Origin of the sequence: Pedobacter albus (assembly GCF_036324255.1) — a bacterium.
Lineage (GTDB): Bacteria > Bacteroidota > Bacteroidia > Sphingobacteriales > Sphingobacteriaceae > Pedobacter > Pedobacter albus.
Genome location: NZ_JAZDQT010000002.1, coordinates 229,483 through 564,330, shown reverse-complemented (window position 1 = coordinate 564,330; position 334,848 = coordinate 229,483). Strand labels below are relative to the sequence as shown.

284 protein-coding genes and 1 tRNA gene (1 of these 285 only partly in view) are annotated in these 334,848 nt (G+C 44.6%); 165 read left to right on the top strand and 120 right to left on the bottom strand.

Annotated elements, in window-relative coordinates:
* Positions 1-166 precede the first annotated feature (166 nt).
* The 5 genes from VRU48_RS12245 to VRU48_RS12225 all read left to right on the top strand — a co-directional run bounded on the left by VRU48_RS12245 (position 167) and on the right by VRU48_RS12225 (position 5,222).
* Positions 167-532, top strand: coding sequence for a four helix bundle protein (locus VRU48_RS12245; protein WP_330108201.1), 366 nt, complete (start codon positions 167-169; stop codon positions 530-532).
* Positions 533-599: 67 nt separating this feature from the next.
* Positions 600-1,778 (top strand): acetyl-CoA C-acyltransferase, encoded by a 1,179-nt coding sequence (locus tag VRU48_RS12240; protein WP_330108200.1) that lies wholly within the window; start codon positions 600-602, stop codon positions 1,776-1,778.
* 117 nt (positions 1,779-1,895) lie between these two features.
* A complete protein-coding gene (locus VRU48_RS12235; RefSeq protein WP_330108199.1) occupies positions 1,896-3,674 on the top strand; it encodes an acyl-CoA dehydrogenase FadE in 1,779 nt (592 codons plus the stop codon).
* Positions 3,675-3,870: 196 nt separating this feature from the next.
* On the top strand, positions 3,871-4,341 hold the full coding sequence (locus VRU48_RS12230) for an FKBP-type peptidyl-prolyl cis-trans isomerase (protein WP_330108198.1): 471 nt from the start codon (positions 3,871-3,873) through the stop codon (positions 4,339-4,341).
* Positions 4,342-4,349: 8 nt separating this feature from the next.
* On the top strand, positions 4,350-5,222 hold the full coding sequence (locus VRU48_RS12225; protein ID WP_330108197.1) for an FKBP-type peptidyl-prolyl cis-trans isomerase: 873 nt from the start codon (positions 4,350-4,352) through the stop codon (positions 5,220-5,222).
* Between the two features lie 15 nt (positions 5,223-5,237).
* Here the strand turns inward: VRU48_RS12225 and VRU48_RS12220 are convergent, their stop codons facing one another.
* Positions 5,238-6,551 (bottom strand): cryptochrome/photolyase family protein, encoded by a 1,314-nt coding sequence (locus tag VRU48_RS12220; protein WP_330108196.1) that lies wholly within the window; start codon positions 6,549-6,551, stop codon positions 5,238-5,240.
* A 29-nt stretch (positions 6,552-6,580) separates the two neighbouring features.
* A complete protein-coding gene (locus VRU48_RS12215) occupies positions 6,581-7,492 on the bottom strand; it encodes a TIGR01777 family oxidoreductase (protein WP_330108195.1) in 912 nt (303 codons plus the stop codon).
* 287 nt (positions 7,493-7,779) lie between these two features.
* Between VRU48_RS12215 and VRU48_RS12210 the strand changes: the two genes are divergently transcribed.
* The 4 genes from VRU48_RS12210 (at position 7,780) to VRU48_RS12195 (ending at position 14,180) form a co-directional block, all read left to right on the top strand.
* Positions 7,780-9,066 (top strand): DASH family cryptochrome, encoded by a 1,287-nt coding sequence (locus tag VRU48_RS12210; RefSeq protein ID WP_330108194.1) that lies wholly within the window; start codon positions 7,780-7,782, stop codon positions 9,064-9,066.
* Between the two features lie 110 nt (positions 9,067-9,176).
* Positions 9,177-11,972: a 2-oxoglutarate dehydrogenase E1 component gene (locus VRU48_RS12205; protein WP_330108193.1), complete on the top strand. Its 2,796-nt coding sequence runs from the start codon at positions 9,177-9,179 to the stop codon at positions 11,970-11,972.
* 154 nt (positions 11,973-12,126) lie between these two features.
* Positions 12,127-13,359 carry a 2-oxoglutarate dehydrogenase complex dihydrolipoyllysine-residue succinyltransferase gene (gene odhB / locus VRU48_RS12200; protein WP_330108192.1) on the top strand — a complete coding sequence of 411 codons (1,233 nt, stop codon included), beginning with the start codon at positions 12,127-12,129 and terminating at the stop codon, positions 13,357-13,359.
* Positions 13,360-13,487: 128 nt separating this feature from the next.
* Entirely contained in the window at positions 13,488-14,180 is a 693-nt protein-coding gene (locus VRU48_RS12195) for a DUF2490 domain-containing protein (protein ID WP_330108191.1), read from the top strand.
* A gap of 370 nt (positions 14,181-14,550) precedes the next feature.
* On the opposite strand, the gene map (VRU48_RS12190) is transcribed toward VRU48_RS12195, so the two are convergent.
* Complete coding sequence (gene map / locus VRU48_RS12190) at positions 14,551-15,315, bottom strand: type I methionyl aminopeptidase (protein ID WP_330108190.1); 765 nt, start codon at positions 15,313-15,315, stop codon at positions 14,551-14,553.
* A gap of 228 nt (positions 15,316-15,543) precedes the next feature.
* On the opposite strand from map (VRU48_RS12190), the gene VRU48_RS12185 reads away from it, so the two are divergent.
* Positions 15,544-16,434, top strand: a complete 891-nt coding sequence (locus VRU48_RS12185) for a hypothetical protein (RefSeq protein ID WP_330108189.1) — start codon at positions 15,544-15,546, stop codon at positions 16,432-16,434.
* A gap of 98 nt (positions 16,435-16,532) precedes the next feature.
* Here the strand turns inward: VRU48_RS12185 and VRU48_RS12180 are convergent, their stop codons facing one another.
* Positions 16,533-17,267 (bottom strand): head GIN domain-containing protein, encoded by a 735-nt coding sequence (locus VRU48_RS12180; protein WP_330108188.1) that lies wholly within the window; start codon positions 17,265-17,267, stop codon positions 16,533-16,535.
* Between the two features lie 450 nt (positions 17,268-17,717).
* Here VRU48_RS12180 and VRU48_RS12175 point away from each other — a divergent pair, with 450 nt between their 5' ends.
* A complete protein-coding gene (locus tag VRU48_RS12175; protein ID WP_330108187.1) occupies positions 17,718-17,939 on the top strand; it encodes a bacteriocin-like protein in 222 nt (73 codons plus the stop codon).
* A gap of 123 nt (positions 17,940-18,062) precedes the next feature.
* Here VRU48_RS12175 and VRU48_RS12170 read toward each other — a convergent pair whose 3' ends face one another.
* The 4 genes from VRU48_RS12170 to VRU48_RS12155 form a co-directional block, all read right to left on the bottom strand.
* Positions 18,063-19,721 carry a M1 family metallopeptidase gene (locus VRU48_RS12170; protein WP_330108186.1) on the bottom strand — a complete coding sequence of 553 codons (1,659 nt, stop codon included), beginning with the start codon at positions 19,719-19,721 and terminating at the stop codon, positions 18,063-18,065.
* 18 nt (positions 19,722-19,739) lie between these two features.
* The gene (locus VRU48_RS12165) at positions 19,740-21,611 is read right to left on the bottom strand and encodes a CocE/NonD family hydrolase (RefSeq protein ID WP_330108185.1); all 1,872 of its coding nucleotides are present in this window, start codon (positions 21,609-21,611) and stop codon (positions 19,740-19,742) included.
* A 3-nt stretch (positions 21,612-21,614) separates the two neighbouring features.
* A complete protein-coding gene (locus VRU48_RS12160; RefSeq protein ID WP_330108184.1) occupies positions 21,615-23,489 on the bottom strand; it encodes a CocE/NonD family hydrolase in 1,875 nt (624 codons plus the stop codon).
* Positions 23,490-23,692: 203 nt separating this feature from the next.
* Entirely contained in the window at positions 23,693-23,917 is a 225-nt protein-coding gene (locus VRU48_RS12155; RefSeq protein WP_330108183.1) for a DUF4287 domain-containing protein, read from the bottom strand.
* 343 nt (positions 23,918-24,260) lie between these two features.
* On the opposite strand from VRU48_RS12155, the gene lpdA reads away from it, so the two are divergent.
* The 3 genes from lpdA (at position 24,261) to VRU48_RS12140 (ending at position 28,724) form a co-directional block, all read left to right on the top strand.
* Positions 24,261-25,667 (top strand): dihydrolipoyl dehydrogenase, encoded by a 1,407-nt coding sequence (gene lpdA, locus VRU48_RS12150; RefSeq protein WP_330108182.1) that lies wholly within the window; start codon positions 24,261-24,263, stop codon positions 25,665-25,667.
* Between the two features lie 228 nt (positions 25,668-25,895).
* Positions 25,896-27,419, top strand: a complete 1,524-nt coding sequence (locus VRU48_RS12145) for a choice-of-anchor I family protein (protein ID WP_330108181.1) — start codon at positions 25,896-25,898, stop codon at positions 27,417-27,419.
* A gap of 117 nt (positions 27,420-27,536) precedes the next feature.
* Positions 27,537-28,724: an MFS transporter gene (locus VRU48_RS12140; protein WP_330108180.1), complete on the top strand. Its 1,188-nt coding sequence runs from the start codon at positions 27,537-27,539 to the stop codon at positions 28,722-28,724.
* A gap of 94 nt (positions 28,725-28,818) precedes the next feature.
* Here the strand turns inward: VRU48_RS12140 and VRU48_RS12135 are convergent, their stop codons facing one another.
* The 9 genes from VRU48_RS12135 to VRU48_RS12095 all read right to left on the bottom strand — a co-directional run bounded on the left by VRU48_RS12135 (position 28,819) and on the right by VRU48_RS12095 (position 43,027).
* Positions 28,819-29,208 (bottom strand): VOC family protein, encoded by a 390-nt coding sequence (locus VRU48_RS12135; RefSeq protein ID WP_330108179.1) that lies wholly within the window; start codon positions 29,206-29,208, stop codon positions 28,819-28,821.
* Positions 29,209-29,338: 130 nt separating this feature from the next.
* Positions 29,339-32,794 (bottom strand): efflux RND transporter permease subunit, encoded by a 3,456-nt coding sequence (locus VRU48_RS12130; protein ID WP_330108178.1) that lies wholly within the window; start codon positions 32,792-32,794, stop codon positions 29,339-29,341.
* Positions 32,795-32,993: 199 nt separating this feature from the next.
* Positions 32,994-34,079 (bottom strand): efflux RND transporter periplasmic adaptor subunit, encoded by a 1,086-nt coding sequence (locus tag VRU48_RS12125; RefSeq protein ID WP_330108177.1) that lies wholly within the window; start codon positions 34,077-34,079, stop codon positions 32,994-32,996.
* A 21-nt stretch (positions 34,080-34,100) separates the two neighbouring features.
* Complete coding sequence (locus VRU48_RS12120; protein ID WP_330108176.1) at positions 34,101-35,447, bottom strand: TolC family protein; 1,347 nt, start codon at positions 35,445-35,447, stop codon at positions 34,101-34,103.
* A gap of 5 nt (positions 35,448-35,452) precedes the next feature.
* The gene (locus VRU48_RS12115) at positions 35,453-36,073 is read right to left on the bottom strand and encodes a TetR/AcrR family transcriptional regulator (protein ID WP_330108175.1); all 621 of its coding nucleotides are present in this window, start codon (positions 36,071-36,073) and stop codon (positions 35,453-35,455) included.
* 618 nt (positions 36,074-36,691) lie between these two features.
* The gene (locus tag VRU48_RS12110) at positions 36,692-39,880 is read right to left on the bottom strand and encodes an efflux RND transporter permease subunit (RefSeq protein ID WP_330108174.1); all 3,189 of its coding nucleotides are present in this window, start codon (positions 39,878-39,880) and stop codon (positions 36,692-36,694) included.
* 59 nt (positions 39,881-39,939) lie between these two features.
* A complete protein-coding gene (locus tag VRU48_RS12105; protein WP_330108173.1) occupies positions 39,940-41,007 on the bottom strand; it encodes an efflux RND transporter periplasmic adaptor subunit in 1,068 nt (355 codons plus the stop codon).
* A gap of 5 nt (positions 41,008-41,012) precedes the next feature.
* Positions 41,013-42,353, bottom strand: a complete 1,341-nt coding sequence (locus VRU48_RS12100) for a TolC family protein (RefSeq protein WP_330108172.1) — start codon at positions 42,351-42,353, stop codon at positions 41,013-41,015.
* Positions 42,354-42,385: 32 nt separating this feature from the next.
* The gene (locus tag VRU48_RS12095; protein WP_330108171.1) at positions 42,386-43,027 is read right to left on the bottom strand and encodes a TetR/AcrR family transcriptional regulator; all 642 of its coding nucleotides are present in this window, start codon (positions 43,025-43,027) and stop codon (positions 42,386-42,388) included.
* A gap of 327 nt (positions 43,028-43,354) precedes the next feature.
* Here VRU48_RS12095 and VRU48_RS12090 point away from each other — a divergent pair, with 327 nt between their 5' ends.
* From VRU48_RS12090 to VRU48_RS12070, 5 genes are all read left to right on the top strand, one after another.
* Complete coding sequence (locus VRU48_RS12090; protein WP_330108170.1) at positions 43,355-43,948, top strand: TMEM175 family protein; 594 nt, start codon at positions 43,355-43,357, stop codon at positions 43,946-43,948.
* A gap of 43 nt (positions 43,949-43,991) precedes the next feature.
* Positions 43,992-45,008, top strand: a complete 1,017-nt coding sequence (gene murB / locus VRU48_RS12085) for a UDP-N-acetylmuramate dehydrogenase (protein WP_330108169.1) — start codon at positions 43,992-43,994, stop codon at positions 45,006-45,008.
* A gap of 156 nt (positions 45,009-45,164) precedes the next feature.
* The gene (locus VRU48_RS12080; protein WP_199137766.1) at positions 45,165-45,692 is read left to right on the top strand and encodes an RNA polymerase sigma factor; all 528 of its coding nucleotides are present in this window, start codon (positions 45,165-45,167) and stop codon (positions 45,690-45,692) included.
* Between the two features lie 132 nt (positions 45,693-45,824).
* On the top strand, positions 45,825-46,502 hold the full coding sequence (locus VRU48_RS12075; protein ID WP_330108168.1) for a lycopene cyclase domain-containing protein: 678 nt from the start codon (positions 45,825-45,827) through the stop codon (positions 46,500-46,502).
* A complete protein-coding gene (locus tag VRU48_RS12070) occupies positions 46,502-46,735 on the top strand; it encodes a cytochrome b5 domain-containing protein (protein WP_330108167.1) in 234 nt (77 codons plus the stop codon). Before VRU48_RS12075 ends, VRU48_RS12070 begins: the two co-directional genes overlap by 1 nt.
* Before the next feature lie 104 nt (positions 46,736-46,839).
* On the opposite strand, the gene VRU48_RS12065 is transcribed toward VRU48_RS12070, so the two are convergent.
* Positions 46,840-47,760 carry a PfkB family carbohydrate kinase gene (locus tag VRU48_RS12065; protein WP_330108166.1) on the bottom strand — a complete coding sequence of 307 codons (921 nt, stop codon included), beginning with the start codon at positions 47,758-47,760 and terminating at the stop codon, positions 46,840-46,842.
* Between the two features lie 143 nt (positions 47,761-47,903).
* Here VRU48_RS12065 and VRU48_RS12060 point away from each other — a divergent pair.
* Positions 47,904-47,980: transfer RNA gene (locus VRU48_RS12060), tRNA-Asn, on the top strand.
* A 133-nt stretch (positions 47,981-48,113) separates the two neighbouring features.
* On the opposite strand, the gene VRU48_RS12055 is transcribed toward VRU48_RS12060, so the two are convergent.
* On the bottom strand, positions 48,114-48,362 hold the full coding sequence (locus VRU48_RS12055; RefSeq protein WP_330108165.1) for a hypothetical protein: 249 nt from the start codon (positions 48,360-48,362) through the stop codon (positions 48,114-48,116).
* Positions 48,363-48,608: 246 nt separating this feature from the next.
* On the opposite strand from VRU48_RS12055, the gene VRU48_RS12050 reads away from it, so the two are divergent.
* Entirely contained in the window at positions 48,609-49,985 is a 1,377-nt protein-coding gene (locus VRU48_RS12050) for a DUF4365 domain-containing protein (RefSeq protein ID WP_330108164.1), read from the top strand.
* Positions 49,986-51,605, top strand: a complete 1,620-nt coding sequence (locus VRU48_RS12045; protein WP_330108163.1) for an argonaute/piwi family protein — start codon at positions 49,986-49,988, stop codon at positions 51,603-51,605. It begins immediately after the preceding gene.
* A 133-nt stretch (positions 51,606-51,738) separates the two neighbouring features.
* Here the strand turns inward: VRU48_RS12045 and VRU48_RS12040 are convergent, their stop codons facing one another.
* Complete coding sequence (locus tag VRU48_RS12040) at positions 51,739-52,587, bottom strand: hypothetical protein (protein ID WP_330108162.1); 849 nt, start codon at positions 52,585-52,587, stop codon at positions 51,739-51,741.
* A 232-nt stretch (positions 52,588-52,819) separates the two neighbouring features.
* On the opposite strand from VRU48_RS12040, the gene VRU48_RS12035 reads away from it, so the two are divergent.
* The 4 genes from VRU48_RS12035 to VRU48_RS12020 all read left to right on the top strand — a co-directional run bounded on the left by VRU48_RS12035 (position 52,820) and on the right by VRU48_RS12020 (position 57,956).
* Positions 52,820-53,485 (top strand): hypothetical protein, encoded by a 666-nt coding sequence (locus VRU48_RS12035; RefSeq protein ID WP_330108161.1) that lies wholly within the window; start codon positions 52,820-52,822, stop codon positions 53,483-53,485.
* A gap of 510 nt (positions 53,486-53,995) precedes the next feature.
* Positions 53,996-55,135, top strand: a complete 1,140-nt coding sequence (locus VRU48_RS12030) for a helix-turn-helix domain-containing protein (protein ID WP_330108160.1) — start codon at positions 53,996-53,998, stop codon at positions 55,133-55,135.
* Between the two features lie 130 nt (positions 55,136-55,265).
* On the top strand, positions 55,266-56,732 hold the full coding sequence (locus VRU48_RS12025) for a serine hydrolase domain-containing protein (RefSeq protein WP_330108159.1): 1,467 nt from the start codon (positions 55,266-55,268) through the stop codon (positions 56,730-56,732).
* Between the two features lie 165 nt (positions 56,733-56,897).
* Entirely contained in the window at positions 56,898-57,956 is a 1,059-nt protein-coding gene (locus VRU48_RS12020) for a serine hydrolase domain-containing protein (RefSeq protein WP_330108158.1), read from the top strand.
* A gap of 62 nt (positions 57,957-58,018) precedes the next feature.
* On the opposite strand, the gene VRU48_RS12015 is transcribed toward VRU48_RS12020, so the two are convergent.
* Positions 58,019-58,531: a hypothetical protein gene (locus VRU48_RS12015; RefSeq protein WP_330108157.1), complete on the bottom strand. Its 513-nt coding sequence runs from the start codon at positions 58,529-58,531 to the stop codon at positions 58,019-58,021.
* A 136-nt stretch (positions 58,532-58,667) separates the two neighbouring features.
* On the opposite strand from VRU48_RS12015, the gene VRU48_RS12010 reads away from it, so the two are divergent.
* The gene (locus tag VRU48_RS12010; RefSeq protein ID WP_330108156.1) at positions 58,668-59,216 is read left to right on the top strand and encodes a helix-turn-helix domain-containing protein; all 549 of its coding nucleotides are present in this window, start codon (positions 58,668-58,670) and stop codon (positions 59,214-59,216) included.
* Positions 59,217-59,321: 105 nt separating this feature from the next.
* Complete coding sequence (locus VRU48_RS12005; protein WP_330108155.1) at positions 59,322-60,479, top strand: serine hydrolase domain-containing protein; 1,158 nt, start codon at positions 59,322-59,324, stop codon at positions 60,477-60,479.
* A gap of 32 nt (positions 60,480-60,511) precedes the next feature.
* On the opposite strand, the gene VRU48_RS12000 is transcribed toward VRU48_RS12005, so the two are convergent.
* Positions 60,512-61,417 carry a DMT family transporter gene (locus VRU48_RS12000; protein WP_330108154.1) on the bottom strand — a complete coding sequence of 302 codons (906 nt, stop codon included), beginning with the start codon at positions 61,415-61,417 and terminating at the stop codon, positions 60,512-60,514.
* A 93-nt stretch (positions 61,418-61,510) separates the two neighbouring features.
* On the opposite strand from VRU48_RS12000, the gene VRU48_RS11995 reads away from it, so the two are divergent.
* The gene (locus tag VRU48_RS11995; RefSeq protein WP_330108153.1) at positions 61,511-61,975 is read left to right on the top strand and encodes an Lrp/AsnC family transcriptional regulator; all 465 of its coding nucleotides are present in this window, start codon (positions 61,511-61,513) and stop codon (positions 61,973-61,975) included.
* A 648-nt stretch (positions 61,976-62,623) separates the two neighbouring features.
* On the opposite strand, the gene VRU48_RS11990 is transcribed toward VRU48_RS11995, so the two are convergent.
* From VRU48_RS11990 to VRU48_RS11970, 5 genes are all read right to left on the bottom strand, one after another.
* Positions 62,624-64,471, bottom strand: a complete 1,848-nt coding sequence (locus tag VRU48_RS11990; protein WP_330108152.1) for an alkaline phosphatase — start codon at positions 64,469-64,471, stop codon at positions 62,624-62,626.
* A gap of 11 nt (positions 64,472-64,482) precedes the next feature.
* A complete protein-coding gene (locus tag VRU48_RS11985; protein ID WP_330108151.1) occupies positions 64,483-66,075 on the bottom strand; it encodes a RagB/SusD family nutrient uptake outer membrane protein in 1,593 nt (530 codons plus the stop codon).
* A 13-nt stretch (positions 66,076-66,088) separates the two neighbouring features.
* Positions 66,089-69,397 carry a TonB-dependent receptor gene (locus tag VRU48_RS11980; RefSeq protein WP_330108150.1) on the bottom strand — a complete coding sequence of 1,103 codons (3,309 nt, stop codon included), beginning with the start codon at positions 69,395-69,397 and terminating at the stop codon, positions 66,089-66,091.
* A 243-nt stretch (positions 69,398-69,640) separates the two neighbouring features.
* The gene (locus VRU48_RS11975; protein WP_330108149.1) at positions 69,641-70,744 is read right to left on the bottom strand and encodes a FecR family protein; all 1,104 of its coding nucleotides are present in this window, start codon (positions 70,742-70,744) and stop codon (positions 69,641-69,643) included.
* A 67-nt stretch (positions 70,745-70,811) separates the two neighbouring features.
* Positions 70,812-71,387, bottom strand: coding sequence for an RNA polymerase sigma factor (locus tag VRU48_RS11970; protein WP_330108148.1), 576 nt, complete (start codon positions 71,385-71,387; stop codon positions 70,812-70,814).
* A 236-nt stretch (positions 71,388-71,623) separates the two neighbouring features.
* On the opposite strand from VRU48_RS11970, the gene VRU48_RS11965 reads away from it, so the two are divergent.
* A complete protein-coding gene (locus VRU48_RS11965; RefSeq protein ID WP_330108147.1) occupies positions 71,624-72,325 on the top strand; it encodes an alpha/beta hydrolase in 702 nt (233 codons plus the stop codon).
* A gap of 61 nt (positions 72,326-72,386) precedes the next feature.
* Here the strand turns inward: VRU48_RS11965 and VRU48_RS11960 are convergent, their stop codons facing one another.
* Positions 72,387-73,259 carry a cation diffusion facilitator family transporter gene (locus VRU48_RS11960; RefSeq protein WP_330108146.1) on the bottom strand — a complete coding sequence of 291 codons (873 nt, stop codon included), beginning with the start codon at positions 73,257-73,259 and terminating at the stop codon, positions 72,387-72,389.
* Between the two features lie 187 nt (positions 73,260-73,446).
* Between VRU48_RS11960 and VRU48_RS11955 the strand changes: the two genes are divergently transcribed.
* From VRU48_RS11955 to VRU48_RS11935, 5 genes are all read left to right on the top strand, one after another.
* Entirely contained in the window at positions 73,447-73,659 is a 213-nt protein-coding gene (locus tag VRU48_RS11955; protein ID WP_330108145.1) for a hypothetical protein, read from the top strand.
* Positions 73,660-73,822: 163 nt separating this feature from the next.
* Complete coding sequence (locus tag VRU48_RS11950) at positions 73,823-75,403, top strand: Na+/H+ antiporter (RefSeq protein ID WP_330108144.1); 1,581 nt, start codon at positions 73,823-73,825, stop codon at positions 75,401-75,403.
* Between the two features lie 72 nt (positions 75,404-75,475).
* Complete coding sequence (locus VRU48_RS11945; protein ID WP_330108143.1) at positions 75,476-76,327, top strand: helix-turn-helix domain-containing protein; 852 nt, start codon at positions 75,476-75,478, stop codon at positions 76,325-76,327.
* 120 nt (positions 76,328-76,447) lie between these two features.
* A complete protein-coding gene (locus VRU48_RS11940) occupies positions 76,448-76,675 on the top strand; it encodes a hypothetical protein (RefSeq protein ID WP_330108142.1) in 228 nt (75 codons plus the stop codon).
* Positions 76,676-76,906: 231 nt separating this feature from the next.
* The gene (locus VRU48_RS11935; protein ID WP_330108141.1) at positions 76,907-78,757 is read left to right on the top strand and encodes a tetratricopeptide repeat-containing sensor histidine kinase; all 1,851 of its coding nucleotides are present in this window, start codon (positions 76,907-76,909) and stop codon (positions 78,755-78,757) included.
* Here VRU48_RS11935 and VRU48_RS11930 read toward each other — a convergent pair.
* Positions 78,754-79,350: a YceI family protein gene (locus VRU48_RS11930; RefSeq protein ID WP_330108140.1), complete on the bottom strand. Its 597-nt coding sequence runs from the start codon at positions 79,348-79,350 to the stop codon at positions 78,754-78,756. The two genes, VRU48_RS11935 and VRU48_RS11930, sit on opposite strands and share 4 nt — an antisense overlap.
* 122 nt (positions 79,351-79,472) lie before the next feature.
* Here VRU48_RS11930 and VRU48_RS11925 point away from each other — a divergent pair, with 122 nt between their 5' ends.
* The 3 genes from VRU48_RS11925 (at position 79,473) to VRU48_RS11915 (ending at position 89,512) form a co-directional block, all read left to right on the top strand.
* Positions 79,473-80,369 (top strand): winged helix-turn-helix domain-containing protein, encoded by an 897-nt coding sequence (locus VRU48_RS11925; protein WP_330108139.1) that lies wholly within the window; start codon positions 79,473-79,475, stop codon positions 80,367-80,369.
* A gap of 627 nt (positions 80,370-80,996) precedes the next feature.
* The gene (locus VRU48_RS11920; RefSeq protein ID WP_330108138.1) at positions 80,997-88,604 is read left to right on the top strand and encodes an MBG domain-containing protein; all 7,608 of its coding nucleotides are present in this window, start codon (positions 80,997-80,999) and stop codon (positions 88,602-88,604) included.
* A gap of 23 nt (positions 88,605-88,627) precedes the next feature.
* Positions 88,628-89,512: a PorP/SprF family type IX secretion system membrane protein gene (locus VRU48_RS11915; RefSeq protein ID WP_330108137.1), complete on the top strand. Its 885-nt coding sequence runs from the start codon at positions 88,628-88,630 to the stop codon at positions 89,510-89,512.
* Between the two features lie 65 nt (positions 89,513-89,577).
* Here VRU48_RS11915 and VRU48_RS11910 read toward each other — a convergent pair whose 3' ends face one another.
* The gene (locus VRU48_RS11910) at positions 89,578-90,282 is read right to left on the bottom strand and encodes a MarC family protein (RefSeq protein ID WP_330108136.1); all 705 of its coding nucleotides are present in this window, start codon (positions 90,280-90,282) and stop codon (positions 89,578-89,580) included.
* A 61-nt stretch (positions 90,283-90,343) separates the two neighbouring features.
* Here VRU48_RS11910 and VRU48_RS11905 point away from each other — a divergent pair, with 61 nt between their 5' ends.
* The gene (locus tag VRU48_RS11905) at positions 90,344-90,718 is read left to right on the top strand and encodes an iron chaperone (RefSeq protein WP_330108135.1); all 375 of its coding nucleotides are present in this window, start codon (positions 90,344-90,346) and stop codon (positions 90,716-90,718) included.
* Between the two features lie 24 nt (positions 90,719-90,742).
* Here the strand turns inward: VRU48_RS11905 and VRU48_RS11900 are convergent, their stop codons facing one another.
* The 3 genes from VRU48_RS11900 to VRU48_RS11890 all read right to left on the bottom strand — a co-directional run bounded on the left by VRU48_RS11900 (position 90,743) and on the right by VRU48_RS11890 (position 93,741).
* Positions 90,743-91,918: an MFS transporter gene (locus VRU48_RS11900; protein ID WP_330108134.1), complete on the bottom strand. Its 1,176-nt coding sequence runs from the start codon at positions 91,916-91,918 to the stop codon at positions 90,743-90,745.
* Positions 91,919-92,011: 93 nt separating this feature from the next.
* Entirely contained in the window at positions 92,012-92,725 is a 714-nt protein-coding gene (locus tag VRU48_RS11895; RefSeq protein WP_330108133.1) for a LytR/AlgR family response regulator transcription factor, read from the bottom strand.
* Positions 92,722-93,741, bottom strand: coding sequence for a sensor histidine kinase (locus VRU48_RS11890; protein WP_330108132.1), 1,020 nt, complete (start codon positions 93,739-93,741; stop codon positions 92,722-92,724). Before VRU48_RS11890 ends, VRU48_RS11895 begins: the two co-directional genes overlap by 4 nt.
* Before the next feature lie 183 nt (positions 93,742-93,924).
* Here VRU48_RS11890 and VRU48_RS11885 point away from each other — a divergent pair, with 183 nt between their 5' ends.
* Together VRU48_RS11885 and VRU48_RS11880 are read left to right on the top strand one after the other, a co-directional pair.
* Positions 93,925-94,722: a DUF3108 domain-containing protein gene (locus VRU48_RS11885; protein ID WP_330108131.1), complete on the top strand. Its 798-nt coding sequence runs from the start codon at positions 93,925-93,927 to the stop codon at positions 94,720-94,722.
* 6 nt (positions 94,723-94,728) lie between these two features.
* A complete protein-coding gene (locus VRU48_RS11880) occupies positions 94,729-96,147 on the top strand; it encodes an MBL fold metallo-hydrolase (protein ID WP_330108130.1) in 1,419 nt (472 codons plus the stop codon).
* A gap of 181 nt (positions 96,148-96,328) precedes the next feature.
* Here the strand turns inward: VRU48_RS11880 and VRU48_RS11875 are convergent, their stop codons facing one another.
* Entirely contained in the window at positions 96,329-97,081 is a 753-nt protein-coding gene (locus VRU48_RS11875) for a hypothetical protein (RefSeq protein ID WP_330108129.1), read from the bottom strand.
* 207 nt (positions 97,082-97,288) lie between these two features.
* Between VRU48_RS11875 and lacZ the strand changes: the two genes are divergently transcribed.
* The 7 genes from lacZ to VRU48_RS11840 all read left to right on the top strand — a co-directional run bounded on the left by lacZ (position 97,289) and on the right by VRU48_RS11840 (position 111,883).
* A complete protein-coding gene (lacZ, locus tag VRU48_RS11870; RefSeq protein ID WP_330108128.1) occupies positions 97,289-100,450 on the top strand; it encodes a beta-galactosidase, LacZ type in 3,162 nt (1,053 codons plus the stop codon).
* Position 100,451: 1 nt separating this feature from the next.
* Positions 100,452-101,657, top strand: coding sequence for a glycoside hydrolase family 27 protein (locus VRU48_RS11865; protein WP_330108127.1), 1,206 nt, complete (start codon positions 100,452-100,454; stop codon positions 101,655-101,657).
* Between the two features lie 173 nt (positions 101,658-101,830).
* Positions 101,831-103,345, top strand: a complete 1,515-nt coding sequence (locus tag VRU48_RS11860) for a M60 family metallopeptidase (RefSeq protein ID WP_330108126.1) — start codon at positions 101,831-101,833, stop codon at positions 103,343-103,345.
* Positions 103,346-103,354: 9 nt separating this feature from the next.
* On the top strand, positions 103,355-105,625 hold the full coding sequence (locus VRU48_RS11855; protein ID WP_330108125.1) for a glycosyl hydrolase family 95 catalytic domain-containing protein: 2,271 nt from the start codon (positions 103,355-103,357) through the stop codon (positions 105,623-105,625).
* A 10-nt stretch (positions 105,626-105,635) separates the two neighbouring features.
* A complete protein-coding gene (locus tag VRU48_RS11850; protein WP_330108124.1) occupies positions 105,636-107,681 on the top strand; it encodes a sulfatase-like hydrolase/transferase in 2,046 nt (681 codons plus the stop codon).
* 108 nt (positions 107,682-107,789) lie between these two features.
* On the top strand, positions 107,790-109,037 hold the full coding sequence (locus tag VRU48_RS11845; RefSeq protein WP_330108123.1) for a DUF4934 domain-containing protein: 1,248 nt from the start codon (positions 107,790-107,792) through the stop codon (positions 109,035-109,037).
* An 8-nt stretch (positions 109,038-109,045) separates the two neighbouring features.
* Complete coding sequence (locus VRU48_RS11840) at positions 109,046-111,883, top strand: outer membrane beta-barrel protein (RefSeq protein WP_330108122.1); 2,838 nt, start codon at positions 109,046-109,048, stop codon at positions 111,881-111,883.
* Positions 111,884-112,050: 167 nt separating this feature from the next.
* Here VRU48_RS11840 and VRU48_RS11835 read toward each other — a convergent pair whose 3' ends face one another.
* From VRU48_RS11835 to VRU48_RS11820, 4 genes are all read right to left on the bottom strand, one after another.
* A complete protein-coding gene (locus VRU48_RS11835) occupies positions 112,051-113,727 on the bottom strand; it encodes a sodium/sugar symporter (RefSeq protein WP_330108121.1) in 1,677 nt (558 codons plus the stop codon).
* A 156-nt stretch (positions 113,728-113,883) separates the two neighbouring features.
* Positions 113,884-115,215, bottom strand: a complete 1,332-nt coding sequence (gene xylA / locus VRU48_RS11830; protein WP_330108120.1) for a xylose isomerase — start codon at positions 115,213-115,215, stop codon at positions 113,884-113,886.
* A gap of 21 nt (positions 115,216-115,236) precedes the next feature.
* Complete coding sequence (locus VRU48_RS11825) at positions 115,237-116,718, bottom strand: xylulokinase (protein WP_330108119.1); 1,482 nt, start codon at positions 116,716-116,718, stop codon at positions 115,237-115,239.
* 129 nt (positions 116,719-116,847) lie between these two features.
* Entirely contained in the window at positions 116,848-117,867 is a 1,020-nt protein-coding gene (locus VRU48_RS11820; protein WP_330108118.1) for a LacI family DNA-binding transcriptional regulator, read from the bottom strand.
* A 193-nt stretch (positions 117,868-118,060) separates the two neighbouring features.
* Between VRU48_RS11820 and VRU48_RS11815 the strand changes: the two genes are divergently transcribed.
* The gene (locus VRU48_RS11815) at positions 118,061-119,623 is read left to right on the top strand and encodes a sulfatase family protein (RefSeq protein WP_330108117.1); all 1,563 of its coding nucleotides are present in this window, start codon (positions 118,061-118,063) and stop codon (positions 119,621-119,623) included.
* Here the strand turns inward: VRU48_RS11815 and VRU48_RS11810 are convergent.
* Genes VRU48_RS11810 through VRU48_RS11775 form a run of 8 tightly spaced genes read right to left on the bottom strand, consistent with a single transcriptional unit; the run spans position 119,620 to position 131,985 of the window.
* Positions 119,620-120,825 (bottom strand): AGE family epimerase/isomerase, encoded by a 1,206-nt coding sequence (locus tag VRU48_RS11810; RefSeq protein WP_330108116.1) that lies wholly within the window; start codon positions 120,823-120,825, stop codon positions 119,620-119,622. The genes VRU48_RS11815 and VRU48_RS11810 overlap by 4 nt on opposite strands.
* Before the next feature lie 3 nt (positions 120,826-120,828).
* Entirely contained in the window at positions 120,829-122,046 is a 1,218-nt protein-coding gene (locus VRU48_RS11805; RefSeq protein ID WP_330108115.1) for a glycoside hydrolase family 130 protein, read from the bottom strand.
* 8 nt (positions 122,047-122,054) lie between these two features.
* Entirely contained in the window at positions 122,055-123,881 is a 1,827-nt protein-coding gene (locus tag VRU48_RS11800; RefSeq protein WP_330108114.1) for a sodium:solute symporter family protein, read from the bottom strand.
* Entirely contained in the window at positions 123,878-125,011 is a 1,134-nt protein-coding gene (locus VRU48_RS11795; protein WP_330108113.1) for a glycoside hydrolase family 26 protein, read from the bottom strand. The genes VRU48_RS11800 and VRU48_RS11795 overlap by 4 nt, the downstream gene beginning before the upstream one ends.
* Before the next feature lie 10 nt (positions 125,012-125,021).
* Positions 125,022-126,107: a phosphoglyceromutase gene (locus VRU48_RS11790; protein ID WP_330108112.1), complete on the bottom strand. Its 1,086-nt coding sequence runs from the start codon at positions 126,105-126,107 to the stop codon at positions 125,022-125,024.
* A gap of 7 nt (positions 126,108-126,114) precedes the next feature.
* Positions 126,115-127,143 carry an IPT/TIG domain-containing protein gene (locus VRU48_RS11785; RefSeq protein ID WP_330108111.1) on the bottom strand — a complete coding sequence of 343 codons (1,029 nt, stop codon included), beginning with the start codon at positions 127,141-127,143 and terminating at the stop codon, positions 126,115-126,117.
* A 33-nt stretch (positions 127,144-127,176) separates the two neighbouring features.
* Entirely contained in the window at positions 127,177-128,793 is a 1,617-nt protein-coding gene (locus VRU48_RS11780) for a RagB/SusD family nutrient uptake outer membrane protein (RefSeq protein WP_330108110.1), read from the bottom strand.
* 18 nt (positions 128,794-128,811) lie between these two features.
* Positions 128,812-131,985, bottom strand: coding sequence for a SusC/RagA family TonB-linked outer membrane protein (locus tag VRU48_RS11775; RefSeq protein WP_330108109.1), 3,174 nt, complete (start codon positions 131,983-131,985; stop codon positions 128,812-128,814).
* Positions 131,986-132,211: 226 nt separating this feature from the next.
* Between VRU48_RS11775 and VRU48_RS11770 the strand changes: the two genes are divergently transcribed.
* The 5 genes from VRU48_RS11770 (at position 132,212) to fabF (ending at position 137,612) form a co-directional block, all read left to right on the top strand.
* On the top strand, positions 132,212-133,087 hold the full coding sequence (locus VRU48_RS11770) for an AraC family transcriptional regulator (RefSeq protein ID WP_330108108.1): 876 nt from the start codon (positions 132,212-132,214) through the stop codon (positions 133,085-133,087).
* Between the two features lies 1 nt (position 133,088).
* Positions 133,089-134,162 carry an SGNH/GDSL hydrolase family protein gene (locus tag VRU48_RS11765; protein WP_330108107.1) on the top strand — a complete coding sequence of 358 codons (1,074 nt, stop codon included), beginning with the start codon at positions 133,089-133,091 and terminating at the stop codon, positions 134,160-134,162.
* Positions 134,163-134,235: 73 nt separating this feature from the next.
* On the top strand, positions 134,236-134,889 hold the full coding sequence (locus VRU48_RS11760; RefSeq protein WP_330108106.1) for a GDSL-type esterase/lipase family protein: 654 nt from the start codon (positions 134,236-134,238) through the stop codon (positions 134,887-134,889).
* Between the two features lie 608 nt (positions 134,890-135,497).
* Positions 135,498-136,085, top strand: a complete 588-nt coding sequence (locus VRU48_RS11755; protein WP_330108105.1) for a TetR/AcrR family transcriptional regulator — start codon at positions 135,498-135,500, stop codon at positions 136,083-136,085.
* A 273-nt stretch (positions 136,086-136,358) separates the two neighbouring features.
* Entirely contained in the window at positions 136,359-137,612 is a 1,254-nt protein-coding gene (gene fabF / locus VRU48_RS11750) for a beta-ketoacyl-ACP synthase II (RefSeq protein WP_330108104.1), read from the top strand.
* Positions 137,613-137,651: 39 nt separating this feature from the next.
* Here the strand turns inward: fabF and VRU48_RS11745 are convergent, their stop codons facing one another.
* Together VRU48_RS11745 and VRU48_RS11740 are read right to left on the bottom strand one after the other, a co-directional pair.
* A complete protein-coding gene (locus tag VRU48_RS11745) occupies positions 137,652-138,020 on the bottom strand; it encodes a response regulator (protein WP_330108103.1) in 369 nt (122 codons plus the stop codon).
* Between the two features lie 31 nt (positions 138,021-138,051).
* Positions 138,052-140,817 (bottom strand): PAS domain-containing sensor histidine kinase, encoded by a 2,766-nt coding sequence (locus VRU48_RS11740; protein WP_330108102.1) that lies wholly within the window; start codon positions 140,815-140,817, stop codon positions 138,052-138,054.
* 189 nt (positions 140,818-141,006) lie between these two features.
* Between VRU48_RS11740 and VRU48_RS11735 the strand changes: the two genes are divergently transcribed.
* The 4 genes from VRU48_RS11735 (at position 141,007) to VRU48_RS11720 (ending at position 147,194) form a co-directional block, all read left to right on the top strand.
* Complete coding sequence (locus tag VRU48_RS11735; RefSeq protein ID WP_330108101.1) at positions 141,007-142,902, top strand: alpha-amylase family glycosyl hydrolase; 1,896 nt, start codon at positions 141,007-141,009, stop codon at positions 142,900-142,902.
* Positions 142,903-142,905: 3 nt separating this feature from the next.
* A complete protein-coding gene (locus VRU48_RS11730) occupies positions 142,906-144,171 on the top strand; it encodes an alkaline phosphatase family protein (protein WP_330108100.1) in 1,266 nt (421 codons plus the stop codon).
* A 211-nt stretch (positions 144,172-144,382) separates the two neighbouring features.
* Complete coding sequence (locus tag VRU48_RS11725) at positions 144,383-145,966, top strand: S10 family peptidase (RefSeq protein ID WP_330108099.1); 1,584 nt, start codon at positions 144,383-144,385, stop codon at positions 145,964-145,966.
* A 262-nt stretch (positions 145,967-146,228) separates the two neighbouring features.
* Positions 146,229-147,194 (top strand): acetyl-CoA carboxylase carboxyltransferase subunit alpha, encoded by a 966-nt coding sequence (locus VRU48_RS11720; protein ID WP_330108098.1) that lies wholly within the window; start codon positions 146,229-146,231, stop codon positions 147,192-147,194.
* A 182-nt stretch (positions 147,195-147,376) separates the two neighbouring features.
* Here VRU48_RS11720 and VRU48_RS11715 read toward each other — a convergent pair whose 3' ends face one another.
* The gene (locus tag VRU48_RS11715; RefSeq protein WP_330108097.1) at positions 147,377-150,481 is read right to left on the bottom strand and encodes a glycosyltransferase family 117 protein; all 3,105 of its coding nucleotides are present in this window, start codon (positions 150,479-150,481) and stop codon (positions 147,377-147,379) included.
* A 386-nt stretch (positions 150,482-150,867) separates the two neighbouring features.
* Between VRU48_RS11715 and VRU48_RS11710 the strand changes: the two genes are divergently transcribed.
* The 3 genes from VRU48_RS11710 (at position 150,868) to pth (ending at position 153,202) form a co-directional block, all read left to right on the top strand.
* Positions 150,868-151,809: a ribose-phosphate pyrophosphokinase gene (locus VRU48_RS11710; RefSeq protein WP_330108096.1), complete on the top strand. Its 942-nt coding sequence runs from the start codon at positions 150,868-150,870 to the stop codon at positions 151,807-151,809.
* Between the two features lie 99 nt (positions 151,810-151,908).
* Positions 151,909-152,487 (top strand): 50S ribosomal protein L25/general stress protein Ctc, encoded by a 579-nt coding sequence (locus VRU48_RS11705; protein WP_330108095.1) that lies wholly within the window; start codon positions 151,909-151,911, stop codon positions 152,485-152,487.
* A gap of 154 nt (positions 152,488-152,641) precedes the next feature.
* Positions 152,642-153,202 (top strand): aminoacyl-tRNA hydrolase, encoded by a 561-nt coding sequence (gene pth, locus VRU48_RS11700; protein ID WP_330108094.1) that lies wholly within the window; start codon positions 152,642-152,644, stop codon positions 153,200-153,202.
* Between the two features lie 22 nt (positions 153,203-153,224).
* Here the strand turns inward: pth and VRU48_RS11695 are convergent, their stop codons facing one another.
* The 7 genes from VRU48_RS11695 to VRU48_RS11665 form a co-directional block, all read right to left on the bottom strand.
* Positions 153,225-154,811 (bottom strand): response regulator, encoded by a 1,587-nt coding sequence (locus VRU48_RS11695; RefSeq protein ID WP_330108093.1) that lies wholly within the window; start codon positions 154,809-154,811, stop codon positions 153,225-153,227.
* 4 nt (positions 154,812-154,815) lie between these two features.
* Positions 154,816-155,655 (bottom strand): CheR family methyltransferase, encoded by an 840-nt coding sequence (locus VRU48_RS11690; protein ID WP_330108092.1) that lies wholly within the window; start codon positions 155,653-155,655, stop codon positions 154,816-154,818.
* Between the two features lie 8 nt (positions 155,656-155,663).
* Complete coding sequence (locus VRU48_RS11685; RefSeq protein WP_330108091.1) at positions 155,664-159,155, bottom strand: response regulator; 3,492 nt, start codon at positions 159,153-159,155, stop codon at positions 155,664-155,666.
* A gap of 96 nt (positions 159,156-159,251) precedes the next feature.
* Positions 159,252-159,929, bottom strand: coding sequence for a LytR/AlgR family response regulator transcription factor (locus VRU48_RS11680; RefSeq protein WP_330108090.1), 678 nt, complete (start codon positions 159,927-159,929; stop codon positions 159,252-159,254).
* Positions 159,930-161,276, bottom strand: coding sequence for a thioredoxin family protein (locus VRU48_RS11675; protein ID WP_330108089.1), 1,347 nt, complete (start codon positions 161,274-161,276; stop codon positions 159,930-159,932).
* A 1-nt stretch (position 161,277) separates the two neighbouring features.
* Positions 161,278-162,786, bottom strand: a complete 1,509-nt coding sequence (locus VRU48_RS11670; protein ID WP_330108088.1) for a TlpA family protein disulfide reductase — start codon at positions 162,784-162,786, stop codon at positions 161,278-161,280.
* Positions 162,787-162,870: 84 nt separating this feature from the next.
* Positions 162,871-164,373 carry a sensor histidine kinase gene (locus VRU48_RS11665; protein ID WP_330108087.1) on the bottom strand — a complete coding sequence of 501 codons (1,503 nt, stop codon included), beginning with the start codon at positions 164,371-164,373 and terminating at the stop codon, positions 162,871-162,873.
* Positions 164,374-164,768: 395 nt separating this feature from the next.
* Here VRU48_RS11665 and VRU48_RS11660 point away from each other — a divergent pair, with 395 nt between their 5' ends.
* From VRU48_RS11660 to VRU48_RS11610, 11 genes are all read left to right on the top strand, one after another.
* Positions 164,769-165,116, top strand: a complete 348-nt coding sequence (locus VRU48_RS11660; protein ID WP_330108086.1) for a Spx/MgsR family RNA polymerase-binding regulatory protein — start codon at positions 164,769-164,771, stop codon at positions 165,114-165,116.
* 195 nt (positions 165,117-165,311) lie between these two features.
* Positions 165,312-165,704 carry a DUF1573 domain-containing protein gene (locus VRU48_RS11655; protein ID WP_330108085.1) on the top strand — a complete coding sequence of 131 codons (393 nt, stop codon included), beginning with the start codon at positions 165,312-165,314 and terminating at the stop codon, positions 165,702-165,704.
* Between the two features lie 162 nt (positions 165,705-165,866).
* Positions 165,867-166,595 (top strand): peptidase associated/transthyretin-like domain-containing protein, encoded by a 729-nt coding sequence (locus VRU48_RS11650; protein WP_330108084.1) that lies wholly within the window; start codon positions 165,867-165,869, stop codon positions 166,593-166,595.
* A 124-nt stretch (positions 166,596-166,719) separates the two neighbouring features.
* Positions 166,720-168,969 (top strand): M1 family metallopeptidase, encoded by a 2,250-nt coding sequence (locus tag VRU48_RS11645; RefSeq protein WP_330108083.1) that lies wholly within the window; start codon positions 166,720-166,722, stop codon positions 168,967-168,969.
* A 533-nt stretch (positions 168,970-169,502) separates the two neighbouring features.
* The gene (locus VRU48_RS11640) at positions 169,503-172,334 is read left to right on the top strand and encodes a TonB-dependent receptor (RefSeq protein ID WP_330108082.1); all 2,832 of its coding nucleotides are present in this window, start codon (positions 169,503-169,505) and stop codon (positions 172,332-172,334) included.
* A 213-nt stretch (positions 172,335-172,547) separates the two neighbouring features.
* A complete protein-coding gene (locus tag VRU48_RS11635) occupies positions 172,548-173,663 on the top strand; it encodes an adenylate/guanylate cyclase domain-containing protein (RefSeq protein WP_330108081.1) in 1,116 nt (371 codons plus the stop codon).
* Positions 173,664-173,706: 43 nt separating this feature from the next.
* Entirely contained in the window at positions 173,707-173,922 is a 216-nt protein-coding gene (locus tag VRU48_RS11630) for a VF530 family protein (RefSeq protein ID WP_330108080.1), read from the top strand.
* 458 nt (positions 173,923-174,380) lie between these two features.
* Positions 174,381-175,097: a peptidase associated/transthyretin-like domain-containing protein gene (locus tag VRU48_RS11625; protein WP_330108079.1), complete on the top strand. Its 717-nt coding sequence runs from the start codon at positions 174,381-174,383 to the stop codon at positions 175,095-175,097.
* Between the two features lie 30 nt (positions 175,098-175,127).
* Positions 175,128-175,862 carry a ThuA domain-containing protein gene (locus VRU48_RS11620; RefSeq protein WP_330108078.1) on the top strand — a complete coding sequence of 245 codons (735 nt, stop codon included), beginning with the start codon at positions 175,128-175,130 and terminating at the stop codon, positions 175,860-175,862.
* 140 nt (positions 175,863-176,002) lie between these two features.
* A complete protein-coding gene (locus VRU48_RS11615; protein WP_330108077.1) occupies positions 176,003-176,185 on the top strand; it encodes a hypothetical protein in 183 nt (60 codons plus the stop codon).
* A 180-nt stretch (positions 176,186-176,365) separates the two neighbouring features.
* Complete coding sequence (locus VRU48_RS11610; RefSeq protein WP_330108076.1) at positions 176,366-176,578, top strand: hypothetical protein; 213 nt, start codon at positions 176,366-176,368, stop codon at positions 176,576-176,578.
* A 59-nt stretch (positions 176,579-176,637) separates the two neighbouring features.
* On the opposite strand, the gene VRU48_RS11605 is transcribed toward VRU48_RS11610, so the two are convergent.
* Positions 176,638-176,955: an MmcQ/YjbR family DNA-binding protein gene (locus VRU48_RS11605; protein ID WP_330108075.1), complete on the bottom strand. Its 318-nt coding sequence runs from the start codon at positions 176,953-176,955 to the stop codon at positions 176,638-176,640.
* A gap of 72 nt (positions 176,956-177,027) precedes the next feature.
* Between VRU48_RS11605 and VRU48_RS11600 the strand changes: the two genes are divergently transcribed.
* Positions 177,028-177,231: a hypothetical protein gene (locus tag VRU48_RS11600; RefSeq protein WP_330108074.1), complete on the top strand. Its 204-nt coding sequence runs from the start codon at positions 177,028-177,030 to the stop codon at positions 177,229-177,231.
* Here the strand turns inward: VRU48_RS11600 and VRU48_RS11595 are convergent.
* Positions 177,228-178,451, bottom strand: a complete 1,224-nt coding sequence (locus tag VRU48_RS11595; RefSeq protein ID WP_330108073.1) for an MFS transporter — start codon at positions 178,449-178,451, stop codon at positions 177,228-177,230. The genes VRU48_RS11600 and VRU48_RS11595 overlap by 4 nt on opposite strands.
* On the bottom strand, positions 178,448-178,894 hold the full coding sequence (locus VRU48_RS11590; RefSeq protein ID WP_330108072.1) for a MarR family winged helix-turn-helix transcriptional regulator: 447 nt from the start codon (positions 178,892-178,894) through the stop codon (positions 178,448-178,450). The genes VRU48_RS11595 and VRU48_RS11590 overlap by 4 nt, the downstream gene beginning before the upstream one ends.
* Positions 178,895-179,052: 158 nt before the next feature.
* Between VRU48_RS11590 and VRU48_RS11585 the strand changes: the two genes are divergently transcribed.
* The 5 genes from VRU48_RS11585 to rpsJ all read left to right on the top strand — a co-directional run bounded on the left by VRU48_RS11585 (position 179,053) and on the right by rpsJ (position 183,505).
* Positions 179,053-179,511 carry a hypothetical protein gene (locus VRU48_RS11585; protein WP_330108071.1) on the top strand — a complete coding sequence of 153 codons (459 nt, stop codon included), beginning with the start codon at positions 179,053-179,055 and terminating at the stop codon, positions 179,509-179,511.
* A 440-nt stretch (positions 179,512-179,951) separates the two neighbouring features.
* On the top strand, positions 179,952-180,365 hold the full coding sequence (rpsL, locus tag VRU48_RS11580) for a 30S ribosomal protein S12 (RefSeq protein WP_109926363.1): 414 nt from the start codon (positions 179,952-179,954) through the stop codon (positions 180,363-180,365).
* A 16-nt stretch (positions 180,366-180,381) separates the two neighbouring features.
* A complete protein-coding gene (rpsG, locus tag VRU48_RS11575; protein WP_199141130.1) occupies positions 180,382-180,849 on the top strand; it encodes a 30S ribosomal protein S7 in 468 nt (155 codons plus the stop codon).
* A gap of 104 nt (positions 180,850-180,953) precedes the next feature.
* Positions 180,954-183,068: an elongation factor G gene (fusA, locus tag VRU48_RS11570; protein ID WP_330108070.1), complete on the top strand. Its 2,115-nt coding sequence runs from the start codon at positions 180,954-180,956 to the stop codon at positions 183,066-183,068.
* Between the two features lie 131 nt (positions 183,069-183,199).
* Positions 183,200-183,505: a 30S ribosomal protein S10 gene (rpsJ, locus tag VRU48_RS11565; RefSeq protein WP_084237698.1), complete on the top strand. Its 306-nt coding sequence runs from the start codon at positions 183,200-183,202 to the stop codon at positions 183,503-183,505.
* Between the two features lie 75 nt (positions 183,506-183,580).
* On the opposite strand, the gene VRU48_RS11560 is transcribed toward rpsJ, so the two are convergent.
* Complete coding sequence (locus VRU48_RS11560; protein WP_330108069.1) at positions 183,581-183,877, bottom strand: hypothetical protein; 297 nt, start codon at positions 183,875-183,877, stop codon at positions 183,581-183,583.
* A 191-nt stretch (positions 183,878-184,068) separates the two neighbouring features.
* Between VRU48_RS11560 and VRU48_RS11555 the strand changes: the two genes are divergently transcribed.
* Positions 184,069-185,472 carry a S41 family peptidase gene (locus VRU48_RS11555; RefSeq protein WP_330108068.1) on the top strand — a complete coding sequence of 468 codons (1,404 nt, stop codon included), beginning with the start codon at positions 184,069-184,071 and terminating at the stop codon, positions 185,470-185,472.
* A gap of 19 nt (positions 185,473-185,491) precedes the next feature.
* On the opposite strand, the gene VRU48_RS11550 is transcribed toward VRU48_RS11555, so the two are convergent.
* Positions 185,492-186,205 (bottom strand): hypothetical protein, encoded by a 714-nt coding sequence (locus tag VRU48_RS11550; protein ID WP_330108067.1) that lies wholly within the window; start codon positions 186,203-186,205, stop codon positions 185,492-185,494.
* Positions 186,206-186,395: 190 nt separating this feature from the next.
* On the opposite strand from VRU48_RS11550, the gene VRU48_RS11545 reads away from it, so the two are divergent.
* The 35 genes from VRU48_RS11545 to dnaK all read left to right on the top strand — a co-directional run bounded on the left by VRU48_RS11545 (position 186,396) and on the right by dnaK (position 208,219).
* The gene (locus VRU48_RS11545; RefSeq protein ID WP_330108066.1) at positions 186,396-187,232 is read left to right on the top strand and encodes a sulfite exporter TauE/SafE family protein; all 837 of its coding nucleotides are present in this window, start codon (positions 186,396-186,398) and stop codon (positions 187,230-187,232) included.
* A complete protein-coding gene (locus tag VRU48_RS11540) occupies positions 187,229-187,624 on the top strand; it encodes a DUF1634 domain-containing protein (protein WP_330108065.1) in 396 nt (131 codons plus the stop codon). The genes VRU48_RS11545 and VRU48_RS11540 overlap by 4 nt, the downstream gene beginning before the upstream one ends.
* A gap of 268 nt (positions 187,625-187,892) precedes the next feature.
* Positions 187,893-188,510 carry a 50S ribosomal protein L3 gene (gene rplC / locus VRU48_RS11535; protein WP_330108064.1) on the top strand — a complete coding sequence of 206 codons (618 nt, stop codon included), beginning with the start codon at positions 187,893-187,895 and terminating at the stop codon, positions 188,508-188,510.
* Positions 188,511-188,514: 4 nt separating this feature from the next.
* Positions 188,515-189,144 carry a 50S ribosomal protein L4 gene (gene rplD / locus VRU48_RS11530; protein WP_330108063.1) on the top strand — a complete coding sequence of 210 codons (630 nt, stop codon included), beginning with the start codon at positions 188,515-188,517 and terminating at the stop codon, positions 189,142-189,144.
* 1 nt (position 189,145) lies between these two features.
* Positions 189,146-189,436 (top strand): 50S ribosomal protein L23, encoded by a 291-nt coding sequence (gene rplW, locus VRU48_RS11525; protein ID WP_330108062.1) that lies wholly within the window; start codon positions 189,146-189,148, stop codon positions 189,434-189,436.
* A 23-nt stretch (positions 189,437-189,459) separates the two neighbouring features.
* Complete coding sequence (gene rplB, locus VRU48_RS11520) at positions 189,460-190,284, top strand: 50S ribosomal protein L2 (protein WP_199141823.1); 825 nt, start codon at positions 189,460-189,462, stop codon at positions 190,282-190,284.
* The gene (gene rpsS, locus VRU48_RS11515) at positions 190,284-190,550 is read left to right on the top strand and encodes a 30S ribosomal protein S19 (RefSeq protein ID WP_008244581.1); all 267 of its coding nucleotides are present in this window, start codon (positions 190,284-190,286) and stop codon (positions 190,548-190,550) included. The genes rplB and rpsS overlap by 1 nt, the downstream gene beginning before the upstream one ends.
* A 7-nt stretch (positions 190,551-190,557) precedes the next feature.
* Positions 190,558-190,920, top strand: coding sequence for a 50S ribosomal protein L22 (rplV, locus tag VRU48_RS11510; protein WP_199141821.1), 363 nt, complete (start codon positions 190,558-190,560; stop codon positions 190,918-190,920).
* Between the two features lie 5 nt (positions 190,921-190,925).
* Complete coding sequence (gene rpsC / locus VRU48_RS11505) at positions 190,926-191,753, top strand: 30S ribosomal protein S3 (RefSeq protein ID WP_199141820.1); 828 nt, start codon at positions 190,926-190,928, stop codon at positions 191,751-191,753.
* Positions 191,754-191,788: 35 nt separating this feature from the next.
* Positions 191,789-192,211 carry a 50S ribosomal protein L16 gene (gene rplP / locus VRU48_RS11500; protein WP_199141819.1) on the top strand — a complete coding sequence of 141 codons (423 nt, stop codon included), beginning with the start codon at positions 191,789-191,791 and terminating at the stop codon, positions 192,209-192,211.
* A 73-nt stretch (positions 192,212-192,284) separates the two neighbouring features.
* A complete protein-coding gene (gene rpmC / locus VRU48_RS11495; RefSeq protein ID WP_199141818.1) occupies positions 192,285-192,494 on the top strand; it encodes a 50S ribosomal protein L29 in 210 nt (69 codons plus the stop codon).
* A 14-nt stretch (positions 192,495-192,508) separates the two neighbouring features.
* Positions 192,509-192,763: a 30S ribosomal protein S17 gene (gene rpsQ, locus VRU48_RS11490; RefSeq protein ID WP_113638059.1), complete on the top strand. Its 255-nt coding sequence runs from the start codon at positions 192,509-192,511 to the stop codon at positions 192,761-192,763.
* Between the two features lies 1 nt (position 192,764).
* Complete coding sequence (gene rplN, locus VRU48_RS11485; RefSeq protein ID WP_041878524.1) at positions 192,765-193,133, top strand: 50S ribosomal protein L14; 369 nt, start codon at positions 192,765-192,767, stop codon at positions 193,131-193,133.
* Between the two features lies 1 nt (position 193,134).
* Entirely contained in the window at positions 193,135-193,473 is a 339-nt protein-coding gene (gene rplX, locus VRU48_RS11480) for a 50S ribosomal protein L24 (protein ID WP_330108061.1), read from the top strand.
* A complete protein-coding gene (gene rplE, locus VRU48_RS11475; RefSeq protein WP_330108060.1) occupies positions 193,473-194,039 on the top strand; it encodes a 50S ribosomal protein L5 in 567 nt (188 codons plus the stop codon). Before rplX ends, rplE begins: the two co-directional genes overlap by 1 nt.
* Entirely contained in the window at positions 194,039-194,308 is a 270-nt protein-coding gene (rpsN, locus tag VRU48_RS11470; protein WP_199141336.1) for a 30S ribosomal protein S14, read from the top strand. Before rplE ends, rpsN begins: the two co-directional genes overlap by 1 nt.
* A 152-nt stretch (positions 194,309-194,460) precedes the next feature.
* Complete coding sequence (gene rpsH / locus VRU48_RS11465; protein ID WP_330108059.1) at positions 194,461-194,859, top strand: 30S ribosomal protein S8; 399 nt, start codon at positions 194,461-194,463, stop codon at positions 194,857-194,859.
* A gap of 15 nt (positions 194,860-194,874) precedes the next feature.
* Positions 194,875-195,432: a 50S ribosomal protein L6 gene (gene rplF, locus VRU48_RS11460; protein WP_330108058.1), complete on the top strand. Its 558-nt coding sequence runs from the start codon at positions 194,875-194,877 to the stop codon at positions 195,430-195,432.
* A 5-nt stretch (positions 195,433-195,437) separates the two neighbouring features.
* Entirely contained in the window at positions 195,438-195,788 is a 351-nt protein-coding gene (gene rplR, locus VRU48_RS11455) for a 50S ribosomal protein L18 (RefSeq protein WP_330108057.1), read from the top strand.
* Between the two features lie 17 nt (positions 195,789-195,805).
* Positions 195,806-196,324 (top strand): 30S ribosomal protein S5, encoded by a 519-nt coding sequence (gene rpsE, locus VRU48_RS11450; RefSeq protein WP_199141332.1) that lies wholly within the window; start codon positions 195,806-195,808, stop codon positions 196,322-196,324.
* Between the two features lie 4 nt (positions 196,325-196,328).
* A complete protein-coding gene (gene rpmD, locus VRU48_RS11445) occupies positions 196,329-196,508 on the top strand; it encodes a 50S ribosomal protein L30 (RefSeq protein WP_199141331.1) in 180 nt (59 codons plus the stop codon).
* Between the two features lie 110 nt (positions 196,509-196,618).
* Complete coding sequence (rplO, locus tag VRU48_RS11440) at positions 196,619-197,065, top strand: 50S ribosomal protein L15 (protein ID WP_330108056.1); 447 nt, start codon at positions 196,619-196,621, stop codon at positions 197,063-197,065.
* Between the two features lie 6 nt (positions 197,066-197,071).
* Positions 197,072-198,406 carry a preprotein translocase subunit SecY gene (gene secY, locus VRU48_RS11435; RefSeq protein ID WP_330108055.1) on the top strand — a complete coding sequence of 445 codons (1,335 nt, stop codon included), beginning with the start codon at positions 197,072-197,074 and terminating at the stop codon, positions 198,404-198,406.
* A gap of 82 nt (positions 198,407-198,488) precedes the next feature.
* A complete protein-coding gene (gene map / locus VRU48_RS11430) occupies positions 198,489-199,274 on the top strand; it encodes a type I methionyl aminopeptidase (protein WP_330108054.1) in 786 nt (261 codons plus the stop codon).
* 71 nt (positions 199,275-199,345) lie between these two features.
* Positions 199,346-199,564, top strand: coding sequence for a translation initiation factor IF-1 (gene infA, locus VRU48_RS11425; RefSeq protein ID WP_010599888.1), 219 nt, complete (start codon positions 199,346-199,348; stop codon positions 199,562-199,564).
* A gap of 1 nt (position 199,565) precedes the next feature.
* Complete coding sequence (gene ykgO / locus VRU48_RS11420; RefSeq protein ID WP_008244551.1) at positions 199,566-199,682, top strand: type B 50S ribosomal protein L36; 117 nt, start codon at positions 199,566-199,568, stop codon at positions 199,680-199,682.
* Between the two features lie 73 nt (positions 199,683-199,755).
* Positions 199,756-200,133: a 30S ribosomal protein S13 gene (gene rpsM, locus VRU48_RS11415; RefSeq protein ID WP_330108053.1), complete on the top strand. Its 378-nt coding sequence runs from the start codon at positions 199,756-199,758 to the stop codon at positions 200,131-200,133.
* Positions 200,134-200,240: 107 nt separating this feature from the next.
* Positions 200,241-200,630 carry a 30S ribosomal protein S11 gene (rpsK, locus tag VRU48_RS11410; RefSeq protein WP_199141326.1) on the top strand — a complete coding sequence of 130 codons (390 nt, stop codon included), beginning with the start codon at positions 200,241-200,243 and terminating at the stop codon, positions 200,628-200,630.
* A gap of 66 nt (positions 200,631-200,696) precedes the next feature.
* Positions 200,697-201,305, top strand: a complete 609-nt coding sequence (gene rpsD / locus VRU48_RS11405) for a 30S ribosomal protein S4 (protein ID WP_330108052.1) — start codon at positions 200,697-200,699, stop codon at positions 201,303-201,305.
* Positions 201,306-201,381: 76 nt separating this feature from the next.
* Positions 201,382-202,374, top strand: a complete 993-nt coding sequence (locus VRU48_RS11400; RefSeq protein WP_330108051.1) for a DNA-directed RNA polymerase subunit alpha — start codon at positions 201,382-201,384, stop codon at positions 202,372-202,374.
* Between the two features lie 137 nt (positions 202,375-202,511).
* Positions 202,512-203,087: a 50S ribosomal protein L17 gene (gene rplQ / locus VRU48_RS11395; protein ID WP_330108050.1), complete on the top strand. Its 576-nt coding sequence runs from the start codon at positions 202,512-202,514 to the stop codon at positions 203,085-203,087.
* 98 nt (positions 203,088-203,185) lie between these two features.
* Positions 203,186-204,391 carry a class I SAM-dependent methyltransferase gene (locus VRU48_RS11390; protein ID WP_330108049.1) on the top strand — a complete coding sequence of 402 codons (1,206 nt, stop codon included), beginning with the start codon at positions 203,186-203,188 and terminating at the stop codon, positions 204,389-204,391.
* 115 nt (positions 204,392-204,506) lie between these two features.
* Positions 204,507-205,049 (top strand): ORF6N domain-containing protein, encoded by a 543-nt coding sequence (locus VRU48_RS11385; RefSeq protein WP_330108048.1) that lies wholly within the window; start codon positions 204,507-204,509, stop codon positions 205,047-205,049.
* A gap of 273 nt (positions 205,050-205,322) precedes the next feature.
* Positions 205,323-206,084, top strand: coding sequence for a hypothetical protein (locus tag VRU48_RS11380; RefSeq protein WP_330108047.1), 762 nt, complete (start codon positions 205,323-205,325; stop codon positions 206,082-206,084).
* A gap of 227 nt (positions 206,085-206,311) precedes the next feature.
* Positions 206,312-208,219, top strand: a complete 1,908-nt coding sequence (dnaK, locus tag VRU48_RS11375) for a molecular chaperone DnaK (RefSeq protein WP_330108046.1) — start codon at positions 206,312-206,314, stop codon at positions 208,217-208,219.
* 86 nt (positions 208,220-208,305) lie between these two features.
* Here the strand turns inward: dnaK and VRU48_RS11370 are convergent, their stop codons facing one another.
* From VRU48_RS11370 to VRU48_RS11350, 5 genes are all read right to left on the bottom strand, one after another.
* The gene (locus tag VRU48_RS11370; RefSeq protein ID WP_330108045.1) at positions 208,306-208,998 is read right to left on the bottom strand and encodes a TMEM175 family protein; all 693 of its coding nucleotides are present in this window, start codon (positions 208,996-208,998) and stop codon (positions 208,306-208,308) included.
* A gap of 34 nt (positions 208,999-209,032) precedes the next feature.
* On the bottom strand, positions 209,033-210,106 hold the full coding sequence (locus VRU48_RS11365) for a phosphotransferase enzyme family protein (protein ID WP_330108044.1): 1,074 nt from the start codon (positions 210,104-210,106) through the stop codon (positions 209,033-209,035).
* The gene (locus VRU48_RS11360) at positions 210,097-210,996 is read right to left on the bottom strand and encodes a nucleotidyltransferase family protein (protein WP_330108043.1); all 900 of its coding nucleotides are present in this window, start codon (positions 210,994-210,996) and stop codon (positions 210,097-210,099) included. Before VRU48_RS11360 ends, VRU48_RS11365 begins: the two co-directional genes overlap by 10 nt.
* A gap of 51 nt (positions 210,997-211,047) precedes the next feature.
* A complete protein-coding gene (locus VRU48_RS11355) occupies positions 211,048-212,619 on the bottom strand; it encodes a helicase HerA-like domain-containing protein (RefSeq protein ID WP_330108042.1) in 1,572 nt (523 codons plus the stop codon).
* 438 nt (positions 212,620-213,057) lie between these two features.
* The gene (locus VRU48_RS11350) at positions 213,058-213,510 is read right to left on the bottom strand and encodes a DUF2059 domain-containing protein (RefSeq protein ID WP_330108041.1); all 453 of its coding nucleotides are present in this window, start codon (positions 213,508-213,510) and stop codon (positions 213,058-213,060) included.
* Between the two features lie 177 nt (positions 213,511-213,687).
* Between VRU48_RS11350 and VRU48_RS11345 the strand changes: the two genes are divergently transcribed.
* A complete protein-coding gene (locus VRU48_RS11345) occupies positions 213,688-213,930 on the top strand; it encodes a hypothetical protein (RefSeq protein ID WP_330108040.1) in 243 nt (80 codons plus the stop codon).
* Between the two features lie 90 nt (positions 213,931-214,020).
* Here VRU48_RS11345 and VRU48_RS11340 read toward each other — a convergent pair whose 3' ends face one another.
* The 4 genes from VRU48_RS11340 to VRU48_RS11325 form a co-directional block, all read right to left on the bottom strand.
* Positions 214,021-214,647 carry a chloramphenicol acetyltransferase gene (locus VRU48_RS11340; protein ID WP_330108039.1) on the bottom strand — a complete coding sequence of 209 codons (627 nt, stop codon included), beginning with the start codon at positions 214,645-214,647 and terminating at the stop codon, positions 214,021-214,023.
* On the bottom strand, positions 214,644-215,336 hold the full coding sequence (locus tag VRU48_RS11335; protein ID WP_330108038.1) for an HAD family hydrolase: 693 nt from the start codon (positions 215,334-215,336) through the stop codon (positions 214,644-214,646). Before VRU48_RS11335 ends, VRU48_RS11340 begins: the two co-directional genes overlap by 4 nt.
* Positions 215,337-215,446: 110 nt before the next feature.
* On the bottom strand, positions 215,447-216,178 hold the full coding sequence (locus VRU48_RS11330; RefSeq protein WP_330108037.1) for a LytR/AlgR family response regulator transcription factor: 732 nt from the start codon (positions 216,176-216,178) through the stop codon (positions 215,447-215,449).
* The gene (locus VRU48_RS11325) at positions 216,171-217,220 is read right to left on the bottom strand and encodes a sensor histidine kinase (protein WP_330108036.1); all 1,050 of its coding nucleotides are present in this window, start codon (positions 217,218-217,220) and stop codon (positions 216,171-216,173) included. The genes VRU48_RS11330 and VRU48_RS11325 overlap by 8 nt, the downstream gene beginning before the upstream one ends.
* Before the next feature lie 202 nt (positions 217,221-217,422).
* Between VRU48_RS11325 and VRU48_RS11320 the strand changes: the two genes are divergently transcribed.
* A complete protein-coding gene (locus tag VRU48_RS11320) occupies positions 217,423-219,801 on the top strand; it encodes an outer membrane beta-barrel family protein (protein ID WP_330108035.1) in 2,379 nt (792 codons plus the stop codon).
* 227 nt (positions 219,802-220,028) lie between these two features.
* Here VRU48_RS11320 and VRU48_RS11315 read toward each other — a convergent pair whose 3' ends face one another.
* The 13 genes from VRU48_RS11315 to VRU48_RS11255 all read right to left on the bottom strand — a co-directional run bounded on the left by VRU48_RS11315 (position 220,029) and on the right by VRU48_RS11255 (position 238,460).
* A complete protein-coding gene (locus VRU48_RS11315; RefSeq protein WP_330108034.1) occupies positions 220,029-221,792 on the bottom strand; it encodes an NHL repeat-containing protein in 1,764 nt (587 codons plus the stop codon).
* Positions 221,793-221,797: 5 nt separating this feature from the next.
* Positions 221,798-224,617, bottom strand: a complete 2,820-nt coding sequence (locus VRU48_RS11310) for a M16 family metallopeptidase (RefSeq protein ID WP_330108033.1) — start codon at positions 224,615-224,617, stop codon at positions 221,798-221,800.
* A gap of 10 nt (positions 224,618-224,627) precedes the next feature.
* Complete coding sequence (locus VRU48_RS11305) at positions 224,628-225,095, bottom strand: hypothetical protein (RefSeq protein ID WP_330108032.1); 468 nt, start codon at positions 225,093-225,095, stop codon at positions 224,628-224,630.
* A gap of 2 nt (positions 225,096-225,097) precedes the next feature.
* Positions 225,098-226,555 (bottom strand): RagB/SusD family nutrient uptake outer membrane protein, encoded by a 1,458-nt coding sequence (locus tag VRU48_RS11300; RefSeq protein ID WP_330108031.1) that lies wholly within the window; start codon positions 226,553-226,555, stop codon positions 225,098-225,100.
* Between the two features lie 17 nt (positions 226,556-226,572).
* Positions 226,573-229,761 carry a SusC/RagA family TonB-linked outer membrane protein gene (locus tag VRU48_RS11295; RefSeq protein ID WP_330108030.1) on the bottom strand — a complete coding sequence of 1,063 codons (3,189 nt, stop codon included), beginning with the start codon at positions 229,759-229,761 and terminating at the stop codon, positions 226,573-226,575.
* A 235-nt stretch (positions 229,762-229,996) separates the two neighbouring features.
* Entirely contained in the window at positions 229,997-231,148 is a 1,152-nt protein-coding gene (locus VRU48_RS11290) for a FecR family protein (RefSeq protein WP_330108029.1), read from the bottom strand.
* A gap of 68 nt (positions 231,149-231,216) precedes the next feature.
* Positions 231,217-231,765 carry an RNA polymerase sigma-70 factor gene (locus VRU48_RS11285; protein ID WP_330108028.1) on the bottom strand — a complete coding sequence of 183 codons (549 nt, stop codon included), beginning with the start codon at positions 231,763-231,765 and terminating at the stop codon, positions 231,217-231,219.
* 285 nt (positions 231,766-232,050) lie between these two features.
* Entirely contained in the window at positions 232,051-233,169 is a 1,119-nt protein-coding gene (locus tag VRU48_RS11280) for a M42 family metallopeptidase (protein ID WP_330108027.1), read from the bottom strand.
* A gap of 156 nt (positions 233,170-233,325) precedes the next feature.
* Positions 233,326-233,736 (bottom strand): GNAT family N-acetyltransferase, encoded by a 411-nt coding sequence (locus tag VRU48_RS11275; RefSeq protein ID WP_330108026.1) that lies wholly within the window; start codon positions 233,734-233,736, stop codon positions 233,326-233,328.
* Positions 233,737-234,366, bottom strand: coding sequence for a hypothetical protein (locus tag VRU48_RS11270; RefSeq protein ID WP_330108025.1), 630 nt, complete (start codon positions 234,364-234,366; stop codon positions 233,737-233,739).
* 12 nt (positions 234,367-234,378) lie between these two features.
* The gene (locus VRU48_RS11265; protein WP_330108024.1) at positions 234,379-235,542 is read right to left on the bottom strand and encodes an MFS transporter; all 1,164 of its coding nucleotides are present in this window, start codon (positions 235,540-235,542) and stop codon (positions 234,379-234,381) included.
* A gap of 108 nt (positions 235,543-235,650) precedes the next feature.
* On the bottom strand, positions 235,651-237,192 hold the full coding sequence (locus tag VRU48_RS11260) for an acyl-CoA carboxylase subunit beta (RefSeq protein WP_330108023.1): 1,542 nt from the start codon (positions 237,190-237,192) through the stop codon (positions 235,651-235,653).
* Between the two features lie 32 nt (positions 237,193-237,224).
* Complete coding sequence (locus VRU48_RS11255) at positions 237,225-238,460, bottom strand: porin (protein ID WP_330108022.1); 1,236 nt, start codon at positions 238,458-238,460, stop codon at positions 237,225-237,227.
* Positions 238,461-238,681: 221 nt separating this feature from the next.
* Here VRU48_RS11255 and VRU48_RS11250 point away from each other — a divergent pair, with 221 nt between their 5' ends.
* The 3 genes from VRU48_RS11250 to VRU48_RS11240 all read left to right on the top strand — a co-directional run bounded on the left by VRU48_RS11250 (position 238,682) and on the right by VRU48_RS11240 (position 241,393).
* On the top strand, positions 238,682-239,020 hold the full coding sequence (locus VRU48_RS11250; protein WP_330108021.1) for a hypothetical protein: 339 nt from the start codon (positions 238,682-238,684) through the stop codon (positions 239,018-239,020).
* An 89-nt stretch (positions 239,021-239,109) separates the two neighbouring features.
* Positions 239,110-240,711, top strand: a complete 1,602-nt coding sequence (locus VRU48_RS11245; RefSeq protein WP_330108020.1) for a SulP family inorganic anion transporter — start codon at positions 239,110-239,112, stop codon at positions 240,709-240,711.
* 4 nt (positions 240,712-240,715) lie between these two features.
* Positions 240,716-241,393, top strand: a complete 678-nt coding sequence (locus VRU48_RS11240) for a carbonic anhydrase (protein WP_330108019.1) — start codon at positions 240,716-240,718, stop codon at positions 241,391-241,393.
* A gap of 92 nt (positions 241,394-241,485) precedes the next feature.
* On the opposite strand, the gene VRU48_RS11235 is transcribed toward VRU48_RS11240, so the two are convergent.
* Positions 241,486-242,520, bottom strand: a complete 1,035-nt coding sequence (locus tag VRU48_RS11235) for a DUF2157 domain-containing protein (protein WP_330108018.1) — start codon at positions 242,518-242,520, stop codon at positions 241,486-241,488.
* A gap of 356 nt (positions 242,521-242,876) precedes the next feature.
* On the opposite strand from VRU48_RS11235, the gene VRU48_RS11230 reads away from it, so the two are divergent.
* Positions 242,877-243,782 carry an AraC family transcriptional regulator gene (locus VRU48_RS11230; RefSeq protein ID WP_330108017.1) on the top strand — a complete coding sequence of 302 codons (906 nt, stop codon included), beginning with the start codon at positions 242,877-242,879 and terminating at the stop codon, positions 243,780-243,782.
* Positions 243,783-243,874: 92 nt separating this feature from the next.
* On the opposite strand, the gene pruA is transcribed toward VRU48_RS11230, so the two are convergent.
* Positions 243,875-245,509 (bottom strand): L-glutamate gamma-semialdehyde dehydrogenase, encoded by a 1,635-nt coding sequence (gene pruA / locus VRU48_RS11225; RefSeq protein WP_330108016.1) that lies wholly within the window; start codon positions 245,507-245,509, stop codon positions 243,875-243,877.
* Positions 245,510-245,683: 174 nt separating this feature from the next.
* Here pruA and lpxK point away from each other — a divergent pair, with 174 nt between their 5' ends.
* From lpxK to VRU48_RS11210, 3 genes are read left to right on the top strand one after another with little or no spacing between them, the layout of a single operon-like run.
* Complete coding sequence (gene lpxK / locus VRU48_RS11220) at positions 245,684-246,745, top strand: tetraacyldisaccharide 4'-kinase (RefSeq protein ID WP_330108015.1); 1,062 nt, start codon at positions 245,684-245,686, stop codon at positions 246,743-246,745.
* Positions 246,708-247,523, top strand: a complete 816-nt coding sequence (locus VRU48_RS11215) for a purine-nucleoside phosphorylase (RefSeq protein WP_330108014.1) — start codon at positions 246,708-246,710, stop codon at positions 247,521-247,523. Before lpxK ends, VRU48_RS11215 begins: the two co-directional genes overlap by 38 nt.
* Positions 247,523-249,544, top strand: coding sequence for a putative porin (locus VRU48_RS11210; protein ID WP_330108013.1), 2,022 nt, complete (start codon positions 247,523-247,525; stop codon positions 249,542-249,544). Before VRU48_RS11215 ends, VRU48_RS11210 begins: the two co-directional genes overlap by 1 nt.
* Before the next feature lie 226 nt (positions 249,545-249,770).
* On the opposite strand, the gene VRU48_RS11205 is transcribed toward VRU48_RS11210, so the two are convergent.
* Complete coding sequence (locus VRU48_RS11205; RefSeq protein WP_330108740.1) at positions 249,771-250,952, bottom strand: asparagine synthetase B; 1,182 nt, start codon at positions 250,950-250,952, stop codon at positions 249,771-249,773.
* Positions 250,953-251,214: 262 nt separating this feature from the next.
* On the opposite strand from VRU48_RS11205, the gene VRU48_RS11200 reads away from it, so the two are divergent.
* Both VRU48_RS11200 and VRU48_RS11195 read left to right on the top strand, forming a co-directional pair.
* On the top strand, positions 251,215-251,673 hold the full coding sequence (locus VRU48_RS11200; protein ID WP_330108012.1) for a peptidylprolyl isomerase: 459 nt from the start codon (positions 251,215-251,217) through the stop codon (positions 251,671-251,673).
* Between the two features lie 62 nt (positions 251,674-251,735).
* Positions 251,736-252,278: a DUF5606 family protein gene (locus VRU48_RS11195; RefSeq protein WP_330108011.1), complete on the top strand. Its 543-nt coding sequence runs from the start codon at positions 251,736-251,738 to the stop codon at positions 252,276-252,278.
* Between the two features lie 74 nt (positions 252,279-252,352).
* Here the strand turns inward: VRU48_RS11195 and VRU48_RS11190 are convergent, their stop codons facing one another.
* From VRU48_RS11190 to rlmH, 4 genes are read right to left on the bottom strand one after another with little or no spacing between them, the layout of a single operon-like run.
* Positions 252,353-253,351, bottom strand: coding sequence for a hypothetical protein (locus VRU48_RS11190; protein ID WP_330108010.1), 999 nt, complete (start codon positions 253,349-253,351; stop codon positions 252,353-252,355).
* Between the two features lie 14 nt (positions 253,352-253,365).
* Entirely contained in the window at positions 253,366-253,503 is a 138-nt protein-coding gene (locus tag VRU48_RS11185; RefSeq protein WP_330108009.1) for a hypothetical protein, read from the bottom strand.
* Between the two features lie 49 nt (positions 253,504-253,552).
* On the bottom strand, positions 253,553-254,263 hold the full coding sequence (locus VRU48_RS11180; protein WP_330108008.1) for a tetratricopeptide repeat protein: 711 nt from the start codon (positions 254,261-254,263) through the stop codon (positions 253,553-253,555).
* Positions 254,256-254,729, bottom strand: coding sequence for a 23S rRNA (pseudouridine(1915)-N(3))-methyltransferase RlmH (gene rlmH / locus VRU48_RS11175; RefSeq protein WP_330108007.1), 474 nt, complete (start codon positions 254,727-254,729; stop codon positions 254,256-254,258). Before rlmH ends, VRU48_RS11180 begins: the two co-directional genes overlap by 8 nt.
* 186 nt (positions 254,730-254,915) lie before the next feature.
* Here rlmH and VRU48_RS11170 point away from each other — a divergent pair, with 186 nt between their 5' ends.
* Positions 254,916-256,733 (top strand): MutS-related protein, encoded by a 1,818-nt coding sequence (locus tag VRU48_RS11170; RefSeq protein WP_330108006.1) that lies wholly within the window; start codon positions 254,916-254,918, stop codon positions 256,731-256,733.
* On the opposite strand, the gene VRU48_RS11165 is transcribed toward VRU48_RS11170, so the two are convergent.
* The gene (locus VRU48_RS11165) at positions 256,730-259,774 is read right to left on the bottom strand and encodes a PKD domain-containing protein (protein ID WP_330108005.1); all 3,045 of its coding nucleotides are present in this window, start codon (positions 259,772-259,774) and stop codon (positions 256,730-256,732) included. The two genes, VRU48_RS11170 and VRU48_RS11165, sit on opposite strands and share 4 nt — an antisense overlap.
* Before the next feature lie 101 nt (positions 259,775-259,875).
* Between VRU48_RS11165 and VRU48_RS11160 the strand changes: the two genes are divergently transcribed.
* The 7 genes from VRU48_RS11160 (at position 259,876) to VRU48_RS11130 (ending at position 268,762) form a co-directional block, all read left to right on the top strand.
* A complete protein-coding gene (locus VRU48_RS11160; protein ID WP_330108004.1) occupies positions 259,876-261,228 on the top strand; it encodes a GH1 family beta-glucosidase in 1,353 nt (450 codons plus the stop codon).
* Between the two features lie 173 nt (positions 261,229-261,401).
* Complete coding sequence (locus VRU48_RS11155) at positions 261,402-264,119, top strand: DUF1553 domain-containing protein (RefSeq protein WP_330108003.1); 2,718 nt, start codon at positions 261,402-261,404, stop codon at positions 264,117-264,119.
* 6 nt (positions 264,120-264,125) lie between these two features.
* Positions 264,126-265,637, top strand: a complete 1,512-nt coding sequence (locus tag VRU48_RS11150) for a DUF1501 domain-containing protein (protein WP_330108002.1) — start codon at positions 264,126-264,128, stop codon at positions 265,635-265,637.
* Between the two features lie 73 nt (positions 265,638-265,710).
* Positions 265,711-266,643 (top strand): sugar phosphate isomerase/epimerase family protein, encoded by a 933-nt coding sequence (locus VRU48_RS11145; RefSeq protein WP_330108001.1) that lies wholly within the window; start codon positions 265,711-265,713, stop codon positions 266,641-266,643.
* A 1-nt stretch (position 266,644) separates the two neighbouring features.
* Positions 266,645-268,051, top strand: coding sequence for a c-type cytochrome domain-containing protein (locus VRU48_RS11140; RefSeq protein ID WP_330108000.1), 1,407 nt, complete (start codon positions 266,645-266,647; stop codon positions 268,049-268,051).
* Positions 268,052-268,117: 66 nt separating this feature from the next.
* Positions 268,118-268,519, top strand: a complete 402-nt coding sequence (locus VRU48_RS11135) for a hypothetical protein (RefSeq protein ID WP_330107999.1) — start codon at positions 268,118-268,120, stop codon at positions 268,517-268,519.
* 9 nt (positions 268,520-268,528) lie between these two features.
* On the top strand, positions 268,529-268,762 hold the full coding sequence (locus VRU48_RS11130) for a hypothetical protein (RefSeq protein WP_330107998.1): 234 nt from the start codon (positions 268,529-268,531) through the stop codon (positions 268,760-268,762).
* A 207-nt stretch (positions 268,763-268,969) separates the two neighbouring features.
* Here the strand turns inward: VRU48_RS11130 and VRU48_RS11125 are convergent, their stop codons facing one another.
* Positions 268,970-271,252, bottom strand: a complete 2,283-nt coding sequence (locus VRU48_RS11125; RefSeq protein ID WP_330107997.1) for an aconitate hydratase — start codon at positions 271,250-271,252, stop codon at positions 268,970-268,972.
* A 462-nt stretch (positions 271,253-271,714) separates the two neighbouring features.
* The gene (locus VRU48_RS11120) at positions 271,715-272,395 is read right to left on the bottom strand and encodes a polysaccharide deacetylase family protein (RefSeq protein WP_330107996.1); all 681 of its coding nucleotides are present in this window, start codon (positions 272,393-272,395) and stop codon (positions 271,715-271,717) included.
* 83 nt (positions 272,396-272,478) lie between these two features.
* On the opposite strand from VRU48_RS11120, the gene VRU48_RS11115 reads away from it, so the two are divergent.
* The 5 genes from VRU48_RS11115 (at position 272,479) to VRU48_RS11095 (ending at position 277,846) form a co-directional block, all read left to right on the top strand.
* Positions 272,479-273,840: a TolC family protein gene (locus tag VRU48_RS11115; protein WP_330107995.1), complete on the top strand. Its 1,362-nt coding sequence runs from the start codon at positions 272,479-272,481 to the stop codon at positions 273,838-273,840.
* Positions 273,841-273,870: 30 nt separating this feature from the next.
* Positions 273,871-275,232: an efflux RND transporter periplasmic adaptor subunit gene (locus VRU48_RS11110; protein ID WP_330107994.1), complete on the top strand. Its 1,362-nt coding sequence runs from the start codon at positions 273,871-273,873 to the stop codon at positions 275,230-275,232.
* Between the two features lie 132 nt (positions 275,233-275,364).
* A complete protein-coding gene (locus VRU48_RS11105; RefSeq protein WP_330107993.1) occupies positions 275,365-276,363 on the top strand; it encodes an NAD(P)H-dependent glycerol-3-phosphate dehydrogenase in 999 nt (332 codons plus the stop codon).
* A gap of 3 nt (positions 276,364-276,366) precedes the next feature.
* Complete coding sequence (locus VRU48_RS11100) at positions 276,367-277,200, top strand: alpha/beta fold hydrolase (protein WP_330107992.1); 834 nt, start codon at positions 276,367-276,369, stop codon at positions 277,198-277,200.
* The gene (locus VRU48_RS11095; RefSeq protein WP_330107991.1) at positions 277,193-277,846 is read left to right on the top strand and encodes a lysophospholipid acyltransferase family protein; all 654 of its coding nucleotides are present in this window, start codon (positions 277,193-277,195) and stop codon (positions 277,844-277,846) included. The genes VRU48_RS11100 and VRU48_RS11095 overlap by 8 nt, the downstream gene beginning before the upstream one ends.
* 26 nt (positions 277,847-277,872) lie before the next feature.
* Here the strand turns inward: VRU48_RS11095 and VRU48_RS11090 are convergent, their stop codons facing one another.
* Entirely contained in the window at positions 277,873-278,958 is a 1,086-nt protein-coding gene (locus VRU48_RS11090; RefSeq protein ID WP_330107990.1) for an alkaline phosphatase family protein, read from the bottom strand.
* A gap of 147 nt (positions 278,959-279,105) precedes the next feature.
* On the opposite strand from VRU48_RS11090, the gene VRU48_RS11085 reads away from it, so the two are divergent.
* The gene (locus VRU48_RS11085) at positions 279,106-279,453 is read left to right on the top strand and encodes a hypothetical protein (protein ID WP_330107989.1); all 348 of its coding nucleotides are present in this window, start codon (positions 279,106-279,108) and stop codon (positions 279,451-279,453) included.
* Positions 279,454-279,510: 57 nt separating this feature from the next.
* On the opposite strand, the gene VRU48_RS11080 is transcribed toward VRU48_RS11085, so the two are convergent.
* From VRU48_RS11080 to VRU48_RS11055, 6 genes are all read right to left on the bottom strand, one after another.
* The gene (locus VRU48_RS11080; RefSeq protein ID WP_330107988.1) at positions 279,511-281,373 is read right to left on the bottom strand and encodes a DEAD/DEAH box helicase; all 1,863 of its coding nucleotides are present in this window, start codon (positions 281,371-281,373) and stop codon (positions 279,511-279,513) included.
* Positions 281,374-281,501: 128 nt separating this feature from the next.
* A complete protein-coding gene (locus tag VRU48_RS11075; RefSeq protein WP_330107987.1) occupies positions 281,502-282,080 on the bottom strand; it encodes a hypothetical protein in 579 nt (192 codons plus the stop codon).
* 218 nt (positions 282,081-282,298) lie between these two features.
* On the bottom strand, positions 282,299-283,135 hold the full coding sequence (locus VRU48_RS11070) for a carboxylesterase family protein (protein WP_330107986.1): 837 nt from the start codon (positions 283,133-283,135) through the stop codon (positions 282,299-282,301).
* Positions 283,136-283,181: 46 nt separating this feature from the next.
* The gene (locus VRU48_RS11065) at positions 283,182-283,634 is read right to left on the bottom strand and encodes a DoxX family protein (protein ID WP_330107985.1); all 453 of its coding nucleotides are present in this window, start codon (positions 283,632-283,634) and stop codon (positions 283,182-283,184) included.
* A gap of 37 nt (positions 283,635-283,671) precedes the next feature.
* Positions 283,672-284,121, bottom strand: coding sequence for a VOC family protein (locus VRU48_RS11060; RefSeq protein WP_330107984.1), 450 nt, complete (start codon positions 284,119-284,121; stop codon positions 283,672-283,674).
* Between the two features lie 9 nt (positions 284,122-284,130).
* A complete protein-coding gene (locus VRU48_RS11055; protein WP_330107983.1) occupies positions 284,131-284,589 on the bottom strand; it encodes a DUF4293 domain-containing protein in 459 nt (152 codons plus the stop codon).
* A 106-nt stretch (positions 284,590-284,695) separates the two neighbouring features.
* On the opposite strand from VRU48_RS11055, the gene truA reads away from it, so the two are divergent.
* Both truA and VRU48_RS11045 read left to right on the top strand, forming a co-directional pair.
* A complete protein-coding gene (truA, locus tag VRU48_RS11050) occupies positions 284,696-285,502 on the top strand; it encodes a tRNA pseudouridine(38-40) synthase TruA (protein WP_330107982.1) in 807 nt (268 codons plus the stop codon).
* A 122-nt stretch (positions 285,503-285,624) separates the two neighbouring features.
* Entirely contained in the window at positions 285,625-287,415 is a 1,791-nt protein-coding gene (locus VRU48_RS11045) for an ABC transporter ATP-binding protein (RefSeq protein ID WP_330107981.1), read from the top strand.
* A 5-nt stretch (positions 287,416-287,420) separates the two neighbouring features.
* Here the strand turns inward: VRU48_RS11045 and VRU48_RS11040 are convergent, their stop codons facing one another.
* A complete protein-coding gene (locus tag VRU48_RS11040; RefSeq protein WP_330107980.1) occupies positions 287,421-287,762 on the bottom strand; it encodes a hypothetical protein in 342 nt (113 codons plus the stop codon).
* A gap of 267 nt (positions 287,763-288,029) precedes the next feature.
* On the opposite strand from VRU48_RS11040, the gene VRU48_RS11035 reads away from it, so the two are divergent.
* The 16 genes from VRU48_RS11035 (at position 288,030) to VRU48_RS10960 (ending at position 306,633) form a co-directional block, all read left to right on the top strand.
* Complete coding sequence (locus VRU48_RS11035; protein WP_330107979.1) at positions 288,030-289,304, top strand: dicarboxylate/amino acid:cation symporter; 1,275 nt, start codon at positions 288,030-288,032, stop codon at positions 289,302-289,304.
* A gap of 2 nt (positions 289,305-289,306) precedes the next feature.
* On the top strand, positions 289,307-290,038 hold the full coding sequence (locus VRU48_RS11030; RefSeq protein ID WP_330107978.1) for a hypothetical protein: 732 nt from the start codon (positions 289,307-289,309) through the stop codon (positions 290,036-290,038).
* A 147-nt stretch (positions 290,039-290,185) separates the two neighbouring features.
* The gene (gene sucD, locus VRU48_RS11025; RefSeq protein ID WP_199139227.1) at positions 290,186-291,058 is read left to right on the top strand and encodes a succinate--CoA ligase subunit alpha; all 873 of its coding nucleotides are present in this window, start codon (positions 290,186-290,188) and stop codon (positions 291,056-291,058) included.
* Positions 291,059-291,506: 448 nt separating this feature from the next.
* Positions 291,507-291,986: a methionine-R-sulfoxide reductase gene (locus VRU48_RS11020; protein ID WP_330107977.1), complete on the top strand. Its 480-nt coding sequence runs from the start codon at positions 291,507-291,509 to the stop codon at positions 291,984-291,986.
* Between the two features lie 492 nt (positions 291,987-292,478).
* Positions 292,479-292,865, top strand: coding sequence for a septal ring lytic transglycosylase RlpA family protein (locus tag VRU48_RS11015; RefSeq protein WP_330107976.1), 387 nt, complete (start codon positions 292,479-292,481; stop codon positions 292,863-292,865).
* Positions 292,866-293,302: 437 nt separating this feature from the next.
* Positions 293,303-294,280, top strand: a complete 978-nt coding sequence (locus VRU48_RS11010; RefSeq protein WP_330107975.1) for a ribonucleoside-diphosphate reductase small subunit — start codon at positions 293,303-293,305, stop codon at positions 294,278-294,280.
* A 149-nt stretch (positions 294,281-294,429) separates the two neighbouring features.
* A complete protein-coding gene (locus tag VRU48_RS11005; protein WP_330107974.1) occupies positions 294,430-296,808 on the top strand; it encodes a ribonucleoside-diphosphate reductase subunit alpha in 2,379 nt (792 codons plus the stop codon).
* Between the two features lie 127 nt (positions 296,809-296,935).
* Positions 296,936-297,148, top strand: a complete 213-nt coding sequence (locus tag VRU48_RS11000; RefSeq protein WP_330107973.1) for a cysteine-rich CWC family protein — start codon at positions 296,936-296,938, stop codon at positions 297,146-297,148.
* Positions 297,149-297,236: 88 nt separating this feature from the next.
* Positions 297,237-298,613: a TlpA family protein disulfide reductase gene (locus tag VRU48_RS10995; RefSeq protein ID WP_330107972.1), complete on the top strand. Its 1,377-nt coding sequence runs from the start codon at positions 297,237-297,239 to the stop codon at positions 298,611-298,613.
* Positions 298,614-298,959: 346 nt separating this feature from the next.
* Complete coding sequence (locus VRU48_RS10990) at positions 298,960-300,924, top strand: SPFH domain-containing protein (RefSeq protein ID WP_330107971.1); 1,965 nt, start codon at positions 298,960-298,962, stop codon at positions 300,922-300,924.
* 184 nt (positions 300,925-301,108) lie between these two features.
* On the top strand, positions 301,109-301,984 hold the full coding sequence (locus VRU48_RS10985) for a carbon-nitrogen hydrolase (protein ID WP_330107970.1): 876 nt from the start codon (positions 301,109-301,111) through the stop codon (positions 301,982-301,984).
* Between the two features lie 117 nt (positions 301,985-302,101).
* Positions 302,102-302,455: a four helix bundle protein gene (locus VRU48_RS10980; protein ID WP_330107969.1), complete on the top strand. Its 354-nt coding sequence runs from the start codon at positions 302,102-302,104 to the stop codon at positions 302,453-302,455.
* Entirely contained in the window at positions 302,455-303,582 is a 1,128-nt protein-coding gene (locus VRU48_RS10975) for an agmatine deiminase family protein (protein WP_330107968.1), read from the top strand. The genes VRU48_RS10980 and VRU48_RS10975 overlap by 1 nt, the downstream gene beginning before the upstream one ends.
* 116 nt (positions 303,583-303,698) lie before the next feature.
* Positions 303,699-304,442: a 3-oxoacyl-[acyl-carrier-protein] reductase gene (fabG, locus tag VRU48_RS10970; protein ID WP_330107967.1), complete on the top strand. Its 744-nt coding sequence runs from the start codon at positions 303,699-303,701 to the stop codon at positions 304,440-304,442.
* A gap of 185 nt (positions 304,443-304,627) precedes the next feature.
* The gene (locus VRU48_RS10965; RefSeq protein ID WP_330107966.1) at positions 304,628-305,911 is read left to right on the top strand and encodes a DUF5690 family protein; all 1,284 of its coding nucleotides are present in this window, start codon (positions 304,628-304,630) and stop codon (positions 305,909-305,911) included.
* 35 nt (positions 305,912-305,946) lie between these two features.
* Complete coding sequence (locus tag VRU48_RS10960; RefSeq protein ID WP_330107965.1) at positions 305,947-306,633, top strand: phosphonatase-like hydrolase; 687 nt, start codon at positions 305,947-305,949, stop codon at positions 306,631-306,633.
* Between the two features lie 26 nt (positions 306,634-306,659).
* On the opposite strand, the gene VRU48_RS10955 is transcribed toward VRU48_RS10960, so the two are convergent.
* Positions 306,660-307,346, bottom strand: a complete 687-nt coding sequence (locus tag VRU48_RS10955) for a L,D-transpeptidase family protein (RefSeq protein ID WP_330107964.1) — start codon at positions 307,344-307,346, stop codon at positions 306,660-306,662.
* A gap of 70 nt (positions 307,347-307,416) precedes the next feature.
* On the opposite strand from VRU48_RS10955, the gene VRU48_RS10950 reads away from it, so the two are divergent.
* Together VRU48_RS10950 and VRU48_RS10945 are read left to right on the top strand one after the other, a co-directional pair.
* Complete coding sequence (locus VRU48_RS10950; RefSeq protein WP_330107963.1) at positions 307,417-309,501, top strand: hypothetical protein; 2,085 nt, start codon at positions 307,417-307,419, stop codon at positions 309,499-309,501.
* Positions 309,501-310,112, top strand: coding sequence for a trimeric intracellular cation channel family protein (locus VRU48_RS10945; RefSeq protein ID WP_330108739.1), 612 nt, complete (start codon positions 309,501-309,503; stop codon positions 310,110-310,112). The genes VRU48_RS10950 and VRU48_RS10945 overlap by 1 nt, the downstream gene beginning before the upstream one ends.
* Here VRU48_RS10945 and VRU48_RS10940 read toward each other — a convergent pair.
* The gene (locus VRU48_RS10940) at positions 310,109-310,606 is read right to left on the bottom strand and encodes a hypothetical protein (protein ID WP_330107962.1); all 498 of its coding nucleotides are present in this window, start codon (positions 310,604-310,606) and stop codon (positions 310,109-310,111) included. The genes VRU48_RS10945 and VRU48_RS10940 overlap by 4 nt on opposite strands.
* Before the next feature lie 181 nt (positions 310,607-310,787).
* The gene (locus VRU48_RS10935; RefSeq protein WP_199139193.1) at positions 310,788-311,090 is read right to left on the bottom strand and encodes an FtsB family cell division protein; all 303 of its coding nucleotides are present in this window, start codon (positions 311,088-311,090) and stop codon (positions 310,788-310,790) included.
* A gap of 211 nt (positions 311,091-311,301) precedes the next feature.
* On the opposite strand from VRU48_RS10935, the gene VRU48_RS10930 reads away from it, so the two are divergent.
* The gene (locus tag VRU48_RS10930) at positions 311,302-313,455 is read left to right on the top strand and encodes an alpha-N-acetylglucosaminidase (protein ID WP_330107961.1); all 2,154 of its coding nucleotides are present in this window, start codon (positions 311,302-311,304) and stop codon (positions 313,453-313,455) included.
* Between the two features lie 72 nt (positions 313,456-313,527).
* Here the strand turns inward: VRU48_RS10930 and eno are convergent, their stop codons facing one another.
* From eno to carA, 5 genes are all read right to left on the bottom strand, one after another.
* Positions 313,528-314,823, bottom strand: a complete 1,296-nt coding sequence (gene eno / locus VRU48_RS10925; RefSeq protein ID WP_330107960.1) for a phosphopyruvate hydratase — start codon at positions 314,821-314,823, stop codon at positions 313,528-313,530.
* Between the two features lie 252 nt (positions 314,824-315,075).
* Positions 315,076-315,633 carry an NADPH-dependent FMN reductase gene (locus VRU48_RS10920; protein WP_330107959.1) on the bottom strand — a complete coding sequence of 186 codons (558 nt, stop codon included), beginning with the start codon at positions 315,631-315,633 and terminating at the stop codon, positions 315,076-315,078.
* Between the two features lie 268 nt (positions 315,634-315,901).
* Positions 315,902-316,993 (bottom strand): ABC transporter permease, encoded by a 1,092-nt coding sequence (locus VRU48_RS10915; protein WP_330107958.1) that lies wholly within the window; start codon positions 316,991-316,993, stop codon positions 315,902-315,904.
* 324 nt (positions 316,994-317,317) lie between these two features.
* On the bottom strand, positions 317,318-318,085 hold the full coding sequence (locus VRU48_RS10910) for an ABC transporter ATP-binding protein (RefSeq protein ID WP_330107957.1): 768 nt from the start codon (positions 318,083-318,085) through the stop codon (positions 317,318-317,320).
* A gap of 216 nt (positions 318,086-318,301) precedes the next feature.
* On the bottom strand, positions 318,302-319,414 hold the full coding sequence (carA, locus tag VRU48_RS10905) for a glutamine-hydrolyzing carbamoyl-phosphate synthase small subunit (protein WP_330107956.1): 1,113 nt from the start codon (positions 319,412-319,414) through the stop codon (positions 318,302-318,304).
* A gap of 311 nt (positions 319,415-319,725) precedes the next feature.
* Between carA and panB the strand changes: the two genes are divergently transcribed.
* Both panB and VRU48_RS10895 read left to right on the top strand, forming a co-directional pair.
* Positions 319,726-320,541 carry a 3-methyl-2-oxobutanoate hydroxymethyltransferase gene (gene panB / locus VRU48_RS10900; protein ID WP_330107955.1) on the top strand — a complete coding sequence of 272 codons (816 nt, stop codon included), beginning with the start codon at positions 319,726-319,728 and terminating at the stop codon, positions 320,539-320,541.
* Positions 320,542-320,746: 205 nt separating this feature from the next.
* Complete coding sequence (locus tag VRU48_RS10895; RefSeq protein ID WP_330107954.1) at positions 320,747-321,433, top strand: RluA family pseudouridine synthase; 687 nt, start codon at positions 320,747-320,749, stop codon at positions 321,431-321,433.
* A gap of 2 nt (positions 321,434-321,435) precedes the next feature.
* On the opposite strand, the gene VRU48_RS10890 is transcribed toward VRU48_RS10895, so the two are convergent.
* The 4 genes from VRU48_RS10890 to VRU48_RS10875 form a co-directional block, all read right to left on the bottom strand.
* The gene (locus tag VRU48_RS10890) at positions 321,436-322,176 is read right to left on the bottom strand and encodes a DUF2185 domain-containing protein (protein WP_330107953.1); all 741 of its coding nucleotides are present in this window, start codon (positions 322,174-322,176) and stop codon (positions 321,436-321,438) included.
* A gap of 240 nt (positions 322,177-322,416) precedes the next feature.
* Positions 322,417-322,884 (bottom strand): hypothetical protein, encoded by a 468-nt coding sequence (locus VRU48_RS10885; RefSeq protein WP_330107952.1) that lies wholly within the window; start codon positions 322,882-322,884, stop codon positions 322,417-322,419.
* Between the two features lie 117 nt (positions 322,885-323,001).
* Positions 323,002-324,462: a glycoside hydrolase family 30 protein gene (locus VRU48_RS10880; protein ID WP_330107951.1), complete on the bottom strand. Its 1,461-nt coding sequence runs from the start codon at positions 324,460-324,462 to the stop codon at positions 323,002-323,004.
* Between the two features lie 473 nt (positions 324,463-324,935).
* Complete coding sequence (locus VRU48_RS10875; RefSeq protein WP_330107950.1) at positions 324,936-325,283, bottom strand: hypothetical protein; 348 nt, start codon at positions 325,281-325,283, stop codon at positions 324,936-324,938.
* A 204-nt stretch (positions 325,284-325,487) separates the two neighbouring features.
* Here VRU48_RS10875 and VRU48_RS10870 point away from each other — a divergent pair, with 204 nt between their 5' ends.
* The gene (locus VRU48_RS10870; protein WP_330107949.1) at positions 325,488-325,832 is read left to right on the top strand and encodes a single-stranded DNA-binding protein; all 345 of its coding nucleotides are present in this window, start codon (positions 325,488-325,490) and stop codon (positions 325,830-325,832) included.
* Between the two features lie 41 nt (positions 325,833-325,873).
* Here VRU48_RS10870 and VRU48_RS10865 read toward each other — a convergent pair whose 3' ends face one another.
* On the bottom strand, positions 325,874-327,928 hold the full coding sequence (locus VRU48_RS10865) for a TonB-dependent receptor (RefSeq protein WP_330107948.1): 2,055 nt from the start codon (positions 327,926-327,928) through the stop codon (positions 325,874-325,876).
* Between the two features lie 189 nt (positions 327,929-328,117).
* Positions 328,118-328,555: a hypothetical protein gene (locus tag VRU48_RS10860; RefSeq protein ID WP_330107947.1), complete on the bottom strand. Its 438-nt coding sequence runs from the start codon at positions 328,553-328,555 to the stop codon at positions 328,118-328,120.
* Between the two features lie 278 nt (positions 328,556-328,833).
* Here VRU48_RS10860 and VRU48_RS10855 point away from each other — a divergent pair, with 278 nt between their 5' ends.
* Complete coding sequence (locus VRU48_RS10855) at positions 328,834-329,469, top strand: response regulator transcription factor (protein ID WP_330107946.1); 636 nt, start codon at positions 328,834-328,836, stop codon at positions 329,467-329,469.
* 34 nt (positions 329,470-329,503) lie between these two features.
* Here VRU48_RS10855 and VRU48_RS10850 read toward each other — a convergent pair whose 3' ends face one another.
* The 5 genes from VRU48_RS10850 to VRU48_RS10830 all read right to left on the bottom strand — a co-directional run bounded on the left by VRU48_RS10850 (position 329,504) and on the right by VRU48_RS10830 (position 333,327).
* Positions 329,504-330,223 carry a hypothetical protein gene (locus VRU48_RS10850; protein WP_330107945.1) on the bottom strand — a complete coding sequence of 240 codons (720 nt, stop codon included), beginning with the start codon at positions 330,221-330,223 and terminating at the stop codon, positions 329,504-329,506.
* A gap of 39 nt (positions 330,224-330,262) precedes the next feature.
* A complete protein-coding gene (locus VRU48_RS10845; RefSeq protein WP_330107944.1) occupies positions 330,263-330,769 on the bottom strand; it encodes a GNAT family N-acetyltransferase in 507 nt (168 codons plus the stop codon).
* 34 nt (positions 330,770-330,803) lie between these two features.
* Entirely contained in the window at positions 330,804-332,006 is a 1,203-nt protein-coding gene (locus VRU48_RS10840) for a dioxygenase family protein (protein ID WP_330107943.1), read from the bottom strand.
* Between the two features lie 78 nt (positions 332,007-332,084).
* Positions 332,085-332,915: a LytTR family DNA-binding domain-containing protein gene (locus VRU48_RS10835; protein WP_330107942.1), complete on the bottom strand. Its 831-nt coding sequence runs from the start codon at positions 332,913-332,915 to the stop codon at positions 332,085-332,087.
* Positions 332,916-332,928: 13 nt separating this feature from the next.
* Positions 332,929-333,327 (bottom strand): GNAT family N-acetyltransferase, encoded by a 399-nt coding sequence (locus tag VRU48_RS10830; protein WP_330107941.1) that lies wholly within the window; start codon positions 333,325-333,327, stop codon positions 332,929-332,931.
* Positions 333,328-333,543: 216 nt separating this feature from the next.
* Here VRU48_RS10830 and VRU48_RS10825 point away from each other — a divergent pair, with 216 nt between their 5' ends.
* A protein-coding gene (locus VRU48_RS10825; protein ID WP_330107940.1) for an NADP-dependent isocitrate dehydrogenase crosses the window boundary here: on the top strand, positions 333,544-334,848 show its 5' portion. The gene runs 915 nt beyond the window's last position; only the first 1,305 of its 2,220 coding nucleotides appear in the window; it begins with the start codon at positions 333,544-333,546; the stop codon falls past the right edge of the window.

Here is a 334,848-nt window from a genome sequence, read left to right as displayed (position 1 = left end):
TGAGATGTGAGATGTGAGATGTGAGATGTGAGATGTGAGATGTGAGATGTGAGATGTGAGATGTGAGATGTGAGATGTGAGATGTGAGATGTGAGATGTGAGATGTGAGATGTGAGATGTGAGATGTGAGGAAAATGGGCAAACAAGTTAGTCAAAAAAATCACTTATGAATAACTTAAAAGAATTAAAGATTTGGAACAAGTCCATCGAATTAGCAGTAGAAGTTTACAAGGCTACTGCCGATTTTCCTGTTGATGAAAGATTTGGTTTGACAAGCCAATCAAGAAGGGCGGCAGTTTCTGTTTCTTCAAATATTGCTGAGGGAGCGGGTAGAAATTCCAGCAAGGAATTTAATAATTTCTTAGGCATAGCCAATGGTTCATCTTACGAATTGCAGACGCAGCTGATCATCGCCAATAGGCTTGACTTCTTGTCAATCGAAACATTAGATCCCTTGCTCACTCAAATTGATGAGTTGCAAAAAATGACTTACGGTTTCCAGCAAATGTTGGATAAAAAAATAAAGAAATAATTAATCGATTTGATTTTTAGATTGAGCTGGCCTCAAATCTCAAATCTCAAGTCTCAAATCAAATAAGATGCAAGAAGCATACATAATAGCAGGACTAAGAACAGCCGTGGGCAAGGCCCCGAGGGGTGTATTCCGCTTTACAAGAGCTGATGATTTGGCGGCAGATGTAATCAGGGCATTGGTGGCCTCGGTTCCTAATTTGGATAAGGCCGAAATAGACGATGTAATTGTCGGCAATGCCACGCCTGAAGCAGAGCAGGGCTTAAACGTTGCCCGTATGATTAGCCTTATGGGCCTTGATACCGATAAGGTGCCTGGCGTTACCGTTAACCGCTACTGCGCATCTGGTTTAGAAACCATTGCTACGGCCGTGGCAAAAATCAAGGCTGGTATGGCCGATTGCATCGTGGCCGGTGGCGTAGAAATCATGTCGGGTATGCCATTTGGTGGCTGGAAACTGGTGCCTAATGCTACAGTTGCCAAAAATAATCCAGATTGGTATTGGGGCATGGGCCTAACCGCCGAAGCCGTGGCCAAAGAGTATCAGGTAAGTCGCGAAGATCAGGATGAGTTCTCGTATCGTTCGCACCTGAAAGCCGTAGAAGCCATCAAAAATGGTCACCTCAAAGATGGCATCTTGCCCATTACCGTAAACGAAACCTATTTGGATGGCAACCTGAAAAAACAGACCCGTTCTTATGTAGTTGATACCGATGAAGGCCCGCGTGCCGATACCACTATTGAACGTTTGGCTAAACTGAAACCTGTTTTTGCTGCCGATGGTTGCATTACTGCAGGTAATTCTTCACAAACTTCTGATGGAGCGGCCTTTGTATTGGTGGTTTCGGAAAAGAAAATGAAAGAACTGGGTGCAACGCCGATTGCCCGTTTGGTAAGTTATGGCATTGCTGGCGTACCGCCTCGAATTATGGGTATTGGTCCCATCGAAGCTATTCCGAAAGCTTTAAAACAAGCGGGTATGAAACAAGATGATATCGACCTGATCGAATTGAATGAGGCTTTTGCTTCGCAATCGTTGGCGGTTATCAGAACCTTAGGCTTAGATCCGCAAAAAATAAACGTAAACGGAGGCGCAATAGCCTTGGGCCATCCATTGGGTTGTACAGGTGCCAAGCTTTCGGTGCAGCTATTCAACGAACTCAAACGACAAAACAAAAAATATGGCATGGTCACCATGTGTGTAGGCACAGGCCAAGGCGCAGCGGGGATTTTTGAATTGCTTTAGGAAAATAGAATTGCGTAGTGCGTATTGAGAAAGATAGCTCAAAGCACGAAATCATAAAACATTTGTAAACAATGGGCATATCGTGGCAGTACGCTATACCCGATACACAATACTAACATGGAAAAAACAATAAAAGGCGGTGAATTCCTGATTGCAGAAACGAAGTATCAGGATGTATTTATTCCTGAGGAATTTGATGAAGAGCAACAGATGATTGCGCAAACCTGTCGCGATTTTCTGGCAGCTGAAGTTAACCCCATATTAGACAGGATCGATAGCCAGGAAGAAGGCCTCATGCCGTCGCTGATGGATAAGGCTGGCGAGCTCGGTATCTTGGGCGTATCAATTCCGGAAGAATATGGCGGTTTTGGGAAAAACTTCAATACGTCGATGCTGGTGGCCGATGTTTGTGGCGCAGGCCACTCGTTTGCCGTGGCTTTATCGGCGCACACGGGTATCGGTACCTTGCCTATTCTTTATTATGGCAACGAAGCCCAAAAAGCCAAGTACATTCCCAAATTGGGAACCGGCGAGTGGAAAGCTTCTTACTGTTTAACCGAACCCAATTCGGGATCGGATGCCAACTCGGGCAAAACCAAAGCCAAATTATCGGCCGATGGCAAGCACTATATCATCAACGGACAAAAAATGTGGATCACCAATGGTGGTTTTGCAGATATCTTCATCGTTTTTGCCAAAATAGACGACGATAAAAACCTGACGGCATTTATTGTAGAGAAAGAATTTGGTGGCGTGACCATGAATCCTGAAGAACACAAAATGGGTATCAAAGGTTCATCAACACGTCAGGTATTCTTTAACGACTGCCCAGTGCCGGTAGAAAACATGCTGTCGGAAAGAGAAAATGGCTTTAAGATTGCTGTAAACATCCTGAACATTGGCCGTATCAAGTTGGCAGCTGCTGCTATCGGTGGGTCGAAAGAAGTGGTAAGCCAGGCTGTTAACTACGCCAACGAGCGTATCCAGTTTGACAGGCCTATCTCAAAATATGGAGCAATCCGTTATAAACTGGCCGAAATGGCTACCAAAATCTATGCAGTAGAATCGGCAAACTACAGAGCCGGACAAAACATAGACGATGCCTACGATGCTTTGGTTGCTGGTGGTATGGAGGCGGGAAAAGCTAAACTCAAATCGACAGAACAATTTGCGGTAGAATGCGCCATTTTAAAAGTATGGGGTTCAGAGGTGCTGGATTATGTAACCGACGAAGGCGTACAGATTTATGGTGGCATGGGCTTCTCGGCCGATGCGCCGATGGACAGATCGTACCGCGATGCACGTATCAACCGCATTTTCGAAGGCACCAACGAAATCAACCGACTGTTAACCGTTGATATGATGCTGAAAAGGGCCATGAAGGGCGAATTAGACCTGATGACCCCTGCAACTGCCGTAGCCAACGAGTTGATGTCGATCCCCGATTTTGGAGAAGAAGACACTACCTTGTTTGCAGCGGAGAAGAAAATTATCCAAAACCTGAAAAAAGCAACCTTGATGGTGGCCGGCGCTGCGGTGCAAAAGCTGATGATGAGCCTTTCAAAGGAACAGGAAATCTTGATGAACATTGCCGATATGGCCAGCTATGTATACGTAGCAGAATCAGCGATGCTCAGAACCGAAAAACTGGTTAGCCTGCGTGGCGAAGAGGCCTGCAAGGGTCAGCTGGACATGATGCGCATCTATTTTGTAGAAGCGGTTGACGGCGTACAAAAAGCAGGTAAAGAAGCGCTTTGGGCTTTTGCCGAAGGCGACGAACTACGCATGATGCTGGTAGGTTTGCGCAGGTTTACCAAAATGGAACCATTTAACGTAAAACAAGCTCGTCAAAACGTAGCCTTGCAATTGATCGAAGCTAATAAGTACTGTTTTTAGGTAAAGCTTAAAGACTAAAGCGAAAAGACCAAAGTTGGGCAAAGTCCTAAGCTTTGGTCTTTTTCTTTTCGCTTCGGCTTTTGACTGCTTGACTTTAGCTTTAGTCTTTACGCTTTGGCCTTTAGTCTGCTTCAGGAAGTGTTAAAATTGGTTAAAAATTGCGCCATAGGCAATAAAAGCTTATTTTTGTGCAATTATGTTTAAAACCAGGTTATTTTTAGGTTTCTTTTTAATCGTAGCGACCTTTGCCTCTTGTAAAAAAGAGAGTTATAATGCAGAGAAACAAGCAAAGATAGACGATGGCCTCATTGCAGATTTTATAGCTAAAAACGGTATTGCAGCTGTCAAACACAGCTCGGGAATCTATTACCAGATCATTACCCCAGGAAGCGGAGATGTAAGCTTTAACTCTTCGACCGCAGTAGTGGTTAACTACGAAGGAAGATTGCTGAACGGAAATGTTTTCGACAAATCATCAAGTGCAGCAACTTTTGTTTTGGGCAGATTGATCCAAGGCTGGCAAATCGGTATTCCATTGATCCAAAAGGGTGGCAGAATCAGATTGATCGTGCCATCTACCTTAGCCTATAAAAACCAATCGCCAGGTCCGGGTATTCCCGAAAATGCGGTTTTAGACTTTACCATCGACTTAATCAGCGCACAATAAATATGCTCATGCGTAAAAAACTTATCTTTCCGGCAATCGCTTTATTAGGCCTCTTGCTGCTGTTCAATTCTTGTAAAAAAGAATATGAAACCATCCAAAGTATTGACGAGGCTAAAATTCAGGCCTATATCAAGCAGAATAACCTTACCATGACCAAAGATCCATCCGGATTTTATTATCAGGTACTTAGTCAAGGTGGTGGTGCGCCTTTGTTGAACAAGGATTCTGTTTTTTACAGCTTGGCCATTAAATCTTTAAGCGGAACAAGTTATTATAACACAGCCACCTATAGCACCGAAGGTACTTATTTGGGTTACCTTAGTCCAGAGGCGTATCGTATTGCCTTAACCGGTGTTAACCGAGGTGGCAAAGTAAGGGTCATATTGCCTTCTTATTTGGCTTATGGGAAGAATGGTACTGCAACGGTTCCCTCTAACGAAATCATCTTGTCTGAGATTACGGTTTCGCCGTCTGCAAGTATGGTAGATATCGATGATAAGAACATTAATGATTTTCTAACTTCAAAAGGTTTGGTTGCAGTTAAAAATCCGTCGAGGGTTTATACGATCATGAATTTTGTAGGTACTGGCGATGCCATTTCAAGCACGGCTTCAACCATTACCGTTAATTATACAGGCAGGTTGCTGAATGGAACCATTTTCGATCAGAATAATGGTTTGACATCGCAACTGAACTTGCTTATTCCGGGTTGGCAAAAAACCTTGGTTGGCTTAAAGCAAGGCACCAAGATCAGGTTCTTTGTACCTTCTGACTTAGCCTATGGAGCTACGGGAAGCAGGAACCAAACTACCGGGGCATACATTGTACCGCCAAATGCTGCCCTCGATTTTGATATCGAGATTACGGGAGTAACAAATTAATAGGAAGCCAGTTTTTTAACTGGCTTTTTCGTTTAAGGCTAATTTGTAGGTCTTCAATGCACGATCTCTGGCAAATTCGTGCGCTACAAGAGGTGCAGGGGCCAAAGCCGATTGGTATTCGGGTGCCCAGCGGTACACATAATCCATTTTAGGGTCGAATTTTTGGAGCTGCAACTCAGGATTAAAAACCCTGAAATAAGGAGCGGCATCATTGCCCGAACCACAGGCCCATTGCCAGCCGCCCACATTGCTTGCCTGATCGTAATCTAACAGCTTCTCGGCAAAATAGGCTTCGCCCCAGCGCCAGTCTATCAGCAGGTGTTTGCATAAGAAGCTGGCCACTACCATGCGCACGCGGTTGTGCATAAAACCAGTTTCGTTGAGCTGGCGCATGCCGGCATCTACCAAAGGATAGCCTGTTTTGCCTGCACACCAAGCCTCAAATTCGGTTTCGTTATTGCGCCATTTGATATGGTCGTAAGCTGGTTTAAAGGAATGGCTTGCCGTATGCGGAAAATGCCATAAAATCATCATGTAAAATTCGCGCCATGCTAATTCAGAGAGCCATTTGTGCGCTTTTTGGGCCAATGCTTCCTGTGTAACAGCCCTGATGCTCAATGTGCCGAAACGCAGGTGCAGACCAATGTGCGTGGTGGCGTCTAAAGCCGGAAAATCGCGCTTCTGGTCGTAACCGGCCAGCTTGTTTTCAAAGTGGATGGAAGGAAATGCCTGACCGCTTGCTTCAAATCCGATTGCCGATAAGGTTGGAAAAGGCAATGGCGGAATTTTGGCTAATTTGTCGAAATATTTTTGGGTGGGGTAGGGCTTCAAATAAAATGGATTGAGCTTTTGCAACCATTGCTTGTAGTAAGGCGTAAAAACAGTATAGGGTTTTCCATCGGCCTTAACCACTTCCGATTTCTCGAAAACAACCTGGTCTTTATAGCCGAAAAAATTGATGTTTTCACTGCGCAGGTATTCGGCCAGGCCATTGTCGCGTTGCGTGGCATAAGGCTCGTAGTCGGTATTGGTATAAACAGCCTTTACTGCATGCGTTTTTATGATTTCGGGCCAAACCTGCTCTACTTTTCCATATTTAACCAATAAAGAAGAACCTTTTTGCTCCAGTTTGGCTTTGAGTTTAGCCAGAGTCTGATGAATGAAATCGATCCTTGAATCGGCTTTGTTGGGCAGTTGTTCAAGAATTTGCTGGTCGAAGATGAAAAGGCAGAGTACCGGATAGCCACTTTTCAGCGCATGGTACAGCGCCGTCTGATCGTCTAGGCGCAGATCTCTCCTTAACCAGCAAATGCTAATTGCTGTTGTCATGGTTTAAATATCGTGATGGTTCTTGTAGGTTATTTGGTTGCATAAATTGCATTTAAAGCGCTATCCAAATTAAGGTAGGCAAATTTATAGCCGGCATCCAGCAGTTTTTGCGAAGAGGTATTGCTGCTCATCAAAGGCATAATGCTCATTTCGCCCAGCATGGCCTTAAGTACAAAGGCAGGTACATGGATAGGCCAAACCGGTCGGCCCAATTGTTGGGCTATACTTTTGGTAAACAGCTTATTGGTAACCGGTACGGGCGAGCAGCCGTTGTAGGCGCCCACCATTTCGTTGTCGTTTATGGCTTTGGTAAAGATGTTGGCCATATCGTCGAGGTGTATCCAGGGCATCCATTGCTTGCCGCTGCCCAGTGGAGCGCCTACAAAATACCTGATGGGTTTTTCCATGGCCGCTAGTGCACCATCTTCCCTGCTTAATACCAGGCCAACTCTTATTTTAACTACCCGAAGCCCCAGGGCTATGCCTTCATTTACGGCATCTTCCCAAAGTACGCAGCAATCGGCCAGAAAGCCTGTCCCCGGTTCGCTGTTTTCGGTCAGTATTTCTTCGCCCCTGTCGCCATAATAGCCAATGGCCGATGCCGAAATGAAGCTGCTTACAGGCGCATTGGTGGCCTTGATACTTTGGTAAAGCAGTTGGGTCGATTGCACCCGGCTGTTTATCACTTCCTGCTTGTGTTCGGCAGTCCATTTTTTGTCGGCAATACCTGCTCCGGCCAGGTGCACAATGGTGTCGATGCCTTCAAAAGCATTCAAGTCAATGGTTTTTTGCTTCACGTCCCAAAGAAAAACTTGGGCTCCTTTAACCTCGCTCTGCTTTCTCGAAAGTATGGAAACGCGGTGGCCCTGTTGCAGCAAAAGCGGCACCAATTTGCGTCCCACCAGTCCAGTAGCGCCGGTAATCAAAATGTTCTTTGCCATATCCTTTAAACCTTGCTTTTCGGAGATTTGTTTTTCGGATGCCAAGATAGCAATATTTGGTTCATTAGCTGATTGACTGATTTGAGGATTGACTATCCAATTGCTCGATTGCTAAATTGTTCGATTGTCCAATTGTTGGATCGATGTCCGGCTTTAGACTGATGACTATGGACTAGCTACTTAGGACTTGGCCAAAGAGTGTTATCGGTATGTAAAAAATAGGATGTTTCGCCGGGTAATTGCGATAAATTGTGCAATTTGCAAACCGATATAAAATGGCTACGGATATGAGCAAAAAGATTTTGGTTTGGTTTAGGAATGATCTACGCATGCACGACAACGAAATGCTTGTAGAGGCCATTGCCAAATCAGAAGAAATCCTGCCCGTTTACTGTTTCGACCCCCGCCATTTCGAACCTACGCGCTACCACAGCATCAAAACCGGTGCCATTCGTGCCCGCTTTTTGCTGGAAAGCGTACAAGCCTTGCGCCAATCGTTTCAACAGTTTGGTGGCGATATCCTCATTTTGCAGGGAAAACCCGAAGAATTGTTGCCTCAACTGGTTGCCGAACACCATATTACCGAAGTTTATCACCATAGGGAAGTGGCCAGCGAAGAAACAGCTGTTTCGGTTGCGGTGGAAGACCTGTTGTGGAAGCTCAGGATCAACCTGAAACATTTTATCGGCCATACGCTTTACAACAAGGAAGATTTGCCTTTCCCGATCAAGGATATTCCCGATGTTTTTACGCAGTTTAAAAAGAAAACAGAGCGCGATGCCATGGTAAAGCCCTGTTTTCCAACGCCGGAGCACATCGTATTTGCCCAGCTCGATAATTGGGGCGCCATGCCTGCGTTAAGCGATCTGGTACTGCACGAAGACCTGCAGGATTTGTTGCCGGAGGCGGAGTTTAAAGGTGGCGAAGAAGAAGCATTCAAGCACCTGTACGATTTCTTGCATGCCGGCGAAGACATGGCACTGGCCAATGCCTCGCTCAAAAAGAACGAAGTGGTTTCCAAGCTTTCGCCCTGGTTGGCACTAGGCTGCCTTTCGCCGAGGGAAGTATATTGGAAAATGAAGGAAGCAGAAGCCAATTATGGTTTAAAGCCTTACTTCAATCAGGTGGTATTGGGGCTGTTGTGGCGCGATTACTACCGTTTCATGTTCAAGAAATATGGCAATACCTTTTTTAAGCCAGAGGGATTTAAAAAAGATGCCCAGGTAATTTCGCTTTCGGATAGCGAGTTGCTGCACTCCTGGAAAACCGCCAGCACCGGCCATCCCTTGGTTGATGCCATCATGCAGGAACTGAACCAAACTGGCTACATCAACAATGCCTCGCGTTTATTGGTGGCTACCTACCTGGTTTACGAACTGAAGGTGAATTGGGTTATGGGTGCCGCTTACCTCGAAGAAAAGCTGATCGACTATTGTCCGGCCAGCAATTGGGGCAATTGGGCAAATCTGGCAGGCGTGGGCAACGACCAGCGCCTTACCGGCAGTTTCGACTTCGAAAAGCAACTCAAGGCTTTTGATCCTAAAAGTACTTATGTACAGGCGGTTAGGGCCTAGCCCGGCAAGTGCCTCAAAAAAGCTTTTTTATTTGATTTTATTGTTAAGTTTATTGTCATTATTAGCAGGTAAAATCCTAATTTTGCAATACTTATCGTAACAAATACACAATGGATAATCTATCTTATCTTAATGGCGCCAATGCCGAATATGTCGAGTCGTTATACCAGAGCTATATCGCAGACCCGAATTCGGTAGAATTTGGCTGGCAGAAATTTTTTGAAGGCTTTGATTTTGGAAGAGGCTCTGGTGCCGCCAATGTAAGTGCCGAAACCCCCGAACATTTTTTAAAGGAAATCAGCGTTTTAAACCTCATTAACGGCTACCGTCAGCGTGGACACTTGTTTACCAAGACTAATCCGGTAAGGGAAAGACGCAAGCACCTGCCAACCTTGGCCATCGAAAACTTTGGCTTAACTCCGGCAGATTTAGACACGGTTTTCAACTCTAGCATCGAGTTGGGCATTGGTCCGGCCAAGCTGAGCGATATCGTGGCCTTTTTAGAGCAGACTTATTGCCGTTCTATCGGTGCCGAATACAAATATGTACGTACACCAGAAATTCTGAAGTGGATAGAAACCAAGATGGAAACCGAGCGCAATACGCCAAAGCTTTCTATCGACGAGAAAAAACGTGTACTTCAAAAACTAAACGAAGCGGTTATTTTCGAGAACTTCTTGGGTACCAAATTCCTGGGCCAAAAACGTTTCTCGCTAGAAGGTGCGGAGGCACTTATTCCGGCTTTGGATTCTGTCATTGAAAAAGGTGCCGATTTAGGCATCGAGGAGTTTGTAATTGGTATGGCGCACCGCGGTCGTTTGAACGTGTTGGCCAATATCATGCAAAAAACCTATAAAGATATTTTTGCCGAATTTGAAGGAAAAGGCTATAGCGCCGATTCGCCGTTTGGTGGCGACGTGAAATACCACTTGGGCTATTCGACCGACGTAAACACCAACAGTGGCAAAAGCGTTCACTTGAGCTTGTGTCCAAATCCTTCGCACTTGGAAACCGTAAATGGTGTGGTAGAAGGAATGTCGCGCTCCAAAATCGATTTCAAATATGCCGGCGATAACAGTCGCTTGGCCCCGATATTGATCCACGGCGATGCTTCTGTTGCAGGCCAAGGCATTGTGTACGAAGTGATCCAGATGGCAGGACTAGAAGGTTACAAAACCGGAGGAACCATCCACTTGGTGATCAATAACCAAATTGGTTTTACCACCAACTATAAAGATGCCCGTTCAAGTACCTACTGTACCGATATTGCCAAAGTAACCCTTTCGCCGGTATTCCACGTGAATGGCGACGATGTAGAAGCGTTGGTTTATGCCATCAATCTGGCCATGGAGTACCGTCAGAAATACAGAAACGACGTATTTATCGATATTTTGTGCTACCGCAGGTTTGGCCACAACGAGGCCGATGAGCCTAAATTCACCCAGCCCTTGTTGTACAAAGCCATCGAGAACCACGCCAATCCACGCGATATCTATGTGGCTCAATTAATTAAGGAAGGCACCTTGGAAGCTGGCGCGGCCAAAGAATTAGAAAAAGAATTTAAAGGCCTGTTGCAAGAACGCCTAAACGAAGCCAAAGAAATCACCTCTACTTATCACGATGTAAAATTTGGCGGGGCTTGGGCCGATATGCGTTTGGCTACGGCGAAAGATTTCGATGTGTCGCCCGATACTTCGGTTAAGAAAAACACTTTGCTAGAAGTAGCGAAGCGGATTTCTACCTTGCCGAAGGATAAAAAATTCTTCAAAAAAATTGAGAAATTATTCGAAGAACGTTTAAAAATGGCGACCACTACCCATGTTTTCGACTGGGCGATGGGCGAGCAATTGGCTTACGGTACTTTGTTGGCCGAAGGCAAAAGAGTTCGTTTAAGTGGTCAGGATGTGAAAAGAGGAACCTTCTCTCACCGTCATGCCGTATTAACCTTGGAAGATTCGGAAGAGGAATATACACCGCTTTCCAACATTTCAGATCAGCAAGCCGAGTTTGACATCTATAACTCACACTTGTCTGAATATGGCGTATTGGGTTTTGAATATGGCTATGCCATGGCCAACCCTAATGCCCTAACCATTTGGGAAGCCCAGTTTGGCGATTTCTTTAACGGTGCGCAGATTGTGGTTGACCAATATGTGGCCAGTGCCGAAACCAAATGGCAACGTGAAAATGGTTTGGTGATGTTGTTGCCGCACGGCTACGAAGGCCAAGGCCCAGAACACTCATCAGCACGTATTGAGCGTTTTATGGAGCTTTGCGCCGATTACAACATGCAGGTAACCAACTGTACTACGCCAGCCAACTTCTTCCACGCTTTGCGCCGTCAGTTTAAACGCGATTTCCGTAAGCCGTTGGTGGTATTCAGCCCTAAGAGCTTGTTGCGCCATCCGCTTTGCGTAAGTCCGTTGGCCGATTTTACCAATGGCAAGTTCAGAGAGGTCATTGACGATGAAAACGTAAAACCAGCTGGTGTAAAACGTGTGGTTTTTTGCAGTGGCAAAATCTACTACGACTTGTTGGAGGCTCAAAAAGCAAACGGCAAAGGCGATGTAGCTTTGGTACGCGTAGAGCAGCTTTATCCAACACCGGTTGAGCAAATGGAAGCCGTTTACAAACGCTATAAGAATGCCAAAGAAGCATTCTGGGTACAAGAAGAGCCAGAAAACATGGGCGCTTGGCCATATTTGTTGCGCAGGTTGCGTAAAACAGCCTTGAACCATATTGATGTAATTTCTAGAAAAGAAAGCAGCAGTACGGCTACAGGCTATGCCAAACAGCATGCCAACCAACAAGCCTACATCGTTTCTACTACCTTCGACGTTCCGGTAACCGAGAAAGTAAAAGAAATCGTAGCGAAGGCTTCAAAAAAATTAGTAAACATAGACTAGCGCTTAGCGGCAAGCGTGAGGCGTTCAACAGCGCTTAACGCCAATCGCCAATCGCCAAACAAAATAGTAAACATAGACAAGCGCTTAGCGACAGGCGTAAGGCGTTCACCAAACGCTTAAACACCAATCGCCAATCGCCAAACAAAAAAATATCATGGGTTTAGAAATCAAAGTTCCGCCGGTAGGCGAGTCGATTACAGAAGTAGTTTTATCACGCTGGGTTAAAAACGATGGCGATTTTGTTGAAATGGACGAAATCATTGCCGAATTAGAATCGGATAAAGCCACGTTTGAGCTTACTGCCGAAAAAGCGGGAACTTTAAAAATCATAGCCAGCGAAGGCGATACCTTGCCAATTGGTGCCATAGTTTGTTCAATTGAAGAAGGTGGCGCTCCGGCAGAAAAACCAGCTCCTGCCGCAAGCGAACCAAAAGCAGAAGCCCCGGTTGCCGAAAAAGCAAGCGCGCCTGTTGCCGAAAAATTGGGCGAGAGCTATGCTACAGGAACACCATCTCCGGCTGCGGGTAAAATCTTGGCCGAGAAAGGCATTGACCCTGCATCGGTTAAAGGTACCGGCGTTGATGGCCGTATCACTAAAGACGATGCCAATAAAGCAGAAGCTGGCAAAGCTCCTGTTAAGCAAGCAACGGTTACGGTAACGGCACCTGCTCCTCAGGTTGCAGGTTCAAGAAACGAGCGCAGAGAGAAAATGTCGCCATTGCGCAAAACCGTAGCCAAGCGTTTGGTTGCTGTTAAAAACGAAACGGCCATGTTAACTACTTTTAACGAGGTAAACATGAAACCGATCATGGACTTAAGGGCCAAATACAAAGACCAGTTTAAAGAAAAACATGGTGTTGGCTTGGGCTTCATGAGTTTCTTTACCAAAGCGGTTTGCGAGGCAGCGAAAGATTTTCCAGCAGTAAATGCACGTATTGAAGGCGAAGAGATTGTGTTCAACGATTTTGTTGACGTTTCGATTGCCGTATCTGCACCAAAAGGTTTAGTGGTGCCGATCATCAGAAATGCAGAAAGCATGAGCTTGGCACAAATCGAGAAAACCGTAATCGAATTGGCTACCAAGGCAAGAGACAGCAAATTGAGCATCGAAGAAATGACTGGTGGTACTTTTACCATTACCAACGGCGGTGTTTTCGGTTCGATGATGTCTACACCAATCATCAACGCGCCACAATCGGCCATTTTAGGCATGCACAACATCATTGAGCGTCCTATTGCCGAAAACAAGGAAGTGGTGATCCGTCCGATGATGTACATCGCACTTTCTTACGACCACCGTATCATCGATGGTCGCGAGTCGGTAGGTTTCTTGGTTCGCGTTAAGCAGCTGTTAGAAGATCCAGCAAGATTGTTATTAGGCGTATAGCCGATCTATAGATTTTAAAAAGCCTTAATGCATTGCATTAGGGCTTTTTTATGAAAATACACTACGATTGCCGAGCTCAATAAGGGGGGCGAAGCAATCGGTTTTTACACCGGAAAACAAATACACAAATGAAAAAACTATTATTCGTTGCGCTGTTGAGCGCTTTAGGCTTTAGCCAGTTGTCGGCACAAACCGTACAGCAAAACACGGGCTGGTTCGCCCTGTTTAATTCGACCAAATTTAATAGCAAATGGGGTTTGGCACTCGATATCCAGGTTCGTTCAGCCGATGATTGGGCTTATGTAAGAAACACATTGTTCAGGCCCGGGCTTACTTATTACATCAACAGCAACAATAACGTCACCGCAGGATATGCCCTGATTACGACCGGTAATAAAGTGAATACGTTGCTAGAGCACCGCATTTGGGAGCAATATATCTTGACCCATAAAATCAGTTCGGTTTTTGCCATGCACCGTTTCAGGCTGGAGCAACGCTTTATCGAAACCAATGGCCCCGACGATACCTTTTCGCAACGCTTCCGCTATTTCTTCAGGTTTATCCAGCCTTTGCAAAAGCAGGAAGGTGGTTTTAGCAAAGGCGCTTTTGTGGCTTTGCAAAATGAAATTTTCTTTAACCTGCAAAACAAAGACAAGTTGAATGGCAGTTTCTTTGATCAGAACCGTGCTTATTTGGCTGTTGGCTATCGTTTTTCGAAAAAGTTCGATGCAGAGGTGGGCTATTTGAACCAAACCCAAAAAGCCGTGAACAATACGATAATGAACAACGTAGTGCAACTGGCTTTGTATACGAGGTTTTAGACCTAGTATTAAATCTTATCCCCGTTGGCGGGGCAGGGGGTGGTAATTAGGTTTTCCACCCTTTTTGATTCTCCTGCTAGTGGAAGATATAGGGTGCTCTTCTTTGTTAATTGTCAAAGTATTGGTAATAGGGTGCGTTAGCAACACATGCTTTCGTTTGCTAAAGTCCGACCTTGTCCAGTGCGGAAGACACTAATTTGCCTAAGTAGTTACGTTGTAGCGCTGGGCGCAGGCGGCAATTTTTGGTCCTTTTGTTTGCACAAAAGAACTATATCAAGCGGGCGATGAGGCTAAAACATAGGATGTTGTCTTTTTCCACCCTCTTTAATTCTCCCGCCAGCGAGAGATACAAGGTACACAGACTATCCACCTAGCTCCAAATCTCGTTCATCTCCGTTAAGATGATGGGCTTCGAATCGGTTACGATAATGGTGTGTTCGTGCTGGGCTACATAGCCGCCTTTGTTGCCTACCAAGGTCCAGCCATCGGCTAAGGTATTAGCTATGGTTGATTGGGTAGAGATAAAGGTTTCGACAGCTACTACGCTGTTTTTCTTGAAACGGTTCAGGTTATAACGATCCCTAAAATTGGCAATCTCGCTGGGCGATTCGTGCAGGCTTCGGCCAATGCCGTGCCCCGTTAGGTTCTTGATGACGGTATAGCCTGATTTTTTAGCTTCGGTTTCGATCAGAAAACCTAAATCGGCTATCTTCAAGCCACCTTTAATGTTGGCGATGGCCTTGCTTAAAATTTGCTTAGAGGCATTTACCAAATGCTGGTGGCCATGAATATCATGACCAAGTACAAAAGAGCCACCATTGTCTGACCAAAATCCATTCAGCTCTGCCGAAACATCGATGTTGACCAGATCTCCTTCCTGCAGAATCTTTTTCGCGCTTGGAATGCCGTGGGCCACTTCGTTGTTCACGCTGATGCAGGTAAAGCCCGGAAAGCCATAGGTAAGGAAAGGGGCCGATTTAGCGCCCATTTTTTGCAAAATCTGGCCACCGAATTCGTCTAAATGCAAGGTGCTCATGCCGGGTTTAGCATAATTGCGCATTTCTTTGAGGGTAAGTGCCACAGCTTCACTTACTTTTTTCATCCCTAATAATTCGTCATCGGTGGTAATCGACATGGCTTAGTACATTTTAATGTAATACAAATTTAGCGGATTAGACAAATGAAAAAGCGCAAAAAAATGTAAAACCCAAAAGATGACGGTAGTTCGACACCATAATACATGTTTTAACATCTTAATGTAAAAAACATGTTTTCAGTATTTTATAGGGGTTTTTGGAGGATTTCATTATGTATTTTTGGCCCGTCTTAAAAACAAATTAGTGCTGCCATAGCACTGCACACAATGAAAAGATTATCCATTTTATTAATAACCTTGTTTTTCGGAAGAAAAATAAGCGCACAAGAGATTATACCGCAACCTGCTCCCGTAGCCAAAATTGGCAAAAGCATTTTCGCTAACGAGATCAAAAGAAACTTTTCCCGCAAAGGCAACTGGTTTTTCCATTGGGGCTATAACTTCTCATGGTATGATGAGAGCAATATCCATTTTAAAGGTCCGGGTTACGATTTTACGCTGAAAGACGTGAAGGCGCACGATCGTCCTAAACGTTTGTCGCTAGAATATTTAGATCCAACTTTGATTACCACGCCACAATTTAACTTCCGCTTTGGCTATTTTATCAAGGATAACTACAGTATTTCTATCGGTTGGGATCACATGAAATATGTAATGGATATTCCGCAAACGGTAAATGTTGACGGTTATATCAATTCGACCATTTCTAATCCGGCCATTCCTACCGGTGCTTATGCGGGTACCTATAACAACACACCGTTGAATGTAAAAGACAATATGCTAACCTTTGAGCATACCGATGGCTTTAACTATATCAGTACCGAAATTGAGCGTTATGACGACCTTTGGGTGGCACCATCGAGAGAAACTTCGTTAACCTTTGAAACCGGTTTAGGCGTGGGCATGATGATTCCAAGAAGCGATGTGCGTTTGTTCGGCGTAGGCAAAAACAACTTTTGGAACATTGCCGGCTATGGCATTTCGGCCAAGGCGGGTATCAAGTTTTACATTACCAAAGGATTTTACCTGCAAAATACCACCAAAGTGGGCTTTACCGACCTTTCGCGTATTCATACTACCGGAAGGAACGACATAGACCGAGCCAGTCAAACCATCAGGTATGCCGAGAATTTAACAGTGTTGGGCTATCAATTTTAAGAAACAGCCTCTAATCTATTTTAACGATAGGTCATAAAAAAGCTCCTTTGGTATTTCCCAAAGGAGCTTTTGCTTTTGTGATGTGTGTTAAAAGCGTCTTATATTTTTCTTACTCGTCCAGAGCCTGATACTCTTTTTTGTACCGAGGGATCGCCCGAATAGTTTACGCTGCCCGAACCGCTGATTACGGCATTGATTTCTTTTTCGGCATTGACGCTAACATTGCCCGATCCGCTAATTGTTGTAGATAATGAACCAACCGAAAAGCCTTTTCTGCTAAACGACCCCGAACCGCTGACCACGATGCTGGCATCATCGGCGCTACCGGTAAAGTTGAGCGAACCCGAACCACTGATTACACCACTAAACTTGTTGACTTGGGCACTGGCACTAATACTGCCCGATCCGCTTAAAACCGACGACAAAGATGCGCCTTTGATGGTGCCGTTAACACTCATCTTGCCCGAACCAGACATGGTTAGGCTTTTTAGGTTCTTGGCTCTTACATAAGCCGTTACTTTTCTGTTGTCGTATTTTCTTGACCAATTGTTCCAGCTGTTTTCTGGCCTGATGGTCAGTACATTGTTTTTAACTTCAACAATCAAGGCGGCAATGGCATCGGCATCGCCTTCAAATCTAACGCCTTCGCTGTCGCCCAATTGGATGATCACATCGATAGGGCCACCGGCAGCAACGCCATTATAATCTTTTACCTCTCCCTGTTTTTTGGCTTTGTAACCGATAACAATAGGGTAGATATGCGCCAAAACCGGCTGCAGGCTCAAGCAGGCCACGACTGCCATGAAGCTTAAGGAAACGAATAATTTTTTCATGTGTGATTAGGTTTGTTTATTGATAAGACGTGGAACTTTTTTGAAAAGTTGCATGGTCTGGAGAAAAAATTAGCTCAACTTACCCTATTATTGGCTTATTGGAAGGTTGGCTTGTTGGAAATGCGGGTAACTCAAGTCGTAAAAAAAGCCAACCTGCGTTAACAGATTGGCTTCTTTAATTTTGGCAGGCTAATTATTCGCCCTTTTTCACTTTTACATAAAAATTAGGTTCGGCTTTAAAGGCATCCATATTTACCGAACTGTCTATTTTGGTGGTTTTCCAATCGTTGGTTGATTTACTTGAATTTTTGATTGGAGTTAGTTAGTCAGTTTCTCTGGATAATTATAAAAAATAGCGTTTCTTTATACGTTGCTAAGGATAGTTAAATTGTTGTTTTTTAATATTTTAATTTTAAATTAGAGTGTCATTAAACTATTAAATAAAGGATTATGGAAAATTATCAAAAACTAAGCCGAGAACAATTGAAAAATGTGACAGGTGGTGTATTGCCACCCGAATATCATTACTATTGCTATTGTTGGAGTCAAGATACTGGTAAAATCGAAGGTACAGGTGCATATTACAAAGACGATCCATCTGTAACGGAGGCTGGGAGATGCTCTCCAGGTTGGCTTGCGTGTGAGACTTTTAATCCTATAGACCCTTCATAGTCGCGTAAATCAATAATAGTTTTCTTTGACATAAAAACATCAAAGAAAACTATTTGCCTATAATACATCACGGGTGGCCCAAAACAGTGATGAGCAAAAGTGAACAAATAGGCATTCAATCCGTTATTCCGCTTTTTTCACTTTTACATAAAAGTTAGGTTCGGCTTTAAAGGTATCCATATTTACCGAACTGTCTATTTTTGTGGTTTTCCAATCGTTGGTTGGATAGATAAAAGTATAATCGTCGGCTTTTAGCGAAACTTTTACCGGCATATCAAATCCTTTTACATCGGTAATCCAGCGGTATGACAAAACGCCATTGTTGATTTTGTATTCCAATACGGGAATGTTGGTATACCTGAGGTACTGGTCAAAAACCTTGCCCAGCTTCAAACCGCTTTGTTTGCTGATGTAATTCTCTACATCAGCAGTGGTTACGGTTTTGTGGTAAAAAGTTGAATTTAAGCCTCTCAAAATCGACCTGAATTTTTCGTCGTTATTGATTACTTGGCGGATGGTGTGGATCAAGCTGGCACCTTTAGGGTACATATCGCCACTGCCTTCTTTGTTTACGTTGTAGGGGCCAATAATGGGTCTGTCGTTTTGGATGCCTCTGCGCAAGCCGATGGCATAAGCGTCGCCGGCTTTTTTGCCTTGGGTAGATTCGGTAAACAGTACCTCCGAATAGCTGGTAAAGCCCTCATGCACCCACATATCGGCAATGTCTTTGGTGGTAATGTTGTTGGCAAACCATTCGTGGCCACTTTCGTGTACAGTGATGTAATCCCATTTCAGGCCATAGCCAGTTCTAGAAAGGTCGTTTCCCAAATAGCCTTTTTTAAATTGATTGCCATAAGCTACGGCGCTTTGGTGTTCCATGCCCAAGTGTGGTGCCTGAACCAGTTTGTAGCCGTCTTTGTACCACGGATAAGGACCAAACCAATGTTCGAACGATTCGAGCATCGGCTTTACGTCGGCATCCCAATGGGGGCGCGCAACGGCACTATCTTCTTTAAGCGACCAATAATCGATGCTTAATGGGCCTTTTTCGCCATTGTAGGTATCGGTCCAGTGGGCATATTTGCCAATGTAAAAAGTTACGTTGTAGTTGTTGATGGGGTTGGCCACAAACCAGTTGTGCTGCCTGTAGCCGTCGGGCTGGTCAACCACGCTGCGTAAACGGCCGTTCGAGATTTCGTCCAAATCTTTTGGTACGGAAATGCTGATCAGCATGCTGTCTACCTCGTCGCTCTGATGGTCTTTGTTAGGCCACCAAACGCTGGCGCCCAAACCTTGACAGGCTACCGAAACAAAAGGATTGCCAGCTTTGTCTTTTTTGAAGATGAAGCCGCCATCCCAAGGCGGAGTACGAGCTATTCTCGGATTGCCGTTGTAAAAAACAGTAAAGCGGTCTTTGCTTCCTTTTTTGATGGTTTTGGGGAAGGTCACAAATACTGCCCCAAACTCGCGGGTGTAGGGAAGTTCGGCACCGTTATAAACGATCTTGTCTATTTTGAGGTTTTCGAAAAGGTCGAACTGCAACTTGTTAAAATCCTGCGTAGCGGTAAAGGCAAATTCGTTGCTGCCGCTTACTGATTTTTGATCCAAGTTGATTTTCACATCGAGGTGATAGTAGTTGATATCGTAACAAGTACGCAAGGGAGTAAGCATGCCCCTTAGCGTATCGGCTCGGGTATACTCTTTTTTATTGACCATTAATTGGGCATTTGCCACGGTGCCGAAAAGCAACAAGGCCAGTGCCGATGAAAGTATTCGCTTCATTTTGGTATAGATTGATTGTTAGGGTTTTAAAACATTAAGGGTAATAAACGAGCTGTTAAACGTATCGTGGTAAATTTTATGCGTTGCCTTTTTAAAATCTTTGGGTTCGGCCTGGTAAATATCCATAAATTGTTGCGGATTTCTATCAGCCAATGGGAACCAAGAGTTTTGGATCTGGATCATGATGCGATGGCCTTTTTTAAAGGTATGGGCTACATCGGGCAATGGATAGTTGACTTTGGTGATGGCTCCAGGCACAAAAGGCTCTGGCTTTTCGAAGCTGTTGCGGTATTTGCCTCGCATAATTTCGCCTCTAACCAGCATTTCGTAGCCACCCATGATGATGTTTTGCGGATTTGGGCTTGGATTAGGCGCATCCTCCGGGTAAACGTCGATCAGTTTAACTACATAATCGGCATCGGTTCCTGTGGTTGAAACCACCAAATTGGTCAAAACAGGTCCGGTAACGGTAATGTCTTCTGTTAAAACATCGGTTTGATAGGTCTTTACATCTGGCCTGCGGGCGGCAAAACGTTGGTCGTCTATCATGTATTCGCGGGTACGCTTGGCCTGTATGCCATCTTGGTAAGGCACGGGATTGTTCGGGTCGCTTACGTATTCATCCCAGCTATCGGTACGGCCAACTTTTTCGAATGCGAGCTTGCCATTGGGATGCAGGTAAAGGTTTCGACTTTCGGTAGCAGCTGGTGGCCAGGTATCGAATTTTTTCCATTGGTTGCTCCCGGTTACAAAAATATTGGCTTCGCCTCCCTTAAAACTGCCTTCGTTTTTGAGGTAGTATTTAAAGAACGGTAGTTCAAAGTTTTCTTGATAATAAGTGCTGGTTGGCTGGCCAAACTGGATATCGCCAAAGCTGCTTCCTGTGCTGCGTACCCAGCCACCGTGAAACCATGGACCCGCTACCAAAATATTGTTGGCACCGGGATTTTGTTTTTCGATGGCTTTGTAAGTTGCAAAAGTACCATAGGCATCTTCAGCATCAAAAAAGCCACCTACTACCATGACCGCAGGTTTTACATTGGTTAGGTGTGGCAAAATGAGCCTGGCTTTCCAAAAAGTATCGATGTTGGGGTGCTTGAACAGGTTATTCCAAAATTTGATGCTGTCGGCAAAGTATTTTTCCTTCAGGTTTTTAAGGCTTCCGGCTTCCAGATAAAAACGGTAATTGTCCTGGATGGGGAATTTAAAGCCTTTAGGGCCTTTGTCGGGTGTAATGGGTTTCGGGCGGGGCACACCGAAATTGCTCATAAAGCTAAAGGCATCCATCAAAAACAGTACGCCTCGGTGGTGGAAATCATCGCCCATAAACCAATCGGTTACCGGTGCCTGTGGCGAAACTGCTTTTAGGGCCGGATGTGCATTAGGTAAGGAGGTGGTGGAGTAGAAACCCGGATACGAGATGCCATAAATACCGGCATTGCCGTTGTTATTGGCAATGTTTTTAACCAACCAATCGATGGTGTCGTAGGTGTCGGTGCTTTCGTCGATGTCGTTTTTGCCTTTTTTATTGGTTTGGGGCCTGATGTCTTCAAAATTTCCTTCGCTCATCCAACGACCGCGCACATCCTGATAAACGAAGATGAAACCTTCGCGCATCATGGCGGGAAAATTGCCCAGGCTGGTTTTGTACTTGTCTTCGCCATAAGGGGCAACGGTATAGGGCGTACGGTTGAGCAAAAAGGGATATTTCTTGCCTTGGTCTTTCGGAATGTAGATAGACGTAAACAGTTTCACGCCATCGCGCATCGGAATTTGGCGCTCTATTTTGGTGTAATGGTTGCGTACGTAAGCCGAATCGGTTTCTTGTGCCCAAGTGGCGACAGTAAAACAGCTTAGGGCCAGTAATAAGAATGATTTAAGGTTTCTCATGGTTTATTTGATCACATCAACTTCGATAAAACTATCGTTAAATACGGTTTGGGTAGCCTTGATGTAGTCGGCCTGTGTGGCTTTGTACGGATTGGCTACGAATTTTTGAGGATTGCGCGCAAACAAAGGGAAAGCGGTGCTTTGTACCTGTATCATAATGCGGTGGCCTTTTTTAAAGGTGTGCAACACGTCTTGCAAACGGAAATTGACATCGGTTTTTTTGCCCGATACCAAGGCTTCTGGTTTTTCGAAGCTGTTGCGGAAACGGGCTGGCATGATTTCGGAACGTACCATTTGCCAATAATTGCTCAAGGTGATGTTTTTGTTTGGCATGTAAGGATTGTTGGGCTCGTCGGCCGGATAAACGTCGATGAGTTTGACAAAGAAATCGGCATCGCTGCCTGTGGTTGCAATTTTAAGGTGCGACATGATTTCGCCACCCAAGGTAATGTCTTCGGTCAACACATCGGTTTGGAAAATCAGTACATCGGTTCGGCGACCTGCAAAACGCTGGTCTTCGCTCATGTAGTTGTGTGGCGTAAAACCGGTAGTGGTGGTGATGTCTTCGGTATATGGAACAGGTTTCATGGGGTCACTCACATAAGAAACAGAACCAGCGGTTTTGGCTTGCGAGAAAGTCAGTTTGCCATCGGCGCCCAAAAACAGCTTTTGTTTGGTGGCATTGGTGGCCGGCCATTTATCGAATTTATCCCATTGTTTTAAGCCTGTATCAAACATGTAGGCTTCGGGCAGGTTCGAGTTTTTGTCGCCATTGCCTTTCAAGAAGTGGCTGAAGAATTTCGATTCGATCTCTCTTTGGTAAAAAGTAGCAATACTATCGCCAAAATACACGTTGCTGTGCATGGTATGGCCGGTTTCGCTCGACCAGCGTCCGTGGCCGAACGGTCCCATTACGATGGTGTTATAGGCATTTGGGTTTTTCTTTTCGATGGTTTTGTAGATGTTCAACGGTCCCGAAAGATCTTCGGCATCGAACCAGCCGCCCACCGTCATTACGGCAGTTTTAAGGTTAGGCTGGTAATGTTTCAACAAGCCTCTTTTTTGCCAGAACTCGTCGTAGCTAGGGTGGTTAACCGTTTCCTGCCAGAAGAAATTGTCTTTGTAATATTTGTCGGCATTGCTTAGCGGGCCCAAATCCAAGCCAAATTGATAGCCGTCTTTGGTACCTGTTCCGATCATTTGGTTGTTGTACCAAGCCGTAGTGGTGGTATCTTTTTTCTGAACGCCAAATACCGGGAAGGTAAAGAAATAGCCTTGCAGGAAAGCGCCGTTGTGGTGAAAGTCGTCGAAGAAGAAATCGGAGATTGGTGCCTGTGGCGAAGAAGCCTTAAGGGCTGGGTGGTTACTTAAAATTCCGGCTGCAGTATAAAATCCAGGATAAGAAATGCCCCATTGGCCAACGTTGCCATTGTTGTTGGTTACGTTTTTGATCAGCCAATCGATGGTATCGTAAGTGTCTGAGCCTTCATCAACATCGGTTTTGGCTTTTTTATTGTCGATAACCGGGGTCATATTGGTAAAAGTGCCTTCGCTTTTGTAACGGCCACGCACGTCTTGATATACGAAAATGTAGCCTTCTTTCATCATGGTAGCCGAAGGGCCCAAACGGTTGGGATATTTGTCGGCACCATAGGGCGCAATGCTATAGCAGGTACGCTGCATCATGATGGGATACTTTTTCTGTGCCGAGGCATCTTTGGGCGTATAGATAGACGTAAAGAGCTTTACCCCGTCGCGCATGGTAATGTAGGCATCGGTTTTGGTGTAATTGTCTTTAACGTAGGTGTTTTGGGCTACAGCTTGAGCAGATGCCAGGGCAAAACTCAGCAGGGCTACAATCAGTTTTAGGCGGTTCATGATGAAGAAATTAGTTATGAACCATAAATATAAAAAAAGCCACTTTCAAAAACCTAAGTATTTAAAGAAGTTACACTTTTGGTCCATGGTCGATAGTCCATGGAGTAGCTACGGATACACTTGCGAAGTTTTAAAACGGCGTAGCCCTCAACTTTGCCATTGAAAAGAAATAAGTAAAAGAAAGTTAAACTTCGCAAGTGTACTTATTGGCTGTTCTCGTCTTTGATTCCTTTGAGCAGTGCATAAATGGCCATGGCGTGGCCGTGTCCCAGGCCGAAATCTGCTTTGAGCCAATTGGTGATTTCGGTTGCTTTTACTTGGAGTTTGCCGTTAACGGTGAAGCCTTTGGTTTCGGCCATTTGCCTGAAATCGGCAGGGGTTTTACCCGTTTGTGCCTTGATGGTGTTTAAATAAGCTTGAAATGACATTGTTTTCGTTTTTGGTTAAACAAAGTTGAAAAGAATTGCCTGCTTTAACGAGGGGCATTCCTGACAAATTTGGGGTGGAATTGCCGGTTTGCGGTTTACAGTTGCCAGTTTGCAGTGGGCAGTTTATAGTTTGCAATGTACCATTAAGCAATTTAACAATTAAACCCTATCACATTCAACAATTCCATAATGAACCAATGAACCAATGAACCAATGAACCAATGAACCAATGAACCAATGAACCAATGAACCAATGAGCCACGAGCGTGTAACATTCGAAAAATCAAGCCCCAAACATTCAAACCTATTCCTTAACTTTGCTTCACAAAAAAAGATCTTTACTATGCAATACGATGTAGTTGTTATTGGCTCGGGACCGGGCGGTTATGTAGGTGCCATCCGTTGTGCACAATTAGGCTTAAAAACGGCCGTAGTTGAAAAATATAAAACTTATGGCGGTACCTGCCTCAATGTGGGCTGTATTCCATCAAAGGCCTTATTGGATTCTTCTGAGCATTACCACAATGCAGCACATACGTTTACTACGCATGGCATTAACCTTAAAGATTTAAAGGTAGACATGAAGCAGATGATTGCCCGCAAAGACGATGTGGTTTTGCAAAACACTGCCGGTATTACCTACCTATTCAAAAAGAACAAAATCGATGCCTTTGAAGGCGTAGGCTCTTTTGTAGATAAAAACACAATTTTGGTAACCAAAGCCGATGGAACTACCGAAACCCTAAGTGCCAAAAACGTAATTATTGCTACTGGCTCTAAGCCAACAGCATTGCCATTTTTGCCTATCGACAAAAAACGCATCATTACTTCAACCGAAGCTTTGAACATTAAAGAAGTGCCCAAAAGCATGGTCGTAATTGGGGGTGGTGTAATTGGTTTGGAACTGGGATCGGTGTATGCACGCTTGGGAACAAAAGTTTCTGTGGTTGAGTTTATGCCATCTATCATCAGCACCATGGATGCCGGTTTGGGCAAAGAACTGCAACGCGTACTCAAGAAAACCTTGGGCATGGAGTTCTATATGGGCCACAAAGTAACCGGTGCCACTACCAAAGGCAAAACCGTTACTGTAACTGCCGATAACCCGAAAGGCGAAGCCATTAAATTGGAAGCCGATTATTGCATTGTTGCCGTTGGCCGTACCGCTTACAGCGAAGGCTTAGGCTTGGATAAAATTGGCATTACCGTTGAAGAAAGAGGCAAAAAAATTCCGGTAAACGAACATTTGGAAACTTCGGTGAAAGGCGTTTATGCCATTGGCGATGTGATTAAAGGTGCCATGTTGGCCCACAAAGCCGAAGATGAAGGTATTTACGTAGCTGAAACCATTGCCGGACAAAAACCGCACATCAACTATAACTTAATTCCTGGGGTGGTTTACACTTGGCCAGAGGTAGCTTCAGTAGGTTATACCGAAGAACAACTGAAAGAACAAGGCGTAAAATACAAAACCGGTTCATTCCCTTTCAAAGCAAGTGGCAGGGCCAAAGCGAGCATGGATACCGATGGCTTTATCAAAGTATTGGCCGATGAGGCAACCGACGAAGTTTTGGGCGTACACATGATTGGTCCGCGTGCGGCCGACATGATTGCCGAAGCTGTAGTAGCGATGGAGTTCCGTGCCTCGGCCGAAGACATCGCCAGGATTTGCCATGCGCACCCAACTTATACCGAAGCCTTGAAAGAAGCCGCTTTGGCAGCTACCGCTAACAGAGCGATCCATATTTAGTCTCGAGTCGGAAGTCCTACGTCAGGAGTCCGAAGATATTTTTTCAAAGTCCCGTAGTATTTTACTATGGGACTTTTTGTTTTCGACTCTCGACTCCACGGTCTGTGGCCCACAGACCGCTTATATTTTTTGTTTTTAACGAATTGATAATTTGTTAACACAATGATAATGAGTGTTGAACATTTCTGTCTGGTAGGCTAAATATTTTTGCCGTAAAACAGATAAGACATGAACTCAAGAAAATTATTTAACGCATTGTTAATTGCGGCCATGGCATTGGCGTCTTGTAAAAAAGACAAAAAAACCGACGAACCCATTCCGGAGCCCTTTGTTGCAGAAAACCCGGCAACTTTTAAGGAAATTGCCTCTATTGATTTGGGCGGTGCCACTGCAGCCGAAATCTCAGCCTACGATCCAAGTACCAAAAAACTATTCGTGGTAAGCAACGATGGTGGCACCAAGGTAGAAGTGGTCGATTTAAGCGCCTATCCTACGGTAAGCAAAGTCAAAACCCTTACTTTTCCCAATAATGCAGGCATCAACAGCGTCGCGGTTTCCAACGGTTTGTTAGCTGTAGCTTTAGATGGAGCCGATAAGCAGGGCAATGGCGATGTAGTGATTATCAAAACATCAACCTTGGAAGAAGTGAAAAAGATTACCGTGGGCGCCATGCCCGATATGGTAACTTTTAGTCCCGATGGCAATTACATTTTAACGGCCAACGAAGGCGAGCCAAACGATACCTATACCGTTGATCCGGTGGGTTCGATTTCTATCATCAACGTCAAAGACAACTATTCGGTTAAAACCATGGATTTCTCGGGCTTCGAAAGCCAAAAGGCAACTTTGGTGGCCAATGGCTTCAGGATTTATGGATTGAATGCTTCCTTTGCCAAAGACATCGAACCAGAATACATTACGGTAGCAGCCGATAGCAAAAAGGCCTACGTAACCCTGCAAGAGAACAATGGCGTAGCCGAAATCGATATCGTTGCAGGTGCCATTACCAAAATTATGCCTTTGGGTACCAGAGATATCAGCCTGGCCGAAAACCCTTTTGATGTAAGCGATAAAGACGGTAAAAAGGAACTGAAAAACTGGCCAATCAAAGCGTTTTACCTGCCAGATGCCATTGCTTATTTCACGGCAAACAACACCGGCTATTTGGCCTTGGCTAACGAAGGCGATACCCGTGCCTACAGCGCCTTTAACGAAGAAGCAAGAGTAAAAGATCTGACCCTCGATCCAACAAAATTTCCAACCGCTTCGCTACTGAAACAAGATGCCAATTTGGGCCGTTTAACCGTAAGCAAGTTCTTTGGCGATACGGACGGCGATGGCGATTACGACGAGTTGTATGCCACCGGTGGCAGAAGCCTGAGCATTATCAATGCTTCAACCGGACAATTGGTAGCCAACATTGGCAAAGATTTGGAGCAACGCGTAATTGATGCAGGCAAATACGACGACGACCGTTCGGACAATAAAGGAGTAGAGGTTGAAGGGGTAACCGTAGCGCAGGTAAACGGACAGACCTTGGCTTTTATCGGTATGGAGAGGGTAGACCAAATTGCCATTTATGATATCGGCAATCCGGCAGCGCCTAAATTTGTGCAGCTGTTCTCAACCGGCGATGCGCCAGAAGGCATCCTGTTTGTAAAGCCAAAAGATAGCCCTAATGGCAGGAGCTTGCTGATTGTGTCGAATGAAGATGATGGAACGGTTAAATTCTTTCAGCCAGATAAATTATAGCCCAATGGCTAAAGTCATTTCAAAATCAAAAGCCGGTAGATTTGCCGGCTTTTTTTGTGCTTTTCTCGGCTAATTTGAGGAAATTTGCATTTCTATTCCACCCCAAAAAATTCAAGAATGTCAGAAAGCGCCGAGCCCATCCTCGCCTCAGATGCAATAGTTCATCCTTACAGCAAGAAAAAAGTGCGATTGGCGGTTTCGCTTTTCTATTTTGGCCAAGGCCTTTGCTTTGCCTCCTGGGCCAGTCGCATTCCTGATCTTAAATCGGCTTTGCAGCTTTCTGATGCGCAGTTGGGCAGTATTTTGTTGGCATTGCCCTTGGGCCAGTTGCTTACCATGCCCGTGTCGGGTCGTTTAACAACCATTTTTGGCAGCAAGCGCATGCTTACCATTGGAGCGCCTTTGTATGCCCTGGCCCTAACCAATCTGGCTTTGGCCAATACGGGCTGGCAGTTGGCCTTGTTTCTGTTCATGTTCGGCATTACCGGAAACCTCTGCAATATTGCCTTAAATACACAAGGTGTAGCCGGAGAAAGCTATTATGGCAAGCCTATCATGACTTCTTTTCACGGCGCTTGGAGCGTAGGTGGCTTTTCGGGGGCTTTGGTGGGCCTGCTCATGACCAGCCTGCATGCTTCGCCCTATTTGCATTTCTGCATCATCGCTCTTTTGGCCTTTGTACACATCGGCATCAACTATAGGTATCTGCTAGAAGCCAAAAAGCCTGTGCAGCAGGAAAAACCAAAATTATTTACCCGACCGCAGGGCGTATTGATACAATTGGGCATTATAGGCTTTTGCAGCATGGCTACAGAAGGGGCTATGTTCGATTGGAGCGGTGTTTATTTTAAGGAAATTGTAAAGGCGCCACACGCTTTGGTTATTTTGGGCTATACCTCTTTTATGATCATGATGGCTACGGGCCGTTTCTTGGGCGATAAGGTGATTGCGGCCTACGGACGGAAAAGACTGCTGCAGGTAAGTGGGGTTGTGATTTCAAGCGGCATGTTGCTGTCAGTTGTTTTCCCCTATCTTATTCCGGCTACCATTGGCTTTATGATGGTAGGTGTTGGCGTGTCGGGCATTGTGCCCATGGTTTACAGTATTGCCGGTAACAATACCAAAGTAGCGCCTGGCATTGCCTTGGCCATGGTTTCGGGCGTAAGCTATTTTGGCTTTCTGATGGGGCCTCCGCTAATTGGCTATATTTCGGCACTTTCGAGTTTAAGGTATTCTTATGCCGTGATTGGGTGTTTTGGTATCTGCATCAGCCTGATTGTAGCCAAGGTAAAGGCTATTCGATAGCAACACTTACGAAGTTTTAAAAACTTCGGAGGTGTGCTTGCGTTCAAACTTCGTAAGTGTGCTTGCATTCAAACTTCGGAAGTGTATTTTAGGTCTATGCAGGTACGCTGTGCAGGCCAATTCTATTGCCTTCGGTATCAATAATTACCGCCATAAAGCCATATTCCGGACTAATTTCTGTTTTCGGAACAACAATTTTGCCACCAGCTGCTTCCACTTTGTCCAATACCTGTTGTACGTCTGGATTTCCGTTAAGGTAGATCAGTACACCGGCTGTGGAAGAGATGCTGTAAAAATCGCCACGGTCAACAATAGCGCCACCAATATCGTTCATCATATCCGCTACCGGAAACAGACGCATTTTCATGCCTTCCATATCCATCACGATTAATTGGACACCCATAATGGTTTCGTAAAATCGGGTTGCCCTGTCTAAGTCTGAAGCTGGTATTTCGAACCAGCTAATTGCGCTTTTGTAGTTCATATTTGTGATTTTTGGTTATACTAATATACTAAAGTTCTTGTTTAGCCAGTTTTATGAAATGGTTAAACTAAATTGAAAAGCCCTTTAATCTTTTCAGACTAAAGGGCTTAATTGTTATTTAATGGGGTTTTTAGTGTACAGTTACATCGTTGGCCTCATCAGTTGCCGAAGGGTTGGCAACTGCCGCCGGTTTTTTCTTGAACCAGCCTTTAATGGCCCTCGAGTTTTTATCCATCACGATATACATACAAGGAACCAAAATAAGGGTTAGGAAAGTAGCGAAGCTCAGACCGAAAATCATGGTCCACGATAATGGTCCCCAGAAAGCTACGTTATCTCCACCGAAATAAATGTGCGGGTTCAGTTCGGTAAACAGCTTCACAAAGTCGATGTTTAAGCCCACGGCCAACGGAATTAAGCCCAACATGGTTGCGGTTGCCGTTAACAATACCGGGGTCATACGGGTACGGCCCGCTTCGATTACGGCATCTTTTACGCTCATGCCTTGGCTCACCATCAGCTCGGTAAATTCTACCAGCAAGATACCATTCCTCACTACGATACCAATCAGGGCCACAATACCCAACATCGACATCATAACCGAAAACGGCATGTTGAAGAGGATACAGCCACCCAGTACGCCAATCAAACTGAACAACACCTCAACCAAGATGATGATCGGCTTGCTGATGGAGTTGAATTGGGTTACCAAAATGATCAAAATGGTGCCAATGGCAATTAAAAACGCTTTTAACAAGAAGCCCATGGTTTCGGCCTGTTCCTCTTGGTCGCCGGCCATTCTGATTTCAACGCCCCTTGGCGCCTTAAATTGAGCCACCTCTTGGGTTACGTTGGCTACCACTTGGTTAGGGTTGGCATCGCTCAACACGTTTGATGAGAGGATGATGATCCTTTTTTGTTGCTTGCGCTTAATGCCACCGTAGGTGTTGACATAGTCGATATTGGTGAAAGAAGAAATCGGCACTTGCCTGATTTGTCCGCCCATGGCCATGTCACGATAGGTCATTTTCATGTTGCGGAGCACCTCGAGGTTGTTTTTCTGGTCGTCTTTGGCACGCACGTTGATTTCGTAATCCTCTTTTTCATCTCTAAATTTGGAGATTTCACGTCCATACAAAGCCGCACGCAAGTCAAGCGCAATTTGGCCAGTGTAAATGCCTTCACGATTAGCTCTTTCCCGGTCGATGTCAAAAATTACCTCAGGCTTGTTGTTTTGGAAATCTGATCTCAATTCCTCTACGCCCGCAATCTGCTTGTTGACCAGGTATTTTTTCAATCTTTCTGAAGTATTTACAATCGAATCGAGGTTGTCGCCGGTAATTTCGATACTGATTGGCTTCGCTGTTGGCGGGCCGCCCTGTTCTTGGGCAACCGATATTTGGGCGCCAGGAATACCCTTAACGGCTTCCCTTATTTTGTCGAGGTAAGTAGCCGTATTTACGCCGTTACGCTTGCCAAACTCGACAAAAGCCACGGTAACTTTTCCTTTGTTCGGGTATTCGCCTTGGTCTTCGTCCTGCGGATCGGTTACACCTACGGTTACGTTCGAAATGATAGAAGTTACTACCGGATCTATTTTTCCGTTCTTGGTCAAAACCTTGGTTACTTTCTGTTCCACGTTTCGCACCACTTCATTCGTATAAGCTTGGTCGGTACCTACAGGCATGCCCACGTATACATACACAAAGTTAGGATCGGCCGAAGGGAAGAAGATGATTTTTTGTCGGCCAGTGCCTACCAGGGTAACAAAAACAAATAGCGTTAAAAAGAACAAGCCGAAAGTACCCCAAATCAATTTTTTAGGGTGCTCAACTGCCCAATGCAATACTTTAACATATCGGTTTTGGAAGCCAGGCCAAATCTTGTTCTGAAAGGTTTTAACGGCATTGGTTAAGAAGAAATGGTTCAACAGGTACAACAGCGCCAAGAAAACGACGAAATTGCCCAAGCCGATGTTGATCACATAACCTACCAGGGCAATAATGCCCATAATCAAGAGGTTTTTTGTGGTTTTTTTATCAAAATGTGGTTTTTTATTGGCCGAATGGTCATCATGCGCCATAAAATCAACCGCGAATACCGGATTGATGATGTAAGCCACAATCAGCGAGGCAAACAGGGTTACAATGAGCGTAACCGGTAAAAAGAACATGAACTTGCCAATAATTCCCGGCCAGAACAGCAAGGGGAAGAACGGAGCCAATGTGGTTAGGGTACCCGAAAATACAGGCACGAAAACCTCGCCGGCCGCGGTTTTGGCCGCCTTAACAATGGGCACCTTGCCATTGTCGAAAATACGGTGGGTGTTTTCGATGACCACAATGGCATCATCTACCACAATGCCCAGTCCCAGTAGGAAAGAGAAGAGCACGATCATGTTCATGGTAAAACTGAAGCCAAACAAGCCGCCCAAAAACGGCATCGACAGGAAGGCGATGAACATGGAAAGCGGAACCGATAAAGCCACGAACAAGGCATTGGTTACCCCCATAAAGAACATGAGGATGATGGTTACCAGGATAAAGCCGATGATAATCGTATTGATCAAGTCGTGCAAGGTTACACGGGTTTGGTCAGATTGGTCGCCGGTAATTTTTAATTCCAAGCTTTTCGGTAAGGAATGGGCCTTCATGTCGGCAATAATCTGATTGATTTTATCAGAAGCCTCAATCAGGTTTTGGCCCGAACGTTTCTTCACGTTCAGCGTAATTACGTTCTTGCCATACAAGCGCGCGTAACTGTTTTGCTCTTTAAAGGCATCCTTTACTTCGGCAATATCTCTCAAATAAACAGAGGCTCCCGTTGGTGTTTTGACCACCAAATTGGCAATCTGCTCTGCGTTTTTAAACTCTTTTTTGATGTTCAGCGTACGGCGCAGGCCATCCATTTTTACAGTACCGCCCGAGGCATTCACGTTTTCGCCACCTACCACATTGGCAATGTCTGTAAAAGTAATTTGTGCGGCCGCCATTTTGTTCATGTCAACCGTAATCTGGATTTCAGGATCCAAGGCCCCAACAATATCAACACCCGAGATTTCTGGCAAGGCCTCAATACGGTCTTGGATATCGTCGGCATATTCTTTCAGCTTCTTCAAATCGAAATTGCCCGAAATGTTCAGGTACATGATCGGCAAATCAGACAAGTTTACGTCTTGCACCACCGGATCGTCGGGCAAGTCGCTTGGCAAATCTGGTTTGGCCTTGTCAACTGCATCTTTTACGCGTTGCTTGGCATCTTTGATGTCCACATCCGTACCAAATTCGGCTGTGATGATGGAGAAATCCTGGTAAGAATTGGAAGTGATTTTCTTCAGGCCCTGTGTGCCCTTGATTTCTTTTTCCAATTGCTTGGTCACCAAGGTTTCCATGTTCTCTGGCGAAGTACCAGGATAGGTGGTTTGTATAAAGATTTTCGGGATGATAACCTCCGGAAAATTCTCTTTGGGCGTAGAGTTATAGGCGAACAAACCCGCAATCGTAATCATGATGGTGATGATATAGATTGCCGTTTTATTATCGATGGCCCAACTCGACGGCTTAAACTCTTTGTTAACGTCTTTCATTTGTTCAGGGTTTAATTTTGAATGACTGAGTTTTGAATGATTGAATGTTGTGTTGCGTCCACTAATTCATTCACTTCTTGAATCATTCTTTCATTTGTTCAAGGTTTAATTTTGAATGATAGGGTTTTGAATGATCGAATGTTGTGGTATGTCCACATATTCTCTAATTCATTCCTTGAATCATTCTTTCATTCACTCATTAATATTTAACCGGATCGCCTTCGTTCAGGTCCTCCACGCCGGTAACCACGATTTTGTCGCCAGCTTTTAGGCCCGATAAAACTTCGGTTTTGCCATCGATGGTACGTCCGATATTGATGTTGGTGCGTTGCGCTTTTCCGTTAACTACAGCCATTACATATTTTCCGTTTTCGGCATTTTGGATGGCGTTAACCGGAACAATAATGGCATTGGGATTCGAATAGTCGACCACCTTTAACACCGAAATCATATTGGCGCGGTATTTTTTGTTCGATGGCAGGTTAACTTCGATGTTGAAGCTGCGCGAAGCCTGGTCGACCACTTTAGAGGCAAACGATACCTTGGTGGTTAAGCTGTCTTGCAAATCGGGAAAGATTACCCTTACGTTATCGCCTTGGCCAATTTTGCCCAGATAAGCTTCGGCCACCTGAGCCTTGGCTTTTAAGGTGTTGGCATTGACAATTCTGATGGCCTGCATGCCCGGCGCGGCGGCCTGACCTACTTTCAAGTCCATCTGTTCTACGCTTCCCGAAATAGGCGACTTGATTTTAAATTGGCCCTGTTGGGTACGCAATACATTCATTTGGCGTTCTAGGCCCTCTTTTTGGCTTTTCGCGTTGAGGTATTGCACTTCGGTGCCGATTTTTTGGTCCCAAAGATTTTTTTGGCGATTGTACAAATTGTTGGCCAAGTCTAGCTGTGTTTGCAGTTGGGCTATGTTTTGGCGCAATACGTTGTCGTCTATTTGGGCCAATACCTGGCCTTTGCTTACGGTTTGGCCAATTTTAACATAAACGGCAGTTACAATGCCCTGCATTTCGGGATTTACCTCTACGTTTTGCTCGGCATCAACTTTGCCCTGTATTTCTATGTAGTTGTTAAAAGGAGCTGATTTAACGTCGTAAACTGTTACGTCTTTGGTGGCCAACGAATCTTTGCCACCCACTTCTTTTTCCAATTTGGCAATTTGGCCGTCAAGCTCGGCGCGTTTTTGCTTGAGCTCGGCTAGTTCTGCTTTTTTGTCTTTTGGCTTAGAACAAGCGGCCAAAATAGCAAGGACTGAAATGAATAATACTCTTTTCATTATGTGATGGTTTTGTAAGGTTTAATAATTGATGTTTCCTAAGGCCTTATCCAGATTTACCTTGTTGATGAGCATATCGTATAAAGCATTGATATAATTGTTTTGGGCTTCTTTGAGCGAAGTTTCGGCGGTGGTTACCTCCAGGTTGGTGCCTACGCCTTGTTCGTACTTGATTTTGGTAACGCGCAACACCTCTTGAGCCAGCGCCATGTTTCTTTTCTGGTTTTGAAGCGATTTCTGGCCATTCAAGAAATTGGTTTGTGCCTGCGAAACTTCCAGGTTGATCGAGTTCGCCAGGTTGTTGATGTTGTTCTGGGTTTTAAGCACTTCCAGTTTTGCATTTCTCACGTCGTAAAGTTTTTGTCCGCCAGAAATAATCGGGATAGAAAGCTTAAGGCCGATGACCGAAGTGGGAAAGTTCTTGTCGTACAAATCAGCAAACCTGTCGTTTTGGAAACTCAACGAATAACTGCCGAATGCCGATAAGCTAGGCAGGAATGCGCTTTTGTACCTTTTTACATCCAGCTCGTTCAGCTTGAGTTGCGTTTGTAGGATCGAATATTCAATTCTTTTGTGATAGGCGCTACTGTCGCTTAAAACAGGTGTTTGATCTACATTGATCTCGCCGATTTTATCTTTGAGCGTTAGGTTGCTGTTTACGGTTAATCCCATCTGGAATTTCAGCAGGTTAAGGTTTAAAGCCAGCATTCTCACTACGTTTTCCCTTTCGGTTTGCGCATTGTTGTAAAGTACGCTTAGCCTGTCTGCATCGATTTTTTCGGCAAAGCCATTCTTGAACATGGCTTCGGTATCGTTTAGCGACTTTTTTAAACTGGCGATGTTGGCATCCAGCAAGGTTAATTGTTCGCCGCTTACTAAAACAGAATAATAGGCTTTGGTAACTGCAACGGCGGTTTCAATTCGGGTTCGTGCACTGTTTTTGGTGCTCAATTCCTTATAGGTTTTCGATGCTCTTAACCCTACTAGGTAAGTACCGTCAAAAAGCAGCTGACTGGCGTTAATGCCTGCCGTAGAGTTGTACTTTACGCCAAACTGTACCGGAATAAAAGTGCCGGGAGCAGCATCCTTGTCAAAAAAGATGGCGGGTACCAAGCTAGTGGCCACTTTAAGGAAATCGTTAAAATCGGCACTTGCACTTACTTGGGGCAAACCAATGCCGAAGGTCTTTTTAACGGTATTTGAAGCAATTTGTTCGTCTATTTTGGCATTCTTTACATCAACCTGATGGGTTAATGCAAAGGAGATGGCCTCCTGCAGACTGAAACTTGCCGTGGTATCTTTTTGCTGGGCTTGGGCTGGGATGATCCAACTCAGACAAAAAAGTAAAATGTAAAGTTGTGGTTTCATATAATTTATGCTTGTGTAGGTTTTTTTTGTTGGTAACGGCTGATAAGTTCTAGTCCCTTTGGACTACATACGCCAAAAAGGTAGTGCTCGGTTATGGCAATCATCACTTGGGCCAAACTGTATTTGTTCATGGTGTAGTTATCATGTTGGTTAAAAAGCAGGTCTATTTGTGCCAGGCGCATCTGTGTAATAATGTCTACGTTAATTTCGCTCCGGTACAAGCCTTCTTCCACGCCACGTTCTAAATTATTGGCTATGGCCATGGTCAACGTTTTTTCCTTAAACCGCCTGAATATCAGCCAAGCTTTGGGGTGATACTTTTGCAGGTCGTAAAAGAGCTTGGGGTTCATGTTCGACAAGAGTTCGTTGATATTGCTCATGGCGAAAAATATTTCGTGAACCGCATTTTCCGAATTTTTGGCTCCGTCTTTAACCACGCAGTCCTGCGTGCCTATTTTTTCGCTGATCAGAATATTCACCAGCTCGTCCTTATCGCTAAAATGTTGATAAATGGTTTTTTTGGACATGCCCAAATGCTTGGCAATATCGTCCATGGTTACGCTTTTAAAGCCAAATTGGCAAAAAAGTTTATCGGCTTCCTTAATTATGTATTCTTTGATTTCCAATCTGTACCCTTTCTTGAAAATTACATAATCAAAACTATGGAAACTTTTTTTAAACTAAAAGTTTCCATGAAAAAACATTTTATCTCCAGATTAGTTCCCGTTCTCCGCCTTTATACAGCACAAAAGAAGTTATTAGTCGATAATTAAATATGGCATTGTCGGCAAACGGCGGTTTTGGGTAGGTGAATGGAGGTAAGGAGTAGGGCGTGGGTAGGAAAGTTATTGTTTTGGTGTGCTGACTAATGCGTTAATCCGTTGGTGAGGAACACCAACGTGAGCGGTGTTTTGGTATGCTGACTAATGCGTTAATCCGTTGGTGAAGAACACCAACGTAGGCGATTGGGATTAACGATAAGCAACTGAGCCAGGAATTAAAGTCTGTCCTTGTTGGTATTAAATCCGTTGGTGAGGAACACCAACGTAGGCGATTGGGATTAACGATAAGCAACTTAGCTAGGAATTAAAAGTCTGTCTTTGTTGGTATTCTTTATCAACAAGCGGTGGTATTAAATGCGTTGGTGAGGAACGCTAACGTGAGCCTTGAGCGCTTAGTACATAAAAAAGGAGCCGAATTCTCGGCTCCTTTCAAAACTAAAAGTATATAATTTGGGGAGTGTATTAATGATCCAGGTCGTACTCGTGTACGTCTTTATGGTCGTAAGGCTCTACCATCAGCTCATCAATAGATTTGCCTTTTTTGTTAAAGCCCAGTTTATCCAACATCATGTCGAAGATCAGGTAAACTACCGGTACCACAATCAGGGTTAAGAAGAGCGAACTGGTTAGACCGCCCACAATAACCCAGGCCAAACCGTTTTTCCATTCGGCACCGGCACCACTGGCCAATGCAATAGGAAGCATACCGAAAATCATGGCGATGGTGGTCATCAAAATCGGTCTTAAACGGGCGTGGTTGGCCAGCACCAAGGCTTCGATGGTCGATTTGCCTTCGGCTTTCATGTGGTTGGTAAAATCGACCAAGATAATGGCGTTTTTCGCTACCAAACCCATCAGCATGATCAAACCTAAAATGGTAAAGATACCGATGGAGTTGTTGGTTAAGGCCAGGGCCAGGAAGGCACCGATAAAGGCCAGCGGCAGCGAGAACATTACCACCAACGGATAGATAAAGCTATCGTAAAGTGCCACCATAATCAGGTATACCAAAATAACCGAGGCCAATAAAGCAATACCTAAGGTACCAAAGCCCTCGGCTTGGTTTTCCTGGTCGCCAGCCCAGGTATAGCTCACGCCAACCGGTGCTTTCAGCTTGCCGTTTTTCTGCAACTCTTCCAGTTTCTTTTGGAAATCGGCTACCACGGTTCCGGTAGGTCTACCAATAGATTGGGCTTTTACCGATACCGAAGTCGATTTGTTTAAACGCTCCAGCTGACTTGGTCCAGATCCTTCGGTAATGGTAGCAAACTGCGAAAGTTTGATTTGCTGTCCGGCGCCGTTTACAAAAATCAGGTTACGTACGTCATCTACGCTTTTGCGGTTAAAATCCTGGTATTGGATGTTGATGTCGTACTCATATTCGCCTTTTCTGAACTTGCCATCGGTATTGCCACTAAATGCGGTCTGCATGGTTCCACCCACGGTTTGTAGGGTTAGGCCCAGGGCCGACATTTTATCGCGGTCTACCTTGACATTGATTTCTGGCGTTCCTTTTTCTACCGATAATTTGATCTCGGTAGCACCCGGAATACCTGCCAGTACTTTTTGGGCACCTTCGGCATATTTCAAGGCACTATCCAAATCAGAGCCCATTACCACCAGCTGGATAGGCGCGTTTTCGGCGATACCCAAAATACTGATCGGAACGGTTTTTACTTTGGCACCCACCAATTCTTTAGCCAGGGCACGGCTCATTTTGGTCGCAAAAATATCTGATGATACACCTTTGCGCTGGTCGCGTTCAACCAATTTAACGTTGATTTCCGATTTGTAGGCCGTTGCTTGCGTACCACCGAAATCGCCACTTGATTGGCCAACAGTTGTAATGAGCTGCGTAATTTCTGGCTGTTTCTGCAAGAAAGCTTCAGCTCTTTGGGTATAGAAGTTGGTTTGCTCCAGCGAGGCGTCTTTTGGCAATTCGATCTGTACCAAGAACTCGCCCTTATCTGATTTAGGGAAGAACTCGCTTCCGATAAATCCGGCTCCGGCTAAATACATGGCGCCAAAAAACAGGGCAATTACCGCAAAAATGGTGCGTCGTTTATGGTTTAGCGACCAGGTTAGGATAGACGTAACCCAATGCGTGAATTTTTTAAGCTGTTTTTCGAACCATAAAATGAAACGGCCGAACATATTTTTGCCTTCGATACGCTCCAATTTACCAAACCTTGAGAAAAGCAAAGGCACAATGGTAAACGAGGCCACCAACGAAAGCAAAGTGGCGATAATAACCACGATACAGAACTGGCGCAAAATGTTCGACACCAAGCCGGTACTTACGGCAATAGGGAAGAACACCACCACGATTACGAACGTAATGGAAACTACCGTAAAGCCGATTTCCCTTGTGGCATCTGAAGCTGCCCTTACTTTGTTTTTGCCCATTTCCATGTGGCGCTGGATATTTTCCAATACCACAATGGCATCATCCACCAAAATACCTACCACGAGGGATAGACCCAGCAACGACATCAAGTTTAGGGTAAAGCCAAAGAGGCTGATGCCGATAAACGTAGCGATTAAAGAGGCCGGAATAGACACCATCACGATAACCGCGTTCCTGATGCTATGCAAGAAGAAAAGCATCACAAAAGCCACCAACACTACGGCCAACATCAAATCGTGGATTACCGCATCGGCCGATTCGAGGGTAAAGATCGAACTGTCGTTTACAATCTTGATATCGAGGTTATCGGCTTTGTATTCGGTTTTCAGCTTTTCGATAATGGCATGCACGCCTTTACTTACTTCTACCGCGTTGGCATCGCTTTGTTTGATGATCTGGATCGCGATAGCGCCTTTACGGTTGATACGGGCCAGTTTCTCGGTTTCTTTTTGGGCATCCTGCACGTCGGCAACATCGCCTAAGCGGATTTGCGTGCCGTTTTTGGTAGTGGTTAATACCAAGTTGCGCATTTCGTCAATGCTTTGGTATTTACCCGATAAACGGATCAATACATCTTGGTTCTGCGTTTTTACGCTTCCGGTAGGGAAATCGAGGTTCGACGATAAAATCATCTGTTGCACCTGAGGCACCGAAAGGCCATAACCCTGCAGTTTGTTGGCATCTAGGGCTACTTGTATTTCGCGCTCAGAACCCCCAATCAGGTTTACTTGGGCAATACCGTTTACCCTCGAAATTACCGGGGCAATACGTTTGTCGATCAAATCGTAAAAGGTAATGTCGTCCATGTTGGCCGAGGCAGACATGGTGATTACCGGTAAATCGTCGAGCGAGAACTTGCTTAGCGAAGGCGTTTTTACGTCTTCCGGCAAATTGGCCAGGATGGCGTTTACCTTACGCTGGGCATCGTTCAGGGCCACGTCTATATTGGCCTTGTCGGTTAGGGTAATGGTTACCGTCGACAAGCTTTCGAATGATACCGCGTTTATTTTTTTGATGTTCTCCATCGATGATACCGCATCCTCGATTTTCTTGGTTACGGTATTTTCTACCTCGTTTGGCGAAGCGCCGGGGTAGATGGTAGAAATAGATACTACGTTGTTGGAGAATTTTGGCAATAGCTCATAGCCCAACGAAAAGTAGCTCAATAGCCCCAGTAGGGTAAGCGCGGTAAAAACCACGATTACCAGCGAGGGCCTTTTTATGGATATGTCTGTAATCTTCATTTTGTTTTAATAATGCATACGTTTAGTGGCGCAGGCGAGTTGTAAATGCAATTTTTAGCCTATTTAACAATGCTTACCGCAGTGCCGTCGGCCAAGTTGATTTGTCCGCTGGTAATTACGGTTTCGCCTGCAGCCAAGCCATCCAAAATCTCCACGTTATCTCCCAAAATCCTGCCGCTTACTACATTGCGTACTTTGGCGGTATTGCTGGCTTTGTCTAACACAAAAACCTGGTTGCTGCTTACGCTGCCCACAAATGAGGTGCGCGGAATAAGGATGCTAGGCGCTTGTTGCGGGAAGTTGAAAACGGCTGTGCCGTACATGCCTGCCTTTAAGCTGTTTTTGGTGTTGTTGGCCACTTCGATTTCGATTGGGAAGTTTAAAGTTGCATCGGCTTTAGGCGCGATGAAGGTAATCTTGCCACTGAATTTCTCGGTAGGGAAGATGTTTGATTTGATATCGATGCGGTCGCCTAATTTAAGATTGGCCACTTGTGCTTCGTTTACATTTACTTTCAGTTTGAGTTTCGAAACGTCAACCAATTCGAACAACTGCGTACCTTGAGCGGTTACAAAAGCACCTACTTCGATGTACTTTTTGTTCACGATACCGTTGATTGGCGATTTGATGCTGGCATCGTTCAGTCTTCTTTTCGAAGCCTGCAAACGCAACTGTGCATTTCTGGTGGCCAATTTGGCTTGGTCAAGCTGTTGTTGGGTTACGCCACCGGTTTGATACGAGCTTTGGTACCTGGCTTCGTCTTTCAACGCATTTTGATAAGCCGCTTCGGCTGTTTCCCTGTCGGTATTGATAATTTCGGCATCGACGCGGGCCAAAACCTGTCCTTTGCTTACGCGATCGCCTTCTTTGACGTAAATGGCGCTTACGCGACCAGCGTTTTCAGAAAGGAAGTTCAGTTCTTGGTTGGCAGCAAAGTTTCCGTTTGCATTAAAATCAAGGTCTACCACCTTTTTTTCTACGGTTGCCACACGAACAGCTACCGCACCGCCACCTTCGGCAATGAAGGCAGTTTTGGCGTCGTTCTTCTTTTTGTTGTTCTTAAGAACCAGGGCTATTGCCGCAAGGGCAGCAGCAATGACAACGATTATGATTATTACTCTTTTCATTTCTGTTATTGGACTAGCGATTTAATATTTCCGTTTGATTTGATTAATTGTATTTCGGCAATTTTATAGTTTAACAATGCCTGTGTATAGCTGTTTTGGGCCTGGGTTAACGAGTTTTCTGTTTCCAGCAAATCGGTTAGCGAAGCCAGTCCGTTGTTATAGTTGTTTTGTGTGCTTTTGTAGATTTCTTGGGCCAACTCGGCATTTTTGCGTTGGGCATTGATGGTGCTCAAGTTGTCGCGCAATTGGATTTTGGCATTTTCGTAAGCCATATTCAAGGCGTTGGTAGTGTTGGTCCTGTCTTCTTTGGCCTTTTTGATGGCTACATCGGCCTGACGGATTTTAGAACGGGTTAGGAAGCCATTAAAGATAGGCACCCTTAACGTTAATCCCACCGCCGAAGAACCAAAACCAATGGCCGAACTGCTCGAGCTTAAAAAGTCGAAACTTTTGCTCTGGCTAGAATAGGTATAGTTGCCTGTTAATGCCAAGGTTGGATAGTATTCCGATACATAAGCCTTTCTTTGCAAAGACAAAAGTTTATCCTGATTGTCCAAAAGCTTAATTTCTGTACGGTTAGACAAGTCTACCGCATCTGCCAGCTGTGGCAGGGTGCTAACTTGGGTAAGTTCGGTGGTAGGCAATACAATTGCCGTAGCTACTGGCATACCCATCGCGTACTTTAACTGGTTTTCTAACTGGGTAATACCGTTAACCACCTGTTCTCTTTGGGTGTTGAGGTTGGTGAGGTTTACCTTGATACGATCTACGTCGATTTTCTTGGCCAAACCGTTTTTATACTGAACATTCACGATGTTTTCGACTACCTTCACGTTTTTGATGTTATTGTCGATTACCTCTAGTTGTTGCCTGGTTACCAATACCTGATAGTAGTTGTTGGCTACCAATTCGATCAGTTGTTCTTCGGTTAATTGAGCGGTTAGGTTGTAATATTCCTCGCTCGATTTTGCCGCCTGCAAGCCCGTAAAAACCTGTTGGTTAAACAGCTGTTGCGAGAGCTGAACACCTGCAGAAGAGTTCCATTTTTGTCCGAATTTAAGGGTTTGCAACTGGCCACCAAAATCAACAACCTGTTGTCCGATAATAGGGTTGTAGGTTAAGCCGGCAGTACCCGTAAGCTGTGGCAAGGCCTGTGCTCTTACTTCTTCCACCTTGTAGCGTCCGCCTTCAATATCCAATCGTGCCTTGCGCATGTTGCTGTTGTTCTGCAAAGCAAAAGTTAAGGCATCCTTTAGGGTAAGTTGCTGCTGCGCGCTTACCAATTGTGGCAAAACTGCGCCTGCAAGCAGGAGTAGGATGAGTTTCGCCTTTTTTATTCTAAGCATGTTATAATTGTTTTATTTTGGGTTTAATGAATTTAAATTTTAGCGGTTGTTGCCGGAGCCTCCGTTTTGAGCTTAAGCTTACTGGCATAAATATGTCCCAGGCCAGTTAAAGAGCATACGCCGTATAAAAAATGTTCGGTAAGCTCTACCATAATCTGGGCAAGGTTGTACTTGTTCATGGTGTATTGGTCGTGCTGACTAAAAATAAGGTCAACTTGGTCAAGGCGCAGCTGCGTGAGGATATCGGTATTGATATCGTCGCGGTAGAGCCCTTCTTTGATGCCACGCTCCAAGTTTCTGTAAATCGTTTCGCGCAGGGTCTTTTCCTTAAACTCCCTAAATATCATCCAAGCTTTGGGATGGTATTTTTGCAGGTCGTAGAAAAGCTTCGGGTTCATATTGGCCAGCATTTCATTGGTGCTGTTAATGGCGAAAAAGATTTCGTCAATAGCATTTTCCGAATTTTCGGCCGTGTCTTTTGCCATGCAGTCCTGCGTGCTGATCTTCTCGCTGATTAAAATGGTTACCAATTCGTCCTTATCGCTAAAATGGCGATAGATCGTTTTTTTAGACATGCCCAAATGTTTGGCAATATCGTCCATGGTTACGCTTTTAAAACCGAACTGGCAAAAAAGCTTGTCTGCTTCTGCAATGATGTATTCTCTAACTTCCAACTTTCACCTTTCAAAATAATGGCGCAAAACTATGGAAACTTTTTTTAATTCCAAAGTTTCCTTATTAAAATTTTTATTTCCTCGATGAGGGTCAAGTCTGTATTTAATTCCATGATGCAAAAAAAGGCAATTACCAAACGCTGGTCTAGCTTTTTTCGGTGAACGGAGGATTTGGACAGGTGAACGCAAGGTTTGTTCGTTCATTGGTTCAATTGTTCATTAGTCATTAGTTCATTACAAACTGCCAACTGCCAACTGAAAACTGGGCATTGAAAATTGGAAACTGAATGCCTAACTTTTCCTATCTTCGAATTACAAACAATCGAGATGAAAAAAGGAAGAATAGAAGCGTTTAGCGATGGCGTAATTGCCATTATCATTACCATTATGGTGTTAGAACTCAAGGTGCCCCACGAGAAAAACGAGCTGAAAGACCTGATGCCTTTGTTGCCCGTTTTTTTAAGTTATGTACTCAGTTTTATTTATGTGGGTATTTATTGGAATAACCATCATCACATGTTTACGGCTGTAAACCGGGTAAACGGCTCGGTACTTTGGGCCAACCTGCACCTGCTTTTCTGGCTCAGCATGATTCCCTTTGCTACCGCATGGATGGGCGAAAACCATTTCGCACCTGCACCAGTTGCCATTTATGGAGGGGTTTTGTTGATGAATTCTATCGCCTACTTTATATTGATGTCTATACTGGTGAAGCATCATGGCAACGAATCGTTGTTGGCCAAAGCCGTAGGCAGCGATTTGAAAGGCAAGCTCTCTACAGCCTGCTATATTTTAGCCATTCCGCTGGCTTATGTTTCGACCTGGATTTCTGGCGGACTTTTCGTGCTCGTTGCGCTGATTTGGCTTATTCCAGATCGCAGGATCGAAAATGTGCTACACGATGTAGAAGACGAGGCTTAACGCTTCGGCCTTTTTGTATACCTTTGCTGTCTAATCTAAAACCATGTCCATTTTTCGAGAAAACGTATCCTTAAAGTCGTACAATACTTTTGGCATCGAGGTAAAGGCCCGTTATTTTGTGGCTGTTGCCAACGAAGCCGAGCTACAAGCCGTATTTGCCGATCCCCTGGCCAAAACACAAAAGCTTTTGGTGATGGGTGGTGGCAGCAACATGCTGTTTACGCACGATTTTGACGGATTAGTAGTTAAAATGGATATTCAGGGCATTAGCCATGAAATAGCAGGCGATACAGTAAGCGTAAGTGCCGGTGGAGGTGTAGTATGGAACGATTTGGTTAACTATTGCGTAAGCCATGGTTTTGCCGGATTGGAAAACCTCAGCCTGATTCCGGGTACGGTAGGTGCGTCGCCGATCCAGAACATTGGGGCTTATGGCGTAGAGCTGAAAGATGTTTTTGCATGGTGCAATGCCTTCGAAATTGCCACAGGCCAAATCAAAACCTTCAGTTATGCCGATTGTGCCTTCAGCTATCGCGATAGCGTATTCAAAAATGCGCTTAAGGGCCAGTACATCATTACCCAAGTAGGCTTTAACCTGAGCCAAACCGCACAATTGCATACACATTATGGCGCCATTAACGCCGAGCTGGAAAAAAGAAATATCGTTGACCCGAGCATTGCCGATGTTTCGGCGGTGGTTTCTCATATCAGGGTAAGCAAGCTACCCGATCCCAAAACCATTGGTAACGCGGGTAGTTTCTTCAAAAACCCGGTTATTGAACCGGAACAGTTTGAAGGGCTTGTCCAAAAATTCCCCGAAGTGGTGCATTATCCGGTAGCAGCGGGCAAAATTAAACTAGCTGCGGGCTGGCTTATCGAGCAATGCGGCTTTAAGGGAATGGTAGTGGGCCGTACCGGTACCTGGAAAAACCAGGCTCTGGTATTGGTGAACCATGGTGGGGCCAGCGGACAGGAAGTGTATAATTTTTCAGAACAAATCATTCAGACGGTACAGGCCAAGTTTGGTGTGGTGCTGGAGCGCGAGGTAAATATTTTGTGACAAGGCTGTTTCTGTTTCATGAGGTAAGTTTTTTCTTTAAAATTAAATCTGGACCATTTTTTTGGTATCATAGTTGTACGACAAGGTTGATATAAACAGCTGGCGAACCACTCTCCAAAGCTTCTGTTTCTTTTTAAAACTTAAAACCTAAAAACTATGACACAGCTTCAATTTAACCACCAATTGCATGATTATTCTGGCTCATTACAGTCATTTGCTTTAAATTTTACAAAAGATATCGAAGACGCTAATGATTTGGTACAGGATACGTTGCTTAAAGCGGTTACTTATTACAGCAAATTTAAAGAGGGCACTAATTTAAAAGGGTGGTTGTTTACCATTATGCGCAATACGTTTATCAATAACTACAGGCGCATGGTAAAAACGAATACCTTGATTACGCAAAGCGAAGATATTTCTTCGGCCAATCTTCATTACAGCGCAACCAGAAATGCCGTGGAGAGCAAATTTGTGTTGGGCGATATCCATAAGGCCCTGGCTACTTTGCAACCCGAGTACTATGTGCCTTTCATCAAATACTTCGAAGGCTACAAATACCACGAAATTGCCGAAGAACTGGATATTCCTATCGGAACGGTAAAAACGCGTATCCATGTGGCCCGGGGCATTTTAAAGAAATACCTGAAAACCTACGCCAAAGACATGGCTGCAACAGAGGTCTAAATACCTATCAAAACACGAAAAGGCTCCAGTATTTGGAGCCTTTTTTCGTTAAACCTGTTGTCGCGGAAAAAAGATATGCGTTAAACCCGGGCAAAATCCTACTTTTGGCTATCGGAATTTAAACCTATTTGCATGAAGAACCTGTTTCTATGTCTTGATATTTTTCTTTTTCTCGCACCTTGGACGTTTTGTCTAGACAGTAAAGCATTCAAGCTTAAAAAACTGAACAAAGCGGCTGTTCCGGCAGTGGTTACTGGTATTGTTTTTTCGGCAATTGGGGTTGTTTTCAATATTTTTGGTATCTGGCGATTTAACTCCGAGTTTATAGTTGGTATCTACTATCGAGGCGTTCCGCTAGAGTTTTTTCTTTTCTGTTTCGGCTTCAGTTTTTTGGGCATCAATGTTTACCAATACCTCAATGCCCGGTTTCCTAAAAACAACCTGCAGCAGTTTAGCCTGACCGTAAGTAACCTGATGTTGGGGCTTTGTATAGCTTTTGGCTTTTTCGGCCATAAGCATTGGTATACAATCGTGGTTTTTGTGCTCTTGTTTATCTTGTTGCTTTATATCGAGTATATCAACAAAATCAGGTTCATGTATCGCTTTTATCGGGCCTATCTGGTTTGTTTGCTGCCTTTTTACATCTGTTTTGGCGTCATGGCCAGATTGCCTATCCTCTCTTACAACGGCAAGGAAACTTTAGGCATTAACATTATCGATATCCCACTGGAAAGCCATTTTTATATCATGGCCATGCTCTTGTTGGGCGTGTATTTATTGGAGTTCTTTGGCCAACGGGCCACTAAATAATGGAGCTGCCAACTTACACCAAATCGCAGCTTGCTTTGCGCAATGGCCAGGATAAGCCCCAGGTTTGGGTAGCCTATAAAGGTTTGATTTACGATGTGGGCGAAAGTCGCCTGTGGAAAAACGGCAAGCATTACGAGCATTGGGCGGGGCAGGACCTGACTGCCGAATTGGCCGATGCGCCCCATACCGAAACTGTATTCGAAAAATTTAAGGTAATTGGCTTACTAAGCTAGGTTGTTAATTACTTAGGCAACGCAATAAATAAGTAAAGCCTTTTTCAGATCAAATAAAAAAGCCTGCTGATTAGGCAGGCTTTCAAGTATAGATTTTTTGACCATTACTGGGTAATTTCGAAACTGCTCAGGTTTACAAACTGTTGCAGGCGTTCGGCAATGGCTTTTTTGTCGAGCTCTAATAAACGTTCGATACCGAATTTCTCTACGCAGAAAGAAGCAAGCGCCGAACCATAAATCAAAGCATTTTTCATGTTGTTGAAGTTTACGGTACCTACTTGGGCCAGGTAACCGATAAAGCCTCCGGCAAAAGTATCGCCGGCACCGGTTGGGTCAAATACATCAGCCAATGGCAGGGCAGGAGCCGAGAAGATTTTGTCTTCGTGGAACAACAATGCGCCGTGTTCGCCTTTTTTGATGATGAGGTATTTTGGACCCATGGTCAAGATTTTATTGGCGGCCTTTACCAAAGAGTATTCTCCAGATAATTGGCGGGCTTCAGAATCGTTGATGGTCAATACGTCGATCATTTTAATGGTTTCCAAAAGGTCGTCCATCATAATGTCCATCCAAAAGTTCATGGTGTCTAATACAATTAGTTTCGGACGGTTCTTTAAGCGCTTGATTACGGTTTGTTGGACTTGTGGCGTCAAGTTGCCCAGCATCAAATACTCGCAGTCCTGATAACTTTCTGGAATGATCGGGTCGAAATTTTCAAGCACGTTCAGCTCGGTAACCAAGGTGTCGCGGCTGTTCATGTCGTTGTGGTATTTGCCGCTCCAAAAGAAAGACTTTTCGCCTTCCTTAACTTGCAGGCCTTCGGTGTCGACGCCGTGCTGGTTCAGGATGTTGATGTTGTCCTGTCCGAAATCATCGCCAACAACGGCTACGATTTTAGTCTTGTTGTAGAAATAAGAAGCGGCTAAACTGGCATAAGTAGCCGCGCCGCCTACAATTTTATCTGTTTTTCCGAATGGGGTCTCCAGGGCATCGAAAGCCACAGTACCTATGATTATCAGGCTCATATCTGTTAAGTTGTAATTTTTTTAAAATTTTTTCACTGCAAATATTGCATAAATAATTTAAAAGCCCTAATATTGCATTCCCAAAACGAACAGGGGTATATGTTCAAAGCATGTACAACAAGGCGTTTTTGGATAACCGGTACTCCCGAATAGCTCAGCCGGTTAGAGCATCTGACTGTTAATCAGAGGGTCGCTGGTTCGAGCCCAGCTTCGGGAGCCAATGCCCTTCACGATATCGTGAAGGGCATTTCTGTTTTTAGCTGATTTTCAAATCGTTGCATAGTGGAAATAGAGGCCGATTTTTGGTTCGAGCCCAGTGTCCGCACCCATACTGTGCAAAGCCTCTAAAAAACCTAAACTTGCTTTACTAATACCTTCTTAGCGAATAGATTATAATTTATATTCTCAGCTTTTTTTGGTTCGATGCTATTAAATTCGATGGGATTGCAAGTTTTGCTTGCATTATAGAGTTTAAATGCCTGTTCTGAGAGGAAATAAATAAGATCGATGTATTCTTCTGCTTGCTTTTCTGTAAGATTAATTTTTTTGGCTTTGAAGTCCTGAATTACCTTTCTAGTGGTAAGCTTTCTTTGATTTTCCATTATGGTAAGTTTTGGTGAATGATGCCATAATAGTTTGTTGTGGTTTAAATTAATATAGTGAAAAATTTTGGATTATAAGTAGACCAGCTACCATTAGTTTTGCTGCGCCACAAAATTCCCGTGCGCCCTTGCGGGCAATAGGTGTTTTAATGTCTTTTTTAGGAATGATCAACGAGCATTTTTCAAATAACTATTTAAGTCCGATATTGACTATCTTTAAAAAATTATAGTAATCGGAAATAGTTTATGGCGAAATACGTTAGTCCAACTCATATTATTGGCGACAGTGGGGTAATCAAGTTTAAGCAATATTGTAATCAACATGATCCATATATTATTTTCCGTGAAATTAAGGAACATGATTACGGAGTTGACGGTGAAATTGAACTCGTAAAATTTGAAAAGGAGAAAATGATTGCTTCAGGACAGATAATAAAAGTTCAGTTGAAAAGTACTGCCTCAAGTAATTCGTATATTAAAAATCAAACCGATGATGGATTTACTTTTTACGCAACGCAAGACGATTTTGAATACTGGTCGGCGCATAACTTGGGAGTTATTCTGGTAATCTATGATTCTCAAAAAGACAGACTTTTTGCTAGAAAGATAACGAAAGAAGATTACGTCTATCATAAAAAACATACCAAAACATCTTCATATCCAGTAGTTTTTAAGAATACAGAAACAGAGCTATTTGTTGGAGAGGGAACATTTTTTACAAAGATTAGAGAATCGTATTTTAAGCCACGATTTGATGGAAACGTTAAGGAGACGTTGGTTTCCAATGTGCAATTTTTCTCTTCGTTTCCGAAAGTATTGTACATCTATAATTCTGAATTTAAAACAAAAAAAGACGTCTTCAAACAAATGGATGAAGGTGTGCAAATACCTCCATTTCTTATTTATAATAAAAAAATTTACTGTTTCCAGAATATTCCCACATTCCATAAAGACTTTCGAGAACGAATCTTAACTACGACTGATAGTCAGCCCGAGATTTTAAAATATGATGAGTTTTTCGAGGATAAGTCTTTGCTTAACCATTATGTCGAGCTTCTTAATTTATATCTCCGCGATTTTTTTGTTAAAGACAGGAAGTTATGGGCAAACCGCAAAAATAAGGGACACTTTTTCTTTGCTAAACCATCAACTGAGGATTCTTTAAAAATAACTTATAAGACTAGAAAGAGAGAAACACAAGGTGAAAGGACGGTAGTCAATTTTTACGAGTACGGGAAAGATGCTTTTTTTAGGCACATGGGTTTCACTTATTATATAGACTTTCTTGATAAGTCCCCAATTTTTATCTTGAATTATAAATATCATTTTACAAAAGATGGGGGTGAACCACTCTCGCCAATGAAGATTACAAAATATACCAACAAATTAAATGGCCTTGAATATAACAGTCAAGTCTTGAATACCCTTCATTTTTGGCAAGAATATTTAAGTGGCGGGCATGATATGATTAAAATTGCAGAACTAGATGAATTTAAGATTCAGATTAAACCGTTGGAGGTAGTCTCAGCTAATTTTGGCATATATAAAGAGAACGATTTATCTATAAAAAAACCACAGGCGAAAGTGAACCCAATAGATGACACCCAAAATAAATTATTTTAGATGAAAGTAAAGCTATTAGAGGAGCCGGTAGTAGAGTTTGGAAATAAATTCCTTTGTGACGATCCTAAAATGGGGCTAACTGTTGGTGGATTTTACTCTTTAACATCGACAACACATCGTTCGGAAATTCATTTCGCAATAATTGGGACTAAAGAGAATTCCGAAGATTTGACAACTTGGATTAATGATGTTTCAAAGGAGATTAAAGCAGAGCCCGAATCATTCTTAAATGCATCTAATGAAAGTGATTTTGAGATTGAAAATGGTATCGTAAATGTGATTGATGAGGAGGAAAAACTGATTAATTCCTTGTTTGAAAACGAAGATGGGAGCCAACATGATTCTGATGATATTACTTTTGAAGTTAATAAGCGAGTAAATCCAGACTTTCCAGGATTTGATTCTGAATCAATTTTCCAATGTAAATTTCTAAATGATAACTCAAACAACAGGGTCATCAAAAATGCAGATATTGACTACATTGTTAAAAAAAGAGATAAAAATGATGAATTATCTGATAAGGAAACAAGTCAATTAGAAAAGGCGGCCTATTATTGCGAATTACTTATTACACAGTATAAAGACATTCTAGAGAATTTTATCACGACAAGGCCAAGCATATGCTTTATTATTATACCAGACAAGGTGGTTAAAGCTATTGGTTCATTGTCGATGGGGAATAAATTTTTTAACCTTAGACGTTATATTAAAGCTCAACTGATAGTATTGCCTAATGCTATACCAGTTCAATTAATTATAGAAAGCACATTGACACGCACAGGGAAAAGAAGGCTTCAGGATAAGTCAATGGTAGCCTGGAATTTTGTTAATGCATGTTATTATAAAAACGAGGGAACTCCTTGGAGCTTGGACATCAAAGACAAGAACACCTGTTTTATTGGTATAAGTTTTAATAAGGTAATAAATAGCGACAATAATAACGTTCGCGCAAGTATAGCACAGGCTTTTAATTATCAGGGCAAAGGATTAGTGTTTATAGGAAAGCAATTTGAATGGGATTCATTAAAGAATCAAACGCCTTCTCCTCATCTCTCCTATGATTATGCAAAGGAACTAATATCAATGGTGTTAAAAGAATATGAGAGATTTAACCGTATTAAGCCTACTAGGGTTGTCATTCACAAAACTACGGATTTTTGGACTGGTGCTATCAATCCAAACTTTGCAGAAACAGAGGGTTTAAAAAAGGGTATTGTGGATAGCCTCGGAAATGATGTAGAAATGGATTTAGTCACTGTAAAAAGCTCAAAGTTTAAATTGCTTAGAAATACTGGAGACTATCCTGTTATCAGAGGGACATTTTTGGAAGTTGATCGAAATTATGGAGTATTGTACACAACAGGATATATACCATATTATGAAACTTACCCAGGTATGCATATTCCACATCCACTTGATATAATTAAATTTGAAGGTGATACAAGTATTACAACGCTTTCGGAAGAAATTCTAGCATTAACCAAGCTTAATTTTAATAATTGCAATTACTACGATAGTCTTCCCATAACCATAAGATTTGCACAAAAAGTTGGTGAAATAATTCAATATTTTGATGATGATGTAACAAATCCGCCCAACAAATATTTCTACTATATGTAGGATTACAAAATTACCGGATGAATTGACTCAATCGGCTAACATGATGCACGAATCCGCTTTACATTTTTAATGCATTGGTTTAAAAATGCGGGAAATGGTATCGTATGCTATAATTAGTAAATCCGTTTGCAAATTAGCTATTCTCATATCGAGTGTAAACATCCGCCACAGGTATTTCCTTGTAATTAAGATGTTTAAATGCTTGCAACGCTTGTAAAATGAACTCTATGTGATTTCCAAAAAGACAGTCATATTTCCCTCTTCTAAAGTCGGTCATTATTCCTATAAGTCGATAATCATAGGAGTACACATTCTGATTATTGGCAATTAAAATTAACCACAAACCGCATCCACTAAGCCCATAATGATGTCCTTTTAGTTTTTTGCTTTCTCCAGTCCTGATGTCCATTCCCTTGCCTTTAAATTCGAGGGAGATATGATTTCGTTTTTTCAAATTATAGTAATCATATACTTTTTGCTTCGAGGGAGCCATAAAATAAGCTGAAGTCCCGGTTTGCATGATACCTTTGCTATCAATTTTTTTGTTAATTTCAGGATATCCAATGACGCAATACTGGGCTGCATCCAACAAGTTTATATGCTTTCTAAATTTTGATAAAGGTAGAAATTTATACCCTGCTAAAATTTCTGGTAAAATTACTTCATCGAGTTTGATAAAGGCTAAATCAACCCCTTCACTTTTAGCAATGTCCGTTTGGCTCATAGTGCCTACAATCGAAATGTATCCACGCTTAGATTTTATAAAAAGTTGGTTTTCATCTGACCAATCTTCGACGACATGTGAAGCAGTTAGAAGGAAATACATTTCGTTTAAAATGACCATTACACCTGCCCCATAAGGCTTCATACCTTTTGGTCTCCCTTTCTCAAATATTTGGCAAGTATGAGGTGCAAGTTCAGTTGACATGATGTGATCCAACATCTTATCTACTTCCTTTGATGTGTTTATTTTCTCGATCATTTAGACTATTATCATTCAGTGCATTTAGAAAATTAAGTTACCGAAACATTTACAGTTTTTAAATTATTATTTTTACTTTCGAAGAAGGAATCGAGCGCCCCAGTTGTGAGTGGCTGAAAATGCTAGGTTAATCAACAAATGACAAGTCAAACAGCAAATTTTGTCAAATCGCTGGCATGGTTGTCTTTAAACACTCACGGCGACCAAAAAAACCGGCGTTACTATAATTGCTATGAAGCTTGAAATTACAAAAACATGCGCTGATTCCTTGCGCACCTGCACCCAAAACAATTACGGAATCCAGTTAAAACCTACACATGCACATGAAATTGTGGCGGCTTATTTCGGATATTCGTCTCGTGCAGCGCTGCTTGCCGACAAAAAATGTTCCATTGGAACCCTAAAAGATGCGGAACTGATTATCTTAAACCATCCAATGCAGCGGGTAGAAAAGCGCCTAAAAACCTTGGCAAACCTACCATCAGGGCTTCCTTCCAGCGATATTCTTGCAGCGGCAATTTACAAGACAATTATCACCAACGAACAATTGTCCGAGAAAGTCTGGAAAGATTTCAAAGAGATGGCGATATCCTATGCCGAAGATAGGGTATTTCATAATGAGAAAATGGAGAGAATGATGGGAATTGACGGATTTGACCAAAGGGAGCTGGACTGGCTTATCCAAGTCGATATCAAAACGATGGAAACTGATGTGCTGATGACCGTGACATACGATTACCCCTCAAACGCAAAAAAACCGAGCAGACATGCATCTGTAGCGGTAACGTTGCCACGTATTGCAGGAAATATAGGTTATGGTGAACCAAAGGTCCTACCAACTTTTTATGCCGGCCACATGAGCGACCCTGACTTCAGGCTACAAAACGGAATAGCTTGATTTTCCTCACTAAGAATCAAAAATCGAATTACTTACTTCAAGCCAAAAACTTTGGCTTGAAGTAAGTAAATAAAAGAGTCCTGTTTTTTTAAATATAATCGCCTTTCATTTTTAATAATAAATGTTGTGATTATTTGAAATCTTCCAAAGGATCTTCATCAATTTTTGAAATTCTAGTCAAATCATCGAGCAAATTTCTAGAAAAGTACACAGTCTCGGGAGCTTAAAAGCGAATAACGAAAGTTGTTCGCTTTTTTTGTTTAGGTTGGGCGAGAAGCCTGTGTTAGGCATCGTAAGTAAACCCCGCTCCGAGAGCCTGTTACAGCAACAAGCCTTATCACCACCAAATGAGGCTTTCTCGTTTTAATTAGCCTGATCGATGATAATTATAGAAATTAATTAAATTCGCCCCACCAAATGAATGGATAAAGAGGACGTGGCTTAAAGCTACGAGTCCTTATCTGTGAACTAAAGAACTGCTTTTCTAAAATAAACGACGAACGAAAAAGAATGGATAAAATCAATTTATTGGTTATTGTAACTGTAATCTCTTTATTCATTTCATTATTTCTCGCATTTTTTCTGCTTACGGTTAAAACAAAACACAAGATCAGCAATGTGTTATTCGCTATTTTTCTATTGGTAACCGCAATAGATCTTAGTCACGTTTTATTTAATTTGGTAGCCGGTGGCCCTTCGAACCTGGGCATGTTCAGAAGCACGGTTGCTTTCTTGCAGATTCCTGTTTTTTACCTGTATGTTTTATCTGTTTGCTATGCTGATTTCAGGCTTAAACCCAAACATCTGTTGCATTTGCTTCCTTTTTTGATTGCGAATGTAGTTTTGCTGCCTCGTTTTTATACGGTAGATGCCGCTTCTAAAATTGATTTTATTGTAAATCGTCAAAATATGGTTGAATTGCAATTTAACCATATTCTTGTTCATATTCAGGTTGTTGTATATTTTACGGCGGTCTTTATCTTATTAAGAAAAGCAAAAAAGCTCTATTTTGAAAATAATGCAGGCACCAACATTAATGCTTATAATTGGTTGTTTCAGTTTACAAGCGTACTCACCATTTTATATCTGATTGTCATTTTAAAAAATGCTTTTAAATTTTCTGATTATGCATATATCTCCGAATGGATAAAAATTGCAATCTTGATAGCTCAGCTGTTTATTATTTGTTGGTATTTATATAAAGCATTAAACCACCCGGATTTGTTTAGGAATATCGACTTGAAATTAAAACTGGTTTCCGATCTTGTTTTAGAAGAAAAGAACAGCGGCCAATCGGCCATAGGTGAAAAAGAATATAAGGAAGAGTTATTGAAATTGCAGCGGTATATGACCGAAGAAAAGCCATTTCTTAATCCTGCTTTAACTATTCAAGATGTTGCTAAGAAGATTAAGGTTCCTGTTCGCGATTTATCTCTTTTAATTAATCATAAGCTAGAACAGCATTTTTATGATTTCATTAATGCCTATCGTATAGAAGTAGCCGTGGATATGTTAAAAGATGCTTCAAAAAGCAAGGTAACCATTTTAGAAATCCTCTATGAAGTGGGTTTTAATTCCAAATCTTCTTTTAATACGGCTTTTAAAAAGCACACAGGTAACACCCCAACATCATATCGTAAACACCTGTAAAACAGTAATTTGTAATTACTCGTACTTGTGCTTTAAAACAAATGCGTACGACTACTTTTATTCGGTCGCATAGCTTTGGCCTCTTTCTCATGTTTGTATCGAAATAATTTTTAACCTAAAAAACGATGCCATGAAAAGGACACTTTATTTACTAATGCTTCTATTAATAGTTTCGGGTTGCCAAACAATGAACAAAGGTTTGTCGAAAAAAAGAGACTATAGCTTTTTAACAGACAGTTTAAATATCGAACAACATTTAGAAAAACACAAGCTTGCAGGGTTTAGCCTCGTTGTTTTTGAAAACTACAAAATCGTCTATTCCAACCAATTTGGAGTGAAATCAATAAACTCAAAAGAAAAGATAGATGAAAACACTGCTTTTTCGACAGCATCGATTTCAAAACCAGTCACCGCACTTCTTTGCTATATCCTTGAAGAGAAAGGCCTGATCAATTTAGATGAGCCAATAGATAAATATTTAAAACGTTGGCATTTGCCAAAAAGCAAGTTTACGGAGAACAACAGTCCAACCTGGAGACAGTTTTTGAATCATACTGCCGGTACAACTCAAGATGGATTTGCAGATCATTATGAAGGAGATACCATTCCAACCATAAAGCAAAGTCTTTTAGGCCAAATACCGAGGTATAATAAAGAAATTGATTTCTTGTTTACCCCAGGAACTAATTGGCGATATAGCGGCGGTGGCTATGTAATTGTCCAAATGGCATTAGAGGATACCTTAAATAAATCTATGGCAGCACTTGCACAAGCCTATATCTTTTCTCCACTTGGCATGAAAAATACTACAATGATTCAGCCTAATGAAAAGGGTTTCCCATCAAATGTGGCTCTAGTTCATGATGAGGATGGTAAAGTCATCAGAACAGGATTGCCAATAACGCCACAAGTGGGTGCTTCTGGAATGTGGTCGACACCGACAGATTTAGCTAAACTTTCTATCGAGATACAAAATGCTTTGCGTAATAAAAACAACAAAGTGGTTTCTCATCGTATTGCAAAAGCAATAACAGCAGTAAGCGCCTTAAAAAATGCTGTAGGCGGATGGAGTTACGGATGGCAAAAGTCTTTTGGGTATAACAACTACGATTGGTTTTCATGCAATGGTTCTAATACTGGAGTTGGAGGCAATATTTTGGCTACGATGACAAACGGTAACGGTATGGTGTATCTTGCCAATGGCGAAAAACCGAATCGTTTTCCTGTAATGAATCACACCAGAGTAAAGATCCTTACATTGATGGACTGGAATAACACAACCAATGAAGCTATTCAGGAAATGCCTTTGAGTTTAAGGAAACAACTGGTTGGAAATTATAACGATTTCTTGTACGGGCAGGGAATGGAAACCAAAATAGTAGAAAAGAATAATCGCCTTTATGTCGAATCTCCGCTTTTGGATTTTCTTAAAGGGAAAAATGAGAATGAATTACTTTATCTAAAAGATGGATCATTTAAAATTGTTGATTATCCCAACTTATTAAAATTTGATTTCAGCAATGGCGAACCAAAATCTGTTGTCTTAACAAGAGATCATTTGAATATTCAAATCCCACTGGTTCATAGATCAAAATAACAACATCTTGAATACTGTACTGCAAAATATTGTAGTACAGTATTTTGTGATTACTCGTACTAGTGTTTTCAAACAAATGCGTACGACTATTTTTATTCGGTCGCATAGTTTTGCACTCTTTCCCATGTTTGTACAGAAATAATTTTTACCCTAAAAAACGATACAATGAAAACGCCATTCAAATTCTTAGCAACGCTATTATTAATCAGCAATTTTGCTTTTGGACAAAGCATCACCAAAAAGATCGATTCGATCGTAAACGCTAATTATAAAAAAAATCCTGATGTAGGTATTAGTGTTGGTTTTATCAAAAACGATGAAGAATTCTATACGGCTTATGGCAAGTTAAATGTACAAAGCCAAGCTGAAATCAATAAAAACTCGATATTCGAAATCGCGTCCATCACTAAGATTCTGACGTCGAATTTAATTGCGCAAGCGGTTATGGAGCATAAAATAAAGCTGGATGATTACATCGACGGTTTCCTGCCTAAGGCTTATGTGCTGCAGCAGAATCTCAAGAACAAAATCAAAATCTCAGACCTGGCATCTCATCAATCTGGTTTGCCTGACATCGATTTTGCAAAATTAATAGCTTTAGATTCGCAACAGCCTATAAATAGTGTTACTGATAAATCATTGGCTACGCTCATCAATAATTGTAGCGAACTGATAGATTATGGCAAATACCGTTACTCTACGGTTGGCTATACCTTGCTAGGGCAAATATTGGAAGTGATCTATAATAAGCCTTACGAAGTGTTGATCAGGGAAAAAATGCTAACACCCTTAAAAATGGCCCATACATTAACGAAAGATTTTGACGTGAAAAACCTTACAACCGGCCATAACCCTAATGGCGGTGTGCAGGAATTCTTTAAGTGGAACGTTACTGCGCCAGCCGGACTGGTCAAATCTAATGCAGCCGATATGGTCAAGTTCCTGAGAGGCGTTTTAAACAATGAAACCACCGTAGGCAAAGCTGCGCTGCTAACAGAAAAAATCTATTATAAGGATGAAAAGAGAGAAATGGGATTAGGTACAAATATTGTGACGGATAATGGGAATACCCTCTATATGAAATCTGGAGATTCTATGGGCCAATCTTCGATTATATGTTACAATAGAGCAAAAAACTGGGGCATTATTATCCTTTTGGACCAAAGGAACTCGAAAATGAGAAATAGCCTGTTGAACGAAATCACGGAGACCGCTTTGAAATAAGTTAGTCGGTTGATACAAGTCGTGGCTCAGGAACAAAGCCTTTCAGTGCAAACTGGAAGGCTTTATTCTGTTTTTAAATTGATTACGCCGTAGGGTGTAATTTTAGGGTTGACTTTAGGGTTGTTGTTAGCCAGGTATTCTATTTTCTTGATTTTTTCTAAAGTTAATTTAGCCAGTGTTTGCTGTTTTTGATCATTCGACAATAGCTTGTTGTTGATAGAGATTGGTAGACGAATATCTAATGGGTATTTGTAGGTTTCTATAAAGGTTGGTCTCGAATATAAAACGCTGTCTATTTTAGATTCAAGGTCGCTTACTTCTAGACCTATGATCATTACACGTTTGTTCCCTTTGTTTTCAAAATGCGCCAGGTCTTCCCGCTGTCTGATGCTGGCTCTTTCGTAAGCTTTGATCTGGTAGCTTTTGTCGATTATGATGCCATCTAAAACGCGTAGATAAGCAGTATCATTGACATTAATGATACTTGTTTGGGGTAAGACACGAAGATGCTTGGTTTGAGCAAAAACATTCACGTACATTGAGAGCAGCAACATGGCTACAAGAATTCTTTTCATCGGCTTTGAGCTTTACATTTATTTTTCAGATTTCAAGTCATCATTAAAATAAGCAAAATATCTTGCAATTAATGCTTTTGCCCAAAAAGCGGTTTGCGCTTTTGCTGTTAATGAGCAACAACTTCTATATTTGTGTATGCCCACTTCGCCATTAGCCACTTTTCGTCGCAAAAAAGGATTAAGCCAAGAACAATTGGCAACCCTTTCGGGTGTAAGTGCCAGAACCATTCAGCGCATTGAAAAAGGTACGGTAGAGGCACACTTGGCTACACTTAAATTGCTGGCCGATTGTTTGGATGTGGAACCTGAATTGCTTTTGGAGAAAGCGTCAGATGCAACAACTGCTGGCAAAGTAAATAAGCTAGCGCCCTTGTTCCACGGCCTGGCCCTGGTCGGTTTGTTTTTTCCCATCCTCAACATTATTTTACCCGGATTTTTATGGTTGCTTAAAAAAGATGAACAGTCCGAATATGATCGCCAAGGCAAGCAGGTACTCAATTTTCAGCTGACGATGTCTTTCGCTTTTGTGCCTTCGGTTTTGTTGCTCATTTTCTTCTTTCCGGTAGGGTTTCCGCTAACCCTATTGATTTACTTTTACACCGTGGTGATGTGCCTGCTCAACCTTTTCAGGTCCATTAACCAACAGCCCATTCGCTATCCCTTGTCTTTCGCTTTTTTAAAGTAAAAGGCTGTTTATGCCTTTAAAAAGTCAAAGTGTCGTGAAGGTGTCGCTAAGCTGTCGTTGAAAGGAATGGTCAATGTCCCTAATTTTGGCTAAACACTTTTCACGATGAAACAACAACTTTTGGCATTGGCCTTTATGTTTTACCTGCTCCCTTCACTGGCGCAAGAAACCAAGCAAATTCAACACCTCAATGGGCAATCGGTTAGTACGGTAGCCTTGCAAAAAAGATTGGCCTATTTGGTCGACAGTGCCAAGCTTGCCGGTTTGCAGGTGGCTATCGTTAACCACAACAAAATAGTGTGGGCCTCGAGCTTTGGCTATAAAGACGTAGAAAGCCAAAAAAGCCTTAATGATAGCACGGTGATGTATGCCGCTTCCCTTACCAAGCCTGTAAGCGCCTATGTTTTTTTGCGTTTGGCTGATCGGGGAATATTTAATCTGGACAAACCCATACATTTCTACCTGAAAAAACCGATAGGCGAATATGAAAAATGGAAAGACCTGGCCGAAGATACCACTTCATTTAACCGCATTACGCCAAGGATGTTGCTGGCCCATAGCGCTGGCTTACCAGTGTTGCGTCAATTGTATGGCAACAAAACCAGCCTGATTGCCAAACCTGGCGAGAAGTTCTATTATTCGAACGAAGGCCTGAACCTGTTGGGCTTTATGATAGAGGAATATACCGGAAAGCCACTTGAAGTAATTGCCCGCGAAGAAGTTTTTGGACCTTTGCAAATGTCGCGCACCAGCATGGTCTGGGAAAAGCCTTTCGAAAGCAATTTTTCGTATGCCTATTTTAAGGATGGCAAAAAATATGGTTCGGAAAGAAGGCAAAGCAGCAGGGCCGCGGGCTCAATGTCGACAACAGCTACCGACTATGCTCGTTTTATGCTAAACCTGATGACGCAAAAGGGCCTAAAGCAAGCTAGTTTTAAGCAAATGCTCTCGCCACAAATTGCGGTAAGCAGCCAACGGGGATTTGGCGCCTTAAAGGATAGCCTCACCCATGAAAACGATGCGATTAAACTGGCCTGGGGTTTGGGCGTGGGGTTATTCCAATCGCCTTATGGCCAAGCTTTTTTCCATACCGGACATGGTGAGGCCAACCAAAATTATGCCGTGGCTTTCCCCGACAAAGGCATAGCGGTTATTTTGTTCAGCAACAGCGAAAATTTTGAAAGCGTTGGGCCACAAATTGTACAGGCCTGCATCGGCGATAGTTATTCGCCATTCAGGTGGTTGGGCTATTTGGATCATTAGCCTATCGGCTGTAGCAATATGGTATTTTGAACCTAGGCTTGCTCTTCCGCTTTGCGCAACGACAACATAAACACAGTGGCAATAACCAGCAAGGCACCCAGCCAGTCGATGGCCTGAAAGGAAACACCCAACCAAGCTACGGCAATTACCGCTGCCGAAAGGGGCTCTGCCGATGTTAGCAAACTTGCTTTTTGTCCACCAATCAGTTGCACGGCTTTGAAGTACAGGTAAAAAGGAACCAAGGTGCCCAAAATTACCACGAAGGCAGTTCCGGCGTAAGTGTAAACATCCCAAATCCCATCTGGATGCCAAGGTGCCTTAATCAGCGACATGACCAAACCGCCAATAAACAAGCCCCAACCAATTACGCTCAAGGCACTGTAATGTTTTAGAAGCGGGATGGGCAATAAAGTATAGATGGCCAAGCTAATAGCTGATGCCATGCCGAGTGCAAATGCCAATGGCGAAATGTTGAGCGTATGGATGTTGCCATGGGTAACCAGCAGGAACGTGCCCAAAACAGCCAACAGAATGGCCGAATAATCCAATGGCCTGAGGCGCTTGCCTCGCCAAAGCGCAAAATAGAGGGCAATAAATACCGGGCCTGAAAACTGAAGGATGGTTGCCGTTGCCGCATTCGACTGTTTAATGGCCGCAAAATAGGTATACTGAACGGTGAGCATTCCGAAAATGCCAAAAAACAAAAGTTTTTTCCGGCTGGACGGGTTTTGCCAGATCTGGCTAATGTCTTTATTGCCACGTAACAAGGCGATCAACAACAATAAAGTACCGGCACCTAGCATCCGTACCGACATCAGCCACTCTACGCTGATATGGCGCTGCTGAAACAAAAACTGTCCGCAGGTACCTGATACGCCCCATAAAGTTGCCGCAATAACGGCCATGATTACTCCTTTTGTGTGTTGATTTTTGCTCATTTCCTTAATCTGATGCAAAAATAACTTGAAGTGTTTGCAATTTTTGCTTAATTTGAAGCTTGTTTTGCAATTTTATTTCATTTCTGTTTCAATATGCAAGCTTTAGATGCCTTAGATTATAAAATACTGGAAGTCCTTCAGGTCAATAACATGACTTCGCAACGCGATATTGGCGACCAAATTGGGCTCTCGGCTCCGGCTGTACAGCGAAGGATTGTGCGTTTGCGCGAGATGGGAGCTATTCGTGCAGATATCGCTGTGCTCAATCCCGAGTATCTAGGCTCGCCCATTACCATTGTGGTGCAGGTTGAAATGGAAGCCGATAAGGTTGCCCTCATCAATAAAACCAAGGAAAAATTTAAGCAAACGCCACAGGTACAGCAATGCTACTACGTAACCGGCGAAGTAGATTTCATACTGATTATCTTGGTGCATACCATGAAGGAATACGAAATGCTTACGCACGAACTTTTTTTCAATAATCCGAACGTCAAGCGCTTCAAATCTTCTATCAGCATGGATATGGTTAAGGTGGGCCTTACGGTACCTATTCCTTAAAAAAAGCCACAGCTTAACAGATTTAAAACGTTATGCTTTCATGCTAATCTGCCAGTATGTGACTGATCTAACACTATTTCTTCACGTCCGGTGCGCGAAGAACTTGGGTATGTATTTTGGTAATGGGATAAATATCTATGAAGTTTTGCGCACCTGGTCTATCATAAAAAAGCCACAGATTAACAGATTTTAAAGTGCTGAGCATAGCTTAATCTGTGGCTAAAAATAGAATTATTTCTTCACGCGTAGTGCACGGAGGATTCTGATATAGACTTCGGTATTCGGGTAACCGCCCATGAAATTTTGCGCACCTAGTTGATAGGTAAATACTGGTGCTGTAGCGCTAAATACGAACCATTATCATAAAAAAAGCCACAGCTTAACAGATTTTAAAGTGCTGAGCATAGCTTAATCTGTCAATCTGTGACTAAAAATAGCGCTATTTCTTCACGCGTAGTGCACGGAGGATTCTGGTATAGACTTCGGTATTCGGGTAACCGCCCATGAAATTTTGCGCACCTAGTTGATAGGTAAATACTGGTGCTGTAGCGCTAAATACGCAACCATTATCATAAAAAAAGCCACAGCTTAACAGATTTTAAAGTGCTGAGCATAGCTTAATCTGTCAATCTGTGACTAAAAATAGCGCTATTTCTTCACGCGTAGTGCACGGAGGATTCTGGTATAGATTTCGGTATTGGGGTAAACTCCCATGAAGTTTTGCGCACCTGGTCCGTAGGCAAATACCGGCACCATGATGTTGGTATGGTCGTCGGTGCTGAAATTGCCCCTTACACTGCCTTTACGATAATTGGCATCCAACAATGACAAACCTCCCGTTTCGTGGTCGGCGGTAACAATCACCAAGGTTTCGCCATCTTTATCGGCAAAGCGAAGCGCATCGCCCACCATTTTGTCAAAGTCGTGCTGTTCGGTAATGGCAAAAGGCAAATCGTTGGCATGGCCACCATGGTCAATCTGGGCACCTTCGGCCATAATGAAAAAGCCTGGTTTGTTTGCCGACAGTAGCGCGATGGTTCTGGCCAATGAAGTTTGCAACATGTCTTTCCGGCCATCGAGTACCCTGCGGGTGGCAGAATCATCAAGCAACACCAATTGCTTGCCTGGTTTGGCCGTTTTAAACTCCTCAAGGCTTTTAGACAAATGATAGCCTTTTTGCTGCAGTTTTTGCATCAAGGCCTTGTCTTTGTTTTCGGTAAAGCTTTTTCGGTTCGAGCCCACTAAAATATCAACATTGCTGTTTTCCAGATCGGCAGCAATTTCCTGCGACAGCGCGCGTTCGGGCTGGTGTGCATAAAAAGCGGCTGGCGTGGCATCGGTAATATCGCCACTGCTAATGATACCGGTTTTAATGCCAAATGTGGCCAACACATCGGGCAAAGCTTGTAGCCTCTTGCCATTGGCATCTACGCTGATGTAGCGGTTGTTGGTTTTTTGTCCGGTAGCCATGGCCGTAGCGCCTGCCGCCGAATCGGTAAAATCTGAATTAACGGCTTCGGTACGCGAAAAGCCGATGTGTTTTAGCTGGATGAGATTGGATTTGCCGAAGTTAGCGCTCAGTCCGGCTTGGATTTGGGCCAAACCCATGCCATCGCCAATCAACAGGATTACGTTTTTTACCTTGCCTTGGCTTCCGTCGCTTTTATAGCTGGGTTGGTAAGGCTGGTAAGGTTTTGGGTTGGTGTACTCCAGTTTATCGCGCCTGCTGTAAAATTCGTTCAGTTTTTCGGGATGATCCGTGCCTATCCAATCGGCGCCCATCAGCTCGAGCTCTTTCCAGCTGTTGGGATTGTCTTTGGTGCCCCAAAAACGGAACGGTTTGTTGACCAGATGTGCCTGTTTAACCAAGTCCATCAGTTTTTCCTTGTCGGCAGGAGTAGGCGTGCCTTTGCCGTTCCACTTGCTGTAGCTTCCCAAATCGTCGCTAATCATGCCTATTCTGTTGAGCTGGTCGGGCGTGTAGTTACGCGCCGGACGGCCATCAAAAAAGATGTAATCGGGATAATCCTTGAAATTGGTGGCTGGAGGCACATCGCCACTGATCAATATTTTTACCGCATTTTTGTTGCGCTGCGGGTCGAAAACATCAAGGTAAGGCTTCAATTCGGCAATCAGTTCGGTCAGTACGGCTTGATGCCCGGCTTTGATATCGATCAGCAATTGTAAATGTTGCGTGGTATCGGCATAGGGATGGCCGCCGTTCTTTTTAAAAGCCTTGACAATAGGTTCGAGGTAAAGCGTAACGAGTTCTTTGGTCGGATCGGTATCTTCTTCATTGTGTGCCACCAAGAGTTTGCCGTTTTTAAGGAAAACATCGGCTTCTACAGAACCCAGTCCGGCGTAGTAAGCCTGATAAAAAGGGAAATGCTGGTTATAATCGTTATGGCTGTGGCCAATATTTGCTGTACGCTTGGCTTGCTGCCCAAAGGCAGACAAGCTAAGCGTTAGGCAGGCAATTAATGCAATGTGCTTCATATAGGTTGAATTTACCATCCTGGGGTTTGTTTGTACAGGCCACCACTTCTGCCAATTTCGTCTGGACTAATAGGCCAAGCCATGTGTTTGTTCGGGTCGAAATGGCGGGTAGGCCATACTTCTTTGATGGTATAGGCCGAATTAGGATCGGTTTTAGACGCGTGGATACGACCATGCAAAGGCGCATTGATTTTATCGAAATCGCCCCATCTTTTCAGGTCGGCCAGGCGGTCGGTCCATTCGCAGGCCAATTCAACACGGCGCTCGTGTTTGAGGTCGTTTAGCGTAGGACTAGCAATTGGCCCCAAGCCTACTCTTGCACGCACCTCGCTTAGCGGAGCCGAGGCATCGCCGCTACGGCCCAATTTGATCAAGGCTTCGGCTTTGAACAAGAGGATTTCGGCATAACGCATTAAAGGCAGGTTGAGCGTGGTGGTTGGATAATCGCCACTTGGGTTAACGTTTGGATTGCTGCCGGCACTGCCGCTGCCATAAGAATAAGGCTCCATGTATTTGTTGATTTGGAAGCCTGATAAGCTATTGGTCGAATAATAAGAACGTTCGTTGCCAAAATAGGTAAACTTATCGCCAAACTTCAGGATGGTTACCTCGCGGCGCGGATCGGTGGCTTCGTACTCGTCATAAAGCTCCTCGGTTGGCTGAAAATAGCCCCAGCCATTGTAAACGCCCCAGCCGGTATTTTCTAAAACTACGCCCGGAAATTCAGAACCTCCCTGGTTGCTCGAGGTTACCGACCAAATGTATTCGGAACTCCAGTTGTTGGCAATGGTAAATACCGCGCGATAGTTGTCTTTGCCGTTGCCCTTGTTGTTGATGAGCGAGCGGTTGCCTTCGTTTTTGATTTTGTCGCAAAGGTCTGGAATCAAAGCCCATTTGGAGGCATCGTATTGCGCCCAATACGCGTAGGTTTTTACCATGTAAGCCCAGGCAGCCACCTTGTGCGCGCGACCACGGTCTGCAGCGCCATAACTTTCAAAAAGTGGCAATAAGTCGGCGGCCTTTTGCAAATCGCTGATTACCTGTGCGTAGTTGTCGGTTACCGACGGTAGCTGTGGCGGCATGCGTTTTTCGAACTCTGGGTTTTCGGGTTTGTCAAAAGGAACACCCTGGTTTTTGTGGCCCCACAAATAAGCAATCCAGAAATGGGCAAATCCCCTGATAAAATAGGCTTCGCCCATGGCGCGGTTGCGCACGGCATCGCTTACGTTGGTGGCTTTAGGCGCATTGGCAATAACCTGGTTGGCTTTGTTCAGCATCCAGTATAAATCGTTCCAGCCACCGGTTAAATAGCCTTCGCGACCGGTTGGAATAAAGTTTTTGATGTTTTCGCCATCGGCTTTTACGCGGCCAACAATCAAATCGTCGCTGGCATTCTGTACCCAGAAAAGGTCCCTTCCCCAGGTCGATTCGTAGCGCATTGGCACATAAAGGGCGGCGGTTGCTTTCTTTACGTCGTCGTCGCTTTGCCAGAAATAGGCTGTTGTAGGCGTACCGTTGGGTTTGGTATCAACCCAGTCTTTTTTGCAGCTACCCAATACCATTAAAAGGAGCAGCATGGCTATATAATTGATCTTGAATTTCATGATTGATCTTGAATTAGAATTTAACATTAACGCCTATCGAATACACCCTCGACACCGGGAATTGGCCACCGTCGAAACCAATGCCCCCAACCTCAGGGTCCATGCCCGAATATTTGGTAAAGGTTAAGGGGTTCTCGCCGCTTACGTAAACACGGATGCCCGAGTTCCACGACATTTTTTTGAAAGTATAGCCCAGCAATACATTTTTTACCCTCAGGTAATTGCCGCTTTCCAAGAACCAGTCTGAAGGCTGCTGGAAGTTTTTGTTCGGATCATCGACCCTCAGCAAGGGAATGTTAGAGCCTGGGTTTTGTGGCGACCAGGCATCGAGGATTTTGTTCCAGCGGTTATAGCCTTGTTCGGCCGCATTCAGTGTAGATTCTTTAAAGGCATGGAACAGTTTTACGCCTCCAACACCCTGAAAGAAAATGCTCAAATCAAAATTTTTGTAGGCAAAATTGGTGGTAAAGCCGTAGGTAAACTTAGGCAATGCACTGCCCATGTACACGCGGTCGTCGTCGTTGATTTTGCCATCGTTGTTGTAATCCACGAATTTTAAATCGCCGGCTTTGGCATTGGGTTGTATGCGTTGGCCATCTTTGGTGTAGGCGGCAGCTTCGGCATCGGTTTGGAAGATACCGGCAGTTTTAATGAGCCAGAAAGAATAAATCGGCTGACCAACGGTAGCTCTGTAAGGGCTCAATACGCCTCTCCAGCTATCGCCATCTGTCCACACCGATTTCGGGTTTTCGTCTATGTATTTGATCTTGTTTTTCAGGGTTCCGATATTGCCACCTACCTCATAGCTCAATTCGCCAATTTTGTCTTTCCACGAGGCCGAAAACTCGAAGCCCTTGTTGCTGATTTGACCTTGGTTGATGAAAGGTTTGCCCAAACCAAAGGTGTTTGGCCATTTGTTGTCTTGTTGCTTAATCAGGTCGTAGGTTAATTTATCAAAATAATCAGCCGTAATGTTCAACCTCGATTTCAGCAAGCTGAGGTCTAAGCCGATATCGGTTTGTCTGGAAGTTTCCCAGCTCAGGTCGTAGTTGATTGGGCTGTCGGTGTACATGGCCGGAGTTTGCGGTGCACCGTTGCCTATCTGGTAGGTAATGTTGCTGCTTAGGCGGGCATAGCCATAGTAAAGCGGCAGTGCGCCCAGGTTGCCGATTTTACCCCAACTGGCCCTGAATTTTAACAGGTCGATGCCCTTAACGTTGAAGAAAGGCTCCGAGCTTAATTTCCAGGCTGCGGTAATACCAGGTAAACCTTTACCCCGGCGCCCGGCAGGCAAACGTCCGGCAATGTCATAACGGTAACTTCCGGTTACAAAATAGCGATCGGCCCAGCTGTACGATAAACGGCCTACGTAAGAGTTGTTGCGGTCTTTCCAATCGTCGTCGGTTGGGCGGTCTACGCCATATTGAGCGGCGTTGTCGAAATATTGGGCCCATGGCGATTCGTTTTCAAAACCTTGTGCCCTTACGCCAAAGCTGCGCGCACCGTTTTCTTGCGAGGTCATAGAGGCCATGGCGCTAACGGCGTGCTTGCCAAACTGGCGGCTATAGTTGAGGGTGTTTTCCCAAATCCATTGGTAGCCCTTATTGGTCGAATAAGAAAGGTAGTTTTGGGCAATCGGCTTGCCGGGTTCGGTTCTCAAAGGTTCAAAGCTTTTCCAGAAGTTGTTGTTCTGCCTGTAAGAAAACCTCGACACAAAGCTCAATCCCTTAATCACGTCGGTTACATTCAGTTCGCTTACCGACTGCAGGTCGCTGCTTTTGTTGTACGGATTATTTCTGAGCAGGAGCGATACCGGATTGATGGCGTCGCCGTGGATACCCAGGTAGGCCGAGCCTCTTGGCCCAACGCCACCAAAAGAACCATCAGGATAATAAACAGTGGCCGCGCTTGGCATGTAAATGGCCGAAAGAATGGTGCCGCTATAGCCGCTAGAGGTAGAAGTACCCCTGTTGTCGTTGTTGTTCCAAAATACGTTTTCGCTAAACTTAACGTGTTTGTTAAACTGGTAGCTGGCATTGTAGCGGAGCGAAATATTTTGGCTGTAGGTGTTCAGCAAGGTGCCTTCTTCGCGTTCGTAGCGACCTTGCAGCAAGGATTTGAAATCGTCGGTACCGCCATTGATGCTGATGTTGTGGCGTTGGATAAGACCGGTGCGGAAAATTTCGTCCACCCAATCGGTACGGGTCGTGGCGATGTAGGGATTTTTAGCTACGTTCCATCCGTCGATAATGTCTTTGCCCGAATTGGCATAAGCGGTTTTCATCACTTGGATCTGCTCTTCGGCGGTTAGGGCTTTAGGCAATCTCCAAGCGGTTTTGGCGCCGGTAAATCCGGCATATTCGATTTGGGTTTTCCCTTTGCTGGCTTGTCTGGTCGTGATTAAAATAACCCCTGCAGATCCGGCAAAGGCACCATAAATGGCCGCAGAAGCCGCATCTTTCAATACCGTAACCGATTCTACATCGGCAGGGTTAAAAGGCGCATTGGGCACGCCATCAACCACATATAATGGACTTTCGCCGTTTCTAGAACCGATACCCCTGATGGTAACTGCCGGGGTTGAATTGGGATGGCCACCGTTGCTTACTACGGTTACGCCGGGTACTTTGCCCTGGATCATGCTTTGTACGCTCAATATCGGGCGTTCTTTGGCCTGGCTGATATCGGGTACGGTAGCCACCGCGGCCGAAAGGTCTTGTTTTTTGACGGCACCGTAGCCAATTACGACCACCTGGTTCAGGTCGTTCAGCTCGGCTTTAAGCGTAATGGATAGGTTTTGGCCGTTGCCTACGCTGATTTCCTGTGTTATAAAACCGGTGTAAGAAACCTGAAGAACGGCCTCGTTGCTGATGTTGCTCAGGCTAAATTCGCCATCGGCATCTGTAATAACGGTAATGTTGCGGCCTTTTACCCGAATGGAAGCACCCGGTAAAGGCAGGCCTTTTTCATCCACCACTTTTCCCTTGATATCTAAAAATGCAAGTCTAACGGTTTCAGGTTTGATGCCCTTTTTGGTGATGATGATGGTTTTGTCGGCAATCGTAAAATCAAAAGGCTGATCTTTAAAACTCTGCTGCAAAGCCTCAGCTACCGAAGCGTTTACGAGTTCGAGATTTACAGGTTTGGCTTTTTTCAGTTCGTTGTATTTGTAAAAAAGAAAATAACCGCTTTGTTTCTCGATGTTGGTCAGCACCTTTTCAAGTGGCATGTTTCGGCCCGAAAGGCTGATGCTTTGCGAGCGGACTTCGGCCGCGCTGAGCTGCAGGCACGTTAGCACAATGAATAACGCAGTTAGTTTCATGGCAAGAAACAGTTTAAATGGTAACCATGGCTTTTTAAATGCCATTTTTCCATAAGGATTTAAATACATATTTTTGAATGTTTGGGTAATGATAGATTGATCTGTAAATGAGGTTTATTGTCCCAGGCTCCCATTGGGAATAAAACCGGAGGTGTTGCAGCACTTTCGGTTTTTTATTTGGACTTTGCTGCGCAGTAGCTATGTTTTCATGCGTTCCAATTTTTAAGGTGAGTTTTTGTTGAATTAGTTATATACAATGATTTTTCGTTCTTCTACCTTGAAATTCAGCTTGCTGAGGCGCAGGATGTTCAACACGCCCGAAACATTGGCGCTTCGCTTGATTTTGCCTACATACTCGTCGTCGGGCAGGTTGCCTTGGTAAACCACCTCTATATCGTACCACCTCGAAATCTGGCGCATTACCGATTGGATGTTCTGCTTGTCGAACTTGAAAAAGCCGTTTTTCCAGGCTACGGCCATTTCGGTGTCGGCTTCTTGGATGGCAACAAACTGGCCCGATGGCATAAAAACTGCCTGCTGACCGGGCTTAAGCAGTCTTGTCTTGTGATCGGCCGAAGCCGCTATTCTTACGCTTCCCTCCAATAAAGTGGTTTTGATTTGGCCTTCGTCGGCATAGGCATTGATGTTGAAATGGGTACCCAATACCTCTACTTCCTGACCGGCGGTAGAAACGATAAAAGGCAGGTGTTCTTTGGCTACCTCAAAATAAACCTCGCCAGTAGTTTCAACACGGCGTTCTTTTCCGGTAAAGGCCGTTGGAAAGCTGATGGACGATGCGGCGTTGAGCCAAACCCGCGAACCGTCGGGCAAGGTGAGCTGGAACTGTCCGCCACGAGGGGTGGTAATGGTGTTGTAGGCTACTGTCGTAGTGGCTCCGCTGTCAAGCCATTGGTAAATCAGCTTTTCGTCCTTTTCGTTTTTAAGGGCTATGCTTTGCCCATTTGCCAAGGTTAGGATAGCTTTGTTGCTGCCTGGGGCAATATCGTAGGTTTTAGAAATTTGGGTGGTTTTGCTAAAGCTTTCGTGCTTTGGTAGTTGGGTTAGCAGCAGATAACTTCCAACCAAAATCAAAAATGCAACAGCGGCAATGCTGCGGTAGTTCCGTAGCCAAAAGGACTTTTGCTGTAGCGTTATTTTTTGGTCGAGGCCGGCTCTGATGTTTTGCTTTAACGCTTCTTTTGCTGCAGCATCTAGTTTTTCGAGGCCATCGTCGCTATGCTCAAATAAATGATAATAGGCCTCCAAAAATTCTTCTTCGGCTGGCGATGTTTGCCCGGCGCGGTATTTTTTAAGGAGGCGGAGCAATTCCTCTTTTTCGATGTTCATTTAATGGACGGCTTTTATATCTATGACCGCCGAACTCGAAAAAGTCCCATGAAAATTTTATTTTTTTTTAAAAGTACATCCAGGCCATGCAAATGAGGATAGCCAAGAGCGATTCGCGCAGCTGGTTGATGCTTTTGCCCAACTGGTTCTGTACCGTTTTGCGCGATATACCAAGCGCCTGGGCAATTTCGCTCGTGCTCTGTTCTTGGTCGTAGCGCATTTTAAAAATGGTCTGTTGCGCCGTGGTCAGGCTGCCGATCATTTTCTGGTAAGCTTCAAAAAGCTCCCGGTACAATATTTCGGTATCGGCTTGTTGTGCCGAAGTTCTGCATTCGAGCATGACCTCGCTTGCCGGGGTATATTTCTGTTCTTTTTCGAGCAGTTTGAATACGCTGTTTCTGGTAGCCACCTGCAGGTAGGCTGGCAGATTGGCAACCTGCAGGTTTTGCCTGGCATTCCAAAGCTTCAAAAAGATGTCTTGCGTAATGTCTTTGGCCTGTTCGGTGTTTTGGAGGCGTTTGTAGGCACTGGTATAAACAAAGTCCCAGTATTTATCGTACAGCGCATCGAAAGCTTTATCGTTACCGTTTTGCAGTTCCAACAGGATGGACTGATCATCGTAAGTAGATAAATAGATAGACATGAAGCTCTGGTGCTAAGTATTGTAATCCCCAACAAAGGAAGCCGGTAACTATTAAGCCAAGGTTATCCAACTATTATTTTTGAGCAAAGGCCTTGGCTTTTGAAGAATTGGTGCTGCCAAATGCACATCAAGGGAAATAATTACAACTCTTCGGGAAATCTGGCCATTCCCTGGCCTTGGTTTTAGCGGCACCTTTGTGTTGTTCAATCATTCACAACACTTTAAAAAATAAAACAATGAAAAATCTAAATGTAAAAAATGTAGTATTGGTTCATGGCGCATTTGCCGATGGTTCTGGCTTTAAAGCACTTTACAACGAATTAACCCAAAAAGGATACAATGTTGCTGTTGTACAAAATCCTCTAACTTCGCTCGAAGACGATGTTTTGGCTACCCATGTGGCTTTGGATCGAATTGGTGGCCCTGCCATTCTTGCCGGACACTCTTGGGGCGGTGCTGTAATTACCGAAGCAGGCAACCACCCCAATGTAGCTGCGCTGGTTTATATCGCTGCTTTTCAGCCCGACAATGGCGAATCGGCCTTGCAATGGTTGCAAACTGCGCCACCTGCTGCCGAAAATGGTGTACTTCCTCCAGATGAAAAAGGGATTGTATATTATGACAAAGACAAATACCATGCAGGCTTTTGTGCCGATATTGATGCCAATGAGGCCGAATTTATGTATGCTTCGCAAGGCGCATTCTATGCCAAAGGCTTTGTAAGCCCGATTACCGACGCCGCCTGGAGGCACAAACCTGCCTATGGCTTGGTGGCTACTGAAGATAAAAGCATTAACCCCGATATTCAAAGAAACATGTATAGCCGTTCAAACACCAAGGTAACCGAAGTTAAAGGCAGTCATGTGATCTTTATGTCGCAGCCAGCCATTGTTGCTAATGTCATTATCGAAGCCGCCGAAAATGCATCGCTAGCTTAATCGGGGTTGTTCTTAGTCGAACCGTATGCTGATACCGGCATGCGGTTTTTGCTGTTGGGCATTAGCGGTCGTTGGGTTCGATATGGATGAGGATATACCCCAGTTCGGGAATAGCCGCCAATAGGGCATCTTGCAGGCGGTGGGCAATTTCGTGGCCTTCCCTTACCGTAATGTTGCCATCAACAACGGCATGCAAATCAACATGGTATTGCATACCCGCCTTGCGCACATAGCATTTTTCGGTATCGAGCACGCCATTTACCGTTAAGGAAACCTTTCTGATGTCGAGCACCAAATCGTCGTATAAATGCTCGTCCATGATTTCGCCTAAAGCCGGCCTGAAAATTTTGTAGCTGTTGTAAAGAATAAAAGCGGCTGCAAAAAGTGCGGCAATATCGTCGGCGGCTTCGTAGCCTTTTCCCAATATCAACGCAATCGATATGCCAATAAATGCTGCTACAGAAGTAATGGCATCGCTGCGGTGGTGCCAGGCATCGGCCTTTAACGATGAGCTGTTGGTTTCGATGGCCTTTTTCATCACTTTCCTGAAAGAGATTTCTTTCCAAATGATAAGCGCGCCCAATAAAAACAAAGTCCACGATTTGGGTAGGGCATGGGGTGTGCCGATGTTCTGGATGCTCTCGTAGGCAATAATGGTAGCAGAAGTAATCAGGAAGCCTACCACCAAAAAGGTAACCAGTGGTTCGGCCCTGCCATGGCCATAAGGATGGTTTTCGTCGGCAGGCCTGCTGGCATATTTAAGTCCGAATAAAACAAGGCACGACGAAAATATATCGGCGGTCGATTCTATCGCATCGGCTATTAAGGCATAAGAGTTGCCAAAAACACCGGCAATTCCTTTGATAAAGGCCAATACTGTATTGCTTGCAATGCTAAAATAGGTGGTACGTACCGCGGCTTGCTGATTGGTCATGGCGCTGGGGGTTTGTGGATGAGCAATAGGATTGCAAAGGTAGTAAATAGTGGGTTAGCCACTAGCCCTGATCGGGTAAAAACCTGCTTAAAATTGTTGGTCAGTGCGTTAAGTTTTGATGCAACATGAATTTTTTGTTAACAAAATGATAATTTATGGTTATCTTAATGTTTCCTAATTTTGTGGCATGCAAATAGCAACCTATGTGATCTATGAACTACTGATCAGAATAAAGGAACTCAATCCCGAGGTGGGCGACTTCGTTTCTTGCAGGAAAACCGATCGCGGCGTTTACGTACAAACAACCTCAGGCCAGATCACCATACCCGATAGTCTTTACCACAAACAATTCGAAGACCCAACCGAAATCTCTACCGCCGATCTACTTTCTTTGCTTTAAGCTATCCGTACCGTCAGCTTGTTTTGGGGGCGAAGTTCAGACTGTCGATTGCCAATGGATAACTTGCATTAAAATATGCTTGGAATTATATATTTTTATGGGACTGGCTTTATCCATCCCTAGGGGCCTGAAGACCAAAGAAAAACGATAAACCAAAATTTTAATGCATACAATTTTACCCTTTTTATTGGCCATGGTAGCGGCCATTGTGCTGTTGGAAATATGGGCCACCAAATTGCGGATTGCCTATCCCATCTTATTGGTGGTGGCCGGTTTGCTGGTTAGTTTTGTGCCTGGCCTGCCTCATGTCAAAATCAATCCCGACCTTATTTTCTTTATATTTTTGCCACCCCTGCTGTTTGAAGCGGCCTGGTCTATTTCTTTTAAGGAAATGAAAAAGTGGTGGCGCATTATCGGAAGCTTTGCCTTTTTGGTAGTGTTTTTTACGGCTTTTTCGGTAGCGCTGGTTACCAATTACTTTATTCCGGGCTTTACCATTGTGTTGGGTTTTTTGTTGGGAGGCATCGTTTCACCGCCAGATGCGGTAAGTACCGGCGCGATTATGAAATTCGTGAAAATTCCCAAATCGGCTTCGGCTATACTGGAAGGAGAAAGCTTACTTAATGATGCGTCTTCGCTCATTATTTTTCGCTTTGCATTAGTGGTGGTAAATACCGGACAGTTTTTTTGGAGAGATGCATCGCTCGATTTTCTGTGGATGGTGCTTGGCGGTGCAGGTATTGGCCTGTTGCTGGGCTGGATATTTGTAATGGCCCATAAAAAACTGCCTACCGATGCCCCTTCTGATATTGCGCTTACGCTAATAGAACCCTATTTTATGTATTGGATAGCCGAACAGTTGCACAGTTCGGGGGTATTGGCGGTAGTTTGCGGTGGCTTGTTTATGGCCAACCGGCGCCTGCTCTTTTTAAACAGCGCCAGCCGCATTAGGGGCTACAGCGTATGGGAAAGCTTTGTATTTATTCTCAATGGCGTTGTTTTTTTGTTGATTGGCTTGGGGCTTCCCGAAATTGTAGACGGCATTCGAGCCACGGGAATGCCATTGTCTACGGCCATTGGTTATGGCGTTATGGTAACCGGTGTGCTGATTGGTGCCCGGATGGTGAGTTCGTATGCCGCCATGGTGGCAACCCTTATTTTCCGACCCAGTGTAGCGCCACGGGCAAGTTCCAGACGCCGACAGCTACTGATGCCGCTGATGCTGGGCTGGACAGGCATGCGGGGCGTGGTATCGCTGGCGGCCGCCTTGTCTATACCCGTTAAATTAGACAATGGCGGAATTTTTCCTCACCGCGACCTGATCCTGTTCATTACGTTTGTGGTGATATTGCTTACCTTGGTGGTACAAGGCCTCACCTTGCCTTATCTCATCAAATATGGCCGTATATTCGAGGGTATGCACCAAGAATCGGAAGAGGAGGCTGCTAAAAAGATCAAAAGAGGCCTAAAAGTACATGTGCATCAATTCCTCAAAAACAAATACGAGCACGAATTGCACGACCATGTAGGCCTGCAGCGGCTTTTGACCCATTGGGAAGAAAAGCTGAAAACCGATAATGACGATTGGATGAGCGACAAAACCAAAGCCATCTACCTCGAAATGCTCGAGTGCCAGCGCCAATATCTGGTAGAACTTAATAAAGATGCAACCGTTAACGAGGAAATCATCCGTAGCCAACTGTACCAGATCGATTTGGAAGAAGAACGCTTGAAAGTTATTTAAGCCATCCTCAAACAAATAGGATGAGGTTTGCGCAATTTTGTATTTTGGATGTTGATTTGATATCTTGTGCTCATGAAGTTTAAGCTCAGGGCAGAAAATACAGGTGGCGAGTTGTTGCTTTTTAAAGAGGAGGCCGCTTTCGATCGGCTGTTTTTTACCAAAGACCGCTTTAACAAGTACTTTACCATTGCATGGAATAGAGGCCCAAGCCAAACATTAACCATTGACGGAACGGCATACGATTTTCCGGCCAATGCTTTGGTAACCTTGCTGTTTAACCAGTCTTTCCATTTTGAAGACCCTGCAAATGTTGTAGCCTGGCAGTTTAACCGCGAATTTTATTGCATCATCGACCACGACAGCGAAGTAAGCTGCGTAGGCTTTCTGTTTAGCAGTACCGATCATCTGTTTGTTAAGCTCGATGAACAGGGCGGACAAAAACTGCAGTTGCTGCTTGAGGTGTTTATTGAAGAATTTGGCAACCCAGATCATATCCAGCACGAAATGTTGCTGGTGTTGCTCAAGCGCCTTGTCATCTATACCACACATTTGGCAAAACTGGGGCACTTGCCCGTTAAAAAACTTCCCGACGAAAGATTCCACATCATCAGAAAATTCAACTTGCTGGTAGAAGCCAATTTCAAATCGGAACATTCGGTTAGCTTTTATGCCGCGCAGCTTTGCAAATCGCCCAAAACCCTGTCTAATCTTTTTGCCATCTTTAACCAGAAGAGCCCTTCGCAGGTTATTCAAGAAAGGATTATGGCCGAGGCCAAACGGCTGTTGTACTATACCGACCGATCGGTCAAGCAGCTCACTTTCGAGTTGGGCTTTGAAGACGTGTCCTACTTTTCCAATTTTTTTAAGAAAAATGCGGGCCTATCGCCTTCCGATTTCAGAAATCAGCCGGTTTCAAGCCGTTGATTTTAAATAAATTAAAACTTTTAGGGCCGGTTGTTGCTTATTGAATAGGGAAATCGGAAAGAGGCTTAACCATAAACGGCAATTTTTCGAATCCTTATGGTGAAACTAAATTTAGGAGTGATGAACAATCAAAACGAGCAACAAAGCAAGGCTAAAAATGCTTCAGAAGAACGCAAAAGAGAGAAAAATCAGGCCGATATAGATAGTACTACCCATTTGGAAGACGAGCGTACCAATGGAACCACTACCACGCCTACACCCAAGATGGTAGAAGGCTCGCAACCCAAAATTGCTAAACCTACCGAAGGGCAGGGTAAAACCGTGGCTCCCAACGATGAAAACGGCTAAGTTCGGCTTGTTTTTGTTTCGGGTTTACATGAATAAGTACTGGGCTATTGCCTCATTACCAGCTCAAACCACTTCCCGCAAAGAAGTGGTTTTTAATTTATAGTTAAGTCTTTGCAAATGCTTAAATTAGTATATAACCAAACGTTAATGACAACTTAGCAGACAAACTGGATGGAGTGCTTGAGCAAGCTTCTGTTGCCAATATTTAATTTAAAGCAAATATTAGATGATATGAAAAAGAGGCTCTTGTTTTCCTGTTCCTTGTTGCTCGCCTGGAATTTTTGCTTTGCGCAAGCCACTGAGCTCAAAAATATCCAGGCCTCCTTGCCCAACATCCACGATAGCCTCCGCTATGTAGATGCCTTAAACAGGATGGCCATGCTGCTGTATGAGAAAAATGTAGACAGCACTTTTTATTACACCAAAAAGGCCCGCGAAATTGCCGATCGCCACCATTATGCCAAGGGCAAAGCCGATGCCATGAACAACCTCGGCGTTTTCTTTGATATCAAAGGCAACTTTCAATTGGCCTTGCGCTATTACAACGAGGGTTATACGGTATACAAAAAACTGGCCGATTCGAGCAACTGCATACAGGCCATGATGAATATCGCCATGGTATACCAAGAAATGGGCAAAGACGATAAAGCCATCCAGCGTTTTAGCCAAACTTTTGAACAAGCCAAAAAGCTGCAGCGCGATTCGATCAGGTCGTTGGTTATTTACAATTATTTATTGTCCTATCCCACGCATTTCGACCGTTCGGCTACCCTTAATTACATCAAGCTTGCCAAAAATATTGCCACCAAGTACAACGACAAGCGGTCGCTATTGGCCATTGACCAGTTAATTGCCGATGACCTGATTAGCCATGGCAAACGAAGCGAAGGACTGGCCCTGCTTAGCCAAACCATTACGGCGGCCATCGATAAAAAGCTCTTTTATGTATCAATGGATATGCTCATCGATATAGCCCAGCAATTGGAGGCCACCAATCCCGAGCAAACCGTAGCCTATTACAAGCAGGCGATGGACATTGCCGACCATAACGAATACCAATACTATAGCGAGTTGCTCGCCAGAAAGCTGTTCGATTTTTATGATGCGCGCGGCGATGGGGCAACGGCCGCTATGTACAGCAAAAAACTGATCAATATCCACGACATCGAAGCCAAGCGAAACAGCGAATCGGGAATAGACTATATCGATTATGCGCTTAAAGACGAGCAAGTGAAATCGTTGGAAAATCGTTATGCCTATCAGGTAGCCCTGTCGGTATTGGCAGGTGTAGCTTTTTTATTGGCCATTGCTACGATAGTTTCGGTACGCAAGCATTTACGGCGCACCAGACAGCAGAACAACCAAATGAAAGAAGCATTGAGCGCATTGGAGCAAAGTCAGGCAGACAATACTCGCATGATGCGGATTGTAGCCCACGACCTGCGCAATCCGATTGGAGGGATGTATTCTATTGCCACATTGATGTTGGACGAGCCCGACCGGTCGGAAGAAGACCGTGTGATGCTCGATCTGATGAAAACATCGGGCCAACATTCACTCGAACTCGTTGATAACCTTTTGCAGTTGCAATTTAGCAGCGAAGAGTTCAAGAAAGAACCTGTTGATATTGCCGAAATGCTACAGTACTGCATTTCCCTATTGCAGAGCAAGGCCGAGGCCAAGCAGCAGCAGCTGAGTTTAGAAACAGTGCCTGCAACCTTGTCGGCCAGTAGGGAAAAGCTTTGGAGGGTAATCAGCAATCTCATTGCCAATGCCATTAAATTCAGTCCAAACGATGCCAAAATCAAGGTCAAGATGGTCAAAAACGCACTGGGTATCCGCATTTTGGTAAAAGACGAAGGCATTGGCATCCCAGCCGAAATGGGCGAAAAGATATTCGATTTGTTTACCGAAGCCAAAAGACCGGGCACTGCTGGCGAACAGCCTTTTGGGATGGGCTTAGCCATTTCAAAACAGATTGTGGAGGCTCACGACGGCAAGATCTGGTTCGAAAACAACGAGGCAAGCGGTACCACTTTCTTTGTAGAACTGCCCACTAAACTAACTGAAGCGAAAGCTTAGCGAAACACCAGGTTTAACGCAACTGGAAACTCGTCGGCAATAACCTGATTTTTAACAGCAGCGAAAAAATCCCAATCCTTGGGTTTGTGGTGGATGTTCCATTTGATGCGATCTATGTTAAAGTTGGCTTTTGCGGTAACCGTGTTTCCGGTTTTTTTGATCATAGCCATAAATTCGATAGGGTGGGTAATGCCCCTGATGGTGAGGTTGCCACTTACCTTGTACACATTGGCCTGTTTGGACCTGACTATTTGTTTCACCATCATGGTGGTCATAGGATATTTGGCTACCGAAAGAAAATCGTCGCCTTTCAAGAGCTTGTTCACTTCGGCTCGGCCACTGGCTGTTTCACGGTCGGTGCTATTGATGCTGTTCATGTCAATAACGAAAGTACCTGTTGAAGGATCGCCCGTGGAGGCATAACTTAGGCTGCCAGCACTAAAAGATAAATACCCAAAGTGTTGCTTGCCCATCGATTTGGGCGATTTCCAGAACAGGGTGCTTTTTTTGAGGTCGAGTTGGTAGGTTTGTTGGGCTATGGTTGCGAAAGGCAAAATACCCATTAAAAAAACGAGGATAGGTTTGTTGAACATGGTTGTAAAAATTTGTTTCGGTAAACCTAGCCATCCCCGTAAAGTATGCGATGCCAATTTTTGTAAATAAAATTGTAAACTTTGTAAAATCAAACAATCAGTTTATGGGTATCTTTCAAACCATGGCAAATACAAGCAACAAATACATTTTGGGCTTGTTGGCCTTGTTGCTCACGACGGTAATCTGTATGGCTTTTAGCCTGGGCAAAAACGATGATTTCGACCTGGCCAAACAAGAAATCCTGTTGCGCAAAATCGGGCACGAAGTATTGCTGCACGCTGGCGATAATACCTCGAGGGTATTGCCGGTAAAGAAAATTGCCTATAACGAATATGAGCTCCGGTTTGAAGACGAGTTTGCTTTTCAGCCCGATTCGCTAATCAAAATTATTAGTCGAACATTGGCTAAAGACGAATTGGCGACTAATTATATGGTAAACGTACGCAGCTGCGTGGCCAGAGAGGTGATATTTGGATATATGGTTTCTAAGAACCAATCCAATAACATTGTACCTTGTACAGGCCGGGTACAGCCCAAAGGTTGTTACCTGATTGATATTAAGTTTGAAAGCCCGATGATTTCTGCGGCGCAAAAGAACTACCTGATCGGCGGCTTGCCGATGTTCGCTTTCATTGGCTTGCTGTTGTTTCGTGCGGCGAAGACAAGGAACCGACAAAAGGATGTTCAAATTACAGGCGAAAATCATTTTAAATTAGGCAACACTTTATTCGATGCGCAAAAACGGCAACTGGTTTTAGGCGAAACGCAAACCGAACTTACCTTTAAAGAAAACAAACTGCTCGCCATTTTTGCATCTGCTCCTAACACCATCATAGCTAGAAGCAGGCTACAAAAGGAGATATGGGAAGACGAAGGCGTAATTGTTGGCCGTAGTTTGGATGTGTTCATTTCTAAATTGAGGAAAAAACTGGAAGACGACCCGGGTGTGAGCTTGGTGAATATCCATGGTAAAGGCTATAAATTGGAAATTATAGAGCCAAACTCATCGATTTTATAGCTAAAAGTGCTGATGCGCTATTGTAATGGCTTTTTTACAAAGCGGAAAATCACAAGTTCAAGGTCTTGTCAATTGGTGAAATCATAAAAGCCGATGGCTAATTCATGGCTCGAATTTAAGCCCTTATTTTCGTTGCAACCCGTTCTCGAAAAAAATCTTAGCGCCTAAGGCGCTGCAAGTGGGCACAACGCAAAGTTGTATTAGGTTTGTGGTCGCTTTGCTGCGCTTTTGCCGATTGTAAAAATGCTGAACATTCGATTACTTTACAGTTTATTTTTTTTGCGTTAAAGTTAATTTTTATTTAGTTTTGGTATGTTTTTAACCCCGATTCATCCTTATCAACGGGTTAGAAATGGATTAACTTAACGCTCACTCTCATGAAAACAAACAGTGCTATGGAGCTGCCGCTTCAGCATTATGCCCTTGGTCCAATCAACAAAAGGCGAGGCGCTCTAAAGACATCAGTTCAAGTCATTTCCCTTTACTTTTTTAAGCCAGTCACAGTCATTTAAAAACTATTGGCTTAGCTCTTTTCTTGAATCATCCCTAATTATTCATAATATGAGAAAATTTCTACTATTACTTATTTTTTTAACGTGTACCAATGTTTTTGCGAAGATAAAGGCTATGCCGCCGACTATTGGTAAACCTTCTTCGGCAATTGCAACTGATGCAATAAGCAAGGCTAAGCCTAATTCGCTAGCGCGATTTGCGCCAACAACCTACGATTTTGAGAATATTGGAAATGGTGGCACTACCTTTACTTCGAGTTCGAAGTCCTTCAAGCTGACCAATACTTTTAAGGGGGTGGTGTTTCCAAACCTTGGCTCCGGTAGCCCGCCTTCAGGTGGCTATGGAGATACCGGTATAAACACTGTTAAATCGGGAAATGTAGGCGGTGTACAAACAGTGAACGGCGAAACATTCAGGTTGGTGAGTTTAGATGTTTGGCCGTCAGCCGATCAAGGTGGCAGCGTACTGGCTTATGGCGCTTCCATACAGATTATTGGCAAAAAGGGAGGGGTTCAAGTAGCCACAGGAACTTATACCAGCGCTACTTTTAACCAAACGCCTATAGCCCAGGGTGGCGCATGGCATCGGGTTACCATTACCGGCGCTTTGGCCACTACCGATATCGATCAGTTTGAGGTTGTGTTGCAGGGAGCCCAGAACTATATGGCTATAGATCAGTTCGTGTATGATAATTTAAGTGCAACGCCTGTATTGTTGTCTACCTCGCCAACCCTTACTTTTAATAGTACCACAGGTTTTGTAAATAATATTGCAGAAGATGGTCAGGGAGGCTCTACACCTATTTCGGATATCAATATCCAAACCTATGCCATCAACAGTTCGGCGGTAAAGCTAACTGCCAATGCACTCGAATACCATGATGGAACACAGAATGGCTGGACCAGTTATCCGGCTATTATTACCTATGGACAAGGATCGTTTTATGGCTGGGCCATCAAATCGAGCGATGGCAGCAATTTCTCTTTGCAGTCGCTCAACTTTATGGATTGGGGCGAGCAAACGGGAATTAACTTCAAAATAGAAGCTTTTGACAACGGCGTTTCAAAAGGCAACCTGTCATTCTTGGGAAATACCAATGTTAGTTTTATTCCGCTTTCGCAGACTTCGGGCAACGCTAACTATCTATTGCCGGCTTCTTTTGGCAATGTAGATGAGGTCAGGTTTTATCGGGCCGATGGGGTCGATTCTTATATTGCTTTTAACGGCATTAAAGTGGGAACTGCGGTAGCAACACCTTCGCCAACCATTCCTGGGCAGCCTAGCAGCAGTACCATTTGCGCAGGTGCCAATACCAGCTTTTCGGTAACTGTTAATAACGCCACAAGCTATCAATGGCAGGTTAATACCGGCAGTGGCTTTAACAATGTTGTTGACGGAGGCGTTTACAGCGGTGCGGGTACTACCACATTAACTGTTACAGGTGCAACAGCGGCTATGAACGGTTATCTATACCGATTTGTGGCCACAGGTTCGGGATCGGCTACTTCTATTAACGCTATCCTAACTGTTAATTCGGCACCGGTTATCACGGCGCAACCGAGCGCCAGCACGATTTGTGCAAGTGCTAATACCACTTTCTCTGCCGCGGCCTCTAATGCCACTGGCTACCAATGGCAGGTTGACCAGGGTGCTGGTTTTGGCAACGTACCTAATGTGGCACCTTACTCTGGCACCACTTCGGCCACCTTAACTATTACCGGCGCAACCGCTGGTTTGAATGGCTATAGCTATCGTGTGGTGGCTACAGGAAGCTGTACGCCAGTTGCTGTATCTAACTCGGCTGCGCTAACTGTTAACTCGGCGCCAGTTATTACAACGCAGCCAAACAACGCCACTGCTTGTTTGGGAAGCAACACTTCTTTTACGGTTGTGGCCTCAAATGCTACGGGTTACCAATGGCAGGTAAATACGGGTTCCGGTTTTACCAGTATCACCAATGGCGCGCCTTACTCGGGTGCAACTAGCGCCACCCTAACCATAACCGGTGCAACCGCCGGAATGAATGGCTATATATACAGGGTAGTAGTAAGCGGAGCCTGCACTCCTGCGGCCACTTCAGGTTCGCGTACTTTAACTATCGCTCAAGCGCCATCCATTACGGCGCAGCCAAGTGCCAGAACCATTTGTGCGGGTGTCAATACTACATTTTCGGCCACGGCATTGAATGCTACTGGCTACCAGTGGCAGGTTGACCAAGGCGCCGGCTTTACCAACATCAGCAACGGCGCGCCTTATTCGGGTGCAACTACATCTACTTTAACCCTTACCGGTGCAACCGCTGGCATGAATGGTTATGTGTATAGGCTAGTGGCAACGGGAACCTGTACACCGGATGCCACCTCAAATTCGGCCGCATTAACAGTTAATTCGGCACCTTCTATTACTACACAGCCCAGCAACACCACTGCCTGTTTGGGAAGCAACACTTCTTTTACGGTTGCGGCCTCAAATACCACTAGCTACCAATGGCAGGTTAACCAGGGTGGGGGCTTCACCAACATCAGCAACGGGGGGGCTTACTCGGGTGCAACCAGTGCCACGCTGACCATTACCGGCGCCACAGCAGGTTTGAACGGCTATACCTATCGTGTATTGGTTTCGGGAAGCTGTACGCCAAGTGCTACGTCGAACAGTGCTACCCTAACCATTAGCTTGGCGCCAGCCATTACCGCCCAACCGAGTGCCAGCACGATCTGTGCAGGTGCCGCTACTACGTTTACGGCAACAGCTTCAAATGCCACAGGTTATCAATGGCAGGTCGACCAAGGTGCCGGCTTCTCAAATATTGCCGATGGCGGCGTATATTCTGGTGCTGCTACGGCAACCTTAACCCTTACTGGCACAACCGCTGGCATGAACGGCTATGCGTATAGGCTAGTAGCAATGGGAAGCTGCACGCCAAATGCTACCTCTAACTCGGCAGCTTTAACTGTTAATTCGGCACCGGCAATTACTGCCCAGCCGAGCGCCAGCACGATCTGTGCAGGTAGCAATACTACATTTACGGTTACGGCATCCAATGCCACTGGCTACCAATGGCAGGTTGACCAGGGAGGAGGTTTCAATAACATCACCAATGGAGTGCCTTATTCGGGTGCAACCAGTGCCACGCTGACCATTACTGGTGCCACAGCTGGTTTAAACGGCTATATCTACCGCGTAGTTGCTACAGGAGCATGTACGCCAAATGCCACCTCTAACGCGGCAGCGCTAACTGTTAATTCGGTACCGGCAATTACGGCACAGCCTAGCAACAAATCTATTTTTACAAGTGCCAATACTACTTTTACGGTTACGGCTTCCAATGCTACGGGCTATCAATGGCAGGTTGACCAGGGAGGAGGTTTCAATAATATCACCAATGGAGCGCCTTACTCGGGAGCAAATACTGCAACCTTAACCATTACCGGTGCAACTATCGGGATGAATGGTTATGTATATAGGGTAATAGCAACGGGATTTTGTACGCCAGCTGCTGTTTCTAGCGCGGCAACATTAAGTGTAGCCATACCCGCACCTGTAGTGACCAGTGTTAGCGTACCTACAAATGGCACCTATAAAATGGACGACCCATTAACCTTTATCGTCAATTTCTCTAATACAGTTACCGTTACCGGAACGCCATCATTATCATTAATCATCGGATCAACAACCAAACAGGCAAGCTATGTTTCGGGAAGCGGTACGAGCGCTCTTGTATTTACTTATGCCGTAGCATCGGGCGATTTGGACAATAATGGCATTGCTATTAATACCCTTGCCCTGAACGGAGGCACCATCAAGAACGGAACAGACGATGCGGTTCTTACGCTGAATAGCGTAGGTAGCACAGCTGCAGTATTGGTTGATGCGGTACAACCGGTAGTTGTTTCGATCAACAGGGTGGGCACTACGCCAACCAATGCAGCTACTTTAGACTATACGGTTACATTTTCTAGAAACATAACTGGTGTTGACATCACTGATTTTAGCATTTTCAATATTGGAACAGCAAATGGAACCATAACCAGCATAAGCGGTTCAGGTACAACTTACACCATTACAGTTGGTAGCACTACCGGATTGGGCACGCTACGCTTAGATCTGAAAAATAGCGGAACAGGTATAACCGATGTGGTTGGCAATCCGATTAACGGAGGCTATACCGGTGGACAATCTTATACCATAGATAGGGTGCCACCAATTGCACCTTCAATACCAGATTTGATTGCTGCGGATGATACCGGCATTTCAAATACAGATAACATCACCAATAAAAACATCCTTACTTTTACGGGAACTGGTGCAGAAGCCAACGCCTTGGTTAGGCTGTATGTTGATGGCGTAGAGAAAGGTTCGGCCAATGCAAACGGAAGCGGAGATTGGTCGGTTACAACCAGTACCTTAACTGAAGGAAACCATGCCATCACGGCTAAGGTAGAAGATGCGGTAGGAAATTTGGGCGCGGCTTCGGCAACCCTGAATATCACCATCGACCGAACTGCACCAAACGCTCCTTTGGTGAGCAGTCCCGCAAACGGAAGCATTATTTATACCGGTGCACCAGCCATTGGCGGAACCGCCGAAGTTAACTCGAGTATTGATGTCATCATCGATGGATCTACCATCAGCAACGCTACTGCAACGGATGCCTCAGGCAATTGGACTTATACTCCAACTGTAGCCTTAACTGATGGAGCGCATACCGTAAAAGTAACAGCTGCCGATATTGCAGGAAATGTGAGCCCGCAAAGCAACTCCAATACCTTTACCATCGATCTTTCTTCAACTATTAACGTTTCGGGAACCATTACAGCCATGAGCACCACTTACGCCACGGCTTCAGCGCCTAAAGCATTTAGCGTTGCGGCGACTAACCTTGCCGGAAGTATCTTGCTTACCCCGCCAACAGGTTTCGAACTCAGTGCAGATAATGCAAGCTTTAGCAATACCTTAACCATAGGCTCGGCCGGAACGCTTTCAAGCACGCCTGTTTACGTACGCCTAAAAGCGGGTATCAATGCAGCCAACAATTATAATGGCAATATTGTATTGAGCAGTTCGGGAGCGGTAAACAAAACCATCGCCATTGCGACAAGTACGGTTAGTCCTAAGCCTATTACGGTAGCTGCTGTTGCAGGAAATAAAGTGTACGGAAATGTTGACCCTCTCAAAACCTACACTGTAGTTCCGGCACTCGAAACCGGCGATAGTTTTATAGGCTCGCTTTCGCGTACAGCTGGCGAAAATGTAGGAAACTATACCATCACCCAGGGAACTTTGAGCGCAGGAGGTAATTACCTCATCACTTATAACGCGGCGCTGTTTAATATTGCAACCAGACCGATTACAATCATTGCGGATGCCAAAAGCAAAACCTACGGAGATGCTGATCCAGCATTGACTTATGCGTTAACTGGAAGCCTGGCTTTTTCAGATACTTTTGCAGGCGCATTAACCAGAAACCCTGGCCAAAATGTAGGTGCTTATGCCATCACCCAAGGAACTTTGGCATTGAGCAGCAATTATGTTTTAACCTATGTGGGCGCTAACCTAAGCATTGGAGCAAAAACCATTACGGTAACTGCCGATGCCAAGAACAAAACCTATGGCGATCTCGATCCGGCATTAACTTACGCTTTCAGTCCTGCTTTGGCCTTTACCGATACCTTTGTAGGTTCATTGAGCCGTGCCGCTGGTGAGAATGTAGGCGCTTATGCCATCAACCAGGGAACCTTGGCCTTGAGCAGCAACTATGTTTTAGCCTATACCAATGCCAACCTCAATATTGGTGTTAAAACCATTGCAGTAACTGCGGATGCCAAAAACAAAACCTATGGCGACCTCGATCCGGCATTAACTTATGCTTTCAGCCCGGCTTTGGCCTTTACCGATGCTTTTACAGGTTCGTTGAGCCGTACGGCAGGCGAGAATGTAGGTACGTATGGCATCAACCAAGGTTCGTTGGTGTTGAATGGCAATTATGCCCTAACTTATACCGGCGCTAATTTAAGCATCGGCACCAAAGCCATCACCGTAATTGCAGATGCCAAAAGCAAAACCTATGGCGATCTTGATCCGGCATTAACTTATACTTTCAGTCCGGCTTTAGCCTTTAGCGATGCCTTTGCAGGCTCGTTAAGCCGTACAGCTGGCGAGAATGTGGGTACGTATGGCATCAACCAAGGCTCCTTGGCCTTGAGTGGCAACTATGTTTTGACTTATACCGGGGCTAACTTGAGCATCGGTGCTAAGGCTATAACCGTAGTAGCTGACGCGAAAAACAAAACTTATGGCAATGCAGACCCAGCTCTAACTTATACCTTTAATCCAGCCTTGGTAAGTGGCGATAACTTTACAGGTGCTTTGAGCCGTACTGCTGGTGAGAATATAGGTACTTACGCCATTAACCAAAATTCGTTGGCATTAAACGGCAACTATATCTTAAATTATACCGGAGCTAACTTAACCATTGGTGCCAAAACCATTACTGTAATTGCCGATGCGAAGAGCAAAATTTACGGCAGTGCCGATCCGGCTCTTACTTATACTTTCAGTCCGGCCTTGATCAGCGGCGATAGCTTTACGGGCGCTATTTCGAGAGCAACTGGCGAGAATGTGGGTACTTATGCCATCGGTCAGAATACCTTGGCTTTAAGCAGCAACTATATCTTGAACTATACCGGTGCCAACTTGGCCATCACCAAAAAACCTTTGGATGTGATTGCAGGCAATGCCAGCAAAACCTACAACGGCCTGGCCTTTAATGGAGGCAACGGCGTAACCTACAGCGGTTTTGTGGGTACCGACAATGCAACCAACAGTTTGACGGGAACACTAACCTATACCGGCACGGCCCAAGGCGCCATCAACGCAGGTACCTATGTGATCACACCTGCCGGCTATGCCTCGGCCAACTACCAGCCAAACTATGTAAGTGGCAACCTAACTGTAAACAAGGCGGCATTAACCGCCAAGGCCGACGACAAGGCGCGCTGCTACGGCCAGCCTAATCCGGCCTTTACGGTAACTTACACCGGTTTTGTAAACGGAGAAACAGCCAGCGCATTGGCCACCGCACCGGCACTGACCACAACCGCCAACGGCAATTCTATCGCCAACAGCTATCCGATCAACATTACTGGCGCTGTGTCGAATAACTATACATTCACCTACCAAAATGGAACCTTAACTATCAACCCGTTGCCAATCGTAAACATTACCTCGAGCAAGGGCGCATCGTTGAGCAAGGGCGAAACTACGGTACTTGCCGCAACAGGCGGGATTTCTTATGTTTGGGCAACTGCAAACGGCATTGTAAGCGGACAGAACACCGCCTCGCTTACGGTAAGGCCAAGCGCAACTACTACCTACATGGTAACGGCTACCAATGCCACCGGTTGTAGCGATGTGCAGTACATCACCATCGAGGTGAGGGATGATTATCAGGCTATTAATGCCACCAATATCCTGACCCCGAACGGCGATGGCGTGAACGACAAGTGGGTGGTAGAAAACATAGACCAGTATCCGAACAACGAAGTGAAGATCTTCGACAAAGCGGGTCGCGTATTATATGGCAAAAAAGGCTACGACAACAGCTGGGATGCCACCATTAACGGCTTGCCACTAAACGAAGGAACTTATTTCTACATCATCGATTTCGGACCTGGCAAACTGAAGAAAAAAGGTTTCATCACCGTTGTACGTGAAAGTAAATAAACAAACGACTAATTATTTTTCAAATGAAGAAATTACATATTCTAACCGCTCTGGGACTTATTTGCAGCGCTTTAACCAGTAAGGCGCAATTAGATCCCCTCTCATCGCAGTATTATTACAACCGTTATCAAACCAATTCGGCTTTTGCCGGGTTTGAGCACGGCGTAAACCTGAACGTGGGCTTCAGGAGCATGTGGAACAATATTCCAGGTGCTCCAGTAACGCAGGCTATTACCTTCGATTATGGCTTTCAGCGCTCAGGCGTAGGTCTCAACGTTTACAACGACAAGGCCGGTTTGCAACGCCAAACCAAGGTGTTGGCTAGTTACGCCTATCACTTGCCGCTCAGCGAAAAAAGCAAGCTGAACTTTGGCGTTTCGTTGGGCTTTACCAACCAGCGCTTGAGCACGTCCGATATTAATGGCAATCCGAACGATGTATTGGTAGGCCAGTACAATGATCGCGAAACCTATATCGACGGCGATTTTGGCGCAGCCTATACCAACGACCGCTTAACCGTAAGCGCCTCATTGCCCAACCTGAACAAGCTGTTTAACCGCGATGGTTCAAAAGTGGCCGATATTTCGCGCTTCTACTCGGCGGTAAGCTATAAAATTCCATTGGCAGGTACAGGCCTGCAAGGCGAACTGCTCGAACCTTTGGTAGCCTATCGAATGGTGGAAGGCTACAAAGACATTTGGGATGCCGGTGCGCAACTGTCGGTGTTCGATCAGCAGGTTTTGCTTTCGGCCATTTACCACAGCACGGAAAATGCAACCTTTGGTTTGGGTATGGACTACAAGAGAAAATACCTGATCAGTGGTTTGTACACTACCAATACCTCACAGCTGAGCAATTATACCAATGGTAACTTTGAGCTTTACCTCAGGATCAAATTTGGTAAATAACCCAATATTCATCTCAAATAAAAAGGCAAACCGGTATTAATCCAGGTTTGCCTTTTTTTATGCGCTTAAAGTTTGAGCAGTATTTTTAGACCCGAAAAAGCAATCTGTAGGCCCACACAGAAAATAAGGAAAGCCGAAATTCGGTTTACGATGTTTTCTCCGTTTTTGCCCAAAAATTGGATCAGTGTTTTGGTGTTGAAGTAAAAAAGGTAGATCAAGATGCACATGGCGAGGATCGAAACCAATATGGCCGCCATATTTACATAGTAGTTGGCACTGCCTACGGTAGAGCTGTGCGCACTGAGTGTAAACAGTACTGAAATGGTACCTGCGCCAGTAGTAACCGGAAAAGTAATGGGATAGAACAGCTTATCTTTAAGATGCTTATAAGCCGCAAAAGGCTCGTTTTCTTTTGTTTCTTCAGATTGGTCAGGTGTTTTTTCCTCATTGCCCGATAAAAACTCCCAACCCATCTTGCAGATCATAATACCACCTGCCAGTTGCACAATCGGGATAGAAATGCCAAACAATTCCAAAATCCAGTGGCCGGCAAACAGTGATACCGTACAAATCAAAAAAGCATAAAATACGATTTTGGTTACCGCCTTCCTTTTTTCGCTGGTGCTCAAGGACTGGAAATAGGGGCTGACCATAAATGCCGACCCAATGGGATTGACTACCGGAAATAGCGCAATAATGCCTATAAAAACCAAATGGATGAAAGAGTTGAAGAAAGCGGGCATAATAACAGGTGCTTGTTGTATATTCAAATATAAGGTCTTAGGCAAAAAATAGACGATAAACTTGAATATCCATTTGCTATATTTAACCATGCAACACCCAATAGCCCAAACCATAGACGAATATATTGCCGATTTTCCGCCAGCGGTGCAGGAGCTATTGCAGCAGGTACGTGCAACCATCGCGCAGGCTGCGCCCGAAGCTACCGAAGCCATCAAATATGCTATTCCAACTTTTGTGTTCCACGGTAATTTGGTGCATTTTGCGGGCTATAAAAACCACATCGGCTTTTATGCCACGCCAGGAGCGCACCAAGATTTTGCCCAAGAATTGGCACCTTACAAGCAGGGCAAAGGATCGGTGCAATTTCCGATAGACCAGCCTATGCCTTTAAGCCTCATTACGCGAATGGTGAAATACCGGATGCAGAAAAACCTGGCCAAGCTGGCTGGTAAGAAGAAATAGTATGATTAACCTTTGCCTTTGTATTTATTTTCTGAGCAGGGCCAATAAGCCGAAAATTGGTCCAATAGCCAAAAGCATATAAATGTATTGCGCATTTTCCTGATTAAGCAAGGCGTTAATCAGTTGCACGCTGGCAATGGTGGTGGCAAAACCCATGCAGTTAACCATGGTTAAGGCCGTTCCTTTCGATTCTCCGTCCGCATTTTGAGCCACCAGTGTAGAAAACAAAGGCGAATCGGCAATAACAGCGATTCCCCAAACCAATAAAAAAAGCAGCAGGAGCGGTAACGACGAATTTAACAATACCAAAGGCGAAAGCAAGGCACAAGTGCAGGAAATACCCAAGGCTATTGTGGCTGTTTTTTTCGTTCCCAGACGCAAGGAGAGCAGGCCACTGCCCACGCAGGCCAAGCTGCCAATGCCGATAATGCAAAAGGAAAGCCACGAAATAGGCAGTTGCAGCTGCGGATAATGCTGTTGATAGTTGGCCAACATCAACGGTACAAATACCCAAAAGGCATACAGTTCCCACATGTGTCCCAAGTACCCAAAAGTGGCGGCTCTAAAATTTTGGTTTTTAAAGCCTTTTAAAAACGCCAGCCAATTTAGTTGCTGTGCAGGTTTACGGTAAGGACCATCGGCCACCCAAAACCTGATGGTCAGGCCACCTGCAACAGCTAGTAGCGAAGTGGCATAAACCACATATTGCCATTTCAACGCAGGCAAACTTTTGAGCAGGTGCGGAAAAGCGGTGCCCAAAACCAGCGCGCCCACTAAAAAACCTAAGGACTTGCCCAAGCTTTGCTGGTAATAATCGGAAGCAATTTTCATCCCAACCGGATAAATGCCCGCTAAAAAGAAACCCGTAACAGCCCGCGATAAAATCAGGCCACCGGCACCTAGTCCAGCAAATACCATAACCAAATTGGCCAAAGCCGCAATCAGGGCACAAACAAAAAAGACTTTCGAGGGCGAAAAACGATCGGCAATGCCCAGCAAGGCAAATACCAGTGTGCCCACAATAAAACCTAGTTGCACGGCACTGGCCAAATGGCCCAAATAGCTGGCCTTAACCTCGTAGGCTTGGGCAATATCTGCCATAATCGCATTGCCGGCAAACCACAAGGAAGTACAAAAGAACTGTGCAATTACAATGGTAGGCAGAATCCATTTGGGTACAGTTTGGTTGGCAAGAGGCATAATGGGGCGCTTGATTTGGACGCAATTTAGGGAAATGATGAGGTAAATATACTGGCTAAGTTTTTAAAACTTCGCTAGTGTGCTCGTATTCCTCTAAAAAGTCCTCAGCTTGATCAAGGCCATAAAGTGGTCCCTAAACTTGTCGCTGATAGGAATTTGCTTATCGCCCAGGTAAAGGTGATTATCCTGTATTTTGTCGACCTGTTTAATATTCACGATGTACGAATTGTGTACCCTTACAAAAGGAAGCTTTAACTGGCTTTCTACTTCTTTTAGCCGTTTGTAAACCAGCAATTGCTCATTGGCTGTGGCCAGGCGCACATATTCCTTTTCGCCCTCGAAATAGAGAATGTCTTCGAGGCGGATTTTGCTTAAGGTCTTACCCGATTTGACAAAGAAATATTCGTCCTGCAACATTCCGTTTTCGGGTGCCTTTGCAGGTTCTGACTTGTCGAAATAGAATTCTATTTTCTGAATGGCCGACAAAAAGCGTTTGAGCGTAATGGGTTTGAGCAGGTAATCGATGGTTTGGTAGCTGTAGCTTTCGGCAGCGTGTTCAGAATAGGCGGTGGTAAACACAATTTTAACCCCGGGAGGCAACAAACCGGCCAATTCCATACCGTTTAACATGGGCATATTGATGTCGAGAAAGACAAAATCGACCCGGTTTTCCTTCAAATAAGCCAAGGCTTCGAGCGCATTGTAGCAGATGGTGGCCAGGTTCCAGTCGGTGGTTTGTTTCACCAGCACCTCGAGCAGGTTAACTGCATTCGGCTCGTCGTCAATAATCATGCAGGTTAAACTCACTGTATCGGAATTTTAAAGTAAGCCATAAAATAACCTTCGGCCTCGCCGGTACGCAGCTCAAAATTATCGTTGTACAAAATAGCAAAGCGCTTGCGCAGGTTTTCGATGCCCGAACCCACCGTACGATTGGTTTTGGTGGCTACCGAGTTGATGGTTTTAAAAATCAGCGTATCGCCTTCTTGCAGCAACGAAATATCGACCCGGTTATTGGTACTGGTTTTGTCTATGCCATGTTTAAAGATATTCTCTACAAAAGTCATCATCAGCATGGGCGGTATTTGATAGTCTTCGGCATAGTCTTTTGTAAAATTCAGTGCAATCTGATGCCTGATCCTGATTTTTTCCAGCTCGATGTAGTTCTCCAGAAAATTCAGCTCCGTGGAAATGAAAACCTTGGCTTTCGGGCTGTCGTCAACAAAATAACGCATCATATCCGCCAAACGCTCAATCAGTCCGGCGGTTCTCGGCGCCTCAATATAAGCTTCGTAATAGATATTGTTGAGGGTATTGAACAGAAAGTGGGGCTGTACCTGCGATTTGAGCAGGTTGAGTTCGGCCTGTGTTTTCTGCAACAGGATTTCTTCGGTCTGTTTTTTCAATCCGAAATAGGCCAAGGCTATCCTGAAGATGAAGCTGAGCAGAAAAATAAGCAAACCACTGATGCTGATGTAGAGCACGCGGAGGAAAGTGGTTTTTTCGGGCATGTCGTGGCCAAAAAAGGTATTGTACACATAGTTGACCAAATAGCCCTTTGCTGCCCCATAGCCGATTAAAAAAACAATTACCAAAACTACATAGATTGTTTTTTGGTTGCGCTCGTAAAAGCGCGGAAAAAGCCAGTTGATGTTGCCATAAATAATGATGGCATAAAATAAGGTATTGATCAGGTTGAATACAAATGACTGGCCAATGGTGCTCAGTGGCAAAGTAGAGAAGAAGGAAATCAGAAAAATGGCGGTCCACACCAACCATTGAAACTGCGTCGTATTTACCTTTTTAGGGTTTAGGAAATCCATTGCTAAATATACAAAGTTGCCACGTAAGCCGCGTTGTGGCTTCAACCATTTGCCTCTGATTTTAAACCAATGCACTCAAATGGCAAAATTGGCCTGTGGTTAAAAATATGCACGATATGGTTGAATACATATCATTAAAAACACTGCAATTGCAACATTTGGTATTCAATTAAACGCAAAACGATGAAAAAGTTGATTTCCCTGGGCATGGCCCTTGCCATGAGCAGCCTGCTGTCTGTAGCCTATGCACAAAAAATAGATACCATCCGCTTAAAAGACCAGCGCCTGCTTACTTCGGCCTTAAAACCTGGCCTCAAACAATACCTTGTTTATTTTCAGATGCCAAAAAGTCCCAAAGACCTGAAGTATTGGCTTTGGCTGCGCGACATTAAACGCGAAACCAAAAATGGAGAAGCTGTATTTGCCATCAGTCAGCATTGGTATGGCAGCGACAGTACGAGCTATCGCGAAGTATATTCGCTAAACCGGGCCAAGGATTTCCTGCCCATCTACCATGCCGAAACCGTAGCAGGCAAGCTCAAAGCCTTTAACTGGAACGCAACTGGCATTAAAGGTGCCGATACGGTTGCCCAAAATACCCAAAAGGCTTTCAAACTCGATTTTAACCAGCCTTGTTTCAATTGGAACCTCGATATCGAAACTTTCGAAATGTTGCCTTTGGCAGCCGGTAAGATCTTCGCCATTAACTTTTACGATGCCGGTTTTGACGTACCCAAGTATGTAAACTATACGGTAACGGGCAGCGAAATGCTGAACACTTTGGATGGCCAAAAAGTAGATTGTTGGCTCTTGCGTACTGAAAGCGAAAATAGGGGAGCGAAATATGTGCAGACTTTCTGGATCAGCAAAAAAGGACATGAATTATTGAAGGAGGAAGATACCTTTCCGAACGGCTATCGCTACAAAGTGAAGTTGCCTGCACTGGCGCCCGATGTTTACGCACGTTTCCTCAAAAAATAAACAGCTATGAAATTAAATTCATTTAAATATGCTTTGCTGGCCCTGGTTTTTCCGTTCTTGGCCCATGCACAGCAAACGCCACAGGCAATTTTACAAAAAACGAAATCGGCTATGGGCCTTGATCGGTTAAAAAAGCCAGTATTTCATTGTTATTACAACGAAGTCAGTTTGGGACGCGAGCAATCCGACCGTACTTATGCGCCCTTCTTCACTACGGCTACCAATGCCGAAGTTTGGTACAGCGCCCAGCACAATGTGCAGCGCATGGAGCAAAGCACGATCCGAGTGGGTACGGGGCCTGGCAAAAATCCGGTGGTGGTGTACAATGGAATAGGCAAAAACTATTTTGTGAGAGATACGGTTTATAAGCCCTTCCATTTTGAGTACGATAAACTGAACGTTTGGATGGTGCTGCTCGACTGGTTAGCCGATCCGGATGTGAAACAGGTAAAGAATGAGCGTTACCGCGATTTTGACCGTTTGGTATTGGCGCGCAAGGCTGCCGTTGGCGAAGAGCGTTTGTTTATCGATCCTAAAACCTATTTTCCTATCAAGCTCGATTATTACGAACTGCATAGTCTTTGGGGCCAGCAACACATCGAAATGGTGTACAGCAATTGGAAGCTGACCGAAAATAGTTTTTACCCGAATTCGGCTTTTAGACTGGAAGATGGCGAGCCGATGTATTACCGCACCCTGGGCAAAAGCAACCTGTCTGATTCGCTGAGCCTGTTTGCCAAAATTGGTAGCTTGCCTGCATCAGGGCCTAAAAACCTAAACTTGGAATGGTATACTTCTGAACAGCCAACGCTCATCAAAGTAAGCGAAAACACCTATTTGAGCAAGAATAGGATGTATACCGAAACCTTTACCCGTATTGGTGATACGATTTACCTATTAGATGCCACTTTGAACGAAGAAAGGGCCAAGCAAGACGAACAACTGATTAAAAAGACATTTCCAGGCATCCATAAATTTGTACTGGTGGTTACCGATTTGGCCTGGCCTCATATTGGCGGCATGCGCTATTGGGTAAGCAAGGGTGCAACGGTAATTTCGCATTCGGCATCGAAGCAATTTATAGAAAAGGTGATTAACCGTAAATGGGTTTTTCAGCCGGACGAACTGCAAAAGCATCCGGTAAAACTGAAATTCGTAGCTGTAGATCAGTTTAGAGCACTGGCCAATAACCAACTGCAAATATTCCCGATAAACGGTATTGGCAGCGAGGGTGCCTTGGCCTGTTACCTGCCAGCGGATCAGCTGCTTTGGGCAAGCGATTATATCCAAACGGTAGCATCGCCATCGGCTTATGCCAAAGAGGTGATTGACGCGGTAAACCGTGAAAAACTCAAACCTTTAAAAATGGTGGCCCAACACGTAGGACTAACCGATTGGCAACAGGTACTGAAGGTAAACCCATAGGCTAGTTTTGATAACCATTAAGGAATTAAGATGGTTAAGCAAACGGGACGAGACTTTTCATTGTCTTCATTTCTTAATGGTTATTCAATTATTAATATTTGACCACCTTAGACGCCTTAGCGCATCTGGTTATCTCAATGCCTCAATGGTTAATAAATAATGAGGGCTGGTTCAATAAATTTTACTGCTTTAACCAGTGCCAAGTGCCGTACTTTGTTGGTTCAAAAAAAGCCTCGGTTAAGGGCACATTGGTTTTAAAATCGTGGTAAGCTTCGGTTTGAACGAGCTTGTTGTTGGCAAAAATCTTGATTTCGGTTTCGTGCCATATCTTATTGATCAACTGGTGTTTGGCAAAATGACACTCCAGTCTGCTTTTTTCCTTTTGCTGAATCATCCGTACCAAATAATGATCTTTGGCATCGAACCATAACTGGCTTTTGCTGCTGTCGGCACTGGCAGTACCAAAAACAATGGTCGCATGTCCGTTCCAAATGGTTCTGTAGCTTTTGCTCAGGTCGAACCCATCGGCACCCAATTTTTTGAATACCTCATCGGCTTTGTCGTAGTACATGCCTCCCAGCAAATAAATCAGGATGTTGGGGTTAACCACCGGCTGACTGGCCTTGCCCTGCCTGAAATTGTAGGCCGTATCGCCTCTGTAGATTACGGAGTTTCCCTCTTTCGGCTCTCCGAAATCAATACGGAACAAGCGTGGAAAAATCCCCGCTTCGTACCAGGTTTGCGTACGATTTAACGTATCGGCCTTGTAAAAACCGGTTTGTTGCGTAAACGTAATGGTCTTTGGCCATTTCCCGTAAAATTTTTGATGGATTTCCCTAAAATCTTTGCTTAAAGTTTGAGCACCTGTATTAAACGCGCCAAAAATTAAGGCCATAATTACACAGAACAAACGTGTGCGTTGAAGTTTTGACATATCGAGTGGTTGTTTAGCCTTAAATTACGAAATAAACTGAACGGTTGTGTATTTATGGAAGAATGATGAACTTGACCCCTCTAGCTATCAAAAACCTACATCATGAAAAACAATCGGCCCCCTGGGGCTTTATTCGCCTGTGGCCATTCGCCGGCCCTTCCTCAAAATCGAGAACAACACAAATAACCTAACATATCATCAAAATTTATGAAAAAAAATCTCCTTATCTTTTGTTTATCCCTGTTTTTTGTACACTTGGCCAAAGCGCAGGAACTGCCTTCCGAACTGCAAACGCCAGAAGTGGTGTCGCTTAACCGCATGCCCATGCGCGCTTCGGCATTTGCCTACGAAAACAGGGAACTGGCCAGCAAAAGAAGCAAAGAAAAATCAACTTATTTTATCTCCTTAAACGGCACCTGGAAATTCAATTGGGTACAAGATCCACGCAAACGCCCCATGGATTTCTACAAACCCGATTTCAACGATTCGAAATGGGATAACTTTAAAGTACCTGCCAACTGGGAGGTAAACGGCTATGGCTTGCCTATTTATGTAAACCAGCCCTACGAGTTTGCTGGTCGCAAGCTGACTGGCAACAGGATGAATCCTCCTTTCGATATTCCTGAAGACAACAATCCGGTAGGTTCGTACCGCAGAAAAATCAACATTCCAGAAAACTGGAAAAACAGACAGGTATTTATCAGTCTGGGTGCCGTAAAATCGGCTTTCTTTATTTGGGTAAACGGCAAAAAAGTGGGCTACAGCGAAGACAGCAAACTGGCTGCCGAATTTGATATCACCAATTACGTAAAACCGGGCGAAAATACCATCGCTTTGCAAGTTTACCGTTGGAGCGATGGCAGCTACCTCGAGTGTCAGGATATGTGGCGCATTTCGGGTATCGAACGTGATGTTTATCTCTACTCGACCCCAAAAATAGATGTACGCGATTTTAAGGTAATCGGAAATCTTGATCCAACCTACACCAACGGTCTCTTAGATGTAAACCTGACCGTAGAAAACTACAAAATAGACCAACGCACCAACCACAGCAGACCTGATAGCTTTTATGTAGCCCTCGATTTGCAGGATGCCAAAGGCAATACCGTTTGGAAAGATGCCACTGGCGCCAAGGCGGTTTTGGGCAATTACAAGAGTAATGTGGCTTTCAAAACCCAAATCAGCAACATCAAAACCTGGTCGGCCGAAATTCCGTACCTCTACACCTTATATATTACGCTAAAAGACAAGAGCGGCGAAGTACTCGAAGTAATTCCGCAACGCGTAGGCTTCCGTTCGGTAGAAATTAAAGGCAGCGATTTGCTGGTAAACGGCAAACGTATTTTCTTAAAAGGCGTAAACCGACACGAACACAATGCCACGCAGGGCCATACGCTTAGCCACGACGATATGCGCAAAGACATGGAAATGATGAAGAAGCTGAACGTCAACGCCGTGCGCCACTCGCATTATCCGCCAGACCCTTATTGGATGGAACTTTGCGACGAGTATGGTTTATACGTAATTGATGAAGCCAACATCGAATCGCATGGTCGTTACTACAGCTTGGAAACTACTTTTGCCAACGATAAAAAATGGCGTGTACCGCATTTGGAGCGTATCACCAGGATGTACGAGCGCGATAAAAACCATGCTTCGGTAATTACCTGGTCGCTGGGCAACGAAGCGGGCAATGGCGTTAACTTTTACGAAGGCTACGAATGGCTGAAACAAAAAGACGGCAGACCGGTACAGTACGAGCGCGCCGAAAACGACTTCAATACCGATATGATCGTGCCCCAATACCCTGACCCGAACTGGTTGGTAAGGTATTCGAACGGCAAGAGCGAACGTCCCATGATCATGAGCGAATATGCGCACATCATGGGCAACAGCTTGGGCAATTTTAAAGAATATTGGGATGCCATTGAGAGCCACCCGAAACTACAAGGTGGTTTTATCTGGGAATGGATAGACCAGGGCATTGATACCGTTAAAAACGGCAAGCGCATTTTGGCCTATGGTGGCGACTTTCCGTTGCAAGGCCCGGTTAACGAAGATTTCAGCGACAACAACTTCTGCGTAAAAGGCGTGGTAACCGCTTACCGTGGCTTAACCCCAATGGCCATCGAAGCCAAAAAAGTATATCAGTTTATCAAAACAAGCTATTTGGGCAACAACCAAATCAGCGTAAACAACAGCTATTTCTTCCGCGATATTGCCAACATGCAGTTAGATTGGCAGTTGTTGGAAGATGGCAAAATCATTGAAACCGGCACTTTGCCAACGCTCAATATCGGTCCGCGCCAATCTACAACCTTTAGCTTGCCCATTAAAGCTAAAGCCAAGGCTGGCAAAGAGTATTTCCTCACTGTGCGCTATCGATTAAAAACCGAAGAACCGTTTTTAGAAAAAGGCTACGAAATAGCCACCGATCAATTTGTATGGGCAGGTGCGCCAAAAACGGCCACTTATGCCGAAGTGAAAAAAGCACTTAAAGTAGAGCAAACTGCCGATCAGGCCATCGTAAAAGGCAGCGATTTTACACTCACTTTCGACTTGAAAAAAGGCACTTTGAACAGCTATGTCTCCAAAGGAAAAGAATTGTTGGCACAAGGCCCTCAACCAGGATTTTATCGTGCCCCAACCGATAACGACATCGGTGCTGGCCTAAACAGGTCGTTGCGCATGTGGCGCAATGTGTATCAAGACACCGACCCTGCGCAGAAAAAAGCAACGGTAAACGCTACTGCCGATAAATTTGTCTTAACCGTTCAATCGACCCTATTAAATGGCGATGCGGTAACCACGCAGGTTTTTGAAGTATTGGCCGATGGCAGCATTTTGGTTAAAAACAAATTCGATGCGGTTAAAGGAAAATATAGAACCATGATGCGTATCGGCAACGATTTGCAACTGAACAAAGCCTACAGTAATATCGAATGGTATGGCCGTGGACCTGGAGAAAACTATTGGGACAGAAAAACCGCTTCGCTAATCGGTACCTACAAACAAACGGTTGACGAGCAGTATTTCCCTTACGCCCGTCCGCAAGAAAGCGGCAACAAAACCGATGTACGTTGGGTAAGCTTTACCGATAAACAAGGCAAAGGCCTTCGTTTTGAAGTAGCCGATAGCCTGTTGAGTTTCGGTGCCTTGCCTTATGCGGTTGAAGATTTGGATCCGGAAGCCGAGAAGAAACAATACCACTCTGGCGAATTGGTTAAACGCAACCAGATTTATGTACACATGGACATGAAACAACTAGGTGTACAAGGAATTGACAGCTGGGGTTCGTTGCCGTTGAAAGAATATCAAATCCCTTATCAAAATCAGGAATATAGCTATTGGATCAAGCCGATTAAATAAAATGAAAGCTAAATTATTTCTTTTAATGGCATTTTTTGTTGGCGTTCAGGCCTTTGCCCAAGAAGCAAAACTGGCGCTAACGCCACCCATGGGCTGGATGAGCTGGAACTTTTTGGCCGATAAGGTTAACGAAAAAGACCTACGCGAAATGGCCGATGCCATGGTGGCCAATGGCTTGGTCAAAGCGGGCTACCAATATATTTTTATCGACGATTGTTGGCAGGGCGGACGAGATTATAAAAACAACATCATCGCCGATCCGAAAAAATTTCCGTCGGGTATCAAGGCTCTGGCCGATTACCTGCATGCCAAGGGTATGAAATTGGGCATTTATTCGGATGCAGCACCTTTAACCTGCGCCGGCTATACCGGCAGCCTGAATTTTGAAGAACAAGATGCCAAAACCTTTGCTTCTTGGGGTGTCGACTATTTAAAATACGATTATTGCGGGGCACCCGAAGATGTAGAAACCGCCAAAAAGCGCTACACCAAAATGGCCAATGCCTTGCGCAAATCGGGAAGGGATATTGTGCTGGGCGTTTGCGAATGGGGGCCGCGCAAGCCTTGGGAATGGGCGGCACAGGCTGGCGGACAAAGCTGGCGTGCCACTTTCGACCTGCGCGACAAATGGAAAGACAAAGGCAACGGCATTGATGCAGTTGGCGTAATGGATGTGGTTGATCGCATTTCGGAGCTAAGCCAATATGCAGGGCCGGGCCATTGGAACGACGGCGATATGCTCATTATCGGGCTCAAAGGCCATAAAGGGCCATCGGGCGATTTGGGAGGCAAAGGCTGTACCGATACCGAATACCAGAGCCAAATGAGTTTGTGGTGTATGCTCAACTCGCCCCTGTACATGAGCAACGATTTGCGCAACATGAGCGACGTTACCCAAAAAATCCTATCCAACGAAGAAGTGCTGGCTCTTAACCAAGATGTGTTGGGCAAGCAGGCCGAACGCAAAATCAAGAACGAAACCTGGAACATTTTCGTAAAACCCCTGGCCAATGGCGATTTCGCGGTGGCTGTTTTGAATAGATCGGAAGCAACCCAAACTGCGCAGGTTAACTTTGCCGATTTGGGCCTAATGGGCAAATACGAAATCAGGGATCTTTGGCAGCACCAGGTATTAGGCAAAGACAAACAGTGGAAAGGAAAGGTAGATGCGCACGAAACCAAAGTATTTAGACTGAGGAAGATTTAACCAACACTTACGAAGTTTTTAAACTTCGTAAGTGTACTAGATCGATAGTTTAAAATTCCCCTCCCGTGGAGGGGTGGTCAATCTTCAACTTACCAATGAACTAATGAACTAATGAGCCAGTTAGCCAATGAACCAATAAACAAATGAACCAAAAATAAACAAGCTACATCCACATGAAAAAACAACTAACCCTAACCTTTTTTGCCTGTGCGCTCGCCTGGAGTGCCAATGCGCAAACCGTGGCCAAAGATCCAGCTACCGTGCTTATTTCTCCGCAACATACCTTGTCTAAAGACGATGTCGAGTTTAGAAAAGCCATTAGCGAATGGAGCGACAATACGTTAAAAAGCACTGACTATAAAAACATCAAAGCCCATCCATCGGCGGCCGTATTTCCTGGCGCACCCAAAGCGGGCTATAAATTTATCGATCGCGAAGTAACCATCAGCCATCAAAAAATAGCCGATAGCCTGGTCGATATTGTTTCAACTTTGGGCTATTCTAGTCCGTGGGCAAATAACCTGTACAGTACCGGCCTCTATGCCGTTGCCGGCGAATACATCGAAGTGGTTTTGCCTAAAGATGTTGATGCCAAGGACGTGAACGTGCAGATCGGTTCGCAGTCAGACCGCCTCAACACTTGGGTAGCGGGTAAAGAAGACTGGCGCCGTATGCCGATCATCACCAAAAGACAAGAACTCAAAAACGGCAGCAACAAATTGGCTTCGCCTTTTGGAGGCTTGATTTACATTTCTATTTCGCCAAAAAGCGCCAACAAAAACTTCAAGGTAGCCATTAAGCATGCCATTGCTTCGCCTTTGTTTGTATTGGGCAAAACCAGCGACCAAGAATGGGCCGAACAGCTTAAAAACAACAAGGCTCCATGGGGTGAAATGGCAACCGAAAGCGTGATTTTAACTTTGCCCGATTCGGTATTGCAATCTGTTAAAAACCCTTCAGAAGTGATGAAACTCTGGAATTTGATTGTAGCCGGCGAAATGGAACTGGCGCAGATCAGTCAGCCTTTTTACAGGGCGCAGCGCCTGGTGGTTGACGAGCACATTGGTGGTGGTTACATGCACAGTGGCTATCCGATTATGATTCACCATTCGCCAAGCAAAAGAATGTTGTCTAACGAAATCATGGCCAATCCGGCATTACTGATGAAACCGAGCAAAGGCGGTGCCAACTGGGGCTTTTTTCATGAAATTGGCCACAACATGCAAAACCTCAACTGGGTATTTGGCGGCACTACCGAAGTGAGCAACAACTTCTTTTCGCTGTACATGTTCGATCGCTTAATGGGCGGTCACGACGATTCGCACTCGGGTGTTTCGAGCGAGAATACCCAGAAGCAAATGAAAAAATACTTCGCCGATGCACCTAGCTACGAGAAGTGGAAGAAAGATCCGTTTTTGGGTCTGATCATGTTCCGTCAGATGCAGGAAGGATTTGGCTGGGAAAGCTTTAAGTCCTTTTTCAGGGAATACCAAAAACTGGGGCCAACCATTGGCCGGATGAACGACCAACAGAAAATAGACCTTTGGGTAAAAACCTATTCCAATATTGTGAAAAGAAATCTGGTGCCATTCTGGAAAACCTGGGGCATTCCGGTAAGCGATTCAGTAGACAAAGAATTGTCGGTTTACCCAAAATGGATGCCGTTTAATTTTCCGCCACAGAACTAAAATTCGGTTATGAAAGCACCATTGATCAAGAAGATAGTATGCCTGAGCTTGTTGCTCTGCCTGTTGCAGGACGCCTGGGCACAAAACGAAACCAAGCACAACCTCGCTTTTGACAAATTGGCCAATAAGTGGGACGAGGCTATGCCTTTGGGCAATGGAATGCTGGGTGCCTTGGTTTGGCAAAAAGGCGAAAAACTACGACTTTCTTTAGACCGCGCCGATTTATGGGACGAACGCAAGGCGCTCGACATGAGCAAACTCAACTTCAAATGGGTAAAAGAACAGGTGCTCAAAAAAGATTACCGTCCGGTACAAAAAATAGGCGATGAGCCTTACGACAATGTGCCTTATCCTACCAAGCTGCCTGCGGCCGCTGTCGAGTTTAACATCAGTACCCTTGGCAAGGTTGTGTCTAACGTGCTCAGTATCAAAGATGCGCTCAATACCGTCAAATTTGAAAACGGAACGGTATTTAATTGCTATATCCATGCTACCAAGCAAGAAGGCTATTTTAGTTTCGAAAACCTTAAGTCTGCCACTATTTTGCCACAGCTTATTGTACACAACTACAATACCAGCGTAGATGGCAACAATGATAACAGCCACGCCGGCCAGGGATTGGGCAAGTTAGGCTATGCCAAAGGCACGGTAAAACAAACCGCCAACAGCATTGCTTATCACCAACCAACAGCTGATGGCCATTATTTTGAAGTGCTCATCAAGTGGCAACGGTTTCCGGGCAATAAAATCGTGGGTTCATGGACCATCAGCAACAATAAACCAGCCATCATGGCCAACCTGTCTACCCAAGTCAAAGAACCAACCGGCTGGGATACACACCTGGCTTGGTGGAAAAATTACTGGAAACAATCGTCGGTTAGCCTGCCAGATACCCTGCTCGAAAAACAGTATTACCTCGAGTTGTATAAATTGGGTTGCGTATCGAGAAAAGGCGCACCAGCCATTACCCTGCAAGCCATTTGGACGGCCGATAACGGGAGCTTACCCCCTTGGAAAGGCGATTTTCACAACGATTTGAATACCCAGCTCAGCTATTGGCCGGCCTATACCGGCAACCGTTTGGCCGAAGCCGCCACCTTTACCGATTGGCTGTGGAAAATCAGGGATAAAAACCTGGCCTACACCAAACAGTATTTCGGAGTTGAAGGCCTAAATGTACCCGGCGTGGTTACCTTAAATGGCGATCCGATGGGTGGCTGGATCCAGTATTCGCTGTCGCCAACGGTAAGTGCCTGGGCATCGCAGCATTTTTATTGGCAATGGAAGTACTCGATGGACAAAGCCTTTTTGAAAACGAGGGCTTACCCTTATATTCACGATGCGGCTACTTATTTAGAAAATATCACCTACCTAGAAAACGGCGTGCGCAAACTGCCGTTAAGCTCGAGCCCCGAGTACAACGACAACAGCATTAACGCCTGGTTTTTAAACTGGAGCAATTTTGATCTGGGGCTGAGCAAGTTCTTGTTCAAGGCGGCGGCCGAGGTAAGCCAAGCCAACGGACAAACGGCAGAGAGCCAACATTGGTTGTCGGTATTGAAGCAATTGCCAGATTTCGAAGTCAACGAAACGGGTTTTACCATTGCCCCGGGCCAGAACCTGAACAGTTCGCATCGCCATTTTTCGCAGTACATGGCTATTTATCCCTTAGCTCTGCTTGACGTAAATCGTGAAGAAGATAAATTGCGTATAGGCAATTCGTTAAAACGCATCGAAGAAAAGGGAACCCGTGGCTGGTGCGGCTATTCGTTCAGTTGGATGGCTTCGCTGTATGCCCGCGCCTACGAGGCCGACAAAGCCGTTAAACAGTTGCAGATTTTTGCCAGCAACTTCTGTTCGCCCAACAGCTTTCACTTAAACGGCGACCAAAAAGGTGGCCAATATTCGGGCTTTACCTACCGGCCGTTTACCTTGGAAGGCAATTTTGCCTTTGCGCAGGGCGTAAATGAGCTCTTGCTGCAAAGTAGAGAAGGCTATATCGAGGTTTTTCCGGCCGTGCCTCGCGATTGGAAAAACGCATCGTTCGAAAACCTAAGGGCGGAGGGCGCCTTTTTGGTGAGCGCCCAAAAGCAGAACGGCGTTCCGGCAAGAGTTAGTGTGAGGGCAGAACAAGGCGGTTTATTGACCATCAAATTGCCTTTTAAAACGCATGTAGTGAAAAATATAGAAGCCAAAAGGGTAAAATTTGGCCAAGATGGCCTAGCTAGGGTAAGCCTAAACAAAGGCGAACGCGTTACCTTCGAAAACGGCTACGAATAAATAAACGATCATGAAAAGAACCATCCCTATATTGCTTGGCCTTTTGGCTGTGTTTTCGGCATATCCAACGTATGCACAGCAAAAAGCGAAAAAACCGAACATCATTTTTATTTTAACCGACGATTTGGGCTATGGCGACGTTGGGGTTTTCTTTCAGAACCAAAGAGCCAAACAAAACAACAAAGCCCTGCCTTTTGCGCTAACGCCAAGTTTGGATCAGATGGCCGCGAATGGAGCCATTTTAACACAAAGCTATTGCGCGGCGCCGGTTTGTGCACCGTCTAGGGCATCGATCCTTTTGGGCCAAAGCCAGGGACATGCCAACGTACGCGACAATCAATTCGACAAGGCCTTGGCCAACAACCATACATTAGGCACCGTATTGCAAAAAGCAGGCTACAAAACGGTAGCCATTGGCAAATGGGGCTTGCAGGGAACCGGCAAAGAATGGCCTGCACACCCCCTAAAGCGGGGCTTCGATTATTTTTATGGCTACATGCGCCATTCGGATGGGCACGAACATTATCCCAAAGAAGGTATTTACAGAGGCCAAAAAGAAGTTTGGGAAAACCGCACAGAGGTTTCGGCCGCGCTCGACAAATGCTATACCGGCGATTTATGGACGGCAAAGGCCAAAGATTGGATCATCCAACAAACCCGAAAAAATACAGATCAGCCCTTTTTTATGTATTTGGCTTATGATACGCCTCATGCCGTGCTCGAGCAACCTACGCAAGGCTATCCCGCTGGTGGTGGCTTAAATGGGGGCTTGAAATGGTTAGGCAAACCCGGCGAAATGATCAATACTGCCAATGGTACGCCCGATAGCTGGACCGACCCGCTTTATGCCCAGGCTACTTACGACGATGATAAAAATCCGGCTACACCAGAAAAACCTTGGCCCGATACCTACAAACGTTTTGCTACCACCACCAAACGCCTCGACGATGAGGTTGGCGATTTGCTAAAACTGCTGAGCGACCTTAAAATAGACGATAATACTTTGGTGATTTTCAGCTCTGATAACGGCCCGTCTATCGAAGCTTACCTGCCCAAGCCCAATGTGCCTTACGAAGCCAATTTTTTCGACAGTTTTGGCCCTTTTGATGGTATTAAAAGAGATGTGCTGGAAGGTGGCATGCGCATGCCGGTCATTGCCCAATGGACCAAACACATTGCGCCGAACACCGTAGTGGCTTCGCCCAATATTTCGTACGACTGGATGCCGACCTTTGTGGATGCTGCGGGTTTAAGCGCACCGGCGGTTACCGATGGCGTTTCGCTATTGCCTTCGCTGTTGCAAAAAGGCAAACAAGCACCTAGCTTGATTTATTCAGAGTATTTTGAAAGTGGCAAAACCCCCAATTACAGTGAATATGCACCCAACAACAGGGGCAAGCTGCGCAACCAGATGCAAATGATCCGCTTTGGCGATATCGTGGGGTTGCGGTATAACGTAAAATCGGCCAACGACGATTTTCAGTTGTTCAATGTAGTGAGCGATACCCATCAAGCTACCGATCTGGCCAAAGACAATGCCCAGTTGCAAGCGCAGATGAAAGCCAAGGTATTGCAGCTGAGAAGGAGCGATGCAGAAGCCAAACGCCCCTACGATGAGGAGTTGGTGCCTGCTACAGTCTTGGCTGCACCCAAAGCTGGAGCATTGCTGAAGGCCTTTAGCGACAAGGCCAGTTGGGTGCCCAAAACCCAAGGGCTATCAGCCTTAAGTACAACCACTACCAACGAAATTGCAATCAAACCTGTAGCCAAGGCCAATGTGTACGAATTTTCGGGCTATATCAAAGTGGCCAGCGACGGCTTGTATACTTTCGCCCTAAACACCAACGGCAAGGCCTTTTTACGATTGCACGAAGCGGTAATGATAGATGCCGATTACGGCTATTTGGCCAATAAGCCATTGAAGAGCAGCATCAGGCTCAAAGCGGGCTACCATCCGTTTACGCTTACGGTTAAGGATGCCAAAACCATCAAGCTTTTATGGGCCGAAGAAGGTGCAAGCGCCAAGGCAATGGGCAACAGTAGTTTATACCATTAACCCATTAACAAAGGTGTTGATTAAAATATGTTAAAACAGCTAAATGAGCTTTGTTTAATCAGATCAGAACAATAGCTTTACGATACAGAATAAGGACCATCTCACCAAATGAAAACTAAATTAATCGCTGCTGCAGTGCTAGGGTGCTGTGCATTGTTTGGCCATTGCGCTATGGCCCAAACTGCCAAAGTAGACAGCTCGCACGTACAAACATTGCGCATCGACCCGGCGAGTGCCACGGGGGCGCCAGTTTCCGAAATTTTTGACGAAGTAAGCTTTACACCCTTAGAAACTACTAAAGAAAGCCTGTTCGGCTCTATTGCCCAACTCGAAATCCTGAACAACCATTACATCATCTTCGATTACGATACCAAAGCCGTGCTGATTTTTACCAAGGCCGGTAAGTACAAAACCAAGATCGATGCCTCCAAATTGCCAATCGAAGGCGATTCGAAGGACCGTAACCTTTGGGGTTTTAGGCTACAGGAAGAAAATGGAATAACTTATATCCAAATCTATTCGAGCAAGTTCTTTTTTTACTACGACATAGATGGCAAATTGCTTAAAAAGGTTAAATATGACGAAGAGGCCTTTAACAATGAACAATATTTTAAGGATAAGGTCAACTATGTAAGCGTTAACTATTATCCGAAGAAAGATGATTCTGTAGCTTATGATATCGGTATCTATAACAAAGACAAAGGCATTTCAACCTATTTCCCTTTCAAGACCAACCGCTACAACGACGACGATTTTGTAGGCTCGGGCGAAAACTTCCGATTCAGCGAAGACAAAGACAAGTTCTGGTTTACCCGCTTTTACGAATATTCCATCTTTCAGGGCGATGTAAATGGTTTGTCGCTGGCCTATAAGCTGATCTTCCCGATGAACATATCGTTGCCCAATGATTTTACCACTAACCCCATCTATAAGAAAAAACGTGTCAAATACTTTCAAGACAATAGCGGCAAGGTTTACGGCGTGGGCAGTGTCATGTTTATTGGCGATAACCTGCTGTTCAGGCTGGGCGTTTGGAACGGTGCGAAAAAGAACATGCTGGCCTACAATGTAAAGTCGGGCGCCTTGTTGTCTATGAACGATGTCGAACCCGACGAAAAGAGCTTCTATTTGCCCATCAACGATTCTGGCATGGGCTATGATTTCTTAAACAGGGGCTTTCTTTTGTACAAAGACAGCTATTTGTACACCAGCTACTCCTCGCTTGCCATGTTTGCCTTTAAGGAACAAAGTGCTGGTAAAAATCCAAAATATGATGCGGTTTTAGCCGAATATTTTAAAACGCAGAATAGGAAAAGCAATCCCGTAATCATCCAGTTAAAACCTAAGAAAAACTAAATAACCCTATGCGTTTAGCTAACGTTCTCGTATTGGCCATTTTGTTGGCCTTTACTTCTCATTTTTGTGTCGCTCAACAAGCCAAGCCAACTGCCCCGGGAAGCGTAAAAGGTATTTTAAGAGATACCGTGCATAAATATGTGGTTAAAACGGCCACTATCTCTGTTTACCGTGAAAAAGACAGCACATTGCTCAATTACCAGCTCAGCAACAACTATGGCGAGTTTAACGTGAAGAATCTGCCCGTTGGCATGCCGCTAAGGCTGGAAGTAAGCCATTTGGGTTATACCACCCTCGATCAGCGCTTTACCATCCCAGCCAGCACCAATATGCACGATTTTGGGACGCTCATTTTAAAGGTGCGCGACATTACCCTCAAAGAAGTGGTGGTCAAGGTGCCACCAATCAGCATGAACGGCGATACCCTCGAAATTAACCCCGCGGCCTTTAAGCTCGATTCGAATGCCGTGATAGAAGATGTACTCAGGCGCACACCAGGCGTTACCCTTTGGGGCGATGGCGCCATTACCGTTAATGGTAAGCCGGTAAAAAGCGTGTTTGTTGATGGCAAGGAGTTTTTTGGGGACGATCCTAAAATCGCGTTGCAGAACATCAGCAAGCAGGCGATCCAAAAAGTACAGGTGTACAACCAGAAGAATGAGCAAAATCCGCTCGATTCGAACCTTATCATGAACCTCAAGCTCAAAGCCAGCAAGAAATTCGGCATGTTTGGTAAAATAGGAGCAGGCGTGGGTACCGACAAACGATACGAAGCCGACGGCAACCTGAACATCTATACTGCCAAAATGCAGCTCGGCATTGTAGGAGCCAGCAACAACGTCAATAAAAGTGCGGGCAACGCCACCACGCTATTGTCTAACAGTACTTTTAAGGGCATAGGGGCAAATATCAGCTACCAACCCGACTTTAGGTCGCCAGGTATTGCCAAGCCCAGCGCCGGCGGTTTGGTGTTCAAGTATGATTTTAAGGAAAATCCAGACTACAACAAAAGGAGCGCCCTCTCAGTGAATTACTTTGCCCAAAACCGCGATTTCGAGAACCAGTCGCAAAACGAAAGTATAACCACCATTGCCAATGCCGACCAGCTGTACGGCACTTCCGACAGCAAAAGCCACTCCGACTATACCAATCAGAATTTCGATGCTTCTTACCAATATGGCGGTAAAGACCATACGTTTGACTTTACGCAGCGTTTAGCTAAAAACAGCTCAAAAAGCAACAGCCAATCACTAACCAGCTCGTTCGATAACCAGCGGGCATTGGTGAGCCAAAACGCTGGAATAAGCAACAGCGAAAGCCAAACAACTAATTTTTATTTTGCGGCCAACTACCGAAAAAGTAAATACGATTATAGTCCAAAGGCATTTAGGCTGTTCAATTCGTTCAACGTTAGTTATTCCATCAATACCGGCTCAAACCAGAACCAGAGCAACAGCCAGTCCGATTTCAGATCCTTTGTAAATTCATCAGCCAACAGGAAAATAGAAAGACGTTATGATAACCAGGCCGATAATACCCAGCAGAACCTTGTCTTGGAACTGCCTCAACTGACCAGTATTTTTAAGCCTTCGAGGTTCATCAACCGTTTCAGGATGAGTTTGAAAAACTCATTGAAACTGGGCAACACCAAGGGCGTTAACCTGGTCGAAGACCTGGATGCCCTGACCGGTACCTATAAAAGCAATAATTACCTCAGCAACCGCCTAAGCACCAATCAGCTGGAAGAGCAGCCTGAGTTGAACATCGAAAGAAGCTTTAATAAAAGCCTGGCTAATCGTTATTCTAAAAACCTGAGGTTTGCCGTGGCCTTGAGCCAGGGCATTATTGTGCAGGACAATAAATCGACCAAAAGTTTTCAGAATATCCGCAAAACCTATAGCCGCTTCTTGCCTAATGCCAATGTCAACTATTCCAATTACCAATACGGCGATTTCTCCGAATCTATCAATATCAGCTACCAGCAAAGCATGCGCATCCCCAACATCAGCCAGTTGGCGCCGCTAACCGATAGCATCAATGCCTACAGCCTCCGTTTGGGAAACCTACGCCTGCACGAGGCTCAGGTGCATGGATTTAGGATTTCGTTTAACCATACCGATCAAAAAAAGAAAAATACCTTTCACTATAATGCCAGTATCAACGCCGAGATGGTTAATGATGGCTTTGCCGACAGTCTTTTTGTCGATGCGCAGAACCGCCAGGCAAGCTATACCGTAAACGTCAATGGTACGCGTACCTTGAACGGTTCTCTTAACGTGAATAAGGCTTACAAGCTAAAAAAGGGCGAAATACAGCTGAGGCTAAACTCGTCTATCGACTTTTCGAAAAATCCAGGTTATGTCAACGGTGTACTCAACTTTTCCAATGTATTGAGAAGCAGCAATGTGCTGAATATTTTCTATACGCTTAACGATAAGGTAGCCGTAGAAGCCGGTACCAGTTTCAATCCCTCGCGTTCCAAGCAAAAGAACTTCAATACCGAGTACCGAGGGGCCAACTACATGACTACCCTGAGCGCCAGTTACAACATCAGCAAAAAGCTAACGCTGAGCAGCAACATCAATTACAACAGAAACACGTCTAACAATACCGATGCCATCAATTTTACCATTTGGAATGCCAATGTAACCTATCGTTTCTTCAAGAATAACAGCGCCGAGCTTAAACTGGCCGCTTTAGACATGCTGCACCAAAATACGAGCGCCATTATTTTTGCCAGGGCCAATGGTTTAACCACCGGCACGCAAACGGTATTGCAGCAATATTTTATGACTTCCCTGTCTTATTACCCGCGTATTTTCGGCATGCCCGATAAGAAAAAGTAAAAGTCGTTTTGAAAAGCCAAGGCAGCGTTCCATGGCAATGCTAGCCCTGCTGTTCGCTTTACTTCGTGCCCGCTGCCATCAGGTTTAATGAACAGAGGCAATGCTTTTCATAAAAAAATCCCCGAGCGAATTAACGATCGGGGATTTTTTATTGGAGTAAGTTAGGTTTACCAGTAAACGGTGTAAAGGGCAACTAAAATACCAATGATGATCAAGGCACCCACAGCAAAACGGCTAGAGGTTTTGAACATTTTGGCATCAATTTCAAGGCCTTTGGCCTCCGCCACTGTTTTATTGGTCGTCATGCTGATGATATACATGCCGATAACACAGAACAAGAATACAAAGCCCATCCTGTCAATAAATGGAATTTCGTAAATGCCATCGGCATTTTTTACCGAGAAGCCCATATTGGCCAAGAAAGAAAGGTCTGTCCATGATGGAAGAAATTTGAGGAGAATGGAAAGCGCAAAGCCCCCAATGGTCGCAAATAAGGCAGCTGCCGAAGTGGTTCTCTTCCAGAAGAAGCCCAAAATAAACATGGCAAAAATACCAGGCGATACAAAGCCTGTATATTCTTGGATGTATTGGAAACCACCTTTTTTATCGATGCCTAAATGTGGTGCAATTAAAACGCCCAAAACCATGGCTACAATAATCACAATTTTGCCCGTTATCACTTGGTTTTTCTCTGTAGCTTCGGTATTGATTACCTTTTTGTAAATATCTAAGGTAAAAATGGTAGCAATACTATTGGCCTTGCCTGCCAAAGAAGCTACCACGGCTGCGGTTAGGGCGGCAAACGAAAGTCCTTTTAGGCCTGCAGGCAATAAATTAAGCAACACAGGGTAGGCGCGATCTGGGTTTACAGAGCCGTCTTGAAGCATTTCGGTTTGAAAAGCACCTTCTTTATACAATACATAGGCGGCAATACCCGGCAATACCACAATAATTGGCATGAGCAGCTTTAAGAAGGCTGCAAATAAAATCCCACCTCTGGCTGTTTTAAGGTCGGCACCCAAGGCACGTTGCGTAATGTATTGGTTACAGCCCCAATAGTTGAGGTTTACAATCCACATACCGCCAATCAATACGCTTAAGCCTGGCAAATCGATGTAGTTGGCATTGTCGGGTTTTAAGATCATGTGAAAATGCTCCGAAGCCTTTTGGGTCATCATGCTATAGCCCTCTAAAATACCTTTAGTGCCATAGTGGTCAGACACGAGGTTTAGCGCCAGGTAAGTGGTTGCCAAACCGCCCAATATCAAGAAAAATACCTGTATAACGTCGGTGTAGCCAATTACTTTCATCCCGCCAAGGGTAATGATAATGGCAAAGGCAGCAATGGCATACATACATAGGCTCAAATCGAAACCAGAGATGCTGCTTACGGCCAAAGCGCCCAAATAAAGAATGGAAGTTAGGTTTACCACCACATAGAGCAATAGCCAAAACACCGCCATAATCATAGCCACCGTGCTGTTGTAGCGCTGGTGCAGGAATTGGGGCATGGTAAAGATTTTGTTTTTGAGGTAAACCGGAATAAAGAACACGGCTACCACAATAAGCGTGGCCGCCGCCATCCATTCGTAGGTAGCAATGGCTAAGCCCATTTTAAAGCCCGAACCGCTCATGCCGATAAACTGCTCGGCAGAAATGTTGGAGGCAATTAACGAGGCGCCAATAGCCCACCAGGTTAGCGAGCCTTCTGCCAAAAAATAGTCTTTCGAGTCGCCGGTTTTTGATTTCTTTTTGTAGTAGATGTAAAGGCCGTAAGCCGCTACAATGACGAAATAGATTAAGAATACGATATAATCCTTAAGATCCAACAGGTTGTTTTTCATTAAAAGTTACTTGGTTTAAAGTTTAGGTTTTCTAAATGTACAAAATCAGTATTTATCATTTTTCATTCTAACCAGATTATTAATGTGCAAACGTTTGCGTTTGAGCAGATTGTCATTTTAAACCACAGATTCGTGACCAATATCCATCATGTGAGGCTAAATATACCGGTTAATCAGGTTTTCTAAATACTCCTGTTTGCCACTGCGTTTTTCTGGTTCGCCATTGGCCACCGCATGGTTCCTTAAATCTTCCAAGCTCAGTTGGCCTTGTTCAAAAGCAGCGCCCTGACCGCTATCAAAAGAAGCATAGCGTGCTGTCCGGATTTTTTGGTAATCCGATTTTTGCAAAATGGCATCGGCGGTAAGTAATGCCCTGGCAAAAATATCCATGCCTCCAATGTGCGCATAAAACAAATCAGCCGGATTGGTAGAGTTGCGACGGATTTTGGCATCGAAGTTTACGCCCCCGCCCTGTAGGCCTCCGCCTGCCAAAATAATCAGCATGGCTTCGGTCAGTTCGTTGATGTCGTTCGGAAACTGGTCGGTGTCCCAGCCGTTTTGGTAATCGCCACGGTTGGCATCTATCGACCCCAGTAAACCATTGTCGACAGCTACCTGCAATTCGTGCTGAAAGGTATGGCCCGCCAAAGTAGCATGGTTTACCTCGAGGTTAAGCTTAAAGTCTTTGAGCAAATCGTACTGTTGCAAAAAGCCTTTTACCGTAGCGGCATCATAATCATACTGGTGTTTGGATGGCTCACAAGGTTTGGGTTCGATCAAGAAAGTGCCTTTAAAACCCTGTTGGCGTGCATAGTCTTTGGCTATATGTAAAAATTGGGCCAAATGTTCCTGCTCGCGCTTCATGTTGGTGTTCAATAAGCTCATGTAGCCTTCGCGCCCTCCCCAAAAAACGTAGTTCTCGCCTCCTAGGGCAATGGTGGCATCCAAAGCGGCTTTTACCTGCGCGCCGGCATGGGCCAACACCTTAAAATCGGGATTGGTGGCCGCGCCATTCATATAGCGTTCGTGGCTAAACAGGTTGGCCGTACCCCAAAGCAACTTTACGCCACTTTCGGCCTGCTTTTGTTGGGCATAGGCCACCAGCTCCTGCAGGCGACTTTCGTTGAGTGCTACATCGTTGGTGTAGTCCACTATATCCACATCGTGGAAACAGTAGTAAGGCAGCTGCATCTTGGTGATGAACTCAAAAGCCGCATCCATTTTGTCTTTCGCGCGTGCAATGGCGTCTTTTTGCTCATCCCAAGGGAAAATATGCGTTGGTCCACCAAACGGATCTGCTCCGGTTCCGTTAAAAGAATGCCAATAGGCACAGGCAAACCTGAAATGTTGCGCCATGGTTTTTCCGGCTACAACGCGGTTGGCATCGTACCATCTAAAAGCCAGCGGATTGTCGCTTTGCAAGCCTTCGAATTGGATCTGCCCAATCCCTTTAAAAAATTCCTTTTCTCCTTTTGTTACTTTAATCATGGTTTAAATGTTTTGTGCTGGTTATTTTGCCAAGGCCTTATCGAGCAGTATTTTCCATTCCTGGTAAATGCTTTCGTAGGCTTGTTCGTTTTGAGGTTCTATGTATTGGAGCGGTTGGTGGTTTGTAAAGGCATCGGCTGGACTCGCAAAAATTCTGGCACCGATTCCGGCACCCAAAGCGGCGCCCACACTGCCGTTGTTCTCATAAAGTGCTACCGGAATTCCGGTTACATCTACAAAAGTTTGGGTAAATACTTCGCTTAAAAACAAATTGGCCCTGCCAGCCCTGATTACTTGGGGTTGCATGCCGTTTTCGCGTAAAATATCCAATCCGTATCTAAAGGCAAAGGCAATGCCTTCTTGTACCGCCCTAAAAATGGCGGCTTGATTATGCAAGTTCAGGTCTATGCCCAATAATTGTGCTCCGGTATATTGGTTGTTCAGCATGCGCTCTGCGCCATTGCCAAAGGGCAGTACCCTTAAGCCTTGGCTGCCGATGGGTGCCTGCGAGGCCAGTTCGTTGAGTTGCGCATAGCTGAGCTGAGGCGCAAAGTTGTGTTTGGCCCAACGGTACATGCTGCCCGTTCCGTTAATGCAGAGCAACACGCCGATGTGTTTTTGGGTAGGGGTGTAAGTGACATGGGCAAAACTGTTTACCCGCGATCGCAGATCGTAAGTCAGTTGATCGCTAATGCCATAAATAACACCCGAGGTACCTGCCGTGGCGGCCACTTCGCCGGGTTGGAGCACATGAAGCGAAAGGGCATTGTTGGGTTGGTCGCCCGATTTATAGGCTACTGGGATACGTGGATTTAGTCCCAAAAGTTGGGCAATGTCTTCCTTTACATAACCGTGTACGCCAAACAAGGGTTTAACGGGAGGGATGAGTTCGGATGAAAAACCGTAATAATTCATGACTTCCTTAGAGATTTCGTTTCGTTTAAAATCCCAAAAAACACCTTCTGATAAGGCGGCTATGCTGGTGGTGCTTTCGCCGGTGAGCTGCAGGGCAATGAAATCGCCTGGAAGCATAATTTTGTCGATTTGCCGATAAATTTCAGGTTCCTGTTGCTTTACCCAAGCCAGTTTGGCCGCGGTGAAGTTGCCAGGCGAGTTGAGCAAGTGTTGCAGGCAATGCTCGTGGCCGATGCTGTCGAAAGCTTGTTCGCCCAATTCAACGGCGCGACTGTCGCACCAAATGATGCTGTTGCGCAAAGGTTGTTGCTGTTTGTCAACCACCACCAAGCCATGCATTTGATAGGCAATGCCAATGGCTTTAATGGCTTTCGGGTCGAACAGGCCTGAAGCATTGAGCCTAAGGATGGCCTGTTGGGTATGTTGCCACCACATGGTGGGCGACTGTTCGGCCCAGCCTGGTTGGCGCGATTCGATAGGCGTTTCCTCATCGGGATATTGGGCCATGGCCACGGTTTTCTGGCTGTCTATTTCAACAACTGCCACTTTAATAGACGAGGTGCCTAGGTCGATCCCTAATAAATACATGGAAAACTGAATTTTATACTTGGTTATGCAAACGGTTGCATAAATATAGGTGCGATATTCTTTATTGTCAAGTGTTTTTAAAGAAAGTTTTGAGAATAAGGCTCTTCTGTTGCAAAAAGCAGGTTGAAACTAATTCCTGATTTCGGTCGATTGCCTTTCTATGAGTGCCGGTTCCAACACAATATGATCAATCTGTTGGTAAGGGTTTTCCTGTTGGCTCATTTTGAGGAAAAGCTGGGCGCACTCGCTGCCCATTTGGTTGGCATGCTGATCAATGGTAGACAGCGTAGGGGTGATGTAGGCCGAAAAAGCCTCGTTGGCAAAACCGATCACGCCGATTTTGGGCGGGGTTTCGTCAATTTCATTCAGTTTCTTGATGACCCCAAGGGCGGTAAAATCATCACCTGCAATAATGGCATCGGGCTTTTGGTGGCAACGCATCAATTTGCCGGCGCCAAAGCGGCCATCTTTGATTGATAAGCCTCCCAAAATGATGTTTTCTTCGATGAGGGGCAACTGGTTGTCCTTTAAAGCCGCTTTGTAGCCGTTTAAGCGGTCGTTGAATATTTTAACCCGATGGCCGGTGGTTACAAAGGCAATGGTTTTGTAGCCCCGATCTATCAGGTGCTGCGTGGCCAGGTAGCCCGCCCTAAAATCGTTGAGCGTTACGGTAGGCACCTTCAAATCGTCGTGCACACGGTCGAAAAGGATAAGTGGCTTGTTCTGCGTAATGATTTCGGCGAAATGAGAAACATCTTCGGTTTCGAGCGACATGGAGGCGATAATGCCATCAACCTGCGCTTCTAGCAAGGTTTTAACGCCGTTGATTTCGTTTTCGACCGATTCGTTCGATTGATAGAGGATTACCCGATAGCCCCTGCCCTTCAAGCCTTCTTCTATGCTATGGATAACAGAAGCGAAAAAATGGGCCTGCACGCTGGGTACAATAACCCCAATAATATGGGTTTTGCCCGATTTTAAGGCAGAAGCCAAGCGGTTGGGGCTATAATTTAAGCGTTTTGCCGTGGCAATTACCGCATTGCGGGTAGCCTCGCTAATTGCCGGAAAACCACTAAGCGCCCTCGATACGGTAGATACCGTAATGTTAAGCGCTTTGGCAATGTCGTATATGGTGGTTTTCTTTTTCAACAAGTTAAAGTAAAGTAAAATCCGCGAAACTTTTTAGGAAACCCATTAAAAAAATCGTGCCCCATTTCGCCTTGCTTTTGTTTAAAGATTATTCTTTATGCAACCGATTGTTTTTTTTGTTTGCCATAGATATTTAGCGCCAAAACAACCGCTGTTTGCCAATTTGTGTTAAATTAGATGAAAATCTATCCTTATGAATATCAGACTAAGTTTTAAAGGGGCTGGCTTCGTGTTGGCCTGCCTTTTTTCTGGCATTTTTGCCAAGCCGCTTTGGGCGCAGCAAAAGCAAAGCAGGCCCAATATTGTAATTATTATTTCAGATGACCACGCCTTGTCTACCATTGGCGCTTATGGCGCAAAATATGGGGCGAGTCCTCATATCGACCAATTGGCCAAGCAAGGGGCAACTTTTACCAACGCCTTTGTCAACAACTCGTTGTGCGCGCCGAGCCGGGCTACCTTGCTTACCGGCAAATACAGCCATGTGAATGGTTTGCGCGATAACCGCGACCAGTTTGATGCTTCGCAAGATGTTTTTCCGAGGCGATTGCAACAGGCAGGCTTCCAAACGGCATGGATAGGCAAATGGCACTTGAAGAATTATCCGCAAGGCTTTGACTATTGGAGTATTTTGCCCGACCAAGGCCAGTATTATAACCCCGATTTGATTGGCATGAAAGGTGATACGGTTAGGAAAGAAGGTTATTGTACGGATATCATTACCAACTTAACGGTTGATTGGCTTGACAAGCGCGATAAAACCAAGCCTTTTTGCGTAATAATTGGCCAAAAAGCACCGCACCGGCCGTGGATGCCCGATGCGAGGGATTTAAGGCGTTTTGAACAGACCAAATTTGCTTTGCCTGCCAATTTCTACGACGATTATAAAGACCGTATCGCGGCGCAAACCCAGGATATGAGCATCGCCAAAACCATGCAACTGGGCTACGATTTAAAAATGAAGAACGATCCTGCCGACCCTAAAAGTGCCATCAATGCCACCAAACGAATGAACCCAGTGCAACAACGAGCCTGGAATGCCTATTATGATTCGGTGCAGAACGACATGGTTAAACAACAGCTGAGTGGCAAAGCCTTGATTGAATGGAAGTACCAGCGCTACATGAAAGACTATTTGGCCACCACGGTTTCGCTGGACCGAAATATTGGCGAGATTATGGACTACCTAGACAAAAACCATCTGTCTGAAAATACCATTGTGGTGTACACTTCCGATCAGGGCTTTTACATGGGCGAGCACGGCTGGTTCGACAAGCGCTTTATGTACGAAGAATCGATGCATGCCCCTTTTATTGTGCGCTATCCGAAAATGGTGAAACCCAATTCCAAGGTGTCGCAATTGGTGTCGAATGTAGATTTTGCGCCTACTTTCCTGGATTTGGCAGGGGTGTCTATTCCGAAGGAAATCCAAGGCAAATCGTTTGTGAAGCTATTGAAAAACGGCAAGGAGAAAATCAGGGAGTCGGTGTATTACCATTACTACGAATTTCCAGCCGAGCATAGCGTGCGGAAGCATTTTGGCATCCGAACAGACCGATATAAGCTGATCAGGTTTTATGGGAAGCAGGATTTTTGGGAGTTTTACGACCTCAAAACCGATCCGCACGAAATGAAGAACCTGTACGGTGATAAATCTAAACAGGCATTAATTACCGCTTTAAAAGCCAAACTGCTGGCCTTAACCCTCGAAAATAAGGATCAGTTGGCCGAAGGGATTTTGAAAAAAGAGAATTAATCTCTCAGGCTATCAATTCTTTTGAGCAGTTCCATGCAAGCGCGTCCGTTATGGTAGGGGCACTTCCAAAAACCGGCCTTATCTTCGCCCAGCATGGGACTGTAATCTTGATGAAGGCCCCAAAACCATTCGCCGTTTTCGGGGTCTTTGAGGTGTTTTTTTACAAAATCCCATACTTGTAGCGTGTGGCGCAAAAAATGTTCTTGCCCGCTAATTTGCCAGGCATTGAAAAAACCAACCATGGCTTCGGCCTGTGGCCACCAATGCAATTCTTTAATCCAATGGCCGTTGGCTGTATCGTATTCGTACCAGAGTGCTCCATTTTCATCGAGCCCCTTTAAACTGGCATTGGCCATTTGCAAGGCCAGTTGCCTGTAATGAACGATGGATGTATCATTTTTTAAGGCATGTGCGGCTTCTTCGAGCAACCAAGAGGCTTCAATATCGTGCCCAAAAGAAACCAAGGTCGATTTGACCTGCCAGTTGTTGTCGAAAAACAATTGGAGATGGAAGTGCTGCGGGTGGATGATATGCTCGCTAAAATTCTGCAGTAGCTGCTTGATGGCTTTTTTCAGGATTTCGTTTGGCCAAATGCCGTAAAGGTTGGTATAAGCCTCGATAACGTGCAAATGGGTATTCATGGTTTTCTTTTCGTTCTGATCTTTGGCGCTTAACCTTTGGTCGGCTATGTTGGCCCATTCTCTGGTAAATGCTTCAAAATAGCCCAGTTGGTCGGCGTCAAAACTGTAGAGCTCGATGAGTCTGAACGTGGCTTTGGCCAAGTTCAAAGCTTTGGGGTTTGCCGTAGCCTTGTAATATTCGGCGAGGGCATAAATAGCAAAAGCCTGTCCGTAAATTTGTTTTCTGCCATCCAATAATTGCCCTTTGGCATCAACCGACCAATAAAAACCGCCATAAGCCGTATCGGCAAAATGTTGCGTCAGGTAATCGAATGCGCGATGGGCGAGTTCCAAGTAGGAAGCTTTTTTTTGGAGCAGAAAGGCCGAAGAAAAGGTGTAAAGTATTCTGGCATTAAGCACGAGGCCTTTAGGTGCTTCGGCATTGGCTTGGTTCTGGTTGTCAATTTGTCCATAAAAACCACCATTTTCTTGGTCGACCGTATAATTGGCCCACCAAGAGAGCAAATCTTCCAGTTCGGCATTCATAGCTGATCTAAACTGATCAAGTGTAGCGGTATTCATGGACTAAAGAGTGGCTTTTCCGTTTAAATTGGCTTTGGTTTGCGTATGATGAAAACTTTTATTGGCTTCAATGATATCGACAATGGTCTGTACAGAAGTAGCCGAACGCAGGCCATCGGCGGGGTTATTCATCACGTAATCGGTGAGCTGCTGTATGGTGCTGGTGGCTACATGCATGCGGGTATCTGATGAGGCGTAGTAAATATACACGGTTCCGTCTTCATCGGCAATCCAGCCATTGCTAAAGGCTACATTCGACACGTCGCCCACGCGCTCGTCGCCTTCTGGCGCCAAAAAGTAGCCGGCAGGTTTGTGCGTAACTTTGGTCAAATCGTTCAGGTCGGTCATGAACATATAGAGTACATAGCGTAGTCCGGCAGCGGTATTTCTTACGCCATGCGCCAAATGCAGCCAGCCTTGCGAGGTTTTAATCGGTGCGGGCCCCAAGCCGTTTTTAGCTTCGTAAACCGTGTGGTAAATCTTTCTGTCGATAACAATTTCTTCCTCAATGATGGCCTTTTCGATGTTGGTTGCCAATCCAAAGCCGATGCCACCACCGTTGCCGGCTTCCACAAAACCATCTTGCGGACGGGTGTAAAAAGCGTATTTGCCATTGACAAATTCTGGGTGCAATACCACGTTTCTTTGCTGTGGCGATGGCGTTTTCAAATCGGCGAGTCTTTCCCACTTCACCAGATCCTTGCTTCGGGTGATGCCACACTGGGCAACCGCGGCCGATTGGTCGCCTGCTGGAGCCGATTGATCCCTGCGTTCGGTACAAAAAAGGCCGTAAATCCAACCATCTTCGTGCTCAACCAGCCTGATGTCGTACACATTGGTGTCGGGTTCTTCGGTTTCCGGCATCACTACTGGATAATCCCAAAAGCGGAAATGGTCAATCCCGTTAGGACTTTCGGCAATGGCGAAGAACGATTTGCGGTCGTTGCCCTCCACACGTGCCATCAAGATGTATTTGCCCTGCCATTTCATCGCACCGGCATTGAGCACGGCGTTAATGCCAAATCTTTCGATCAGGTAGGGGTTGCTTCGCGGATTGAGGTCGTATTTCCAGTGGAAAGGAACATGCGCGGCGGTAAGTGCCGGATGCTGGTAGCGATTAAAAATGCCGTTTGCTGTTTCCAGTTTAATATTAGGGGTATTGATCAGTACTTCTTGATCGTGGGCTAATTGTGCAATTCGTTGTTCGAAATTTGTATTCATGGTATTTGTTAGTCTTCTAGTTTGTTCCACCAGGTTCTTTTTAAAATGAAAATAATAACCACCAGCAAGGCAATGGTTAGGCCCAGGGGCTGGTACATGCCGGTGATGAGGTACATCGGAAATATGGTAAGGCACAGTTGGGCCACAATGCCAAGCGCCACGTTAAACATATCGAGCCCGAAGTTTTTGTTGGCCTTGAAATTAGGATCTTCGGCTGCCACCAATTGATGTATGGGTTGCCAAAAGCCCCAGGGCCTTACGGTTTTATAAAACGATTGGAGTACTTGGGTATCTGTTGCGGGGGCGGTGTAGGTGCCGATGAGGCAGCCGATGAGCGAAAGGACGAACAGCAGCGGCCACCAGTATAATGGCAATCCGGTAGTAACGTAAGGCATGAGCAAAGCTGCACCAACGCCTACGGCCATGCCCCAAAAGAAGCCATTGGCATTAAAACGCCACCAGTACCATTTGAGGCAGTTGGCGGCTACATAGCCACCGTACAATCCGCCTACAATCCACTGCAGAATATCATTGACGTTATTGGCCAAAAAGCCAAAAAATACACCTACCACCACTACTGCAATGCCGACTACATAATTCATCGACATGATTTTTTTGGTGCTGGCCTGCGGATTAAGGTATTTGAGGTAAATGTCGTTTACAATGTAGGCCTGTGCCGCGTTGAGTGTGCCACTAAAGGTACCCATAAAAGCACCAAGCAAACCAGTAAGCACCAAGCCTAAAACACCAACCGGTAAGAAATTGTTGATGGTGGCCGGCAAAATGCGCTCAAAATCGGTAATGCCATCGGGGCCTTTCAGGTAAAGCTGGTTGTAGTAAAGCAGGGCCAGTACGGTGAGGCCGGTAATCATCGAGTAACGGATGGGCAAAAGTACAATGCTTACAAAACCGGTCATTTTGCTGGCTTCTTTCGGGCTACGGGTGCTCAGTACCTTTTGCATGTCGTAGTTGGGGGCCGGGCCAGCCAGCGAGGCGAAAACGCCTTTCATGAGCATCATCATGAAGAAAATGCCAAACAGGCTGAAACCATCGTCGGCTATTTTTTTGTTGGCATCGGCGGCAATCTTGCTCCAGTCGAGGTTTAAATGCCAGCCAAAGAAGGGGTTGTTCCAGCCCTTGGGCACGTTAAGCGATTGATGTTGCAAATGCTGTACCGCGATAATGCCAATGGCAATACAAGCCAAAGTCATGATCAGATATTTGATGGCGTCGCCCAGCACAATGCTATGCATACCTCCCAAAATAGAATAGAACATGGCAAAAAGTGTAAAGACGATGCCGTAGAAATGGGGCACATATTTGTCGGCTACATGAAAAGGCACATAATCCTTAATCAGGTCCCAGGGCACAAAAACCTGTACAAATTTGCCCAAGCCCACGAAGCCATAGGCCAAAAAGCCCAAACAGCTGATGAGCGCAAAGGCGATAACCACAATATGCGAACTTTTAACACCTCTGCCTTGCAAGCCGAAGCGGGTTTTGAGCCATTCGGCGCCTGTTGTTGCATTCGATCTACGGAGCCATTTAGACAAAAACATCATCATAAACACCTGGTTAAACACCGGCCATAGCCAAGGAATCCAGATGCTTTTGAAACCGTAAACGAAACAAAGGGCGACCATCCACATGGTGCCGCTAATGTCAAACATGTCGCTGGCATCACTGAGGCCCAACATGTACCAAGGCAGTTTTTTGCCACCCATTAAATAGCTTTCCTTGTCTTGCTTGGCTTTGTTTTTCATGTAAAAGCCAATGAGGATCATGGTAGCCAAATAGGCGAGGAGAATAAGAATATCGAGGAGATGGAGTTTCATTTTTTGGCTTGGTATATCTTTAGGGTGCTCAATTTTTTCTCGAACAAAATTTTAGGATTCTGATAGAATTTTTTAAAGTCGTTGGCCGATGCCTGACCGGGGTAAGGTGCGTAGTAATGCATTTTTTTCATACTGGGCGAGTAGCCGGCATTGCGCCAAACCAATACATAGGCCACCGGAAAGTCCTTGATGGCCGGCCACAGGGTCCGTGTCCACCAGTTGGCGTCGGGGATGGCCTCGTAACCCGTTTCGGCAAAGGCCATGGGTTTGTGCTTGGCCTTTGCTAGTTGGGTGAGCAGCGTCATTTCGTGCCTAACGGCCTCGATGAAGTCTTTTTGGCTTTGGGTGTCGAATTGGTAATGGTCAAAGCTGAGCAGGTCTACCACGTCATCGCCAGGGTAGCGCTCTAAATAAGCCGCTTCGCTGGTGAAATCGTTGGTGTTGTAGACCACGATGAGGTTGTGCAATTGCTTTTCGGTTCTCAAATAGTTGATGGTAAAACGCCAGGCCGCCTTAAGTTGTGCAGGAGTAGATGTTTTGCTGCCCCACCAAAACCAATCGCCGGTTAGCTCGTGAAAAGGCCTGAACAGGATAGGGATAGCTTCGCCCTTTGGGCCTTTGAGGCTGTGCATGAAACGGGCGGCTTTATCAAGCCACGATTTGTAAAGCTCGTGCTTGGTACCCCCCGGCAGGATGGAAGCCACGGCATTTTGGGTGGTGTCCCAAGAAGAACCGCCACTTAACGGATTGTTGAAATGCCAGCTTAGGGTAATGATGCCACCACGTTGATAGCCCTCTTTAATGTATTGGCGCATCTTTTCAAAAGGCACACCATCAATGTTGTTGGCCGAATCGAGTTCAATGCGGGCCATGTCCCAGCCATATACCGCGGGATAATCGTTTACGACGGCTTTAATGTCGCTCTTGCCCTTTACGTATTTCCAGTTTACGCCATAGGCCAAATCATCCTGATGGCCAAACAGGGTGTGTTTTTGGCTAAGCTGGTACAGGTTTTTGTAAAGCACTCGGGTAGTTGCCGTGGCTTTTGCATCGGTCAGTTGCTGGGCTCTTGCGAACCACGGGAGCAGGCAAAGGGCAATAACGGCTAAATAGGATCGGTGTATCTTCATGTAAGGGTGCTTATTTTTTGGACAATACTTCTTGAATAGGTTTTCCTATTTCGTGGCCATTTTCAAATTTGACCCCTAAAAACGAAGCAATGGTTTGGGCAAACTGGTTTTGGTACAATTGGCCTTTTTGCTTCACTTCGCCCAAGGGCTTGGTATCGGGGCCCATCACAGCCAAGAATATCTCGTTAGAATGGGGCACGCTGTAATAATGGTGTTGCCAGCTGTCTTCATAGCCTCGGCCATGGTCTTCGGTAATGATAAAAGTGGTTTGGTCTTTGTAAAACGGATCGCGCTGCATGTAGTTCCACAAATCGGCGATCATGGCATCGTTGTAATTGGCGGCATCTAAATAATAATCGTATTTGCCACTGTGGGCCAAAGCATCGGTTTCGATAAAACTCAGCTGCAATACCCTTGGATGATTCAATTTTACGTATTCCTTGGCCAGCGCATAAGTAACGCCGTCGTGGCGCTCGCCACCTCCATAATCTTTGGGCAACCAATGTTGCAGGTCGTTTAGCGCTTGCTGTACCTCGCTTAACTTGTCGCCTTTTACGTTGTTGAAGCCCGAATTGATGGGAAAACCCGAACGTTCGGCATTCAGGATCTTATAAAAAGCATCCCACGAAGTGAAAGTGGCCACCTTGCCCTTAAACTCTGGCAATTTGTTCAGGAACTCCAAAACATTGATGTTGTGGTTGGCCGGATGGGAGTTGGAATTGATCAGGGTATCGGGATAGCCCGTAAATAGCTCGTTGTAGCCCGGGTACGAAAACCAATAGCGGTTGGTTACATTCACCATGTTGCCGTAGTTGCGGTTGCCATAAATCTGTCCATGCTTGGCCAGATAATTCCAAAAGAAGGGCATGAGTTTTGCCCTTCTTTGGTTGAGGTCTGTGCTCCAGTACTTGCGTACACGCCAGGTCGAATCCTGCGAGGTGAATTTTTTGCCAAACAGGTTGCTCGAATCGGCGCCATTAAACAAATCCTTCCAACGGTAGCCATCAAAAGTAATGACCACCACGTTTTTGGTTCGTTGTGCAAAGCTGGTTTGCAAGCCCAGCAACAGGCAAATGGTAACTAAAACTAAACGCATCTATTTCTTAATAAAAGCCCACGTCGTCGATGTAAATCTGTGAGGCTATGCCGCTGAATTCCTGAAAAGTAATATAATCTATGGCTGTAGGGCTGCCAATGTTGATCAAAGGAATTTGGTAATCCGTCCACGAACCTTCGGTCAGAACCAGATCATAGGTGCTTTTTGCCGGAGTTACCGAAATCCTTACTTTTTTGCCGGCAGTACCCGGACCTCCGTAAATGGAGATTTTTAAGGTGGTGTAGCCTGTGGTGCTGAAAGTTGGAATGCACCTGAACCTGGCTGCGCCAAAACCCACGGTAAATTTATGGCCGATGGCGATGGTGCCGCGCCTTACGATGACGTTTTGGGACATGTCGTAAGTGCTGCTGTAGGAGGTATTGCTCCAGCCACCGCGCAAGGCATCGTCGAAAATGATATGCTTAAGGCCGAAGGTTTTGCTGGCGGTAACCGAACCGACAGGCGTGGTTGCCACTACTTGCCCGTAAGAAACGCCCGCTGGTACCTTAACCTTGATTTCGGTTTGCGTGCTCGAAACTACGGTAGCGGCAACGCCATTAATGGTTACGCCGGTTAATCCTTTAAAGTAATTGCCTTTAATGGTTACCAGGTCGTCGGGATTGCCAGCTGGTGGATCAAAGCCTGAAATAACCGGTGCGGGTTGCATGATCTTGAAGTTGAGCGTGGCCGAACCGTATTTGGTGGTTACCGTTATCGGGTTGTTGATGGGGTCGGTTAAATTGGCTGGAATTTTAACGGTAATGCTGGTTTCATCGGCGTAAGTGAGCGAATCGGCAGCCAAGGTTCCGTTAAAATCCACTTTTGAGGTGGTGCTCAGGTTGGTGCCTTTGATAATAATCCACTCGCCATAGCCCACCGAAGCCAGTGGCGTGGTTCGGGCGTTCAGGTTGGTTACTTCGCTTAAAGTGGGTGGCGCCGTATTTTCTGACTTGTCTTTTTTGCATGAGCCCGCCAATAGCATCAGCATGGCTGTCAAAACGCCAAAACCAAGTGTTAATCGAGTTCTTTTCATCATGTTTGATTTAAATTTATGACTAAAAACTATTTTTTACCAGCCAGGATTGTTCCCTTTGATGGCTGTGTTGGAGTTCAATTCGTTTAATGGCAAAGGCAGCAAGAGGTTTTTCAGTGATCGCACTTTAGAGATGTTGTTCTGCCCCGAACTGATTTTGTTCATCACCTGCAGGTAGATGCCCCAACGCATTAGGTCGAAACGCCTGATTCCTTCGAGGTTGAACTCGCGGGCACGCTCGGCCAGCACAAAGCTGCGGAACTGCTCTGGGGTCATGTTGGCTGGCGCATTGCTGGCATTTGCACGTCCCCTTACGGCGTTTAAAGCATTGTAAGCGGCAAGGGTAGCGCCATTTACCTCGTTTTCGGCTTCTGCATACATCAGCAATACTTCCGAATAGCGTAGCAATGGAAAAAAGGCATCACTATTGGCTACGTTAGGGTCGGCAACGCTGCTGTACTTGATTACGTAAGCCCTTTCGGCGGTAGTGCTGCCGGTGTTGTTGTAGGTAATGCCGTTTACGACTTTGTATTGCGTTGCCTGCCACGATGGATAGAAAATATAGGTGCCCTGCAAGGTTTGGTAGTTGTGAAATACGCCCTCCAATACGCGTTTATCAGCATCTTCGTAATCGTTGTAGTGGTTGTTGGTGGTCCAAACCGCACCTTGGCCAAAGGTAGACCTGGCCGAAAAGTAGGCGCTCAGGTTGTTTACAAAGGCGGTTCCGGCTAGCGATTGCAGTTCCCACATCTGCTCTTTCGAGTTGCGCCCTGCAATGCTCCACAAATCTTTCCAGCTGGTGGTGAGCGAGTAAGGCCCGTTGGTCATCACCTCGTTGGCCTTATCTCTGGCCAAGGTATAATAGGCTTTGGCATCCAGTCCTTCCAATCCTTTCACTACATCTTTGACATAAGTATAATAGCCGTTATCGGTGCCACCACGTACGGTTACATTGCCCGTTGAGGCACCCGAAGCCATGGTGAGGTAGGTTTTGGCCAAGAAAGCCTTGGCTACGCCCTGGTTTACGCGCCCGGCTTCGCCAGCTTTGGCATGACCCAAAGGGAATAGCATGGTTTCGGCGGCTTTAAAATCGTTGATGACCACATCGTAGGTTTCTTTAACCGTGGCGCGCGGTACGCTGGTTTCCGGGTTTTCGGCCGACAGCGATTTTAAGCGCAAGGGAACGCCTCCATACAGCTGTACCAGTTGAAAATAGGCCCAACCCCTTAAAAAGTAGGCTTCGCCCAAAATCCTGTTTTTAATATCCGGATCGATATTGGTGATGTTGACCACATTTTCTAAAACCGTGTTGGCGCGGGCAATAATGGCGTAGCAGCCTACCCAAGGTCTGTCCCAGCCAAAATAGGCCTGCGGATTGCCGGCTCCGGTAGTGCCCAAAAACCAATCGGCTCCCGATACATGGTCGTCGTCTAAAATGGTCATGTTCCAGAAAGGCTGCAGGTACAAATCGTAGGTATATAGTTCGTTGTACACCCCGTTAATGGCGGCCTTGGCATCGCTTTCGTTCCGGTAAAAATTTTCGGGCGAGTAGAAAGAGTAGGGTTTTTCTTCCAGTGCCTTTTTGCAGGAGCTCATGCTGACTACGCCCATAAGGCCGGCCAGTGCAATTATATAAGTTGAAATCGCTTTCATATGCTAGGTTGAATAAGGTTAAAAACTGCAGCGCAGCGATAAGTTGTAAGTTCTTGAATTGGGATAGCCTCCAAGATCGACACCGAACAAGGCAGGGTTATCCCCGTAGCTGTTGATTTCAGGGTCGTAGCCAGAGTAGTTGGTGAAAGTAAACAAGTTGTTTACGCCAAAGGCTACCCGTAACGATTTCACCGTTTTTGAAGTAATGGGCACATTGTAGCCCACGGTGATGTTCTTGATGCGTACAAAGCTGCCATCCTCTATAAACCTTCTGCTAAACAATTGGTTCCTGAAAAATTGGCGCATGATTTTCGGGCCGGTAGCATTGCTGTTGTCTTTGCCCTGTGCCCAAGCGCCATCAAACATATCTTGGGTAATGTTTTTGTTGGTGCCCAGGTTGCCGTTAAAACGGGTGTTCATGTTGATGATATCGTTGCCCTGCACCCCATTGATGAAAATGCTCAGGTCGAAGCGTTTATAGCGGAAATTGTTGGTAAAGCCAAAGGTATAATCCGGGTTGACGTCGCCGATAAAGGTACGGTCGGTTTGCGAAATGCTGGTCGGGTCGTTATCCAGGTTTTTGTACTTGATTTCTCCAATGGTACGCAAAATAATGGCATCGCTTTGGTTGGCATAGGCAGGATCGTTCCTTACCTCGGCTTCGTTGTCGTAATAACCATCTTCTACATAGCCATACAGTGCACCGATGGGTTTGCCTACGGTCTGGATAAATGGCGCATCGCCGGTAGAAATGTTGCGTCCATATTGCTCGGTTACATCTTTGCTTAGGCTCAGAATCTTGTTGCGGTTAAACGAGATGTTAAAGTTCGAGCTCCATTCAAAGTCTTTTTTCTTGATGATGGCGCCTTCTAAAATTACCTCTAAGCCTCTGTTTTGGATCGAGCCCGAGTTAACCAGTTTGGTTTGGAAACCAGTTGAAGAAGGGATGATGAGGTTCTGCAGCAGGTCGTCGGTAATTTTCTTGTACAAGTCAACATGCAGGTTCAGCCTGCTTTTGAACATGCTGAGGTCCAAGCCAAGGTTATAGGCCGTGGTGGTTTCCCATTTCAGTTTTTCGTTGGCCGGTCCAGCGTATAAATCGTTGGCCAAGCCTGTTTGTACGGCGCCGCCAAAAGGATAGTTGTATACGCTCAATTTGGCTAAAGAGGCATAAGAGCCGATACCCTGGTTACCGGTTTGGCCGTAGCTGAAACGTGCCTTAAGCTCATTGATTACCTTGAGGTTTTTCATGAAATCTTCGTTAGAGATTTTCCAGGCCACACCAGCAGATGGAAAACCCGCCCATTTGTTGTCTTTACCAAATTTGCTCGAACCATCCTGACGATAAGAAACAGTGAGGAGGTAACGGTCGTCGAAGCTGTAGTTGGCGCGGCCCAAGAACGAAATCAAGGTAGACTGATACCTGTTGGTGATAACCGGCAACACGGTTTCGCCCGCGGCCAGGTTTTCGTTTTCCAAGGCATCGTTAGGGAAGGTTTTGGCCTCGGCCCTTTTGCTTTGCCCATTGGTGCGTTCGAAAGTGCCGGCGCCCATTACGTTAATGCTGTGCTTGTTGAGCTGTTTGTTGTAGGTCAAAATACTTTCGGCAACACCGCTATTCCACAAGTTGTCCGATTTAAGTCCCCAGCCTTTTACCGCAAAGCCTTCGTAAACGCTTCGCGGATAATATTGATCCCGATTGCTCGAAGCATAATTGAAGCCGATGTTCTGTCTGAACTTGAAATCTTTGAGGAAAGTAGCCTCCAAATAGTTGGAAGAAAAGATGTTCAATCCCTTTACACGGTTCAGTATATCGTTCACATAAATCTGTGGATTGGTGATGAAGGCATCGCCTACGCCATCGTAAGCCAGGGCATCGGTTAGCGTAGATGGGAAAGTGATGGCCGCACGGATTACACCTGCACTGGCCGCATCAGATTTGTCGGTGCCTGTTTTAACGCCATTGGTGGTAGAACTGGCAATAGAGGTACTGGTGCCTATTTTAATGGTCTTGCTGATGTTCCGCGTTAGGTTCATGCTCAAACCGAAACGGTTGTAATCCGAATTAGAAATGGTGCCTTCCTGGTTCAGGTAGCTGAAAGTGAGGCTATGGCTGCCTGCATCGGTCCCTCCCGAAACATTGATGGAGTAGTTTTGGTAAAGGCCTTTGCGAAAAATACGATCCTGCCAAGAATTGTTGTCGCCAACAAAATCCTGTGGGCCTCTGGCATAATAAGTATGGCCGGGGTTTAAAGGGTCGGGCAGTTGCGTGCCTGGGTAAGGCAAGGTGTAGTTGGTGCCGGTGTATTTGTTAGAATTGGCATAGGCCAGATTTTGGTAGGTAGCATATTCGGAAGGATTCAAAACATCGAGCGTTTTTGAAACTTCAGCCTGCCCCAGCGTAAAATTGGCTTCGATCCGGTCTTTGCCGCTTTTGCCTTTCCTGGTGGTAATGAGCACTACGCCATTGGCGCCGCGCGAGCCGTAAATGGCAGTGGCCGAAGCATCTTTCAGGATATCGATGGTTTCGATGTCGTTGGGATTGAGGAAAGCCATGGCATTTAAGGTCTGCTTTTCATCATCGCCGATTGAAGCCGGTGTAGAGCCGCTGCTCGAATTGTTGAAAGGCACGCCGTCGATTACATAAAGTGGCTCCGTTCCTCCTAAAAAAGAATTAGAACCCCTAATGCGCAGGCTTAGCCCGGCGCCAGGCGCACCATCGTTCTGAGTAACGTTAACCCCAGCTACTTTGCCTTGCAGGGCCTGCAATACGTTGGTTGGCGCATCGGTAAGCAGTTGATCTCTCCCAATTCGGGTAACCGAGCCGGTAAGATCGGTTTTTTTCATGGTGCCATAGCCTACAATCACCACATCAGAAAGCATGGTGCTTTTGGTTTTCAGTACAATGTTGAATGAGGTTTTGGTGCCGATGGTGGCTTCTTGTTCTTCCATTCCTAAAAAGGTGAAAACAAGCGTTTGGGCGTTGGCGGGTACATTGATGGCAAAGTTTCCTTCTGCATCGGTGCTTACCGAAACTTTACTTCCCTTTACGCTTACCGAAACGCCCGGAAGCGTTAGCCCGTTTTCGTCGCTTACCTTTCCGCTAAGCCTTCTGTCTTGTGCGAAACAGGTGGCGAAAGCTAAGAAACATACAAGTGCAGCCAATAAATGTTTGGTTACTTTATTCAGCATAAGTCGTTTTATTTGGTTTACTCAAAAGTAGGACGCAATATAACGCAATGAATAATACTATTTTATCCATTTATAGTATTTTTATCGCCTTGCTATACCGTGGTTTAAAATTTCAATTACTTTAGTGGTTGTAATCAGGTTTTTATTGATGATTTGTTGCAAGTTGTCTTATATTTGATTATGATATTATTTTATCCATATAGTTGATATTATTTATTCATTTATCGTGCAGAACAATATAATCAAAGAAATAACCCCGCTTACCAATAGCGATTGTTTCACCATTTTCGAGCGGACCAAAAAGGATTTCGATTTTCCTTTGCATTACCACGAAGAAATGGAGCTGAACTTTATTTCGAATGCCGGTGGTGCTCGTAGGGTGGTTGGCGACCATATTGAAGAAATAACCGATATCGAACTGGTCCTCATTGGCTCGAACCTGCCTCATGTTTGGGAAACCCATAAACTGGCCGGCAAGGAGATACACGAAGTTACCATCCAGTTCCATAAGGATCTTTTCGACGAAAAGCTGTTGCGCCGCAACCAATTGAGGGTGATTAGGGAGATGTTCGAAAAATCGAAATGCGGCATTTTGTTTTCGGCGGCCACGGCAGAGCAGATCGGGCCACGTTTGGTGCAACTCAACAAAAAGCATGGTTTTGATTCGGTGCTCGAGCTCATGTCTATCCTGCACGACCTTTCTACCTCTCGAAATATGCGTACCCTGTCCGATTCGACCTTTAGCCAGGCCGAATTTTCGTACAGCAGCCGCAGGGTAGAAAAGGTAATGGAGTACATTAATTTCAATTTCGATAAGCAGGTAACCTTGGGAGAGGTGGCGCGCATTGCCAACATGACCGAGGTGTCGTTCAGCCGGTTTTTTAAAAGTCGAACGGGCGTAAGTTTCATCGATAGCCTCATCGAAATCAGGCTGGGTCATGCTTCCCGTAAACTGATCGATACCACCGAAGCCGTTGCCGAAGTGGCTTATAACTGCGGTTTTAACAACATCTCTAACTTTAACCGCATTTTTAAAAAGAAAAAGGGCTGTACGCCCAAAGAATTTAGAGAAAACCTGTCTGGCAACCGAATTTTTGTATAAGATGAAAAACTTTTTTTTGATACTGGTTTTAGGAATGATGGCCTTTGTTGGTCAGGCCAATCCCGCCAAGAACAAATTTTATACGGCCGATCATCGGTATATCCAATACACGGGCCGGTTCGACTTTTCCAATCGGCAAGGGCCAAAAGTTTGGGCCTCGGGTGCCTATGTGGTTATCCGATTCAAAGGCCCCTCATGCACAGTACAACTCAACGACGAAATGTTGTGGGGCACGGTACATAACTACATCGAAGTAATTGTTGATGGCCAACCAGCTCGTAGGTTGCAGCTCAAAGGGAGAGAAAATACAGTGGAATTGGCCAAAAACCTTTCACCTGACGCGCATACGCTGCTTATTTGCAAAGATACGGAGGCCGAAAACGGCTATGTCCAGCTGCTTGGCTTTTCTTGTCAAGAACTGTTGCCCCCGCCGGTCAAGGCCAAACGTAAGCTCGAGTTTATCGGCGATTCGATTACCTGTGGTTTTGGGGCCGACGAAAATGTTGTCAAATGCGGAGCACCCAATGCGCAGTGGTACGACCAGCACAATGCCTGGATGGCTTATGGGCCTACAACTGCGCGTGACCTCAATGCACAATGGCATTTGTCGTCGGTTTCGGGTATCGGTTTGATCCATAGTTGCTGCGATAAGCAAATACTCATGCCTCAGGTGTTCGACAAGATCAGCATGGCCAAGGATAGCCTCAAATGGAACTTTGCCAATTACCAGCCCGATGTGGTTACGGTGTGCTTGGGCCAAAACGATGGCGTACAAGATTCGGCCAAGTTCTGTAATGCCTATGTCGGTTTTGCCAAAACTTTGCGCGGCTATTACCCCAAAGCCAAATTGGTGTTTTTAACCAGTCCAATGGCCGACCAAACACTCAAAGCGGCCTTAATCAAATACATTACGGCTGTTCGGGCTACGTTAAGTCGTGAAGGCGAGCGCAATACCGGGTCTTATTTTTTTGTGAAGCGATCTATAAAAGGCTGCAGCAGTCATCCCTCGATGGCCGAACAGCAAGAAATAGCCCAAGAGCTGACTGCTTACCTTAAAAAGGAGATGAAATGGTAACAAATGTCTTTATTTTTGCGGCCTGCCCATGCTCCATACACTTCAGTATATCATTTAAAATTTAAATAACCCCATGAAAAAGTTCCTTCTGTTTTTCCTTTTCGTTAGCTTGTTTGTTGGCGCAAATGCACAAACCGATCCGTTTATCAACGAAATCAATTATTTCAAGAAACAAGACAGTCTTCATTTTCCGCCTAAAAAAGCTATTCTTTTTATCGGCAGTTCTACTTTTACCAAATGGAAGGACGTGCAGGATTATTTTCCAGGCCATACCATCATTAACCGTGGTTTTGGTGGCTCGTCATTGCCCAATGTGATTCAGCATGCCAACGATATTATTTTTCCTTACCAGCCTAAGCAAATTATAATTTATTGTGGCGAGAATGATTTTACCGGTGGCGACAACATCACGGCCAGCATCGTCACAGAGCGCGTTAAACAGCTTATCGATTTGATCAGGACCAAATATCCAAGGGTGCCCATTGCTTATATATCGATTAAGCCAAGTCCTTCGAGGCTCAAATACCAGGCTAAAATGGTGGAAGCCAATGGCATGATAGCCGAAATGGTAAAAAAAATGAGAAGGGTAACCTTTATCAATACCTACAACTCGATGTTCAATGCCGATGGAACGCTAATGCAAGACATTTTCCTATCGGATAACCTGCACATGAACGCCAAAGGTTATGCCATCTGGCAAAAAATTATTGCGCCTTATTTGAAGTAAACATTGACGAAGTTTTCAAAACTTCGTCAGTGTGCCTTAAAGCCTTTAATGGTAAACCGATAAGCGTCATGGCTTTATTGTCGGTTTACCATTGAGAAATTTAGGATATTAAGCAAATGCTTTTAATGCAGATAAGAAATCTTAATTCCTTAATGGTTAACCCGTAGGTTACATGTTTTGCTATCTTTACCATTAAGGAATTAAGACCGTGAAGCCACTTGTTTTCGTTGTATTTGCCCTTAGTAATTTATTCGCCATGCCTTAGCCTAACTTGGGTGCCTTAGGTGGTCAACAAGCAATGAGAATTGTACGCAATTTAAAAGTTCTTAATTTCTTAATAGTGAACCGATAAGCGTCATGGTTTTATTGTCGGTTTGTTTTTAACCATTGAGAAATTTAGGACATTAAGCAAATGCTTTTAATGCATATAAGAAATCTTAATTCCTTAATGGTTAACCTTGTTTTAGGTAGCTATGCCTTAGCCTAACTTAGGCGTCTTAGTTGGTCAATAAAGAATCAATGTTTGTCTTCCAAAAACCATAAATAGTCAAAATATTTTGCAAATTATACCAATCGGTATATATTTGTTTGGCCAATTGAAAATAAACATGTCGAAAGCAGAGCGAACAAAAGCTTACATCATCGAAAAAACCGCGCCAATCTTTAACAAAAAAGGGTTTGCCGGTACCTCTTTGGCCGACATGACCACCGCTACCGGACTAACCAAAGGCAGCATTTACGGTAATTTTGCCAATAAAGACGAAGTAGCCCTTGCCGTTTTCGATTACAATTTCAAGCGTGTAAGCTCAGCAATTGGCCAAGAAATGGCCAAAAGAACCAAAGCAAAAGAAAAACTTCTGGTGTTTGCCGAGTTTTATTCGCAGGTTTTTGAACCGCCATTAGATGCTGGGGGCTGCGCCGTGCTCAATACCGCTGTTGAGGCCGACGATACCCATGCCGGTTTAAAAAAGAAAGCCACCCAGGCGGTTTTATCCTGGAAAGCAAATATTATCCAAGTGGTAGAACAGGGCATTGCCAATAAAGAACTAAACGAAACATTAAATCCAGAACAGGTGGCGCTAACCATGATTGCCTTGTTTGAAGGAGGCATTATGATTGCCAAACTGTTGGAAAGCAAAACAGCGATGCAAATGATCATGGACTCGATGCGGAAAATGATCGAAGAATTGAATTGATTTTTTTTAACCTAAAATATACCGTTTGGTATAGAAATATGAAATAAACAAAAGAAGCAACAGGCAATAAGCTATGGCGGGAAGCCAATTATTGGAACGGCGATTTCGAGATCAGGGTAGGCGATACCGCTAAATTTAGGAGCTTTTCCTATCTTCGCCCTCCGAAGCGCTAAACGCAATGAACGGCAGGAAGACGGAGGCCAATCATGCTGTTGCCTAGTTTGCTGATTAGCAGTTTGTTTGCAGATGAGCTTTGTCAATAAAACACATTTTATGAAAAGAGTAGTTGTAACCGGGCTTGGAGCCATTACGCCTTTAGGCAACACGGTAAACGAATTTTGGGAAAATATCCTGGCAGGAAAAAGTGCCGCCGGTCCCATTACCAAATTCGACAGTTCGAAATTTAAAACACAATTTGCCTGCGAGGTAAAGGATTTTAACATCGAAGACTATCTTGATAAAAAAGAAGTCAAGAAGTACGACATGTTTACCCAGTATGCCATTGCTGCCAGTGATCAGGCCATTCAGGATGCCGGATTGGATTTTGGTCAGATGAGCGAAGAAGAACGCTATGATGTTGGCGTAATCTGGGCCACCGGAAACGGAGGTATCGGTACCTTCGAAAGCCAATTGAAGGAATTTAACGGAGGCGAAGGTACGCCGAGGTTCAATCCCTATTTTATCCCAAAAATGATTGTAGATATTGCTGCGGGCGTTATTTCTATCCGTCACCAGCTTTATGGACCAAATTACTGCACGGTTTCGGCTTGTGCTTCGTCTAACACGGCCATTATCAGTGCCTTTGATACCATTAAAATGGGCAAGGCCAAAATTATGGTAGCCGGAGGTTCCGAAGCCGCAGTTACCGAAGCTTCGGTAGGAGGCTTCAATGCCGCGCAGGCTTTGTCTAAAAATAACGAAAATCCGCAGGGCGCTTCACGTCCGTTTGATAAACAGCGCGATGGTTTTGTGATGGGCGAGGGTGCAGGAGCCCTGATTTTGGAAGACCTGGAACATGCCTTGGCCCGCGGTGCCAAAATTTATGCCGAATTGGTAGGAACGGGTATGGCAGCAGACGCCTATCACCTAACCGGAACCCATCCCGAAGGCCTCGGTGCCGTTTTGGGCATGAGCAAAGCCATTAAGGAAGCCGGAATTGAGCCTCAGGATATCGATTATATCAACGCACATGCCACTTCAACAGGTATTGGCGATATTAGCGAGCTGATGGGTATTAAACGCGTATTTGGCGATCATGAAGTTGCCGTAACCGGTACCAAATCAATGACTGGCCACTTGTTGGGCGCAGCCGGTGCCATTGAAAGCATTATCTCGGTATTGTCTGTACAGCACAATGTTATTCCGCCAACCATCAATACCACCGAACTCGACGAAGCTGTTCCGGCCGGATTGAAGATTGTATTGGGCAAGCCGCTTTACCAAGAAGTAAACTATGCGCTTAACAATACCTTTGGTTTTGGCGGACACACGGCAACCAGTTTGTTTAAAAAATACAAAGCAGATTAATCGGCAGGGCCAATTCATGGAATGAAAAACTGCCTTCAATTAGTTTTGGAGGCAGTTTTCTATTTTAGACAAAAGGTTGTCTATCTCGAATGGCTTGGCCAGGAAATCGTCGGCACCGGCACTTTCTGCCGATTTTTGCAGGTCGTTGCTGGCCGAAATCAAAATAACCGGGATATTCTTCGTTTTTTCGTTGGTTTTGAGCTTCTTGCACAATTCGCGTCCGTCAGACCCCGACATCCAGATGTCGAGTACATAAATATCGGGTAGTCCGCTTTCGGTGTTCAAAATGGTATTCCCGTTTAAGGTGGTGCTCACCTCGTAGCCCTCCATCTCTAACATCATGCCTACGGCATCCAAAATTCCGGGGTCGTCGTCGGCAAGTGTCACCCTTTTGTTCCTGCTGTTCATTACATTTATATTTAGTTGGTTGGCTAAGTGCTCAATAATCGTTGGCACGTGCCCTTGGTATAGAGAAGCAGAATTTAGATCCTTTGCCCTCTTTGCTGCTTACCCAGATTTTGCCACCCTCGCGCTTAATGATTTCTGATGAAATAAAAAGCCCCAGGCCCAAACCCGGAAAAGTATGCTGCATATTGCCGCTTACCCGATAAAATTGTTCAAATACTTTGTTCAAATCATCCTCTGCAATACCGATGCCAAAATCCTCTACGCAAACCAGGATGTTTTCGCCCTCAATGCTGCTGTGTACAATAATCTGTTGTGCTTCTGGCGAATATTTGATGGCGTTGGTAATCAGGTTGGTCACTACTTGGCTTAAGCGTTCCTTGTCGGCAAAAACCAGCCCTATTTCTTGCAAATCTTCCTTTATTTGATGTTTTTCCGAGGTGCGTTGCAGTTCTTCGATGGCAAAACGCATCATTTCGTTAAAATCGAAATAGGTATGGTTATACTGGAGCTTGCCAGAATTGACCTTGGTTACATCCAGTAAATCGCCAATGAGGCTGGTGAGGCGGTTAAGCTGGGCATCCATCTTTTTCATCAGTCCTGCTTCTACAATATCACCTTTTTTAAGCAACATCCTTTCCAATACCTGGGTATAGGCCTTGATGCTAGTTACCGGCGTTTTGAGCTCGTGGCTGGCAATGCCGATAAAATCGTCCTTTTGCTGTTGCAGCTGCTTGGTTTCGGTTATATCAAAGGATACGCCAATAAAGCTGATCGGGTTGCCATGGTCGTCGTATTGGGCCTTGCCCGATTCTTTGATCCAATGCAGCGATTGGTCGGGCCAGCTAATCTGGTACTCGCCTTCGTATACGTTGCCATTGGCGATGGCTTGGTTGAGCGCTTCGATAACCGCTTCTTTTTGTTGAGGCACTATAAAATTGAGCAGCTGCTCATAGTTGAGCACAGCTTCCGATTTTAATCCATAGTTTTTGTAGAACTGTTCAGAAAGTTTTAGCGTTTGGGTACGTAGGTCTAGCTCGTAAGATCCCAGTTTGCCGGTTTCGAGCGCGATTTCGAGCCTTTGGTTAATCTGGATCAGTTCTTCCTTGGCTTGGCGTTGCTGCGTAATGTCCATGGCCGTGCCCAGCATGCGCAAGGGTTTATGGTCGGCATCGTAATAGATTTTTCCTTCAACCCTTACCCAATGGATCGATTGGTCTTTCCAGATCACCCGGGCTTCGTAATAAATCTGCCCAACATCTAGTGCCCGTCGGTGGGCATTGATGCGGATTTCACGATCGTCGGGGTGGATTACACTGGTGTATGCCGAACGCACCACATGCCTATCGAAGCCAAAAATCTCGTCGAAACGCTCTGAAGTTGCCATTTGGCCGTTGCGCAAATCCAAGTCAAAAGTGCCGAGGCCGGCTGCGGCCGTGGCCAGTCTGGCGCGTTCTTCGGCATCCTGTATCTTGCGCTTGCTTTCGAGCATGTCGGTAATGTCAATGGCCACCACCATAATGCGGTTAATGCTGCCATCAATATCCTTTAAAGGCTCGTAAACATAGTTGATGTAGGTAGTTTCTTTTTTGCCGTTCTTAATCGTGGTGATATTCTGTTCATTGCCGTAATGAGCAATGCCGGTTTTCATCACTTTTTTAAGCACATGCTCAAAACCTAACGATTTGGCCTCGGGCAATGCTTCCCATAAGGGTTTTTCGACAAAGTTTTTTCTTTCCTTGTTGGCCAGTTTGAGGTAGGTGTCGTTAACCTCTTCCACAAAAAAATCTTCGCCTTTCAAAATGATCATGCCAACGGGCGCCTGCAGGATCAGCTTCCTGAAATTCTCTTCGCTTTCCTTGAAGGCATTTTGGGCCATAATCTCGTCGGTAATGTCTTGCAGGGTTCCGTTCAGGCGGTAGGCCACATTGTTAGCGTCGAACAGTGCCTTGCCCCGGGCTTTTACAATACGTTCTTTACCGGTTTTGGCGTTTTTTATGGTGTATTGGATGGTGTAATGGCCTCCGGTTTCGTGGTCGAGCGATTTTTGGAGGGCTTCTTTTACCTTTTCGCGGTCTTTGGGTATAATTGCCTCAATGGCTATGTTTAAATCGATATTTGATTCGGTGTCTAGTCCGAACCATCTCCTCAGGCGATTGTTGCAAGTAAATTTATTGGTCAGGGGATTGAGGTCCCAAGTGCCCAGCTCTGCGGCATTTAGTGCAAACTCGAGTTCCTTCTTGCTTTCGTTCAGCTCGTTGAGCACGCGTAGGTTATCTGTGGTTTCTGCAACAGCCACAAACACACCGGCCACTTTTCCGCTTTCGTCTTTAACCGGGCTGTAGCTGAATGTCCAATAAACATCTTCAATATGGCCATTGCGGTAAATGGGTAATAAAATATCTTCGTTCCAAGTGGCTTCGCCCTGTTGCAGTACGCTATCGAGCATGCTGCCAATCTCATCCCATATCTCGGCCCAGCACTCCTTGCCGCGCTGGCCCATGGCTTTGGGGTGTTTTCCGTCGTTGCCCAAGCTTTTGCGGTAAGCGTCGTTATAAAAGCAGATGTATTCGGGGCCCCAAAGCAGAAACAGGGGGAATTTGGAATTGATCAGGATGCTAAGGGTTGTCCGCAAACTTTGTGGCCATTCATCCAGGGGGCCAAGTGGGTTTTCGGCCCAGTTGATAGAGCGTATAAGGGCACCACATTCGCCACCCCCACTAATGAAGCCATCGGTCATGCTGCTGCAGTAATTATCTGTTGGTATGCTAAAAGAAACGATTATTTGTTCAATTAACAAATAAATAATTTTTTTGTTGTAGTTAAAAAAATTATTTGTGGCGATAATTTTGGGTGGGCATGCAACGACCTTGGGAGCCAGGCATTTTTGATTAATGAGCAAAAAAGTGTAGGCGTCCGAAAATTACCATGGCTTTATAGCTTTAAATGGCTAATATTAAGTATTTTTGAAACTTAGCAATCTTTCGCGATGAGAAAAATAGTTTACGTTTTGCTGTTGATGACCCTGGCCCTGACGGCTTGCAAAAAGGCCAAAACCAGTACAGAGCCAACGCCGGTAACTCCGGTTACGCCTACGCCAAGCAACGAACTGCCTGCAGGTGCCAAAGATGGGGTAGCCTTTATCAATGGGGGTACTTCGGCCATTGTAACTTTGTATGCGCCAGGCAAAACTTCGGTAGCGCTAATCGGCGATTTCAACAATTGGCAGGCATCAGCCTCCTACCAGATGAAAAATACTACCGATGGCAATACCTGGTGGGTGCAAATTGATGGCTTAAACCCCAATACCGAATATGCTTATCAGTTTTTGGTGAACGGCAACTTGAAAGTGGCCGATCCGTATTGCGAAAAAGTACTCGATCCAGATAACGACCCTTACATTACGGCCAGTGTTTATCCGAACCTGCGGGCTTATCCAACGGGCAAAACAACCGGTATTGTAAGCGTCATGCAAGCCAACCAGCCTACCTATACTTGGAAAAATAGTTTTACGCGGCCTGACAAAAACAACCTGGTGATTTACGAATTGCTGGTGCGCGATTTTACGACAGAACACACCTATGCTTCTACCTTGCAAAAACTCGATTATTTGGTTAGCCTTGGCGTTAATGCCATCGAGCTGATGCCGGTAACCGAGTTTGAGGGCAACCTGAGCTGGGGCTATAACGTATCTTATTATTTTGCGCCCGACAAGTACTACGGCACTAAAACCGCACTCCAAAATTTTATTGACGAATGCCATGGCCGGGGCATTGCCGTGATTATGGATATGGTGCTGAACCACTCTTTTGGCCAATCGCCCATGGTGCAGCTGTATTTTGATGGCAACAAGCCCACCAGCAACAGCCCCTGGTTTAACGTTGATGCCAAGCATCCTTACAATGTGGGCTACGATTTTAACCACGAAAGTCCGGCCACCAAATACTTTGTCAAAAATGTAGTGAAGTTTTGGATGCAGCAATATAAGATTGATGGTTTCAGGTTCGATTTGTCTAAAGGCTTTACCCAAAACTACACCACTACCGATGCAGGTTTTGCGGCTTACGATGCCAGCAGGATTGCCATTTGGAAAGAATACAACAATTACATCAAAAGCATAGATGCCAATAATTTCTACGTGATTTTAGAACATTTTGCCGATGCTACCGAAGAAAAAGTATTGGCCGATGAAGGCATGATGCTGTGGAGCAATTTGAACCACGACATGAACGAGGCTACCATGGGCTGGTTGGGGCAATCTGATTTTTCTTGGGGATTTTTTGCCAAGCACGGTTTTGCCAAATCGGAAAATCTGGTCGATTACATAGAAAGCCACGACGAGGAGCGCCTGAACTTTAAAAACATCAATTATGGCAATGCATCGGGCAGCTATTCGGTTAAAGATTTGGCTACGGCCCTAAAACGCCAGGAAATGGCTGCTGCTTTTCTGTTTGCCATGCCCGGACCAAAAATGGTTTGGCAATTTGGCGAATTGGGCTACGATATCAGTATCGATTACAACGGCCGTACCGGCGAGAAGCCTATTAAATGGGACTATTATGATAATGCGCAAAGAAAAGCACTGTACAATGTCTATGCTAAATTAATCAGGCTTAAAAAGAACAATGCTATTTTTGCCGGGCAAAATCCCACATACAGCTTAACGGGAGGCATCAAATACATCAAATTAACCAGCGGAAGCAATACCGTAGTGGTGGTTGGCAATTTTGATGTGGTAAGCCAAACGGCCAATATCGACTTTGGTGCCAACGGTACCTGGACTGATGCTGCTAGCGGTGCCAGCTTGAACATGCCCCTCAGTATTTATTCGGCAACTTTGGCTCCGGGAGAGTATCACATTTACAGCAAACAAACGTTAAATTAAAAGATGTTAAAAAGGTTAGTTATAGTACTGGTATGGTTGAGCTGCGCCATGGCGTTGCATGCACAAGATACCGTACAAAAGGTAGTTCCAAATAGGTTCAACAGCATTGAACAACAACAAAAGCCCTATGTAATCTTAATTTCTATCGATGCCTTTAGGTGGGATCTGGCCGATAAGTACCAAGCCAAAAACCTGCTGAGCCTGAGAGAAGGCGGGGTACAGGCCGAGTATCTGAAACCTTCTTTTCCCTCACTTACTTTTCCGAACCACTACGGTATTGCCACCGGACTTTATCCCTCGCACCATGGCATTGTTGATAATATCTTTTACGACAAGCAACGGGCCATCGTTTACAAGAAATCGGATAAACAGATGGCTATTGATAGCTCTTGGTATTTTGGCAAGCCACTTTGGGTATTGGCCGAACAACAAAAAATGCTGAGTGCCATATTTTATTGGCCAGGTTCGGAAATCTCGATGAATGGCATTAGGCCGACCTACCTTTTTAATTACAACGAAAGCATTCCAGTTGAACGACGAGTGGCCATAGTGAAGAACTGGCTGCAGTTGCCTGCCGAAAAGAGGCCTCACTTTATTGCGTTGTATTTTCCGCAAGTAGACCAGGCCGCCCATAAACACACAGCCGATTCTGAAGAAACCAGAAAGGCGGTACAGCTGGTAGATGATGCTGTTGGTCGGCTGGTGGCTGCGGTAAAAGCCACTGGCATTGAAGCTAATTTTATCCTGCTGTCTGACCACGGCATGGCGGCTATCGACAACGAAAATACCATTCCATTACCTAAGGCGGTTAGCTTAGACCAATTTACGGTAACTCCAGGCAATGCCCTGTTGCATTTATATGCCAAAGATCCATCCTTTGTGAAGCCTACTTATCGGGCCTTAAAGGCCGAAGCCAAAGACTACGATGTGTATTTGAGCAAGAATGTGCCCAAAGTTTGGCATTACAACAAAAAAGAAGACAAATACAACCGAACTGGCGATATTTTGCTGGTGCCACATCTGCCCAAGGTGTTTAACATTAACGGGGTAAAACCTGATAGGGGACAGCATGGCTTTGATCCAGCTATACCCGATATGCATGCCATTTTTTATGCTTGGGGACCAGCTTTTAAATCGGGGCTGAAAATCCCGGCTTTCGAAAACGTGAATGTCTATCCTTTAATCGCACACATCCTAGGCTTAAGCTACACCGAAAAAATTGACGGCAAACTCAAGGTGCTGCCGCCGATTTTGAAAGAAAAGCAATAGGTTTAGAGTTGGCAGTTTTCAATTTTCGGTTCTCAGTTTGCAAGCCTTCAGCAGTTTTCACTTTTTCTTCATTCCTTAATGGTTAAAACTGGCGCGTTGCTTATAGTCCATTGTCCATGGGCCAATCGCTAAAATGGTAACAATTTCAGTGCTTTTGTAAAATGTGCTTTCAAATTTTGATATTTACTTATCAAGCAAACCAAAACTATATATGAAGAAAATATTTACGACAACTTTAATTGCTTTAACCATAGCCGGATTTGCCCAAGCGCAACAACGCGGACAAGGGCAGAACCCACAGCGTCAGGCTGGAGCGCCCGCACCAACTGCGCCAGTGGTAAAAGAAGATGCGCCACGTGCTGCGCCAGCATCGGGATCGTCGAGAACGATTAACCCAGAAAGCTCGGTGGTTACCAACCATAGCGTAACCATTAAAGGCAAAACCATTCCTTACAAAGCCACTACGGGCACTTTGCCGGTTTGGGATGAAGAAGGCAAGCCGATTGCGGGCTTGTTCTATACTTACTATGAGCGTTCTGATATCCAAAACAGAGATAGCAGGCCATTGGTAATCTCGTTTAACGGCGGTCCGGGCTCGGCATCGGTATGGATGCACATTGCCTATACCGGTCCAGTGGTTTTAAATATCGATGACGAAGGTTATCCAATTCAGCCTTATGGCTATAAAGACAACAGTTCTTCCATTCTCGACATTGCCGATATCGTTTACATCGATCCAGTGAATACGGGCTACTCCCGTACCACAAACAAAGATGTACCGGGTAGCAAATTCTTTGGCGTAAGGGCCGATATCCGTTATTTGGCCGAGTGGATCAATACTTTTGTAACCCGCAACAATCGTTGGGCATCGCCTAAGTTCCTGATTGGCGAAAGCTACGGCACGACCCGCGTTTCGGGTTTGGCCCTAGAGCTGCAAAGCAACCAATGGATGTACCTGAATGGCGTAATTTTGGTTTCGCCAACAGAATTGGGCATTGAAAGAGGAACCGTGATGGATGCTGCTTTGCGCCTGCCTTACTTTGCGGCCACGGCGTGGTACCACAAAATGTTGCCTGCCGACCTGCAAGGCAAAAAACTGCAGGCCATGTTGCCAGAAGTGGAGAAATTTACGGTTGATGAGCTGATTCCAGCCATAACCAAAGGCGGCTTCCTACCAATGGATGAAAAGAAAAAGATTGCGGCCAAAATGGCAAGATATTCGGGTATCTCTGAAAAAGTGATTTTGCAGAACAATCTTGATGTATCAACCAACCTGTTCTGGAAAGAGCTTTTGCGCGATAAAGGCTATACCGTTGGACGATTGGATTCGAGATACAGAGGCATCGATAAGGCTGATGCCGGCGATGGACCGGATTACAATGCCGAGCTTACCTCTTGGCTGCATTCGTTTACACCAGCCATCAACATGTACCTGCGCAATGAGCTGAACTACAAAACCGATTTGAAATACAACATGTTCGGTCCGGTAAACCCTTGGGACAATACCGGCAACCGTACCGGCGAGAACCTGCGTGCAGCCATGGCGCAAAACCCATACCTGCACCTGTTGGTACAATCGGGCTACTACGATGGTGCCTGCGATTATTTCAATGCCAAATACAATATGTGGCAAATGGATCCAAGTGGCAAGCTCAAAGACAGGATGACTTGGGAAGGCTACGAAAGTGGCCACATGATGTACCTGCGTAAGCCAGATTTGGCCATGGGCAATGATCACATCAGGGAGTTTATCCAAAAGGCCTTGCCTAAACCGGGCGTGCCTGCTAAGTTCTAAACTATTAACTAACCTAAATAAACCTAAGGCCTGCGGTAACGTAGGCCTTTTTTGTTAGGCTAATGTTTGTGAATTGATTGAGCGAATGATCCGATATTCTTTGTCCAATTTTTAAACCGTCTACTTTTGTTGAAGAAAGGGCGATAGGCATGGCTTTAACGCTTTTCGTTGCAGGTCAGAACTTTTTGGAGTAAAAAGAAAGACAAGGCAAAAATTTGTTGTATTATGTTTCGGGATTATTCCTTACTTTTACAGCCCGCTTATGGAACAGATTAAAACATCATTTGATTTCGAAAAGCCTTTAGCTGATTTAGTGCAGCAGATAGAAAAGGTAAAACAAGTTGCCGAAAAAACCAAAGTAGACATGTCTGCAACTTTGGCCGAACTTGACGAGAAATTGGCCGAAACCCGTGCAAATCTTTATACAAACCTAACAGGTTGGCAAAAAGTGCAGATGTCGCGTCATGCCGAACGTCCGCAAACTTTAGATTACATCAACCTGATCTGCGACGATTTCATCGAGTTGCATGGCGACAGGACTGTAAAAGACGACAAGGCGATTATTGGCGGCTTTGCCAGCATTGACGGACAAACGGTAATGATTATCGGCCATCAAAAAGGAAAAAACACCAAAGAGCGCCAATACCGCAATTTTGGTATGGCCAACCCCGAGGGCTACAGAAAAGCCTTGCGTTTGATGCGTTTGGCCGAAAAATTCAACAAACCAGTTATCTCTTTTATCGATACCATGGGTGCTTATCCAGGTTTAGAGGCAGAAGAGCGCGGACAAGGTGAAGCCATTGCGCGAAACTTGTTGGAAATGTCGGTATTGCGCGTGCCTATCATTTGCTTTGTTGTAGGTGAAGGTGCTTCAGGAGGTGCTTTGGGCATTGGCATTGGCGATAACGTTTACATGTTGGAGCATACCTGGTATTCGGTAATCTCGCCAGAATCTTGTTCTTCGATTTTATGGAGAAGCTGGGATTTTAAAGAGAAAGCCGCCGAATGTCTTAAACTGACCTCGGAAGATATGTACGCCAACAAATTGATCGACGGCGTGGTGAAGGAGCCACTAGGCGGCGCACATCAAGATCCGTTGCTGATGGCGCAGACCTTGAAAGAGCAGATCTTAAAAGACCTGAAAACCTTAAAGAAACAAAGTCCGGATAAACTGATTGCCACCAGGATTGAGAAATTCTGTTCGATGGGCGTAGTGAACGAAGGATAGTAAAAACATACAATTTTGAAAAGGCCATCTTGCAAAAGCAAGATGGCCTTTTTGTTGGGCCGACTTTTTATCAGGCTTAGCCGAACGTACATGGTTCGCCTTTTAAATGATACCGCAGTAAAAAGCCCCAGCTAACCGAATTAGATGGGGCTTTCTTGTTAGATAGGGCCGAAGCCCTATTTTTATCTTGCGCCTGGTGCAGGGCCGAAGAACTGCGCAAACCTGCCATACAATTGGTTGTATTGATTGTTTACCTCGTCGGCAAGCTTGGTTTGCTTGTACTCGTTTGCCACCTCGGCCATTGGTTTTAAGCCATACATCAACCCAATTTGGATATTCTGTCCGCCGATTAACTGATCCTTGCTTTTCGATACGTCGGCCAGGTAACCTATTTCTTTGCCAATATAATCAGCCGATTTTCTGATAAGGTTGTTCGCTTTTTCGGTTTCGCCCAAAATATAGAGGTTTTGAGCCATGGTTGGCACGCCCATCATCGTACGCATGCTGTAAATTTTGGTCGGCATCACTTCGTCGTACCTGCGCATTACTTTTTTCGCATCTTCCATTCTGCCCGCTTTGATGAGGCCAGTGGTTAGGCTGTTGAAGATGTTGTTGAAGATCGAAATGTCGTCGGTCGATTGAGAATCCAAGTAACGGGCAGTTTTAATGTTGCCCCATTTAAACTTGTTCATCACGTGGTTGTACATCGGATCTAGGTTAATAGCCTGTTCGCCATTGCTGGCTGTATCAGGTTGCAATGGCAATAACCTTAGTGCCAAGCCTTCGTTGTACAGGTAATTGTCTAAACCATTAAATTGCTCTGACGGTACGGTGCTACAGAAATAAACCGGTCTTTTCCAGTTGTTGTGCGCCAAGATGTCGAACATGGCCAAGGTACCTTTGGTTACATAGCCTTTGTTGAACTTCCACACCATTTCTGGGGCAATTTTCGATAGCTCTGAAGCCGGTACGGTACCCGTGCTTACCACTTCTTGTGGGTTGATGGTCAGTTTGAAGTTCTTGGTTGGAATAAAGTTGGTGGTTGAGCCATCAGACAAAGGCATTTTATCATCTTTATCATCCGACAGCAACAAGTCTACAATCTGTTTCAACTCTACCGGATCTTTAATTTGGTAGTCTTTGTAATACATTACGTCCCTTTCGCCAGCCACATACTGCGATTCTTTCATGGTAATAGGCAACGGCTCCGATTGATGAACTTTTTTGCGCATGCCGTTAATGTACCAGTCTGTATCAAACAAGCTCAGGTTAACCAAACGGATATCCGGACGGATGTTTTCTACCTCTTGTGCATACCACAGCGGATAAGTATCGTTATCGCCATAAGTAAACAAAATGGCATTAGGCGCACATGATTCCAGGTAGCTTACGGCAATATCGTGGGCAACCATTTTGGTCGAACGGTCGTGGCCGCGCCAGCCTTGGGCACCCATCAGTACCGGAGCGCAAGCGATGGCAACTACCGTTGCGCCAATAGCACCGGCTTGCGGCGTCAGTTTTTTAAATATCCATTCTTTAATGGCCAATACGCCCAGGCCTATCCAAATGGCAAAGGCATAGAAAGAGCCCACATAGGCATAATCCCTTTCCCTAGGCTCCATAGGTTTCTGGTTCAGGTAAAGCACAATGGCAATACCGGTAAAGAAGAAGAGCAACGCCACGATGCCGCCATCTTCTGGCTTGCGCGTAAAATGCCAGATCATGCCCAGCAAGCCCAATATCAATGGCAGGAAGAAGAAACGGTTATAGGAAGTACTATCCTTAATTGATGGAGGCAAATTGGTTTGGTCGCCTAATGTAAAGGCGTCTATGGCTTTAATACCACTTAACGAACGGCCTTCGTACAAGCTGCCTTGGCCTTGGTCTTCGTTTTGGCGACCGGCAAAATTCCACATAAAATAGCGGAGGTACATGAAAGCAGACTGGTAGCGTAAAAAGAAAGCCACATTGTCTATCGTGTTCGGGAAGTGCTGGTCGTCAAAGCCCATAAAATCCTTGTAATAGTTGATGTGGCGCTGCTCGTCGCTGTACATCCTCGGAAACAATACTTCGTGCTGCAAGCGACGGATACTATCTGGAAAGGTTTCGTTCTCTCCGTAAATATGTTTGCTCTTTACACCGGCAATCTCATATTTGGTGGCGCCTTTTCTGTAGATGTTTCCTTGGTCAACGCTAATAGGCATCGAACCATCCTCCTTGTATTTAGGGATAGAGTTGTAGTTTGGTCCAACCAACAAAGGCCTATCGCCATATTGCTCACGGTTCAGGTAGCTCAAGAAAGAGAAGGCATTGTCAGGATCGCTGTTGTTCAAATTAGGTTTGGCCTGTGCCCTGATCAAAATCATGGCAAATGAACCATAGCCAAAAATAATCAGCGTGGTTGACAGCAAAGCCAGGTTGAGGATTTTCTTTTGATGCTTAATCGAGTACCTGATGCCGAAAACCAAGCCACCAACCAGTAACACGATAAAGAAAAGCACGCCGCTTCCGAAGCCCAAGCCCAAAGTATTCACAAAGAAAAGGTCGAAATAGGCACCGAAAGAAACCAGGTATTGGATAATGCCGTACTGAACCACGGCCAATATCAATATGCCGACAATGAAAGTTTTGATGATACCAGTAAGCGTAGGTTTGCTGGTTCTTCGGAAATAATATACAAAGGCAATAGCCGGAATGGTTAGCAAGTTGAGGATGTGGATGCCGATAGACAAGCCCATGATATAGGCGATGAAAAGCAACCAACGATCGGCACGGGGCTCGTCGGCAATGCTGTCCCATTTTAAAATGGCCCAGAAAACAATAGCGGTACATAGCGATGATAAGGCATAAACCTCAGATTCAACTGCCGAGAACCAGAAACTGTCTGAAAAAGTATAGGCTAAGGCACCTACTGCACCTGCGCCCATGATACTGATCAAGGTAGCCTTGCTGATGGCTTCTTTGCCTTTAACCAACACTTTTTTGGCGAGTGCGGTGATGGTCCAAAACAGGAACAAAATGGTGGCACCGCTGGCAATGGCCGAGCCTACGTTCATAAAATAGGCCACTTTGGTATTGTCGCCCATGGCGAAAATAGAAAAGAAGCGTTGGATCATTAAGAACAGGGGCGCGCCCGGCTGGTGTACAACCTGCATTTTTAATGCCGAGGCAATGAACTCGCCGCAGTCCCAAAAACTCACAGAAGGTTCAAGGGTTAAAATATAGGTTAGCGTTGCAATGAAGAAGCAGATCCAGCCAACGATGTTGTTTGTTTTCGAATAGTTCATTTTATAAATGGATGAAATAAATGCCTTGTGCACATGATAAGGCTGCCGAAAATAAAGAAATAGATTGAAATAAGCATAAACATTTGAGCTCTTTTAACAAAAATTAACCCGTAGAAAAGGTTTGTAGCGGGCATGGAGGTTGCCCGAAAAAATATTTTCACTTTTTTTTAATTCTGATTTGCAGAAATAAAAAATGTGCGTACATTTGCATTCCATTTCGGAACGAAAGTATGTTGAGATGGAAGATTGTCCGATAGTATAAGGGTAGTACAACGGTTTTTGGTACCGTTTGTCTTGGTTCGAATCCAGGTCGGACAACAAATTTTTTTCGGATTGTGAATATTCGCAATCCGATTTTTTTTAACCAGCATTGATACCCGCAAATCATGCCATTGCAATTTAACCCAGTTAAAATTTTTGCCGGAACGGGCACTAAAGATTTAGCTAAACAAATTGCCGACGCTTACGGCAAACCACTAGGAGACGTAACTTTAAGTCGGTTCAGCGATGGCGAGTTTCAACCTTCTTTTGACGAATCAATCAGGGGTTGCGACGTGTTCCTGGTTCAGTCTACCTACCAGCCTTCCGACAATTTAATGGAGCTTTTGCTCATGGTCGATGCCGCCAGAAGAGCTTCTGCGCATTACATCACCGCTGTGGTTCCTTATTACGGATTGGCCCGTCAGGATCGTAAAGACAAGCCTCGTGTAGCCATTGGTGCCAAATTGGTTGCCAACCTATTGAAAGCAGCGGGTATACACCGTATCATGACCATGGATTTGCATGCGGCTCAAATTCAAGGTTTTTTTGATATTCCGGTTGATCACTTGGATGGTTCGGTCATTTTTGTGCCTTACATCAAAAGCCTCGGCCTTGAAAACCTAACCATCGCTTCGCCAGATATGGGCGGTTCGTACCGTGCCCGTACCTTTGCCAAGTTTTTTAATGCAGAGGTGGTGATTTGCGATAAACGCCGTAAACGCGCCAACGAAATCGAATCAATGTCGATTATTGGCGATGTAACCGGTCAAGACATTGTACTGATAGACGATATCTGCGATACGGCCGGAACATTGGCCAAAGCCGCTGCCCTGATTATGGACAATGGTGCCAAAAGCGTAAGGGCCGTTTGTACGCATCCGGTGCTTTCGGGCAAAGCCTACGAAACCATCGAAAACTCTGTGTTGGAAGAACTGATCGTAACCGATACCATTCCGTTGAAACAACAGAGCGATAAAATAAGAGTGCTGAGCACTGCCAAGTTGTTTGCAAAGGCCATTGCCAATGTAAACGAACATGGTTCAATCAGCGATTTGTTTAGGGTGTAGCGTATAGGGTAGGACGTATTGCGTACAGCGTTCAAAACGCTTAGCGCCAAGTGCCAAACTAAAGAAGAATTAATAACAATTAATATATATATATCAAAAATGAAAACAATCGCAATTAGCGGTTCTCTTAGAGAGAACGTAGGGAAACGCGATGCCAAAGAACTTCGCTACGAAGGTAAAGTTCCTGCGGTATTGTATGGTGGTAAAGAGCAAGTGCACTTTTCAATTACCAGAACCGACTTGAACGAAGCTATCTATTCGCCAGAAGCTAACTTTGTTGAAATCGAAGTAGACGGTAAAAAAGTAAAAGCTATCGTAAAAGATACGCAATTTCACCCACTAACCGACTTGTTATTGCACGTAGATTTCTTGCAGTTATTTGACGACAAAGAAATCATGATGGAAATTCCAGTTAAATTGACCGGAACTTCTCCAGGTGTTAAAATGGGTGGTAAATTGGTTCAAAAATTACGTAAACTACGCTTGAAAGCATTGCCTAAAAACATGCCACAAGTAGTTGAGGTAAGCATTGCCAAAATGGAAGTTGGTAACTTGTTCCGCGTACGCGATTTGCAAGCTGCGGATTACTTCGTAACCAACACGCCAGAAGATACTATCGTTTCTGTAGGTATGTCAAGAGCATTGAAACAAGCAGAAAACGAAGCTAAAGGAAAATAATCTCCAATAGCAGTATGCAACAGAGCGGTACAGAAGAAATTTTGTGCCGCTTTTTTGTTGGCCAGCTTGATTACACTTTCGAAGTTTTTAAAACTTCGAAAGTGTGCATAAAAAACCGCCAAAAAAACTGCCAACTGATTCTTATCTTTGCGCCATGAAGTACCTGATTGTGGGCCTCGGAAATATTGGGCCAGAATATGTAGATACACGCCACAACATTGGCTTTAACATTGCCGATAAGCTGGTAGAAGAGCAGGATGGCAGCTTTGAGCTGCTTAAATTGGCCTATTATGCCGAAGTAAGCTTTAAGGGCAAAAAACTGCATGTCATTAAGCCTAGTACCTATATGAACCTGAGCGGCAAGGCCGTAAACTACTGGATGAAGGAATTGAAGGTAGCCCCCGAGAACGTGTTGGTGCTGGTTGACGACCTGGCCCTGCCTTTGGGCAAGCTCAGGATGAAACTACAGGGCAGCAGCGCTGGCCACAACGGTCTTAAAAGCATAGAAGAACTTTGTGGCGGACAAAACTACGCCCGCCTGCGCTTCGGCATTAGCGATAACTTTAGAAAGGGCCAACAAGCCGAATACGTATTGGGTCGCTTTGATAAAGACGAGCAAAAAGAACTGCCAACCTTAATCAATAAAGCTGTAACCATGATCAAAAGTTTTGCCACCATTGGCGCGGCGCAAACCATGACCCTTTACAACAAATAAAATCCGTCCCTTTATTTTAAGCTTATCGGGTAAAGCGGCTTATTTTCTGATGCAGCACATTGGGCTTAAAGGGCTTGCCTACAATATCGTTGGCGCCTGCCTCAATGGCAATTTCACGATCCATATCTAACACTCCTGCCGAAAAGGCAATAACCGGAATGTATTGTTTGCCTGGTATATAGCCGGCCCTTATTTTCTTGGTTGCTTCCAAGCCATCCATTACCGGCATGTAAGTGTCCATTAAAATCAGGTCGTAGTCGTTTTCTCTGAGCGCATCTAAAGCTTCCTGCCCGTTGGTGGCTACGTGCGTAGTTACTTTCCAGGCTTCCAAAATCTTTACCACCAAGAACTTGTTGATGGGATTGTCTTCGGCTATCAGTATGCGCACGCCTTCCAAACTTGGCAGTTCGGTAGCTACATCGCTTTCCTTTGCATTTTTTTTGCCCTCCACAAATTCGTACCATTTGGTAAAGCTAAAGGTACTGCCTTTGCCTTCTTCGCTTTCAACTTCGAGTACGCCGCCTTTCAGTTCGGCCAGTTTTTTCACAATAGAAAGGCCTAAGCCGGTACCGCCATATCTCGAAATGCGATGGTCTTCAACTTGTTCAAACGATTCGAAAATCTTGTCCTTAAAATTGGCGGCAATGCCAATTCCGGTGTCTGATATCGAGAAACGGATATGTGCGTTGTTGCTTTTTTTGTTCAGCACTTCGGCTTTGAACCTCACTTCGCCTTCGTTGGTAAACTTAATGGCATTGCTGAGCAGGTTCATAAAAATCTGGTTCAGCCTGAGCGAATCGGCAATAATTACATCTGGTAGGTTTTCATCTAGGTCTAATACCAAAGCAATGTTTTTTTCCTTGGCCCTGATGTTGAGCAGGTTGGTGGCCTGCGTGGTGAGCAGCCTGATGTCGGTTTCGGCAAAGTTCATCCTGAATTTACCCGCTTCGATTTTGGAGATGTCCAGGATATCGTTGATCACGCCCAAAAGCGATTCGGATGAAACCTCCAACAGTTCGAGCATTTCCTTTTGCTGTTCGTCGAGTTTGCTTTTTTTGAGCAGATGGGTGAGGCCGATAATGCCATTAATCGGGGTGCGGATTTCGTGGCTCATGTGTGCCATAAAGTTTTCTTTGGCTCTTTTGCCTTGTTCGGCTTCTTCCTTGGCCTTGATCAAGTCGGCCTGAAAATGCTCCAGCTGCAGGTTTTTCTGCTTGATTTCGCGCTGGCTGCGTACCACCTGGATAAAAGAATCGACCTTGGCCGAAGTAATATAAGGATCAAGTGGTTTGTAAAGGTAATCTATGGCGCCAACATTAAGGCCTTTAATGGCATATTTGGTTTCGATAGAAATGGCCGTTACAAAAATGACCATGATTTCTTGGGTACGCGGATTGTCCTTTAAAATCTCGACCAGTTCAAAGCCATCCATGCCCGGCATTTGCACATCAACCAGGGCTATGGCAATGTCCTTTTCCCAACAAATGCGCAGGGCTTCGTTAGGGAGGGTGGTGGTGATGATATTGATATCTTCCTGATGCAGCAGCGCTTCTAACGCAACAATATTTTCAGCCTTATCATCCACAATAAGGAGGTTAATTTTATTCATAGCGCTATATTATTTTTTGATAGATGTTGTTTTTTTTATCGATGACCTTAAAATGTTTGAGGAGGTCTGTATTCCTGATGGTTTCCTTGCTACCCAGACACAGGAAGCCGAAAGTGGCCAAGCTGTTGTAAAAGAGCTCTATAACCTTGGTTTGAAGCTGGGTATTGAAATAAATCAGCACATTGCGACAAACAATGACCTGAAATTCGTTGAAAGGGCCATCGGTTACCAGGTTGTGTACAGAAAACAGGGTGTTTTTTTTCAATGCGCGTATCATCGAAGCAGCATCGTACTTGGCCGTGTAATAGGTGCCAAGCGAATGGATGCTGCCCGTTGCGCGGTAGTTTTCCGAATAGAGTTTCATTTGGCGCAGGTCATAAATCCCCTCTTTGGCCTGTTCAAGGGCATTTGGATTGATGTCTGTACCATAAAAGAAGCTGCGTTGATATAGATGGTGCTCTTTAAACAAAATGGCAAATGAATATAATTCCTCACCGGTTGAGCAACCAGCGTGCCACACTTTAATATGTTGGTAAGAACTGAGGTAGGGGATGGCATGTGTGGCAAAGGATTTGTAGAAAGCAGGGTCCCTGAACATTTCGGTAACGTTCACGGTAATTTCGGTTAAAAAGTGGTCGAAATAATGCTGATCATTGGTCAATATGTTTACCAAATCGGCATAATCCAACCTTTCGAGCTCCATAATCCGGCTTACCCGTCTTTTTAAAGAAGCCGTGCTGTAGTTCTCAAAATCGAAGCCATGCACCTTTTTGATCAAGTGGATCAACGAATGCAGCTCTTTTTCGGAGATGGTTTCCTTGGTGGGATCAGACAAGTTTCTCATGGTTCTAGTTAGCTAAGCCAAACGCGCATCATCGACAAGAGCTTGTCAACATCAACAGGTTTGGAAATATAGTCGTTGGCTCCGGCCTCAATACATTTTTCACGGTCGTTTTTCATCGCCTTTGCGGTAAGCGCAATAATAGGCAGCTTTTCAAACTGCTTATCCTGTCTGATGCGGCGCATGGCCTCATAGCCATCCATTTCGGGCATCATGATATCCATGAGCACCAAGTCAATTTGTGGATGTTCTTCCAGCCGTTTAAGCGCTTCTACTCCCGTATTGGCAATGACGATGTTAATTTCGTAAAATTGTAGCGCACTTGAAAGGGCAAAAATATTACGCATATCATCGTCGGTAATTAAAATGGTTTTGTCTTTGAGGGCTTTCTCTAACGTGGTGGCTCTTTTTTTGCCAGGCACTTGTGGCGTTAGGCTTGCCTGATCATGCTTGCCCTGTTTTTGCAACCTGTTCATAAAGAGGCTTACCTCGTCGAGCAGGCGGTCGTTAGATTTCTGGCTTTTAAGCACCATGGCCTCGGTATAGCGCATAATCTGCGCCATTTTTTCCTTATCCAATTCCATGGCCGTGTTAATAATGACCGGAATGTGCGTCCACGCCGGATTGGCCTTGATCTGGTCTAAAAGGTCGAAGCCAGAAATATCGGGCAGTTTCAAATCAAGGATGATGCAATCGAAAGTCTGTTCTTCCAAAATAGCGATGGCTTCTTTGCCGGTGTAGGCCTGCGAAACTTTGACACCTTTTTGGATGAGCTGTTCTTTAAGCGTATTGCTTTGCAGCACTTGGTCTTCTACCAACAGCACGTTGTTAAAGGTATAGGCGTGTTGCTGACCCAACAGTTCGAAGGCATGGTCTAGCTTTTCTTTTTCTACTGGTTTCTTTAAAAAGCCAATGGCCCCTTCTTTTTCGGCTTTGGCTACTTTTTCGTCGCCTGCCGACATCATGTGCACCGGAATATGCTGCGTTGCCGGGTTTTCCTTTAATTTTTTAAGGATGGTCCAGCCATCCATGACCGGCAGCATTACGTCGAGTACAATGGCATCGGGCAGCAGTTCGGTTGCCATTTGCAGGCCTTGGTCTCCGCTATGCGCCACCATCGGTGTAAAGCCCTTTTCAATGGCATAGGCTTTTAATATTTCGGCAAAATTCTCGTCGTCTTCTACAATGAGCAAACTATGCTTGCCTTCTATCGGGCTGCGTGTTGCTATGGATAGGTTTGGCAGGCTTTCGCTGATGGGTTGTACGGAAGCCGGCGATGCGATAGGCTCGCTTTTGGTTTCTTTGCTCGAGGTTGCCACCGAGTCTTGCGGAAGGTACAGGGTAAACGTACTGCCCATGCCGGGCTCGCTGTCTACCTGTATTTCGCCACCCAACAAGCTGGCCAGTTCACGGCTAATGGATAGGCCTAAGCCGGTACCGCCGTATTTCCGGCTGGTAGAGCCGTCTTCCTGCTGAAAAGCTTCAAAAATAACGCGTTGCTTGTCTTTGGAAATGCCAATGCCCGTATCGCTAACCGCAAAATACAAAGGCACATTGGCACTGTTTTTTAACTTGCTGTTTGCTCCAAACTGTGCGTTTTGGGCCAGGCCGATGTCGAGTTTAATCTTGCCCTTTTCTGGCGTAAACTTGAAGGCGTTCGAAAGCAGGTTTTTAATGATTTGTTCCAAGCGGCCTTGATCGGTGGTAAATTCTTGGGGCAGATTGGCCGCAAGCTGGATATCAAAATCGATTTTTTTGTTGTTGGCTACCTCGCTAAACAACGATTCGATGTTATGTTTCACCTCGGTCAAATCGGCATGTTGGAGGTTGATGTCAATATTGCCCGATTCGATTTTAGAAAGATCCAGAATATCGTTGATGAGGGTTAGCAAATCCGATCCGGCATTGTGGATAACACCCGCATATTTGATCTGTTCTTCCTGCAGGTTGTTCGGCCTGTTTTCTTTTAAGATACGCGCCAAAATGAGGATGCTGTTTAGCGGCGTTCTCAATTCGTGGCTCATATTGGCCAAAAATTCCGACTTGTATTTGCTGCTCAGTTCCAGTTCCTGTGCCTTGAGGCTAATGGCTTCTTTGGCCTGGTTAATAGAAGCATTGCGTTCTTCAAGTTGCTGTGCCTTTTCTTCGAGTTCGGCATTGGCATGTTGCAGCTCTTCTTGCTGTACCCGCAATTCTTCTTCCGATGCCTGTAGCGCTTCGGTTTTGTAAACCAGCTCTTCGTTGGTGGTACGCAGTTCTTCTTGTTGACTGGCCAGTTCTTCGGCCTGTTGCTGGGTTTGCTCAAAAAGCTGTTTCAGTTGCAAATGGGCCAGTGCGCTGTTGAGGGCAATGCCTATGTTTTCGGCAATGTTGGCAATCAGTTCGAGCTTGTTGGCCTGTGGTTCTATTAAAAAGCCCATTTCGGCTACGGCAATGGTTTTGTCTTCAAAAACAATCGGTACCAGAAAAAGATAGTTGGGTACGGTTTCGCCCAGTGCAGAACTGATTTTGACATAATCTTTCGGAACGTCTTTGATGTACTTGGTCTTTTTTTCTAGGGCCGCTTGGCCTACCAGGCCCTCGCCAAAGCGGATGTTCTTTTTAAGTCGGCCCTCGTAGGCATAGGTGCCGCTCAGGTAAAGCCACTGCTTTTTGTCGTCGACCAAAAACAGGGCACCAATGCGTGCATCGATGTAGTTGCAAATGGTTGAAATGATGTTGTTGGCCAAATCGTCAACCTCCTGTTCGCCACGCATGGCTTCGTTAATTTCGGCTGCGCCGCTCAAAAGCCAGTTGTTGTGTTTGTTTTGTGCCGATATTTCGGCCAGTTCTTTATTGGTTTCCAAAATTTCTTTTTCGGTTTCCTTTTGCTGGTCGAAAGTGCGCCTGATGTAGCGCAACAAGAACAGGATAAGGCCAAAAATAACCACCGAGCTTAAAATGACCACGATAATAGTGGTGCGGCTTTTGCTTTCGTTGTTGCTCTTGCGTTCATCGAGCAAGGCCTGTTCGTTTTTAATAAAGGCATTGTTGATCCGGAGGAAATTTTCTTTGGACACTTGGCCAATGCTATCAATGGCCCTTGCCTGTGCCGCCGCAAAGCCTTGGCTGTTTACCTTTTGGACAATCGTTTTCATGTCCTCTACCTTTTGCAGGGCATAAAACTCCAGACTGTCGGCCAATTTGGTTTGTTGCGGATTATCAGAAGTCAGTTTTTTTAACTGGTCTATACTTGGGATAATCCTGTTGATGCTTTTGTTGTAGGGATTTTTATAAGTTCCTTTTTCGGTAAGGAGATAGCCTCTGAGGCCTGTTTCGGCATTGAGCAACTCAATTTCTGTTTTCTCGGCAATGCTGATTACGGCATGCGAATGGCTTACCCATTGCGAGCTTTCGGAAAAGGCTTTGATGCTGAAATAAGAAGTCAGTGCCGAAATAAAAACAAAGAGCAACGAAACAACAAAACCCGTAAGTACCTGTTGTTTAAAAGAAAGCTTAACCATCGATTAATAAAATTATAAGGCTAAGATAGGATTAAAACATACATAATCCCAAGTGATGCCTTAAGCTGCTTAAACCGTGGCCGTTCAGAAATCCGGTTAAGGCTTTAGGCAGTCGTAATAAGTAGTGCCTATCGGAATGGTTTTTTCGTCGATCCAAACCTGGTTGCGGTCGTATTTGCTGATTTTGTCTTTGGCAATGATAAACGCCCGATGGGTGCGCACAAACTGGGCTGTGGGCAGGATTTCGGCCAGCTCGTTAATGGTAATCCGCGAGCTGATGAGCTTGTTGCCAGCCAAATGAAATTGGGTATAGTTGCCCGAAGCCTCTACGTAATTGATGTCTTTAAGCCATACTTTTACCTGTTCGTAGCCATCTTTAACAAAAATAAAATCGCTTTGCTGACTAGGCGTTTGTGCACGCAGGTCGAACAGCTCTTTGGCTTTGTTGCAGGCCTTTAAGAACCTCGAAAGCGAAAAGGGCTTTAGCAAATAATCCACGGCATCGAGCTCGAAGCTTTGTACGGCATGTTCGCTGTAGGCTGTTGTAAAAATAACCATGGGCGGCTTGCTCAAGGCCTTTAAAAAATCGATGCCGCTGATATCGGGCATTTTGATATCGAGAAAAATAAGATCTACTTTGTTTTGCTGCAGATAGGTGATGGCCTCAAAGGCATTGTTAAAGCTGGCCCTTAAATCTAAAAAAGGCACTTTGGATGCGTGGCTGGCCACAATATCCAAGGCAATGGGTTCATCATCTATAGCAATGGCAATCATTTAAAGTTTTTGGTTGGCTTTCATTTTGTTTAACAAAGGTGCAAAATATTCGGTAGCTTTTGGTTGGTTCAGTTGTGCAATCATTGCTTCTAATTTGTCAATGGCCAGCGCTTTGTTACCCAGTTTGTAGTTGATTACCGCATTGGTCTGCACAAAGAAGGGCCAAACATTTTTGTAGTATTCCGGGTCAGTGGCCGTCATTTTCAACACCTTGTCCGAATACTTTTTGGCAGCTTCCAGCTCCCTTTTTTGAGCGGCAACAGCAATGTTCTGGGCAAGGTCGTTCAGCAAGCGAAGATACCTGATGGTTTGCGTGTGCTTGTATTGGGCCATATCTTGGGCGCTTTTGGCGCTGGCTGTCGCCCGCTTGAGGTAGTTTTGGTCCCAAAGGTCTAAAGTGTCTGCAGGTATTTTGAGCAAATGATGGTCTGCAAAAGCCATAGCCTCGGCCACATATTTGGTGGTTTGCTTGGTGCCCCAATAATAGGAGAGGCCAATGGTATAACGGTTATTGGCAAAGTCTTTTTCAAAACCTTGGCTTAAATCCAACACCCTTTTGAGCAATTGCTCATCTTTATTGGCAATTGCCTTGGCCAATGTGGTTTCTTTGGCCATGTCGATAATCATTTGTAGGCTTTCCTTGTTTTGCTGCTGCAACAAAGGAAACTGATCTTTGTGTGCGATTAAAGTATTAATTGCAATGCCCAATTGCAGGTTTTTGCTCAAAAAGCCGCCATTGTCTAAAATGAGCTGCAGGTTTTTGAGTTGGCCTTTTTCGGCATCGTTTAAAAGACCGATGTATTCGTCTACCAAATCGGGATTAGCCGACCTCAGATCGGTTTTTCTGCGCAGATAAGTGTACATGAAATCCTTGTCTTTGCGCGAGGCAGGGTAGCGCTCGTCTAACTGCAGAATGGTTTCCGGCTGTTTGGCTTCGGCTAATGCCTGATCGGCCACCAATAAAAACTCATTGGCTGGCATGGAGCTGGTCGATCGGTAAATCAATACCCCATCGCCGTTAATGAAGAGGTAATTAGGATAGGTCTTTACGCTATACTTCGCTTTCAATGCAGGGCCTTCGCCTTTTTCTGCATCCAGTTTGTAGTTGATAAAATGGCGATTGTATTTATCGCCCACCACTTTTAAGGGAAATATTTCAGCATCCATTGTTTTGCAAGGTCCGCACCAATCGGTATAAACATCCACAAAAATGAGCTTGTTTTGGGCTTTGGCCATGCTCAGGGCATCGTTCCATTTGGTATCCTTAAGAAAATTGATGCCATTTTCTTGTGCCTTAACGGCTAAAATGCTTGATAAAAGCAATAAAGTTGCGATGTACTCTTTCATCTTACTTTTGGTTTAAAACATTTTCTATTTGCTGGTAAAGTTCTTCCTTGTCGCTTGGACGTTTTGCCTTTGCCACCACCAGTTTGCCCGTTTTGTCGAAGATGAAGAATTGCGGATAGTATTCGCTTTTATCTTCGGCATTGGCTAACAGTTCCTTCCAAAAAGGAGCGATGTTTGCTCTGCCTTTGCGCAGGTGCAGGCCTTCCATTCCGTTTACCTTAATAAATTCGCGCCAGGTGGCATCTTTGTCGTCTTCGTCCATGTCTAGGTAAACAAATGCTACGTCTTTGCCTTTAAACCTGGCCTTGAGGGCGGGAACGCTTTTAAGTTCTTCCTTGCAGGGTCCGCACCAGGTGCCCCAAACGTCGAGGTAAACCACTTTGCCTTTTAATGGCTTAATTACCGAGGCAATGGAACTTATTTTTTCAAAGCCTTCTGCGATTTCGATTTTTTTGTTGCTGGCATTTGCCGAAAGCATTTTTTGCAGAGATGCCGTTTTGGCTTTGATGTCTTTATTGTAAATGCTATTGGGGAATTGCTGGTTAAAGACCTTGGCCAAAGCGCTTAGTTGGCCAAGGTTTTTTTCGTTATAGAGATTGGTGAGCTGCTGATAGGTAAAAGGTTCAACTACGGCCATTGGTAGGTTTTTGGAAGCCCCAATCCATATGCCATAAGGTTTGCCGTTTTTTTTGATGACGACCATAGCACTATCCATGCTGATGCCATAATAGGGAAGCGGATCCGAAGATGGGATTTGCTCTTCCTTTACTTTTTTGAATGCCTTGGTTTCGATATATTTCAAATAGCTGTCTATGAAATCGTAATAATACGAACCGGCAATTAATGTTTTGGGCTTTAAAGGCGCCTTATCGAATATAGCCAAAACCAAACTGTCCATAGTCGCTTTTTGCAGGCCTGCGGTTCGGGCATACATATCCAATAGGAAATAGTCGCGGTAAGCTATTTCGTTGCTGATGATCTGTTTATCGCTGTTGCTGAGCGATGAAGCCTGAACTCGGTTGATTTTCGACGCTTCTGCCAGCTTGAAAGGCTTCACTACGCTGTCTAAAAGGCCGTTTAAAGCAAGTTTGTTAAACGTGCTACCGTCGTCGTTTAAAAAGAAAGGAGAATCTTTAAATCCAATAGCCAGCAACAACTTGTTTTCGGGCAGTGCCGTACCTGCCAACAACCGCAGGCTGGTATCAGCTGTGTTCGCCTCAAAAGTCAGGGTTTTATTGGGATGGAGTAACAAATTGTATCTTTTTCCTTCGAAAACCAGCGTAGCCAGTTTGGTTTCCTTAATGGGAACGGCAACATTAAACGTGCCGTCTTTGGCAATCGGAAACTGGATAGTGTTTTCTTGGTGGAAGCCATAAACCAAGGGAATATTGAGCTGCAGATTTGCTGTACCAGTATAGCCTTTTATTTTGCCGTTCAGTCTAAACTGTGCGAAAGAAAGGGCTGGAAGAGCCAAAGCCAATAAAATGAGAATGGTTTTTTTGAGTTTCATCGTTAGGTAATCAAATAAAGTTTGGGCATAGCCATCCCTGTTCTATCTTGAGGGATAGAATTTGCCGGGATAATTGGAGGGTGTTTAGAGTTCTATAGTCAGGTGGATAAAGAACTCCTTGGCGCTTTCCCTGATAATGAGTTCGTGCTTTTTAGGATACAGCAATGCCAAGCGCTGTTTTACATTAACCAGACCGATACCACTCTTTAGCTTTTCGGGATCATTATCGGCCTTGATATGGATGCTATTGTGCACGTCGAAATAAAGCGTGCTGCCCTTGGTTTGCAAGGTAACCCTAATGTGCGAAGGATGCTGTAAGCTGATGCCGTGCTTAAAGGCATTTTCTACAAAGGGAATCAGCAGCATGGGGGTAATCTGCAGGTTATTGAGCTGTTCCTCGATTTGGGTGTCGATTACAATGTTGGCCGATCTGGACGTGCGCAACTTTTGCAGGGCGATGTAGTTTTCGAGGTAGTCCACATCCCTGGTCAGCGAAATCTTGTCCTGCACGTTTTCATGCAACATAAAGCGCATCATGTCGCCTAGTTTTTGGATGCCTTCGCCGGTTCTCTCGGCATTTTCTTGCAGGGCGGTACCATAAAGCGTATTGAGGGCATTGAATAAGAAGTGCGGATTGATCTGCGATTTCAGGAAGCTCAGGTTGGCATCAGACTTGCCCAGTTCGGTTTTTAGCGAAGTAAGCTCGGCCGAGTTGGCTATCCGTCTTTTGTAGATGAACCAGGCTAACGGACCAGTCAGCAACAATTGGGTAGGCAAGTGGAAGGCAAAGGTAATGGCAATGATTTCGCCCCGCGGGCGGATCAGCAAAAAAGCCACCAGGCTCATCGGCACGGCCAATAAAACCGACAACAGGATCAGCTGGCCAAAAAAGACGCTGAATTTTCTGTTCTTTTGGTAAAGTTCTGGCAACAGGTAATACAGCGAGTAGATGAAAACCGTAATCGAAGCAAAAATAACCAGGGTCCACATCACAATGATGCCTATAACGGCGTTGCTGGCTACCCACAGCATCAGTCCAACAAACCAAAAGGCAATGCCAAAGCCGGCATCGATCTTCATTTGGTTTTTATAGGCCTTGTCGTGCTTGTTGGCCATAAAGTAATTGATAAATTCCTTTAAAAGCACATAGGCCGTAACAATCACCATCACCCACAGCTCGTACGTAAATCCGTCGAAGAAGAGGCGGTTGTAGGCGTTTTGAATGTCGTCGTATTGCACCAGCGTATAAGCCTCGGTATAGGTTTTGCAGATGCTGATGGTAAAGCCAGAACCTACCAGTATAATGAGGGTGAGCAGCGAGTTGAGTACAATGTTTTCCTTTTTGAGGAACGACGGAACGATATAGAAATTGAGGAACAGGAAATTGAAATAAAGAATAGAATACCTGAACAATTCGGGCACCAGGTAGTTTGAAAAAAACGAATAGCTGAGGTGCTCGCCTTTAAAATTGTAATAGTTTTCGTTATAGAAACGGCCGCCTGCGGAGGTAATTAGCATCAGGACAGCGAAGACATAAAGAACGGTCGAGATCCAGAATTCCGTTTTTTGCAGCTCTTTTAGTTTCATGGCTTAGGTTTGTTGCGGTTAAATTAATGGAACAATGTTAAGGCGCAATTGGCAATCTATTTTAAAAATGTGACCAATATCCGAATAAATGTGACGAATGGGCAAAGATCGATTTTTTAGCTTGTTTTGGAGGGGATGGGATTGCTAAATTGTTCAGTTGATGGCTGATTAATTGTTAAATTGTTGGATTTGCTAACTGGTAACTGCGAACTGAAGTTTGATTAATCGGATTGTTAAATTGTTCAGTTGGCGACTGATTAATTGCTAAATTGTTGGATTTGCTAACCGGCAACTGTGAACTAACAACTGCTAACTGGCAACTGCCAACTGAAAACTGTTAACCGACTCCAAACTTCTTTTCCTAACTTTGCCTTTGTATCAAAATTTATCAACACATGACCCTATACGGCATACCCAATTGCAATACGGTAAAAAAGGCCCAAGATTGGCTGAAGGCGAACCATATCGATTTCGAGTTCCACGATTTTAAGAAAAAAGGCGTTACTGCCCAAAAACTGACCGAATGGTTCAACCACTTTGGCTGGGAAAAAGTAATCAACAAAAACGGCCTTACCTTTAAAAAACTCGACAAAGAACAACAGGCCGCTATCAATAGTGCCGATCAGGCATTAACTTACCTGATCAACAACACCAGCGCCATTAAGCGCCCGGTGGTCGAACAAAACGGCAAGGCCATCCTGATCGGTTTTAGCGAAGATGCCTACCAGGCGCAGCTGAAATAAGGAACAAGCCTGAACAAAATGAAGATTTGGTGAATTTTTTGTTCATTAACCACAAGTTTTTTGGATTATAGCCTACTTTGTTCGTAGGTTTATGGCAAAGAAGTTTTTAAATCATCCTAACCGTCAGTAGTTATCGGGTAACATAAGGGTAGCCCATGGCTTTTTGACTATGCAACTATCATTAAAATCAATATTATGAAAAAATTAATCGTTCTATTTGCTGCTGTAGTAAGCTTTGTCGCAGTAACGGCCATGAAAGACGTGCAGCCTGAATTCAAATTCGAAAAAGAAACCCACGATTTCGGTAAAATCCCACAAGGAAAACCAGTTAACGTAACCTTGAAGTTTAAAAACGTAGGCGATCAGCCATTGATCATTTCGGCGGTAGAGCCAGCTTGCGGTTGCACCGTAGCCAAATACACCCAAACACCGGTTAAAAAAGGCGAAAGCGGTTTTGTAGAATTAACTTACAATGCGGCTGCGGTTGGCGTGTTTACCAAAGCAACCACCATTAAATCGAACTCGAAAGATCCAGTAAAAACAATCATCATCAAAGGCGAAGTAGTAGCTGCGGCCACTTCAAAATAATTGATGCGCAACGATAAAAGAAGGGGATAAGCGATTATTCCCTTTTTTTGTTTTCTTTGTGCACAGTTTTGCCGGCCCGGATGTTTTCAAAAACAAAAATCAGTTTTCTGTTAAATTTTGTTAAATACAAGGGCTTACTTAAAAAGAGCTTTAAATTTGAATATGCTTAAAAAGTTAATCTTAATGCTGTTGCTGGCCATTCCGTTGCAATTATTGGCGCAGAATAATACCCTTACCGGTAATATTTTCGATAACGACAACCGGACTACGCCCATGGAAAATGCCACCATCAGAAACCTGAGCACCAAAGCATTAACCTTAACCGACAAGGATGGCCATTTTGCCATAGCCGCCAAAATTGGCGATCTTATTTCTTTTGGCATGGCCGGCTTCCAAACCGATACGGTATACCTGACTAATCTTTTTCCCAAAAATATTTACTTGAGGCAGGTGGTCAACAACCTTAAACCGGTTGACATTACCACAGCCAAGATATCGCCTTTCTTGGATGCGCGCGACCCTGATGCCAAGCCAGCCAGACAGGTTGACATGAGCAAGGAAAGGGGAGGGCTAAGGCTAAACCTGGGCTATGGCAAATACCGCAGGCAACAAGCCAAAATTGCCGAACTCGAAGAAAACGACCGTTACAACGAAGAAATATCGAAAAACTTTAATCCTACCTACATCAGAAGCGTGGTTAAGTTTGAAGGCAACGACGAAGACATGAAGAACTTTATGGGTTTGTACAGGCCTACGGTTGATCAAATCAAGGCAGAACGTCCTTTTAACTACGCCTATTATACGGTTAGGGCCTATCATACCTGGAGCAAACTGCCACCAGAGCAGCGCAAGCTTCCTTCTCTCCCTAAGTTAAAGGCCAATAATCCCTAACTCGGCGTAACAATGTTGAGTATCTATTTGAATTTATTCAATTAGCCTTTACCTTTAACAAAAAACAAGAACTGGCCCAAAAACCGCTCTTGTTGGCAAAAAATATTACAAACCAATAACCACTATGCTTAAATTTCTAACCAAACATGCTGCACTTGCAGTGATGGTTTGCTTGTTTGGCCTCACCAGCTATGCGCAACAAACCACGCCGCCGGCAACCAATTATGTTCCGGCCGATGCCTTTGGCCCATTGTTCTATACCCAAAACGGAAACGAATTCCGTTCGGCCAATGGAGCCCCAGGCGCCAAATATTGGCAAAATCGTGTTGATTACAACATTTCGGTCAGCCTTGACGAAACCAAGAACATGGTAAGTGGCACCGTAACGCTTACTTACAAAAACAACAGTCCAGATAAGTTGCCTTATTTATGGCTGCAATTAGACCAGAACACCTTTAAAGAAACTTCGCGTGGCTATGCCGTAACACCGGCACGTAGCCGTTATGGCGCGCAAGGCGAGAAGTTTGAGGGCGGCTACACCATCCGTAACATCAAGGTAACGCAAAAGGCAGTTCCCGTAAAGTTTACTTCTATGGTTGAAGATACCCGTATGCAGATCCGCTTAAACCAGCCGATGGCTCCTAATGGCGATTTGATTACCATCAGCATGGATTATTCTTACACCGTGCCTAAAGAAGGATCTGACAGAACAGGTCACCTGACCACCAAAAACGGCGAAATTTATGCCATTGCACAGTGGTTTCCACGCATGTGTGTTTACGACGACGTGATTGGCTGGAATACCTTGCCTTATTGGGGTGGTGGCGAGTTCTATTGCGAGTACGGCGATATTACCTTCTCGGTTAATGCGCCTGCAAGCCACATTGTAATGGGTTCTGGCGAGTTGTTGAACCCGCAAGAAGTATTTACGGCTGAACAACTGAAAAGATGGAATGCCGCTAAGCTGAGCGATGCCACCGTACATATCCGTTCTGAAGCCGAAGTAACCGATCCAAAATCGCGCCCGGCAAAAGACAGGCTGACTTGGAAGTTCAAAATTACCAACGCCCGCGATGCGGCTTGGGCCTCGTCAAAATCTTTTGTGCTTGATGCGGCGCGCATCAACCTGCCAAGTGGCAAAAAATCGTTGGCCGTATCTGCACAGCCTGTAGAAAGCAATGGCATGGATGCCTATGGCCGCGGCGTTGAATACGTAAAAAGCACGATCGAGCATTACTCGAAAATGTGGTACGAATACCCTTATCCAATGGCGGTTAACGTAGCCACCAATATTGGCGGTATGGAATATCCAGGTATCGTGTTTTGCGGTTGGAATGCCAAAAAAGGCAGTGCCTGGGGCGTAATCGACCATGAGTTTGGCCATACTTGGTTCCCGATGATCGTGGGTTCTAACGAGCGTAAATACGGTTGGATGGACGAAGGTTTCAATACTTTCATCAATGGTATTTCGTCGCAGAATTTCAACAACGGCGAGTACAAGCAACGTCAGCCAAATATGAATGCTATTGGTAAATCGAGCATTGGCAATCCGCGTTACGAAAACATTATGCAAATGCCTGATGGTATGCAGGAAGCCAATATCGGTATTAACCTTTACAGCAAACCAGGATGGGGCCTTAATATTTTGAGAGATCAGATTTTGGGCAAAGACCGTTTCGATTATGCGTTTAGGCAATACATCAAAAACTGGGCTTACAAACATCCAACGCCTTTTGATTTCTTCCGTTCGATGGAAAATGGCAGCGGCGAAGACTTGGCTTGGTTCTGGAGAAGCTGGTTCCTGAACAACTGGAAAATGGACCAAGGCTTAGGCGATGTTAAAGAAGTGATGAAAGATGGCAAACTAACCGGTTATACCATCCGCGTAAACAACCTCGAAAAAATGCCGATGCCGATTATCCTGCAGATCAAAACCAAGAGCGGCAAAACAGATATCGTAAAAGTACCGGTTGATGTTTGGATGAAAAACACAACCTGGTTGGTGCGTTATCCAACAACCGAAGAAATTACAGAAGTACAGCTAGATCCAGAAAGAGTGTTGCCAGATAGCAATCCCGACAACAATAAATGGACAGCCGACGGCACATCGACCGCGGCTGCAGCACCAGCAAATTTAGATGTGTACTTGGGCACCTATTCGGCTCCAGGTATGGCCATTAAAATTGTAATCAGCAAAGTTGATGGCAAATTAATGGCGCAAGTAGGTACGCAACCGGCTTTTGGGTTGACGTTTGTAAGCGGTAACAAGTTTACGAATGAAGAGGGAGGCTTAGAAGTAGAATTCAATCCTGCCAAAAACGAAATGAAAGTAGGCGAAAACGGCAACAGCTATACGTTTACAAAAGAAAAATAAGCTTTTAAAGCGATAAGAAAGGCCCGGCAACTTTGGTTGGCCGGGCTTTTTTATGCACAAAAATCTTTGTGTCGAAAATCGATTTTGTATTTATAACGGGCGCGCCATTGCTGCCTTTGGTGTTCTTCACCAAGGGCTTTCGCTGATTTTCCTAAAGAATTTAATAGTCTATAAAGCCTGCCCATCAGCGGCTATACAAGGAGATGTATTGCTGCCTTTGGTGTTCTTCACCAAGGGCTTTCGCTGATTTTCCTAAAGAATTTAATGGTCTATCAAAATCTGCCCATCTGTAGCTTTACAAGGAGATGTATTGCTGCCTTTGGTGTTCTTCACCAAGGGCTTTCCAAGATTTTTCCTGAAGAATTTAATAGTCTATCAAAGTCTGCCCATCTGTAGCTTTACAAAGAGATCCAGCCCTGTGCAAAAACCACTTTTTCAAAATTTTTTGCCAAAAACTGTCACACTTGGTTTTTTATGGTGTCTTATGGGTAGCAAGCTTGAAGATAAAAGCCTGCCTTTTCCAAACAAACAACATGAAAACAACTTTAAAAATCACCCTGATGCTATTGCTGTGCAGTTTATGTACGAAAGTCTTCGCACAAGAAACGACTACGGTAAACGGCAAATTGTTTAGTGCCAAAAGTGGCGAAGCCATTCCTTATGCAGCGGCAGTACTTACCGAAACCGCCGATTCGACCAAACGAACTGGCGTAATTACCAATTTTTCTGGCGAGTTCGGTTTTAAGGACCTCAAAAGAACCGAGTACCAGCTCAAACTATCGGCCTTAGGCTATAAAACCATTCGCATGAAAGTAGTAGCCAATAACAGCGTAGTTAACCTGGGTACCCTAAAAATGGAAGAAGATGCCATTAGCCTCAAAGAAGTAAATGTTACCGGTCAACAGGCCAATATGAAGGTGAAGAAAGATACGCTCGAATTTAATGCGGGTGCTTTTAAAACCAAGCCCAATGCCGCGGTAGAAGAACTGCTTAAAAAATTGCCCGGTGTAGAAATCGATAAAGACGGCAATATCCTGGTGCAGGGGCAGAAAGTATCGAGGTTGACCGTTGACGGCAAAGACTTTTTCGGAACCGATCCTAAAACGGCTACCAAGAACCTTCCGGCCGATGCCATTGCCAAAGTACAAATCGTAGATAGCAAAACCCAAGAAGCCAAAGCCACGGGTATTGACGACGGTCAACGCGAAAAAGTACTGAACTTGACCATTAAAGAAGATAAAAAGAATGGTTGGTTTGGCAATGCCAATGTAGCAGGCGGTACCACCGATAAATACAACGGCTACCTGAGCGCCAATCATTTTAACAAAAACCTGCAGTTTGCCGTGCTGGGTATGAGCAATAACGTAAACAATGCCAGTTTCAATTTCGAAGACCTCAACAGCTTTACCGGTGGCAACATCGGCAATATTTTTGCACCGCCCGCAGGTGGCAGTTTTTCTATTAACGTAAACAATGGCAAAACCACCATCGGCGGTTCTGGCGTTTTCGATAACAATGCCATTGGCGATGTGTCCACACACAGTGGCGGGGTAAACTACAGCAATACCTGGGGCAAAAAAAATACCCTAGCGTTAAGCACCAGCTATTTTACCTATTTCTCGTCGGGTTTGGGCAACCGCCTATCTAACGTACAGGATTTGGGCCAAGACGATATCTTGAGAACGGCAGAGCAGGCCGTGCGCAACAGCGACAACCAGGCGCACCGCTTTAACCTCAGGGCCGAATACCATCCCGATTCGCTTACCGATATCATTCTGAGGCCAAACGTCATCCTCAATTACAGCACCAACATCAACAACCGTAACTTCAATTCGGCTTTCGATGCCAGTGGCAAAAGCAACGAGGGCACGCAGTACCTCAAGCAAAAGAACGTAACGCCCTCGCTTTTTGGCGAGTTTTCGGTGCTTCGCCGCATGGCCAACAACAAAGGCTCGGTATCGCTAAGGCTTAATGGTACGCAGAATACCTTCAATTCCGATTGGATCAACCGTTCGTTTATCAACAACTACACCAACGGCGCTCCGGTAGCTAACAATACCGACCAGCAGGCCAGTCAGGAAAATATTTCCAAAACCTATACCATCAATGCCAACTATGTAAGGCCGGTTTTTAACAAGAGATGGAATGCGAGTTTGGGCTACATCTACAACAGAAGCATTGTAGACGCTGAACAGCTTACCTACGATTACAATCCGCTAACCAGCAAGTACGAAATTATTGTGCCAGCCTACAGCAACACGCTCGATAACCACAACTGGCTACAGGCGGCCCGCGTTGGCTTTATTTATGCGCGTACCGAATGGACCTACAATTTTGGCTTCGGCCTGCAGCAAACGGGCTTAGATGCCGCCTTGCTAAACAGCGGTGGTGTTAACGTGGGTAATATTTCGAAAACCTATTATAATGTATTGCCACGCTTAAACATCAGCTTCAAAAACAAGAACAACCAAACCATTCAGCTTAATTACAACGCGAACGTAAACCTGCCATCGGTAAACGATTTGCAACCTGTGCAGAATAATAATAACCCGCTTTACCAACGCATCGGCAATCCCGACCTTAATGCCAGGAAAAACCATAGGGTGTCTATCAACTTCAATACCTTTAGTCCCGATAACAACAGGTATTGGAACGGCTATTTCTTGTACAACCTCTCGTTCGACGATATTGGCAACGACGTGAACTATGTAAACGGCATACAGTTGGTTAAACCGGTTAATGTGGATGGCAATTATTACATCAATACCGGCAGCTATTTTGGCATGCCGCTTAAGCTCAAAGGCATGCGTATGGGTTATGGCATCAATTTCAATCTTTCACATGCCACCAGTTTCATCAATGCCGAGAAAAACATCACCAATCGCTATGGATTTGGTCCCAATGCCAGCCTAAGCTACGACGTAGACGAAAAACTGAACACGGGCCTTTATGTAAATGTGAGCTACAACAAGGTGAACAACTCTATTCCAACGGCGATAGACAATAAATACTTCAATTTCTATAATTCGGCCAACATCAGTTACGAGCTGTTCAAAAATTTCAGGGTCGATGCCCAGTTAGAGCACAACGGAACTGCGGGACGTACCGGAGGGTTTAACAACAATGTCTTTTTGCTCAATGCAGGCCTCGAAAAATATTTCATGGAACGCAGGTTTACCCTGGCCCTAAAAGGATTTGATATTCTGAAGCAGAATACCAATATCGATCGTTTGGTAAACAACAGCAGGATAGAAGACGTGCGTTATAACAACATTACCCGCTACTTTTACTTGTCGGTGAATTACAAAATTGCCAAAGTAGGCGCTACCAATGGAAGAAGCAACCCTAGGAGTACGGTGAATTAGGAAAGAGAGGATGAGGGTTTAGCACAGTACCGGATAAAACCGGGGCTGTGCTTTTTTCGTTTATACGGTATATGTTTAATAGTGGATGGACCATAGTCTATATGTATGCTAATGGCCATCAACTATGGACCATAAACCATTGACCGTGGACCATGGACTATAGTCTATTGCCCCTCACTCCATAAATTCGATTTTTTTCAGGATATTCACGTAATGAAAGAAGAGTTTGACTATACCACCTACGCCCGACGGTTCGCAATAGGCTACCCCATAGCCAGCCAATTGCTGATCCAGGTGTATTTTTGGGTTATTGCCAACATCTTTATTGCTAGCATCGTACATCTGGTAGAGCTTTCGGTACGCAAAACCTATCACTTAACCATCTATAGAGGGTACTTTCCGGTATTGCTGATTGCCGTAGTGCTGGGTGTACTGTATGGAATTATTTCTGGCCTCATCAATATTCTTTTCGATTGGAAGCCATTTAAAGACCGGCCGGTGGGGGTGGTCATCATTTTAAAGGGACTGTTCTTCCTCGTAATTTTCAGTGTGTTTTTTTACCTGACCAGAAACCTCTTGTACGAACCTGCTGTGCAGTCTTTTGTACCTTTCAATAAAAATACCTGGGTTTACATTTATTACCCTTTGCTGGTTTTTTATGCGTTCATGACCTTGCTGATCAATTTTATCAATCAGGTCAATAAAAAATACGGACCCGGTGTACTGGTGCCTTTGTTGCTGGGTAAGTACAGAACGCCCAAAGAAGAAGAACGTATTTTCATGTTCATGGACCTGAGTTCATCAACCACCATTGCCGAACAGCTGGGACATATCAGGTACAGCGAGTTTATCCGCGACAGCTTTATGGACATCAACCACGTATTGTTGCGCTTTGGTGCCGAAATTTATCAGTATGTTGGCGATGAGGTGGTGGTAACCTGGCTTTTGGGCGAAGGTTTGCAAAAGCTGTCGTGCATACAGTTCTTTTTTGCCTGCGAACGCGAATTTAAAAAGCGCAACGATTATTACCTGCAAAAATATGGTGTGGTGCCCCAGTTTAAGGCCGGCCTGCATTTGGGCAAGGTTACGGCCGTAGAAATTGGCGAGGTTAAACGCGATATTGCCTACCACGGCGATACGCTTAATACCACGGCACGCATACAGGGCATGTGCAAGGAGCTGGGCAAAACTTTTTTGGTGTCGGACTATGTGGTAAAGATTAGCCGTTTAGACAAGCGCTTTGTGATTGAAGACATGGGCTCGATCTTGCTCAAAGGCAAGGCCGAACCTACAACCATCTTTAGTGTCGAAAACGTAAAGCTCGATTAGGCTTTGGTTTGCAATCGTAGCTTCGGTTCGTTACTTTTGGCCTATGGTTAGACAACAGAACAACCCTTTACACGGATTAACCCTCGAATTCATCATCAACCAATTGTTTTTGCGCTATGGTTGGGAAGAACTGGGCAGGATGATCAATATCGGTTGCTTTAAAAAAGATCCTTCCGTGAAGTCGAGCCTCAAATTTCTGCGCAAAACCGATTGGGCAAGGAAAAAGGTAGAGCAGCTTTATATCGATAGTTTTTGTTAGCGGTTTCCAGTTGGCGGTTGCCAATTCGCAGTTCTCAGTTAGCGAAGCCAGCAATTTAACAATCCAGTCAATCAGTGTTCGGTTAACAGTTTTCAGTTGGCAATCAGCAAATCCAACAATTTAGCAATTTAACTATTCCCATCCTGTGGGGGGTGCCCGAAGGGCGGGGTGGTTATTGTCAGTCGCTGTAGGCGGTCTTCAGTTAACAGTTGGCAATCAGCAAATCCAACAGTTTAACAATCCAACAATTTAGCAATTTAACTATTCCCATCCTGTGGAGGGATGCCCGAAGGGCGGGGTGGTTATTGTCGGTCGTCGTAAGCAGTTTTCAGTTAACAGTTGGCAATCAGCAAATCCAACAATTTAACAATGCAGTAATTTTAACAATGCAGCTATTCCCAAATGCTAAAAAATGTTAAAGAAAGTATAGCGCGGTAGCCAGTTTCTATATTTGATAAATGAAGACTAAAATTTTGATGCTGTTGTTGCTGAGTACTTTAGGCATGATGAAGGCAAAGGCCCAAAACCAGCTCAAGGGCGAAGTATTTGCCCAGCCCTCGCGGAAACCCATCAACCAGGCCGAAATCATCAACCTCAATACCAAAGAACAAGCCATCAGCAATGCCAAAGGCGAATTTGTAATCAAAGCGGCTTTAAACGACCTGCTGGTTTTTAAATCGCCAGGTTATAGGCCAGATACGTTGTTGCTCATCAATCTCAAACCGCTCAGAAGATACTTGGCTTTGGAAATCAATACTTTAAATACAGTTTTTGTAAAAGGCATGAGTCTCAGGGAACAATATGCGCAAGATATTAACAGAGGCGAGGCCATCAAACTTAAACAGGGCAGGGGATTGCTGTTTTATCCTTCGGCCTATTTCAGTAGAGAGGGACGTAATGCCCGCAGGTTTAAGCGCATGCTGAAGCAAGAAGAACTGGAATTGCCCATCGACCGGCGTTTTAATGCAAAAACGGTTACCGCTATTTTGCCTATCAGGCAACCTGAGCTCGATGCCTTTTTGGTCATGTACCGACCTAGCCTGAAATTTGTGCGCAGGGCCGATGTAGAAGATTTTAAGTCCTATCTGCTTGATTCCTATCGTAAGTTTAAGCAGCTGCCCCCAGAAAAAAGGATCTTGCCTTCACTTAAATTGCCAACAGATTCATTAAATTAGGTGCTTATTATCAACCTAACTCTACTACTTATGAAAACACCTTTTATCCTTTCCCTGTTGTTTTTAGGCATCATGCTCTCGTTTGGGTTTATGCCCAAGCCTGAAAATGCCAAAAAGCCCGCCGTGCTTGTTTTTTCGCTCACCAAAGGCTACAGGCATGCCTCCATTGCCGATGGCATAGTGGCTATTAAAAAACTAGGCGAAGAAAATAATTTTGATGTCGATACGACCGAAAACGTCAAAGCCTTTAATTTGAAAAACCTGCGCAGGTACAAAACGCTTGTTTTTTTAAGCCCCACCGGCACCAATGTATTTAACGACGAGCAAAAGCAGGCCTTAAAGCAATACATAAATAAAGGAGGCGGTTTTGTGGGCATCCATGCCGCTACCGACTTCAGTTTCGAATGGCCGTGGTACGGACAACTGGTCGGCGGCTTTTTCGATAGCCATCCCAAAGTGCAGCAAGCGAAGCTCCTGCTGGTCGATCCGCAAAACAAAGTGGTTGAAGGCCTGCCTGAAGTTTGGACACATACCGACGAATGGTATAATTTCAAATCGTTCAACAATTCGGTTAAGGTCATTGTAAAGGTCGACGAAACTTCTTACGAGGGCGGAACCATGAAAAACGACCATCCCATTACCTGGTACCACCGCTTTGATGGTGGCAGGGTTTTCTATACCGCCCTGGGGCATACCAAAGAATCGTATAAAGATCCTTTGTTTTTAAAACAGGTATTAGCCGGTATCGAATGGACCATGAAATAAGCTGTTGTGGCCGGCCTTTCTTCGCCGATTTGTAGTTTTTGATTTTTTTTCTCGGGCTTTTGCAAGTTCATTAAATCTTCATATTGTATGCTGACATTAGTATTGTTAAACGATTTTAATAATCACTAAATCATAAAAAAATGAAAGCACTTAAAGTATTAATGATCGCCCTAGTAGCCGCTTTTACCGTAAACACCGTAAGCGCACAAACTGCACCTGCTAAACCAGCTGCCAAAACTGAAAAACCAGCTGCCAAGTCAGAGAAGAAAGCTAAAAAAGGCCACAAAAGACATCATGGCAAAAAAGCCGTGAAAAAATCTTAATCCATTAGATTTTTCGGAAGGTTCTTTGGCCACAGCGCCAGAGAACTTTCTGTTTATCCTTAAAGAGGCATTTTTCGCCTCCAGCAACAATTAATTTTCAACCGCTAAAATATTCATCAAATCTTCATGTTTGGTAAAGACATTAGCAGTATTAATCAAAATCTAAAACAAATAAAACACATGAAAGCAATTAAAGTATTAATGATCGCGCTAGTAGCCGCCTTTACTGTAAACACTGTTAGTGCACAAACTGCACCTGCTAAAACTGCTAAACCAGCAGCCAAAGTAGAAAAACCAGCTAAAGAAGCTAAAAAAGCTGCCGATACCACTGCAAAAAAAGCCAAAAAAGAAGCTAAAGCCGCTAAAAAAGAAGCTAAAAAAGCAGGAAACTAAATAATTAAAGTTTGTTAGTTTGTGAAGCGCCCCGGTTGTTCAACAGCTTGGGCGCTTTTTTATGCCTTGTTCATCACGTTGGCATAAGCCGTTTGCAGGGCATCGGCAAAAAGGTCTATTCGCATCTTCGCCAAACAGAAAGTGGTCATGCCGGCCTGGCCCCATTTATTGGGTACGGGGAAAATGTGTAGGGGATCGAATTTGTGAAACACATCCTGGTCAATCAGCGTAAGCTTTAGGTTGGCCTGGTTTGTTTTGGGGTCGTAGGTGGCAAATATTCTTTTGCCCGCATAAAAAGCCATACGATCGAAATGGGGTTTTTCGAAGGTTTCGGGATAGGCGAGCGCCATTTGCCTCAAGTTTTCAAGACTAACCATAGCAACAGGAATGAAGTTCGGCAAAAGAATTGTAGCTCCAATTGCCAACAATGCCAGCTAAAATAAGCATTTTTGGGAAGCAATTCCCTAACCATGATCAGGATCAACGACGAAACCCCGGAAGAAACGCTTCAAGACATCAAAATTGGCGATATGGTTACCGATGGGTTTAGCAAAACCAGTTTGGTAGAAAGCATCAACATTAGCGACGACGGCCTGTACAAAATCTACGAATTTAACCTGATTACGGGCAGGGTGATTACCACCAAGCGCTAATTGGCCTGATAAATCCCTTTGGCTACCCTGTCTTTGTTGTAAAAGTAATAGCCCGAAATGATCAGGATGGCCAAAATGCCTTCAACAAAAACGATGGTTTGAGCACTGTATAGGTGCGCAAAATAGCCAACCAACAAAGTGCCCAAAGGCAATACACCTTGATAGGCCATTAAATAATAACTGATGGCGCGCCCCCTCAATTCGTTCACAGAATGCGTTTGGATGTAAGTATTGATGGCTGCGGTTTGCATCATCATGCCTACACAAGCCAATCCGGTACTGATCAGGGCAATCCATACACTTGGCGCAACGGCCAGTAAAATCAATCCTGCACCAAATACAAATGCCGACGAAATGACAATCTGTTGCATGTTTTTAGCCGTTCTGAGCGAAGCCATGTAAATAGCGCCAGCCAATGCGCCAAGTCCACCGGCACTTTCAAACCAGCTAAACGTGGTGGCATTACCATTAAATACATCTTTGGCGAAAACAGGCAATAGCGTAGAAAAAGGAATAACCATTAGGCTCGATAAGGCCAGCACGATAATCAGGGAAGAAATATCTGGTGAATCTTCCAGGTAACGATAGCCTTTTTTCAGGCCTGTCCAAACGTCTTCTAGGGCTGTTTCGGTTTTTTTAAGATTGAGTTTCATCAGCAGCAAACAGATGATAACCGGTATAAAACTCAAGAAATTGATAATGAAACAGGCATCTTCGCCATAAGTGCTCAAAATAATGCCCGCCATAGCCGGACCAATTAAACGGGCGGCGTTAAAGGCAGAAGAGTTGAGCGCAACCGCATTGGGCAGATCTTCTTTGTCGTCAACAAACTCTACCACCAGCGATTGCCTTGCGGTGGTTTCGAACGTGGCCACAATACCTTGGATGAGGCTTAAAATGGCAATCATGGTAATATTGTAGTATTTGAACCAAATGAGCAAGGCCAATAAGCCCGCCTGTACCATAAAAATGACCTGACACGTTAAAACTGTTTTGAATTTGTTCCTTTTGTCTACAAAATTACCTGCAATGGGGGCGAGGATGAGTGCCGGAATCAAACTTAAAAAACTAATGAAGCCCAGCATAAAGGCCGATCCCGTAACCCTGTAAATGAGCCAGCTTACCGCCACACGCTGCATCCATGTGCCCACTAAGGAAATAGACTGTCCGGTAAAATGCAAGCGGTAATTGTAGTACTTAAAGGAGCGGAACATGGTCATGGCAATACGGGTTTGGTTTCGGGGGCGGTTATTTTTTCTAATAAGGGAATGAGTTGGGAGAGCAGATCGATTTCTTGGGCTTCCAATCTTTCGTCTATTGCCTTTTTGAGCCATCCGTCTCTAAGGCTTTTGATTTCCGAAAGTTTGGTTTTGCCATAGGCAGAGAGCGTAATAAGCGTTTTGCGCTTGTCGTTTTGGTCGGTAATCCGGTTGATGAAATTGGCCTTGGCCAAATTGTTGAGGCATTGGGAAATGGCCTGGGCCGAAATATGTTCCAGTTCGGCAATGGCCGATGGCAACAGTTCGGTATTTCTGTCCAGGTGGCCAATAATGTTCATTTCGGTAGCAGAAAAGGGAAGGTCGTGCTGCTGCTTTTTGGCTACGCGGGTGATCTTGAAAATCAGGCCCCTTAATTTCGAAACTTCTTGAATTGGAATTGGCATGTACAAAAGTACTAAAGTAAATTAATAAAGTAGCTTTAGTATTTGTAATTATTTTGTCAATGAATCTCGATCCCATTTCAAAATAATTTGTGCTGGATTAAGTAGCGTTTAGGGAGCGGGTTACGTATTGGAAAGGAATAACTTTAAAAACCAAACTCATGAAAAAAATCTTAACTATTGCCGTTGCCTTTGTTTTGGTGCTCTCGTTGGGGGCCTGCAAAAAGAAAGGATTTGAAAACGTAGACAGTATCAGCTATGGCACCTCCTTTGGCATGTGTGCCGGTTATTGCCACAACGAACTTTCGATCAGCGGCAACAAAACCACCATGACCAGACAGCAGAACGGCAACCCTACGGCCACCAAAAAATGCAACAGTTCGGTAAGCGAAAGCGAGGTGAACGAAATCAAAAAACTGCTCAATACCAACGCAGTTTACAAACTGCCCAAAGTAATCGGCTGCCCCGATTGTGCCGATGGCGGTGCCGAATGGGTAAAAATCAAGTCGAATGGCAAGGAATATGAAATCGCATTCGAATATGGGCATGCGCCCGAAGCCTTAAAAGTTGCAGTGGATAAGCTGAAAGCGATTAGTGAAACCTTTAAAGACTGTAAATAGATAGATTGTTCATTGGTTCATTGGCTGATTGGTCATTCTTGCCAATGTTTAATTGCTGCATTGTTAAATTGCCTAGTCGCGCTATTGTTGCGTTGCTGGATTGTTAAATTGTTAAGCGTGGCTTTACTGACCACCCCGCCCTTCGGGCACCCCTCCATGGGAGGGGAATGGTTAACCATGGTCCATAGACGATAGGCTATAGACCATGGACTATTCGACTATAGACTGTTGACTGCAAACCATCAACTATGCGCCACTCTCGCCCCAAACAACCCGTCAGGTTAACCAAAAATTAAGAAATCAGGCATAAATTAAAAAACTCGTGCAAAGCCTTGATTATCACAAAATAAGTTTCTACTTTTGCAGTCCCTTAATGTAGCCTAGTTGTCAACTGGCCATGAGGTATTTAAAATAAAAAACAAAAACACAAAAAGCAGAAAATGCCAACCATTCAACAATTAGTTAGAAAAGGTAGAGTAGCACTGGAGTTCAAGAGTAAGTCTCCAGCGTTGGACAGCTGTCCACAGCGAAGAGGTGTATGTACACGTGTATATACTACTACCCCTAAAAAACCAAACTCAGCAATGCGTAAAGTAGCCCGTGTACGTTTAACCAATGGTAAAGAGGTGAATGCCTACATTCCAGGAGAAGGCCACAACCTGCAAGAGCACTCAATCGTTTTGATCCGTGGTGGTCGTGTTAAGGATTTACCAGGTGTACGTTACCACATCATCCGCGGTGCATTAGATACCTCAGGTGTAGCTGGCCGTAACCAACGTCGTAGTAAATATGGTACTAAGCGCCCTAAACCAGGACAAGCCGCTGCAGCACCAACAAAAGGTAAAAAGAAATAATTAGGAGGAAACAGCAATGAGAAAATCGAAACCAAAAAAGAGAATTATTCTTCCTGATCCTAAATTCAACGATGTTCAGGTAACAAGATTCGTAAACAACATGATGTTCGACGGTAAGAAATCTATCGCTTACTCTATTTTTTACGATGCAGTAGAATTAGCTGAGAAAAAAGCCGGCGAAAATGGTTTAGAAGTATGGAAACGTGCTTTGAGCAATGTAATGCCTTCGGTAGAGGTTAAATCTCGCCGTGTAGGTGGTGCCAACTTCCAGGTGCCAACCGAAGTAAGACCAGACCGTAAAATTGCCTTGGGCATGAAATGGTTGATCTCTTACGCTCGCAAACGTGGCGAAAAAACCATGAAAGAGAAATTAGCAGGCGAAATCGTTTCGGCAGCTAAAGGCGAAGGCGCAGCCGTTAAAAAGAAAGAAGATACGCACAAAATGGCTGAGGCTAACAAAGCGTTCTCACACTTTAGATTTTAATAAAATGATTGAATTTTGAATGATTGAATGATTGAGTTTTGAATGAAGCCATAGGCCCCATTCACTCATTCACTCATTTTCTCATTCATTCATTAATAAAAAAGATGTCAAGAGATTTAAAATTCACAAGAAATATCGGGATTGCTGCTCACATTGATGCGGGTAAAACCACTACAACAGAGCGTATCCTTTATTATGCAGGTGTAAACCACAAAATTGGCGAGGTGCACGAAGGTGCGTCTACCATGGACTGGATGGTACAAGAAGCGGAACGCGGGATAACCATTACTTCTGCAGCTACTACTGTAAACTGGAACTACAGAGGCAACAAATACCACATCAACATTATCGATACCCCAGGACACGTTGACTTTACCGTAGAGGTAAACCGTTCTTTGCGCGTATTGGATGGTTTGGTGTTCTTGTTCTCTGCCGTTGATGGTGTAGAGCCTCAATCAGAAACCAACTGGCGCTTGGCCAACAACTATAACGTAGCCCGTATCGGTTTCGTTAACAAAATGGACCGTTCTGGTGCCGACTTCCTTAAAGTGGTAAAACAAGTGAAGGATATGTTGGGTTCTAACGCCGTTCCTTTGCAGTTGCCAATCGGTGCCGAAGACCAATTCAAAGGCGTAGTTGATTTGATCAACAACCGTGGTATCGTTTGGAACGAGCACGATAAAGGCATGACCTTTACCGAAGTTCCAATTCCTGACGATATGATTGACGAAGTAGCCGAGTGGAGAGAGAAATTGTTGGAATCGGTAGCTGAGTACGATGAGACTTTGATGGAGAAATTCTTCGAAGCCCCAGAAACCATCACCGAGCGCGAAGTATTGGATGCCTTGCGTCAAGCGGTATTGGATGCTAAAATCGTTCCTATGGTTTGCGGTTCATCTTTCAAAAACAAAGGTGTACAAACCATGTTGGACTATGTAATGGAGCTATTGCCTTCGCCTCTTGATTCAGAAGGTGTTCAAGGTACTAACCCTGATACAGGTGCAGAAGTATTGTTGAAACCAGACGTAAAAGAGCCTTTCTCTGCATTGGCTTTCAAAATCGCAACCGACCCATTCGTAGGCCGTTTGTGCTTTATCCGTGTTTACTCAGGTAACCTGGATGCTGGTTCTTACGTGTACAACACCCGTTCGGAAAGCAAAGAGCGTATTTCTCGTATCTTCCAAATGCACGCCAACAAGCAAAACCCTATTCCTAACGTAGGTGCAGGTGATATTGCTGCGGTAGTAGGCTTTAAAGACATCAAAACTGGTGATACCCTTTGCGATGAGAAAAACCCTATCGTTTTGGAATCAATGAACTTCCCTGACCCGGTTATCGGTTTGGCTATCGAGCCTAAAACTCAGGCCGACGTTGATAAATTGGGTATGGCTTTGGGCAAATTGGCCGAAGAAGATCCAACTTTCAAAGTTCAAACAGACGAAGAAACTGGCCAAACCGTAATTTCAGGTATGGGCGAGCTTCACTTAGATATCTTGATCGACCGTTTAAAACGCGAGTTCAAAGTAGAAGTAAACCAAGGTGCACCACAAGTAGCTTACAAAGAGGCTATCACTGGTACTACCCAACACCGCGAAACCTACAAGAAACAAACTGGTGGTCGTGGTAAGTTTGCCGATATCCAAGTGGTGATTTCTCCAATTGATGCCGATTACGAAAAAGGCGGCTTGCAATTCGTAAACGAAATCGTAGGTGGTTCAATTCCTCGCGAATTTATCCCTTCGGTTGAGAAAGGTTTTGCAGCAGCAATGTCGAACGGTGTTTTGGCAGGTTTCCCATTGCCAGATATGAAAGTTCGTTTAATTGATGGTTCATTCCACGCGGTCGATTCAGATGCCTTGTCATTTGAGATCGCTGCACGTCAAGCCTTCCGCGAAGCATTGCCAAAATGTAAGCCGGTATTGATGGAGCCAATCATGAAAATCGAGGTGTTAACCCCAGAAGAAAACATGGGTGATGTAATGGGCGATTTGAACCGTCGTCGTGGCCAGCTGCAAGGTATGGACACTCGTAACGGTGCCCAAGTAATCAAAGCCTTGGTTCCACTTTCTGAAATGTTTGGTTATGTAACCCAATTGCGTACCATTACTTCGGGCCGTGCAACTTCAACCATGGAATTTGACCATTATGAAGCTGCGCCTCGTAACGTACAAGATGAGGTAATTGCCAAATCAAAAGGTAAAGTAAAGTCTAACGACTAATAAGTATAGCGATAGGCGTATAGCGTAGGGCGAAGATTAATCGCGATACGCTATACGCACTACCCTTTACACAAGATAAACCCGGCCTTTGTTATAAATAGCTCTAACACTGGCCTTAATTCAATAAAAACATGAGCCAAAGAATCAGAATCAAATTAAAATCTTACGATTATAACTTGGTAGACAAATCTGCCGAGAAAATCGTAAAAACTGTAAAGCCTACAGGAGCAGTAGTTAGCGGACCTATTCCGTTGCCAACCGAGAAGAAAGTTTTCACTGTTTTGCGTTCACCACACGTAAACAAAAAAGCACGTGAGCAGTTCCAGTTGTGCGCCTATAAACGTCTTTTGGATATTTATAGCTCTAACTCTAAAACCGTAGATGCTTTAATGAAACTTGAATTGCCTAGCGGTGTTGAAGTAGAAATCAAAGTTTAACGATTTTATAGATCAAGAAAAAGCCTCCCGAATTAACTTCCGGAGGCTTTTTATTATTTATTGTTTTTAGCCTTCTTAAGGCTCCATAGGCCTCGGGTCATAATCGTTATTTAAATCATGGCTTTCGCTGCATTCGCGTGTACAGCGACCAATAGCATTTATTCCATACTTTTGCTTGCAATAATCGTCTATAAACATCGAACCGCAGGCATCGTACCAGGTCGATTCTTTTACCACGCCCCAAACTATGCACTCTAGGCATCCTGGACCTGCAGGGCCACCTGGTCCGCCACCCAATACTTTCTTCAGTTGTTTCCGGTCAAGCTGTTCGCCTTTCTTAAGGCTCAAGCCATTTGCATTTGTTTTTTTCATGGTTTGTTATTTAGTTTGATAAACGGTTGGTTCAGTTCTTGGTTTGTGGCCAATTGCTTCATAATAAATCTATTAAACTAAATTTTATTTATGAAAAATCCCGTATGGAATGTAAAAAAATAGAGCATTTGTTTCGCAACAAAAAATAAAGTTTCTTGCAACTTTAAACAGGAGCTTATCGTCATACGTTTATGAAACAGTTATTCACTTCTCTTTTGGTATTTCTTTGCTGCACCAGCGTGTTTGCAAATGGAATAGATACAGCCAAGGCCGAAAAGCGCTTCAGCAAAAAAGAACTGCTCGACGATATGGACTATCTTGTGGCTACCACCAACGAGGTGCATCCCAACATGTACCACAGCATCAGTAAAGCAAAGTACCGGAAGCTCAGGGATAGCTTGGCTAATTTGTTGCACGATGGGATGAGCCCTTTGCAGGCATGGCCGGTGATGGCGCCTTTGGTAGGCTCGCTTAACGAAGGCCATAGCAGCCTTAACCTGCCCGACGAACTATTGGTGAGGCTTAAAGCAAACGAAAACATTTTGTTTCCGGTGGTTTTTAGCGGATTCGACGGCCAAGAGCTGGTGGTACGCGCCGATGTTTCTACTGAGAACAAACTTGTTGTAGGCGATAAGCTAGTTAGCATTAATGGCATAACAGCCGGCAAACTGGTCGATTTGCTGAGCAGGCACATGGGCGGTTTAAAATCGTGGAGGGCAGTAGATGTTTGTCGTGATATGCCTGCCTACTTGGATATTTACGGCATTAAGGGGCCTTATAGGCTCGTATATTTGCACGAAGGCAAAACGATGGAGGCTACTTTGAACCCAATATCGTTGCTTAGCCTGCGCGAGAGGTTGGGCCGTTTGCCGAAAGCACCTAAAAAAACAGATTATGCCTTTGATCGGTTGGCTGATGGAAATGGTTATTTAAAGATCAATTCGCTTACCGCCAAACCAGAAGTTTTCAAATCCTTTCTCGATTCTGCGTTCAGGCAGCTCAAGCAGCAGAGCCCCAAACGACTGATCATCGATCTTCGCTTAAATGGTGGGGGCAACTCGGCCTTGGGCGAAATGTTGTTGGGCTATATCACCGAAAAGCCTTTCAGGATGACTGGTGGGGTAAGGTGGAAAGTGAGCCAAACCTATAAAGCGCAGCTTGACGAACGGATGAAAGGAGAAGGCGCTAAGGAAATGCCATACTATTTTGAAGCAAAAAACGGTACGGTTTTAAAAAGCAGTGCGACAAAGCCACAGCCACCAAGCCACAACGATTTGCTTTACAAAGGCGAAGTATTTGTGCTGATAGGGCCCAAAACCTTTTCGAGTGCCAATATGCTGGCCAATACCATACAGGATTACCATTTAGCTACCTTGGTTGGCGAAGCAACCGGAGAGCCCGCCAATGATTATGGCGAACTAATTTACCTGAAGCTGCCTCATACGGGCTTTACTTTTTCTACCTCCACCAAGCAGTTTGTGAGGGCCAATGGCCAAGCAGATGACCCTCGTCCGGTTTTGCCAAATTATACAGTGAAGGATAACCCGGTTACCCAGGCGGACGAAGTACTGGAATTTGTGTCGAAATTAAAATAAGGCGACTTAAATGGGCAAGCTACAATTTGCCTCTCGATTTCAGTTCTTCCATCGCGTTGCGCTCGTCTTGCAGCTCCCGGGCCAATTTGCGTTCCTTATCGCTGGCCTTGGCTTTGTAGGCCTGGTACTCGGCCGAAACCTCATCGTAGAGCTGGGTGCGGTGCTTGGCTTCCAGAATGTTTTTTGTAGATCGGGCAATCACCACAAATAGTGCAATGGCCAAGATGGCGATTATAGACCAGACGATAATATTATAGGTGCCTTTGGTAAAGGAGATACCCAGGAAGTTGATTTCGTTTACTTTGGCATCGGCATTGTTGAGCGAAGTTTCCTTGCCAGTGATATCGGTTTGCAGGCTGCTGATGGTTTTGGCCTGCTCGGCAATTTTGCTCTTGGCTTTGTTCAGCTCTACGCGTTCCTTGCGTAGGGTATCGCTTACGCTTTGCCATAGCGTGCTTAAACGGTAAGGATTGATCAGTTTATAGCCATTCAGCGATTTCGATCTCGATAGCATGAACTGGTACTGTCCGTGTAAACTGGGGTCTGTATTCTTTGCCGTATCTATTCGGGTATAGCCGGCTGCCGGTTTGGCCGTTTGCAGAGGCGTTTTGGCCGAAGTGGCTTGCGTTTTTGCGGACGCCTGTTGGGCCGTTGCGGGTGCCTGCGCCCACAGGCTTGGGGTAGTTGAGCTTAAAATGAGAACGGCAGCAATAGAAAGTAACCTTTGTTTCATGTCGATAATGTCGTTTTAAGTTTAACAATTATAAACAAAAATTATTGTATTTCCGCTCGTTTATTGCTTGTCGGGCTAAAGAGATTACCGCTCAAATCGCGCTTAAAACCTATAAAATACACCTTTTTTGTAGTCTACTAAATGCAAATATTTTGAAGTTTAACCGTTCAAGGAAAGTATATTTGCCGGCATGACAGTGTTGTTGTTTACCCTGATTGTTTTAGTCGGCGCTTTTTTGGCGGGCCTGTTGGGCTCTTTAACCGGCTTGGGCGGCGGCGTAATTATCATACCCCTGCTTAACCTGGGTCTAGGGGTAGACATCCATTATGCCATTGGCGCTTCGATCATCTCGGTTATTGCCACCTCGTCAGGTTCGGCAGCGGCCTATGTAAAGGAAGGCATTACCAATGTACGTATCGGCATGTTTTTAGAGATTGCCACCACGGCTAGCGCCATCGTAGGGGTAATCATTGCTACGTATATCAAGGCAGACTATATCGTTGTCATTTTCGGGCTTATCCTTTTGTTTTCGGCGGTTATGATGCTGCGCAAAAAGGTAGACCATTCCAATAACGAACAAACCAGCGTATTGGCCAATTACTTTAAGCTCAACGGCAGCTATCCAACCGAAGACGGTGTAAAGCAATATGCGGTTCATCGCGTGCTGGGCGGTTTTGCCATGATGTTTGTTGCGGGTACCTTATCGGGCCTTTTGGGCATCGGTTCGGGTGCCTTAAAGGTAATCGGCATGGACAACATCATGCGCATTCCTTTCAAGGTATCAACCACCACTAGCAATTTTATGATCGGCGTTACGGCAGCGGCCAGTGCATTGGTATATCTGCACAAAGGACAGATTGACCCGATGATAGCCATGCCGGTAACCATTGGCGTCATTACAGGGGCAACGCTGGGCGCGAAGATACTGATCAAGACCAAAACCGATAAACTGAAAGTGGTGTTTGCCATCGTGGTTACGTTTTTGGCCCTGCAAATGATTTATAACGGATTAAGCGGCAAGGCATGAGCAAGGAAGTGAAACACTATTTGGGCGATAAGGATGTGCAGGTCATTCTGGGCACCTTGCTGCGCGTTGGCGTGCTGGTTTCTACTGCCGTGGTTATTTTGGGAGGCATCATCTTTCTTTTTTCGCATAAGGGCCAAACGGTATCGTTCGAAACCTTTAAGCCGGAAGAAGCACGTTTTTCGTCGATTGCCGAAATCTTGAAAGGTCTGAAGACTTTCGATGGTTTGGCCATCATCCAGTTTGGCGTGCTTTTGCTTATTTTTACGCCGATTGCGCGTATTGTTTTTTCCATTTTCAGCTTTCTGATGGAGAAAGACTACATGTATGTGCTCATCGGCACCCTGGTTTTGGTGATTATCATTGCCAGTTTGTATTTGGATATAGCCCATTAAACTGTTGTTTCTGAGCCTACGAACAGAAGCAACCTCTATATAGCAATTATTTTCAGCCATCCTGATTTTTGCAATAAACAGCACAAGGCTATAAAAATCAGGATAGCTTCATCGCCGCTGCAAACAAATTTCAGAAAGATGAAAAAATAATTAGCTAACTATTTGAAAATTAAGAATTCTTTCCTATTTTTGCCGTCCCTTAGCGGGGATGTATCCCACCTTGAACGAAGCCCTACTGCTTCGATGGGTGTTAAATTTAAAATAGAAAATGTCAGGTATTATTGGAAAAAAAGTAGGAATGACCAGTATTTTTGACGCCGACGGAAAGAATATTCCTTGTACGGTGATCGAAGCTGGTCCTTGTGTAGTAACACAGGTGAAAACCGAAGAAAAAGATGGCTATGCGTCAGTTCAGTTAGGATTTGATGAAGCCAAAGAAAAAAACACTACCCAACCTTTAAAAGGTCACTTTGCGAAAGCAAGCACTACCCCAAAACGTAAATTGGTTGAGTTCGGCGAGTTTGAAGAAACTGTTAGCCTGGGCGATACCGTTACGGTAAGCATCTTTAACGAAGGTGATTATGTAGATGTAGTTGGTACTTCAAAAGGTAAAGGTTTTCAAGGCGTAGTTAAACGTCATGGTTTTGGTGGTGTGGGCGGTCAAACTCACGGTCAGCACAACCGTTTGAGAGCGCCAGGTTCATTAGGTGCTTCATCATGGCCTTCACGTGTATTCAAAGGAATGCGCATGGCTGGAAGAACTGGTGGCGACAGAGTAAAAATTCAAAACTTGCAAGTGTTGAAAGTTTATGCTGAGCAAAACCTTGTAGTAGTTAGTGGTTCCGTTCCTGGAGCTAAAGGTTCTTACGTAATCTTAGACAAGTAAGCAGATGGAAGTGAAAGTATTAAACATTTCAGGAAAAGAGACAGGTGCCAAGGTGCAGCTTCCTGAAGCGGTGTTCGGTGTAACTCCGAACGATCACGCGATTTATTTAGATGTGAAACAGTATTTGGCTAACCAACGTCAAGGAACGCACAAATCTAAACAACGTAACGAGATTGCAGGTTCTACCCGTAAACTATACAAGCAAAAAGGTACTGGCGGTGCACGTGCCGGAAGTATCAAATCTCCATTGTTCAATGGTGGTGGCCGTATCTTCGGTCCTCAGCCAAGAGACTACAGCTTCAAATTGAACAAGAAATTGAAATCATTGGCTCGTAAATCGGCCCTTTCTTACAAAGCGCAAGACAACAGCGTGGTGGTATTGGAAGACTTCAATTTCGACAACATCAAAACCAAAAACTATTTGAATTTGGTGAATGCGTTGAATTTGGCTGGAGAGAAAACTTTGTTGGTTTTACCTGCACAAAATAACAATATCTATTTATCAAGCAGAAATATCCAGAAAGCAAAAGTTGTAACTGCTGATCAGTTGAATACTTATGATGTATTGAACGCCAGCAAGCTTTTGTTAACTGCTAACTCGCTTAAAACATTGGAGGAGGCATTTGCCAAGTAATATGGAAATCTTACAAAAACCAATCTTAACCGAAAAAGCATCTGCGTTAACTGAAAAAGCTAACCGTTTTACTTTTAGAGTAGACCACAGAGCTAATAAAATACAGATTAAATCGGCTATCGAGAAAATGTACGGCGTAACGATTGTTGCCCTTAACACCATGATAGTAGATGGCAAAGCCAAATCAAGAAACACCAAAGGTGGTATCGTAACAGGCCGTAGCCCTAAATACAAAAAAGCTATTGTAACCTTGAAAGACGGAGAAACAATAGATTATTACGCGAATATTTAATCAGAATTGAATAATTTATAACTATGGGCTTAAGAAAATTTAAACCAGTTACTCCGGGTACCCGCTTTAGAGTTGGTGCTAGTTTTACGGAGATTACCGCAACCAAGCCCGAAAAATCATTGGTTGTATCTTCTAAGAAATCGGGAGGTCGTAACAATACAGGTAAAATGACAATGCGCTATATCGGCGGTGGTCATAAAAAATCTTTCCGTTTAATCGACTTTAAACGTGATAAATTTGATATCCCTGCTGTTGTAGCTACTATCGAATACGATCCGAACCGTACCGCACGTATCGCCTTGTTGCACTATGTTGATGGAGAGAAGCGCTACATTATTGCACCAGAAGGATTGCAAGTAGGACAAACCGTGCTTTCGGGCGACAAAGCTACTCCAGAAGTAGGCAATACCTTGAAATTGGCTAACATTCCTTTGGGTTCTATTATCCACAATTTGGAAATCCACCCAGGAAAAGGCGCACAATTGGCTCGTAGCGCCGGTGCTTATGCACAATTGGCCGCTAGAGATGGCAAATATGCTACCATTAAAATGCCATCGGGCGAAACCAGGTTGATCTTGGTTACCTGTTTAGCAACCATTGGTACAGTTTCTAACTCAGACCATGCAAACGAAGTACTAGGTAAAGCAGGCCGTAGCCGTTGGATTGGCCGTCGTCCTCGTACACGTCCGGTAGCGATGAACCCTGTAGATCACCCAATGGGTGGTGGTGAGGGTCGCTCATCAGGAGGTCAGCCACGGTCAAGGAATGGTGTTTATTCGAAAGGATACAAAACACGTTCGCTTAAAAAATACTCAAATCGTTTCATCATAGAGAAAAGGAAAAAATAATGGCTCGTTCAATTAAAAAAGGACCTTATATTGACCATAACGTAGAGAAGAAAGTAGTCTCTATGAATGATTCAGGCAAGAAGTCTGTGATCAAAACTTGGTCTCGCAGATCAATGATATCGCCAGATTTCGTAGGTCATACATTTGCAGTACATAACGGAAACAAATTCATTCCGGTATACGTAACAGAAAACATGGTTGGTCACAAGCTGGGAGAGTTTGCTCCAACCAGAACATTTAGGGGTCACTCTGAAAAGAAAAAATAATTAAGAGATGGAAGCAGTAGCGAAATTAAACAATTGCCCAACCTCACCGCGTAAGATGCGTTTGGTTGTAGATCTGATCAGAGGTGAGCGTGTAGAGAAAGCTTTACATATTTTGAAATTCACCAACAAAGATGCCGCAGTAAGAGTTGAGAAGCTTTTATTATCAGCTATCAAAAATTGGGAGTCGAAAAATGAAGGTTCTCGCCCTGAAGAAAACCAGTTATACGTGAAAACGATAATGGTAGGCGGTGGTCGTCAGTTAAAAAGACTAAGACCAGCCCCACAAGGCCGTGGTTATAGAATCCGTAAACGTTCAAACCACGTTACCTTAATAGTAGATAGTAAAAACGTTGAAACTCAAACTAATTAACAGAAATGGGACAAAAAGCACATCCAATAGGTAACAGGTTAGGAATCATCAGAGGCTGGGATTCTAACTGGTTCGGAGGCAACAACTATGCTGATAAATTAGTTGAGGACGAAAAAATAAGAAAATACCTTTCAGCACGTATCGCCAAAGGTGGTGTAGCCAAAGTAGTAATCGAGCGTACCTTAAAACGTATCACCGTTACTATCCACACTGCCCGTCCGGGTATCGTTATTGGTAAAGCAGGCCAAGAGGTTGACAAGATCAAGGAAGAGTTGAAAAAATTGACTAAAAAGGAAATTCAGATCAACATTTTCGAGATCAAACGCCCTGAGCTTGACGCACAATTGGTAGCTGAAGGTGTAGCCAAACAATTAGAAGCTAGGATTTCTTTCCGTAGAGCCATGAAATCAACCATCGCATCAACCATGCGTATGGGTGCCGAAGGGATCAAAATCATGACTTCTGGCCGTTTGGGCGGTGCCGAGATGGCACGTACCGAGCAGTACAAAGAAGGAAGAATTCCTTTGCATACTTTCCGTGCCGATATCGACTATGCATTAGCAGAAGCTTTGACCACTTATGGTAAAATCGGTGTTAAAGTATGGATCTGCAAAGGCGAAGTGTATGGCAAACGCGATCTTTCTCCAAACATCGGCGCTACGAGCAATGCTCCAGGCAAAGGTGGCGAAAGACCACAAGGCAACTTCGGCGGCAGAGATGGCGGCAGAGACAATAGAGGCGGCGACAGAAGGAACGACAAACGCGGTGGCGGTCGTCCGGGTCAAGGCGGAAGAGATAATAAAGGCGGCGGCAACAGAGGCCCACGCAAATAGTTAACCAATCGTTTAACGATAATATTTAAAATAAAATGTTACAGCCAAAAAGAACGAAGTTCAGAAAGATGCAAAAAGGCAGAATGAAAGGTTTAGCAACTCGTGGTGCTGAATTGTCATTCGGATCTTTCGGGATCAAGTCTTTAGAAGCCACTTGGATCACAAGTCGCCAGATAGAGGCAGCCCGTATTGCGGTAACTCGTTTCATGAAACGTGAAGGCCAAGTTTGGATCAGAATTTTCCCGGATAAACCGGTAACAAAGAAACCAGCTGAGGTACGTATGGGTAAAGGTAAAGGTGCGCCTGAATATTGGGTAGCCGTTGTTAGACCCGGACGCATTATTTTTGAGGCAGAAGGCGTGCCTTTGGAAGTTGCCAAAGAAGCCTTGAGACTAGCCGCTCAAAAATTGCCAGTTCAAACCAAGTTTGTAGTACGTAGAGATTACGTAGAAGCATAAAAAAGTTTTGGATCAATGTTGCAAGTGCACTTGTTATTGCAACCGCTAGACCATCACATAAAAATTTAATAAAATGAAAAACTCAGAAATCACAGGGCTTTCAAAAGAAGAATTAGTAGCAAAGATTGCAGAAGAAAAAGAAAACTTAACCAAGTTAAAATTCGCTCACGCAATTTCGGCTATCGAAAACCCTTCTCGTATTAAGAAGGTGAGAAGAGACATAGCCCGATTAAATACTGAATTGGCTAAGCAAAATGCTCAGTCAGCTACTGAAACTAAATAACTTTTAGAGTCGAAATGGAAAGACAATTAAGAAAAACAAGGACCGGGTTGGTGGTAAGCAATAAGATGGATAAATCTGTTGTTGTAGCAGTTGAGCGTAAAGTGAAACACCCGATTTATGGTAAGTTCGTAAAGAAAACTACCAAATTTATGGCTCATGACGAGAAAAACGAATGTGGTATCGGTGATACGGTATTGATCATGGAGACTCGTCCGCTGAGTAAAAACAAGAACTGGAGATTGGTACAAATTTTAGAAAGAGCTAAATAAGATGGTACAGCAGGAGTCAAGATTAAACGTAGCCGACAATAGCGGCGCAAAACAAGTATTGGTTATCCGCGTACTTGGTGGTACTGGCAAAAGATATGCTTCTATCGGTGACAAAATTGTAGTAACCGTAAAAAGCGCTTTGCCTTCAGGTAACATTAAAAAAGGAACAGTTTCTAAAGCAGTTGTAGTAAGAACTAAAAAAGAAATCAGACGTAAGGATGGTTCTTATATTCGTTTTGACGACAATGCAGCCGTATTGTTGAATGCACAAGATGAGCCACGTGGTACACGTATTTTTGGCCCGGTAGCAAGAGAGCTGCGTGAGAAACAATTCATGAAGATTGTATCATTAGCACCGGAGGTATTATAATATGAAAAATAAAGTAACACAAGCCAAGGTAAAGATCCGCAAAGGAGATTTAGTAAAGGTTATAGCTGGCGATTCAAAAGGCCAACAAGGTAAAGTACAAGAAGTGCTTGTTGCCAAAAACAGAGTTGTAGTAGAAGGTGTAAACCTTGTATCAAAACATACAAAACCAAATGCCGCTACTCCAAATGGTGGTATCATTAAAAAAGAGGCTGCTCTTCATATTTCTAACGTACAGTTAATTGATCCAAAATCAGGCAAAACTACCCGTGTGGGCAGAAAGCTGAACGCTGACGGAAAATTAGTAAGGGTTGCTAAAATATCAGGGGAGGAAATCAAATAATGGCTTACGTACCAAGATTAAAAAGTAAATATAAAGAGGAAATTGTATCGGCTCTAAAAGAGAAGTTCAATTACAAAAGCGTAATGCAAGTTCCTAAATTAGAGAAAATTGCCATTAACCAAGGTGTTGGCCGTTATGCTGTAACTGATAAGAAAATCATGGACAGCTCTATCTTAGAAATGTCTACCATTGCTGGTCAGCAGGCAGTAGGCGCAAAATCTAAGAAAGACATCTCTAACTTTAAGTTGCGTAAGGGCATGCCAGTTGGTGTAAGAGTAACGTTACGTGATAATAACATGTATGAGTTCTTAGATCGATTAATTTCCGTAGCTTTGCCGCGTATCCGCGATTTCAAAGGTATCAATGACAAAGGATTTGATGGAAAAGGTAACTACACATTGGGTATTACCGAGCAGATCATCTTCCCTGAGATCAATATCGATAAAATCAACAGGATTTTGGGTATGGACATTACCTTTGTAACGTCTGCTACCAACGATGTTGAGGCATTGGAACTTTTAAAACAATTTGGATTACCGTTTAAAAATCAAAAAACAGAGCAATAATGGCAAAAGAAGGTGTAAAAGCTCGCGAACTGAAGCGCCAAAGATTGGTTGCTAAATATGCAGAGAAGCGTGCGGCTTTAAAAGCGGCAGGCGACTATGAGGCGTTAGACAAATTACCTAAAAATTCGTCGGCAGTACGTTTGCACAACCGTTGCAAATTAACTGGTCGTCCTCGTGGATATATGCGTACCTTTGGCATTTCAAGGGTGTTGTTCCGCGATATGGCTTTGGCAGGAAAAATTCCTGGCGTAAGAAAAGCCAGCTGGTAATATAAAAGTATCTAAGTACAGAGTATCAGGGGTCGAGATCTAATGTCTCGATGCCTGATACTTATGTCTTTATACTAGCAAAACGAATATTAACCGATAGCAGGTCCGAAGGCCGGGTGGCCAAGGGAAACCACTATCACAAATCAACAATAATGAATACAGATCCAATTGCAGATTATCTTACAAGGGTAAGAAATGCCATCAAGGCAAATCACAGAATTGTAGAGATCCCTGCATCAAACCTTAAAAAGGAAATTACAAAAGTACTTTTCGACAAAGGTTACATCGCAAACTACAAGTTTGAAGACACTACAGCTCAAGGCACTATCAAAATCGCTTTGAAGTACAATGCAATCACTAAAATCTCGGCTATCCGTACCTTAACCCGTATCAGCAAGCCAGGTTTGAGACAATATGCAGGTGTTGAGAACATGCCAAGAGTATTAAATGGTTTAGGTATCGCAATCTTATCTACTTCTAAAGGTGTAATGACCGATAAAGAAGCAGCCAAATTGAACATTGGCGGTGAGGTTTTGTGTCACGTTTATTAATAGGAGGATAGCAGAATGTCAAGAATAGGAAAAAACCCAATTAATGTGCCTGCTAGCGTAACCGTTACCGTGTCAAACGATAACGTAGTTACTGTTAAAGGTCCTAAAGGTGAACTAAGCCAAGCCTTAGATCAAGATATTACCGTTAGCCAAGAAAACGGCGTGTTAACCGTAAACCGTCCATCAGATCAAAAAAGGCACAAAGCCTTGCACGGCTTGTACCGTTCGTTGATCAACAATATGGTTGTAGGTGTAACTGAAGGTTATAAATTAGAGCAAGAACTAGTAGGTGTGGGTTACCGTGCCACAAACCAAGGTAATACTTTAGACTTGGTACTAGGTTATTCTCACCACTATGTATTCCAGTTGCCACAAGAGATCAAAGTAACCACCACATCAGAAAAAGGTCAGACTCCTAAAATCATTTTAGAGAGCATCGACAAACAATTGATTGGCCAGGTTGCGGCAAAGATCCGCTCGTTACGTGCACCAGAGCCTTACAAAGGTAAAGGTATCAAGTTTGTTGGCGAAGAGTTAAGAAGAAAAGCAGGTAAATCAGCTTCTAAAAAATAATTAAAATGGCAAAGAAAATATCGCGTAGAGAGCGTATCAAAAAAGGCATCAGAAAAAGACTTACTGGTTCTGAGAGCCGTCCACGTTTATCAGTTTATAGAAGCAATAAAGGTATTTATGCTCAAATCATTAACGATGAAACTGGTAATACAATAGTTTCAGCATCATCTTTATCTAAAGATTTTACTGGTAAAGGAACAAAATCTGACCAATCAATCGCAGTAGGCAAGCTAATTGCCGAGAAAGCCATTGCAGCTGGTGTAAAAGAGGTTGTTTTCGACAGGAATGGTTATTTGTACCATGGTCGTGTTAAATCGTTGGCAGAAGGTGCCCGCGAAGCTGGTTTAGTATTTTAATCTGAAAAAAAGGTAAGATGTCAACTATCAATATAAAAAGAGTAAAGACTAGCGAGATCGAATTGAAAGATCGTTTAGTTAGCATACAACGTGTTGCCAAAGTAACCAAAGGCGGCCGTACCTTCAGCTTCTCAGCTATCGTAGTTGTAGGAGATGAACAAGGCGTTGTTGGTTATGGTTTAGGCAAAGCGAAAGAGGTTACAGAAGCCATTGCAAAAGGTGTAGACGATGCCAAAAAGAACCTGGTAAAAGTTCCAGTTTTGAACGGTACCGTACCTCACGAGCAAATCGGCAAGTTTTCTGGCGGTTTCGTTTTGATCAAGCCTGCAGCAGTAGGTACCGGTGTAATTGCCGGTGGTGCAATGCGTGCCGTATTAGAGAGTGCCGGTATCCACAACGTATTGGCTAAGTCAAAAGGTTCATCAAACCCACACAACGTGGTAAAGGCAACTGTTGATGCCCTAACCAAAATGCGTGATGCGTATACCGTAGCTCAGCACCGTGGTGTGGATTTAAACAAAGTTTTTAACGGATAATATCATGGCTAAAATTAAAATAACCCAAGTAAAAAGCATTATCGATAGAAGCGAAAGCCAAAAAAGAACCATGAAAGCCTTAGGTTTAACAAAAATGAACCAAAGCGTAGAGGTTGAAGCTAACGCTGCCATTATTGGGATGGTAAGAAAAGTTAATCACTTAGTAGCTATAGAGACTATTTAATTGTTAAGAAATCTGCTTAGGATGCCATCAAATGCCCTAAGCAGATTTTCTATTTATTTATCGTTGTCCCTGATTAGTGAAAGCGAAGGGCAACACAACAAGTTTTAAAAATGAACTTAAGTAATCTAAAACCTGCAAAAGGTTCTGTAAAAAGCAGCAAAAGAATTGGTCGTGGACAAGGCTCTGGCCGTGGCGGTACTTCAACCCGTGGTCATAAAGGTGCTGGTTCACGTTCTGGACACTCAACCAAAGTTGGTTTCGAAGGTGGTCAAATGCCTTTGCAACGCCGTGTGCCTAAGGTAGGTTTCAAACCAATTAACCGTACCGAATATGTAGGCGTAAACTTAGACGTGCTACAAGGCTTGGCAGAGAAACACAACTTGTCGAGCATCGATTTCGCTGCTTTGCAACAGCATGGTTTGGCTTCTAAAAACGACTTGGTGAAAATCTTGGGTCGTGGCGAAGTTAAAGCGAAATTAGAAGTTACAGCTCATGCTTTTTCTGCAAGTGCACAAAAAGCCATTGAAGCTGCTGGAGGCTCAATCGTAAAATTGTAATCATTAATGAAGAAGCTATTTACTACTTTAAGTAATATTTGGAAAATACAGGAATTGAAAGAGCGTATTCTTTTTACGCTCATGATTCTTGTAATTTACAGGTTCGTTTGTCAAGTTGTTCTACCGGGTGTAGATCCAACTCAGTTAGCCAATACTCAGAAAACAGGTCTTTTGGGCTTGTTGGATATGTTTGCCGGTGGTGCCTTTTCTAAGGTATCGATCGTGGCATTGGGCGTAATGCCTTATATCTCTGCGTCTATCGTAGTTCAGTTGTTGGGCATTGCAGTACCTTCTTTCCAAAAAATGCAAAAAGAAGGAGAGAGCGGCAGAAAAAAATTAACGCAAATCACCCGCTACCTAACCGTAGCAATCACTGCTGTGCAGGCCGTAGGTTATGTGAAAACACAGGTGCCTACCAATGCCATCATGATCGACCACTTTACTTTCTATGTGCTTTCGGGCTTTGTTTTGACCGCGGGTACCTTGTTCGTGATGTGGCTTGGTGAAAAGATAACAGATAAAGGTATAGGAAATGGTACATCATTGATCATCATGGTGGGTATCATTGCCCGTTTGCCAGTAGCTATGCAACAAGAAATCAGCTCGGCCTTTGCCGGTAGTGATGGCGGTGCAATCAGGCTGGTATTAGAAATCGTAGCTTTATTTGCAGTGGTTATGTTTACCATCCTTATTGTTCAAGGGGTACGTAAAGTGCCTGTACAATATGCCAAAAGAATTGTTGGCAACAGACAAGTAGGAGGCGTAAGGCAATATATTCCTTTAAAGGTTAATGCAGCCGGCGTAATGCCGATTATCTTTGCCCAGGCATTGATGTTCATCCCGAACGCATTGATCGGAATTTTTCCTAAGCTAACCGATAGCTGGTTACATTCGTATACCGATATTACCTCGCTAACGTACAGCTTAACATTTGCGTTTTTAATCATTGCCTTCACTTTCTTCTATACAGCCATTACGGTTAACCCAACCCAAATGTCTGACGACATGAAAAAGAACGGCGGTTTCATCCCGGGCATCAAGCCAGGTTTGGCCACCTCAAGTTTCATTGACGATGTAATTTCTAAGATCACTTTCCCAGGATCGTTGTTCTTGGCTATCATCGCCATCCTGCCGTCGTTTGCTGTAAGAGTGGGTATTCAACAAGAATTCGCCCATTTCTTTGGAGGTACCTCATTACTGATCTTGGTGGGTGTAGTATTAGATACTTTGCAACAAATTGAAAGTTATCTGTTGATGCGCCACTACGACGGTTTAATGAAAACAGGCAGGGTTACTGGCCGTACCGGTATTCCGGCTGCTGGTAGCGGTGCTGCATTATAAGAATGAATGAATTAATGAATGATTGAATGTCGTGTAATACCTATTCAGTCGTTTCCTAATTCCCTCATTCAAAATTAAAAACATGTCAAAAATTTTCTATAAATCTCCGGAGGAGATCGAATTAATCAGAGAAAGTTCTTTACTGGTTTCCAAAACTTTGGCCGAAGTGGCCAAAGTTATTGGACCAGGCATGACAACGCTTGCCTTGGACAAGCTGGCCTATGAGTTTATCAAAGACCACGGAGCAATCCCAGCTTTTTTGAACTATGGCGGTTTCCCCAACTCTTTGTGCATTTCGCCCAACGAGCAGGTGGTACACGGTTTTCCGAGCGAGTATGTAATCCAGGAAGGTGACTTGATCTCTGTTGATTGCGGTGTAATCAAAAACAACTTCTTTGGAGATTCTGCCTATACCTTTTCTATTGGAGAGGTAGATGCAGAAAAACAAAAACTAACCAAGGTAACTCAAGAGTGCCTCAACCTGGCCATCGAAAAGGCGGTTGTGGGGATGCGCATCGGCGATATAGCCTTTGCCGTACAGAACCATGCCGAAACCAATGGCTTTGGGGTAGTTAGAGAGCTTGTGGGGCACGGTGTTGGCGTACAGCTGCACGAGAAGCCAGAAGTACCTAACTATGGTAAGCGAGGAAGCGGCATTAAGCTGGAAGAGGGAATGGTAATTGCTATCGAACCGATGATCAACGCTGGTGTTGCCGGAGTTAAGTTTTGGGCCGACGGTTGGACCGTAACCACCAAAGACAATAAACCTTCCGCGCATTTTGAACATACGGTTGCCGTCAAAAAGGGGAAAGCAGATGTTTTATCGACCTTTTCGCCGATTGAAGAAGTTTTAAAAGAAAAAAAATAAAAAATTCAAAATTTTTATTTAATTTTGCAACCCTGTTTAACAACAGCTAATTAAGTAAAAATCAAGATTATATGGCTAAACAAGCCTCAATTGAACAAGACGGAGTAATAAGGGAAGCATTATCGAATGCCATGTTCAGGGTTGAACTCGAGAACGGACATGAGATTATCGCCCATATTTCAGGAAAAATGAGGATGCACTACATCAAAATTTTACCTGGAGACAAAGTTAAATTAGAGATGTCGCCTTACGACTTAACGAAAGGCAGAATTACTTATAGATACAAATAAAATGAAAGTTAGATCTTCAATCAAAAAACGTAGCGCTGATTGCAAAGTGATTCGTCGCAAAGGCAAGCTTTACGTAATTAACAAGAAAAACCCTAAGTTCAAGCAACGTCAGGGGTAATTAAAAATACTGGAACGAAATCCGCACAACGGTGGCCCGCCGTTCGGTCGTTCATTAAAAACAATTTATAAATATGGCAAGGATATCAGGTATTGATTTACCAAGAAACAAGAGAGGCGAAATCGGTCTAACCTACATCTACGGAATAGGTAGATCAACTGCTCAAAACATTTTGACCCAAGCAGGAATCGATCTTAGCAAAAAAGTACAGGACTGGTCTGACGACGAATTGTCGGCTATCCGTACTATCATCAACGACAGCATTAAGGTAGAAGGTGCATTGCGTTCGGAAGTTCAGTTGAACATCAAACGTTTAATGGATATCGGCTGTTACCGTGGTCTTCGTCACAGAAAAGGCTTGCCTGTTCGTGGCCAACGTACCAAAAACAACTCTCGTACCCGTAAAGGAAAGAGAAAAACAGTTGCTAACAAGAAAAAAGCTACTAAATAGTAATTGATGGACAGCTAATGCTGTTCGGAACAAAAAGATTAAAACAGTTGATGGGTCCAGGTTATTTTTAATCTAGTAATCCATCAACTAACTAATTAAAAAACATAATGGCTAAAAGTAAAAAAGTTACCAAAAAACGTATCGTTGTAATCGAGCCTGTAGGTCAGGCCCACATCAATGCTACGTTCAACAACATCATTGTTACCCTAACCAACAACAACGGTCAAACCATTTCTTGGTCGTCTGCAGGTAAAATGGGCTTCAAAGGTTCTAAAAAGAACACTCCATATGCAGCAGGTCAAGCGGCTTCAGACTGCGGTAAAGTAGCATTTGATTTAGGTTTGCGTAAAGTTGAGGTATTTGTAAAAGGTCCAGGTTCAGGCCGTGAGTCTGCCATCAGAACTTTGCAAGTAGCTGGTTTGGAAGTAATGTCTATCAAAGACATCACCCCGCTTCCACACAACGGCTGTCGTCCACCTAAGAAAAGAAGAGTTTAATCAATTAATTTTTAAAGCTAAGAGTCTGCAGCTACAGGTTGCATGATACTTTAAAATCACAAACAAATGGCAAGATACACCGGACCAAAGTCCAAAATCGCCCGTAAGTTCAGAGAGCCAATTTTCGGCCCTGACAAAGTATTAGATAGAAAAAATTATCCTCCAGGCCAACACGGCGCTTCAAAAAGAAGAGGAAAACAATCTGAGTACGCCATCCAGTTAATGGAGAAGCAAAAAGTGAAATACACTTATGGTGTATTGGAAAAACAATTCCGCAACTTGTTCACTAAAGCATCATCACGTCAAGGTATTACCGGTGATAACTTATTGCAATTGCTAGAGGCGCGCTTAGACAACACCGTATACAGATTAGGTATTGCTCCAACCCGCTCAGGTGCACGTCAATTGGTTAGCCACAAGCACATCACCGTAAACGGCGAGGTTGTTAATATTCCATCATACCAATTAAGAGCTGGCGACGTAGTAGCAGTTCGTGAGAAATCTAAAACCTTAGAAGCCATCACAAACTCAGTTGCAGGCAGAGCAATCAACAAGTTCAACTGGTTAGATTGGAATGCAAGCGAGTTGACAGGTAAGTTTTTGGCTTATCCTAACCGCGACGAGATCCCAGAAAACATTAAGGAAAACCTTATTGTAGAGTTGTACTCTAAGTAATAGATTTGGTTAAAGCCCTCGTGGCTTTAACTTTTTTACGTTACACAACATTAATAAAAATCTAAAAACATTATAAATGGCAATTTTAGCATTTCAGAAACCAGACAAGGTAATCATGCAGAAATCAACCGATTTCGATGGTCAATTTGAATTTCGTCCTTTAGAGCCCGGTTTCGGTGTAACAATAGGTAATGCCTTGAGAAGAATCCTACTTTCTTCATTAGAAGGTTTTGCCATTACAAGTATTCGTTTTTCAGGCGTTTCTCACGAGTTTTCTACCATGAAAGGTGTGGTTGAAGATTTGACCGAGATCATCTTAAACTTGAAACAAGTTCGTTTCAAGAAAGTTGGCGAGTCTGGCGATTCAGAAAAAGTATTCATCATTGTAAATGGTCAGGAGCAATTCTTGGCTGGTGATATCACCAAGTTCTCTAACAACTTTGAGGTGTTGAACCCTGAGTTGGTAGTTTGCAACATGGAGAAATCGGTAACTTTAGAGGTAGAATTAACGATCAATAAAGGCCGTGGCTATGTTCCTGCAGAAGAGAACAAGATCACTGATACAGTAGTTGGCGTTATCGCTATCGACTCTATCTTCACCCCAATGAAGAACGTAAAATACACGATCGAAAACTATCGTGTTGAGCAAAAAACCGATTATGAGAAATTGATTTTGGATATCTCTACCGATGGTTCGATCCACCCGGAAGAAGCTTTGAAAGAAGCGGCCAAAATCTTGATCCAACACTTCATGCTATTCTCTGACGAGAACCTGGTATTAGAATCTCAAGCTAAAGAAGAAACCAAAGAAGTTGATGAGGAAATTTTGCATATGCGCAAAATCCTTAAAACCGAATTGGTTGACCTTGATCTTTCTGTACGTGCCTTGAACTGTCTGAAAGCAGCCGATATCCGCACTTTGGCTGATTTGGTATCTTATGATGTAGCAGATATGTTGAAGTTCAGAAACTTCGGTAAAAAATCGCTAACCGAAATCCAAGAGCTGGTAAAATCTAAACAATTATCGTTTGGAATGAACCTAGCCAAATTCAAGTTAGACGAAGAATAAGCAAGTTCTCAGTTTTGAGTTACCAGTTGTGAAACTGTAGATTAAAGCTAGCACTAGATAAGAATAATTAATATTCACAGTGTATAATTCCCTCAGATTAAGTTCAAAGAGACGGTATACACTTTACAAAACAAAAAATGAGACACGGTAAAAAATTTAACCATTTAGGCAGAACCACATCGCACAGAAAAGCGATGTTGGCAAACATGGCCTCATCGTTAATTAAACACAAGAGAATTTCAACTACTTTGGCCAAAGCAAAAGCTTTGCGCGTGTATGTTGAGCCTCTAATCACAAAATCTAAAAACGACACTACGCACTCTCGCCGTATCGTTTTCTCTTATCTTCAAGATAAAGACAGCGTTACCGAGTTGTTCCGCGACGTGGCAACCAAAGTAGCTAACCGTCCAGGTGGTTACACTCGTATCATCAAATTAAACAACCGTTTGGGCGATAACGCTGAAATGGCTTTGATCGAGTTGGTAGATTACAACGAAGTTTACGGTAAAGATGCTGCAGCTGCCGATAAGAAAACTACGCGCAGAAGCAGAAGCAAAGCTAAAAGAGCTGATGCCCCTGCAACTGAAGCAAAAGAAGAAAAAGCACCTAAAGCTGAGAAAGTAGAAGAAGCAGCACCTGCTGTTGAAGAAGCTCCAGCTACAGAAGAGGCTACTCCAGAAGCTCCGGCAACTGAAGAAGAGCCAAAAGCTTAATTCTTTTACCTAAAAGATAAGAACCCCTTAAGGCATGCCTTAAGGGGTTTTTTATTGGATAAAGAAACCATTTGATTTATTTGCCTTAATTTTGCCTTATGACAAGCACTACTGCCTTATCCAGATTTGAAGCCCTTTTGAGCGAAAGCCTAAGCGCTGGCCAATTTGTGAAACTTTCTTTAGGCAATTATCAAGGCCAAGAAGAAGCGCTTAAGCATATTTATGTGAAGCAGGTGCTCATTAAAAGACAGCCTATGCTCTCTTTTAACTACCGTTATAAAACCAGGGATATCTTTAAGAACCATTCGCTGGCCGAGGGCATTTCGCTTATTGCAGCCTTAATTGAGCATGATTTTAAGATAGCCACTCTTTTTACCGTGCAGCACGAGTATATTTTGGAGCATCGAAAAAATACGGTTGATATCCGTGAGCAAGCACTGCCTATTAAACTGGAGGCCAGTCAGGCACACAACAAGGAAAAGAAGCGCCTGATTAAGCCTAATGGCTCTTATTTGCACGAACTTAAGATTGCCGATGCCGAGGGCAAGGTATACAAAAATGCGCAGGACAAGTACAAGCAGATTAACCAGTATATCGAGATATTAAGTTCGCTGATTAAAGAACTACCTGAAGGGACTATCAAAAAGGTAGTGGATATGGGCGCTGGTAAGGGCTATCTTACTTTTGCCTTGTACGATTACCTGCATACGCAACTACAGCTTGAAGCTAATGTAGTAGGCGTGGAGTATAGGGAAGATCTGGTAGCGCTTTGCAACACGATAGCCAAACAGGCAGGTTTTGAACAGCTCCAGTTTGTGCAGGGAACCATAGAAGATTATAACGTAGATCAGATCAATTTGCTGATTGCCCTCCATGCCTGCGATACCGCTACGGATGATGCCATTTTTAAAGGGATTAAAGCCAATGCCGAACTGATTGTGGTAGCCCCTTGTTGCCATAAGCAGATCAGACGAGAAATAGAAAAGCACAAGGTAAAGAATAACGCATCTTTTTTGACCCAATATGGCATTTTCTTAGAACGCCAAGCCGAAATGGTAACCGATGGCATCAGGGCGTTGATTTTGGAGTATTTTGGCTATAAAACCAAGGTGCTTGAATTTGTTTCTGATGCACATACGCCTAAGAATGTACTGGTGGTTGGTGTCAAGCGGACAGAGAAACCAAGCACTAAAGCAGAGAACGAACGCCAAGCCGAAATACTTCAAAAGATCAAAGATACCAAGGCCTATTTTGGCATCGGCTATCACCATTTGGAAAGACTTTTAGCACTTAACTCGTATTAAGGTGTCGCAATTTGCGACACCTTAATTTTCTATAAATCTACGTTGAGCGCCTCTTATTGCACTAATCTTCAATTTTACGTATATTCATGGTTACGCAATTTGCGACACCTAACCTATGAAAAAGAAGCAAACAGATCTGATCATCCCTGATGAGGTTCTGATTAATAAAATTTACTATTTGCGAAAACAGAAAGTAATGCTTGATCGTGATTTGGCAGAACTCTACGGCGTGCCCGCACGGAGGCTGAGAGAACAGGTTAAACGGAACCATGATAATTTTCCCACAAATTTTATGTTCCAGCTTACGGAAGCAGAGATTGAAACTTTGCTGGCGCATAAAGCAATTCCTTCAAGGAGGAATTTGGGCGGTAACATGCCCTATGTGTTTACAGAGCATGGTGTGCTCATGCTGGCCAATGTACTGAGGAGCGAACAAGCCATTAAGGTGAGTATAAAGATCATCGAAATATTTGTACGGCTAAGAGAAATGCTTGCCGATAATACGATGTTAAGGAAAGCCATCGAAAGCCTAGAAAAGAAAACAGACAACAATACCAAGAACATAGAGCTTGTTTTTCAATACATTGATCGTTTATTGGAAGAAAAGAACAATCCAACAGAAAGAGCAAGTGTGGGCTATAAGCTGTCTAAGAAGTAATGGCTAAGGTGTCGCAATTTGCGACACCTTAGCGGGTTGAAATAGGAAAAATGTTTGCTGTTTTTCTCCATTGGCCGATTTTGATTGGATTTAAGGTGTCGCAATTTGCGACACCTTAAATGTAAATACATCAACAATAACCGCCGACATTTGGAAAGACTTTTAGCAATTTGATTAGAAATGCCTATTATTGCTTCAGGTAGATGATGTGTTACAAAAGCCATCGGAACCGCCATTAATCCAGTCAATTTTAAGCATTAACGCCCTCGCCAGATGAAAAGAATTAGCTACTTTCTTGCCTTTATTGTTTTATTGAGCTCGTGCTCGAAAGATAAGGAGCCGATTACAAAAGAAGCCCAATGCAAGGTAAGCAGCATGGACGACCTTGTATATTCCTATAACGATAAAGGAGAATTGGTGAAGCTCGAAAACGGCCTGTATAAAAAGGAATTGGCTTATACTGGGAACAAAATAGATATCGTTTATACAGCTAAAGTGGCACCAACTGTAACGAGGCCTTACGGTACGGTTACTTTAGACGATAAAGGCCGACTGGGCAGATTTGTTAACGATCAGCAGATTTTTGATGCGAAATACGATGCATCGGGCTATTTAACAGAAGTAAAGCTCAGCGATATAATAACCGGTAACGCTGTCCAAACTTCTACCTTAAGCTACCAGGACGGAAACTTGGTTAAAATAGTTAGCATCTCGGCCAATGGAACCATAACGCAAAAAAATATTGCGTATAGCGCTACCTTAAATCAAGCTACCAATGGCTGGTATGCCGATTTCCCTTTGGCAGAAGTATTTCAGCTTCGTTGCCCTGAACTGATTGGCTTATGCGGTAAAAGATCAAGAAACTTATTGAGAGAGATCAATACCAGCTTTTCGAACGATGCTTCCTTAAATGAGAAGGATGTTTGGAGTTTTGTATGGAATAATAACGGCAACATAACCTCTGCCAGCTTTCAGTTCTCGAGCAAATCGATGAATACGAGTGATACGTTCCGTTTTGGTTACCAGTGTAACTAACAGCCCCCAATACTATAGGCCTTAAGCCCTCTACCTTTTGCCTTTCACCTTTGGTCTTTAAGCTTTCAGCTATTCAACTTCCGTTTCTGCCAAGCTGTCAGCATAAGAATGGCCGTTTTTTTACATTTTAGCAGAGTTTTTGGCGCTATTTCTGCCAAAACCTAATTGGCACATTGCTTGTTATTAGGGTATATAAAACATTAAAACTTTAAGAAATATATAATAAAATGGGAAAAATAATTGGTATAGACTTAGGAACAACAAACTCTTGCGTTGCTGTAATGGAGGGTAACGAACCTGTAGTTATAGCAAACAGCGAGGGCAAACGTACTACGCCATCTATTGTTGCTTTTGCAGAGAACGGCGAGCGTAAGGTGGGCGAGCCTGCAAAACGTCAGGCAATAACAAACCCAACCAAAACAATTTATTCGATTAAACGCTTTATGGGCAGCAGCTATGCTGAAGTGGCAAAAGAAATTGCCAGGGTACCTTATAAAGTGGTTAAAGGCGACAACAATACACCACGTGTAGAAATTGACGACCGCAAATATACTCCACAAGAGATTTCTGCAATGATTTTGCAAAAAATGAAAAAAACTGCAGAAGATTTCTTGGGCCAAGAAGTAACAGAAGCTGTAATTACCGTTCCGGCTTACTTTAACGACGCACAACGTCAGGCTACTAAAGAAGCTGGCGAAATTGCTGGTCTTTCTGTAAAACGTATCATTAACGAGCCTACTGCAGCTGCTTTGGCCTATGGTTTAGACAAAGCCCACAAAGACATGAAAATTGTGGTATTTGACTGTGGTGGCGGTACGCACGACGTGTCTGTATTGGAATTGGGCGATGGCGTTTTCGAAGTAAAATCAACTGATGGTGATACACACTTGGGTGGTGACGACTTTGACCACGTTATTATCGAGTGGTTGGCCGAAGAGTTCAAAAACGAAAACGGCATGGACTTGCACAAAGATCCAATGGCTTTGCAACGTTTGAAAGAAGCTGCCGAGAAAGCTAAAATCGAGCTTTCTAGCACCACTTCAACCGAAATCAACTTGCCTTACATTACTGCCGATGCCAGCGGTCCTAAACACTTGGTTAGAACCTTGAGCCGTGCAAAATTTGAGCAATTGGCTGGCGATTTGATCAAACGTACGATCGATCCTTGTAAATCGGCTTTGAAAAATGCTGGTTTGAGCGTGAGCGATATCGACGAAATTATCTTGGTAGGTGGTTCAACCCGTATTCCTGCTATTCAGGATGCTGTTAAAGCCTTCTTTGGCAAAGAACCAAGCAAAGGCGTAAACCCTGACGAAGTAGTAGCCATCGGTGCAGCTATTCAAGGTGGTGTATTAACCGGTGAGGTTAAAGATGTATTATTGTTAGACGTAACCCCGCTTTCGTTAGGTATCGAAACCATGGGTGGCGTAATGACCAAATTGATCGAGGCGAATACAACTATTCCTTCTAAGAAATCGGAAACCTTCTCCACTGCGGCCGACAATCAGCCATCGGTAGAGATCCACATCTTGCAAGGCGAGCGCCCAATGGCAGCTCAAAACCGCACGATTGGCCGTTTCATCTTGGATGGAATTCCGCCAGCGCCACGTGGCGTGCCTCAGGTAGAAGTTGCTTTTGATATTGATGCCAACGGTATCTTGCATGTAAGTGCTAAAGATAAAGCCACTGGCAAAGAGCAAAAAATCCGCATCGAAGCTTCATCAGGCTTAACTGATGCCGAAATCCAAAAAATGAAGCAAGAAGCTGAAGCCAATGCAGAAGCTGATGCTAAAGCAAAAGAAGAAGCCGATAAAATCAACAGCGCAGATGCTTTGATCTTCTCAACCGAGAAACAATTGAAAGAGTTTGGCGAGAAATTGTCAGCCGATAAAAAAGCTCCAATTGAAGAAGGCTTGAAAAAACTGAAAGATGCACATGCGGCCCGTAATTTTGCCGATATCGATGCTGCACAAGCCGAATTGCAAAATGCATGGAACGCTGCTTCTGAAGAAATGTACAAAGCAGGTCAGGAAGGCCAACCTCAAGGCGAAGCGCCACAAGCTGATGCCCAACAAGGTGGCGATACCGTAACTGATGTTGATTTTGAAGAAGTAAAAGACGACGAAAAGAAATAGTCTTGAAGTCTGAAGTCTTCAGTCGAGAGCCTGAAGAGCGATAAATAAAAAAGCCCCGAATTAATTTCGGGGCTTTTTTTGTGTGATTACTTTTTGCGTTTTGGAGCAGGGGCTGAAGTGGTGTATTCCAGCTCTTTTTTCTTGCCAAAAACCTTGTTCAGGATTACCAATGCTGGCCAGATTAAGATCGGTGCCATCCGGCTGTAATCGCGGATGCTTTCAGGCAAAATCCAGCAGGCCAAAGCGCCCAACAGGAAAATAAAGGGAACAATCAGTGTACGGCACCTGGCTAGCTGCCTGGCTTTTTTATCATCGAAACCTTCGGAAATACGACCGCGGTGCTTAATGATATAGCCCAGAAGCGCATAGTTTAACAAACCGGTAGCAGCTACATTGAAACAATAGAAATAAAACGGCAACTGATGCTCGAAGTTTTCGCTATAGTAAGCTGAACTGAAAGGCATGAGGATAACCGTAAAAAGAAAGAGAAAGTTAAGCCATATCAGCTTGTCGTCGTAGTTCTTAATAAACGAAAACAGGCGGTGGTGCGAGCGCCAATAAATGGCAATGACAAAGAAACTGATAATGAAGCCAATGAACAGGGGCGTAAGGTTGAGCAATTGGTCGGCAACCTGACCGGGCGTAAAGTTATGCGGAATATGGGGTGCCTTGATTTCGATAACCAGCAAGGTAATGGCAATGGCAAATACGGCATCGGTAAAAAGAATCATCCTTTCAATCTGGAATTCCTTTTTAATTTCGTTGTGGAGCTGAGACATGTGAGTAGGGATTAATTAGAACTTGAAATAGGGTTTACGGCAAACAGTCTTCAATGATATCCTGCAATACCTTTTCGTTGGCGAAGAATTCTTTCAGAAGCTTGAACTGGTTTTTGGCCCTGTCCAAATTCTGGCTGGGATAAGCTATCGGGTAATAAATGCTGCCATTGAGGTAATCGGTTAAAAAACGGAGTGCCTGCATGTACACCATGTATTTTCCAGAGAATAAAATCAGTTCTTTTTCTGTAGAAGTAAGGATAGCTCCCATGGTTGAAAGATAGCCTTGTATGGTCGCTTTAAAATAAGGTAGACGAATTTTGATAAGTTCTAGGTTGGTTTCGTTTTCGGAGAAGGCACAGGTATAAGACCGTAGCATGTCGCCAAGATCTGAAATGAATTTTCCGGGCATCAGCGTGTCGAGATCGATTACACAAACACCTTCATGGCTGGTTTCGTTTAACAGTACATTACTGATTTTGGTATCGTGGTGGATCACACGGTCTGGAAAATCGTGACGATGCTCGTAAGAGTGATAATAAGCTAAAATAAAGTGATACTGCAAGGCCATGGCAATGGCTTGTTCAGCCTCTTTTTTTGATGGCTCGCTGCATTGGCCCAAGGTAAAGGTAAACTGCTCGTACCGCAGGGCCAGGTTATGAAAGCCAGGAATGGTCGGACTTAACCGAGTAGTATCGAAACCATTGAGCAAAAGGCTCAATTTGCCGAATTGTTTGGCTGCCTCATAGGCCTGTTTGGGCTCGTTTAAGGTATCAAATGCAACGCTATCGCTTACAAAGGGCAGCAGGCGCCAATATTCACCATTGTGGGTGGCCATTAAACTGCCGTTAAGGGTAGCAATAGGGGCCGGAAATAAATAATCCGGATCGTTTGCCTTCAGGTAATCGGCTATGGCGCTAATATTGTGCGCAATTGCCAAAGGGTTGTGAAATACCTGCGCATTGATGTTTTGGAGGATATATTTTTGCTGATTTGGCGCCAAAAGCAAATAGGTTCGGTTAATGAGCCCCGAACCTATTTGTTGTAACGTTACGGTGTTTTTGCTAAAACCGTAAGCCTTTAAAATCGCTTCATCAAGAATTAGCTCCATAAATTTGCAGGATACGCGCCATCTTTGATCAGCTGGTCGATACTGGCTTGCACAATAGGCTTGTCTTCTTTATAAGTAACCCCAAACCATTGGTTGGCCGTTGGGATGTTCTTGAAATTGGCAATGTTGTTTTTAACCAGGTATTCGCCAATTAAAGGAATAAAGAATTCGGCTTTGGGCTTGTCTTTATTCGCTTCGGCAAATTTTACAAACTGCTCTTCGGTTACCTTGAATACGGCTGGCGTAAAACCCCAGAAGTTCATAGACACCGGTGTTTCGAATGCCAATGGATATTCTTTATCATCTTCTTCGTAAACAATCGCATCGTCTTTTTTGTAGATTTTAGTGCGTTCGTTGATTTCGGTAATATTCCCTGCCTCATCAACCTGGCAAACGCCGCGCGAAACCGAACCAAAGTCAGATAAGGTTTTGCCAATCTGATAGCCTACAATGGCATATTGGCTGTCGTTAACCTCATTGGTCAAGAAATCAACCATTTTCTTAAAGGCATCATAGCCATAAAAATCGTCGGCATTGATAATGCAGAAAGGTTCTTTGATTACTTTGCGGCCCGAAAGCATGGCGTGCGCAGTGCCCCAAGGTTTTTCCCTGTAAATTTCTTCGGCTATGCCAAATTGTTGCAAATCGAAGTTCTGAAAAACATATTCGGTTTCGATCTTGCCTTGAAGCTTGGGTTCGAAAATAGCTTTAAAATTGTCTAAGAATTCTTCTTTGATGATAAACACCACTTTGCCAAATCCGGCTTTAATGGCATCGTAAATCGAATAGTCGATAATGGTTTCGTTGTTAGGTCCAAAACCATCAATTTGTTTCATGCTTCCGTAGCGGCTAGCCATTCCGGCGGCCAGTATAAGTAAGGTTGGTTTCATTAAAAATCAATAATAAAATTTAGGTAAGTAGATGAGCCCCAAAGGTAAGTTTTATAAGCCAAAAATACCACCACTTCTTGATCTTGGTTTTTTGCCCGTAAGCATGCCGAAAAGACCGCGTACAATTTCCTTCCCGATTTGGCGCGTAATGGTAGCGCCCATTACCTGCTCAACAATGCTTTTCTCACCTGGCTTTGGCTTGCTGGCTTCCTCCTGCCTTTTTTGTTCCTCGGCGGCGGCCTTGGCTTCATTCTCTTCGGCCAGTTTGAGGTTAATGCGGTCGGTCAGCATTTCAAAAGCACTTACAGGGTCAACGGTCTGCTGATATTTAGTAAACAAGGGACTAGCCTGCATCAGTTTTTCACAATCAATGGCGGCCATCGGACCCATTACGGCTCGTGGCGGGGTAAGCATGGTTGCGGCCACTTCGGTAGGAATACCTTTTTCGTTCAGTACGGTAATCAGCGCCTGACCAGTTCCCAAAGAAGTTAATACCTTATCTATTTGGTAAAAATCTGATTTGGGATAGGTATTTACGGTTTTCTTCAAGGCATCTACATCGTTTGGCGTAAAGGCCCTGAGCGCATGCTGTACGCGGTTGCCCAGTTGGGCCAATACGCTTTCTGGAACATCCATAGGCGATTGGGTACAAAAGAATACGCCAATTCCTTTAGAACGGATGAGCCTGATGATGGTGTTGACCTGGTCTAAAAATGCTTTTGGGGCATCGTTAAATAACAAATGCGCCTCATCGAAAAAGAAAACCAGTTTGGGTTTGTCCAAATCGCCTGCTTCGGGCATAGCCTGATAGATTTCGGCCAATAAGCTTAGCAGGAAAGTAGAATAAAGCACGGGTTGGTTTTGCACATCGGCAATGTTGAGCAGGCTGATCATGCCTTTTCCGTCCACTCTGCTAAAAAGATCTTCGATATCGTAAGAGGTTTCGCCAAACATGCCGGCCAAGCCTTGTTGTTCTATGGCTACTATCTTTCTTAGGATGGTACTTGAAGTAGCCGTAGAAATAGATCCGTAGCTGCCTTTAATTTCGGCAGCTCCTGGACCTTCGGCCAAATAGCCTAATAGTTTTTTTAAGTCGTTCAGGTCAACAACAGGCATTTTGTTGTCGTCGGCATATTTAAAAATAACCGAAAGCACACCGGTTTGCGTTTCGTTGAGTTCGAGTATCTTAGAGAGGAGTACCGGACCGAATTCGCTTACCGTGGCCCGCATCTGTGCACCCAACTTGCCGCTTAGCGAGTAAAGTTCGATCGGAAATCCGCTTGGCGTAAAGGCTTTGTTGAGCTGTTGCGCCCTTTCTTCTATTTTCGGATTGCTGGTTCCCGGCTGGTAAAGTCCAGAAAGATCGCCTTTGACGTCGAGCATAAAAACAGGCACACCTGCATCAGAAAGCTGTTCGGCCAATAGCTGCAAGGTCCTGGTTTTTCCCGTTCCGGTTGCACCGGCAATCAGGCCGTGGCGGTTCATCATCCGCAGGGGCAGGTTAACTTCGGCTTCGGCCAGTACTTCGCCATCTAAAATTCCGGCACCCAGGTAAATGGATGCACCGCTTGGCGCATAAGAGGCTTTGATTTTTTCAATGAATAGTGCTTTTTTGTCGCTCATGGTATAGCTGTTTTAGGACTTGAATTTAAGAAAGAAATCTGCAAATGGGAAATGATTAATTTTTGGCTGGGTTATAGGGTTTATCGAGTTTCAAGGCAAGTGCCAAGTGAACAAGCAAGGTTAGCGAAAGTATAATTTCGCCAGCTAAAAGCATAAGGATGTTTTTTTGCGGTCCGATAGTGATAAGGGTGTGTATGATACTGGCCATTAAAAAAATGGCATAAACCATGGTTATGGTTGCTGTTAAATAGTGCCAACTCCCCAATCTAAATTGTCTGATTTTGAGGTTCTGCAAGGTGCGCCAGTTAAAAACAAGCGGAAACAAAAGCAACAAAAAGCTAAGCCAATCGCCTTTAAGTTTGGCCAACATCAAATAAGCCAGGCATAGGGCAAGATTACAATAGCTTAGCTTCCTTAAAAAACCTTCCATCCATTAAATCAGTTGTACTTTTCTTTGATTTTATCGACTACGCGCTGTCCAACTTTCATGCCCCATTCTCTGCCGGCCTCCATCGAACCACTGAGGATAAGCGGTGTTTTTTCTGCGAATTTTTTGCCGGCAGGCGATTCGTAGAAAGCCGAAATCTGCTTCAGGTCGTCAATGCTGAGGTGCTTTTGGTAAATAGGCAGCAAGAGGTCTAACAGTTCAGACATCGATGTCTTTTTCAGTTCGGTTTCCATTTCAGTCCAAAATTCGGCAGGGATATCAGATTGTTGTTGCTTGAGCGTGCCGATCATCTGGTCGATGGCTACCTTAAAGCTGGCTTCGGAGCCAGACAATGTCAATAATTTCTGCAGTTCTGTTTTGTAGGGTGTTGTAGTGCTTGTGCCTTGGGCAAAACAAGTGGAGCCAGCCAAGCTTAAAAAGGCGATAATCAAGAATTTTTTCATCTGTTTTTTAGGTTTATCCGAGTGCCAATATAGCAATAAAGCAACCATTAGCAGGCGCGATTTGAAATTTATCGGCTCTTGGGTTTCGCTAGTGTTAAGCGTGTATTAAATTAATGTTAAGCATTGTTAACAATATCATAATTTGCCCTTTTAAGGAGTCATCCTTAGCTTTACAGCATGAATTACCCTGTATTTATATTTCACGAATTGGTATTTAGATTTGCGGAAGTTAATAAGAAGATCGGTAGGTATCTATCTAATTCTATTCAAGACAACGAATGCTTGATCAGGACTTCTGCAGGACAAATCAAGATTTCTCTGGGCCTGCTGGAAAAGCAATACCTAAATCCAAAATCGATTTCGCAAGAAGAGGTGTTAAGCCTGGCGGATGGTTTTGAGCTGGATTATCAAACTGCTTAATTCGTCCTGTCGATCTGCTTAAGGCAAGCTGTTTTAATGGCCTGAGCCTTTTTGTGCTTTTATCAAGCCGGTTTAAGGTTAGTGTTTAGGCTATTGAGCATTCATCAATTCCTGAAATTTCTCGACAAAAAGGTTCACATGATAGCCGTCCATTAAGGCATGGTTAACATGGATGGACACCGGCATTGTTTTTTTGCCATCTACTACTGTCATTTTGCCAAAGGAAATCTTTGGGCAGCTGTCTTTGAAAGAAAAGCTTCGTGCATGCGATAGCGAAGTAAATTTGAGCCATGGCATCGCCGAAATGTGGATCACGTTGGCACCAGAACCTGCAAGAACCAAACCTGTGGTGTTTTGAACGCGTTCGATTTCTTTTTTTGCTCCAGCCTGGAATGCTTCAAAGCCTGGTGCATAGTCGATGTAGGAAAAGCCAAAAGTGCCATCGGGCCGATTGATGACCGCCGAAGCATGCACCGCATCGTAGCTATAAATCTGGTCGTCTTCTATCCTGAGCCTGAAATTTTCGATGGCGTTTGTCGCTGTTAAAGCCTGATGCAGGTAATACAGAAAAAAGCCGATACCTTCTTTTTTGCATTTGTCGTAGGCCATGGTACAGTCAATATCAACCACTACGCCAAAAAATGGTTCTTCGAAATGGTTAAAAAAATTAAAATGGTCTTTTCTGGACCAGTTTTCTAAATCGAACAGTTGCTTCATGGCTTGAGTAGGCTTAAAATATCGGTAATGGTTTCGGCAGTGGCAAAGTTTTCGTGTTCTACGTTGTTTTCAATGGTTTCGTGCTCCCAGGTAATGTGGTAGGGCACATGTACGGCATGGCCACCAAGTTGCAGCACCGGCAGAATATCAGATTTGAGCGAATTGCCGATCATCAGAAAATCCTGGGGCTGGCAATCGAGGTGTTTCAAGAGCTTGAGGTAGTCTTTTTCTTTTTTGTCGCTCATGATTTCGATGTGGTGGAAATATTTCTCCAAACCCGATTTCTGCAGTTTTCTTTCTTGGTCCAACAAATCGCCTTTGGTGGCTACCACCAAGCGGTAATCGCCTTTTAGGTTTTGCAACACTTCTTCTACACCCGGTAGCAACTCTACCGGTTTGTTCAGCAGTTCTTTGCCAAATTCGATGGCTTTGTTAACCACGGCCATGCTGGCGGTATTTTCGGTTACCACGGCAATGGTTTCAATCATGGAAAGCATAAAGCCCTTAATGCCATAGCCATATAGCGACAGGTTTCTGATTTCTACCTTGAACAGTTCTGAAGCCGTGCTGTGCATGGGCAGGTAATCTTGCAACAGGGCGCAAAATTTGTCTTCGGCTTCTCTAAAATAAGGCTCGTTAACCCAAAGGGTATCGTCGGCATCAAATGCGATGACTTGGATGTTTTTCATTGTTATTGGTGCTTTTTAGCGCGGTAAATTTAGAGATTTCAGTTTGCAATTGACAATTTTCGGTTTGCAGTTTTCAATTTTCGGCTTAACCGCAAAAGCGAGCCAAAAAACTATCGCGAAAGCTTCAGTTTTTCCAATAAACGGTCTTTATGCGTGTCGCTTACCGGAATAAGCTGGTTGTTGATGGCTACGCGGCCACGTTCGATGAAGCTGATCTTATCGAGCGAAATGACATAGGATTTGTGGATGCGCATAAACTGCTCGGCAGGCAACTGGTCTTCCAGCGATTTCATGCTTTGCAAGGTCAGCAGTTGTTCGGTTGGGGTATGGATAACCACATAGTCGCGGGCACCTTCAAGGTAATAAATATCGTTCAGCGCTACTTTGACCAATCGGTAATCGGTTTTGACAAAAATAAACTGATTGACCGGTGGCGCTACATTCGCGGCCAAATTTGGACTAGCCAAGGCATTGAAACGTTCCTGCGCTTTTTCTATAGCCAGCCAAAAACGCTCGAAAGTAATGGGTTTGAGCAGGTAGTCGACCACATGATGGTCGTAGCTTTCGAGGGCATATTCGCTGTAAGCCGTAGTAACAATAACCATGCTCTTTTTTTGGAGGATTTTCATGAACTGCATGCCCGAAAGCTCTGGCATCTGCATGTCTAAAAAAACGAGGTCTACGGTTCCGTCTTTGGCCAAAGCGAGTGCGGTTAAAGGATCTGAGGTTGCGCTCAACAACTTTAAGCCGGGCGTTTTGGCAATGTAGTCGCTCAGTAAGGCCAAGGCTAGAGGCTCATCGTCAACTACCAAACAATTAATCGTTTTATCCAAATTATTCATGTAGTTTCATCTGTAGCACTATGGTATATTGGGTAGGCGAATCGGCAATGTGCAAAGTTTGATGGCTTGCATAGATTAGGTCCAGTCGTTTTTTTACATTCTCCAGGCCAATGCCACCGGTTTCGTCTTTGTTAAAGTTACCTTTTTTGTTGCTGACCTTAAAATTAAGCGCCTGGCCTGCCAGTTCCAACTCGATTTGCAAAGGCATTGCTGTATCTCTCAGGTCGCCGTGTTTAAAGGCATTTTCAACAAACGGAATGAGGGTTAGCGGAGCTATTTTTAAGGTACAGTCTGCAGGAATATTGATCTTTACCTGATAGGCAGGCTTAAAATCATAGCGCATCAGTTGCAGGTCGATGAAATTGCGAAGGTATTGCACTTCCTTAAGCAGGGGCACCCATTCTTCTTTTTCGTAAAGCATGTAGCGCAACAGTTCGGAAAGCTTGCTGATGGAACCCAAAGCCTTGTCGGAGCCCTGATAAACCAGCGTATACACATTGTTTAGGCTGTTGAACAGGAAATGTGGATTAATTTGCGATCGCAAAAAAGAAAGTTCCGACTGCCGGTTCTGTAGCAAAAGCTCGTGCTGTTTTTTCTGGTTATAAGTAGAGAGCTGGATAAAGAAAAAAACAATGCCAAAAAGACTGTAATAGATGGTGAAGTAAATGTTATCGATAAAATAGCGGATGGGCGCGCGCATATCTGCACTATAATTATGCTTTCCGGTAATTGAAAAATAGACTACTTCCTGCAAAAAATAGCGTATACAGATCATCAGCGGTATGGCGATGCAGATGTAGAATGCAATGGCAAGTACTTTTTTATGACGTTGGTAGAAAAAGACATAAAAGGTGCTATAACTGATGAGCGTGCAGCAAAGCCAAGTAAAGAAATAAAACGGATAACTGATAAACCTCCTGCCAAATATAAATTCCAGTATCGGGGTTTTGTTGGTGATGTAATTGCCTATTGCCCAGGTAATTTCCTGGAAGTTGTAGAAAAGGAAAAAGCCTAAACAAAGCCAGAGCCATTTGTATTTCATGTTTAAAGGTAAGCGCTTTGCCTCGATGTTTGATGCCTAAATCTGTGATTGCCGTGTTTTCGTCTGCAAATGTGCCCTTTGCATCTGCAAAAACTTTGTCGTTAAAATGTCGGCTTTTGCAGAGCAGAACTGCCCAATGGAGGATTTGATGCCTTTTTGCTGGTACTGCCCACTATTTTAGGGCAACCAATCAAACAAACAAATGAAACAACTTTTATTGGCCTTATGGCTTTTTCCCAGCATGCTGTGGGCACAACAGGGAATTTTAACAGGAAGAATTACCGGAAAGGATAATTTGCCACTACAAGGGGCATCGATTAATCTCTACGCCACAATCGGCGACAAATCTTTGCAACATACGTTAACTGATGAAAAGGGAAAGTTCAAGTTGCAGTTGCCCGCTGTGGAAAGCTACATTGTGGTATCGCATGTAGGTTATGTAGCGTATCGGAGCAAGATTTCGGCTGATGCCGAATTGAACATCCAATTACAGGAAGAAACCCAGTTGTTGCAAACAGTGGCCATACAAGGCAACAGACCTTTTGTAGAACAGCAGTTTGACCGTACGGTAGTAAACGTAGATGGCAACCTAAAAGCCGGAAGCAATGCCATTGATATCCTCAAGAAATTGCCTGGCGTGGTCCTCCTCAACGAAACGGAACTCAAACTTGAGGGCAAAAGCGTAGAGATTATGCTCGATGGCCGTTTAACAAGGCTTGGTGGGCAGGAGCTTATTCAGCTGTTATCAACTACCAGTCCGGCCAACATCAGCAAAATAGAGCTCATTCCCATGCCATCGGCCAAGTACGATGCACAAGGCGGTGGGGCAATCATCAACATCAAAACCTTAAAGCGCGAAAAACCTGGCTACGACTTGGTATTGGGCTTGACCGCCAGCCATGGCTGGAAATACTGGAATGGCAACAGTGCGCTGTTTGGCTTTAATGTGAGGCAAAAAAACGATTTCTTCTATGGCAGCTACAGCTATTCGTTCGGCAAGCAATCGCAACAGATAGACCGCAATACTTACCTTAATGAAATTGGTACAGCACTGCGCGACAAGGAAGTGTATCGGACGCCATGGTTTGGCCATAATTTGAGGTTGGGCTGGGATCATTTCCTCAATAAGAACGATGTAATAGGCATATTGATTACCGCCAATAATGGAGAGTACAATCCTGAACTGACCACCGAAACACGCATACAGCGATTGAATAGCAACATTGTTGATTCGTTGCGGCTGAACAATGCCGATAACAACCGCCTGAACAAGGGCATCAACTTTAACCTGAACTATAAAAAACTGTTGGATTCGACCAAAAGACAGGAGCTGAGCATGGACTTAGATTTAGGTTTGTTTAAATTGAACACCGATAATCATTTAGATCTTCTGCTACAGTTGCCCAACGGACAAGCCCTGACACCCAATCAGCTCTTTTTGCAGGATGGCCAAACTTTGTCTGGCATCTATAGCTATAAAGTCGATTACAGTCGGCAACTCTATAAAGGCAATTTAGAGTTAGGCCTAAAGGCAAGCTATGTGAATTTGGACAACGAATTCAATTCCCTATATCGCACTGGGGCTGGCCCTTTTGCCGATTTGGGCAGCAATGACTTCCGTTACCGCGAAACCTTGCTGGCAGCTTATGCCAGTACCCGACAAACCTGGGGCAAGTTTACGGCGCGGGTGGGCCTGCGTGCCGAGCAGACTTTTACCAATGGCCACTCGCTTACCTTGGATAGTTTGGTGCAAAGAAGCTATATCAACCTGTTTCCTAATGTGATTTTGGCTTATAAGCTTGGCCAGCAAAATCTTTCGCTTTCGTATGCGCGTCGTATCGGCAGACCCAGCTACAGCTATCTCAACCCCTTTGCCATTTACCGGAATGCCTATTCGGTTTCGCGGGGCAATCCTTATTTGAATCCTTCGTTTTCGGATCAATTCAGGCTAGGGCTTAACCTAAAAAACGGACTTTCGTTTGCCCTTTCGTACAGTTATGTCAACAATGTAATCAAAGACCTGCAGCTGGTTGATAACCAAACCAAGATTACCACCAACCTGAAGGCCAATTTGCATACCAACAACAACGCTGCGCTGTATGTAACCTATGCCAGTCAGTTTTTTAAGGTTTGGGATTTCAATGTAAGCATGGGTTCTTCTTTAAACAGTTACCAGTTTGCTTATCAAAATCAAACGGTAGAGGTTAAGCAATGGGCAGGAACGGCCAATATGAACAGCCATTTTAAACTGTCTAACCAATGGTATGCCGATTTGGATTTTTACGGAAGTACCAGGGTTACTTATGGCAACCAGGTTAACCTGCCTTTTTATACGGTGGGTGCTGGAATTGGCAAGAGCTTGTGGAAAGACAAAGCTACCTTGGCACTAAGCGCCAACGATATCTTTTTTAGTTCGATCCAAAAAGGCGTAGCCAATTATGGAAACTACCAAAGCGATTATTCGAGCCGTTACGATAGCCGAAGCTTTAGGCTGAGTTTTAATTATCGTTTTGGCAATTCGAAAGTAGAGGTGCGCAAACGGAACTCGGGTTCGGCCGAAGAACAGGGGAGGAATCAGTAACAAGTTTTTAGTCTAAAGTCTAAAGTCCAATTTGCGGTTTTCAGTTTGCGGTTAAGGATTAAGCAACTCTTTTTTAGCCCGTCATTCGTTCTTAGGTGTCTTAGGTGGTGAAATGAAACCATTTTGACGTACTCGCGTATTCCTCACTTTCGCTGTACCTAAAAAGTAAAAAACCCATCCGAAATATTTCGAGATGGGTTTTAACCAGATAGCTACTAACCTATTTACTATTTGGCATATTTGTAAACAACTGTTCCGTTGTCGCTGGCAATGCTGGCTACAATGTAAACGGTTCCATCGCCAGCAATCTGCATGTCGAATTCGTTTACTTTCTCGCTGATTACCTTTCTGTCGGTATTCCAGTTGTTGGTATTTTTGTTAAATGTTTTGACCATAACCGATGAGGCATTGGCATAGGCAAAATATAAGGTTCCATCGGCATCTACGGCCAAGGCAAATTTGTCTTTTTCGCTACCGCTAGATACCGGATTGCCCAATTCTTGCCAAACGTTGGCGGTTTTGTTATATTTCATGATGTGGTTGATCCTGCCAGCTGATGGCGCCGCCTGGTAAGCCAAATAGGCCTCGCCATTCTTATCTACAGCCACGCTAACCACTTGAAAGCCGACCAGTAAATCGGGTGCGGTGAACGAGGTTGGCCCTACAGCCGACCAAACGTTGTTTTCGTATTTGTAAAGCGAAGGCTTATTTACCCCTGTGCCTCTATCCATAATGCCCACATAGATTTTGCCGTCTAAGCCCCTGATGATTTGGTCATAGAAAACAACGATGCCCCCAGGTGGCGTAATCGAATTCCATGTCGATCCATTAAAGCCAGCTACGTACAAGCCCCTTGCCGGGATACCGCTATTATCCGTTCCGTTTTTGGCCATCGAAACAATTGGCATGTCGTCTTTGGCAATAGCAAGCGAAAAGTAATCTGTTTTTACTGCAGAGAAGCGACTAGCACCTACTACAGACCATGCGGTGCCATTGTACTTAAGCACTGTAGATTTATTTTCGCTGTTCATGTAATCTTTATAGCCCACATAAAGCGTTCCTTCGCTGTTAAATGCGATGCCTGCGACATCAGCCCTTTGCTCTGAAATGCCGGTGGCGTTGCCTAGATTTGCCCAAGCGGTGCCATTGTAGCCCATAACGGCTACCTTTTTATTCTCATTTGCAATGGTCGCTCCGCTTTCGTCTTTTCCTGAACGCGTGTAAACGAAGAATGGATTGTTAGTAAATGGATTGATTGCCATTTTAATACCGGTTGCAGTTACCTGTCCAGTTAGCTTATCGGCAAATAACTCCCACTGGCGACCCAAGAAATACGTAGAAACGGTAAAGTTGATAGGCGTAGGAAAGTTGGCATCGCTAAACTGATAAATTACCGGAGCCGTAAAATCATTGACTGTTTTTTTGCTTTCCTGTACCACGGCTCCAACTTTTAAGGTGGCACCAGTTGTGGTTTCGAAACGGGCCACCAGCGTAGTCAGGTTTACAGTTTCGGGCAAGCCCACTTCAATAGTCATACCCTTAATTACGCCCATATAATTTTGGGCCAAACTCGGGTTGTCTTCCGTGTAAAAGCCAAAAGACTTAATGGCCGATTTTTTGGTTATGCGAACGCTATAGTTGCGTGTGCTTTTGTCTTCCGCTTTTACGGTATAGGTAATTGGCTGGGTAAAATCGTTGGCACTTACGCCGTTTTCCTGTACAACCTTGCCCACTTGTACAATGGTACGGGCATTATCTAAAGAAAAGCTTGCCTTGAGGTTGGTTACATCAACTTCTATGGGCAATTCTACCACGATTTCGGCATCAGAAATGGTACCCACATATTGTTTTTCGACACCTAATGCATCTTTAACCAAGAATTTAAAAGAGGTAAATCCCTTGTTGTACATTACAGGGTCTTTTTTACAAGCCCCTGCCAGGCCAACGATTGCAAATAGGAGCAACCAGGTGATTTGCTTTATATTTTTCATGTCTGTTAATTTAGTTTCTTAAAGTTTTCCGGCATCAATACGGCTTTGATACCCGGGGTTTCTATCAAATATTTTTTGGCATAGGCCGATACCATGGCCGGCGTAATGCTGTTGATCATTTTTTCGTAGTCGTTAAAGAAGCTATAATCTTTAAAACCGAAATAGAATTGGTTTCTTAGCGACGAGCTCCAGAACAGGTTTTTGCCTGCCTGTTTTTTATAGCTATCGAGCTGCTGTACCTTGATGTTGGCCAAATCGCTTAAAAAGTAATTCGGATCGTCGGCTACCTTTTTAACTTCCAGCTGTGCCTGTTTAATCAGGAAATCGGCCGATTCTGGTGCACAGCTAAACGAAATGCGCGATCGGATCAGCGGTGATGGAATGCTGGTTGAAGAAATGGAAACGCCAACGCCATAAACACCCGAGTTCTCTTCGCGTAGGTTGAGGCGTAATTTTACCTTAAGCACTTCCTGCAATAGTGTTTGCACCAAAATTTCTGGGTAATCGTAGTTTACCTTGTTGCTTTGGTAAAACAGGTTGACGGTGCTTTTTGGCGCTTTGCCCGCATACACCAAAATGTCTTTGGCGCTATCGCCACCAACAGGACCTTTGTATTCGAATTTTTTGTTATAATCGCCTGCCGGAAGACCACCAATATACTGCTCGATCAAAGGTTTGATGCTGTCGAGGTTAAAGCCACCCACAATGACAAACTGAAAATCTTTGGCCGAACCAAAACGGCTTTTAAAAATTGGCAGAATGTCTTTAAAGCGCAGCTCTTTGTTAATGCGCTCCGCAGAAACATCCGAAGCATAATCATCATCGCCCTTCAACAACTCGGCAATGGCTTTGTTGTAATCGTAAGTAGGCGAGAGCTTGTTGTTGTCGAGCCTTTCGATGGTTTGGCGCTTGGCCTGCTCAAAAGTCAGCGAATCGGCATTTGGATATACCCATTTCAGGTACATGAGCTGAAACATGGTTTTGGCATCCTTCCAATCGGCACTGCTTACTACGCCTTCGCGGGTAGTCGATAAAATCAGCGTTGAAGAAGCGGTATTGCCTGCCAAGAACTCGGTCAGTGCCCTTCTGCTAAATTCGCCTGCACCACTCAAGCCGGTAACCGGTTTTACAAATTGCGAAGTCACAAATTGTGTCGAATCCAAGGCATAGATACCACCTGCCCTAAAGCCCGAAAGCGAAATGTAGTTTTTCTTCTCGTCGGTGGTTTTAAGATATACCATTGTTCCGTTTGATAAGGTCCACTTGGTTACGCCAATGGCTTCGATCTTTTCTTCCTTAACCACTTTGCCTGCTTTGGGCTCTTGGGCCAACAGGGTTTTCGGAATGGTAATGCTGTCTTTCCAAGGCGCTACCTTTTCATTGGCGGCTTTGGCCAACATGGCTTTTAGCTGGGCTACCGTTGGCAGGTTTTTGGCGTCTTTTTCGGGTGCAGTTAACAAAACCACGGTGTTGCCTTTTTGGCTAACGCTCTTTAAGAAACTGATGATGGCCAGCGAGTCGATTTGTGGCGCATATTTCAGGGCCAAGCGGTTTCTTTCGGCTTTGGCCAACATGGTGGTGCCGTTATAAAAAACATCGTGGATTTCATTTACATAAGTTTCCGATTCCGTTTTGTCTTCGGTTGCCATGGCGCGTTTAATGCTGACGATGTATTCGTCCCTCATCTTCATCACTTCGTCGGCGGTAAAGCCATAACGTGTAATTCTTTGGGCTTCGGTTAGGTATTTGGCGATACCCTCGTTAATCTGATCGTGGAATAGCGAAACGCCACCAGATACGATGCCGTTTTTCAAGACCAGGTTGCTTACCGAAAAGCTGCCTTCCTTAAAGTCGTTTTGCAATTGCGAAATCCTGCTGAAACGGTTTTTGGCCAAGGCATTAAAGAACGACCTGATCAATTGGTTCTTGTAGTCGGCTTCGGTTTGAATGCCTTTAAACGAAGCTATTTTGTTGAAAAAGCTCAAATCAATCGAAGAAGCCTCTTTGTCGGTAATGATCGAAAAAAGCGTGTCTTTGTGCGCCGGAAGTTCATAGTATAACCTCGGGGCCTTGCTTTTGGCTTGGTACTGACTAAACTCGTTTTTGATATAGCTTTCTACCTTTTTAGGGTCGATATCGGTTACTATGGCAATCGACATCAAATCCGGACGGTACCATTTTTCATAAAAATCGACAATGCGCTGGCGTGGAAAGGTTTTCAAGATGTCGACCTTGCCAATAGGCAGGCGCTCGGCATAGCGCGATTTGTTGAACAAAACAGGCAGGTATTGCTCGCGTAAGCGGTTGTCGGCGCCCTGTTTGCTGCGCCATTCTTCAATCACTACGCCGCGTTCCTTGTCAATTTCGTTCTTGTCGAAAGTAACGCCAAAGGCCCAATCGCCCATAATGTCTATCGATTTTTCCAGGTTCTTTTCGTCGGCGGTATTGATGCTGATTTTGTACACCGTTTCATCAAAACTGGTATGCGCATTCAAATCGGCGCCAAATTTTACGCCTTTCGACTCCAAAAATTCGATCACATCATTTTTCGAATAGTGCTTGGTGCCGTTAAAGGCCATGTGCTCTATAAAATGGGCCAATCCCTGCTGGTCGTTCTCCTCTTGCAGCGAACCGGCATTTACAAAAAGCCTGAGCACCGAATTGCCTTTGGCCTTGTCGTTTTTGTAGATATAGTAGGTAAAGCCGTTGGGCAGTTTTCCGGTAACGAGGTTCGGATTTTGCTTGAGGGGCTGTGCATATACAGCGCCCGTTACAAAAAGCAGCAATAGGCTTAGTAATCCTTTAAAATTCATTTGCTTCGTCATCTGTTCTTTCTTATTTTTTAGTGATTACCAATTGTCTTTGTAACTGGTCCGGACCCGGAAGGCCCATGGTATAGTTTTTAGTATTGCTGATTAACTTGATAATGATACGGTTGTCTTTGGTAGGATCTACCGGCGATTCTTTCCATTGAATGGCAATTGGGCGCTCAAAAATCCCCTGTGGGAAAGTAAGCTTGTTGCCTTTGGTAACGAAGTCGAAATCGCGGCCTTCCAGCAAGCCGTTGCCCACAGTAACTTCATAGGTCACATCTATAGGCTCGAACTGAAGTTCGGCACTGAGGTAAACATTGTAGTTAACCAGGTCTTTGCGGTTAGAAAGTACTTCAACCGAGCTCTGGTTGTTTACCATAATGTGAAAAAACGGATGGTTGTATGGCGTTGTTTCTTTTTTGCAAGCCGAAATCAGCATTAAAAATACCAAAGAGAGCATTGCGGCAAGGTATGTTGTTTTTCTTTTCATGACTAGTTGGTATAGGCAGGGTTTTGGATGATTGATTTATTGGCGTCTATTTCCTTGGCAGGGATAGGTAAAACGTACCTGCTGTTAGGGTAGATGAAGCCGCAGGTGTTAGCATTACAATCTGCGCTTCGTTGCAGGTTTTCCTTGCGGCGGGCCAAGTCGAAGAAGCGGTGGTTTTCAAAGCAAAGTTCCCTGCTACGCTCGTTGGCAATCTGTTTGTACAAATCGTCGTTCGAGCTGTAGGCAATGGTAATGGTACGGCTAGGGTGCGCCCTTTGCGAAATGATGCGCAGGTCTTCGGCGGCTTCGGTATAGCGTTGCAGGTTCCATTTGGCTTCGGCGCGGTTCAGGTAAACCTCCGATAGCCTGATTACCTGGATCACTTGTGGCGTAATCGAAGTCACGGTGCCATCGCCATATTTTTTGGTGAGCGATTTGCCGGCATTATCTCCCGAAAGCGGAATGGTAAACATTTTGGTCAGCCTGATATCGTCGCTGTCGAAGAAATTGGTCAGCTTGGCCGCTGTGCTGTATTGGGCACCAGCCGCATCCGAATAAACGGTGTAGATGCTCGAACCGTTAGACGTAAGGCCTTTGTTGCTGAGCAGAAAAATGCTCTCGAGCTTGGTGGTGGCATTATCGGCTGGGTAGGTGTTAAATACCGACAAGTATTCGCTGTTGCTGGCCAGTTTGTAGTTGACATCGTTAATCGCCAGGTTGGCATAGTTGATGCATTGTTCCCAATCGCCTTTGTACAGGTATACCCTCGATAGCAGCGCCAGTGCCGCTTGGTAACTCATCGCCGCCTGTGTGGTATGGTTGGCATATTGTTGCAATAGAGGAAGGGCATTGCTCAGGTCGGTAATGATCTGTGCGTAGGTTTCCTTCATGGTTTTGCGTGCCACAGCCTCGCCCGGATTTGGGGTTTTAAGCACTACTGGAATGCCTAAATGAGAGGCATCTGTGGTATAGTTGTAAGGCTGTGCATAAACAAGGCTCAGGTTCAGGTGGCACAGGGCTCTTAAAGCCAAGCTTTGGCCGTAAATCGAATCGAGTGTTTTGGTTTGCGATGGAAATTTAGACTTCAATTCGGGAATGGCATTGATGATGTTGTTGATGTTGTTGATGGCACCATAACCATTGAGCCAAATATCGCCTACAGCCAAGGCATCATCGCTGGCTGCGCTCTGAAAATTGAACTGTGGCAACAGCACATTGGCCTTGTTACCACGGATCACATTGTCTGAAGCGATATCGGCATACAGGCCAAACGAGGTTTTGTAATAGGAAAGCATCAGATTGTAGACCCCGCTCATGGCTTTGTTGGCGCCTTCTACGGTTTCGAACAAGGTGATTTTTCCGGTTTTTCCGATAGGCTCTTTCTCCAGAAACTTTTTGCAGGAAGCAAAAGCGATACAGGCTATAGCCAATAGGGTTAAAATATAGGTGTTTCTTTTCATTTCAGTATCTTAAAATCTTATAAGCCAACGGTTAAGCCAAATGACAGGGTCAAAGGCTGCGGGTAGGCGTTAAATGAATTTTTGTAATCGTTTCTGTTCGATGGCGTTGAGTAAGGCGTCCAAAAACCTACGTTGTCTGCCTGGAAATAAACATTGGCCCTTTGCAACTTGATTTTGTTGATCCATTTTTTAGGAAGACCATAATTCAAGCTGATGTTTTGCAGGCGTAAACTTGTTTTCTTGTGCAGGAAACGGGTAGAGTTACGACCGTTGTTCGCGTTTTCGTACAATACAGATTTTGGAATATTGCTCAGGTCGCCTGGTTCTCTCCAACGATCAAGCAGGTTGGTCGATTGGTTGTCGTCGGCTAAATTTCTACCATCCGATTCAGCATCGCGCTGCAGGTCGCTAAAGGCATAGCCACCCACATTGTAGATAATCAGTGCCGAAAGCGTAAAATCCTTGTATTGGAAATGGTTGGTCATACCGCCATAAAAATCAGGCGTGCTTGAGCCTATAATTACACGATTGTTCAGGTCGAAAACCTTGGTAATGTTGCCGTTCCTGTCGTACCAAAGCGGACCGCCGTCGCGCGGGTCAACGCCGGCCCAACGGATCAGGTAAAATGCATTGGCATCTTGGCCTTCGCGCCTCATGGTGATGTCGAGCACTTTGTCGTTGCCGTTGTAAAGCTTTAAGATCTTATTGTTGTTGTGCGCAATGTTGAAAGAAGTAGTCCACTGGAAGTTGTCTTTAATAATGTTTTGGGTATTCAGGGTCAATTCCACGCCACTGTTTCTCACCGAGCCCACGTTTTGCAAAATCCGGGTAAAACCAGTGGTACGGGTTACATCAACGGCATCTAATATGCCCTTGGTGGTGTTGCGGTAAAATTCGATCTCCATCGAAATACGCTTGAACAAGCCCAGACTCAAACCACCATTAATAAGATAGGTGGTTTCCCACGAAAGTACCGGGTTTTCGCCCGAAGTCATGATGGCACCTTCCTGTCCATTATAGCCGGTGGTATTGGTAAAGCTGTAAATCCCTTTCGATTTGTAGGCTCCAATCCTCGAGTTACCATTGGTACCGTAACTGATTTTAAGCTTGGCGAAATCGATAGGCTTGATGTGCCAGAATTTTTCGTTGCTGATGGTATACGAAGCACCCACCGAGTTGAAAGTTGCCCATTTCACGTCAGAACCGAAGTCGGAGTTGGCATCCCTGCGGAAACTGCCCAAAACGCTATACCGATCGGCAAAGGTGTACCTTAACTGCCCGTAGTATGATACGCCTGTTTTTTCGGCTCCCGAAGGTAGCGAAGTGGTTCGGGTGGCATAATCTACGTTTCTAACCTGGTCGTCAGGAAAGCCATAGCCGGTAACAGAGAAGGAGTTGCGATCTTCGCTTCTGGCCTCGGCACCCAATAGGGCCGAAAGCGCGTGACGGTTAAAACGCTTTTCGAAATTGAGGCGTTGTTGACTGTCCCAGTTAAAGTTTTTGCTTCTGCCTCTGTAGGCCATGCCTTCGCCACGTTCGCTAAAGGTGTACATCGAACCATAGATGTTTTCCCTGGTTTTGCTGTAATCGATGCCGTTGGTGCTGGTAAAAGTAAGCCAAGGCAAAATTCTGGCCGTACCGCCGATGTTGCCGGTTACCGCTACGGTACGTTGCCTGTCGTCGTTCAGTTTGGCTTCGGCATAGGTGTTGTAAGGCTTCAGCACAAAAGAGCCATCCGGATTATAAATGCCGTCAATCGGTCTGTTTACAAAATAGGTATCGCCCGGCGAAAACAGGTTGTTGACGTTGTAAGAAGCGCCTATCCTTAAGAAAAGGTCGATTGATTTATTCACTTTCTGGTCGATATTGGCCCTGGTCGAAAATCTTTGCGTTTCGTTGGCAATCATGATCGGCTTTTCGTTGAAATAGCCTGCCGAAACATAGTATCTGGTTTTTTGGGTACCTCCAGATACCGAAAGATCGTGCTGCATGTTAACCCCGTTGCGGAAAAAGGTATTGTACCAATCGATACCACCGGTGCCCAAATCAGGCATTTTGTTCGGATCTAAAGCCGTATTGTTTAAATAAGACTCGCGGTATAGTTCGCGGTATTGATCGGCATTCAACACGTGAAAACGGTTGTTGGTCAATACATTGATGCCCGTTCTGAAGCTATAATCGATGGCCAATTTGCCCGATTTTCCCTTTTTGGTAGTGATAAGGATTACTCCATTAGAACCATTTGCACCATAAATTGAAGTAGCGGTGGCATCTTTAAGCACCACAATCGACTCGATATCGTTCGGATTGAGGAAAGTTAAAGGGCTGATGCTGGTCTGCGTACCCGGAATCATGTTGGTTTCGTCGCCGGTATTGTAAGGGATACCGTCAATAACCCAAAGCGGATCATTCGAAGCGCTAAACGAAGCCTCGCCACGAATACGGCTTTGGAACCTTGGGCGTGCACTGCTTAGCGCTGCGCCTTGCTGCTCGTATTGAAAACCGGCTACTAGACCTTCTAATAAGGCGTCTATCCGGTTTGAAGGCTTGCGGATCAGGTCTTTGCTGGTTACCTGAGCGGCACTGCCAATCTGGTTTTCCTTTTTCTCGGAAGTGCCATAAGCGGTAATGATAACCTCCTGCAGGTCGCTGGCCGTTTGCAGCAATACCACATCAATTGCAGTTTGGCTGTTTACCGGAACTTCCCTGGTGCCATAGCCAATTAGCGTGACCACTAAAATGGCATCGGCAGGCGCCTTGATGGTATAATTGCCATCGGCATCGGCAACCACAGCCTTTTTGGTGCCTTTAATGGCGATTACAGCGCCAGGCAGAGGCATATTGGGCGTTCCTGGGGCTTCTTTTGATCGGATCACACCCTTAACGGTGATGTCGTCGCGCTGCGCTAAAGGTTTAGCCTCGGTAATGATTACCGTTTTGTCGATAATGCGATAATCGAGGGCCTTACCAGCGGTCATCTGTTTCAGGGCATTTTCAAGCGTAGCTTCTTTGAGCTCGAGGCTTACCGTACCAGATTTTTTTAATACGGCCGCATCGTACAAAAAGGAGAAACCACTTTGCTTTTTAATATCGGTGCATACGCTTTCTATGCCTGCATTGCGTACAGACAGGGTTATTTTTTGGGCAAAGCTCGAGGCGTGTACGCCCAAACAACCAGCGATCAACAAGAAAATAGTTAACTTCATAACTAATAGTGTGGTTCTATTCAATAGTTTATACTTTCTCGGATACTTGCCGAGAAGGAAATGTTTCATATTTTTGTTTGTGTAGTTTTTAAATCGGTTTATTTCAATAATTTGTCGAAAGAACAAACACAAGTTGGGCCGGGAACATGGCAGTGTCCCCGGCTTTTTTGTGCCTCATCTGTAATAGTTTGTTGTTTGTGTTTTATGGCATAGTGTTGTTAAATGGTTTATTGGGTTAAAAATTTACAGTTACAGTTCGGTCTTTAAGGTCAAATTTGGCACCGCTCACCGCGTTTAGCATTTGCAGTACCTGGTTGAGGGTCGCTTCCCTGCGGATATCGCCGCTATACTTTTTGGTGCCTGGAGTGCCTTGGTATTCTATTTTAACATCGTACCAGCGGGCAATCTGGTCCAATATTTCGGTAATGCCGTCTTCGTGGAAATAGAACATGCCTTCTTTCCAGGCTATCGACTTATAAGTATCTACTTTGTGTACGTTCAGCATGCCGTTGGCCACATTGGCTTCGTCGCCAGGCTTAAGGATGCTCTGGTCTTTTTCCGTCCTGATTTTGATGGCACCTTCCAATAAGGTTGTTTTGGTGGCTTCTTCGCTATAGGCCGAAATGTTAAAGTGCGTGCCGAGTACTTCTACCTCGGTTTTGTTGAATTTGACCACAAATGGCAGGTCTTGGTTGTGGGCCACTTCGAAGTAAGCCTCTCCGTCGAGTTCTACACGCCTGTCGCCTTTGTTAAAATTGTTCGAAAACCTAAGGGTAGAGGCCGAATTGAGAAATACTTTGGTGCCATCGGGCAGTATCATCTTGTACTCGCCAGCCTTTGGCGTTTTTAATTGGTTATAGCCGTTTTTTTGTCGGCCGGTATTTTTTACCCATAAAAAGCCCTCTTTGGTGGCGATATTGGCATCGGTTTCCTTGGCTATTTTGCCATTTAAGACTGTTGATGAGCCGTCGGCGGAGATAAACTGGGCTTTCAGACCTCCAGGTTTGATGTCGTAGGCATCGGCTTGTAAAGCTAACACAGGCATTTTCGCCCTTTGGCTAGTGGTATATTGATACAACCCAATTCCCGCTACCAGCAGCAGGATAGCGGCGGCGCTGTAACTGATGATTTTGATCCAGTTCAGCTTTGGCGATGGCTTCAAGTTCAGCTTGTTGGAAAGAATCGCCCAATCTTTGTCGGTATCTATCGTATTGAAATAGTTGAGTTCTTCTTGTACGCTCGGGGTATCGCGAAACGATTCCAAAAGCGTTATATTTTTAGGGTCGCTGGCTAGCCAAAGTTCAAAATCCTTGCTTTCTTGTTCAGAAAGTTCGTTTTTTAAGAACTTGGTTATCAGTTTGGCAATGAGTTCGGGGGCTTTTTGCATTTTCATATTCTTAGGTAAGAAACCTGAAAAGCAAAAAAGGGTGAAAAGAAAATGAACTTTTTTCGAAATTATTTGTTTTGGGCCAAGAAAATCAGCACCAAAGCCAAGAAATCAGGGTTTACACGCATTTTGATCAGCTCGAGGCCCCGTTTTTTCTGGGTTTTCACCGTGTTGATGCTGATGCCCAGTTCGGCGGCAATCTGTGGATTTTTCAATCCTTCCAAATAGCCCATGCGGAAAATGAGCTGGCAGTTTTTGGGAAGCATGGTAATGGCTTTGTGTAATTCGGCAATTACTTCAGAGCGGATCATCGAGTTGAGGCCAATGGCTTCTTCAAACGGATCTGCTTCCTGATTATTCAAATAACCGTTTTCTAGCTTTAGCCTGCGCAGCTTGTTTAAACAGGCATTTCTAACCGAAGCATAAAGAAAGGAGCTTGTGGCGTTGGGCTCTACCTGCAAACTTTCCTTGCTGTCCCAAAAAGTGGCAAAGGTTTCTTGTACAATATCTTTAGACGCGTCCTCGTCTTTCAGAAACTGGAAGGCAAAGTGGCATAGCTTTGCATAGTTGTTCCTAAACAATTCTTCGAACGAGTTGATATGTATACTTCTTGACAAGTTTGGTTTATTGGTGTTGAACATCAAAAATAAGCTTTGTGGAGGAGCAAAGCAAGTGTTAAGCAGTTGATTTACTGATTAAAACGATTTTGTTGCGTAAAATAATGTAAAATATATGAACATTTTAAGCGCCTAACGCCTCATTTAGTCGCCAAATACTGGCTACTAAAAAGCCCGAGAAATAATTCCTCGGGCTGTATTTGGTTTTAGCTGCAGCTTAGCAGAATTCAGGTTGCAGTTGGCGGTTTTCAGTTGGCAATAAGCCTCTACCTTAAGCCTTCTACCTTACTTAAATTCCCTGAAATCCTGATCGGCTTTAATGTTCAATAAGCTTTCGTAAATCAAGCTGATTACATTATCAACGTCTTCTTTGTGCACCATTTCTACGGTAGTGTGCATGTAGCGCAAAGGCAGCGAAATCAATGCCGAAGGTACGCCGCCGTTAGAGTAGGCGAAGGCATCGGTATCAGTTCCGGTTGAGCGTGAAGAGGCTTGACGCTGAAATGGAATGTCGTTCTTTTCAGCGGTTTTGATTAACAATTTGTTCAGGTTGGTTTGTACCGCAGGGGCGTAAGAAACCACCGGACCTTTGCCACAGGCCAAATCGCCTTGGGTAACCTTGCTGATCATCGGCGTGGTGGTATCGTGGGTTACATCGGTTACGATAGCCACATTGGGTTTAATGCGTTGGGCAATCATTTCGGCGCCACGCAGGCCAATTTCTTCTTGTACCGAATTGACGATGTACAAGCCAAAAGGCAGTTTTTTCTTATTTTCTTTAAGCAAACGAGCCACTTCGGCAATCATAAAGCCACCGGCACGGTTATCTAGTGCACGGCCTACGTAATAACGGTCGTTCAATACCATAAACTCGTCTTCGTAGGTAATTACGCAACCTACATGCACGCCCAAGGCTTCAACTTCTTCCTTGCTGGTGCAGCCACAATCTAAAAAGATGTTTTTCAGTTCTGGAGCCTGTTCTTTTTCGCCATGACGGGTGTGGATGGCCGGCCAGCCGAATACCGCTTTTACATAGCCTTTTTCGGTGTGGATGTTCACGCGTTTTGAAGGTGCGATTTGATGGTCAGAGCCTCCATTGCGGATTACATAAATCAAACCATCGCTGGTGATGTAGTTTACATACCACGAAATCTCGTCGGCATGAGCTTCGATAACCACTTTATAGCTGGCCTTAGGGTTGATAACGCCCACAGCCGTGCCATAATTGTCGATGAAATGCTCATCGATATAAGGTTTCAAATAGTCCAGCCAAAGTTTCTGTCCGTTCCACTCATAGCCGGTAGGCGCGGCATTGTTGATATATTCTTCAAAAAACTGTAGCGATTTTTTGGTCACTACAGGAACATGTTTTTTCTTTTTTTCTTCGTCTTTTTTCTTTGCCATAATTATATTTTCTGATTTTGGATTGACGATTAGTACAGTTCGTTAAAATCCAATTGTTCAAACTTTGAGTGCGTTAAATATATTTTAGATTTACGATTTACGATTTACGATTTACGATTGGAACCGTATTCAAATCTAAAATCGTCAATCTATCCTCTAAAATTCCTTTTCCATAATTACAAAATCGTAGCCAGCCGCGGTATAGGTTTTGTCGGTTGCAACAAAGCCAAATTTAAGATAAAATTCTTTGGCATTTACCCGTGCATTGCACCATAATTTGGTCAGATTTTGCACTTGGCAGTAATCGATCAGGTATTCCATCAGCTGTTTGCCCAATCCATGGCCCTGTGCTTCGGGCAAAATGGCCAATTTGCGAAACTGGCCAACAGTACCTTCCACAAACAAAGAAACCACTCCAGTAAGCTCGTGGTTCAGGTAAAGGCCAAAATGGGTGCCCTCAAAATCGTTTTCCAGCTTTACAAAGTCGTAAGGCTGGTCTGGGTACATGGCGATATGCCTGATACGCCAGGTTAATGAAGGAAATATTTGTTCTACTACTGCTTCCATCTATAATAAAAATGTGAAACCAATTCGGCCATCAATGCCATAATAGGTTTCAAATTCGTTGGTGCGAACGGTTGGGCCAATGTTGAACTCAAAACTGGTCTTTCTGCTCATGGCATGCTGAAAACCCCATACCGGAGTAAGGCCGATTTCCCAGTTTGGACTGGTATAGCCCTTGCTTTGAAACAATGGGTAAAAATAACCAGCCACTTCTGCGCCAAAATAACTGCCAGAATTATTAATAGTCCTCTTGCCTTTGGCTATGCGCTTATTAAAATTGTAATAGTTTCTAATGCCGGCATAAACACTCGGACTAAGGCTAAAGTAAGATCTTGTTTCGGGTCTTGATATGGTGTAGTCGTAGCTTGTGCCATTATAGCTCTGTTCAAATCTGCTGCCATATTCAATGGCGACAGTGCTCGCAAGCCCTGCACCGAAATAAACAGTAGCGCGCATGCCTATTTTTTGTTCGTGTTCGTAGTACAGACCTAACAGGTTAAGCCTGATTTTGTTGAGTGATTTTACTGCTGCAGGCTGATCAGCTCTTACGGTATCTTGTGCGCTTGCTTTGTTTAAGCTTATAATTGTTGTTAAAAGGATGACGAATGTTTTGAAAGCGTTTTTAAATGTCATAGATAGATTGAGTTAGGATGTAAATTTCTTTTTGCTATAAAATTGATAAATTAAAATGTTGATGATTACGATGGCCGTCATTCCATAACAGAACAAATTCCAGCCCCCATGTTCCCAAAGTAGCAAACCTAAAGCAGAACCGCAACTGGCACCCACAAAACTTACCGACATGAAGATGGTATTGAGCCGATTTCGGGCCTCCGGAATGAGGGTGTAAATGCGGGTTTGGTTGGTTACATGGATAGCCTGCTGACCAATATCAATCAGAATAATACCAATAATAAAAGGAATAACGGCTGTGCCGATAAAATAGAACAGGGCTATGCTTACCAGTTGCAGGATAAAACCTTTCATCAGGTTTTGGCGTGGATTGCCACCATCGCTCAATTTACCCACCAAAGGGGCGGCCAAAGCACCAGCAGCGCCAGCAATGCCAAACAGGCCGATTTGCAAAGTCTGGTAATTATAGGGCGGATTGGCCAGAAAAAGCACCATCACGGTCCAAAAACCACTGATAATGGCAAAGGCCAGAAAGTTGATGATCGAGGTTTCGCGCAATACGGGTTGCGATTTGATGTAGCTGAACATCGAACCCATCAGCTGTGCATAATTGCCTTTAAATGAGGGAAAGCTTTTGGGAAAGCGTTTGGCCATCAAGGCAATCAGTAGCAAACAAATTCCGGCCGCCATGTAATAAACGGCACGCCAGCCCAGCCAAAAGCCAATGCTGCCACTTACTGCACGCGAGGCGAGTATACCAACCAGCAAACCGCTCATCACGATGCCAATGTTGTGCCCGCGGTTGCTATCGTCGCTTAAATTGGCAGTTAAGGGCAAAATCAGTTGGGGTACAATAGAGCAGGCACCAATTAGAAAGCTGGCTATTTCCAGTACAAAGAAACTTTTAGAAACGGCGGCCAGCAAAAGTGCCAAAATGGCCAATCCAGTAATAACCAGGATTTGCTTTTTGCGCTCGAACATATCGCCCAATGGCACCAACAAGAAAAGGCCCAGGGCATAACCTGCCTGGGTAAGGTAGGTGGTTTTGCCGGCCATGGTTTCGCTGATGCCAAAATCTTGGGCTATTAAGATCACCAAAGGCTGGCAATAGTAAATGTTAGCTACAATAAGGCCTGTGCAGAAGGCCATCAATAAAATATCGGCTCGCTTTAACATGGAAGGAAGGTATAAGGTTGAGGGGTAAAAGGTAGAGGGTAAAAGGTTGAGAGATAAAAGGCTTAGGATGTACCCAAACCTTTTACCTTTGGTCTTTTGCCTTTCGCCTTAAAGAGGGATATTGCCGTGTTTTTTTCGTGGATTGTTCACCACTTTGTTTTCAAGCATTTTAAAAGCCTTGATCAGCTTGGTGCGGGTTTGCGAAGGTTCGATCACCTCATCTACAAAGCCGCGTTCTGCCGCACGGTAAGGATTGGCAAAGATTTCCGAATACAGTTTTTCTTTTTCCAGCCATTTTTCCTGTGGGTTTTCGGCATTGCTGATTTCTCTTTTGAAAATGATTTCGGCCGCGCCTTTGGCACCCATTACCGCAATTTCGGCACTTGGCCAAGCGTAATTCATGTCGGCACCGATATGTTTCGAGTTCATCACGTCGTAGGCGCCCCCATAGGCCTTGCGGGTAATTACCGTAATTCGAGGTACGGTAGCTTCGCTAAAGGCATACAATAATTTGGCGCCATTGCTGATAATGCCGTTCCACTCTTGGTCTGTGCCCGGCAAAAATCCAGGAACATCTTCAAAAACAAGTAGCGGAATGTTAAAGCAATCGCAGAAACGTACAAAACGGGCAGCCTTTACCGAAGCGTGATTGTCTAAAACGCCAGCCAAATAAGCAGGTTGGTTGGCCACAATGCCAATGCTGCGTCCGGCTAGGCGGGCAAAACCCACCACAATATTTTCGGCATAAGCGGCGTGTACTTCTAAAAAGCTGTCGGTATCTACCACTTCGGCCACTACATCCCTGATGTCATAAGGCTGCGAAGCATTTTGTGGCAATAGTTCGTCTAATGCAGGCCTGTTTTCGTTGGCTGTTTCGTAAGCTAGGCTGGTAGGCCTTTCTTCGCAGTTTTGCGGCATGTAGCTCAACAGTTTTTTCACATGGCTAATGGCGTCAAGTTCGTTGGCGCAGGCAAAATGGGTAACACCCGATTTGGTGGCGTGCGTAGTGGCACCGCCCAATTCTTCCGAACTTACTTCTTCGTGCGTAACGGTTTTAACCACATTCGGGCCGGTTACAAACATGTAGGAAGTATTTTCGACCATCAGGATAAAATCGGTGATGGCTGGCGAATACACTGCGCCACCTGCACAAGGCCCCATAATGGCCGAAAGCTGCGGGATAACCCCAGAAGCCTGTACGTTGCGGTAAAAAATATCGGCATAACCGCCCAACGAAACCACGCCTTCTTGAATACGGGCCCCGCCACTATCGTTCAAGCCAATAATTGGTGCGCCGTTTTTCATGGCCATTTCCATGATTTTGCAAATCTTTTCGGCATGGGTTTCGGAAAGCGAGCCTCCAAAAACGGTAAAATCTTGCGAAAAAACATAAGTCAATCGGCCATTTACCGTGCCATAGCCTGTAATTACGCCATCGCCCAGGTATTTTTCCTGTTCCATGCCAAAATCGGTGCTGCGGTGCGTTACCAGCATGCCTATTTCTTCAAAGCTGCCTTCATCCAACAGAAAATGGATACGTTCGCGGGCAGTGAGCTTGCCTTTTTTATGCTGACTGTCAATGCGCGCCTGACCTCCGCCCAAATGGGCACTTTTTATTTTATGCTGTAAGCTTTCGATCTTATTCTTCATTCTTTCAAAATGGATTTTTTTAAAATTAGAAATTACCAACGGTATTGCAAACGCGTGGTAAATACATTGTCCTTTAAATCGCTCTGGTAGCCTGATAGGGCCGTGCCATCGTTTGTCACATGTTCGTTGTAAACGGTAAGCTTTAATCGTGGGCTTAAGGCACAGGTTAGGCCATAGCCCAAAGTTCCGTATTTAATATCGCCTGCTGTGGTGTTGTTGCCGGCCAATCCGATTTCTTTTTCGTCGATATCGGTATTGGGGTCGTAAACATCGTAAGCCATAATTACACTGAACCTGGTTTTGGCAATTTGTTGCGTCAGCCAAATATAGTAGCCGTTAAAATGGCGCAGGTATAGGTTGGTGGCGGGCTGTGTGGCAAAGCTTTGGCTGGCATAGGGACCTGCCAAACTGGCGCTGCTGGCTACGCCGGGCTGGGTGCCTGCCACATATTCGGTTTTGAGGCTGGTGGTGCCAAAAACATTGTCGTATTGCACCTGCAGGTTGGCGCCATAATAGTCGCGCTTCAGGTTGCTGCCAATATTGCTGGCGCTGGTGTTACTGGCAAAGCCGTGGCCGTTATTGGTATAATAGGTATCGGTATTGCTGCGAACGGTGCCTTTGTAAAACGAGCCTCCAAAGCCGATATGCAGTTTTTTATTGGCTAGGCTGTCGAATTTGAAGTTAAGGCCACCCACCATGTCTTTTTTAGAATCGTAATCCCGGGCCGAAAGTCCGCTGCCATTGATCACCGCAAAATCGGCCGTCAAAAACTTGGCTATTTTTTGGGGATGGAAAGAAACCATTGCGCCGAGATCCCTTTCCCTCGGCATTAGGGTTTGAAACACGCGCGCCCTTTCCGGAAAATCGCGATAGCCTGACGAGTAGATGATGGAGTAGCCGAAAGGACGGTTGAACAAGCCGGCGGTAAACATAAATTCTGGAACCGTTGGGGCATGGAGCTGGATAAAGGCATCCATCAGGTTTACGCCGTTTTGGGTAGCATCTATCTGAAAAACGATGCTCGAATATTTGTCTACCCGGTCTATTTTTAGTCGGCCACGCCTAATCATGAAACGGCTGTCGCTGTTTGCCGAAAAATCTCCGCCAGAAAAGGAAGTAATTCCCGCCGACTGCGCTTTCTGGAATTGAGTTTGCAGGTAGCCCGTAATTTTAATGTCGTGGATATCATACGAAGACGGGGCGTTGTTGTTTTGCGCCATGGCCAAAAGCGGAACTAAACAAACGAACAAAAAAAGACCTTTTTTCATTTTTTACCAATGGTTTTGCAGCGATATCAAGTAGTATGCGCTTTGGGCCGTGAAATTACGGTTAATCCATAGCTTTTCGAACAGAAATTATTTTTTAGCCCTGCCTTGGGTATCGATTTTGCGGGAAGCCGATGATTTAATTACATTTTTTTTACCATTTTATTTGTCACTTTGGTGTTTTTGGAACTATTTTTGGAGAAATCGAAAAAACAAAAAGATTTATGTGGTTTAGAAAATACCGTTTACTTATCGTGATTGCCTTCATGGGCATCTTTACGGCAAAGATGGTAATTTCTGGCGCGCCAGTGTTTTTTGCCCACTTAGACAAAAGTCTGATGAATGCTGTGATTATGCAGCTTGAGGCAGAGAACCATGGCGACGATACGGCCAAAGGCAGCGTAAAGTTTGCCGACCATAAATTAATGTTCTATCGCTATGATCTTACTTATGTGCCCCTCGAAATCGATTACGGGGTAACCAACAGTTTTATAGAGCATTCTCGGCGATACGTAGATCCTTATCACCCTTCGGTACCCACACCGCCTCCTAACTTTTCATAGGCTTTTACTTTTTGTCGTCAAATGTGAACTGTAGCAGTGGCTGCGGGACGATTCCTTATGAAAAAAATAAAATTTAACGCGAGTTTATTATGGAAAATGTGGGTTCGACCTCAGGGTCGGGTATTAATAAATATTTCTTAAAAAAGAATTTAAAACGCGACATACCTTCGAGTATCGTAGTGTTTTTAGTGGCCTTGCCTTTATGTTTGGGCATTGCCTTGGCCTCTGGCGCTCCGCTGTTTGCCGGTTTAATTGCCGGTATTGTGGGAGGCGTTGTTGTAGGCGCCATCAGTGGTTCGCAATTGAGTGTTAGCGGACCGGCTGCGGGTTTAACTGCTATTGTTCTGGGTGCAATTGCCTCGTTGGGCAGTTACCAGGTCTTCTTACTTGCTGTGGTTTTGGCAGGTGCTATCCAAATGGTGCTCGGCCTTATTAAGGCCGGCACTATTGGTAATTACTTTCCATCGAGCGTAATTGAAGGTATGTTGGCTGGTATCGGCGTATTGCTGATCTTGAAGCAACTGCCACATGCCATTGGTGTAGACAAAGATTATTTTGGCGACGAAGGCTTCTTCCAAAAAGATGGCGACAATACCTTTTCGGCTATTGTGCACGCTGTAAATGGATTGAGCTTGGCGGCTATTATCATCAGTTTGCTGTCTATCGCCATCCTGGTTTTTTGGCCAAAAATCAAAAAACTCAACACGGTGCCGGCACCTTTTTTGGTGGTGATACTAGGCGTGGGGCTGGCTATGGCCTTTCAGGGAACCAGCTATCAGCTCAGGGCCGATCAGATGGTGAATATTCCTTTGTTTAATGGCTGGGACGAATTTAAAAACCTATTCAGCACACCCGACTTTTCGGCCATTGGCAATAAGCAGGTTTGGATAGTAGGCTTAACCATTGCCGTGGTGGCCAGTTTAGAAACCTTGTTGGGGATCGAAGCGGTTGATAAAATCGATCCGATTAAAAGGGTAACGCCAACCAATCGCGAGTTGGTGGCCCAAGGTTTTGGCAATATGGCCAGCGGTATGTTGGGTGGTTTGCCAATGACTTCGGTAATTGTGCGCAGCTCGGCCAACGTTAATGCAGGTGGCCGCACCAAAATGGCTACCATTATACACGGTACTTTGTTGCTGCTGTCGTTGCTGTTCATTCCGAAGCTGATCAACATGATCCCTTTGGCCTGTTTGGCAGCGGTACTTTTGGTAACCGGCTATAAATTGACACGCATTTCGCTGTTTAAGCACATGTACCATAAAGGATGGGACCAATTTGTTCCTTTTGTGGTTACCGTGCTGGCCGTAGTGCTTACCGACTTGTTAAAAGGGGTAGCTATCGGTATGGCTTTCTCTATTTTTTACTTGTTGCGTACCAACATGCGCAATCCATTCTTTTATAAAGTACAGGAAGAGGGAAACAAGAAAAATATCAGGATTAAGCTGGCCGAAGAGGTATCTTTTTTAAACAAAGCCTCTATTCAGGTGTTGTTAACCAATATCCCGAAAGAAACCAATGTAATTATCGACGGTTCAAACGCCAGGTACATCGATCCCGACGTATTGGAAACCATTTTTAATTACAAACATAATGCTTATACTAAAGGCATTATCGTAACTTTAGAGCACATTAAAAGTCATTACACTGTGCCTAAATTAAATACTAACATTGTAGAAAAAATTAATCATTAAAATTATGTGCGCAAAAAATATAGAAAAAGATAACCGTCAAGAAACCATTACTTACGATAGCCTATTGCAGGGCAATAAAGATTGGGTTGCGACCACCTTAAACGAAGATCCTGCTTTCTTCGACCGTTTGGCAGCAGGGCAAAACCCACCGGTATTGTGGATTGGTTGTTCTGACAGTCGCGTGCCGGCCAACCAGATTACCAACACCTTGCCTGGCGATATCTTCGTACACCGCAATATTGCCAACGTGGTTACGCATACCGATATGAACTTGCTAAGCGTATTGGATTATTCGGTAAATGTGCTTAAAGTAAAACACGTAATCGTTTGTGGCCATTATGGCTGCGGTGGCGTCAATGCGGCACTTGGCGATAAACAGGTTGGTTTGATCGATAACTGGTTGAGGAATATCAAGGATGTTTACCGCATCCACGACAGGGAATTGGATACCATTAAAGACCAAGCCCGTAAATTTGATCGTTTGGTAGAACTGAACGCCATTGAGGGCGCAGCCAATATCATGAGCACCTCAATTGTGCAAAATGCTTGGGCCGCCGGACAGGAATTGTCAGTGCACGCTTGGGTATACAGCCTTAAAACCGGCTTGATCAGCGATATGAAGGTAAGTGCTTCTAGCGCAGCCGACATTTCGCCAGTGTATAAAATGAAAGCCAATAAATAAGCAAAACAATTGTCAATTTTAATAGAAGCCGTCTCTTAGGAGATGGCTTTTTTATTGGAATATCATGATGATAAAGCCCTGCTTGTGATGGCTTATTTGAGAAACTCGAGGTTCCAGATTTTTTCGGCCTTGCGCCCGATGAGCCAAAAAGAAGCCGCCAGTACCAAAAAGAAAAGGGCCTTGTGCCAGCTGTCCCAAAAATATTCGAAATAGCGGGTGTACAGGTTCAGGAACAAGAAGGTGATGCCAAATTCGCGCGCCACTTCATCTCTGTATTTGAGGCCTGCCCAGATGCTGATGAGGCAAACTCCTGCCGAAACAATGGCGTAATAGAATAGGCTCAGCTGCTTGATGCCATACCAGGCCTCCAACGTTCCGTAATTGCCAAAAACCGATAAAAACCAGAGCGATACAAACAGGTAAACCATGCCGCAAACATAGCTTACCTCAAAAAAGTAGCCCCATTTTTTATGGTTGCGCAGCAAAAAGGCCAAGGCAGTTACCGCCAAGCCGAAAAATACAAAACGCAAAGGGTAGTTCATGCCCAGGAAATAATAGTTGCTTCTGCTCAGGTAACCGGTTTCGGTACCAAACCAGGCCGCCAGCGAAATCAAGGCGAAAATCCAAGTCAGTTTAGAGCGGTACAGATAGCCGATGATACCATAAACAAATACCGAAATAAGAATGAGGACGGAAAAATGTCCGCTGCCATTATCGATGGTTTTGCCAAAATAAGCCAGGGCATTGGCCGTGAGCAGGATGGCGCTAAACAAGATGGCCTCGTTGCTAAACCGGAGTTCGCTGTGGTGTTTTTTGCGTTTAAAGCCAAGGTAGTACAGCCAGCCCGCACCAGCTGCCGATAAAATGCTGATGATGATATTGGGCGTTTGGTAGATTTTTTTCAGGTAGTTAAGCACCGAATCGTCTATCAGAAATGCACCAAGCGAGATAAAGCCACAGGCCATGGCAATCCAAAAAGAATATTGGGCCAGCCTTAGCCAGTCGAAAGCCTTGGTTTCGTAACTTTTTTTCAGTTTAGTTTCGGTATCGGCATCTATCAGTCCGTCGGTTTTCCATTGCTCGATTACCTCGTCTAAAAACTCGCTTTTGTCTTTGTCGATTTTCATCTGTACCTAAAGATACCACGGGCATTTAAAAGAAACAAATAAAACTTCATGAACATCAAGCATCAAGCTCTTGCTTTGGTCGATAGTTTATAGTCAATAGTCGATAGTCCATGGTTCATGGTTTGGAAACTGAGAACCGAAAACTGTGGACTAGCTTTAGTCGATGGCGCATAGTCCATGGTTCACGGTTTGGGAACTGAAAACTGTGAACTGAAAACCGTAAACTGATTTTGGTTGCTGGCGATAAAAAAATGAGCCATATTTAAGTAGCTTCTTAGTATCTTTCGGCAAAGAAAACCAAATATAGCCTCGTTTGCAGGTCCTTGCCAAGGCTAGGGCAGGAGGTTTATGCTGTCATGAAAAAACATCAATCCCCGGTAAGAATCAAAAAAAGAGAGGGCTTTGAGGGCCAAAGGCATATTGTGCTGCCCAAAAAGATCGAAAGTGCTTTTTTAAAGAAAGATCCCATTACCAAACAGATTTATATTACCGACATCGGCTATTTTCCGAAAGCCAAAAACCATTTTGTACTGCGCGAGGAAGGTGCCGAACAGCACATCTTGATTTATTGCGTAGATGGTACGGGCTGGGTAGAGCTGGAAGGGCAACGGGTGGTGATTTCGCCGTCTACGTTTTTTATCATTCCCCTAGGGGCCAAACATAGCTATGGTGCCGACGAGCAAAATCCCTGGAGTATTTATTGGGTTCATTTTAAAGGCAAGTTATCGAAACAGATTATCGAGCTCATTTCCGAGCAGGTGAGCGGCCTGGAGCCCAAAATTATCTTTAACGAAAACCGGATCAAGATTTTTGAGGAAATCTACCTCACGCTCGAAAACGGCTACAGCGACGATAACCTGCGTTTTATAACCATGGCCTTTTACCATTTCCTCTCTTCTATTTTGTATGAAGACAAATTTGGCCGTGTAGAGCTGAAAAACAGCAATCAGGTGGTGGGCGAGGTAATTAAATTTATGCAACAAAACCTAGGCGCCAGTTTTGCCCTTAAAGATTTTGCCGATAGGGCCAATCTCTCTGTTTCGCATTTTTCTATGGTATTCAGGTCGGCTACAGGTTATTCGCCCAGCGATTATTTTAACCACCTCAAAATACAGAAAGCTTGTCAGCAGTTGCGCTTTACCGATTTGTCTATCAAACAGATTTCGAATACCGTTGGCATTAAAGACCCTTATTATTTTTCGCGCCTGTTTACCAAATGGATGCACGTATCGCCTTCGGCTTACCGGAAAATGAAAAAATAAAAAAGGCCGGTTCATCCGGCCTTTTCTTGATATACTTGCGAAGTTTTTAAAACTTCGCAAGTGTTGTTGTCCAATAAACTTCGCAAGTGTTGTTAGCTTTCTGCTAAAAACGGATAGCGATAATCTTTTGGTGGATCGAAGGTTTCTTTGATGGTACGTGGAGAAACCCAGCGCAACAAGTTGATCATCGAACCGGCTTTATCGTTCGTACCACTGCCTCTGGCGCCGCCAAATGGCTGCTGACCAACTACGGCACCTGTACATTTGTCGTTAATGTAGAAGTTACCGGCCGCATTGCGCAAGCGTTGGGTAGCTTTTTCTAAAGCATAACGGTCTTGGCCAATTACGGCACCCGTTAAGGCATAGATAGAAGTGCTGTCAATAATGTCTAAAGTTTTATCGAAATCTTTATCGTCGTATACAAAAATGGTTAATACCGGGCCAAACAGCTCTTCGCACATGGTGGTATATTTCGGGTCGTCGACCACTAAAACCGTAGGCTCGATGAAATAGCCTTTAGTTTTGTCGTAGTTGCCGCCGGCAATAATTTCAACGCCTTTGTCGTTTTTGGCTGCATCGATATATTTAGCCAAGCTGTTGAACGATTTCTCGTCGATAACCGCATTGATAAAGTTGCTGAAATCTTCGGTAGGGCCCATTTTAAAGGTCGCCAAATCCCTCAACATCAGTTCTTTTATTTTTGGCCATAGGCTTTTGGCAATATATACCCTCGAAGCCGCAGAACATTTTTGACCTTGGTATTCGAAAGCGCCACGGATAATGGCTGTGCTAGATACCTCTGCATCGGCAGAACCATGTATCAAGATAAAGTCTTTGCCACCGGTTTCGCCTACTATGCGAGGATAGGTTTTGTACTTGTGGATATTGGTGCCGATGGTTTTCCAGATGTCTTGAAAAACGCCGGTAGATCCGGTAAAGTGGATGCCCGCAAAATCAGGGTGAGAGAAAATCACATCGCCTGCATCGGGACCAGAAACATAAACCAGGTTGATGACACCGTCTGGCAAACCCGCTTCGCGGAAAATCTGCATCAGTACATTGGCGGCATAGATTTGGGTATTGGCTGGTTTCCAAACCACTACATTGCCCATCATGGCTACCGAAGTAGGCAAGTTGCCGGCAATGGCGGTAAAGTTAAACGGAGTTAAGGCAAACACAAAGCCCTCTAACGGACGTTGCTCTACACGGTTCCAGCTGCCGCGAGGCGATACCGGAGGTTGTTGCTTGTAGATTTCGGTCATGTAGCTCACGTTGAAACGCAAAAAGTCGATCAGCTCGCAAGCCGAGTCGATTTCTGCCTGGAAAGCATTTTTGCTTTGTCCCAACATGGTGGCGGCATTTAATTTATAACGGTACGGACCTGCAATTAGGTCGGCAGCTTTTAAGAAGATGGCTGCGCGGTGCTCCCATGCCAGGTTTTCCCAATCGGCCTTGGCTGCCAAAGCAGCATCAATGGCTTGGCTTACGTGGTTTTTGTTGCCCTTGCTATAGTTGGCCAACAAATGCTGGTGATCGTGCGGAGGGGTGATTTTTCCCTTGTCTTCGGTATAAACTTCTTCGCTACCGATATACATCGGGATATCGATCACTTTTGAGCGGCTTTCGGCTAGTGCCGCTTTTAACAATTCGCGTTCTTTACTTCCTGGTGCATAACCCAAAATGGGCTCGTTAACAGGAGCAGGTACGTTAAAAAATCCTTTAAGCATAAATTAAATTCTTGTTTGTACAAAGATAGGTTTTATAGTTTAATGCCATTGTAAAATAGCGGCATAAAAGTGCGGTTTATTTCTCTGCTTTCCATGGTGTTTTCACAATTAACGGCCATTGTACACGATGCATAAGGTAGTACGGTTAATAATAGCTATTTTTGAACCTTGAACATGCTTAAATACCTGCGCCTCTTACTTTTTCCATTTGCCCTGCTTTATGGCATAGTGGTTATGCTTAGGAACAAATTGTACGATTGGGGCATTTTCAAATCGGTGCGCTTCGAACTGCCTGTTATTTGCATTGGTAATGTGGTGGTTGGCGGTGCGGGCAAAACGCCTACTACCGAATATTTGGTGAGGCTGCTGGCCGATTATAAAGTGGCCATCCTGAGCCGAGGCTACGGCCGGAAAACCAAAGGCTTTGTATTGGCCGATGCCCAGGCGACAGCCGAAACCATTGGCGATGAGCCCTTGCAGTACCATCAAAAATTTCCACAGGTAACCGTTGCGGTGTGCGAAGATCGGGTAAAAGGCATTAACCAGCTCAAGGCCAATCATGAAGTGATTTTGCTGGACGATGCCTTTCAACACCGTGCGGTAAAAGCCGGATTTAACATCCTGTTGTTCGATTTTGCTTCTTTCATGCACTGGCAGTTTTTGCTGCCCATGGGCAATTTGCGCGAACCTTTTAATGCCTACAGGCGTGCCGATGCCTTGTTGGTAACCAAAGTGCCGGCTACCTTAAAGCAGGAGGTGAAGGAGGAAATAGGCAAGGGGTTTTTGTTGCGTGAAGAACAGACCCTTTCCTTTGCTTCGATCAAATATGGAGAACTGCTGCCTTTGTTTGGTGGCGAAACCCGAGCTGTTCGGGCAACAACCACAGTATTTTTGCTCACCGGCATTGCCAATCCTGCTCCCCTGGCTAATTATTTGAAAAGCCTGACTTCAAACATCGTGGCTTTCGAGTTTCCAGACCATTACCGTTTTAAGCAAGACGATATCAGGCAGCTGGTTAAGGCCTTTGACGAGCATTCTTCAAAAGAAAAGATTATAATTACAACAGAAAAGGATAGTAAGCGTTTATTAGGAGATAATTTAAAAGATTTACTCTTAAATTTGCCGATATTCTACCTGCCAATACAGCTAGAATTGGCCGTTACAGATAAGCAAACCTTTGACAAAAATATATTAGACTATGTTGCAAGAACTAAAAGAGTCGGTAACCTACCTTAAGCATAAAATAGAAGATTTTAAACCCGAAGTTGGCATCGTGCTGGGCACAGGCCTTGGCGGTTTGGTCAAAGAAATTGAAGTGAGCCACAGCGTATTGTATGCCAGTATCCCCAATTTCCCGATTTCTACGCTCGAGTTCCACTCTGGTCGCTTGATTTTTGGTACTTTGCAAGGCAAAAAGGTAGTGGCCATGCAGGGCAGGCTCCACTATTACGAAGGCTATAGCATGCAGCAGATTACTTTTCCTATCAGGGTGCTAAAGGCTTTGGGTATTCAGTATCTCTTTGTATCGAATGCGGCCGGTTCGCTCAACCCTGATTTTAAGAAAGGCGACCTGATGATCATCAGCGACCACATCAACCTGCAGCACGAAAGCCCTTTGCGTGGCATCAACGATTCTGATTTAGGGCCACGTTTCCCCGATATGAGTCAGCCTTACAACCGCGAGCTGATTGCCAAAGGCTTAAAAATTGCGCAAGAAGCCAATATTACTTGTCATCAAGGCGTTTATGTGGCCGTAACCGGCCCGAATTTAGAAACCAAGGCCGAGTACAAATACCTGCGCATTATTGGTGGCGATGCCGTGGGCATGAGCACCGTACCTGAAGTGATTGTGGCCAACCACGCCGGATTGCCGGTTTTTGCCATTTCTGTATTAACCGACGAAGGTTTTCCGGAAGACCTGCAGCCTTTTAGCCTGGAAGAGATTTTAGAAACGGCGGCGCATGCAGAACCCAAAATGACCCAAATTCTTAGCCAGCTTATTTCTTCTCTATAATGCAGAAACTCATTGCCTTTCTTCTGTGCTGCAGCCTGGCTTTTTGCACTTCGCAATTGTTTGCGCAAGATTTGAAAACCAGTGTAACCAATAATAAGGAACTCGATTCTTTGCGGAAGAAGGAAGAGGGCGCAAAAGATTCGGTGGTATTCGATTCGAAGTACATCAGGTATACCACCTTGCGCTTAACCAAAGACAGCATCCATACCTTGCCTATTGATACCGGACTTACCGGCATCCAGAATTTTAGCGTGTTGCAACAGCCGCGCAGGCCCACCATCGGCACAGGTGTAATGGGCCTTTCGGCTACTTCATTGCTGTTCGATCCGAGAAAAAACATCGGCTTTGATGCCGGTTTTCATGCCATGGATTACTATGCGCTCAATTACGACGACGTGAAGTTTTACCGTGCCCGAACGCCTTTTACCAGCCTGTATTATGTAAATGGTTCTGATAAGGAGCAGGTGCTCAAAATCGTCCATTCGCAAAACGTGAACAAGAACTTCAATTTTGGGGCAAATTTTGATCGTATCGGGGCCAATGGCGCTTATACCCATCAGCGTGGCGATGTGTTGAATGCGGCCTTGTTTATTTGGTTCCAATCGCCAAACAAGCGCTACAACCTCTGGGCCGATGCCGTTTTTAATACTTTTAAGGCCCAAGAAAACGGATCTATTCTCAAAGATACCATCTTTACGCAAACCAGCGGTTCGTTGGTTGATAAGCAGGCAGAACCCGTTAGACTCGGTACAGCCAAGCAGCTGTGGCGGAAAAATCAATTTATGATCCGCCAAAGCTATTTTGTAGGGCGCATAGACAGCACGCTGAACGCCAGTAACCAAAGCATATTGCCTACCAACAAGATTACGCATACCCTCGTTTATACCAAAAGTGCCTATTCGTTTAAAAAAGACGAGATAGATGCCTATAAGGCCATTGTGGTAGGAACGCCATTTCCGGATAAGATCCACCCGGTCGACTCTGTTTTTACCAATGATTCGACCAGCGTAAAGCACTTGCAGAACGATTTTGTGTACACCTTTTTCCTACGGGGAAGAGGAAGCGGTTTCTTGGGCAAAAACGAGCTGAAGATTGATGCGGGTATCAGACACGATTTTTACAGCTATACGCAACAAGGCTTGCAGCGCGATCGTAGCCTGTACTACGAGCATAAGGCTTCTTTCCAAAACATCAGCTTGTTAGGGGCTTTGGGCTATCGCTTTAGCAACAAGGTTGATATCAACGTGAACCTGCAGCAGATATTTCAGGGCGAAAATACCGGCGATTTCCTTTACGAAGCAAAGAGCAATGTGCTTTTGGGCAATAAGGCCGGACAAATTGTGCTGGGGGCCTATATGCAGAATAAATCGCCCGAAGAAATCTATTCGCGCTATTATGGCAATTACTACGATTGGGTAAACAACTTCAACCGGACGAAAACGGTAAACTTTACCTTTAACTATCTTAATCCAAGATACGGTTTTGATGCCTCAGCTGCCTATTATTTGATTGATAACTACCTGTATTTTGCTGCCGATGCCAAAACGGGTATTGCACCGCAACAAGCTACTGGCAGCATCAATTTGCTACAGGTAAGCGTGGGCAAGAAGTTTACCTATAGAAGCTTCCATTTGGACGCTTATGTGGTTTACCAGAAAACAGACAGCAAAGACATCTTAAGAACACCCGAAGTGTATACTTTCAACAGCATTTATAAGGAACAGACCTTGTTTAAGGCTTTGAAAACACAAATCGGTTTCGATATCAGGTACAATACCGCCTATTCGGCACTTTCTTATTCACCCGCAACCAGCCAGTTTTATAACGGCGACCCCGTAAAACTAGGCACCAAACCCGTAGTCGATGTTTGGATCAAGGCCGGTTTGCGCAGAGCGAATCTTTTCCTTAAATACGATTACGTAAACCAAGGCCTTTTTAGCAATGGCTTTTATACGGTTAACCGATACCCGATGCCCGACCGCCTGCTTAAATTTGGCGTAAGCTGGAATTTTTACGATTAACATTTGCGATTAACACTTGCGAAGTCTTAAAAACTTCGCAAGTGTTGGCTTAAAGACTAAAGCTTAAAGACTAAAGTAATGTTTGGGCGTTGATGTTGATGTATTGCATTTGGATTGCTACTACACCTCATATTTTAAAAAATATTATTGCTAGCCTTTATGCTTTAGTCTTTGGCCTTTAAGTTTTGACGTGCTTTGGTCTTTAGCCTTTAAGCTTTAGTCTTATTTAGGTCTTCTGCGGTTTCTTTTTGGCCGCCGGAAAAAGCACGTTGTTCAAAATCAGGCGGTAGCCCGGCGAGTTGGGGTGCAGGCTCAGGTCGGTAGGTGGATCGTTTACCTGGTGCTGGTAATCTTCGGGGTCGTGTCCTCCATAAAAAGTAAATTGCCCTTTTCCAATTTCACCATGCAGGTAACGCACTTCGGCCCCGCCCTTGTTTTCGCCCAAAATGGTTACACTGGGTTTGATCAGGCTTTTTCTAAAGGCGGTAGTTTGGCCCATAAAGCCTTTAATCACTTTGTCGTGGTCTTGGGTAAGCATGGTTGGCACCAAATCCCATTTGGCCGAAAAATCGAATAGGGTAAAATAATCGTTGCTCTCGGTAAAAGTACGGGTTTGGGTTACGTCTATGTCCGAAAATTCGTAACGTTCGGGGTTTAGGTCAATTTTAAAATCCTTAAAGGCCACACAGTTGTTGTAGTTGAGCTTAGATTGGGCATTGGCATCAGTTCCATCACCATCAAACATGCTTTCGGCAATATCAACGCCTTCGGCAGCCAGGGCAATGTCGAAACTATCGGTACCCGAACACATGGCAAACAGAAAGCCTCCGCCTGCGCAAAACTCCTTGATGCGCTTGGCCACGGCCAGTTTCATTTCGGATACCTTTTTAAAGCCGTTTCTCTTGGCCGCAGCCTCTTGATATTTCACGTCTTCCTGATACCAGGTGGCATTTCTAAAAGCATTCCAGAAACGGCCGTATTGTCCGGTAAAATCTTCGTGGTGCAGGTGCAACCAATCATAATTGCCCAATTTGTCTTTCAGGATTTCGTCGTCGTAAATAACATCGTAGGGAATTTCGGCATAGGTGAGCACCAAGGTCACGGCATCGTCCCAAGGAAGTTTGCTTTTGGGCGAATAAACGGCGATTTTCGGTGCTTTTTCCAGCTTCACCATTTCCATGTTCACATCCGGATTGTTGATTTCGTTCAAAATGGCGGCGGCTTTTCCATCGGCAATTACCTCGTAAGAAACGCCACGGATCTTGCACTCGTCTTCAATGGGTTTGGCATACTTCACCAAAAAACTTCCCCCGCGGTAGTTGAGCAGCCAATCGACCTCTGCCTGCTGCTTAATGCTCCAATAGGCAATGCCATAGGCTTTGAGGTGGTTTTTTTGGCCTTCGTCCATGTAAATGAGGATAGAAGAGGCCCGGCTTGCTACCGAACACAACAGCAGGCAAACAATTAAACGGAATTTATTTATAGCCATAAGGATACTTGCTATGCGAATGTATATTTTTTGGAGGCTAATCTGAAATTATTACCTTGATAAAAACGTTAAAACAGCAGGTTTCATATCAATTTAGTATTTCTTTGATACGATTTGTGGCTCAGGTATTAGGCTAATCGTTTCAATTTGTTAAATTTGTCTCTTCACAATAAATTATAAAATGAGCAAAGCAATAATAAAGACTGAAAAAGGTGATATGACCGTGGAGTTCTATGACAAAGATGCTCCGAGTACTGTTGCCAACTTTAAGAAATTAGCCAGCGAAGGCTTTTATGATGGCGTTACCTTTCACCGTGTAATCCCGAATTTTGTTATCCAAGGCGGCTGCCCTAATTCTAAGGAAGGCGCAACTGGCATGCCTGGTACAGGCGGTCCGGGCTACAAAATCGATTGCGAGCTAAGCGGAGATAACCAATACCACGACCGTGGCGTATTGTCTATGGCACATGCCGGAAGAAATACTGGCGGATCGCAATTTTTTGTTTGCCACAGCAGAGATAATACCGCGCATTTAGACCGCAACCACACTTGTTTTGGCAAGGTGATTGAAAATGTAGATCTTGTTGACGACATTAGACAAGGCGATAGAATTTTATCAATTGAAGTTATAGAAGATTAGTACTTAAGTAGAGCGCATAGCGGAAACGCCATACGCCATACACTGTACGCAATACAAAACATATGAACTTAAGAGGAATTGTAGCCGTATCTGGCAGACCAGGCTTGTTTAAGCTGGTTGGACAAAATAAAGTAGGCTACGTTTTAGAAAGCCTAGACGAACAAAAGCTGAAAATCGTAGCTAATATTTCGACTACCAAATTGGCTTCGTTAGAAGATATCACCATTTATGGCGAAGACGAAGAACTAAAACTGGTTGATGTATTGGCCAACATTGCGGCTAGCAAAAATGCAGTGCCTGATAGCAAGGCAGATGGCAAGGCTTTGCGCGGCTTCTTTTTAGAGGTAGCTCCGGGCCACGACCAAGAAAAGGTTTATGCTTCTGATATGAAGAAAATCCTAACCTGGTACCAGTTGCTTAAGGATTTGCCTTTGTTTACCGAAACCCCAGAAGGCGCGGATGCAGATGCGCCAAAGGTGGAAGAAAAAGCAGAGAAAAAAGCCAAAGCAGCGCCTAAGGCCAAGCCAAGCAATGCCAAGGCACCAACTACCAAAACATCGGCACCGGCTAAAAAGGCCAACATGACAAGCAAAAAAGGCGTTTAATTAACGTTTTTAAGAATAAAAAAGCACCACCCGAAAGGAATGGTGCTTTTTTTATGGGAACTTTAGCCCAGTGCTTAATAATAGGAATAGCGTTTGCCGTCGGCTTGGATAAGGTAAACCTTGTTGTTGCTAATGCCTACTGAAGCCTTGCTTGATAGCCAGTCATAAGCTTCTGGGCTACTGGAGCCATCCTTATATAAGATCCTGTATTTTTTATCATCCTTAAAAATGCCCAGACCGTTTTTAACGATAAGGTCGCCCAATATTTCGCACCTATGGACGAAGGATATAATTGCTACAGGCTTTCCTTTTTCTAGGTTATAATATTCCCACTTTTTGTTTTTAAACAAGCCCATAAATTGTGGCGAATAGGAAGCCGGAAACCGGCGACCGCCCGAATTGAAGCCTTGAATCAAAAAGTCGTCATAATCAAACTTGAACAAGGTTTGGCCGGTTTCGTCAACAACCCCAATTTTGTTTTTCTTTTTGGCTACTGCTATTTGATGGCCTGCAAAATAGATGCTGTCGAACGTGGGCTTAACAACAGTATCTTCAATATTGTCGGATACTTTTCTTTTTTTTAAGCCATATTTGCCATGCTTGTTACTAAAGACAAACAATGCCGGTGCCATGGGCTCTGCACATGCAATCCATTGGCTTGCCAGTTTCCCTGTCCGCAAATCGAAGGACTTTTCTTCAGAAACCACCAGTAAATAATCCTCGTAGCTTCTTAACCTGTCGGAAAGGAGAAAGTTGTTCTGCTTTGGATCTACTATTAAATTGCCATTTCTGTCTATTATGCCAAATTTGCTGCCGTTTTTAATCAGCGCGTAATCGAAGCTGTTAAACGGGTAGGCCAGCTCAAATCCCTGCTCGGTTATTTTCTGGTTGTTTTTGATGTTTTTGTAATAAAAATAATGGCCATCAAAACTTGGCAGGATAGAATCCGGCCTCAACGAAAGGCGGGTTAGGGTTTCGAGGTTAAACGGCAGGACAGTGGCATTGTCAAGCTGCTGGGCCATCGAAAAATTCGAAGCCAAAAGAAGCAAAACGAAGAGTTTCAGCTTGTGCATTTCCTTCGCTTGCCTTAGCTAAAGAAATAACTGTAGGCATACCAGGCTATTACCAGTACGATCAAAATGGTAACGGTAATGTTCATTACTTTTTTCTCTTTCGAATTATCGGTTCTAAACTTGTAATTTCTTTTATAATCGCTCGGTAACATGAATCCTCCTTTTTATTAAACGATGAAAAACCTCAAACATTTCCATAAACTATTTGCAATAAGCAGCCAGCATTTGCTTGGCATTGGCATGGCCTAGCGCCATGGCTTTTTTAAAATCGACACAGGCCTCTTCTTTTTGCTTGTTGTTGAGCCTGGCCAAACCCCGGTTTACATAGCTGTTGGCATTTTCGGGATTGAGGGCTATGGCTTTCGAAAAATCGGCTACGGCACCGGCAAAATCCTTTTGGTAGCCACGCAAAACCCCGCGTTGAAAATAAGCTTCCTCTTCCTCTGGGTTGGCCTTGATGGCACTATTGTAATCGGCAATGGCCAGTTTGTCGTTTTTGAGTTCTCTGTACGCATTTCCCCTCACCAAATAAGCCGATGGATAATCACTGTCGAGCTCAATTAATTTATGGAGATCGGCCACAGCCCCTGCAAAATCCCTGAGCATATATTTGGTAATGCCGCTGCTGTAATACAGGATTTCGTTTTCGGGCGCAAACCTGATGGCCGCTGTAAAATCGGCAAGTGCCGACTTGTAGTTTTTGAGGTCTTTATAGGCCAGTCCGCGGTTAAAATAGTTTTTCCAGTCGGTAGAATCCAATTCAATGGCCTTGTTATACGATTCGATGGCGCCTTTGTAATCTTTTTGCCTTGCTTTTTCCATGCCGACATTAAAATGGTCTAAGCCAGATTGTTGCGCATGGGCACTTGCCAAGGCAAAAAAAGCAACGAAAGTTAATAATAGGCTACGCATGGTGATAAGGTTCGTTTTTGAGGATGGTAAAGGCACGGTACAACTGCTCTACAAAAAAGAGGCGTACCATTTGATGCGAAAAAGTCATGTCTGATAGCGATAAGCTGCCGTTGGCGCGCTTGTAAATGCTGTCGTCAAAACCATAGGGGCCACCGATAATAAATACCAGGTGCTGTACGCTGCCGATCATCTGTTTGTTCAGGTATTCGGAAAAGGAAACCGAGCTGTGCTTTTTGCCCTTTTCGTCGAGCAGTAGCACTACATCGCCGGGATTCAGTTGCTTGGCAATCAGTTCGGCCTCTTTGGTTTTCTGTTGGGCTTCCGTAAGGTTTTTAGTGTTTTTGATGTCGGGAATAATGACAAAGCTAAAATTAATGTAGTGCTTTAAGCGGTTAAGGTACTTTGCTATGCCTTCGATCAGGTATTTGTCTTCTGTTTTGCCAACAGCTACTAGCGTTATTTTCATCTTAATATAATTTTGAATGACTGAATGAGTGAATGATTGAATTTTGAATGGTACCTCGATTCCTTCAATTTTTCAGCCTTCGGCTTCTTTAAGCTTTTTGCTTTGGTCTTTCTGTTTCATTCGCTCATTTATTCCTTCTGTCGTTGTTTCGTAGTATCTTTGGCGCACGATCAAAAAACAAATATAATGTTAAAAAGCCAGCAAGAAATCGAAAATAAATATAAGTTGCGTGCCACCGAGCTCAGCGGAACAATCGATGGCCTTAAAAAGAGCATCGACAAATTGTCTATGGTGCGCATTGCCTTATTGCTCGTCGAAATTGCATTTTTTGTTTTCTTTCTCCAATCGGCCAATGATACCGAGATCTTTTGGAGAGGATCGTTGCTGGTGTTGCCGATAGCCGTTTTTATACTCACCGTTAAAAAACAAAATGCCCTCAGCAAAAACAAAGACTATTTGAGCAGCCTTTTATGGGTTTACGAGAACGAATTGGCTTTATGTAGGGGCGATGAAAACAAATATGCCCATGGCGAAAACTTTAAAGAGGAGAACCATGCCTACACAGCCGATTTGGATGTTTTTGGCCGGTCGTCGCTTTTTGCGCTCCTCAACAGGTGCAGTACCAAAGTGGGTACCGAACGTTTGGCCCAAAGCCTTGCCTTAACCGATACCCAAGAGGGCATCATTGCCAGACAGGAAGCTATCGTGGAAATGGCGAGCCATATTGATCGTACATTCGAGTTGAGGGCCAATTTAAAGGGGCACGATGTCAGCCAGATCGAACAGATCAAGCAAAAACTGAAAGGTCTGCTGGCCGAGCAGCTCAAGTTTACCAGAAACAAACCTTTGCGCTTGTATGTAAAAATATTGCCTTATGTGGCTTCGATTTTAACTTTGACTGCTATTATTGTTGGCGGTAAACTGTGGACTGTTTTAATGCTGATTGCCTTTATCAACGCTACGCTTACGTTGGGCCAGGGCAAAAAAATCAATAAGGTGTATTACGGCTTTAGCGGAGGTTCGGCATTGCTGAACGATTATGCGGCTGCCATTAAATGGACGGAGGAAATCAATTGGCAGAGCAGTTACATCAAATCTCTGTTCTCGTCCACAAAACAGGTGAGTGCCCAGATTAAAAAGCTGGCTAAAATTATACAGGCTTTTGATGCCCGCTTAAACATTCTGCTTAGTGCTATCCTTAACTTTTTCTTTTTGTGGGATTTGGATTGCTGCATCAAACTTGACCAGTGGAATACAACAGCCGAAGTAGAAAACGGACTGGATAGGATCGGTTATTTTGAAGAGCTTATTTCGATGGCCACTTTGGTGCACAATGAGCCGACTTGGACTTTTCCACTCATCGACGAAGGCTTTTCGCTATCGGCAACCGAGCTGGGCCATCCGTTGATTAAACAAGTGGGCAGGGTGTATAACGATTACCAGCTAGAAACACAAGCAACCGTTGATATTGTAACCGGCTCTAACATGGCCGGAAAAAGTACTTTTTTGCGAACCGTTGGCATCAACATGATCTTGGCTTATGCCGGTGCGCCGGTTTGTGCCAGTCAAATGCGGCTGTCTATCTTCAAACTGGTTACCTATATGCGTATTGTAGATTCGCTCAAGGAAAGTACTTCTACCTTTAAAGCCGAGCTCAACAGACTGAAAATGATTTTAAATACCGTAAAGACTACCGAAAATGCCATGGTGTTGATTGATGAAATGCTGCGTGGAACCAATAGCCGTGACAAGTACTTGGGTTCGAAGGTTTTTATCGAAAAGATGATCGAACTTCGGGTGCCTACGCTATTTGCTACGCACGACCTGCAATTGTCTGAGCTTCAGGCAACCCATTCGCAAACCGTAAGAAACTTCCATTTTGATATCCAACTGGCCCAAGGTGAAATGAGTTTCGACTATAAGCTTAAACATGGCCCTTGCAGCACGTTTAACGCAGCTATTTTGTTGAAAGAGATTGGATTGGTGCTCGAGGAGGAGCATTAGCGGATCAAGGTGAGCGAACCCGTATATTTTACATCCTGATTGGCAATGTTCTTGCCCATAATTACGTAAAAATAAACCCCAACCGGCACTGGTTTGTTGTTGTAGGTGCCATTCCAGTTTTCGAAAATACTGGTAGTTTGGAAAAGGTTTTCGCCCAGTCTTGAATAAATAAAGAGGTGATATTTTTTAAGATTGGTAATGCTCACCACAAATTCGTCGTTGGTACCGTCGCCATTGGGCGAAAAGGCATTGGGTACAAATAACGAGGCATTTTTCAAGATCACCAAATCGCCTTTGGTTACCGAATTGGAACAACCTTCGTCGGCATAGGCCGTTAAGGTAATTTTAAAGGTACCGCTCTGGGTATAGGTATGGGTGGGGCTGGCCAAGGTAGATTGGCTGCCGTCGCCAAAATCCCAAAGGTAAGAATCGGCATCTTTAGAGTTGTTGGTAAAAACGATAGGCAAAGGCGCCGAAAATTTGGCATTGAACTGGGGCTCGGTGTTAAAAATGGCCACGGGTATCTTGGCAATAGGCGGTACCATAAATTGAACAGCATCGCTTTGGCAATCGCCGGCTTTAAGTACAATTTGGTAAGTGCCTGCTTGTTTAAAATCAGTTAGTGGGACTTCTATTTTAGCGGTATTAGCCGTAAATCCGTTAGGCCCGGTCCATTGATAGGCTACGCCATCTACTTCATCAACTTCCAGTTTCATCACATCGCCAATGCAAAATTTGGTTTGATTAGCCGTAATTACTGGTGTGGCAGGTTTCAGTTGCACTTCTAATTGTTGCGAAATGCTTACCGAGCAACCATTGGCATTCTGTACGGTTAAAGTAATGGTCTTAGTACCCGTGGTGTTGTAAGTCAGCGTGCCATCGCCATTGCTGGCTGTAGTTAAGGTCTTGACGCCAGCGCCTGCATCCCAAATGGCCGTAGCAAAATTAGTAGATTGGTTAACCAGCGTAAAGCTCTGGTTAGCTTGGCAGACATTGTTGCTTACAATTTTGAATTGTGCTTCTGGTTTGAGGTAAATGGGCGGGATGCTGAGGGTAGTTACATCGCTTGCACAATCGCCAACCTGCACGTAAAGCTGGTAATCGCCAGCATTTTCAGGGCCGGTAATCACAACTTCAGGATTTTGCTGGTCGGAAGTAAAGCCATTCGGCCCTGTCCAATGATAGGTGGCAAGATTAGTGGCCGGGACACTTAATTTAAGAGTTTCGCCAATGCAAAATTTGGTTTGATTGGCCGTAATTACTGGTGTGGCAGGTTTCAGCTGTACTTCTAATTGTTGCGAAATGCTTACCGAGCAACCATTGGCATTCTGTACGGTTAAAGTAATGGTCTTGGTACCCGTGGTGTTGTAAGTCAGGGTGCCATCGCCATTGCTTGCCGTAGTTAAGGTCTTGACGCCAGCGCCTGCATCCCAGGTAGCGGTAGTAAAATTAGCCGATTGGTTAACCAGCGTAAAACTCTGGTTGGCTTGACAAGCATTGTTGCTTACAATTTTGAATTGTGCCTCCGGTTTAAGGTAAATGGGTGGGATAGTGAGCGTAGTTACCTTGCTTACACAATCGCCAACCTGTACGTAAAGCTGATAATCGCCAGCATTTTCAGGTCCGGTAATTACAATTTCAGGATTTTGCTGGTCGGAAGTAAAACCATTTGGCCCCGTCCAATGATAGGTAGCCAAATCGAGATCGGGTGTGCTCAGCTTGAGGGTTTCGCCAACGCAGAGCTTGAGGGCCGAAGGAGTAATTACGGGTGGCGAAGGCGTATTGGCCACCATAAACTTGACGGTGCTAAACACGGTACAGCCATTGGCGCCCTTGGCCTCCAGCACAACCGCTTTTTCGCCAGGCGTAGCATAGGTGATGTTAAAAGGGCCTTCGGTATTGGCCGTGGCTATGTTGGCGCCCTCGCCAAAAGTCCATTTTAAGGTATTATAATTAGATGAAAGACTGGTGAAAGTATAGCTCTGCTGAAATGTACAAGGGTTGATCTTATCCATTTTGATTTCGGCCGTTGGCCCAACAAATTCGGTAGTGCCACCAAATTGGATATGAAAGCCATTGTTGCCAGGAGAAAAATTGTCGACAATAAGCGCATAGTTATGCCCGGCTATCATGTCAACATATTTGACGAAGCCGTTTTGTCCGGGCACACAGCCTAATTCTTCGCGCAGATCGGTCTCGGTTAAGCTCAAGCCGGTTTGATTGTAAAAAGGTGTACAGGTAACGCCGCTTCCGGAAGCACAGCGGATGGCATTGGCGGCTGTTACTTTGCTGCAGTCGCCACCCGGTCCCAAATCATACAATACCCAATCAATATCATTGTTGCGAACGGTAGGGGTTATGGTAAAAGTAAAAGTGCCGTTTTTGCCTGCCGTCCACATGTACCAGGCCGAGTTTGATTCGGTGCCGAGGCAGGTTCCAGCGGTTTCGGTGTTCTTTAAGCCAGCACCAGCTACATTGGTTTGGGTAAATTCTTCCATTTTGCAGAGGATAGAAACCGTGCTACAGTCTTGACCGGGCTTAAGGGGGGCAAAATAATTGTTCACGCAGAGCTTAAAAGTGCCTTCAGCGTTCATGGCGGCGCTTACCCTGATGTAGTAAACTGTTCCAGGGGTTAATCCGTTCTTGGTAATGCTGCTTACATTGCTCGACGTAAGCATGGTTGTAGGGAGTTCGGCCGAGGAATTGGTAGCTGGGTCGAAGGTATAGATAGCTACCAGCGGATTGACCAGTGTATTTGTACTTGCGGCATTGTCTTTGCCGTTTACGGTAATGTTAACATCGAATTTGGTGGCGGTAAACTTGAACCACACGTCTTTTCCAATGGCACCGCCCCAATTCATTGGTATGCCTCTTGCGGTTGTAGTAGCCTCTATATTGCTGTATTTGGCATCTTCGCTACAAAAAGCATCGGTATTGGCTATATTGATGGCTTTGTCTATTTCATCGTTCGGAGGCGTTACGCGATGGGCATGAGCGCCCAAAGTCAGCAAACATAAACAGATGATAATCAAGCGCGTCATTTCATAAAAATAGAAAAAAAAGCTTTGTTTAGCCAATTCACAATTGTTAATATTAACTTAACAGGAATAATTGACCTTAGCAAAAATTAGCCAGTATAGAAATGTTTAAAGCCAGCGATTTTGGTCCTGATTTTTTATGGGGAGTTGCCACTGCGGCCCCGCAGATAGAGGGCGCTTCGAATACTTATGGTAAAGGCGCCTCTATTTGGGATACTTTTGCCAAGCGAACAGGCAAAATCAAAAAAGGCCATCAGCTTGATGTGGCCTGCGATTTTTACCATCGCTACCGGGAAGACATCGCCTTGGTCAAAACTTTGGGCTTTACCGTTTTTCGCTTTTCTATTTCCTGGTCGCGGGTGTTGCCACTGGGCAAAGGGCCGATTAATGAAGAAGGCATCCGTTTTTACCATAACGTAATCGACGAATGCCTGAGCCAAGGGCTCATTCCTTATGTTACGCTGTACCATTGGGATTTGCCCGAAGCCTTGTCGCAATTGGGGGGCTGGACGGTATTTAGCATCAATGCCGATTTCAATGAATTTGTAATGCTTTGTGCCAAAACCTATGGCGATAAGGTCAAAAACTGGATTATAATAAACGAGCCGTTCGGTTTTACTTCGCTTGGCTATATGCTTGGCGTTCATGCCCCAGGCGAAACCGGGCTAACCAATTTTTTGGCGGCCGCACAGCATACAGCCATTGCGCAGGCTGATGGTGGCCATATTTTACGCGCCGAAGTGCCCAATGCCCGTATCGGGACTACTTTTTCGTGCTCAGAAATCATACCTTATACCTCAGGAGCCAACGATTTGCTGGCTGCCAAACGGGTTGATTGCTTAATGAACCGTTTGTTTATAGAACCGGCTTTGGGCATGGGCTTTCCAACGGCCGATTGGGATGTGTTGGAGAAATTTGCCGTAAGCCACTCTACCTGGCGCCACGTTAAACGCATGACATTCGATTTCGATTTTATCGGCCTGCAAAATTATTTCCCTTTGGTTATCCGGTACAACGCCTTTATTCCGGTTGTACAAGCCTGGGAGGTCAAAGCCAAGAACCGCAACAAACCCCATACGGCCATGGGCTGGGAAATTAATGCCGACAGCTTTTACAACATCATCAAACAATTTGCCAGCTACTCCAAGGTGAAGGAAATCATAATTACCGAAAACGGGGCCGCCTTTAATGATAAGTTGACGAATGGCCATATCCACGATGAAGACCGTATCGCTTTTTTTAAACTGTATTTAGCTGCGTTGCTCAAGGCCAAAAATGAGGGCATTAACATCACCGGTTATATGGTATGGACCCTGATGGATAATTTCGAATGGGCCGAAGGTTATCAGGCCAGGTTTGGCATCGTGCACAACGATTTCAAAACTCAGCAAAGAAGCATCAAAGACTCGGGTTATTGGTGGCAGCAATTCTTGGGCGCCCAACCAAGGCTGCTGTAGGTATGCTTACTTCAAGGCTAGTCATCGTAAGATAGTCCATTTTTAGCGTAAGATATTACATTGTTGTAGTCTAAATTTCTCAGGATATTTAGGTATCTTCCTATACTGTTTTATTTTTTACTTCGGTATAGCACTTTAACAACACGAAATTGTTTATGCTATCACAAAAAAGAATGCTTCTGGCCGTAGTTTTTGTAACGGCCACAGCCTTAGTTGCCTTCTCCCTGTTTTCTGCCGAAAAGCAGATTGATTTTAATGCGGATGTAAAGCCTATCCTTAACAAAAAATGCATCAGCTGCCATGGTGGCGTAAAGCAGCAGGGCGGCTTTAGCGTATTGTTTCGCGAAGAAGCTTTAGCGGTTACCAAAAGCGGCAAACAGGCCATTGTTCCGGGCCATCCAGAGGAAAGCGAATTTATTAGACGCCTAAAAACTGACGATCCCGAACAACGGATGCCTTATAAACACGAAGCGCTGAGCAAAAATGAAATAGATATTTTAAGTACTTGGGTTAAGCAAGGTGCCAAATGGGGCAACCACTGGGCCTATGTGCCGGTAAAGTCAACGCCATTGCCCGATGTAGACAACAGTTGGGTACGCAACGGCATCGATAAATTCATTTATGCCAAACTCGAAGAAAACAAGCTGAAACCCTCGCCACAGGCCGATCGGGCCACTTTGTTGCGCCGGGTTAGTTTAGATTTGATTGGTACCTTGCCTTCGGAAAAACTGGCCAATTTGTACCTGAATGGCAAAGACGAAACCAAAGCCTATCAATTGCTGGTCGATTCGCTGTTGGCTTCGCCACGCTTTGGCGAGCGCTGGGCGTCTATGTGGCTAGATATTGCGCGTTATGCCGATACCAAAGGCTACGAATCAGATCCCAACCGTAACATTTGGGCTTATCGGGATTGGGTAATCAAGGCTTTTAACAACGACATGCCCTACAACCAGTTTGTGACCGAGCAGGTGGCCGGCGATTTGTTGCCCAATCCTACGGATGCACAATATATTGCAACAGCCTTTAGTCGCAATACACCAACCAACGACGAGGGTGGCACCAACAACGAAGAATTTCGAACCGCTGCGGTACTCGATAGGGTAAATGCAACCTGGGAAGGGCTAATGAGTACCACTTTTGCCTGTGTGCAATGCCATAGCCATCCCTACGATCCGTTTAAGCACGACGAATACTACCAGTTCATGTCGTATTTTAACAATACCCGAGATGAAGACGTGCCTGCAGAATACCCTTTACTCAAACAATTTAACGATTCGTTGAGCCGTGAACTGAAACGACTCGAAAACTGGGTGGCTCAAGTGGCCACGCCGCAAAGGGCCAAAGCCATCAGCCTTTTTTTAAAAACTGGACAGCCATCCATCAACTCTACTACAGCCGACGAGCTGAAAAATGCCGTGATAGGCAATAACAACATCGCTTTGTTTTTTAAGAACAATGCTGTAGCCCGTTTAAAAGCGGTTGATTTGGAGCAAGTAGATCAGCTGATTTTCAGGTACAATACCAATAAACCAGGCGGAAAAATGAGCCTTCATATCGATGCGCCAAACGGGCCTTTGCTGGTTTCGTGGCCCTTGGCTACGGGTCCGGGCTATCAAAATGTAGCTGTCGATTTTAAGGCGCAGCATGGTATTCACGATGTGTACCTGAGCTACAGCAATCCGACAATCAAAAATCCCGACGAGTTTACAGTCTTTTTCGATTGGTTTCATTTTGCCCCGCAGTTTCCGGGAAAAGGCCAACCCGGCTACGCAGCCTATAAAAAAACATTCAACGATTTGCTGAATGCCAATGTGCCTACCACACCGATTATGGTGGAGAATCCCATGGCTATGCGTCGCAAAAACTATGTGTTCGAACGTGGTGCCTGGACCTCAAAAGGCAAGGAGGTAAAGGTAGGCGTACCACATTCACTGGCCTTTGCCATGCCTAAAAACGCCCCTGACAACAGGATGGGCTTGGCCATGTGGCTAACCGACAAGCGTAATCCCCTCGTATCGCGAACCATGGTTAACCGGCTTTGGGAACAGCTGTTCGGAACAGGCTTGGTCGAAACGCTCGAAGATATGGGCACGCAAGGTATGCCTCCAACACATCAGGAATTGCTCGACTATATGGCCTACCAATTCATGAACCAATACAACTGGAGCGTCAAGAAAATGCTCAGGGAAATGGTCATGACGGCTACCTATCAACAGGATTCGAAAGTTTCGGAAGAACTCAAGGAAAAAGACCTCTTCAATAAATTTTATGCAAGAGGAGCAAGGATTAGGCTCAGTGCCGAACAGGTTCGTGATCAAGGCTTGGCCATTAGCGGGGTGCTCAGCACTAAAATGTATGGTCCGCCGGTCATGCCCTGGCAGCCAGAAGGCATTTGGTTCTCGCCCTACAATGGTGCCAAATGGATCAAAAGCAATGGCGAAGACCAGTATCGAAGAGGCATTTATACCTATTGGAAACGTACAGCGCCTTATCCATCGGCTATCGCATTTGATGGAGCTTCGCGTGTGGTGTGCAGTCCTCGGCGCATACGAACCAATACGCCTTTGCAGGCCCTGGTTACCCTCAACGATTCGGTTTATGTAGACATGGCCAGGCATTTTGCCTCGCGCATGCAACAGTTGGGAGGCAGCAACATGGCCAATCAGATTGCAAAAGGCTACTCGGTGATTTTGTATAAACCTATTCCTGCCAACAGGTTAAAAGTATTTGAAGATTTATATGCCAAGGCCTTGGCAACCTTTAAAAAAGATGCGAAAGCCACTTCGGCATTAATGGGCGATAAGCAACAAGTTGCAAAACCCGAAGCGGCTGCCCTGGTGTTGGTAGCCAATGCCATGCTCAATTTAGACGAAGTGGTAACCAAAAACTAAAGAAACATGACCAGAGATGAACTGAATGCCCATAGATTGGTTAAAGAAGCCCAAGAAGCTACGTTGAGAGGCTTAAGTCGCAGACATTTTTTAAAGGAGAGTGCCTTTGGCTTAGGCGCATTGGCCATGGGCTCCTTATTGGGAAGCTGTGGTGGCCTGTTTAGCAAGCCACAAACCCAAATCAACTACGATCCGGCACATCCGCTATTGCCCAAATCGCCACCTTTTGTAGGTAAGGCCAGAAGCGTAATCTACCTGCACATGGCTGGTGCGCCCTCGCAATTGGAACTGTTCGATTACAAACCCGAGCTCATGAAAATGGACGGTCAGGATTGCCCGCCTTCGCTATTGGCCGGAAAGAAGTTTGCCTTTATTACCGGTGTGCCCAAAATGCTGGGCCCACAGGCTGTCTTTGCCCAACATGGCCAAAGTGGTGCAACCATTAGCGAAAACCTGCCCCATTTTTCTACCATGGCCGACGAGGTCAGTTTCCTAAAAGCCGTTAAAACAGATCAGTTTAACCATGCGCCTGCGCAGTTGTTGGTACATACCGGCAGCCCGCGTTTGGGCAGGCCGAGCATTGGCAGCTGGGTAACTTACGGTTTGGGAACCGAAAACCAGAATTTGCCGGGTTATGTAGTGCTTACCAGCGGTGGCAGTTTCCCTGATGCAGGTAAAAGTGTTTGGGGCAGCGGGTTTTTGCCATCGGTTTACCAAGGCGTGCAATGCAGAAGCGAGGGCGATCCGGTGCTGTTTATCAAAGACCCCGACGGAATGAACCGCGATTTGAGAAAAGCCTCTATCGAAGCCATCAATAAGGCTAACGAACAGCAATACCAAGAATACAACGATCCAGAAATCCTGTCGCGCATTGCGCAGTATGAAATGGCTTACCGCATGCAAATTGCCGCACCCGAGGTGATGAACATCAACGACGAGCCGGCCTACATCCACGAAATGTATGGCACGCAACCCGGCAAGGCCTGCTTTGCCAATAATGTGTTGCTGGCGCGCAAACTGGTAGAAAAAGGCGTGCGCTACATTCAACTGTTCGATTGGGGTTGGGATGCCCATGGCGATAATCCGACCAATTCGCTCAATATCGGCCTAAAAAATAAATGTAGGAGCATTGATAAGCCCATTACGGCCTTGTTGCTCGATTTGAAACAAAGAGGTCTGCTAGAAGAAACCTTAGTGGTATGGGGCGGTGAATTTGGCCGTACGCCGATGATGGAAAACCGCAATGGCGTACAAAATCCATTCAAAGGCAGAGACCATCATACCGAAGCCTTTACCATTTGGATGGCTGGCGGAGGCATTAAAAAAGGCTTTACCCACGGCGAAACCGACGAAATAGGCTACAGTGCCATCAGTGGCAAAGTAGATGCCTTCGATGTGCAAGCCACCATTTTAAACCAACTGGGATTTAACCACGAAGAGTTTACCTATCCGTTTCAAGGCAGGCCATTTAGGCTTACCGATGTGAGCGGCAAAGTAATCAACGAAATTATTGCTTAACCAAAAAATCATTCCCCATTCAATAATTCAATCATTCTCTCATTCAGTCATTCACTCATTTCACCACTCAAACATGGCTCAAACCAGAAGAAACTTTTTAAAGCATACCACCGCATTAACGGCCGTAAGCCTGTTAAATCCGCTGGCCGAACTAGCTGCTCAGGAAATGCCTCGCCTCAAGGCCAAGGCCGGCTATGAATTGCTGTTTATGCAAACCGATTGGGGTTTTTCGGGCAGTCGCGACGAATTTTGTGCGGCGGCTAAAAAAGAAGGCTACGAAGGCATAGAGGTTTGGTGGCCAGATAAGGCCGAAGACCAAAAAGTACTCTTTGATGCCGTAAAAAAGCATAAATTGCAAATTGGTTTCCTCTGTGCGGGCTATCAGCCCAATGTAGCCGAACATTTGGCGCTTTTCAAGAAAAATTTGGATGCCATTTGCGCCAATCCTTATCAGCAACCGGTGTATATCAATTGCCATTCGGGCAGGGATTATTTCACCTACGAGCAGAACAAACAGTTTATCGATTATACCACAGCCAAAACAAAAGCCACGGGCATTCCTATTTACCACGAAACACACCGGAGCCGTATGCTCTTTGCTGCCCATGTGAGCAGGGATTTTGCCGAAAGAAACCCCGATTTGCGCTTAACCCTTGATATTTCGCATTGGTGCAATGTACACGAAAGCTTGTTGGCCGACCAGAAAGAAACCGTAGATTTTCTGCTGTCGCGGGCCGAACACATCCATTCGAGGGTTGGCCATGCCGAAGGCCCCCAGGTAAACGACCCGAGGGCACCCGAATGGGAGAACGTCGTAAAGGCACATCTGGCGTGGTGGGACAAAATCATCGAACGTAAAAAACAGAGAGGTGAGCGCATGACCATTCTGACCGAGTTTGGGCCTATTGATTACATGCCCGCCTTGCCCTATACCCGTCAGCCATTGGCCGATCAATGGGCTATTAATGTGTACATGATGAATTTGTTAAGAAAAAGATACCAGTAGCATGCTCGAATTGTTAGGTCGTTTTCACCCCGTATTGGTGCATTTGCCCATCGGGATTTTGTTAATCGCGTGTCTTTTTCTGTTGCTGAGCTTAAGTCCGAAATTCGAAACCTTAAAGCCGGCCATCGGTATTACCTTGTTTTTAGGGATGCTAGGCGCCGTATTTTCCTGCATCACAGGCTATTTGCTGGCTCAAAGTGGAGATTATGAAGGTAAGTTGGTCGGCAATCACCAATGGATGGGTATCGCTACGGCGGCGGTTTCGCTGCTTTTGCTGCTCGTTTACAAATACACCAAATCAAACAAGATTTCGGGCATTACTGCTTTGGCACTCATCGTGCTGGTTTCCGTTACCGGACATTTGGGCGGTTCGCTAACCCATGGCGCCGACTACCTGACCGCTCCTTTAAAAGATGGTGGTTCGAAAACCACAATGGCCATTCCGCCCATCGCCAATATCCAAGAAGCACTCATTTATCAGGCGGCCATTCAGCCTTTGCTTCAAAATAGATGCTACAGCTGTCATGGAAGCGAAAAACAAAAAGGCAAATTAAGGTTAGATGAGCCAGCATTTATTTTAAAAGGCGGAGCAGCCGGTCATACGGTTGTGCCGGGCAAAGCCGATGAAAGCGAACTGATCAAAAGGATATTGTTGCCCATCAGTAACGAAGATCACATGGCACCTAAAGAAAAACCACAGTTAACGGCTCATGAAATAGAGCTTTTAAAATGGTGGATCAATAGTGGCGCTCCCTTCAACAAAAAGATAAAAGACCTGAAACAACCGGATAACATCAAGCCGGTATTGGCTGCCCTGCAAAAAGGAACAACAGCAAATGCCGAAGAAAAAGGGTCCGATATCCCCGAAAAAGAAGTTGGCCCTGCCAGCGAGCAAGCCCTAAAAGACCTGAAAGATGCCGGCGTAATGGTGGTGCCGGTAGCCCAGCAAAGCAATTACCTGAGTGCCAATTTCATCAATGCCAATGCGCTAAGCGAACAGGTAATGGATAAGGTAAAAGCCATTAAAGACCAGCTTATTTGGGTAAAGCTAGAACGTAAGGATGCCAGCGATGCCACGCTAAAGGCCTTGAAAGATTGCAAAAACATCATTCGCCTAAGCCTGAACAATAGCCAGGTTACCGACAATGGTTTAACCAGTTTAAAATCATTGGCCGAACTGCGCTCGTTAAGCCTGGTAGGTACAGCTGTAAGTGCAAAAGGAGTGGTCCAGCTTGCCCAGCTCAAAAAACTGCAATACATCTACCTTTACCAAACACAGGTACGGCGAACCGATTGGGACAACCTCAAAAAGCTGTTTCCACAAGCAAAGCTCGATTCGGGCAATTACCAAGTACCAACCCTGCCCAAAGACACCATAGAAGTAAAAGCTCCCGAAACGAAGAAATAAAATGTAGCGTTTGTTTGCTTTTATCCGTATAGTGTGGTAAAATCATGAAGATTTGGGACGAGTAATATGAAATATCAATATTTAAACAAGACATTTTTTGGACTGTTGCTGCTATTGTTTGCTTTAACTGGCTGTAAGGAAAAGGATTTTCAAAGCACGAGAAGCCAAGACCAGGCAGATTTGAGCCGACTGAGAATAGAGCTCGATAAGCTTTCTGGACAAAGTAACTGCGATGCAACTACCGAATGGGTAATTTTAGCTATCGGGGCCAAAAGCTGTGGCGGCCCTAGCGAATATATCGCCTATAACAAGAAAATCGATGTGGAGCAATTTCTTAAAAAAGTGGCCATTTATACCAATAAACAAAAGGCCTTTAACGTAAAATGGGGATTTGGTTCTGATTGTAGCGTTATTGAGCCACCAAAAAGTGTTGCCTGTGTTGATGGCAAAGCGAAGTTAGTTTACTAGCTTTGTAAAATGGATGATAAAATTATAGTTTACAAAACTTTTGAAAGCCCGATGGAAGCCAACATTGTGGCCGCGAAACTTAAGGATGCAGGTTTCGATTGTTTCCTGACCGGCGAAAACGCCGCTTTGGTTTACCCTGTTTTCGATACTTCCATCAGTGGCATCCAGTTGCATGTGTTTGAACGTGAAGTGGAGGCCATCAACGAATTTTTGGCCACTACCGATGCCCTGCCAGAAGACTAGGCTTAGTCTATAGCCCATGGTCAAGTCTTTTATTCATCGTCGAATATAAACCGTTAACTGTTCTCGCTTTGGTCTTTTGGCTTTAGTCTTTATCCTTCTGCCTTCCCTTAAGCGTTGAGGATAAAAAAAATCCCGCTTCGAAACCGAAACGGGATTTGATGATGAAAAGGCTTTTCAACTTTAGTCTTTAGCCTTTCAGCTTTAGTCTTACGCTTGACCAGCTTTGGCAGCCGCTTCCTTGCGGATAATGTTCAAAGCGCCACCGGCTTTAAACCACTCAATTTGTTGTTCATTATAGCTATGGTTAACTGTAATGGTTTCTTGAGTGCCATCGGCATGGTGCAATACCATTTGCAAAGGAACATTTGGCGCAAACGTAGTTAAGCCAATGATATCTAAGGTGTCGTCTTCTTTAATTTTATCGTAATCCTCTTTGTTGGCAAAAGTTAAGCCCAACATGCCTTGTTTTTTCAAGTTGGTTTCGTGGATACGGGCAAACGATTTTACCAATACGGCACGAACGCCCAAGTGACGAGGCTCCATAGCGGCGTGCTCACGTGATGAACCTTCGCCATAGTTTTCGTCGCCAACTACTACCGAGCCCAAGCCAGCAGCTTTGTAAGCACGTTGGGTAGCCGGTACCGGACCATATTCGCCAGTCAATTCGTTTTTAACGGTATCTGTTTTGTCGTTAAAGTAGTTTACGGCACCAATCAGCATGTTGTTCGAAATGTTGTCCAAGTGACCTCTAAACTTCAACCACGGACCAGCCATAGAGATATGGTCGGTTGTACATTTGCCTTTGGCTTTGATCAGCAATTTCAAGCCTTTAAGGTCGGTACCTTCCCAAGCTGCAAATGGATCTAACAATTGCAAACGGTGCGAAGTTGGAGAAACCAAAACCTGAACGTTAGAACCGTCTTCGGCAGGAGCCTGATAGCCGGCATCGTCAACAGCGAAGCCTTTGGTTGGCAATTCCCAGCCGGTAGGTTCGTCTAATTTTACCTGCTCACCCTTGTCGTTGGTTAAGGTATCGGTTAATGGATTGAAGCCCAAATCGCCGGCAATAGCCAAAGCGGCTACGATTTCTGGCGAAGTTACAAAAGCAAAAGTATTCGGGTTACCATCGGCACGTTTCGCAAAGTTTCTGTTAAACGAGTGTACAATGGTGTTTTTTTCTTGTTTTTCGGCACCTACACGATCCCACATCCCGATACACGGACCGCAGGCATTGGTAAAGATGGTGGCATCAAGATTCTCGAAAGTGGCCAATAAGCCATCGCGGTTTGCGGTGTAGCGTACTTGTTCAGAACCTGGGTTGATGCCAAATTCTGCTTTTTTAGCCAAGCCTTTGTCAATCGCTTGTTGGGCAATAGAAGCCGCGCGCGACAAATCTTCGTATGATGAGTTGGTACAAGAACCGATCAATCCCCATTCTACTTTGGTTGGCCAGCCATTGGCGGCAGCCACTTCTTTCATTTGCGAAATAGGGGTAGCCAAATCTGGCGTAAAAGGACCGTTCAAGTAAGGCTCCAATTCAGACAGGTTAATTTCGATCAATTGATCAAAATATTTCTCTGGATCGGCATAAACTTCCGGATCGCCGGTTAAGTATGAGGCAATGCCATTGGCCAAATCGGCCACTTCTGCGCGGTTGGTAGCGCGTAAATAACGCTCCATGCTGGCATCGTAGCCAAAGGTAGAAGTAGTAGCGCCAATTTCTGCACCCATGTTACAGATGGTGCCTTTGCCGGTACAGCTCAGGTTTTCTGCGCCGTCGCCAAAATATTCAACAATAGCTCCGGTACCACCTTTTACGGTTAAGATACCTGCTACTTTTAAAATCACGTCTTTGGCCGAAGTCCAGCCACTTAGTTTACCGGTTAGTTTTACACCGATCAATTTAGGGAATTTAAGCTCCCAAGGCAATCCGGCCATCACGTCGCAGGCATCGGCACCGCCTACGCCAATAGCAACCATGCCCAAACCACCGGCATTTACGGTGTGGCTATCGGTACCGATCATCATGCCACCCGGGAAGGCATAGTTTTCTAAAACTACTTGGTGGATGATACCTGCACCTGGTTTCCAGAAACCAATGCCGTATTTGTTAGATACTGAAGACAAGAAATCGAAAACTTCGGCACTTTCAGTTTTTGCGTGAGGCAAATCGATCTCGGCACCCGATTTGGCGGTAATCAAGTGGTCGCAGTGTACCGTAGAAGGCACAGCAACTTTTGGCCTGCCGGCTTGCATAAACTGCAAAAGCGCCATTTGCGCCGTCGCATCCTGCATCGCTACCCTGTCTGGAGCAAAATCTACATAATCGGTACCGCGAACAAATGCCGTGTTGGCATTGCCGTCCCAAAGGTGTGCGTATAATATTTTTTCTGAAAGTGTTAAAGGCCTGCCAACTACTTTACGGGCCGCTTCTACACGACTGCCAAAGTTTGCATACACCTTTTTAATCATTTCTATATCAAAAGCCATTGATAATTGGTGTTAAAAGGTAATCTATTCGTCTAATTGGTAGCGAATTTACAAAAAAAATAGGCTTAAAGGTATCATCTGTATCTCCTAATATTATTTGGAAATGTTCTAAATAATGCGGGGGCTGAAGGCGGAGGGTCGAAGGTGGAAGATTGAAGGCTGGAGGTGTGGCCATCTCGATGACTGATACGCTATGAACCGAGCAGTTTTCAGTTGCCGGTTTAACAATTTGGCAATTAAACAACAGGTCAACCTGTTATTAGCTAATCAACCAATCCACTAATGAACCAATGAACCGATGTACACTTACGAAGTTTTTAAAACTTCGTAAGTGTACGTTATCGAACATTTTTGTGCATTTATGAACAGTGGGTTGAAATATTTGTGTGGTAATGTGTTGTTTTTCAGGTTGTTGTTTGTGTGTTTTTGCTTTGGCATAAACTTGGCTTTGGGCTGTACGCTTCACAGCGTACCAAATTGGTAACCTTTATCGCTCAAATACTGGATGGTTTTGGGTAAAGCGTATTGCAAACGGTCAAAGGCTTTTAAGCTGTCGTGAAAAACAATGATAGCGCCGTTTTTTGTATTGCGGATTACATTTTGATAGCATTTTTCGGGGCTTAGCATTATGTCGAAATCGCCACTGAGCACGTCCCACATCACGATTTGCAGTTCTCGGTTGGTAGTTGGCAGCTCGTGAGTCGAAAATTGAGAACTGGAAACCGGAAACCGGGAACTGCCAACTAAAGCTTGTATCTTGCCGATCTGGCTCTTTTTGATCCGGCCGTAAGGTGGCCTGAAAAGGAGGGTTTGGGTAAGTTGCTGGCATTGCAGCAAGTTGTCAATGTAGGTTTCGTCGTCGGTTTTCCAACCTTTTAAATGGTTAAAGGTATGGTTTCCTATGGCATGGCCTTCGTTTTTAAGACGCTCAAAAATAGTGGGATGCTTCACAATATTGTCGCCAATACAAAAAAAAGTGGCCTTTATGCCATAGCTTTTTAAAGTATTTAATACAAAGTCTGTAACATTGGGTATAGGTCCGTCGTCAAAGGTTAAATAAACAGTTTTTTCCGAGCGGGACTTGTTCCATGTTAAAGATGGGTAATACCATTTGAGTAGGAGTGGAGATTTAACCAGGTACATGTCCAAAAGTAAACATTTAGGCTGTACTTAAAAATTTACAAAATTCGATTAATTGTTTATTTATTATTGTGAAACAAATTTTTATGAAACAAGTTGCCAATTACAGCTCTTTAGCAAAGCTTACCTTTATTTTCTCCTTCACCGCTATGCTTGGACTGGGCCAAAAAGCCGCTTCTCAAGAAGTGATTACGATTAAGCAGGCGGTAGAAAATACCTTAAAGAACAACCTTCAGGTTAAACAGTCGCAATTTTCAGAAAGCCTGTCAGATGTTTCGTTAAAACAGTCAAAGCTTAGTCTTTATCCAAGCTTGAATGGAAACATCGGGCAAAACATGGGTTGGGGAAGGAATGCTTTTGGTAATAGCGGTATCTATCAAAACACACAAAACTATAACCTTAATATTGGCTTAAGCGCTGGTATCGATGTATTTAGCGGCTTTACAAAGCTGAACCAGATTAAGCAAAATAAACTATTGCTTGATGCAGATAAAACCAATACCGAAAAAATAAAGAACGATTTGATTTTGCAGGTTATTACTTCATACTTGCAGATTTTATACAACAAAGATTTCCTAAAAACAGCCGAAGAACAATTGACTGTAGCTAAGCAGCAGCTTAACCAACAGCAACAATTGCTAGATGTGGGCAACAAAACCTTGGCCGATTTGTCGCAAGCCAAATCACAAGTGGCTACCGCCGAGCTCAATGTAACCAATGCGCTTAACACGCTTTCCATTTCTTACCTAACGTTGGCACAGCTGATGGATATTCCTTCGTCGACCAAATACGATGTGCAGGCACCATCCATCGAAAGTTTTTCACAGCCAAGTGGAGTTGCTGATGCAGAAGGAATCTATCAAAAAGCATTAGATAATTTTCCTGATATCAAATTGGGTGCGCAAAGAACGGCCGCCGCTAAGATTGGCGTAAACGTGGCTAAAGGAAGTTTATATCCTAGGCTCTCTTTAAGTGGCGGATACGGCTCTAGTTATTTCTATGATTTTAATGCCACTTCGCACCAGGCTCTTGCAAGTCAGTTGAAAAACAATATTTCAAAAAGCGTTGGACTATCCCTTTCGGTTCCAATTTTTAACGGTCTTCAAGCCAAATACGGCGTGAAAAGAGCTCAGATTAACTTGATGCAGACCGAAACGCAGGAGCAACTGGCTAAAAATAACCTGAACAAGGTAATTTATCAGGCAGTTGCCGATTTAAAAGCTGCGCAAAGCCGTTACGAATCGACTACCAATGCCTTTCAGGCGCAAAAAGATGCCTATTATGTAATTGAGCAACGCTATAATGTGGGCTTGGTTAACTCTTTAGACTACAGCACCGCATTAACCAATAAAAACAAAGCCGAAATAGATATGATCCAGGCCAAATACGACTTGTTGTTCAGGTCGAAGGTGATCGACTACTATTTGGGCAAACAGATTATATTTTAACCCGAAAACAAACATTACTTATCCATAATTATGAAACTTAAGCACATTTTAATTGGCGTCGGTATATTAATTGTACTCATTGCAGTGGCAAAAATGACCGGCCTTATTGGTGGAAAACAAATCGAAAAGGTAACCGTAGAGAAAGCAGGCGACAAAAAAGTTGTTGAAACCGTAACCGCTAGTGGCAAAATACAGCCCGAAGTAGAAGTTAAATTGAGCTCTGAAGTTTCTGGAGAGGTAACCGAACTTTTGGTAAAAGAAGGCGATGTGGTTAAAAAAGGCCAGTTGCTTTGTAAAGTAAGACCAGATGTATTGCAATCGGGCTACGAGCGTGCCGTTGCTTCTTATAATTCGCAAAAAGCTGCCGTAGCGGCTTCTGAGCAGGCCTTGGCCCAAAACCAAGCCAACTTTGTCAATGCCGAAGCTACCTACAAACGTAACGTTGAGCTGTACAACAAAAAAGTAATCTCTACTTCTGAATTCGATGCGGCCAAAGCAGCCTATTTAACTGCCAAAGCCAATTTGGCAAGCGCCAAAGAAAACGTAACTGGCGCCAAATTCGGTTTAGAGCAATCGGGAGCCAACGTAAAAGAAGCCGGTGCCAATTTGGCCAAAACAACCATTTATTCGCCGGTTGATGGGGTAGTTTCTAAACTTTCTATCGAGTTGGGCGACCGTATCTTGGGTACTTCGCAAATGGCAGGTACCGAAATCATGCGTATTTCGAACCTCAACACCATGGAGGTTAACGTTGACGTGAACGAAAACGACATCAACCGCGTAAACGTAGGCGATAGCGCCGTAATTGAAGTGGATGCCTTTGCCGATAAAAAATTCAGGGGTATTGTAACCGAAATTGCCAGTTCGTCAACCAGCGTAGGTACCACTACTTCTTCATCGGTAGACCAAGTAACCAATTTCTCAGTTAAGGTGCGCTTATTGCCAGATTCGTACAGCCAAGTAAAAGGTGGCGCCAAAGATTTGCCTTCGCCATTCAGGCCAGGACTTTCAGCCACAGTTGATATCGAAAGCGAATCGGTAACCGGTTTAGCCGTTCCAATCCAAGCGGTATTTACTGGCGATAAAGATAAATCGACCGATCCGATGACCAGTGGCAACGACCAGAATGCTGATAAGCAAAAAGCCAAGCTCACCGATAAAAAGGTAAAACAATACGTATACCTTTTCGACAGCAAAACCAGCACGGTTAAAAAGACGGAGGTAACTACAGGTATCCAAAACGATCAGTATATCATCGTAAAATCAGGCCTTAAAGCCAATCAGGAAATTGTTTCGGGTCCTTACTCGGCCATTCAAAACAAATTGTCTGACGGACTGAAGGTAGAAAAAACCACTAAGGATAAGCTATTTAGCACCGACGGGAAAAAGTAAGTTCCCAAACTCGCAATAATTAGGTATTTTTGAAAAAGATAAGGTTTAAAGTAAGTGCATTAGGCATTTGCTTTAAACCTTTTGTCTTTAGCACAGTTTTGCTTAAGTTCGTTAGATAACTTTTAATCGCTTATGATACCTAAAATTGCAATGATTGGTGGCGGAAGTTGGGCAACAGCTATCATTAAGATGCTGTCTGATAACTTCACGGAAAAGGAAATTTTCTGGTGGATGCGCAATGAAGAAGCCATCGCCCATATCAAGGCGTTTAAACATAATCCCAATTACCTGAGTTCTGTCGAAATCAAGGTGCCGGCCAACAATATTTCATCCGATATCCATGCCATTATCAAACAGGCCGATTATTTGGTACTCAATGTGCCTGCAGCTTTTTTAAAGGAAAGCCTGCAAGGTGTAAGTCCGGCAGATCTGAAGGGCAAGAAAATCGTATCGGCCATTAAGGGGATCGTGCCCGATGAAAACCTCATCATTGGCGAATTTATGCACCAAAAGTTCGAAGTGCCGTTAAACGATATTTTAGTGATCAGCGGGCCTTGCCATGCCGAAGAAGTAGCACTCGAAAAGCTGTCGTATTTGACCATTGCCAGTACCGATGTGGCCCAAGCCGATTATTTTGCCAAGCTGTTGGGCACCAGGTATATCAAAACCAATGTGTCTGACGATATTTTCGGAACCGAATATGCGGCGGTTTTAAAGAATATTTATGCAGTAGCCAGTGGCATTTGCCATGGCGTAGGCTATGGCGATAATTTTCAGGCCGTGCTCATTTCCAATGCCATCAGGGAAATCAAGGATTTTGTAGATGCCGTGCACCCCATTGATCGGGATATCAAGGAGTCGGCTTATTTGGGCGATTTATTGGTAACGGCCTATTCGCAGTTTAGCCGCAACCGTACCTTTGGCAACATGATTGGCAAAGGCTATACCGTAAAATCGGCCCAACTCGAAATGAATATGGTTGCCGAAGGCTATTATGCCTCGAGTTGCATGCATCACATCAACAAAAAATATAAAGTAGAAATGCCTATTGCCAGGGCGGTATATGCGGTTTTGTACGAAAAGCATTCGCCACATATCGAAATGCGCCTGCTGACCGAAAAGCTAAACTAAAGTATGCCCATTTTTAAGACCGCATCAAGCAACCTGCATTACCACGAGTATGGAAACGGCAAGGAGATTTTGCTGGCCTTCCATGGTTTTGGTATGCGTGGCACTCAGTTTAAAGTGCTTGAAGAAGCTTTTGGCCAAAAATACCGCATCATTAGTTTCGATTTGTTTTTTCATGGCGAAACACGCCTCAACGACAATTCGGTAGGGCATATCCGTAAAGGTCTTGATGCCCGCGAATTTGCTGCGCACATCAACCAGTTTCTCGATGCCGAATTTCCCGGAACAGAAAAAGTAGCCCTGTTGTCGTATAGCATCGGCACGAGAATGGCCCTTTGTCTGATAGAGAACTTGCCGCATAGAATTGCGGCTACTTACCTCATTGCGCCCGACGGCATAGAGCCAAACCGCTTGTTGAAGCTAGGCGGTGCCAATTTTGTGGTGAACAGGATTTTTTACAAACTGGTTTATAGTCCCAAAACCGTTACTTTTTGCTTAAATCTGTTGCTGAAGCTCAATTACATCGACGAGGCCATCCATCGGATTTTAAAGGCTGAGTTTGGCACTACCGAAACAAGGCTCACTTGCTACAATACCATTACCTATTACGCCCAGCTCAAGTTTAACCGCAAGCGTATTGCCGAAGCCATCAATACACACAAAATCGACTGCCATTTTTATTTTGGCAAAAAAGACAAGCTCTTCCCCAGCAAAATTGGCGAACGGTTTAGTACCTTGCTTGCCGATCCGAACATCCATGTGTTTGATGGCGGACACGAATTGGTAAATGCAGAAATGAACAATTATTTGGCCACCCAGCTTAAACAACATCATGATTAAAGACAGGCCCATCCGATTGGTACAATGGTTAATGCTGGCGGCAGAAAAGTATTTGTTGTCTAAGTTTTCGAAGATCGTTTTCTTGGATGCGCCAGTCATCAAAACCGAGGTGGCCACCCTGTTGGTGATGAACCACTTTAGCTTTAACGATGGGCCAATGATGCACTTTCTTTGCCGGAAAGTACTGAAAAAAGAGTTTAAGGTAATGGTGCTCGAAGAGCAGATGCGTAATTTCAAGCCGTTAAAGTACATCGGCTGTTTTTCTGTCGACAAAAAATCAAAGTCTATTGTCGATTCGCTCAATTATGCGGCATCTTTACTAAGCGATCCTAAAAATATGCTGGGCATCTTTCCGCAAGGTGGGGTTTACTCGCAGCATTTAGATCGCATCCATTTTGAACAGGGCTTAGACCGTATTCTCAAAAAGAACAAACAACCTATCCAAGTGGTTTTTGCAGTGGTACTGCTCGATTTTTTGGCCAATTTTAAGCCCAAAGCCAATGTCTACCTGATGGATTATGCAGGTCAGCAGGATGCTGCAGCCATGGAAGAGGCGTACAATGCCTTTTATCAATCGTGCAAACAAACCCAGCGCAAGCAATATAATCCGCCAGCATACACTTACGAAGTTTCTAAAACTTCGTAAGTGCCTCGCCAAGACGAAATCTTAGCTTATTGCTTAAACGCCGTTGGAATAAATGCTCCAATAGTATGGTTGGCCGTAAACGTGAAGCCTAACAATTTGGCCATGGTTTGCGCAATTTGGTCCTGGTAAATTTGCTCCTCGCCTTTCATTTCTCCGCCAGCCGGTGTATCTGGGCCAATTACGGCCAGCCAGGTTTCGTTTGAACCGGGTGCCGAAGTGCCGTGCGATACCCACTTGCCATTAGTGCCACGGCCGTGATCTGGGCAGATTACAAAAGTGGTATTGTCTTTGTAAAAAGGGTCGGCCTGCATGGCTTTCCATAAATTGCCAATCATGGCATCGATGTAATTGGCGCAATCGAGGTAAAAATCATATTGTCCGGCGTGCCCAAAATCGTCGGGGTCTGCAAAATCGATATACACCATTTTCGGGTGGTTGGCGGCAATATAAGTTTTGGCAATGGCATAGGTGTTGGCATCCCAACGTACTTCCTTGCCAAAATAAGTTGGCAGATAGTCTTGCAGTTCGTTGGCCAATTGCTGGGCTTCTGTAAGTTTGGCGCCGCTTACTTTTTCGTAGGGGTTAATCAAGGGCATCTTGTTCCGGTCGTGGTTAACGATTTGGGCCACTGGTGCCCAGCCGGCAAAAGTAACCACTTTGCCTTGGTAGCCTTTTTGCTGATTTACAAACTCCAAGACATTTTCGTTGGGATTATTGGGATAGCTGTTGCTGTTTACTTTCGGGTCGGCATAACCGGTTATGGTTTCGCTGCGACCAGGATAGCTGAACCAATAAGGATTCCTAACGTTTACCTTGTTGCCCAAAGTCCGGTTGCCATAAAGCTGTCCCTGTTTGGCTAGCGTACCCCAAAAAAATGGCATCAGCAAATTTCTTCTTTCGGCAACGCTGTTGGCCCAATATTTTTTAAAAACAGCACTTGAATCTTGTTGGCGATACTTCTTAAGTTTCATGAGCGAAGAATCGGCGCCATTAAATAATTCCTGCCAGCGATAGCCGTCGACAGAAATGAAGACAATGTTTCTCGTTTTGGTGGTTTGGGCCAGTGCGCCCAGAGCCATACAGGCGAACAATAAGGTTAATTTCAGTTTCATATACGTAAATGATTTGTTTAGTAAAATTAAACTTTTATTATAAATTTTAAATTAATTTTTAGGCGTAGGTCCGTTAAGTTGCTCAATTTTCAAAACAAAGCAGCCATTGCCTTGTTTCTAGTTAAAATCTAGTTAAAATAACGTATCATGAAAAGAAAGTATTTAATTGGCCTAGCAGCCATGGCAATGATTGCTTCGGTTACTTTTACTGCGGTAGCACAAGAAAAGCAGGAAAAGAAGACCAAGGTAGGCAAAGCGTTGAGTAAAACCGGCCATGCCGTTGAGAAAGGCGCAAAAAGTGTGGGCAACAAAACGGCCGAAGTAGCGGTTAAGGGCGCTTCTAAGGTGGCCGACGAGACTTACAAAGGCAAAATGGCACCCGATGGTTCTAACGTGTATATCGACGGCAAGAACAAGAAATATTATGTAAACAAAAAAGGCGCAAAGGTTTACCTCAAGGCCAGCGAAATTAAAGACAGACCAAAAGAAAATTAGGTATAAAAAAACCCGGTCAACTGAATGATCGGGTTTTTGTTTTTTATGGGCTTGGGTCTATGACCTGCGTTTGCTTCCGCCTCTGTCGCCACGGCTATCGCGACGATCGCCACGGTTTGTACCGTAACCGCCTCTATCTTCACGGCTGCGACCAGAGAAATCCCTGAAACCGCCACCACCATTGAAGTTTCCGCCTTCGCGACGGCCTGAACCGCCTCTTCTGTCGCCACCACCATAACCACCACGATCGCGATCGCGACGGCCACTGCCACCACCAAAGCTGCGTTTTTCGCTACGGGCTTCTTCAGAGGTTTTTTCCAACCTTACTTCGCGGCCGTTGTATTGAACGTCTTTAAAGTTGTTGAACAATGAATCAACCGAATCGTTTTCTACCTCAATAAAAGAGAAAACACCTTTCAAGTCGATTTTGCCAACTGCCTTGCCGCTGATTTTGCCATTGTTACATACAAAACCCAACAAATCGCCTCTGGTAAAATCGTCAACCGAACCTACGTTGATGAACAAACGGGTATAATCGCTGTTGCCAAAGTTTCTTGGGCCACGATCGCCTCTGTCGCCACGCTCTTCGGCACTTGCGTTCAGGTCTGGGGCGTTTTTGTAGTATTCTAAGAAACGGTTAAATTCTAACGATGCAAAACGTTTAATCACCTCTTCTTTGCTCAATTCGGCAAACTCGTCCATGATACGTGGAATGTACTGGTCGATTTGGTCGGTGTTTACTTCTACGTTGTGTACTTTGTGTACCAAGGCGAACAATTGTTTTTCGCATACGTCGAAACCTGTTGGCAATTCGGCTTTGGTAAACTGCTTGCCAATAATTCTTTCGATCTGACGGATCTTGCCGATCTCTTTCGAGTTAACGATACAGATAGAAACACCGGTTTTGCCTGCACGACCGGTACGGCCGCTGCGGTGGGTGTAGCTTTCAATCTCGTCAGGCAATGCGTAGTTGATAACGTGGGTCACGTTGTTTACGTCGATACCGCGGGCGGCCACGTCTGTTGCAATCAGCAATTGCATGTGTCTTTCGCGAAAACGTTGCATTACCTTGTCGCGTTGTTGCTGCGAAAGGTCGCCGTGCAAAGAATCCGCGTTATAACCGTCTTTGATCAAGTGATCTGCCACTTCTTGCGTATCCATTTTGGTTTTGCAGAAAACCACGGCAAAAATTTCCGGGTTAAAATCTACAATACGTTTCAGGGCGGCATATTTATCTCTGGCACGAACCACATAATATTCGTGGTCGATGTTGACGTTGCCAGTATTTTTGGTGCCCATGGTCAATTCTACAGGGTTTTCCATATAGTTTTTGGCTATACGGCGAACTTCTGCAGGCATGGTGGCAGAAAATAACCATGTTTTTTTGTCGTCTGGAGTAGTAGACAAGATATCGTTGATGTCTTCTTGGAAGCCCATGTTCAACATTTCGTCGGCTTCGTCTAGTACTACATATTTCACGTTAGAGAAATCGATGGCTTTACGGCCAATGATGTCTAACATACGGCCGGGCGTGGCCACTACGATTTGTACGCCATTGCGTATCTCGCGTAGTTGTTGCATAATGTTCGCGCCACCGTAAACGGCAACTACGTGTGCATTAGGCGTGTTTTTTGAGAAATTCTTGATGTCGTTTGCAATTTGCAGACAAAGCTCACGGGTAGGGCACAAAATCAGTGCCTGTGGCTTATTGCTCTTAAAGTCTATCAATTCTAACAGCGGCAATCCGAATGCGGCTGTTTTTCCTGTTCCTGTTTGGGCCAAACCAACAAAGTCGTTACTACCTTCTAACAGTACAGGAATGGATTGCTCCTGAATAGGCGTAGGATTTTCGAAACCTAGCTCTTTTACGGCATTAACAACGTCATCACTTATCCCCAATTTACTAAATGGGTTTATCATTATAACATTTTTTAATTAAGCCGCAAAGGTACGGTTAATATTCCGTATTTCACAGATTTTCAGGGAAATAGTTTTTGAAAGTGCCCCTGTGTCAAATGGGTTGACTTTGAGTAGGTTAGTAGGTACGGCTAACTGATCCAATTACAATACGTTTTTACGATTTTCCATTGCTTGCCTTCTTTTTTGTATAAACTGAGTCGGCCAGTGCCGCAAAGCCATCCGCAGCCGTTTGAATTATAAAAAAGACAATAGGTGTTATTTCTCAAAAAAATGGGAGCGGAATAAGAAGAAACACTGCGGCCTATTTTTTTGTAAAAGTAATCCCAGCCTTTTTTGCGATCGTTAAAAATTTGGCTAATGGTATCGGCACTGATCAATTTAGTGTTGGGAATGAGGTCGGTTGTCCATTTTTTAATGGGCGGTTGTGTACTTTGCTGTATGACGTAGTCCAGTTCGGCTTTGGTTAACAAACTATCTTCCTTTAGCCCGTCCAAACAGTTAAAGCCCGCGCCGCTGTCGGGTCTGTCGTTTAAAATGTAATCGTCTTTTGGTGCAACAGCCCGAATAAAATCGGTAGCTTGTTTAAGGTAGGCCGCATTTGCTGTAGCCAAATTCTTTTCCGCTCTTTCTTTTGGCGTGCTGCAGCCTGTAAGCAAAAGGCCGGCAAGCATTACAGCCCAAAAGTAGTGGATTACATTAATGTGCATAAGTTTTTGTTTGGGTTTTATTGGATAGATGCGCAACAAGGGTTTATTCCATAATCAGTTTGTCAAATTAAGCGCTTTGGAGCGCAATCTCACTGCCATGATGAAGGCAAGTCCGGCTTTCCGCTATATCTTTTTGTCTTGGCAACCAAAAAGGATGACGCTTCAATCCGGGCTATTTAACCAATGCAGTGCAAAAAAAATAATGCAGCAGTTGGCTTTTAACGGCGTTGATTAAAAAGCCAACGGGGCAGTTGGTCAGTCAAAAGCAGGGGCATGTTAATCGTGTTGTGATCCAGTTCTGTAAAGGTGATAAAAGTTGCCTTTGGATTGCCTTTCAGTTTGCTGAACAGTTCAGCGCTGCCTCTATAGGGGTTTTCATCGTCCTTTTGACCGTGGATGAGGAGGATGTTTTTGCGTTTCATTGCCTTGAGGTTGGAGAAATCGGGAACGGCCGCAATAGAAACCATGGCTGCGAACTTTTTGGGAGCCAAGCTGAGCAGGTTTTGCGCCGTTGAAGCACCCATAGAATAGCCAACCAGGTAAATACGATCCTTGTCTATCTCAGGAAATTCTTGTTCGAGCTGTCGGAGCAAGCCAAGGACCAAGTTGACCTGCTCAGTAGGTTTTGATTCTAAAAAACCGGCTTTATTTTCGCTGTAGTTTGAAGAACGCTCGTTAAAATGAGGCGCCACAACAAAACAAGGGTAGTTGTTGTAAATTTCGTCCCTAAGCCATATCCTTGCCAAGGGCTCGAGCTGTTTCTCGTTGTCGTTGCCAATTCGAGCAGAATTATGGAAGGTAATGATCAGCGGATATTTTTGAGTCTTGTCGTAGTTTTTAGGCAACAGCAGCCGATAAGGCAGTGCTTGCTCTTGTTGTTTGTAGGTCCGTTTTTGAAAGTTTTCGGTCGGAATTTGGTTGAGCGTGGCCCTGGTTTGCGCAGCGCTTAGGCTGTCTACTTTAACGTGGTTATAGCTTTGCTCCTGTGCAAATGAGCGGTGGGTAATGAGCAATACCAAAAGAAAAATAGAGCAGGCAGCTTGTTTGGACATCATAGCGGTTGGGCGCATGGGGTTAAATGGAGAATTTAAAGGCTGAAAATTATAAGGCTATGCAAAAGAAATATACCCAAGCCATAAAAAACAATTGCAAGGGAATCCTGAACCAAAGGTATTTTGGCCCGGGACCATCAAAAGTGCCTTTCTGGTAGTCGATATGTTGCAGGGCGGTTTTGATATTGGCCGGTAGCATGATGGCCAAAAAGACCAAAAGTGCCCAGGCGGTGTCTATGCGCCAGTCTTTTAGCAGCAAGCCAATGGCAAAGGCAAGTTCGAGTAGGCCGGTCAAATAAACCATGCCTGTTTTAAAAGGCACAAAATTCGGAACCATCAAAGCCATGCCTTTGGGAAATGCGAAATGGCCAATGGTGGTAAAAACGAGCATGGCCGCCATGGCGATGCTTCCCGATAAGGCAAAATTATAGGTGCCTGTTGCGTACCGGGTTACAAATAGGCTGATGATGAAGACGCCGATCAGTACAAATAAAGGTTTCATTTGGGTTGCTTTTGTAAAAAAGGTTTTGTTTGGAAGCCTACTTTTGGGCCATCCACTGTTCATAAGAAACAACGCCCAGTTCGGGCTTGGCCTCACCCTCCAATATGGCAATAAATTCTAACGAGTTGCCGTCGGGGTCGTTAAAATAGATGGCTATGGCTGGCATCCAGGCAAAAACCATGGGTTCTTCGCTGCCGTTTTTTAGAAAGTTGTAGGGCTTCAGGTTCCTGTCTTTTAGGAACTGGACTGAATGCTGCAAAATATCGTCTACCTCGCACCTAAAAGCAAAATGCCTTTTGGCTACTTCTCCTGCAGGTTTTTCCCAAATGCCCAGCATGGCGCCCTGGGCTTCGCCAATCCAGAAGAAAGCAATACGGCGAGCCTCTTCGTAGTGGCATTGGGTTAAGCCGAGCGTGTTTTTATAGAAATCGATAGACCGTTCCAGGTTTTCGACCTCGATATGGGTTTCGTAAAGTCCTTTGATCATGAGTCAAATCTACCGCAAACGGTCGGCAGACTTGATCAGTTTTTCGTCATTATTAATGCCACGGATAGCCAACAGGATAAAGAAAATCGAAATGACAGGCAAAAACAGGCCAACGTTATAATTGGCATTTTCCAAGCCACCAGGTATTTTTTTGGCATATTGGCTGCACCAGAAAGAAAGGCCGATAATGAGTACGATGGTAACAAGGGCTATTCTCTTTTGCAAGGCTCTTTTGCGGAAATTGAAGATGTTGAAAAGGGCTAGCAGGGCTATGGCAATGGTGCTGATCAGAACAGGCAACGAAGCTTCTAGCTGTTTGCTTTGTTCGCCTACCTTTTCATAAATGCCCTGGGCGGTTAAAAGGTATTGTGCGCTGCCAATGGAAGTGTTGACAATAGGAACAAAAATTAAGCAACTGATCGTTACACAGGCCAGCAACAGCCAAATAGATTGTATTCTTTGTATCATATAATTCCAGATAATTTTAACAAACTTAGCTAAAAAATGCATTTAAAAGCAATAAATACATGCGCTGTTTGACGTAAAAAAGATTTTGCGAAAATAGCCATGGCAAATGCAGGCTGCCCAAAGGATTAATGCACAGAAAAAAGTATTTTTGCAGCAAGTGAACAAGAAAAGGTACTTTATCGAATTGAGCTACGATGGCACCAGCTATCATGGTTGGCAAACGCAGCCGAACGGAATTACGGTTCAGGAATGTTTGGATAAGGCATTGGGCATTTTCTTTAGGCAGGAAATAGCGAGCTTGGGCTGCGGGCGTACCGATGCCGGCGTACATGCCACGCAGTTTTTTGCCCATTTTGACGTGGTCGACCTGCCCGAGGCCACGGTGCTGCATGCCGTTGGGGGCATCAATTCGCTTTTGCCTTACAGCATTGCGGTTAAACGGATTTTTGCTGTTGATGGGGAGGCCCATGCACGTTTTGATGCCACTTCGCGTTCCTATAAATACCATCTCCACTTTGAGAAAGATCCCTTTAAGCTAGATCGTTCTTGGCTGTATAAAGGCTCGCTCAATGTGGCTGCCATGAACCAGGCCGCGCAATTGTTGTTGGATTTTACTGATTTTTCTTGTTTCAGCAAGTCGAAAACCCAGACTTTTACCAATAATTGCAAGATTACCGAAGCCAGGTTTGAAGAAAGGGCTGATGGCTTGGTCTTCAATATCAGTGCCGACCGTTTTTTAAGGAACATGGTGAGGGCCATTGTAGGTACGCTGGTGCTGGTGGGCAAGGGCGATTTGGCTCCTCAGGGCGTAGCCGATATTGTGGCCAGCAAAAGCCGCAGCAAAGCCGGACAGTCGGTGCCTGCCTGTGGCCTGTATTTGGTTAAGATCGAGTATCCTTATGTGAATGAGTGAATTAGAGAATTAGAGAATGAGTGAATGAAGGAATTAGAGAATATGTTGTAGTTAAAAACATTCATTTGTAATGTAAAACATTCAATCATTGAGACATTCAATCATTCAAAATTAAAATAACTATGTCTAAAATAACTGGAGATGCCATTAATGTGAACCTGCTCAAGCGTGTTTTTGAGTATGTAAAGCCTTATCGTGCGGTTTTCAGGTGGTCGGTGGCGCTTACCTTGCTCCTGGCTGTTATTACGCCGGTTAGGCCTTACCTCATTGGTTACACCCTAGACCAGTTTATTTTAAAAGGAAACTACAAAGGCTTGGTAAGCATGATAATCTTGATGGTTGCCCTGTTGGTGCTCCAAACCCTGGTGCAGTACAGTCAAACACTGTCTACCAATACGCTGGGCCAATCGGCCATTAGAGATTTACGCATCAATGTGTTCAATCACATCAGCAAACTCAGGCTCAAGTATTTCGACCAAACGCCTATCGGGCAGCTGATTACACGTACCGTTTCCGATTTGGAAACCATTGCCGATATCTTTTCGGAAGGCCTGATCGCCATGGTTGGCGATTTGTTGCAGGTTGTCGTCATCATTGGCGTGATGCTCTATATGGACTGGGAACTGACCCTGGTGGTGCTGTTGCCTATACCTTTCCTTATCATCGCTACCCGTATTTTTCAAAAGGCCATCAAAGTGGCTTTTCAGGAAATCAGAACCGAGGTGTCTAACCTCAATACTTATTTGCAGGAACACATCAGTGGGATATCCATTATCCAATATTTTGCCAGGGAAGAACAGGAGTACAAGAAATTTAAAAAAATCAATTCGCGTTACCGCGATGCCAATATCCGATCCAATTGGTATTATTCTATCTTTTTTCCGGTTGTAGAGTTGATTTCTGCGCTTTCGCTGGGCTTGCTCATCTGGTATGGCGCTAAAATGATTTTAGATAAACCCTTAAATGTAAAGCCCGGCACCATTACCACTTTCATCATGTTCATCAACATGTTGTTTAGGCCCATCAGGGAGCTTGCCGATAAATTCAATACCCTGCAAATGGGTATGGTAGGGGCCGAACGTGTTTTTAAGGTGCTCGATACCGATGAAGCCACCGAAAACAAAGGCACTTATGCGCCAGCCAAGATGGAGGGAGAAATCAGTTTTGAACAGGTGTGGTTCAGCTATAACCAAGACGGCGAAGTACCCGAAGATGGCTATGTGCTTAAAAATATTTCGTTCGAGGTAAAACCGGGGCAAACCGTGGCTTTGGTAGGGGCTACGGGAGCGGGCAAATCTTCCACCATCAATATCCTCAATCGCTTTTACGAAATCCAGAAAGGTACCATCAAGGTTGATGGCGTAAACATTAAAGACTATGAGTTGGGCTACCTGCGCAGCCATATTGCCACGGTGCTACAGGACGTATTTCTGTTTTCAGACACGATTTTTAACAACGTTACGCTCAGCAATCCCGCAATTACCATTGATGAAGTAGTAGCGGCCGCCAAAAAAGTAGGGGCACATGATTTTATCGAACGCTTGCCGGGAGGCTACCACTACAATGTGATGGAACGCGGTGCTACGCTTTCGGCCGGGCAGGCCCAATTGCTGTCGTTTATCCGTGCCTTGGTTTACCAGCCTGCCATACTTGTACTCGACGAAGCTACTTCATCGGTTGATACCGAAACCGAAATGCTGATCCAAAATGCCATCGACAAACTGATGAATGGCCGGACTTCCATCGTCATTGCGCATCGCTTGTCGACCATCCAAAAGGCCGACTTGATTATTGTGTTAGACAAAGGCGAAATCAAGGAAAAAGGTACCCACCAGCAGCTGCTTAAAATAGACGGCTACTACAAGCGTTTGTACGAACTGCAGTTTTCTTCGGCCGGAATTGCCAAGGACTAACCCGCTTACCTGAAATATTGGTCTTCAATAACGGTTTTGGTGGTACTCGATCCATTTTTAACAATGGTTTCGGTAGCAATGCCCAGGCTTTTGTAGCGTACAAAGCTTAGCTTTTTCGGTGCGTTGGTGCCAAAGGTAATGTGAGATCCCTGGGCATCGATGCTATAGGTGGTACTGTCTATGGCCACGCCGGCCCTGCGGGTAATGACCTTGCCATCGGTTCTAAAAACCAGCGTATCAACCGGGTTGTACTTGTTGGTGGTATCGGGCCACATCGTGATATTGTCTACATACACGCTTTTGATGGTGTATCTTAAAGGCCATCTGCCCAAAATCTGCTTCTGCACTAAGGGTTGCGGTTCAACAACCTCTTTTTTGCAGGAATAAACAAACAGTATCGTGGCGATGAAAAAAAGGGAAAGGCAAAAATTTCTCATTTTGATGGCATTCTTGTGGGTAAAGATAGGCATTAATCCAGTAAAACAGGATTATAGCTCTTACAACGTACAAATTGTCTTTATTTATCTAATGCCGATGCTTTTTTTTCCATTTGCCAAAAAATAGCCATCGCGCCAGAAAATAGTTTTATATTTCAACCTTAATTTCTGTTTCAGATGAAGTCTATACTTTCTAATTTAACCTTTCAAGTTTTGGTGGCCATTACCCTTGGCGTAATTGTGGGGGTGTATTTTCCGGGTTTTGCGCCAAGTGCCGAGCTCATCAGCAAGTGCTTTATCAACCTCATCAGCATGCTCATTGCGCCCATCATATTTTTTACCATTGTTTTGGGCATTGCCCACATGGGCGATATGAAGCGGGTTGGTCGTGTAGGCGGCAAGGCATTGCTGTATTTTGAGATCGTAACCACGGCGGCCATTGCCATCGGACTTTTGGTGGCCAATATCCTAAAACCTGGGGTTGGCGTTAAGGTACCGGAAGGCGATGTGACCAAAATTGCCAAATATGCCGAGCAGGCGGGCGAAATCAAATGGCTCGAATTTGTAACGCATATCATCCCCAAAAATATATTTGAGGCTTTTAGCAAGGGTGAAATATTGCAGATTTTGTTCTTCGCCATTTTGTTTGGCTACGGACTGAGCAAGCTCGGAACTCCGGGCCAGTCTTTGCTGGGTACTTTCGACAAGATTTCAAAAGTACTGTTCAACATGATGAAGGTGGTGATGCGCGTGGCGCCCATTGGTGCCTTTGGAGGCATGGCTTTTAGCATCGGTACCTACGGAATCGGCACGCTTAAGCCTATGGCCAGCTTGATGGGCTCGGTTTACCTCACCTGTTTCCTCTTTATTTTTGTGGTGCTTAATCTCATTTGTCGTTTTTATAAATTCAGCTTGTGGGCCTACCTTAAATATATCAGACAGGAAATCCTGATTGTTTTGGGTACTTCGTCGTCAGAGTCGGTATTGCCCAGCATGATGCGCAAAATGGAAGACATTGGCTGCGACAAATCGGTGGTGGGTTTGGTGATCCCAACGGGCTATTCCTTCAACCTTGACGGTACTTCTATTTACCTGGCCATGGCGGTTATTTTTTTAACGCAGGTATTCAATATCGATTTAAGCCTGGGCGAACAGATTTCGATCATGGCGGTGTTGATGGTTACCTCGAAAGGGGCCGCCGGAGTAACGGGCAGCGGTTTTATTGTATTGGCCAGTACGCTGACGGCGCTCAAGATCATGCCGGTTGAGCATATCGCTATTTTGTTGGGCGTAGACAGGTTTATGAGCGAGGCCCGCGCCATTACCAACATGATCGGCAACGGTATTGCCACCATTGTGATTGCCAAAAGCGAAAACGAATTTGACGAGGAAAAATACCAGAACGCCATTAGGCCCTTGGCCATCGAAAAGGCAGAGGAAGACCATTTTTAGCCATGATGAAAAACAATTTGCGCTTCTTGTTGGCCATGGTGCTTTTTTGCGCTTGCAGATCGCCTGAAAAGAAAGTAACCGCAAAGCCATCAGAAATTGTTTCGGTTGTGTTTATGCCCGGCGATACCATTCAATTCGAAAAGTATAGGCTATCGATGGCCAAAAAGGTAATCCCGCAGTTTAGCGAAGAATTTTTTCAGCGGCCCGACGAAGCTTACGCCACTCGAGGTATGGGCTACGAACCCCAAAATCAGGAAGAAAAAGAATTCAACCAGTTTGCCTGCGAGGTCTGTAAAGACGATTACTACCTGATGTATGCCTATTTTCTGAAGCAACGAAACAGCAAGCCAAATTTTGACAAGGAAAGGCAAACCCTGATTGCTTTGTTTAGGCTGATTAATGAACTGAATGGCAGACTCCAAACTGGCGGTACTTATTTTGGGCATCAATACCAGCGCATCTATGCCTATGCAGCTTATGCCGTTTATGTGTATGATAAAAGTTATTACGACGAAAAAAGTTATCCCATCACTAAGGAAAAGAGTTTTTTTATTGGCGGATTGAAGCAAAAAGTGCTGGATGACGAACTTTACAACTTTGAAGAGGCTGTAGAGGCAGTGGCCAAAAAACAACGAAGGGAAGAATTGCTAAAGATAATCGATCGAATAGATAAGCTGATTACCGATAGTTTCTACCTGGCCGAAGCCCAAAAATTTCAATATTCGAATTATTAAGCGATAATGCTTGTCAGGTTTAGAGGCAGCATGCATCTTATTCCAGACCGGTGTGTCCGTAAAATAAAGATGTGACAAATTATCTGCCTTTTGCAGTTGACATTGCATTTCAATTACCTTAGATTTGCATGCAAAAAAATAGATATAATGAGTGTTTTAGTAAATAAAGATTCAAAAGTAATTGTTCAGGGTTTTACCGGAAACGAAGGTACCTACCATGCTGAGCAAATGATAGCTTACGGTACGAACGTTGTTGGTGGTGTAACCCCAGGCAAAGGTGGCCAAACACACTTGGATAGACCTGTATTTAACACTGTAAAAGATGCAGTTGATAAAGCTGGTGCCAATGTATCTATTATTTTTGTACCTCCTCCGTTCGCAGCCGATGCCATTATGGAAGCTGCAGAAGCAGGCATTAAAGTAATTGTTTGTATTACAGAAGGTATCCCAACCAAGGATATGATTGCTGTAAAATCTTATATCACTGGCAGAGATTGCCGTTTAATCGGTCCTAACTGTCCAGGTATCATCACTGCCGACGAAGCCAAAATTGGTATCATGCCAGGCTTTATCTTCAAAAGAGGTACAGTAGGTGTGGTTTCAAAATCTGGAACCTTAACTTACGAAGCCGTTGATCAGGTAGTAAAAGCAGGTATGGGTATCACTACGGCTATCGGTATCGGTGGCGACCCGATTATCGGTACAACTACCAAACAAGCGGTTGAGTTGTTGATGAACGATCCAGAAACCGAAGGCATCATCATGATTGGTGAGATTGGCGGTGGCATGGAAGCCGAAGCTGCCCTTTGGATCAAAGAAAACGGTACTAAGCCGGTTGTTGGTTTCATCGCTGGCCAAACAGCGCCTCCGGGACGTAGAATGGGCCACGCTGGCGCAATTGTTGGCGGTGCCGACGATACAGCAGCTGCCAAAATGAAAATCATGGCCGAGTGCGGTATCACCGTAGTAGAAAGCCCTGCCGAAATTGGTGCAGCCATGGCTAACCTATTGAAAAAATAAGCAGACCTTTTAGGTTAACGATAGCAAAAGCATTCTACTTGGTAGGATGCTTTTTGCGTTTGGGGTTATCGGGTTTTGCGTATGGCGTTTAGTGTTCAGCGTTCGGCAGATCGTCATTGCGAGGAACGTTAGTAACGAAGCAATCTTATGGCGATAGATTGCAGTTAACACCAAAACAATTTAACCACAACACAATTTAGCAATCAGCTAATAAGCTGTTCCCCTCCTGTAGAGTGATGCCCCTAATGAACTAATGACCAATGAACCAATGAACCAATGAACTACACCTGCGAAGTTTTTAAAGCTTCGCAAGTGTTTGCCAATTATGACTTTCGCCTAACGCCACCAAGTCAATAAAACAAAGTTGATTAATTATATTTGTATAAGGCTGTAAGTAAAAACCAAAAGGCGCGACAAAACGTATATTGTTTTGAAAACAGTATAGCAAATGAAAACAATGATCAATAAAACATTTATGGTGCTCGGCTTGTTGCTAGTGACAGGTTTGGCCGCCTGTGCGCAACAAGAAAAGAAAGCGCCTTCAAAAACCACTAAGAAAATGGAATACAACAAATTAACCAAGGAAGAAGAAGACGTAATCGTACGCAAAGGAACCGAATATCCGGGTACCGGCAAATACGACAAGTTTTTTGAAAAAGGAACCTATGCCTGCAAGCGCTGCAATGCGCCTTTGTACCGATCTGATTCTAAATTCGATGCCCATTGTGGCTGGCCGGCTTTTGACGACGAAATTAAAGGTGCCGTGAAGCGCGTACCTGATGCCGATGGACAACGTACCGAAATTATCTGCGCCAATTGTGGTGCCCACCTCGGCCACGTATTTGTAGGCGAAGGCTTAACCGCAAAAAATACCCGTCACTGCGTAAATTCTATCTCTATGAATTTCGTGCCTGATAAAAAGCAATAAGAAAGACTCCATAATAACCACAAATGCCCGGCAAAAGCTGGGCATTTGTGGTTTTAGCTAAATTCTCTGCATCTAATGCCCCCTTTGGTGAGGGAATTAAAAGAGTGTAACAAACCACAGATTAACGGATTTTATTTTTATTAAGCTGTTAAGCTGTGGCAACCTTATATATGGGTAGTTTATGTAAAAATTAGATTATTGGCGGAGATGCCAACAAAGTAATGACTGAAAATCTGTTAATCTGTGGCAAGATTTAACCTGTAGCCTCATGCCAAAAAGCATAACAGCGTGTTTAATGGCAAGGTTATTGCAAGCTCGCCAATGCCCCAAAAGAGGGGATAAACAAACAAGTTGTGGCCAAGCTGCTCATATTTTGTATATTTGCCATCCGCTTAACAAAATGATAATGCACATCGTTAGGTTTTGTAGCGTAAACGAATGTATATTTTGATGGTGGCAGCTTAGGCTGGCCAACAAACAAAAAATTAACAGATGAAATATCATTTACAGCTGCTAGCACTCCTCTGCTTTGCCTCTTTTGCCCTAAAGGCGCAAGAAATCGTGGCCAAAGCAAGCGACACCACCAAGCAAATCATATTGGCCACCTATTACGCCAAAAAGTTCGAAGGCCGCAAAACCACCAGTGGCGAAAGATACCGCGCCAAGAAATTTACGGCCGCCCATCGCAGCCTGCCTTTCGGCACCATCATCAAAGTCAAAAACCTGGTTAGCGGCAAAACCGTAGAAGTAAAGGTGAACGACCGCGGACCCTTTAACCGTAAGTTTTCGCTAGACATTTCGCAGGGAGCGGCCAAGGCCTTGGGCATTTACAAACTGGGTTATGCCCGTGTGGAAATTGCCTATGTAAAGCCCGACTAAGGTACTCCAAAAAAGAGTGTTACAACACGGTTTTTAAAATTATTAACACTCGTTTTAATTTACTAAGTCCTTAAAAAGAAATAATTAGCTTTTTTCTGTGTCGTTTCTGACAAAAAACTGATGAAAAATCAGGACGAATCGAACAGGATGTTAACAACTTTGTGGCCTAAAACAGGGGTCAACATTTATATTTGTTAAACAAAGTTCTTTAAAAAGAATCCACTCCGAATATTATTTAAGTACTTCATATTTAGTTGGTTAAAAAGCGTTGAAAATCGAATGTTTTTTAAGTTTTCCGGCTGGATGCGGTTTGTCGGCGGTGGATATTTGATAAAGGCTTCCGAGATAAGGAGGGCCAGCGAAGGAATCAGATGCCCAAAGCGTGATTCCGGGAATGATGCCCGAAATAGAATTTGCTAAACGTTAAAATCGAGCTAATGGAGAAGGAACAAGAATTACTATTAAAGGAAAACAAAGACCGCTTTGTGCTCCTCCCAATTAAATACCCTGCAATTTGGGAAATGTACAAGAAAAGCGAAGCCAGTTTTTGGACGGCCGAAGAAATTGATTTATCCGACGACCAAAAGCATTGGGATAACCTGAACAGTGGCGAGCGCCATTTCATTTCCCATATTTTGGCCTTCTTTGCCGCCAGCGATGGTATTGTGAATGAAAACCTGGCCGTAAATTTTATGAGCGAGGTTCAAATTCCTGAAGCACGTTGTTTTTATGGTTTCCAGATCATGATGGAGAACATCCACTCTGAAACCTATGCCTTGCTGATCGATACCTACGTGAAAGATCCGGAAGAAAAAGACCGTTTGTTCCATGCCATAGAAACTGTTCCTGCCGTGAAGAAAAAAGCAGAATGGGCCTTGCGCTGGATAGAGAACGGCAACTTTGCCGAGCGTTTGGTTGCTTTTGCTGCGGTAGAAGGTATTTTCTTCAGCGGTAGCTTCTGCTCTATATTCTGGCTCAAAAAACGTGGCCTGATGCCTGGATTGACGTTCAGCAACGAATTGATTTCAAGAGACGAAGGCATGCACTGCGAATTTGCCTGTTTGCTATACAGCATGCTGAAAGGCAAACTAAGCGAAGAACAGGTACACACCATCATCAAAGATGCCGTTGAAATCGAAAAGGACTTCATCACTGACGCCTTGCCGGTAAAACTCATCGGTATGAACGCCGATTTGATGAAACAGTACATCGAGTTTGTGGCCGACAGGTGGGTGTCTGAATTGGGCTACAAAAAAATATACGGCTCAACCAACCCGTTCGATTTTATGGAGATGATTTCGCTGCAGGGCAAAACCAACTTCTTCGAAAAACGTGTAGGCGATTACCAAAAGAGCGGCGTATTGACCGCATCAGACAACAAGGCTTCGGCATTTTCGTTGGATGACGATTTTTAATGGAAAATAATTGAATCAGTGCATGATTAAATGATGGAATGGCAAAACATTCAATCATTCAAAACCCAATCATTCACTAATTCCTCAATTAATATATTTTAAAACCTGGTGCCGCTATCGCAAGGTACGCACCATTAAATAATGATAGGATGTTTGTAATAAAAAGAGATGGCCGCCAGGAAGCGGTAAAGTTTGATAAGATAACCGCTCGCATTGAGAAGTTATGTTATGGTTTTAATGTAGAATTGGTAGACCCGATCGATGTAGCCAAAAAGGTAATCGAAGGGCTTTATGATGGGGTTACTACATCTGAACTTGATAACCTTGCGGCAGAAACGGCTGCGTCTTTAACTACAAAGCATCCAGATTACGCTTTGTTGGCATCGCGTATTGCCGTTTCCAACCTGCACAAAAACACCATCAAGTCGTTTTCTAAAACGATGGAGCTGCTGTACAACTATATCGACCCTAAAACCGACAAATCGGCCTCTTTAATTGCTGATGATGTGTGGGAAGTAATCAAAAACAACGCCGATATCCTGGATAGTACCATCATCTACGATAGAGACTTTGGCTTCGACTATTTTGGTTTCAAAACCTTAGAAAAATCCTATCTTCTAAAGGTAAACGGCCAAATTGTTGAGCGTCCGCAACACCTGTTCATGCGTGTGGCCGTAGGTATCCACAAAGAAGATATCGAAAGCGCCATCAAAACCTATAACCTGATGAGCGAGCGCTGGTTTACCCACGCTACGCCAACCTTGTTCAACGCGGCTACGCCAAAACCTCAAATGTCGTCGTGCTTCTTGCTAACCATGCAAGACGACAGCATCGAAGGTATTTATGATACGTTGAAACAAACGGCCAAAATCTCTCAAAGTGCTGGCGGTATTGGTTTGAGCATCCACAATATCCGTGCAACTGGCGCTTACATTGGCGGTACAAATGGTACCAGCAACGGTATCGTGCCTATGTTAAGGGTATTTAACGATACGGCCCGCTATGTAGACCAAGGCGGTGGCAAGCGTAAAGGTGCCTTCGCCATTTATTTGGAGCCTTGGCATGCCGATGTTTTCGAATTCCTGGATTTGCGTAAAAACCACGGTAAGGAAGAAATGCGTGCCCGCGATTTGTTCTACGCCCTTTGGATCTGCGATTTGTTTATGCAACGCGTAGAAGAAAACGGCGATTGGAGCTTGTTCTCGCCAGATGAGGCACCAGGCCTGGCCGATTGCCACAGCGAAGAGTTCAACAAATTGTACACGAAATACGAATCGGAAGGAAGAGCACGTAAAGTGGTAAAAGCACAAGAATTGTGGTTCGCTATTTTGGATTCGCAAATTGAAACCGGTACGCCTTATTTGTTGTACAAAGATGCGGCCAACAGCAAATCGAACCAGCAAAACCTGGGTACCATCAAAAGCTCTAACTTGTGTACCGAAATTATCGAATATACTTCTAAAGACGAGGTAGCCGTATGTAACCTGGCTTCGTTGGCTTTGCCTAGATACGTAATCAATGGCGAGTTCGACCACCAAAAACTTTACGATGTAACTTACCAAACTACGTTAAACCTAAACAAGATTATAGATCACAACTACTATCCTGTTAAAGAGGCCGAAAACTCAAACTTGCGTCATCGTCCGGTTGGTTTGGGCGTGCAAGGCTTGGCCGATGCCTTTATCTTGATGCGTTATCCTTTTGAAAGCGATGCCGCCAAAGAATTGAACAAAGACATTTTCGAAACCATTTATTTCGCGGCCATGACCGCTTCGGCCGATTTGGCTGAGAAACATGGTCCATACGAAACCTTTAAAGGATCGCCATTGTCTAAAGGCAAGTTCCAATTCGATCTGTGGGGCGTAAAACCAGGCAGCAACCGTTGGGATTGGGATAAATTGCGCAAACGCGTGATGAAAACCGGTGTTTACAACTCTTTATTGGTAGCACCGATGCCAACTGCTTCTACTTCGCAGATTTTGGGCAACAACGAGTGCTTCGAGCCATATACCTCGAATATCTATACCAGAAGGGTATTAAGCGGCGAGTTCATCGTGGTGAATAAACACTTGTTGAAAGACCTGGTAGCTTTAGGCTTATGGAGTCCGGCCATGAAAGACAGGATTATCTTGGCCAATGGTTCGATCCAAGACATCCCAGAAATCCCTGATTACATCAAAGAACTGTACAAAACAGTTTGGGAAATCAAGATGCGTAACATCATCGATATGGCCGCCGATAGGGGCGCTTATATCTGCCAATCGCAATCGTTGAACTTGTTTATCAATGCGCCAAATACTTCGAAATTAACTTCGATGCACTTCTACGCCTGGAAAAAAGGCTTGAAAACCGGTATGTACTACCTGCGTACGCAAGCCGCTTCGCAAGCCGTCAAGTTTACGGTAGAAAACCAGGCTGGAAAAGCCATGGAGGCCGTTATTCCAGAGGTAATCGAAAATCCGGCAGAAGAAATCATTTCAGGTCCGGTTTGTACCATGGAAGAAGGTTGCATCAGCTGTTCAGGCTAGTCGCCGGCAAGCTAGATATAATTACAAAGTAAGGTTTTGGGCGAAAGTTCAAAACCTTATTTTTTGTCCCTATTTTTGTATCGAACAATCAAACGCTTTACGCTAATCGCCAAACGCAATACGCGCCATGTCCTACGTCCCACATAGCAAACACGAAATCATTCCCTGCGAGCGGTGCGGAACGGCTATCGAGTGCAAGGCCAATGCGTACACCAAATGCCAGTGCAGCGCCGTACAGCTTACCATTAACGAAGTGCAGCACATCAGCGAACTTTACGACGGTTGCTTGTGCGCCAAGTGCCTATTCGAATTGCAGGAAGAATACAGGGCTTCCATCTAAGCGCCTGCTGGCAAATGTTAAAATTTCCTAAATAGTTGCAATTGGCAAACTATATTTATAGTTTGGTTCCAACCAATCAAAAGCAACCATGAAAAATCATTTCTTACTCATTGGCTTGTGGCTAGTTACGGCTACAGCCTTCGCCCAAAATGTCAACGTAAAGGGCATCGTTAAAAACAGTACCGACAGTGTCATCGCCTTTCGCAAAAATGGCTTTAATGCCATCACGCGAGCCAGAGACGGCCAGCGTTACAAGGCCAAACTGAACAGCAAGGGCGAATTTCAAATCACATTGCCCGAAAAGGCCATTCAGGAATGGCTTATTGAACAAGGCGACCAGTTTGCCCTGTTAGACCTCTGCACCGGTCACGATCTTAATCTGGTGATCGATTTTACACAGATCATGAGGAACAGGGTTTCGGCTACGGGCCCCAACGCCGCCGAAGTGAATTTTTTAAGCTACCTCGACAAAAAGCAAAACGAAAAATACGGCGATTTCTATAAAAAGCTTAACGGCCTTAATCCCGCCGAGGTGTTGAAACTGCGCAAGGAGCGCGCCGAATTTCAGTTGGCTACGTTGGAAGATTACCGTCGACAAAATAAGCTGGGGGACGATTACTACCAATGGCTCAAAACCTTGTACAAGTACGAACCTTACGAACGGACTTTGGTCGAACAGCTGAGCACCGAACTCAGGGCGGATTCTAATTACGTAACCCTGCTCACCGCCAATGGCTTTAACGACGATTATGCAGCTATGCACTCCAGCGAGTACAACGACCTGGCCAATTACTATATGCACTTTAAGATGAACGGCTCTAAGTTTCCGTTAAAAATTGCAGATTTCTTTGAGTTTGGCACGAAGGACAACTTGAGCGGCCTCACCAAGCAAGTGTTCCTAACCCGACAAATGATATTTTTTGCAGCCAACAGCAAGGATAGCTTATACAATGCCCTATTGCAAAAGTTCAAGGCATCGGTAACCAACAAACAACTGTTGCAGCTTGTAGCCGATGAGCGCAATGCCTATTGGGCAAGACTGGCCGAAAGCGACCGCTCTAAGGAAAATGTAAGCCAAAGCGCTTCGCTCAACGAAATCTTTAAAAAATATAAAGGCAAGGTCATCTACCTCGATTTTTGGGCCAGCTGGTGTGCGCCATGTCGTGGCGAAATGCCCAATGCCAGGCAACTCAAAAACAAGCTGAAAGGTAAAGACGTGGTGTTTCTGTACTTTGGCTATAACGATAAAAAAGAAAACTGGCTGGCCGCCCGTAAAGAACTGGAGATTGAAGGCGAGCATTACCTGTTGAGCCCGCAACTGATAGGAGAGGCCAACCAGCTCTTTCAGATTACTGGGATCCCACATTATGTAATCATTGGCAAAGACGGTTCGATTATTGATAAAAAGGCGAATCGGCCGCTCGATGCTTTTGAACAGCTGTCTAAGCTTGCCGATGGGAAATAACCGAATACACTTGCGAAGTTTCTAAACGGCGTAGCCCTCAACTTTACCATTGAAAAGAAACAAGTAAAAGAAAGTTAAACTTCGCAAGTGTATCTCGTAGATTCTTGCTCAAACCCTAAAATCAATTTTCCGGCCCTTTTCAGCCCTTTTAAATCGCGATTCCGGCAAATGCCAGCTGTACTTGGTGTTTTGGCGAAAATCGTCCCTGAAAGTCGTTTGAGGCCAGAAATCTCCTCAAAATATTTGTTAAAAATAATTCCGAAAAGTGGTAACAAAGCCCTAGCTTAGGCATCTATATCACGCTAGATAAATGGTTTATCTGCTACAAAAATGAAAAACAAATATTATGGAAACGCTGATTTTAAATTATTGGTGGGTTTTATTGGCATTGATTTGCCTGGTGTTATACAAGTACATTTTGAGGTTCCTATTCGGGATGGTGATCGTGCCCGAAGACAGAATAGGACTGATTACTAAAAAATTCGTGCTCTTCGGTTCGCAGAAAGAGCTGCCCGACGGGCGTATTATCGCCCTAAAAGGCGAAGCCGGTTTTCAGGGTAAAACCTTGGCCCCTGGACTTTACTTTGGCATGTGGTTTTGGCAGTACAGCGTAACCATGGAGCAGTTTACGGTTATCCCCGAAGGGAAAATCGGATTGATCATGGCCAAAGACGGCGCCGAAATTCCGACAGGAAATATTTTGGGCCAGCGCGTAGACAGCGATAACTTTCAGGATGCGGTTAAATTCTTGGAAAATGGTGGACAGCGAGGCAGGCAGGCCACCTACATTACCTCGGGCTCCTATCGTATCAATACCTTGCTGTTTCAGGTGTCTGTTACAGATATGGTCCGCATACAGGAAAGCATGGTGGGCATTGTAACTACTTTGGATGGCTTGCCTATCGAGGCTAACCAAATTGCGGGTAAATGGGTAGAAGGGCATAATAATTTCCAAGACTTTGATTCTTTTATTAAAAACAACGGTAACAGAGGTTTGCAGCCACAAGTGATATTGGCCGGTTCGTACAACCTTAATCCATGGGCCATTCAATTGGAAGAAACTCCAATGACAGAAATCCCTATTGGTTATGTTGGCGTGGTGATTTCTTACGTGGGACAGGAGGGCAACGACCTGACCGGTGCCGATTTTAAACACGGTAATATCGTAGCCAAAGGCTCTAAAGGTGTTTGGTTAGAACCGCTGGGGCCGGGCAAATACCCGATTAACAAATACACCATGAAGGTAGAATTGGTGCCGACCACCAACTTGGTGCTGAACTGGGCAAGTGCAAGGAGCGAGGCGCATAACCTCGACAAAAACCTGTCGACTATTACAGTACGTTCTAAAGATGGTTTCCCATTCAATTTGGATGTGGCGCAGATTATTCACGTCCCTACCACAGAAGCGCCAAAAGTTATCGCCCGTTTCGGCAACATGGTGAACTTGGTTTCGCAGGTGCTGGAACCAACTATTGGTAACTATTTCCGTAACTCGGCCCAAGATAGTGATGTAATCGCTTTCTTAAGCACCCGTAAAGAACGTCAGGAATCGGCTAAAGACCATATCCGTAAAGTGTTGGATGAGTATAACGTCAATGCGGTTGATACCTTGATTGGCGATATCGTGCCACCAGAGTCGCTGATGAAAACGTTAACCGACCGTAAAATTGCCGAAGAACAGAAAATTACCTACAATACCCAAAAGCAGGCGCAAGAAACCCGTCAGGGCATGGAAAAAGAAACCGCGATTGCCGATATGCAAAAAGATATCGTAAAAGCGCAACAAAGTGTTGAAATTGCCGAGCGCACCGCCAGTGCAACGGTTAAAAAATCGGAAGGTGATGCAGCCGGCGTAAAATTGGCCGTTGGTGCCGAAGCCGAAGCCACCAAAATGCGTGCACATGCCGAGGCCGAAGCGACCAAAGCCAGGGCACAGGCCGATTCGGAAGCCATCAAATTAAGGGCATCGGCAGAAGCAGAGCAAATTTCGTTAACAGGTAGTGCAGAAGCCGGAAAAATCCTCGAAGTGGGTAAATCGACCGCCGAAGCTTATGAACTAGCCGTTAAAGCCTTGGGTGGCGAAAACTTTACCCGTTACAAAATTACCGAAGAGCTCTCCAAAGGCCATATCAAACTGATCCCTGATGTGCTGATTGGTGGCGGAGCCAACGCTGGCGGTACAGCCATCGACGGACTTTTGGGCTTGAAACTGATGGAAATGATGGATCCCGAAAAAGGCAAGGAACAACTGCCTGCAACAGGAACAGCAACCGAAGTGCTAGAGGTTAAAGCCAAACCCCAAAAAGATTAGCCAACTAGACTTGCGAAGTTTTCAAAACTTCGCAAGTCTTATCTTCTTCTTTTCAGCCTCCCAGCTTTTTCGTACCTTTGCCCCGTAATTTCGAATGTTGAATTTCGACTGATTGAATGTTGGTATATTCATTTATTTTATCATTCATTCATGCTATCATTCAATCATTCTCTAATTTTAAGATATGAGCAAAGTAAAAGTAGGTTTGGTGCAGATGAGCTGTACCAAGGATAAACAGGAAAACCTCGACAAGGCGATTGTTAAGGTGAGAGAAGCAGCAGCAAAAGGCGCGCAAATTGTTTGTTTGCAAGAGCTTTTTACCTCGCTTTATTTTTGCGACGTAGAAGACTATGATAATTTCGATTTGGCCGAAGCCATTCCAGGCCCCTCAACTGATGCTTTATCGGCAGTAGCCAAAGAATTGAACGTCGTTATCATTGCTTCGTTGTTCGAAAAACGTGCCGAAGGCCTTTATCACAATACCACTGCGGTGTTGGATGCCGATGGCAGCTATTTGGGCAAATACCGCAAAATGCACATCCCCGACGATCCGGCTTATTACGAAAAATTCTACTTTACGCCAGGCGATTTGGGTTACAAGGTTTTTCAGACCAAATATGCCAAAATCGGTATTTTGATCTGCTGGGACCAATGGTATCCGGAAGCTTCGCGCATTACCGCCTTAATGGGCGCCGATATCATGTTCTATCCAACGGCTATTGGATGGGCTACCGACCAAGACGAAGAAACCAACAAAGACCAATACAATGCTTGGCAAACCATTCAGCGTTCGCATGCGGTGGCCAATGGCGTACCAGTAGTGAGCGTGAATCGTGTAGGCTTTGAACAAAATGGCGCCATGAAATTCTGGGGTGGCAGTTTCGCAACCAATGCCCAGGGCCGTATTCTTTATCTGGCTTCGCACGATCAGGAAGAAACCCAAGTGGTAGAACTCGATACCAAAGAAACCGACTTTTTCCGCAAACACTGGCCTTTCTTGAGAGACAGAAGGATCGATTCGTACCAGCCGATTACCAAAAGGTATTTGGACGGCGATTAGCATACTGAGAGGCGGGAAGCTCTTAAGTCAGAAAGTTTTAGCAAAAGCTAAGCCTGTTTTTTTTCAAAAGAAAAAGTAGATATTTCGTATATTTCAGTTTACCTAAAACATATACCTATGTCATTTAAATTTGAAAAACTAACAGTTTGGCAAAAAGCTTTAGACTTAGCCGACAAAATTGACCAACTCACAAAATCTTTTCCGAGGGAAGAAATTTATGTGTTAACCTCGCAAATGAAAAGAGCGGCAGATTCTGTAGTCTTGAATATAGCTGAAGGCAGTACGGGGCAAAGCAATGCTGAATTTTGCAGATTTTTAAGATACGCTTTACGATCAGATATAGAGGTTGTAGCTTGTCTTTACCTAACAAGAAGAAGAAAATATATAAATGAAGAGCGTTTTTTAACACTTTACCATTCTTGCGAAGAGGTTCTGGTGATGATTAATGCCTTAATAAAATCATTGAAATAATGTCTAATAAAGAGACAAACAAAGCAAATCTTACTAATGCTCCTGAAGCTTCGGCATCCTTAGCTTCAGGACTTTCTGACTGGTCAGCTTCCGGACTTTCGACACCAAAATCCTTAGGCTACGCTTTCCCTGCCGAGTGGACCAAACACGAAGCAACCTGGCTAAGCTGGCCACACAAAGAGGCTTCATGGCCGGGCAAGATCGAAACCATTTACGCTCCTTATTGCCAATTTATCAAGGCTGTAGCTAAAGGCGAAAAAGTACGCATCAACGTGAGGGACGAAGCCATGAAAGCTTTCGCTATAGCCGAATTGCAAAAAGTGGAGGCCGATTTAAGCCAAATCGAATTTTATTTTAACGAGAGCAACGATGCCTGGTGCCGCGACCACGGTCCGGCGTTTGTGGTAAAAGGCAACGAAAAAGCGGTGGTTGATTGGGGTTACAATGCCTGGGGCGGTAAATATCCGCCTTACGATTTGGACGATGTTATCCCGACCAAAATAGCCAAGCACTTTAACCTTCCTTTGTTTACGCCAGCTATCGTGATGGAAGGCGGTTCGGTAGAGTTTAACGGTGCAGGAACCATTTTAACCAGTACGGCCTGCCTGCTCAACGAAAATAGAAATCCACACCTGAACAAGGAGCAGATTGAGCAATACCTGAAAGAGTTTTACGGTGCCGAGCAGGTGCTTTGGGTAGGCGACGGCATTGTAGGCGATGATACCGATGGCCATATCGACGATATTACGCGCTTTGTAAACGAAGATACCGTACTTACCGTGGTAGAGAGCAATCCGCTAGACGAAAACTATTTGTTGCTACAGGAAAATCTGGAAGCATTAAAAGCAATGAGGTTGTTAGATGGAAGACCGTTAAACATCATCAAATTGCCGATGCCATCGCCGGTAATTTATGAAGATACCCGTTTGCCAGCTTCCTATGCCAATTTCTATATCGCCAATGCGGCCGTTATCGTACCCACTTTTAGGGATGTGAACGACAAGCCGGCACTCGAAATCATTCAAAAAGCCTTTCCAGACAGAGAGGTGATTGGTATCGATTCGACAGATATTATTTGGGGCTTGGGCAGTTTCCATTGTTTGAGTCAGCAGGAACCAGCCGTTTAGTTTTCAGTTGGCCTTTTCAATGGCACAATCTATTTGGCAATAAAACAATTTAACAATATCTTCATAGCTTTGTTAACTTTACCACATTAAAACATTCCAATCTTACCATATCAAGAATGAAATTACTAGAAGGAAAAACAGCCCTGGTTACAGGTGCATCAAAAGGAATAGGACGTAAAATAGCCGAAAAATTTGCAGAGCATGGCGCTAATGTTGCATTTACCTACCTGTCGTCTGTAGAAAAAGGCGAAGCCTTGGAAAAAGAGTTGCAAAGCTTTGGCACCAAAGTGAAAGGCTACAGGTCAGACGCTTCAAAGTTTGATGAGGCCGAAAAGCTGATCAATGATATTGTGGCCGAATTTGGCACCATCGATATCGTAGTGAACAATGCGGGCATTACCAAAGACGGCCTGTTGATGCGCATGAGCGAAGAAAACTGGGACGATGTGATGAACGTAAACCTGAAATCGATTTTCAACGTAACCAAGGCCGCTTCAAAAATCATGATGAAAGCCCGCAAAGGCGTATTCATCAACATGAGTTCGGTAGTTGGCGTTACAGGCAATGCTGGTCAGGCTAACTATGCGGCTTCTAAAGCGGGTATCATTGGTTTTACCAAATCAATTGCCAAAGAGTTGGGTTCGCGTAACATCCGTGCCAACGTCATCGCACCAGGATTTATTCGTACCGAAATGACCGATGTATTAGACCCGAAAGTGGTTGAAGGTTGGGAAGCTGGTATTCCGCTCAAACGCGCTGGCGAAACCGAAGATATTGCCAATGCCTGCGTATTCTTGGCATCAGATATGAGTGCTTATATCACCGGACAAACCCTGTCGGTTTGTGGTGGTATGCTTTAATCGCTTCAAAAATTTAGAAAGAAAGGCGGAGGGCTTGAGCTCTCCGCTTTTTTTATGGCATTGCAGAATTCTGTTGTTTAGCTATACTATTTTATGTTTATTTATGCTATACATTTAATGGTGCTGTAACATTCGCTTAATGTTAGTGTTCGATTTTTGAACCAATCGATTTACCAGTCGGGTTCATGATGAAAAACATTGCTAAAGAAAACAAGTTTGCTACCATTTGGATTATGATAGCGGTCTTTCTGTCGTACACCGGGATGTATGCCATTAGGAAATCCTTCCTGGCCGGACAGTATGCTCAGGTTGATATCGGCTTTGGCCTGGATGCCAAAACTACCTTTGTCATCAGTCAGGTTTTAGGCTATATGGTTTCCAAGTTTTTGGGGATCAAGATTATTTCGGAGATGCCCAAAGGCAGGCGGATCAGCTGGTTGATGGGGCTTATTCTTTTTGGATTGGCCATGCTCGGGCTTTTTGCCGTATTGCCCGCCAAGTTTAAGGTAATTGCGCTTTTCCTCAACGGTTTGCCCTTAGGCATTGTTTTCGGGGTGGTTTTTTCCTTTATTGAAGGCAGAAGAAATACCGAACTGCTGGCGGCGGCCTTAAGTGCCACGTTTATTTTCTCTACCGGTCTGGTTAAAACCGTGGGGCTCCTGGTAATCCAAAATTTGGGCATAAGCGAATTTGCCATGCCTTTTGTTACCGGACTGTTGTTTTTGCCCATATTTCTGCTCTCGCTTTGGATGCTGAAAAAAGCGAAAATGCCCAACGAAAAAGACATCGAAGAACGAACAGTGCGCGTGCCCATGTACAAGGCTGACCGCAAGGCCTTTTTAAGGTCGAACGGAATGGGCTATTTTGCCCTGGTGGCTATCTATGTGCTCCTGACCATCGTCAGAGATTTTAGGGATAATTTCATTGTAGATTTCTGGGCCGAAAAAGGATTGGCCAAGGCGCCACAACTCATCACGCTTACAGAAATTCCGATTGCCATCGTGGTGCTTGTTATCGCGGCGGCGGGTGTGCTGATCAGAAAAAACAAGCTTGCCTTTAATTTTGGCATAGGTTTGGCCATAGCCAGCGCCTTGCTCATCCTGCTGTCTACCGTTCTTTACCAGCACGAAAGAATCAATGCTGTAGTCTGGATCATTACCAGTGGCATAGGTATTTACCTGCCTTATATCTTATTCCATTGTCTATTGTTCGAAAGACTGATTGCTTTGCTCAGCTACAAGGGCAATGTGGGCTTTTTGTTCTACCTGGCCGATGCTTTGGGCTATTTGGGTAGCGTGGCCGTATTGGTGCTTAAAGAAATTGTGGGCTTTAAGCAAAGCTGGGGCAGTTTTTTCATCTCGCTCAATCATATTTCGTCAGTGTGCATGCTGGCCATATTGATTTTGGTACTGCTTTATTTCAACAACAAAATACAACAAAAAAACAAGCAATTGGCCGTAGTAGCCTAAGGCCTTTTGCCATTAGCATTTAAACAAACTAAGAAATGACGAATATAAAACTAGCGGTTTTTGACATGGCCGGAACAACGGTTGATGAAGATAATATGGTTTACAAAACCGTTCAAAAAGTGATTAACCAAGAAGGTTTCGACCTGAGTTTGGCGCAGGTGTTGGCGCAGGGCGCAGGCAAGGAAAAATACCAGGCCATTATCGATATCCTCACGGCCTATACCCAGGCAAATCCTGTGGAAGAAATTGCAGGCAGGGCATTCGATCGCTTTAAGCCAACCTTAGAGGCTGTTTACAACGAAGCCGAAATCAAAGGTTTTGAAGGTGTAGAAGCACTCTTCGCCCAACTTAAGGCCCATGGCATCAAAGTGGTGCTCAATACCGGATACGATCTTAAAACAGCCACTAAATTGCTTCAGAAACTGAACTGGAAAATAGGCGAACAGGTAGATGCATTGATTACTGCCGACGATGTAACACAGGGCAGACCGCATCCCGACATGATCCAAAAAGCCATGCAGTTGTTTGGTATTGCCGATCCTCAGCAGGTGCTCAAAGCCGGAGATTCGGAAATCGATATCCTTGAAGGCAAAAATGCCCATTGCGGGCTCACCATTGGCGTGTTAAGCGGCGCACAAACCAAGGCTCAGTTACAAACCGTGCAACCCGATTATATTTTAGAGCGCCTTACCGACCTGCCTGCTATCTTGCAACTCAGTTAAAAGTTGATGGCTGGCCAGTAGGAGTGTCAGCCATTTTGCTTGGTATAGGTGGCATAGAGGTTTTCCCAGAAAGCCTTTTGTGTAGGGTAGGCTTTGAGGTAACGCTCAAGGTTGGCCTTGGTCATCCTGAACGGCATAATGCTTACCGGAATATCCTGCTGACCGGCATTGCGCGCTTCTACGGCCAATACGTATACCTCTTTTATTTTTTCGTCTGTGAGCGGAATGCAACCAACCGTTACGCAATTGCCATGGATGTAGATATCGCCACCTGGTTTGCGGTCTTTGCCCGTTCTGGCCAAGTCGGTAGCATTGGGATAATCAACGCCCAGCGATAAATGAAAACTGCTCATGGGGTTAAACACGTTGATTTTGTAAAAACCTTCCGGAGTTTGTCCGTCGCCTTCAATTACCTTAGGGCCCAATGTGCCAGAATGCGCGCAGAAATCGTAGGTTCTGAACAATTTATACCGAGTATGTGATGCGGTTTTGAGCCAAAGCTCCAGTTTGCCTTCGGCTTTGTAGGCCATGATCTTTAATTTGAAATCGCCTTTAAAACCCGCTTTCAGCAAGTCTTGTTGCAGGGTAGCCCATTTTTGGTCGTAGGCTTCTTTTACCCTTTCAAATTTAAGTTGGCTTTCTTTAAAGCCGCTTTGGGCCATTGCCGTAGTTGTCATTGCCAATAAGCATAAAAGTTTGATCAGTCTTTTCATTTACTTGCGCTATTTCGCAAACAAATTACGTTGATTTTTTTAGAAATTTAGCATCTTTACGTTTAAAGCTATGGGCAATTTCTTTACTGCATCCTCTATTTTTACTTTTTTGGCCTGCTTGGTGTTGGGTTGCCTTTATGCCTGGCTGCTTTACGGAGCCAATAAAAACCTGTTGCCCAAATTAAGATACGCCTTAGCGGCTTTCAGGGTCTTGGCTGTGGCCATTTTGGCCTGGCTGCTTTTTGCGCCCTTGGTTAAACGAATTTCGTACACACCCGAAAAGCCCATCATTGTATTGGCTAACGACAATTCCATCTCGGTTGATCAGGTGGAGCCTGCAGGGTTCAACAAACAGCAATATCAAAAAGACCTGAAAAAGCTGGCCGATCAGCTTTCGAGCAAATATGAAGTCAAAACTTATAGCTTTAGCGACAGCGTTAAAAGCGGGCTTGATTTTTCGGGACAAGGCAAGCTCAGCAATGCTTCGGCCCTGATTAACCAACTGAACGACGAATTGCTGAACCGTAACGTAGGCGCCATTATTATAGCCAGCGATGGCATTTTTAACCGGGGTGGCAATCCTTTGTACGAACTGAACAAAATCAAGGCACCAGTGTATACTATTGCCTTGGGCGATACCATTCCGAAGCGTGATGTGCTGATTGCCAACGTCAACTACAACAATTTGGTTTACCTTGATAACGAATTTACGCTCGATGTAGAAGTGCAGGCTTATGCCAGCAAAGGCGAAAGTACGCAATTGAGCGTGACTGAAAACGGTAAAAAAATACAGGAGCAAAGCATTGCCATTGATGGCAATAGTTTTGTGAAAAACGTGCAGGTAAAGCTTAAGGCTAATAAAATAGGCATACAGCGCTATACTTTAAACGTTTCGCCGGTAAAGAACGAAGCCACTGAAAAGAACAACAGCCAAACCATTTTTATAGAGGTTATTGATGCACGCCAAAAAGTGTTGCTGGCCAGTGCCGCCCCACATCCTGATATTACCGTGCTGAAGCAGGCCATAGAGCAGAACAAGCATTACGAAGTAAGCGTAAGCCTTGGCGATGACTTGAACAGCGTTGACGCGCATAAATACAGTTTGGCCGTCTTATACCAGTTGCCTGGCAATAGCAATGTGGCCTCGGGCTTAATTGCCAAGTTGCAGGAACTGCGTTTGCCTACATGGTATATTGTAGGCGCCCAAAGCAATATCGGAGCCCTTAACCAGGCGCAGCATGTCTTGAATTTGAACAGGTCTACAGGTTCATTGCAGGAAATTTTTCCTTATCCCGATCCTAATTTTACAACTTTTAACCTCGATGCGCCGGCATTGAAGCAGTTGAACGATTACGATCCCCTGCTCATGCCTTTTGCCAATATGACGATCAATGGCAACTATACGGCCGTTCTAAACCAGCGGATTGGCCGGGTAAATACGCAAAATCCGTTGTTGTTCTTTGTAGACGACAATGGGCGGAAAACGGGCTTTTTAATTGGCGAAGGCATTTGGAAATGGAAATTGGAAGAAGCCAAGAACGAACAAAGCCTGCCTTTGGTCAACGAATTGGTGGCCAAAACCGTTCAGTACCTTTCGGTAAAAGACGATAAGCGCAAGTTTAAGGTGTATGCCAGCAAAAACACCTTCGAAGAAAACGAGAACGTGGTGCTCAATGCCGCTTTATACAATGAAGCCTACGAACCCGTAAATACACCCGATGTCAAAGTACAGCTCAAAAACGCCGAAGGCAAGGTGTTCAACTATACCTTTTCTAAATTCGGCGCCGGTTATAGCCTTAATGCGGGCACTTTGCCACAAGGCAATTATACCTATGTGGCTTCTACGGCCTTGGGCGACAAAAAATATACGGCTTCGGGTGCATTTTATGTCAATGCATTGATTGCCGAATACCAGCAAACCACGGCCAACCACCAGTTGCTGTATACCATGGCACAACAGAGCAACGGCAAGTTATATCAGCCGGCCAATCTGTTGCAAATAGTCGACGAATTGGAGAAAAACGGACAGGTCAAAACCATCAGTTACGAAGACCGTAAATACGAAGAACTGATTAGCCTGAAATGGATATTTATTTTGATTATCTTGTTGCTGGCCACCGAGTGGTTTTTAAGAAAACGTAACGGCGAAGTATGATGGAAGTAAGTAGCACTTATATTATCGAAACCTTGGGTACCATTTCCTTTGCCATTTCGGGTACCTTCGCAGCTATGCAAAAACGCCTCGATCCGTTTGGTGTGCTCATTATTGCCTTTGTAACCTCTATTGGTGGCGGTACCGTCCGCGATTTGTTGCTGGGTGATACACCGGTAGCCTGGATGCGCAATGTAAATTATTGCCTCCTTATCCTCATCACCTCCTTGGCCACCATTTTCTTCAAAACGCATATTAAAAAGTTTAAGGTTACGCTTTTCCTCTTCGACTCGCTCGGCCTAGGCCTGTTTACCATGGTGGGCGTACAAAAAGGAATAGTTTTTGGCTTAAGCCCGGGTATTTGCGTGGCTTTGGGTACCATTACGGGCTGTTTTGGGGGCGTCATTAGAGATACCCTGCTCAATACCATTCCGCTCATCTTCAGGAAAGAAATTTATGCCACGGCCTGCATATTGGGAGGCGTACTTTATTTTGCCCTGTTGTATTTTAACCTCAAGGCCGATGTTGCCAAAATTATGGTCATCGCCTTCATTTTCACCCTAAGGATAGTAGTGGTGCGTTACAAATTGACTTTGCCCAAATTTGGCTATTAAGGATAGAGATATTGTTCGAGTTTGCCCTTTTGGTTGGCATCGTTAAGTTCCCATAACTCTTTTGGCCAGCTTTTTTTATCGTCCTGCTGATTAAGGTAGGGTAGCAACAAGCGCATGCTGCCCAATACAATGGCTTTTTGGTCTTTAACGTTTTTGTTTTCGAGCATGAATTTGGTCATGCTGGCCATGTACATCAAGGTGAGGTCTGAATCGGTGTTAAAGAAATTGGTTTCCTTTTCTTCCAGGTAGAAAGTATATTCGGGCGTGCCATTCATCCAATCGATCAGAAAACGGCCTGCTTCAATCCGCGATTTGTTTTTCTTATCGATAGGAGTTTGAAACAGATAGTCGATCACCTTGAGCGCCAAAGGCTCCGTATTGGCAAAATGAGCCTTTTTGTTAAGTTTGATGTGCTTGAGGTTAGGCAAGTCCTGCGCATGCGAATAACCCATGCAAACAAGCAGCAACCCTAAAAACAGGCCTACTTTTTTCATCTGTCTACATTTTTTATCGGCGATGAAGCCATCATGAGCTTGGGATTATTTTCGGTCAGGCTTCAACATCTTTGGCAATGTCGTCAATCTTTCCTTAGACGAAGATAAAGTATTGGATCGAAAATATTAAATCTTATTGGTTTTGTGGTGTGGCTAAATCGCTGTGTGGCAAGCCATCGGCCTATTTCTTTTTATCGTTGGTATGAACGATGACGAAAACATCTTCATTGTCTTTTTTCATGAAGTATTTTTCGCGCGCAAACTTCTCGGCAGTGCCCAAATTGCTATCGAGCTCTTTGAGGTCTTTCTTTACGATGGCCGTTTCTTTGAGATAGAAGTCTTTCTCTTGCTGCAACTTGTTGACCTCGGTACGGTACTCGTATTGCGAAAGAACGTCATTTTTGTCAAAAAACAACATCCACGCCACAAAAGCAACAATGGCCAGAAAATATTTATTGCGCAAAAGCTCTACTAACTTCTTCATATCCAAAAATCCGCTGTAAATATAGGATTAAATAAAAACATCCGAAGATTTAAAAACATTAACTGTTTTACAAATGCAGTTATCCACTTGTTAACAGCTTTAGCTTGGCCCAACCTTGCAACCTTTCAACATTTCAATTTTCCAACCTTTCAATCTCTAACAAATGCCCATAAATTAGTAGCTTGCAGTATCATTTATCCATCCTCTATTTATGAAATTGATCATCAGACCCTTTTTTATGGCCGTATTGCTGTGCCTTGGCATGGCAACAGGCTACGCACAGGATTTTAGCTCGGTTAAAGCCATTGCCCAACGACGTGTGCCTTGGTTGGCTTCGCATCTTAAATTTTCGAGCCTCAAAGCCGATGATGGCCACGATGTTTTTGAGCTGAGTACCGATAAGCAAACAGTAAATATTGCTGCTTCGAGCGCAAGCGCGGCCTCGCAGGGGCTGGGCTGGTACCTCAAATATTATTGCAACAGGAGCTTGAGCCATATGGGCGATAACCTGTCGGCGGTAAAAACATTGCCCGATGTTAAGGAAAAAGTAAGGGTCAGCTCGCCTTATCAGTTCCGCTACGCCTTAAACTACTGCACCATTAATTATTCCATGAGTTTTTATACCTGGACCGACTGGGAAAAAGAACTGGATTGGATGGCTTTAAACGGCGTTAATTTAATGCTGGCCCCGGTAGGCATGGAGGCGGTTTGGCAAAATGCGCTCAAAAAGGTGGGCTACAGTCAGGCAGAAACCCTGCAGTTTATACCCGGACCGGCGTTCTCGGCGTGGTGGCTAATGGGCAACTTGGAAGGCTGGGGCGGACCCGTAAGTCAACAACATATTGATAGGCAAGCCAAACTGCAGCAACGTATCTTAAAGCGCATGGCCGAATTGGGCATCGAACCGGTTATGCATGGCTTTTATGGCATGGTGCCTACTACATTAAAAGAGAAGCTGAAGGCCTCAACCGTTCCTCAAAATAAATGGGTGGGCGGATTTGTACGTCCCGATTTTTTAAAACCTACCGATCCTTGGTTCGGTAAGCTGGCTGCCATCTACTACGATGAAATGAAAAAACTGTATGGCAAGGATTTGCACTTTTTTGGAGGCGATCCTTTTCATGAAGGAGGTTCAAGTGCCGGGCTTGATGTGAGTTTTGCTGCTCAAAAAATACAGCAGGATATGCAGGCCAGTTTCCCGCAAAGTACCTGGGTATTGCAGGGCTGGGGCAACAATCCTTCGGCCAAATTACTCGAAGGCCTTGACAAGCAACATGCGCTGATTATCGAACTTTTTGGCGAAAATACCAGCAATTACGAAAAAACAAAAGCCTATCAGGGTACGCCTTTTATTTGGAGCAACGTAAGCAATTTTGGAGAGAAAAACGGTATTTATGGTCGTTTGGAGCGTTTTGCGACCGAGGTTCACAAAGCCAAAATCGGTGAGTATGGCCAATATTTAAGGGGTGTGGGTATTATTCCGGAGGGAATTTACAATAACCCTGTGGCTTATGATTTAATGTTGGAGCTAGGCTGGCATCAAGAAAAACTCGATGTGGCAAACTGGCTAGTGGCTTACCAAAAATACCGTTATGGCAAAACCGATGCGCAGCTGGAAAAGGCTTGGCAGCAATTATTGGCAACGGCCTACAACAGTCCGGCGGTTTATCAGGAAGGGCCTTCAGAATCTTTGCTGTGCGCCAGACCGGCGCTTGGTATCAAAACCGTATCTTCTTGGGGAACCGTAACCCGCAATTACGATACCTTGGCCTTTAAGGATGCTGTTCGCTCATTTAATGCGGCAAAGGCAGATTTTAAAGGCAGTGAAACTTATCAGGTGGATCGGATTGATTTGGTGCGACAGGTTTTGTCTAACCGTTCCTTGTCGGTTTATCAGCAGTTGAGCAAAGCCATTGAACAAAAAGATAAAGCCAGGTTCGAACAAACGGGTCGACAATTTTTGCAGTTAATTTTACAACAGGATTCGCTGTTGGCCAACAATCAGTTTTTTACGGTAAATCGTTGGCTGAATCAGGCTAATGCCATGGCCGGAAAAGATCCGTTGGAAAGAAAAAATGCGCTCAAGAATGCGAAAAGCCAAATTACCTATTGGGGTGGCGATTACCCGAAAACAGACTTGCGCGATTATGCCCACAAAGAATGGAATGGCTTGTTGGGTTCGCTGTATCTGGCTCGTTGGAAAGCGTTTATGGATTGCCAGCGAGGCTTGCTGAATGGCAAAGAGGTTGCTTTTCCTGATTATTTTGCCATGGAAAAACAATGGTCTAGAACAGCCGAGCTGTATGTTCCAAAACCACTTTCGGCACAAAAACTGGATGAGCTGATTGACAGGATTTTAAAGTAATTCCAACAAAAAACGCCTGATAAAAATTTACCGGGCGTTTTTTTATGCCTTTGATCAAGGCAATAGATTTGCTTATTTTTTCAAGAATTTGAAGTCTTTGCCGATGAAACGGGCAGCAGAACCTAATTCTTCTTCGATACGCAACAATTGGTTGTATTTAGCGATCCTGTCTGAACGCGAAGCCGAACCGGTTTTGATTTGTCCACAGTTTAAGGCTACGGCTAAGTCGGCAATGGTTACGTCTTCTGTTTCGCCGCTACGGTGGCTCATTACCGAAGTATAGCCATTGGTTTGGGCCAAGTTTACCGCATTAATGGTTTCGGTTAAGGAACCAATCTGGTTTACCTTCACCAAAATAGAGTTTGCCGTGTGGGTATCAATACCTTTTTGCAGACGTTTTACGTTGGTTACAAACAAATCGTCGCCTACCAACTGAACCTTATCGCCAATTTTTTCGGTCAATAGTTTCCAGCCATCCCAATCGTTTTCGTCCATACCATCTTCGATAGAAATGATTGGATATTTGCTAGCCAATTGAGCCAAGTATTCGGCCTGCTCGGCACTGGTGCGGATGGCACCTTTATCGCCTTCAAATTTGGTGTAATCGTATTTGCCGTCTTTGTAGAATTCTGATGAAGCACAGTCTAAGGCCAAGAAAATATCAACGCCTGGTTTGTAGCCTGCTTTTTCGATGGCTTTCAATACGGTTTCAACAGCATCTTCGGTGCCTTCGAAAGTAGGGGCGAAACCGCCTTCATCACCTACTGCAGTAGATAGACCTCTATCGTGCAAAATGGCTTTCAGGTTATGGAAAACCTCCGTTCCCCAACGCAAAGCTTCAGAAAACGAAGGTGCGCCGGCAGGCATGATCATAAACTCCTGAAAAGCGATAGGCGCATCAGAGTGCGAACCGCCGTTAATGATGTTCATCATCGGGATAGGCAAAGTATTGGCATTAACGCCACCGATATAACGGTATAAAGGTTGTCTGCTTTCTTGCGCAGCGGCCTTGGCCACAGCCAAAGAAACCCCAAGAATGGCATTGGCGCCTAAATTTCCTTTGTTTTCGGTGCCATCCAAATCAATCATCAACTGGTCGATTAGGTTTTGCTCAAAAACATCAACGCCTTGCAAAGCTTTGGCAATCTTCGTATTTACATTCTCAACGGCCTTCAATACGCCTTTGCCCATATAAGTCTTTTTGTCGCCGTCGCGAAGTTCAACAGCCTCGTATTGGCCAGTGCTGGCTCCAGATGGAACAGCCGCACGACCCATTTGGCCATTCTCTGTAATTACTTCAACTTCTATTGTCGGATTGCCTCTCGAATCGAGGATCTGCCTTGCATGGACATCAATTATTAAACTCATTTTATTTTTGATTTGATTAAAAAATACCCTTAGTGTAAAACGTACAATTAGGTAGGGCGTATCCAAAGTTAAAATAATTTTTAAACTATCAGAATGTATACTTTTATTTTTTGTGTTTTTGAGGTTTATTTGTTTGGAAATGAGTTTTTTGCTTGCTGAATAACCCTCCATAAAAAAGCCAGCAACTGTGAGAACAATTGCTGGCTGATAAGTATAATGTTTTAAAAATTGACGTTGAAAAGCGAGGCTTGGCTAGTCCACTTTAGCCTTGGCATCCATCCAGTAAATCAACTCGCCAACAAAGGCGTTTGCGCGTTTGTCGGTTCCTTCCTTATCGGCGGGTTCGCCATGCTCGTTAAAGGTTTTGTCTATCGTTGGTACAGGGAACATGGCGGGAACAACCAATGCGCCTATTTTCCACAGGCTGAACTGTAGGGAGGTAATAACCTGCGAGCCGGCAAAGGCACCAGCCGAAACCGTGGCGATGGCCAAAGGCTTGCGTTTCCATTCGGCATACAGCAAATCGATAACGTTTTTGAGGCTGGCCGGATAACCTCCATTGTACTCGGGGGTAACGATAATAATGCCTTCTGCTTCGGTAATTTGGCTGGCAAAGCGAAGCATGGCTTCAGAAGGATCGGAAATAAATCTTAAACGTTCCTCGAAAATAGGGAAGTTGTATTCGTGCAGGTCGATCAGGTTAACTTCGGCTAACTGATGCGTTTGCAGGTAATTCTTGAAATATAAGGCTACACGGTGACTATTTCGGCCGTTTCTCACACTGGCAGAAAGGATGGCTATCTTCTTCATGCCCTAAGATAAGGATTTAGGATAAAATGGGGGGAGAGTTTACAGTTAATAATTGACGATCAATGGTTGCGTGATTATCGAAGCTTGTTGGTGAGGAGCACCAACAAGAGCCGCGAAGAACACCAACAAGTGCCAGTTTGCTGGCCGATTTAACGGATTGCAAATCCGTAGTTAGTTTAGCCGGGAAAGCATTTCCCGACTAGCAGCGATCGACCAATCAGCCAATGAACTAATGAACCAATGAACCAATGAACCAATGAACTTGTCATTACTCCCATTTAAATGTTTTCACGGCTACGGCATAAATACCGATACCCCAAATCAGCATAATCAGCATTTGGTGTTTAACATCCCATAGATTGGCGCCTTCAAAGGCCACTTTGCGCATCGCATCGTTTAAATAGGTTAACGGCAAAGCCCTGCTGATGGGTTGCAGCCAGTTTGGAAAGGCATCAATAGAAAAGAAAGTGCCCGATAACAGGAATTGTGGCAGGGTAATGATGTTCGAAATCGGCGGAATGGTGCTTTCGCTCTTGGCCAAACCCGAAACCACAAAGCCAAATCCCATAAATACAATGACCCCCAGTGTAGCCAGCACCAGCATGTTAATGACCGTGGCTGCCCCATTGATGAGCGTAAAGTGGAAGGCAAAATGGCCAATCAGGATAATGAACAAAGCACCCAGCAAAGCAAAGCCGATACGGGCAATGCCTTCGCCCAATACAATGCTCGAACGCCTAACCGGAGTCGCAAAAAAGCGTTTGATGACCAGGTTCTGGCGTAGACTGAAAAAAACGAATGCCGTGCCAAATACGCCGGTGCTAAGCAGCGAAAAGCCCAATTGGCCCGGCAAAATAAAATCGATGGTGCGGTATAAACGTCCCTCTACGGTGGTAGCCCTGATTTCGGTTACCGTAGGCTTCATGTTTTGGGTGTTCAGCTTATAGGAAAGCTCATTGAGTACCGAGCGCAAAATATTGCCTTTGTCCATAGAAGCCGAAGTATATTTAACGGTGGTAATGAAAGCAGGAAGTCCCGAAGGGTTTTTCTCCACCTTGATCAAGGCATCGTAATTGCCTTTTTCCAGGTTTTTGTTGATGTTGTCGAGGTTGTCGCCTTTTTTCAGTCGCACCACGCTCACTTTTTCCAAAGCGCCAATAATAGGGTTCTGCAGGTCAGAATCAGGAGCTACGGCTACATCTAGTTTGGTGCCACCACCACCTAGAAATCCGAATACGAGGATAAAGATCAGCGGAAAGGCCAAGGTAAAAACCACTGCCGACGGACTACGCATAATTGACCTGAAGCTGGCTTTGGCTAGCGCTAATGTAGCTTTTGTATGATTGTATGTTTTTGCCATTTTACGTTTGTTGTAAGGTTGTGAGGTTGTAAAGTTGGAATGTTTTAAGGTTGTTTATGGAGAGGGTTATGATTGTTGTGTTGTTGAATTGTTAGCCACCCCGCCCTTTGGGCACCCCTCCACGGGAGGGGAATGGTTGAATATTGTATGATTAAATTGCTCTTATTGTTGTATGATTCGGCTTACAAATTATTGACTTCCGGACTATAAACTATAAGCTTAATTGTTGAATTGTTTTTATTGTTGTTGTATCGCTCGGCTGACTGACTATTGGTTTCCCGACTATGAACTATCGACTATAAACCATCGACCATGGACTAAAACCTAATCCTCTCGCCATTCTTTGCCCGTCAGGTTGATAAACACATCTTCCAAGTTGGCTTTTTTCACTTCTTTTTTGCGTTCAAAACCACTGGCAATCAAATTGTCTATCAGCTGGTCTGGCGTGTCGAGTGCAATGATCTGCCCGTTTTCTACAAAGGCTACGCGGTCGCAAAGCTGCTCGGCTTCGTCCATGTAGTGCGTGGTAATAACCACTGTAGTGCCATTGTTCCTGATTTCGGTAATCAAATCCCAAAGGTTTCTGCGGGCTTGCGGATCGAGGCCGGTAGTAGGCTCGTCTAAAAAGATGATTTTCGGCGAATTGATGAGCGTAGTGGCAATAGAAAAGCGCTGTTTTTGTCCGCCAGACAATGCTTTGTATTTGGCCTTGGCTTTGTCTTGCAGGTTTACTTTTTCCAGCATCTCCATCGGCTTGATGTCGGCACCGTAGAGGCCACCAAAAAGTTCAAGTAGCTCTACCAAGTTCAGGTTGGGATAATAACCGGCAGCCTGTAGCTGTACGCCAATAATGCCCTTGATGGCGTTAGGGTCGCTGTCGACCGAAAAGCCATCTACAATTACTTCTCCGGCTGTTTTTTTGCGTAAGGTTTCGATGATTTCGAGGGTGGTGGTTTTGCCGGCGCCATTGGGGCCCAGCAAGCCAAAGATTTCGTTTTCGTAAACTTCAAAGCTCAATCCTTTAACGGCCTTGAAATCATCATAGTTTTTTACCAGGTCTTTTACGCTGATAATGGCGGTTTTATTTTCCACTGCTAATTTGTTTTGTTATAGTTTAGGGGCAAGGCTTATGGGCTTGCTTTCTATTCGATAAATGTAAGAAGCTTTAGGTGAATAGAAAATGAATTTTGTCCGAATGGTAGTAAAATGCCGACAAAGTGACGTTTTTAACGGGTAAAGCCTCCTATACTTCCGACGAATGGAGGATAAGAGGCTTTAATTATGGGTTAAAGACTTTGTAAAAAGGTATTACCAAGAAAGCTGGCCTTTTACCATGCTTACAAAATCATCGAACAAGTAGCGCGAATCGTGTGGGCCTGGCGAAGATTCAGGGTGGTATTGTACCGAGAATGCCTTTTTGCCTTTTACTCGGATGCCTTCTATCGAATCGTCGTTAAGGTTGATGTGGGTTACTTCAACTTTGTTCGAATTTCTTACTTCGTCTGGAATAACGCCAAAACCATGGTTCTGCGAAGTTACCTCGCAATGGTTTTTGATGATGTTTTTAACCGGGTGGTTCAAGCCACGGTGGCCGTTAAACATTTTCATGGTACCAATGCCGTTGGCTTCGGCCAATAATTGGTGACCCAAGCAAATGCCAAACATCGGTTTATCGGCGTTTAAAATGGCTTTAACGGTTTCGATGGCATAAGGCATCGCGGCCGGATCGCCGGGACCGTTTGAAATGAAGTAGCCGTTGGCGCCCCATTTGTCCATTTCCTCAAAAGTGGTTTTGGCTGGATAAACCTTCACATAAACATCTCTGTCGTCGAAATTGCGGAGGATATTTTTCTTGATGCCCAAATCCAAGGCGGCAATTTTATAGCTGGCCTCCGGATTGCCATAATAGTATGGTTCTTTGGTTGATACTTGCGAAGAAAGTTCCAATCCGTCCATCGGAGGCACGGCTTCCAATCTTTTTTTCAGTTCCTGCAAATTGGTAATCTCCGACGAAATGATGGCGTTCATGGCACCCTTGTTGCGGATGTGGCGAACCAATGCACGGGTGTCTATCTCGGCAATGCTCACAATGTTTTCGTTCTGGAAATAATCTTGGATCGATTCGGAAGCTTCTTTTCTGCTGTATAAAATGTTGTAGTTCTTGCAAACCAAACCCGCGATTTTGATAGAACCCGATTCGATCTCGTCTTTGTGTATGCCATAATTGCCAATGTGGGCATTTGTAGCAACCAAAATCTGACCGAAGTAAGAAGGATCAGTAAATACTTCCTGATAGCCGGTCATGCCTGTGTTAAAGCAGATTTCGCCAGTGGTGGTCCCGATTTTACCTGCTGCCTTGCCATAAAAAACGGTACCATCGGCCAATAACAAAATTGCAGGTAACTTGGTGTAGTTAGTCATTTGAATTACAATAAGAATTAGTGGTGAAAAAAGATAAAAAAGAATGGATTTCCGTAACGGTTATGCCGTTTTTGAGGGAAGGCAAAGAAGTCTGACTGAATTCATTCATTTCAGGATACAAAGGTACATTTTTAGTCAGCTTTTTTCAAGATATTTTGTCAGTTTTTTGAGATATTTTATTGTTTGGACTTAGTGGGGTTTTGAGGCTTGGCTGTGGTTTCTGTAAGGATAGTGTGATATAACGCACAAAAAGCAATAAAAAAGAGATATCTCGGCTATAAAACCTAATTTTGTTTAACAAAACAAAAAACATGTCTGTAAACAAAGAAATTAAGCGTGTTACTACGCACATCTTGCAAGAGATGAAGCAACGTGGCGAGAAGATCGCGATGTTGACCGCTTACGATTATTCGATGGCTACCATTTTAGACGATGCGGGCCTGGATGTTTTATTGGTTGGAGATTCGGCTTCGAACGTAATGGCCGGTCACGAAACGACTTTGCCTATTACGCTCGATCAAATGATTTACCATGCGCAGAGCGTGGTGCGTGGCGCCAGCCGTTCTTTTGTGGTGGTGGATCTGCCTTTTGGTTCTTACCAGGGCAATTCTAAGGAAGCCCTCAACTCGGCCATCAGGATCATGAAAGAGTCTGGTGCGCATGGCGTAAAGCTGGAAGGCGGTGCCGAAATTGCAGAATCGGTGCAACGCATCATTACGGCGGGTATTCCGGTGATGGGCCATTTGGGATTGACCCCGCAGTCGATTTACAAATTTGGAACCTACACAGTAAGGGCAAAAGATGAGGCGGAGGCCGACAAGCTGAAAACAGATATTCTGGCCCTGCAAGATGCGGGCTGTTTTGCGGTGGTACTCGAAAAAATACCGGCCAAACTGGCCAAAGAAGTAACCGAAAGCCTTCAAATACCAACTATTGGCATTGGCGCTGGTCCGCATTGCGATGGCCAGGTGCTGGTGATTAACGATATGATTGGATTGACCAAAGGCTTTAAACCCAGATTTTTGCGCCAGTACATGAATTTGTACGAAGGTGTTAAAGACGCCGCCCAAGCTTATATCAAAGATGTAAAAGCAGTTGATTTTCCGAACGAGAAAGAGCAGTATTAATTAGGGAAACGTCGTGGCGTGTAATATAATGTGGCGCGAAGCAATCTAATTAGACAGCAACAAATATCCGGATATGGAAGGAGCAATAGCGAGTCCAAAACAAACTTAATAACAATATGAATCAGGATTGGAATGATTTATATGAAATACTAGAGGGTTAGAGATTGCTTCGTCACTCTGTTCCTCGCAATGACGAAGAAAGAAAATGCCGATTACCGAATCAGATATTTTATACGAAGACAACCATTTGATTGCCGTTAACAAACGCGCAGGAGATATTGTGCAGGTTGACGAAACTGGCGACGAGCCGTTGGACGAGCAGGTTAAAAAATACATTGCCAAAAAATACAACAAGCCCAATGGCGCTTTTTTGGGAGTGGTGCACCGTTTGGATAGGCCGGTAAGCGGCGTGATCCTGTTTGCCAAAACCAGCAAGGCCTTAGAAAGGATGAATGCCGTTTTTAAGAATCGAGAGGTACGCAAAACCTATTTCGCCGTGGTGCGCAACAAGCCGGCCAGGCCCGAAGGCAACCTGGTGCATTGGCTCATTAAAAATCCGCAGAAAAACCTGGTTACGGCCTACAACAAAGAAGTGCCCAACAGCCAAAGGTCTGAGCTGGATTACAAGTTACTGGCCGAAGTGGGAGGCTATTATTTGTTGCAGGTTAATCCCTTAACGGGCAGGTCGCACCAAATCAGGGTGCAACTATCAACCATGAACTGCCCCATTGTAGGCGACAACAAATACGGCTATCCACGTGGCAGTCGAAAAGGTAGCATTTGTTTGCATGCCCGTAAGCTCGAGTTTATCCATCCCGTACAAAAAGAGCCGGTTTCTATTTTTGCCAAACTACCAGTTGATGGTTTTTGGGAGAAATTTGAACAGTTTTAGGCTTAATCTTTTAGCTTCAGGTTTTTCCATGTTTCGATAGCCCAGTCTATATCGCTGGGTTCATCAAAATAGAAAACCGCTTGCAATACCTCGTTTTCGATCAGGTTAAAGGTGTAGATAACATCGTAGCTTTTGTCGCCATCTGCTTCTTTGATTTGGTAACCCACTCGGGCCACGTATTCATCAGAAAAATCGAAGGTTTGGACGGTTTTGGCTAGCGATTGATCTCGGGTTAAGCCAACCTGTTTAAAATGCGCTTTTAATTGCGCTTGCGACTGGCCTTCTTCGCGCCAAATGGAAAGCCTTACCGATTTGTCGCCAGTGGTATAAAGCAAAGACCCGGTTTCTTCTACGCGACGTTCAAAAAGGTTATTGATGTCGATGGTCCAGCTTTCGGTGAGTTTGTGCTTCACCATAAAATCGTCGTCGAGCGGATAATCGCTCACCCTGTACCAATCCGAATGCTCGTTTTCGCGTTCGTAAACCGAGCCCACGCCTTTGAGCAACAACGGGGCTACCGAGGGATCGACTTTTAAAAGGGTAGAAGGATTGCAAATGATAATGTTTCGAGGATCGTCGGTATAGGCTTCGCTCTCAAACCCGCTGAATATTTTCCAGCCGCTGTCTTCCTGACGGGTTGATTTGTTCCGGTACATAAAAAGCGGCTTGCGGTTTTCGTCGAAGATCATTTTAGAAACCAATAATCCTCCAATGGGCGGGAAGTTTTCGAAGTTGTTATCCATAGTTAAAATCTGCTGGCCTAAATTACAATTTTAATGTGATTTTAAGTCTTGTGGCTGGTCTGGCCTAGTTCTTTTGTACAAACAAAGGACCCAAAATTGCCGACTGCGCCTGGTGCTACAATGTTTGTGCTTTAGCAAATAACTACGAAGCGCACTACACAAGGTAGGCTTCTAGCTTAACAACGAACATGGCGACTATCGTTTGTCGATAAAACGATCTGGTGGTTAAAAATTTTTAAATTAATGGCAGTCTGTTTTATCGAAAATAATCGGCTGACCAAACTTTAGCGTGTGTAGGTCTTTGAAAATCATTTTGCCGTCTTTTTCCAGCACGTCGCCAAAGCCCTCCAGCATCTGATCGCCTTTTTTCAGGAAAGCAACCTGACGTATTGATTCTTTGCCTTCCGAGCTAAAGGTATAGTCGGCAATGAGCGTATCGCCACGCATTTCGCCCTTGATGATGCCTTTGTTGCTGTCTTTTTCGGCAAAGTTGTAGCTCAGTTCACCTGTGGTAATGGTACCGCTGGTCATGAACGAGAGCTTGGCTGTATCTCGGTTTTTGATATACTGGTAACAGTGTTGAGGAGTTGTACTGACAATATTGGTATCTAAAGCAGTGGTATCTGTAGTCGCCTGTTCCGATTTATTGCCTTGGCATGCCGTAAATAAGGTAGCCAAAGTCGCTAGTGCGAAAAAGTATCTTTTCATAGCTTAAAGTTGAATGATCAACCTGATTAACAAGCAAAACGAAGAAATGTTTGGCAGTAGAAAGCCCCGCTTGTGGCGAGGCTAACTAAATCAATCATAGCATAAATATGAAAATCGTTACCAAACATAGGTGCCTACCGCGCCCGCAGGCAAGGCCGTAGTTACTATTTTGCCATTGTATTTAATGTTAAAGGTTTGTTCGGTATTGGCATTATTGCAAACAATGAGCACTTTTTTCCCGTCAATATTTTTAAAGGCTACGTTGGTCAAAGTACTGTTCAGGGTAGAGCCAATGCGGGATGAGCCCGGGCGCACAAATTTAGAGGCATGGCCAATGATGTAGTAAGCTACGTTTCTGCTGACGCTCGAGCCAATGGTGAGCGCGCCCAAACAGCTGGTGCAGCCTCCATCTGGTGTATGCGGGTTGTAATTGGGGTCGGCTGCCAAATTCCATTCCAACACATTGCGGCTCCAGTTGCGGGTAGCGCCGACAATGAGGGTCGAAACGTGCCATTTAAGGTCGTTGCCAAAATTGCCTGGTCCACCAACCCATTGCTCGGTAAAATAGACGTGCTTGTCTGGATAGGCATTGTGTACCTCGCTTAGCGCCGAAATATTGCCACCGTACAAGTGAAAGGCAGAGCCATCTACGTAAGGATTGGCGGCTGCATCGGCCAAAATGGTTAAAGGGTAATCCGGACGGTCGGCATTATGATCGTAAACAATGATTTTAGTAGTAATTCCCGCATTTTTAAAGGCTGGTCCCAAAGCCGATTTGATAAAAATGGCTTGGTCTTTGGCTTCCATGTACATGCTTGGCGTATTGCCGGGGTGCAAAGGCTCGTTTTGGATGGTAATGGCATCGATGGTAATGCCCTGCGCTTTCATGGCTTGGATATACTTTACAAAATAGGTGGCATACGACTGGTAATATTCGGGTTTTAAACTGCCACCTTTAAAGGCATTGTTGGTTTTCATCCAGGTTGGTGCCGTCCATGGCGAACCCAATATTTTGATGTTCGGGTTAATGGCCAGGATTTTCTTCAAAACAGGTACCAAATCGGTCATTTCAGTAGCGATAGAGAAGTTATCTTGGTTTACATCGGTTTGTCCGGCAGGCCTTTCGTTGTAGGTAAATACGTTGGCACTCAAATCTGATGCGCCAATGCTTATACGCAGGTAGCTTACGCCTATGGAGCCTTCATCGGTAGCAAAAAGCTCTTTAAGCAGGGCATCTCTGGTGGTGGCGGGCAAATTGTTGATCAAGGTAGCGCTTCCACCGGTTAAGGTATAGCCAAAACCATCAATGCCTTGGTAAACCTGTGCATCGTCTACCTCAATGGTAGTGTTGCCATTATGGGTTGCGCTAAAATTGAGCGCCACATTCTGTTTTTCCAGCAAAGCGGTTTTGTCGCCTTTGGTTAGCCAAAATGCCACATCGCTGGCCACAGGTGTAGTTGTTGGCGGTACAACAGTATCGGTTGCTTTAGGCGTTTTGGTGCTTTTTTTGCAGGCGCATGAGATCAGCACAATGGTTACAATGGCGACAGCTAAGGATGAAAGTCTCTTGAAGTTCATAATTTAGGGAATAGGGTTGAATTTGGGTTTGTGGTTGGCAACAGCAACGAAATGCTAAAGTTTTTAAGGTACAGCTACTGCTTGGAACCTCAAAAGTAATACGAATATCGATTTAAACCAGGTCTTTGGCAAGGCCGATTCAAGTCGAAAATAAGAATTGAAAAGGCCAAAAAAGTTAGGGTGATACGCTTAACTCGCATCAAGTTTTTAGCATCTGGTTCCTTGCCCGTGCAGGAAATTTGAGTTTTTTGGCCGACCTTAAAATTTGCTTTTGATACGCTTGGTCAACAAGGCTTTGTAGTATAAAAATGCAGGTAAAAAAATGTAATTTTTTTAGGATGTTCGATTTTTTGCCTTTGTTTTAAACATGTTTTTGCTTTTTATTTCGACAATACCATCGTGATGAACTCCCTGTTGGCTAGCTCGCCCATTTTGGCTTTTACCTTTTCGGTCTGTTCGCAAGTTTAAAATAGTTATTGACGTTTAACCAGTAAAAGCTCGTTGTTTTCCAAAATCAGATAGCCGTATTCGTAGCAAAAGAAATAGGTACCGCCATTTGCGGTAATGAGGGTATGGGTATGGTAATTGAAATCGAAGCCCTTTTTAGCGAGGTCGTTTTGGTGCAGTTTTACGGTACCGTCGGCATTTTGCGTTTTCAAGAGGTCTCGGTTCTTTTTTAAGACCTGGTTAACCTGTTTCATAAAGCTACAGTCGTCGGCTTTTAGACGGTTGTTGTAATTGCTGCGGCATTGGTCGTCGCAGAATTTTTTATCGGCACGTCCCTTTAAGGGCGTATTGCAATCCAGGCAGCAGCGTTCCATAGTGGTAGGTTTTGCATGGGATGACAGTTCAATTTACGAAAAGAAACGAATATAGCCACCGGGTTATCCGATTAGTGTTTCATATCCGGTTATATCCGAATATACACGGTTAACCTCCGACTATTTTCCCTCAACAGTTCAATTTTGTATTGTCGGCAAGAGATTGCTGGTCGTTAATTATTTAGTCACTTAAAATTGAAGCACATGGAAAATGTAACAAACAAGGTAGTATTGAGCGGTTTTGCCGGTAGCGATGCAGATGTTAAGGCCTTATCAGGCAATCAGAAACTGGCACGAGTAAACTTGGCCGTGAACGAACGCTACAAAAGTGCAACGGGGGAAGAGCTGAGGAAAACCCAATGGTTTACGCTAACCTTTTGGAATGCGAAGGCAGATTTTGCCGAGGCTCATATCAAGAAAGGAACACCATTGTATATTGAAGGGAGGTTGCAGAGTGGCTCTTATGATGCAAAAGACGGAAGCAAGCGTTATACTACAGACATAGTGGTAACGGAGGTTAACATTAGGGAAACAGATGTCGCAAATTAGGTTTGTTGCAATGGGCGCCAGCAATGGCGCCCATCTTTGGCCTATAGCTTTAACGACAGGCCGGCGTAGTAATTAACGCCCGGTGCCGGATTGTAAAACCTGTTGCTGGCTGCATTTAAGTCATTGCCCAAGCTGTAGTTTCGGTTAAAGAGGTTGTTGATGCCAAAATTTACATTTAACAGTTTGTGGCTTAAACGTAGGTTTTTGGCCCCGATTTTAATATCGGTGAGGTAATAGTTTTTGGCATAGAAGGTATTGGCATCGTTAAGTGGAAGGGATGCATTGTAGCTTTGTTGTACAAAAAAGAAAAAATGCCGTTTCAACCCAAGTTCCAAGCTATTGTACCAAACGTGGCTGGGAATTCCGGTTAAACGATTTCCAGAGTAATCCTGATTTGCATTTTTGAAGTTAACAAACCGATAATGGGCGTAAGTATAAGCGCTGTTCAATTGCAAGTTACTGATGAAGTTGGTGGTGTTATTGCTGATAATAGACCATGAGGCAATTAATTCGATCCCCCTTTGTTTTGTGCCACCGGCATTGATAAAATATTCTACGTCGTTGGTGTTGAGGCGTCTTACAATGGCGTCTTTTAGGAGAAATTCGTAAATGTTGGCATCTACATAAAAATGCTGATCGCTGGTTTTCCACCTTAAGCCCGCTTCATAGTTCCACCCCGCTTCGGCTTGGAGGTTGTTATTGATGATGTTGTCTGAAGATCTTACCTCGGCCAAGGTAGGAGGAGAGTAGCCCTTGCTAACTGAAGCCCGGAGCGATAGATTGGCGTTCACCAAAAAAGAACTGGCAATTTTGGGCATCCATTGCGGGTCAAAGCTTCTCTTACGCTTATCGATGTTGATGGGAAAATTGCTCCGATAGCTGTAGCTGAAAAAATTGAGGCTCGAGCCAAGCTCAATTAACCAACGTTGGTTTACATCGAAGTTCATTCGTAAAAAGGCAAAACGCTGGCCTGCATGCAGGTCGTCAGCTGCTTGTAATGCCGTAGCTGTACCTCGATCATTATTGAAATTACGGATATCACTGTTAGTATTGGCCATTTCTACGCCAGCTTGTACATGATAGCTGAAATGGGTACTGGCGGTTTCAAACTGCATGAAGGTGCGAAGACCAAAGGTACTTTCTTTGCGCTTTTCGAAATTGGTAATGAAAGGATTTTTAAAATCGGTATAGCTCCCGAAAACAGCGATTACATGCTTAAAGTGAGAATTTATTTGATATTGATTGGCTAAACCACCAAAAATGCTTTGATTGTAGATGCCCGCTTGTTGACTAACCGCGCCGGGCAGGCTTGGCGTAGCGGGTCTGGCTAATCTACGATTCGAAGCCAGTTGCTGTGCAGTCAATCCACCTGGGGTTTCATAGTTGAGGTCGCTAAAAAATACGAATGCCTTCAGTTGCCCTTTTAAACTATAGTCCCATTGTTGTGTAGTTTGTATATATTTTCTTTGTAAGGCGCTGTTTTGCCGGTAGCCATCGCTTCTTTGATAGCCTTCGGTTATATTGAAACGATAATTGGGGTAAACCCGATCAATACTTGCCGTTTGATGGAACAAGCCATAAGATCCGGCATCCACCCCAAGCTCGATTTCGTTTTTTGCCTTCAAAAGCGGATTGATCAACAAGGCACCACCCGTGTTTGCGCCAAATGTGCTGGCTTCCGGACCTTTATAAATTTCGAGGTTGCCAATGCCCACCAAGTCGATCAAGTTGAGGTAAGTATTGCCGCCTGCATCGGTAAGTGGAAAATCAGCGAGGTATATTTTTACGTTTCGAATGCCAAAAGGCGAACGCAATAAGCTGCCTCGCAACGAAAGTCGGTAACTCCCTGGCGATCGCTCCTCCATTCTCAGGCCAGGAACGGTATTCGCAAGACTTACCAGTGATGCCCTGGGTTGGTTTTGAAATTGGTTGCTGTCGAGCAGGTTAACAGTGGCGGGTGTACGGAGTAGAGTTTGCGGATTAAAGTAGCCTTTTATGATTACTTCGTTCAGCTTTTGGGTACTATCAACGGCTGAGGTTTGGGCGTGAACAAAGGAAACGGCAAAAACAAGAAGGAAGACGGCAATTAATTTCACTTTGAAAAGATTGAGTATAGCTGATGGAACAATAATAAGCTAAAGACAAAGCTTGCTTGTCTTTAGGGACATTGCTATCAAATATAAATCAGTTTTTTCAATTTTATAAGCCGAATGCAAACAACAAAGGCTGCCCGTCGGGGCAGCCCTTGAACTCACTAAGCTGTTTACTTTAAAAACAATCTTGAATTAGTTTACTTTCAGGCCGATTTCGCCTTCATCTATCCCGGTAATATTTTTGTCGCCAAAGGTTGTTGATTTGGTCTGTAGCAGTTTCAATAAATCTTCGGTAGTGCCGGCGTGCTTAACCGTGATTTTCGAACCACTCGAACTGAACTTCATGGCGCTTTCGGTAACGCCTTTGCAGGCTTCAACATCGGCCTTGATTTGTTTAATGGTAGCCAAAGTGCCTCCATTGATCGAAATAACGGTGGTGCTTTCGGCCTCGGTTTTTTTCTTCTTGCCAAACAGGCCTAACAGCTTGTCGGCGGTGTTCTTGGCATTGTCAACGGTGTTACCTACCTGTTGTGCCTTGCCGATGCCACGGTCTACTGCGTTTTGGGCCGATGCTTCGTTTAAACCCAAGGTTAACGCCGTAGTACAAATTAAAATAAAGATGCTTTTCATAACTTTTATGCTTTGATTCGAAATTGAAATATTGTAGTGCTCGAGGCGTTATTTGTTTTGGTTGCAAGCGTTAATTAATAAGTCAAACTTAGGAGCAAAAGCAACGATTTTCAATACCTGCAAGTAATGAATTCCATCTACTGGTTTTCATGGATTTTTCTGATTTTCTTGAGAAAAACTATTCAAATGTCTAGTTTAACCTTCTCGTTAAACGAGAGAGGGGAAAAGGAAACCTTATTCCCTGAGTTAATAAAGAACAATCCTAACTATTGAAGTACATGCTGCCCGAAAAAATAACTTTAGCCATAGTGGATGATCATCCAATCGTTGTAGAAGGCCTTAAGCTTTTGCTACTGGATAAACCGCACATCGACATTGTAGGTTCGTTTCAGACCGGCGAGTCGTGTTTAAAGTTTTTGAATGGCGTAAGCGTGGATATTGTGCTGCTGGATATTACCTTGCCCGATAAAAACGGATTGGATTTATGCAAGGAAATCAAGCAAAAGCATCCCGAAACCAATGTGATTATCCTGAGCAACCATAGCGAGAGAAGCATTATCATGCAGGCCTTGCAACACGGGGCAAGCGGTTACCTCTTGAAAAACGCATCGGCCAACGAGTTGATGGATTGCTTAAATACTGCTATTCGCGGTCAAGTGGCCCTAAGCGAAGAGGTGAAAGGCATTATGGCCAGGCCATCAACCATTATGCCTCAAGGATTTCCGACGTTAACGGCCAGGGAAAAAGAGATTCTGCCCTTGATTGCTGAAGGCCTTACCACCGCCGACATTGGCCATAAGCTTTTCATTAGCCCGCTTACCATCGAAACCCACCGACGTAACCTGATGCAGAAATTTGGGGCTAAAAATGTAGCCGAACTGATCAAGCTGGCTACTTTGCATGGATTAACCTAGTTTAAGTTGTGTAATAGCTATAAGGTCCTGACTGCTATAGTTTTAGAAAGGTATAAGACAAGCCAAATCTCCAAATACGCGAAGTGGCATCGCTAGTACTGTTGCCAATCATCCCCGCCGTGTAGTTGCTCAATCCGTACGAATAACCAACATAGGCACCATATTTTTTGAATTTGGCGGCCACCTGCGCCCTTGGCCTTACATCCGTGCTTATATTTTTGCGGTCTACCGTACCACTAAATTTGGTTCCGTTAGCTGCGGTAATGGTTCCATTCTCCTCGGCTTTTAAGATAAAGCCAAAATCTATGCCGGCAGTTAAATCAATGTCGACTGGATTAGCGTGGATGCGATAGCCGAAAGATGGATACAGGTTGATGAAATCGAGATTTAGCTTTCTGTAGCCACTGGCATTGTAGGCCACATTGGTGGTGCCATTGTAAATAGCTACCTGTTCGATGGCTACTTTGCCGTTCATTTTTTCGTAGCCTATATCCAAACCAACCAAGAAATTGCCTTTCAATATTCTTTTTGCGTTTAATGACAAACCGTAGCCTAATCCGCTTTTATTGCCATAAACATCGTTGGCATATACCTTATTTACGGTGCCGGTGCTTGCATTTAAAAAACTTACGGCGGCTACCGATTGCCCTTTAAATGAAAATGACCCCGAATTAAAAGATACCCCAAATTCTGTTTGGGCAAAAGCGAAATGTCCGGTTAGCAACAGCAACATTAATATTCTTATTGGCTTCATCTTGATGTTCATTTATTTTACAAAGTTCGCAAAATACGGTTAACTTATCACTAATCTCCAATAAAAAAGGTCATCCGCTTCGCCTACTTTTTTGAAGTGGTTCTTGGTCAATACGGCGAAAGAGGCCGGATTGTCTTTGGCAGTTTCGGCAAATATCGATTTCACATCTTCCTGGCTTTTTGCCCATTGGATGATGGCGGCTACCGCTTCGGTCATATAGCCCTTGTTCCTGAAATCTTCGTAGGTGGCATAGCCGATTTCTACCTCGCCATCTTCATCGGGTTCGCCAACAAAACACAAGTCGCCGATAATGCCGTTAACCGATTTGAGGATGAGCACCCATAAGGTAGTGAAATAATGGTTCCTGCCGGTGTCGGTAGCTTCGGGCAGGAGGTTTTCCTGTAAAGCTCGTTTCATGGCCGAAGAAATGCGTTCGGGGCGAAGGCTCAAGCCCAGCTCGGCTTCCAAAGAGCCATTGTTGGCAATGTATTTGGCTAATTGGTTGTGGCTTAAGGGCAATAATTTGAGGCGTTGGGTATCAATCATTGCCCATAAAGCTAAGCTTTCTTCCACAAAAGCGCTAATGGAAAATAGGTTCTGGCAATTGGTTGTATTCGCTTTTGTTTTGGTTCAGGGTGTTGGTAATGAGCCTAAAGTTGGCCGGATTGGCTTCTAGCTCGATAAATTTGGCCACGATGTTTCGATGCTGATAAAGGATAAAGGTGTTTTTTGCATTAGGGTTGATTTTATTTAAGGCCACTTCGCTTTTTTCGTCGGTAAGCGCAGGCACGAAAGTCAGTGCAAGGTGCTGCAGGCGAAGCGAAGTACCTAATTGTTCCAGTTCCTTTTGTCGGCCCGCCTTGTGGTAGTTTTTCGAATTGCCATAGATGAAATATACCTTGAGGTATTTGCTTCTTTGCTGGCTTTGCTGTTCTAAAAATACCAGCCATTTTTTAATATCGTCCCAGTTTGGCGCATCGCCAACAAAATAGAGCAGGCCTTGATAACGTCCGTATTTGCAAACGGGGCAGGTGGTAGTGCCTTTGTCTGGCCCCCAGGCATGGAATGGGGTAAAGGACGGACTATCCTCGCCAATAGCCAAGCCAGAATTTAACTGCTGTTTAACTTGTTGCGGATAATTGGGGATGTGCAGGCCCAACACAATGTTATGCACGGCTACTTGCAACTGGTCTTTGAGCAAAATCCTCACTACGCCACTGCCACCTCGGTTTTCGAGCAGCTTTCTTTTCTTTCCGGTTAATAAAGGATCATCGTCAAATACCAATTCATCGATGTAATATTCTTGGCTGATGTGGGGCTCTTTCACCGCCAAATGGATGTGTGCTGGCATGGTATCGTTAGGGTAGGGAGCCGGCCGTATCGTATAAATGCTGTATTTGCCTTTGGCATCGGTCTTTACCCAACCCCTGATATGGCCATGGCGCTTGGCCCGTTTATCGAGGTTTGGTTTTGGCGAATAATAACCATTGTTGTCGGTTTGCCAATAATAGAGGATGACATTGGCTGCGGGCGTTTGGCCATCGAGTTGATAAACGGTTCCGGTAACGAGGAGCTTTTGTCCTTTTTCATGCCAGCCCGTGCTGGTGTCTACAGCTTTGATTTGGGTAGGCATGCCCACGTACAGCAATTCGCAACCATCGCAAAATCCACCAATGGTTTTGTCTTTTTTTGAGTTTGGGCTAGTATTTTGTCCGTTGCACGATTGGAAGGTTAAAAGGCCGGCCAGTGCCAAGACATAGCCAAAGAAGTTGTGTTGAAACATAATCGGGTTTTTGAGGCAAACTTCTGTGCTCAATCCGGTCGTTCCAAATCGAATAGGTTAAGCTGATGACTTTTTAGGCTAAGCGGAGGTGGCTTCGAAGTACTGGCGAAAGGTGGAGCTGTAATTTCTGCTCAGCCTCAGTTCTGTGCCGTTTTTAAGTCGCACATCATAATCGCCGTTAAGCCTCGATTGGTAGCCTGCCACCTCGCCAAGGTTAACAATGGTCGATTTGTGGATGCGCACAAACTGGTTTTCGTCCAGTTCGCCCAATATCGATTTTAGGCTGGCTGTGTGTAGGTACTGCTTATTAGCAGTGTGTATGGCAATGTAGGGGCTTGCGGCCTGAATGTAGATGATCTCTTGGATAGGCAAAGCGGTATAATTTCTGCCATCTTGGATCGTCAGTACGCTTGTTGGTACGAAAGTCTTGGGCTTTGATACAGGCCAATACCTGTAAATACCTGCGCTAAGGCTATAAATAAGTACGCATTTGTACAGATCTTCGGTAATCGAATAATAGAAAACACGGCCAAAGGTGTAGGTATGATCAAATAGCAAAGCCGATAACAGGTTAACCAGGCCCGAGAATAAAAGCAGGTGCAGCAAAACGGCTCCAGCAATGCTTATCGGTAGTTGGATTGTTGGTCTTGATGGAAGCTTGCTCCTCAACAAACGAACCTGCACAAGAACAACAGGCAGGGCTAAAATCCAGAACGACCTGAACAAAAGGGATTCGGAAAGGAAAAATGCACTTTGGTTGTAATTCGATTGCAGAAAATCTTGTAAAACGGCAAGCAGGCATAAGGCAAGTGTAAACAAGACAAATACGGCAAATGAAGGTCTTCCAAAGCCCTTGGTCCTCAAGAAGGGTATATTGAGCAGATTAGCCATGGTTGCTGATTTGAACATAAATATACAAGTTTTATCGCTCGCGATTGATGATAAAACTGCTTTCCTGTTTTGCAAATCCAACTTTTGGATAGTATTCCATAGCTGTAGGTACCGAAAGCAGCAACAACATGGTTTCTTCTCCAATTTGGGCCTTGGTTAAATCAACGAGCTTACGGCCAATGCCTTCCTTTTGGTGCGTTTGTTTAATGGCCAAGTCGGCTAAATAGCAACTCCAGCACCAATCGGTAATTGATCTTGCTGCGCCAACAAGTACCTCATCATCCCAGGCACTTACAATCAGATTCGAGCTTTCGTACATCTTTTTAATGCGTTCTAAATCATGGGTTGGCCTTGGCAGACCGGCATCGTTATACAGCTGGATGATTTGTTGAGGCGTTGGCACACTATCAATTTTGTAGGTTATTTCCATGGTTTTTAATAATTGCGGTTAACGAATATAAGATTTTCCGTATTGGACCTGACTATAAAAACAGGAAGTCTTTCAGAGCATAGCTACTGTTGCTTTACTGGACAAATTAACAGTTAGATGGCTATAAATTCATCTGTTTATTTTATCTTTAGCCGATTTAAAGGCCAATGAGGCAGCAGTGCCGGCCAAATAACCCAATTAGTAAAATCAGTTTATATGTCAAATACATCAAAGATCATCTATACCAAAACAGATGAAGCGCCAATGTTGGCCACTTATTCATTTTTGCCCATTGTACAGGCTTTTACCGCTTCAGCTGGTATTGATGTAGAAACAAGAGATATTTCGTTGGCTGGAAGGATTTTGGCCAATTTCCCAGAATTTTTAAAAGACGAGCAAAAAATTGGCGATGCCCTTGCTGAGCTTGGCCAATTGGCTACCACACCAGAAGCCAATATCATTAAGTTGCCAAATATTTCAGCGTCTATTCCTCAATTGAAAGGCGCTATTGCCGAATTGCAGTCGCAAGGCTTTGCCATTCCGAACTACCCTGAAGATGCGCAAACCGAAGAGGAAAAAAGCATCAAAGCCAGATACGGCAAGGTATTGGGCTCGGCTGTAAACCCGGTGTTGCGTGAAGGTAATTCGGACCGCAGGGCACCAAAAGCTGTAAAAAACTATGCCAAAGCAAATCCACACTCGATGGGCGCTTGGTCTGCCGATTCTAAAACGCAGGTGGTAAGCATGACCGAAGGCGATTTCTACAGTTCAGAAAAATCAGTGACTGTGCCTGAAGCTACCCAGTTTAAAATCGAGTTTGTTGACAATAACGGTGCAGTTACCGAAATGAAAGGACTCTCGCCATTAAAAGCAGGAGAGGTGATCGATAGCTCGACCATGAGCCTTAAAGCTTTGAAAGCTTTTGTGGCCAAAGAAATTGCGGCTACTAAAGCAGCTGGCGTATTGTTGTCGGCGCACTTGAAAGCTACCATGATGAAGGTTTCAGATCCTATCATTTTTGGCGCTATTGTAGAAGTATATTTTGCCGATGTATTTGCCAAATATGCCACCTTGTTTAAGGAATTGAATGTAGATACCCGCAACGGCTTGGGCGATGTTTATGCTAAAATTGCCGGAAGACCTGAGCAAGCGGAAGTAGAAGCCGCCTTGGCCGCTACGATTGCCAATGGTCCTGCTTTGGCCATGGTTAATTCAGACAAAGGTATTACCAATTTGCATGTGCCATCTGATGTGATTGTAGATGCTTCGATGCCAGCCATGATCCGTACTTCTGGACAGATGTGGAACAAAGATGGTAAGCAACAAGATACTTTCGCCTTGATTCCAGACCGTTGCTATGCTGGTGTTTATACCGCTACCATCAACGATTGTAAAGCCCACGGCGCATTCGACCCTACCACTATGGGTTCGGTGCCAAACGTAGGCCTCATGGCGCAAAAAGCCGAAGAATATGGTTCGCACGATAAAACTTTCCAAGCAACTGCCGATGGTACTTTCCGC

Bases quoted from the DNA above. Each gene is read 5' to 3' on its own strand.
- VRU48_RS10980 (WP_330107969.1), top strand. From the start codon at position 302,102: ATGTCATTTAAATTTGAAAAACTAACAGTTTGGCAAAAAGCTTTAGAC.
- VRU48_RS11205 (WP_330108740.1), bottom strand. From the start codon at position 250,952: ATGGACGAAGGCCAAAAAAACCACCTCAAAGCCTATGGCATTGCCTAT.
- rpsL (WP_109926363.1), top strand. From the start codon at position 179,952: ATGCCAACCATTCAACAATTAGTTAGAAAAGGTAGAGTAGCACTGGAG.
- VRU48_RS12125 (WP_330108177.1), bottom strand. From the start codon at position 34,079: ATGAAAAGAGTATTATTCATTTCAGTCCTTGCTATTTTGGCCGCTTGT.
- VRU48_RS11020 (WP_330107977.1), top strand. From the start codon at position 291,507: ATGAAAACAATGATCAATAAAACATTTATGGTGCTCGGCTTGTTGCTA.
- rplP (WP_199141819.1), top strand. From the start codon at position 191,789: ATGTTACAGCCAAAAAGAACGAAGTTCAGAAAGATGCAAAAAGGCAGA.
- VRU48_RS11370 (WP_330108045.1), bottom strand. From the start codon at position 208,998: ATGTCTCAGCTCCACAACGAAATTAAAAAGGAATTCCAGATTGAAAGG.
- VRU48_RS11010 (WP_330107975.1), top strand. From the start codon at position 293,303: ATGGAGAAGGAACAAGAATTACTATTAAAGGAAAACAAAGACCGCTTT.
- fabG (WP_330107967.1), top strand. From the start codon at position 303,699: ATGAAATTACTAGAAGGAAAAACAGCCCTGGTTACAGGTGCATCAAAA.
- VRU48_RS11995 (WP_330108153.1), top strand. From the start codon at position 61,511: ATGCAAGCTTTAGATGCCTTAGATTATAAAATACTGGAAGTCCTTCAG.
- VRU48_RS11185 (WP_330108009.1), bottom strand. From the start codon at position 253,503: ATGTTACCGAGCGATTATAAAAGAAATTACAAGTTTAGAACCGATAAT.
- VRU48_RS11815 (WP_330108117.1), top strand. From the start codon at position 118,061: ATGAATATCAGACTAAGTTTTAAAGGGGCTGGCTTCGTGTTGGCCTGC.
- VRU48_RS10835 (WP_330107942.1), bottom strand. From the start codon at position 332,915: ATGTTCAAATCAGCAACCATGGCTAATCTGCTCAATATACCCTTCTTG.
- VRU48_RS11675 (WP_330108089.1), bottom strand. From the start codon at position 161,276: ATGAAAGAGTACATCGCAACTTTATTGCTTTTATCAAGCATTTTAGCC.
- VRU48_RS11320 (WP_330108035.1), top strand. From the start codon at position 217,423: ATGAAACAACTTTTATTGGCCTTATGGCTTTTTCCCAGCATGCTGTGG.
- VRU48_RS11760 (WP_330108106.1), top strand. From the start codon at position 134,236: ATGAAAAAGTTCCTTCTGTTTTTCCTTTTCGTTAGCTTGTTTGTTGGC.
- map (WP_330108054.1), top strand. From the start codon at position 198,489: ATGTCAAAAATTTTCTATAAATCTCCGGAGGAGATCGAATTAATCAGA.
- VRU48_RS11190 (WP_330108010.1), bottom strand. From the start codon at position 253,351: ATGCACAAGCTGAAACTCTTCGTTTTGCTTCTTTTGGCTTCGAATTTT.
- VRU48_RS11835 (WP_330108121.1), bottom strand. From the start codon at position 113,727: ATGAAAAACAACCTGTTGGATCTTAAGGATTATATCGTATTCTTAATC.
- rlmH (WP_330108007.1), bottom strand. From the start codon at position 254,729: ATGAAAATAACGCTAGTAGCTGTTGGCAAAACAGAAGACAAATACCTG.
- VRU48_RS12010 (WP_330108156.1), top strand. From the start codon at position 58,668: ATGCCCACTTCGCCATTAGCCACTTTTCGTCGCAAAAAAGGATTAAGC.
- panB (WP_330107955.1), top strand. From the start codon at position 319,726: ATGTCTGTAAACAAAGAAATTAAGCGTGTTACTACGCACATCTTGCAA.
- VRU48_RS10965 (WP_330107966.1), top strand. From the start codon at position 304,628: ATGATGAAAAACATTGCTAAAGAAAACAAGTTTGCTACCATTTGGATT.
- VRU48_RS11980 (WP_330108150.1), bottom strand. From the start codon at position 69,397: ATGAAACTAACTGCGTTATTCATTGTGCTAACGTGCCTGCAGCTCAGC.
- VRU48_RS12205 (WP_330108193.1), top strand. From the start codon at position 9,177: ATGGATAATCTATCTTATCTTAATGGCGCCAATGCCGAATATGTCGAG.
- VRU48_RS11635 (WP_330108081.1), top strand. From the start codon at position 172,548: ATGAAAGAAGAGTTTGACTATACCACCTACGCCCGACGGTTCGCAATA.
- infA (WP_010599888.1), top strand. From the start codon at position 199,346: ATGGCTAAACAAGCCTCAATTGAACAAGACGGAGTAATAAGGGAAGCA.
- VRU48_RS11665 (WP_330108087.1), bottom strand. From the start codon at position 164,373: ATGAAACTAAAAGAGCTGCAAAAAACGGAATTCTGGATCTCGACCGTT.
- VRU48_RS11350 (WP_330108041.1), bottom strand. From the start codon at position 213,510: ATGAAAAAATTCTTGATTATCGCCTTTTTAAGCTTGGCTGGCTCCACT.
- VRU48_RS11275 (WP_330108026.1), bottom strand. From the start codon at position 233,736: ATGGAAGCAGTAGTAGAACAAATATTTCCTTCATTAACCTGGCGTATC.
- VRU48_RS11785 (WP_330108111.1), bottom strand. From the start codon at position 127,143: ATGATGAAAAGAACTCGATTAACACTTGGTTTTGGCGTTTTGACAGCC.
- VRU48_RS11360 (WP_330108043.1), bottom strand. From the start codon at position 210,996: ATGAAACCAACCTTACTTATACTGGCCGCCGGAATGGCTAGCCGCTAC.
- VRU48_RS11110 (WP_330107994.1), top strand. From the start codon at position 273,871: ATGAAACTTAAGCACATTTTAATTGGCGTCGGTATATTAATTGTACTC.
- VRU48_RS11640 (WP_330108082.1), top strand. From the start codon at position 169,503: ATGAAAACAACTTTAAAAATCACCCTGATGCTATTGCTGTGCAGTTTA.
- VRU48_RS12220 (WP_330108196.1), bottom strand. From the start codon at position 6,551: ATGACAACAGCAATTAGCATTTGCTGGTTAAGGAGAGATCTGCGCCTA.
- ykgO (WP_008244551.1), top strand. From the start codon at position 199,566: ATGAAAGTTAGATCTTCAATCAAAAAACGTAGCGCTGATTGCAAAGTG.
- murB (WP_330108169.1), top strand. From the start codon at position 43,992: ATGTCCATTTTTCGAGAAAACGTATCCTTAAAGTCGTACAATACTTTT.
- VRU48_RS11085 (WP_330107989.1), top strand. From the start codon at position 279,106: ATGAAAAGAAAGTATTTAATTGGCCTAGCAGCCATGGCAATGATTGCT.
- VRU48_RS11965 (WP_330108147.1), top strand. From the start codon at position 71,624: ATGAAAAATCTAAATGTAAAAAATGTAGTATTGGTTCATGGCGCATTT.
- VRU48_RS12100 (WP_330108172.1), bottom strand. From the start codon at position 42,353: ATGCTTAGAATAAAAAAGGCGAAACTCATCCTACTCCTGCTTGCAGGC.
- VRU48_RS10960 (WP_330107965.1), top strand. From the start codon at position 305,947: ATGACGAATATAAAACTAGCGGTTTTTGACATGGCCGGAACAACGGTT.
- VRU48_RS11290 (WP_330108029.1), bottom strand. From the start codon at position 231,148: ATGCAAAAAGCCCCCGAACTCATTGCCAAACTGATAACCAAGTTCTTA.
- VRU48_RS10990 (WP_330107971.1), top strand. From the start codon at position 298,960: ATGGAAACGCTGATTTTAAATTATTGGTGGGTTTTATTGGCATTGATT.
- VRU48_RS12210 (WP_330108194.1), top strand. From the start codon at position 7,780: ATGAGCAAAAAGATTTTGGTTTGGTTTAGGAATGATCTACGCATGCAC.
- VRU48_RS12180 (WP_330108188.1), bottom strand. From the start codon at position 17,267: ATGAAAAAATTATTCGTTTCCTTAAGCTTCATGGCAGTCGTGGCCTGC.
- VRU48_RS11615 (WP_330108077.1), top strand. From the start codon at position 176,003: ATGAAAGCACTTAAAGTATTAATGATCGCCCTAGTAGCCGCTTTTACC.
- rpsD (WP_330108052.1), top strand. From the start codon at position 200,697: ATGGCAAGATACACCGGACCAAAGTCCAAAATCGCCCGTAAGTTCAGA.
- VRU48_RS11340 (WP_330108039.1), bottom strand. From the start codon at position 214,647: ATGAAGCAACTGTTCGATTTAGAAAACTGGTCCAGAAAAGACCATTTT.
- rplX (WP_330108061.1), top strand. From the start codon at position 193,135: ATGAAAAATAAAGTAACACAAGCCAAGGTAAAGATCCGCAAAGGAGAT.
- VRU48_RS11100 (WP_330107992.1), top strand. From the start codon at position 276,367: ATGCCCATTTTTAAGACCGCATCAAGCAACCTGCATTACCACGAGTAT.
- VRU48_RS12025 (WP_330108159.1), top strand. From the start codon at position 55,266: ATGAAAAGGACACTTTATTTACTAATGCTTCTATTAATAGTTTCGGGT.
- lpdA (WP_330108182.1), top strand. From the start codon at position 24,261: ATGCAATACGATGTAGTTGTTATTGGCTCGGGACCGGGCGGTTATGTA.
- carA (WP_330107956.1), bottom strand. From the start codon at position 319,414: ATGACTAACTACACCAAGTTACCTGCAATTTTGTTATTGGCCGATGGT.
- VRU48_RS11890 (WP_330108132.1), bottom strand. From the start codon at position 93,741: ATGGATTTCCTAAACCCTAAAAAGGTAAATACGACGCAGTTTCAATGG.
- truA (WP_330107982.1), top strand. From the start codon at position 284,696: ATGCAGGCTGCCCAAAGGATTAATGCACAGAAAAAAGTATTTTTGCAG.
- VRU48_RS12215 (WP_330108195.1), bottom strand. From the start codon at position 7,492: ATGGCAAAGAACATTTTGATTACCGGCGCTACTGGACTGGTGGGACGC.
- VRU48_RS10955 (WP_330107964.1), bottom strand. From the start codon at position 307,346: ATGAAAAGACTGATCAAACTTTTATGCTTATTGGCAATGACAACTACG.
- VRU48_RS11695 (WP_330108093.1), bottom strand. From the start codon at position 154,811: ATGAATAAAATTAACCTCCTTATTGTGGATGATAAGGCTGAAAATATT.
- VRU48_RS10875 (WP_330107950.1), bottom strand. From the start codon at position 325,283: ATGGAACGCTGCTGCCTGGATTGCAATACGCCCTTAAAGGGACGTGCC.
- VRU48_RS11105 (WP_330107993.1), top strand. From the start codon at position 275,365: ATGATACCTAAAATTGCAATGATTGGTGGCGGAAGTTGGGCAACAGCT.
- VRU48_RS11325 (WP_330108036.1), bottom strand. From the start codon at position 217,220: ATGAAATACAAATGGCTCTGGCTTTGTTTAGGCTTTTTCCTTTTCTAC.
- VRU48_RS12090 (WP_330108170.1), top strand. From the start codon at position 43,355: ATGAAAAAAGGAAGAATAGAAGCGTTTAGCGATGGCGTAATTGCCATT.
- rplC (WP_330108064.1), top strand. From the start codon at position 187,893: ATGTCAGGTATTATTGGAAAAAAAGTAGGAATGACCAGTATTTTTGAC.
- VRU48_RS11985 (WP_330108151.1), bottom strand. From the start codon at position 66,075: ATGAAATTCAAGATCAATTATATAGCCATGCTGCTCCTTTTAATGGTA.
- VRU48_RS11075 (WP_330107987.1), bottom strand. From the start codon at position 282,080: ATGCACATTAATGTAATCCACTACTTTTGGGCTGTAATGCTTGCCGGC.
- VRU48_RS11555 (WP_330108068.1), top strand. From the start codon at position 184,069: ATGAAACAGTTATTCACTTCTCTTTTGGTATTTCTTTGCTGCACCAGC.
- VRU48_RS12055 (WP_330108165.1), bottom strand. From the start codon at position 48,362: ATGGAAAATCAAAGAAAGCTTACCACTAGAAAGGTAATTCAGGACTTC.
- VRU48_RS11960 (WP_330108146.1), bottom strand. From the start codon at position 73,259: ATGACCAATCAGCAAGCCGCGGTACGTACCACCTATTTTAGCATTGCA.
- VRU48_RS11765 (WP_330108107.1), top strand. From the start codon at position 133,089: ATGAAAAACTTTTTTTTGATACTGGTTTTAGGAATGATGGCCTTTGTT.
- VRU48_RS11810 (WP_330108116.1), bottom strand. From the start codon at position 120,825: ATGAATACCGCTACACTTGATCAGTTTAGATCAGCTATGAATGCCGAA.
- VRU48_RS11045 (WP_330107981.1), top strand. From the start codon at position 285,625: ATGTCTAAAATAACTGGAGATGCCATTAATGTGAACCTGCTCAAGCGT.
- VRU48_RS11130 (WP_330107998.1), top strand. From the start codon at position 268,529: ATGGATGATAAAATTATAGTTTACAAAACTTTTGAAAGCCCGATGGAA.
- VRU48_RS11140 (WP_330108000.1), top strand. From the start codon at position 266,645: ATGCTCGAATTGTTAGGTCGTTTTCACCCCGTATTGGTGCATTTGCCC.
- VRU48_RS11170 (WP_330108006.1), top strand. From the start codon at position 254,916: ATGTTAAAAAGCCAGCAAGAAATCGAAAATAAATATAAGTTGCGTGCC.
- VRU48_RS12015 (WP_330108157.1), bottom strand. From the start codon at position 58,531: ATGAAAAGAATTCTTGTAGCCATGTTGCTGCTCTCAATGTACGTGAAT.
- VRU48_RS12145 (WP_330108181.1), top strand. From the start codon at position 25,896: ATGAACTCAAGAAAATTATTTAACGCATTGTTAATTGCGGCCATGGCA.
- VRU48_RS11800 (WP_330108114.1), bottom strand. From the start codon at position 123,881: ATGAAACTCCATCTCCTCGATATTCTTATTCTCCTCGCCTATTTGGCT.
- VRU48_RS11030 (WP_330107978.1), top strand. From the start codon at position 289,307: ATGATGAAAAACAATTTGCGCTTCTTGTTGGCCATGGTGCTTTTTTGC.
- rpsJ (WP_084237698.1), top strand. From the start codon at position 183,200: ATGAGCCAAAGAATCAGAATCAAATTAAAATCTTACGATTATAACTTG.
- rplF (WP_330108058.1), top strand. From the start codon at position 194,875: ATGTCAAGAATAGGAAAAAACCCAATTAATGTGCCTGCTAGCGTAACC.
- VRU48_RS11330 (WP_330108037.1), bottom strand. From the start codon at position 216,178: ATGAATAATTTGGATAAAACGATTAATTGTTTGGTAGTTGACGATGAG.
- VRU48_RS11935 (WP_330108141.1), top strand. From the start codon at position 76,907: ATGAAAAAGAGGCTCTTGTTTTCCTGTTCCTTGTTGCTCGCCTGGAAT.
- VRU48_RS11655 (WP_330108085.1), top strand. From the start codon at position 165,312: ATGAAAAAATTAATCGTTCTATTTGCTGCTGTAGTAAGCTTTGTCGCA.
- VRU48_RS11095 (WP_330107991.1), top strand. From the start codon at position 277,193: ATGATTAAAGACAGGCCCATCCGATTGGTACAATGGTTAATGCTGGCG.
- VRU48_RS11950 (WP_330108144.1), top strand. From the start codon at position 73,823: ATGCATACAATTTTACCCTTTTTATTGGCCATGGTAGCGGCCATTGTG.
- VRU48_RS10945 (WP_330108739.1), top strand. From the start codon at position 309,501: ATGGAAGTAAGTAGCACTTATATTATCGAAACCTTGGGTACCATTTCC.
- VRU48_RS11315 (WP_330108034.1), bottom strand. From the start codon at position 221,792: ATGAAAAATATAAAGCAAATCACCTGGTTGCTCCTATTTGCAATCGTT.
- VRU48_RS12030 (WP_330108160.1), top strand. From the start codon at position 53,996: ATGGATAAAATCAATTTATTGGTTATTGTAACTGTAATCTCTTTATTC.
- VRU48_RS11715 (WP_330108097.1), bottom strand. From the start codon at position 150,481: ATGAACTATTCGAAAACAAACAACATCGTTGGCTGGATCTGCTTCTTC.
- VRU48_RS11955 (WP_330108145.1), top strand. From the start codon at position 73,447: ATGCAAATAGCAACCTATGTGATCTATGAACTACTGATCAGAATAAAG.
- VRU48_RS11280 (WP_330108027.1), bottom strand. From the start codon at position 233,169: ATGGCAAAGAAAAAAGACGAAGAAAAAAAGAAAAAACATGTTCCTGTA.
- VRU48_RS12070 (WP_330108167.1), top strand. From the start codon at position 46,502: ATGGAGCTGCCAACTTACACCAAATCGCAGCTTGCTTTGCGCAATGGC.
- rplB (WP_199141823.1), top strand. From the start codon at position 189,460: ATGGGCTTAAGAAAATTTAAACCAGTTACTCCGGGTACCCGCTTTAGA.
- VRU48_RS11990 (WP_330108152.1), bottom strand. From the start codon at position 64,471: ATGAAGCACATTGCATTAATTGCCTGCCTAACGCTTAGCTTGTCTGCC.
- VRU48_RS11630 (WP_330108080.1), top strand. From the start codon at position 173,707: ATGGTTAGACAACAGAACAACCCTTTACACGGATTAACCCTCGAATTC.
- rplO (WP_330108056.1), top strand. From the start codon at position 196,619: ATGAACTTAAGTAATCTAAAACCTGCAAAAGGTTCTGTAAAAAGCAGC.
- VRU48_RS10880 (WP_330107951.1), bottom strand. From the start codon at position 324,462: ATGAACTTCAAGAGACTTTCATCCTTAGCTGTCGCCATTGTAACCATT.
- VRU48_RS11240 (WP_330108019.1), top strand. From the start codon at position 240,716: ATGTGCGCAAAAAATATAGAAAAAGATAACCGTCAAGAAACCATTACT.
- VRU48_RS11230 (WP_330108017.1), top strand. From the start codon at position 242,877: ATGAAAAAACATCAATCCCCGGTAAGAATCAAAAAAAGAGAGGGCTTT.
- VRU48_RS11355 (WP_330108042.1), bottom strand. From the start codon at position 212,619: ATGAGCGACAAAAAAGCACTATTCATTGAAAAAATCAAAGCCTCTTAT.
- rpsK (WP_199141326.1), top strand. From the start codon at position 200,241: ATGGCTAAAAGTAAAAAAGTTACCAAAAAACGTATCGTTGTAATCGAG.
- VRU48_RS11270 (WP_330108025.1), bottom strand. From the start codon at position 234,366: ATGACATTTAAAAACGCTTTCAAAACATTCGTCATCCTTTTAACAACA.
- map (WP_330108190.1), bottom strand. From the start codon at position 15,315: ATGTCGATTACCACCGATGACGAATTATTAGGGATGAAAAAAGTAAGT.
- VRU48_RS11755 (WP_330108105.1), top strand. From the start codon at position 135,498: ATGTCGAAAGCAGAGCGAACAAAAGCTTACATCATCGAAAAAACCGCG.
- VRU48_RS12175 (WP_330108187.1), top strand. From the start codon at position 17,718: ATGGAAAATTATCAAAAACTAAGCCGAGAACAATTGAAAAATGTGACA.
- VRU48_RS12130 (WP_330108178.1), bottom strand. From the start codon at position 32,794: ATGAAAGACGTTAACAAAGAGTTTAAGCCGTCGAGTTGGGCCATCGAT.
- rpsQ (WP_113638059.1), top strand. From the start codon at position 192,509: ATGGAAAGACAATTAAGAAAAACAAGGACCGGGTTGGTGGTAAGCAAT.
- VRU48_RS11855 (WP_330108125.1), top strand. From the start codon at position 103,355: ATGAAAGCACCATTGATCAAGAAGATAGTATGCCTGAGCTTGTTGCTC.
- VRU48_RS12225 (WP_330108197.1), top strand. From the start codon at position 4,350: ATGCGTAAAAAACTTATCTTTCCGGCAATCGCTTTATTAGGCCTCTTG.
- VRU48_RS11660 (WP_330108086.1), top strand. From the start codon at position 164,769: ATGACCCTATACGGCATACCCAATTGCAATACGGTAAAAAAGGCCCAA.
- VRU48_RS11685 (WP_330108091.1), bottom strand. From the start codon at position 159,155: ATGGTTAAGCTTTCTTTTAAACAACAGGTACTTACGGGTTTTGTTGTT.
- VRU48_RS11860 (WP_330108126.1), top strand. From the start codon at position 101,831: ATGAAAAAACAACTAACCCTAACCTTTTTTGCCTGTGCGCTCGCCTGG.
- VRU48_RS11265 (WP_330108024.1), bottom strand. From the start codon at position 235,542: ATGTTAAAGCGAGCCGATATTTTATTGATGGCCTTCTGCACAGGCCTT.
- VRU48_RS11825 (WP_330108119.1), bottom strand. From the start codon at position 116,718: ATGTATTTATTAGGGATCGACCTAGGCACCTCGTCTATTAAAGTGGCA.
- rpsC (WP_199141820.1), top strand. From the start codon at position 190,926: ATGGGACAAAAAGCACATCCAATAGGTAACAGGTTAGGAATCATCAGA.
- VRU48_RS11000 (WP_330107973.1), top strand. From the start codon at position 296,936: ATGTCCTACGTCCCACATAGCAAACACGAAATCATTCCCTGCGAGCGG.
- VRU48_RS11215 (WP_330108014.1), top strand. From the start codon at position 246,708: ATGTTGCAAGAACTAAAAGAGTCGGTAACCTACCTTAAGCATAAAATA.
- VRU48_RS10850 (WP_330107945.1), bottom strand. From the start codon at position 330,223: ATGAAGCCAATAAGAATATTAATGTTGCTGTTGCTAACCGGACATTTC.
- VRU48_RS11900 (WP_330108134.1), bottom strand. From the start codon at position 91,918: ATGCCTCTTGCCAACCAAACTGTACCCAAATGGATTCTGCCTACCATT.
- VRU48_RS11775 (WP_330108109.1), bottom strand. From the start codon at position 131,985: ATGCTGAATAAAGTAACCAAACATTTATTGGCTGCACTTGTATGTTTC.
- VRU48_RS11590 (WP_330108072.1), bottom strand. From the start codon at position 178,894: ATGCCAATTCCAATTCAAGAAGTTTCGAAATTAAGGGGCCTGATTTTC.
- VRU48_RS10985 (WP_330107970.1), top strand. From the start codon at position 301,109: ATGAGCAAAGTAAAAGTAGGTTTGGTGCAGATGAGCTGTACCAAGGAT.
- VRU48_RS11845 (WP_330108123.1), top strand. From the start codon at position 107,790: ATGAAAACTAAATTAATCGCTGCTGCAGTGCTAGGGTGCTGTGCATTG.
- dnaK (WP_330108046.1), top strand. From the start codon at position 206,312: ATGGGAAAAATAATTGGTATAGACTTAGGAACAACAAACTCTTGCGTT.
- VRU48_RS11390 (WP_330108049.1), top strand. From the start codon at position 203,186: ATGACAAGCACTACTGCCTTATCCAGATTTGAAGCCCTTTTGAGCGAA.
- VRU48_RS11805 (WP_330108115.1), bottom strand. From the start codon at position 122,046: ATGAATACAAATTTCGAACAACGAATTGCACAATTAGCCCACGATCAA.
- VRU48_RS11015 (WP_330107976.1), top strand. From the start codon at position 292,479: ATGAAATATCATTTACAGCTGCTAGCACTCCTCTGCTTTGCCTCTTTT.
- VRU48_RS11115 (WP_330107995.1), top strand. From the start codon at position 272,479: ATGAAACAAGTTGCCAATTACAGCTCTTTAGCAAAGCTTACCTTTATT.
- VRU48_RS10845 (WP_330107944.1), bottom strand. From the start codon at position 330,769: ATGATTGATACCCAACGCCTCAAATTATTGCCCTTAAGCCACAACCAA.
- VRU48_RS12075 (WP_330108168.1), top strand. From the start codon at position 45,825: ATGAAGAACCTGTTTCTATGTCTTGATATTTTTCTTTTTCTCGCACCT.
- VRU48_RS11200 (WP_330108012.1), top strand. From the start codon at position 251,215: ATGAGCAAAGCAATAATAAAGACTGAAAAAGGTGATATGACCGTGGAG.
- VRU48_RS12170 (WP_330108186.1), bottom strand. From the start codon at position 19,721: ATGAAGCGAATACTTTCATCGGCACTGGCCTTGTTGCTTTTCGGCACC.
- VRU48_RS11255 (WP_330108022.1), bottom strand. From the start codon at position 238,460: ATGAAAAAAGGTCTTTTTTTGTTCGTTTGTTTAGTTCCGCTTTTGGCC.
- VRU48_RS11070 (WP_330107986.1), bottom strand. From the start codon at position 283,135: ATGATGTCCAAACAAGCTGCCTGCTCTATTTTTCTTTTGGTATTGCTC.
- eno (WP_330107960.1), bottom strand. From the start codon at position 314,823: ATGAGTTTAATAATTGATGTCCATGCAAGGCAGATCCTCGATTCGAGA.
- VRU48_RS12120 (WP_330108176.1), bottom strand. From the start codon at position 35,447: ATGAAACCACAACTTTACATTTTACTTTTTTGTCTGAGTTGGATCATC.
- VRU48_RS11620 (WP_330108078.1), top strand. From the start codon at position 175,128: ATGAAAACACCTTTTATCCTTTCCCTGTTGTTTTTAGGCATCATGCTC.
- VRU48_RS11165 (WP_330108005.1), bottom strand. From the start codon at position 259,774: ATGACGCGCTTGATTATCATCTGTTTATGTTTGCTGACTTTGGGCGCT.
- VRU48_RS12065 (WP_330108166.1), bottom strand. From the start codon at position 47,760: ATGAGCCTGATAATCATAGGTACTGTGGCTTTCGATGCCCTGGAGACC.
- VRU48_RS10920 (WP_330107959.1), bottom strand. From the start codon at position 315,633: ATGAAGAAGATAGCCATCCTTTCTGCCAGTGTGAGAAACGGCCGAAAT.
- VRU48_RS11080 (WP_330107988.1), bottom strand. From the start codon at position 281,373: ATGATAAACCCATTTAGTAAATTGGGGATAAGTGATGACGTTGTTAAT.
- VRU48_RS11930 (WP_330108140.1), bottom strand. From the start codon at position 79,350: ATGTTCAACAAACCTATCCTCGTTTTTTTAATGGGTATTTTGCCTTTC.
- rpsM (WP_330108053.1), top strand. From the start codon at position 199,756: ATGGCAAGGATATCAGGTATTGATTTACCAAGAAACAAGAGAGGCGAA.
- VRU48_RS10995 (WP_330107972.1), top strand. From the start codon at position 297,237: ATGAAAAATCATTTCTTACTCATTGGCTTGTGGCTAGTTACGGCTACA.
- VRU48_RS11905 (WP_330108135.1), top strand. From the start codon at position 90,344: ATGCAACACCCAATAGCCCAAACCATAGACGAATATATTGCCGATTTT.
- rpmC (WP_199141818.1), top strand. From the start codon at position 192,285: ATGAAAAACTCAGAAATCACAGGGCTTTCAAAAGAAGAATTAGTAGCA.
- VRU48_RS12050 (WP_330108164.1), top strand. From the start codon at position 48,609: ATGGCGAAATACGTTAGTCCAACTCATATTATTGGCGACAGTGGGGTA.
- rplR (WP_330108057.1), top strand. From the start codon at position 195,438: ATGGCAAAGAAAATATCGCGTAGAGAGCGTATCAAAAAAGGCATCAGA.
- VRU48_RS10890 (WP_330107953.1), bottom strand. From the start codon at position 322,176: ATGGATAACAACTTCGAAAACTTCCCGCCCATTGGAGGATTATTGGTT.
- VRU48_RS11705 (WP_330108095.1), top strand. From the start codon at position 151,909: ATGAAAACAATCGCAATTAGCGGTTCTCTTAGAGAGAACGTAGGGAAA.
- VRU48_RS11005 (WP_330107974.1), top strand. From the start codon at position 294,430: ATGTTTGTAATAAAAAGAGATGGCCGCCAGGAAGCGGTAAAGTTTGAT.
- VRU48_RS11550 (WP_330108067.1), bottom strand. From the start codon at position 186,205: ATGAAACAAAGGTTACTTTCTATTGCTGCCGTTCTCATTTTAAGCTCA.
- VRU48_RS11260 (WP_330108023.1), bottom strand. From the start codon at position 237,192: ATGAAGAATAAGATCGAAAGCTTACAGCATAAAATAAAAAGTGCCCAT.
- VRU48_RS11920 (WP_330108138.1), top strand. From the start codon at position 80,997: ATGCCGCCGACTATTGGTAAACCTTCTTCGGCAATTGCAACTGATGCA.
- VRU48_RS11400 (WP_330108051.1), top strand. From the start codon at position 201,382: ATGGCAATTTTAGCATTTCAGAAACCAGACAAGGTAATCATGCAGAAA.
- rpsH (WP_330108059.1), top strand. From the start codon at position 194,461: ATGAATACAGATCCAATTGCAGATTATCTTACAAGGGTAAGAAATGCC.
- VRU48_RS11725 (WP_330108099.1), top strand. From the start codon at position 144,383: ATGAAGAAAATATTTACGACAACTTTAATTGCTTTAACCATAGCCGGA.
- rplW (WP_330108062.1), top strand. From the start codon at position 189,146: ATGGAAATCTTACAAAAACCAATCTTAACCGAAAAAGCATCTGCGTTA.
- VRU48_RS11365 (WP_330108044.1), bottom strand. From the start codon at position 210,106: ATGGAGCTAATTCTTGATGAAGCGATTTTAAAGGCTTACGGTTTTAGC.
- VRU48_RS12035 (WP_330108161.1), top strand. From the start codon at position 52,820: ATGAAGCTTGAAATTACAAAAACATGCGCTGATTCCTTGCGCACCTGC.
- rplV (WP_199141821.1), top strand. From the start codon at position 190,558: ATGGAAGCAGTAGCGAAATTAAACAATTGCCCAACCTCACCGCGTAAG.
- VRU48_RS11540 (WP_330108065.1), top strand. From the start codon at position 187,229: ATGAGCAAGGAAGTGAAACACTATTTGGGCGATAAGGATGTGCAGGTC.
- VRU48_RS10830 (WP_330107941.1), bottom strand. From the start codon at position 333,327: ATGGAAATAACCTACAAAATTGATAGTGTGCCAACGCCTCAACAAATC.
- secY (WP_330108055.1), top strand. From the start codon at position 197,072: ATGAAGAAGCTATTTACTACTTTAAGTAATATTTGGAAAATACAGGAA.
- VRU48_RS12000 (WP_330108154.1), bottom strand. From the start codon at position 61,417: ATGAGCAAAAATCAACACACAAAAGGAGTAATCATGGCCGTTATTGCG.
- VRU48_RS11605 (WP_330108075.1), bottom strand. From the start codon at position 176,955: ATGGTTAGTCTTGAAAACTTGAGGCAAATGGCGCTCGCCTATCCCGAA.
- rpmD (WP_199141331.1), top strand. From the start codon at position 196,329: ATGGCTAAAATTAAAATAACCCAAGTAAAAAGCATTATCGATAGAAGC.
- VRU48_RS11595 (WP_330108073.1), bottom strand. From the start codon at position 178,451: ATGACCATGTTCCGCTCCTTTAAGTACTACAATTACCGCTTGCATTTT.
- VRU48_RS11160 (WP_330108004.1), top strand. From the start codon at position 259,876: ATGTTTAAAGCCAGCGATTTTGGTCCTGATTTTTTATGGGGAGTTGCC.
- VRU48_RS12135 (WP_330108179.1), bottom strand. From the start codon at position 29,208: ATGAACTACAAAAGCGCAATTAGCTGGTTCGAAATACCAGCTTCAGAC.
- VRU48_RS11090 (WP_330107990.1), bottom strand. From the start codon at position 278,958: ATGAAACTGAAATTAACCTTATTGTTCGCCTGTATGGCTCTGGGCGCA.
- VRU48_RS10840 (WP_330107943.1), bottom strand. From the start codon at position 332,006: ATGTTTCAACACAACTTCTTTGGCTATGTCTTGGCACTGGCCGGCCTT.
- VRU48_RS11300 (WP_330108031.1), bottom strand. From the start codon at position 226,555: ATGAAAAGAAACACCTATATTTTAACCCTATTGGCTATAGCCTGTATC.
- VRU48_RS11780 (WP_330108110.1), bottom strand. From the start codon at position 128,793: ATGAAAGCGATTTCAACTTATATAATTGCACTGGCCGGCCTTATGGGC.
- VRU48_RS10915 (WP_330107958.1), bottom strand. From the start codon at position 316,993: ATGGCAAAAACATACAATCATACAAAAGCTACATTAGCGCTAGCCAAA.
- VRU48_RS11795 (WP_330108113.1), bottom strand. From the start codon at position 125,011: ATGAAGATACACCGATCCTATTTAGCCGTTATTGCCCTTTGCCTGCTC.
- VRU48_RS11645 (WP_330108083.1), top strand. From the start codon at position 166,720: ATGCTTAAATTTCTAACCAAACATGCTGCACTTGCAGTGATGGTTTGC.
- VRU48_RS12110 (WP_330108174.1), bottom strand. From the start codon at position 39,880: ATGAAGATTACAGACATATCCATAAAAAGGCCCTCGCTGGTAATCGTG.
- VRU48_RS11210 (WP_330108013.1), top strand. From the start codon at position 247,523: ATGCAGAAACTCATTGCCTTTCTTCTGTGCTGCAGCCTGGCTTTTTGC.
- VRU48_RS11690 (WP_330108092.1), bottom strand. From the start codon at position 155,655: ATGAGAAACTTGTCTGATCCCACCAAGGAAACCATCTCCGAAAAAGAG.
- VRU48_RS10860 (WP_330107947.1), bottom strand. From the start codon at position 328,555: ATGAAAAGCATCTTTATTTTAATTTGTACTACGGCGTTAACCTTGGGT.
- VRU48_RS11925 (WP_330108139.1), top strand. From the start codon at position 79,473: ATGGCAAATACAAGCAACAAATACATTTTGGGCTTGTTGGCCTTGTTG.
- lacZ (WP_330108128.1), top strand. From the start codon at position 97,289: ATGAAAAAAAATCTCCTTATCTTTTGTTTATCCCTGTTTTTTGTACAC.
- VRU48_RS11150 (WP_330108002.1), top strand. From the start codon at position 264,126: ATGACCAGAGATGAACTGAATGCCCATAGATTGGTTAAAGAAGCCCAA.
- VRU48_RS12045 (WP_330108163.1), top strand. From the start codon at position 49,986: ATGAAAGTAAAGCTATTAGAGGAGCCGGTAGTAGAGTTTGGAAATAAA.
- VRU48_RS11735 (WP_330108101.1), top strand. From the start codon at position 141,007: ATGAGAAAAATAGTTTACGTTTTGCTGTTGATGACCCTGGCCCTGACG.
- VRU48_RS10885 (WP_330107952.1), bottom strand. From the start codon at position 322,884: ATGAAAAGATACTTTTTCGCACTAGCGACTTTGGCTACCTTATTTACG.
- VRU48_RS12230 (WP_330108198.1), top strand. From the start codon at position 3,871: ATGTTTAAAACCAGGTTATTTTTAGGTTTCTTTTTAATCGTAGCGACC.
- rplD (WP_330108063.1), top strand. From the start codon at position 188,515: ATGGAAGTGAAAGTATTAAACATTTCAGGAAAAGAGACAGGTGCCAAG.
- VRU48_RS12195 (WP_330108191.1), top strand. From the start codon at position 13,488: ATGAAAAAACTATTATTCGTTGCGCTGTTGAGCGCTTTAGGCTTTAGC.
- VRU48_RS11250 (WP_330108021.1), top strand. From the start codon at position 238,682: ATGTGGTTTAGAAAATACCGTTTACTTATCGTGATTGCCTTCATGGGC.
- VRU48_RS11710 (WP_330108096.1), top strand. From the start codon at position 150,868: ATGCCATTGCAATTTAACCCAGTTAAAATTTTTGCCGGAACGGGCACT.
- VRU48_RS11625 (WP_330108079.1), top strand. From the start codon at position 174,381: ATGAAGACTAAAATTTTGATGCTGTTGTTGCTGAGTACTTTAGGCATG.
- rpsS (WP_008244581.1), top strand. From the start codon at position 190,284: ATGGCTCGTTCAATTAAAAAAGGACCTTATATTGACCATAACGTAGAG.
- xylA (WP_330108120.1), bottom strand. From the start codon at position 115,215: ATGATTAAAGTAACAAAAGGAGAAAAGGAATTTTTTAAAGGGATTGGG.
- VRU48_RS10940 (WP_330107962.1), bottom strand. From the start codon at position 310,606: ATGAAAAAAGTAGGCCTGTTTTTAGGGTTGCTGCTTGTTTGCATGGGT.
- rplQ (WP_330108050.1), top strand. From the start codon at position 202,512: ATGAGACACGGTAAAAAATTTAACCATTTAGGCAGAACCACATCGCAC.
- VRU48_RS10935 (WP_199139193.1), bottom strand. From the start codon at position 311,090: ATGAAGAAGTTAGTAGAGCTTTTGCGCAATAAATATTTTCTGGCCATT.
- VRU48_RS12155 (WP_330108183.1), bottom strand. From the start codon at position 23,917: ATGTCATTTCAAGCTTATTTAAACACCATCAAGGCACAAACGGGTAAA.
- VRU48_RS11195 (WP_330108011.1), top strand. From the start codon at position 251,736: ATGAACTTAAGAGGAATTGTAGCCGTATCTGGCAGACCAGGCTTGTTT.
- VRU48_RS11345 (WP_330108040.1), top strand. From the start codon at position 213,688: ATGAATTACCCTGTATTTATATTTCACGAATTGGTATTTAGATTTGCG.
- VRU48_RS12080 (WP_199137766.1), top strand. From the start codon at position 45,165: ATGACACAGCTTCAATTTAACCACCAATTGCATGATTATTCTGGCTCA.
- VRU48_RS11585 (WP_330108071.1), top strand. From the start codon at position 179,053: ATGAAAAAAATCTTAACTATTGCCGTTGCCTTTGTTTTGGTGCTCTCG.
- rpsG (WP_199141130.1), top strand. From the start codon at position 180,382: ATGAGAAAATCGAAACCAAAAAAGAGAATTATTCTTCCTGATCCTAAA.
- VRU48_RS11060 (WP_330107984.1), bottom strand. From the start codon at position 284,121: ATGATCAAAGGACTTTACGAAACCCATATCGAGGTCGAAAACCTGGAA.
- VRU48_RS12005 (WP_330108155.1), top strand. From the start codon at position 59,322: ATGAAACAACAACTTTTGGCATTGGCCTTTATGTTTTACCTGCTCCCT.
- VRU48_RS12160 (WP_330108184.1), bottom strand. From the start codon at position 23,489: ATGAACCGCCTAAAACTGATTGTAGCCCTGCTGAGTTTTGCCCTGGCA.
- VRU48_RS11730 (WP_330108100.1), top strand. From the start codon at position 142,906: ATGTTAAAAAGGTTAGTTATAGTACTGGTATGGTTGAGCTGCGCCATG.
- VRU48_RS11035 (WP_330107979.1), top strand. From the start codon at position 288,030: ATGAAGTCTATACTTTCTAATTTAACCTTTCAAGTTTTGGTGGCCATT.
- odhB (WP_330108192.1), top strand. From the start codon at position 12,127: ATGGGTTTAGAAATCAAAGTTCCGCCGGTAGGCGAGTCGATTACAGAA.
- rpsE (WP_199141332.1), top strand. From the start codon at position 195,806: ATGTCAACTATCAATATAAAAAGAGTAAAGACTAGCGAGATCGAATTG.
- VRU48_RS11125 (WP_330107997.1), bottom strand. From the start codon at position 271,252: ATGGCTTTTGATATAGAAATGATTAAAAAGGTGTATGCAAACTTTGGC.
- VRU48_RS11880 (WP_330108130.1), top strand. From the start codon at position 94,729: ATGAAATTAAATTCATTTAAATATGCTTTGCTGGCCCTGGTTTTTCCG.
- VRU48_RS11135 (WP_330107999.1), top strand. From the start codon at position 268,118: ATGAAATATCAATATTTAAACAAGACATTTTTTGGACTGTTGCTGCTA.
- VRU48_RS10950 (WP_330107963.1), top strand. From the start codon at position 307,417: ATGGGCAATTTCTTTACTGCATCCTCTATTTTTACTTTTTTGGCCTGC.
- VRU48_RS12185 (WP_330108189.1), top strand. From the start codon at position 15,544: ATGAAAAGATTATCCATTTTATTAATAACCTTGTTTTTCGGAAGAAAA.
- VRU48_RS11865 (WP_330108127.1), top strand. From the start codon at position 100,452: ATGAAAGCTAAATTATTTCTTTTAATGGCATTTTTTGTTGGCGTTCAG.
- VRU48_RS11235 (WP_330108018.1), bottom strand. From the start codon at position 242,520: ATGAAAATCGACAAAGACAAAAGCGAGTTTTTAGACGAGGTAATCGAG.
- VRU48_RS11945 (WP_330108143.1), top strand. From the start codon at position 75,476: ATGAAGTTTAAGCTCAGGGCAGAAAATACAGGTGGCGAGTTGTTGCTT.
- VRU48_RS10895 (WP_330107954.1), top strand. From the start codon at position 320,747: ATGCCGATTACCGAATCAGATATTTTATACGAAGACAACCATTTGATT.
- fusA (WP_330108070.1), top strand. From the start codon at position 180,954: ATGTCAAGAGATTTAAAATTCACAAGAAATATCGGGATTGCTGCTCAC.
- VRU48_RS11155 (WP_330108003.1), top strand. From the start codon at position 261,402: ATGCTTCTGGCCGTAGTTTTTGTAACGGCCACAGCCTTAGTTGCCTTC.
- VRU48_RS11915 (WP_330108137.1), top strand. From the start codon at position 88,628: ATGAAGAAATTACATATTCTAACCGCTCTGGGACTTATTTGCAGCGCT.
- lpxK (WP_330108015.1), top strand. From the start codon at position 245,684: ATGCTTAAATACCTGCGCCTCTTACTTTTTCCATTTGCCCTGCTTTAT.
- rpsN (WP_199141336.1), top strand. From the start codon at position 194,039: ATGGCAAAAGAAGGTGTAAAAGCTCGCGAACTGAAGCGCCAAAGATTG.
- VRU48_RS11885 (WP_330108131.1), top strand. From the start codon at position 93,925: ATGAAAAAGTTGATTTCCCTGGGCATGGCCCTTGCCATGAGCAGCCTG.
- VRU48_RS12040 (WP_330108162.1), bottom strand. From the start codon at position 52,587: ATGATCGAGAAAATAAACACATCAAAGGAAGTAGATAAGATGTTGGAT.
- VRU48_RS11145 (WP_330108001.1), top strand. From the start codon at position 265,711: ATGGCTCAAACCAGAAGAAACTTTTTAAAGCATACCACCGCATTAACG.
- VRU48_RS12140 (WP_330108180.1), top strand. From the start codon at position 27,537: ATGTCAGAAAGCGCCGAGCCCATCCTCGCCTCAGATGCAATAGTTCAT.
- pruA (WP_330108016.1), bottom strand. From the start codon at position 245,509: ATGCTTAAAGGATTTTTTAACGTACCTGCTCCTGTTAACGAGCCCATT.
- VRU48_RS12165 (WP_330108185.1), bottom strand. From the start codon at position 21,611: ATGAGAAACCTTAAATCATTCTTATTACTGGCCCTAAGCTGTTTTACT.
- VRU48_RS11335 (WP_330108038.1), bottom strand. From the start codon at position 215,336: ATGAAAAACATCCAAGTCATCGCATTTGATGCCGACGATACCCTTTGG.
- VRU48_RS11680 (WP_330108090.1), bottom strand. From the start codon at position 159,929: ATGATTGCCATTGCTATAGATGATGAACCCATTGCCTTGGATATTGTG.
- VRU48_RS11055 (WP_330107983.1), bottom strand. From the start codon at position 284,589: ATGATACAAAGAATACAATCTATTTGGCTGTTGCTGGCCTGTGTAACG.
- VRU48_RS10870 (WP_330107949.1), top strand. From the start codon at position 325,488: ATGGAAAATGTAACAAACAAGGTAGTATTGAGCGGTTTTGCCGGTAGC.
- VRU48_RS11875 (WP_330108129.1), bottom strand. From the start codon at position 97,081: ATGTCAAAACTTCAACGCACACGTTTGTTCTGTGTAATTATGGCCTTA.
- VRU48_RS12245 (WP_330108201.1), top strand. From the start codon at position 167: ATGAATAACTTAAAAGAATTAAAGATTTGGAACAAGTCCATCGAATTA.
- VRU48_RS11120 (WP_330107996.1), bottom strand. From the start codon at position 272,395: ATGTACCTGGTTAAATCTCCACTCCTACTCAAATGGTATTACCCATCT.
- VRU48_RS11545 (WP_330108066.1), top strand. From the start codon at position 186,396: ATGACAGTGTTGTTGTTTACCCTGATTGTTTTAGTCGGCGCTTTTTTG.
- VRU48_RS11295 (WP_330108030.1), bottom strand. From the start codon at position 229,761: ATGAAGTTAACTATTTTCTTGTTGATCGCTGGTTGTTTGGGCGTACAC.
- VRU48_RS11720 (WP_330108098.1), top strand. From the start codon at position 146,229: ATGGAACAGATTAAAACATCATTTGATTTCGAAAAGCCTTTAGCTGAT.
- VRU48_RS11305 (WP_330108032.1), bottom strand. From the start codon at position 225,095: ATGAAAAGAAAAACAACATACCTTGCCGCAATGCTCTCTTTGGTATTT.
- VRU48_RS11610 (WP_330108076.1), top strand. From the start codon at position 176,366: ATGAAAGCAATTAAAGTATTAATGATCGCGCTAGTAGCCGCCTTTACT.
- VRU48_RS11840 (WP_330108122.1), top strand. From the start codon at position 109,046: ATGCGTTTAGCTAACGTTCTCGTATTGGCCATTTTGTTGGCCTTTACT.
- VRU48_RS11940 (WP_330108142.1), top strand. From the start codon at position 76,448: ATGAACAATCAAAACGAGCAACAAAGCAAGGCTAAAAATGCTTCAGAA.
- rplN (WP_041878524.1), top strand. From the start codon at position 192,765: ATGGTACAGCAGGAGTCAAGATTAAACGTAGCCGACAATAGCGGCGCA.
- VRU48_RS11380 (WP_330108047.1), top strand. From the start codon at position 205,323: ATGAAAAGAATTAGCTACTTTCTTGCCTTTATTGTTTTATTGAGCTCG.
- VRU48_RS11670 (WP_330108088.1), bottom strand. From the start codon at position 162,786: ATGAAACTCAAAAAAACCATTCTCATTTTATTGGCTTTGGCTCTTCCA.
- VRU48_RS11180 (WP_330108008.1), bottom strand. From the start codon at position 254,263: ATGCGTAGCCTATTATTAACTTTCGTTGCTTTTTTTGCCTTGGCAAGT.
- VRU48_RS12105 (WP_330108173.1), bottom strand. From the start codon at position 41,007: ATGAAAAGAGTAATAATCATAATCGTTGTCATTGCTGCTGCCCTTGCG.
- VRU48_RS11790 (WP_330108112.1), bottom strand. From the start codon at position 126,107: ATGCGTTTAGTTTTAGTTACCATTTGCCTGTTGCTGGGCTTGCAAACC.
- VRU48_RS10855 (WP_330107946.1), top strand. From the start codon at position 328,834: ATGCTGCCCGAAAAAATAACTTTAGCCATAGTGGATGATCATCCAATC.
- VRU48_RS10930 (WP_330107961.1), top strand. From the start codon at position 311,302: ATGAAATTGATCATCAGACCCTTTTTTATGGCCGTATTGCTGTGCCTT.
- VRU48_RS12235 (WP_330108199.1), top strand. From the start codon at position 1,896: ATGGAAAAAACAATAAAAGGCGGTGAATTCCTGATTGCAGAAACGAAG.
- VRU48_RS11245 (WP_330108020.1), top strand. From the start codon at position 239,110: ATGGAAAATGTGGGTTCGACCTCAGGGTCGGGTATTAATAAATATTTC.
- VRU48_RS11560 (WP_330108069.1), bottom strand. From the start codon at position 183,877: ATGAAAAAAACAAATGCAAATGGCTTGAGCCTTAAGAAAGGCGAACAG.
- VRU48_RS11850 (WP_330108124.1), top strand. From the start codon at position 105,636: ATGAAAAGAACCATCCCTATATTGCTTGGCCTTTTGGCTGTGTTTTCG.
- pth (WP_330108094.1), top strand. From the start codon at position 152,642: ATGAAGTACCTGATTGTGGGCCTCGGAAATATTGGGCCAGAATATGTA.
- VRU48_RS11745 (WP_330108103.1), bottom strand. From the start codon at position 138,020: ATGAACAGCAGGAACAAAAGGGTGACACTTGCCGACGACGACCCCGGA.
- sucD (WP_199139227.1), top strand. From the start codon at position 290,186: ATGAGTGTTTTAGTAAATAAAGATTCAAAAGTAATTGTTCAGGGTTTT.
- VRU48_RS11650 (WP_330108084.1), top strand. From the start codon at position 165,867: ATGCTTAAAAAGTTAATCTTAATGCTGTTGCTGGCCATTCCGTTGCAA.
- VRU48_RS10975 (WP_330107968.1), top strand. From the start codon at position 302,455: ATGTCTAATAAAGAGACAAACAAAGCAAATCTTACTAATGCTCCTGAA.
- VRU48_RS11385 (WP_330108048.1), top strand. From the start codon at position 204,507: ATGAAAAAGAAGCAAACAGATCTGATCATCCCTGATGAGGTTCTGATT.
- rplE (WP_330108060.1), top strand. From the start codon at position 193,473: ATGGCTTACGTACCAAGATTAAAAAGTAAATATAAAGAGGAAATTGTA.
- VRU48_RS11310 (WP_330108033.1), bottom strand. From the start codon at position 224,617: ATGACGAAGCAAATGAATTTTAAAGGATTACTAAGCCTATTGCTGCTT.
- VRU48_RS12240 (WP_330108200.1), top strand. From the start codon at position 600: ATGCAAGAAGCATACATAATAGCAGGACTAAGAACAGCCGTGGGCAAG.
- VRU48_RS11970 (WP_330108148.1), bottom strand. From the start codon at position 71,387: ATGTCTATCTATTTATCTACTTACGATGATCAGTCCATCCTGTTGGAA.
- VRU48_RS11975 (WP_330108149.1), bottom strand. From the start codon at position 70,744: ATGAACATCGAAAAAGAGGAATTGCTCCGCCTCCTTAAAAAATACCGC.
- fabF (WP_330108104.1), top strand. From the start codon at position 136,359: ATGAAAAGAGTAGTTGTAACCGGGCTTGGAGCCATTACGCCTTTAGGC.
- VRU48_RS12020 (WP_330108158.1), top strand. From the start codon at position 56,898: ATGAAAACGCCATTCAAATTCTTAGCAACGCTATTATTAATCAGCAAT.
- VRU48_RS11065 (WP_330107985.1), bottom strand. From the start codon at position 283,634: ATGAAACCTTTATTTGTACTGATCGGCGTCTTCATCATCAGCCTATTT.